This window comes from Streptomyces sp. GbtcB7, from assembly GCF_019091445.1.
Classification (GTDB): Bacteria; Actinomycetota; Actinomycetes; order Streptomycetales; family Streptomycetaceae; genus Streptomyces; species Streptomyces mirabilis.
The window spans coordinates 229,687-566,970 of the sequence record NZ_JAGXJM010000004.1 but is presented as its reverse complement, the minus strand read 5'-3'; the positions used below and the strand labels follow the sequence as shown (position 1 = coordinate 566,970).

General features: G+C 70.3%; 277 protein-coding genes, 6 tRNA genes, 1 rRNA gene, 1 other RNA gene and 4 pseudogenes. 152 read left to right on the top strand and 137 right to left on the bottom strand.

Annotation, left to right across the window (positions count from 1 at the left end; genetic code table 11):
* Positions 1-76 (top strand): 5S ribosomal RNA (gene rrf / locus KVT44_RS10330); the annotation flags it as partial.
* Positions 77-182: 106 nt separating this feature from the next.
* Here the strand turns inward: rrf and KVT44_RS10325 are convergent.
* From KVT44_RS10325 to KVT44_RS10305, 5 genes are read right to left on the bottom strand one after another with little or no spacing between them, the layout of a single operon-like run.
* On the bottom strand, positions 183-1,493 hold the full coding sequence (locus tag KVT44_RS10325) for a DUF58 domain-containing protein (protein WP_217566763.1): 1,311 nt from the start codon (positions 1,491-1,493) through the stop codon (positions 183-185).
* Positions 1,493-2,482 (bottom strand): MoxR family ATPase, encoded by a 990-nt coding sequence (locus tag KVT44_RS10320; RefSeq protein ID WP_217566762.1) that lies wholly within the window; start codon positions 2,480-2,482, stop codon positions 1,493-1,495. Before KVT44_RS10320 ends, KVT44_RS10325 begins: the two co-directional genes overlap by 1 nt.
* Entirely contained in the window at positions 2,482-3,672 is a 1,191-nt protein-coding gene (locus KVT44_RS10315; protein WP_217566761.1) for a DUF4350 domain-containing protein, read from the bottom strand. The genes KVT44_RS10320 and KVT44_RS10315 overlap by 1 nt, the downstream gene beginning before the upstream one ends.
* Entirely contained in the window at positions 3,669-4,415 is a 747-nt protein-coding gene (locus KVT44_RS10310; protein WP_217566760.1) for a DUF4129 domain-containing protein, read from the bottom strand. The genes KVT44_RS10315 and KVT44_RS10310 overlap by 4 nt, the downstream gene beginning before the upstream one ends.
* Before the next feature lie 4 nt (positions 4,416-4,419).
* Complete coding sequence (locus KVT44_RS10305) at positions 4,420-5,781, bottom strand: hypothetical protein (protein WP_099922341.1); 1,362 nt, start codon at positions 5,779-5,781, stop codon at positions 4,420-4,422.
* Positions 5,782-5,921: 140 nt separating this feature from the next.
* Between KVT44_RS10305 and mtnA the strand changes: the two genes are divergently transcribed.
* From mtnA to KVT44_RS10270, 7 genes are all read left to right on the top strand, one after another.
* Positions 5,922-7,067: an S-methyl-5-thioribose-1-phosphate isomerase gene (mtnA, locus tag KVT44_RS10300; protein ID WP_217566759.1), complete on the top strand. Its 1,146-nt coding sequence runs from the start codon at positions 5,922-5,924 to the stop codon at positions 7,065-7,067.
* An 8-nt stretch (positions 7,068-7,075) separates the two neighbouring features.
* On the top strand, positions 7,076-7,765 hold the full coding sequence (mtrA, locus tag KVT44_RS10295; RefSeq protein WP_015659998.1) for a two-component system response regulator MtrA: 690 nt from the start codon (positions 7,076-7,078) through the stop codon (positions 7,763-7,765).
* A gap of 1 nt (position 7,766) precedes the next feature.
* Complete coding sequence (gene mtrB, locus KVT44_RS10290; RefSeq protein ID WP_099922343.1) at positions 7,767-9,875, top strand: MtrAB system histidine kinase MtrB; 2,109 nt, start codon at positions 7,767-7,769, stop codon at positions 9,873-9,875.
* Positions 9,865-11,700 (top strand): LpqB family beta-propeller domain-containing protein, encoded by a 1,836-nt coding sequence (locus KVT44_RS10285; RefSeq protein ID WP_217566758.1) that lies wholly within the window; start codon positions 9,865-9,867, stop codon positions 11,698-11,700. The genes mtrB and KVT44_RS10285 overlap by 11 nt, the downstream gene beginning before the upstream one ends.
* A 208-nt stretch (positions 11,701-11,908) precedes the next feature.
* Positions 11,909-12,859 carry a ComF family protein gene (locus KVT44_RS10280; protein ID WP_217566757.1) on the top strand — a complete coding sequence of 317 codons (951 nt, stop codon included), beginning with the start codon at positions 11,909-11,911 and terminating at the stop codon, positions 12,857-12,859.
* Positions 12,860-13,139: 280 nt separating this feature from the next.
* Positions 13,140-13,865 (top strand): ribosome-associated translation inhibitor RaiA, encoded by a 726-nt coding sequence (gene raiA, locus KVT44_RS10275; RefSeq protein ID WP_067380006.1) that lies wholly within the window; start codon positions 13,140-13,142, stop codon positions 13,863-13,865.
* 206 nt (positions 13,866-14,071) lie between these two features.
* Complete coding sequence (locus KVT44_RS10270; protein WP_217566756.1) at positions 14,072-14,818, top strand: response regulator transcription factor; 747 nt, start codon at positions 14,072-14,074, stop codon at positions 14,816-14,818.
* A gap of 57 nt (positions 14,819-14,875) precedes the next feature.
* On the opposite strand, the gene KVT44_RS10265 is transcribed toward KVT44_RS10270, so the two are convergent.
* Positions 14,876-16,051 (bottom strand): winged helix-turn-helix domain-containing protein, encoded by a 1,176-nt coding sequence (locus tag KVT44_RS10265; RefSeq protein ID WP_217566755.1) that lies wholly within the window; start codon positions 16,049-16,051, stop codon positions 14,876-14,878.
* 650 nt (positions 16,052-16,701) lie between these two features.
* On the bottom strand, positions 16,702-17,280 hold the full coding sequence (locus KVT44_RS10260) for a GNAT family N-acetyltransferase (protein ID WP_217566754.1): 579 nt from the start codon (positions 17,278-17,280) through the stop codon (positions 16,702-16,704).
* A 244-nt stretch (positions 17,281-17,524) separates the two neighbouring features.
* On the opposite strand from KVT44_RS10260, the gene secA reads away from it, so the two are divergent.
* Positions 17,525-20,341, top strand: coding sequence for a preprotein translocase subunit SecA (secA, locus tag KVT44_RS10255; protein WP_075029013.1), 2,817 nt, complete (start codon positions 17,525-17,527; stop codon positions 20,339-20,341).
* 156 nt (positions 20,342-20,497) lie between these two features.
* Here secA and KVT44_RS10250 read toward each other — a convergent pair whose 3' ends face one another.
* A complete protein-coding gene (locus tag KVT44_RS10250; protein WP_099922347.1) occupies positions 20,498-21,088 on the bottom strand; it encodes an Rv3235 family protein in 591 nt (196 codons plus the stop codon).
* Between the two features lie 370 nt (positions 21,089-21,458).
* Between KVT44_RS10250 and KVT44_RS10245 the strand changes: the two genes are divergently transcribed.
* Positions 21,459-21,974, top strand: coding sequence for a hypothetical protein (locus KVT44_RS10245; protein WP_054229599.1), 516 nt, complete (start codon positions 21,459-21,461; stop codon positions 21,972-21,974).
* Positions 21,975-22,020: 46 nt separating this feature from the next.
* Positions 22,021-22,692: an HAD family hydrolase gene (locus tag KVT44_RS10240; RefSeq protein ID WP_190173473.1), complete on the top strand. Its 672-nt coding sequence runs from the start codon at positions 22,021-22,023 to the stop codon at positions 22,690-22,692.
* Between the two features lie 194 nt (positions 22,693-22,886).
* On the opposite strand, the gene KVT44_RS10235 is transcribed toward KVT44_RS10240, so the two are convergent.
* Entirely contained in the window at positions 22,887-23,453 is a 567-nt protein-coding gene (locus KVT44_RS10235) for a DJ-1/PfpI family protein (RefSeq protein ID WP_054229601.1), read from the bottom strand.
* A 694-nt stretch (positions 23,454-24,147) separates the two neighbouring features.
* Between KVT44_RS10235 and KVT44_RS10230 the strand changes: the two genes are divergently transcribed.
* The 4 genes from KVT44_RS10230 (at position 24,148) to KVT44_RS10215 (ending at position 34,023) form a co-directional block, all read left to right on the top strand.
* A complete protein-coding gene (locus KVT44_RS10230) occupies positions 24,148-29,088 on the top strand; it encodes an NAD-glutamate dehydrogenase (protein ID WP_217566753.1) in 4,941 nt (1,646 codons plus the stop codon).
* 376 nt (positions 29,089-29,464) lie between these two features.
* The gene (locus KVT44_RS59985) at positions 29,465-29,854 is read left to right on the top strand and encodes a GtrA family protein (protein ID WP_308313946.1); all 390 of its coding nucleotides are present in this window, start codon (positions 29,465-29,467) and stop codon (positions 29,852-29,854) included.
* Between the two features lie 105 nt (positions 29,855-29,959).
* Positions 29,960-32,875 carry a CDP-glycerol glycerophosphotransferase family protein gene (locus tag KVT44_RS10220; protein WP_190173475.1) on the top strand — a complete coding sequence of 972 codons (2,916 nt, stop codon included), beginning with the start codon at positions 29,960-29,962 and terminating at the stop codon, positions 32,873-32,875.
* A complete protein-coding gene (locus tag KVT44_RS10215) occupies positions 32,872-34,023 on the top strand; it encodes a glycosyltransferase (RefSeq protein WP_308313945.1) in 1,152 nt (383 codons plus the stop codon). The genes KVT44_RS10220 and KVT44_RS10215 overlap by 4 nt, the downstream gene beginning before the upstream one ends.
* Before the next feature lie 96 nt (positions 34,024-34,119).
* Here the strand turns inward: KVT44_RS10215 and KVT44_RS10210 are convergent, their stop codons facing one another.
* Positions 34,120-34,944, bottom strand: a complete 825-nt coding sequence (locus tag KVT44_RS10210; protein WP_229889456.1) for an ABC transporter ATP-binding protein — start codon at positions 34,942-34,944, stop codon at positions 34,120-34,122.
* Position 34,945: 1 nt separating this feature from the next.
* Complete coding sequence (locus tag KVT44_RS10205) at positions 34,946-35,857, bottom strand: ABC transporter permease (protein WP_099922352.1); 912 nt, start codon at positions 35,855-35,857, stop codon at positions 34,946-34,948.
* 159 nt (positions 35,858-36,016) lie between these two features.
* Here KVT44_RS10205 and KVT44_RS10200 point away from each other — a divergent pair, with 159 nt between their 5' ends.
* On the top strand, positions 36,017-36,685 hold the full coding sequence (locus tag KVT44_RS10200) for a TetR/AcrR family transcriptional regulator (RefSeq protein ID WP_099922353.1): 669 nt from the start codon (positions 36,017-36,019) through the stop codon (positions 36,683-36,685).
* A 48-nt stretch (positions 36,686-36,733) separates the two neighbouring features.
* On the opposite strand, the gene KVT44_RS10195 is transcribed toward KVT44_RS10200, so the two are convergent.
* Complete coding sequence (locus tag KVT44_RS10195; protein ID WP_099922354.1) at positions 36,734-36,925, bottom strand: hypothetical protein; 192 nt, start codon at positions 36,923-36,925, stop codon at positions 36,734-36,736.
* Positions 36,926-37,121: 196 nt separating this feature from the next.
* On the opposite strand from KVT44_RS10195, the gene KVT44_RS10190 reads away from it, so the two are divergent.
* Together KVT44_RS10190 and KVT44_RS10185 are read left to right on the top strand one after the other, a co-directional pair.
* Positions 37,122-38,315, top strand: coding sequence for a histidine kinase (locus KVT44_RS10190; protein WP_217566751.1), 1,194 nt, complete (start codon positions 37,122-37,124; stop codon positions 38,313-38,315).
* 25 nt (positions 38,316-38,340) lie between these two features.
* Entirely contained in the window at positions 38,341-38,988 is a 648-nt protein-coding gene (locus tag KVT44_RS10185) for a response regulator transcription factor (RefSeq protein WP_217566750.1), read from the top strand.
* 49 nt (positions 38,989-39,037) lie between these two features.
* On the opposite strand, the gene KVT44_RS10180 is transcribed toward KVT44_RS10185, so the two are convergent.
* Positions 39,038-39,970 (bottom strand): ADP-ribosylglycohydrolase family protein, encoded by a 933-nt coding sequence (locus KVT44_RS10180; RefSeq protein WP_217566749.1) that lies wholly within the window; start codon positions 39,968-39,970, stop codon positions 39,038-39,040.
* A gap of 4 nt (positions 39,971-39,974) precedes the next feature.
* Entirely contained in the window at positions 39,975-40,589 is a 615-nt protein-coding gene (locus tag KVT44_RS10175; RefSeq protein ID WP_099922358.1) for a TetR/AcrR family transcriptional regulator, read from the bottom strand.
* 117 nt (positions 40,590-40,706) lie between these two features.
* On the opposite strand from KVT44_RS10175, the gene KVT44_RS10170 reads away from it, so the two are divergent.
* A complete protein-coding gene (locus KVT44_RS10170) occupies positions 40,707-41,675 on the top strand; it encodes an oxidoreductase (protein WP_217566748.1) in 969 nt (322 codons plus the stop codon).
* Positions 41,676-41,725: 50 nt separating this feature from the next.
* Here the strand turns inward: KVT44_RS10170 and galE are convergent, their stop codons facing one another.
* From galE to KVT44_RS10155, 3 genes are all read right to left on the bottom strand, one after another.
* Positions 41,726-42,706: a UDP-glucose 4-epimerase GalE gene (gene galE / locus KVT44_RS10165; protein WP_217566747.1), complete on the bottom strand. Its 981-nt coding sequence runs from the start codon at positions 42,704-42,706 to the stop codon at positions 41,726-41,728.
* Positions 42,707-42,773: 67 nt separating this feature from the next.
* Entirely contained in the window at positions 42,774-44,369 is a 1,596-nt protein-coding gene (locus KVT44_RS10160) for a glycosyltransferase family 2 protein (protein WP_190173528.1), read from the bottom strand.
* Between the two features lie 55 nt (positions 44,370-44,424).
* Positions 44,425-45,705 (bottom strand): glycosyltransferase 87 family protein, encoded by a 1,281-nt coding sequence (locus KVT44_RS10155; RefSeq protein WP_217566746.1) that lies wholly within the window; start codon positions 45,703-45,705, stop codon positions 44,425-44,427.
* A gap of 108 nt (positions 45,706-45,813) precedes the next feature.
* Here KVT44_RS10155 and KVT44_RS10150 point away from each other — a divergent pair, with 108 nt between their 5' ends.
* Positions 45,814-47,343, top strand: a complete 1,530-nt coding sequence (locus KVT44_RS10150; protein ID WP_254649211.1) for a glycosyltransferase family 39 protein — start codon at positions 45,814-45,816, stop codon at positions 47,341-47,343.
* Positions 47,344-47,365: 22 nt separating this feature from the next.
* Here KVT44_RS10150 and KVT44_RS10145 read toward each other — a convergent pair whose 3' ends face one another.
* Positions 47,366-47,881: a MarR family winged helix-turn-helix transcriptional regulator gene (locus KVT44_RS10145; protein WP_302832036.1), complete on the bottom strand. Its 516-nt coding sequence runs from the start codon at positions 47,879-47,881 to the stop codon at positions 47,366-47,368.
* 124 nt (positions 47,882-48,005) lie between these two features.
* On the opposite strand from KVT44_RS10145, the gene KVT44_RS10140 reads away from it, so the two are divergent.
* The gene (locus tag KVT44_RS10140; RefSeq protein ID WP_054229732.1) at positions 48,006-48,419 is read left to right on the top strand and encodes an organic hydroperoxide resistance protein; all 414 of its coding nucleotides are present in this window, start codon (positions 48,006-48,008) and stop codon (positions 48,417-48,419) included.
* A gap of 129 nt (positions 48,420-48,548) precedes the next feature.
* On the opposite strand, the gene KVT44_RS10135 is transcribed toward KVT44_RS10140, so the two are convergent.
* The 10 genes from KVT44_RS10135 to KVT44_RS10090 all read right to left on the bottom strand — a co-directional run bounded on the left by KVT44_RS10135 (position 48,549) and on the right by KVT44_RS10090 (position 66,818).
* Positions 48,549-50,153, bottom strand: a complete 1,605-nt coding sequence (locus tag KVT44_RS10135; RefSeq protein WP_190173481.1) for a hypothetical protein — start codon at positions 50,151-50,153, stop codon at positions 48,549-48,551.
* 46 nt (positions 50,154-50,199) lie between these two features.
* Positions 50,200-51,570 carry a hypothetical protein gene (locus KVT44_RS10130; protein ID WP_254649209.1) on the bottom strand — a complete coding sequence of 457 codons (1,371 nt, stop codon included), beginning with the start codon at positions 51,568-51,570 and terminating at the stop codon, positions 50,200-50,202.
* Between the two features lie 8 nt (positions 51,571-51,578).
* Positions 51,579-53,789, bottom strand: a complete 2,211-nt coding sequence (locus KVT44_RS10125; RefSeq protein WP_217566745.1) for a bifunctional glycosyltransferase/CDP-glycerol:glycerophosphate glycerophosphotransferase — start codon at positions 53,787-53,789, stop codon at positions 51,579-51,581.
* Between the two features lies 1 nt (position 53,790).
* Positions 53,791-56,028, bottom strand: coding sequence for a bifunctional glycosyltransferase family 2 protein/CDP-glycerol:glycerophosphate glycerophosphotransferase (locus KVT44_RS10120; protein ID WP_217566744.1), 2,238 nt, complete (start codon positions 56,026-56,028; stop codon positions 53,791-53,793).
* Between the two features lie 165 nt (positions 56,029-56,193).
* Positions 56,194-58,461: a bifunctional glycosyltransferase family 2 protein/CDP-glycerol:glycerophosphate glycerophosphotransferase gene (locus KVT44_RS10115; protein ID WP_217566743.1), complete on the bottom strand. Its 2,268-nt coding sequence runs from the start codon at positions 58,459-58,461 to the stop codon at positions 56,194-56,196.
* Positions 58,462-58,610: 149 nt separating this feature from the next.
* On the bottom strand, positions 58,611-59,519 hold the full coding sequence (locus KVT44_RS10110; protein ID WP_190173485.1) for a carbohydrate ABC transporter permease: 909 nt from the start codon (positions 59,517-59,519) through the stop codon (positions 58,611-58,613).
* Complete coding sequence (locus KVT44_RS10105; RefSeq protein ID WP_217566742.1) at positions 59,516-60,856, bottom strand: carbohydrate ABC transporter permease; 1,341 nt, start codon at positions 60,854-60,856, stop codon at positions 59,516-59,518. The genes KVT44_RS10110 and KVT44_RS10105 overlap by 4 nt, the downstream gene beginning before the upstream one ends.
* 7 nt (positions 60,857-60,863) lie before the next feature.
* Positions 60,864-62,297, bottom strand: a complete 1,434-nt coding sequence (locus KVT44_RS10100) for an ABC transporter substrate-binding protein (RefSeq protein WP_099922368.1) — start codon at positions 62,295-62,297, stop codon at positions 60,864-60,866.
* Between the two features lie 225 nt (positions 62,298-62,522).
* Positions 62,523-63,374: a 2-phosphosulfolactate phosphatase gene (locus KVT44_RS10095; protein WP_254649144.1), complete on the bottom strand. Its 852-nt coding sequence runs from the start codon at positions 63,372-63,374 to the stop codon at positions 62,523-62,525.
* 33 nt (positions 63,375-63,407) lie between these two features.
* Positions 63,408-66,818 carry an FHA domain-containing protein gene (locus KVT44_RS10090; RefSeq protein ID WP_217566741.1) on the bottom strand — a complete coding sequence of 1,137 codons (3,411 nt, stop codon included), beginning with the start codon at positions 66,816-66,818 and terminating at the stop codon, positions 63,408-63,410.
* A 477-nt stretch (positions 66,819-67,295) separates the two neighbouring features.
* Here KVT44_RS10090 and KVT44_RS10085 point away from each other — a divergent pair, with 477 nt between their 5' ends.
* The 4 genes from KVT44_RS10085 (at position 67,296) to KVT44_RS10070 (ending at position 72,848) form a co-directional block, all read left to right on the top strand.
* A complete protein-coding gene (locus KVT44_RS10085) occupies positions 67,296-69,059 on the top strand; it encodes a serine/threonine-protein kinase (RefSeq protein WP_217566740.1) in 1,764 nt (587 codons plus the stop codon).
* Between the two features lie 158 nt (positions 69,060-69,217).
* The gene (locus KVT44_RS10080) at positions 69,218-70,459 is read left to right on the top strand and encodes a serine/threonine-protein kinase (RefSeq protein WP_075029041.1); all 1,242 of its coding nucleotides are present in this window, start codon (positions 69,218-69,220) and stop codon (positions 70,457-70,459) included.
* A gap of 346 nt (positions 70,460-70,805) precedes the next feature.
* Entirely contained in the window at positions 70,806-71,912 is a 1,107-nt protein-coding gene (gene prfB, locus KVT44_RS10075; RefSeq protein WP_054229629.1) for a peptide chain release factor 2, read from the top strand.
* 312 nt (positions 71,913-72,224) lie between these two features.
* On the top strand, positions 72,225-72,848 hold the full coding sequence (locus tag KVT44_RS10070) for an LPXTG cell wall anchor domain-containing protein (RefSeq protein WP_217566739.1): 624 nt from the start codon (positions 72,225-72,227) through the stop codon (positions 72,846-72,848).
* 198 nt (positions 72,849-73,046) lie between these two features.
* On the opposite strand, the gene KVT44_RS10065 is transcribed toward KVT44_RS10070, so the two are convergent.
* Positions 73,047-73,238 carry a hypothetical protein gene (locus tag KVT44_RS10065; RefSeq protein WP_054229631.1) on the bottom strand — a complete coding sequence of 64 codons (192 nt, stop codon included), beginning with the start codon at positions 73,236-73,238 and terminating at the stop codon, positions 73,047-73,049.
* 367 nt (positions 73,239-73,605) lie between these two features.
* Between KVT44_RS10065 and ftsE the strand changes: the two genes are divergently transcribed.
* From ftsE to KVT44_RS10020, 9 genes are all read left to right on the top strand, one after another.
* The gene (ftsE, locus tag KVT44_RS10060) at positions 73,606-74,295 is read left to right on the top strand and encodes a cell division ATP-binding protein FtsE (protein WP_054229632.1); all 690 of its coding nucleotides are present in this window, start codon (positions 73,606-73,608) and stop codon (positions 74,293-74,295) included.
* A 31-nt stretch (positions 74,296-74,326) separates the two neighbouring features.
* Complete coding sequence (ftsX, locus tag KVT44_RS10055; protein WP_075029044.1) at positions 74,327-75,244, top strand: permease-like cell division protein FtsX; 918 nt, start codon at positions 74,327-74,329, stop codon at positions 75,242-75,244.
* Positions 75,245-75,311: 67 nt separating this feature from the next.
* Positions 75,312-76,478: a S41 family peptidase gene (locus KVT44_RS10050; RefSeq protein WP_217566738.1), complete on the top strand. Its 1,167-nt coding sequence runs from the start codon at positions 75,312-75,314 to the stop codon at positions 76,476-76,478.
* 69 nt (positions 76,479-76,547) lie between these two features.
* Entirely contained in the window at positions 76,548-77,090 is a 543-nt protein-coding gene (smpB, locus tag KVT44_RS10045) for an SsrA-binding protein SmpB (protein ID WP_054229635.1), read from the top strand.
* Positions 77,091-77,195: 105 nt separating this feature from the next.
* Positions 77,196-77,583: a transfer-messenger RNA gene (gene ssrA / locus KVT44_RS10040) on the top strand.
* Positions 77,584-77,803: 220 nt separating this feature from the next.
* Positions 77,804-77,980, top strand: a complete 177-nt coding sequence (locus KVT44_RS10035; protein WP_217566737.1) for a hypothetical protein — start codon at positions 77,804-77,806, stop codon at positions 77,978-77,980.
* 71 nt (positions 77,981-78,051) lie between these two features.
* Entirely contained in the window at positions 78,052-78,435 is a 384-nt protein-coding gene (locus KVT44_RS10030; protein WP_217566736.1) for a hypothetical protein, read from the top strand.
* Between the two features lie 112 nt (positions 78,436-78,547).
* On the top strand, positions 78,548-79,141 hold the full coding sequence (locus tag KVT44_RS10025; protein WP_254649143.1) for a hypothetical protein: 594 nt from the start codon (positions 78,548-78,550) through the stop codon (positions 79,139-79,141).
* 26 nt (positions 79,142-79,167) lie between these two features.
* Positions 79,168-79,641 carry a hypothetical protein gene (locus KVT44_RS10020; RefSeq protein ID WP_217566735.1) on the top strand — a complete coding sequence of 158 codons (474 nt, stop codon included), beginning with the start codon at positions 79,168-79,170 and terminating at the stop codon, positions 79,639-79,641.
* Here KVT44_RS10020 and KVT44_RS10015 read toward each other — a convergent pair.
* Entirely contained in the window at positions 79,634-79,999 is a 366-nt protein-coding gene (locus KVT44_RS10015; protein ID WP_308313944.1) for an ATP-binding protein, read from the bottom strand. The genes KVT44_RS10020 and KVT44_RS10015 overlap by 8 nt on opposite strands.
* Before the next feature lie 231 nt (positions 80,000-80,230).
* On the opposite strand from KVT44_RS10015, the gene KVT44_RS10010 reads away from it, so the two are divergent.
* The 4 genes from KVT44_RS10010 (at position 80,231) to KVT44_RS09995 (ending at position 83,532) form a co-directional block, all read left to right on the top strand.
* On the top strand, positions 80,231-81,049 hold the full coding sequence (locus KVT44_RS10010) for a helix-turn-helix transcriptional regulator (RefSeq protein WP_217566733.1): 819 nt from the start codon (positions 80,231-80,233) through the stop codon (positions 81,047-81,049).
* On the top strand, positions 81,046-81,294 hold the full coding sequence (locus tag KVT44_RS10005; RefSeq protein WP_217566732.1) for a DUF397 domain-containing protein: 249 nt from the start codon (positions 81,046-81,048) through the stop codon (positions 81,292-81,294). The genes KVT44_RS10010 and KVT44_RS10005 overlap by 4 nt, the downstream gene beginning before the upstream one ends.
* Before the next feature lie 24 nt (positions 81,295-81,318).
* A complete protein-coding gene (locus tag KVT44_RS10000; RefSeq protein WP_217566731.1) occupies positions 81,319-82,056 on the top strand; it encodes a hypothetical protein in 738 nt (245 codons plus the stop codon).
* A gap of 75 nt (positions 82,057-82,131) precedes the next feature.
* On the top strand, positions 82,132-83,532 hold the full coding sequence (locus KVT44_RS09995) for a hypothetical protein (RefSeq protein ID WP_217566730.1): 1,401 nt from the start codon (positions 82,132-82,134) through the stop codon (positions 83,530-83,532).
* Between the two features lie 6 nt (positions 83,533-83,538).
* Here KVT44_RS09995 and KVT44_RS09990 read toward each other — a convergent pair whose 3' ends face one another.
* From KVT44_RS09990 to KVT44_RS09960, 7 genes are all read right to left on the bottom strand, one after another.
* On the bottom strand, positions 83,539-86,481 hold the full coding sequence (locus KVT44_RS09990; RefSeq protein WP_217566729.1) for a glycoside hydrolase family 3 protein: 2,943 nt from the start codon (positions 86,479-86,481) through the stop codon (positions 83,539-83,541).
* 11 nt (positions 86,482-86,492) lie between these two features.
* The gene (locus tag KVT44_RS09985) at positions 86,493-87,506 is read right to left on the bottom strand and encodes a LacI family DNA-binding transcriptional regulator (RefSeq protein ID WP_217566728.1); all 1,014 of its coding nucleotides are present in this window, start codon (positions 87,504-87,506) and stop codon (positions 86,493-86,495) included.
* Positions 87,506-89,788 (bottom strand): alpha-xylosidase, encoded by a 2,283-nt coding sequence (yicI, locus tag KVT44_RS09980; RefSeq protein WP_217566727.1) that lies wholly within the window; start codon positions 89,786-89,788, stop codon positions 87,506-87,508. The genes KVT44_RS09985 and yicI overlap by 1 nt, the downstream gene beginning before the upstream one ends.
* A gap of 11 nt (positions 89,789-89,799) precedes the next feature.
* Positions 89,800-90,621 carry a carbohydrate ABC transporter permease gene (locus KVT44_RS09975; RefSeq protein WP_190173501.1) on the bottom strand — a complete coding sequence of 274 codons (822 nt, stop codon included), beginning with the start codon at positions 90,619-90,621 and terminating at the stop codon, positions 89,800-89,802.
* Positions 90,618-91,595: a carbohydrate ABC transporter permease gene (locus tag KVT44_RS09970; RefSeq protein ID WP_217566726.1), complete on the bottom strand. Its 978-nt coding sequence runs from the start codon at positions 91,593-91,595 to the stop codon at positions 90,618-90,620. Before KVT44_RS09970 ends, KVT44_RS09975 begins: the two co-directional genes overlap by 4 nt.
* On the bottom strand, positions 91,592-92,884 hold the full coding sequence (locus KVT44_RS09965) for an ABC transporter substrate-binding protein (protein WP_217566725.1): 1,293 nt from the start codon (positions 92,882-92,884) through the stop codon (positions 91,592-91,594). Before KVT44_RS09965 ends, KVT44_RS09970 begins: the two co-directional genes overlap by 4 nt.
* A gap of 120 nt (positions 92,885-93,004) precedes the next feature.
* Complete coding sequence (locus KVT44_RS09960; RefSeq protein ID WP_217566724.1) at positions 93,005-94,378, bottom strand: MFS transporter; 1,374 nt, start codon at positions 94,376-94,378, stop codon at positions 93,005-93,007.
* An 83-nt stretch (positions 94,379-94,461) separates the two neighbouring features.
* Between KVT44_RS09960 and KVT44_RS09955 the strand changes: the two genes are divergently transcribed.
* The 6 genes from KVT44_RS09955 to KVT44_RS09930 all read left to right on the top strand — a co-directional run bounded on the left by KVT44_RS09955 (position 94,462) and on the right by KVT44_RS09930 (position 104,310).
* Complete coding sequence (locus tag KVT44_RS09955) at positions 94,462-95,490, top strand: LysR family transcriptional regulator (RefSeq protein ID WP_217566723.1); 1,029 nt, start codon at positions 94,462-94,464, stop codon at positions 95,488-95,490.
* A gap of 1,635 nt (positions 95,491-97,125) precedes the next feature.
* Positions 97,126-97,914: a hypothetical protein gene (locus KVT44_RS09950; protein WP_308313943.1), complete on the top strand. Its 789-nt coding sequence runs from the start codon at positions 97,126-97,128 to the stop codon at positions 97,912-97,914.
* Positions 97,914-100,124, top strand: a complete 2,211-nt coding sequence (locus tag KVT44_RS09945; RefSeq protein ID WP_217566722.1) for a glycosyltransferase — start codon at positions 97,914-97,916, stop codon at positions 100,122-100,124. Before KVT44_RS09950 ends, KVT44_RS09945 begins: the two co-directional genes overlap by 1 nt.
* Positions 100,121-101,425, top strand: a complete 1,305-nt coding sequence (locus KVT44_RS09940; RefSeq protein ID WP_217566721.1) for an acyltransferase — start codon at positions 100,121-100,123, stop codon at positions 101,423-101,425. The genes KVT44_RS09945 and KVT44_RS09940 overlap by 4 nt, the downstream gene beginning before the upstream one ends.
* 243 nt (positions 101,426-101,668) lie before the next feature.
* A complete protein-coding gene (locus KVT44_RS09935; protein ID WP_190173506.1) occupies positions 101,669-103,048 on the top strand; it encodes a NarK/NasA family nitrate transporter in 1,380 nt (459 codons plus the stop codon).
* A 101-nt stretch (positions 103,049-103,149) separates the two neighbouring features.
* A complete protein-coding gene (locus KVT44_RS09930) occupies positions 103,150-104,310 on the top strand; it encodes a uroporphyrinogen-III synthase (RefSeq protein ID WP_217566720.1) in 1,161 nt (386 codons plus the stop codon).
* Here the strand turns inward: KVT44_RS09930 and KVT44_RS09925 are convergent.
* Positions 104,259-104,816 carry a DUF1772 domain-containing protein gene (locus KVT44_RS09925; protein WP_217566719.1) on the bottom strand — a complete coding sequence of 186 codons (558 nt, stop codon included), beginning with the start codon at positions 104,814-104,816 and terminating at the stop codon, positions 104,259-104,261. The two genes, KVT44_RS09930 and KVT44_RS09925, sit on opposite strands and share 52 nt — an antisense overlap.
* 179 nt (positions 104,817-104,995) lie before the next feature.
* On the opposite strand from KVT44_RS09925, the gene KVT44_RS09920 reads away from it, so the two are divergent.
* The 6 genes from KVT44_RS09920 to KVT44_RS09895 all read left to right on the top strand — a co-directional run bounded on the left by KVT44_RS09920 (position 104,996) and on the right by KVT44_RS09895 (position 112,399).
* Positions 104,996-105,583: an ABATE domain-containing protein gene (locus tag KVT44_RS09920; RefSeq protein ID WP_099922394.1), complete on the top strand. Its 588-nt coding sequence runs from the start codon at positions 104,996-104,998 to the stop codon at positions 105,581-105,583.
* 293 nt (positions 105,584-105,876) lie between these two features.
* Complete coding sequence (locus KVT44_RS09915) at positions 105,877-106,413, top strand: sigma-70 family RNA polymerase sigma factor (RefSeq protein WP_054229655.1); 537 nt, start codon at positions 105,877-105,879, stop codon at positions 106,411-106,413.
* 38 nt (positions 106,414-106,451) lie between these two features.
* Entirely contained in the window at positions 106,452-107,240 is a 789-nt protein-coding gene (locus tag KVT44_RS09910) for an anti-sigma factor (protein ID WP_180292980.1), read from the top strand.
* Between the two features lie 83 nt (positions 107,241-107,323).
* Positions 107,324-109,750 carry a UvrD-helicase domain-containing protein gene (locus tag KVT44_RS09905; RefSeq protein ID WP_217566718.1) on the top strand — a complete coding sequence of 809 codons (2,427 nt, stop codon included), beginning with the start codon at positions 107,324-107,326 and terminating at the stop codon, positions 109,748-109,750.
* Between the two features lie 424 nt (positions 109,751-110,174).
* The gene (locus tag KVT44_RS09900) at positions 110,175-111,596 is read left to right on the top strand and encodes an NAD-dependent malic enzyme (RefSeq protein ID WP_099922397.1); all 1,422 of its coding nucleotides are present in this window, start codon (positions 110,175-110,177) and stop codon (positions 111,594-111,596) included.
* Between the two features lie 521 nt (positions 111,597-112,117).
* On the top strand, positions 112,118-112,399 hold the full coding sequence (locus KVT44_RS09895) for an HU family DNA-binding protein (RefSeq protein ID WP_007382399.1): 282 nt from the start codon (positions 112,118-112,120) through the stop codon (positions 112,397-112,399).
* 171 nt (positions 112,400-112,570) lie between these two features.
* Here the strand turns inward: KVT44_RS09895 and murA are convergent, their stop codons facing one another.
* On the bottom strand, positions 112,571-113,917 hold the full coding sequence (murA, locus tag KVT44_RS09890) for a UDP-N-acetylglucosamine 1-carboxyvinyltransferase (RefSeq protein WP_054229659.1): 1,347 nt from the start codon (positions 113,915-113,917) through the stop codon (positions 112,571-112,573).
* 280 nt (positions 113,918-114,197) lie between these two features.
* On the opposite strand from murA, the gene KVT44_RS09885 reads away from it, so the two are divergent.
* From KVT44_RS09885 to KVT44_RS09835, 11 genes are all read left to right on the top strand, one after another.
* Complete coding sequence (locus KVT44_RS09885) at positions 114,198-114,773, top strand: YqgE/AlgH family protein (RefSeq protein WP_054229660.1); 576 nt, start codon at positions 114,198-114,200, stop codon at positions 114,771-114,773.
* 30 nt (positions 114,774-114,803) lie between these two features.
* Positions 114,804-115,100 (top strand): DUF3039 domain-containing protein, encoded by a 297-nt coding sequence (locus KVT44_RS09880; RefSeq protein ID WP_075029065.1) that lies wholly within the window; start codon positions 114,804-114,806, stop codon positions 115,098-115,100.
* A 277-nt stretch (positions 115,101-115,377) separates the two neighbouring features.
* Positions 115,378-116,673, top strand: coding sequence for an extracellular solute-binding protein (locus KVT44_RS09875; RefSeq protein ID WP_217566784.1), 1,296 nt, complete (start codon positions 115,378-115,380; stop codon positions 116,671-116,673).
* A gap of 4 nt (positions 116,674-116,677) precedes the next feature.
* Positions 116,678-117,622: a carbohydrate ABC transporter permease gene (locus KVT44_RS09870; RefSeq protein ID WP_254649141.1), complete on the top strand. Its 945-nt coding sequence runs from the start codon at positions 116,678-116,680 to the stop codon at positions 117,620-117,622.
* The gene (locus tag KVT44_RS09865) at positions 117,619-118,473 is read left to right on the top strand and encodes a carbohydrate ABC transporter permease (protein ID WP_308313942.1); all 855 of its coding nucleotides are present in this window, start codon (positions 117,619-117,621) and stop codon (positions 118,471-118,473) included. Before KVT44_RS09870 ends, KVT44_RS09865 begins: the two co-directional genes overlap by 4 nt.
* Position 118,474: 1 nt before the next feature.
* Entirely contained in the window at positions 118,475-120,133 is a 1,659-nt protein-coding gene (locus tag KVT44_RS09860) for a beta-N-acetylhexosaminidase (RefSeq protein ID WP_308313941.1), read from the top strand.
* 280 nt (positions 120,134-120,413) lie between these two features.
* Positions 120,414-121,307, top strand: coding sequence for a xanthine dehydrogenase family protein subunit M (locus tag KVT44_RS09855; protein WP_054229664.1), 894 nt, complete (start codon positions 120,414-120,416; stop codon positions 121,305-121,307).
* The gene (locus KVT44_RS09850) at positions 121,304-122,923 is read left to right on the top strand and encodes a 2Fe-2S iron-sulfur cluster-binding protein (protein ID WP_217566717.1); all 1,620 of its coding nucleotides are present in this window, start codon (positions 121,304-121,306) and stop codon (positions 122,921-122,923) included. Before KVT44_RS09855 ends, KVT44_RS09850 begins: the two co-directional genes overlap by 4 nt.
* Positions 122,920-125,226 (top strand): molybdopterin cofactor-binding domain-containing protein, encoded by a 2,307-nt coding sequence (locus KVT44_RS09845; protein WP_217566716.1) that lies wholly within the window; start codon positions 122,920-122,922, stop codon positions 125,224-125,226. The genes KVT44_RS09850 and KVT44_RS09845 overlap by 4 nt, the downstream gene beginning before the upstream one ends.
* Positions 125,223-125,387 (top strand): hypothetical protein, encoded by a 165-nt coding sequence (locus KVT44_RS09840; protein WP_164331724.1) that lies wholly within the window; start codon positions 125,223-125,225, stop codon positions 125,385-125,387. Before KVT44_RS09845 ends, KVT44_RS09840 begins: the two co-directional genes overlap by 4 nt.
* Positions 125,388-125,606: 219 nt before the next feature.
* Positions 125,607-126,785 (top strand): SUKH-4 family immunity protein, encoded by a 1,179-nt coding sequence (locus tag KVT44_RS09835; protein ID WP_217566715.1) that lies wholly within the window; start codon positions 125,607-125,609, stop codon positions 126,783-126,785.
* Positions 126,786-126,879: 94 nt separating this feature from the next.
* Here KVT44_RS09835 and KVT44_RS09830 read toward each other — a convergent pair.
* A tRNA-Cys gene (locus KVT44_RS09830) sits at positions 126,880-126,951 on the bottom strand.
* Between the two features lie 219 nt (positions 126,952-127,170).
* On the opposite strand from KVT44_RS09830, the gene KVT44_RS09825 reads away from it, so the two are divergent.
* The 5 genes from KVT44_RS09825 to dapE all read left to right on the top strand — a co-directional run bounded on the left by KVT44_RS09825 (position 127,171) and on the right by dapE (position 134,532).
* Positions 127,171-128,613: an MFS transporter gene (locus KVT44_RS09825; protein ID WP_217566714.1), complete on the top strand. Its 1,443-nt coding sequence runs from the start codon at positions 127,171-127,173 to the stop codon at positions 128,611-128,613.
* 255 nt (positions 128,614-128,868) lie between these two features.
* Positions 128,869-130,668: a DEAD/DEAH box helicase gene (locus KVT44_RS09820; RefSeq protein ID WP_054229739.1), complete on the top strand. Its 1,800-nt coding sequence runs from the start codon at positions 128,869-128,871 to the stop codon at positions 130,666-130,668.
* Between the two features lie 429 nt (positions 130,669-131,097).
* A complete protein-coding gene (locus tag KVT44_RS09815) occupies positions 131,098-131,742 on the top strand; it encodes an IclR family transcriptional regulator (RefSeq protein ID WP_217566713.1) in 645 nt (214 codons plus the stop codon).
* Positions 131,743-131,944: 202 nt separating this feature from the next.
* A complete protein-coding gene (locus tag KVT44_RS09810; RefSeq protein WP_217566712.1) occupies positions 131,945-133,447 on the top strand; it encodes an amino acid permease in 1,503 nt (500 codons plus the stop codon).
* Entirely contained in the window at positions 133,444-134,532 is a 1,089-nt protein-coding gene (gene dapE / locus KVT44_RS09805) for a succinyl-diaminopimelate desuccinylase (RefSeq protein ID WP_217566711.1), read from the top strand. The genes KVT44_RS09810 and dapE overlap by 4 nt, the downstream gene beginning before the upstream one ends.
* Here the strand turns inward: dapE and KVT44_RS09800 are convergent.
* Complete coding sequence (locus KVT44_RS09800) at positions 134,513-135,334, bottom strand: alpha/beta fold hydrolase (protein WP_217566710.1); 822 nt, start codon at positions 135,332-135,334, stop codon at positions 134,513-134,515. The two genes, dapE and KVT44_RS09800, sit on opposite strands and share 20 nt — an antisense overlap.
* 94 nt (positions 135,335-135,428) lie before the next feature.
* Here KVT44_RS09800 and KVT44_RS09795 point away from each other — a divergent pair, with 94 nt between their 5' ends.
* Positions 135,429-135,944: a MarR family winged helix-turn-helix transcriptional regulator gene (locus tag KVT44_RS09795; RefSeq protein WP_308313940.1), complete on the top strand. Its 516-nt coding sequence runs from the start codon at positions 135,429-135,431 to the stop codon at positions 135,942-135,944.
* 21 nt (positions 135,945-135,965) lie between these two features.
* Here the strand turns inward: KVT44_RS09795 and KVT44_RS59980 are convergent, their stop codons facing one another.
* A complete protein-coding gene (locus tag KVT44_RS59980) occupies positions 135,966-137,543 on the bottom strand; it encodes a CdaR family transcriptional regulator (protein ID WP_217566708.1) in 1,578 nt (525 codons plus the stop codon).
* A 175-nt stretch (positions 137,544-137,718) separates the two neighbouring features.
* On the opposite strand from KVT44_RS59980, the gene KVT44_RS09785 reads away from it, so the two are divergent.
* Genes KVT44_RS09785 through KVT44_RS09775 form a run of 3 tightly spaced genes read left to right on the top strand, consistent with a single transcriptional unit; the run spans position 137,719 to position 140,414 of the window.
* A complete protein-coding gene (locus KVT44_RS09785; RefSeq protein WP_099922407.1) occupies positions 137,719-138,492 on the top strand; it encodes a chorismate synthase in 774 nt (257 codons plus the stop codon).
* Positions 138,489-139,610 carry an o-succinylbenzoate synthase gene (menC, locus tag KVT44_RS09780; protein WP_099922408.1) on the top strand — a complete coding sequence of 374 codons (1,122 nt, stop codon included), beginning with the start codon at positions 138,489-138,491 and terminating at the stop codon, positions 139,608-139,610. Before KVT44_RS09785 ends, menC begins: the two co-directional genes overlap by 4 nt.
* A gap of 15 nt (positions 139,611-139,625) precedes the next feature.
* The gene (locus KVT44_RS09775; protein WP_217566707.1) at positions 139,626-140,414 is read left to right on the top strand and encodes a S16 family serine protease; all 789 of its coding nucleotides are present in this window, start codon (positions 139,626-139,628) and stop codon (positions 140,412-140,414) included.
* A gap of 13 nt (positions 140,415-140,427) precedes the next feature.
* Here KVT44_RS09775 and KVT44_RS09770 read toward each other — a convergent pair whose 3' ends face one another.
* From KVT44_RS09770 to KVT44_RS09740, 7 genes are all read right to left on the bottom strand, one after another.
* Positions 140,428-140,616 carry a hypothetical protein gene (locus KVT44_RS09770; RefSeq protein ID WP_190173082.1) on the bottom strand — a complete coding sequence of 63 codons (189 nt, stop codon included), beginning with the start codon at positions 140,614-140,616 and terminating at the stop codon, positions 140,428-140,430.
* The gene (locus KVT44_RS09765; RefSeq protein ID WP_217566706.1) at positions 140,613-141,215 is read right to left on the bottom strand and encodes a transcriptional regulator; all 603 of its coding nucleotides are present in this window, start codon (positions 141,213-141,215) and stop codon (positions 140,613-140,615) included. The genes KVT44_RS09770 and KVT44_RS09765 overlap by 4 nt, the downstream gene beginning before the upstream one ends.
* 75 nt (positions 141,216-141,290) lie before the next feature.
* A complete protein-coding gene (locus tag KVT44_RS09760) occupies positions 141,291-142,280 on the bottom strand; it encodes a glycine betaine ABC transporter substrate-binding protein (RefSeq protein WP_190173084.1) in 990 nt (329 codons plus the stop codon).
* Entirely contained in the window at positions 142,277-143,155 is an 879-nt protein-coding gene (locus KVT44_RS09755; protein ID WP_217566782.1) for an ABC transporter permease, read from the bottom strand. The genes KVT44_RS09760 and KVT44_RS09755 overlap by 4 nt, the downstream gene beginning before the upstream one ends.
* Positions 143,156-143,256: 101 nt before the next feature.
* A complete protein-coding gene (locus tag KVT44_RS09750) occupies positions 143,257-144,534 on the bottom strand; it encodes a betaine/proline/choline family ABC transporter ATP-binding protein (RefSeq protein WP_217566705.1) in 1,278 nt (425 codons plus the stop codon).
* A complete protein-coding gene (locus tag KVT44_RS09745; RefSeq protein ID WP_099922414.1) occupies positions 144,527-145,174 on the bottom strand; it encodes an ABC transporter permease in 648 nt (215 codons plus the stop codon). Before KVT44_RS09745 ends, KVT44_RS09750 begins: the two co-directional genes overlap by 8 nt.
* A 20-nt stretch (positions 145,175-145,194) precedes the next feature.
* Positions 145,195-145,665, bottom strand: coding sequence for an Lrp/AsnC family transcriptional regulator (locus tag KVT44_RS09740; protein WP_054229681.1), 471 nt, complete (start codon positions 145,663-145,665; stop codon positions 145,195-145,197).
* 122 nt (positions 145,666-145,787) lie between these two features.
* On the opposite strand from KVT44_RS09740, the gene hppD reads away from it, so the two are divergent.
* A complete protein-coding gene (gene hppD / locus KVT44_RS09735) occupies positions 145,788-146,933 on the top strand; it encodes a 4-hydroxyphenylpyruvate dioxygenase (protein ID WP_190173087.1) in 1,146 nt (381 codons plus the stop codon).
* Between the two features lie 97 nt (positions 146,934-147,030).
* Here the strand turns inward: hppD and KVT44_RS09730 are convergent, their stop codons facing one another.
* A complete protein-coding gene (locus KVT44_RS09730; protein ID WP_217566704.1) occupies positions 147,031-148,641 on the bottom strand; it encodes a tetratricopeptide repeat protein in 1,611 nt (536 codons plus the stop codon).
* A gap of 92 nt (positions 148,642-148,733) precedes the next feature.
* Here KVT44_RS09730 and KVT44_RS09725 point away from each other — a divergent pair, with 92 nt between their 5' ends.
* On the top strand, positions 148,734-150,140 hold the full coding sequence (locus KVT44_RS09725) for an FAD-binding oxidoreductase (protein ID WP_217566703.1): 1,407 nt from the start codon (positions 148,734-148,736) through the stop codon (positions 150,138-150,140).
* A 68-nt stretch (positions 150,141-150,208) separates the two neighbouring features.
* On the opposite strand, the gene KVT44_RS09720 is transcribed toward KVT44_RS09725, so the two are convergent.
* A complete protein-coding gene (locus tag KVT44_RS09720; RefSeq protein ID WP_099922418.1) occupies positions 150,209-150,682 on the bottom strand; it encodes an SsgA family sporulation/cell division regulator in 474 nt (157 codons plus the stop codon).
* Positions 150,683-150,937: 255 nt separating this feature from the next.
* Between KVT44_RS09720 and KVT44_RS09715 the strand changes: the two genes are divergently transcribed.
* Together KVT44_RS09715 and KVT44_RS09710 are read left to right on the top strand one after the other, a co-directional pair.
* Positions 150,938-152,515 carry an RDD family protein gene (locus KVT44_RS09715; RefSeq protein ID WP_217566702.1) on the top strand — a complete coding sequence of 526 codons (1,578 nt, stop codon included), beginning with the start codon at positions 150,938-150,940 and terminating at the stop codon, positions 152,513-152,515.
* Between the two features lie 121 nt (positions 152,516-152,636).
* Entirely contained in the window at positions 152,637-153,263 is a 627-nt protein-coding gene (locus KVT44_RS09710; RefSeq protein ID WP_217566701.1) for an RDD family protein, read from the top strand.
* A gap of 63 nt (positions 153,264-153,326) precedes the next feature.
* Here the strand turns inward: KVT44_RS09710 and KVT44_RS09705 are convergent, their stop codons facing one another.
* The gene (locus KVT44_RS09705; RefSeq protein WP_190173092.1) at positions 153,327-153,665 is read right to left on the bottom strand and encodes a hypothetical protein; all 339 of its coding nucleotides are present in this window, start codon (positions 153,663-153,665) and stop codon (positions 153,327-153,329) included.
* Positions 153,666-154,174: 509 nt separating this feature from the next.
* Here KVT44_RS09705 and KVT44_RS09700 point away from each other — a divergent pair.
* Complete coding sequence (locus KVT44_RS09700) at positions 154,175-156,520, top strand: immune inhibitor A domain-containing protein (RefSeq protein WP_217566700.1); 2,346 nt, start codon at positions 154,175-154,177, stop codon at positions 156,518-156,520.
* Positions 156,521-156,641: 121 nt separating this feature from the next.
* The gene (locus KVT44_RS09695; protein ID WP_075029092.1) at positions 156,642-156,983 is read left to right on the top strand and encodes a hypothetical protein; all 342 of its coding nucleotides are present in this window, start codon (positions 156,642-156,644) and stop codon (positions 156,981-156,983) included.
* A gap of 165 nt (positions 156,984-157,148) precedes the next feature.
* On the opposite strand, the gene KVT44_RS09690 is transcribed toward KVT44_RS09695, so the two are convergent.
* Together KVT44_RS09690 and KVT44_RS09685 are read right to left on the bottom strand one after the other, a co-directional pair.
* The gene (locus KVT44_RS09690) at positions 157,149-157,733 is read right to left on the bottom strand and encodes an isochorismatase family protein (protein ID WP_054229690.1); all 585 of its coding nucleotides are present in this window, start codon (positions 157,731-157,733) and stop codon (positions 157,149-157,151) included.
* Between the two features lie 274 nt (positions 157,734-158,007).
* Positions 158,008-159,336 carry a nicotinate phosphoribosyltransferase gene (locus KVT44_RS09685; RefSeq protein WP_217566699.1) on the bottom strand — a complete coding sequence of 443 codons (1,329 nt, stop codon included), beginning with the start codon at positions 159,334-159,336 and terminating at the stop codon, positions 158,008-158,010.
* A 119-nt stretch (positions 159,337-159,455) separates the two neighbouring features.
* Here KVT44_RS09685 and clpS point away from each other — a divergent pair, with 119 nt between their 5' ends.
* The 7 genes from clpS to KVT44_RS09655 all read left to right on the top strand — a co-directional run bounded on the left by clpS (position 159,456) and on the right by KVT44_RS09655 (position 164,419).
* A complete protein-coding gene (gene clpS, locus KVT44_RS09680; protein ID WP_054229692.1) occupies positions 159,456-159,773 on the top strand; it encodes an ATP-dependent Clp protease adapter ClpS in 318 nt (105 codons plus the stop codon).
* Between the two features lie 98 nt (positions 159,774-159,871).
* Positions 159,872-160,477, top strand: coding sequence for a DUF2017 domain-containing protein (locus KVT44_RS09675; protein WP_054229693.1), 606 nt, complete (start codon positions 159,872-159,874; stop codon positions 160,475-160,477).
* A gap of 353 nt (positions 160,478-160,830) precedes the next feature.
* Positions 160,831-162,291 carry an amino acid permease gene (locus KVT44_RS09670; RefSeq protein ID WP_099922425.1) on the top strand — a complete coding sequence of 487 codons (1,461 nt, stop codon included), beginning with the start codon at positions 160,831-160,833 and terminating at the stop codon, positions 162,289-162,291.
* Between the two features lie 76 nt (positions 162,292-162,367).
* Positions 162,368-162,790 (top strand): Mov34/MPN/PAD-1 family protein, encoded by a 423-nt coding sequence (locus KVT44_RS09665; protein ID WP_095854396.1) that lies wholly within the window; start codon positions 162,368-162,370, stop codon positions 162,788-162,790.
* A 158-nt stretch (positions 162,791-162,948) separates the two neighbouring features.
* Positions 162,949-163,050 (top strand): putative leader peptide, encoded by a 102-nt coding sequence (locus KVT44_RS61010; RefSeq protein ID WP_312638615.1) that lies wholly within the window; start codon positions 162,949-162,951, stop codon positions 163,048-163,050.
* Positions 163,051-163,172: 122 nt separating this feature from the next.
* Positions 163,173-163,451, top strand: a complete 279-nt coding sequence (locus tag KVT44_RS09660) for a MoaD/ThiS family protein (protein WP_054229696.1) — start codon at positions 163,173-163,175, stop codon at positions 163,449-163,451.
* A gap of 17 nt (positions 163,452-163,468) precedes the next feature.
* A complete protein-coding gene (locus KVT44_RS09655; protein WP_099922426.1) occupies positions 163,469-164,419 on the top strand; it encodes a PLP-dependent cysteine synthase family protein in 951 nt (316 codons plus the stop codon).
* Between the two features lie 190 nt (positions 164,420-164,609).
* Here KVT44_RS09655 and KVT44_RS09650 read toward each other — a convergent pair whose 3' ends face one another.
* Positions 164,610-165,095, bottom strand: a complete 486-nt coding sequence (locus KVT44_RS09650) for a type II toxin-antitoxin system PemK/MazF family toxin (protein ID WP_190173096.1) — start codon at positions 165,093-165,095, stop codon at positions 164,610-164,612.
* Between the two features lie 260 nt (positions 165,096-165,355).
* Between KVT44_RS09650 and KVT44_RS09645 the strand changes: the two genes are divergently transcribed.
* Positions 165,356-166,108: an MBL fold metallo-hydrolase gene (locus KVT44_RS09645; protein ID WP_217566698.1), complete on the top strand. Its 753-nt coding sequence runs from the start codon at positions 165,356-165,358 to the stop codon at positions 166,106-166,108.
* A 60-nt stretch (positions 166,109-166,168) separates the two neighbouring features.
* Here the strand turns inward: KVT44_RS09645 and KVT44_RS09640 are convergent, their stop codons facing one another.
* The 3 genes from KVT44_RS09640 to KVT44_RS09630 form a co-directional block, all read right to left on the bottom strand.
* Positions 166,169-167,233 carry an MBL fold metallo-hydrolase gene (locus KVT44_RS09640; protein ID WP_217566697.1) on the bottom strand — a complete coding sequence of 355 codons (1,065 nt, stop codon included), beginning with the start codon at positions 167,231-167,233 and terminating at the stop codon, positions 166,169-166,171.
* Between the two features lie 177 nt (positions 167,234-167,410).
* Complete coding sequence (locus KVT44_RS09635) at positions 167,411-167,827, bottom strand: nuclear transport factor 2 family protein (protein ID WP_190173098.1); 417 nt, start codon at positions 167,825-167,827, stop codon at positions 167,411-167,413.
* A gap of 230 nt (positions 167,828-168,057) precedes the next feature.
* Positions 168,058-168,504, bottom strand: a complete 447-nt coding sequence (locus KVT44_RS09630; RefSeq protein ID WP_060900559.1) for an Rrf2 family transcriptional regulator — start codon at positions 168,502-168,504, stop codon at positions 168,058-168,060.
* A 293-nt stretch (positions 168,505-168,797) separates the two neighbouring features.
* Here KVT44_RS09630 and KVT44_RS09625 point away from each other — a divergent pair, with 293 nt between their 5' ends.
* A complete protein-coding gene (locus KVT44_RS09625) occupies positions 168,798-169,673 on the top strand; it encodes an SDR family oxidoreductase (RefSeq protein ID WP_254649139.1) in 876 nt (291 codons plus the stop codon).
* Here KVT44_RS09625 and KVT44_RS09620 read toward each other — a convergent pair.
* Positions 169,571-170,836: a PTS transporter subunit EIIC gene (locus KVT44_RS09620; protein WP_190173100.1), complete on the bottom strand. Its 1,266-nt coding sequence runs from the start codon at positions 170,834-170,836 to the stop codon at positions 169,571-169,573. The genes KVT44_RS09625 and KVT44_RS09620 overlap by 103 nt on opposite strands.
* Before the next feature lie 323 nt (positions 170,837-171,159).
* On the bottom strand, positions 171,160-172,449 hold the full coding sequence (locus tag KVT44_RS09615) for a PTS transporter subunit EIIC (protein WP_217566696.1): 1,290 nt from the start codon (positions 172,447-172,449) through the stop codon (positions 171,160-171,162).
* 174 nt (positions 172,450-172,623) lie between these two features.
* Between KVT44_RS09615 and KVT44_RS09610 the strand changes: the two genes are divergently transcribed.
* The 4 genes from KVT44_RS09610 to rdgB all read left to right on the top strand — a co-directional run bounded on the left by KVT44_RS09610 (position 172,624) and on the right by rdgB (position 174,866).
* Positions 172,624-172,857: a glucose PTS transporter subunit EIIB gene (locus KVT44_RS09610; RefSeq protein WP_030569190.1), complete on the top strand. Its 234-nt coding sequence runs from the start codon at positions 172,624-172,626 to the stop codon at positions 172,855-172,857.
* 107 nt (positions 172,858-172,964) lie between these two features.
* A complete protein-coding gene (rph, locus tag KVT44_RS09605; RefSeq protein WP_060900562.1) occupies positions 172,965-173,699 on the top strand; it encodes a ribonuclease PH in 735 nt (244 codons plus the stop codon).
* Positions 173,700-173,823: 124 nt separating this feature from the next.
* Positions 173,824-174,216 carry a hypothetical protein gene (locus tag KVT44_RS09600; RefSeq protein ID WP_099922434.1) on the top strand — a complete coding sequence of 131 codons (393 nt, stop codon included), beginning with the start codon at positions 173,824-173,826 and terminating at the stop codon, positions 174,214-174,216.
* A 47-nt stretch (positions 174,217-174,263) separates the two neighbouring features.
* Positions 174,264-174,866 carry an RdgB/HAM1 family non-canonical purine NTP pyrophosphatase gene (rdgB, locus tag KVT44_RS09595; protein ID WP_217566695.1) on the top strand — a complete coding sequence of 201 codons (603 nt, stop codon included), beginning with the start codon at positions 174,264-174,266 and terminating at the stop codon, positions 174,864-174,866.
* 42 nt (positions 174,867-174,908) lie between these two features.
* On the opposite strand, the gene KVT44_RS09590 is transcribed toward rdgB, so the two are convergent.
* The 3 genes from KVT44_RS09590 to KVT44_RS09580 all read right to left on the bottom strand — a co-directional run bounded on the left by KVT44_RS09590 (position 174,909) and on the right by KVT44_RS09580 (position 176,340).
* Positions 174,909-174,992: transfer RNA gene (locus tag KVT44_RS09590), tRNA-Leu, on the bottom strand.
* 35 nt (positions 174,993-175,027) lie between these two features.
* On the bottom strand, positions 175,028-175,690 hold the full coding sequence (locus KVT44_RS09585) for an HNH endonuclease (RefSeq protein WP_217566694.1): 663 nt from the start codon (positions 175,688-175,690) through the stop codon (positions 175,028-175,030).
* Entirely contained in the window at positions 175,687-176,340 is a 654-nt protein-coding gene (locus KVT44_RS09580) for an HNH endonuclease signature motif containing protein (protein ID WP_217566693.1), read from the bottom strand. Before KVT44_RS09580 ends, KVT44_RS09585 begins: the two co-directional genes overlap by 4 nt.
* A 182-nt stretch (positions 176,341-176,522) precedes the next feature.
* On the opposite strand from KVT44_RS09580, the gene KVT44_RS09575 reads away from it, so the two are divergent.
* The gene (locus KVT44_RS09575; protein ID WP_099922438.1) at positions 176,523-177,008 is read left to right on the top strand and encodes a GNAT family N-acetyltransferase; all 486 of its coding nucleotides are present in this window, start codon (positions 176,523-176,525) and stop codon (positions 177,006-177,008) included.
* Positions 177,009-177,027: 19 nt separating this feature from the next.
* Here KVT44_RS09575 and sugE read toward each other — a convergent pair whose 3' ends face one another.
* From sugE to KVT44_RS09560, 3 genes are all read right to left on the bottom strand, one after another.
* On the bottom strand, positions 177,028-177,348 hold the full coding sequence (sugE, locus tag KVT44_RS09570) for a quaternary ammonium compound efflux SMR transporter SugE (protein WP_095854410.1): 321 nt from the start codon (positions 177,346-177,348) through the stop codon (positions 177,028-177,030).
* 177 nt (positions 177,349-177,525) lie between these two features.
* Positions 177,526-177,882, bottom strand: a complete 357-nt coding sequence (locus KVT44_RS09565) for a co-chaperone GroES (RefSeq protein WP_054229709.1) — start codon at positions 177,880-177,882, stop codon at positions 177,526-177,528.
* Positions 177,883-178,016: 134 nt separating this feature from the next.
* Positions 178,017-178,355: a DUF3618 domain-containing protein gene (locus KVT44_RS09560; protein WP_054229710.1), complete on the bottom strand. Its 339-nt coding sequence runs from the start codon at positions 178,353-178,355 to the stop codon at positions 178,017-178,019.
* Between the two features lie 145 nt (positions 178,356-178,500).
* On the opposite strand from KVT44_RS09560, the gene bcp reads away from it, so the two are divergent.
* On the top strand, positions 178,501-178,968 hold the full coding sequence (gene bcp / locus KVT44_RS09555) for a thioredoxin-dependent thiol peroxidase (protein ID WP_099922440.1): 468 nt from the start codon (positions 178,501-178,503) through the stop codon (positions 178,966-178,968).
* Between the two features lie 11 nt (positions 178,969-178,979).
* On the opposite strand, the gene KVT44_RS09550 is transcribed toward bcp, so the two are convergent.
* On the bottom strand, positions 178,980-181,463 hold the full coding sequence (locus KVT44_RS09550; RefSeq protein ID WP_217566692.1) for a transglycosylase domain-containing protein: 2,484 nt from the start codon (positions 181,461-181,463) through the stop codon (positions 178,980-178,982).
* A gap of 209 nt (positions 181,464-181,672) precedes the next feature.
* On the opposite strand from KVT44_RS09550, the gene KVT44_RS09545 reads away from it, so the two are divergent.
* The 4 genes from KVT44_RS09545 (at position 181,673) to KVT44_RS09530 (ending at position 185,334) form a co-directional block, all read left to right on the top strand.
* A complete protein-coding gene (locus tag KVT44_RS09545; protein WP_217566691.1) occupies positions 181,673-182,473 on the top strand; it encodes an ABC-2 family transporter protein in 801 nt (266 codons plus the stop codon).
* A 160-nt stretch (positions 182,474-182,633) separates the two neighbouring features.
* The gene (locus KVT44_RS09540; RefSeq protein ID WP_075029271.1) at positions 182,634-183,410 is read left to right on the top strand and encodes an ABC transporter permease; all 777 of its coding nucleotides are present in this window, start codon (positions 182,634-182,636) and stop codon (positions 183,408-183,410) included.
* Between the two features lie 21 nt (positions 183,411-183,431).
* Complete coding sequence (locus tag KVT44_RS09535) at positions 183,432-184,418, top strand: ATP-binding cassette domain-containing protein (protein WP_190173195.1); 987 nt, start codon at positions 183,432-183,434, stop codon at positions 184,416-184,418.
* Positions 184,419-184,428: 10 nt separating this feature from the next.
* On the top strand, positions 184,429-185,334 hold the full coding sequence (locus KVT44_RS09530) for a DUF1707 domain-containing protein (protein ID WP_217566690.1): 906 nt from the start codon (positions 184,429-184,431) through the stop codon (positions 185,332-185,334).
* Positions 185,335-185,347: 13 nt separating this feature from the next.
* Here KVT44_RS09530 and KVT44_RS09525 read toward each other — a convergent pair whose 3' ends face one another.
* On the bottom strand, positions 185,348-186,682 hold the full coding sequence (locus KVT44_RS09525) for an SGNH/GDSL hydrolase family protein (protein WP_217566689.1): 1,335 nt from the start codon (positions 186,680-186,682) through the stop codon (positions 185,348-185,350).
* A 296-nt stretch (positions 186,683-186,978) separates the two neighbouring features.
* Between KVT44_RS09525 and KVT44_RS09520 the strand changes: the two genes are divergently transcribed.
* From KVT44_RS09520 to KVT44_RS09510, 3 genes are all read left to right on the top strand, one after another.
* Entirely contained in the window at positions 186,979-188,406 is a 1,428-nt protein-coding gene (locus KVT44_RS09520) for a DUF445 domain-containing protein (protein ID WP_190173113.1), read from the top strand.
* Between the two features lie 94 nt (positions 188,407-188,500).
* Positions 188,501-189,994: an MFS transporter gene (locus KVT44_RS09515; protein ID WP_190173114.1), complete on the top strand. Its 1,494-nt coding sequence runs from the start codon at positions 188,501-188,503 to the stop codon at positions 189,992-189,994.
* 99 nt (positions 189,995-190,093) lie between these two features.
* Positions 190,094-190,591 (top strand): hypothetical protein, encoded by a 498-nt coding sequence (locus KVT44_RS09510; RefSeq protein ID WP_254649138.1) that lies wholly within the window; start codon positions 190,094-190,096, stop codon positions 190,589-190,591.
* 66 nt (positions 190,592-190,657) lie between these two features.
* Here the strand turns inward: KVT44_RS09510 and KVT44_RS09505 are convergent, their stop codons facing one another.
* Together KVT44_RS09505 and KVT44_RS09500 are read right to left on the bottom strand one after the other, a co-directional pair.
* The gene (locus tag KVT44_RS09505) at positions 190,658-191,188 is read right to left on the bottom strand and encodes a levansucrase (RefSeq protein ID WP_190173115.1); all 531 of its coding nucleotides are present in this window, start codon (positions 191,186-191,188) and stop codon (positions 190,658-190,660) included.
* A 16-nt stretch (positions 191,189-191,204) separates the two neighbouring features.
* Entirely contained in the window at positions 191,205-191,738 is a 534-nt protein-coding gene (locus tag KVT44_RS09500; protein ID WP_217566688.1) for a DUF2269 family protein, read from the bottom strand.
* A 194-nt stretch (positions 191,739-191,932) separates the two neighbouring features.
* On the opposite strand from KVT44_RS09500, the gene KVT44_RS09495 reads away from it, so the two are divergent.
* Positions 191,933-192,949, top strand: a complete 1,017-nt coding sequence (locus KVT44_RS09495; protein WP_217566687.1) for a GlxA family transcriptional regulator — start codon at positions 191,933-191,935, stop codon at positions 192,947-192,949.
* On the opposite strand, the gene KVT44_RS09490 is transcribed toward KVT44_RS09495, so the two are convergent.
* On the bottom strand, positions 192,871-193,365 hold the full coding sequence (locus tag KVT44_RS09490) for a MarR family winged helix-turn-helix transcriptional regulator (protein ID WP_099922451.1): 495 nt from the start codon (positions 193,363-193,365) through the stop codon (positions 192,871-192,873). The genes KVT44_RS09495 and KVT44_RS09490 overlap by 79 nt on opposite strands.
* 95 nt (positions 193,366-193,460) lie before the next feature.
* Between KVT44_RS09490 and KVT44_RS09485 the strand changes: the two genes are divergently transcribed.
* A complete protein-coding gene (locus KVT44_RS09485) occupies positions 193,461-193,844 on the top strand; it encodes a tautomerase family protein (RefSeq protein ID WP_099922452.1) in 384 nt (127 codons plus the stop codon).
* 111 nt (positions 193,845-193,955) lie between these two features.
* Here KVT44_RS09485 and KVT44_RS09480 read toward each other — a convergent pair whose 3' ends face one another.
* The 9 genes from KVT44_RS09480 to KVT44_RS09440 all read right to left on the bottom strand — a co-directional run bounded on the left by KVT44_RS09480 (position 193,956) and on the right by KVT44_RS09440 (position 205,394).
* Positions 193,956-194,258: a hypothetical protein gene (locus tag KVT44_RS09480; RefSeq protein WP_075029125.1), complete on the bottom strand. Its 303-nt coding sequence runs from the start codon at positions 194,256-194,258 to the stop codon at positions 193,956-193,958.
* 98 nt (positions 194,259-194,356) lie between these two features.
* Positions 194,357-198,472: a discoidin domain-containing protein gene (locus KVT44_RS09475; RefSeq protein WP_217566686.1), complete on the bottom strand. Its 4,116-nt coding sequence runs from the start codon at positions 198,470-198,472 to the stop codon at positions 194,357-194,359.
* Between the two features lie 324 nt (positions 198,473-198,796).
* Positions 198,797-200,143 (bottom strand): DUF222 domain-containing protein, encoded by a 1,347-nt coding sequence (locus tag KVT44_RS09470; protein ID WP_308313939.1) that lies wholly within the window; start codon positions 200,141-200,143, stop codon positions 198,797-198,799.
* 573 nt (positions 200,144-200,716) lie between these two features.
* Positions 200,717-201,322, bottom strand: coding sequence for a DUF5753 domain-containing protein (locus KVT44_RS09465; RefSeq protein ID WP_217566685.1), 606 nt, complete (start codon positions 201,320-201,322; stop codon positions 200,717-200,719).
* 39 nt (positions 201,323-201,361) lie between these two features.
* The gene (locus KVT44_RS09460; protein ID WP_217566684.1) at positions 201,362-201,790 is read right to left on the bottom strand and encodes a hypothetical protein; all 429 of its coding nucleotides are present in this window, start codon (positions 201,788-201,790) and stop codon (positions 201,362-201,364) included.
* A 90-nt stretch (positions 201,791-201,880) separates the two neighbouring features.
* The gene (locus KVT44_RS09455; protein WP_217566683.1) at positions 201,881-202,318 is read right to left on the bottom strand and encodes a hypothetical protein; all 438 of its coding nucleotides are present in this window, start codon (positions 202,316-202,318) and stop codon (positions 201,881-201,883) included.
* 590 nt (positions 202,319-202,908) lie between these two features.
* Positions 202,909-203,364 carry a hypothetical protein gene (locus KVT44_RS09450; RefSeq protein WP_217566682.1) on the bottom strand — a complete coding sequence of 152 codons (456 nt, stop codon included), beginning with the start codon at positions 203,362-203,364 and terminating at the stop codon, positions 202,909-202,911.
* Positions 203,365-203,458: 94 nt separating this feature from the next.
* The gene (locus KVT44_RS09445; protein WP_229889408.1) at positions 203,459-204,646 is read right to left on the bottom strand and encodes a helix-turn-helix domain-containing protein; all 1,188 of its coding nucleotides are present in this window, start codon (positions 204,644-204,646) and stop codon (positions 203,459-203,461) included.
* A 106-nt stretch (positions 204,647-204,752) separates the two neighbouring features.
* Positions 204,753-205,394, bottom strand: a complete 642-nt coding sequence (locus tag KVT44_RS09440) for an HAD family hydrolase (protein ID WP_190173124.1) — start codon at positions 205,392-205,394, stop codon at positions 204,753-204,755.
* A gap of 95 nt (positions 205,395-205,489) precedes the next feature.
* On the opposite strand from KVT44_RS09440, the pseudogene KVT44_RS57885 reads away from it, so the two are divergent.
* Positions 205,490-205,619, top strand: a pseudogene (locus KVT44_RS57885) (transcriptional regulator); the annotation flags it as partial.
* Positions 205,620-205,658: 39 nt separating this feature from the next.
* On the opposite strand, the gene KVT44_RS09435 reads toward KVT44_RS57885, so the two are convergent.
* Together KVT44_RS09435 and KVT44_RS09430 are read right to left on the bottom strand one after the other, a co-directional pair.
* Entirely contained in the window at positions 205,659-205,859 is a 201-nt protein-coding gene (locus KVT44_RS09435) for a DUF397 domain-containing protein (RefSeq protein WP_190173125.1), read from the bottom strand.
* Positions 205,859-206,704: a helix-turn-helix transcriptional regulator gene (locus tag KVT44_RS09430; RefSeq protein WP_190173126.1), complete on the bottom strand. Its 846-nt coding sequence runs from the start codon at positions 206,702-206,704 to the stop codon at positions 205,859-205,861. Before KVT44_RS09430 ends, KVT44_RS09435 begins: the two co-directional genes overlap by 1 nt.
* A 213-nt stretch (positions 206,705-206,917) precedes the next feature.
* On the opposite strand from KVT44_RS09430, the gene KVT44_RS09425 reads away from it, so the two are divergent.
* Positions 206,918-207,583 carry an ATP-binding protein gene (locus KVT44_RS09425; RefSeq protein WP_217566681.1) on the top strand — a complete coding sequence of 222 codons (666 nt, stop codon included), beginning with the start codon at positions 206,918-206,920 and terminating at the stop codon, positions 207,581-207,583.
* A gap of 39 nt (positions 207,584-207,622) precedes the next feature.
* On the opposite strand, the gene KVT44_RS09420 is transcribed toward KVT44_RS09425, so the two are convergent.
* The 5 genes from KVT44_RS09420 to KVT44_RS09400 form a co-directional block, all read right to left on the bottom strand.
* Entirely contained in the window at positions 207,623-208,567 is a 945-nt protein-coding gene (locus KVT44_RS09420) for a hypothetical protein (protein ID WP_217566680.1), read from the bottom strand.
* A gap of 30 nt (positions 208,568-208,597) precedes the next feature.
* Positions 208,598-209,581, bottom strand: coding sequence for a hypothetical protein (locus KVT44_RS09415; RefSeq protein WP_217566679.1), 984 nt, complete (start codon positions 209,579-209,581; stop codon positions 208,598-208,600).
* A 44-nt stretch (positions 209,582-209,625) separates the two neighbouring features.
* Complete coding sequence (locus KVT44_RS09410) at positions 209,626-212,772, bottom strand: DUF3427 domain-containing protein (protein WP_217566678.1); 3,147 nt, start codon at positions 212,770-212,772, stop codon at positions 209,626-209,628.
* A 248-nt stretch (positions 212,773-213,020) separates the two neighbouring features.
* The gene (locus tag KVT44_RS09405; RefSeq protein ID WP_217566677.1) at positions 213,021-213,209 is read right to left on the bottom strand and encodes a hypothetical protein; all 189 of its coding nucleotides are present in this window, start codon (positions 213,207-213,209) and stop codon (positions 213,021-213,023) included.
* Positions 213,210-213,257: 48 nt separating this feature from the next.
* A complete protein-coding gene (locus tag KVT44_RS09400; protein ID WP_099922461.1) occupies positions 213,258-214,274 on the bottom strand; it encodes an SEC-C metal-binding domain-containing protein in 1,017 nt (338 codons plus the stop codon).
* Between the two features lie 188 nt (positions 214,275-214,462).
* On the opposite strand from KVT44_RS09400, the gene KVT44_RS09395 reads away from it, so the two are divergent.
* Positions 214,463-215,302 carry a class E sortase gene (locus tag KVT44_RS09395; RefSeq protein ID WP_217566676.1) on the top strand — a complete coding sequence of 280 codons (840 nt, stop codon included), beginning with the start codon at positions 214,463-214,465 and terminating at the stop codon, positions 215,300-215,302.
* Positions 215,303-215,402: 100 nt separating this feature from the next.
* Here the strand turns inward: KVT44_RS09395 and KVT44_RS09390 are convergent, their stop codons facing one another.
* On the bottom strand, positions 215,403-216,809 hold the full coding sequence (locus tag KVT44_RS09390) for an MFS transporter (protein ID WP_217566675.1): 1,407 nt from the start codon (positions 216,807-216,809) through the stop codon (positions 215,403-215,405).
* Between the two features lie 133 nt (positions 216,810-216,942).
* Here KVT44_RS09390 and KVT44_RS09385 point away from each other — a divergent pair, with 133 nt between their 5' ends.
* The 4 genes from KVT44_RS09385 to KVT44_RS09370 all read left to right on the top strand — a co-directional run bounded on the left by KVT44_RS09385 (position 216,943) and on the right by KVT44_RS09370 (position 219,760).
* Positions 216,943-217,470, top strand: a complete 528-nt coding sequence (locus KVT44_RS09385; protein ID WP_217566674.1) for a helix-turn-helix domain-containing protein — start codon at positions 216,943-216,945, stop codon at positions 217,468-217,470.
* 76 nt (positions 217,471-217,546) lie between these two features.
* Positions 217,547-217,873 (top strand): DUF6412 domain-containing protein, encoded by a 327-nt coding sequence (locus KVT44_RS09380; RefSeq protein WP_217566673.1) that lies wholly within the window; start codon positions 217,547-217,549, stop codon positions 217,871-217,873.
* 176 nt (positions 217,874-218,049) lie between these two features.
* A complete protein-coding gene (locus KVT44_RS09375; protein WP_190173136.1) occupies positions 218,050-218,757 on the top strand; it encodes a membrane protein insertase YidC in 708 nt (235 codons plus the stop codon).
* Between the two features lie 145 nt (positions 218,758-218,902).
* On the top strand, positions 218,903-219,760 hold the full coding sequence (locus tag KVT44_RS09370) for a fumarylacetoacetate hydrolase family protein (RefSeq protein ID WP_217566672.1): 858 nt from the start codon (positions 218,903-218,905) through the stop codon (positions 219,758-219,760).
* A 104-nt stretch (positions 219,761-219,864) separates the two neighbouring features.
* Here KVT44_RS09370 and KVT44_RS09365 read toward each other — a convergent pair whose 3' ends face one another.
* Both KVT44_RS09365 and KVT44_RS09360 read right to left on the bottom strand, forming a co-directional pair.
* Positions 219,865-220,353, bottom strand: coding sequence for a heme-degrading domain-containing protein (locus KVT44_RS09365; protein WP_308313938.1), 489 nt, complete (start codon positions 220,351-220,353; stop codon positions 219,865-219,867).
* Complete coding sequence (locus tag KVT44_RS09360) at positions 220,350-221,444, bottom strand: Gfo/Idh/MocA family oxidoreductase (protein ID WP_217566671.1); 1,095 nt, start codon at positions 221,442-221,444, stop codon at positions 220,350-220,352. The genes KVT44_RS09365 and KVT44_RS09360 overlap by 4 nt, the downstream gene beginning before the upstream one ends.
* 48 nt (positions 221,445-221,492) lie before the next feature.
* On the opposite strand from KVT44_RS09360, the gene KVT44_RS09355 reads away from it, so the two are divergent.
* From KVT44_RS09355 to KVT44_RS09310, 10 genes are all read left to right on the top strand, one after another.
* Positions 221,493-222,680, top strand: a complete 1,188-nt coding sequence (locus tag KVT44_RS09355; RefSeq protein ID WP_217566670.1) for an ROK family transcriptional regulator — start codon at positions 221,493-221,495, stop codon at positions 222,678-222,680.
* Between the two features lie 258 nt (positions 222,681-222,938).
* Positions 222,939-223,985 (top strand): hypothetical protein, encoded by a 1,047-nt coding sequence (locus KVT44_RS60545; RefSeq protein ID WP_217566669.1) that lies wholly within the window; start codon positions 222,939-222,941, stop codon positions 223,983-223,985.
* A gap of 48 nt (positions 223,986-224,033) precedes the next feature.
* Complete coding sequence (locus tag KVT44_RS09345) at positions 224,034-224,792, top strand: GntR family transcriptional regulator (RefSeq protein WP_217566668.1); 759 nt, start codon at positions 224,034-224,036, stop codon at positions 224,790-224,792.
* Positions 224,793-224,970: 178 nt separating this feature from the next.
* Positions 224,971-226,095 (top strand): TIGR03364 family FAD-dependent oxidoreductase, encoded by a 1,125-nt coding sequence (locus KVT44_RS09340; protein WP_217566667.1) that lies wholly within the window; start codon positions 224,971-224,973, stop codon positions 226,093-226,095.
* 5 nt (positions 226,096-226,100) lie between these two features.
* The gene (locus KVT44_RS09335) at positions 226,101-226,856 is read left to right on the top strand and encodes an HAD family hydrolase (RefSeq protein WP_217566666.1); all 756 of its coding nucleotides are present in this window, start codon (positions 226,101-226,103) and stop codon (positions 226,854-226,856) included.
* A complete protein-coding gene (locus KVT44_RS09330; protein ID WP_190173205.1) occupies positions 226,828-226,980 on the top strand; it encodes a hypothetical protein in 153 nt (50 codons plus the stop codon). Before KVT44_RS09335 ends, KVT44_RS09330 begins: the two co-directional genes overlap by 29 nt.
* Positions 226,981-227,078: 98 nt before the next feature.
* Positions 227,079-227,858 (top strand): HAD-IIA family hydrolase, encoded by a 780-nt coding sequence (locus KVT44_RS09325; protein WP_217566665.1) that lies wholly within the window; start codon positions 227,079-227,081, stop codon positions 227,856-227,858.
* A 126-nt stretch (positions 227,859-227,984) separates the two neighbouring features.
* A complete protein-coding gene (locus tag KVT44_RS09320; protein WP_217566664.1) occupies positions 227,985-228,593 on the top strand; it encodes a hypothetical protein in 609 nt (202 codons plus the stop codon).
* 1 nt (position 228,594) lies between these two features.
* Positions 228,595-229,272 (top strand): class F sortase, encoded by a 678-nt coding sequence (locus tag KVT44_RS09315; protein WP_099922471.1) that lies wholly within the window; start codon positions 228,595-228,597, stop codon positions 229,270-229,272.
* Positions 229,273-229,550: 278 nt separating this feature from the next.
* Complete coding sequence (locus KVT44_RS09310) at positions 229,551-230,567, top strand: glycoside hydrolase family 6 protein (RefSeq protein WP_217566663.1); 1,017 nt, start codon at positions 229,551-229,553, stop codon at positions 230,565-230,567.
* Positions 230,568-230,679: 112 nt separating this feature from the next.
* Here the strand turns inward: KVT44_RS09310 and KVT44_RS09305 are convergent, their stop codons facing one another.
* From KVT44_RS09305 to KVT44_RS09295, 3 genes are all read right to left on the bottom strand, one after another.
* Entirely contained in the window at positions 230,680-232,617 is a 1,938-nt protein-coding gene (locus tag KVT44_RS09305; protein WP_217566662.1) for a kelch motif-containing protein, read from the bottom strand.
* Positions 232,614-234,617, bottom strand: a complete 2,004-nt coding sequence (locus tag KVT44_RS09300) for a glycosyltransferase family 2 protein (protein ID WP_217566661.1) — start codon at positions 234,615-234,617, stop codon at positions 232,614-232,616. The genes KVT44_RS09305 and KVT44_RS09300 overlap by 4 nt, the downstream gene beginning before the upstream one ends.
* Before the next feature lie 491 nt (positions 234,618-235,108).
* Positions 235,109-235,182: transfer RNA gene (locus KVT44_RS09295), tRNA-Lys, on the bottom strand.
* Between the two features lie 206 nt (positions 235,183-235,388).
* On the opposite strand from KVT44_RS09295, the gene KVT44_RS09290 reads away from it, so the two are divergent.
* From KVT44_RS09290 to KVT44_RS60540, 13 genes and pseudogenes are all read left to right on the top strand, one after another.
* Positions 235,389-236,399, top strand: coding sequence for a peptidoglycan-binding protein (locus KVT44_RS09290; protein ID WP_217566660.1), 1,011 nt, complete (start codon positions 235,389-235,391; stop codon positions 236,397-236,399).
* Positions 236,400-236,624: 225 nt separating this feature from the next.
* On the top strand, positions 236,625-237,782 hold the full coding sequence (locus KVT44_RS09285) for an SPFH domain-containing protein (protein WP_217566659.1): 1,158 nt from the start codon (positions 236,625-236,627) through the stop codon (positions 237,780-237,782).
* 154 nt (positions 237,783-237,936) lie between these two features.
* The gene (locus KVT44_RS09280; RefSeq protein ID WP_054235554.1) at positions 237,937-238,590 is read left to right on the top strand and encodes a lytic polysaccharide monooxygenase; all 654 of its coding nucleotides are present in this window, start codon (positions 237,937-237,939) and stop codon (positions 238,588-238,590) included.
* A 147-nt stretch (positions 238,591-238,737) separates the two neighbouring features.
* Entirely contained in the window at positions 238,738-239,232 is a 495-nt protein-coding gene (locus KVT44_RS09275; RefSeq protein WP_217566658.1) for a DUF3592 domain-containing protein, read from the top strand.
* Positions 239,233-239,258: 26 nt separating this feature from the next.
* A complete protein-coding gene (locus KVT44_RS09270) occupies positions 239,259-240,959 on the top strand; it encodes a long-chain-fatty-acid--CoA ligase (protein ID WP_217566657.1) in 1,701 nt (566 codons plus the stop codon).
* Between the two features lie 263 nt (positions 240,960-241,222).
* Positions 241,223-242,491 (top strand): MFS transporter, encoded by a 1,269-nt coding sequence (locus KVT44_RS09265; RefSeq protein WP_217566656.1) that lies wholly within the window; start codon positions 241,223-241,225, stop codon positions 242,489-242,491.
* The gene (locus KVT44_RS09260) at positions 242,445-245,654 is read left to right on the top strand and encodes a beta-ketoacyl synthase N-terminal-like domain-containing protein (RefSeq protein ID WP_308313937.1); all 3,210 of its coding nucleotides are present in this window, start codon (positions 242,445-242,447) and stop codon (positions 245,652-245,654) included. The genes KVT44_RS09265 and KVT44_RS09260 overlap by 47 nt, the downstream gene beginning before the upstream one ends.
* Positions 245,651-251,284: a MupA/Atu3671 family FMN-dependent luciferase-like monooxygenase gene (locus KVT44_RS09255; protein ID WP_217566655.1), complete on the top strand. Its 5,634-nt coding sequence runs from the start codon at positions 245,651-245,653 to the stop codon at positions 251,282-251,284. Before KVT44_RS09260 ends, KVT44_RS09255 begins: the two co-directional genes overlap by 4 nt.
* 6 nt (positions 251,285-251,290) lie before the next feature.
* Positions 251,291-252,583 (top strand): M18 family aminopeptidase, encoded by a 1,293-nt coding sequence (locus tag KVT44_RS09250; RefSeq protein WP_217566654.1) that lies wholly within the window; start codon positions 251,291-251,293, stop codon positions 252,581-252,583.
* A gap of 40 nt (positions 252,584-252,623) precedes the next feature.
* Positions 252,624-253,346, top strand: a complete 723-nt coding sequence (locus tag KVT44_RS09245; RefSeq protein ID WP_075029162.1) for a thioesterase II family protein — start codon at positions 252,624-252,626, stop codon at positions 253,344-253,346.
* Between the two features lie 58 nt (positions 253,347-253,404).
* Entirely contained in the window at positions 253,405-254,244 is an 840-nt protein-coding gene (locus KVT44_RS09240) for a mycofactocin-coupled SDR family oxidoreductase (protein WP_308313936.1), read from the top strand.
* Between the two features lie 28 nt (positions 254,245-254,272).
* A pseudogene (locus KVT44_RS09235) lies at positions 254,273-256,276 on the top strand (amino acid adenylation domain-containing protein); the annotation flags it as partial.
* Positions 256,277-256,448: 172 nt separating this feature from the next.
* Entirely contained in the window at positions 256,449-256,778 is a 330-nt protein-coding gene (locus tag KVT44_RS60540; protein ID WP_368857584.1) for a phosphopantetheine-binding protein, read from the top strand.
* Positions 256,779-256,811: 33 nt separating this feature from the next.
* Here the strand turns inward: KVT44_RS60540 and KVT44_RS09230 are convergent.
* From KVT44_RS09230 to ehuB, 6 genes are all read right to left on the bottom strand, one after another.
* Positions 256,812-256,885, bottom strand: a tRNA-Lys gene (locus tag KVT44_RS09230).
* Positions 256,886-256,987: 102 nt separating this feature from the next.
* Positions 256,988-257,746: an IclR family transcriptional regulator gene (locus KVT44_RS09225; protein WP_054235545.1), complete on the bottom strand. Its 759-nt coding sequence runs from the start codon at positions 257,744-257,746 to the stop codon at positions 256,988-256,990.
* A 216-nt stretch (positions 257,747-257,962) separates the two neighbouring features.
* On the bottom strand, positions 257,963-258,706 hold the full coding sequence (gene ehuA, locus KVT44_RS09220) for an ectoine/hydroxyectoine ABC transporter ATP-binding protein EhuA (protein WP_054235582.1): 744 nt from the start codon (positions 258,704-258,706) through the stop codon (positions 257,963-257,965).
* 76 nt (positions 258,707-258,782) lie between these two features.
* The gene (ehuD, locus tag KVT44_RS09215; protein ID WP_060898408.1) at positions 258,783-259,433 is read right to left on the bottom strand and encodes an ectoine/hydroxyectoine ABC transporter permease subunit EhuD; all 651 of its coding nucleotides are present in this window, start codon (positions 259,431-259,433) and stop codon (positions 258,783-258,785) included.
* The gene (gene ehuC, locus KVT44_RS09210) at positions 259,430-260,149 is read right to left on the bottom strand and encodes an ectoine/hydroxyectoine ABC transporter permease subunit EhuC (RefSeq protein WP_217566652.1); all 720 of its coding nucleotides are present in this window, start codon (positions 260,147-260,149) and stop codon (positions 259,430-259,432) included. Before ehuC ends, ehuD begins: the two co-directional genes overlap by 4 nt.
* Complete coding sequence (gene ehuB / locus KVT44_RS09205) at positions 260,146-261,075, bottom strand: ectoine/hydroxyectoine ABC transporter substrate-binding protein EhuB (protein WP_254649136.1); 930 nt, start codon at positions 261,073-261,075, stop codon at positions 260,146-260,148. The genes ehuC and ehuB overlap by 4 nt, the downstream gene beginning before the upstream one ends.
* 107 nt (positions 261,076-261,182) lie before the next feature.
* Between ehuB and KVT44_RS09200 the strand changes: the two genes are divergently transcribed.
* The gene (locus KVT44_RS09200) at positions 261,183-261,677 is read left to right on the top strand and encodes a DUF3830 family protein (RefSeq protein ID WP_054235541.1); all 495 of its coding nucleotides are present in this window, start codon (positions 261,183-261,185) and stop codon (positions 261,675-261,677) included.
* A gap of 49 nt (positions 261,678-261,726) precedes the next feature.
* Here KVT44_RS09200 and KVT44_RS09195 read toward each other — a convergent pair whose 3' ends face one another.
* Positions 261,727-263,130 (bottom strand): amidase, encoded by a 1,404-nt coding sequence (locus KVT44_RS09195; protein WP_217566650.1) that lies wholly within the window; start codon positions 263,128-263,130, stop codon positions 261,727-261,729.
* 20 nt (positions 263,131-263,150) lie between these two features.
* A complete protein-coding gene (locus tag KVT44_RS09190) occupies positions 263,151-264,074 on the bottom strand; it encodes a D-2-hydroxyacid dehydrogenase (RefSeq protein ID WP_217566777.1) in 924 nt (307 codons plus the stop codon).
* 327 nt (positions 264,075-264,401) lie between these two features.
* On the opposite strand from KVT44_RS09190, the gene KVT44_RS09185 reads away from it, so the two are divergent.
* From KVT44_RS09185 to KVT44_RS09175, 3 genes are all read left to right on the top strand, one after another.
* Positions 264,402-265,184, top strand: a complete 783-nt coding sequence (locus KVT44_RS09185) for an aspartate/glutamate racemase family protein (protein ID WP_217566649.1) — start codon at positions 264,402-264,404, stop codon at positions 265,182-265,184.
* Complete coding sequence (locus KVT44_RS09180) at positions 265,181-265,912, top strand: aspartate/glutamate racemase family protein (protein ID WP_099922487.1); 732 nt, start codon at positions 265,181-265,183, stop codon at positions 265,910-265,912. The genes KVT44_RS09185 and KVT44_RS09180 overlap by 4 nt, the downstream gene beginning before the upstream one ends.
* Positions 265,913-266,680: 768 nt before the next feature.
* Positions 266,681-267,775, top strand: a complete 1,095-nt coding sequence (locus KVT44_RS09175; protein WP_217566648.1) for an LLM class flavin-dependent oxidoreductase — start codon at positions 266,681-266,683, stop codon at positions 267,773-267,775.
* A 55-nt stretch (positions 267,776-267,830) separates the two neighbouring features.
* Here the strand turns inward: KVT44_RS09175 and KVT44_RS09170 are convergent, their stop codons facing one another.
* Entirely contained in the window at positions 267,831-269,900 is a 2,070-nt protein-coding gene (locus KVT44_RS09170; protein WP_229889412.1) for a bifunctional diguanylate cyclase/phosphodiesterase, read from the bottom strand.
* Positions 269,901-270,457: 557 nt separating this feature from the next.
* On the opposite strand from KVT44_RS09170, the gene KVT44_RS09165 reads away from it, so the two are divergent.
* Positions 270,458-271,918 carry a M6 family metalloprotease domain-containing protein gene (locus KVT44_RS09165; RefSeq protein WP_190173201.1) on the top strand — a complete coding sequence of 487 codons (1,461 nt, stop codon included), beginning with the start codon at positions 270,458-270,460 and terminating at the stop codon, positions 271,916-271,918.
* 70 nt (positions 271,919-271,988) lie between these two features.
* On the opposite strand, the gene KVT44_RS09160 is transcribed toward KVT44_RS09165, so the two are convergent.
* The 7 genes from KVT44_RS09160 to KVT44_RS09130 all read right to left on the bottom strand — a co-directional run bounded on the left by KVT44_RS09160 (position 271,989) and on the right by KVT44_RS09130 (position 278,696).
* Positions 271,989-272,062 (bottom strand) — tRNA-Lys (locus KVT44_RS09160).
* Positions 272,053-272,688, bottom strand: coding sequence for a bifunctional DNA primase/polymerase (locus KVT44_RS09155; RefSeq protein WP_107490803.1), 636 nt, complete (start codon positions 272,686-272,688; stop codon positions 272,053-272,055). Before KVT44_RS09155 ends, KVT44_RS09160 begins: the two co-directional genes overlap by 10 nt.
* Positions 272,689-272,890: 202 nt before the next feature.
* The gene (locus KVT44_RS09150; protein ID WP_054232844.1) at positions 272,891-273,274 is read right to left on the bottom strand and encodes a hypothetical protein; all 384 of its coding nucleotides are present in this window, start codon (positions 273,272-273,274) and stop codon (positions 272,891-272,893) included.
* A gap of 332 nt (positions 273,275-273,606) precedes the next feature.
* Entirely contained in the window at positions 273,607-274,941 is a 1,335-nt protein-coding gene (locus tag KVT44_RS09145) for an AAA domain-containing protein (RefSeq protein ID WP_217566647.1), read from the bottom strand.
* Positions 274,938-276,542, bottom strand: a complete 1,605-nt coding sequence (locus KVT44_RS09140; protein WP_217566646.1) for a hypothetical protein — start codon at positions 276,540-276,542, stop codon at positions 274,938-274,940. Before KVT44_RS09140 ends, KVT44_RS09145 begins: the two co-directional genes overlap by 4 nt.
* The gene (locus tag KVT44_RS09135; protein ID WP_308313948.1) at positions 276,533-277,747 is read right to left on the bottom strand and encodes a hypothetical protein; all 1,215 of its coding nucleotides are present in this window, start codon (positions 277,745-277,747) and stop codon (positions 276,533-276,535) included. Before KVT44_RS09135 ends, KVT44_RS09140 begins: the two co-directional genes overlap by 10 nt.
* Complete coding sequence (locus tag KVT44_RS09130) at positions 277,698-278,696, bottom strand: phosphatase PAP2 family protein (protein ID WP_217566645.1); 999 nt, start codon at positions 278,694-278,696, stop codon at positions 277,698-277,700. Before KVT44_RS09130 ends, KVT44_RS09135 begins: the two co-directional genes overlap by 50 nt.
* Before the next feature lie 261 nt (positions 278,697-278,957).
* Between KVT44_RS09130 and KVT44_RS09125 the strand changes: the two genes are divergently transcribed.
* A complete protein-coding gene (locus KVT44_RS09125; protein WP_060901880.1) occupies positions 278,958-279,554 on the top strand; it encodes a histidine phosphatase family protein in 597 nt (198 codons plus the stop codon).
* 20 nt (positions 279,555-279,574) lie between these two features.
* On the opposite strand, the gene KVT44_RS09120 is transcribed toward KVT44_RS09125, so the two are convergent.
* Positions 279,575-281,023: a hypothetical protein gene (locus tag KVT44_RS09120; RefSeq protein WP_217566644.1), complete on the bottom strand. Its 1,449-nt coding sequence runs from the start codon at positions 281,021-281,023 to the stop codon at positions 279,575-279,577.
* Between the two features lie 300 nt (positions 281,024-281,323).
* Here KVT44_RS09120 and KVT44_RS09115 point away from each other — a divergent pair, with 300 nt between their 5' ends.
* Together KVT44_RS09115 and KVT44_RS09110 are read left to right on the top strand one after the other, a co-directional pair.
* Positions 281,324-281,755: a hypothetical protein gene (locus tag KVT44_RS09115; protein ID WP_254649135.1), complete on the top strand. Its 432-nt coding sequence runs from the start codon at positions 281,324-281,326 to the stop codon at positions 281,753-281,755.
* Positions 281,756-281,829: 74 nt separating this feature from the next.
* Positions 281,830-282,747 (top strand): spermidine synthase, encoded by a 918-nt coding sequence (locus KVT44_RS09110; RefSeq protein WP_217566643.1) that lies wholly within the window; start codon positions 281,830-281,832, stop codon positions 282,745-282,747.
* A 111-nt stretch (positions 282,748-282,858) separates the two neighbouring features.
* Here the strand turns inward: KVT44_RS09110 and KVT44_RS57875 are convergent, their stop codons facing one another.
* Complete coding sequence (locus tag KVT44_RS57875; RefSeq protein ID WP_099922495.1) at positions 282,859-283,386, bottom strand: hypothetical protein; 528 nt, start codon at positions 283,384-283,386, stop codon at positions 282,859-282,861.
* A 119-nt stretch (positions 283,387-283,505) separates the two neighbouring features.
* Between KVT44_RS57875 and KVT44_RS09100 the strand changes: the two genes are divergently transcribed.
* The 3 genes from KVT44_RS09100 (at position 283,506) to KVT44_RS09090 (ending at position 287,219) form a co-directional block, all read left to right on the top strand.
* Positions 283,506-284,207, top strand: a complete 702-nt coding sequence (locus KVT44_RS09100; RefSeq protein WP_099922496.1) for a response regulator transcription factor — start codon at positions 283,506-283,508, stop codon at positions 284,205-284,207.
* Complete coding sequence (locus tag KVT44_RS09095; protein ID WP_217566642.1) at positions 284,204-285,586, top strand: HAMP domain-containing sensor histidine kinase; 1,383 nt, start codon at positions 284,204-284,206, stop codon at positions 285,584-285,586. Before KVT44_RS09100 ends, KVT44_RS09095 begins: the two co-directional genes overlap by 4 nt.
* 157 nt (positions 285,587-285,743) lie before the next feature.
* Positions 285,744-287,219 carry a cellulose binding domain-containing protein gene (locus KVT44_RS09090; RefSeq protein WP_217566641.1) on the top strand — a complete coding sequence of 492 codons (1,476 nt, stop codon included), beginning with the start codon at positions 285,744-285,746 and terminating at the stop codon, positions 287,217-287,219.
* Between the two features lie 17 nt (positions 287,220-287,236).
* On the opposite strand, the gene KVT44_RS09085 is transcribed toward KVT44_RS09090, so the two are convergent.
* From KVT44_RS09085 to KVT44_RS09065, 5 genes are all read right to left on the bottom strand, one after another.
* Positions 287,237-287,968, bottom strand: a complete 732-nt coding sequence (locus KVT44_RS09085; protein ID WP_099922499.1) for a class I SAM-dependent methyltransferase — start codon at positions 287,966-287,968, stop codon at positions 287,237-287,239.
* 324 nt (positions 287,969-288,292) lie between these two features.
* Positions 288,293-289,720, bottom strand: coding sequence for a GH1 family beta-glucosidase (locus KVT44_RS09080; RefSeq protein WP_217566640.1), 1,428 nt, complete (start codon positions 289,718-289,720; stop codon positions 288,293-288,295).
* A 144-nt stretch (positions 289,721-289,864) separates the two neighbouring features.
* On the bottom strand, positions 289,865-290,773 hold the full coding sequence (locus KVT44_RS09075) for a carbohydrate ABC transporter permease (RefSeq protein ID WP_067380947.1): 909 nt from the start codon (positions 290,771-290,773) through the stop codon (positions 289,865-289,867).
* A gap of 12 nt (positions 290,774-290,785) precedes the next feature.
* On the bottom strand, positions 290,786-291,799 hold the full coding sequence (locus tag KVT44_RS09070) for a carbohydrate ABC transporter permease (RefSeq protein ID WP_217566775.1): 1,014 nt from the start codon (positions 291,797-291,799) through the stop codon (positions 290,786-290,788).
* Positions 291,800-291,804: 5 nt separating this feature from the next.
* Positions 291,805-293,136, bottom strand: a complete 1,332-nt coding sequence (locus tag KVT44_RS09065) for an ABC transporter substrate-binding protein (protein WP_217566639.1) — start codon at positions 293,134-293,136, stop codon at positions 291,805-291,807.
* A 430-nt stretch (positions 293,137-293,566) separates the two neighbouring features.
* On the opposite strand from KVT44_RS09065, the gene KVT44_RS09060 reads away from it, so the two are divergent.
* Both KVT44_RS09060 and KVT44_RS09055 read left to right on the top strand, forming a co-directional pair.
* Positions 293,567-294,622 carry a LacI family DNA-binding transcriptional regulator gene (locus KVT44_RS09060; RefSeq protein WP_099922503.1) on the top strand — a complete coding sequence of 352 codons (1,056 nt, stop codon included), beginning with the start codon at positions 293,567-293,569 and terminating at the stop codon, positions 294,620-294,622.
* Positions 294,623-294,658: 36 nt separating this feature from the next.
* The gene (locus KVT44_RS09055) at positions 294,659-295,489 is read left to right on the top strand and encodes a serine/threonine protein kinase (RefSeq protein WP_190173173.1); all 831 of its coding nucleotides are present in this window, start codon (positions 294,659-294,661) and stop codon (positions 295,487-295,489) included.
* Positions 295,490-295,491: 2 nt separating this feature from the next.
* Here the strand turns inward: KVT44_RS09055 and KVT44_RS09050 are convergent, their stop codons facing one another.
* The 5 genes and pseudogenes from KVT44_RS09050 to KVT44_RS09030 form a co-directional block, all read right to left on the bottom strand.
* Positions 295,492-296,007, bottom strand: coding sequence for a GNAT family N-acetyltransferase (locus KVT44_RS09050; protein ID WP_121416045.1), 516 nt, complete (start codon positions 296,005-296,007; stop codon positions 295,492-295,494).
* Between the two features lie 113 nt (positions 296,008-296,120).
* Positions 296,121-296,193, bottom strand: a tRNA-His gene (locus tag KVT44_RS09045).
* Positions 296,194-296,299: 106 nt separating this feature from the next.
* Complete coding sequence (orn, locus tag KVT44_RS09040) at positions 296,300-296,902, bottom strand: oligoribonuclease (protein WP_099922506.1); 603 nt, start codon at positions 296,900-296,902, stop codon at positions 296,300-296,302.
* Between the two features lie 131 nt (positions 296,903-297,033).
* Positions 297,034-298,263, bottom strand: a complete 1,230-nt coding sequence (locus KVT44_RS09035) for a helix-turn-helix domain-containing protein (RefSeq protein WP_099922507.1) — start codon at positions 298,261-298,263, stop codon at positions 297,034-297,036.
* Between the two features lie 1,191 nt (positions 298,264-299,454).
* Positions 299,455-299,664: pseudogene (locus KVT44_RS09030) on the bottom strand (hypothetical protein); the annotation flags it as partial.
* A gap of 402 nt (positions 299,665-300,066) precedes the next feature.
* On the opposite strand from KVT44_RS09030, the gene KVT44_RS09025 reads away from it, so the two are divergent.
* Positions 300,067-300,594: a universal stress protein gene (locus tag KVT44_RS09025; protein ID WP_054232865.1), complete on the top strand. Its 528-nt coding sequence runs from the start codon at positions 300,067-300,069 to the stop codon at positions 300,592-300,594.
* 182 nt (positions 300,595-300,776) lie between these two features.
* Positions 300,777-301,346, top strand: coding sequence for a GPR1/FUN34/YaaH family transporter (locus KVT44_RS09020; protein ID WP_054232866.1), 570 nt, complete (start codon positions 300,777-300,779; stop codon positions 301,344-301,346).
* Between the two features lie 179 nt (positions 301,347-301,525).
* Here the strand turns inward: KVT44_RS09020 and glmS are convergent, their stop codons facing one another.
* Positions 301,526-303,343: a glutamine--fructose-6-phosphate transaminase (isomerizing) gene (gene glmS, locus KVT44_RS09015; protein WP_099922510.1), complete on the bottom strand. Its 1,818-nt coding sequence runs from the start codon at positions 303,341-303,343 to the stop codon at positions 301,526-301,528.
* Positions 303,344-303,356: 13 nt separating this feature from the next.
* The gene (locus KVT44_RS09010; RefSeq protein WP_075029205.1) at positions 303,357-303,614 is read right to left on the bottom strand and encodes a hypothetical protein; all 258 of its coding nucleotides are present in this window, start codon (positions 303,612-303,614) and stop codon (positions 303,357-303,359) included.
* Positions 303,615-303,778: 164 nt separating this feature from the next.
* Here KVT44_RS09010 and KVT44_RS09005 point away from each other — a divergent pair, with 164 nt between their 5' ends.
* A complete protein-coding gene (locus KVT44_RS09005; protein ID WP_217566774.1) occupies positions 303,779-305,344 on the top strand; it encodes a metallophosphoesterase family protein in 1,566 nt (521 codons plus the stop codon).
* A 109-nt stretch (positions 305,345-305,453) separates the two neighbouring features.
* Here the strand turns inward: KVT44_RS09005 and KVT44_RS09000 are convergent, their stop codons facing one another.
* Positions 305,454-306,323 (bottom strand): DUF4429 domain-containing protein, encoded by an 870-nt coding sequence (locus KVT44_RS09000; RefSeq protein ID WP_217566638.1) that lies wholly within the window; start codon positions 306,321-306,323, stop codon positions 305,454-305,456.
* A gap of 85 nt (positions 306,324-306,408) precedes the next feature.
* On the opposite strand from KVT44_RS09000, the gene KVT44_RS08995 reads away from it, so the two are divergent.
* Positions 306,409-307,995 (top strand): beta-N-acetylhexosaminidase, encoded by a 1,587-nt coding sequence (locus tag KVT44_RS08995; protein WP_308313935.1) that lies wholly within the window; start codon positions 306,409-306,411, stop codon positions 307,993-307,995.
* Positions 307,996-308,053: 58 nt separating this feature from the next.
* On the opposite strand, the gene KVT44_RS08990 is transcribed toward KVT44_RS08995, so the two are convergent.
* The 7 genes from KVT44_RS08990 to KVT44_RS08960 form a co-directional block, all read right to left on the bottom strand.
* Complete coding sequence (locus KVT44_RS08990; protein ID WP_217566636.1) at positions 308,054-309,826, bottom strand: IucA/IucC family siderophore biosynthesis protein; 1,773 nt, start codon at positions 309,824-309,826, stop codon at positions 308,054-308,056.
* Complete coding sequence (locus KVT44_RS08985; protein WP_217566635.1) at positions 309,823-310,392, bottom strand: GNAT family N-acetyltransferase; 570 nt, start codon at positions 310,390-310,392, stop codon at positions 309,823-309,825. Before KVT44_RS08985 ends, KVT44_RS08990 begins: the two co-directional genes overlap by 4 nt.
* The gene (locus KVT44_RS08980) at positions 310,389-311,675 is read right to left on the bottom strand and encodes a lysine N(6)-hydroxylase/L-ornithine N(5)-oxygenase family protein (protein WP_217566634.1); all 1,287 of its coding nucleotides are present in this window, start codon (positions 311,673-311,675) and stop codon (positions 310,389-310,391) included. Before KVT44_RS08980 ends, KVT44_RS08985 begins: the two co-directional genes overlap by 4 nt.
* On the bottom strand, positions 311,659-313,116 hold the full coding sequence (desA, locus tag KVT44_RS08975; RefSeq protein ID WP_099922516.1) for a lysine decarboxylase DesA: 1,458 nt from the start codon (positions 313,114-313,116) through the stop codon (positions 311,659-311,661). The genes KVT44_RS08980 and desA overlap by 17 nt, the downstream gene beginning before the upstream one ends.
* A 151-nt stretch (positions 313,117-313,267) precedes the next feature.
* Positions 313,268-314,122 (bottom strand): siderophore-interacting protein, encoded by an 855-nt coding sequence (locus KVT44_RS08970; protein ID WP_217566633.1) that lies wholly within the window; start codon positions 314,120-314,122, stop codon positions 313,268-313,270.
* Between the two features lie 92 nt (positions 314,123-314,214).
* Entirely contained in the window at positions 314,215-315,261 is a 1,047-nt protein-coding gene (locus KVT44_RS08965; protein ID WP_217566632.1) for an ABC transporter substrate-binding protein, read from the bottom strand.
* Between the two features lie 138 nt (positions 315,262-315,399).
* Complete coding sequence (locus KVT44_RS08960) at positions 315,400-317,196, bottom strand: tannase/feruloyl esterase family alpha/beta hydrolase (protein WP_217566631.1); 1,797 nt, start codon at positions 317,194-317,196, stop codon at positions 315,400-315,402.
* A 730-nt stretch (positions 317,197-317,926) separates the two neighbouring features.
* Here KVT44_RS08960 and KVT44_RS08955 point away from each other — a divergent pair.
* The 3 genes from KVT44_RS08955 (at position 317,927) to KVT44_RS08945 (ending at position 328,652) form a co-directional block, all read left to right on the top strand.
* A complete protein-coding gene (locus KVT44_RS08955; protein ID WP_217566630.1) occupies positions 317,927-321,520 on the top strand; it encodes a LamG-like jellyroll fold domain-containing protein in 3,594 nt (1,197 codons plus the stop codon).
* A gap of 78 nt (positions 321,521-321,598) precedes the next feature.
* The gene (locus KVT44_RS08950) at positions 321,599-328,150 is read left to right on the top strand and encodes a DddA-like double-stranded DNA deaminase toxin (protein ID WP_217566629.1); all 6,552 of its coding nucleotides are present in this window, start codon (positions 321,599-321,601) and stop codon (positions 328,148-328,150) included.
* Complete coding sequence (locus KVT44_RS08945; protein WP_308313934.1) at positions 328,107-328,652, top strand: Imm1 family immunity protein; 546 nt, start codon at positions 328,107-328,109, stop codon at positions 328,650-328,652. The genes KVT44_RS08950 and KVT44_RS08945 overlap by 44 nt, the downstream gene beginning before the upstream one ends.
* Positions 328,653-328,954: 302 nt before the next feature.
* Here the strand turns inward: KVT44_RS08945 and KVT44_RS08940 are convergent, their stop codons facing one another.
* On the bottom strand, positions 328,955-329,143 hold the full coding sequence (locus KVT44_RS08940; RefSeq protein WP_217566628.1) for a DUF397 domain-containing protein: 189 nt from the start codon (positions 329,141-329,143) through the stop codon (positions 328,955-328,957).
* 12 nt (positions 329,144-329,155) lie between these two features.
* On the bottom strand, positions 329,156-330,010 hold the full coding sequence (locus tag KVT44_RS08935; RefSeq protein WP_217566627.1) for a helix-turn-helix transcriptional regulator: 855 nt from the start codon (positions 330,008-330,010) through the stop codon (positions 329,156-329,158).
* Positions 330,011-330,234: 224 nt separating this feature from the next.
* Between KVT44_RS08935 and KVT44_RS57870 the strand changes: the two are divergent.
* Positions 330,235-330,719: pseudogene (locus tag KVT44_RS57870) on the top strand (ATP-binding protein).
* A gap of 17 nt (positions 330,720-330,736) precedes the next feature.
* Here the strand turns inward: KVT44_RS57870 and KVT44_RS08930 are convergent.
* Genes KVT44_RS08930 through KVT44_RS08915 form a run of 4 tightly spaced genes read right to left on the bottom strand, consistent with a single transcriptional unit; the run spans position 330,737 to position 336,559 of the window.
* Positions 330,737-331,897, bottom strand: coding sequence for an acyl-CoA dehydrogenase family protein (locus tag KVT44_RS08930; RefSeq protein WP_217566772.1), 1,161 nt, complete (start codon positions 331,895-331,897; stop codon positions 330,737-330,739).
* 11 nt (positions 331,898-331,908) lie between these two features.
* Positions 331,909-332,865, bottom strand: a complete 957-nt coding sequence (locus tag KVT44_RS08925; protein ID WP_217566626.1) for a hydroxymethylglutaryl-CoA lyase — start codon at positions 332,863-332,865, stop codon at positions 331,909-331,911.
* Positions 332,862-334,928, bottom strand: coding sequence for an acetyl/propionyl/methylcrotonyl-CoA carboxylase subunit alpha (locus KVT44_RS08920; protein WP_217566625.1), 2,067 nt, complete (start codon positions 334,926-334,928; stop codon positions 332,862-332,864). The genes KVT44_RS08925 and KVT44_RS08920 overlap by 4 nt, the downstream gene beginning before the upstream one ends.
* A gap of 14 nt (positions 334,929-334,942) precedes the next feature.
* Positions 334,943-336,559: a carboxyl transferase domain-containing protein gene (locus KVT44_RS08915; protein ID WP_075029220.1), complete on the bottom strand. Its 1,617-nt coding sequence runs from the start codon at positions 336,557-336,559 to the stop codon at positions 334,943-334,945.
* A gap of 98 nt (positions 336,560-336,657) precedes the next feature.
* Here KVT44_RS08915 and KVT44_RS08910 point away from each other — a divergent pair, with 98 nt between their 5' ends.
* Positions 336,658-337,260, top strand: coding sequence for a TetR/AcrR family transcriptional regulator (locus tag KVT44_RS08910; RefSeq protein WP_054232883.1), 603 nt, complete (start codon positions 336,658-336,660; stop codon positions 337,258-337,260).
* Positions 337,261-337,284 lie beyond the last annotated feature (24 nt).

Sequence of the window (337,284 nt, the reverse complement as noted above, 5' to 3'; positions counted from 1 at the left end):
GAACCCGGAAGCTAAGCCTCACAGCGCCGATGGTACTGCAGGGGGGACCCTGTGGGAGAGTAGGACGCCGCCGAACTAATTGTAGGGAGAACCCCCGTACCGGGAAATCGGTACGGGGGTTTTCTGCGTTCGGGATCATTTTTTGGGGCCTCTCGAATCGAGAGGCCCCTTTTTGTGCCGGTTTACAGCCGTCCCGCCGCCTTGAGTGCCAGATACGCATCCGCGAGGGCAGGCGCCAGGTTGTCCGGAATCGCGTCGACGACGGTTACTCCGTGGCGCTGGAGTTGTTCGGCCGTGCGATGGCGTTCCGTCTGGGCCTGGGCCGCGGCTGCCGCCTCGTACACCGCCTCGGCGCTTCCCCGAGCCGTGGCCATGCGTGCGATGTGCGGGTCGGCCACTGAGGCCACGAGGACTGTGTGGCGGTGGGTGAGACCGGAGAGTACGGGGAGCAGGCCCTCTTCGATGGGGGCCGCGTCGAGGCTGGTCAGCAACACGATCAGGGAGCGGCGAGGGGCCGTACGGAGGGCCGTGGCGGTGAGGCCGCGGGCGTCCGTTTCGACGAGCTCCGGCTCCAGGGTCGCCATTGCGTTGACCAGGGAAGGGAGGACGTCGCCGGCTGAGCGGCCCTGGACCAGGGCGCGTACTCGGCGGTCGTACGCGAGAAGGTCCACGCGGTCGCCGGCCCGGGAGGCCAGGGCGGCCAGGAGGAGTGCCGCGTCCATGGAGGCGTCGAGACGCGGAGCGTCGCCCACGCGACCGGCCGAGGTTCGGCCCGTGTCGAGGACCAGAAGGATGTGGCGGTCGCGCTCGGGACGCCAGGTGCGTACGGCGACCGTGGTCTGGCGGGCCGTGGCGCGCCAGTCGATGGAGCGGGTGTCGTCGCCGGGAACGTACTCGCGCAGGCTGTCGAATTCCGTGCCCTCGCCGCGGGTCAGGACGCTGGTGCGGCCGTCGAGTTCTCGTAGGCGGGCCAGTTTGGAGGGGAGGTGCTTGCGGCTGGTGAAGGGGGGCAGGACTCGTACGGTCCAGGGCACCTGGTGGCTGCCTTGGCGGGAGAAGAGACCGAGGGGGCCGTACGAGCGGATGGTGACGCGGTCCGCCTGGCGGTCGCCTCGGCGGGTGGGGCGCAGGCGGGTGGTGAGGCGTCGGCGCTCGCCGGCGGGGACCGTCAATCGGTGGCGGGAGGCGGCCACCTCGGTGCCCGGCTCCCAGCTACTGGGAGGCCAGGCGTCACGGAGGCGGGCGCGCAGGAGGCGGCCGGAGGGATTGGTGACGGTCAGAGTGACATCGGCGGTCTCGCCGAGGCGTACGGAAGTGTCGCCGGAGCGCGCCAGGCCGAGGCGGCGTACGGGTGCGGCCAGGGCGGCGTCGCAGGCGCAGGCCAGGGCCAGGGGAGCGTTCACGGCGAGGATGCCCGTCCAACTCGGCTCCCAGATGCCGACGGGGAGTGTCCCGAGGGCCGCCAGCAGGGCGGCGCGTCCGGTGAGTGCCATCAGCGGGGGACGGGGACGTGGGCGAGGATCGCGTTGATGACCGAGTCGGCCGTCACGCCCTCCATCTCGGCCTCGGGGCGGAGCTGGATGCGGTGGCGGAGGGTGGGCAGGGCCAGGGCCTTCACGTCGTCGGGGATGACGTAGTCGCGGCCGGTCAGCCAGGCCCAGGCGCGGGCGGTGGCGAGGAGGGCGGTCGCGCCGCGCGGGGAGACGCCGAGGGTGAGGGACGGCGATTCGCGGGTGGCGCGGCAGATGTCGACGACGTAGCCGGTGATTTCGGGGGAGACCGATGTCTTGGCCACGGCGGCGCGGGCGGCTTCCAGGTCGGCCGGGCCTGCCACGGGGCGTAGGCCGGCGGCGCGCAGGTCGCGCGGGTTGAAGCCCTCGGCGTGGCGGGTGAGGACGTCGATCTCGTCCTGACGGGACGGCAGAGGGATCGTCAGCTTCAGGAGGAAGCGGTCCAGTTGGGCTTCGGGCAGAGGATACGTTCCCTCGTACTCGACCGGGTTCTGGGTCGCGGCGACCAGGAAGGGTTCCGGGAGCGCGCGGGGGGTGCCGTCGACCGTGACTTGACGCTCCTCCATCGCTTCGAGGAGGGACGACTGGGTCTTGGGCGGAGTGCGGTTGATCTCGTCGGCCAGCAGGAGGTTCGTGAAGACCGGGCCGGGCTGGAACGAGAACTCGGCGGTGCGGGCGTCGTAGACGAGAGAGCCGGTGATGTCGCTCGGCATCAGGTCGGGAGTGAACTGGACGCGCTTGGTGTCGAGTTCGAGCGCGGATGCGAGCGCGCGGACGAGCAACGTTTTGGCGACTCCGGGGACTCCTTCTAGTAGAACGTGTCCGCGGCAGAGGAGGGCGACGACGAGGCCGGTCACGGCGGGGTCCTGGCCGACCACGGCTTTGGCGATCTCGGCGCGCAGGGCTTCCAGGGAGGAGCGGGCGGTGCCCGGATCCCCGGCGTACCCGGCGTTGTCAGTGGTCGGGGCCATCATGAACGGCGTACCTCTCTTTCGAGGGCGTCGAGTTGGTCGGCGAGGGAGATGAGGGCCGCGTCGTCGCCGGGCGGCGGGCCGAAGAGGAGGGTGTGCAGGGCCTGTCCGTCGCTGTCGAGGCGGGCGGACAGGGCGGGGAGCAGTGCCTCGGGCGCGTGCGCCTGAGCGGGGGATACGCCGATGAGGGGGGCAAGTCGGGTGCGGGTGGTGGAGCGAAGAGCGGCGGCCGCGCGGTCGCGGGCGTTGGCCTTGCGGTAGAGGCGGGCGCGGCCTTCGACGGTTTCGGAGGCGCGGATCGCGACGGGGAGGCGTTCGGGTACGAGGGGGCCGAGTCGGCGTGCCCGCCACAGGGCGGCCAGGCCTGCCGCGATGAAGAGCTGAAGGGTGCCCCAGAGCCAGCCCGAGGGGAGCAGGTCGAGGAAGGTCTTTTTGCCCGCGTCGGTGGCCGAGGTGTCGGAGAGGGAGGGGAGGTACCAGACCAAGTGGGGGCGGGAACCGAGCAGTTGGAGGGCGAGCGAGGCGTTGCCCTGCTTGTCGAGACGGTTGTTGTAGAGGATGTCGGGGGCGCCGATGACGACGGTGTCGCCGTTCCCGGTGGGCGCCGGGATGCGCAGCAGGGTGGGCAGGCCGTCGCTGGGGTAGCAGACATCGGCGCCGGGGTCGCTGGTGCTGTAGCGGATGCCGCCGGTGTCGGCGCTGCCCGCGCGGCGGGCGGCGGGCAGGTCGCAGCCGGGGGACAGCGTCGAGTGGAAGCTGATCGCCGGATCGGCGGTGACTCCGGGGGCGAGGGTGCCGAGGGAGGGAGAGTCGGGGGCGATCAGGATCGTGCGACCGCCGGAGTTCTTGGTCGCCGCGCGGAGGCCGGCCTGCTGATGGTCGGTCAGCAGGTCCGGGGCGGCGACGAGGAGAGTGGTGTCGGCGCCGGCCGCGGCGCGGGCCTCGTCCAGGGTGGTGACCACGCGCGTGGAGACCCCGCGGTCGCCGAGGAGTTCGGCGGTGGCGCGGCTGCCGTAGGGGTCGGCGGAGCGTGGGTCGAGGCGGCCGTGCTCGGCGCCGGAGCGGATCGCGGCGATCGCGACGGCGGCCGCCAGCAGGATCACGACGGCGAGGACGATGCCTCGGGTGCGGGTCCACACCTGGCGCCCGGTGGGCGAGGCCGAGGTGGACGTGAGGGTGGCCTCGGTCATGAGGCGGACCCCTGGCGGCTGTTGTGGTCCGTGCTCTGGGCGCTGCTGGTGAGTACGGGTTTGGTGCGCTCGAGGTCGCGGTCGAGTTCGGTGAGGCGGTGGTATGTGTCGGAGCCCGCGGACCGGCCGCCGTATGTGACCTCGTCGAAGTCCCGGGCGGCGGCGCGCAGTCGGTCCGTGTGGGAGGGCAGTGTGCGGCCCGCTTCGGCGGCGGCCTCGTCCGCGGTGCGGCCGGGGCGTGGGCCAAGCAGGGCGCGTTCCTCGAGGGAGCGCACGACGGCCCGCATGCGTTCCTGGACGGCTTGGTTCCAGTGGCCCTGGGCGGCGTGTGCTTCGGCGGCCGCGCGGTGTTCGGCGGCGCTGCGGGGGCGGTCGTCGAAGAGTGCGGCGGAGGAGGTGGGGGTGCGGTGCGGGGTGCCGAGGCGCCACCAGAGGGCGGCCACGACCGCCAGCACCGCCACCACGATGACGACAAGGCCGAGCGTGCCGCCGGGAGTCGCCGTGGAGGCGGCGCTGAACAGTTTGTCGACCCAGTCCCAGAAGGCGTTCAGAGCGCGTTGCACCGGGCTGGGGTCGTTCTCGTGGTACATCCGTTTGGACAGTTCGCGCTTGGCCGCCTCCCGCGCGGGGTCGCGCGGGATCGTCACCGGTGGTTCGTCGTCGCGCGGCAGCGCGAGTACGGCTGTGGCGCCGGTGCGTGGCAGTGCCAGTACCGCTGTGAGAACTCCCCCCGCCGGACTCACCGCATCAGCTCCCCGGAGTGGTGCCGGGGGTGCTGGAGCCGTAGTCCTGGACACCGGCGGCGCGTGCCAGGTCGAGGTCGAGGGCCTCGCGGCGGATGCGCTGGTCGATGTAAAGGAGCACGGTGACGCCCGCGGCGATCGGGAAGGTGATCATGGAGCCGATCACCGAACCGATTCCGCTGACGATGAGGAACGTCCAGCCGGGGCTGCCGCCGCTGCCGAGGAAACCGGCGACGCCGTCGCCGCTCAGGGCGGAGGCGATGATCGCGAAGGGGATCACGACGATCGACGCCACGATGTTGGCGATGATCGTGGCGAGCAGCTGGATGCCGAAGACTCGCCACCAGGAGCCGCGGACGAGCTTCGCGGAGCGGCTCATCGACTTCAGGACGCCTTGCTTCTCCAGCATCAGGGCGGGCGAGGCGAGCGAGAAGCGGATCATCAGCCAGAGGGCGACGACGCCCGCCCCGAGCCCGCCGAGGACCGCGAGTGCGGCGCCCGCGCTGCTCGAGCCGGCGATGGCGACGAGCAGGCCGGGAAGAGTGCCGACGGTGATGATCGCGACGGCGATGAGCGGCAGCAGGAAGGTCAGGGCGAACAGCTTCGGCAGCCGGGGTCTGGCGTCGCGCCAGGCCTCGGCGGTGGTCACGGACTTGCCGAGCACCGCGCGGCTGGTCACGGAGGTGAGCAGGGCCGTGGCGACGATGGTGCCGAGCAGGCCGATGAGCACGACGACGCCGGAGCTCAGCAGGGTGTCGCCCAGGGCGCGGCTCAGCTCGCCGGCGGTGGCGCTCGGGTCGTTGAGGACGTCCGTGCTCGCGCTGTCGTCCAGGACCAGGCCCTGGAGCAGGATGACCGCGATCTGTGTGACGACGGCGACGGTGAGCGAGATGCCCAGGACGGTGCGCCAGTAGGTCCGCATCGTGGAGACCGCGCCGTCGAGGATCTCGCCGACGCCGAGCGGGCGCAGGGGGATCACGCCGGGCTTGGCGGCGGGCGGCGGGCCGCCCCAGTTGCCGCCCCAGCCGCCGGGACCTCCTGGGCCTCCGTAGCCACGGCCGGGGCCTCCCCAGCCGCCGTAGCCGCCGCCCTGGCCTCCGTAGCCGCCCGCGCCAGGGGGCTGCTGGCCGCCCCAGCCGGGGCCGGGGGGCGGTGGTGGCGGGGCCTGGCCGGGGCCCTGTGGGCTGGGAGCGGACCACTGGCCGGGCGGGGGCTGCTCCTTGGACCACTTCGAGGGCGGCTCCGGCTGGTTCGTGCCACCTTGGTCCGCGGGCTGCTCCGGGGGCTCGGCGGTGCCGGAGTTGTCCGGCTCCTGCCCGTCGGAGGGGGCAGATCCGGGCGAGGCCCAGCCCGGAGTGTCTTTCATCGTCGCTCCTTCACGGTGCCCGTCCGCGGTCGCGGCGGCAGGTTGGCAGCCATCGTGCCACGGTGTGCCCGGCATGGGACCGGCCCCCGTATGGGGTGGACACCTTCAATTGTCCGCCTGCTACGGGGCAGACTGGGCGGATGGCTGATCAGTACGCGCAATTCCGCGAGGGCGACGGGCCACTTGAGATACCGGCGATCCGCTGGGACGAGCCGCCCGAAGGGCCGGTGCTGGTCCTTCTCGACCAGACACGGTTGCCGGCCGAGGAAGTCGAGCTGGTGTGCACGGACGCTCCCGCGCTGGTGGAGGCGATCCGCACGCTGGCCGTGCGAGGGGCGCCGTTGCTGGGTATCGCCGGGGCATACGGAGTCGCGCTCGCCGCCGTGCGCGGCTTCGATGTGGACGATGCCGCCCGGGCGCTGGCGGGCGCCCGGCCCACCGCGGTGAACCTCGTTGTCGGTGTGCGCCGGGCGCAGACGGCGTATCGTGCCGCGCTCTCCGGCGGCGGTGATCAACGGCAGGCGGCCGGGGCGGCGCTCGAAGCGGCGCGGGCACTGCACCGGGAGGATGCCGCGGCCAGCGCACGGATGGCCGGGCACGGGTTGGCGCTGCTCGACGAGCTGTTGCCGGGTGGCGGGCACCGGATTCTGACGCATTGCAACACCGGGGCGCTGGTGTCCGGCGGGGAGGGCACGGCCTTCGCGGTGGCCCTCGCGGCACATCGGGCGGGGCAGCTGCGAAGGCTGTGGGTGGACGAAACGCGTCCGTTGCTGCAAGGTGCTCGCCTGACGGCTTACGAGGCGGCGCGCAACGGAATGGCGTACACCTTGCTCACGGACAACGCGGCGGGATCACTGTTCGCGGCGGGGGAGGTGGACGCGGTGCTCATCGGGGCCGATCGGATTGCTGCCGACGGTTCGGTGGCGAACAAGGTGGGGAGCTATCCGCTCGCGGTGCTGGCCCGGTATCACCATGTGCCTTTCATCGTGGTGGCGCCGGTGACGACGGTGGACCCGGACACCCCGGACGGAGCATCCATCGAGGTCGAGCAGCGTCCCGGTCATGAAGTGACCGAGGTCACAGCACCCCAGGTGCCTGTGGCGGGAGTGGAAGCGGGAGGCGGGATACCGGTGGCACCCCTGGGGACCCAGGCGTACAACCCGGCGTTCGATGTGACGCCCCCCGAGTTGGTGACGGCGATCGTGACCGAAGAGGGCGCTGTGTCGCCCGTGACGGCAGAGGCACTCGCTGAGCTGTGTGACAGGTCACGCCAGGTAACGATTTAGTTAATGGGATGATGTCGTTTATGAAGGGACGAGTCCTTGTCGTCGATGACGACACCGCACTGGCCGAGATGCTCGGCATTGTGTTGCGTGGTGAAGGTTTTGAGCCGTCTTTCGTAGCAGACGGCGACAAGGCGCTGGCCGCTTTCCGTGAGACCAAGCCCGATCTGGTGCTCCTGGACCTGATGCTTCCCGGCCGGGACGGTATCGAGGTGTGCCGCCTGATCAGGGCGGAGTCCGGGGTGCCGATCGTGATGCTCACCGCGAAGAGCGACACCGTCGATGTCGTGGTCGGCCTCGAGTCCGGCGCCGACGACTACATCGTGAAGCCGTTCAAGCCAAAGGAGTTGGTGGCGCGGATCAGGGCGCGGCTGCGTCGTTCCGAGGAACCGGCACCCGAGCAGCTGGCCATCGGCGATCTTGTGATCGATGTGGCCGGTCACTCTGTGAAGCGGGACGGGCAGTCGATCGCCCTGACGCCGCTGGAGTTCGATCTGCTCGTGGCACTGGCCCGCAAGCCGTGGCAGGTGTTCACGCGGGAGGTGCTCCTCGAACAGGTGTGGGGCTACCGGCACGCGGCGGACACCCGACTGGTCAACGTCCACGTCCAGCGGCTGCGCTCCAAGGTCGAGAAGGACCCGGAGCGGCCGGAGATCGTGGTGACCGTCCGCGGTGTCGGTTACAAGGCCGGACCGAGCTGACATGTCCCGGGACAGTGCCGCTTCGGCGCCCGGTGAGTCGGGGGTCCGTTCGGGGCGGCCTGTCGGCCGGAAGGTGACGGGCTCCCGCTGGGGACGTTTCTTGGAGGGTGGGCTGCTGCAAGGCGGAGTCCAGGGCAGCCCGGTCCTTCGGTTGTTCATGCGCTGGGTGCGCCGTCCGTTGCTGCCCGTGATGCGGCTGTGGCGGCGCAACATCCAGCTCAAGATCGTCGTCACGACGCTGCTGATGTCGCTGGGTGTCGTGCTGCTGCTCGGCTTCGTGGTCATCGGGCAGGTGCGCAACGGTCTGCTGGACGCCAAGGTCAAGGCCTCGCAGAGTCAGGCCACGGGTGGCTTCTCGGTCGCCAAGCAGAAGGCGGACGCGGCTGCCACGGCCAACGGCGACGACGGTTCGAGTGCGGACGGCCGTCCGTCCAAGAACGTCAGCCAGTGGATGAACGACCTCGTCGTCTCTCTTTCCAGTGGCGGCCAGGGCGCCTTCGATGTGGTGACGCTCAGCTCCACCGTGGCCGGCAACGGCGGTGCCGGGCGGGGTCCGCGTTCCTCGGGTGACGTCGATCCGACAGTGAGCATCCCGGAGGACCTGCGCGCCCGCGTCGACAGCAACACGATGGCGGCCCAGAGCTACACCAGGGTCGTCTACAAGGACGGCACGGAGTCGCAGGCCGCGCTGGTCATCGGCAAGCAGGTCCTCGACCCCAACGGAGACGCGTACCAGCTCTACTACCTCTTCCCGCTGACGCAGGAGGAGAAGTCGCTGAGCCTGGTCAAGGGGACGCTCGCGACGGCCGGACTGTTCGTCGTGGTGCTTCTGGGGGCCATCGCCTGGCTCGTGGTGCGCCAGGTCGTCACTCCGGTGCGGATGGCGGCCGGGATCGCCGAGCGGCTCTCCGCCGGACGCCTGCAGGAACGGATGAAGGTCACCGGCGAGGACGACATCGCGCGGCTCGGCGAGGCCTTCAACAAGATGGCACAGAACCTTCAGCTGAAGATCCAGCAGCTGGAGGACCTGTCGCGGATGCAGCGACGGTTCGTGTCCGACGTGTCGCACGAGCTGCGTACGCCGCTCACGACCGTCCGGATGGCGGCCGACGTCATCCACGACGCGCGCGTGGACTTCGATCCGGTGACCGCTCGGTCGGCCGAGCTGCTCGCCGATCAGCTGGACCGGTTCGAGACGCTGCTCGCGGACCTGCTGGAGATCAGCCGGTTCGACGCGGGTGCGGCGGCGCTGGAGGCCGAGGCGATAGACCTCCGGGAAGTCGTACGGCGTGTCGTCAGCGGCGCCGAGCCGCTCGCCGAGCGCAAGGGCTCGCAGATACGTGTCGTAGGCGACCAGCAGCCAGTGGTCGCCGAGGCGGATGCCCGGCGGGTGGAGCGGGTGCTGCGCAATCTCGTCGTCAACGCCGTGGAGCACGGCGACGGCAAGGAAGTGGTGGTCAAGCTCGCCACAGCGGGCGGGGCGGTCGCCATCGCGGTGCGTGACTACGGCGTCGGCCTCAAGCCCGGAGAGGCGACCCGGGTCTTCAGCCGCTTCTGGCGTGCCGACCCGGCACGCGCGCGTACCACCGGTGGCACGGGGCTCGGGCTGTCCATCGCCCTGGAGGACGCCCGGCTGCACGGCGGCTGGCTGCAGGCGTGGGGTGAGCCGGGCGGCGGTTCGCAGTTCCGGCTGACGCTGCCGCGTACCGCGGACGAGCCGCTGCGGGGGTCTCCGATACCTCTGGAGCCCATGGACTCGCGGCGTAATCGTGGACTTAATGACGCGGGACTGCCCTCCGGCGGCGGCGACAAGCTCGCCACGGTGCCGATGCAGGCCGCTGGCGGGAAGGCGGCACCGCCGATGCAGCGGACGTCCGTGGTGCCGCGACTGGCCGGGGCGTCGCCCACGGCCGATCCGACGGCGCTGCCGGGCAACGGCGCGCGTGTGGTGCCGAGGCCCTCCGGGGCCGTGCGGCGGCCGGACGACATGCCCACTGCGGGTGGGGAGCGGAGCGTGCAGGAGCGTGGCCGGGACGGCGGCGGGCCTGAAGAACTCGGACAAGCAGAGCCCGAGGAACTCGGGCAAGGGGAGGCATTTCGTGGTCGCTGACCGCGAGGGGAGCGGCCGTCGGCGTCCCGCGCGCGTGGGGGTGTACATCGGCTGCGGCGCACTGCTGCTGACCGGGTGCGCCTCGATGCCGGACAGCGGGGATCTGCGCGGGGTCGAGTCCACGCCGAGGCAGGACTCGCAGGTCCGCGTCTTCGCGCTGCCGCCCCGCGAGGACGCCCCGCCGGCGGAGATCGTGCAGGGCTTCCTGGAGGCACTGACCAGTGACGACGCGCAGTACGAGACGGCGCGCAAATATCTGACGGCGAGCGCCCGCAAAACGTGGGATCCGTACCGCTCCACGACCGTCCTCGCGGACGGGCCCAACCCCGAGTCGGAGCACTCGGGCACCAGGGAGGGCGACGACTCGTACACGCTCTCCGGCAGCAAGGTCGCCACGGTGGACGAGCAGCACGCGTACGCGCCGGACGCCGGTTCGTACCGGACGGCGGTGCACCTCACGCTGCAGAAGGACACCAAGCAGTGGCGCATCGACGCGCTGCCGCAGGGCGTGGTGATGGGCAACTCCGACTTCCAGCGCAACTACGTGTCCGTCAACAAGTACTACTTCGCCTCGAATGTGCCCTCCGGGGCGGGCGGACCGCTGGGGACCGTCGCCGATCCCGTCTATGTGCGGGACAAGGTGGACCCGATGACGGAGATGGTCCGGTCGCTCCTGAAGGGGCCCACACGCTGGCTGGATCCGGTGGTGACGTCGAGCTTCCCCTCCGACACGGAGCTGAAGAAGGGCGTCACGTCGCTGTCGCCCGACGACCGCAACAGGGTGACAGTCCCGCTGAACAAGAAGGCCGACCGGGTCGGAGAGACCCAGTGCAACAAGATGGCCACCCAACTCCTCTTCACGCTTCAGGACCTGACGCCCACGGGCGTCGACGAGGTGGAGCTGCAGCGGTCGAACGGTTCGCAGTTGTGCGTGGTCACCGAGAGTCGGGCGGAGACCGTCGCTTCGCACGGCACCGCCAAGCACCCTGAGTACGAGTACTTCATCGACGCCAAGCAGCGGCTCGTACGGCTGCCCAGCGGCAACAGTGACAAGCAGCCCGAGCCGGTACCCGGTGCGCTGGGAGTGGGCGACAAGAAGCTGCGGTCGGCCGCGGTGTCGCGGACCGAGGACAGCGCGGCCGGCGTGTCGGCCGACGGGAGTTCGCTGTACGTAGGATCGCTGGTGTCGGGCGCCTCGCTGGGGGACGCGGTGCTGCACAGCCAGGGGGCGAAGGCGGACGACCGGCTGACGACGCCCAGTTGGGACGGACAGGGCGACCTGTGGGTGGCCGACCGTGATCCGAAGAACCCGCGGCTGCTCCTGCTGGAGAAGGGCGCGGGTACTCCGCTGGCGGTCACCGCGCCGGGCATCGACGGCCGTGTCCAGGCGGTGCGGGTGGCCGCCGACGGGGTGCGGATCGCGCTGATCGTCCAGAAGGACGGCAAGAGCTCGCTGCAGATCGGGCGCATCCAGCGTGACACCAAGACCGGCGGACGGCCCCTCATCTCGATCCTCGAGCTGCACTCCGTGGCGCCGCAGCTGGAGGAGGTCACGGCCATGTCGTGGGCCGGGGACAGCCGGCTCGTCGTCGTCGGTCGCGAGTCCGGCGGCGTGCAGCAGATGCGCTACGTCCAGGTCGACGGCTCCACTCCGGTGGGCGCCGCGCCCTCCGCGCTGACGGGGGTGAAGGAGGTCGCCGCGTCCGAGGACGAACGGCTGCCGCTGGTGGCGCACTCGGAGGAGGACGGGATCGTGCGGCTGTCCTCCGGGGAACAGTGGCAGAAGATCGTCAAGGACGGCACGGCACCGGTTTATCCCGGGTAGCGGCCTCTTTCTTCCGGGTACGGACTTGCCGGGCCTCCCTTTTCGGGCAGGCCCGGCTGCCGTACGGGGTGGATCTGGCCGTCGTACGGGGTGGACCTGGCCGCCATTGCGCGCTGGATCCCCCGGACGGGTGATGGCCGTGGAGTTGTCCACAGGCGGTTGTCCACAGGGGTGGCCGGTCGGCCCGCGCGTTGGCACAGTGGTGGGCATGCGGGGGTGGTGGCAGGACCTCACCGATCTGGTGCTGCCGGCCGAGTGCGGAGGCTGCGGAAGGCCTCGCACGGTGCTCTGCCCGGAGTGCCGTGCCGCCCTGAGCGGGGCCGCACCGCGCCGGGTGCGACCGGATCCGGAGCCGCCCGGGCTGCCGATCGTGCACGCGGCGGCCCCATACGAGGACGAGGTGCGCGCGACGCTCCTCGCCCACAAGGAACGGGGGGCACTGACACTTGCGAGACCTTTGGGGACGGCCCTGGCGGGGGCTGTACGGGCAGGGCTGGGGCACTTGTGCCTCCCGGTCCCGGAGGGGCTGTCCACGGCTTGGGACGGGCGCCTGAGGGGCGGCAACGGGCAACTGCGGCCCGGGGGTGGTCAGGGGCGTGCGCCGCTTTCCGGCACAGGTTCTCTGCTGCTTGTTCCCCTGCCGTCCTCGCGGCAGGCGGTGCGGGCGCGCGGCCATGATCCGGCGCGGCGGATCGCGCTCGCGGCGGCGGGGGAGCTGCGGCGCACGGGGACACCGGCCCGGGTGCTGGCCGTGCTGCGGCAGCGGCGCGCCGTGGCCGACCAGGCGGGGCTCAACTCGCGGCAGCGACTGGACAATCTCGCGGGCGCCCTGGAGGTGGCGGCCGGAGGTGCCCGGCTGTTGGCGAGCGGGGGCCGGGTCGTGCTCGTGGACGACCTGATGACGACGGGCGCCTCGATGACGGAGGCGGCCCGTGCCGTACGGGCGGCGGTGGCGGAGATCGATCCATACCTGGACGTCGATGCATGCGTCGCGGAAGCGGGGGAAGCAACGGGGGAACGGATGACCGAGGCAACGACAGTGGATACCGACCGGACACAAGGAGCCCGGGGAATGGCGGGTACGAGCGGAGTCGGCGACATGATCTGCGCGGCTGTGGTCGCGGCCCCGCCGGACTCTTTCGAAATAAACCGGAACTGACCGGGAACTTCCATCGTTGCAGGTAATGACCAGGTCAATTCACCTGAACGGAGGTACGCCGCAGTAGAGGGTGACGACATCCGTCCAGGCGAGATATGTTCGGTTGTGAGGCAATGGCGCAGGCCGTACCTCGCCCATCCGAATGCTGTGCTGCGGGTTTCTGAATCACCCGTAGCGATGGGGTGTAGATCTTGCCCATGGGGGAGGAGGAGGTGAAAGTCACCAAGTCCGAGGTTCCGGCACTCACCGGGGCCTGGTGCAAAAGGGAGATGCTCCGCCAGTGCAGCGGAGCAATCCGGGAACGGAGTTCTGCGTGGACATCGTCGTCAAGGGCCGCAAGACCGAGGTGCCCGAGCGGTTCCGCAAGCACGTGGCCGAGAAGCTGAAGCTGGAGAAGATCCAGAAGCTCGATGGCAAGGTGATCAGCCTCGACGTGGAGGTGTCCAAGGAGCCCAACCCCCGGCAGGCCGACCGTTGCGACCGAGTGGAGATCACGCTTCACTCCCGCGGTCCGGTGATCCGGGCGGAGGCGGCGGCAAGTGACCCGTATGCGGCACTCGACCTGGCGGCGGACAAACTCGAAGCCCGTCTGCGCAAGCAGCACGACAAGCGCTACACCCGCCGCGGCAACGGCCGGCTCTCGGCCGCGGAGGTCGCCGACCACGTCCCCGGCGCCGCGACGCTCAACGGGAACGGGACCGTCGTCCACGAGGACGACACCGACAGCGTGCCGACGAAGAAGATCGGCTCCCTCGAGGTCATGGGCGAAGGCCCCCTCATCGTTCGCGAGAAGACCCACGTGGCCGCCCCGATGACGCTCGACCAGGCGCTCTACGAGATGGAGCTGGTCGGGCACGACTTCTATCTCTTCGTCGACTCCGAGACGAAGGAACCCAGTGTCGTCTACCGGCGGCACGCATACGACTACGGCGTCATCCACCTCAGCACGGACCCCATGGTCACCCAGGCCGGACCGGACGCGCCGGGCGGTGCGCTCGGCGGCTGACCCGCCCCGATGACGGCTGAGCCGGTGCCCCTGGAGCGCGCGTGCGCCCCCAGGGGCACCGGTGTGCGACCACTTCGCGACCCGCTCTGTCACCGCACTGTCGTCCGGGCATGGAATCATGGCCGAACCGGCCCCAACCGGTGGGTCGTTGCCTCGGATTGGCGATGGCGCAGGAACGCAGGCCACGGCCTTCAGGGGGAGGAACGATGGCGGACAGCTTCGGACCGATGCGTGACGGGGATGCCGACGGCGGCGTCGTCGGCATGAGCCCGGACGCGGGCCCTCCACGCAAGGAGCCCATTCGGGTCCTCGTCGTGGACGACCATGCCCTCTTCCGCCGCGGCCTGGAGATCGTGCTCGCGGCCGAGGAGGACATCCAGGTCGTCGGCGAGGCGGGTGACGGGGCGGAGGCGGTCGACAAGGCGGCCGACCTGCTCCCCGACATCGTGCTGATGGACGTACGTATGCCGAAGCGGGGCGGCATCGAGGCGTGCACCTCCATCAAGGAGGTGGCTCCGAGCGCGAAGATCATCATGCTGACGATCAGCGACGAGGAAGCCGATCTCTACGACGCGATCAAGGCGGGCGCTACCGGTTATCTCCTCAAGGAGATCTCCACGGACGAGGTGGCCACGGCCATTCGCGCGGTGGCGGACGGGCAGTCGCAGATCAGCCCGTCGATGGCGTCGAAACTTCTCACCGAGTTCAAGTCGATGATTCAGCGGACGGACGAGCGCCGGCTCGTGCCCGCGCCGCGGCTCACGGATCGCGAGCTGGAGGTTCTCAAGCTCGTCGCGACCGGGATGAACAACCGGGATATCGCCAAGGAGTTGTTCATCTCCGAGAACACCGTGAAGAACCATGTGCGCAACATCCTGGAGAAGCTGCAGCTGCACTCCAGGATGGAGGCGGTGGTCTACGCGATGCGGGAGAAGATCCTCGAGATCCGGTGAGTCTGCGTGAGGCTGGTCAGGTCGGCCAGTCAGGTTGGCCGGTCAGGCCAGGTCAGGTCAGGCCAGTGCGCGGGTGAGTTCCTTCGCGAGGGGCTCGCGGAGGTCCGGAGCGTCCACCCGTTCCACGCGTACGTTTGTGCAGTCCACCCAGCTCGCTGCCTCCAGGAGGGCCTGGGCCACGGCAGGGACCGCCTTGGCGCCGTCCAGCGTGACCTGTTTGGCGACCAGGGTGCGGCCCTCGCGGGCGGGGTCCACGCGGCCGACGAGCCGGCCCCCGGCGAGGACCGGCATCGCGAAGTAGCCGTACACCCGCTTCGGCTTGGGCGTGTACGCCTCCAGACGGTGGGTGAAGCCGAAGATCCGCTCCGTGCGGGCCCGCTCCCAGATGAGTGAGTCGAACGGGGACAGCAGCGTCGTACGGTGGCGGCCGCGCGGCGGTGTCTCCAGGGCCGCCGGGTCCGCCCACGCGGGCTTGCCCCAGCCCTCCACCGTCACCGGGACCAGGCCCGAGTCCGCGATCACCGCGTCGACCTGCTCGCCCTTGAGACGGTGATAGTCGGCGATGTCCGCGCGCGTGCCGACGCCCAGGGACTTGCCGGCCAGGCCGACCAGGCGGCGCAGGCACTCCGTGTCGTCCAGCTCGTCATGGAGCAGGGCCTCGGGGACGGCGCGCTCGGCGAGGTCGTACACACGCTTCCAGCCGCGGCGCTCCGCGCACACCACCTCGCCGTACATCAGCGCGCGCTCCACGGCCACCTTGGTGCCCGACCAGTCCCACCACTCGCTGGTCTTCTTCGCGCCGCCCAACTCCGTGGCCGTGAGGGGGCCTTCCGCGCGGAGCTGCTTGATGACCTGGTCGTAGGTGCCGTCCGGCAGGTCGTGGTTCCAGTGCGGGCGGGAGCGGTAGGCGCGGCGGCGGAAGGCGAAGTGGGGCCATTCCTCCACGGGGAGGATGCAGGCGGCGTGGGACCAGTACTCGAAGGCGTGGGTGTCGGTCCAGTAGGCCTGGTCGACGGTTTTGCGGCCTACCGCGCCCAGGCGGGCGTACGGGATGAGCTCGTGGGAGCGGGCCAGGACGGAGATCGTGTCGAGCTGGACCGCGCCGAGGTGTCGCAGGATTCCGCGGACGCCGGCCCTGCGGTCGGGGGCGCCCAGGAAGCCCTGGGCCCGTAGGGCGATGCGGCGGGCTTCTTCGGCGGAGAGGTCGGTGGTGGGACGCGGGAGGCTCGTCATGTTCCACACGGTAGGCGGTGCCACTGACAGTGGACTCGCCCCCGCCGCCCCTACCCGACCCATCCCAGGGGCTGCGCCCCTGCACCCCGGCGGGGCTGCGCCCCTGCACCCCAGCGGGGGCTCTGGCCCCGGACCCCGGCAGAGCCCGTGCCCGGACCCCGGTGGGGCTGCGCCCCTACACTCCAGCCGGGCCCCCTGCACCCCCGGGGCTTCGCGCCGAACCCCGACAGGGGCTGTGCTTCCCGGATCTGCGGCGGGGTTGTCGACCCAGATCACCGCTGGGCTTCGCGGCGCGCCCTGCCAGGGGCTGCGCCCCCGGATCCCACCGGGGCTGTGCCTCCGGGCTCCCTGCCTAGTACCTCACCAGGTTGTGCCCCGACCTCTGCGGGGCTGCCGCCCTCGCACCGAACCGGGGCTGCCGCCCCAGGTCACCGCGGGTTTTCGCCTTATCCCGGCCGAGCTGCGTCCCAGCTCCCGCCAGGGCTGCGCCCCAGCTCCCGCCAGGGCAGTGCACCCGCCCCCGCGGGGCTGCGGCCCCCGCACCCTCCTGGGGCGACACCCCCGGGCCCCTGGGGAGCCGCTTCGGCTGAGGGGGATTGGGCTCGAGTGTCGGGGGGCTGGATGAGGTGGGTGTGTGGTGGAGGGGGGCTTTACGGAGTGGAGGGTGGGGCGGGCAAGTACGGGGCCGTTGAGGGCAGGCCCAGGTCTGAGGGGAGTAGGGAGCCGATCCAGCAGTCTCGGCGTACGCCCTTGTTGTTGAGGGCGGAGCGGAGGGTGCCTTCCAGGGTGAAGCCGGCGCGTTCGGCGACCGCGCGGGAGCCTTTGTTGCCGACCTCGGCGCGCCATTCCAGGCGGTCGACGGCGAGGCTCGTGAAGGCCCAGCGGGCGGCGGTGAGGGTGGCCTCGGTGATGTAGCCGTTGCCGCGGTGCTCCTTGGCCGCCCAGAAGCCGACCTCGCCGACGCCCAGGGAACGCATGCTGATGGAGAGCATGCCCGCCAGGTCCCCCGACAGGAGGAAGGCACCGAAGGTGAACACGGAGCCGTCCGCCCAGCCGTCCGGCACCATCTGATCCGTGAAGCCCGTCGCGTGCTCGCGGAGATAGGGCGAGGGGATCGTGGTCCAGCGCTGGATGTCGGGGTCCTGGACTGCTTCGTACACCGCGTCGGTGTCGTGCGAGTCCACGGCGCGCAGGAGCAGCCGGTCGGTGGTCAGCGTGACGGGGTCCATCGGCCGATTCTGCTAGGACCACCGAAAGGGCGCCATTCCTTTGCGGCGAGTGACGGTTCGGTTACTTTTCGCAGCGCGGACACGGCACCTTCCGCAACCCCTGTCCGTTGTCCTAGTGGCTGTCACTGGCAGACCTCCCGGCGCGGTGGGGTCCTCGCTTACGATGGCCGTTGCTCAAGCTGTGATTTGAATCTGACATTGAACCCGACCGTCCCAGGCCCGACCGGCAAGGAGACAAACCCCCGTGTCCGTCCTCTCGAAGATCATGCGTGCAGGCGAAGGCAAGATCCTGCGCAAGCTGCACCGCATCGCGGACCAGGTCAACTCCATCGAAGAGGACTTCGTCGACCTCTCCGACGCCGAGCTGCGCGCCCTCACTGATGAGTACAAGCAGCGGTATGCGGATGGGGAGAGCCTGGACGACCTGCTCCCCGAGGCCTTCGCCACCGTGCGTGAGGCCGCCAAGCGCGTCCTCGGACAGCGTCACTACGACGTGCAGATGATGGGTGGCGCCGCGCTCCACCTCGGCTACGTCGCGGAGATGAAGACCGGTGAGGGCAAGACCCTCGTCGGCACGCTGCCCGCGTATCTGAACGCCCTCTCCGGAGACGGCGTTCACTTGATCACGGTCAACGACTACCTGGCCGAGCGCGACTCCGAGATGATGGGTCGCGTCCACAAGTTCCTGGGTCTGACCGTCGGCTGCATCCTCGCCAACATGACGCCGGCCCAGCGCCGTGAGCAGTACGCGTGCGACATCACGTACGGCACGAACAACGAGTTCGGCTTCGACTACCTGCGCGACAACATGGCCTGGTCGCAGGACGAACTCGTCCAGCGGGGCCACAACTTCGCGATCGTCGACGAGGTCGACTCCATCCTCGTCGACGAGGCCCGTACGCCGCTCATCATCTCCGGCCCGGCCGACCAGGCCACCAAGTGGTACGGCGACTTCGCCAAGCTGGTCACCCGGCTGAAGAAGGGCGAGGCCGGCAACCCCCTCAAGGGCCTCGAGGAGACCGGGGACTACGAGGTCGACGAGAAGAAGCGCACCGTCGCCATCCACGAGCCCGGCGTCTCCAAGGTCGAGGACTGGCTGGGCATCGACAACCTGTACGAGTCGGTGAACACGCCGCTGGTGGGCTACCTGAACAACGCCATCAAGGCCAAGGAGCTCTTCAAGAAGGACAAGGACTACGTCGTCATCGACGGCGAAGTCATGATCGTCGACGAGCACACCGGCCGTATCCTCGCCGGCCGCCGCTACAACGAGGGCATGCACCAGGCGATCGAGGCGAAGGAAGGGGTGGACATCAAGGACGAGAACCAGACGCTCGCCACGATCACCCTGCAGAACTTCTTCCGCCTCTACGGCAAGCTCTCCGGCATGACCGGTACGGCGATGACCGAGGCCGCCGAGTTCCACCAGATCTACAAGCTCGGCGTCGTCCCGATCCCGACCAACAAGCCGATGGTCCGCAAGGACCAGTCGGACCTGATCTACCGCACCGAGGTCGCCAAGTTCGACGCGGTGGTCGACGACATCGCCGAGAAGCACGAGAAGGGCCAGCCGATCCTCGTCGGTACGACGTCGGTCGAGAAGTCCGAGTACCTTTCGCAGCAGCTCTCGAAGCGGGGCATCCAGCACGAGGTGCTGAACGCGAAGCAGCACGACCGTGAGGCCCCGATCATCGCCCAGGCCGGCCGCCGGGGCGCTGTGACCGTCGCCACGAACATGGCCGGTCGAGGCACGGACATCAAGCTCGGCGGCAACCCCGATGACCTCGCCGAGGCGGAGCTGCGTCAGCGTGGCCTCGACCCCGAGGAGCACATCGAGGAGTGGGCCGCAGCCCTCCCCGCCGCCCTGGAGAAGGCCGAGCAGGCCGTCAAGGCGGAGTTCGAAGAGGTCAAGGAACTCGGCGGGCTCTACGTGCTGGGCACCGAGCGCCACGAGTCGCGTCGTATCGACAACCAGCTGCGCGGTCGTTCCGGCCGTCAGGGCGACCCGGGCGAGTCCCGCTTCTACCTGTCGCTCGGTGACGACCTGATGCGCCTGTTCAAGGCCCAGATGGTCGAGCGCGTGATGTCGATGGCCAACGTGCCGGACGACGTGCCGATCGAGAACAAGATGGTCACGCGCGCGATCGCCTCCGCCCAGTCGCAGGTCGAGCAGCAGAACTTCGAGACGCGCAAGAACGTTCTGAAGTACGACGAGGTGCTCAACCGGCAGCGCGAGGTCATCTACGGCGAGCGCCGCCGCGTCCTGGAGGGCGAGGACCTCCAGGAGCAGATCCAGCACTTCATGGACGACACGATCGATGCCTACATCGCGGCCGAGACCGCCGAGGGCTTCGCCGAGGAGTGGGACCTGGACCGGCTGTGGGGCGCCTTCAAGCAGCTCTACCCGGTGAAGGTCACCGTCGACGAGCTGGAGGAGGCGGCCGGCGACCGTGCCGGTCTGACCGCCGAGTTCATCTCCGAGTCCATCAAGGACGACATCCACGAGCAGTACGCGGCCCGTGAGGAGCAGCTCGGCTCCGAGATCATGCGGGAGCTGGAGCGGCGGGTCGTCCTGTCGGTCCTCGACCGCAAGTGGCGCGAGCACCTCTACGAGATGGACTATCTCCAGGAGGGCATCGGCCTGCGCGCCATGGCGCAGAAGGACCCGCTGGTCGAGTACCAGCGCGAGGGCTTCGACATGTTCTCCGCCATGATGGACGGCATCAAGGAGGAGTCCGTCGGCTACCTGTTCAACCTGGAGGTTCAGGTCGAGCAGCAGGTCGAGGAGGTCCCGGTCGAGGACGCCGCGCCGTCGCTGGAGAAGAGGGAGGACGTCGTGCCCGCGGGTGCGCGTCCCGAGATCCGCGCCAAGGGGCTCGACGCCCCGCAGCGTCCCGACCGGCTGCACTTCTCCGCGCCGACCGTGGACGGTGAGGGCGGCATCGTCGAGGGCGACTTCGCCAACGACGACGACGAGCCCGTACGTTCCGAGGCGGACGGCCTCACGCGCGCGGAGCGCCGCAAGCAGCAGAAGAGCAACGGGCGGCGCCGCAAGAAGTGATCGATCGGCTCGCGAGAGCCGATGAGAGCTGAGAAGCGGTGAAGGGCCGGACACCTGCGGGTGTCCGGCCCTTTGCGTTGGTCAGTGGGGGTCCCCAGGGGAGGGTCAGGGGGCCGCGGAAGTTGCCAGTGGGGTGTTCAGGGACCCAGGGGCTGCTCAGTCGTCGTCCGGGCGGGGCATGCGGGGGCCGCCCAGTTCCACCGCCGTGCAGCGCCAGCGGAGGTCGGGGCCCTGTTCCAGGCGGAAGGCCATCGCGCGGAGCCGGTCGCCCGCGCCGATGCGGGCGAAGGCCTCGATCGCGCCGGGTCGAGGCACGTAGTAGCCGATGTCGCGGACGACCGGGCGGGTGCCGCGGGTGCGCAAGGGGCCGCGTTCGGCGAGCCAGGCCAGCTCGTCGTAGGCCCGGCCCGCGGTGTGGCGCAGCATGCAGTGGACGGGGCGTTGGCCGCTGAGCACGGCGAGGAGGCGGTCGGCGAAGAGGTCGGTGGGACGGGGCTGCGGCGGCGGTGAGGACGGCGGCGACGGCCGTGGGTGGTCGGCCGGTGGGGGCAGGAGGAGGGTGCGGGATGCGGCCTCCGCCGGGGGCGCTTGCGGTGCGGGTGCCTGCGGTGGGCTGTCTCCCGGGGCCGGGCGGGGTGCGCCCGCGCCCGGGGTGCGCGGTGGGGTGGTGCCGGGGCGGCGGGTGTCGTGGCGGCCGGGTGGGCGGGTGCCCGGGCGGCGCTTCGTCCTGGTCATCACCTTGTTCATGCGTTGTCCCCGTTCATGCGTCGTCCCCGTTCAGCGTCGGCCCCGCTCACCGCGACCGGTCGGTACCGGGCGGTAACTTCGTGTTGGGGATCTTCTACGAGGCGGGAGCGGGTCCCCGCAAGGACGCCAGATGCGCGCCGCGGCGGCAGGAAGGTTCACCTATCAGAGTGAGCGGGAGGGGCGGGAGGCCCGGTGGGGAAGGGATGTTCCGGGTGAATCGCGGGCCGGGGGTGGACGCCGTACGGGGGAGGGACCGGGACCCGAAAGGGGACGCCCGCACGTATCCTGAAGGCCTTCCCGGGAGGCGCGGGACCGCCCTTCCGGGAGCCCTCCGACCCGGGAACTCACCCGACTACGAAAGCGGCCAGCCATGCGCGTCTACGTCCCCCTGACCCTCTCCGGTCTCGCCGAGGCGTACAAGACGGGGGAGCTGGCGGCGGGACCGGTCGTCGCGTACGCCGTCACGCCCGCGTTGCGCGAGTGGTACCTCTCCGACGACATCGAGGAGCTCGAGTACGCGGCGCTGAACCGGGCCGCGCTGGCCTCGCTGCGGCTGCTCGCGGGGGAGCCGGGGGCCGTGCGGCGGCGGGTGGTCGTCGCGGTCGACGTTCCCGACCGGGCCGCGGTCGCCGATCCCGACCGGGGGCTCGATCCGGTGGCGCTCGGTGAGGTGCGGGTGTCGGGGCCCGTGGCCCTGTCCAAGGCGGCCGCGGTGCACGTGGACGCCGATGACGCCGGGGAGGACGTCTCGGCCGCCGTGGACGCGCTCGGGGCGGCCGATCACGGGGACGACGACGCGCAGTTCATCGTGGACGGGGCCGAGGACCACGAGTTGTTGTGGTTCGCGACGCAGGAGATTCCCAACCTGGTGGGGCTGGAGGACTGAGCCTGCGCCGAGGGGCGTTGTCAGTGCGGGCGGGTAGTTTCTTGGTATGGGGAAGCAGGGCGCAGCAGCGCACATCGTGTGGGACTGGAACGGGACGCTGTTCCACGACAACGCCGCGATCATCGGGGCGACGAACGCGGCGTTCGCCGAGTTGGGGTTGGAGCCGCTCACACTCGAGCGGTACCGGGAGTTGTACTGCGTGCCGGTGCCGAAGTTCTACGAGCGGCTGATGGGGCGGCTGCCGACCGATGCCGAGTGGGAGGTCATGGACGACACCTTCCATCGGTACTACGCGGAGCACCGCGTGACGTGCGAGCTCACCGAGGGGGCGTCGACGTTGCTCGCGGACTGGCGTTCGGCGGGGCGCAGCCAGTCGCTGTTGAGCATGTATGTGCACGAGGAACTGGTGCCGCTGGTCAGGGGGTTCGGGATCGAGCCGCACTTCGTGCGGGTGGAGGGGCGGGTCGGGCCGTCCGGCGGCAGCAAGGCCCAGCACATGGTGCGGCACATAGGCTCGCTCGCGGGAGTGGACCCGGAGCGCACGGTGGTGATCGGGGACGCCGCCGACGACGCGGTGGCCGCCCTGCACGTGGGGGCGCGCGCTGTGCTCTACACCGGCGGTTCGCACAGTCGTGCCAGCCTCGAAGGGGTCGGCGTGCCCGTGGTGGACAGCCTGGAGGAGGCGGTCGAGGAGGCCGAGCGACTGATGGCGGCGTAGGCCTGTCGTCCGGGCTCGCTGCGCGGGATGTGCGGCGGCGCCCGGGGAGTGCGGCGCCCCTCGTCGGCGGGGCAGCCGCACGTGCAGTGAGGTATCGGCGGGGTGGGCGGATCGCGTGCGACGACGGGGGAGTGCGGTGAGGTGTGAGCCGAGTGGCAGTCGTCTCCCCGCCCACGTCACCGCCCCCGAGTCGTTCAGCCCACCGGTGCCTTCGCCCTCAGTACCTTGAGGAACTCGCGCATCCAGGCCGGGTGGTCCGGCCAGGCGCGGGCGGACACGAGGGTGCCGTCGACCACCGCCTCCGCGTCCTGGAAGGTCGCTCCGGCGGCCTGCATGTCCAGTTCCAGTGCCGGGTACGCGGTGACGCGGCGGCCGCTCAGGGCGTCGGCGGCGGCCGTGAGGAGCGGGCCGTGGCAGATCTGGGCCACGGGCTTGTCGGCGTCGAAGAAGGACTTGAGGATCTTGCGGAGTTCGGGGTCGTTGCGGAGGTACTCGGGTGCGCGGCCGCCCGGGATCACCACGGCGGCGTACTGACCGGGGTCGACCTCCGAGAACGCGAGGTCGGCGGGCCAGGTGTAGCCGGGCTTCTCCGTGTACGTGTCGAAGCCGGGTTCGAAGTCGTGGACCACGAAGCGGAGCTGCTTGCGGGTGGGGGCCGCGATATGGACCTCGTAGCCCTCCTCGCGCAGGCGCTGGTAGGGGTACAGGACCTCCAGTGATTCCGCCGCGTCGCCGGTGACCATCAGGATCTTCGGTGTCATGTCGGTGCCGCTCCCTTCGGTGGAGCTTCGGTGGAGCTTCAGCGGGCCCAGCGGGACCCCAGTGGGCCCCAGCAAGACCCCAGTGGCCCCAGCGGGGTCCAACGGGACTTCAGAGGGACTTCAGCGGGGCCCCAGCTCTATTCCGCCTCTGCCCCACCGTCCTCGTCAACGTGGTGCCGCAGGAGAGGGTTACCGGAGGACTGCACGTTCCCGTCCCTTTCGTCCCTGTGCATACTGTCAAAGTTCCACCCCCGGTTTTGTACACATACGGCTCATGACGGGCCCCGGGTAGGGAGCGATAGCCTGGTGGCGTGATCAGCGCGATATCTCGCGGGGGCCCAGTTGCCCCTGCCTCGCGCCCGGAGCGCACGGACGACATCCGTGACCGGGCGGCGATCGCTGATCTTCATGGGCGGGACGGAGCGGCGACCGCGGCAAGCACCAGCGGAAACGCGGGCGCAAGCGGAATCGCGAGCGTTCTCCGTAGGCCGCGGACACCCCGGGGACGGACGACGCAGAGATCAGCGTCACAGTCGCCGAGGGTGCCGAGAATGGCCGATACCCCCCCGCTCATCTCTCCATGCGGCATAGCGTCGGACCAGACCGGACACCCCGCGTCACGGCGTTACGTCGGAGAAGAGACCCGTACTTCCTTCTACGTCACGCAACGGCGCGCGACAGGAGCCAGAGGACAATGCAGACCAAGCTGGACGAAGCCAAGGCCGAGCTGCTCGAGAGGGCTGCCCGGGTAGCTGAGAACAGCCCGGTCGGGGGGCACCTACCGACTGGGACGACGAGCGAGGGCACTCCGGACAAGGACACCGTGCTCGCGTTCCTCCAGCGCTACTACCTGCACACCGCCCCGGAGGACCTGACCGACCGCGACCCGGTCGATGTCTTCGGAGCCGCCTTCTCCCACTACCGACTGGCCGAGAACCGCCCCCAGGGCACGGCCAACGTCCGAGTGCACACGCCCACCGTCGAGGAGAACGGCTGGACCTGCAGCCACTCCGTCGTCGAGGTCGTGACCGACGACATGCCCTTCCTCGTCGACTCGGTCACCAACGAGCTGTCCCGCCAGGGCCGCGGCATCCACGTCGTCATCCACCCGCAGTTCGTCGTACGGCGCGATCTGACCGGCGAGCTCATCGAGGTGCTGCCCGACCGCCCCACCATCGAGGGGCTGCCGCACGACGCGCACGTCGAGTCCTGGATCCACGTCGAGATCGACCGCGAGACCGACCGCGCCGACCTGAAGCAGATCACCGCCGATCTGCTGCGCGTCCTGTCCGACGTCCGCGAGGCCGTCGAGGACTGGGAGAAGATGCGCGACGCCGCGCTGCGCATCGCCGAGGAACTGCCCACCGAGCCGACCGCCGACGACCTGCGCGACCAGGAGGTCGAGGAGGCCCGTGAGCTGCTGCGCTGGCTCTCGGACGACCACTTCACCTTCCTGGGGTTCCGCGAGTACGAGCTGCGCGACGACGACTCGCTGGCCGCCGTCCCCGGCACCGGACTCGGCATCCTGCGCTCCGACCCGCAGCACGGCGGTGACGACAGCCACCCGGTCAGCCCGTCCTTCGAGCGGCTGCCCGCCGACGCCCGCGCCAAGGCCCGTGAGCACAAGCTGCTCGTCCTCACCAAGGCCAACAGCCGCGCCACCGTGCACCGGCCGTCCTACCTCGACTACATCGGTGTGAAGAAGTTCGACGCCGAGGGCAACGTCGTCGGCGAGCGGCGCTTCCTGGGCCTGTTCTCCTCGGCCGCGTACACCGAGTCCGTGCGCCGCGTCCCCGTGGTCCGCCGCAAGGTCGAGGAGGTCCTCAAGGGCGCGGGCTTCTCGCCCAACAGCCACGACGGCCGCGACCTGCTCCAGATCCTGGAGACCTACCCCCGCGACGAGCTCTTCCAGACGCCCGCCGACGAGCTGCGTTCCATCGTCACCAGCGTCCTCTACCTCCAGGAACGGCGCCGGCTGCGCCTCTACCTGCGCCAGGACGAGTACGGCCGCTACTACTCGGCCCTCGTCTACCTCCCGCGCGACCGCTACACCACCGGGGTGCGCCTCAGGATCATCGACATCCTGAAGGAGGAGCTGAACGGCACCAGCGTCGACTTCACCGCCTGGAACACCGAGTCGATCCTCTCCCGGCTGCACTTCGTGGTCCGGGTCCCGCAGGGCACCGAGCTGACGCAGCTCAGCGACGCCGACAAGGACAGGCTCGAGGTGCGGCTCGTCGAGGCCGCCCGCTCCTGGGCCGACGGTTTCGCCGAGGCGCTGAACGCCGAGTGCGGCGAGGAGCGCGCGGCCGAGCTGCTGCGCCGCTACGGCAGCGCCTTCCCCGAGGGCTACAAGGCCGACCACACCCCGCGTGCCGCGGTCGCCGACCTGGTCCATCTGGAGAAGCTCACCCGCGACCGGAGCAAGGACTTCGCGCTCAGCCTGTACGAGCCGGTCGGTGCCGGTCCCGGCGAGCGCCGCTTCAAGATCTACCGCACCGGCGAGCAGGTCTCCCTCTCGGCGGTCCTGCCGGCCCTCAACCGCATGGGCGTCGAGGTCACCGACGAGCGCCCGTACGAGCTGCGCTGCTCGGACCGTACGACGGCCTGGATCTACGACTTCGGGCTGCGCCTGCCCAAGTCCCTGAACGGCAACGGCGACTACCTCGGCGACGACGGCCGTGAGCGCTTCCAGGAGGCCTTCGCCGCCACCTGGACCGGCGAGGCCGAGAACGACGGCTTCAACGCCCTCGTGCTGAGCGCCGGGCTGTCCTGGCGGCAGGCGATGGTGCTGCGCGCGTACGCCAAGTACCTGCGCCAGGCGGGCTCCACCTTCAGCCAGGACTACATGGAGGACACCCTCCGAAACAATGTCCACACCACCCGGCTGCTGGTCTCGCTCTTCGAGGCGCGGATGTCGCCGGAGCGCCAGCACGCGGGTGTCGAGCTGACCGACGCGCTGATGGAGGAGCTGGACGCCGCTCTCGACCAGGTGGCCAGCCTGGACGAGGACCGGATCCTGCGCTCCTTCCTCACCCTCATCAAGGCGACCCTGCGCACCAACTTCTTCCAGGAGGCGCTGGGCGGCAAGCCGCACGAGTACGTCTCCATGAAGTTCGACCCGCAGGCCATCCCGGACCTGCCGGCGCCGCGACCGGCGTACGAGATCTGGGTGTACTCGCCGAAGGTGGAGGGTGTGCACCTGCGCTTCGGCAAGGTCGCGCGCGGTGGTCTGCGCTGGTCCGACCGGCGCGAGGACTTCCGGACGGAGATCCTGGGCCTGGTCAAGGCGCAGATGGTGAAGAACACCGTCATCGTGCCCGTCGGCGCCAAGGGCGGCTTCGTCGCCAAGCAGCTGCCCGACCCGTCCGTGGACCGCGACGCCTGGCTCGCGGAGGGCATCCGCAGCTACCGGACCTTCATCTCGGCGCTGCTCGACATCACCGACAACCTGGTCGCCGGTGCGGTCGTGCCCCCGGTGGACGTGGTCCGGCACGACGGGGAGGACACCTACCTCGTCGTCGCCGCCGACAAGGGCACCGCGACCTTCTCCGACATCGCCAACGAGGTCGCCGAGAGCTACAACTTCTGGCTCGGGGACGCCTTCGCCTCCGGCGGCTCCGCCGGATACGACCACAAGAAGATGGGCATCACCGCGCGCGGTGCCTGGGAGTCCGTGAAGCGGCACTTCCGGGAGCTGGGCGTCGACACCCAGACCGAGGACTTCACCGTCGTCGGCGTCGGTGACATGTCCGGTGACGTGTTCGGCAACGGCATGCTGCTCTCCGAGCACATCCGCGTGGTCGCCGCCTTCGACCACCGGCACATCTTCCTCGACCCGACCCCGGACGCGGAGACCTCGTACGCCGAGCGCCGCCGTCTCTTCGAGCTGCCGCGCTCGTCCTGGGCCGACTACAACACCGAGCTGATCTCGGCCGGCGGCGGTGTCTTCCCGCGGACCGCCAAGGCGATCCCGGTCAACGCGCACGTCCGCGAGGCCCTCGGCATCGAGCGCGGTGTCACCAAGATGACCCCGGCCGACCTGATGAAGGCGATCCTGCAGGCGCCGGTCGACCTGCTGTGGAACGGCGGCATCGGTACGTACGTCAAGGCGTCCACCGAGTCGCACGCGGACGTCGGCGACAAGGCCAACGACGCGATCCGCGTCGACGGCGCCGACCTGCGCGTCAAGGTCGTCGGCGAGGGCGGCAACCTCGGTCTGACGCAGCTGGGCCGCATCGAGTTCGCGCAGCATGGCGGCAAGATCAACACCGACGCCATCGACAACAGCGCGGGCGTGGACACCTCCGACCACGAGGTGAACATCAAGATCCTGCTCAACGCGGTGGTGGCCAACGGCGATCTGACCGTCAAGCAGCGCAACAAGCTGCTCGCCGAGATGACCGACGAGGTCGGCGCCCTGGTCCTGCGCAACAACTACGCGCAGAACGTGGCGATCGCCAACGCGCTGGCCCAGTCGCCGAGCATGCTCCACGCCCAGCAGCGCTTCCTGCGCTTCCTGGTCAGGGAGGGCCACCTCGACCGGGCGCTGGAGTTCCTGCCCAACGAACGGCAGATCCGTGAGCGGCTCAACTCCGGGCAGGGCCTGACCGGTCCGGAGACGGCCGTGCTCCTCGCGTACACGAAGATCACGGTCTCCGACGAGCTGCTCGCCACCTCGCTGCCCGACGACCCGTACCTGCAGAGCCTGCTGTTCGCGTACTTCCCCACCGCGCTGCGTGAGAAGTTCCGCGAGCAGATCGAGGCGCACGCGCTGCGCCGCGAGATCGTGACGACCGTCCTGGTCAACGACACGGTCAACACGGGTGGTACGAGCTTCCTGCACCGCCTCCGTGAGGAGACGGGCGCGTCCCTGGAGGAGATCGTCCGGGCGCAGACCGCGGCCCGCGCGATCTTCGAGTCGAGCAAGGTGTGGGACTCGGTGGAGGCGCTCGACAATGTCGTCGCCGCCGACGTCCAGACCAGGATCCGGCTGCACTCGCGCCGTCTCGTCGAGCGGGGCACGCGCTGGCTGCTCAACAACCGGCCGCAGCCGCTCCAGCTCGCCGAGAACATCTCCTTCTTCCGCGAGGGGGTCGCCCAGGTCTGGGGCGAGCTGCCCAAGCTGCTGCGCGGTGCGGACCTGGAGTGGTACCAGCAGATCTTCGAGGAGCTGACGGGCGCCGGCGTCCCCGAGGAGCTGGCCACGCACGTGGCCGGGTTCTCCTCGGCCTTCCCGACGCTGGACATCGTCGCGGTGGCCGACCGCACCGGCAAGAACCCGATGTCCGTCGCCGAGGTCTACTACGACCTCGCCGACCGCCTGAACATCACCCAGCTCATGGACCGCATCATCGAGCTCCCGCGTGCCGACCGCTGGCAGTCCATGGCCCGCGCCTCGATCCGCGAGGACCTGTATGCGGCCCACGCGGCGCTCACCGCGGACGTGCTCGCCGTCGGCAACGGCACCTCGACCCCGGAGCAGCGCTTCAAGGCCTGGGAGGAGAAGAACGCGGCGATCCTGGGCCGCGCCCGCACCACCCTGGAGGAGATCCAGACCTCGGACTCGTTCGACCTGGCGAACCTGTCGGTGGCGATGCGCACGATGCGGACGCTGCTGAGGACGCACTCGTAGATCGCGGTGACGCACGCGTGGGTCGCTGTGACCCACGCGTAGGTCACCTCTGGGTGCGCTTGACTCACTCGTGAGTGCACTTGTTTCACTCGATCGGATGTAAGTCGATGGGGCAGCCCCGGCCGGATGGCCGGGGCTGCCCCTGTTTGTGCAGGTAGGCGCAAGCGCCTTGGCCGCCCTCTTGCCTCGCTCTTGCGGATCTCTCGGGAAAACCGGAACTGGAATTTACCTATTGATGATAAAAGGGACAATTGTGACTGTGAACCTCTCCGAGGGGCCGGCCCGTGTAGGTCGACAGGCCCCCGCACCGCCCCAGCCCGCACCAGCCGCCACTCCTCCCGGGGCGATCGAAAGGACCCGGCGGATCGTCCTCGAAGTGGTGAAGTTCGGAGCCGTCGGCGGTAGTGGTATCGCAGTCAACTTCCTGGTCTTCAACCTTCTCCTGCACGGTCTGAAGTGGGCCCCGATGGCGGCCACGGTCATCGCCAGCTGTGTCGCCATGGGCGGCAACTACCTCGGCTTCCGCTTCTTCGCCTACCGTGACCGGGCCTCGCGCACCCGACGCCAGATCGCCCTGTTCTTCGCCTTCAGCGGCATCGGCGTCATCATGGAGAGTGCGCTGTTCTACATCGGCTACCACGGTCTGGGCATGAGCACCCCGCTCGGCTCCAACCTGGCCAAGGCGCTGTCGATCGTGCTGGCCTCGGCGTTCCGTTTCCTCGTGTACCGCACCTGGGTGTTCGAACAGGTGAAACACAGCCGCTAGACAGCCGCCCGCAACCCTTTGCGGGCGATCGGCATCTACCTAGGTGATACGCAAATGGACTAGATCGCCTAGGTTGAACCATCAGGAATGTCTAGCATTAATAGGATGAGTGTGGATCACCCCTGCCCGCCAGCAGAAACAGCAGCCGTACCCGCCGTGTCCGTGGTCGTGATCGTCTACAACGACGCGTCCCGGCTGACGACGGCCGTGCGCTCCGTTCTCGACCAGACCCTGCGCGGTGTCGAGGTCGTCATCGTCGACGACCGCAGCACGGACGGCTCGTACGACGTGGCACAGCGACTGGCCGCCGCGCACCCGGACCGGGTCCGGGCCTTCAGGCTGCCCGAGAACAGCGGCGGCTGCGGCGCCCCCCGCAACCACGGCATCCAGCAGGCCCGCGGCGACTACGTCCTCTTCCTCGACAGTGACGACGTCCTGGAGCGCAACGCCTGCCGCAACATGCTGGAGGCCGCCGAGTCCACCGGCGCGGACCTCGTCTCGGGCCTGTGCGTGCGTGTGCACGTCGACTCGCGCACCGGCAAGGAGGTCAAGTGGTACCCCTGGCTGTACGACCGCACCCGCACCCTGGAGTCCATCTCCGAGCTGCCCGACCTGCTGGTCTTCGACACACTGTCGACGAACAAGTGCTACCGCAGGCAGTTCCTGCTCGATGAGGGCCTCGAGTTCCCGGTCGGGATCCACTACGAGGACCTGCTGTTCTCCGCGCAGGCCTACGTGGCCGCCCGCCGCATCACGCTCATCCCGAACCGGGTGTACGACTGGCGGATCGTGGACAAGCCGAAGACGGCCGTGAAGTCCATCAGCAACCGGCGTGACGAGATCGCCAACTTCACGCACCGCATGGAGATCCACCGCCGGGTCGACCAGCTCCTGGCCGACCACGGCCTGCTGGAGCTGAAGTTCGCCAAGGACGTCAAGTGGCTCAAGCACGACCTGGTGCTGCACCTGCGCGAGCTGCCCTTCCGTGACGAGACCTACCGCCAGGAGTTCGCGCAGATCGCGCGCACCTACCTGGAGTCGATCGACCGCGTCGCCTTCGACGAGATCGAGCCGATCCACGCCATCTGCGCGTACCTCCTCCACGAGGCCGACTGGGACAACCTGCTGCCCGCCGTGGACACGCTCAGCAACCGCGACAAGATCTCCTCGCCGCTCGTCGAGCACGAGGGACGCGTGTACTGGTGCGCCGAGCACATCGAGCACGACGCCTTCGCCCGGCACGTCCTGGACGTCACCGAGCTCGGCTACCACACCAAGCCGGTCGAGAAGATGTTCCTGCGCAACGCGCTGACCGGGTACGCGGAGACCGACGGCACCGTCCGGCTGGCCGGGCGCATCACCAACCCGCTCGGCGTGATCCCGCCCGACGCCCGGCTCTCCGCGCAGCTGGAGTTCTACGCCCGCCGTCCGGGCGTGCGCTTCCAGACCTTCCGCTTCCCCGTGGCCACCGTGCGCCACGAGGGCGAGGCCATCGCCTGGGAGGCCTCGGCCGACCTCGCCAAGGGCCTGCGCCCGCTCGGCATCGTGGACGCGGTCTGGGACGTACGCCTCCACCTCGCCGTCGCCGGCGAGGGCGAAGGGGCCAAGACGGTCCGCACCACGACCCGGCTCACGGCCTCCGAGCCCGAGCTGGCCCAGGGGCACCTGCCCGTCCGGCCCCGCCTGACCCGGCTGGTCGCCGACCGCATCGAGCCCGAGGTCTCCTCCCGCGGCCACCTCTCCTTCCAGCTCGTCCCGGACAAGAAGGCCAACGAACTCGTCCAGCGCGGTGTGCAGGGCCCGACCGGGCGGCTCGCCAAGACCGGCTACCGCAAGGTCAAGGCGCTGCGCAAGGAACTCGCCTCCGGTGACACCAAGCTCCGCGTCTACCACGACGTGTTCAGCCGCCTGCCCGTCAAGAAGGGCCTCGTCGTCTTCGAGAGCCACCTGGGCCGGCAGTACAGCGACAGCCCCAAGGCCATCTACGAGGAGATGCGCCGCCAGGGCCTCGAGTTCGAGGCCGTGTGGGCCTACGCGGACAGTCCCCAGGGCTTCCCGGACGACGCCACCCTCGTACGCCGCTGGTCGCTGCCGTACCTCAAGGCGCTCGCCCAGGCCGAGTACTGGGTCGACAACCAGAGCTACCCGCTGAAGGTCACCAAGCGGCCCGAGACGACGTACATCCAGACCTGGCACGGCTCGGCGCTCAAGCGGATGGGCTTCGACGAGCCGGAGTGGAAGCTCAAGTCCCGAGAGGAGCAGGCCGAGCAGCAGCGCACCCTCGACCGCTTCGACCGCTTCCTGATCCGCTCCGAGCACGACGTGCGCACCCTCGCGCGGGCGTTCCGGCTCCAGGAGCGGACGCTGCTGCGGGTGGGCTACCCGCGCAACGACGCGCTCGTCCAGGCCAAGGAGCGCGAGGAGGCCACCGGGCAGCGGGAGCGCGGTGCTCTGGCGGCCGAGTTCGGCATCCCGGAGGACAAGCAGATCCTGCTGTACGCGCCGACCTTCCGTCAGCGCGGCGGCAAGCGCCGGTTCGAGCTGCCCTTCGACGTGGAGCGCTTCGCCGACACCTTCGGCGACCGCTATGTCCTCCTGGTCCGCTCGCACTACCTCAACCACGTCGTGCTGCCGCCGTCCGTGCGCGGCCGGGTCATCGACGTGACGAACTACCACGACATGACGCCCCTGCTGGGGCTCGCCGACGGTCTGATCACCGACTACTCGTCCGTGATGTTCGACTACTCCCTCCTCGACCGCCCGATGTTCTTCTTCACGTACGACTACGACGAGTACGTGCACGAGGGCCGCGGAACCTACTTCGACCTGCTGGAGAGGGCCCCCGGCCCGGTCGTCCGCACCGAGGACGAGCTGCACGCGGTCCTGGACTCGCTGGAGGAACAGAAGGTGAAGTACGCGGCCCCGCGCGAGCGGTTCGTCGCCGACTTCGGCGAGTTCGACCAGGGCAACGCCGCGCAGAGCATCGTCGACCAGTTCTTCTCCCAGTGGAGGCGCGCGTGACCGCGTACAGCGAGCGGGACGTCTTCTTCGTCTCCAACAGCGTCGACGAGCTCGGCGGCGTGACCAGCTGGTCGCACCAGATGGCCCGGCTGTTCACCGAGCGCGGCCACCGCGTCCACGTCATCGGCATCACCGAGCCCGCGGTCGTCCAGGAGCTCGGCGAACTCCCGTACCCCACCACGACGTTGTACGACGTCCACCCGCCGCGCGTGGGCTCCGCGCGCGGCGTCAGGGGGCGGCTCAACGTGGCCGAGCGCAGGCTGCGTGCCGAACGGGCCACCGGAATGCGCGAGCAGGCCGCCAAGCTGACCCGGCTGTTCCAGGCCGCGCGGCCCGGCGCCGTCGTGATCGTCACGCAGGTGTGGGCGATGGAGTGGGTGGAGCTCGCCGACACCACGGGCCTGACCGTCATCGGCATGAGCCACGAGTCCTTCGCGTACTCGAAGGCGACCTCGCGCTTCGGGCGGGTGCAGAAGCACTACAAGGACGTCGACCGGATGCTCGCGCTCACCCGCGAGGACGCCGACCTGTGGATCCGTCAGGGCCTCGACAACGCGTCCTTCATGCCGAACCCGATCCCCTTCATGCCCGAGGTGCCCTCCTCGCGTACCGAGAACGTCGTCGTCAGCGTCGGCCGGCTCTCGGACCAGAAGGGCATCGACATGCTCCTCGACACCTGGGCCGAGGTGGCGCCCCGCCATCCCGACTGGACCTTGCGGATCTTCGGCTCCGGTGAGGACGAGGAGATCCTCAAGAAGCAGTGCACCGCCCTCGGCCTCGACGACTCCGTCGAGTGGATGGGCCGCACCAGCGACGTACCCGGCGCCCTGCGCGGCGGTTCCGTCTTCGTCCTGTCCTCCCGCGGCGAGGGCTTCCCCCTCGCCCTCATGGAGGCCATGGCGACCGCCCTCCCGTGTGCCGCCTTCGACTGCGCTCCCGGCGTCCACGAGATCATCCAGGACGGTGAGGACGGTCTCCTCGCGGCCCTGGGCAACACCGGCGAACTGGCCCGCCGCCTCGACACCCTGATGTCCGACAAGGACCTGCGCGACCGCATGGGCGAGGCGGCCCGCGTCAACATCCAGCGCTACACGACGGACGAGATCGTCCGCAGGTGGGAAGACCTCTTCACCTTCCTGGAGAGGTGAGCAGGGGCGCCCCAAAGGGGCGCGGGGAACTGCGCGACCAGCCACGAAGAACTCGCGGCCGACATCGAGCAGTTCCCCGCACCCCCTGAGTCGCCCCTACTTCCCCGTGAACTTCTCGTACTCCGCGAGCACGTCCTCCGTGGGCCCGTCCAAGCGAAGCTCCCCCCGCTCCAGCCAGAGCACGCGGTCGCAGGTGTCCCGGATCGACTTGTTGTTGTGGCTCACCAGGAACACGGTGCCCGCGTGCTTGCGCAGCTCCCGGATCCGCTCCTCAGAGCGCTTCTGGAAGGAGCGATCCCCCGTGGCGAGGGCCTCGTCGATCATCAGCACGTCGTGGTCCTTGGCCGCCGCGATGGAGAACCGCAGCCGCGCCGCCATCCCGGAGGAGTACGTCCGCATCGGGAGGGTGATGAAGTCGCCCTTCTCGTTGATGCCGGAGAAGTCGACGATCTCCTGGTAGCGCTCCTTGACCTGCTCGCGGGACATGCCCATGGCGAGCCCGCCCAGGTAGACGTTCCGCTCACCCGTGAGGTCGCTCATCAGGGCCGCGTTGACGCCGAGCAGCGAGGGCTGACCGTCGGTGTAGATCTTGCCGTTCTCCACGGGAAGGAGGCCGGCGACCGCCTTGAGCAGGGTGGACTTGCCCGAGCCGTTGGTGCCGATCAGACCGATGGCCTCGCCGCGGTAGGCGGTGAAGGACACGTCCTTGACGGCGTGCACCTTGCGTACGCCCGCGGCCTTCTCGGCCTGCTTGCGCCGCAGCATGCGGTTGAGCGCGGCGGTGGCGCTGCCCCGTCCCGCACCGGTGCCGTTGACCCGGTAGACGATGTCCACGTGGTCGGCGACGACGGTGGGGATGAGCGCGTCGGCGCTGCCGGCCGCATCCCGGGGCCGGGCGTCCTGCGTGAGGGTGTCAGCCATGTCAGCCACGTCCGTACGTCTCCTCGGCCTTCCAGAAGTAGATGAAGCCGCCGACTCCGGCGAGCAGTGCCCAGCCGATCGCCAGCGCCCACACGTGGTGCGGCAGCTGGTGGGCGTGGAAGCTGTCGATCAGCGCGTAGCGCGTCAGGTCGATGTAGACGGCGGCCGGGTTGCTCTCCAGCGCGACCATCGCCCAGTGCGGCATGTGGCTGTGCTTGAGCGTCGAGGCGATGCTCCACATGACACCAGAGACGTACATCCAGGTGCGCAGCACGAACGGCATGAGCTGAGCGATGTCCGGCGTCTTGGCGCCCATCCGCGCCATGATCATCGCCACGCCCGCGTTGAAGACGAACTGCAGCGTGAGGATCGGCACGACGAGCAGCCACGACGCGCTCACGGGAATGCCGAAGCAGAGCAGGATGACGACCAGCGCGGCCATCGAGAACAGCAGCTGCTGAAGCTGCTGGATGGCGTACGACACCGGCAGCGCGGCCCGCGGGAAGTGCAGGGCTCGGACCAGGCCGAGGCTGCCGGAGATCGCCCGGGTGCCCGCCATGATCGAGCTCTGTGTGAAGGTCCAGATGAAGACGCCGGTGACCAGGAACGGCACGAAGTCGGGCACGCCGTGCTTGGTGCCGAGCAGCACACCGAAGATGAAGTAGTAGACCGCCGCGTTCAGCAGCGGGTTCGCCACCTGCCAGACCTGGCCGAGCTTCGCCTGGCTGTACTGAGCGGTGAGCTTGGCGGTGGCGAAGGCGGTGATGAAGTGACGCCGTGCCCAGAGCTGGCGGACGTACTCCGGCAGGGTCGGGCGGGCGCCACTGACGGTGAGGCCGTACCGGGCGGCGAGCGCCGCGGGATCGTCGGTGGGGGGAACCGACGTCGGCGGTGTGTGGAGGACCTGGCTCACATCCGCTGCTTTCGCTCGGGGGGTGGGATGCGCGGGCCGTCCTTGACGTTTCTTAACTGCCGCTTTGCCAGTTTCTTACGTCGGGACGGGACCGTATCGTCGCAACGCGAGACTATGGCTTCTCGACGTCGGAACGCAACCGTTTCGTCGTCACGCCCTATGCTGGAGGGCATGACGACGAACGCCGACACCACGAGTGCCGCCGCGAAGGCGGGGAGTGCTGCCGGGAAGGCCCCGCGTCGTAGGGCTCCGGCGGGGGCGGCCGTGCTGCGCGAGGACGTGACCGAGGCGATCCGGGCCGCCGTCTTCGAGGAGCTCGCGGCCGTCGGCTACGCCCGGATGTCCATCGAGGGCATCGCGCGCCGCGCGGGCGTCGGCAAGACGGCGGTGTACCGGCGATGGCGTTCGAAACTGCACCTGGTGCTCGACCTGGTCTCCGCCATAGCGGTCCAGGGACTGCCCGTCCCCGACACGGGCTCCCTGGAGGGCGACCTGCGCCTGCTGTACGAGGTCACCTCCCGTGCGCTGCGCCACCCCGTGGCCGGCCAGATCATCCCGGACCTCCAGGCGGAGGCGGCCCGCAACCCCGACATCGCGGACGCCATGCAGAAGGCGCTGCGAGAAGGCCAGCAGGGAGTGGCGAGCGGGATCGTCGCGGCGGCGGCCGCGCGGGGCGAGGTGCGCGAGGGGATCGACCAGGAACTCGCGCTCGACCTCATGTCGGGCCCGCTGTACTGGCGGGCGGTGGTGGTCCGCGGGCCCAAGCTGCCGAAGGGGTACCTGGCGAGCCTGGCCCGGGCCACGGCGGCGGCGCTGCGGGCGTTGTGAGGGCGCCTGTCCGACGGGCGGCGGGTTCAGGCACCTGCCGAAGGCCCCTCAGGCGGCGTGCTGTCCCTCCTTGCGGCCCTTGAGGAGGGCGCTGCCCGCGCCGAGGGAGACGACCCCCATGCCGACCGCGGTCGCGACGCCCTGCGCGCCGTCGACGACGAACGGCGCGGCCGCGGCGACGACGAGGTTGAAGAGGAACAGGAACCAGAGGACCGGCTTCGACGACAGGAGCGCCTTCATGAGGATGTTTCCTTCCAGCGGGGCCTGGGGCGGCCTGTTTTCCGAGGTCAACGGGGTGTTTCCCGTTGAGATCAACTCTGCCGTCGCCTGGTCGCCACCACGAGGGAGCGCCCTCCCGAACCCCTGGTGCAGTGGGCTACACCTCACCAGGTCACCTGTTCGCCCACCGGGGCTGCCGTTCGCCTAACCTGTGGCCATGCGAGAGACGGTGCGGCAGGCGGCGCGGGCCACGGCCGGCCTTGTCATGTCCGCCGCGCTGGCCTTCGGCACGATCATCTTCATCACCGTGCTGCTGATCACGGCCACGCTGACGCTCGCGGTCGTCGGCGCCGGGCTGCTGCCCGAGACGGTGCTGCTGATCCGGCGGATCGCCGGGGCCAAGCGGAACCTGGTGGCCCAGTGGACGGGCAAGGTGATCCCCGAGGCCTACCAACCCATCGAGGGCCCGCTGCGGCAACGACTGCGCACGGCGGTCCGCGGCCCCGGCACGCTCGGCGACTTCCGCTGGATGATCTGCCACTACGTCTACGGCTTCCTCGGACTGCTCACCGCCCCGCTGTGGCTGCTGGGCCTGCCCGTCGACGGCGTACGACAGGGGCTGCTCGGCCGGTCCCCGCTCGTCCTGCCGCTGATCGGCCGGCTCGCGGACCTCGACGCCGCCTGGTCCACCGCCCTGCTCAAGCCCTCCCCGGAGGCGCTGCTCGCCGTCCGGATCGAGGAGCTGACCCAGACCCGGGCCGGTGCGATCGCCGCGCACGGCGCCGAACTGCGCCGCATCGAGCGCGACCTGCACGACGGCACACAGGCCCGGCTGGTCTCCCTGTCGATGCGCATCGGTATCGCCAAACGGGCCTACGAACGCGACCCGGAGACCGCGCTCAAACTTCTCGAGGACGCGCAGAGCCAGGCCGAGGAGGCGCTGACCGAGCTGCGCCACGTCGTCCGCGGCATCCACCCGCCGATCCTCACCGACCGGGGACTCGCCGGCGCCGTACGGGCGCTCGCCGCGAGCAGCGGGCTGGACGTCACCGTCGTCGTGGACGGTCTGGAGGACGGGGCGCAGAGCGGGTCCCGGGCCCCGGCGGCGGTCGAGGCGGCGGCGTACTTCGTGGTCGCCGAGTCGCTGACGAACGCGGCCAAGCACAGCGGATCCGAGCGCGCCGAGGTGCGGCTGGTGCGCAACCGGGGCGGGCTGAGCGTCCGGGTCGCCGACGAGGGACAGGGCGGAGCCGGGGGCACCTCCCAGGCTTTCGGCTCTGGGGGAGAAGGGGGTGGCTCCGGGCTGCTCGGTATGCAGCGACGCGTGGCCGCGCTCGACGGGACCCTGCTGATGACCAGCCCCGTCGGGGGGCCGACCGTGATCGAGGTGGAGCTGCCGTGCGTGTGGTGACCGGGACAGTGGAGACGAGGCCGCCGTGCGTGTGGTGATCGCCGAGGACAACGCCCTCCTGCGGGAGGGGATGGTGCTGCTGCTGACCTCCGCCGGGCACGAGGTCGTGGCCGTCGCGGGCAGCGGCCCCGAGGTGCTGCCCGCCCTCCTCGAGCACCGGCCGGACGTCGCCGTACTCGACGTCCGGATGCCGCCGGGCTTCCGCGACGAGGGCCTGCGCGCGGCCTTGGAGGCACGCAAGGAGATCCCCGGCCTGCCGGTGCTCGTGCTCTCCCAGTACGTCGAGGAGTCGTACGCCGCCGAGCTGCTCGGCGGTGGTGCGAGCGGGGTCGGCTATCTGCTCAAGGACCGGGTGGGCCGGGTGGACGAGTTCCTCGACGCGCTCGACCGGGTCGCGGCGGGCGGTACGGCTCTTGACCCCGAGGTCGTCACCGAGCTCCTCACCCGGCGCCGTGACGACCCGCTCGACACGCTCACGCCCCGCGAGCGCGAGGTCCTGAAGCTGATGGCCGAAGGCCGCGACAACACGACCATCGCCAAGACGCTGGTCGTCACGGAACGCGCCGTCAGCAAGCACATCGGCAACGTCTTCCTGAAGCTGGGCCTGCCGCCGAGCGACAGCGGCCACCGCCGGGTGCTCGCGGTGCTGGCGTACCTCAACAGGGACTCGTAAGCCGCACCCGGTACACACCGGGTACGCGTCGGCTCCCGGCGGCCGGCACTCACCCCGCCAGCCGCCGGGCCAGTCCGACGAGTTCGGCCGCCCTCAGCACCCGCCCGCCGAACCCCGGCAACGGCACGTGCAGCGCAGCCACCCACGGCCCCGGAATCCCGCCCACCCCGTAGACGGCACCGGCCAGCCCACCCGTGACGGCGGCGACGGTGTCCGTGTCGCCGCCGAGATCGACGGCGGCCCGCACGGCGTCCTCGTACGAGCCCGTGCTCCGCACCGCCCACACGGCGGACCCGAGGCAGGGCCACACCGCCCCGTTGACCTCCGTGGCCTGATCGGGGTGCCAGGCGTCGGCGAGAACGACGGCGTACCGAGCCCGATGGTCGGGATGCACGGCCTCCAGGACGTCCGGTACGGCGGTGACCGGATCGCCGCCGTCGAGCGCGACCCGGATCAACTCGTGGAAGATCGCGGTGCCTTCCCACGCCGCGCGGTCGCCGTGGGTGAGCGCGGCGATGCGGCGGCCGGCCTCCATGGTGGCGTCCCGCCCCTGCCGCGCGAAGTACACGGCGGACGTGGCCGCCCGCATCAACGCCCCGTTCCCGGCCGCCCGTTGGCTGACCTGGAAGTGCAGGGCCGCGGCGAGGTCCCAGGGGTCTTTGCCGGTGAGCACGGCCTCGGTCTGCAGGCCGATGTCCTTGGGGTCGGCGGCGGCCCAGCGCCGGAATCTGCCGAAGATGTCGGGGAGTTCGAGGGCGTCGTGGTCCGTCAGGGACTCGCCGACGAGCACCGCCATCTGGGTGTCGTCGGTCGCCTCGCCCGGGTCCCAGCCGCCCCCTCCGCACATTTCCCCGCCCTGCCCGGCGGTGGGGAAGCGGGCCGAGAACGCTCCCTCGGGCCCGAACTCGAAGGGCGCGCCGAGGGCGTCTCCCACGGCGGAGCCGAGAACGGTGCCGACGGCGCGCTCTTGAGGGCGGGGCATCGGGTCAGCGCGGTGCGGGGGAGTCCGGGGCGCAGCCGCGGAGGGTGTGGGCGATGACGTGTTCCAGGTCCCTGTCCAGGGTCGCGCTGGGCAAGGTGACGCTGACCGCGAGCCGCGCGAAGCCGTTGAGGGTGCTGAAGATCGGGATGGCGATGGCTTCCAGGGATCCTTCGCGGACCTCGCCCCGGCGCTGGGCCTCCGTGATGAGTTCCGCGGCCAGGCCCCCCATGCTCTGGGAGGCCTTGACCAGGGCCTCGGACGCCTCCGGGTCGTGCTTGACGGCGAACATGAGGTCGAGGAGTTCCGCGTTGGCGGTGGCGAAGCCCACGTAGGTGCGGGCCAGGGCGCCGAGCCGGTCGGCGAAGGACTCGCCCGCGGTGTCCTGCGACGCGGTCAGGGTGGCCAGGAGCCGTTCGAAGCCGGCCAGGGCCAGCGCGTCCAGCAGGGCCTGCTTGTCCTTGAAGTGCCGGCTCGGGGCCGCGTGGCTGACGCCCAGGTCGCGGGCCAGTTCGCGCAGGGACAGGGCGCCGGGGCCCTTCTCCGCGAGGGTCTCCTCGGCGCGGGTCAGCAATGCCGCGCGCAGGTCTCCATGGTGGTAGCGGCGAGGGCGGGTCTGCATGCCCGACAGTCTATCCGGTATGTAACCGGCGACTACATTGTTGGCGCTGTCAGCTTTGTTGGCATCGTCATCATTGTTGTCGTTGACATCATTGTTGTCGGCGTCTACATTCAGGGCATGGCTACCAAGCACTCGGCTGACCAGAACAGCAAGTGGAACGCGAGCGACATCGGTGACCAGCGCGGCCGTACGGCCGTGGTCACCGGCGCCAACAGCGGGCTCGGCATCGCCACCGTCGACGCCCTCGCCCGGGCCGGCGCCCATGTCGTCCTCGCCGTACGGGACCCTGAGCGCGGCGAGGCCGCCGCCCGCACCGTCAACGGAAGCGTCGAGGTGCGCCGACTGGACCTCGCGGACCTCGCGTCCGTGCGCGAGTTCGCCGCGTCCTGGCGGGGCGAACTCGATCTGCTGATCAACAACGCGGGCGTCATGAACATCCCCGAGGCCGGCACGAAGGACGGCTTCGAGATGCAGTTCGGGACCAACCACCTGGGGCACTTCGCCCTGACGAACCTGCTGCTGCCGCATCTCACCGACCGGGTGGTCACCGTGTCCTCGGGGGCGCACAAGATGCCCGGCAGCCGCATCCACTTCGAGAACCTGAACCTGACCGGCGAGTACTCGCCCGTCGCCGCCTACAGCCAGTCCAAGCTCGCCAATCTGCTGTTCACCCTGGAGCTCCAGAGCCGGCTGGCCGCCGCGGGTTCGTCCGTACGGGCCCTCGCCGCGCACCCCGGCTGGGCCGCCACCGGCCTCCAGAGCCGGGACGCCAGCGTGCTGCGGCGCACGCTGATGGCGGTGGGCAACCGGTTCATCGCCCAGGACAACAAGGCCGGCGCCCTGCCCACGCTGTACGCCGCGACGCAGGACCTGCCCGGCGCCGGCTATGTGGGACCCGACGGGTTCGGCGAGATGCGCGGCGCGCCGGCACTGGTTGGGCGCTCGGCCGCGGCCAGCGACCCGGTGTCCGCGGTCCGTCTGTGGGCGGCCTCCGAGGAACTGACCGGCGTCACCTTTCCCCGGCTGGAATCCGAGCAGAGCCAGAGCCAGAGCCAGAGCCGGACCCCGCAGGCCGTCTCCGTCTAGGTCCGGCCCGCCGGACAGGACCTAGACCGACAAGGCCTGGGCGACAGGCGCTACGAGCGCGCCGCGCCGGGGTGCAGCCGTACCCACCCCGCCCATGCCGACGTGATCATGTCCTGGACGTCGCACTTCGCCTTCCAGCCCAGTTCCACCGCGATGCGGTCGGCGGAGGCGACGACGCGCGCCGGGTCGCCGGGGCGGCGCGGTGTGGTCACCGCGGGACGGTCGTAGCCGGTGATCGCGTTGATCTTGTCGATCATCTCGCGGACGGAAACGCCTTCCCCGCGGCCGATGTTGAGGGTCAGGTCCCGCCCGGGCGAGGCCTCGAGGGCGCGGGCCGCGGCCACGTGGGCCTCCGCCAGATCCACCACATGGATGTAGTCCCGAACACACGTCCCGTCGGGCGTCGGGTAGTCGTCACCGAAGATGCGCGGCGGCGCGTCCTCCGTGAGCTTCTCGAAGACCATGGGGACGAGGTTGAAGACACCGACGTCGGCGAGTTCGGGGGTCGCCGCCCCCGCGACGTTGAAGTAGCGCAGCGACGCCGTGGACAGGCCCGTGGCACGGCCCGTGGCACGGACCAGCCACTCGCCCGCCAGCTTCGTCTCGCCGTACGGACTCATGGGTGCGCAGGGGGTCTCCTCCGTCACCAGGTTGACGTCCGGCATGCCGTAGACCGCGGCGGAGGAGGAGAACACGAAGGAGCCGACGGACGTCGCCGTCACCGCCTCCAGGAGAACCCGCAGGCCCTCGACGTTCTCGCGGTAGTAGTGCAGCGGGAGGTCGACGGACTCACCGACCTGCTTCTTCGCCGCGAGGTGGACCACGCCGGTGATCGCGTGCTCCTCGATCGTGCGGGTCAGCAGTTCGGCGTCCAGCGTCGAGCCGACCACCAGCGGTACGTCGGCGGGGACCCGCTCGGCGATGCCCGTGGACAGGTCGTCGTAGACCACGGCCTGCTCGCCCGCGTCCCGCATCGCGCGCACCACGTGCGCCCCGATGTAGCCGGCGCCGCCGGTGATCAGCCAGGTCATGAACGGTCGTCCCCTCGGGAGTGTGATCGGTGTGAGGTCGGTGTGAGATCGATGTGTCGGTGTGACGTCAGTGAAGCAGGCGCTTGAGCCGACGGCGTACCACGTCGGTCATCCCGCGCAGTCCGGGCGCCAGACGCAGTGCCAGCGCCCCCGCGTGGGTGCGGTACGGCTGCACCAGCAGGACGCCGTACCGCAGGTTCGGGACCGCGCGGCGGCGCAGCAGGCCCCCGCCGCCGACCGCGTGCGCGGTGACGTCCCGGCTCGAACCGTCACGGTAGTGGACCCGCAGCCGCAGGTCCCAGGTGCCCGAGCCCAGCGCCGACAGGTCCACCGGCAGCTCGCCCGACCAGGTGTCCCGGTCCGCGTCCGGTGTCAGCTCGACCGGCAGGCTCAGCCCGATCCGGCCCTCGTCCCGGTGCGTGAACTCCACGTCCGCCGAGGCCGGACCGGCCTCCGCGAGCCGTCCGTACAGGTCGTGCAGGCGCAGCCGCAGCCGTGCCGCACGCGCATGGGGACGCAGTTCCGCGTCGACCGCGGCGGGCAGCACATGCGCGGGGCGTTGCAGGTAGTGGTCCAGCGTGACCTGGGGGAGGTCGTCCGACCAGACGGGCGTGCCGTCGGCGGCGCGGGCGTACGGCGGGCGCAACCGGGCCGGGCGGGCGGCGAGTTCCTTGAGGCGCGGCAGGTCGCGGGGCTCTTCGGAGGCGAGCACGACACGGGCGATCAGTCGGCCGGGGGCGGTCGGGTTGACGGTGAAGTCGCTTGCGTCGAACGTCGACAGGTACGTGCGCGTGAGCTCCCACCAGGCCCGCCGGTAGTCGGCGTCGCGCAGCTCCAACTCGCGGGCGTACATGCGCAGTTCATGGTCTAGGAACTTGGCGTTGGCGGCCCGGGCGAGCTGCTTCTCACCGGCGCCGAGCAGGATCTCGTAGGCCGTGTGGTGCGCCTCGGTGCGGGAGCGCCAGTTCTCGATGTCCGCGCGGTCCAGCGAGATCGACAACTGCTGGGCGTCGCGCCGCACATGCCACACGTACACCGTGTCGGGGATCAGCGCGATGCGCGGCCCGGCGGCCAGCACGCGCGCGGTGAACACGAAGTCCTCGTAGGGGTGACGGCCCTCGGGGAAGCGGATCGCGTGTTCACGAAGGAAGTCGGTTCGGTAGAGCTTGTTGACGCACAGCGTGTCGTGGACCAGACGGGGCCGCTGCGTCGGGTGGGGGATCAGCGCGGGCTTCGCGTACAGGTCGCGCTCCCAGGGGACCTCGCGGCCCGAGGGCAGTTCGCGGCGTACGCACAGACCCGCCGCGACCTCCGTGCGCTGTTCCCGCGCCGCTTCGAGCAGCGCGTCCACGGCGCCCGGCGGCAGCACGTCGTCGCTGTCCAGGAACATCACGTACGGGGCGCTCGCCGCGTCGATCCCGTCGTTGCGGGGGCTCCCGCAGCCGCCGCTGTTCTCCGAGCGACGTATGACCTTCACGCGCGGCTCATCGGCGGCGAGGCGGTCGAGGAGGTCGGCGCTGCCGTCGGTCGAGCGGTCGTCGACGGCGAGCACCTCCCGGACGGCTGGGCCCTGAGCGAGTGCCGAACGCACCGCGTCCGTCACGTGGTCGGCGTCGTTGTAACCGATGACGACGACACAGACCTGCGAGTGCTGAGGTTTCATAGGATCCACGGGCCGAAATCGTAGGGCTTGACAGTAATTTTCCGTTAAGAGGTACTTAATGGCCGGTCCGGAAGACGACAGGAATCCGGTGGGGGTTCCGATTCTGCGCGTCGTTTTTCGGCCGATCCACCACGAGCACGGGAAGTCCGGAGTGCCAGAGCCGGGTGAAGGACAGCACCGCCGCGGCCGCCAGCAGACCGTTGCGGATGAGCATGAGCAAACAGCCCGTCCAGGTGCTGTCGATGACCTCCCCGTACAGGGCAGGGTAGGCGATGGAGCTGACCGCCGTCGCCGCGACGACGAGCGCCGCCACCGGGCGCTGTGTGGTGTGCCGCGAGGTCAGGCACACGGCGGCCAGACCGAGCAGCCACACCATGTACTGGGGGCTGATCACCCGGCTGGTCACCGTGAACATCAGCACGGCGGCGAGCGCGGCGTCGTACGGGGTCGCCGCCGTCCAGTGCCGTGCGCGCACCCGCCACAGCACCAGGAGCGCGAAGGAGACGGCCGTCAGGGCGAGCGAGAGGGTCGCGACGGTCTGGACGTAGGGGCCCACGAACTCCATCGCGCCGTACTGGTAGCGCACGCTGCCCCGCCAGCCCGCGTGGCGCGCGAAGCCGAGCACCGTGCCGCCGAGCGACTCGATCTGCACGCCCCGGCCGCCCTGCTGGCGCAGGAAGTCGAAGGGGTCGCTGAAGGCCGTCGCGAGGACGGCGAGCAGGGTGACCGCCGTGAGCGCCGCCGACGTCCAGGCCTCCCGGGTCGTACGGCCCCGGGGCGTGCCGATGAGGACGAGCGCGGGCCAGACCTTCACCAGGGCGCCGAGCGCGGCGAACGCGCCGCCCGCGCGCGGGGAGCGCTTCAGTGCCAGCAGGGAGACGACGGCGAACGCCGTGACCTGTACGTCGTAGCGGGCGAGCGGGATGTGCAGCAGCAACGGCAGGCACAGCGTCCACAGTGCCGCGCCGCGCAGGCTGTGGCCGGGTCTGCTGCCCGCGCGTGCCAGGGCCAGCACGATCACGGCGTCCGCGACCAGCGTCAGGGCCACGAAGGCGTGCGGGTACGTCAGGCCCGGCAGCAGCCCGGGCGAGAGCAGTACGGGGCCCGCGCCCGGCGGGTACTGCCACAGCCGGTCGCCCGCCGGATAGGCGCCGTGCGACAGGGTCTCGTACCAGCGGAAATAGAGGTGACTCACCTCGCGGGAGACCCCGCCGCCGCCCAGCACGGAGAGGTCGTCGTGCGCGAGCAGCCACAGCATCAGGGCGCGGGTCGCCATCCAGGCGGCGGCGAGGGGGAGCAGGCGGGATCGGCCTCGGGGGCTCAGGTAAGCGCTCATCAAGCTCGGATCGTAAGCGCTCGGATGCCTCACGAGAACTGATACGTCATCAAAGGTTAACGAAGGTTAGTTAATAGTAAGAAATGGGACATGGGGGTAAGCGTGTTAATGAAACGGTCCGGAGCCGGCCGCCAGGAGGCTCCGGAGGACTCGGAGGTCTCGGCCGGGCGCGTGGCGCGGGTCGTCGCCGTGGTGCTGCCCGTGCTCGTCATGCTCACGCTCGGGCTCTGGAGGCTCGACCGCGGGGGCATGTGGCGCGACGAGGCGGCCACCTACCAGGTCGCGCGGCGCTCGGTTCCGCAGATCTGGCATCTGTTGCACCACGTCGACGCGGTGCACGGCCTGTACTACCTCTTCATGCATCTCGTCCTCGCCCCCGCCCCCGGCGAGGTCGCCCTGCGCCTGCCCTCGGTCGTCGGCGCCGCCGCGACCGCGGGTCTCGTCGCCGCCCTCGGGATCCGTCTGTGCAACCCCCGCGTCGGCCTCTGGGCGGGACTGCTGTACGCGGTCACCCCCCTGACCGGGCACTTCGCCCAGGAGGGCCGCTCCTACGCCCTGGTCGCGGCCGGGGCGACGGCGGCGACGCTGCTCCTCTTGCGGGCCCTGCGCGGGGGCAGGGGCTGGTGGGCGTACGGCGTGACCGTCGCCGTCACCTGCCTGCTGCACGAGTTCGCCGTACTCCTCCTGCTTGCGCACGGGACGACCCTGGCGCTGACGCGGATGCCGTGGCGGGTGTGGTGGCGATGGGGCGTCGCGGCGGGGGCCACGTTGCTCGTCCTGGCGCCGCTCGCGCTCGTCTCCCACCGGCAGTCGGCGCAGGTGGCATGGCTGGCGGTGCCGAACCGCAAGAGCGTGGACCACCTGATGCACGCGTTCCTCAGCCAGGCCCAACTGGTGTTCGTGCCCTACGTGTTCCTGATCGCACTCGCCCTGTGGCGCCCGTTCCCGCGGCGCGGCGAGATGAACCTAGTGTCGGTCGCCCTGCCGCTGCTGCTGGTCCCGCCGGCGGTCCTGATCGCGGTCTCCCGCTTCCGGCCGCTGTACGACGAGCGGTATGTGCTCTACGCGCTGGCGGGGGCACCGCTGCTGGCCGCGGCGGGGGCGGAGCGGCTGACCGGGTGGGTGTCCCGGCTGCCGAGCGCCGCGGCTCCCCGCCTCGTCGCCCTCGCCGGTGTCCTCGCCATCTCCCTCGTCCTCGCCGTCCAGTTCCCCCTGCTCCGCAAGGACCGCGACCCCGCACACCGTCCCGACAACCTCGCCGCCGTCTCCGCCGCCGCCGGTCGCGAACTACGGCCCGGCGATCCGGTGTTGTACCTGCCGTCGCTCACACGTCGCTCGGCGCTGGCCTATCCGGCGGGCTTCCGCGGGGTGCGCGACGTCGCCCTGAAGACGTCCGCCATAGCGTCCGGGACGCTGTACGGGACGGAAGTGGGCCCGCGCGAACTGCGCAGCCGGCTCGAGCGGCTCGACCGGGTGTGGCTGGTCTGTGAACCGTTCGTGTTCCGGCCGAACTGGCATCCGGACACCTCGGTCGCGACCGAGGAGACCAAACGTGCCGTACTCGCCAGGGAATTCACCCTGCGCGAGCAGATCGTCCGCAGGGGTGTCACCCTTCGCCTGTACGTGCGCCACCGCTAGGGCCTGTCCGGCGGATCGGACCCTAGGGAACGTCCGCGCCGGCCGCGTCCAGGGCCGCGGGGTCGAGCGCCGCCGCGTCCAGCGCCGCCGTGAGCCGGTCGAGCCGCGCCTGCAGCTCCCGGATCTCCTCGAGGTTCGCGCCCGTCGCCGCGGCGATCCGGCGCGGCACGCGCAGCGCACGCTCGCGCAGGGCCGTGCCCTCGTCCGTGAGATGGACGTGCACGGAGCGCTCGTCCACCGCACTGCGCTCCCGCCGCACCAGACCGGCCGTCTCCAGCCGCTTGAGCAGCGGGGACAGCGTCCCGGAGTCGAGCCGCAGATGCTCGCCGACCTTCTTCACGGGCAGCTCGCCGTGCTCCCACAGCACCAGCATCACCAGGTACTGGGGGTAGGTGAGCCCGAGGTCCTTGAGGATCACCCGGTACACGCCCCCGAAGGCGCGCGAGGCGGCGTTCAGGGAGAAGCAGATCTGCTGGTCGAGACGGAGGTAGTCCCCGTCGGACGGGGCCTGGGTGCTCGGGGTCGGCATGGCGGTCATGGCTCCAGGATAGCTCTTGCCCGCCATTATGTTGTGCGCAATTGAATTGCGTGCTCTAATTGAGGCCGTGAGGCGGTCGGACCGGCCGCCCCGGCAAGACCTTGACTTGAGAGGGATGGTCTCCATGGACGCGCTCTACACCGCTGTCGCCACCGCCACCCACGGCCGCGAGGGCCGCGCCGTCAGCTCCGACGGCAAGCTCGACCTCCAGCTGGCCATCCCGGTGGAGATGGGCGGCAGTGGCCAGGGCACCAACCCCGAGCAGCTGTTCGCCGCCGGCTACGCCGCCTGTTTCGCCAGCGCCCTCGGCCTCGTCGGCCGCGCCGCGAAGGTCGACGTCAGCGAGGCCGCGGTGACCGGCGAGGTCGGCATCGGCAAGCAGGGCGAGGGCTTCGGCCTGGCCGTCACGCTTCGCGTCGAGCTTCCCGACTCCGTGGACGAGGCCACCGGCCGCAAGCTGGTCGAGCAGGCCCACCAGGTCTGCCCCTACTCCAACGCCACCCGCGGCAACATCCCGGTCGAGCTCGTCATCGAGTAGTTCGGGAGCGAGTGGTCCAGAGGTGGTGACGCCGCTCAGTACCAGCGCCCCGTCAGGGGCGCGGGGCTGTGACATGTGCGGCTTTGCCGCGTGGGCTCGACCGGCCACGGACGACCCGCACCCTGCGCATCACCCGCGGCTTTCCTGCCCACTCCGCGGAGCGACCCTCGCGAGGACCTCGCCCGTACGCCGGCTCCAATCCACCACCGTCGCCTCCTCCGGCACCCGACTCCACCGCGTCAGCAACAGCCATCGCACGTGATACCGCCGCACCACCGCGGAGCGCCGCGCCCGCGTCGACGCGGGGTCGAGGTACCCCCGGACCGCCGCGAGCCGCCGCACCCGCTCCCGTTCGTCCAGTCCCGCGTCCGGCCACACGGGCGCCGCCAGGTTCGGGCCGTAGCCCGGGATCAGGCGGGCGGCGTAGTACCCGTCGGCGATCACCACCTCGCCGGGCTTGATGTGCCGCGCCGCCCAGTCGTACGAGGGCCAGCGCGGCGGCTGGTCGAAACTCACCGGATCGAGTGAACGCGGTACGACGGCACCGGCCTGCACCGTGAGGAAGCCGACGCAGGCGCCGACGGCCGCCACCGCCCCCAGCGCCCGCCGCCACACCGGCCACGGCCGCGCCGCCGCCAGCTCGATCGCGAGCGCGAACTGCGGCGCCACGAGCGCGAGTCCCAGGATCCTGCCGTAGGTGTAGTGCCCGCTGACCCAGCCGTACGCCACCGCCAGGCAGTCCAGCGCGAACATCAACACCAGTGGGTCCCGCCAGGAGCGCCGCGCGCGCAGCCACAGTGCCGGTACCCCGATCAGCGCCAGCCAGAAGTGCCCGGGCACCCCCTCGTACAGCCGCCGGTGCATCGCGTCCGTGCTGTGGTCCCCGGGCAGCGTGAGGACGTCGAAGTACGGCCAGAGGTGGGCGACCATCAGCGCCGCCGCCCCTGTGATCGCCCACCGGGCCGCCACGGCCGCCCGCCATCCCCGCTGCCACCCGGCCACGAACGCCACCGCCCCGAGCGCCGCCGCCGACGCGGTGATCGGATGGACGAGCAGGATCAGGCCGTAGAGGACGCCGAGCCCCTTGTACCCGGACAGGCCCCGCAGCCCGCTCGGGCCGACGTACCGGACCGGGCCGCCGATCCCTCCCGCGAGCGTGCCCGTGAGCGCCCAGGCCCAGAAGGTGAGCCCGATGGCGAACGTCGACGGATAGCCGAGGTTGCCCGTCATCGACATCAGCCCGAGGTAGCCGCTCGACCAGGCCCGCTCGGTGCCCCACAGCAGCACCATCGCGAGCAGCGCGCACACCGGTGCCCAGGGGCGGCGGGGCGCCAGGACGCGCACGAAGCGGCCGACCCCCGTCAGCAGCACCAGCAGGTTCAGCGGCGCCGAGAGCCGGACCACCTCCCAGCCCGCGAGGCCCGTCAGCCGGGCGAAGGCGCCCTGGGCCACGGTGTACGGCGAGTAGAAGGGGCTGCCCTCGCCCGGCAGGTCCGCCGTCGGATGGGCCGGATGCAGGAGGTTCGCCTTGAGGCGCTCGACGACCGCCGCGTGCTGGCCGAAGTCGCAGCACATCGGCACCCGCCAGGAGGCGAGGCACAGCACCAGCCAGAACAGTCCGCCGAAGACCTGATAGGGCGTAGGACGCCAGGGGGTGCCGCCGCGCAGCGCGGTCGCGCCACGGGCGGTCCGCCGGACGGGGAGGTCGACCTCGGTCTGAGCTGTTCGGGTCATTTGTCGTATATGCCCACGGAAGCCAAGGGCTTTGCCGAACTTCACCTCATCGAGCGACTCCGGCGTCCAGCCCGGCGCCCGTCCCGGCGTCCATTGCGGTGTTCGGCCCCGCGTCCGTCCGCAGCGGGCCCGGCACCGTGTCGAGACCCCGCACCCGCGGCCGTACGACCTGTTCCAGCAGCAGCGGAAGTCCCACCACCGGCAGCACCCACGCCAGCACGATCAGCCGGTCGCCGTAGATGTTGATGTCGGGGTGTCCGGCCTGGTTGAGGACGCCGGTGAGCGCTCCCGCGACCAGGAACACCCCGAAGTCCGGACGCTGCCGCAGCGCGCCCCAGGCCCCGGCCAGCAGGGCCGTCGGGAAGAACGGCTGCCAGAGCTCGCGACGCAGCCACTCCACCCAGAAGTTGACCTCGAGGTTGAGGAAATCCGACCACGGACGGCTGCGGTCGGGCCGGGAGAAGTGGGCTGTGAGCAGGTCCTGGAGGGACTCCGACTCGGACGGGTAGCCCAGCACCTTCGCCGCGAGCAGGGTGACGGCGACCCCGCAGGCCGCCACCACCCCCACCTCCCGCAACGGCCGTGCGAGCCTGCGCAGCGGTTGCCGTAGCCCGCCGCGCCGGACGCCCAGCACCGCGCAGGCGCCCGCCAGGCACAGCCCGAGGAACAGCGCCTGCGAGTGCTTGACGGCGAAGAGCGCGGCCAGGGCCCCGCCGACCAGCGCGGTCGCGGCCCGCGTCCGGCCCTGAAGGGCGAGTGCGCAGCCCCACAGCGCGGCCAGTGTCAGGGTCAGCAGCAGGCCCTCGGTCATGGGCCGTATTGCGGTCGTGCCGCACGGCAGGACGTAGAAGAGGGCCTGTCCGGTCAGGGCCGCGACGGTGGGGGCGCGCAGGGTGCGCAGCACCAGGAAGGCGAGTACGCCCCCGGCGACCGTGATGAGGACACTCGACGTCCACAGGCCCCACTTCACGCCGAGGGCGGTGATGAAGGGGACCAGGAAGACCGGGTAGCCGGGGCGCGCCTCGAAGATCCGCATGAAGCGCGGCGGTATGAACGGCACGGTGTGGCCCGCCGTCTGCCCGGCGCTCAGCCGCTTCGACACCCACCCCCACTGGTCGCGCCGGCACTCCTCGACGACCCGCCGGGCGGGGCTCGGCTCGCGGAAGTGGACGACGTTGACGCTCTGGTTGCGGCGCGCGATGGACGCCCGGCCGGCGCAGGCGTAGTCGATGGTGGCCGCGGCCGCCTCGTGCTTGTTCGCGCCGCGCAGACTCAGGGCGTACGAGAGGTAGTTCTTGGTGTCGGGGGTGTCGCGGCCGGTGACGTTCGCGAGCTGGAGCAGGGCGAAGACGGCGGCCAGGACGACCACCCAGAACCGGGGCGGGCGCGGCTTCACGAGCGGGCCGACGACGGTCATGAGGGCGCTCACGACGACGTGAGGACGTCGTGTCCCGCCTGCGCGGGCACCACCGCCGCCGGCACCGGGTGCTCGACGCGCTCGCCGAGCATCAGCGTTCGTACCACCCGCTCGGCCGCCCGCCCGTCGTCGAACGCGCAGAACCGCGTCCGGAACCCGGCCCGCAGCCGCGCCGACTCCTCGTCCCGCCAGGATCCGGACGCGAACAGCCACGCCAGGTCCCGGTAGGAGTGGGCCACATGGCCCGGCGCGTCGGCCGTGATGTCGAAATACGCGCCCCGGCTCGCGGCGTACGCGCCCCAGTCGTCCGCGTGGATCACGATCGGCCGGTCCAGGTTGGCGTAGTCGAACATCAGGGCCGAGTAGTCCGTGACCAGCACGTCGGAGGCGAGCATCAGGTCCTCGACGTGCGGCTCGTCGGTCGCGTCGAGCACGACCCCGCGCCGGTGCAGCTCGGACAGGCCCATCCCGCGCGAGGGGCCGTCCGTGAGCGAGGGGTGCAGCCGTACGAGGAGGGTGTGGCCCTCGCCGAGGTCGTCGGCGAACCGGGCGAGGTCGATCCGGTCGACGAGGCCGCCGCGGACGTAGTCGCGCCGCGTCGGCGCGTACAGCACCACCCGGTGGCCGGCCGGGATGCCGAGGCGGGCGCGGACCGCCGCACCGTCCTCGGGCCGGGCCCGTACGAGGACGTCGTTGCGGGGGCTGCCGGTGCGCAGCGAGGTGAAGTGGCAGGGGTAGGCGCGGTCCCAGACCAGTTCGGAGTGGCGATTGGCGACCAGGCTGTAGTCCCAGCGGTCGGCGCGGCGCAGCATCTGCGGCACGTCGAAGCCGTGCCGGGCGCCGGGCTTGTCGCGCAGGTCGGCTCCCATGTACTTCAGCGGGGTGCCCTGGTGGGTGTGCACATGGACGCTGCCCGCGCGCTTGACCAGGGTGCCGGGCCAGTTGACGTTGTTGATCAGGTACGTGGCGCGGGCGGTGACCCGGCGGTAGCCGAGCGAGTCCGGCAGGACGTACTCGACGCCGGGCGGCAGCAGCGGCACCTGGTCCTCGCGCACCACCCACACCCCCCGGACGTGCGGGGCGAGTTCGCGCGCCGCGTGGTAGATCGCGCCCGGGTCGCCGAGCACCCCGCGGTGCGAGAACGCCGAGTACACCGCGAGGTCCGGGTCCAGCGGCCGGTGTTCGTGCGCCGCGGACCAGCCGCTCTTGACCCGGGTGGCCGCCACCTTGCGCACCTGGAGCCCGCGCCGCCCGAGTTCCGCGCCGAGCCGGCCGGACTGGCGCCGGGCGAGGTAGGTCGCGTAACCGCCCTGGAGGACGCGCAGTTCGCGCGGCACCGGGCCGCCGCCCTTGTGCTTGCGGAAGAGGGCGGCCGTGCGCCGGAAGAACTCGCCCTTGTCGGACGCGGGCAGCCGGTCCGGCTTGGCGAGGATGTCCAGACAGTGTTCGCCCATCTTGCGGTGCAGGAACGGGCGCCAGCTCGACAGCCGCGGGCGGGAGTCGACGAAGGCGAAGACGCGCTCGTACTGGTCGTGGATGTCGAAGTGCTTGCGGCTGGTGGTGGACAGGATGTTGCCCTGGCGGCGCTGCCGGTAGTTCAGGCAGATCCGGTCCAGCGTGGCGATCCGCTCCGCGCTGAGCAGGACCGGGAAGGTCCAGGGGGTGTCCTCGTAGTAGCCGGGCGGGAAGGTGAAGCCCTCCCGCTCGACGAACGCGCGGCGGTAGACCTTGTTCCACACGACCATCAACAGGTCGAGGATCTCCGGGTGTTCGGCGGCCGTGAAGCAGCCGTCGCCGCCCTCGGCCAGCACCTGCGCGAGGACGTTGCGGCGCGTACCGCCCCACCAGTAGGTGCGCGCGTAGTCGAAGACCAGCACATCGGGGTCGGCCGTCTCGTCGAGGCGGTCGGCCATGGCGCGCAGGGCGCCCGGCGTGAGGGTGTCGTCGCTGTCGAGGAAGAAGAGGTAGTCCCCCGTCGCGTACGGCATTCCGGCGTTGCGGGCGCGGCCGAGGCCCACGTTCCGCGGCAGGTGCAGCACCCGCAGGCGCGGTTCGCGGGCCGCGTACTCGTCGAGGATCGCGCCGCAGCCGTCCGGTGAGCAGTCGTCGACCGCGATCACCTCGATGTCGGTGTACGACTGATCCAGGACCGAGTCGAGGCACTCGCGCAGAAAGCCCTGCACCTTGAAGACGGGGACGATGACGCTGAAGCGGGGCACGTCAGCTCCTTACGAGGGTGGACGCGGCGGGGGCCGGAAGGCGCTCGGCGAGCGGGATCACCGGCGGGATCGCCTCGGGCGGCCGGCCCAGCAGCACTCTGCGGACGACCCGCTCGGCGGCCTGCCCGTCGTCGAACTGGCAGAAGCGCTCACGGAACGCGGCCCGCAGGGCCCGCGAGGAGTCGTCCGCGTAGGAGCGGTCGCGGAAGGCCCCCGCGAGCTCCCCCGGGGTGCGCACCACCGGGCCCGGCGGTGCCTCCATCAGGTCGAAGTAGACGCCCCGCGTCTCCCGGTAGACCTCCCAGTCGTCCGCGTACACGACGATCGGGCGGTCGAGGTTGGCGTAGTCGAACATGATCGACGAGTAGTCCGTGATCAGCGCGTCGGCGGCCAGACAGACGTCCTCGGAGGACCGGTGCCGGGTCACGTCGATGATCCGGCCGCTGCCCCTGCGCCTGCCCTCGTCGTAGAAGTAGTGGGCGCGCAGCAGCACGACGAACTCGTCGCCGATCTCCTCGCAGAAGGCCTCCAGGTCGAGCCGGGACTCGAAGCCGGTGCTGTAGTCGCGGTGCGTGGGCGCGTACAGGAGGGCGGTCCTGCCCTCGGGGACGCCCAGCCGGGCGCGGACGCGGGCCACGTCCTCGGCGGTCGCCGTGTAGTAGACGTCGTTGCGCGGATAGCCGTATTCCAGGGCCTCGTACGTGCCCGGGAAGGCCCGCTCCCACATCTGGGTGGAGTGCCGGTTGGAGGAGAGGTTGTAGTCCCAGCGGTCCATCCGGGCCAGCAGCTTGGCGAAGCTGCCGGTCGCGGCGGCCACGATCGGATACGTCGACTGGTCGACGCCCATCGTCTTCAGCGGCGTGCCGTGCTGGGTCTGCAGATGCACGCTGCCGGGCCGCTTGACGACATCGTCCGCGAAATTGGCGTTGTTGACCAGGTACTTGGCACGGGCCAGCACCTCCCAGGCGCGCGGGCTGCCGATCACCGCGTGGTCGACACCGTCCGGGACCTGGTCCACCGCGTCGGCCTCGACCAGGAACACCGAGCGCAGATGCGGGGCGAGTTCGAGGGCCTTGGCGTGGATCGCGGCCGGGCTGCAGGCGTAACCGCGGCCCCAGTAGGCGCAGTACACGACGAGGTTCTCGTCGAGGGGGAGGCGCAGTTGCGCGGCGTACCGCGCGCGGGCGCTCAGCCGACGGGGGCGCGGCAGTTTCCCCCAAGCTCTCGACTTCGCTCGACCAGGGGGGACCCCCATTCCGGCCCTCGTCATCCGCCGGCTGACGCCGCGCAGCGCGCGGAAGGCGCTGTACGCCCCGGCCGCCAGGAGCCGGTACTGCACCCCGATCCGGCCCGGCGGCGGCCGGAACCCGGCGGGCCGGTGGCGCCGGTAGAGCCGGCCCGCGCGCCGGAAGAAGGCCCGGCGCCGGTGCAGCGGAAGCCGGTTCGGATGGGCGGCCGACTTCAGCACCGCCGCGAAGAGGTCACCGAACAGCGCCCGCGACCGCTCCACGGACAGCTTCTCCTCGGCCGCCCGGCTCAGCACCAGGTCGACCTGGTCGAGGAGCTGGAACTGGTGCTCGCCCGGCGTGTTCAGGAGGCTGCCCTGCCGCCGCAGCCGATGCCGTACGACGACCTGGCGCAGCACCGCCACCCGCCCGGCGGCGACCGTCACCAGGCCGCCCCAGCCGAGATCCGTGAAGTGCCCCGGGGGGAAGGCGAGGCGCCGCTCCCGCAGGAACGCCCGGCGGTAGGCCGCGCTCCACGCCGGAAGGCCCGCCCCGGTCAGCCGCGGCGCCCGGTCCGGGGTGAACACCCCCTCCGGGGCCTTCGGGAGGGGCGGTGTGCTGGTCTCGACGTCCCACCAGTGGACGCGTTCGTGTCCGAAGTAGAGGACGTCCGCCTCCTCGGGCTCCTTCTGGAGTTTGTGGTCCAGGGCGGCCAGTGCGCCCGGCACCAGGACGTCGTCGCCGTCGAGGAAGAGCAGATACGTGCCGCTCGCCGCCCCGGTCCCGGTGTTGCGCGCCCCGCTCAGTCCGTCCGCGGGCGGTGAGTGGACCGGGGCGACCCGGGAGTCCCGCGCGGCGTACCCGGCGGCGACCTCGCCCGCCGGGGAGTCCGGCCCGTCGCAGACCGGGATCAGCTCGAAGTCGCCGAAGGACTGGTCGAGGACCGAGTCCAGTGCGAGGGCCAGCCGCCCGGCGACTCCATGAGTAGGGACGATGATGCTGAAGCGGGGCATTCTGCTCTTTCTCTGCTTACTTCACTGGGCTTACTTCTCTGGTTGCTTCTCGGGCTACTGCTGGGGCGCCGGTGGGTGTCAGCGCCCGGGCCGCCCGGCGGGGCGCCAGGTGACGGGTCTCGTCGGTGTGGGCCGGGAGGGGCTGGAGGGCATGCCTGCTCCGGTTCAGAGGGTCTCGGCGACGGGGACGGGGGTGCCGGGCGCGGGCACGGTGGCCAGGAGGGTCCGGGGACGGGCGGCGGCGGCCGACGGGACCGGGTGGCGCTGCGCGGGCGGCAGTACCCGTGGCAGCCCGGCACTCTCGCCCAGCACGACATGGCGTACGACCCGCTCGGCGGCGCGCCCGTCCTCGTACGGGCAGAACCGCTCGCGGAACGCGGTCCGCAGCTGGGCCGAACGGGAGCCGCGCCAGTGGCCGGTCGCGAAGATGTCGATCAGCTCGTCCTCGCTGCGCGCGACCGCGCCCGGCGGAAAGTCCCGCAGGTCGAAGTAGGTGCCCCGGGAGGCCTGGTACGCCTCCCAGTCGTCCGCGTGGATCACGATCGGCCGGTCCAGGACCGCGTAGTCGAACATCAGGGAGGAGTAGTCGGTGACCAGCGCGTCCGAGGCCAGGCAGAGGTTCTCGATGCTCGGGTGGTCGGAGACGTCGATGAGCCGGGCCCCGGAGCGGTTGCTCAGCGCGGCGGCGTACGAGTGGTGGGCGCGGGTCAGGACGACGAACCGGGGGCCCAGCCGGCGCAGGACGCGCTCCAGGTCGAGGGCGAGACGCTGGGTGCGACGGTAGTCGCGGTAGGTCGGCGCGTACAGGACGGCGACCGTGCCCTCGGGGATGCCGAGGGACTGCCGCAGCCGGGTGACGTCCGTCGAGGACGCCCGCTGGAAGACGTCGTTGCGGGGGAGGCCGTACTCCAGCGTCGTGTACGCGGCGGGGAAGACGCGCTCCCAGATCAGGGTGGAGTGGCGGTTGCCCGACAGGCAGTAGTCCCACTTGTCGGCGCTGCGCAGCAGCTCGGCGAAGTCGGTGTCACGGGCGGCCGCCGGGCGGTCCTGGAGGTCGAGGCCCATGTACTTGAGCGGGGTGCCGTGCTGGGTCTGGATCATGATCTGGCCGGGGCGCTTGACCAGCCGACGGTCGAAGTTGACGTTGTTGACGAGGTACTTGGAGCGGGCGAGCGCCGTCCAGTACGCCGTCGTACCGGGCCGCAGGCGGCGCGTCGAGGCCGGGATCGTGTGGTGGTGCTCGGGGTGCGCGATCCATGCCGTACGGATGTGCGGGGCGAGTTCGCGGAACGCGGACTCCAGGGCGCCCGGGTTGCAGCCGTGGCCGCGCCCCCAGTAGCTGGAGAAGACGGCGCGGTCGGCGCGCAGCGGCAGGCGGAGCTGGACGCGGTAGTGGAACTGGAGGGCGCCGCCGCGGACCTTGCGCAGCAGTCCCTTGACGCCACGCAGCGCCTTCTTGTGGGTACTCGTGGCCAGGCCGAGCAGCCGGTACGTGCGGTGGTTGCCGAGCCGGACCAGGGCGTGCCGGAGGCGGGTGCGGGGGCGGACGGGGGCGCCCGGGGCACGGTAACGGCGGTAGTGGGTGCGGGCCTTGCGCAGGAACTCGGCGCGGGTGCCGCGCGGCAGCCGGCCCCGCTTGGTGAACACCGTGGAGAGGTGGTCGACCATGCGGCGGAACAGGACCGGACGCCAGCGTGCCAGCTCCGGGTGCGCGTCGAGATGCGCGAAGACGCGGTCGTACTGCTCGAAGATGTCGAAGTGCTTGCGGCTGCTGGTGCCGAGGATGTTGCCCTGACGGCGCTGGCGGTAGTGCACACAGACCCGGTCGAGGGTGGCGATCGTCTCGGCGGAGATCAGCGCCGGGTAGGTCCAGGGGGTGTCCTCGTAGTAGCCGGGCGGGAAGGAGAGGCCCGCACGCTGCACGAACTCCCTTCGGTACGCCTTGTTCCACACCACCATCAGGACCCTGAGCAGCCCCGGCCGGTCGTCGAGCCGGAAGGGCGCGGGTCCCCGCTCGCTGAGCTGCTCCGCGAAGTGGTTGCGGACGATGTCCCCGTTCCAGTAGGTGCGCGCGTAGTCGTAGACCAGGACGTCCGGTTCGGCGGTCTCCTTCAGCCGGTCGGCGATCGCGTGCAGGGTGTCTGGGGTGAGGGTGTCGTCGCCGTCCAGGAAGAGCAGGTAGTCGCCGGTGGCGTGTTCGAGACCCGCGTTGCGGGCGAGGCCGAGGCCCACGTTCCCCGGCAGGCGGACGGGGCGGACCCGGGAGTCACGGGCGGCGAACTCGTCGATGATCGCGCCGCAGGCGTCGGGCGAGCAGTCGTCGACGGCGATCAGTTCGAGGTCCGGATAGGACTGCTCCAGCACGGATTCGAGGCATTCGTGCAGGTACGCCTGAACCTTGTACGCGGGGACGATGACACTGAACCTGGGCAAGGGACATCCATGGGTCGGCGCGGGCATACTGCCCGGCAACGGCCGAAGGGGTGACTTGGTTACGCCAGATGTGGCATACGGGGGATTCTGGGTGAACGCCGAGGGGCGAACCGGTGTCCGGCTCGCCCCTGATGTGGTTATTTGTCCGGCTACTTCACCGCGCCCGCCATCACCCCGGACACGAACTGGCGTTGGAACGCGAAGAACACGGCCAGCGGGATGACCATCGAGATGAAGGCGCCGGGCGCCAGCACGTCGATGTTGTTGCCGAACTGGCGTACCTGGGTCTGGAGTGCGACCGTGATCGGCTGGCTGCCCGCGTCGGAGAACACCAGCGCGACCAGCATGTCGTTCCACACCCACAGGAACTGGAAGATGCCGAGCGAGGCGATCGCGGGACCGCCGAGTGGCATCACGACCCGTAGGAACAGGCGCAGTTCACCCGCGCCGTCGAGCCGGGCCGCCTCCAGCAGCTCCCGGGGGATCTCCGCGAAGAAGTTCCGCAGCAGGAACACCGCGAAGGGCAGACCGAAGCCCACGTGGAAGAGGATCACCCCGAAGATCGTGCCGAAGATGCCGATCTTGCCGAAGAGTTCGGCGATCGGGATCAGCGCCACCTGCACGGGGACGACCAGCAGGCCGACCACCGCCAGGAACCACCAGTCGCGGCCCGGGAACTCCATCCAGGCGAAGGCGTAGCCCGCGAGCGCGCCGATGACGACGACGAGGACGGTCGCCGGGACGGTGATCAGCACCGTGTTCCCCAGCGAACCGGTGATGTCACCGTTCTCCAGGAGCTTCTGGTAGCTGTCCACGGTGAGCTGGGAGGGCTCGCTGAAGACCTTCCACCAGCCGGACGCGCTCATGTCCTCCGGTGTGCGCAGCGAGGACAGCAGCAGCCCGATCGTCGGCACCAGCCAGAACAGGCCGACGAGGAGAAGGAAGACCCGGACGATCCCGCCGCTGACACCGCTCGCGAGCCGTGAGCCGAGCGACTGCCGGGTCTTGACGCCGGTGCCGGGCGCGGTCTTCGTGAGACCGCCGACTTGGGTGGTCATCGCCGTACCTCCCGCCGCAGACGACGCACGTTGAACCACACCACCGGGATCACGAGCAGCAGCAGGAACACCGCGATCGCGCTCGCGATGCCCGGCTGGTCCTCGGAGAAGCCCTTCCGGTACAGCTCCAGGGCCAGCACGTTCGCGTCGTCCTGGGAGGAGCCCGGCGGGATGATGAAGACCAGGTCGAAGACCTTCAGCACGTTGATCATCAGCGTGACCAGGACGACGGCGAGGACGGGCGCGAGCAGCGGCACGGTGACCCTTCGGAACACCTGCCACTCGTTCGCCCCGTCCACCCGCGCCGCTTCGAGGAGTTCACGCGGCACGCCCGCGAGCCCCGCCGCGATGAGCACCATGGCGAAGCCGGCCCACATCCAGACGTACGCTCCGATCACGGCCGGGGTGACGAGCGACGGGCCGAGCCAGTCGACGCCGTTGTACGGCTCACGGAAGTTGCTCGCCGGAAGCCGCAGTTGAGCCCCGTCCGCCTTCTCGGAGAGCGTGAAGGTGCCGTCGTCCCGTACCTTCGCCGAATCGACGACCTTGCCGTCCTTCACCGCCTCGATCTTCATGCCCGGGTAGCCGAGTTCGCCCGGGTCGACCTGGCCGAGCCTGCCGACGCCCTTGCCCCGGGTGAAGTCCTGCCAGGCGGTGCCGGTGACCTTGCCGGGCTCGGACGGTGCCTGTACGGCCTTCTTCGCGCCGCCCGGCATCTTGTCGGGGGCGACGCCGACGAGGGGAAGGGAGACGGACTGCCCGGCGTGCACGGCCTGTTGGGTGAGGAACCCGCCCTTCTCCGGCCGGAGCGGCGACTGCCGTCCCGGGTGGGCGTTCGGGAACGCCGACGACTCGGCGAAGGTGTCGTGCACCCCCACCCAGACCGCGTTCGCGACCCCCTTGTGCGGGTCCTGGTCGTACACCAGCCGGAAGATGATCCCCGCGGCGAGCATCGAGATCGCCATCGGCATGAAGACGACCAGCTTGAACGCCGTGCCCCAGCGGACCCGTTCGGTGAGGACCGCGAAGACGAGACCGAGCGCGGTCGCGACGGTGGGCGCGAACACGACCCAGATGACGTTGTTCTTGAGGGCGGTACGGATGCCGTCGTCGGTGAACAGCGCCTTGTAGTTGTCGACCCCGGCGAAACCGTCGCCGGACTGGTTGAGGAAGCTGCGGATCAGCGAGTACCCGATCGGGTAGACCACGAGCGCGCCGAGCAGCACGAGACAGGGCAGCAGGAACAGCACCGCCACGGTCCTGCGGGTGCCGGTCACGCTCTTGCGTGTGCGGGCCGGAGGAACCGGTGCGGTTCCTCCGGCCGTTGCCGACGTCATCGCCGGATCAGCTTCCGCTGCCGTACGCCGCCGCCGCGTCCTTCTCCAGCGTCGCCTGGGTGCCCGCGACGTCGGTCGGGTTCTTCAGGAAGTCCTGGAGGTCCTTCCACTCACCCTTGCCGGGCGTTCCGCCGAAGGCCTGCGGGGCCTGGTCGGACATGTCGAAGCGGAAGTCGTCGCCCGACGCGATAAGGGACTTGGCGATCTTCTGCTGCACCGCGTTCGGGTACGCCGAGTTCGGCACGTTCTTGTTGGGGGAGAGGTAGCCGCCCAGCTTGGCCTGGATCGTCGCCGCGTCCGGGGAGGCAAGGAAGGTGGCCAGCGCCTGCGCCGCCTTGGAGTCCTTCAGGATGACGGCCGCGTCGCCGCCGGAGACCACGGGCGCCGCGCTGCCCACGGCCGGGAACGGGAACACCTTCGCGTCCGTGCCCACCTTGGCCTTGGTCTCGCCGATGTTGACCTGTGCGAAGTCGCCCTCGAAGACCATGCCCGCCTTGGGCTGGTCGCCGCCGGTGAAGGTCTGGGTGACGGAGCCCGGGAACTCCGTCTGCAGGGCGCCGTTCGCGCCGCCCGCGATGTAGTTCTTCTTGCCCCAGATCCCGGCGAGGGTGGTGAGGGCCTGCTTGACGGACGGATCCGTCCACTTGATCTTGTGCTGGCTCAGTTGGTCGTACTTCTCCGGGCCCGCCTGGGAGAGATACACGTTCTCGAACCAGTCGGTGAGGGTCCAGCCGTCGGCGCCGCCGACGGAGAACGGGGTGACACCGGAGTCGTAGACCGTCTGCGCGGTCGTCAGCAGGTCCTGCCAGGTCTGGGGCTCCTTCGCGCCCGCGTTCTCGAAGACCTTGGCGTTGTACCAGATCAGCGACTTGTTGGCGGCCTTGTAGTACACGCCGTACTGCTTGCCGCCCACCTTGCCGATGTCCTGCCAGCCCTGCGAGTAGTTCTTGGCGAGCTCGGCCAGGGCCTCGGGGCCGAGGGGTTTGGCCCACTTCTTGTCGACGGCCTGCTTGATGGCGCCGGGCTGCGGGAGCAGCGCGACGTCCGGCGGCTGGCCGCCCGCGATCTTCGAACCGAGGAAGTTGATGATCGGGTCCTGGGCCGCCACGAAGGTCACCTTCGCGCCGGTGCGCTTCTCGAACTCCGCGAGGACCGTCTTGAAGTTCTTCTGCTCTTCGCCGGTCCAGACGGCGGCGACTTCGAGGCTCTCGCCGTCGAGCTTGGGGAGGGTGACGGTGTCGCCGCTCGCACTGGCGCTGCTCGTACCGCCGTTTTCCTTCTTGTCCTTGCTGCCACCGCCGCACGCGGTGAGGGCGAGCGCGACGGCGACGGCGGCTGCGGCGGCCTGTGCGGCCCTGGGTGACCTGCGGTGGTGTGCGGCTCTGCGTGACCTGTGCGTCGAGTGGTTGGGCGACTTGTGTGTACGAAGAGCTCTGTGCATCACTGCCCCGTTCTCGTTCTTCGTCGAACGTCCGGCGCTGTCCCGTGCGCTCTGGTCTACGCCCGGGGCATCGAGGGCGGCAAGAGCGCCTGCGCTGTCAAGTGGGTGATCGTGATTGGGTCGTGACGTGGGCGGCTGTGCGAAGGCGGTGCGGACTCTGTGCGGCGCGGGCGCTCCGGCGGTGGAAGTGGCGCGAGGAGGACTCGAACGCCGGGTGATGGCGGGTCAGTCGGGCGGCGTGAGGTGGACGGGTCCGGTGTGGACAGCGCCGTCGAGGGGGCTGCCGTCGGTGCGGGTGCCCGCGGTGAAGGCGCCGTCGGTGAGGACGGGCACGGTCGTACTCGCGTCCACCTCGACCGCGATCGCCACGTCGTCGGCGAAGCCGCTCCGGGCCAGTTCCAGGGCGGAGGAACAGGCGGCCACGGCACCGGCCGCGTCGGGGGTCCCGGTGAAGGCGGTCCGTGCGGCCGCCGCCTCGGGCGACAGAGGTCCGGCGCCGCCCGTCGCCTGGAGTGCGGCGATGACCGCTCCGGCCCTCATCAGGTCCTCCAGCCCCGGCCGCAGGCTGCCGTCCGGCCAGCGCTCGCCCGCGGCGATCACGGCGAGGGGTCGTTCCAGGGTTCCGTGACCATGGAGCGCCAGCCATCGGCCGACGGCCGACGCGTTGCGCAGACAGCCCGCGACCACGGTCGAGCCGCCCGCCGCCGCGGCGATGGCGGATCCATTGGGCGAGGGGAGGACGAGCCGGGGGGTGAACGGGGCCCGCCGGAGCGCGGCGGGGGACAGCGACCAGGGAGAGGCCGCGGTGACCGCCCGCCGTCCGACCGCCAGTTCCGCGGCGTTGTCCCGGGCGAAGACGGACGCCGTCTCGTCCCGCCAGGCATAGGGGTGGACCCGGGTCCCCGCCTCGACGGCGACGTTCACGGAGGTGCTGAACGACAACACGTCCACCACCACGAGGCATCCGACCCCGTCCGCGACCCGCTCCGCCCCACCGGCCCCCCACTCGAACCGGACCCCGTACTCCTGCTGCAGATACCAGTCGCTCATGTCATTCATGTCATTCATGTCCGTCATGAGGGCCGAGTGTCGCGTACGGCCGTCGAAGACCTACAGCAACGACGGCATCTCCACCGCCGCCACCGACCTCGCCGCCCGCTCCAGCGCGCTGGCCAGCAGGGCCAGGTCCGTGGGGCCGTTGCCGAGTTCGCGGACCGGGCGGCGGGCCGGGGGGTCGCCCATGCGGTGCCATTCGAGGGGGACGACCGTGGGGCGGAGGGTGGCCGTGCGGGGGATGCGGCCCGTGACCCGGCCGGCCTGGAAGGGCGTGAGGCGACCGTCGGGAGTGGACAGACGGCCCCGGCCGGGGGCGGGTTCGTCCGCGCCGGGGGACACCGGGTCGAGGGAGATACGGAGCGAGGCGGCGCGGCCCAGTTCGGTGGTCGCCGTGCGGCCGTCGTCCGCGGCGGCCGCCACAAGGTGCACACCGAGGCGGTCACCCTCGCGGGCGACGGCCTCCAGAGCCCGTACGACCGAACCGGCCGCCGGTCGTCCCGGGGAGCCCAGCGCGGGGGAGAGCAGCGCGTCCAGGTCGTCGATGATGACGAAGAGACGGGCCAACGGGGGGCCCGGCTCCGTCCGTTCGCGGGCAGCCGCCGGGCGCAGCCGCAGGGTCGAACTGGGGGGCGCGTCGAGATCCGCGGCGCCGGAGGCGGAGGGAGAGACGGAGGGGGAGGCGGAGCCGGGCTTCGCTCCCGGGGAGGGTTTGGGGGTGCGCTGGGCGACCATCCGGCCCGACACCTCGCCGCGCGTGTGCCACTCCGCGAAGCCGAGCCGGCCCAGGAGCTCGGCCCGCCGCTTCAGCTCGGCGCTGAGTGCCTGGGCGAACTCCCGCATCCGCACGGGGTCGTTGGCGGTGAGGTGGGTGGTGACGTGGGGCAGGTCCGTACAGACCCGCAGCCCCTCCGCTCCTTGGCCCGCGCCGTGGCCCCCGGTGCTGTCCCGTCCGTCCATCAGCACGATCCCGAGCCGGTCGGGGCGCTCCGCGGCGGCCAGGGACGCGGCGATCGCGCGGAGCAGCTCCGTACGACCGCTGCCGGGCGGGCCCTCTATCAGCAGGTGCGGGCCCTCGGCGGGGAGGTCCACGGCGACGGGGCCGCGCGGGCCGGCGCCGAGGACGGCCCGGCCGCGGCCGCCGAGCGCCTCCGCGTCGTCCGCCGCGTCCGCCCAACGCGCCATGAGTGATGCCGGGGTGGCCCGGGCCAGTCCCAACTCGTCCAGCAGACGGGCCGCTTGAGGGAGCGGCGCGGACACGCGCGCGTGGCGGTCGGCGTGCGCCCCGTCCGTACGGAGGGGGGCCAGTGCGCGCGCGAAACGCTCCGCCCAGGCCAGTGACACCGCGTCCACCGCGGCGACCGTGCCGTGCCCCACGGGCCCGTCGGATCCCACCCGCATCAGCCGCAGCGCCGTCGCCACATCCCCGCTGAGCAGCGCGACCGCCCCGCACTCCCGGAACGCCGGTGATGCCTCGCAGGCCGCCTCGTACGTCTCCGTCACCGGGGACGCGGGCGACGCGGACACGGTCTCGGCCAGACACACCACGTGTATGCCCGCCCGCGCGCCCTCGTGCGTCAGCCGCAGCACCGCCTCCCGTACGTCGGCGCCTCCGGGGTCCCCGTCCACGACGAGCACGGTGAACGGCCCCTCGAAGTCCAGGTCGGCGCCCGTCGGGTCCTCGTCGCGGGCCCAGGACGGGCGCCGTGCGCCGCCCCGCGCGTCCACGGGGACGCGATCGGCCTTGTCGTACGCGCCCCGGGTGCCGCCCGTTTCGGTCAGCTGGTCCTCCAGGCGGCGCAGGAGCTCGTCCGTGCGGGCCGTCGCCTGCTCGCGGTCGTAGGCGAGGAGGAGACGGCAGTCCTGGCCGTGGGTAGGGCGCAGATGCGGGAGCCAGCCGAGCCAGGACCACTCGGCGGTGCGCTCTTCCACAGGGCGGGAGCGGTCCGCGCTGATCAGGACGATGTCGAGAGCGTCGGGGGAGTGCAGCGCGGCGAGCTGGGCGACCACCGAGCGGGTCAGCCCGGCCAGCCGCGCCCGCGGCCCCGCCAGGCCCAGCGAGCCGACCTCCCGCAGGCCCGCGGTCACCGGCACCGCGGGCACCAGCCCCGAACCGTCGGGGGCCGCCCGGTCCGCCGTGCCCAGCCGCACCGTCAGCGTCTCCGGGTGGCCCGGGCCGCGCTCCCACAGCCGGGGTCCCGGACCCAGCGCGGTGAGCAGCAGCGTCGCGGGGTCGGGCCAGCTCTCCGGGGCCTGCGTGGGCTGGGAGGCCGCCAGGAACTCCGCCGCCCCGTCGTCCCCGTCCGTGTCGTACGGATCTCCCGGTCCGGTGCCCGGCAGTTCGCCCCGGGCGCCGGTCAGCCGACGCGCCCACGCGCCGAACCCGCTCCGCTTGCGCACCCCCGGCGGTACGTCGGTACCCCGTGTGGGCGTGCCTTTGCTGGTGCCCGGCTCCGGACCGGCCGCGGCCCCGGGCGTGGCTCCGTCCCCCGACGTGTCGGGGCCGGACGGCCGCGCGGGCCTGCTCTCGATCCGGGGTGCCCGGCCCTGCTCGGGCACGACCGGGCCGTGCTCCTGTCCTCCGGGGACGCCGCCCGCGGCTCCCCACTCCGCCGATCCGAAGCCGTGATGTGTGTCACCGACGGGTGGCACGGGCAGCGCGCCGGCACCGGAGCCGCCCCCCGCGCGCGCGTGGGGCACGACAGGAGCGGAAGGACCGGCGGGGGCGGCGGAGGTCGACGAGGGGCCGGGTCCGGTGGGCGGCTTCGGGCGGGTGGCCGTACCGGTGAGGGTGGTGACCCTGACGTGGCCCTCCCCGTCCGGCGTCGTGCCCATCGGATCCGCGCCACCGGGCGGAGCCAGTCGCAGGGCGGACTCGCCGACGCGCAGCAGCGCGCCCTGCCCGAAGCGGACCGGGCGGGTGCCGACCTGGGTGCCGTCCAGCGTCGTGCCGTTCGTCGAGCCCAGGTCGGCGACCGAGACGCGGCCCTCGGGGGTGACCGTGACCGCGCAGTGCAGGCGGGAGACGTCGGGATCGTCCAGCGGGACGTCCGCGTCGGCGGAGCGGCCGATGTCGATCCGGCCGCCGTGCAGCAGGTGGACGCCGCCCGCGTCGGGGCCCGCGACGACATGGAGCCGGGCCGCGACCCCGTCCACGTCGGGACCGGGTTCGGCGGGGCATCCCAGGGACAGCACGGCGCCGTCCGTCAGGGGCGGCTCGCCCAGTGTGCAGCGCTGGCCGTCGAGGCGCTCGGCGCCCGCGTACAGCACGACGGGTCCTCCGCCGAGCTCTCGGCCGCGGTCGTGCTGGCCTGCGCCCTCACCGCCGACCGCCGAGGCCAGACCCGCCGCCACCGCCGCCAGCGCCGTCCCGGCGGGAGCGGTGACCAGCACATCGCAGGCCGCGGCTCGCCCCCGCGGCTCCGAGGGCGAGCCCAGCGGGTCTACGACGGTCAGCCGGATCTGCATCGCCGCCAGCGGTCCCTTCCGCGCAGGCGCCCGCGAGGAGAGCGAGGCTGTGCCGCGGTCCCCCACCGCAGATTCCCCCACCGCACACGGGCACGTCGGCCAGTACTGAAGGCATCCTCGCACCTGTCACTGACAACACGCCCGCCACCCACCGGCAAGTGATCTTGATTGGTCGGCTCTGCCCGTAAAAGTGCCTGACCAGTGCCCGACCGGTGCCCGCTTGAGATCGGTCACGTCGCCCCCGCGGGCGCCGATCGGCAACCAACCGCCGAATGCGAGCGTCTTTCCATCGAACATGTACGGGAACGCGTACGTAAGCGCTTATGCGAAGCACAGGTGCTTATGGGAAGCAGTGGGAAGCACAGGAAGACGACAGTCCGGTGCCAAGTGTCTCGGCACTACAGTGGAGCGGAAACCGCCACGGCACGCTGACGACGGCGGACGGACCAGGCAAGCAAGCAACAGGGAGCGCATGACGTGCGGCCGGTAGGGAGCAAGTACCTCCTTGAGGAGCCGCTTGGGCGCGGCGCCACAGGCACTGTCTGGCGAGCCCGCCAGCGGGAGACCGCGGGCGCCGAGGCGGCCGTCGCCGGCCAGCCCGGCGAGACCGTGGCGATCAAGGTCCTCAAGGAAGAGCTCGCCAACGACGCGGACATCGTGATGCGGTTCCTCCGGGAGCGCTCCGTCCTGCTGCGCCTGACCCACCCGAACATCGTGCGGGTACGGGACCTCGTCGTCGAGGGCGACCTGCTCGCCCTGGTCATGGACCTGGTCGACGGCCCCGACCTGCACCGCTATCTGCGCGAGAACGGCCCGTTCTCGCCCGTCGCCGCCGCCCTCCTCACCGCCCAGGTCGCCGACGCGCTCGCCGCCAGCCACGCCGACGGCGTCGTGCACCGCGACCTGAAGCCCGCGAACGTCCTGCTCAAGCAGGACGGCGGTCAGATGCACCCGATGCTCACCGACTTCGGCATCGCCCGGCTCGCCGACTCCCCGGGCCTCACCCGGACCCACGAGTTCGTCGGCACGCCCGCGTATGTCGCGCCGGAGTCCGCCGAGGGACGCCCGCAGACGTCCGCCGTCGACATCTACGGCGCGGGCATCCTGCTGTACGAGCTGGTCACCGGGCGTCCGCCGTTCGCCGGCGAGTCGGCCCTCGAAGTGCTGCACCAGCACCTGAGCGCCGAGCCGCGCCGCCCCTCCACGGTCCCGGACCCCCTGTGGACCGTCATAGAGCGCTGCCTGCGCAAGAACCCGGACGAGCGGCCCAGCGCCGAGAACCTCGCCCGCGGGCTGCGCACCGTCGCCCAGGGCATCGGTGTGCACGCCAACTCCGCGCAGATCGCCGCCGCGGAGGGCGTGGGCGCACTGCTCGCCCCCGACCCGGCGCCGGCCGCGGTGCCGGGCGTGCCCGGCGCGGCCGACCCCACGCAGGTGCTGCCGCACAGCGCCCCGGGGGCCTACGACCCGAACGGCGCGACCAGCGTCCTGCCGCACACCGGCGCCCCCGGCATGCCCGGCGCCGCCGACCCCACCGCCGTACTGCCGCACCGCGGCGCCGCCGACCCGACCGCCGTCATGCCGCCGGTGCCCCCGCACCAGCCGGGCGGACAGCCGGGACAGCCCGGACAGCCGGGGCAGGGCGAGGACCCGCACCCCTGGCAGAGCCAGCTGCGCGCGGCCCGGGACCGCAACGAGCAGACCCAGGTCCAGTACCTCGACCCCGACCAGGACCCGCTGCGCCGCCGTCCGCAGCGGCAGGTCGCGCGTCCGCAGCAGCGGCCCCAGCAGCAGCGCCCGCCGCAGGGACAGCAGCCGCCGCCCGGATACGGGTATCCGCAGCAGCAACAGCCGCAGCAGTACGCGCCTCAGCAGCAGCCGCAGCAGCAGCCGCAGCGCCGTCAGCGGCAGCAGCAGCCGCAGGGGTACGCCCCCGCGCCCCAGCAGCAGCAACAGCCTCAGCGGTACGCGCCCCCGCCGCAGCAGCCCGAGGCACCGGCGCCCCGCCAGTCGCGCGAGCCGCGGCAGCGCAGCGCCAACCCGATGAAGATCCCGGGACTCGGCTGCCTCAAGGGCTGCTTGTTCACGATCGTCATCCTGTTCGTCGCCGGCTGGCTGGTCTGGGAGTTCAGCCCGCTCCAGCATTGGATCGGGACGACCAAGGGGTACTGGGGTGTGCTGAAGGACGGGTTCACCACCGCCACCAAGTGGATCGGGGATCTCGGCGGTTCCGGTAATTAGCTCCCGCCGATTCCCTTTTGATTCCCGGTGAATCCCTCGCGGTTCCCTCGCGACTCTGGGGATTTGTCGACATCTGACGGGTGATTTCCGTCTCCGGAGTGAAGGTTGGCTCTTCGGACGCGTACTTTTAGCGGCAACACGCGTCAGTAGGAGCAGTCTTGGCACGGAAGATCGGGAGCCGGTACACCGCCCACCAGATTCTGGGGCGGGGCAGCGCCGGCACGGTGTGGCTCGGTGAGGGACCTGAGGGGCCCGTCGCCATCAAGCTGCTGCGCGAGGACCTCGCGTCCGACCAGGAGCTGGTGGGCCGCTTCGTACAGGAGCGCACGGCTCTGCTCGGGCTCGATCACCCGCATGTCGTGGCGGTACGGGACCTCGTCGTCGACGGCAATGACCTCGCGCTCGTCATGGACCTCGTACGGGGCACGGATCTGCGCACCCGGCTCGACCGGGAACGGCGGCTGGCGCCCGAGGCCGCGGTCGCGATCGTGGCCGACGTCGCGGACGGGCTGGCGGCGGCGCACGCGGCCGGGGTCGTGCACCGGGACGTGAAGCCGGAGAACGTCCTGCTGGACATGCAGGGTCCGCTGGGCCCGGGGGGCTCGCACCCCGCGCTGCTCACGGACTTCGGTGTGGCCAAACTCATCGACTCGCCGCGGCGGACCCGGGCCACGAAGATCATCGGGACGCCGGACTATCTCGCGCCCGAGATCATCGAAGGGCTGCCGCCGCGGGCCGCCGTCGACATCTACGCCCTGGCGACCGTCCTGTACGAGCTCCTCGCCGGGTTCACGCCCTTCGGGGGCGGGCATCCCGGGGCGGTGCTGCGGCGGCACGTGACCGAGACGGTCGTACCGCTTCCCGGTATCCCCGAGGAGCTGTGGCAGCTGATCGTGCAGTGCCTGGCCAAGGCGCCGGCGTCGCGGTTGCGGGCCTCCGAGCTGGGGGCGCGGTTGCGGGAGCAGCTGCCGCTGCTGGCGGGGATGCCGCCGCTGGACGTCGACGAACCGGACGGGGAGTCGGCGGAGGACGTCCCCGAGGGCGGCGAGACGGCGGAGCCGACGGTGCCGGCTTCGCGGGTGCGGCGGGGGGCGGTGCCGTTGGTGCCGGGGGCTGCGCCGGACTCCAACCGGGACACGCACACGTCGATGCGGGTGCCGGGGCCGGACGAGCTGGCGGGTGGGGCGCGCGGGACGGCTCGGGCGCCGCGGGCGGCGGGGGCGCCTCGGCCGGGGTCGGCTCGGCACCGGGCGTCGGCGCGGCGACGTCGGATCACGTTGGGGGTGGCGGGGGCCGTTCTTGTGGCCGCGGTGGGGGTCGGTACGTGGCTGGCCACGTCGGGTGACGACGCGGGGGCGACGCCGCACGACACGAAGAACTCGGCCCCGGCGTCCCCCTAGCCCCCATCCCGACCTGGGGCTCCGCCCCAGACCCCGGGTGTGTTCTTCGGCTGCGGGTGGGTGGGGGCTGGTCGCGCAGTTTCCCGCGCCCCTGGAGGCTGGGGCTTCGCCCCTGGCCCCGGGCTGGTGGGTCTTTGTCTGCGGGCCGGTGGGGGGTGGTCGCGCAGTTCCCCGCGCCCCTGGAGGCTGGGGCTTCGCCCCTGGCCCCGGGCTGGTGGGTCTTTGTCTGCGGGCCGGTGGGGGGTAGTCGCGCAGTTTCCCGCGCCCCTGGCCCCCGGGGCGACCCTGCGTCGCCCCCGTCGGACGAGGGGCGAGCCTCGCTTGCGGCAGCCGTTACGCTGGAGGCGTGGCAGTCGTCGATGTATCCGAAGAGCTCAAGTCCCTCTCCTCGACCATGGAGTCGATCGAGGCCGTCCTGGACCTCGACAAGCTGAGGGCAGATGTCGCCGTGCTCGAGGAGCAGGCGGCCGCGCCGTCCCTGTGGGACGACCCGGACGAGGCGCAGAAGATCACCAGCAAGCTGAGCCACCTCCAGGCGGAGGTCAGGAAGGCCGAGGCGCTGCGCGGGCGTATCGACGATCTGAGCGTGCTCTTCGAGATGGCCGAGGAGGAGGACGACCCGGACACCCGTGCCGAGGCCGAGTCCGAGCTCGTCGCCGTCAAGAAGGCGCTGGACGAGATGGAAGTGCGGACGCTGCTCTCCGGGGAGTACGACTCCCGTGAGGCCGTCGTCACCATCCGTGCCGAGGCCGGCGGCGTCGACGCCTCCGACTTCGCCGAGAAGCTCCAGCGCATGTACCTGCGCTGGGCCGAGCGCCACGGGTACAAGACCGAGCTCTACGAGACCTCGTACGCGGAAGAGGCGGGCATCAAGTCCACCACCTTCGCCGTCCACGTCCCGTACGCGTACGGAACGCTCTCCGTGGAGCAGGGCACCCACCGCCTCGTGCGCATCTCGCCGTTCGACAACCAGGGGCGCCGCCAGACGTCCTTCGCGGGTGTCGAGATCCTGCCCGTCGTCGAGCAGACCGATCACATCGAGATCGACGAGTCCGAGCTGCGCGTCGACGTGTACCGGTCGTCCGGCCCCGGCGGCCAGGGCGTGAACACCACAGACTCCGCGGTGCGCCTCACCCACCTCCCCACCGGAATCGTCGTCTCCTGCCAGAACGAGCGGTCGCAGATCCAGAACAAGGCGAGCGCGATGAACGTGCTCCAGGCCAAGCTGCTCGAGCGGCGCCGCCAGGAGGAGCAGGCCAAGATGAACGCCCTCAAGGGCGACGGCGGCAACTCCTGGGGAAACCAGATGCGTTCGTACGTCCTGCACCCCTACCAGATGGTCAAGGACCTGCGGACCGAGTTCGAAGTCGGTAACCCCGAGGCCGTTTTCGGCGGGGAGATCGACGGATTCATCGAGGCCGGAATTCGCTGGCGCAAGCAGCAGGAAAAGTAGTTCGAGGTATCAACATCTCCTTGATGCCTCTTTGTCGACAAGGCAACTGCCGTCCATCGGGCGGCAGTTGCCTTTTGTGTGGGGGAATTCTGGGTTTTACGTCACAGTCACATGTCCGCACGGCAGGCAAATGTCACTGATCCGGACATCGCGTACGCAACGACCTTGACGTTGCTGTGAAAACTGGGAATGGTGACGCGTGGCATGCGTATCTCCGGGGCGCATGTGAACCGGGGGCTGAGCGAGCCACCTGTGACGCCGTGGCCCCGGGCGCTGCTCCATTGACGATCAGCTACTGGGGGTAGCAAGCAAATGACCACGAAGACGCGGATCCGCGTGGCACGTATAGCAGCCGGTGTGGTGATCGCCGCCGGTGCTTCGCTGACTGCCGCGGGTGTTGCCTCGGCTTCCGGCATCGGTGTCGGTGTCGGTGTCACGCTCCCCGACGGAGACCCGAGCGCCACCCCGACCGAGACCGGCATTCCCAGCGGTCCGGCCACCCCGACCGACCCGACGACGGAGCCGGGCACCACGCCCCCGGCGACGCCCACCATCCCGAGCACGCCGACCGGCCCGGCCACGCCGACCACCACGCCGCCGACGGACGAGCCCACCGACCCCACCGAGAACCCCACCGAGCCCACCGACCCGACGGACAGCCCGACGGACGGTTCCGGCACCGGCACCGGTGGCAATGACAGCAACCCCGACGGCGGCTCCAAGCCCGTCGAGCAGGGCAAGGGTTCCTCCGGTCTGACCGACACCGGCGCGAACACCTCGTCCGACACCTCCGCCCAGGGCAAGAAGGGGCAGCTGGCCGAGACGGGTGCCGCCGAGACCACGTTCCTACTGGTCGGCGCCGCCACGATGATCGCGGGCGGTATCGGCTTCCGTCTGCTGCCGCGCCTCGTGAACGGCCGCGGCGCCGCTGCCTGACGCAGCTGAGCACAGCACGAGAGGGGCCCGGAGCAGCTGCTCCGGGCCCCTCTCGCGTCAGGCGTATCAGTGATGCTCGGGATGGTTCACAGGGCGACCGGCCATCTCGGATGGTGACCACCATGAAGAACACCGTGATGGCCACCGCGATGACCAACTGGGATGGTGACCGAGGTCACACCACCGCTCTCAAGAGACTCATACCGTCTGGTGCGCCAGCAGCGCCACCGCCGCGATCAGCACGGCGAGCAGCGCGATCAGCGCCATGGGGTTCATTCCCGCGAAGGGGCTCTCCTGCTGCAGCCGCTCCCGGTTCGCGCGGCAGACCGGGCAGCGGCCCTCGCTGACGGGCGCCGCGCAGTTCGCGCACACCAATCGGTCGTACGTCATGCGCTGGCCCTCCTTGCGCCATCCTCCGCCGTTTACATAACGCTGCGGGGAACGCAACCGTTCCCCTTCCACTGTGCCAGGTTCCGCGGGAAACGGCGCGGCTCGCCTTATCCTGCCCTGTGCTCCGCGGGTTAGGCGGGGAAACGGGCGCTTCCGGAGGGGTGGGCGGGGTCGGGTTCGCGGCTGCCGGCCGGTGGGGGCCGTACGGGCCCGTACAAAGGCCCGTACAAAAGGGTCCCGCCAAAGACCTGTACAAAAACGCACAAGCCTCGCGCAACCCCCGCGCAACCCTGACCGGCGACTGCGCTCGTGCACCCGGTTCGCGTATGGTCACGCTCACCTACCCCCGGCGACCCGTGGTGCATCCGTGATCCGATTCGACAGTGTCTCCAAGGTCTACCCCAAGCAGACCCGCCCCGCTCTCAGGGATGTCACCCTGGAGGTCGAGCGTGGTGAGTTCGTGTTCCTCGTGGGGTCCTCCGGCTCCGGAAAGTCCACCTTCCTGCGGCTGATCCTCCGCGAGGAGCGGACCAGCCACGGCCAGGTGCACGTCCTGGGCAAGGACCTCGCGCGCCTCTCCAACTGGAAGGTGCCGCAGATGCGCCGCCAGCTGGGGACCGTGTTCCAGGACTTCCGCCTGCTGCCGAACAAGACGGTCTCCGAGAACGTCGCCTTCGCGCAGGAGGTCATCGGCAAGTCCCGCGGCGAGATCCGCAAGTCCGTGCCCCAGGTGCTCGACCTCGTCGGGCTCGGCGGCAAGGAGGACCGGATGCCCGGCGAGCTGTCCGGTGGTGAGCAGCAGCGCGTGGCCATCGCGAGAGCCTTCGTGAACCGGCCCAAGCTCCTCATCGCGGACGAGCCGACCGGTAACCTCGACCCGCAGACCTCCGTCGGCATCATGAAGCTGCTCGACCGCATCAACCGGACGGGCACCACCGTGCTGATGGCGACGCACGACCAGAACATCGTGGACCAGATGCGCAAGCGCGTCATCGAGCTGGAGCAGGGCCGCCTCGTCCGCGACCAGGCGCGCGGCGTCTACGGCTACCAGCACTGACGACGGTCCACGGAAAGGCTTAGCAGACGCCATGCGCGCCCAGTTCGTTCTGTCGGAGATCGGTGTCGGTCTCCGTCGCAATCTGACGATGACCTTCGCGGTCGTCGTCTCGGTCGCCCTCTCCCTCGCCCTGTTCGGCGGTTCGCTGCTGATGAGCGACCAGGTGAGCACCATGAAGGGCTACTGGTACGACAAGGTCAACGTCTCGATCTTCCTCTGCAACAAGAGTGACGCGGAGTCCGACCCCCACTGCGCCAAGGGGGCCGTGACCGCCGAGCAGAAGGACCAGATCCTCGGCGACCTCAAGAAGATGACCGTCGTCGAGAAGGTCTCGTACGAGTCGTCGGACCAGGCGTACAAGCACTACAAGGAGCAGTTCGGCGACTCCCCGCTGGCCAGCTCCCTCACGCCGGACCAGATGCAGGAGTCGTACCGCATCAAGCTGAAGGACCCGCAGAAGTACCAGGTCATCGCGACCGCCTTCGACGGCCGTGACGGCGTGCAGTCCGTGCAGGACCAGAAGGGCATCCTGGACAACCTCTTCGGGCTGCTCAACGGCATGAACTGGGCCGCGCGCGCGGTGATGGCGATGATGCTCGTCGTCGCCCTGATGCTGATCGTCAACACGGTGCGCGTCTCGGCGTTCAGCCGGCGCAGGGAAACCGGCATCATGCGGCTCGTGGGCGCCTCCGGGTTCTACATCCAGGCGCCGTTCATCATGGAGGCCGCGGTCGCCGGACTGATCGGCGGAGGCGTCGCCTGCGGGTTCCTGTTGGTCGCGCGGTACTTCATCATCGATCACGGCCTCGCGCTGTCCCAGAAGCTGAATCTGATCAACTTCATCGGCTGGGACGCCGTGCTCACCAAGCTGCCGCTCATCCTCGCGACGAGTCTGCTGATGCCCGCGCTTGCGGCGTTTTTCGCGTTGCGCAAGTACCTGAAGGTGTGACGCATGCCAAGGGGGCCGTACTGCCAACCGGCGGTACGGCCCCTTGCGTTGTCCTAGACTCACCGCCATGTCAGGCCGAGACCTGTTCTGCCAGCCCCGCCGCGCAGGCCGCGGGGCCGCCCTGACATTGCTTTTCGCGAGTGTCCTCGTCGCGGGGGCCGCGACCGGGTCCTTCGGTGATCCCGACCGGAAATCCCCGTCTCCCTCGGCGCGTTCGACCCCGGCTGCCCACCGTGAGACGGTCACCGACGCCGCCGCCGAGGCGATGGCCGACGGCAAGTCCCCCATGGAGGCCGCCGAGCGGGCCGTCAGCCGCAGCGGGGACCGCTGGGGCGCCGTCTACTCCCAGGGCGAGTACGAGGAGTTCGAGGAGGCCCTCGACGGCCAGTACACGGGCGTGGGGCTGTGGGCCCGGCGCGAGCGTGACGGCCGTATCGAGGTGACCCGGGTGCAGAGCGGCTCGCCCGCGGCCGCCGCCGGTATCCGCACGGGCGACCGGCTGCGCAGCGTCGACGGCGAGAAGGTGGACGGCCGGCCGGTCACCGAGGTCGTCTCGTTACTGCGCGGTGACGCGGACGACGCCGCCGCCGGTACGAAGGTCTCCCTCGGCCTCGAGCGCGGCACACGCGCGTGGAGCGAGACGCTGCGCCGGGCGAGGCTGTCCACGGACTCCGTGACCGTCCGCAAGCTCCCCGGCGGCGTCACCGTGATCAAGGTCGCCGCCTTCACCAAGGGCGTCGGTGACGCCGTACGGACCGCCGTCGAGCAGACCCCCGAGCACGCCGGGATCGTCCTCGACCTGCGCGGCAACTCCGGCGGACTGGTCACCGAGGCCGTCACCGCCGCCTCCGCCTTCCTCGACGGCGGCCTCGTCGCCACCTACGACGTCAACGGCGCGCAGCGCTCCCTGCACGCCGATCCGGGCGGCGACACCACCAGACCCCTGGTCGCGCTCGTCGACGGCGGCACGATGAGCGCGGCCGAACTGCTGACCGGGGCCCTCCAGGACCGCGGCCGTGCGGTCGTCGTGGGCTCCAGGACCTTCGGCAAGGGCTCGATCCAGATGCCGAGCCGGCTGCCCGACGGCTCCGTCGCCGAGCTGACCGTCGGCCACTACCGCACCCCCGCCGGGCACACCGTCGACGGGCGGGGCATCACCCCCGACCTGGAGGTGGACGCGGAGGCCGTGGAGCGGGCGGAGACCGTACTCAGCGGTCTCGGCGACCCTTCGTAGTCACCGGCTCGGCGCTCTTGTAATCGGCTTTCCCCCGGACCCCCCTGTAGTGCGAAAATGGGCAGCACTATGAGTAAGGGAATGTACGTACCGAAGGAGTCCCAGCCCAAGCAGGGCGGAGGGGCCGCGAAGGCCAAGGACGGCAAGCGCAAGATCGTCGCGCAGAACAAGAAGGCACGGCACGACTACGCGATCATCGACACCTACGAGGCCGGGCTCGTCCTGACCGGCACCGAGGTGAAGTCGCTGCGCCAGGGACGCGCCTCGCTGACCGACGGCTTCGTCCAGATCGACGGGAACGAGGCGTGGCTGCACAACGCCCACATTCCCGAGTACAGCCAGGGCACCTGGACCAACCACACGGTGCGCCGCAAGCGCAAGCTGCTCCTGCACCGCGAGGAGATCGACAAGCTGGCGTCGAAGTCGGAGGAGACGGGTCACACGATCGTGCCCCTCGCCCTGTACTTCAAGGACGGCCGCGCCAAGGCCGAGATCGCGCTCGCCCGCGGTAAGAAGGAGTACGACAAGCGGCAGACCCTGCGTGAGAAGCAGGACCGCCGGGAGTCGGACCGCGCGATCGCGGCGGCGAAGCGGAAGCAGCGGGGCGAGTAGCCACGGGGAATACGGTGGCATCGACGTGCGTTGGTCACGTACGATGGGATCTGCACCTCACAGCGGGTGCGCAACCCTCTTCGGAGGGGCTTGAAAAAACAACATGGGGATGATCGGTTTCGACAGCGGCTGTCGAAGCAGGGGAAGCGTGTCGAGGAAGCGACAATGATCTCGTTAACCATATGTCGCAACCAATAATCGCCAATTCCAAGAGCGATTCCCAGTCCTTCGCCCTCGCTGCCTAATAACAGCGACTGAAGGACCCTAAATGGGTGTCAGCCCGGGGGTGTTCCCGACCCGGACCCTGGCATAATCTAGGGAACTAAACCATCGAGCCCGGTCACGGGGTTCGATGGGAAATCAAACAGTGGCTGGGCCCGTCGGCGACTTGTTCGCGTGATCACCGGGGCCGAGAAAATCACAGCGAACTGCACACGGAGAAGCCCTGATTCTGCACCGGTGGACGCGGGTTCGATTCCCGCCATCTCCACGATCAGGAGGTCCTCCCGGACCTCCACATCCCATGTGGGCAAAGGCCTCGTCGCTTTCGAGCGGCGGGGCCTTTGTCATGCCAGCCATGCGCGTGGAATTCGAGCGTGGAGTCCAGCTCGCCCGGGATAAGACCGGTGACCTGGAATGGTACGATCGGGCGGGACGCGGGTATGACGCCGTCGGAAATTCACCCTCGGAGTACTTGCAGATTCCGCAGTTTTGTGAAATCCATCAAGGCGCATCTGCTGAAAACGGAGAAGTCCGGGCGGTTCGTTTCCTTCATTCCGGTGGACGTGACCACGTACACGGCCGACCAGATCAGAGCGATCAAGGCTGCCGTGAAGGAACTTCCGGAGGCGGATCAGGCGCGGATCTTCTACGTCGGCGATCACACCTGAGTAATCTGTTCACCCTGCGGTGGGCGGCCCGCTCAGAGTCGCCCACCGCTCGCTGCAAAGGAAACGAAGCGATGACAAAGCTCGTGTCGTTCCCCTCCGGAGGGGCAGGAGAGGACCTCGACTGGTTCGCCACCGCCGCCCTCTTCGACGATGTGGCCGCTTTCATTCTCCGGCATGTGACGGACGAGCACGCAAAGCGTGATGTCACCGCAGGTGCCGCATCGGGTTATGTTTTCATCGGTGACCTTCCCGAACCTGATCAGACGAACGTTCTGACCGCACTGCGTGACGAATTCCCCGACCATGTGGATTCCGTGATCTATCCACCGGATGTGACCTCCAGGATGGACGACACGGAGATCTTCGTCGCGCGTGCCAAGTCGCTCGCGCAGATGGCGAGTAAAAGCATCGCCCTGCGCGACGCTTCCGGAGCCATATCGGAAGGGAAGGGGTGAAGGGTTGCGCCGACTGACTGGACGCTTCTGGACTCTGGTGTCCGAACGGGGGCTTTCGGGCCGAAGGATTCCTCGGCGCTTCACCGCATTCGATTTCGGTGTCTCATGGGTGATGAGTTTCTTCCACCAGGACGGGACTCATGACGGGGACACGGCCGCCGACATCGTCGCGAAACACCTCTCGGAATCGGCCGACGAACTGGCACTGGCGGTCCGCCGCGACGCCCGGACACTCCTCGACAACGTCCCTTCGGAGACGCTCGAGGTGCTGTGGACGGCCGGAGCGCAGTACATGGCGAGCTTCGAGGGGACCTCGGGGGCGGAGTGGACGCGGACGGTCATCGGCCTGTGTGACGCCCGGCTGGCCGCGAAGGCGGACGTACGTCCGCTCGCCGGGGCCGACGTGGAGGACGGCTGGGCGTGCCGGGACGCCGTCATCGCCGAGATCGAGCGGGCGGAGTTCCTGGCCGCCGAGGTGCGCGAGGCGCTCGTCGACTGCGCTCGCCACTGCACTCCGGACCTGGCGTTCCGGGTGCTGCTAAGGGCTGTGGTGAACGCCCCAGGTGGGTCGCTGTCTCCGGAGCAGTACACGAGGATGCAGACCATCGGATCGGCCCTTCTCTACGGCGAGTTCGTGGTGGAATTCGTCGATTTCCTGGTCGAACAGGAGCCGCCGCCATCGGCGCGACCGTCGGCCGACGACTGAACGCTCGGTAAAGGACCCACCTGCCCGTGTTCCTGCTCCGTTTCCTCCCTCCGCTGCCCCGCGAGATATCGCTCGCCGTTGTCGGGCTCGTCTTCGGGCTGTTCCTGGCCGTGCACGGTGTCCTGCAGGCCTATGCCGAGGCGACCGGCGTCCCCGGCACGGTCACCCTCACCGACTGCACGCCGGCGACCGGTGGCTTGAGTGACCTGTGGCAGGACGGCTGGGCCTGCGAGGGCTCGTTCGCCGCCACCGACCACACCGTCAACATCAGCAGCGTCGCCGTCGACGGGGTCATCGACACCCGCCCGGCCGACGGCACCCTGCCCGCCCTCGTCGACAGCTCCGGCGACCACACCGCGACCCGCAACGGCTCCGGCAGTTGGAAGATTCCGACGCTCACCGGCGTCGTCATCCTCGGCTTCACCGCTTGGCGGATCCGCTCAGTCAGGGCCCTGTTGCGCCTGCGCCGAGCCGTACGGACCGCCGAGTCGGCTACCTGACGGCTGGACGGGCAGCCTGCAGTTCGAACCAGACCGTCTTGCCGATGCCGCAGGGGCGGGGTTCGGTGCCCCACTTGTCCGCCAGCGTGGCCACCAGGGTCAGGCCCCGGCCGGACTCGTCGTCCGGTGACGCGTCGCGGGGTGTGGGCAGCGTGTCGTTCGCATCCGTCACCGAGATGCGGAGGCGATCTTCCTCCAGGATGCAGCGGGCCCAGATCTCGCGGCCGGCGGGGACCTTCGCGTGGCGGTACGCGTTCGTCATCAGTTCGCTGAGCAGGAGTACGGCCGTGTCCGTCACCTCGTCGGGGAGCTTCCAGGACGTGGCCTGTTCGCGAAGGAGGGTTCGGACCCAGCCCACGCTGCGGGCATGTCGGGGGAGGCGCCACTCGATGTCCCGGGGGAGTGCGGAAGGGGAGGGGCGGGAAACGGGGCCTGGGGGCGGCGTCGGCATGTGCGCTGCGTTCCTTGCGTGTGATTCTCCGTCGTTCGTCGTGATCAGGCTGGTGGCTGGTGCGTAGCCTCGGTAGTAGCGGGACGGGTACACAGCGTGCTTGTACACGGTGTGTCGGCGGGAGGCGGGTGGGCGCGCGTGGCTTCGGCGGAGTCCCAGCAGGCGCAGCAGAACTGGCGGTACTGCGGTGGGCAGGTCAGGTTGTGGCGTGAGGAGGCGGGGGTCGGCCGTCAGGCGTTGGCCGACGAGGCCGGTTACGACATCGAGTACGTCAAGTCGATGGAGTGCGGGAGGCGGCGGCCGACGCTCAGGTTGTTGCAGGTTGCGGATCAGATGTGCGGGGCGCGGGGGAAGTTGGCGGCTGGGCATGAGTTTTTGAAGCCCGAGCCGTTTCCGGCACGGTCACAGGAGTACATGGCGCTTGAGGCCGAGGCGTTCGTTGTGCATCACTACGCGCTCGGGCTGATTCCTGGTCTCTTGCAGACGGAGGAGTACGCGCGAGCACTGATCAGTGAGAGCTGCCCGCCATTGGATGACGAGACCGTTGAGGAGCGGGTCCGGGCACGGTTGGTGAGGCAGGAGGCGCTGACACGTCGGACGAGAACGGTGTACGGCTTTGTGATCCACGAGGCCGCGCTGCGCACGGAGGTAGGAGGACGGGACGTCATGCAGCACCAACTATTGCAACTGCCGAAGGTCGGTGCGTTGCGTAACGTGTCCATCCAGGTGTTGCCCTTCGGCAAGTGCAGCGGTCTGGCGCTCAACGGCCCGTTCGTCTTGCTGGAGACGGCCGAACACGAGCACTTCGCCTACGTTGAGGGGCCGGAGACGAGCGTGCTGCATGCCGACCCCGACAAGGTCAGCGACCTGGCGCAGGTGCATGGCATGATCCGCATGCAGGCCTTCGGAGTTGAGGAGTCGGCAGCGTTCATCAGGAAGGTGGCAGAGGAGCTATGAGCGAACCGTTGGCATGGTTCAAGTCCAGCTACAGCGACTCCCAGGGCGGCGAATGCCTCGAAGTCGCCTACACCTGGCGAAAGTCCAGCTACAGCGACTCCCAGGGCGGCGCCTGCCTCGAAGTCGCCGTCTGTCCCCACACCACCCACGTCCGCGACTCGAAGCTCGGCGCTGGAAGCCCCCGCCTCGCGGTACCGGCGGACGCCTGGGCCGCGTTCCTCGCGTACGCCGCCCGCGAGGCTTGAGGCGGAGCGGCCGGTGACGGCGGCATGAGCACCGGTCACGAACCGCGTCACCTCCTCGTCCGTGCCCTCGGCGCGCCGTCCCCGCTGTACGGGACGGACGCGGGCCCCCTCGCGGAGGTCGCCGACTTCACACAGAGCGTGCCGGTCGATTCACTCGGACTCCCCGATGAGTCGGCTCGCGAGCTGCTGTCCTGGTCACAGACGCGCCCACCCGGCGGGTTCACCGCACGCCCGGCCTTGCGGAAGCACGTCGAACGGGGTCTGGAGGTCGCCCAGGCGGTGGCGAGGCATCTGGGACCCGCATGGGTGGTGCGGTACTGGGACGAGAGGCAGGACAGGGCGAAGTTCGTGTGCTGGGGATGCGGACGTCTGGACTGGGCCCTTGAGGAGCACGGCGAGCCCCCGCACCCGCTCCACATCGTGGTCGAAGGCGAGTTCAAGTGGTACCCACTCCGCGCGGAGGGATTCGGAGACTTCGCACCGGACGGTCCCGTCGGCAGTCTTCATCTGTCCGAGGAGCTGGTGGCCGATCTGTACGCGTGGGCGAAGAGCATCGACACCACGGTGAACCTGGACCTGCGGGACCGGGAGGACGGTAAGTACGACGGCGAGTGGGAGCGGCTGTTCCACGAAGGGACGGAGCTGGCCAGACTCGTCGCGCGCGAGCTCGGCCCTGCCCGGAAGGTGACCTACAAAGGCCTGGCGAACGGTGGTCTGGCGGCCATGACGTCGGTCACCTGGCAGGGGGACCGGGAAGTGTGAAGGTCCGCTGGACGCGACCGGTGAAGTGCGGTTCGCGTTCGCCGTGAGAGGCCTGAAAGGGTGGAGGGGACGACTGTGCGGGGACGGCAGGAGCCGTACTACGTGGACTACGACGCGGACTTCGGGCTCAGTGGGCTGACCGAGGCGTTCACGCTCTCACCCGCTCCGGAGAACACCGGCGCGGCGCTCGGGCTCGTCACGGCGAAGCTCGACGCGTATGACCGTGAGTGTCCCGTGGGCAGCGTCGACCATCTCAGCGCGGATGAGCGGAGCATCCTCGGCTATGACACCAGCCACGACGACTGGGGGTACGCCGAGGAGCTGCGCGAGGACGTGCGCGGGCTCGTCGAGTCCCCGCTGCCGGACGAGGCGATCCAGGCCGTGTGGCGAGCGGCCGCCGGAGGCGGGTGGGATCCCGCGGCGCACGGCATGAGCGCCCGTGACTGGCTGCGGCGCATCGACGAGACCTGCGCCGCACGGCCACCCCGGAAAATCCCCGGGCGGCGCCCGGCACCTTCCTCGTGGTGGGGCGCCTGGCGGCCGGCGGCCGACGAGCTGCGTGACGACGTCGTCGCGGAGATCGCGGAGATCGCGGAGACACGGTCCTGTCGCGAGCGGTCGGCCGGTTCCCTCCCTTCCCCCGACACCCTGTCGGCCCTCGAAGAAGTGGCCGCCCGCGTGCATCCCGATCTCGGCTTCCGGCTCCTCCTCCGCGCACTGAAGGTGCACTCCGTGCGGATCGAAAAGGCGCGGTACGACCGGTTCCAAGCGCTCGGTGAGAGGTTCGGCCACCCCGCTGCGCTCATCGACCTCGGTCTCGACATCGCCTGGCCGCCCATCGACACCGCCCGCCGCGACGCCACCTGGGACTTCGGGTTCTCCCACCTCGCCGGGCAGGCACATCAGGACTGGCGTGAAAGCCGGGAGGAGATCCGGAAGGCGGCCGAGGGCGACATCGGGCAGACCCCGGGCTCCGCGGCGGCCGTCCTCCTGGAGGACACGCTCCGGCTGCTGCGGTCCGCCCTGCCCGACGCCGCGGTCACCGCCCTGTGGGCCGGGGCCTCGGACAGGCCGGGGAGTACCGACGGCCGGGACTGGCTTCGGCTGATCGCGGACGTGTGCCGGGAGCGGCTGAGGGAGGCCGCCCCCGCGTACACGCCCGTTGTGGCGCCCGCCCGCACCGAACTCGCCGGCACGGTGCTGCGGGAAGTCCGGGAGACGGCGCCCGCGGTGATGGACAAGGTCGTCAGCCCCCACTGGCATCCCGTGCCCGCCACGGACGTCATGGACGCGCTGGAACACGTGGTCACCCGGATCGATCCCGATCTCGGGTTCCGCTTGTTCCTCCGCGTCCTGAACACGCTGTCCGCGCCACTCACACAGGAGCAGTACGACCGGTACCAGGCGATCGGCGAGCGCTTCGGGTACGGCGAGTATCACGTCTCCGACGTGGAACACCTGATCGAGGCCGGCTGACCCGCCTCAGCGCAGGGTGAACGTGGACAGCCGCACACCCCCGCTCAGCACCAGATACACGCCCGTACGCCCCTTCGCCGCGCCGGTGAGGGCGGCGGTCACCGTCGTGTAGTCGTACGGGGATGCCGTGCCGCCCGTACGAGCGGTGCCGACGAGCGGGCCGGTCGGCGAGCCCAGCCGGACCTCGACCGTTCCGGACGACCCTGTGACGCGTGCGCTGAACTCGGAGACTCCAGAACCCAGTTGGGCGTCCGCGAACTTCAGCCAGGCCCCGTCGGCCGTCGCGCCCACCGCCGTCCCGCGCGCCTTCGACTCGTCGACCAGACGGACGGAACCGGGGGAGTAGTCGTCGAAGTTCTCGGCCCGGGTCACCTTCGTGAGGTCCCGGGGCGGGATCGTCTCGCCCCGTACCGTCCATGACGTCCGGGAGCGGATGTCGGAGGACGAGGCGCCGACCAGGACGTCGTACGTGCCGCTCTCCACCACCCACTTCGAGCGGGTGACGTCCCAGTGCGCGAGGTCCTTCGCATGGACCTTCAGTCGGACCGTCTTCGTCTCGCCCGGCTTCAGGGACACTCTCGCGTACGCCTTCAGCTGCTTCAGGGGCCGCTTGTCCCTCGATGCCCGCTGGTGGGTGTAGAGCTGGACGACCTCGTCGCCCGCCCGCTTGCCCGTGTTCGTGACCGCCACCTCGTAGCCACCGTCCACCCTCTTCGGCGCGCCGTAGCGGAACGTCGTGTACGACAGGCCGTAGCCGAAGGGATAGAGCGGCCGCCCCTTGAAGTACTGGTAGGTGCGGTCGGACTTGATGATGTCGTAGTCGAGGATCGAGGGGAGGTCCGATGCCGACCGGTACCAGGTCTGGGTGAGGCGGCCCGCCGGGTTCGTGTCGCCGTAGAGGACGTCGGCGAGCGCGTTGCCCGTCTCCTGGCCCGCGTGGGTGGTCCACAGGAGGGCCGGGACCTCCTTCTGGAGGGTGCCGAGGGTGGTCGGGTAGCTGTTCTCCACGATCACGACCGTCTTCGGGTTCGCCGCACGCACCGCCCTGACCAGGGCCTCCTGCGACGGGGCCAGACCCATGTCCGTACGGTCGTGGGCCTCGCGGCCGTTGATAGCGGGCATCGAGCCGACCACGACCACCGCCGTGTCCTTGCCCCGCACCGCGGCCACGGCCTCGTCCACGCCGCTGCGGACGACGTCCTTGGAGTAGTGGGCGGCCCCCGACTTCTCGACCAGACCCAGGGTGCCGTCGGGGCCCGTCGGGCCGAGGTAGACCGGGTTCGACCACCAGGACTCGGTGGTCTCGTATCCGGCGTACCGGAGCAGGTACGTCCCGTCGTCCTGCCGCTCCAGCTCGAACTGCTGCTGGACGTACCAACCGTTGGGCTGGACCTGGTCGTTGACGAAGTTCGACCAGTTGTAGCCGACGTACTTGCCGTTGGCGGCCGAGCGCAGCGTCACGATGCCGGAGCCCCAGTCGAACGTGTCGAACTGGGCTGCCGCCCCTGTCTCGGTGCTCTCCTTCAGGGCTCCACCGGCCTCGGACGCGCCCGCCGTCACGTACTTCCCCGTCGCCGTGTCCCTCAGCGCGATGCGGTCGACGCCCTCGCTGCTCCTCACCGAGGCGCCCAGCTTCGTGGCGATGCCGTCGGCGGGCGTGACCGCGTACGGCAGCGTGCCCGAGTACCAGTCCGTGTAGAGGGTGTCGGCGAGCGGGCCGACCACGGCCACGTTCTTCGCCGAGGTCTTCAGGGGCAGTACGCCGTCGTTCTTGAGCAGGACCGCGCTCTCCGCCGCCGCCTCGCGGGCCAGCTTGCGGTGGGCCGGGCTGTTGATGACCGACTGGTCGATCGAGCCGTACCTGCCGCCGTTCGGGTCGAACTCGCCGAGCCGGACGCGGACGGCGAGGATGTGGGAGACGGCTGTGTCGACGTCCGACTCCTTCAACAGGCCCGTACTCAAAGCCGACTTGACGGCCGTGGTCGTCGGGGCCGAGTCGCCGTTGTTGTCCGTGAAGCTGTCGATGCCCGCCTTGAGCGCCGCCGCGTCGCCCTCGGCGAGGGTGTCGTAGTAGTTCTGGGTGCCGGGGAGCAGGTTGCCCGGGGCGAAGGCGTCGGTGACGTTCAGGAGGTCTCGGGAGGTCCACGTCCGTACGACGTCGTCCAGGTCCGGGTTCACCGTGTCGGGGCGGCCGTTGACCAGGTTGTACGACGCCATCACGCCCGTTGTCGCGTCCGCCTCGACGGCCGGTCTGAAGGCCGCCTCGTCGTACTCGTGCTGGACGCGCGGGCGCAGGTCCGAGGACGTGGTCGCGCGGTTCACCTCGTTGTTGTTGGCGAGGTAGTGCTTGAGGGTGGGGGCCGTCTTGAGGTGGTCGGGGTCGCCGCCGGTCAGGCCCTCGCCGTACGCCGTGGAGATCGAACCGGTGAGATACGGGTCCTCGGAGTAGCCCTCCTCGTTGCGTCCCCAGCGCGGGTCGCGCAGCAGGTTGACCACGGGCGCCCACAGGTTGAGGCCCCAGCCGTCGGGGCGTTCCTGCTGGAAGCCGCGCGCTTCGTCGCCGACCGCCGAGCCGACCTGCTGGATGAGCGCCGGGTCCCAGGTGGAGGCGAGACCGATCGCCTGCGGGAAGACGGTCGCCCTGCCGAGCCAGGCGACGCCGTGCAGGGCCTCGGTGCCGGTGCGGAAGGACTGGATGCCGAGGCGGGGGATCGCGGGCTCGTACTGGTGGAGGAGGGAGACCTTCTCGTCGAGGGTCAGCCTTCCCAGCAGGTCGTTCACGCGTTCGGTGACGGGGAGGCGGGGGTCGCGGAAGGCATACGCGGGGTCGTCCGCCCCTGCCGGAACGGTGGCGGTCAGACCGGCGGTCAGCGCCAGCGCCAGGACGAGGGAGGCCCGCTGCCTTCTCCTGCTTCCTCTGTTTCTCCTGCTTCTCTTGCCTTTCCTCATGTCACGGCTCCTCAAGGGGTCAGCGTGCGCGGTGCGGTACTCGCGCGTTCCGTCAGCCGGGGTGCGAGGAGCGTGGCCTCGGGTACGTCGGTGCCGCCCAGCTTCTTCATCAGCAGTTCCACCGCCCGCGCGCCCACCTCGGTGGACGGGATGGCGACGGAGGTGACGGGGACGCGGACGTTCTCGGCGAGCTCGTCCGGGCAGATCGCGGTGACGGAGAGGTCGACGGGGACGCGCAGACCGAGCTGCTCGAAGGCGTCGATCAGCGGTTCCAGGACCGGTTCGTTGTGCACGACGACGCCGGTGAGCGCCGGCTGTTCGCGCAGGAGCTGTTCGGCGACCCGGCGGGCGGCGGCGGGCGAGGCCTCGCAGGGGTGGACGGAGGACGCCAGCCCGCCCCGGTCGGCGGCGGCGGTGAAGCCCTCCACCACGCGCTGGGCGAACGCCGTCCCCCGTACGTACACCTCGGGCGGCGACCCGACCAGCGCCACGACCCGGTGCCCGAGCCCCGCCAGCCGCTCTACGCACAGCTCGCCCGCGGCCTTGAAGTCCAGGTCGATGCAGGTCAGCCCGGCGGGCCGGGCAGGGAAGCCGATGAGGACCGAGGGGCGGTCCAGGGCGCGCAGCAGCGGCAGCCTGGGGTCGTGCAGCTGGACGTCCATCACGATCAGCGCGTCCACCAGCGCGGTGTCCGCGACCCGCCGCAGCCCCTCCTCGCCCTCCTCCTGCGTCAGCAGCAGGACGTCGTGATCGTGTTGCCGCGCCGCCGTCACCACCGACACCGCGAACTGCATTACCACCGGCACATGGATGCCCGCCCGCAGCGGCACCACCAGGGCCAGGACGTTGGACCGGCTGCTCGCGAGGGCGCGCGCCCCGGCGTGCGGGCGGTAGCCCAGTTCGCGGATGCTGGCCTCGACGCGCTGCCGGGTCTCCTCGGAGATGGGGCGCTTGCCGCTGAGGGCGTAGGAGACGGTGCTGGGGGAGACCCCGGCGTGCCGCGCCACATCGGTGATCTTCACCATCAGGCCGGCTCCACCGTGAGGAACCCGGTCCCCGCCTCTGCCCGCGCGGTCCGCTCCCCGGAGGCCAGCCCCCAGGGTGCCGAGGGATCACTGCAGGACGCCCGGAGCGTGTCTCCTTCCCGTGCGACGGTGAAGGTCACGTCGCCGACCGGCACCGTCACCCGAGCGCCTCGCTCCAGGCCGTACGCCCTGAGCGTGACCCCGTCGGCGTGGACGTAGTCGGGCCGGTCGTCCACCGCGCCCACCGGGATCACCGCGCCCGGCCGCACCAGCAGCGGCACGCTCAGGAAGCCGTGCCGCTCGCGCACCCAGCGCGGACCGGTCACCGTCCGCCCCGTGAGGTAGTGGGTCCAGGTGCCGTCCGGAACGTAGTAGGAGACGTCTCCCTCGTCGCTGAAGACGGGCGCGACCAGCAGGTCCGGGCCGAGCATGTACTGCCGTTCCAGGTGCGCGCACCCCGGATCGTCGGGGAATTCGAGGACCATCGCCCGCATCATCGGTACGCCCTCCGCGTGGGCGGCGCGGGCGACCTCGTACAGATAGGGCATGAGGCTGAGCTTCAGCCGGGTGAACAGCCGCAGCACGTCCACGGCCTCCTCGTCGAACAGCCACGGCACCCGGTAGGAGGACGAGCCGTGCAGCCGGCTGTGGGAGGAGAGGAGACCGAAGGCGATCCACCGTTTGAAGAGGGCCGGTGTCGGCGTTCCCTCGAAGCCGCCGATGTCGTGGCTCCAGAACCCGAACCCCGACATGCCGAGGCTCAGCCCGCCGCGCAGCGACTCCGCCATCGACGCGTACGTCGCCTCGCAGTCGCCGCCCCAGTGCACCGGGAACTGCTGGCTGCCGGTGGTCGCCGAGCGCGCGAAGACGACGGCCTCCGCCTCGCCCCGGTGCTTGCGCAGCACCTCGAAGACGGTGCGGTTGTAGAGGTAGGTGTAGTAGTTGTGCATGCGTTCCGGGTCGGCGCCGTCGGCGTACGCCACGTCGACGGGGACCCGCTCGCCGAAGTCGGTCTTGAAGCAGTCGACGCCCTGGTCGAGCAGCGCCTCCAGTTTCGAGGCGTACCAGTCGCGGGCGGCCGGGCTGGTGAAGTCGACCAGCGCCATGCCCGGCTGCCACAGGTCCCACTGCCACACACTGCCGTCGGGCTTCCTGAGCAGATGGCCCAGGGCCTTGCCCTCCGCGAAGAGCGGGGAGCGCTGTGCGATGTACGGGTTGATCCACACGCAGATGTGCAGGCCCTTGTCCTTCAGCCGGGTCAGCATGCCTTCCGGGTCGGGGAAGACGCGCGGGTCCCACTGGAAGTCGCACCAGTTGAACTCGCGCATCCAGAAGCAGTCGAAGTGGAAGACGGAGAGGGGGAGTTCACGCTCCCGCATGCCGTCGATGAAGGAGGTGACGGTGGCCTCGTCGTAGGAGGTGGTGAAGGACGTCGACAGCCACAGGCCGAAGGACCAGGCGGGCGGGAGGGCCGGGCGGCCGGTGAGCTGGGTGTACTTGCGCAGGATGTCCTTCGGGGTCGGCCCGTAGATCACGTAGTACGTCAACTGCTGTGTCTCGGCGCTGAACTGGACCCGGGAGACCGCTTCCGAGGCGACCTCGAAGGAGACACGGCCCGGGTGGTCGACGAAGACGCCGTAGCCCGCGTCCGTCAGATAGAACGGGACGTTCTTGTAGGCCTGCTCGGTGGCGGTGCCGCCGTCGGCGTTCCACATGTCCACCACCTGGCCGTTCTTGACGAGCGGGCCGAAGCGCTCGCCGAGGCCGTAGACCTGGGTGCCGACCCCGAGGTTCAGCTGCTCGCGCAGATAGTGGGCACCGGCCGCGTCCCGCATGATGCCCATGCCCTTGGGGCCGCTGGTGGTGAGGATGCGGCCGTGGGCGAGGAAGTCGACGTGCCAGGGGGTGGTGCGGGCGACCCGGACGGACAGGGCGCCCGCGGTGAGGGTCGCGTGCTCGTCGTCGTACTCCACGGTGGGGGTGCTGTGCTTTTCCGGGGGACATCCCCCAGACCCCCGGACGCCCCTGTGCAGCTCGAAGCGGGGGCCGCGCGGTTCCTCGCCCTGGAAGTGCGTGAACGTGACGCCGATGACGTCCGGCATCGGCGCGTGCGCGCTGATCGTCACGACCGGTCCCTTCAGCAGGTCGCCGCGGTGGCGGATGGGCTGGGTCGGCGCGTGGATGTCGAGGGTTCCGTCGGACGCGCTGACGTCGAGGACCTCGACCGGGTGGGCCGCGGTGACGCCCTCGCGCAGCAGCCAGTAGCCGTCGGTGAACTTCACGCCCACACCCCTTACTTGACCGCGCCCACGGCGATGCCGCGGGTCAGTGTCCGCTGGAAGACGAGGAAGAAGACGATCGCGGGGAGCACGCCCAGGAGGGCCGCCGCGTTGGTCATGGTCGCGTCCATCAGGCGTTGGCCCTGGAGGACGCCGAGCGCCACCGACACCGTCTGGTTGTCGTTGGAGATCAGCATGACCAGCGGCAGCAGGAACTCGTTCCAGGTCCAGATGAAGAAGAAGACCAGGAGGACGCCGATGGTGGGGCGGCTGACGGGGACCACGATCCGCCACAGCACCTGCCACTTGTTCGCCCCGTCGATCCGGGCGGCCTCGATGATCTCGCGCGGGAACTGCCCGAGGACGGAGGACAGGAGGTACGTGCCGAAGGCCGCCTGGACGACGGTGAACACGATGATCACGCTGAGCCGGGTGTCGTAGAGGCCCGCCTGCTTGCTCAGGTAGTAGATCGGGTAGACCAGCGCCTCCTGCGGCAGCATGTTCGCCAGCACGAAGAAGGCGAGGACCCAGGTGCGGCCCTTGATGCGGCCGATGCCGATCGCGTACGCGTTCAGGACGGACAGCACGGCGGCGCCGATCGCCACCGAGCCGGAGATCAGGATCGAGTTGACGAGCTTCTGGCCGTAGTCGACGCGCTGCCAGAAGTCCTTGAGGCCGTCGAGGTAGAGGCCGTGGGGCAGGCTGAGGGGTCCGTTCGACGCGTACTCGGTGGGGGACTTGACCGCGTTGATCGCGACGATGCCGAAGGGCAGCACCATGAACAGGGCCGCGATGATCAGGGCCACGAGGACGGGACAGCGGCGTACGGCGGTCATGCGCGGAGTCCTTCCTCGGCGTCCTCGGCGCGGGTCTGGAGCTTCAGGCCGATCAGGGCGAGTACGAGGATGATCACGGTCAGCACGGTGGAGATCGCGGCGCCGTAGCCGACCTGGGTCTTCTCGAAGAAGGTGGCGAAGGAGAAGTAGGACGGCACGTCGGTCGCGCCGCCGGGACCGCCCTTGGTGAGGACGTACACCGCGCCGAACACCTTGAGCGCGGCGATCGTGCACCAGAGGAGGACGACGTAGATCTCCGGGCGGATCTGCGGCAGCGTGATGTGCCAGAAGCGGCGCCACCAGCCCGCGCCGTCCAGCTCCGCCGCCTCGTACAGCTGCGGGTCGACGCGTTGCAGCCCCGCCATGAAGACGACCAGCGGGAAGCCGATCTGGACCCACACCATCACGCCCATGACGCTGTAGAGGGCGAAGTCGGGGTCGCCGAGCCAGTCCCGCTGGAGCGAGCCGAGGCCCACCGCCTTCAGGAGTGCGTTCAGGGAGCCGTTGTCGGGGGCGAGGATCCAGCTCCAGACGATGCCGGCGACGGCGATGGGCAGGACCTGGGGGAGGTAGAAACAGGCGCGCAGGACGGCGGCGATCTTCGTGCCGAAGTGCTTGCCGACGAAGTCGAAGAGGGCGGCGGCCAGCACGAGCCCGAGGACCGTCGGTACGGCGGCCATGGCGACGACCATGAACAGGCTGTGCCGGAAGGACGCCCAGAACTCGGAGTCGTCCATCAGCTCGCGGTAGTTGGCGAGCCCCGACCACTTCGGCGAGCCGACGCCCTGCCAGTCGGTGAAGCTCACGCCGGTGTTCATCAGGAACGGCACGACGATCACCGCGAGGAAGGCGAGGACGCCGGGGAGCAGGAAGAGGGCGTAGGAGGTGTGGGGGCGGCGCGGGCGCGTCGTACGGCCGTGGTGCCGTTGGTGCCCCCGGAGGACCCGGCCGCCCCGTTCGACGGTGACCGTCATGTCTTCGGCGCGCCCTTGTCGTACGCGCTCTGCAGCGCGCTCAGATAGGCGTCCGGTTTCTCGCTCCCCGTGATCAGCTTCTGGGTCTCGGAGACGAGGACGTCGTAGAAGCCGGCGACCGGCCAGTCCGGATAGAAGGCCAGACCGTCCTTGCCGGAGAGCGTGTTGAAGTCGGCGATCAGGGTCTTGGCCTTCGGGTCGGTGATGGCGGCGGTGTCGGCGCCCACCGGGACCCCGCCCTTGTTGCCGAGCAGGTTCTGGATCTTCTGCGACATGGTGATGTCGATGAAGTCGTAGGCGAGCTCCTTGTTCTTGGCGCCCTTGGGGACGACCCAGAGGTTGCCGCCGGAGCCGAGGGTGAGGTTGCTGCCGGGCCAGAGGAAGGTGCCCCAGTCGAACTTGTTCTCCGTCTGGAAGCGCCCGTACCACCAGCTGCCGCTGAACAGGATCGGGCTCTTGCCCTGGATGAAGGAGACGCCCGCGTCCTCGGCCTTGAGCGAGGTGGACTTCTTGCTGATGTAGCCCTTCTTCACCCAGTCGGCGAAGGTCGTGGCGGCGTACGTCCAGGCGGCGTCGTGGAAGTCCGTCTTGCCCTTGTAGAGCTCGTACTTGTCGACCCACGAGCGGTCGGCCTTGGAGAGGGCGAGCTGGTACAGGTACTGCTGGGCCACGTACTCGGCGCCCGCGTTCGCCAGCGGGGTGATGCCCTTCGACACGAACGTGTCCATGGCGGCGGTGAGCTGGTCGAGGGTGGTGGGCTCCGCGATGCCGTACTTCTTGAAGAGGTCCTTGTTGTAGAAGACCATCGTGTACTCGGCGTAGTTGGGCACGCCGTACCACTTGCCGGAGCCCATGACCCCGCCTGTGTCGTACTGGCTGGTGGTGCGCACACCCGCGCTGAGCTTCTTGTCCCAGCCGCGCTTGGTCGCCTCGGCGGTCAGATCGGTGAGAAGCCCCTGCTTGGAGAGCAGTCCGGCCGTCGCGTTGCCCTTGTTGTACTCCATGATGTCGGGCGCGTCGTTCGAGTTGAGGACCATCGGGGCCGTCTTCTGGATCTGCTCGAAGCCCTTCTCCTCGAACTTCACCTTGACGCCGGGATGCTTCGCCTCGAACTCCTTGATGGCCTCGTTCCAAGCCGCGCCCATCGCGCTGTCCGGCCCTTCGTAGTGCCACAGCTTCAACGTCTTGCCGTCCGAGGAACCGCTGTCCGAGCTGCCGCAGGACGCCAGCAGCAGGGAGCCCGCCAGGGCCGCCGCCGTCGCCACCGCACGCCTTCGTGTCGTCAACATCCATTGCCTCCAGGGGAGTTGGATGGGTTTCGGGACCGTCACGCAGCGTTCGTCGAATCGTTTCGATGCGTGACGTCGAAGCGCTTCGACGGGGGAAGGTATGTGGGGGGCCTGGGTGCGTCAATGGGGTGCGTCGGAATTGGGGCCGAGGGATTGGCGGCGGTTCGGCGGGTCGGACGCCGGTGGGATCGTGAGGGAGATCGCGAGCGCGCTTCCCGCCGCCGCGATCGGCACCCCGTACCCCGCCGTCGCCGAGATGTGTTCGACCAGCCAGCCGCCGGTCGCCGAGCCGCAGGCGATCCCGCCGAGCAGGCCCGTCACCGCGAGGGTCATGCCCTCGTTCAACCGGCCTTCGGGAGTGCGCCGCTGGACGAGGGCCATGCCGGTGACCATGGTCGGCGCGGTCGCGGCCCCGGCGAGCAGCAGTGCGCCCGCGAGGGCCGGGAGCGAGGCGGTCAGGGAGGCCGCGAGCAGGGGGAGGGTCATGAGGGCCGTCATGGCGGCGAGACACCACGGATGGCGCCGCTCGGCCGGACCGGTCGGCTTCCGCGCCCCGTACAGCAGCCCCGCCACGCACGACCCGGCCGCCTGGAGGGCGAGCACCGCGCCCGCCGCCGACCGATGCCCCTGCGCGTCCGCGAAGGCGATCGTGACGACTTCCATCGAACCGAAGACGGCACCGGTGGCGAGGAAACAGAGGAGCAGAGGCGGCATTCCGGCGGCCAGGAGAGGAGACTTGGAGGGCGTACGGGGCTGGGGCGGCGGCTCCGTCGAACGCTGGGCGGCGAAGATCAGCACGCCGGTCATCATCAGCACGCCGGCCACCAGCGTGCCCGCCTCCGGGAAGAACGTGCCGCACAGGAAGGCCGCGCACACCGGTCCCAGCATGAAACACAGCTCGTCCGCGGCCTGTTCGAAGGAGTTCGCGGTGTGCGCGGCGGCCGGGTCGTCCCGCAGGAGGTGGGCCCAGCGGGCGCGTGACATGCCGCCCGTGTTGGGGGTGGTGGCCGTGGCGGCGTACGCGGCGAACAGGGTCCAGTCCGGCGCCCCGAAGCGCACGCACAGCAGCAGCGCGACGCTTCCCAGCAGAGCGAAGGCGGTGGCCGGCACCGCGATCCGGGCCTGACCGTGGCGGTCGACGAGCCGTGCGGTCCAAGGGGCGACCAGCGCGGTCGCCGCGAGGCCGGTCGCCGTCACGGCACCGGCGAGGGCGTACGAGCCGCGCGAGCCCGCGATCATGATCACCGCGCTGACGCTGAACATCCCCATGGGGAGCCGGGCGAGCAGGTTCCCGACGGTGAAGGCGCGGGCGCCGGGGATGGTGAAGAGGCGGTGGTAGGGGGTTGTCCGGCGGCGCGGGGCCTTCTGACGGCGTGAGACTTTCTGGCGGCGTGGGGCCTTCTGAGGACGGGGGCGGAAGTCGGCGATCACCAGGCTGTCGCCGGTGGCGGTGAGCAGGGGCGGGAACGCGCGCTCGGAGGGCTGTTGCGGCATGGGCCAACCGTCGCCGGGCGTGGGGTGGACGGTCCAACACCTACTCCGTGGCCATTGACGCACCTGCGTTGTAAGTTCGCGTGATGCCTGCCCCTGCCGACCGCGCTCCCGACCGCTCTCCCGGCCTCTCCTCCGACCTCCCTCACCGCCATCTCGACCCCCGGCTCCTGCGCGGGTTCCTCGTCGTCGCCGAGGAGTTGCACTTCACGCGGGCCGCCACCCGGCTGTACATCGCCCAACAGGCTCTCAGCCGTGACATCCGGCGACTGGAGCGCGAACTCGGGGCGGAGCTGTTCGTGCGCACGACCCGGCAGGTGGCGCTGACCGCCGACGGTGAGCTGCTGGTGCCGTACGCGCGGCGGGTGCTGGAGGCGCAGGACGCGCTGCTGTCCGCGTTCGCGGGGGACGGACCGGAGCGGCCGCTGCTCGTCGACGTCAACTCCCCGGGCCTCGTCTCCGGCCGCGTCCTGGACCGGGCCCGTGCGCTCGCGCCCGACTGCGAGCTGATGGCCCGCTTCGAGAGCGGGCTCACCGGCGCGGCGGGGGAGATCCTCGCGGGGCGCCTGGACGCGTCGTTCGGACGGTTCGCGGGCCTCGATCCGGCGGTCCGGACGCGGCTCGAACAGCAGCCCGTACGGTACGAGCCGATGGCCGTCGTGCTGCCCGAGGACCATCACCTCGCCGGCCTGGACGCGGTGCCGCTCGACGCGCTCGCGGGCGAGACCGTGTACGCCGGGGCGGGGAACCCGCGGACGCGGGAGTGGACCGACTTGGCGCTTCACCTTTTCGAGGGACGCGGTATCGCGCTGGCGCCACCCGCGCCGGTGGCCGTCGGAGCCGATGAGTTCCGGCGGGTCATGGCCAAGAAGCGGAACCCTGTCCTCGCTGTGGTGGATTTTCCGGCCATGTCTGAAACCGTGCGGAAACCTCTTGTTGGACCTGTTCCGTTGTCACCCGTGTCGCTGGTGTGGCGAAAGGGGCTGGTGCACCCCGGGATCGATGCCCTTCGACGAGCCGCCGGCGAGCTGGCTGCCGAGGAGGGGTGGCTACGGCGCCCTGCGGACGGTTGGATTCCGGCCAGCGATGAGCTGGTGATGACGGGGCAGGATTGACACATAAGCACACGGGTCTTCCGCATGCGCTACATTCATGGTCCGGGTGCAGTGTGGTAAAGGGGGGCGCTCGGGACGGGTGGGGGCTCGTTCCGAACGACATATACGTAATGCCCGGAGTCGTGCGCGCACCCGAAACCTGTCCCTGGGGGGATGTGCGTGCACGTGGAGAAGTGGCGAAAAGACGCCCAACCCGATCACCGAGATGTCGATCAGGTGGACGGGCGTGGAGCCGGGGGGCCGGACGCGCCGACCGCGCCGGCGGGATCCGGAGAGCCGGTGGTGTGGCCCGAGGCTGCCCGTGCGACGTCGACGTGGCCCCAGATCGTGGGCGCCGCCGCCGTGGGGTTCGCCGCGGAAGCGGAATCCGACACCGATGTCGAACGCGGTGTCGAAAGAGAGCCTGGAGCTGGCGGCGAAGGCCGACCGGGCGCCCATACGAGAACTGGCGCGGAACGTGGAGCGGGCGCGGAACGTGGCGCGGGCGCAGAGGGTGCGTTCGGCGCGGGTCGGGTGCCGGGTGCGGGTCGATCGTCCGGTTCCGAGGGGTTGTCCGGTGCGGGTCGATCGTCCGGTTCTGAAGGGCCGTCCGATGCGGGCCGTGCGTCCGGTGTCGGTGGTCGGGCCGGCGTTGAGCGACGGTTCGATGTGGACCGTCGGGTGAGCGCGGACGACGACGCGGGCGCGGAGCGCCTCGACGAGGCGAACCATGGAGACGAGGCGGACCTGCGGGCCGGGGCGGTCGGCCGTGCTGGGTCGGACCGTCGTGCCGGGGTTGTCGACCGGGCGGGCCGGCCGGACGGCGCTACCGGGGTGCCCGACCGGACCGCTGGACCGGACGCCGTTGCCGGGGTGTCCGATCAGCCTGCCGGGCCGCGTGACCGTACTGGAGTGGACCGGGGAGAAGAGGCCCCCTTGGGGGCCGGGTTGGCCGGCCGTGCCGGGACGGTTCGCCGTGCTGGGTTGAACCGTCGTGCCGGGGTTGCCGACGTGGCGGTCGGATTGGACGGCGCTACCGGGGTGCCCGACCGGACCGCTGGACCGGACGAGCTTGCCGGGGTGCCCAACCAGCCCGCCGGGCCGCGTGACCGTGCCGGGGCGGATCGGCGCGCCGAGGCGCCCGACCAGCCTGCCGGACCGCGTGACCGCGTCGCACCGGATCAACTCGCCGGAGTACCCGACCAGCCCGCCGCGCCGCGCGACCGCGCCGGAACGGATCGGCGCGCCGGGGTGCCCGATCAGTCTGCCGGACCGCGTGACCGCATCGCACCGGATCAATTCGCCGGAGTACCCGACCAGCCCGCCGGGCCGCGCGACCGCGCCGGAACGGATCGGCGCGTCGGCAACGACGATCGGCCGGCCACGGGTGGCTGGCCGGACGCACGCAGGCGCCCCGACACCCTCGGCCGATCCGACGCCTTCGGTCGACCTGACACCTTCGGTCGACCTGACACCCTTGGTCGACCTGACACCCTCGGTCGTCCCGACACGCCCAGCCGATCCGACACGCCCAGTCAACCCGAGAGGGGAGGCTGGCCGGTTGTGGAGCGCAGGGCGGACACGTTCGGGCGGGTTCATGGGGACGGTCGGACGACCGTGGGCCGTGGGGCCGACACGCCCGGCGGGTCCGCTGCCGTGTCCTGGGAGCAGTCCGGTGAGCCGGGACACACCCACGATCCGCACGAGGTGACGGTTCAACTCGACGGAGTCGGACGGCGGAAGACGGAGGACTGGCTGGTTCGGCAGGCCAGGGACGCCCCGGGCGTCCAGGACGGCTCGGACGGCCCGGTGTTCGTCGACGAGTCCGGCCGCCGCAGCCGCAGGTTCCGCCGGCTCGGCATCCTCGTCGGCATCGCCTGCGCGGTGTACGCCGTCGTCATCGTCGCCACCCTCCTGTCCGGCAACTCCAACGCGCCCTGGCTGCCGGTGCCCGGCCAGCAGGACGACACGCCGGCCGGGAAGGTCGACTCCTCGCCGCTGCCCACCGACTCGGTGTCGCCGTCCGGTTCGAGCAGCGCCGCGCCCGGCGCGAGCGCCTCGGCGAGCGACGGTACGGCCCCCGCACCGGGCGTCAGCCCGACACCGGGCGCCTCCGCGAGCGCCACCGACCCGGGCACGTCCGCGGACCCGAAGCCCTCGACGTCCGCCACCACCAGGCCGAAACCGAGCACCAGCACCACCAAGGACCCCGTCACCCCGCCGTCCCTCCCGGTGTCCGGCTCGCCCGACCCCAGCCCCTCCGAGGACGGCGCCGCCTCGCCGAGCCCTTCGGAGAGCGAGGTCGGCGCCGGCGGCACCGGCACGGTCGCCGACAGCCCCGTAGAGCCGGGCCCCATCGCCTCCGAGCCCGGCATCACCAGGTCCTCGTCCTCGGAGAACCCGGTGAGCCCGGCGACCCCGCAGAACCTGGAGAACATCCTCTGATGGCATCCCGCACCAACGCGCACGGGCCCGCTCCCCGTGCGCGGCGTCCGGCACCCGATGTCCGGCGCCGACGGCTGCCCATGCGCTGGCTGCTGCCCTCGCTGCTCCTCGTCGCCATGCTGGCGATGCTGATGCTGCGCGGCTATGTGCACAGCGAGATCCTCGCCGACCACCGCATCCAGCCCGAGGCCGCCACCGACAAGGTGCCGGACAAGATCCTCGACGGCGGCCCGGTCATCGACACCCGCGGTGGCCGCACGAACAGCCTGACCGTCCCCGACCACCGGCTCGTCCTCACCTTCGACGACGGCCCGGACCCCACGTGGACACCCAAGGTCCTCGACGTGCTGAAGAAGCACCACGCCCACGCCGTCTTCTTCGTCACCGGCACCATGACCTCGCGCTATCCGGAGCTGGTGAAGCGCATGGTCGAGGAGGGCCACGAGGTCGGCCTGCACACCTTCAACCACCCCGACCTCTCCTTCCAGTCCACCAAGCGCATCGACTGGGAGCTCTCCCAGAACCAGCTGGCGCTGGCCGGCGCGGCGGGCATCCGCACCTCGCTCTTCCGGCCCCCGTACTCGTCCTTCGCGGACGCCATGGACAACAAGTCCTGGCCGGTGACGGAGTACATAGGCACGCGCGGTTACATCACCGTCGTCAACAACACCGACAGCGAGGACTGGCAGAAGCCGGGCGTCGACCGGATCATCCGCAACGCCACGCCCAAGGGCGGCAAGGGCGCGATCGTCCTGATGCACGACTCCGGCGGCGACCGCCACCAGACCGTGCAGGCGCTGGACAAGTTCGTGCCGGAGCTTCAGGAGCGCGGGTACCGGTTCCAGAACCTCACCGAGGCCCTCGACGCGCCCAGCGCGCACACCCAGGTCACCGGCCTCGAACTGTGGAAGGGCAAGGCCTGGGTCTACCTGGTGCGCGCCTCCGACAACGTCACCGACGTCCTGGTCGTCGGCATCGCGATCATCGGCGTGCTCGTCTTCACCCGCTTCGGCATGATGCTCCTGCTGTCCGCCCTGCACGCCCGCCGGGTGCGGCGCAAGGACTTCCGCTGGGGTCCGGCGCCGGTCACCGAACCGGTGTCGGTGCTCGTGCCCGCGTACAACGAGGCCAAGTGCATAGAGAACACGGTCCGTTCCCTGATGGCGAGCGAACACCCCGTCGAGGTGCTCGTCGTCGACGACGGTTCGAGCGACGGCACGGCGCGGATCGTCGAGGACCTGCTGCTGCCGAACGTCCGCGTCGTGCGCCAGCACAACGCGGGCAAGCCCGCGGCCCTCAACCGGGGCCTGGCCAACGCCCGTCACGACATCGTCGTGATGATGGACGGCGACACGGTCTTCGAACCGGCCACCGTCCGTGAACTCGTCCAGCCGTTCGCCGACCCGAGCGTCGGCGCGGTCGCGGGCAACGCCAAGGTCGGCAACCGCGACTCCCTCATCGGGGCCTGGCAGCACATCGAGTACGTGATGGGCTTCAACCTCGACCGCCGGATGTACGACATCCTCGGCTGCATGCCGACCATCCCCGGCGCGGTCGGCGCCTTCCGCCGCTCCGCGCTGGAGCGGGTCGGCGGCATGAGCGACGACACGCTCGCCGAGGACACCGACATCACGATGGCCCTGCACCGCGACGGCTGGCGGGTCGTCTACGCGGAGAAGGCACGCGCGTGGACGGAGGCGCCGGAGTCCGTCCAGCAGCTCTGGTCCCAGCGCTACCGCTGGTCGTACGGCACGATGCAGGCGATCTGGAAGCACCGCAGAGCGCTCGTCGAACGGGGCCCGTCGGGCCGCTTCGGCCGGGTGGGCCTGCCGCTGGTCTCGCTGTTCATGGTCCTGGCCCCCCTGCTGGCCCCGCTGATCGACGTCTTCCTGCTGTACGGGCTCGTCTTCGGCCCGACGCAGAAGACGGTTCTCGCGTGGCTGGGCGTCCTCGCCGTCCAGGCGGCCTGCGCGGCGTACGCCTTCCGGCTGGACCGTGAGCGCATGAGGTATCTCATCTCGCTCCCGCTCCAGCAGATCCTCTACCGGCAGTTGATGTACATGGTTCTCCTCCAGTCCTGGATCACCGCGCTCACCGGCGGCCGGCTGCGCTGGCAGAAGCTGCGGCGCACGGGCGTCGTGGAGGCACCGGGATCGATCCCGCGGCAGCGGACGGCACAGAGCGGGAACGATCGGAGGCCGGTCGCATGACCACGCACGAGTACACGGCGGGTGCGACACCGCCGCTGGGATCGGCCCGGATCCACCCCGAACCGGCACCATCGCCGACATCCGCGCCTACACCCACCCCGGGATCAGCCCCGGGATCGGCCGCGCAGTCCGCTCCCGCGCCCAAGAAGCCCGGCCGTGACCGCTACCTGGACCTGCTGCGCTCGATCGCCCTGGTCCGTGTGGTCGTCTACCACCTCTTCGGCTGGGCATGGCTGACGGTCCTGTTCCCCTCCATGGGTGTGATGTTCGCGCTGGCCGGCTCGCTCATGGCCCGCTCGCTCAGCCGCCCGGCCCTCGGTGTGATCCGTGGCCGCATCCGCCGCCTCCTGCCGCCCCTGTGGGCGTTCAGCGCGGTGGCACTCGCGCTGATGTTCGCGGGTGGCTGGAACGTGCTGAAGGACCCGGACAACGGCGGCACCTGGGGTCTCGTCAAGCTGATCGACTACGTCATTCCGATCGGCGCCCCGCCCTTCCCCTGGCACGTCGGCTCCAAGTCCGGCCTGCTGGAGGACACCTGGGCGGTCCAGGCGGCGGGCCCGCTCTGGTACCTGCGGGCCTATCTGTGGTTCGTGATCGCCTCGCCCCTGCTGCTGTGGGCCTTCCGCAGGGTGCCCTGGGCGACGCTGCTGGCCCCCCTCGCCCTGACGGCGGTCCTCGGCACCGGCCTGGTCACCATCCCCGGCGAGACGGGCAACGCGATCTCCGACTTCACGGTCTACGGCGGCTGCTGGGTCCTGGGCTTCGCCCACCACGAGGGCGTCCTGCAACAGGTCCCCCGCTATCTGGCGATCTCCTGCTCGGCCCTGCTCATGGCCTTCGGCCTGTGGTGGGCCTCGGGACACCTGGGCCCCGACGGCTGGGACCTGAACGACATCCCCCTCGCCCAGGCGGCCTGGTCCTTCGGCTTCGTCGTCATCCTGCTCCAGTACTCCCCGTCCTGGCAGGAACTCCCCGGCCGGCTGGCCCGCTGGGACAAGCTGATCACCCTGTCCAACAACCGGGCCGTCACGATCTACCTCTGGCACAACATGCTGATCATGGCCACGGTCCCGATCATCGACCAGGCCTACAACCTCCCGTTCATGCAGAGCGACAGCGCGGTGGCCGCGCTCGACTCCTCGTACATGGTGTGGATGTTCCTCCTGGTCTGGCCCCTCATCGGCCTGACGATCCTGGCCTTCGGCTGGATCGAGGACATCGCCGCCAAGCGCAGCCCGAGGCTGTGGCCCGACGGCGCGAAGAGGAAGAAGGGCGCCTCGCGGGGGAGCCACCGGGTCTAGCGGGGTAGCCACCGGGTCTAGACGCAGGCAGGGGGGGCGACGGCACCCCGGAGGTCCTCACCCGGTCCTCACCGGGGCGTCCTCACCCGGAAGTCCTCACCGTCGCCCCCTCGCTCTCGTGAGAGCAACGTTCCTTTCCGGTCACTCACAGCCACAGCGTCGAAACGCGTCCTCCCTACCTTCGGGACTCAGTCAGTCGTTGTACGACACCTGGGCACCGCACCGGAGAACCGTGGAGGCGTCATGACAGCCCCTAGTACAGCCCCCGCACCGAGCAGGGGAGGCCGCTGGATCCAGAAGTGGGACCCCGAGGACGAGACCTTCTGGAAAGAGACGGGTGAGAAGGTCGCCCGGCGGAATCTGCTCTTCTCCGTACTCTCCGAGCACATCGGGTTCTCGATCTGGACCATGTGGTCGGTGATGGTGCTCTTCATGGGCCCCGAGTACGGGCTCACCCCGGCCGACAAGTTCATGCTCACCTCGATGGTGACGCTGGTCGGAGCCGTGGTGCGGGTGCCGTACACCTTCGCGGTGGCGATCTTCGGCGGCCGGAACTGGACCATCGTCTCGGCGGGCCTGCTGCTCGTCCCGAGCGTCGCCGCGTTCGTGGTGATGAAGCCGGGGACCTCGTTCGACACCTTCCTGCTGGTCGGTCTGCTCGCCGGCATCGGCGGCGGCAACTTCGCCTCCAGCATGACCAACATCAACGCCTTCTTCCCGCTGAGGAAGAAGGGCTGGGCGCTCGGTCTCAACGCGGGCGGCGGAAACATCGGCGTGCCCGTCATCCAGCTCGTGGCGCTCGCGATCATCGGCGCGAACGGGGGACCGAGGGTCCTGCTGGGGATCTACATTCCGCTGATCGTCGTCGCCGCCGTGCTCGCCGCCGTCTACATGGACAACATCGCGTCCGTGAAGAACGACACCGGTGCCGCCAGGGACGCCGCGAAGGACGCCCACACCTGGATCATGTCCTTCCTCTACATCGGCACCTTCGGGTCGTTCATCGGCTACAGCTTCGCCTTCGGGCAGGTGCTCCAGAACCAGTTCGGCCGCACTCCGCTGCAGGCGGCCTACGTCACCTTCATCGGCCCGCTGCTCGGCTCGCTGATCCGGCCCGTGGGCGGCTGGCTCGCCGACCGCTACGGCGGCGCGCGCATCACGCTGTGGAACTTCGTCGCCATGGCCGGTGCGACCGGTGTCATCGTCGTCGCCTCCACCCAGAAGTCGCTTCCCCTGTTCACGATCGCGTTCATCGCGCTGTTCGTGCTCACCGGGCTCGGCAACGGCTCGACGTACAAGATGATCCCGGGCATCTTCCAGGCCAAGGCCGTCGCCAAGGGACTGGAAGGGGAGGCGGCGGCCTCCTACGGGCGGCGGCTGTCCGGCGCCTCCATGGGCCTCATCGGCGCGGTGGGCGCGCTCGGCGGCGTCGGCATCAACCTCGCCTTCCGGCAGTCCTTCCTGTCCTACGGCTCCGGCACCGGCGCCTTCGTGGCCTTCCTCGCCTTCTACGCGCTGTGCTTCCTGGTGACCTGGGCCGTATACCTTCGCGGCCCCGCCACCCAGACTCGTACGGCCACTGCCGCAGAGGCGAAGCCGCAGCTCAGCTACGTCGAGGTCTGACGTAACACGGGTGACATCAAGGGGAACCGAGCCTGTCACGGGGCGTTGACAGGCTCGGTCGGCCGTGACCGCACGTAGACCCCCAGCGCGAGACGAGAGCCATGGACGACGAACAGCAGCGACCGGCCGGGCAGGACTGCGGCCCCCTCGCGGGGTTCACCGTGGGTGTGACGGCCGCGCGTCGGGCCGACGAACTCGGGGCTTTGCTCCAGCGACGCGGCGCCGTCGTCCAGCACGCGCCCGCCCTGCGCATCGTGCCGCTCGCCGACGACAGCGAACTCCTCGCCGCCACCAAGCAGCTGATCGACCAGGCGCCCGACATCGTGGTCGCCACCACCGCGATCGGCTTCCGCGGCTGGATCGAGGCCGCCGACGGGTGGGGGCTCGGCGAGGCCTTGCTCGGTCGGCTGCGCGGGGTCGAACTGCTCGCGCGCGGCCCCAAGGTGAAGGGCGCCGTACGGGCCCAGGGACTGACCGAGGAGTGGTCGCCCTCCTCCGAGTCCATGGCCGAGGTGCTCGACCGGCTCCTGGAGGAGGGCGTCGAGGGCCGCCGTATCGCCGTACAGCTGCACGGCGAGCCGCTGCCCGGGTTCGTGGAGTCGCTGCGGGCCGCCGGAGCCGAGGTCGTGGGGGTCCCCGTCTACCGGTGGATGCCGCCGGAGGACATCGGGCCCGTCGACCGGCTCCTCGACGCCGCCGTCACCCGCGGCCTGGACGCGCTCACCTTCACCAGCGCGCCCGCCGCCGCCTCCCTGCTGTCCAGGGCCGAGGACCGCGGTCTGCTGTCCGAACTCCTCGCCGCCCTCCACCACGACGTCCTGCCCGCCTGCGTCGGCCCCGTCACCGCGCTCCCTCTGCAGGCGCACGGCATCGACACCGTCCAGCCCGAGCGCTTCCGGCTCGGCCCCCTCGTCCAGCTGCTCTGCCAGGAACTCCCCGGCCGGGCCCGTACGTTGCCCGTCGCCGGCCACCGGGTCGAGATCCGCGGCCACGCCGTGGTGGTCGACGGGGCGCTGCGGCCCGTACCGCCCGCCGGGATGTCGCTGCTGCGGGCCCTGTCCCGCCGCCCCGGCTGGGTGGTCGCCCGATCCGAGCTGCTGCGGGCGCTGCCGGGCGCCGGGCGGGACGAGCACGCCGTCGAGACGGCCATGGCCCGGCTGCGTACGGCACTCGGCGCGCCCAAGCTCATCCAGACCGTCGTCAAGCGCGGCTACCGACTCGCGCTCGACCCGGCCGCCGACTCCAAGTACGCCGACGTGTAGGTGCGGTGGCGGTACAGGAGCAGGGCGCGGGCGAGGCAGGCCAGGGCGAGCGTCGACAGCAGGGCCCGTACGACGTTCCAGGCGACCCAGGTGTCCTCGAACCTCTGGCGTACGGCGGCCGGGTCGGCGATCGTCGCGGGGTTTCCGGCGTCCGCCAGGCGGTTGTTGAGCGGGATGTTCACGGCGACCGTGAACAGGAAGGCCAGCGTGTACGCGGCGAGGGCGGCGAACACCCACCACCGGTGGGGGGACTTGCGCGACTGCCAGGCGGAGACCGCCGTGAGGACCAGCGCGCCCATGAAGCTCAGGAAGAACACCGGGTTCTGGATCACGTCGTTGATGTTCCGCATGACCTCGATGAAGACGCGGTCGTCACTGCGGGCCAGTGACGGCATGACGTCGCAGGCGAAAATGTAGAAGACCCCGGCGATCAGGCCCATCGCGACCGTGGCCGCACCCAGGACACCTCCGGCGGTGGTACGCCGCCCCGTGCTGTTCTCTGTCATGTCATCGAGTCAACCGGCGTGGTCCGGCCCCGGACATGGCCGAGGCGCGCGGTCTCATAAGCGGACGTCCACCCCCCTGACCGGCACGGGTCTTCCGGTCGCGGGTGCAGCCATGCACTGTAGGGGGTACGACCCCTACCGACCCCTCACGGCGGTAACCCCAAGGCGGTGACAGGCACATGGCATCGGGCATGGCCACGGCCTCGTACGAGCTGAGGTTCGACTCCGGGCGGATCTGCCTGGACCTCCTCGCGACCACTCACCCCGAGGAACGGCTCGACTCGGTGGACCGGCTGCGCGCCTGGATCACCCGCTCCGGGCTCGTCCCCGCGGGCACCCCGCTCGCGGCGGCCGACATCTCCTGGCTCGTGGGCTTTCGCGAACTACGCGGTCATGTCGCCCAGTTGGTCCGCGGTGAGCTGGACGCGCGGCCCGCCGACGCAGCGCTCGCCCGCGTCAACGCCGTCGCGCTCGCCGCCCCGCCCGCCCCCTGGGCCGTACGCGCGGACGACGGCTCGCTGCGGCGCCGGCTGCACACCCCGCCCGGGCGCCCCGGGTTGCTCGCCGTCATCGCCCGCGACGCCCTCGAACTGCTCACCGACCCGGTGGCGCGCGCGAGCCTCAGACAGTGCGAGGGGGACAACTGTCCGATCGTCTACCTCGACACCTCTCGGGGGCGGCGCCGACGATGGTGTTCCAGCGAGGTGTGCGGAAACCGGGAGCGGGTGGCCCGGCATCGGCGCCGGGCGGCCCTCGCCCGCGCGTGAACCGTGCATGACGCGCGTGAACCGAGTATGAAACGCGTCACAGCGTCCCGGTCTCGGCGACTCGATCCGGAGCCTTCGCTTCACCCGTATGTGATGTGTCGATCGCTTGCAGTGATCAACAAACTTCCTTCACAACTCTTCCAAGAAATATGTCCCACCTCTTTGAACATGCGCACGCCCAGACACGTACTCCGGGACGAGCGACCGACTGGGGGATCCCCCGGACACCGGAGGTAGGCGTGCGCAAGGATTCCGCCGTGGCTGATGAACGAAGGTCAAGGGCCCGACATCGCATGAATCCGTCTGCGTCGGCTTCGTCGAACGAACCCGACGAGGAACTGATGCGTGCGCTGTACCGGGAACACGCGGGTCCGTTGCTCGCGTATGTGCTGCGGCTGGTCGCGGGGGATCGGCAGCGTGCCGAGGACGTTGTGCAGGAAACACTCATCCGTGCCTGGAAGAACGCCGGTCAGCTCAATCGGGCGACCGGTTCGGTACGACCCTGGCTGGTGACGGTCGCCCGGCGCATCGTCATCGACGGCCACCGCAGCCGGCAGGCCCGGCCGCAGGAGGTGGACCCGTCACCGCTGGAGGTCATCCCCGCGGAGGACGAGATCGACAAGGCGTTGTGGCTGATGACACTGTCGGACGCGCTGGACGACCTGACCCCTGCTCACAGGGAAGTTCTGGTCGAAACGTACTTCAAAGGGCGTACGGTCAATGAGGCGGCCGAGACGCTCGGCATACCCAGCGGCACCGTGCGCTCCCGGGTGTTCTACGCCCTGCGGTCGATGAAGCTGGCGCTGGAGGAGCGGGGGGTGACGGCATGAACGCATACGGGGGTTACGGAACAGGCGGTCCAGGAGCCATGCAGGGACCACGGGGACAACAGAACCCCGGTGACAACATCCACGAAACCGTCGGCGCCTACGCCCTCGGTATCCTCGACGACGCCGAAGCGACAGCCTTCGAGGCCCATCTCGCCACCTGTGAGTGGTGCGGCCAGCAGCTCGACGAGCTCGCCGGGATGGAACCGATGCTCGCCGCGCTCGCGGATCTGCCCGCCTCGCAGGGCACCCCGGCCATCGGGGAGTCGCTGGCCGCCCGCCCGAGCCCACAGCTCGCGGAACGGCTGGTCGACGAGGTGTCGGAGCGACGCGCGGTCAAGCGCCGGCGCGGCCTCTACCTCGTGGCCGCCGCGGCCGCGCTGATCATCGGCGGCCCGCTGACGGTGATGGCCGTCAACGGCGGCGGCACCACCACCACCGCGTCGCCCGACTCGGCGATGGCCACCAGCCCGGCCAAGGCAGCCTTCGACGTCATGACGGACAAGAAGTCGGCCACGGACCCGAGCACCAAGGTCAACGCCGTCGTCGCGATCGAGAAGAAGGACTGGGGCACCCACGCCGTCCTTCAGCTCAAGAACGTCAAGGGCCCGCTGAAGTGCTCCCTGATCGCCGTCGGCAAGAACGGCGAGCGTGAGACGGTGACCTCCTGGGCCGTCCCGAACTGGGGCTACGGCATCACGAACGCCAAGACGGAAGAGGCGAAGAAGCCCCTCTACGTCCACGGCGGCGCGGCCTTCAGCCCGAACGAGATCGACCACTTCGAGGTCATGACCTTCGACGGGAAGCGGCTCGTCGAGGTGAACGTGTGAGCGATCTCAGGGCGCGCACGTAGCCTCACGGGGCCCCCTTCGCGTACGGTTGACGGCTGCCCAGCACGTCAGAAGGGGGCCCGGTGGCCGCTCAGGCTCAGCAGGAAACCGCGCTCGACCAGATCCACGATTCCGCACAGGACGATTCCGTACGGGATCGTGAGATCAGCGTCGAGCAGCAACATCTGGACCGGGTGTACCGGCGCCTCGAGGAGAAGATCCACGAGGCGGAGTTCCTGATGAACGACGCCGCCCAGCGCGGCCAGGTCGGTACACCGGGGGCGCTCGCGGAGCGCGACGCCCAGGTGTTCCGCGCGGGGATTCATCTGAATCGCCTGAACAACGAGTTCGAGGACTTCCTCTTCGGCCGGATCGACCTGCTGCTCGGGAAGGACGGCCAGAAGGGCCCGGACGGCGCCTACACGGCCGTCGAACCGGCCGAGGGTGTCGTACAGGTGGACAAGACCGGCCAGTACGCCTCCATCGCCGAGACGCTCCACATCGGCCGCATCGGGGTGCTGGACGCGGACTACGCGCCGCTGGTCATCGACTGGCGGGCGCCCGCCGCGGCCCCCTTCTACCGCTCGACACCGGTCGACCCGGGCCGCGTCGTACGCCGCCGGGTCATCCGCTCCAAGGGCCGCAAGGTCCTCGGCGTCGAGGACGACCTGATGCGCCCCGAGCTCAAGGCCACCCTCGACGGCCGGGAACTCCCGGTGATCGGCGACGGCGCCCTGATGGCCGCGCTCGGCCAGGCCCGCAGCCACACCATGCGGGACATCGTGGCGTCCATCCAGGCCGAACAGGACCTGGTGATCCGCGCCCCCGCCGCGTCGGTGACCTACGTGGAGGGCGGCCCCGGCACCGGCAAGACGGCCGTGGCCCTGCACAGGGCGGCCTATCTCCTGTACCAGGACCGCCGCCGGTACGCGGGCGGCATCCTGATCGTCTCCCCGACCCCGCTCCTGGTCGCATACACCGAGGGCGTGCTGCCCTCCCTCGGCGAGGAGGGCCAGGTCGCCATCCGCGCCATCGGCTCCCTGGTCGACGGCGCGGAGGCCACCCTGTACGACTCCCCGGCCGTCGCCCGCGCCAAGGGCTCGTACAGGATGCTCAAGGTGCTGCGGAAGGCCGCCAGGGGCGCGCTGGAGACGCCCGGCGGCAGCCCGGGCCGGTCCACCGCCGCCGGGAACCGGTCGGAGCAGCTCGCCTTCGGCGACGAGGCCGCCCAGGCCCCCGCGGGTGCCCCCACCCGCCTGCGTGTCGTCGCCTTCGGGCGGCGCCTGGAGCTGGAGGCCGCCGAGCTCGACCGCATCAAGCACAACGCGCTGAGCGGGACCGCGCCGGTGAACCTGCTGCGCCCGCGCGCCCGCAAGCTGCTGCTGGACGCGCTGTGGGCGAAGTCCGGGGCCGGTACGCGGCACACGGACCCGGAGCTGGCCGCCGAGCTGCGGTCGTCCTTCGACGAGGACGTCGCCTCCGAGGACAGCTTCATCGACTTCCTGAACGCGTGGTGGCCCGAGCTGACCCCGCGGGGCGTCCTCGCCGCCATGGCCGACGAGCGGCGCCTGGGCCGCTGGGCGCGGCGGATCCTCAACCCCGGCGAGGTGCGCCGGGTCGCGCGCTCGCTCAAGCGGGACGGGCTGTCCGTCCACGACGTGGCGATGCTGGACGAGCTCCAGGCGATCCTGGGGATGCCCGTCCGGCCCCGCAAACGCCGCGAGCTGGACCCGCTGGACCACCTCACCGGTCTCGAGGAGCTCATGCCCGTACGCGAGGAGTCGCAGCGCGAGCGGGCCGAGCGGCTGGCGCAGGAGCGCGTCGAGTACGCGCACGTCATCGTCGACGAGGCGCAGGACCTCACGCCCATGCAGTGGCGGATGGTGGGCAGACGTGGCCGGCAGGCCACCTGGACCGTCGTGGGCGACCCGGCGCAGTCCTCGTGGTCGGACCCCGACGAGGCCGCGGAGGCCCGTGACGAGGCCCTGGGAAGCCGTCCCCGGCGCCGCTTCACCCTTACCGTCAACTATCGCAACCCCGCCGAGATCGCCGAGCTGGCCGCCAAGGTCCTCGCCCTGGCCATGCCCGGCTCCGAGTCCCCCTCGGCCGTACGGTCCACCGGGGTCGAGCCGCGTTTCGTGGCGACGAACAACGCGGGCACCGGCGTACGGGACTCGCTCGCGCAGACCGTGCGCGCCGAGGCCGCGCGTCTGCTGGACCGGGTGGACGGCACGGTGGGCGTCGTGGTGGCCATGAACCGGCGCGAGGAGGCCGCCCGCTGGCTCGCCGGGCTCGGCGAACGGGTGGTGGCGCTCGGGAGCCTGGAGGCGAAGGGACTGGAGTACGACGCGACGGTGGTCGTCTCGCCGGCGGAGATCGCCGACGAGTCGCCCGCGGGGCTGCGGGTGCTGTACGTCGCCCTCACCCGGGCCACGCAGCAGCTGACGATCGTCTCCGGCGACCGCGACGAACCCGACGGGAACGGGGTGCCGGATCTGCTCAGGGACTGACCCCCGCCGGGGCCGACGCCCCGAATGAACTCTCGGGGTGGGAATTGCCTTACGGGGATCGTTTGTTACCGTGGATGTGACACCGGCCCGATCCAAGCCCCCGGGCCCAACCTTCGTCGCTACGAGCGACCACTTGCCGCGAGGCGAGCATGGCGGGTCGGTGTCACTGAACGAGAAGAGGCTCACGTCACCTGACGTGAGCCTCTTTCGTTGTCCGGCTCTCGTTGGCCGATCGTTTCCCCTGAGGTTCACGTACTCTCGTATGGTGGAAGTTGTCTTCCGAAATCGCCCGCCCTACCTGCGAACAAAACGTTCGCAATCCGGGGCGGCTACCACGTACTGAGGGGTAGGTGCGACGATCGGACGGCATACCCGCGAGACAGCGCGACCCAGCAGTACACGGTGAAAGCAGAGGAAGTCGGCCATGGCAACGGCGCCCAGCGTCTCCTACTCGATTACGGTCCGACTGGAGGTGCCCGCGAGCGGAACCGCGGTCTCCCAGATCACCACGGCCGTAGAGTCCCACGGAGGCTCGGTGACCGGCCTCGACGTGACCGCCTCAGGCCACGAGAAGCTCCGGATCGACGTCACCATCGCGGCGAGCTCCACGGCCCACGCCGACGAGATCGTCCAGCAGCTGCGCGGCATCGAGGGCGTCACGCTGGGCAAGGTCTCCGACCGTACGTTCCTCATGCACCTCGGCGGCAAGATCGAGATGCAGTCGAAGCACCCGATCCGCAACCGTGACGACCTCTCCATGATCTACACCCCGGGCGTGGCCCGCGTGTGCATGGCGATCGCCGAGAACCCCGAGGACGCCCGCCGCCTCACCATCAAGCGCAACTCCGTTGCGGTCGTGACGGACGGCTCCGCCGTGCTGGGCCTCGGGAACATCGGCCCGATGGCCGCCCTCCCGGTCATGGAGGGCAAGGCGGCCCTCTTCAAGCGCTTCGCCGGCATCGACGCCTGGCCGATCTGCCTGGACACCCAGGACACCGACGCGATCGTCGAGATCGTCAAGGCCATCGCCCCCGGCTTCGCGGGCATCAACCTGGAGGACATCTCCGCGCCGCGCTGCTTCGAGATCGAGGCCCGGCTGCGCGAGGCCCTCGACATCCCCGTCTTCCACGACGACCAGCACGGCACCGCGATCGTTGTCCTCGCCGCCCTCACGAACGCCCTGCGTGTGGCGGGCAAGGCCATCGGTGACATCCGGGTCGTCATGTCCGGCGCGGGCGCGGCCGGTACGGCCATCCTGAAGCTGCTCATCGCCGCAGGCGTCAAGAACGCCGTCGTCGCCGACATCCACGGTGTCGTGCACGCGGACCGCGCGGACCTCGTCGACGCGGCCTCCGATTCGCCGCTGCGTTGGATCGCCGACAACACCAATCCCGAGGGCCTCACGGGCACGTTGAAGGAGGCCGTGCGCGGCGCCGACGTGTTCATCGGCGTCTCGGCCCCGAACGTGCTCGACGGCGACGACGTGGCCGCCATGGCCGACGGTGCCATCGTGTTCGCGCTCGCGAACCCCGACCCCGAGGTCGACCCGGCAATCGCCCGCCAGACCGCGGCAGTTGTCGCCACCGGCCGCTCCGACTTCCCCAACCAGATCAACAACGTGCTGGTCTTCCCGGGCGTCTTCCGCGGCCTCCTGGACGCCCAGTCCCGCACGGTCAACACCGAGATGATGCTGGCCGCCGCGGCCGCGCTCGCGGACGTGGTGACCGAGGACGAGCTCAACGCGAACTACATCATCCCCAGCGTCTTCAACGACAAGGTCGCGGGCGCGGTCGCCGGAGCGGTGCGCTCCGCGGCGAAGGCGGCGGGTGTGACAGCGGCGGAGTAGGGCACTCGGCGCCGGTGCGGGGCTCGCCGGGGGTTAGTCGCCCCCGGACCCCGCATCGGCCTGGACGGGCTTGTCCTCGAACGCCGGACGGGCCGGCGGGCCCCCGCCGGATGATGGTGGTCGGTGGTTCCGGCGGTGTGACTTGCTGTGACGATCGCCACGACGGCGGCGCGTCGGCGCGTCGCGGGATGCGGGGTCCCTGGCGGCCCTCTAGGGTGGCGGCCAGGCTCAGGCCTCCCAGGCCCTGCGGTCCGCTGCCGGGAGCGGACGGAGCGTCACCACACTGAGGCAGTGGCGCTTTTCGTGTGACTCCCAAGGGTGTTCGTGTGACTCCCAGGGGTGCCGGATTGGCTTTCCCGCCGCAGGTGGGGGCAGGATGCGTCTTCGGGCGCGAGGGTCTGGCTACGGACCCGGGTCCGGGGACCGACCGAGGGCCCTGGCAGCATCGGCTTCGCCGCATCCAACATGCGGCTCCGCCGCGTGGCACGCCTCAACGGCAAGAAGAACACGGGAGTAACAACATGAACCGCAGTGAGCTGGTGGCCGCGCTGGCCGACCGTGCCGAGGTGACCCGCAAGGACGCCGACGCCGTTCTGGCCGCGTTCGCCGAGACCGTCGGCGAGATCGTCGCCAAGGGCGACGAGAAGGTCACCATCCCCGGCTTCCTGACCTTCGAGCGCACCCACCGTGCCGCTCGCACCGCGCGCAACCCGCAGACCGGCGACCCGATCCAGATCCCGGCCGGCTACAGCGTGAAGGTCTCCGCGGGCAGCAAGCTCAAGGAAGCGGCCAAGGGCAAGTAAGCCGCGTCCGTGTGCCACGGGACGGCACACGAACCGCAGTAACGCCAATGGGGCGGCCCCCTTGACCGGGGGGCCGCCCCATCGTCGTACGCACGCCGAGCGCCGACCGTGTTGCCCGCACGCGGGCCGTGCTGTCCGCGCGCCGTCCGTGTTGCCCGAGCGCCGGCCGTGCTAGCCGAGCGCCTTGCCCGGCAGCTCCACCTTGGCGCCCAGTTCCACCAGCTTCTCCATGAAGTTCTCGTAGCCGCGGTTGATCAGGTCGATGCCGTGGACGCGGGAGGTGCCCTGGGCCGCGAGGGCGGCGATCAGGTATGAGAAGCCGCCGCGGAGGTCGGGGATGACCAGGTCGGCGCCCTGGAGCTTGGTCGGGCCCGAAACGACGGCCGAGTGCAGGAAGTTGCGCTGGCCGAACCGGCAGACCGAGCCGCCGAGGCACTCGCGGTAGAGCTGGATGTGCGCGCCCATCTGGTTCAGCGCGGAGGTGAAGCCGAGGCGGGACTCGTACACCGTCTCGTGGATGATCGACAGCCCCGTGGCCTGCGTCAGGGCGACCACCAGCGGCTGCTGCCAGTCGGTCTGGAAACCGGGGTGGACGTCCGTCTCCAGGGCGATGGACTTGAGCTGCGAGCCCGGGTGCCAGAAGCGGATGCCCTCGTCGTCTATCTCGAACGCGCCGCCCACCTTGCGGTAGGTGTTCAGGAACGTCATCATCGAGCGCTGCTGGGCGCCGCGGACGTAGATGTTGCCTTCGGTCGCCAGCGCCGCGGAAGCCCAGGAGGCGGCCTCCAGACGGTCCGGGAGGGCCGCGTGGGTGTAGCCGCCGAGCGAGTCCACACCGGTGATGCGGATCGTCCGGTCGGTGTCCATGGCGATGATCGCGCCCATCTTCTGCAGTACGCAGATGAGGTCCTCGATCTCGGGCTCCACGGCCGCGTTGGACAGCTCGGTGACGCCCTCCGCGAGCACCGCCGTCAGCAGCACCTGCTCGGTCGCGCCGACGGACGGGTACGGCAGCTGGATCTTCGTGCCGCGCAGCCGCTGCGGAGCCTCCAGGTACTGGCCGTCCGCCCGCTTCTCGATCCGCGCGCCGAACTGCCGCAGCACCTCGAAGTGGAAGTCGATCGGCCGGCCGCCGATGTCACAGCCGCCGAGACCCGGGATGAACGCGTGCCCCAGACGGTGCAGCAGCGGGCCGCAGAAGAGGATCGGGATGCGCGACGAGCCCGCGTGGGCATCGATGTCGGCGACGTTCGCGCTCTCCACGTGCGACGGGTCGAGGATCAGCTCGCCCGGCTCCTCACCCGGACGGACCGTCACGCCGTGCAGCTGCAGCAGCCCGCGCACGACGCGCACGTCGCGAATGTCGGGGACATTGCGCAGTCGGCTCGGAGCGCTGCCCAGCAGGGCGGCGACCATGGCCTTCGGTACGAGGTTCTTCGCACCGCGGACACGGATCTCGCCCTCGAGCGGGGTTCCGCCGTGGACAAGCAGTACATCGTCAGAGCCGTTGACGGTCATGTATCTCGCGTTCCGATGAGTTGGGCAGGAGTATGCGTCGGCAGGCCGGTTGGGCGGGAGCCGAAGAGCAAGGGTAATCGCCGCCTACCCCCCTTAAGTAAGCCCAAGGACCACCCAGCAACGTCATAGCTTTGCCACAACACGAACCGTTCCGAATCGGGCACACGGGGTCACCGACAACGGTGTGCGCGGGGGACGCTCCTCTGCGCCCTGAGCTGCATTCACTCGGGTACGGGTATTGGGTCCCCCTACCCGGGGAAGATGCGGGATCATGTCTGGCATGACCGAGGTGTCCTCGCTCACAGGGCGGCTGCTCGTGGCCACGCCCGCCCTGGCGGACCCGAACTTCGACCGCGCGGTGGTGCTGCTCCTCGACCACGACGAGGAGGGCTCGCTCGGTGTCGTCCTCAACCGGCCGACCCCGGTGGACGTCAGCGACATCCTGGAGGCCTGGGCCGACCTGGCCGGGGAGCCCGGCGTCGTCTTCCAGGGCGGCCCGGTGTCGCTGGACTCGGCGCTGGGCGTCGCGGTGATCCCGGGCGGCGTCGCCTCCGGGGAGCGCGCGCCGCTCGGCTGGCGGCGGGTGCACGGCGCGATCGGCCTCGTCGACCTGGAGGCCCCACCGGAACTGCTCGCCTCGGCCCTCGGCTCCCTGAGAATCTTCGCCGGGTACGCGGGCTGGGGTCCCGGCCAACTGGAGGACGAACTGACCGAGGGCGCGTGGTACGTGGTGGAATCCGAGCCGGGAGACGTCTCCTCCCCGTCCCCGGAGCGCCTCTGGCGCGAGGTCCTGCGCCGCCAGCGCAACGAACTCGCGATGGTGGCGACGTATCCGGACGACCCTTCACTCAACTGATGTCCGTGGCCTTCAGTACCCTTGGCCTTTATGAGCACTCTTGAGCCTGAGACCCAGCCCCAGCGAGGCACTGGGACGGGGACCCTCGTAGAGCCGACGCCGCAGGTGTCGCACGGCGACGGGGACCACGAGCGCTTCGCCCACTATGTCCAGAAGGACAAGATCATGGCGAGCGCCCTCGACGGCACGCCCGTCGTGGCCCTCTGCGGCAAGGTGTGGGTCCCGGGCCGCGACCCGAAGAAGTACCCCGTGTGTCCCATGTGCAAGGAGATCTACGAGTCCATGGGCGCCGGCGGCGACAAGGGCAAGGGCGGCCAGGACAAGTAACGGGCCCCGCCGAGGACCGGCGGGCCGACGATCACGAGGCCCTCGGGGCGCGTTCCGGCGCGCCTCGAGGGCCTTTGTGTCGTGTGCGCCGGCGGTCCTCGCGCCGGGTGCCGTTGCACATGGTGCGCCCCGTGGTCACAGAGTGGTTGAGACCTCTTGTGGACATGTTCATGTAGTCCATAGCCTCCGGTGTGTTGTGCAGAGCGAAACCGCCATTGCGTATGTTGCAACGCCCCCCATCGGAGGATGCTCGATGAAGCTCTCTGCGAAGCTGCCCGTGAAGCTCCCCGCCCGAACGGCCGTCGCCCTCGCCGCCCTTGTCGTCGCCACCGCCTGCGCCCCCCAGACCTCCGACAACTCCTCATCCGGAAAGGACGAGAAGACCGGCACACTGCGGGTCTGGCTCTTCCAGGAGGTCAACAACGGGCCGAAGGAGAAGGTCGTCGACGCGGCCGTCAGCGCCTTCAAGAAGGCCCACAAGGACACCAAGGTCACCATCGAGTACATCCCCGTGGAGACCCGCGCCCAGCGCATGAAGGCCGCCTTCAACGACCCGAAGAGCGCCCCCGACGTCATCGAGTACGGCAACACGGACACGGCCGGCTACGTCAAGGACGGCGGACTCGCCGACGTCACCGAGGAGTTCGCCGACTGGAGCGAGGCCAAGGACACCGACCCGACCGCCAAGCAGTCCGTGACGGTGGACGGGAAGATCTACGGCGCCCCGTTCTTCGTCGGCGTCCGCGCCCTTTACTACCGCACCGACATCCTCAAGGACCTCGGCCTCCAAGCCCCCAGGACCCAGGCCGAGTTGATCTCCACCGCCAAGAAGATCCGCGCGGCCGATCCCGACCTCTACGGACTCGTGGTCGGCGGCGCCTACACGTACGGCGCGATGCCCTTCATCTGGTCCCAGGGCGGCGAGATCGCCCAGGGCAAGGGCGGCTCCTATGCCGCGACCATCGACAGCGCGGCCGCCCAGAAGGGCATCAAGGCCTACACCTCGCTGTTCGGCGCCGACAACTGTCCCGCCGCCAAGTGCGCGGGCATGACCGGCAACGACACCGTCACCGCGTTCTCCTCCGGCAAGGCGGGCATGGCCATCGGCGGCGACTTCAGCCACGCCGCGATCGAGGCCGGGAAGATCAAGGGCAAGTACGCGGTCGTGCCGTTGCCCGGTGTGAAGCCGGGCTCGGTGGCCCCGGCGTTCGCGGGCGGCAACAACATCGGCGTCCTGAAGAGCACCTCGCACCGCACCCTCGCCGTCGACCTGATGGAGCAGCTGGCGAGCAAGAAGACCCAGAGCGAGCTCTTCGGCGCCATGGGGTTCCTGCCCACGTACACCGATGTGCGGGACGCGGTCGCGAAGGAGCAGCCGTTCGTCGCGCCCTTCGTGAAGACCCTCGCCTCGGGCGCCAAGTTCGTGCCCGCCTCGGCCGCCTGGTCCCAGATCGACGCCTCGCTCGTCCTGCCGACGATGTTCCAGGAGGTCATCAGCGGCAAGAAGGACGTCGCGGCGGCCTCGAAGGACGCGGCGAAGAAGATGAACGACGCGTTCAGCTCCGTGGGGTGAGCGGATGACCACGCAAGAGGCCGTCGCCCAACCGGTCACGGTCGCGAAGGCCGTGACCGACCTCCCCGGCCGCCGACGCGCCCGCTGGACCCCCTGGCTCTACCTCGCCCCCGCCCTCGTCGTCCTCGGCGCCCTGCTCGTCTACCCCATCTACCAGCTCGGCCTGATCTCGCTCCTGAAGTACACCCAGGCACAGGTCAGCGGCGGCGAACCGACCGCCTTCGAAGGGTTCGGCAACTACACCACCCTCTTCGCCGACGACCAGTTCTGGCAGGTCCTGATCGCCACGCTGGTGTTCGCGGCGGCCTGCGTGCTCTCCACCCTGGCCGTCGGCTGCGCCCTCGCCGTGCTCCTCACCCGCGTACGGGCCCTGCCGAGGCTCGCGCTGATGCTGGCCGCGCTCGGCGCGTGGGCGACCCCGGCGGTCACCGGGTCCACGGTCTGGCTGTTCCTGTTCGACCCCGACTTCGGGCCCGTCAACCGGGTCCTCGGAATCGGCGACCACTCCTGGACGTACGGGCGCTACAGCGCCTTCGCGCTCGTCCTGCTCGAAGTGGTCTGGTGCTCCTTCCCGTTCGTGATGGTGACGGTCTACGCGGGGATCCGCGCCGTACCGTCCGAGGTGCTGGAGGCGGCCGCCCTCGACGGCGCCTCGCAGTGGCGGATCTGGCGCTCGGTGCTCGCACCGCTGCTCCGCCCGATCCTGGTGGTCGTCACCATCCAGTCGGTCATCTGGGACTTCAAGGTCTTCACGCAGATCTACGTGATGACGAACGGCGGCGGCATCGCCGGCCAGAACCTCGTGCTGAACGTGTACGCCTACCAGAAGGCCTTCGCCTCCTCGCAGTACGGCCTCGGCTCGGCGATCGGCGTGGTCATGCTGGTGATCCTGCTGGCGGTCACGCTGGTGTACCTGCGGCTGCTGCGCAGGCAGGGGGAGGAACTGTGAGCCCGATACCCGGCTTCGTACGGCGTCCCCGGCGCCCCTGGCGGCTCGCCGCCGAGGCGTCCGCGCTGCTGATCGCGGTGGTCGTCGCCTTCCCCCTCTACTGGATGGTGCTCGGCGCCTTCAAACCGGCCGGGGAGATCGAGTCCACCGAGCCCCGGCCGTGGACGCTTTCGCCCTCCCTGGATTCCTTCCGGCGCGTCTTCGGGCAGCAGGAATTCGGCCGCTACTTCGTCAACAGCCTTGTGGTGGCGGGGTCCGTGGTCGTCGTCTCGGCGCTGATCGCGTTTCTCGCGGCGACGGCGGTCACCCGATTCCGCTTCCGTTTCCGGACCACCCTGTTGATCATGTTCCTGGTCGCGCAGATGGTGCCCGTCGAGGCGCTGACGATCCCCCTCTTCTTCCTGATGCGGGACTTCGGCCAGCTGAACACGCTGGGCTCGCTGATCCTGCCGCACATCGCCTTCTCGCTGCCGTTCGCGATCTGGATGCTGAGAGGTTTTGTGAAGGCGGTTCCCGAGGCGCTGGAGGAGGCCGCGTACATCGACGGGGCGAGTCGTACGCGATTCCTCTGGCAGATCCTTTTCCCGCTCGTCTTCCCGGGGCTGGTGGCCACGAGCGTCTTTTCCTTCATCTCGGCCTGGAACGACTTCCTGTTCGCCAAGTCCTTCATCATCAGCGACACCTCGCAGTCCACCTTGCCGATGGCCCTCCTCGTCTTCTACAAGCCCGACGAGCCGGACTGGGGCGGCGTGATGGCGGCGTCCACGGTGATGACGATTCCGGTGCTCATCTTCTTCGTACTCGTACAGCGACGCCTGGTCTCCGGCCTCGGCGGAGCGGTGAAGGACTGACGTGAACGATGTGATTCCGGCGCCCCGTGCCGTAGAGGGCCCCATGCGCTGCGGGGTCGAACTCGACGCGGAGACCACCCTGTGGGCCGCTCCCGGCACGGACGCCACGGAGCGCTGGCTGCGCGCCACGCTCGGCGCCGCGCTCGGCCTGCCGCTGCGACCAGGGCCGCAGGACGCCCGCAACGCCGTACGGCTGCTCCTCGACGACACCCTGGAGCCGGAGGCGTACAAACTCGGCGTCGTCGTCAACCGGGGCATCGAGATCCGGGGCGGCGGCGCGGCCGGGGTCTTCTGGGGTGCGCAGACGCTGCGTCAACTCCTCGGCCCCGACGCCTTCCGCCGCGCCCCCGTCCGGGCGGGGAGGACGTACGGAATCGCGCACCAGGTCATCGAGGACGCACCCCGATTCCCCTGGCGCGGTCTCATGCTCGACGTCTCCCGGCACTTCATGCCCAAGGACGGCGTCCTGCGTCACCTCGACCTCATGGCCGCCCACAAACTCAATGTCTTCCACTTCCACCTCACCGACGACCAAGGATGGCGTGTCCAGATCAAGCGGTATCCGAAGCTGACGGAGGTCGGATCCTGGCGGGCGCGCACGAAATTCGGCCATCGTGCCTCGCCCCTGTGGGAGGAGAAGCCGCACGGGGGCTTCTACACGCAGGACGACATCCGCGAGATCGTCGCGTACGCGGCCGAGCGGCATATCAGTGTCGTCCCCGAGATAGACATCCCGGGGCACTCGCAGGCCGCCATCGCCGCGTATCCGGAACTGGGCAACACCGACGTCATCGACACGACCTCCCTCACCGTCTGGGACACCTGGGGCATCTCCAAAAACGTACTCGCCCCCACTGACAACACCCTGCGCTTCTACGAGGGGGTGTTCGAGGAACTCCTGGAGCTCTTCCCGGCGGACGCCGGCCCGTTCACGCGGTTCTCGCCGTTCTCGGGGTTTGTGCACATCGGTGGCGACGAGTGCGCCAAGGACCAGTGGAAGCGGTCGCCGACCGCGCAGGCGCGCATCAGGGAACTGGGGCTCGCGGACGAGGACGAGTTGCAGTCCTGGTTCGTCCGGCACTTCGACAACTGGCTCTCCGCGCGCGGGCGTCGGCTGATCGGCTGGGACGAGATCCTGGAGGGCGGGCTGGCCGAGGGGGCGGCGGTGTCCTCGTGGCGCGGCTACCAGGGCGGCGTCACGGCCGCCCGCGCCGGCCACGACGTGGTCATGTGCCCCGAGCAGCAGGTGTACTTGGACCACCGTCAGGCCGCGGGCCCGGACGAGCCGGTACCGATCGGATATGTCCGCACCCTGGAGGACGTCTACCGCTTCGAACCCGTTCCACCCGAGCTCACCGAGGCGGAGGCACGGCATGTGCTGGGCACTCAGGCGAACGTGTGGACCGAGGTGATGGAGGACCCCGCGCGTGTGGACTACCAGACCTTCCCCCGGCTCGCGGCCTTCGCCGAGGTCGCCTGGAGCGCCCTGCCCGCCCCCGCCGAGCGGGACTTCGCCGACTTCGAGCGGCGGATGGCCGCCCACTACGGGCGGCTTGACGCCCTGGGCGTGGCCTACCGCCCGCCCACGGGCCCCCTTCCGTGGCAGCGGCGCCCAGGTGTGCTCGGACGCCCGATCGAGGGGGCGCCCCCAAACGTGTGAGGTGACCGCCAACCGGCGTGTCCCGGCCCGTTCGCCCCGGCGCAGTGGCCCCACAAGGCAAAAGGCACCCAAGGGCCACCGAAGAGTGGCAATTCGTACTGACCGGCGATGCCGTAGGAAAACGGACCATCTCCCTGGTGAGGGGGCGAATGCCTCCTAGCGGACCCCCGCGTCGAGGGCCGGGGAAGATGTGCCAGAGTTGCCACGTCCGCCCTGTCAGCACGTACCGTACGCGCAACACAGGTGGGACCAGGTGGGGCAGCGGGAAGGGGCAGCCGGTTTGACCACGCACGCACCGCAGGCGGCGCAGGCCGTGACGCTGCCCGCCTCGCTGGACGAGGCAGTGGCGGCGCTGGCCGCCATGCCCGCCGCCGTCCCCGTGGCCGGCGGCACCGACCTCATGGCCGCCGTCAACTCCGGACAGCTGCGGCCCGCCGCGCTCGTCGGCCTCGGCCGGATCAGCGAGATCCGCGGCTGGCAGTACCAGGACGGCCACGCGCTGCTCGGCGCCGGCCTCACCCACGCCCGCATGGGGCGCCCCGACTTCGCGGCCCTCATCCCGGCGCTCGCCGCCGCCGCGCGCGCCGCGGGACCGCCGCAGATCCGCAACGCGGGCACCCTGGGCGGCAACATCGCCTCGGCGGCCCCCACCGGGGATGCGCTGCCCGTGCTGGCCGCTCTGGAAGCCACGCTGATCATCGCGGGCCAGGGCGGAGCCCGCCGTGAGATCCCGGTGTCGCACCTGCTCGCGGGCATGGAGATGCTCCGCGGCGGCGAACTCATCGGCTATGTGCGGGTGCCGCTGCTGCACGCGCCGCAGGTCTTCCTGAAGGCGACCGGACGCACCGGACCCGGGCGCGCCATCGCGTCCGTGGCGCTCGTCCTGGACCCGGCGCGGCGCGGTGTGCGGTGCGCCGTGGGTGCCATAGCGCCGATGCCGCTGCGGCCCCTGGACGCGGAGGCGTGGGTCGCCCAGCTGATCGACTGGGACAACAACCGGGCGATCGTGCCGGAGGCGCTCAACGCCTTCGGGGAGTACGTCGCCGCGGCCTGCATCCCCGATCCCGTCCCGGCCGAGGACGGCTCCGTACAACAGCTTCCGCCCGCCGTACTGCACCTGCGGCGTACCGTCGCCGCGCTGGCCCGACGAGCACTGGGGAGGGCACTGTCGTGACCGACGACCAGCACGGAGAGGGCACTCCGCGGACCAGCGGCAGGTGGGACCCCCTCCCGCAGGGGGACTACGACGACGGCGCCACCGCCTTCGTCAAGCTCCCCGAGGGCGGAATCGACGCCCTTTTGGCGGAACGTGAGACGCCTCTCGCGGCGCCCGGCCACGGCTATGTGCCCCCCCGGATCACCACGGCGCCCCCGGCGGCCGACCCCGGGGCGACGGGCACCTGGGCCACGCCGGCCGAGGCCGTCCAGTGGCCGGACCCCAACGCCGCGCACCAGGAAGCCGTACGGCACGAGACCGGGCATCAGCAGGCCGCGCACGACGGGTTCTCGTACCACCCCGGCGCCACCGGGCAGTGGGACTTCGGGGAGGCCGCCCGGGAGGGCGCCTCCTCCGGTCACCACCCGGCCGACGCGCCCGGACACGACGTCACCGGACAGTGGTCGATTCCCGTCGCCGGAGGTGATCTTCCGGACGAATCCGGCGAGTTCACCACGTCGGCCCTGGTCGAGCAGTGGGGCGGCACGCCGCCCGCCACGCTCCCGGGCGGCGCGGCGGCGCCGTGGGCGACCTCGGAGATCGGCGAGCCGTGGTCCGCCGCACCGCGCGCGGCGACCCCCGAGGCCCCGGGGGCCTCTGAGGGCCCCGTGGAGCCCGCGCGGCACACGCATGCGGAATCGGCCGCCGAGGCCGCCCAGACGGCCGCGCAGGCCGCTCACGAGGCTCCTGAGCCGGTCGCCGGGCCCACGTCCGCGACGGCCGAGGCGTACGGGACCCAGGACGGGGCCCGACCGGACCACGACCCGGCCACGCGGACTGCTCCGGCAGCGGCCCCGGAGGACTCCTCGGAGTACCTTTCGGAGCATCTTTCCGAGCACCCTTCGGAGCACCCCGAGACCCCGGCGCCGGACGCCCCCGGCGCGGAGGCGAGCGACCCGGACACCCCTGCGCCGCCCCCGCACGACGAACACCCCCTGGCCTCCTACGTCCTGCGCGTCAACGGCGCCGACCGCCCCGTGACCGACGCCTGGATCGGCGAGTCGCTGCTCTACGTCCTGCGCGAGCGCCTCGGCCTCGCGGGCGCCAAGGACGGCTGCTCGCAGGGCGAGTGCGGAGCCTGCAACGTGCAGGTGGACGGGCGGCTCGTGGCGTCCTGCCTGGTGCCCGCCGTCACCGCCGCGAGCAGTGAGGTGCGTACGGTCGAAGGCCTCGCCGCCGACGGACAGCCCTCGGACGTGCAGCGCGCCCTCGCCAAGTGCGGCGCGGTGCAGTGCGGTTTCTGCGTCCCGGGCATGGCCATGACCGTGCACGACCTCCTCGAGGGCAACCCGGCCCCCACCGAACTCGAGACCCGCCAGGCGCTGTGCGGCAACCTGTGCCGCTGCTCCGGCTACCGCGGGGTCCTGGACGCCGTACGCGAGGTCGTCTCCGAACGCCAGGCGCACAGCGCGGCCGCCGCCGAGGCCACACCGGACGCGGGCGAGCCGCGCATCCCGCACCAGGCGGGGCCCGGCGCGGGCGGCGTCAACCCCTCGGCGTTCGAGGACCCTTCTCCGTACGACTCCCAGGCGCCGCATGAGCAGCCGTACGGCCAGGACGGAGGCCAGGCGTGAGCAACGAGACCGCGACCGCGACTCCCGCGGCACCCGACACCGGCCCCGAGCCGCTGCCGCACGGGCTCGGCGTGTCGCTGCCCGCCGCGGAGGCCCGCGCCAAGACGGAGGGCACCTTCCCGTACGCGGCCGACCTGTGGGCCGAGGGCCTGCTGTGGGCGGCCGTGCTGCGCTCGCCGCACCCGCACGCGCGCATCGTGTCCATCGACACCAGCCACGCGCGCGAGATGCCCGGCGTACGGGCGGTCATCACCCACGAGGACGTGCCCGGCTCCGCCCTGCACGGCCGCGGCCGCGCGGACCGCCCGGTGTTCGCTTCCGAGGTCGTACGCCACCACGGCGAACCCATCGCGGCCGTCGCCGCCGATCACCCGGACACCGCGCGGATGGCCGCCGCGGCCGTCATCGTCGAGTACGAAGTACTCGACCCGGTGACCGACCCTGAGCAGGCGTTCGAGGCCGAACCCCTGCACCCCGACGGCAACCTGATCCGGCACATCCCGCTGCGCCACGGCGACCCGGACGCGGTCGGCGAGGTCGTCGTCGAGGGCCTGTACCGCATCGGACGCCAGGACCCGGCCCCGATCGGCGCCGAGGCCGGACTCGCCGTGCCCCGCCCGGACGGCGGCGTCGAGCTCTACGTCGCCTCCACCGACCCGCACACCGACCGCGACACCGCCGCCGCCTGCTACGGCCTGGAGCCCGAGCGGGTGAAGGTCGTCGTCACCGGAGTGCCCGGCGCCACCGCCGACCGCGAGGACCAGGGCTTCCAGCTCCCGCTCGGCCTGCTGGCCCTGCGGACCGGCTGCCCGGTGAAGATCACCGCGACCCGCGAGGAGTCCTTCCTCGGACACGCCCACCGGCACCCCACCCTCCTGCGCTACCGCCACCACGCCGACACCGAGGGCAGGTTGGTGAAGGTCGAGGCGCAGATCCTGCTCGACGCGGGCGCCTACGCCGACACGTCCGCCGAGTCGCTGGCCGCCGCGGTCTCCTTCGCCTGCGGTCCCTACGTCGTCCCGAACGCCTTCATCGAGGGCTGGGCCGTGCGCACCAACAACCCGCCCTCCGGCCATGTGCGCGGCGAGGGCGCCATGCAGGTCTGCGCCGCCTACGAGGCGCAGATGGACAAGCTCGCCAAGAAGCTCGGCCTCGACCCCGCCGAACTGCGCCTGCAGAACGCGATGGCCACCGGGGACGTGCTTCCGACGGGCCAGACGGTGACCTGCCCGGCACCGGTCGCCGAACTGCTCCAGGCCGTACGCGACTACCCCCTGCCTGCACTCCCCAAGGACACCCCCGAGGACGAGTGGCTGCTCCCGGGCGGCCCCGAGGGCGCGGGCGAACCCGGCGCCGTACGCCGCGGGGTCGGCTACGGCCTCGGCATGGTCCACATGCTCGGCGCCGAGGGCGCGGACGAGGTCTCCACGGCCACGGTCAAGGTCCACGACGGCGTCGCCACGGTGCTGTGCGCGGCCGTCGAGACCGGCCAGGGCTTCACCACCCTGGCCCGCCAGATCGTCCAGGAGACCCTCGGTATCGACGAGGTGCACGTGGCACCGGTCGACACCGACCAGCCGCCCGCGGGCCCCAGCTGCCGGGGCCGCCACACGTGGGTGTCGGGCGGAGCGGTCGAACGCGCCGCGAAGATGGTCCGTACGCAGCTCCTGCAGCCCCTGGCGCACAAGTTCGGCATGTCCACGGAGCTCCTCCAGATCACCGACGGCAAGATCACCTCGTACGACGGTGTGCTCTCGACCACCGTCACGGAGGCGATGGACGGCAAGGAGCTGTGGGCCACCGCGCAGTGCCGTCCGCACCCGACCGAGCCGCTGGACGAGGCGGGCCAGGGCGACGCCTTCGTGGGCCTGGCCTTCTGCGCGATCCGCGCGGTGGTGGACGTGGACATCGAACTGGGCTCGGTACGGGTGGTGGAGCTGGCGCTCGCCCAGGACGTCGGCCGGATCCTCAACCCCGCCCAGCTCACGGCCCGCATCGAGGCGGGCGTCACCCAGGGCGTCGGTGCCGCGCTCACGGAGAACCTCCGCACCGCCCGCGGTCTGGTCCGCCACCCCGACCTCACCGGTTACGCCCTCCCGACCTCCCTGGACGCCCCCGACATCCGCATCGTCAAGCTCGTCGAGGAGCGCGACGTCGTCGCCCCCTTCGGCGCGAAGGCGGCCAGCGCGGTGCCGGTCGTGACGTCCCCGGCGGCCATCGCGTCCGCCGTACGGGCGGCGACGGGCCGCCCCGTCAACCGCCTCCCGATCCGTCCGCAAGCCGCCGTGGTGACCACGTCATGAGTACCCCCGAGCCGACGACCCACGACCCCGAGCCGACGACCCACCTCCCCGAGCAGCCGCGCTACGAGCCCCCGCCGAGCGTCGGGAAGCTGGCGCTGTGGGTGCTGCTGTTCGTCGTGGCGGCCGTGGTGGTCGTCCTGGGCGGCCTGTACCTCACCTGAGCGGGGCGGCGGCCGCGGCTGATCGTTGGTGTCGGCCACGACCGGGCGCCCCCCGATGGCTTGAACCCGTGCGTTTCCGGGCCGTACGTCCTGCGTGCCTGCGGGTTTCCGGCGTTGTCAGTGGGGCGGCGTATGGTTCTCGGTCAGTGGGGAACTGCCGCTGGGCGGCGGCGAGTTCCCCGCGAGAAGCACATATGCGTTCACATGCGCGGGGGAGCCATGAGCACGACTGACACCGATGTCGTCGGCGCGATCACGCTGACCGAGGACGAGCTGGATCCATACATCACGCACACGGACACACGGCAGTGGCTGACGGGGCCCGGGCTGCCGGCCGAGGGCACGCTGCTGGGCTTCGGCGCCCTGCGGGAGCACGGGCTGCGCAGGGTCGCCGACCTGGCCGGTGACGCCGACAAACTCGCCACGGAACTCCAGGACCAGCTGGTCGTGGGAGCCCTGCGGACCTTCGACCGGGACCTGGAGTCGATCGTCCTGGACGGGGCGACGGGGAACGTCGCCACGACGTACTTCTTCTCAGACCCGGCTCTGATGGACCTCGCGCCCCTGGCACCCTCCCTGGAAGCCCTGGTGCGTTTCTCGGCGGCGACGGAGGAACTGACGGCGTCCCGCGGACGGTTCGCCTCCTACGAGGGCCGGTTCGGCGCGAAGGCGGTCACGGAGGCCTCCGAGTCCCTCGCCGCGGTCTTCGAGGCGGGCGCGGGCGGCGAGGTGGCGCCGTACTGGCGGATGGCCGCCCTGATCCGCCCCCTCGCCCGGATCGCGGGCCCCGGCGAGGGCCTCGTCCTCGACCTGCCCAAGCGGCTGCTGGACGAGGAGTTCGGCGCGGGCGCGATCATGCGCTTCGAGGACGTCGACTTCCCGCCCGCGCTCGTGCACGAGCCGACCCGTCGCTTCCTGCGCGAGACCGGCCTGCCCGAGGACGGCCTCCTCTTCCAGCTGGACACGGAAGTGCCCCTGCCGGCCCTCGCCGACTACTACGCGGACCAGCGCCCCGACGACTTCTCCGCCGACGAACTCCCCCCGACGGCCGACCGCCTGATACGCCTCGGCTACCTCATCGAGGACACCAGCCTCGTGGTGGACGGCACCACGGGCGCGGTCCTCGCCTGGAGCGAGCCGGACATCACCCTGCGCCCCCTCAACGCCGACATCTCCACCCTCGCCTTCACCCTCTGGCTGCTCCACCGCGAGAAGGCCCTCGACGCGACCCACGACCTCACCGACTCCTACGAACAACTGGCCGCCACCATGGCCCAGACCCTCGCCACGGTCGACCCGATCGCCTGCGACCCCACCCCCACGCTGGAGGGCGACGACGGCTGGCGCTACTGGCCGGAGATATTCGAGGACGAGGCGGGCGGCACCCTCCACGGCTAGCCGCAGGACGGCGACACCGCCCGAACCGCCCACACCGCCCGCACAAACAGATCGGCCGCCCCCGGTCACGGGGACGGCCGACAGATCTCACAAGAGGCCGTGGCGGGAATTGAACCCGCGTAACTCGCTTTGCAGGCGAGCCCCTGAACCACTCGGGCACACGGCCGTTCTCAGGTGCGGCACGGCTCACTCGTTCCGAACCTGATGGGTTGAACGTAGGCGGGGCGGAGGGTGGGGCTCAAGAGGCGCGGGAGCGCTGCAACGGGACTGCCATACGCCGTTCATGAATGCCGGTTCCCGGACCTGTGGCGTACGACCAAAGACCCAGGCGATCACGGTCTTTGGACAGGAGTCACTGTCAGTCGTGGCCCTTACGCTGACGGCCATGACAGCGCTGGAAGCACGTGATGCCGCGGCCGCCCCGCCCGAGGGCAAGGGGGAGGGGGGTGTGCTGAGCCGTCCCTATCGGGCGCTCAGCATCGGGATCGTGTTCGTGGAGCTGCTGATCGCCTTCGAGGCGACGGCCGTCGGGACGGCGATGCCCGTCGCGGCGCGGGAGCTCGACGGGGTGTCGTTGTACGCGTTCGCGTTCTCGGCGTATTTCACGACGAGCCTGTTCGGGATGGTGTTCGCCGGACAGTGGGCGGACCGCGACGGGCCTCTGGCGCCGCTGACCACGGGGATCACGGCCTTCGCGGCGGGACTGCTGCTGTCCGGGACGGCCGGGACCATGTGGCTGTTCCTTCTCGGGCGGGCGGTGCAGGGGCTCGGCGGCGGGCTGGTCGTCGTGGCGTTGTACGTCGTCGTGGTGCGGGCCTACCCGGAGCGGCTGCGGCCGGCGATCATGGCGGCGTTCGCGGCGAGCTGGGTGATTCCGTCCGTGGTCGGACCGTTGATCGCGGGCACGGTCACCGAGCACCTGGGCTGGCGCTGGGTGTTCACCGGGATACCGGTGCTGGTCGTGTTTCCGCTGGCGCTCGCGCTGCCGCGGATACGACGACTGTCGTCCGGGCGGTCGGCGGACGAGGGGACCGCCGGCCGCGAGCCCTTCGAGCGGCGGCGCATCCGGCTGGCGCTCGGGATCTCGCTCGGCTCCGGACTCCTCCAGTACGCCGCCCAGGACCTGGACCCGCTCTCCCTCGTCCCTGGCCTCGCGGGCGCCGCGCTGCTCGTCCCGGCCGTCCTCGGGCTGTTGCCGCGCGGCACCTACCGGGCGGCGCGCGGGCTGCCGTCCGTGGTGCTGCTGCGCGGGTTGGCGGCCGGTTCCTTCATCGCCGCCGAGTCCTTCGTGCCCCTCATGCTGGTCACCCAGCGCGGGCTGTCGCCGACACTCGCCGGGTTCTCCCTCGCGGCGGCCGGCGGCACCTGGGCGCTGGGGTCGTATGTGCAGTCGCGGCCACGCGCGGAGCCGTACCGGGACCGGCTGATGTTCCTCGGGATGGTGCTGCTCGCGGCTGCCGTCGCCGTCGTGCCCAGTGTGCTGATCCCCGCTGTGCCCGTGTGGATCGTCGCCGTCGCCTGGGGGTTCGGCTGCTTCGGGATGGGGCTGGTGATCGCCTCGACCAGCGTGCTGCTGCTGCGCCTCTCGACGCCGGAGGAGGTCGGCTCCAACTCCGCCGCGCTCCAGATCTCCGACGGCCTCGCCAACATCGTGCTCCTCGCGGCGGGCGGCGCGGCGTTCGCGGCGCTGGGCGGCGGCAAGGTCGCGGAGACGGCCACCTCGACGGCCGACGGCTCCCATCCCACCGCGTTCGCCGCCGTGTTCCTGCCGATGGCCGGGGTGGCGTTGGTGGGGGCCTGGGTGACGACGCGATTGCGAGAGCGGTGATCTGCGAGGAGAGCGGCGCTCCGGTTCGGCGGGTGCGGTCCCCGTGTACGGGCCGGCCTCGTACTGCCTGGTCATCGACGTGGCGGCCGGTGTCGAGCACGGCATCGGGGTGATCGGTGGGCGGTTGCGGGGTTTGTGAGGTGGGTCCCATCCGTGGGTGACCCGGCGTCGTCCGCGCGTTGACAGCTCCGGGGCGCCGGTAGGGTGGCCCGGTTGTCATACGTAGCCGAGCCGCTCGACCCAACCACGGAGACCGTGACTACCACCGCCGCCAGCGCATCCACCTCGCACCACCTCTCACCCGCCTTCCCCGGCCGCGCCCCCTGGGGTACCGCCAGCAAGCTGCGTGCCTGGCAGCAGGGGGCGCTGGAGAAGTACATCCAGGACCAGCCCCGCGACTTCCTGGCCGTCGCCACACCCGGCGCCGGCAAGACGACGTTCGCGCTGACGCTCGCGTCCTGGCTGCTGCACCACCACGTCGTGCAGCAGGTGACCGTGGTCGCGCCGACCGAGCACCTGAAGAAGCAGTGGGCGGAGGCCGCCGCGCGGATAGGGATCAAGCTGGATCCCGAGTACAGCGCCGGTCCGCTCAGCAAGGAGTACCAGGGCGTCGCCGTGACGTACGCGGGTGTGGGCGTGCGGCCCATGCTCCACCGCAATCGCGTCGAGCAGCGCAAGACCCTCGTCATCCTCGATGAGATCCACCACGCCGGTGACTCGAAGTCCTGGGGCGAGGCCTGCCTCGAAGCGTTCGAGCCCGCCACGCGGCGGCTCGCGCTCACCGGTACGCCCTTCCGGTCCGATACCAACCCCATTCCCTTTGTGACGTATGAAGAGGGAAACGACGGGATTCGGCGGTCTTCCGCCGACTACACCTACGGGTACGGGTCCGCGCTGGGGGACGGGGTCGTGCGGCCCGTCATCTTCCTCTCCTACAGCGGCAACATGCGGTGGCGCACGAAGGCGGGGGACGAGATCGCGGCCCGGCTCGGCGAGCCGATGACCAAGGACGCCATCTCGCAGGCCTGGCGCACCGCGCTCGACCCGCGCGGCGAGTGGATGCCCAGTGTGCTGCGCGCCGCCGACCAGCGGCTGACCGAGGTCAGGAAGGGCATCCCGGACGCGGGTGCGCTGGTCATCGCCTCCGACCAGGACTCCGCGCGCGCGTACGCCAAGCTCATCCGCGAGATCACCGGGACGAAGGCGACCCTCGTCCTGTCCGACGACACCGGCGCGTCCAACAGGATCGACGAGTTCAGCCACAGCGAGGACCGGTGGATGGTCGCCGTCCGCATGGTGTCCGAGGGCGTCGACGTGCCGCGGCTCGCCGTCGGCGTGTACGCCACCACCATCTCCACGCCCCTCTTCTTCGCGCAGGCCGTCGGCCGTTTCGTACGGTCCCGGCGGCGCGGCGAGACCGCCTCCGTCTTCCTCCCGACCGTCCCCGACCTCCTCGGCTTCGCCAACGAGATGGAGGTCGAGCGCGACCACGTCCTCGACAAGCCCAAGAAGGAGGGCGAGGAGGACCCGTACGCCGAGTCCGAGCAGGAGATGGACGAGGCGAACCGGGAGCAGGACGAGGACACCGGCGAGCAGGAGCAGTTCTCCTTCGAGGCGCTGGAGTCCGAGGCCGTCTTCGACCGAGTGCTGTACGACGGCGCCGAGTTCGGGATGCAGGCCCACCCGGGGAGCGAGGAGGAGCAGGACTACCTCGGGATTCCGGGGCTGCTCGAACCCGACCAGGTGCAGCTGTTGCTCCAGAAGCGGCAGGCGCGGCAGATCGCGCACAGCCGCAAGAAGCCCGACGAGGAGGCCGACCTCCTCGAACTGCCCGCCGAGCGACGGCCCGTGGTCTCGCACAAGGAGATGCTGGAGCTGCGCAAGCAGCTCAACACCATGGTCGGCGCGTACGTCCACCAGAGCGGCAAGCCGCACGGCGTGATCCACACCGAACTGCGCCGCGTGTGCGGGGGGCCGCCGAGCGCGGAGGCGACGGCGGGTCAGCTGCGGCAGCGGATCGCCAAGGTGCAGGAGTGGGCCACCCGTATGCGGTGACGCTGGCGCTGTGCCGGGGCGGTCGTGGTTCGTGGGGCGCTTGTTGTGTTTCGGCTGCGGATCGGCTGTGGCTGGTCGCGCCCACGCGGCGGAGCTGCATGATGTCAGCGCCCCGCGCCCCTTCGGGGGCGCGTTCGTTTGCGTGTGCGCCGTGCGTATCGGGACAAAGGTCTGGCAAAGGGGAGGAGTTCGTACCAGGATGTGACCGGATTCTGGACGGAGACTTCCGCTGAGCGAACTGGCTCGCTACTGTCCCGCTACGCACACGCCCCGTGGCAGCGCCGCCGCGGAGCGCAGCCGTGTAGCGACTCCGCCCGGGAAGAGCCCGGGTCGTCAGCCGACGGCGGCCTCTGAAGCGCGTCGCCGACGGGACTCGGAGACGCAACCGCCGCGAGGGGCCGCCGACCTCACCACTAAGGAGTGGGCGTCGTGACCGCGGAGACCTCTCAGACGCTCGACCGGGGACTGCGTGTCCTCAAGTTGCTCGCCGACACGGACCACGGGCTGACCGTCACCGAGCTCTCGAACAAACTGGGCGTCAACCGGACCGTTGTGTACCGCCTGCTCGCCACGCTGGAACAGCACGCGCTCGTACGCCGGGATCTGGGCGGCCGCGCCCGGGTCGGGCTGGGGGTACTGCGGCTGGGGCGCCAGGTGCATCCGCTGGTACGGGAGGCCGCGCTGCCGGCGCTGCGCGCGCTGGCCGAGGACATAGGGGCCACGGCCCATCTCACGCTCGTCGACGGCACCGAGGCGCTCGCTGTCGCCGTCGTGGAGCCGACGTGGACGGACTATCACGTCGCCTACCGCGCCGGGTTCCGCCATCCGCTGGACCGGGGCGCCGCGGGCCGCGCGATCCTCGCCGCCCGGCAGCCCGGGCGGGCGGACGCCCCGGGATACACGCTCACGCACGGGGAGTTGGAGGCAGGCGCGAGCGGGGCCGCCGCTCCCCTGATAGGGGTGACCGGGGTCGAGGGCAGCGTCGGCGTCGTCATGCTCGCGGACTCCGTGCCGGAACGGGTGGGGCCGAGGGTCGTGGACGCGGCGCGGGAGGTCGCGGACGCACTGCGCTGAGACCCCGGGCCCGCACGGTGCTGACTTGACGCCCCGTACTCCGTTGCGCTGACGGCCCTTGTTTCCAGTCACCCCCTGGCTTTGGCCGACCCGCCAAACCGTCCCCGCCATCTCTGGCCGATGCTCCCACCGTCCGTCGCCCCGCCCTCCGCATGATCAGGGCACTGAAGGCGGATCGGTGAACGGCGCAGGGAGACAAGGCGTGGAGACGGAGACGGTACGTACACGGCCGGACGTCGGCCGAGGAGGCGGACGGGCTGCTCGGCTGACCCGGCGTCAGGGGGTCGGATCGCTGGTCGCCGAGGCCGCCGGGAGCCCGCTCAGGCGGACCATGGGCGTCGGGCAGCTCACCCTGCTCAGCGTGGGCGCCACGCTCGGCACCGGCATCTTCGTGGTCCTCGGCCAGGCGGTGCCCGAGGCCGGTCCCGCCATCGTCGTGTCGTTCGTCCTCGCCGGAGTGACCGCGCTGTTCTCCGCGCTGTCGTACGCCGAACTGGCCGGCATGATCCCGGGCTCCGGCTCCTCCTACAGCTACGCGTACGCCACCCTCGGCGAGCTCGTCGCCTGGGTGTGCGGCTGGTGTCTGATCCTGGAGTACGGGGTGTCCGTGGCCGCCGTCGCGGTCGGCTGGGGGCAGTACGTCAACGAACTGCTCGACCTGACCGTCGGGGTCACCCTCCCCGACACGCTCAGCGCGCCGCCCGGCGTCGGCGGTGTGCTCAACATCCCCGCCGCCGCCATCGTCGTCCTCGCCATGGTCGTGCTGCTCCGCGGAGCGAAGGAGAGCGCCGTCGCCAACACCGTCATGGTCGGCGTGAAGATCGCCGCCCTGGTGATGTTCTGCGCGGTCGCCTTCACCGCCTTCCGCGCCGGGAACTTCACGCCCCTCTTCCCGCTCGGCACCGCCGGCATGAGCGCGGGCGCCGCCTCGCTCTTCTTCTCCTACATCGGCTTCGACGCCGCCTCGACGGCGGGGGAGGAGGCGAAGAACCCGCAGCGCGACCTGCCCCGCGCGATCCTCCTCTCCCTCGTCCTCGTCACCGCCCTGTACGTCCTCGTCGCGGTCGCCGCGCTCGGCGCGATGCCGTGGAAGAGGTTCGAGGGCACGGAGGCCACGCTGAGCGAGGTGCTCGTGCAGTCCGTCGGCGGCGGCAGCCTGTGGCCGATCCTGCTCTCCATCGGGGCGGTCGTCGCCACCACGAGCGTCGTGCTCACCGTCCAGTACGGGCAGATCCGCATCCTCTTCGCGATGTCGAGGGACGGGCTCGTGCCGCCGCTGTTCTCCAAGGTGCACCCCACCACCGGGGTGCCGCGCGCCAACACGGTCATCGTCTCCACCTTCATCGCCGTGCTCGCCGCGCTCGTCCCGCTGGGCGCGCTCGCCGACGCCACCAGCATCGGTACGCTCTTCGCCTTCATGCTGGTCAACCTGGCGGTCGTCCTGCTGCGCCGCCGCAGCCCGGAGGCACCCCGCTCCTTCCGGGTGCCCCTCTCGCCGGTGACGCCGATCCTGGGTGTGGGCTTCTGCGTCTACATGCTGTTCAGCCTGGGGCCGGACACCTGGGCCGCGTTCGGCGCGTGGATGGTCGTCGGCCTGGTGATCTACTGGCTGTACGGGATCAAGCACTCCAAGCTCGGCGACAGACTCGGCTCCGGTGACGAACTCGGCTCCGGCGACAAGCTCGGCGACAAGGAAGTGGCGTGAGCACCCTCGGCCACACCCTCGATCTCACCGCCGACGTCGTCGCCCTCACCCGCGCCCTCGTCGACCTCCCCTCCGAGAGCGGCGAGGAGGCCCGGCTCGCGGACGCCGTCGAGGCGGCCCTCGCCACCCTCCCGCACCTCACCGTGGAGCGGATCGGCAACTCGGTGGTCGCCCGCACCGACCTCGGTCACCCCGAACGGATCCTGATCGCGGGCCACCTGGACACCGTGCCCGCCGCCGGGAACCTGCCGTCCCTCCTGCGGGGCGACCTGCTGTACGGGCTCGGCGCCTGCGACATGAAGGGCGGAGTCGCCGTCGCACTCCGGCTGGCGGCGACGGTCCCCGAGCCCACCCGGGACCTCACGTACGTCTTCTACGAGTGCGAGGAGGTCGAGGGTGACCGCAACGGGCTGGGCCGGATCGCCGCCGTACGGCCGGAGTTGCTGAACGCCGACCTCGCGATCCTCATGGAGCCGTCCGACGCCGGGGTCGAGGCGGGCTGCCAGGGTGTGCTGATGGCCGACATCACGGTCCGCGGCGAGCGCGCGCACACCGCGCGCGCCTGGCGGGGGGTGAACGCCGCGCACCGCGCCGGGGCCGTCCTCCAGCGCCTCGTCGATCACACCCCGGAGCGGGTCGTGATCGACGGCCTGGAGTACCGGGAGGGACTGAACGCCGTCGCCGTACGCGCCGGGGTCGCGGGCAACGTCGTCCCCGACGAGTGCGTGATCACCGTCAACTCCCGCTTCGCTCCGAGCCGTTCGGCACAGGAGGCGGAGAAGTACGTACGGGATCTCTTCCCCGAGGACGAGTACGAGGTCGACGTCACGGAGGTCGTGCCGGGCGCGCTGCCCGGGCTCGACCGGCACGCGGTCGCCTCGCTCGTCCGTGTACTGGGGGCCACGCCCCGTCCGAAGCTGGGCTGGACGGACGTGGCCCGTTTCGCCGCCCTCGGCACGCCCGCCCTGAACTACGGCCCCGGCGATCCGGTCCTCGCCCACACGGCGGGGGAGTACGTCCCCGTGGCGCAGCTGCGGGCGTGCGAGGAGCGGCTGTCGGAGTGGCTCACGCGGGGAGGCGGCTGAGCCACTCCAACAGGAACTTGGTGAAGACGTAAGGCTGTTCCATGTTGGCGTAGTGGGCGGTGCCCTCGACGGTGGCCGTGCGGCCGTCGGCGACGGCGTCGACGAGGCGGTCGGCCATCGCGATCAGACCGGCCGCGTCCAGGGCGCCGTTGATGGCCAGGACGGGGACCGTGATGCTCTTGGCGCGCGCCGGGATGTCGGTCACGGGGACGGACCGGTCGGGTTCGTCGGGCGTGTGCTTGGAAATGGTCCCCCGCGCCATTTCCCGTACCCGCCGTACGACCTCCGGGTCCACCTCGTCGAGCGTGCGATGCGGGCCGGCCACGGCCGAGGCGAAGATGTCGACCCAGCCGTCGATGTCGCCGGCGGCCAGGGTGCCGTCCCAGCTGTTCTGGATGTCCAGGGTCCAGGCGTCGGTGTCCTGCGGGTCGGTGATCCCGGCGCCGCTGACGACGAGCGCGCGGACGAGGTCCGGGTGTTCCAGCGTGGTGTCGACCGCGGTGGCCCCGCCCATCGACATTCCGACGAGGACCGCGGGGCCCGTGCCGAGGTGGCGCAGGAGGGCGGCGAGGTCGTCGGTGGGGCGGAAGGGCTTCGTCGCGTTGGCGGACCGGCCGTGGCCGCGGGCGTCGGGCGCGATCACCCGGTGGCCGACCGCGAGGAGCGGCACCAGGTCGTCCCACATGCGGTGGTCGGTGAAGCCGCCGTGCAGCAGCACCAGCGGGGGACCGGTGCCGACGTCGCGGTAGGCGAGCGGACCGTCGGCGGACTCGAACATGAACACCTGTGCGGCATCGGTCATGACAACTCCTGAGGGACATCCGAGAGGCATCAGTTATGACAACTAAGGTGTCATGTTGAGGTCGACTTGGCAACCAAGGTGTCATCCTGTTTCCGTGACCCACACCAGCAAGCCCGACACCGGCAAGCCCGACGACAAGCCCGACGACTCCAAGCCGCTCCCGCCCGACGACCTCGCCCCCCGCCTCTACGAGGTGTTCGCCGTACTGGGGCCCCTGTACCGGCGCGTGAGCCGCAAGGTGGAGCTGAACGAGCCGATCGAAGGCCTGTCCATCGGCGTGCGCGCCGTCCTGGATCTCCTGCGCGCGCAGGGGCCCCTGACGGTCCCCCAGATGGGGCGCGCGCAGGCGCTCAGCCGTCAGTTCGTGCAGCGGATGGTCAACGAGGCGGCGGCCCACGGCCTGGTCGAGGCCGTCGCCAACCCCGCGCACCAGCGGTCCTCGCTGATCCGGCTGACCGACGACGGTCGTACGGCCATCGACGCGGTGATCACCCGCGAGAGCGCGCTGCTGAAGCGAGTGGGCGGCGACCTCACCGACGCGGACGTGGAGAGGTGCGTACGGGTGCTGACGCGCATGCTGGAGGTCTTCGAGGACGTGGACGTCAACTGACGGCCGGGCCCGAAGGGCGGCTCAGTGACGGCTGCCGAGCCCGCCCAGCGTCCTCAACTGGAGCCACAGCACCAGCCGTTCGTCGGGATCGTCGAGGTCGATGCCGAGCTGCTGCTGGGCCTGCCGGAGGCGGTAACGGCAGGTGTTGGCGTGCACGGCGAGCAGCCGCGCCGCGCCCGCCATGTCGCAGCCCGCGTCCAGCCAGGCGACGAGGGTCCGCGCGTACTCGGTGCCATGCTCGGCGTCGTGCGCGAGGACCCGCCGCCACCCGCCCGCGCTCAACTCCCGCCGCTCGCCCAGGACTTCGGCCAGCCGCAGCAGGGTGACGCGCGGCCTCACCTCCTCCACGGTCGCCACCGGCAACTCGGGGCCCAGGACCCGCAGGACGAGGTCGGCGTCGTCCCGGGAGGCCCGCACCTCCGCGAGCCCGCCGACCACATCCCCCAGCCCGGCCCGCACGGGCACCCGCAACGCCTGCCCGGCCCGCCCCACGATGTCCTCCGCCAGCCCCCGATGGCGCGCCCCGCCCCGCTCCCCGACCGCCGGCAGCAGCGCGTACACGACCCCGTCGACGAGGACGCCCGCGTGCCGCCCGTAGCGCGCCTCGCACTGCAGGCGTACGAGATCCAGGAGCCGTAGCGCGGTCTGTTCGACGTCCGCCGCCGAGACGCTGGAGTCCAGGACGAAGGCGGCCACGCGCACGGGCGCCGGGTTTCCGTCCGGGCCGAGGCCCATGCCCAGGCGGTGGGCGGCGCCCGCCGGGTCGGCTGTGCCGTCGAGCAGGCGGCGCAGCAGGTCGCCGTTCTGGTGGCGGGCCAGTTCCTGCGCGGCGCGGGCCCGCAGCAGGAGCAGCGCCGCCGTGGACGCGCCCTGGGCGAGGGCCTCCTCGGCGTCCGGCGCGAGGCCACCGTCGTCGACGACCCAGAGCGAGCCGAGGGTCTCGCCGCCGGCCCGCACGGCGACGGCGAGCCGCGGCAGGTTGTCGCTGCCCGTCAGCGCGGGCAGCCGGACCACGCCCTCGGCCGCGAACAGCACCCGGTACTGCTCCGAGTTGGCGGGGCTCCCGGGCACCTGGAGGCCGAGGATGCCCGTGCGGCGGTCCTCGTCGACCGGCTGCCCCGGAACCGTCGAGTAGGCGAGTATCCGCTGCCGCGGGTCCTCGATCGCGGTGGCGCCACCGACGGCCGCGGCCACCGCGTCGGCCAGCGCGAACAGGTCCCCCAGACCGCTCCCGGCGGCCGACGGCCGGGCGCCGATCGCGGAGGCCAGCAGCAGATGCACGTGGTGCCACGCGGCGTCCTCGTCCACGGACAGCAGGGCCACACCCGCCGACTCCGCCTCCGCGAGCGGGCCGTCCGGGCCGCGTACGACCAGCCCGCTCATGCCCGCCTCCGCCGCCGCCCGCGCCAGCGGCCCCGCCGCGGACGCCCGCACCCCGACCGCGAGCAGCAGCGCCCCGGGCGTGCGGGTCAGCGGCGCGTGGGCGTCGTACAGCAGCGCCTCGGTGACGGGCACGGCGAGCCCGGCGGGCGCGGTCTGCAGCCGTACGGAGGGGCCGCCGACGACGTCCAGCAGGTCACCGAGGGTGCAGGCGTCCACGCGGCTCCTTCCCGAGGGGATGGGGATGGGGGTGGGGATGGGGATGGGGATGGGGATGACAAGGATGGTCGGCCGGTCTCGGCCGGGCGTGGTTGGCCGATCTCATCAGGAACGTACGCGCGTGTTGTCCTGATGTACAACGCGGGCGCCACCGCGAGCTTCGACACTCGGTTCCATGACCGAAGAAGTGAGCATCCGTACCGTTCACGACGTCGCCGGGATCGCCGCGGTGGCCGACCTCTTCAGCGACGTCTGGCAGATGCCCCGCAGCAGCCCGCCCTATCCGGCGGAGGTGCTGCACAGCCTGGTGCACGCCGGGGGCGCGGTGCATGCCGCGTACGACGGGACACGGCTGGCCGGAGCCGCCGTCGCCGTGTTCGGGCAGCCGGGGCGGCAGGACACGTACTCCCTCGTCGCCGCGGCCGATCGCGGGCTCGGGTACGCCGTGAAGCAGGCCCAGCGAGCCTGGGCCCTGGAACGCGGCGCCCGCACCATGCGCTGGACCTTCGATCCGCTGGTCGGCCGCAACGCCCGCTTCAACCTGGTCAAGCTGGGGGCCACCGGCACGGAGTACCTGGTCGACTTCTACGGGCCCATGGCGGACGGGGTGAACGACGGGGACGAGAGCGACCGGCTGACGGTGACCTGGGATCTGACCGCGCCCCGCACGCCCCGGGAGACGGGCGACCGTGACGCCGCGCCCGCCACCCACCTCGCCCCCGACGACGCCTTCCTCGCCCGCCGCGACACCTCCGACCGGCACATCTGGTGCCGGGTCCCGGACGACATCGTCAAGCTGCGCGCCGCCGACCCGACGCTCGCGCTGCGCTGGCGCCACGCCGTCCGCGCGGTCTTCACGGAGGCCTTCGCCGAGGGGTACGTCGCCACCGGGATGTCCCGCGACGGCTGGTACACCCTCACCCGCCCCGCCACGGAAGGCGCCGCATGAAACTCGAACGCGTCGAAGTCGTCCACATCGCGCTGCCCCTCGTCACCCCCTTCCGTACCTCCTTCGGGACCATGACGACGAAGGACACCTTCCTCCTTCATGTCGTCACGGACGCGGCCGAGGGCTGGTCGGAGTTCGCCGCCGACCCCGAGCCGCTGTACTGCTCGGAGTTCGTGGCCGGCGCCGAGATCGTGCTCCGCGACTTCCTGCTGCCGCGCGTGGCCGCCCTCCCGCACCTCACGGCCGCCGCGCTCGCCCCCGCGATGGCGAAGATCAAGGGGCACGAGCTGGCCAAGGCGGCTCTGGAGACGGCCGTCCTCGACGCCGAGCTGCGCGCCTACGGCATGTCGCTCGCGACCTGGCTCGGAGCCGTCCGCGACCGCGTGCCCGCCGGGGTGTCGGTCGGCATCAAGGACTCCGTCCCGGCACTCCTCGACGACGTCGAGCGCTACCTCGCCGAGGGGTACGTCCGGATCAAGCTGAAGATCGAACCCGGCTGGGACCTGGAGCCCGTACGGGCCGTGCGCGAGCGCTTCGGGGACGCGCTGCCGCTCCAGGTGGACGCCAACACGGCGTACTCGCTCGCGGACGCCGAGCACCTGCGCCGGCTCGACGCGTTCGGACTGCTGCTCATCGAGGAACCGCTGGAGGAGAACAACCTCCACGCGCACGCACGGCTCCAGCAGCGCATCGCCACCCCCGTCTGCCTCGACGAGTCCCTGCACAGCGCCCGCGACACCGCCTCCGCGATCGCCATGGACGCCTGCCGGGTCGTCAACGTGAAGCCCGCCCGGGTCGGCGGCTACCTGGAGGCGCGCCGCATCCACGACGTCGCCCACGCGCACGGGGTACCGGTCTGGTGCGGCGGCATGCTGGAGACGGGCATCGGCCGGGCCCCGAACCTGGCCCTGGCGGCCCTGCCGGGCTTCACCCTCCCCGGTGACACCTCCGCCTCCAGTCGCTACTTCGCCGAGGACATCACCGAGCCCTTCGTCCTTCAGGACGGTCATCTGCCGGTGCCGCGCACCCCGGGCATCGGGACCGAGCCGCTGCCGGAGGCGCTGCGCCGCTTCACCACCGCCCGGCGGGACCTGTACGGAGGCCGCGCCGAGCGGTGACGTTAGATTGATCCCGTGCTCTCTCGCCTCACACGCCTCCAGGCCATCACCGTCTGCGCCGTTCCCGTCGTGGCCCTGCTCGCCACGGCGGCGTTCGCGCCGCTGCCGTTCTCCGTGGCGCAGCCCGGCATGACGGCGAACGTCCTGGGCGAGAACAAGGGCGACCCCGTGATCACGATCAGCGGAGCGCCCACCCGGAAGACGAACGGGCAGCTGCGGATGACGACGATCGAGGCGACCGGTCCGGACGCGACCGTCAGCCTGGGCGACGTGATCGACGGCTGGTTCCGTACGGACCGGGCCGTGATGCCGCGCGACTCGGTCTACCCGAGCGGGAACTCCGTCAAGGAGATCGAGCAGCACAACGCCGCCGAGATGAAGCAGTCCCAGGACACGGCCACCAAGGCGGCCCTGTCCTATCTGCACGAGAAGAACGACGTCAAGGTCACGCTCAAGCTGGCCGACGTCGGCGGACCCAGCGCCGGACTGCTCTTCACGCTCGGGATCATCGACAAGCTGGACGGCGACGGCGGCGGCGGCGACCTCACGGGCGGTCGTACCGTCGCGGGTACGGGGACGATCGACGCCGACGGCAAGGTCGGCGCGGTCGGCGGGGTCGCCCTGAAGACGCAGGCCGCCCGGCGCGACGGCGCGACGGTCTTCCTGGTCCCGAAGGCGGAGTGCTCGGACGCCAAGTCGGAACTGCCCAAGGGGCTGCGACTGGTTCCGGTGACCACGCTCAAGGGCGCGGTCGACGCGCTGGTGTCCCTGGAGAAGGGGAAGGGCTCGGTCCCCAGCTGCTAGCTAGCGGGCCGCGTCAGTGCGCGACGGCGACGCGGGGGGTGGCGGCGAGCCGCAGGCCGACTTCTACGAGGGTCCAGCCGAGGCGCGTCCGCAGTTCACCGGGGCGGCGGGCGGAGGCGGCCAGGCGGTGGGTCTCGGCCTGGGCCCGGAGCTCGGCGGCGCGGGTGTGGTGCAGGGCGAGGTGGGTCTCGGCGTGCGTCATGGGTGCGTCTCCGTTCGGTCCTGCGTGAGGGGGAAGGCGTGGGTGTGGAAGCGGACCTGTGCGGCCTCGGCGTCGTCCTCGGTGGCGGCCAGGTCGCGGTAGCTGTCGACGAGCGCGTGCATCTTCTCGATGAGTTCGCGGGTGAGTTCAGGGGTCAGCCGTAGCGTCGCGCTGCTCATGTCCCAGACGCGGGACCATTCCTCGGGCCACTGGGTCCGGTTGCCCAGCCAGGTCGACAGGTCCCGGGTCTGCGCGGTCGCGACCTCGTGGAGGTACATGTCGGCGGCCCCGCGCACGCCCGGGTCGGTGTCCATGAGCAGAGAGTCGTCGAACCTCAGGCCCCGGTGGGCCGCCTTCCACCACCGCTCCCGCCCCTTGCCCCGCTCCGGGGCGTCCTCGACGAAGCCGTGGGCGGCGAGTTGTCGCAGGTGGTAGCTGGTGGCACCGCTCGACTCGCCCAGCTTCTCGGCGAGCTGGGACGCGGTGGCCGGACCGCCGAAGCGCAGAGCGTCCAGGAGCTGCATGCGCAAGGGATGTGCGAGCCCGCGCAGCGAGCGGGCGTCGAGATTGCGGACCTGGGGATCCTGGGGCTCTTCCATGCATCCAAAGGTAGCGTTGCAAAGAAGTGGTTGCAAGGGTTTCTTTGCAACCACTTCTTTGGAAGCGTCGCCCGCTCACCCGCCCTTGACGAACCCCTCCTGCTTCATCCAGTCCAGCGCCACCTGATGCGGATCCTGCCCGTCCACATCCACCTTGGAGTTCAGGGTCTGGGCCATGTCGTTGTCGAGCTTCTTGGTGATCGGGTCCAGGACCTGGGCGATCGCCGGGTACTTCTTCAGGGCCTTGGAGTTGATCACGGGCGCCGCGTTGTAGTTGGGGAAGAACTTCTTGTCGTCCTCCATCACCGCCAGGTTCATCGACTTGATGCGCCCGTCGGTCGTGAACACCTCCCCGTACGTGCAACTCCCCTTCGCCACCTGGGTGTAGATGATCCCGGTGTCCATCTGCGTGATGTTCTTCGCGGGCAGACTCATCCCGTACGCCTTCTCCATGCCCGGCAGCCCGTCGGCCCGGTTGGCGAACTCGCTCTCCACGCACAGCGTGACCGCGCCCGGGTTCGACTTGGACAGCGCGGCCACGTCGGAGAGCGTCTTGGTGCCGTACTTCTTGAAGTTGGCCTGGTTCATGGCGAGCGCGTACGTGTTGTTGAGCGCGGACGGCGGCAGCCAGGTCAGCCCGTTCTTCAGGTCGGCGTCGTGCACCGCCTGCCACTGCTGCTGCGGATTGGGGATGGGCTTGCTGTTGCCGAGGTACGTGATCCAGGCGGTGCCCGTGTACTCGTACATCCCGTCCGCGTCCTTGCTTTTGACGGCCTCCCGCGCGCCGATCGAACCCTGGATGCCCGTCCGGTCGAGGACCTCCGCGCCGGCCGCCTGGAAGGCGATGCCCATGATCGCGCCGAGGATCAGCTGCTCGGTGAACTCCTTCGACGTCACCGTCAGATGGGCGCCCTTGAGCGGCCGCCCCTGCCCGATCGAGCCGGGTGCGACGTCGTCGACCATGGGGGAGCCGCTGGTGAGCCCGCAGCCGGCGGCCAGGACCAGCGCCCCGGCCAGCACCGGACCCGTACGTCTCGCGGCGGGCGCGGGACCCGTACGTCTCATGATTCTGCCTCCAGTCCGCGCGGCCTGAGCAGCAGTTCGACCAGGGAGGCGAGCCAGTCCACGAGCAGGGCCAGTGAGACCGTGAGGACCGAGCCGAGGACCAGGACGGGCATGCGCTGGGTGGTGATGCCGGTGGTGATCAGGACACCGAGGCCGCCGCCCCCGCCGAAGGTGGCGAGGGTCGCCGTGCCCACGTTCAGGACCAGGGCCGTCCGCACGCCCGCGAGGATCAGCGGCACGGCCAGCGGGAGTTCGATGCGGGTCAGCACCCCCAGGGGGGACATCCCGATGCCTCGGGCCGCCTCCAGCAGGGTCGGGTCGTTGGCCTTCAGGCCCGCGATCGTGTTGGAGAGGACCGGCAGGATGGCGTAGACGGTGATGCCGATCAGGGCCGCCCGCTGGCCGGTGCCCAGCCAGATGACCAGCAGGGCCAGCAGGCCGATCGCGGGCGTGGCCTGCCCCATGTTGGCGAGCGTCATCGCGACCGGGGTCGCCTTCCGGAACGCCGCCCGGGTGAGCAGGATGCCCAGGGGGATCGCGATGATCAGCACGAAGAAGGTGGAGATCGCGGTCAGCCGGATCTGCTGCCACAGGGCTTTCGACACCTGGCCGTTCGACAGCGCGTTCTCGGAGATCGGGTCCAGCCGGGCCTGCTGGAACCAGAGCCAGGTGGCCAGCAGTACGGCCGCGAGGACCAGGGGCAGGAAGGTCAGCTTCTGCCAGCTGATCCGGCGCTTGAGGACGACCTTCGGAGGTGGGGCCTCCCCTTCGACTCCGCTTTCACCGTCCCCGGGAAGGCCTTCGGGAAGGTCCTCGGGGAAGTCCCCGGAGTCCGGGGAGAACTCGCCGTCGTCCCGGAACGCGAGCCCCTTCACCTCGTGCTCGCCCTCGGGCCGCTCCCTGCGCTGATCCTTGCGCCGTTCCTTGCGCTGTTCCTTGGGCCGCTCCTTGGGCCGTTCCTCGGGTGGGGGAGTGCTCACGCCTTCGCCTCCCCGCCGCCCGCACCCTCCTGCTCGAAGTGGGTCTGCTGGGCGCGCGCCTCCTCCAGCTCGTGCTGGTGCTCCATCGCCTCCAGCCGGTCCTCCTCCAGCAACTCGTGCACGGAGTTCATCAGCGTCTCCATGTCGACGACACCGATGTACTCGCCGCGCCGCCCGGTGACCGCGACCCGGCCCGTGTTGTCGATGAGCACCGCCTCCAGCGCGTCCCGCAGCGTGGCGTCCCGGGTCACCGTGTCGTGCACCAGCGTGCCCGCCCGCGCCAGCGAACCCCTGGCCCGCATCAGGTCGCCGCGCCGCAGCCACTTGTAGGGGCGGCCCCGCCGGTCGAGCAACAGGATCTCGTTCGTGCCGCTGCTTCTGAGCTTGTTGAAGATCTCCTGGAGCGGGTCGTCCACGGTCACCGTCGGACAGTCGGTGATCTCCACATCCCGTACCCGGGTGAGGTTGAGCCGCTTCAGCGCCGCGCCCGCGCCCACGAACCCCGACACGAAGTCGTCGGCCGGGTTGGTGAGGATCGCCTCCGGGGTGTCGAACTGCGCGATGTGCGAGTGCTCGCGCAGCACCGCGATCCGGTCACCGAGCTTGATCGCCTCGTCGAAGTCGTGGGTGACGAAGACGATCGTCTTGTGCAGCTCGCGCTGGAGCCGGATCAGCTCGTCCTGGAGGTGGTCGCGGGTGATCGGGTCCACGGCGCCGAAGGGCTCGTCCATCAGCAGCACGGGCGGGTCGGCCGCGAGCGCCCGGGCCACGCCCACGCGCTGCTGCTGGCCGCCGGAGAGCTGGCGCGGATAACGGCCCTGGAACTCGGCCGGGTCGAGGCCGACCAGGTCCAGCATCTCCTCGACGCGCGCTCTGACCCGCGACTTCGACCAGCCGACCATCTTCGGTACGAGGGCGATGTTCTGGGCGACCGTCATGTGCGGGAAGAGCCCGGACGCCTGGATGGCGTAGCCGATCTTGCGGCGCAGCTTCACCGGGTCCATGTCGGTGACGTCCTCGGCGTTGATGCGGATGCGGCCGCTGGTCGGTTCGATCAGCCGGTTGATCATCTTGAGCGTGGTGGACTTGCCGCATCCCGACGGGCCCACGAAGACGACCAGTTCGCCCGCCTTGATCTCCATGTTGACGCTGTCCACGGCGGGTTCCCGGCTGCTGGGGTAGCGCTTGGTGAGGTTCTCCAGCTCGATGGTGGCGCCGGTCGTGGAGGTGTGCGCGCCCTCGGGTGGCCCTGCGACCTCGGTCGTCTCAGGCACGGATCCCCCTCGGAATGGTCAGCCGGCCGATGAGGACGTAGGCGGCGTCGAACAGCAGCGCGAGGATGATGATCCCGATCGTGCCCGCGAGTACCTGGTTGAGCGCGTTCCTGCTGCCCAGGGACGCGAGGCCGCGGAAGATCTCGTTGCCGAGGCCGGGGCCGGAGGCGTACGCCGCGATCGCCGCGATGCCCATCAGCATCTGTGTGGAGACCCGGATGCCGGTGAGGATCGGCGGCCAGGCCAGCGGCAGCTCGACCTTCAGCAGCCGGGCCGGACCGGACATGCCGATGCCCTTCGCCGCGTCCACCAGCGCGGGGTCGACCCCGCGCAGGCCCACGATCGCGTTGCGCACGATCGGCAGCAGCCCGTACAGCGTCAGCGCGATCACCGTGGGCGGCACGCCCAGGCCCACGATCGGGATGAGCAGACCGATCATGGCGAGCGAGGGGATGGTCAGGATGGTGGAGGTGGTGGTCGTGGCGACGCCGCCCGCCCAGTCGCTGTGATAGGTGACGACGCCGATCACCACACCGATGAGCGTCGCGACGACCATGCACTGGAAGACCACGCTGGCGTGCTGGTACGCGTCCGTGAGCAGCTGCTGATGGCGGCTGCTCAGGTACTGCCAGAAGTTCACGCCACCTCCCCGGTCGTCGGTCAGTGCTCGGTCGCCGCCTGCTCCACCAGCGGGATGATCCGCAACGGAACGGGGTTCTCCATGACGATCGCCGTGGAGGCCCGGACGATGCCATCAAAACCGACGACCCGGTCGATCACACGTTGGAGATCGGCGTTCGAGCGGGCCACCAGGCGACACAGCATGTCGCCGCTGCCGGTGGTCGTGTGCAGCTCCAGCACCTCGGGGACGGTCGCCAAGTGTGCCCGTACGTCGGTGCCTTGTCCCTGCCTGATCTGCAGCGTCGCGAAGGCCGTGACGGGGTAGCCGAGTGCGGCCGGATCCACCTGCGGACCGAATCCCCGGATGACTCCATTCGATTGAAGGCGGTCAAGCCGGGCCTGCACGGTGCCGCGTGCGACCCCGAGCCGCCGGGACATCTCCAGCACGCCGATGCGCGGCTCCTCGGCCAACAGCACGATGAGCCGCCCGTCCAGGTGATCGATCGCCATGCCGCCCTCCCGGGTGGTCATCATGTACAGAACGCCCGCTCGCATGGACGTTTTGCTGAGCACATTGTCCAGCTATCCCGCAAACTATTGCGCACCTTGTGGAACGGAGAGAGTCTGCGGCCATGACGCAGACCACACACCTCACTCCCGACACCGCCCGGCAGGCAGACCCCTTCCCGGTCAAGGGAATGGACGCGGTCGTCTTCGCCGTCGGCAACGCCAAGCAGGCCGCGCACTACTACTCCACGGCCTTCGGCATGCGGCTGGTCGCCTACTCCGGACCGGAGAACGGCAGTCGCGAGACGGCGTCGTACGTCCTCGAGAACGGCTCGGCACGCTTCGTCCTCACCTCCGTCATCAAGCCCACCACCACCTGGGGCCACTTCCTGGCCGAGCACGTGGCCGCGCACGGCGACGGGGTCGTCGACCTCGCCATCGAGGTCCCGGACGCGCGCGCCGCGTTCGCGTACGCCGTCGAGCACGGCGCCCGCCCGCTCGCCGAGCCCTACGAACTCAAGGACGAGCACGGCACGGTCGTCCTCGCCGCGATCGCCACGTACGGCGAGACCCGCCACACCCTCGTCGACCGCTCCGGCTACGACGGCCCGTACCTCCCCGGGTTCACGGCCGCCGCCCCGATCGTCGAACCGCCCGCCCACCGCACCTTCCAGGCCATCGACCACTGCGTCGGCAACGTCGAACTCGGCCGCATGAACGAATGGGTCGGCTTCTACAACAAGGTCATGGGCTTCACGAACATGAAGGAGTTCGTGGGCGACGACATCGCGACCGAGTACAGCGCGCTGATGTCGAAGGTCGTCGCCGACGGCACGCTCAAGGTCAAGTTCCCGATCAACGAGCCCGCCATCGCCAAGAAGAAGTCCCAGATCGACGAGTACCTGGAGTTCTACGGCGGCGCGGGCGTCCAGCACATCGCGCTGAACACCAACGACATCGTGCAGACCGTACGCACCATGCGCGCGGCCGGGGTCCAGTTCCTGGACACGCCCGACTCGTACTACGACACCCTCGGCGAGTGGGTCGGCGACACCCGGGTCCCCGTCGACACCCTGCGCGAGCTCAAGATCCTCGCCGACCGCGACGAGGACGGCTATCTGCTCCAGATCTTCACCAAGCCGGTCCAGGACCGGCCGACCGTCTTCTTCGAGATCATCGAGCGGCACGGCTCGATGGGCTTCGGCAAGGGCAACTTCAAGGCGCTCTTCGAGGCGATCGAGCGGGAGCAGGAGAAGCGCGGCAACCTGTAGGAATCATTTGCGGATATCTGTCAGCCGTCATCTGTCAGCCGATGTCTGTCAGCGGCTATCTGCCGGCGGTTATCTGTCAGCGGTCAGCGGTCAGCGGTCAGCGTGACGCCGTGCGCCGCGGTGCCGGTGCCGGTGCCGCGGCCGGTGCCGATGCGTGTGGCCTGGGTCGACGGGTCGCCCGCGGGGCCGCCGGGTTCGCCGGGTTCGCCGGGTTCACGGCAGTGCCCGGCGGCCCCGCCGCGCCCTCCGGTTCCGCCGGGGTCTCGTCCTTGGGCTCGGGCGGCGGCTCCGCGGGCGGCTCGCCGAGGGCGGCCAGGTCGTGCCGGGCCTGGGGGGCGAGGACGGGGGAGAAGTACGGGTTGATCTGGAGGGACTCCGCGATGTGGCGGCGCGCAGGCGCGAGCAGGCCCAGCTCGCGTTCGATCTGCCCCCGGTGGTAGACGTACAGCGCGCTGCGGACGCCGCCGCCCTTCGTCTTGTCCGTCGCCTGCGTCGCGAACTTCAGCGCCTCCTCGTCCTCCTCCGCCCGGTGCAGCGCCCACCCCAGCGCGTCCGCGACGGCGACCCCGGGCTGGCGCGCCCACTCCTCGCGCAGCCGGCGCACCGCGTCCTCCGGATCGCCGTGGTCCGCCTCGAACAGCCCGAGGACCAGTTCGTCGTCGACACCGGCCGCGGCGTCGGTGCGCACCCGCTCCCGCAGCAGGGCGTACTGCGTCTGTGCCGCGTCGCGCACCCCCAGCGTCTCGTACAGCTCGCCCAGCTCCAGCGCGTACCGCGGATCGGGCTCCTGGGCGAGCGCTGTCTGGTACGCACGCAGCGCCTCCGCGCTGCGCCCGAGTGCCGCCAGCGCACGTCCCTGTCCGGCGAGCGCGCCGTGCTGGTCGGGGGCGATGCTCAGCGCGGCCTCGTAGTAGCGCAGCGACTCCTCGCGGTCCCCGCGCTCCCAGGCGAGCCGGCCCGTCTGCGCCAGCCACGTCGCCCGCTCGGCCGGAGCGGTGGCGCCCGCCGCCGCGTCCGCGAGGGAGGCCACCGCGTCCTCGCGCCAGCCGCGGTCCCAGTACACCTGGGCGGCCTCGGCCAGCACCGGCGGCCCGTGGTGCAGCCCCTGGAGCTTCTCCAGCGCGCCGCGGCTCGCCTTGTAGTCACCGAGGCCGCTGCAGGAGTCGATCAGCAGCGGATACGCCGTCCACCGCTTCGGCGCCAGCTTCAGCGCCTCCTCGGCCCACTTCCGCCCGGTCCGGAAGTCGTTGCGGGCGTTGGCGAGCGCGGCCAGCCCCTCCAGCGCCGTCAGGTTCCCCTTCGGCTTCGTCTCCAGCGACGTGCGCAGCGCCTGCTCGGCCTTCGGGAAGTACGCGGGTGTGGCCGTCCGCCGCCCCTGCTCCACATACGCCGCGCCGAGCACCGCCCACGACAGCTCGTCGCGCGGATGGGTGCGCAGATGGGCCTCGTGGTCGCCGATGAGCGCCACCAGATCGGGCAGCGCGGCGGGCACCCCGGCGCCCACCGCCGTCGCCGCCCGCGCCGCCGGACCCGACGACGGCGGTGCCGCGGTCCGCCGCTGCGAGGGCAGCAGCACCAGCATCCCGCCGAGGACGACAGACCCCGCCACCAGGCCGATCAGCACGTGCTTGGCGACGGAGGGACGCCGCCCGGAGGGCCCCTGGGGCGCGAGCCCCGTGAGCACCGGCTGTCGCTCTTCGATCTCCATGCCGCTCACTGTGCGTCAATACGAAGACCACACCCCGGCACGCCAAGCCCCGCGCGGATGGGGTTCACACCGATGGCCCCGAGTGCGACGCTGTGATCATGAGCCGTATCGAAGCCCCGCGCGACGAAGTCACCGGCAACCTCGTGGACCGCCTGCTGAGCGGCCTGCCGGCCGAGGCCGTCCTCATCGACCCGGACGTCACGGCCTCGTACGCGAACGACATGGCGAGCTTCTGCGAGGCGGGCACCCCCGCCGTCGTCGTCCTGCCCCGTACCGTCGAACAGGTCCAGCACGTCATGCGGATCGCGACCGAGCTGCGTGTCCCGGTCGTCCCGCAGGGCGCCCGCACCGGCCTGTCCGGCGCCGCCAACGCCTCCGACGGCTGCATCGTGCTGTCGCTGGTGAAGATGGACCGCATCCTGGAGATCAACCCGGTCGACCGGATCGCCGTCGTGGAACCCGGCGTCATCAACGCCACCCTCTCCCGCGCCGTGAACGAACACGGTCTGTACTACCCGCCGGACCCCTCCAGCTGGGAGATGTGCACGATCGGCGGGAACATCGGCACGGCCTCCGGCGGCCTGTGCTGTGTGAAGTACGGGGTGACGGCCGAGTACGTCCTCGGCCTCGACGTGGTGCTGGCCGACGGACGGCTCATGTCCACCGGCCGCCGTACGGCGAAGGGGGTCGCCGGGTACGACCTCACCCGCCTCTTCGTCGGATCCGAGGGCTCGCTCGGCATCGTCGTACGGGCGATCCTGGCGCTCAAGCCGCGGCCGCCCCAGCAGTTGGTGCTGGCGGCGGAGTTCGGGTCGGCGCGGGCCGCCTGCGACGCCGTGGTCCGGATCATGGAGGGCGGGCACGTTCCCTCCCTCCTCGAACTCATGGACCGTACGACGGTCAAGGCCGTCAACGACCTGGCCCACATGGGCCTCCCGGAGACCACCGAGGCGCTTCTCCTCGCCGCCTTCGACACCCACGACCCGGCCGCCGACCTGGCCGCAATCGGCGCCCTGTGCGAGGCCGCGGGCGCGACGCAGGTGGTCCCCGCGGAGGACGCGGCGGAATCCGAACTGCTCCTCCAGGCACGGCGGTTGTCGCTCACCGCGCTCGAAGCGGTCAAGGGCACCACGATGATCGACGACGTGTGCGTGCCGCGCTCCCGGCTCGGCGACATGCTCGAAGGCATCGAGCGCGTCGCCGAGAAGTACTCCCTGACCATCGGTGTCTGCGCGCACGCGGGCGACGGCAACACCCACCCCACCGTCTGCTTCGACGCCGACGATCCCGACGAGTCGCGGCGCGCCCGCGAGTCCTTCGACGAGATCATGGCCCTCGGTCTGGAACTCGGCGGCACCATCACGGGCGAACACGGCGTCGGAGTCCTGAAGAAGGAGTGGCTGGCCCGCGAGCTCGGACCGGTGGGCGTGGAGATGCAGCGCGGCATCAAGGCCGCCTTCGACCCCCTGGGCATCCTGAACCCGGGCAAGGTGCTCTAGGCCACCGCGCGACGCGGGCCCGGTCAGCGCGCACCGGGCCGGTATCGGAAACAGGGACGCGAACGGGTTCACTCGCCGTCCTTCGACTCGTCCGACGGCCACGGGTCGCGCAGCCACAGGTCGTCGGCCGGGGTCGGGGCCAGCAACTCGGCGAGGCCCTCGTCGATGCCGAGCTCATCGGCCTCGAAGCCGGGCGGGACCGCTTGCAGGGTGCGCTCCAGCCAGGCGGACACCTGCGCGGTGGGCGCCTCGAGGAGGGCGTCCCCGTCCGGGGAGCTGAGCGCCATCAGGACGACGCTGCGGCCCGCGACCTTCGTCGGCCACACTCGTACGTCGCCGTGCCCGCACGGCCTGAACACCCCCTCGACGAGCAGTTCACGGGCGAAGGTCCAGCCGACGGGATGGTCGGAGCCGATGTGGAAGGTGATGTGGACGGCGTACGGGTCGGCGGAGCGGTAGGTGAGCCGGGCCGGTACGGGGATGCTGCGTTCGGGCGACAGGACGAGGTTGAGCTCGAGTTCGCGTTCCACCACGGTGTGCATGTCGATGCGCTTCCTTTCGGGTACGGGGCCCTCAGGGCGGGCCCGTACGAGTGGAGAGCGCGATCACGCGGAACCATTACGCGGGTTCGAAGAAGTTTTTTGGCGGGCGTTCCGAGGCCGTGTTCCGGGCGGCGACCGCTTGTGGCGGAACCTTGCCCGAAAGAGGTGGGTACGGCGGGAGCGCCGCTGACAGGCGCGCCCGTCTGATAGATGTGGAACCCCCAAAAACCCCCGAGCAGATACGGGACGACGGACATGAGCGCCCCAACCCCGGCCCCCGGTGACGACCGGCCCCGTGAAGGGTATTACCCGGACCCCTCCATTCCTGGATATGTCCGGTACTGGAACGGTGCCTCCTGGGTACCGGGTACGAGCCGTCCCGCGCCCTCCGACGGCGTACCGCTCACGCCGCCGTCCGGTACCCGGCCGACGGCCTCCGTTCCCGCGCCCGCTCCGGCCCCCGCCGAGGAGACCGGCCCGCACTTCTTCGACGAGGACCCGCGACCCGCCGCCGAGCCGCGCCGGGTGAGCCCGGCCGAGGCGCAGCACGGCAACAGGCCCCAGCCCGCGGCCGCGTGGGGCGCCGACCGCTCCCAGCAGTCCGGCTTCGGCGGCGAGCCGGACCGCCGGGTGTCCTGGGGCGCGCCCCCGACGGCCGACCCGGGTGACGCGGTCGTCCAGCCGGACGGTGAGTCCGCCCGCGCCGACGGCACGGCGACGATCCCGCCCGCGGACCGGGGCGGCGCCGCGCAACCTCCCGCGTCCGGCGGCACCGTGGTGTTCCGTCGCCCGACGGGACCGACGCGGGCCACCGGCGCCGAGGGCGCGTCCGCGGCCCCGGCGAGCGGCGCGCAGTTCGCCGGCACCGATCACCCCGACGGCGCCGCGGAACCCGCCCCGTCCGAGGGCACCATGATCTTCCGCCCGTCCGCCCCGCGCACGGGGCCGCAGCGCGGGGCGCAGGCCGGGGGCACGGCTCCGGCCACCGGCGCACCGGGGGCGGACACGCCCGCGGCGGGCGGCCCGGCCGGGGCCGGGGGAGGCTTCGGCGCCGGGCAGGCCGCCCAGGCCGCGGCGGAGGCGGCGGCCCAGTCGGCCCAGTCCGCCGCCCCGCGGCAGCCGGTCACCCCCGCACCCTCCACCCACTCCGCCCCCTCCACTTCCTCCGTGCCCCAGCAGTCCACCGGCCCCGCCGCCACGCCCCTCACCAGTGGCCCCGGTGGGGGACAGCCGTCCTGGGCCCAGCAGGTGCACCAGCTCGCGGGTGACCAGGGGGCCGACGGGCAGCCCGTCGTGCCGTGGAAGCCGCCGGTGGACGACGTGTTCCAGGCCGCCGCCCGCAGACAGTCCGAGGCACGCCCGGCGAGCCTCGGCAGGCGGCTGCTGGCCCGGATCGTGGACACCGCGGTCCTGGCGACCGTCACCGCCGTGGCCGCCGTACCGCTGGGCACCAAGGCGATCGACCACATCAACGAGAAGGTCGACGCGGCCAAGCGGTCCGGCCAGACCGTCACGGTGTGGCTGCTCGACGGCACGACCACCGGCTACCTCGGGATCGTCCTGGCCGTCCTGCTCCTCTTCGGCGTCCTCTACGACGCGCTGCCCACCGCCAAATGGGGCCGCACCCTCGGCAAGAAGGTGTGCGGCATCGAGGTCCGGGACATCGAGGGCCACGAACCCCCGTCCTTCGGGCGGGCCCTGCGCCGCTGGCTCGTGTACGCGGTCCCCGGCGTCCTCGTCATCGGTGTCGTCGGCGTCTTGTGGTGCCTGTTCGACAAGCCCTGGCGCCAGTGCTGGCACGACAAGGCGGCCCACACCTTCGTGGCCGCGTAGCCGCCCGTACGCCGTCGTGGTGACCTGATCCTCGGGCGGCGGCGCGGCCGTCCGGGAGCCCGGTCCCCCGGACGGCCGCTCGCCGGATGCGCGGTGGCGGGGTTCGCGGTCGACTCGGGCCATGAGCAGCGAACCGCCGCCCCCGGGTTCGGGTCAGCCACCGGACGAGGATCCGTTCAAGAAGCACCCCCCGCCCGCCGAGGGCGGCGGCTCCCCCTACGACGGCCCTGCGCCGCCCACACCGCCCCAGGGCTCCCCGTACGGCCCCGGCGGCCCCTACGGCGGCGACCCGCTGGCTGGCATGCCCCCGCTCGCCGACAGCGGCAAACGCACGGTGGCGAGGATCATCGACATGATCCTGGTGGGCATCGTGGTGTGGCTGCTGTCCTGGGCGTTCGGGGTCATGGAGTACAACATGAACGCCGACAAGATCGAGTACAGCAAGGGCTTCGGGCAGTCCGTGATCGCCGCGGTGCTCTACGTCGGCTACGACACCATCATGATCAGCAGGTCGGGGCAGACCCTCGGCAAGAAGCTGTTCAACCTGAGGGTGGCCAATCTCGACAACGGCGCCACGCCCTCCGTGCAGACCACGCTGGTCCGCTCGCTGGTGCTGTGGATCCCGTTCGCGTTCTGCTGCGCGTGCATCTGGACCGCGATCGCGGGCGGTTGGAGCTACTTCGACAAGCCCTACAAGCAGGGCCTGCACGACAAGGCGGCCAAGACGGTGGTGGTCAGCACGGGCTGACATACGCGATCAGCCGCACTCCACGAGGAGACGGCTGATCGGGAGAGCGGCGGGTTCGTGGAATCACGGGCCCGCCGGTTCGCGTACGGCGGAGACGGACGCCGACGACACGGACGACACGGACGACAAGGACGCGGCGACGGACGCGGTCTCGCGCTGTGCGGGCACCCGCTCCTGAACGGGGGCCGGTGCGGGAGCCGGTACGGCGGCCAGGGAGCCGGAACGCACGCGCTTCGGCAGCGGAACCGTTACGGCGACGAGCAGTCCGAGAGCGAGTGCCGAGAGGGTGATCACCGCGATCCCCAGGCCCGAACTCGTCTGAGACAGCAGCAGCATGGCGAGGGTCGAGAAGATCACGGTGCAGGAACCGTAGGCGAGCTGTGCGGCGGTCGGACGAGGCATGGCGATTCCTCGGGGTGGGGGTTCTCCCCCCGTGCCTCTCGCGATGGGGGAGGATGCGGACAACAACGGGACCGGACGGCGACCGGGACGATCGACAACGGGAGTGGGGCCGCCGGTCAGGGTGGGGCTGCGAATCGTGGGACGACAACGGTGTCGACTTGTCAATCCGTTGACATTCCAACGTTCCGCCAATCGACTCTATTCGCCTGCATGCCCGAGCGGAACGTCCGGTAAGCGTGACCTTACCCACGGTGCCGGAGCACAGGGGGCGCACGGAGTCATCGCGTCCACCAAGTGGACGGACGGACGCGCCCGTTGAAGGGGCCGACCACGGTTCGGATACCGAACTGCCGCTCCGCATAGTGCAGTTGCCAGGTTCAAGTCAAGATCTGTCTTTTCTTTGGTAACTCCGGTCGAATGTCGTCACTTGACACGCGTATACGCGCGCGGACCTCCATCACCCCGGGATCCCCCCATCCGCGCGAACGGAACGCAGGGGAGGACTTCAAGTGACCAGCAGACCATGGACGTTCAGAGCGGCCGCGGTGGGTGTCGCCCTCGCGGCGGCCACCGCCACGTTCTCGACGTTCGCCGTTGCGCAGGCAGATGATGCGGCATCGGCGGCGGCCTCGGCGAGCGCGAACCGCCACGAGCCCCAGCCGGCCGGCAACGAGGCCGAACACGACCTCGACGGCCCGCTCAGCAAGACCCAGGAAGCACAGCGCGAAGAGGCCCTGAACCAGGTCATATCCGGGGACGCGAAGGTCCAGGACCGGAACGGTTCGCAGGTCGTCAAGCTCAAGGGCAAGAACAAGTACGTCGAGCTCGGCCGCGAGAAGACCGACAAGATCTTCACGATCCTGGTCGAGTTCGGCGACCAGGTCGACAGCCGCTACGGCGGCACCGTGGGCCCGCTGCACAACCAGATAGCCGCGCCCGACCGCACCCAGGACAACAGCACGGCCTGGCAGGCGGACTACAACCAGGCGCACTTCCAGGACCTCTACTTCGGCACCGGCAAGAACACCGAGTCGCTGAAGAAGTACTACGAGAAGCAGTCCTCGGGCCGCTACTCGGTCGACGGCGAGGTCACCGACTGGGTCAAGGTCCCCTACAACGAGGCCCGTTACGGCTCCAACAAGGCGTCCACGGGCGCCTGGTACGCGGTCCAGGACGGTGTCACCGCCTGGGTCGCCGACCAGAAGGCGGCCGGCAGGTCCGACGCGGACATCAAGGCGGACCTGGCCAAGTACGACCAGTGGGACCGCTACGACTACGACGGCGACGGCAACTTCAACGAGCCCGACGGCTACATCGACCACTTCCAGATCGTGCACGCCGGTGAGGACGAGTCCGCGGGCGGAGGCGCGCAGGGCGAGGACGCGATCTGGGCGCACCGCTGGTACGCGTTCGGCACCGACGCGGGCGCCACGGGTCCGGCCGGCAACAAGCTGGGCGGCGCCGCGATCGGCGACACCGGCATCTGGGTCGGCGACTACACCATCCAGCCGGAGAACGGCGGACTCGGCGTCTACGCGCACGAGTACGGCCACGACCTCGGTCTGCCGGACGAGTACGACACCACCAACTCGGCCGAGAACTCCACGGGCTTCTGGACCCTGATGTCCTCCGGTTCCTGGCTCGGCACCGGCAAGAACGCCATCGGTGACCTGCCCGGCGACATGAACGCCTGGGACAAGCTGCAGCTCGGCTGGCTGAACTACGACACGGCCAAGGCCGCGACGAAGTCGAAGCACAAGCTGGGTGTCGCCGAGTACAACACCAAGAACAAGCAGGCCCTCGTGGTCTCGCTGCCGGACAAGGCGGTCACCACCGAGATCGTCGCCCCGGCGCAGGGCTCGACCCAGTGGTGGAGCGGCAGCGGCAACGACCTCAAGAACACGCTGACGCGTTCTGTCGACCTCACCGGCAAGTCGTCGGCCGCCCTCACGCTCGACGGCTGGTACGACATCGAGGCCGACTACGACTACCTGTACACCGAGGTCTCCACCGACGGCGGCGCCAACTGGACCGCGATCGACGGCACGGTGGACGGGCAGCCGATCCCGCGCGACGGCAGTGGCAAGCCCGCGCTGACCGGCACGGTGGACGCGTACAAGAAGCTGTCGTTCCCGCTCGACGCCTACGCGGGCCAGAAGATCGGCCTGCGGTTCCGCTACCAGAGCGACGGCGGCGTGGCGCTGAAGGGCTTCGCGGCCGACGAGATCTCCGTGACCGCGGACGGTTTGGCGCTCTTCTCGGACAACGCCGAGACCGCGGACGCCGCGTGGACCGCCGCCGGCTTCTCCCGCGTCGGCGCGTCCTTCACCGACGACTACCCGCAGTACTACATCGCGGAGAACCGTCAGTACGTCTCGTACGACAAGACCCTCAAGACCGGTCCGTACAACTTCGGCTTCTCGACGACGCGTCCGTCCTGGGTGGAGCACTACCCGTACCAGAACGGCCTGTTGATCTGGAAGTGGGACACCTCGCAGAAGGACAACAACGTCAGCGCGCACGCGGGCTCCGGGCTGATCCTGCCGGTCGACTCGCACTCCACCGCGCTGAAGTGGTCCGACGGCACGCTGATGCGCAGCCGGATCCAGTCGTACGACTCGCCGTTCAGCCTGTACCGCACGGACGGTCTGACGCTGCACAACGCGGACGTGGCGACGAAGATCCCGTCGAAGCCGGGGGTGCCGGTCTTCAACGACCACACCAGCACCTACTACGACACGACGGCCCCGACCGCGGGTGTCAAGATCACTGACACCAACACCAAGATCAAGATCGTCAAGGAGGCCCGTGACGGGTCGACGATCTCGCTCGAAGTGGGCCCCGCGGTGAAGTAACCGGCATTTTCGCAGGTCAGAAGCATATCGGCGGCGACCCCCTGGCGGGTTGCCGCCGATCGTGTTTAGGTGCGTCCTGTGGATTTCTTATTGACACCGGCGCGCACGGGGGTGTGACTGCATGGCCGCAGGAGGTTTTTGCAAGCTGCCGAACGGCAGCGTGGTAGTGGCGCTGAACCTGCCCAGCCCGGCGGGCCCGGGCCCCGGCTCCGTGCGCTTTCTGGTCCTGGCCCAGAACCGTGCCCGCGCCCTGACGCGCCTGCGCAACCTCGGCCTGCGCGCCGTCTACCTCCGCGGGAACGCGGCCCCGCCCACCCCCGACGAGATCACCGCCGTCCTGCATCACCCCGACGGCCTCATATGGCGCACCACCCCGGACGGCGGCGTCCAGGGCCCCGACCTGACCCAGGAACTGTGGCGCCCGTTCAAATCCCTCCTGAGACGCCCGGCACCCCAGGCGTGACCGGCGACGGCTCGGCGGCACGGACGTAGGCACCCGGCGGTCCCCTGCCGCGCGGGGACCGGGAGCGGCGCTGCGGGGTGCCCCCGGCGTCCGCGCCGGGACTGTCCACCACGCCGACGGGCGGTCCGACAGCGGGCGGTCCGACAGCGGGGTCGGCCAGGACGGCTAGACGACCGGCTTTCCTGTCAGGTCCACGCCTGCTTCTCGGAGTTCTTCGAGGGCGCGGTCGGTGGTTTCCTCGGAGACTCCGGCCGTGAGGTCCAGGAGGACCTGGGTGCGGAAGCCGTTGCGGACGGAGTCCAGGGCGGTGGCGCGGACGCAGTGGTCGGTGGCGATGCCGACCACGTCCACCTCGTCGATCTCGCGGGCGCGCAGCCAGTCACCCAGCGCGACCCCGTTCTCGTCGGCGCCCTCGAAACCGCTGTACGCCGCCGCGTACGCGCCCTTGTCGAAGACGGCGTCGACCGCGCCGGAGGCGACCGCCGGAGCGAAGTTCGGGTGGAACCCGACCCCCTCCGTGCCGGCCACACAGTGCGCGGGCCAGGAGTGGACGAAGTCGGGGTTGTCGGCGAAGTGGCCACCGGGAGCGATGTGGAGGTCACGCGTGGCGACGACATGCCGGTAGCCGGCGGGCGCCTGCCCGATCAGCTCCGTGATGGCGGCGGCCACATCGGCGCCTCCGGCCACCGCGAGGCTGCCCCCCTCGCAGAAGTCGTTCTGCACGTCTACGACGATCAAGGCGCGGCGCATGGTCGGTGTCCTTCGACTGTGTCGACTATGGGGTTGGTGAATGTGGCAGGGGGTGTGCGGGACCGGCCTGTGGAGCCGAGCCTAGAGACTTCACGTGCGGCGCGGGAGGGGGCATTCGGTTACGGCCCGTTGTGGCGGCCGGTGCGATGTGCGTGTTGCCGTTGCATTCCCGCTGACCGCCCGTTCATTCGTGTTTGCCCAAGGGTGGCCGGAGCCGGCCGGAGCGCCGCCCGCGCGCGCTCCGGCGCACCCCGCGCACATCGCGGGGGCCGTATCAGATGTATTCCGTCGGAATGACCGGTTCCCCGCGCGAGAGCTGTGTCGCCGACAACGGCAGGTTGGCGCGGGAGGCCGCGTGCCGGTCGCGTACGACGTCGAGGGGCTCGCGGGACAGGACCTGCCCGCCCTTGACGAGCTCCACCAGCAGTTGTCGGTCGGCGAGCGTCCCGGGGACCGCCCCGGTGCCGATCACCTCGGCCTCGGCGACCCCCCGCTCGTCGAGCCGGCGCGCGGCCCACTTGCGCCCGCCGATCGAGGTCTTGCCGCCGGTGGACCTCTTGGCCACGGGCTCCAGCGGAGCCTTCAGGTCCGCCGACTCGGCGCGGGCGACCAGCTTGTAGACCATCGAGCAGGTGGGATGGCCGGAACCCGTCACCAGCTGCGTACCGACGCCGTACGCGTCGACGGGCGCCGCCGCCAGCGAGGCGATCGCGTACTCGTCCAGGTCCGAGGTCACGATGATGCGCGTGTCCCTCGCGCCCAGCTCGTCCAGTTGCTGCCGCACCCGGTACGCGACCAGCAGCAGGTCCCCGGAGTCGATCCGTACGGCCCCGAGCTCAGGCCCGGCGACCTCGACCGCCATCCGTACCGCCTCCGCGACGTCGTACGTGTCCACGAGCAGCGTCGTCCCCCGGCCCAGCGAGTTCACCTGGGCCTGGAAGGCGTCCCGCTCCCGGTCGTGGAGCAGGGTGAAGGCGTGTGCGGAGGTGCCGACGGTCGGGATGCCGTAGCGGAAGCCCGCGGCCAGGTCGGAGGTGGTCGTGAAGCCCCCGATGTACGCGGCCCGCGCCGCCGCCACCGCGGCCAGCTCGTGCGTCCGCCGGGCGCCCATCTCGATCAGCGGCCGGCCCCCGGCGGCGGAGGTCATCCGGGAGGCGGCGGCCGCGATGGCCGAGTCGTGGTTGAGGATGGAGAGGATCACCGTCTCCAGGAGCACGCACTCCGCGAAGGACCCCTCGACCCGCAGGATCGGCGAGCCCGGGAAGTACACCTCGCCCTCGGGATAGCCCCAGATGTCCCCGCCGAATCGGTACGAGGCGAGCCACTCCAGGGTCGGCTCGTCCACGATGGCGTTCTCGCGCAGGAAGCCGAGGACGTCGGCGTCGAAGCGGAAGTTCTCGACGGCGTCGAGAACCCGCCCGGTGCCCGCGACGACGCCGTAGCGCCGCCCCTCCGGCAGCCGCCGCGTGAAGACCTCGAAGACCGAGCGTCGCTCGGCGGTCCCCGCGGCCAGTGCGGCCTGCAGCATCGTCAGCTCGTACTGGTCCGTGAAGAGCGCCGTCGAGGGAACGTCCACCGGCAGCCCAAGGTCCGCTGTGTTCATAAGCCTGGATGGTACCCCCATCTCGTCACTCTGACGATTTACGGAGGTCGCTGTATTCCGGTTGTATCCCGTTGTATTCCGGGGGTCCATTTGTGCGGGCCCCCCTCTCTGGTGGCAGCATGGGCCGTGTGACCGCTCCCGCACCCCTAGAGATCGAAAAGACCGAGTCGGCGGAGGAGGTCTTCGCCGTACCCGAGCCCGACGTCCCCTGGGTCACCATCGTGCACAACGACCCGGTCAACCTCATGAGCTATGTGACGTATGTCTTCCAGACGTACTTCGGCTACACGAAGGACAAGGCCACCAAGCTCATGCTCGACGTCCATCACAAGGGCCGGGCGGTCGTCTCCAGCGGCACGCGCGAGGAGATGGAGCGCGACGTACAGGCCATGCACGGCTACGGTCTGTGGGCCACCCTTCAGCAGGACCGGAAGTAGCGGGACCGGAAGTCGTCGGACCGGCGGCCGTCGGACCGGCAGCAGCCCGAGCCCTCCCTGTAAACCGCGAGCAGGACCGGAAGTAGCGAACTCACTCCATGCCAGGACACTTCGAACCGCTCCCCGGCGGCGGCGCGGCCGTCGCGCTCGACGAGGTCGAGATCTCCATCATCCGCTCCCTCGCCGTACAGCTCCTGGAGCTCATCGGTCCCGGCCCCGCGGAGAACGCCCCCGACGACCCGCTCGCCGAACTGTTCGCTGAGGGCCCCAGCGAGCCGCCCTCCGACCCCGTGCTCCAGCGCCTCTTCCCGGACGCCTACAGCGGCCCCGACGTCGAGGCGTCCTCGCCGGAACAGGCGGAGGAGCAGCGGGCGTACTCCTCCGAGTTCCGCCGCTTCACCGAGAACGACCTGCGCGCCGGCAAGCGCGAGAACGCCCTCGCGGTGATCCGCTCGCTGGACGCCCTCACCACGGCGGGCGACGGCGGCGCGGTCCTCAAGCTCTCCCCCGGGGAGTCCGAGCAGTGGCTGCGCGCCCTCAACGACCTGCGCCTGGCGATCGGGGCCCGGCTCGACGTCGTCGACGAGGAGGACACCGACCTCCTCTACCGCCTCCCGGACGAGGACCCGCGCAAGCCGATGGTGATGGCGTACCTGTGGCTGGGCGGTCTCCAGGAGACGCTCGTCGAGACGCTGATGCACTGATCGGGCGCCGAGATGCCCTGATCAGGGGTTGGTTCAGGGTTCAATCGGTGTTCGCTCAGAGGACGCTCAGATCCGGATAACGATCCCGTCACCGTCCTGGCCTGGTATGCACACCCGAGTGCTGTTTGTCCGCTTCTCCCTGTGGCATGCCTTACATCACCCGAAAGCTGCCCATGTTGCGGCCGTGATAAATCTTCACGACCGCCCGACAGGACACCACCCATGTCCGGTCGGGTGCGCCACCGAGCCGGCGACCGCCGGCCAGGCACAGCTCCATCACATCCGGGGGGATCGGAACCCGATCCGAAGCCAAGGGACTGGCTCGGACCGGCATGGAGAAAGGCGCACCACACATGACCTCATCGCAGGTCGACAAGACCGACGAGCCGCGTACCGGCAGTGAGGCCGTGGGCGGCGACGCCCCCGAAGAGGGGTACGAGCGCGGGCTCGGCAGTCGCCAGGTCCAGATGATCGCGATCGGCGGCGCGATCGGCGTCGGCCTCTTCCTGGGCGCCGGGGCGAACATCGCCAAGGCGGGGCCCAGCCTCATCTTCATGTACGCCCTCGCGGGCGTGATCATCTTCTTCATCATGCGGGCGCTCGGCGAGCTGCTCCTGTACCGCCCGGTCTCGGGCTCCTTCGCGGAGTACTCCCGCGAGTTCCTCGGCCCGTTCTTCGGCTACTTCACCGGCTGGACGTACTGGCTGATGTGGGTGGTCACCGGCATGGCGGAACTCACCGCCGCCGCGATCTACGTCCACTACTGGTTCCCGTCCATCCCCCAATGGGTGACGGCGCTGGTCTTCCTGATCGTCCTCTTCGTGGCGAACCTGATCTCGGTGAAGCTCTTCGGAGAGATCGAGTTCTGGTTCTCGATGGTCAAGGTCACCGCCCTGATCGGCATGATCGTGATCGGCCTCGGCGTCCTCACCTTCGGCTTCAGCTCGGCCGGTGACACGGCCTCCGTCGCCAACCTCTGGCAGTTCGACGGCTTCTTCCCCAAGGGCATCGGCTCGTCCCTGATGACCCTCCAGGGCGTCATGTTCGCCTACCTCGCCGTCGAGCTCGTCGGCGTCACGGCGGGCGAGTCCGAGGACCCGGAGAAGACCCTCCCCAAGGCGATCAACACCCTCCCGTGGCGCATCGCGCTCTTCTACGTCGGCGCGCTCACGGTCATCCTCTGCGTCGTGAAGTGGACGGAGTTCGCCCCGGGCGTCAGCCCCTTCGTCGAGGCCTTCGCGAAGATCGGCATCCCGGCCGGCGCCGGCATCGTCAACTTCGTGGTCCTGACCGCCGCCCTGTCCTCCTGCAACTCCGGCATGTACTCCACGGGCCGCATGCTGCGCACCCTGGCGGACAACGGCGAGGCCCCCAAGGTCTTCAGCAGGCTCTCCTCGACCAAGACCCCGGCGATCGGCATCACCGTCTCCATGCTCTTCATGGGCATCGGCGTGATCCTGAACTACGTCGTCCCGGAGAAGGCCTTCGGCTACGTCACCTCCGTGGCCACCGCCGCCGGCATCTGGACCTGGCTGATGATCCTGGTCAGCCACATCCTCTACCGCCGCGCGGTCGACGCCGGACGCCTGCCCGCCTCCTCCTTCCCGGCCCCGGGCGGAGCGAAGTGCAGCTGGATCGCGGTCGTCTTCCTGCTCTTCGTCACGGGCCTCATCGCCTACGACGCCGACTCCCGCGTCTGCCTGTACGTGATGGCCGGCTGGGCCGCGGCCCTGGCCATCGGCTGGTGGGTGCTCAAGGCACGCAACCCCCAGGTCACCGAGCGCCGCGAGCCGGCGTTCGAGAAGGTCGGCTGACCTTCCCGGTTCAGCATGTGGGCCGCTCCGTACCACCCCTCGGTACAGGGCGGCCCTTCTGCTTATCCTGACCGACATGCTGACCATCACCCAGGCCCTCGTCGACCAGATCGTCGCGCACGCGCGCCAGGACCACCCCGACGAGGCGTGCGGCGTCGTCGCGGGCCCGGCGGGCTCGGGCCGCCCCGAGCGCTTCATCCCGATGCTCAACGCCGCTCGCTCGCCCACGTTCTACGAGTTCGACTCCGGCGACCTGCTGAAGCTGTACCGCGAGATGGACGACCGCGACGAGGAGCCGGTGATCATCTACCACTCCCACACGGCGACCGAGGCATACCCCTCCCGCACCGACATCTCGTACGCCAACGAGCCCGGCGCGCACTACGTCCTCGTCTCGACGGCGGACGCGGACGACGCGGGTCCCTTCCAGTTCCGCTCGTACCGGATCGTCGAGGGAGAGGTGACGGAGGAGGAGGTCACGGTCGTGGACGCGTACTGACGCCGCCCCGACCGCGCCCCGACGCCGCTCCGATCCTTTGCTCCGGCTCCGCTCCGATCCTGCTCCTGCTCCGCCCCGATCCCGGACTTCGGGCAGAATTCATCCACCATCTGAGATCACACTCCGGGACCCGGACGGGGAATCGATACGATGAGCCCATGGTTTCCCAGGACGTGAGCGACAAGACGCCGGGCATGCTGCTCGTGGCGCGGCTGCACGTCGACCTGTGCAGGCTGCAGAGCGCCATCTGTACGCGCTGAACCCTGCCGCCGTATGGCCGTGAGCCACGGCTCCGCGGGGCCGCCTCCGGTGTCCCCCTGCCATATCCGCGCCGCCGCGCGCCCACCGACCTGACTTTTCCTTCCGACAGGAGCCCGCAACCATGGCCATCGAGGTCCGCATCCCCACCATCCTCCGCACCTACACCGGCGGCGAGAAGGCCGTCGAGGGCGGCGGCGCGACCCTCGCCGAGCTCTTCGCCGACCTCGAGACCCGGCACGCGGGCATCCAGGCCCGGATCGTCGACGACGGCCAGCTGCGCCGCTTCGTCAACGTGTACCTGAACGACGAGGACGTCCGCTTCCTCGACGGCATCAACACCAAGCTCACCGACGGCGACAACGTGACGATCCTGCCGGCCGTGGCCGGCGGCATGGTCTGATCGGCTGCTGATCGCTGATGCGCTACGACTCCCCGCTCGCCGCGGTGGGCAACACCCCTCTGGTGCGCCTGCCACGCCTTTCGCCGTCCGCCGACGTCCGGATCTGGGCGAAGCTGGAGGACCGCAACCCGACGGGCTCGGTCAAGGACCGCCCGGCCCTCCACATGGTCGAACAGGCGGAGAAGGACGGCCGGTTGACGCCGGGCTGCACGATCCTGGAGCCGACGAGCGGGAACACCGGCATCTCGCTGGCCATGGCGGCGAAGCTCAAGGGCTACCGCATGGTGTGCGTGATGCCGGAGAACACCTCTCAGGAGCGGCGGGACCTGCTGGCCATGTGGGGCGCGGAGATCATCTCCAGCCCCGCGGCCGGCGGTTCCAACACCGCCGTGCGCGTCGCGAAGGAACTGTCCGCCGAGCACCCCGAATGGGTGATGCTCTACCAGTACGGGAACCCCGACAACGCGGGCGCCCACTACGCGACGACGGGGCCCGAAATCCTGGCGGACCTCCCCTCCATCACGCACTTCGTCGCCGGCCTCGGCACGACGGGCACCCTGATGGGCGTCGGCCGCTACCTCCGGGAGAACAAGCCGGACGTGAAGATCGTCGCCGCGGAGCCGCGCTACGACGACCTCGTGTACGGCCTGCGCAACCTGGACGAGGGGTTCGTTCCCGAGCTGTACGACGCGTCGGTCCTCACCTCCCGCTTCTCGGTCGGCTCCGCCGACGCGGTCACCCGCACCCGTGAGCTCCTCCAGCAGGAGGGCATCTTCGCGGGCGTCTCCACCGGGGCCGCGCTGCACGCCGCGATCGGCGTCGGCAAGAAGGCGCTCGCCGCCGGGGAGTCCGCCGACATCGTCTTCGTCGTCGCCGACGGCGGTTGGAAGTACCTGTCGACGGGCGTCTACACCGCCGCGACCACAGAAGAAGCCATCGAAACCCTCCAGGGCCAGCTCTGGGCGTAGGGGCGAGCGGTCGTTCGGCTGCGGGTGGGCGGGGGCTGGTCGCGCAGTTCCCCGCGCCCCTCAAGAGCGCCGGCGCGCATCTCTCAGCCCGTCCGGCGTTTGAGGACGAGGCCGTTCAGGCCGATCGGGGGTCTGGGGCGGAGCCCCAGGAGGATGGGATGGGTAGGGGCGGCGGGGGCGAGGGACGGTCTCAGCCGGCCAAGTAGCGGACCTGGTCCCAAAGGACCGGATCCACCACCCCCACCCGCCGCCGAAACTCCCACAAAGGCACCTCGCGCAGCTCATCCGTCTCCAGGAAGCTCGCCCGCCCATGGGTATCGCCGACGGCACCCGGCGGCAACGGAATCACCCCGGCCCGCTCGTCGTGGTACTTGCTCGTGATCTTCGCGACGGTCACCCGTTCGCCCCGCACGGCCAGCACCAGACACGGCCGGTCCTTGTCCCCGGGCCCGTCCTCGTACGGAACCTTCGCCCACCAGATCTCCGCCGGCCGCGGCCGAGGCACCCGGGGCCGCTTCCGCCCCCCGGCCGACGGCCGCCCGGGCGGCCGAGTCCGACCGACGGCCCGGTCTCCGCGGAGCTCTCGGCGCCCACGGCGCCCCCAGCCGTCCACCAGCGTCGCGACCAGCGCGAGCAGCACCACGGCCGCCAACGCGAGCCACCAGGACGTGTCCATACCAAAGAAGGTACCGGCGCGCACTCCGCCCCGCCCCCCGCCCGCGAGACCCGGGCATCCGACCTCCGGTCGACCGTCCATCCGAACCGGTGACACCACAGGTGAGTTCGCCCACAACAGCCCCTGGTGGAGGAGCGACCCGCCCTTTTGCGCCTTACGCTCGACGGACCGCACGACCCCCGTTCCCGTATCTGCACCCGAGTACCTGCACCCCGCATCTACTCTCTGCACTTCCTGTCAGCGCGGAGGTTCCAGCTCTTATGAAGCTCACCGTCGTCGGCTGCTCGGGGTCGTTCCCGTCCGCGGAATCGGCCTGCTCGAGCTACCTCGTCGAGGCCGACGGCTTCAGGCTGCTTCTCGACATGGGCAATGGTGCCCTTGGCGAGCTGCAGCGCCACTGCGGTCTCTACGACCTCGACGCGATCTTCCTCAGCCATCTGCACGCCGACCACTGCATCGACATGTGCGCGTACTTCGTCGCGCGCTACTACCGCCACGACGGCGGCCGCTGCGACCCGCTCCCCGTCTACGGACCCGAGGGCACGGAACAGCGACTGACCACCGCGTACGCGGACACTCCCACCGCCTCCTCGATGAGCGAGGTCTTCGACTTCCACACCGTGAAACCGGGCACGTTCGAGATCGGCCCGTTCGCCGTGCACACGGAGCGGATGCGCCACCCCGTGGAGGCGTACGCCATCCGCATCGAGCACGACGGGAAGTCGCTGACGTACTCCGGGGACACCGGTGTCACCGACGCGCTGGACGAACTCGCCCGGGACACCGACCTGTTCCTCTGCGAGGCCGCGTTCACGCACGGCAAGGAGAAGATCCCCGACCTGCACCTCAACGGACGCGAAGCGGGCGAGAGCGCCGACCGCGCCGGCGCCCGTCGCCTGCTGCTCACCCACATCCCGCCGTGGACGGACCCCGCGGTCAACCTCGCCGACGCACGCGAGGTCTTCGACGGTCCGGTGGGGCTGGCGGTGCCGAGGGTGACGTACGAGATCTAGATCCTGGGGGACCCGGTCCGTACAGGCGGCCCCAGGACCTGTCCGGGCATCGGGCAGCGGTCAGTCGTGGACCGTCATTCCGAAGCCGCCGTCGAGGCGTATCGACTCCATCAGCATGAAGGCGTTGCTCTCGGTGAAGACGTCGGCGGCGGCGAGGGTCCCGGTGTACTTGGTCACGACCGGGCGTGAGGCGACCGCGATCACCTCGTCGAGGTAGGTCTTCACCGCGGCCCAGGTGTTGTTGCCGTACTTGACGAAGTACGGCGTCGCGTCGACCGTGGTGAGCGCGCGGCGGATCTCCGTGTCGAGGTCGTCCATGTAGTCCTGGTGGATCTTGAGGTCGTGCCGCGTGCCCAGCCGGCCGAGGTGGCCTCCGATGAAGGTGGTCCACGGGTACTTCAGGGCCTTGGCCGGCGCCAGCAGCGAGCCCGGGATGTCCTCGTTGATGTTGAGGTTCGCGAACGGCACCCAGCCGGGCAGGGCGATGTCCACGAGCATCAGCGTGTCGTGGTCGGGCAGGTGGATGTAGATGTTGTCCGGGGTGTGGTTGGCGCCGTGCCACGCGAGTTCGATGCGCTCCCCGCCGATGTGGAGCACCCGGCGGTCGTCGAAGGTCTCCTCGGGCGCCGGCTTGTTGGGGTCGTTGTCCCGTATGAGCAGTCTGCGGGTCTCGGAGTGCCCGATCCGGGTCACCCGTCGGCCGAAGATGCCCGACCCGCCCGCGTGGTCGGAGTGGTGGTGCGAATAGATCAGGTGCGTGACCTTGTTGGTCAGCCCGCTGGGCTTGGTCACGTCGTCGATCGCGCGCTGGATGTTGTGGCCGAGCGACGGCGGCGCGTCGAGGAGCACCACGCCGTCGCGGGTGGTCAGGAAGGCCGAGACGTAGGTTCCGTCGGTGACCCAGTACAGGTTCCGTTTGATCCGTCCGACGTAGTAGCCCTGGCTGTTGATCGCCGGGCCGAGCGACGACCGCGGGACCGGGGCGTAGTCGGGCAGGTCGGTGGCGTCGGCGGCGACGGCCGGTGAGCCCAGTGCCGTGTCCGCGATGACGGAGCCGATCGCGGGCACCGCGGCGAGGGCGGCGGCCCGTGCCAGGAGGCTTCGGCGGGTGGCGTGGGTGTCCATGTTCCGGACCTCTTCTCTGCAAGGCCTATGACTTGCTTGACGGAGCAACCATAGAGGCATGTGATTGCTTGGGCAAGGAATCTGGCTGTCTCTTGGACGCCGCGGGCCGACTTCCGCCGGCTGCTGTCGACCTGTGCCGGCCGGCGGCGTCCGGGGCCTGCAACTACGGCTGTGGGATCAGAAGTTCGCGCCGGCGAGCGCGTTCAGGAAGACCTGCGGGTTCCAGTACTCCCGGTAGTTCACGATGAGACCGTCGCGGAAGGTCACGAAGGTCGCGTAACTCATGTTGTAGGGATTGCCGTTGGACACCACGCTGCCCTTCACGCTCCACTCCGCGATCGCCACGTTCTCGTCGTCGGTCGGATAGACGCGCACCGCCGGGATCTCCCGCACGTCGATGACGTCGGGGTAGCCGCGGAGGTAGTCGAAGAGGGCCTCGCGCCCCTCGATGCGCGCAGGCGCTCCCTCCGGGGCGAACGGGAATTCGGCGACGACATCGTCGGCGCACAGGTCCGTCCAGGCCTTCATGTCCTTTGCGAGGAAGGTGTCGAGGCTGCGCCGCAGCAGGTCCACAGCCGAGGGGGTGTCGCTCATCTTGCGCTCCGATCGTGGATGGCGTCCGCCTGGAGAGGCGGCTGCCTGGGGGATTGACCGTGATTGACCGCAGGGTTCTCCGAGTCGGGGACCGTCGCACGCGTACTCATGACCCGGGCGAGCGGGTTTCGTCACCCCGTCGACCCGGCGGATGCCCAGAGATTATCACTGTGTAAGTGACACAGCGACACTTTTCCTCGAGCGGGACCACGGGCCACCCCGTCGGGCGCTCACCATTCGAGCGGCATCGTGAACTTTCCGAGACGGGCGACCGCGTCGGCGAGTTCGGCGATCGTCGTGTGGTCCAGCTCCGCCTCGAATGCCTCGCGAGCACGGGTCAGAGCAGGCTGGAGGGCGTCCACGATGTTGCTGCCGACCGCGCAGTCGGCCGGCGGCGGCGTGCGGTGCATGGTGAACAGTCGGGTGTCCTCCACCGCCTCGTACACCTCCAGCAGCCGCATCTCCTCGGCCGGCTTGGCCAGGAGCGCGCCACCGCCCGCACCGAGCTGGGACTTGGTCAGACCCGCGCTGCTCAGCCGGGAGAGCAGGCCCCGGATCACGACGGGGCTCGTGTGGGCCGAGTAGGCGAGGTCTTCGGAGCGCAGGGGCTTGTCGCCGCTGACCGCGAGGGCGACCAGGGCATGGACGGCGACGACGAAGCGACTGCTGGTAGGCATTGCGGTCCCGAAGTGTGTAAGGGCGGGTGCACACGCGTCCGCACCGACCCGTACCCGGGAGGTGCTGCGGCGTGTGGCGGTATCACGTCCCACTATGCCGCAGCGGCGACGGGTCTGAGCAGGTCGCCGATGCGCTCGGCGGTCGGGGGGCTTCCGACGCCTGTGGCGTACGTGACTTGCCGTGTGGCCGACAGCGGCGCACAATTGCTTGCCGGAGCAAGCTATCGCGTGGAGCGCCGCGCTCGCGGCCACCACGGTCCACCGACCGGCGTCGCGAAACGAGGAGATGAACCATGACTGATGTCTCGACCTCACGGGTCGCGGTGGTGACCGGCGGAGACGGCGCGATCGGCGGGGCGATCGTCCGTGAACTCGCCCGGCTGGGCCACCGCGTCGTAGTACTGGACCGCGCCGGCGACATCGCGTGCGATCTCGCTGTGGAACAGGACGTACGGAGGGCTGCCGCCGAAGTGCTCGAGACGTACGGCCGGGTCGATGTTCTCGTCCACTCGGCCGCCGCGAGCGACCTGGTGGAACTCGACACCGTCGACCTCGCTACCTGGCGACGGATCCAGGCCGTCAACGTCGAGTCGGCTCTGCTGTTGTCCCAGGCCTTCACCCCCGGTATGCGGGAGCGCAAGTTCGGCCGGATCGTGCTCATCACCTCCGACACCGTCTGGAAGCCACCCAGCGCCGACCTGCTCGGCTACATCACCAGCAAAGGGGCCCTCACCGCGTTCGGGCGCACCCTGGCCGTCGCGCTGGGCAAGGACGGTATCGCCGTGACGTCCGTGGCTCCGGGGCTCACCCGCACCCCGGCGACCGCGTATCAGCCCGACGAGGCGTTCGCCATGGCCGAGGCGACACAGGCGCTGCCCCGTCCACTCGTCCCCGAGGACGTCGCGGCAACCGTGGGTTTCCGGCCCCCGGGGGCCGGGGAGGCGCGGACGGGCCGGGTCCTGCCCGGGGCCGGCGGCGGCCGGCGGCGAGGGGGGGGCCGCCGTGCGGAAGCCCCCCGCGGCCGAGCGACCGCCCGGCCGCGGGGGCCTTCGGTCGTGTGCGGGGGCTACTTGGCCTCCGCCTTCAGCAGCTCCGTCAGCTCCTCGTCGGACTCGCGGCCCGGCGTGGGGAGGTTCCACTTGATGATGGCGAAGCGGAAGACCGCGTAGTAGACCACCCCGAAGCACAGACCCACCAGGACCAGGCCCCACGGGTTGGTCGCGATGCCGAGGTTCAGGCCGAAGTCGACCGCGCCGGCCGAGAAGCCGAAGCCGTCCTTCATGCCGAGCGCCCAGGTCAGCGCCAGCGAGACACCGGTGAGGACCGCGTGGATGGCGTACAGGACCGGCGCGATGAACATGAACGTGAACTCGATCGGCTCGGTCACACCCGTCACGAACGAGGTCAGCGCGATCGAGAGCATCATGCCGCCGACGACCTTGCGGCGCTCGGGGCGGGCGCAGTGCACGATCGCCAGGCACGCGGCCGGGAGGCCGAACATCATGATCGGGAAGAAGCCGGTCATGAACTGGCCCGCGGTCGGGTCGCCGGCCAGGAAGCGCGCGATGTCACCGCTCTTGCCGTGGTAGTCGCCCGCCTGGAACCAGGGGTAGGAGTTCAGCAGGTGGTGCATGCCGATCGGGATCAGCGCACGGTTGGCGACACCGAAGATGCCGGCGCCGACGGCACCCGAACCGACCAGCTTCTCACCGAAGCTGTGCAGACCCGTGCCGAGGACCGGCCAGATGTAACCGAAGACGATGCCGATCAGCAGACCCGCGAACGCGGACAGGATCGGGACGAGCCGGCGGCCGCCGAAGAAGCCCGCCCAGTCGGGCAGCTTGGTCCGGTAGAACTTCTGGTACAGCAGGGCGACGACTATGCCCATCACCACACCGCCCAGGACCTTGGCGTCCACGGGGGCGTTCACCATGACCACCTTGCCGTCGACGGCCGTGGCCACCTTCGGCAGGTTCTTGTCGGTGAACGTCGCCAGCACGTTCTTGAACACCAGGTAGCCGACCACCGCGGCGAGCGCCGTCGAGCCGTCCGACTTCTTCGCGAAGCCGATCGCGATGCCCACGGCGAACAGCAGTGCCATGTTGTCAAGGATCGCGTTGCCGCCGGCCGTCATAAAGCCGGCGATCTTGGTGAAGAACGTGGGGAAGGACGGGCGTCCCAGCATGTCCGTGTTGCCGAGACGCACGAGGAGCGCGGCGGCGGGCAGTACGGCGACCGGCAGCATCAGGCTGCGGCCGATGCGCTGCAGGACAGCCATCGCGCCGGAGCCCTTCTTCTTGTCGGCCGCGGGAGCGGCGCTGGCCGTGGTCACAACTTCCTCCAGTGGACAAGGCGCCGCCCGGGCGACAGGGATGGGGGGGTGGGGACGGCGTGGTCTACACCACTCAGTGGTGTAGACCTGTTGTAGCACGGTGAAGGTGAGATAAGGAACCCACGAATTTTGTGGCCCGGGCCATAAGGGGAGGAATCGGTTCCGGACGCGACGAAGCCGCGCCCCGAAAGAGGCGCGAGGCTGTGACTTCCGATGAGGAGTGCGGGGCTGTGACTTCATGCGGCTTCGCCGCGTGGGCGCGACCAGCCCCCACCGGCCCGCGGTCGAGGAGCGACCCGTGACCGTCCGCCCCCGCGGAGCGCCTACGGCTTGGTCGTGTCCTCGTGCTCCTCCTCCGGCTCCCTGCCCGGAGTCTTCAGATCGAACTTCGTGATCGCGAACCGGAAGATCACGTAGTACACGACCGCGAAGCACAGCCCGATCGGCACGATCGCCCACGGCCTGGTCGCCAGATGCCAGTTGATGAGGTAGTCGATGACCCCGGCGGAGAAGCCGAAACCGTCATGCACGCCCAACCCCCAGGTCACCGCCATCGACACTCCCGTCAGCAGCGCGTGGATCACGTACAGCACCGGCGCGACGAACAGGAAGGAGTACTCGAGCGGTTCCGTGATGCCCGTGACGAACGAGGTCAGCGCGACCGACAGCATGAGCCCGCCGATCTCCTTGCGGCGCTCGGGCCGGGCGCAGTGCGTGATGGCCAGGGCCGCCGCCGGCAGCGCGAACATCATGATGGGGAAGAAGCCCGACGTGAACTGCCCGGCGTTCGGGTCGCCCGCCAGGAACATGGTGATGTCACCGTGCACGACCGTCCCGTCCGGCGCGGTGTAACTGCCGAACTGGAACCAGACGGGCACGTTCAGGAACTGGTGCAGACCGACCACCAACAGCGCCCGGTTGGCCACGCCGAAGACACCGGCGCCCCAGGAGCCCAGTCCCACCAGCCAGTCGCTGAAGTGCTCGAGGCCCCGCCCCACCGGCGGCCAGACCCACAGGCACAGCACGGCGAACGCGATGGCCACGAACGCCATGACGATCGGCACCAGCCGCCGCCCGTTGAAGAACCCGAGCCAGTCGACCAGCCTGGTGCGGTGGTAGCGCTGCCAGATGTACGCGGTCATCAGCCCCATGACGATGCCGCCGAAGACCCCCGGATTCTGGTACGTGAACGGGGCCACGGAGGAGTCGGCCGCCTGGCAGCCGATGTTCGTGAGAGCCTTCGCCCCGCCCGGGCAGCTCACCGGGAACTGGCGCAGCACGTTGTAGTAGACGAGGAAGCCGGCGACCGCCGCGAGCGCCGTCGACCCGTCCGACTTCTTCGCCATGCCGATGGCCACGCCCACGCAGAACAGCATCGGCAGCCCGAGCGAGCCGTCGAGCAGCGCGCCGCCGGCCCCTCTCATGATCTTGGAGACGTTGTCCCAGCCGAGCCCCTCGGCGCCGAACACGCCGGGCTGGCCGAGCCCGATGAGCAGGCCCGCGGCCGGCAGCACGGCGATCGGCAGCTGGAGGCTGCGGCCCATCTTCTGCAGCCCCTGGAACAGCTTGTTCCAGTGGGCCCGTGCGGGCGCGGGGGCGCTGTCGGCACTCATGGGCGTCCTCCGGGCGGGGCCGGGTTGGCGACTGCACGCCCACTGGTGTAGACCAGTCGGCGAACGGTAGCGCTGTCGTGAACGCCATCATTCGGTACGCGCGACATGGCCGCTCGCAAAGATGGGCCAACTGTGGGTTACTGCGACAAAGCGGTTCTGATCAGGGAGTAGGACATGGCCACGAAGGCTGAGAAGATCGTCGCCGGGCTCGGCGGCATCGACAACATCGAAGAGGTCGAGGGCTGCATCACCCGCCTGCGTACCGAGGTCGTGGACCCGAGCAAGGTCGACGAGGCCGCCCTGAAGGCCGCCGGCGCCCACGGCGTCGTCAAGATGGGCACCGCCATCCAGGTCGTCATCGGCACGGACGCCGACCCCATCGCCGCGGACATCGAAGACATGATGTGAACCGATGTGAGCGGAAGGGGCATTCTTGAGCCCCCCACCTCACCCTTGAGGGGCCGCTTCCGCAACCGGAGGCGGCCCCTCAGCCGTATGCGGCTAGGCTCAACGCCATGTCTCGAATCGACGGCCGCACCCCCGAACAACTGCGCCCCATCACCATCCAGCGCGGCTGGAGCAAGCACGCCGAGGGCTCCGTCCTCGTCTCCTTCGGCGACACCAAGGTGTTCTGCACCGCCTCCGTCACCGAGGGCGTCCCGCGCTGGCGCAAGGGCAGCGGAGAGGGCTGGGTCACCGCCGAGTACTCCATGCTTCCCCGCGCCACGAACACCCGCGGAGACCGCGAGTCGGTCCGCGGCAAGATCGGCGGCCGTACACACGAGATCTCCCGCCTCATCGGCCGCTCCCTGCGCGCCGTCATCGACTACAAGGCGCTCGGCGAGAACACCATCGTCCTCGACTGCGACGTCCTCCAGGCCGACGGCGGCACGCGTACGGCGGCCATCACCGGCGCGTACGTGGCGCTGGCCGACGCGATCACCTGGGCGCAGGGCAAGAAGCTGGTCAAGCCCGGCCGCAAGCCCCTGACCGGCACCGTCTCCGCCGTCTCGGTCGGCATCGTCGGCGGGATCCCCCTCCTGGACCTCTGCTACGAGGAGGACGTGAAGGCCGACACCGACATGAACGTCGTCTGCACCGGCGACGGACGCTTCGTCGAGGTCCAGGGCACCGCGGAGGCCGAGCCCTTCGACCGCAAGGAGCTGAACGCCCTGCTCGACCTCGCCGTCGCCGGCTGCGACGAGCTCGCGGCGATCCAGCGGGCGACCCTCGAGGCAACCGCGGAATAACCCTTCGCGTTCTTAGGGGTACGGGCGTACGGTCCAGCCGTGCGCCCCCGTCGGCCCTCGCACGGGCCGAGCCGACCGCGCCACGGGGTCGACCACATGTTTGTCCACGGGGAGGGACCGTTCCATGGCCGCGCGCCACCGACGCCGCACTGCCGCATTCGCCGTCGCCGCCGTACTCGTCGCCCTGCCGGCGGCCGTGGGCTGCGACGCCGTCAACAAGGCCCTGGACTGTGTCCAGACCGCCGACTCCATCGCCGACAGCGTCACCAACCTCCAGCAGGCCGTGGAGAACGCGGCGAACGATCCGACGCAGACCGACGAGTCCCTCAACGCGATCGAGAACAACCTCGACAAGATCGGCGACAAGACGGACAACGCCGACGTCAACAAGGCGGTCGACGACCTGAACAAGGCCGTCGGCAACGTCCGTACGGCCATCAAGAACGGCGACAACACCCCCGACGTCAGCCCGGTCACCGACGCGGCCGGAGAACTGACCAAGGTCTGCACGCCGTAACGACCACCGGGCGGACCCGGGAAAGGGGCTCGGCGATACTGATGGCCATGACCCGCCTGATCCTCGCCACCCGCAACGCCGGAAAGATCACCGAGCTGAAGGTGATCCTCGCCGACGCAGGTATCACCCACGACCTCGTCGGCGCGGACGCCTATCCGGACATCCCCGACGTCAAGGAAACCGGCGTCACCTTCGCCGAGAACGCCCTCCTCAAGGCGCACGCCCTGGCCCAGGCCACCGGCCTGCCCGCCGTCGCCGACGACTCCGGCCTCTGCGTGGACGTCCTCAACGGCGCCCCCGGCATCTTCTCCGCCCGCTGGGCGGGACGGCACGGGGACGACCGCGCGAACCTGGACCTTCTCCTTGCCCAGCTCTCGGACATCTCCGAGGAACACCGGGGCGCCCACTTCGCCTGCGCGGCGGCGCTCGCCCTGCCGGACGGCACGGAGCGCGTCGTCGAGGGCCAACTGAGGGGCACCCTGCGCCACACCCCCACCGGCACCAACGGCTTCGGCTACGACCCGATCCTCCAGCCGGAGGGGGAGAAGCGGACGTGCGCGGAGCTCTCCGCCGAGGAGAAGAACGCGATCAGCCACCGCGGGAAGGCGTTCCGGGGGCTGGTGCCGGTGGTTCGGGAGTTGTTGGGCTGAGACACGGAGAGGGGCCGCCTCGCCGGACGGCCCCTCTGTGTGTGCGGCCGATGGGATTCGAACCCACATGGGCGCAAGGCCCAGAGGCACCTAAAACCTCCGCTTATACCATTCAGCAACGGCCGCGTGCGAACCCATGCTACCGGTGACGCGGTGCCCGTCTACGTACGACGTCGTTTTCCGCCCCTGCACCACGTACTGGTGATCGCGTGACAGTTGGGGCACAGCAGCCGCAGGTTCTCGCGCCGGTCGTCGCTCCAGTCGCCGTTGATGTGGTCGATCTCCAGCGTCATCGGCTCGCCGAGCCACTCAGGGCCGGTCCCGCACTCGGCGCATTCTTCGGGTACGCCAATTTCGCGAAGCGCTCGGCGAAGCAGCGCCGTCCGCGTGCGACGGTTGCCGCTGTGTTTGACGAGCAAGTCCTCCGGTCGCTTCAGAGGTGTCGGGCCGGGTTTCCCGCGCTGATGAGCCTGCCCCAGGAAGTGAGAGGTGTCGATGCCGTATGCGGTGGTCAACTGCGGAAGCAGCGCGCGCAGCCGTGAGTTGTCCGGGCGTTGCAGTAACCGGAGAACGCCTGCGATGGAAATGGACTCGGTGACTGCTTGGCGCAACTCACTCTCACTCGGCAGGTCCTGCGGCCCACGTCGGCCATTGCGGGGGAAGTGAGAGGTGTCGATCCCGAAGTGCTCGAAGCGTTTGTAAAGGTGTCGACGGAGCTTGTCGTACGGCCGGGTGCCGAAGAAGGCGATGACCTCGTCGATGTCGGAGCACTGCCCGGCTGCCTGAATCAATCGCTCGCGGGTGTACTGCACGGCGCTGCTCATGAGGTGCCACTCTGCACACGTCCTTTGCCACGACCTCGGTAACTGTCCGTCGTCGAGTGGCAGTTGGGGCAGAGGAATCGAAGGTTCCCGATGCGGTTGTCACGCCAGTTGCCGTCGATGTGGTCGACCTCCAGGGGCAGTGGGTGCCCACGCCAGACCGGTTCCGTACCGCAGCGCGCGCAACGCTCAGGTACTCCCAGGGCTGTCAATGCCCATTTGAGGCGGTCGCTGGGGATGCGCCGGGCGGGAGTGGCCGTCTGTACTGCGAGCAAGGCCTCCGGGGTCCGCGTACGTCTGGTCTGGCCTCGCCGGGACGGTGCCTGGAAGTGCGAGGTGTCGATGTCATACGCCTTGATCCGGCGGCTGATATGCGTGTGGTAGCCGCCGACCACCTCAAGTCCGAGTCGGCGGAGCACCTCGCACATGTTCGTCGAGGCTGTAACCGCCGCCTGAAGGACCTCTTTCGTCCACCGCACGCCTTCGCGCTCGAAGTGTGAGATGTCGACCCCCAGCTTCTTCATGCGCTCGTACACGTATCGCCGCGTCGAACTCTTCGGGTCCACCTCCAGTTTCATCAGCGCCTCCGACAACGTCCGCGACGAACTGGCCGCCGCCTCCAGGCGCTCCCTTGTGTACGGGCTGACCGGCATGGTTCCCCTCCGTTCCGGCCGCATGTTCGTGGCCTCGTACGGAGTAACGAACCGTTTATCGGATGGTCACGTCCGGCATTTGGTATTCTGCTGATCAGTAGTCAGGCCTTTCGGATTCGGACATGACGTCCGCCCGGGAGGCTTTTTTCATGCCCGGGATCCGAAATCTTTGGAGGGGGACCATGTCCGACACGACCGTGCGCCTCGCCCACGCCGCCGACCGCCCCGTACTCGACCGTCTCTGGGCGCTGTTCCAGCACGACCTGTCCGAGTTCCGGGGCGTGTTGCCCCATCCGGACGGGTCGTTCCGCAGTGAGCGGCTGGAGGCGGCATTCGCGGACGGCGACCGGGCGCCGTATCTGGTGACGAGCGGTGAACACCCTGTTGGGTTCGCCTTCGTACGGGGGCTGGACGGTCCGACCCGCGTGCTCAACAGCTTCTTCGTGGTGCGGGGGGCGCGTCGGACGGGGATCGGGCTGCGGACCGTCCGTGAGGTCGTCGCCCGGCATCCGGGACCGTGGGAGGTCGCCTTTCAGGACAACAACCCGGTCGCTGTGCGCTTCTGGCGCCGCGTCGCAGCCGACATCGCGGGCGACGCCTGGACGGAGGAGCGCAGGGCGGTGCCGGGGCGACCGGACGTGGCTCCCGACGTGTGGATCTCGTTCTGACGCGGGTGGAGCCGGTGCTTCAGTGCCCCGACGTCACCTTCAGGCCCACCACGGCCACCAGGAGCAGGCAGACGAAGAAGATGCGGGCGGCCGTCGCCGGTTCGCCGAGGACGAGCATGCCCAGTACCGCCGCGCCGGCCGCGCCGATGCCGACCCAGACGCCGTAGGCGGTGCCGATGGGGAGGGACTTGGCGGCGTAGGAGAGCAGGACCATGCTCGCGATGATGCCCGCGCCGGTGAGGACGCTGGGGACGAGGCGGGTGAAGCCGTCGGTGTACTTCATGCCGATCGACCAGCCGACTTCGAGCAGACCGGCGACGAGCAGCAGGATCCAGGCCATGAGAGGCACCTCCGTGAGTGATCAACAGGGGTGCGTCGTCTTTGCCTGGGAGCTCTTTCGCTCTCCGCCCGGTACGGCGCGTCTCGTCGGGGTCCTTCCAACGCCTTCCACGGTAGCAAAGCACAGGCAAAAGGGGCTGGTGACCATGGTCACCAGCCCCGTCAGGTCGGCTACGCCCTACAAATACAAGCCGGTCGAGTCCTCGGAGCCCTCGAAGCGGTCCGCCGCCACGGCGTGCAGATCGCGCTCGCGCATCAGCACGTACGCGATTCCCCGCACCTCGACCTCGGCGCGGTCCTCGGGGTCGTAGAGGACACGGTCGCCGGGTTCCACCGTCCGTACGTTCTGCCCGACCGCGACGACCTCGGCCCAGGCGAGGCGCCGCCCGACGGCCGCCGTCGCGGGGATCAGGATGCCGCCGCCGGAACGCCGCTCGCCCTCGGCGGCGTCCTGCCGCACCAGCACGCGGTCGTGCAGCATCCGGATGGGCAACTTGTCGTGGTGGGGGGTCTGCTTGTCCCGATTGGCGCTCACGTCCAGAACCTACCTGCCTTTGAGCCGTCCGTACGCAGCCGGGTCGCGCCCGGCCGGGTCGAGTCGAGCCGATCGAGTCGGGGTCGAGCCGAGTCGAGCCGGGTTCGAGCCGAGTCGAGCCGATCGAGCCGTTCTCAGCGCTTGCGGCGCCGTGAGCCCACGACGAGCAGGCCCACGACCCCGACCGCGACGAGCGCGAGGGGCACGATGCGCTCCAGGCGCGGCGCGCCGTCCTCGGTGACGAGCTGGCCCTTCGCATCGCCGACGACCCGGTTGACGCCGACGTAGGCGCGGCCGAGCGTGTGGTCGATCTGGGAGGCGACCTTGGCCTTGGCGTCCCCGACGATCGTCTTCGGGTGGACCCGCACGCCGATCTCGTCGAGCGTCTCGGCGAGTGTTTCGCGGCGGCGCTTGATGTCCGCCTCGATCTGCGCCGGAGTCCTGGTATCCGACGTTCTCGACGTATCCGACACCGCGCTGCCTCCGTGGTCGTGTTCCGATCTTTGTCTCTGTGCCGCCGACAGTCTGTCAGCTCGGGCCGCCGCTCACCCCTCGGCACCCCCATTACGCTCGTTCCCGTAGTTCCGTAAGCATTCACCCCGGCCACGTGAGGTACCGATGAGCGAGCGACTCCAGCCCGGCGACACCGCCCCCGCCTTCACCCTGCCCGACGCCGACGGCAACGAGGTCTCCCTCGCCGACCACAAGGGCCGCAAGGTCATCGTCTACTTCTACCCGGCCGCCCTGACCCCCGGCTGCACGAAGCAGGCCTGCGACTTCACGGACAACCTCGACCTGCTGGCCGGTGCCGGGTACGACGTCATCGGCGTCTCCCCGGACAAGCCCGAGAAGCTCGCCAAGTTCCGCGAGAAGGAGTCCCTGAAGGTCACCCTGGTCGGCGACCCCGACAAGACCGTCCTGGAGGCGTACGGCGCCTTCGGCGAGAAGAAGCTGTACGGCAAGACGGTCGTCGGCGTCATCCGCTCCACGGTGATCGTGGACGAGGAGGGCAAGGTCGAGCGGGCGCTGTACAACGTCAAGGCGACCGGCCACGTGGCGAAGATCATCAAGGATCTGGGGATCTGAGTCCCCGCGGGTCACTGTTTTCGTGACGTCAGTCCGCTCAGTGGCCCCGCTCCCGCGGTCGTCCCCGCCGTACCGCCGCCGTCCGTGGTCCCGCCCGACGGGGCCGCGGTGTCGCCACCGGTGGTGGTGCCCGCGTCCGTCGTGCCGCCGTCGGTCGTCCCGTCGGTCGTGCCGCCCCCGGTGGTCGTGCCGCCGTCGGTCTGGCCCTGCGTCTGCCCTTGGGTCTGGCCCTCCGTCTGGCCCTGGGTCTGGCCGTCGGTCTGCCCCTGGGTCTGGCCCTGCGTCTGATCCGAGGGCGGGCTCTGGGAGGCCGTCCCGCCGGTGGTCTGGCCCCCGTTGTCCTGGTCACCGGTGCCGGGGGTCTGGTCGGTGGGGCCGGTGCTCGGGAGCTGCTGCTCCTCGGCGCCCGGCTGGAGCCGCAGGTCGAAGTCCTTCGCGCTGCTGCCCTTGAGCGCGGCCTTCGTGTACTGCGCCCAGATCTGCGCCGGGTAGCCGCCGCCGTTGATACGGGCCTGGCCGAGGGCGCCGTAGAGGGACTCGTGGGTGCCGGTGTCGGGGTCCTGGCCCATGACGGAGACGACGGTGGCGAGGTCGGGGGTGTAGCCCGCGAACCAGGCCGCCTGGTCCTCCTCCGCGGTGCCGGTCTTGCCCGCGGCGGGCCGGCCGGCGGCCAGCGCGGCGGTACCGGTACCGCCCTCGACGACGCTCTGCAGGATGGACGTGGTGGTGTCGGCGGCCTCCCGGCTCACCGCCTGCTTGGTGTCCTGCTTGGGCAGGCTCACGGCCGACGTGCCGTCCTTGGTGACCTTCTCGACGAGCGTGTACGTGCCGTGCTTGCCGTGGTTGGCGAGTGTCGCGTACGCCTCCGCCATGTCGAGGACGCTGGCCGTGGACGGGCCGAGCGCGATGGACGGGGTGGCGGTCAGGTCGGGGGTGGTGGAGGGGACGCCGAGGGCGACAGCGGTCTGCTTGACCTTGCTCGGGCCGACGTCCACGGCCATCTGCGCGTACACGGCGTTCACCGACTTGTCGGTGGCGGTGCGAACCGTGATGGGCCCGTACGAGCGGTTGTCCTCGTTCTCGGGCGCGTACGAGCCGCCGCTCCAGCCCTGCACGGGGCGCTTGTTGGTGCCGTCGTAGACCGTGTTCGGGGTGATCGTGCGGCCGTCCTGCGTCTGCGAGCCGTTCTCCACGGCCGAGGTGAACACGAGCGGCTTGAAGGTGGAGCCGACCTGGTAGTCACGGCGTGTCGCGTTGTTGACGTACTGCTTGGTGTAGTCGATGCCGCCGTACATCGCGACGACCTTGCCGGTGGCCGGGTCGATGGAGACGCCGCCGGCGCGGACGTACCGGTCGACCTTGCGGTTCTTCTTGTCGAGGTTCGACATCACCTGGTCGTCGACGGCCTTCACGAAGGCGTTCTGCCGGGACTTCTGGAGCGTGGTCGTGATGCGGTAGCCGCCGGTGGTCAGGGTGTCCTCGTCGATGATCTTGTTCGAGACGAGGTAGTCCTTGACCGCCTGTACCAGGTAGCCGCGCTGGCCCGACATGGCGGCGGCGACCACTTCCTGCTTGGGCTGCGGGAACGTGACCTTGGCCCGGTCCGCCTGGGTCAGCCAGTTCTTCTTGACCATGCCGTCGAGGACGTAGTTCCAGCGGGCGACGGCCGCGGACTTGTTCTCGGGGTGCGCGACCACGTCGTACTCGCTCGGCGCGTTCAGGAGCGCGGCGAGGTAGGCACCCTGACCGACCGTCAGGTTCTTGGCGTCGACGCCGTAGTACGCCTGGGCGGCGGCCTGGATGCCGTACGCGTTGCGGCCGTAGTAGCTGGTGTTGAGGTAGCCCTCGAGGATGTCGTCCTTGCTCTTCTGGCGGTCGAGCTTGATGGAGATGAAGAACTCCTTCACCTTCCGCGTGGCGGTCTGCTCCTGGCCCAGGTAGTAGTTCTTCACGTACTGCTGGGTGATCGTCGAACCGGACTGCTTGCCCTTGCCGGTGGCGGTGTTCCAGCCGGCGCGGATCATCGCCTTGGGGTCGACGGCCGACTCGGTGTAGAAGTCGCGGTCCTCGGCGGCGAGTGCCGCGTGCTGGGCGTCCTTCGAGATCTCCGCGAGCGCCACGTTCTCGCGGTTGACCTCGCCGTCGCGGGCGAGCTGGCTGCCGTCCGCGTACAGGTAGACGTTGCTCTGCTTGGTCGCGGCGGCGTTCGCGGGCGGGATCTTGACCAGGTAGTAGCCGAGTGCGAACAGGCCGATCACGAGCAGTATCGCGCCGAGGAACGTGCCGAGCACCATCCGCCAGGTCGGGATGAGCCGCCCCCAGCCCGTCCGCTTCCGCCTGGGCTTCTTCCCCGGCTTGCCCGGCGCGTCCGTCCCACCCGGATCGCCCGGTGTGCCGTCGCTGCCCGGCCCGCCCGGTGCCGTTTGGGGCACCGGTTCCGGTTCCCTCGGGGCCCAGCCCTGGCTGCTCTGCTGCGGCTGCGGCTTGTCACTCATCTGTTCGCCGGACTCCTGTTTCGCATCGTACGTTCCCGTACGCCCTCATACGCCTGGTGCGCCCCCTGATGAAGACTGTCGCACCAAGCGTTCCGTTCCCGGATCCCGGCACGTGTCGCGCCTGAAAATGCCTGGCAGGCGAAGCCGGGCGGGGCTAGGCTCCTGCGCTTCGGCCACAACGGCCCTTTTGGCGCAAGGAGGACATCCTCGTGGGGACAGGGCGGTTGTACACGGCCGTCGCGGTGGGCGGGTTCCGGCGCTACGCCACTTATCGGACGGCGACGGCGGCGGGGGTGTTCACCAACACCGTCTTCGGGCTGATCCTGGCGTACGTCTTCATGGCCCTGTGGGACGAGAAACCGCACCTCGGCGGCTATGACCAGGCCCAGGCGCTCACCTATGTGTGGCTCTCCCAGGCGCTGCTCATGGCGATGGCGACGATGGGCGGCGGCTTCGAGGACGAGTTGATCGAGCGCATCCGTACGGGTGACATCGCGATCGACCTGTACCGGCCCGTCGACCTCCAGCTGTGGTGGCTGTCCCAGGACGCGGGGCGGGCCATGTTCCATCTGCTGGGGCGCGGAGCGGTGCCCCTCGCGTTCGGCGCGCTCTTCTTCGAACTGGCGCTCCCCGCCGACCCGTTGACCTGGATCGCGTTCCTGATCGCGGTCGCGCTCGGAACAGTTGTCAGCTTCTCGCTCCGCTACCTGGTGGCCCTGTCCGCGTTCTGGCTGCTCGACGGGGCGGGCGTGGCGCAGATGTCCATGATCGCGGGTGTCTTCTGCTCGGGGATGCTGCTGCCGCTGAACGTCTTCCCGGGCGCGCTGGGCGAGGTCGTACGCGCCCTGCCCTGGTCGTCCCTGGTCCAGGGCCCCGCGGACGTCCTGCTCGGCACCGCGGACCCCCTCGGCATGTACGCCTTCCAGGCGTCCTGGGCGCTGGGGCTCCTGACCCTGGGCCGACTGATCCAGTCAGTGGCGACACGGAGGGTGGTGGTGCAGGGTGGCTGACTCGGCGGAGGTATCGGAAGCCGCACGGGGCTCCGGGGACTCGGTCACCTCACGGGGCTCCGGGGACTCGGTCACCTCCGGGGAGCGGGCGGCCTCGGCGGTGCTGGGTGCGCCGCAGGGGACGTATGCCCGAGTGCGGGACGGATTCCGCGCCTACCGGATGATCGCCGGGATGTGGATCCGCTCCACCATGGCCTACCGCGCCTCCTTCGTGATGACCACCTTCGGGAACTTCGCGGCGACCGCCCTCGACTTCGTGGCCGTCCTGCTGATGTTCTCGCGGGTCGACCGGATCGGCGGCTACAGCCTGCCCGAGGTCGCCTTCCTGTACGGCGTCTCGGCCACCTCCTTCGGGATCACGGACCTGGTGGTCGGCTCGATGGACCGGCTCGGGCGCCGGGTGCGCGACGGCACCCTCGACACCCTCCTCGTACGCCCCGTCCCCGTACTCGCCCAGGTCGCCGCCGACCGCTTCGCGCTGCGCCGCCTCGGCCGGGTCACCCAGGGGCTGCTGGTCCTCGCGTACGCGATCGCCGTGCTCGACATCGACTGGACGCCGCTCAGACTGCTCATGGTCCCGCTGATGCTGCTCTGCGGCGCCGCCATCTTCGCGGCCGTGTTCGTAGCGGGCGGAGCCTTCCAGTTCATCGCGCAGGACGCCTCCGAGGTGCAGAACTCCTTCACGTACGGCGGCACCACGCTCCTGCAGTACCCGCCGACCGTCTTCGCCAAGGACCTGGTGCGCGGGGTCACCTTCGTGCTCCCGCTGGCCTTCGTTAACTGGCTGCCCGGGCTGTACGTGCTGGGCCGGCCCTATCCGCTCGACCTGCCGACCTGGATCGCCTTCACCCCGCCCCTGATCGCGGCGGGCTGCTGCGCGCTGGCGGGGGTCGCCTGGCGGGCGGGACTTCGTTCGTATCGCAGCACGGGGAGTTGAACCGACGTGGAAACAGGCCTGATGACGGACCCGGTCAGGGATCCGGTGGGCGACTTCATCGAACTCGACGGCGTCGAGAAGGTCTTCGACGTCCGCAAGAAGACCGGCTTCCTGCGCAGCGAACGGCGCCAGGTACGTGCCGTGGACTCCCTCTCCTTCACCGTGGCGCGCGGTGAGATGGTCGGCTACATCGGCCCGAACGGCGCGGGCAAGTCGACCACCATCAAGATGCTCACCGGCATCCTCACGCCGAGCGCCGGCCGGCTCCGGGTGGCGGGCATCGACCCCTCCCGCGAGCGGACCCGGCTCGCACAGCGCATCGGGGTCGTCTTCGGGCAGCGTACGACCCTGTGGTGGGACCTTCCGCTGATCGACTCCTACCGGCTGATGCACCGCATGTACCGGATCCCGGACGCCCGTTACCGCGAGAACCTCGACCGCTGCGTCGAACTCCTCGACCTGGAAGCCCTGTTGGACGTGCCGGTGCGCCAGCTCTCGCTGGGGCAGCGGATGCGCGGCGACATCGGGGCGGCGCTGCTGCACGACCCCGAGGTCCTCTACCTCGACGAACCCACCATCGGCCTCGATGTGATCAGCAAGGCCAAGGTCCGTTCCTTCCTGCGGGACCTGAACGCCGAGCGTGGTACGACGGTGCTGCTGACCACGCACGACCTCACCGACATCGAGCAGTTGTGCCGGCGGGTGATGGTCATCGACCACGGGCGGCTGATGTACGACGGTCCGCTGACCGGGCTGCACGAGGTGGGGGAGAGCGAGCGGACCCTCGTGGTCGACCTGGAGCGGGAGCTCCCGCCGATCGAGGTGGACTCGGCGCGGGTGGTGAAGGTGGAGGGGCCCCGGCAGTGGCTCGCCTTCCCCGCGGCGGCGTCGGCGGCGGAGCTGGTGGCGCGGATCGCGGCCGAGTTCCCCCTGGTGGACCTCTCGGTGCGGGAGCCGGACATCGAGGCGGTCATCAGCCGCATGTACGCGGAGAAGGCTCTCTCGTAGGCTGAGTCCCATGACCGAGGATGCGCCTTCCAGGGGAAGCGACGACCAGCGACCGACGCCGCCGGACCCCGGATCCCCGAGCGCGGAGCTGCGGGCCTCCGACGCCGATCGTGAACGAGTCGCCGAACAGCTGCGGGACGCTCTCGCGGAGGGCCGCCTCGACATGGAGGAGTTCGAGGAGCGGCTGGAAGCGGCGTTCAAGGCACGGACGTACAGGGAACTGGCGCCGCTCACCCGCGATCTGCCGGGCGCGCACGCCGCGGCCCCGATCTCCATGGTCAAGCAGCCCGAGGAGAGCGGGAGTTGGGCGGGGCGGATCGTCGGCGGCGAGGGCTCGTCCTCGTGGGGTGTCGCGATCCTGTCGGGCTTCGAGCGCAAGGGCCGCTGGACGGTCCCCAAGCGCTTCAACTCCTTCGCCTTCATGGGCGGCGGTGAGATCGACCTGCGCGAGGCGAACTTCGCGGACCGCGAGGTCGTCGTCAACGTCGTCGCCGTCATGGGCGGCGTGAACGTCATCGTGCCGCCCGGCGTCGAGGTCGTCGTCCGCGGCATCGGCATCATGGGCGGCTTCGACCACCGCGAGGAGGGGCGGGCCGGAGACCCGGGCGCCCCGCGCGTGATCGTCACGGGCTTCGCCTTCTGGGGCGGCGTCGGCGTGGAGCGCAAGCTGACCCGTGCCGAGCGGCTGCGCCTGAAGGAGGAGCGCCGCCAGGAGAAGCTGGAGCGCAAGAGCGCCCGCAAGGAACTGGAGGGTTCACGGCGGGACGGCCTCGGCGACATGTTCGACGCCCTGGACGACGCCCACGACCTCATCCGCGAACGCCACGAGGAACGCAGGGAGCGCCAGGAGGAGCGCAGAGAACGGCACCGGGGGCGCAGGGACGAGCGGCATCGGCGGAGGCACGGCGGCTATTAGTCTCCGGCCGAGGTCACAGCTCCGCAGGCGCCGCCCCCTTCAGGTCCCCGATCTCGAACACCTCCGCCATCCGCTTGTACCCCTTGTCACTGGGGTGCAGATGGTCCCCGGAGTCGTAATCGGACCGCAGTCGCCGCGGATCGTAGGGATCCCGCAACGCCTCGTCGAAGTCGACGACGGCGTCGTACACCTTCCCCGCCCGGATCTCCGCGTTGACGGCCCGGCGCACGGCGTCACGCGAGCGCGAGTACCCGCGGTGCCCCCCGAAGGGCATCAGCGTCGCCCCGACGACCCGCAGCCCGCGCGCGTGCGCCCGCCGCACCATCTCCCGCAGCCCGTCGGTGACTGCCACCGGATCGACCTGGCCCTGGTTGCGCAGGATGTCGTTGACGCCGAGGTCGATGACGACGGCCTTGACGTTCGTACGGCCGAGCACGTCGCGTTCGAGACGGTTCAGACCGCTCGGGTTGTCGGCGGGCCGGCCGAGCCCTTCGGCCAGGACCTGGTTGCCGCTGATGCCCTGGTTGACGACGCTGTAGCGAGGTACGTCCCCGGTGCCGGCCGCGGCGCGCAGCCGGTCGGCGAGGACGTCCGTCCAGCGGTGGTTGGCGCCCTCCGTGGAGGTGATGCCGTCGGTGATCGAGTCGCCCAGGGCGACGACGGTGCCGACGGATTCGTCGCTCAGTACGTCGAGCGCGGTGAGGTAGCGCCAGTGCGGGGTCTGCTCGGTGTACGCGGTGGCGGTCACGTCCTCGGTGCGGTCGCCCTGGGCGGCGTAGGAGATCTGCCGTGCGTGCGGGTGGTAGGTGACCGGGCCGGACGGAGTCGGGGAGTAGGTGGTCACGAGGACGTCGGAGTCGCGCGGGACGCGCACGCGCACGGCGTCGCTGATGATCTGCTGTCCGGCCGGGACGACCACGGTGGTGCTGCCGGAGAAGGTGAGGCGGCGCATGGTGTCGGCCACCGCCGCCGCGTCGTTCTCGGCCGCGGCGACGGCGATCGAGGCGTGCGTGATGTTCAGCGGCTGCTGTCCGTAGAGGTTGGACAGGGTGATGCGGGCTTCGGTGCCGCCGACGTCCGTGTGCACGACGTTGCGCAGGGAGCGGCCCGTCATGCCGTTCGTCTCGGTGCCGGGCTCGGCTGCGGCGGGGGAGGCCGACCAGGTGCCGACCCAGGTGCCGGCGGAGGCGGGGGCGGCCGAGTCGCGCGGGGCGCGGTTGTCGGCGGTGGCGTTGCGGGTGCCGCCGGTGCCGTCGTCGGCGGCGACACCCACGTATATGGCTCCGGATATGGCCACGATCGTGGCGATGACGGCGGCCAGCAGGGCATAACCGTGACGCTTGGTCATGCGGTGCGTGTCTCCTCGGGCGAGGGGAGCCCGAGGCTCCGAAGTGATGATCACATGATGGGGTACACGGTGGGGAGGAAAACGACGGGACCCCCCTCCCGCGGCCTCGAACGACCCGGAGACGCCCCGGAGGTGCCCCTGAGACGCCCCCGAGATTTCCCGGAGACGGCCCCAGGATTCCCCTGAGTTCCCCCCGTCCGAACAGACGCAGGGAACTCCTGTTCCGTTCCGGGAGTCGGTCAGGAAGGGACAATGTGTACGGAGCCCTCGGACGGCTCGGCGAACGGGTGGAGTGAATGGAACGAACAGAACCGGAAGACGCGGGCGCCGAAGGGCTGTCCGCCCGGCCCGGCGCCCCCGGCAACCGCGCGACGACCGCCGTCGACCAGGCCGAACGCACGACGACCGGCCCCGGCCGGGAGCGGCGCGCGACGACAGCCCCCGGTCCGACGAACCGCGCGATGACCTCGTTCAGCCCCGCCGACGAGGAGAAGCGTCGCGGTGTCCGCCAGATGAAACTGACGGCCACCGGCCTGCTGCTCTTCGTCGCCTTCGTGTACGTCCTCGCGAAGTGGGCGTCCCACGAGGGCGCCGGAGCCTGGGCCGGTTATGTCGCGGCGGCCGCCGAGGCCGGCATGGTCGGCGCGCTCGCCGACTGGTTCGCGGTCACGGCCCTCTTCCGCCACCCGCTCGGCCTGCCCATCCCGCACACCGCGATCATCCCCACCAAGAAGGACCAGCTGGGCGTCTCGCTCGGCGAGTTCGTCGGCGAGAACTTCCTCTCCTCCGACGTCGTACGACAGCGCCTGCGCGCCGTCGGCATCGGCAGCCGTCTCGGTGCCTGGCTCGCCGAACCGGACCACGCCGACCGGGTCACCGCCGAGCTCGCCGCCGCGCTCAGAGGCGCCCTGACCGTGCTGCGCGACTCCGACGTGCAGGCGGTGGTCGGAGAGGCGATCACCCGCCGTGCCGACGCCCAGGAGATCGCGCCCGGCATAGGGAAGATGCTGGAGAAGATCGTCGCGGACGGCGGCCACAAGCGGGTCGTGGACCTGGTCTGCCTCCGCGCCCACGACTGGCTGGTGCTCCACGACGAGCAGGTCATGGACGCGATCCAGGGCGGCGCGCCCGGCTGGACCCCGCGCTTCGTCGACAAGAAGGTCGGCGAGCGGGTCTACAAGGAGCTGCTCCGCTTCGTCACCGAGATGCGCGACGCCCCCTCCCACCCGGCCCGCGGCGCCCTCGACCGCTTCCTCACCGACTTCGCCTCCGACCTCCAGTCCGACACCGACACCCGCGCGCGCGTGGAGCGCCTGAAGGGCGAGGTGCTCGGCCGCGGCGAGGTCCAGGACCTGATCGCCTCCGCCTGGACGGCCGTACGGTCCATGATCGTGTCCGCCGCCGAGGACGAGCGCAGTGAGCTGCGGCTGCGCGTGCGGGCCTCCCTGCTCTCGCTGGGCGCCCGCATGGCCACCGATCCCAAGCTCCAGGCCAAGGTCGACCGGTGGGTCGAGGGCGCGGCGGTGTACGTGGTGACGACGTACCGGACCGAGATCACCTCCCTCATCACCGACACGGTGGCCGGTTGGGACGCCGAGCACACCACCAGGAAGATCGAGGCCCACATCGGCCGTGACCTGCAGTTCATCCGGATCAACGGCACGGTGGTGGGCTCGTTGGCCGGGTTGCTGATCTATACGGTGTCGCGGATCGTGGGGGCGTAGATCCCTCTCGGGAGGGTGTGACCGCACTCGGGCGGGCGTAGGCCGTGCTCCGGAGGGAACCCGGGCAGGCGTCGCTCGACGAGGAGGGAGCCTCATGTCCACCGTTGAGGAGAAGGGCCGGGGGGAAGGCCGGGATCAAGCCGGGGGCCTGGTCACCACCGCCGTTCCCGCCCGTCTCGACCGCCTCCCGTGGTCACGCTGGCACTGGACCGTGGTGATCGGCCTCGGCACCGTGTGGATCCTCGACGGCCTGGAAGTCACGATCGTCGGCAACATCGCCGGACGCCTCTCCGAGCCCGGCAGCGGCCTGCCGATCACCTCCGCGCAGGTCACCGGCACCGCGGCCGCCCTCTATGTCGCCGGCGCGTGCGTGGGGGCGCTGTTCTTCGGCCGCCTCACCGACCGCTTCGGCCGCAGGAAACTGTTCATGGTCACCCTGGCGGTGTATCTGGGGGCCACGGCCCTGACCGCCGTCTCCTTCGAGCCCTGGTGGTTCTTCACCTTCCGTTTCCTCACGGGCTTCGGCATCGGCGGCGAGTACGCGGCCATCAACTCCGCGATCGACGAGCTGATCCCCTCCCAGTACCGCGGCCGGGTCGACCTGATCATCAACGGCAGCTTCTGGCTGGGCGCGATCGGCGGCTCCCTGTTGTCGATCGTCGCGCTGGACACCGCCCTCTTCCCGGCGAACATCGGCTGGCGGCTGACCTTCGCCCTCGGCGTGGTCCTCGGCCTGGTCATCCTCCTCGTACGCCGCAATGTCCCGGAGAGCCCACGGTGGCTGCTGATCCACGGCAGGCAGGAGGAGGCCGAGCAACTGGTGGCGTCGGTGGAGGAACGGGTCCGCGCCGACCTCGGCGGCCGCGAACTGCCGCCCCCCGCCGGGGAGATCACCATCCACCAGCGCAAGACCATCGGCTTCCTCACCATCGCCCGCACGGTCCTCGCGACCTACCGCAAACGCGCCGCGCTCGGCCTCTCCCTCTTCATCGGCCAGGCGTTCCTCTACAACGCGATCACCTTCGGCTTCGGCGCGATCCTGACCAAGTTCTACGACATTCCGGTGGGCTCCACCGGCTACTACTTCGCCGTGATCGCGCTCGGCAACTTCCTCGGCCCGCTGCTGCTCGGCACGCTCTTCGACACGGTCGGCCGCCGCCGGATGATCTCGTCGACGTACCTGCTCTCCGGGCTGCTGCTGTTCGGCACCGCCTGGCTGTTCGGCCGGGGCTCGCTGAGCGCGGTGACCCTGACGGCCTGCTGGTGCGTGGCCCTCTTCTTCGCCTCGGCGGGCGCGTCGAGCGCCTACCTCACGGTCTCCGAGATCTTCCCCATGGAGACCCGCGCGATGGCCATCGCCTTCTTCTACGCCATCGGCACGGCGGCCGGCGGCATCAGCGGACCGCTGGTCTTCGCGGACCTCACCCAGTCCGGCGTGGTCGGCGACACCGTGCTGGCCTTCCAGATCGGCGCGGGCCTGATGTGCGCGGCGGGCCTGGTCGCCGCGTTTCTGGCGGTGAACGCCGAACGGCGCTCGCTGGAGGACATCGCGCCCCCGCTGTCGACGGTGGCACCCGCCGACTCTTGAGTACGGGAACCGAGTTCGGGCTGAGTCCGGGAAATGAGTACGGGAACCTGAGTACGCGTACTCTGTCGGGCCGCCGCCCGGGCGGCAACCCTCGTACGTATGACCGAGAAGCTGTTAGGCCCTCTGCGAACGCGCCCCTGGCCGGAACGCTGGCTGACGCGCGTGCTCGGCGCCGCCCTGTCCGGCGCGGCGTACCTCCTCTGCCTCCCCTGGGACCTGCGCAACCGTCCCGGGGCGACCGGGTCGGTCACCGAGGCGACCTCGGTGACCGTCCTCGGCGCCGTCCTCCTCGGCGTGGCCCTGCTGCTCCTGGCCGCCTACCTCGGCCGCCGGGACGCGCTGGCCTGGCCGTTGCTGCTGGTGGCGGGACCACCGGCAGCGCTCATGTACATCTCCTTCCACTCCCACCCGGAGCCCCCGGACGCGGCGGTCTGGCCGCTCACCTGGGCGTTCTTCACGCTGGTGGTCGCGGCGGGGGTGCTGATCGCGACGGCGGTGGCGAGGCGGTACCGGGCGGCGGACTGGGCGAGTTCCTCGGGCTCCGGCGACTCCTGGGACTCGTCGGACGAGGCGCTCAGCCTCGCCCAGTGGTGGTGAACGCCCGGCGGGGGGAGGACTCGCGGACCGTTGAAGTGACGATTCACGGGCCGAGGAAGCGACGATTCACGGACCGTAGAAGTACCGCGAGCCCTTCTCGATGAAGTACGTGGCGTAGATGCGCCCGAGGGCCGGCTTGCCGCGGTACATGCCCACGTACGGGCGGGAGGTGTCGACCACGACGGGCCGTGTCATACAGGCGAACCGGACGCGTTGGCGCTCCTCCGCCCACCGCACGGCGGCCGGGTCGACGCGGTCGCTGACCAGGACGGGGAAGGCGCCGACCCCGTTCTGCAGACCGACGGGCAGGCCGCCCTTGGTGTCCTTGGCGTACTTCGTCACCTGTTCGGTGAAGCCCTCGACGACGGGCACGGTGATCTCCGGAACCGCCGCGGCCACGGTGAACAGATACAGCTTCGTCGCCATCCAGCGCAGCCGGAAGTCCGACCGTCGCCCCACCAGCACGGGCACCCCGGCCCAGTCCTCCCAGCGGGTGGCGCACCCGTCGGCTGTCAGTCGGCCCTCCAGGGTGGCGAGGTAGGCGGCCGGGGCCGAGGGCGTCGACGGATCGTGTGGTCCGTACACCTGTCCATGCATGAGCCGGATCCTAGGGCTAGGCGCCCGTGGTGGACCCCGGTCGGACAATCATCAGGATCGTGACGGTGGCCCAGAGGAGGTTGAAGAGCCCGGTGAACATGGCGAGCCGGGCGGTGTCCCGCGCGCCGACACGGCTCGCTCCGGCGTACGCCGCACCCTGCCCGCCTTCCCCCACGCCTTCCTCTATGGACTCCTCCATGCCCTCCATGCCCTCTATGCCCTCCATGAGCGCGGTCTGCCGGGGCAGGACCAGCGCGGCGAGGACGACGGCGGCCAGGGCCGTCAGCGCGATCGAGACGATCAGCCAGGTGTCGCCGAGCACGCCCATGTTCTTGGCCGTGGCGAACCCGAACACGGGCACGGCGACGCCGACCGTCGCGTACAGACGGCAGATGCGGTGCAGCACCCGCACGGTGGAGAGGGCCTGGGCGTCTCCGGGCTCGGCGAGTGCCTTGCGCGCACTGGGCGGGAACATGCTGGCGGCGACGGTGACGGGTCCGACCGCGACGATCGCGGCGAGGACGTGCACGGCGAGAAGGAACTTGTTCACGGGCTGACGCTAGGGGTGCGCACGATCTTGCAGAAGCGGCACTTCTGCCAGGGTCCAACGGATTCTCGCCACCCACCGCGCCACAAGGAATCGGCGGCCCGAAAGCAGTACTACGAGCACTACGGCACAGTAGGCGCCCTGCGAGGCTACGAGCCCCCCTTGGCCACAATCCGCCGTATGCCTACGCTCTGGCCATGCACACCGTGGCCGTACTGGCGCTCGACCAGGTCATCCCGTTCGACCTCTCCGCCCCGATCGACACCTTCGGCTGGGCCCGGCTGCCGGACGGCCGGGAGCCCTACCGGATCCGGGTCTGCTCGCCGACGGCGGACGAGGAGGTGAGCGCGGGCCCGTTCACGATCCGCGCCCCCTACGGCCTGGAGGCGCTGGCCGAGGCCGACACGATCATCCTGCCCGGCGTCGCCGACCCGGTCGCCCCGCTCCCGCCGGGCGTGACGGAGGCGCTGCGCGCGGCGGCCGCGAACGGCACCCGGATCGCCTCGATCTGCGTGGGCGCCTTCGTCTTCGCCGCCACCGGCCTGCTGGACGGGCTGCGCGCCACCACCCACTGGGTCGCGGCGCAGAACCTGGCGGCCAGATACCCCGCCGTGACCGTCGACCCGAACGTCCTCTACGTCGACAACGGCCAGTTCCTCACCTCGGCGGGCGCGGCCGCCGCCCTCGACATGTGCCTGCACATGATCCGCAACGACCACGGTTCGGCGGTCGCCGCGCACGCGGCCCGGATGTCGGTCATGCCGCTCGAACGGGAGGGCGGCCAGGCCCAGTTCATCATCCACGACCAGCCCCCGGTACCGGCCGGCACCACGATGGAGCCCCTCCTCGCCTGGCTGGAGGAGAACGCGGAGCGCGAGCTGACCCTGGAGGACATCGCCGCCCACGCCGGCATGAGCACCCGTACGCTCAACCGCCGCTTCCGTGACCAGACCGGCACCACACCGCTCCAGTGGCTGCACCGCGCCCGGGTCCGCCGCGCCCAGTACCTCCTGGAGACGACCACGTACCCGGTCGAACGCATCGCGACCCAGGCGGGGTTCGGCTCACCGACGGCGTTCCGGGAGCGGTTCAAGCGGGTGGTGGGAACGAGCCCGTACGCGTACCGCCGGGCATTTCAGGGAACGGGCCCCTCGGTCACGCTCTCGGTCCCGGCCTCGGGCGCGGAGTCCGTCTCCGCCGCCGCGGCCTCATAGGCGCGCAAGGTGTCGATGACCAGCTGCCGCTGATCGGGGGTCAGCGGTTCCAGCGCCTGACGCCAGGCGGTGGCTCCGCGCGCCAACCATGCGGAGATGGAGGGCCGTTGGGCATCGGTGATGCTGACAATGCGTCGCCGGCGATCGGCGGGGTCTTCCCGCCGCTCCAGAATTCCCTTACCGCTCAGCTCGCCGACCATGAGGCTGACGGTGGTCGGCGCGACTTCGAGGCGGGCGGCCAGGTCGTTCACCGTCAGAGGTCCGTCGAAGAGCAGGTACGACAGCAGCGACAGGTGCCGTGGAGCGAGCGCCAGCGACTGGAGCTCCTCGGGCACCGGGATGCGCTTGGCCCGCCCGACCATGCGGGGCATGAGCAGCAGCAGCGCCCTGACCGCGTCGTCGACGCTCGTTGACATCGTCCATCCCTCTAATTAGCTTTGAGGGCAAAGATGCTTTGCTCTCAAAGGGAACCTGGCGTCATGGTACCGATCCACGTGAACGGAGATCACTCATGCCACACCTCACCGTGCAGATCCGCGAGGAGACGCTCGACGGGGACGTCGAAGCGAAGCTCGTCCGGGCGCTGACCGACGCGGTGGCGGCCGTGGTCGGGGAGTGGGCGCGTACGGTCGCGGTCGTGGAACTGTTCGGCGTCCCTGAGCACCGCTGGGGAACCGCGGGTATACCCGGCAAGGCACCCGCACCGCTCGTCACGCTCACCCTGCGCGAAGCGGGCCTGACCCACCCCCAGATCCCCGACGCGCCCGCCCGCTTGATCAGATCCCTGACGGAAGCGGTGACCACGGTCCTCGGCGAGTCCGTACGGGAGCACGTGTCCGTGTTGATCGTGGGTGTTCCAGCCGGACGGTCGGGGGTGGGCGGGGAAGTCGCCTGACCTGGTGCCGACACCGTCGGCTCAGGAAAGGACCGTCGCCGGGCTCGGCGCGAGGGGCGGCCCCGGCGACGACCGTCGTACGTACTCAGGCCCGTACCGTCGCGTACTCGCTCAAGCCCGCCGGTCGGCCACGGCCCACGAGGCGAGGGCCACGGCACCGGCGACGCCGAACACGGAGGGCCAGGCGCCCACCTTCTTGGCCAGCGGGTGGGACCCGGCGAAGGCGGCGACGTACGCGACGGTCAGCGCCCCGGCGGCCTTCCCGCCGGCCTGTCGCCGCCACTGCTGCGCGGCCGTGGCCCCGGCGGCTGCCAGCACCACCCCGCCGAGCTGCCGCTTCTTGGTCCACCGGGCCACGCCGTAGCCGCCGATGAGCCCACCCGCGGCCACCGCCGCGGCCGGTACCTTCGCCATTGCTGCCTCCCGCTCCTGCCTGCGTCTGTCGAACAAACCGAGGCTAACGCGCACGAACGGACGCCCGACGACCGCCCTACCTCCGCCCTGCCTGAGCCCTACCCCCGGGCGACCGTGCGGGGACTGTTGTAGGCGGACACGCTGAGCGCCGGACGGTTCGACGACAGCGCGTGAGCCGGCCAGGACAGGGTGACCGTCCGCGACTCGCCGGGCAGCAGCCAGAGGTAGTTGTCGCTGTACAGCGTCGGCAGGACGCGCTCACCGCTGTGATCGTCCAGCAGCGACAACCGGACCATCGGGGCGAGGGCCGACCCACGGTTCTTGACGACAGCGGTCAGCTCACGTCGAGTACCGGTACCGGTACCGGTACCGGAGTGCGACACGCGGGTGATCGAGGCCGAGAGCCTGACCCGCGGGAGGTCGTTGAGTGCCTTCATCGCGGCAGGGGTCCGATGGCGCCAGTAGGTGTTGGCCGAGAGCGTACGGCCCGTGTGGTCCTCGAGGGTCAGGCGCAGCAGGTGCAGATCGGGCAGGTCGTCGGTCCAGTCCATGGCGAAGGCGGGTGTGGTGGAGGCCGACGCGACATCGACCACGGCTTTCCTGGTCCCGCCGATCCGGCGACCGGCGAGGTCGTGGAGCCGGGCGGTGACGGTCGCGCCCTCGACCTTCCCGCGCGTGTGGTTCACCACGAGGAGCTGCCATTTCAGCGGGTCGGCCTGGACGTGCAGGGGCTCGCAGGCGGTGCGGGCACCGTAGTAGGTGCCGTTGACGTCGAAGTCGTAGTCGTAGGTCTGCCAGACGGTGCTGTGCCAGGCGGGGTGGGACATCCACAGCATGAGGCCGCTGGCGTCGTCCCACAGGTGGGCGTTCCACGCCTCGAACATGCTGCGCGCGTTCTCGTAGTTGACGAACTGCGCCTTGCCGGCGAAGTCGTCGAGGTCCGTCGCGGTGCCCAGACGTGCTTCGATCGCCGCCCGGTACTGCTGCGGAGCCTGATTCCCGTGTTCACTCCAGTCGTGGTAATACCACGCTCCGCCTATCGGCCACTCCTTCTCGTCGCCCACCAGGTTGCGCATGCTCTCGGCGGTGGAGACGACCGGCATGCCGATCTCGGTGTGGAATCCGAAGCTGTTGCTGCCGTAGGTCGACGGGTCGTAGTACTTCTCGGGCTCCACCCAGTTGTAGGGGCCGCCGCCGGTGATGATGCCTCCGGCGGAGTTGTTCTGGTAGAGGATGCCGGGGGCCTGCTGCTCGACGGCGTCGCGCATGCCCTTGTCGATGGCGGCCGGCGGGTCGCCCTCGTTGGCGCCGCACCACACCACCACGCAGGGGTGGACGCGGTAGCGCAGTACGGTGTCGCGCGCGATCGCGTTGAACGCGTCATGGTCCGGCGGATCCATGGCCCAGGCATTGGGGAAGTCGTTCCACACCAGGATGCCGTGTTCGTCGCAACTGGCGTAGAACTCCTCCCGGTTGATGCTGCCGACCCAGTTGCGGATCATCGTGAAGTTCATGTCGCGGTGCATGCGCACCGCCGCGTCCATCCGCTCGGCAGGCATCCGCCGCAGCAGTTCGTCCCAGCCCCAGTTGCCGCCCCGGGCCAGCACCCGAACGCCGTTCACACTGATCTTCAGCGGCACCGGGCTGTTGTCCACGGACTTCACATCCGTCCAGCTGTCACCGTCGGCCGACACCTGGATGACGTACGTCTTCGGATAGGCCTGCTCCCACAGGATGGCCACGCGGTCGAAACTCTGGGCGGAGCCGAGGTCGACCTGGATCCACTGGTGGTCCTCGTACTGCGACGACCACCGGCTGTCGGGGCTGCCGTCGGTCGCGGCGGCGGCCGGATGATCGGACTCCTCCGTGGAGGCCGTGGCCGCCTTGTGCAGTGCCAGGTCGGTGCCCGGACGGGAACTGTCGATCACCGACAGGGACCAGAGGGAGTTGCCCCAACTGGTGTGGCGCACACCACAGTTGATCCGCACGAAGCGGGCGGTATGGGCGGTGAAGTCCTCCACCTGCAGGCTCGCCCGGTCGGTGTTGAACGGCAGCGGTACGGCGGTGTTGTCGACGGACTTCACGTCCGTCCAGGTCGAGTCGTCCGTGGACACCTGGACCACGTACGTCCGGGCGTAGGCCTGTTCCCACACGAGGTCGACGCCGTCGAAGGACTGCTGGGAGCCCAGGTCCACGCGGATCCACTGATCGTCCTGGTAGGCCGAGGACCAGCGGGTGCCGGGATCACCGTCGGTGACGTTGCCGGGGCCGTGGTCGTCGCCGTCCGTCGTGGAGGAGGTGGCGCTCGCGTGCAGGGCGAGGTCGGTGCCCGGTCTGCCGCTGTCGGTCACGGACAGGGTCCACAGGGAGCTGCCCCAGTCGGTGGCCCTGGTCAGGCACCTGACCCGTACATAGCGGGCCTGCTGCCTTCCGACCTCCAGCGACTGGGTGCGGGCGTCGCCGGACGAGGTGAAGGGGAGCGGCACGTCGTACTCGTAGCCGAACTGGCGGATACCGAAGCGGGTGGTGCGCCGGTCGCTCTCCGTCCCGTCGACCGAGGCGGCCAGGGTGAGGTCGTGAAGCGCGGGGCTGCCGAGCCCGTTGGGCCACCACAGTGCGGGGTTGCGCAGCCGCAGCCGGCTGAAGGCGTCCGGGGCGAAGGTGACGTCGACGCTCCGGCCGGCCGGGACGGTGACGGCCTTGGAGACACGTACGTCGCCGAAGGACGCGGAGACGGTCGTGGTGTGCTCGGCCGTATCGGCGTTACGGACCGGGACGGTGAGGGTCAGTTCGGCGACGGAGGTGTCGGGCAGATCCGGCAGAACCGTATCCACCCGGGGGTCGCCGATGACCACGGGCCCCGTGGACCTCAGCCGGACATGGTTCCAGATCCCCGAGACCCGGTCCCGAACGGCGGGCATCCAGTCCCATCCCGAAGCGGCCAGATACGTGGGCGAGTTGAGGTTCATCTGACCCGCGCCCGCGTCCACCCAGGACTCCCCGGCGGGACCCTTGTCCCCCGGGCTGCCGGGGACGGGCATCGGCGTGATCTTCACCGCCAGCGCGTTCTCGCCCTTCTCGGCGATCCACTCCGTCACGTCATGGGCTGAGCGGGCGAACGGGTAGGTGAGCCCTCCCACCTGGTGGCCGTTGAGCCAGATGTCGGCCTGATGGTTGATGCCGTCGAACTCCAGCCAGACCCTGCGGCCATGACCGGTGCGCAGACCGGACGGCAGGTCGAAGTCGCGCTTGTACCACCAGGAATGGCGGGAGAGCGCCTCAGGGATGTGCAGATTGTTCAGACCGGCGACCGGGTCCGGGAGCTTTCCCTGATCGACGAGTGAGGCGAGGACCGTGCCGGGCACGGTCGCGGGCAGCCAGCCGCTGGTGTCCACGGTCGGCTTCGACAGGTCGGGGCCCTCGCCGTCGGCCCAGTCGTCCAGGGTCAGCCGCCAGCCGGACTCCAACGGCACCGTGCCGTCCGCCGCGACGGCCAGCCCGGGAGCCTCGCCGTGGTGGGTCCCCCAGTCGGTCCAACCGGTGACCGCGGGACGCCGCCCGCCAGCCGTGCCGTACACCTCGAAACCGTTCAGCCCGAGCGGGTTGGGACTGGACCGCCGCTGAGCCGTCATCCGCACCCACCGCGCCGTCACGGACCGGGTCAGCGGAATGTCCACCACCCCACCCGTACCGGCGGTCGTGCGGTACACACTCGTCCAGGAGCTGCCGTCCCTGGACGTCTCGACCACGAAGGCGAGCGCGTAACTGGACAGGATCTCCTTGCCAGTGGTGCCGTCCGCCTTGTTGCCGGTGGCGGGGGGCGTGAAGACCGGATCGCTCGCGTCGGCCTCGAAGGTGAGCCGGACCCGCGTCACCTGGCAGTCGGCCTGAAGATCCACCGAGATCCACTGCGGATCGTCCCCCGCCGCCGCGCGCCATCCGCTTCCCCGGACCCCGGGCGAGGCGAGACGGTCGACCACGAACTCGCCCGGAGTCGGCGCGTAGTCCGTCGAGGAGACCTCGACGGGGCGGTAGGCGGCGAGTTCACCGGACGACGCCGCCGCGGTGAGCGCGTCACCGCGCCCGGCGGCCGTGCTCGTCACCGGGAACAGAGCGCTTAGACCGAACCCGCCGAGAAGAGTCGAACCCGTGGTGACCACCGACCGCCGGGAAGGACCGGAAGGATCCCGCGGCGCATGTGACTGACCTGCCATGAACGTGAGTCCCATCAGAAAACAGCGCGGCCGACGAACACGCGGAGGCGCCGGAGCCGTTGGCATGACAACGTTGCCAGAGTGTCTGACAACGTTGCCAAAGGTGGCTCCGCGCCCAAGCTCCTGTCAAGACCTCGCACACGATCACCGTGCTCCGACGGCACGATCACCCTGCCCCAATGCGTTCACCACACGCAGAGCAGCAAGTCGCCCTGCGGCCAAGGGAGTCATGAAGCGGATCGCGGAACCTCCGGTGCGCAGCCCCAAGGCGTGGCCTTCGCTGAAAGCCGTCCGCCGAACCAGCGAACCAGAACGGTTGATCGCTCACTCCCGATAAACGGGTGGCGCATTCCTGTACGTATGCCCGGTGGGACTCGTCCAACTGGCAATCCCCGTATGCGGATCCCGCGTCACCCTCCACCCGGGATGGTGGGTCTTCAGCCGATGATGCCGCCGACACAACGGCTGCAGATTCTCGGGAACCGTCAGCCCACCCGCCTCAGGACGCTCGTGATCGAACGGCTCGACGTGATCGACATCGCAGCGATGCGCAGGCATCCGACAACTGGGAAAGGCGCAGTGCTGGTCGCGGGCAATGACCTGCCGCTCGGCATCAGCCGTGGGCCGATAGGTGGTCGGATCGACCTTCACGAGCAGCCCACTGCCAGGATCAGTAATGAGCCTCCGCCAGATCGTCCCCGGAGCAAAAGCGACCTCACGCGCCTGCCCTGCGGTGATGGGCCCGTACCCCTTCAGCTCGGCAGGCCCGTCCTCGGCCCCCACCAGAACATCAAGCGGCACCGTGACCTGCACGACGGCGGCAGCCCGCCCCCGCACCGGACTCGCACAATCTCCCACCACACCATTCCGGTTGACCACGAGGTCGTACAACGCGTCGGCACGCTTCTGCGCCAGAGTCCGCCCGTCATTGCCGAACGTGGCCGCATGCGCATCGACGGCCTGTCCCATCTCGGCAGCCTGCTCAGCAGGAAGGACGGCGCCGAAGAGAGCCATTCCATCCTCTCGCGGATAAAGGACAGTCTCCCGATCCGTCTTGCGCCGCCGATGCCGCTCCTCGGCCCCGTCCGGATCGGCCTTATGAATCTGCCGACGCAACAAGGCCCGCGCCTGCCCGACGGCCAACTCCGGCATCTTCGCGACTACGACGGCCTCAACCTGCCCAGCCGTCTCCGGCTCGAGAACCGCACACAATTCCGTGACGGCCTCAGCCTGCAGATAGGAGATCTCCCCGCGCTTCAGCAATTCCAGAGTCGCCGGATACCGAGCGCACAGCTGCTGCGCCACGTCGAGCCGCCGCGAAGCGGTGCCGCCGGCCAGCCGCAAGACACAAGCCACTTCATCGCTCGCGGCATCCCACTCCCGCAGCAGCCGAGCATCGAACGCCTCACCGGCCGCGGCAGCATCGGCCCCAGAATCCGCGTTCTCCCCAATCGCCGCCAGCACCTCGACCTGCATCCCCTGAAGCCACGCAAGATGCCGCTCGAACACAGCCAGGGCATCAATCCGCCCCCGCGCCGAAAGCCGCTCACCGGCCAACTCGACCAGCAACCCCAGGGTCTCCACCGAAGGCGCGCACGACCGCAATTCAGCGATCCACTCATCTGCCACCGCAGACGACACATCAACTTCGGACTCCACCACAACAGCCACCGCGCTCACCCCCGTCCCCCATGAGAGCGCCGAACCTCACCCACCCACCAACGGCCCGACCCCTCCATTATCGCTCACGGAGAGTGATATCCCCAGCTCATTGCCGCATTTCATCCGTCAGAATGATCCACCCCGGAACCGGGAACTCCGCCTGTCGCCGGCCAGCCTCCAGCCCAGGCAGCACCCCACGCCTGCCGGTGCCACGCCGAGATCACGAGCACCCTGGTCCACCCCAGACGCGCTCGCGCCCCGCCCACCATCCAGAAGCCGCCAAACCAACCCGGCGTGCGCGGAAGGCCATAGGCGTTCCCCGAGCCACAGATTTCCGGCACCCGGCAACGCGAAGAAACCCCACCCGCGCCTCCCCCTTTCGGGCCGCCCGGCCAAGAGCACTCCGCGGTGGAGGGGTGAGGGTCAAGAGTGGAGCGAAGCGCAATCGGCGCAGCCGACGCCCGAAGGGCGCTCTTGACGCTCATCCCGGAACCGCCACACTCAGCAAAACCGGGCGGCCTTGGGTGCCTTGATGCCAACGTGACGCGAGCGGGCGTGATCGTCGCCGCGGCGACGGATCAGTTAGTCGTTGCTCCAGAACACCAGGGCCTTGGTGATCAGGTCCTTGGCGGCGTCGTCGTAACAGGCGACGCTGCTCAGAGCGTTGAATGCCTTGTCGTGGAGCGCGAGTTCATCCGGCTCGGTGACGTCCACGCCGGTGGAGACGAGTTCGTAGTGAACTCTGGCATCGTCGTACACACTGAAGCCGGGCATAGGGATCACGTTCACCTCGGCAGTGGCGGCCAGGACGCCGAGGGAGAGCGAGGGCAGGTCGATGTCCCTGAGAAGCCGTTCCATCTGCTCGCGCATCACCTCCGGCCCACCGATGTTCGTGTACAGAGCCTGTTCGCCGAGGATCACGTCGTAGTGGTGCTCACCGTGGTACAGCACCTGCTGCCGCTCCATCCGCTTGGCCACCCCTGCCGGCACATCGTCCGGAACCTCGAGGAATTCGACGACCCGGCGGAGGATCACGGTCGCGTAGGCCTCGGTCTGGAGGGTGCCCCAGATCATCGTGGGGACGTACCCCTTGCCATGCCGAGTCTGTTGGTACCAGCGGATCACCTCGTCCTGGATGTCTTCAGTGCCACTGGACAAACGCTGTTGCCACGGGACGGAATGGGTCACCGCCCCTCCCTTCAGCCGATGACAGTGAATCCGGGGCGTTCATACGTGGTGTGGCGCGGTGGTTCGTGAAGCCACCACATCGTCCCCCGACCGCGCAGCGAGGCTCAACAGCGCGATCCGGCCGGTCATCAGGACGTCGTGATTGGCGAAGAGCGCGTCGAGTTCGAAGCGTCGGCGGATGTACGCCGTCCAAGTCGCGGCGAGCAGGTTTCTGTACGACGCGACCGTCCGGGCGCGGCTCGCCTGCGTGAGGATCCAGCGGGCCTGCTCCCCGCCAGAGTTACGCCCACCGAGGTCGCGAGCCAGGCGCCACAGTTCGTCGCCGTCGCCCTGTTCGTCGACGACGGTGACGAGCCCGATGTCACCTAGGCAGCGCTCATCGCTGGACTGGGTGGTGTAGGCGATGGTGAGGCTCTCAAGAGGGAAGACGGTCACGCGGCTGGTCGCGGTCAGCTCGGTCAGGGGCATGGGGGCGAGTCCGTTCTGGCGCGGGGAGAGGCGGACGGGCCGGCCCCAGGGGAAGGCCGACCCGCCCTGTGTGAGGGGTGGGATCGCTGCTCAGCAGCAGGGACCGTCGCCGCAGCAGGCGGGCGGGTTGCAGTCGGCCGCCGTACCCCACAAGCGCTCGTCGACGTCGAATCCCGCCGCTCGGATCTTTCTGACGACGTCCGTCATCAGGCCATGTGTACGGGTCTTGCCGTTCGGCTGGTGATGCAGGAAGTAGCCGAAGTTCCGGTCACACCAGTCGGCGTACCAGTCGGTGTGCAGGATGAGCGTGTGCCAGCCTGGGTCGACCTGCTGGGATGGGGCCATGGCGGCGCCCTCGCCAGTCGTGCCCATCACGTAGACGAGGGTGAGCGCCTGGTCGACGACACGGTCGGCAACGCAACGTTCGAGGCCGTACTCGGCGGCGCAGAACGCGGCGAGCATGTCGTATTCGGTGTCGGTGACTAGTGAGCGTCCGGTGCGGGGCTGGGCGGCTACGGGGGTGGTCATCGCGGCGCCTCCTTCGGGCTCGTGCCGCTCCTGGGCGGGGTCGGGACCAGCGTGTTCACGGAGCCTGTTGGGGTTGTGCAGAGCACGGGTTCACCTCACAGTGGAAGGACCTTCGGGTAGCCCTCTGCCTGAGTCCTGGATGCCTGTCGAGTACTCGGGAGAGGGATCTTGCGACCCGCCGTGCAGCGCGTGCTGGCCACGCTTGGGGGTGCTTCAGCTCGAACGTGGAGCGCGGCGGGAGTCAGCCGGGCCCGTCAGATCGGCGTGCACTCGGCAAGGTGCTGATGACACCTTCGACGGGCACGCCGCAAAGGTTGCGACGGGCACTGCTTGTGCAGGTAGATCGTGATTCCATCGGCGGATGACAAGACCTTGTCGTGTCCGTCGTAGTCCTCGCCGACCCGAATCGTCTGGTCACACTTCCCGCAGATCACAGCGAAGACTCTTCTTCCACACCGCTTTCCAGCCGTGGTAGAGCTGCTGCGCTACAGGGCACATCTGGCCAGGCGAGGCCCTGCATTCACGGCAGGTGAGGCAGTGATCAGCGAGGGCGTTGAAAGCATCGACGACATCGTTGGCTGCTTCCGCACTCATCGGGAGTGCTCCGTTCGCGGGCCGTACTGCGCGTCAACTGCGGTCTGGAGTACCTGACGCAGCTGATATGTCGGCGTGAACGGACGATCGGGAGGAGGCCTCACAACCCAGTGCAGGTCCATTTCCCTGGAGTTGAGGGGCGGGACAACGACGTAGGTGGCGGCCCCGCAGGCGGTCGTCTCACGCACATCCCAGCCGGTCGTCGAGGACGGCTCGGTCAGAAAGTAGTAGATGCGGCTCCACGGATCGCAGATCACTGCTCCCGATGCGTCTCCGAGCAGAGCGAGTGCAGCAGCACCGAGAGCTCGGCCGGTCCGAACGGCGTCGAAGTGGGTGCCGGCCTGGACGTGCCAGAGCGTTCCTTCGGGCGGTAGCCATGGCGGCTGCGCCTTCACGGGGGACTTCACGCTGCCCTCGATGAGGCTGGGCGCGAGCGGGGTTGCTTCAGGCATCCCTGTTCCCATCTGCTGGTTCCAACACGTGGGACAGATGGTGGGGGCCTGCAAGGGTCACAAGTACCCCAGCGAGGGGTAGCCGACAGGCAGCTCAGGTGGCAGCGCACCACTCGGCGAAGTTCGTGAGCGTCTCCGAGTCGGCACGCTTCAGCCGCCGTAGCGTGGCGGCGTCTTCACGGACCCACGGGTGCTCCCGCGTGTGCTGCGGGGCGATCCGGCGGGCGACCTTCAAGGACTCGAAAGCATGGTCTGTGAGACCGGACCACAGTTGGGCTCGGGCCAGTTCGATGTAGAAGCCGGAGCGCCGCTCGGCCGGTAGATCGGCGGGTGGCTTCCAATCACGCGCGACGGTGAGAGCACGGCTGACGTGGTCGTCTCCGAGGCTGACGGCAACGGACACCTCGTGGACGCGGACGGAGTCGGGCCCGAACGCCGTGCCGTGGTAGATGGACTCGGATACTTGGTCTGCGAGGGCTCGAGCTTCGTCGAGGTGGGTTTCCGAGGCCGTGGCGTTACGTGCCCGCCCGGCGATGACCGCAGCCCGCATGTGGAGGGCGCCTCTTGCCGCGATGGCAGGCGCCGTGTTCGGGACGGGCGCCGAGTCGATGGCCTGCTCGAGGGCGCGCAGCCCGGAGGCATGGGCGCGCGCGGCGAAGAAGGTCTCTGTTCGTACGTAGGCGACGGATGCGGTGAGCAGCGGATCGTCTGCGTCGGGGCTAGCCCATCGCATCAGTTCGACCAAGCGCGCGGACAGGTCGTGGGCACCGAACTTGAAAGCGACGGCGTCCGCTGCGCGGTAGGCGGTGACCAATAGCGTGGCCAGCCTGTGCCTCTTGTGGGCAGGGACTTCGTGGTAGGCGCGAGCCAGTTCGGCGAGCAGGTCGGGGAGTTCGCGGACGATGCGCGTGTACTGGGCCGCAAGGCGCCAGCGAGCGGCCTCGGCGACGACAGTTTGAAGTTCATCGAGAGGGCGGGTCGGACCGTCGTCCGGGACGTCGTACGTGGCGATCGCTGCGGAGAGCGCGGGCATCGCTTCGTGAACGCGGGTGTGCACAGGGCCGCGGTCGACGCGCAGACGACTTGGATCGATGCCGAGAGCGGCCGCGAGGGCTTCGAGGGTGGCATCACTGGCGCCGCGCTCGTCTCGCTCGATTTTGCGGATGGTGCCGAGTGCGACGCAGGCGGCGTCGGCGAGTTGCTGCTGGGTCATCTTCGGGCGCATGACGCTGCGGTAGTAGGCGATTCGCTTGCCTACCCCACCGTTGGCGTGTACGGGCATACCGGCTCCAGTTCGAGGCGTCTGCTCCGAACCGTACTCGTGCCGAGACGCAGCGTGTTCACGAATGGTCCCGCCCGTCCTGGCTGGTGGGACCGTTTCGTTGCCTTCAACCCGCGATGATCGTGGTGAGCTGAGTGAGGCTGTCGATTTGCCAGTCGGCCGCCGCTCTCAACTTCGGTTCGTCCGCCCACAGATGGCCCCACGGTCCGCGACGGATGTGCGCCGTCCGGAGCCCGGCCGCCTTCGCCGGGAAGACGTCATTGGCCGGGTGATCACCGACATACACCGTCTCCCCCGGCGCGGCTTGAGCCACTTCCAGCACGCGTTCGAAGAACTCTGCGTGCGGCTTTGCCACGCCCCAGTCCCCAGACGTGACGATGAGATCAACGGGCAGGTCGAGATCGCGCAGCAGTTCGCCCGCGCGGGAGGTCTGGTTTCCGGCGATGATGACGCGGATGCCGAGCTTGCGCAGTCCGGACAGGGCGGGACGGACATCGTCGTACAGATCCGTCTCGTCGAGGAACTCACCCCGGCCGGCTGCCTCACGGGCGTGGTACTCGGCCGCCACGTCGATGCCGGGGCGAGCGAGGCGTACGGCGTCTGCGTTGTCGCGGCCTTGAGCGACCACGGCTCCCACGAGGGCGGAGAGGGTGTGGCGGGGGATGTCGAGCCAGTCCGCCCACGAGTGCCAGTAGCGGTCGTCGCGGGTGATGGTCTCGCCGACATCGAGGACGATGGTCTCAATCACCCCGGGAAGCCTACGGCGTCATGCTCTGGCATAAGGAGACCTGAATGCCCTGTCGGTCATAGGGGCAGATCTTGGGGCCACGAACCCGGGCGCCGATGCTTTCGGCAGAGGTGATCACCACCCAGCCCAGCGAGATCGCCCTCTATCTCAGGGCGCTCGAGCGACTGCACACGATGGCCATCTATGGGGGCCGGCGCACAGGCCTTGATCCTGAAAGCTCTTGAAGTATCGGTGTGGTCCAACAACCGTCGAACGTCTCTGTCCTCAGCGCTCCAACAGCCCCGCACCCACGGCTCGTACGAACGCCTGCCAGGCGTGGCTACCTATGACAACGACCGGAGCATGGGGCTTCTTGGAGTCGCGCACGAGGGTGCTGCCATCGCCAGGGGCGCACTCGACGCATTCGGTGCCGCTACCGCCGCTGTAGGAGGACTTGAACCAGTGGGGCGCCAGCGGTACGGGCATCAGGACTCCTTGATTATACGGTGGACGAGTGCTGCGGAGGATTCGAGATCGAGCGCCTGAGCACTGAGGTACTCGAACGCCAACCTATAGCGCCCCAGCTCCTGCGGCTTCTCCATGAAGAGCCCGCCGCCGAGGATGTCTACGTACACCACGTCCAACTCAGGAGAAGGCCCGCGCAAGACCGCGAAGCTGCCAACTGCTGCGGCGTGGGCTCCTGTTGAGAACGGGAGTACCTGCGCAGTGACGTGGGGCAGCTCCGACACGGCCAGGAGATGCTGAAGCTGCTCCTGCATGACCTTGCGTCCGCCGACACTGCGACGAATCGCAGCCTCGTCGATCACGCACCAGATGTGTGGCGGTTCATCGCGCTGAAGGAGTTCTTGTCGCTTCATGCGGATGTCGACCATGTGCTGCACCTCCCTATCTGGACACTGCATCTCCGAGGCGCGGTGTACAGCCTCGGCGTAGGCGCGGGTCTGGAGGAGACCAGGGATGTACATGCAGGCATAGTGGTCTTCGCGTACCACCTCGTCCTCAAGCGTCAGCATGAGATTCATGGACTCGGGGATGGGGTCGGCGAGCGACCTCCACCAGCCTTGGATCTTGGCGCCCTTCGCGAGTTCGACGAGCGCGAGACGTTCTTTATCTGACGTGCCGTACTCACGACACAGGGCGTCAACAGCGGGCCACTTGACTGATCCTTCCTTCGTTTCATAGCGACTGAGCGTCGCCTTTGAGATGCCTACGCGTGCGCCCGCTTCCTCCAGGGTCAGGCCCTTGCGTTCACGGAGGCGGCGCAAATCGGCGCCGAGTTGGCGTCTGCGAGTGGTGGGCCCAACTGCCATATCCCGCACCTTTCGTGTTGATCTATCAGATCGTGCTGCCTGCCCGAGCGTGACAGCAAGACAGCGTGCGCCGGGGCGCGTGAAGCGTGGCCGCGCTCCTGGTCGCTCCCCTCATTTGCGGGATGAGAGTTCCATTTTGAGAGTTCCAATGCAACTCTCAGTGTGTAGTCGACTGCACAACGCAACTCGACGCGTAAGGAGAGGACTTGAGGCATGGACTGTGCGGGTTGTGTGCCGAGGAAGCCGTGGGACATCCCCTTCGTAGCGGAACCGAGGGAGGTGTCAGCTCTGCGTCGCATCATGCGGCTTCACCTGGGGCTTTGGGGCTTGCGCGAGATCAGTGAGGCGGCGCAACTGTGTGTCTCCGAGCTGGTTTCCAACGTCATCACGCACGTGGGTGCCGGCACCCCGACCACGCTCGCCGTCTCCATGAACGGCACCTACCTGCGCATCGAGGTCCAGGACCCCGACACTCGTGCCCTGCCAACCCTCATCCAGGCGGGAGCCGACTCCGAAGGCGGACGGGGCATGGCTCTCGTCGACGCCACTGCCGACCGCTGGGGCGTGCAACTCCACCCCGACCGAAAGGTCACCTGGTGCGAGCTGTCCACCGGCCTGAACTCGCCCAATGGCCACAGTGGGGGAACGCCTGTGGCAAGAGCGGGGGCGATGCTAGGGCTCTACGGGGCAGAGAATTTGCCCGGCAACTTGGGCCCAAGCACGCTGAGTGTGGCTGTAGCGCAGGAGGCGGCGATCAACGTCATCGCTGATCTCCTCCACTGGCTTCAGGCGCACGGCCGCGACGTGGATGAGGCGCTGGATCGCGCCCAGATGCACTTCGAGGCGGACGTTGTAGGGGCTGAGGACTCGTTGGCATGAGTGATCCGGGCGGGGAGCCCATGAGGCGTGATGGCGTTCTTACCTGCTCGGTAGGGCGAAGTACGGTTGGGGCCACTCCACTGACCCGTCTCTGTCGGACTGGGTCACGTGTTGCATGAGAAGTGCTGTGGGGCTTTGAAGGTCTACCTTTATGGCGGGCTCGGCAGCTCCAGGCGGCGTGGAGGTGTAGTCGATGCTGAGTAGTCGGCATATGTGCTCAAACTCTTTGTTCTCGTTATGTTCGCCGAGCCTTCCGTGGAGGTAATCGCGAAGTCGAGAGCAGACGTCGATTATGGCGTTTCCGCTATCGCTGATCCGATAGATGCCGCCCTGGAGGCTGTCGCTTTCTAGGAATCCTATGACGAAAAGTCGTTGAACCTCTTCCTTGAGGATTGGCGTGCTGAATCCAAGCCTCTTGGAAGTTTCAGATAGGCTCCGGAATCCGTGCCTTTTGATGTGTGAAAGGATCGAGAGCGGATAGCCTGGGCGGCCAGAAGCTGCGAAGCGAGAAACGTCCTGAGGGGTAAGCCCGCCTAGAGCCACCTGCATCAGCAGGTCCTTCGTCATCTCTTCCTTCAGATTTCGGTAGGCTGACTGTCTCGCCTTCTCGTCATCTGCGTCAAAGTCATCTGGAACCCAAAATATGCGCAAGCGGGAAAGTCTATCGCGCATTGGAGTGTCGCGGTACGAGCCGGCTACCTCGGCCACTCGCACCTTGTTCTGCATCGAATGGCGTGCTATGTATACCGCGGCGGAAATATCTCGCTCGGTGAGCAGTGTTCTTATGTCTTTGTCTATCCCATCCCTGTCGTGCTTCCAGAGGGTTTGCCCAGAAACTATCTTCGACCAGTCTTTCTTGAGGTCGCATGAGAAATCAAAAAGCTTTCGGCTTCCCTCTTGGTAAGTGAAGAGTCCAGACCTGGAAGTGCTCTCCATTATTCGGAGAGCAGCATCTGACAAGAACTCGTGCTCTGGTGACGGCATCTTGGCTCCCAGGGGCTGGTGAGTTGATGGCTACACGAAAGGGAAAAGGATGTAATTCTTTTCGTCTTGGTAGATCACGCTGATGCCTTCTCTGTGTAGGAGGTCATGAAGGTCTCTGTGGGGCTTCTCGGGAAGCAGTACTGTCAGCTTCGGGTTCGCCGGCTCGATGTGCCTTACATAGTCCTTGAGTTGGCCAATGGCCATGCGAATCTCGTCGCGGCTGCTAGCACCCTTCACGGAGTACAGCACGTGATCGGTGGCGTCGTAGAGGTCGGTCTTCAGAGTGATTGTCGTTCCGGCAATCTTGATTTGAAAGGCGCCGACCTCGTGCTGCTGTTCCTCAAGGTGCCTGATGTATTCGTCCAGCAACCTCGATTTGCGGAGGTCGGCAATGGTGCTTGGTTGAGCGGAGCGCCTACTCTCCCGTGCTCGCTTTTTCGGCGGTTCGGCAATCGAGCTTGCGGTAATGGCTACTGATACGCGTTGAGCTCGAGTCTTCTCTGCGGGTTCGATTGCGTCCGCCGGGATATGCTGAACATTTCCCTTTGGTCGCATTCTGAAGACTATTATGCGCCGACGCTTTCCGGCCGGATCATCAGCTTCGCGGATGGTGTACGGCTGTTTCGTATCTAGCTCGAATTCGCCGAGGTAGCGCTGCAACTTTGCGTCGGATTTCGATCCGGGGATCTTTCCCGCTGCGATGAAGAGACGCAGTTTTCTGCCATCATCGACGTGCTGCAAGATGGCGTTGTTGCGGGATCCGGCCTGTCCTAAGAAGGTTTGGTCTCCGTAGCGCCCCCTGCCCGTGTACTCGAACACGGGCCCTTGATCGTCTTCTTCCTCGAGCCAGCCGTCCTGGTAGCCGTACTCTTCGCCGCTCTCGTGGTCTATGTAGATCAGTATGTTTGGTGTGGTTGTGGACGGAACTATCCCTTCGCGATCCCCTCCACCGAAGAGCTTCTGCATCTTGGCGCGCGTCGTGAGTTGCCCAGGCCTGATCGAAGAATCGTTCATGCCTTGACGTTAGCGGATGGCACTGACATCGGGCCTCTGGGTAATCAGCCCGCTGCGATGGCTGAATACGTCCACACGTCGGCCGGAAGCTCATGCTTCAGCCGCCACGTGATCGCCATCGGCTTACTGCCGGTGTGTTCCACATACGTCGCTGGGCCCAGGAGCATCCAGGGCTGAGACTTGCCGATGTCGGTGCTCTTGTAGCGGCGCATGAACAGCAAGATGTGGCTGCCGCGTTCTGCGTGCTGCTGGTATCGCAGGCCTGTGGGGGAGTTCTCTGCCGTTGCGTTCTGCGATTCCCAGTGGAAGAGCGTGGGGCTCAGGGCGTAGTCCTTATAGCGGATGGTGGGGGAGAAGTCCTTCTCGTTCTTCTCCAGCGTGATCAGCAAGGCGTCGCTCTGGATCTCGTCGACCCATTGCACACCCTGGGCGAAGGACCTGGGCATCTGGCCGCCGAAGCGGGCAACGCCGAGCGCGGCCAGGATCTCGGAGCGGTTATAGGCACTGTGTACCTTGAGCGGGATGTGCCGATGGTGGCCCGCCAGGGGGATCGGGAAGTGGTCCGACTGCTCAATGACGTACGACAGCACCTGTCGCAGCTCGTCGCGGAACACCTCCTGGGAGCGCAGCGATTCGAGGCCCTGCTGGAAGCTGGTGAACCCTCCGGCGTTGTCCCACAGGTTGAAGAAGAGCATGCGGGCGTACACCTGGTCGGTGGGAGCCAGATGCTCGTACGCGGGGGTGTCATCAGCGAGCAGCCGAAGGTAGGTGTTGGCGCGCTCGGGGTCGTCGACGTGCAAGAACGCGTGGATGCGTTTGAGAAGTGTCGCTTCCCCCGATGGAGCTGGGGTTTCGACCAGGTCCGCTTTACGGAGGACCGTTGTCCAGGAGTTGTCGCTCTTGTAGAGCTCCTTGATTTCCCGGCGGCTCTCGCGGAGGTAGTCCGCGAGCAACGGTGCGCTGTACGCCTTGACCTCGGTCACCAAGGTCTTGATGGTGGCGCCCAGTTGGGTGCGGATGTTGTCGAGGACGAGTTCCTTGGACTTGCCCTCCAGGATGATCTGGCAGCCGGAGGGCAGTTGCGGGAAGTCATGCTCGATGCTGTCGACCAGTCGGTTCCGGGTGAGATTCGTCAGGGCGCGGAACTGTTCTTCGAAGCGGAACTCCGCCCGGTGCTGGCCAATGAAGTCGAGGACGGTGAGGACAGGCTTGCTCGCGGTCCGGCGCAGACCCCGGCCCAGCTGCTGGAGAAAGATCGTGGCGCTGCTTGTGGGGCGAAGGAGCAGGAGGGTGTCGACGTCGGGGATATCGAGGCCCTCGTTGAACAGGTCCACGGAGAAGATCACTTGAAGCTTGCCGTCGCGTAGGTCGGCAAGGGCGTGCGCGCGGACGCCGGCGGGCGAGTCGCTGTCGAGTGCAACGGCCTGGAAGCCGGCCTCGCGGAAGAAGTCGGCCATGAAGTGCGCGTGCGCCTTGGTCACGCAGAAACCCAGGGCGCGCATGGCGGCCGGGTGGGAGATCTTGTCCCGGATCTGTTTGACCACAATCCGGGCCCGGGCGTGGTTGCCGGTGTAGAGGTTGCCGAGTTCGTCCTGGTCGTATGCGCCGGTCGTCCAACCCAGGTTGGTCAGATCCGTACCGTCCGGGAGACCGAAGTAGTGGAAGGGGCACAGCAGATCGTTTTCGAGAGCCTCCCAGAGCCGCATCTCGGCAGCGATGCGTCCGTCGAAGAACTCGTCCTGCACATTGCGCCCGTCCATCCGCTCAGGAGTGGCGGTGAGACCCAGCAGCTCGGTCGGTTGGAAATGGTCGATGACCCGCCGGTACGTGTTCGCGGTGGCGTGGTGGAACTCGTCGATGACGATGACGTCGAACTGAGCGGGATCGAGCTGCTCCAGTCGCTGGATGTTGAGGGACTGGACGCTGGCGAAGACATGCTTCCACTCGCGCGGATTCTGACCACCGTGGAGCAACTCGCCGAAGGATGCGTCGTCGAGCACCTCGCGATAGGTGCGCAGGGACTGCTTCAGAATCTCCTTGCGGTGGGCGACGAAGAGCAACCGTGGGAGTTCACCGCCGCGCTGGTCGCGCAGACTGCGGTAGTCCAGAGCGGCCATGACGGTCTTGCCTGTTCCGGTCGCCGCGACGAGGAGGTTGTGGTGTCGGTCGCGGATCTCGCGCTCGACCCGGAGCCGCTCCAACATGTCTCGCTGGTGCGGGAACGGGTGAACTTCGAGCCCAGAGAGGTTGATCTTCAGATCGTCCGGGGAGCCGGTGCCACCGGCCTGAGCCAGCGCCTCGGCGAGCCGTTCGCCGTCGCGGTTGGGGTCGTACGTCTCGAAGGCGGCGTCGCTCCAGTAGGCGTCGAAGGTCGCCTCGAACTTGTCGAGCACTTGGGGAGTGGCGACCGACGACAGCCGTACGTTCCACTCCAGACCGTCGAGCAGCGCGGCCTTGGACAGGTTGGAGCTGCCAACGTACGCGGTGTCGAAACCGCTGTTGCGCCTGAATAGCCACGCCTTTGCATGCAGGCGCGTCGACCGGATCTCGTAGTTGACCTTCACCTCGGCGCCGAAGTCACGGACCAGGCGATCCAGGGCGTGCCGATCGGTGGCACCGATGTACGTGGTGGTGATGACACGGATCGGGACTCCGCGCTCTTTGGCCGCGCGGAGAGAGTCTTCAAGGACCCGTATGCCGTACCACTTCACGAACGCGCACAGCAGGTCGATGCGGTCCGCGGTGGCCAGCTCGGCCCTCAACTCCGCACCCAGGCTGGGATCGTCTGAGGAGTTGGTGATCAGAGCGGTTTCGGAGAGGGGCGTGAGAGGCCGCACCGCGTACACACCGGGTGCCTCCTGCTCGGCGAGCGCCAGCAGCTGTCGAGGGCCATCGGCGATGACACCGACGGCCTCGTCCACATCAGGGTCAGGTGCGTGGGCGGCCAGCGACTGCATGATCTGGTTGGCGGCGGCGACCCGCTGGGCGGGCGGCAGTTGGCCCAGTCTGCGTCCTACTGCCTCGCTGATGTGGCGGGCCAGTACGTGCGGCGAGGACTCGGCGCTGACCTCCGCGTCGATGGTCTTCCAGCCCGCGGCTTCGAGCTGCTCCATCTGATCGTGCAGGCCGCGCGTGACGAGTTTCTCGTAGACGCCCGCGACCGGCTGCGTCAGGTCCCCCGATTCCGCCACCAAAGCCCCCTCGATCGCTCACGCTGAGTCGACTCTGTTCTAACAGCAGCCACCGACAATCGAAGGCAATACGCCGAAAAGTGATCGTCTTCGAGCCGGCCACGGAACCGAGAGGCCACTTCAGAAGGAACGGGGTTACTCGTCGGGATCCGCCTCCAGACACACCAGCTCGATGTCGTCCAGGAGGGCGTCATACGTTCGCCCGGTCGGTTGGACATGCAGCTCGATCTCGACCGCCACCCATCCCGTCAAGCGATGAGGAGGACCCGTCGGCCACCGGTCCCGTATCCCTCCAGTAGTCGGTCGGCGACTCTCAGAGCCTCCGCCGGGACCCGTTCCGCCGGTTCGAGACCGACGACTTTGCGCAGCCTGTCGATCGTGACCTGTGAGATGTCCGGGGTGATCGCCCTCAGCCGCCGGTCCGCGTCCCTATCCACGGGGCCTCCGTTGCTACGTGCGTGGTTTCTCGGCACAAACCTGCCGGGTCACTGGACTTCGCCGTGACACTCCCCATACCCCCGCCCCGACCCACACCAGCACTCGACCCCCCGCTGCGGCGGCCAAGCCACCGCCAGCCCTCGTGCCGCCAGCGTCGTCGCGTACTGCGGGAGCAGGGTCGCGTCCGACGGGGAGGAGGCCTCCGAGGCGGCGAAGGCCTCGTAGGACGGGACGGTTCCCGTGACGATGCCGAGGTTCGGGGTGCCGGAAGTCGCCAGTTCCCGGAGCGAGGCCTCTATGGTCGCGAGGTGTTCCTCGTGGGACGGGTACTCCGAGGTGAGGGTGGGGTACGCCGTCAGGAGTTCCGTCAGTTCGGTGGTCGGCCAGTGCAGGATCGCCACCGGGAACGGGCGGGAAAGTGCCTCCCTGAACGTGCCCAGCTCCGCCCGCAGGCGGGAGATCTCCGCCTGGAGTTCGGCGGGGTTGTCCGAGCCGAGGGACCAGACGCGCTTCGGGTCGTGGAGTTCGTCGAGGGAGACCGGGGACGAGTGGAGGGTGTCGGCCAGGGCGTCCCAGTCGTCGTGGGCCGCGCCCAGCATGCGGCGGACGCGGTGGCGGCCGAAGAGGAGCGGGTGGGTGGCGTACGGGGGCTCCGACGTCTCCGTGAGGAGGAGCTGCGCGGCCTGGGTGAACGTCTCCTGCGCCGCTTCCAGCTCGTCGTGGGACTCCAGGGCCTCGGCCACGATCACCCAGGGGGCCGGGTCCCGGGGAGACGCGGCGCGGATGCCGTCGATGATCGCCCGGGCCTCGGCCTCGTGGCCGTACTCCCACAGGTTCGACGCCTTGAGGGCGCGGACCAGGTGGGGGTGCTCCAGGGGGGTCGAGGACGACAGCAGGCGGTCGTAGAGCGCGGTGGCTCCGGGGCGGTCGCCGGCCAGTTCGAGGTGGGCCGCGGCCTGCACGAGCAGGTGTTCGGCGTCCTCGGGGTAGAGGCCTGCGGTCCGCTCCAGGCGCGCTGCTTCGGCGTTGTGGTCGACGTGCTCGGCAGACGTGTCGGGGCGCATGGGGGACACCGTACTGCCGATGCCGTTCGAGGGAGAGATACCTGCAGGCCAGAGGGCGGGATCTCTTCGTTGCCCTTGGGTGCCGAAGAACGGTTCGGGCGGTCATGGGGCTGGTGAGTTCGGGTCGCAGCCCTTATCTTGCGGGCCCGGTCAAGGAGGCGAGGCAGTCGAGGAGACGAGGCATCGGTATGCGGGCTCCCGGCATCGTGCGGCGCGGCCTCGGGGCTCCCGGCGTCGTGGATCACGGCACTCGGCGGCGGCGGGCCGCGTACCGGCGGGTGGTGTGGGGCGGGGGCGAGGTTCTCGTCACCGTCGGCCTCCTTCTCCTGCTTCTCGTCGTGCATCAGCTCTGGTGGACCAATCGGCAGGCCCGGGAGGGCGCCGAGAGGAAGGTCCAGGCGTTGGAGAAGGAGTGGGGGAGCGGGGAGGAGGAGGGGAAGGGCGAGGGGCAGGAGCAGGGGGCGGGGGTGCCGGGTGCGGGGAGTGGTTCGGGCGGCCCGGCGGGGGGTGGCGCGTCCTCCGGTGGTGGTTCCGGGGCGTCCACCGGGAGTGGGCGGGCTCAGGGAACGCCCCGGTCGTCCCAGGCGTACGCCGTGCTCTCCATTCCCCGGCTCGGTCTTCGTGTGCCGGTCGCGGAGGGGGTCGGCAAGCGGGATGTCCTCAACAAGGGGTACGTCGGGCACTACCCGCACACCCAACAGGCCGGGCAGGCAGGGAACTTCGCGCTCGCGGGGCATCGGAACACTCATGGGGAGCCGTTCCGGTACATCAACCGGCTGCGGCGGGGGGACGAGATCGATGTCGAGACGGCGGCGGGGCGCTACGTCTACGTCGTCGACAAGACGCTTCCGCAGACCTCCGCGAATGACGGAGGGGTCATTCGGGAGGTGCCGCGCAGTACCGTTCGGCCCGCCTACGGGTACAGCGCGCCGGGGTACTACATCACCCTCACCACCTGCACGCCCGAGTACACCTCCCGGTATCGGCTCGTGGTGTGGGGGAAGTTGACCTCCATGCGCCCGCGTTGACGACGATCAGCGTCCCGTGCGGGGAACGCCCCCCCGTCAGGGAACGCCCCCGCCCGGGGATCCGTCCCCTCCGAGGGAACGCCCCCCCACCCGGCCGGCGTCAGACCCGGTCCCGAAGGGCCAGCACGCTCGCGCCCGCCACCAACGCCAGCCCCGCCGAGACCGCGATCGCGATGTCCGCGCCGTGCGCGAGCCCGCCCGTGGAGGTGACGATCGCGATGGTCAGGGCCACGCCGGCGCACGAGCCGATGTAGCGGAACGTCTGCTGCGCGCCCGAGCCCATCGCGGCGCGGCTCGCGGGGACGGACTCGACCGCGACGAGCGGCAGCGCGGCGTTGAGGAGCCCGCTGCCGACGCCGGAGACGAGGAAGCCGGGCAGCAGGCGGGTCCATGAACCGGCGTCGAGCGCGCCGAGCATCGTAAGGACGCCGACCGCGTGCAGCGCGAAGCCGAGGGCGAGTTGGTGGCGCGGGGAGACCCGGCCCGCGAGGCGCCGCGCCTGCAGGGCGACGCCGAAGGACAGCCCGGACCAGAGCAGGAACAGCCACGCCGTGTCCAGCGCGGACAGGCCCAGGGTCTGCTGGAGCAGCGCCGGCAGGAAACTGAACAGGCCGATCACCGCGAGGCCGGTGAACAGACCGCTCGCGGAGGAGGCGAGGAAGCGGCGGTGGCGGAGCAGGGAGAGGTCGATCATGGGCGTACGGGTTCGGTGTTCGACGAACGCGAACGCCGTCGTCAGGACGACGAACGCCGTCAGCAGGAGGCCCACCGACGGGCGCAGCCAGCCGTCCCGGCCCAGGGTGAGCGCGGCCACCAGGGCGACCAGCGCCAGGCCGAAGGTGAAGGCGCCGGCCAGGTCGGGGCGGCCGCCTCGGGAGGCCCGGGACTCGGTGAGGGCGCGGGTGCCCAGCAGGGCGACCAGGAGCGCGGCGGCGCCCAGGACGGCGTACGCGATCCGCCAGTTCAGGGTCTGGGCGATCGCGCCGGCGAGCAGCGGGCCCAGGGCTATGCCACCGCTGACGAACGCGCCCCACACGCCGGTGGCGTGCAGCCTGCCGCGGGCGGTCGGGAAGGCGTGGACGAGCAGGCCCAGGCTGCTGGCGAGGATCGCGGCGCTCGCCGCGCCCTGCGCGACGCGGGCCAGCGTGAACAGCCAGGTGGAGGTCGCGAGCGCGCCGAGCGCGGTGGTGATGCCGAGGGCGACGGTGCCGGAGAGGAAGATCCGGCGGCGGCCGTAGTCGTCGGCGAGGCTGCCCGCGACCAGGAGCAGCGCGGCGAGGCCCAGCGGGGTGCCGTTGAGCAGCCAGGCCTGGGCGGAGACGGGGGTGTGCAGCGCGGCGGCGGTGTCGGGGAGCGTGACCATCGGCGCGGTGTACGTCATCAGGGCCACGGCGGTGGCGGCGCTGGTGACGGCGAGGGTTGCGGTCGCCCGCGGGGGTGTCTCGAGGGGTGTGCCGGGGTGTGCCGAGGACGCCTTCGCGGTGGTGGCGTGATCGAGCTGGGACATGGTCTGCCCTTCGGGCTCCGGAGCGGATCAGTGGAAGGGTAGGTTCAGTCAATGAACCAGCCCCGTGGGTCGACCGTAGCACCTTAGGTTCGTTCACTGAACCGACATGTCGAAAAGTGGCTACAGTGGGGTCATGGCTCTCGGCAAGGACTACGCGACGCAGGAGTGCTCGATCGCCCGCGCGCTCGAGATCGTCGGCGAGCGGTGGACGCTCCTCGTCGTGCGCGACGCGCTCTACGGCGTACGGCGCTACAACGACTTCCTCGTCCACCTCGGCATCCCGCGCGCCGTCCTCGCGTCCCGCCTCCAGGCGCTGACTGCCGAGGGCATCCTCGAGAAGCGCCGCTACCAGGAGTCGCCGCCGCGCGACGAGTACGTCGTCACCGACCGCGGCATCGCCCTGTGGCCGACCCTGCGCTCGCTCGGGCGGTGGGGCCGCGAGCACCTCGGCGAGGCGCAGCTGCGCTGGTTCCGGCACGCGACCTGCGGTACGGAGCTCGGCCTGTACGGCGAATGTGCCACGTGTGGAACCGTCGTACCCGTTTCGGACGTCGAAATGGTGCCGGGACCCGGACTCGATCCGGACCCGGCGGATCCGGTCAGCCGGGCGCTGCTCAAGCCGAAGCGGCTGCTGGAGCCGATCGACACCGGTCACGCATAAGACCGACACCGGTCACGCGTAAGCGGGTACGGGGGACGTGAGCCCGCGTACGAGAGGGCGAGAGGAGGGGTGGTCCGTGGTCCGGAGCTCGGCGAACGCGCGAAATCTGCGCCCTGTCGCCCTTCTGTTCGTGCTGCTCCTCGAACTCGCCGTGCTGGACGCCGGCAGCCTCCCGGCAGCCGTCGCCGTCGCGTTCACCGCGACCGCCGCGGCCGGGGCCGCGCTCGCCGTCTGCGCCCTCATCGGCTCGCGCCGCGCGTCCGCCGTCCCGCGTACGCGGGTTCGTACGGCGATCCGCGACCGTGAGCACCGTACGGCGTTCCTGCCTCAACGTGATCCCGACGCCTCGGGGCGCCCGCGCCCCCGAGCGCCCGGGCGGGCCCTCCTGACGGCCGCCGCATAGGGATCCCCACAGGAACTCGCCAGTCGTACACCCCCTGTCTGCGTACCCCGCGCGGGTCGTCATGCCGACGCGTCATTTCTCATTCCGGCACGACGAGACCTCCGGAGGGCTCATCCATGTCCACCTCCATGTCCACCTCCATGTCCGCCTCCATGTTCGCTTTCACGCCCACACCCATGTCCGCTTTCGCCGGGCTGGTCGAGCGGCTCGCCGATCTGCTCGAACCGCTGTTCCACGCTTCCGCTGCCGCCGCCGCGATCGTCCTGTTCACCGCGCTCGTACGACTGCTCGTGCATCCCCTGTCCCGGGCGGCGGCGCGTGGACAGCGGGCGCGTGCCGCGTTGCAGCCGCGGATCGCCGAGCTGCGCAAGAAGTATCGGAAGGATCCCGAGAGGATGCGGAAGGCGGTGCTGGAACTGCACGAGAAGGAGAAGGTGTCGCCGCTGTCCGGGATTCTGCCCGGGCTCCTTCAGCTGCCGGCCTTCTTTCTTCTCTATCACCTGTTTTCCAGTTCCACCGTCGGTGGTGAGGCCAACGAGCTGCTGAGCCACCAGTTGTTCGCCGCGCCGCTCGGCGGGCGGTGGCTGGACGTGCTCGGGGGCGGTGGGGTGTTCGGTGCCGCCGGGCTCGTCTACCTCGCTCTGTTCGTGGTTGTCGGCGCGGTGGCTGTCTTCAACTACCGGCGTACGAAGCGGACGATGGTCGCCTCGGCGCCTGCGGCCGACGGGGCGGAGGTGCCCGGCCTCGGTGCGGTGAGTGCGTTTGTGCCGTTCCTGTCCTTCTTCACACTCGTCACCGTGGCGGTGGTGCCGCTGGCCGCCGCGTTGTACGTGGTGACCAGTACGGCCTGGAGTGCCGTGGAGCGGGCGGTCCTGTATCCCTGAGGGTGTGGCGGCATCCCTGAGGGTGTGGCGGCGGTCCAGTCCGTGAACGGGGTATTGCGGAGTGGACGTGCAGCTTGGAGGATCGACCAGTCCTCCGATGGCTGCACCCGTCGGTGGCTGCCCGCGATCGAGGGAGACTGTGATCATGAAGCTGCTGCGAGTCGGTACGGCGGGATCGGAGCGGCCCGCGCTGCTCGATGCCGAAGGGATTCTCCGGGATCTGTCGGGAGTCGTGCCGGACATCGACGGGGCGCTGCTCGCCGACGACGTGGCGCTCGGGCGGGTCCGTGCGGCCGCCGAGTCGGGGGAACTGCCCGTGCTGGACGCGGACGGGCTGCGCGTCGGGCCGCCGCTCGCCCGGATCGGCAAGATCGTCTGCATCGGGCTCAACTACCACGACCATGCCCGCGAGACCGGGGCCGAGCCGCCTGCCGAGCCGGTGATCTTCTTCAAGGCGGCGGACACGGTGGTCGGGCCGGACGACACCGTGCTCGTGCCGCGCGGGTCGGTCAAGACCGACTGGGAAGTCGAACTCGCGGTCGTCATCGGCCGTACCGCCCGCTATCTGGAGTCGCACGAGGAGGCGCTCGCGCGTGTCGCCGGGTACGCGGTGGCGCACGACGTCTCCGAGCGGGAGTTCCAGATCGAGCGCGGGGGGACGTGGGACAAGGGCAAGAACTGCGAGACGTTCAATCCGCTGGGGCCGTGGCTGGTGACGGCGGACGAGGTTTCCGACCCGCAGGATCTTTCGCTGAAGCTGTGGGTGAACGGTGAGCCGAAGCAGGACGGGACCACGGCCGAGCAGATCTTTCCGGTGGCGGAAGTGGTCCGGTACGTCAGTCAGTTCATGACGCTCTATCCGGGGGACGTCATCAATACGGGGACGCCGGCGGGGGTTGCCTTGGGGCAGCCGGAGCCGAAGCCGTATTTGCGGGCCGGGGATGTGGTGGAGTTGGAGATCGGGGGGTTGGGCAGGCAGCGGCAGGAGTTCAAACCTGCGTAGGTGCTCCGCTGGGGTGGGCGGGGGGTGCGTTGTTGAGTGCCGGTTCGTTGTGGCTGGTCGCGCAGTTCCCCGCGCCCCTGAAAACAGGGGCGCGGGTGTGGGCCCTAGATTGCCAGGAACTGGCTCAGCGCCTTGACGACCATGGCGTGGTCTTCCAGTTGGGGGAGGCCCGAGACCACCACCGTGCCGATGACGCCCGCGCCCTCGACCGTGAGGGGGAACGCGCCGCCGTGGGCCGCGTAGGTGTCGGGGTCGAGGCGGGAGGAGGCCTCGAAGGTGGTGCCCTTGGCGCGGAAGCGGGTGCCGACGAGGAGCGAGGAGCAGCCGTAGCGCTCGACGACGCGGCGCTTGCGGTCGATCCAGGCGTCGTTGTCCGGGGTCGAACCGGGCAGGGCCGCGTGGAAGAGCTGCTGGCCGCCGCGGCGGATGTCGATGGCGACCGGAGCGGCGGCCTCGCGGGCCATGCTCACGAGCAGGGTGCCCAGGGTCCACGCGTCGTCGTACGTGAAGTGGGGGAGGACCAGTTGCCGCTCCTGGGACTCCAGTTCCGTGATCTGTTCCGCGAGCAGCCGTGCGGTGTCCTCGGTGCTCACAGGGACACCGCCGTGCCCTCGGTGGCGGAGCGGCGGGCCGCCTCCAGGACGTCGAGGGCGGCCGCGGCCTCCTGCGCGGTGACCGGGTTCGGGGCGCCGTCGCGGAGGGCGGCGGCGATGGCCGCGTAGTACGCGGGGTACGCGCCCGGGAGCGTGGGCTCGGGGCGGCCGCCACCCGTGAGCGGGGACTCGCCGGAGCCGACGCGGCCCCACAGGGACTCGGGCTCGACACCCCACTCGGCGGTCGTGTCGGGACGCTTGCCCTCGCGCAGGTCCGCCTCCTGCGGGTCGAGGCCGTACTTCACGTAACCCGCCTGCGAGCCCAGCACGCGCAGACGCGGGCCGAGTTGGGCGGTCGTCGCGGAGACGTAGAGGTGGGAGCGGACGCCGTTCGTGTGCGTGATCGCGATGAAGGTGTCGTCGTCGGTCTGCGCGCCGGGGCGGCGGACGTCCGTCTCGGCGTACACCGAGGCCGCGGGGCCGAAGAGGACGAGGGCCTGGTCGACGACGTGGCTGCCGAGGTCGTAGAGGAGACCTCCGATCTCTGCCGGGTCGCCGGACTCGCGCCAGCCGCCCTTGGGCTGCGGACGCCACCGCTCGAAACGGGACTCGAAGCGCCATACGTCGCCCAGCTCGCCCTCGTCGAGCAGCTTGCGGAGGGTCAGGAAGTCGTTGTCCCAGCGGCGGTTCTGGAAGACGGAGAGGAGCAGGCCGCGCTCTTCGGCCAGCGCGGCCAGCTCGCGGGCCTCCGCCGCCGTACCGGCGAGGGGCTTGTCGACGACGACCGGCAGGCCCGCCTTGAGGGCGGCGGTCGCGAGCGGGACGTGGGTCTTGTTCGGGGAGGCGATGACGATCAGGTCCAGCTCGTCGGCGCGCGCCCAGAGCTCTTCGGGCGTGGCGGCGAACGAGACTCCGTCGCCGAACTCGGCGCGGGCCTGCTCCTGCCGCTCCGGGTTCGAGGTGACGATCGTGTCCAGGGCCAGGCCCTCGGTCGCGGCGATCAGCGGGGCGTGGAAGACGGAGCCCGCGAGGCCGTAACCGACGAGGGCCACACGGAGGGGGGTGCCAGTCGTGCCAGTCGTACCAGTCATGACGTCCACTTTCGCAACGCTGTTGCCAAAGTGCAAGCGCGGGGGACAATGGCGTACGTGAACAGGACCAACGCCGAGTCGGGAGTCAATCTGCTCGCCCTGCGCAGCCACAACGCCGCGCTCGTGCTCGATCTGCTGCGCACGGCCGGGGAGGGCGGTATCAGCCGGCTCGAACTCGCCGAGCGCACCGGGCTGACCCCGCAGGCCGTCAGCAAGATCACCGCTCGGCTGCGGGCGGACGGGCTGGCGACGGAGGCGGGGCGCCGCGCGTCGACCGGCGGCAAGCCGCGGACCGTGCTGCGGCTCGTGCCCGAGGCCGGGCACGCGGTCGGGCTCCACCTCGACCGCGACGAGCTGACGGTCGTGCTGTGCGACCTCACCGGCGCGGTGGTCGCCGAGCGGCGGGTTCCGCTCGATCTGGGGGCCGGGGCGGAGGCGGTCGTCGAGTCGGCGGCGGGGGAGGTCGAGGCGCTGCTCGCGGGGGCGGGGGTGTCCGTACTGGGCGTGGGCGTCGCCCTGCCGGGGCCGCTCGACCATGCCCGGGGTGTGTTGCATCGGGTCACCGGGTTTCCCGAGTGGGACGGGTTCCCGCTGCGGGACGCGCTGGCTGGACGGCTCGGGGTGCCCGTGGTGGTGGACAAGGACACGAACGCGGCCGCGTTGGGGATCGCGGTGGTGGGGAGTGGGGCCGGGGCGCTGGGGGGTGCCTCCGCCGGCTCTTCCGAGGCCGCTGACTCTCTCGGCACCCCCAGCTCCGCCAGCCCTCTCGAATCCTTCGCCTATCTGCATCTCGGTACGGGGCTCGGGGCGGGGCTCGTGATCGGTGGGGGCGTGCACCGGGGGGCGCGTACCGGGGCGGGGGAGTTCGGGCATCAGGTCATCCAGTTGGACGGGCCCCCGTGCGGCTGCGGCAACCGTGGCTGCATCGAGGCGTTGTGCCTCGCCGCGGTGGACCGTGGTGCCGTGGGTGAGGCGGCGCGGGTGCTCGGGGTGGGCGCCGCGAATCTGGTGGGGCTGCTGGACATCGACCTCGTGCTGCTCGGCGGGCGTACCGTCGCCGCGCATGAGGAGGCCTTCGTAAGGGGTGTCGGTGCCGTTCTTGAGGAACGGGCTCGGCTGGAGGGCGTGGACGACGGGGCGATTCCGGTGCGGGTGGCGCCCGGTGGGGCGCGTGGGGTCGCGGAGGGCGCGGCGCAGTTGCTGCTGGCGCCGTTGTTCGGGCGCGGGGAGGACTGAGCGGCTCGGCTGTTCGGGGCGGTTCCCCGGCCGGGTGACTCGGCTGTTCGGAGGGGCTTCGGGGGCAGGGCGACTCGGCTGTTCGGGGGGACTTCGGGGGCCGGGCGGGGTGTGTCGCGGGCGTGGCGGGGCGGTGGGCGCAGGCCGGTGTGGGACGGTCACGGGGCCGTTGCCCTGTACGCCGTTGCCTTCACCGCCCGACGCTCCCGACCCCTTTCCCGACCCCCTCCCGCCGCCCTTGATCGGCAAAGGCCCCTCATGCGACTGCGCAAGACCAGCCCCTTCGCCCTGACCGCCGTTGCCCCCGCCCTGGGCCTCGGGCTCGCACCGCCGCCCGCCGCCCACGCGCTCACGCCTCTCGGGCCCACCGCGAGCCCCCGCCCCACCTGTGCCGCGCCCGACACCCGGGCCTTCCCGATCAAGACCCGGATCCACGGCGGGCCGGACGCCTACGACGTCGGCGGCGACTTCCGGACCTGGTACATCGACCTGACCAACACCACCGCGCACACCTGCGGCAACATCCACCCGATCGTCGTACTCGTGGACAGCAAGCGGGTGCTGCGGCCGGGACAGGCGCGGCTGGAGTTCTACGAGGGGGAGCGCACGCATCCCGTCGAGTTCGAGAAGAGCGACCAGGACGAGAACGTCGGGGCGTTCGACGACGGGTTCCCGGGGTTCACGGTCGGACCCGGCCGCACGCTCACCGTGAAGGTCCGGCTCTCCGTGACCTCCGACGCCGCCGTGCCGAACGACGTCGTCGCCAACGCGGCCGTGGTGCAGCGCCACAACAACGACGGGGACTGGGTGGGGGAGTCGAACGCTTACCGCTTCCGGATCGACGACGAGAGCAAGACAAGCGACGGCGACGTTGTGGAGGCCGGGGGCAACGGGGGTACTGGGGACGGCGGCGACGGTGGGGGCGGCGATGGCGGAGGTGACGGCGGAGGCGGTGGCGGTACGAGCGCGGCTCCCGACGCCAGCGGCACCGGTACCGGCACCGGCAACAGCACCGGCAGTAGTACGGACGGCGTCACCGGCACGGGCACCAGCACCAGCAGCCCCACCGGTACCGGCGACGGTAGTGGCGGCGGTGGCGGCGGTCGTGACGGCGGTGACAGTGACGGTGACGCCGCGGGAAAGGAACGGGACGGGTCCTCGTCGACGGACGAAGAGTCCTCGTCCGCGGACGAACTGGCCATGACCGGACCGCGCGAAGCCGCCCTGGCGGTGGGCGTCGCCCTGTTCGCCGCCGGAGGCGTGCTGCTGGCGGCCTCCCGCTGGTCCCGGTTCCGGCGTCGCTGAGTCCTCCCACCGGCGCACCGCCCGTACCGCATCTGCGACCATCCCCCCGTGGACTACCCGAACGACCAATCGCCCGGCGCCCCCGTCCGCTCCGGCATCCCGGAGCACGGCCGTATCCCGAAGTACTACGCGGTCAAGGCGCACATCGCCGTGCTGATCGAGGAGTTGGGCGAAGGGGGGCTCCTGCCCACCGAGCGCGATCTCGCCGAGAAGTACGAGGTGGCCCGCGAGACCGTACGGCAGGCCCTGCGGGAGTTGCTGCTCGAAGGCAAGCTGCGGCGGCAGGGGCGTGGCACGGTCGTCGCGGGGCCGAAACTGGAGCAGCCGCTCTCCCTCGCGAGCTACACCGAAGGCGTACGGCGGCAGGGGCGCACCCCCGGTCGTACGCTCATCTCGCTCGACCGCTTCCCCTGCCCGCAGGCGCTGGCCGCCGAGGCGGGGCTGACGCGTGGCGAGCCCGTCTGGCACATGGAGCGCGTGCTGCTCGCCGACGACGAGCGGGTCGGGCTGGAGAGTACGTACGTCGCCGTGGCCCGGGTGCCCGACCTCGACCGTGACTTCGACCCCGACTCCTCCTTCTACGCCTACCTCCATGACCGGCTCGGCATCGCGTTCGGGGACGCGGACGAGCGGATCGAGACGGTGCTGGCGACGCCGCGCGAGGCGCTGCTCATCGGTACGCCGCCCGCGCTGCCGATGCTGCTGATCCACCGGGTCTCGCGGGACACGAAGGGGCGGCCGCTGGAGCGGGTGCGGACGCTGTACCGGGGGGACCGGTTCTCGTTCACGGCCCACCTGGGCAGGTGACGTTCACGGCGCACCTCGGCGGCCGACGCGCGGCGTGCCGGGGCGGGCTCGGGCCCGTCATTTCGGCCACGTACTATCACGAGAAGATAACGGGTCTAGCCCAAATGTGATGGGCGGTTCACCATCTGATTGCTGTCCGGACCCCTTTGATTCCCCCTTCCCGAGGAGCGTGGCCGTCGTGAGAGTGATAGTCGTCGGAGCCGGCGTGGTGGGTACCCTGCACGCCTGGCACGCAGTGGAACGCGGCCACGAGGTCGTACAGATCGAGCGTGAGGCGGAGGCCCGCGGGGCCTCGCTGCGCAACTTCGGACAGATCTGGGTGAGTGGTCGCGCCGGAGGAGAGGAGCTGGAGACCGCCCTGCGGGCGCGGGAGCTGTGGGAGGAGATCGGGGCGCGCGTCCCGGACCTCGGCTTCCGGGCGTGCGGATCGCTGACCCCCGTGCGCAACCCGCGCGAACTCGCCGTCGCCGAGGCCGCCCTGGCCCGCGAGGACGCCGCCGCCCGCGGCTACAAGCTGCTCGCCGCGGACGAGGCGCGCGCCGTGAACCCCGCCCTGCGGGGTGCCTTCGAAGCGGCCCTGTTCTGCGAGCGCGACGCGGCCGTCGAGCCGCGCACGGCCCAACTCGCCCTCCGCGCCGAGCTGTCGAAGTCCCCGAACTACACGTTCCTGCCGGGGCGCGAGGTCCGTGACGTCGTCGGAGAACACGCCGTGCGCGACGACCACGGGAACGTCCACACCGGTGACGTCGTCGTGCTGTGCACGGGCGCCTGGCTCGGCGGTCTCGTACGGGAGCTGGCCGGGCCCGAGCTGCCCGTACGGCGGGTGCGGCTGCAGATGATGCAGACCGCACCGCTGGGCGAGCCGCTCACCACCTCCGTCGCCGACGCCGACAGCTTCCGGTACTACCCCGCGTACCGCAGCCCCGCCCTCGACGAGCTGGACGCACACCAGCCGCAGGCCTCGATCGCCGCCGCGCACCGGATGCAGCTGCTCATGGTGCAGCGCGCGGACGGCGGGCTGACCATCGGCGACACCCACGAGTACGAGCACCCCTTCGCCTTCGACACCCTCGAAGACCCCTACGACCACCTCACCGAGGTCGTCGAGTCCTTCCTCGGCCGCCCGTTGCCGAAGATCCGGCGCCGCTGGGCCGGGGTGTACGCGCAGTGCACCGACCCCAGCCGAGTCGTGCACCGGCAGCGGGTGCGGGACGGGGTGTGGCTGGTCACCGGGCCCGGCGGACGCGGCATGACCTGTTCGCCCGCCATCGCCGAATCGACCGCCGACGAGCTGGGATGGTGAAAGAAATGACCGAGGACATACGACTCGTCGTGCTCGACATGGCGGGCACCACCGTCGCCGACGGCGGCCTGGTGGAGCAGGCCTTCGCCGTGGCCGCCGGGGAGCTGGGCGTCGAGCCCGGGTCCGCCGACCACGCCGCGAAGCTCGACCACGTCCGGGCCACCATGGGCGAGTCCAAGATCTCCGTCTTCCGGCACCTGTTCGGCGAGGAGTCCCTCGCCCGGCGGGCCAACGCCGCCTTCGAGAAGGCGTACGGGGAACTCGTCGACGGTGGGCGCCTCGCGCCGATCGCCGGCGCGCGCGAGGCGATCGAGGAGCTCCAGGCGGGCGGCCGTACCGTCGTCCTGACCACCGGGTTCGCCCGGGTCACCCAGGACGCCATCCTCGGCGTCCTCGGCTGGCAGGGGCTGGTGCCGCTCAGGCTGTGCCCGGCCGACGCCGGAGGCCGCGGGCGGCCGTACCCCGACATGGTCCTGGAGGCCTTCCTGCGCACCAAGGCGGCGGAGGGCGTCCAGCAGGTCGCGGTCGTGGGCGACACCTCGTACGACATGCTCAGCGGCGTACGCGCCGGGGCGGGCGTGGTGGCCGGTGTGCTCACCGGGGCGCACGGCGACGAGGCGCTGCGCGCGGCCGGGGCCGGCCATGTGCTCGGCTCGGTGGCCGAACTTCCCGCCCTGCTCGACGGACCCACCGGAGCCGACCCGTTCCCCGGAGACGATCGGCTCCCTGGAGATGCCCCGCTCCCCGGAGCCGGGCGGTGAGCGGCGACAGCGGCATCCGCTTCGACCGGGTGTCCGTCGCGCCCTCTTCGAGCCGGACTGGGTCGACATCGACAAGGACCTGACCTCGTACGTCGAGGACTGGAAGACGGCCACGGGAAGCTGACACTCCGCCCTGACTAGGCTGGGGGCGTCGGCACATCGTCGTTCCGGCGCCCCGGATCGTGTGCGTACGTACGCCAGGACGGCAGGAGAACCAGCACCATGGCAGAGCGCAAGCCCATCGAGTCGTGGCTCACCGACATGGACGGCGTCCTCATCCACGAGGGTGTGCCGATCCCCGGCGCGGACGCCTTCGTCAAGAGGCTGCGGGAGTCCGGGAAGCCGTTCCTGGTGCTCACCAACAACTCGATCTACACCGCTCGTGACCTGCACGCCAGGCTGCGTCGCATGGGCCTGGACGTGCCGGTCGAGAACATCTGGACCTCCGCGCTCGCCACCGCCAAGTTCCTGGACGACCAGCGGCCCGGCGGCACCGCGTACGTCATCGGCGAGGCGGGCCTGACCACGGCACTGCACGACATCGGGTACGTCCTGACCGACCACGAGCCGGACTACGTGGTCCTCGGCGAGACCCGTACGTACTCCTTCGAGGCCATGACCAAGGCGGTCCGGCTGATCAAGGGCGGCGCCCGGTTCATCGCCACCAACCCCGACGAGACCGGCCCGTCCGCCGAGGGCCCGCTGCCCGCCACCGGCGCGGTGGCCGCGCTGATCACCAAGGCGACCGGCAAGCAGCCCTACTTCGCCGGCAAGCCGAACCCGCTGATGATGCGGACGGGGCTCAACGCCATCGGGGCGCACTCCGAGACCAGCGCGATGATCGGCGACCGGATGGACACGGACGTCCTGGCCGGCCTCGAGGCGGGCATGGTGACCTATCTCGTCCTCACCGGGCTGACCACCCGCGAGGAGATCGAGCAGTACCCCTTCCGGCCCTCCAGGATCGTGGACTCGATCGCGGACCTCGTCCAGCGGATCTGACGCCGCCCGGACCGAGGGCCACCGGGCGGCGCCAAACCTTTCGAGACCCGTTTGGAGCAGTCGGGGGCGTCTGAGGATGCGTCCGGCGGCCCGGAGGGGGAGTCTCCAGGTATCTGGAGGTTCACGATGGGTTCATGTCGACTCGCTCTCTGTGCGCGACTCACTCTCTGTGCCGGTGCGGTGCTCGCGGCGGCGTTCACTCCCGCCGCGTACGCGGCCGACGGCGGCGTCTCCGTCTCTCCCGTGTCCCCGGGCCCCGGCAGCGACGTCCAGCTGCGGGCGCTGGGCTGTACGGGGACGACCGGTACCGCGGTCTCGACGGCGTTCGTCGCGGACGCGCGGCTCACCGGCCAGGGCGGGGTGCTCGTCGGCGACACCCGCGTCCGCTCGTCGGCCACGCCCGGTGCCTACGAGGTCAAGGTCAGCTGTGACGGCCGCCAGGACCGGGTGACCGGCACGGTCACGGTCACCGCGCCGGGCGGCCCGACCTCCCTGAGGTCCGCCCTCGCCGTCCCGACCGCCTTGACGTCCGCCCTCGCCATCCCGAACGGCCTGGCCTCGCCCGTCGCCCCCGTGCACGCGGGCGGCGGCGGCACCGCGCACTTCGCCTCCGTGGACGCCCGCTCGTCGAGCCCCGGCACCAAGCACGCGGTGATCGGCCTCGTCCTCGCGAGCGCCGCCGCGGTGGCGGTCGCGGTCCGCAGCGCGCGCCGGGGCCACGACACCCGGGACTGACATGTCCGACGACATGCCCGCTCACGGGCGTTCCTCCGGCGCCGGCCGGCTGCTGACCGGTGTCGCCTGGGCGGTGCTGCTGCTCGGGCTGTGGCTGTGGGGCCGTGACCTGACCGACGTACGGCAGGGGATAGCGGCGCCGACGACGGGGGACATCGCGGCGGTCGGACGACCGCCCGAGGTACGGCTGCCACCCGCGCTGAAGCCGCTGACGAGCGCGGCGCCGCAGCGCATCGACATTCCCTCGATGGGGGTGCAGGCGCCGGTCGTGGGCCGCGGGCTCGACGGGCAGGGGGCGATCGATCCGCCGCCCTTCGACCAGCCGGGCGTGGTCGGCTGGTACGCCGCCGGGGTGCGGCCGGGGGCGGCCGGGACCGCGCTGTTCGTGGGGCACGTCGACACCGAGACCCGGCCCGCGGTCTTCTACAAACTCAGCACGGTACGGCCGGGGCAGACGGTCCGGGTGGTCCGCGACGACGGGACGGTCGCCGAGTTCACCGTGGACGACGTGCAGGTCTTCCCGCGCGACCACTTCGACGCCCGACAGGCCTACGGGCCACGGGAGTCGGGGCGGGCCGAGCTGCGGCTCGTCACCTGCGGCGGCACCTTCGACCGGGTGAGCCGCACCTACACCGCGAACGTGGTCGTGTCGGCGTACCTCACGGGCCACGGACGATGATTCGGGTTCCACCTGGCCCGGTCGGCGGCCCGCTCCCCCCGGAGCCGCCGACCGGGCTGGTCCTCGACCGCGCGCGCACGGGCTGCGGGAGTAACCCGGCGGTCGGCGCGGGAGGTTCTGGGTCCGTTTGAGGCAACTCTAGAACGTATGAGCGTTCTGGCCTAGGACCTGTCCCCGGGGCTGTAACAGCTCACCGATAAGGGGCGGGCGATCTCGTGGGCGAGGCGCCACCTATGTCACGATTGACCCCAAGGACAGTGCACCCGAGGGGGAGTTGCATGTACGGCAGCAAGGGGGCCGGGGCTCGGGCGTCCGTCGCGGTGGTGGGGGCGTTGCTGGTGCTCGCGGGGTGTTCCTCCGGGGGCGGCGGCGACAAGAGCGACGGTTCCGGTTCCAAGGTCACACAACAGCCCAAGAACTCGGACCCGTTCTGGGTCAACCCGGCGGGCAACGCGGCCGAGCAGGTCGCCGCGTTCGTCAAGGCGGGCAAGAAGGACGACGCCGAGCAGATCCGCAAGATAGCCGAACAGCCGACCGGCGAGTGGATCGGGCCGGAGAATCCCGAGCAGGAGGCGCGCGGTTTCACCGAGGCGGCGCAGCAGGCCGACCGGGCGGCCATCCTGGTCCTCTACAACATCCCGCACCGCGACTGCGGCCAGTTCTCGCAGGGCGGCGCGGCGGACGGCGACGCCTACAAGGCCTGGATCGACGGGGTCGCCCGCGGCATCCAGGACCGGCCCGCCACGGTGATCCTGGAGCCGGACGCCATTCTGCACCTGGTCAACCAGTGCACTCCGGCGCAGTTCCAGGAGGAGCGGTACTTCCTCCTCGAGAGCGCGGTCACCAAGCTCAAGGCCCTGAAGAACACGAAGGTGTACCTCGACGCGGGCAACGCGGGCTGGGGTCACCCCGACCAGATCTTCCAGCCGCTGAAGCGGGCGGGCATCGACCAGGCCGACGGGTTCTCCGTCAACGTCTCCAACTTCTACTCGACCAAGGACTCCATCGCGTACGGCAAGCAACTGTCCGCGAAGGTCGGCGGCAAGCACTTCGTCATCGACACCAGCCGCAACGGAAACGGCCCGTACACGGCCGGCGAGGCGGACGAGAACTGGTGCAATCCGCCGGGGCGCGCGCTGGGCGAGACCCCGACGACCAAGACCGCCGATCCGCTCGTCGACGCGTATCTCTGGGTCAAGCGGCCGGGTGAGTCGGACGGGGAGTGCAAGGGGGGGCCGAAGGCGGGCGAATGGTGGCCCGAGTACGCGTTGAAGCTGGCCAAAGCTTCTGACTGACGGCAAGTTCCCCGCGCCTTTAGGGGCGCGGGGCTCTGACATCATGCGGCTCCGCCGCGTGGGCGCGACCAGCCACAACGAACCAGCAGTCGAAAACGGCCCCGCGGAAGCGCTACGGCACCTTGACCCACTGGGCCTTGCTCGGGGTCCCCTGGTCGTCCGTCACGAACAGCATGTACCAACCGGACTCCACGAGATTCCGGTTCTTCGGCACGGTCACCGTGACCCCGTTCTTCGTCTTCTTGAAGTCCAGCGCGATGGAACGCTGATCGACGTCGGTGACGTGCGTGGACGCGCTCGGCCGGATCAGCCGGGCCGTCCTGATGGTCGACGCGTGCTGCGAGGTGAACGTCGCCGATCCGCCGCGCGCGATCGTCTTCGGGCCGCCGGTCAGATCGGGCCGCGAGTCCCGGTAGAGGTACGGCGGCGTGTAGATCTCGATGCGCTGCTCGAACGTGGCCGGTTTGGTGTTGGCCTTGTCCGCGTAGAGCGAGTTGGAGCCGAAGAACATCACCCGGCCGTCGGGCAGCAGGATCGAGCCCGAGTGGTAGTTGCGGCCCACCAGCGGATCGGCGACCCGGTCGAAGGTGTTCGACTTGGTGTCGTAGATCCGCGCCTGGAGGATGTTGGAGTCGCTGCGCCCCCGGTAGTCCTCGGAGCCGCCGGAGACGAGGACCGTGTCGTCCGGCAGGATCGAGGACTGCGGGTAGCGGGTGCCCTTCTCCAGTTCGGGCCCGTCCACGAACCTCGGGTTCTTGTCCTTGAGGTCGATCAGCCGGGTCTTCTTGCTGGACAGCTTGGACTCGCCGACCCCGCCACCGCCGATCACCATGTACTTCTCGTCCTGCGCGGGCGGCAGCAGCACCGTGCCGGACGTCTCCATCATGTTGGGGTCGCTCAGGCCCGGCAGCTTGGTGAACTTGTTGGTGGCCACGTCCCAGATGCCGGGGTCGCGGCCCACGTTGTCCGGTCCGTAGCCCGCGTTCGAGCCCGAGTAGAACATCTCGCCGTTCTGCATCAGGGAGATCGCCGGGTAGGTCGGGAACTGGCGGATTCCCTTGGTGTACGTCCATTTCTTGGTCTTCGGGTCGAACACCTCGTTCTTGCCCGGGACCAGCTGGCCGATCTCGTCCAGACCGGAGAGGCTGAGGATCTTGCCGTCGCTCATGGTGGTGAGCGTCGGGTACCAGCGGGCCTCGTTCATCGGGTCGACCTTGATGTACTTCTCGGCGACCGGATCGAACTCGTACGCGTCCCGGATGCCCTGGAAGTCCTTCTTGTCCAGGGCGAGCTTCTGTGCGATGCCGTAGGTGTTGCGGGCGTCGGCGCCGGTCAGGCCCTGGATGCGGTAGTTGTCCTGGGTGCCCGTCTCGTACTTCTGGCCGCTCCGCTGGGCCTCGACGTAGATACGGCCGAGGCCCGGGTCGTTGCGCAGGAACTTGCCGGTCGCCTTGTCGAAGACCTTCGTCGCGCGCGGGACGAGTACCGGGTCCTTGGAGACGAACGTCTTGCCGTTCTCCTTGCCGGTGAATTTGGTACCCGCGGGCAGCGTGATCGGCTTGTCCGGGTTCTCGTTGTGGACGACCATCAGACCGCCCGCCTTGGTGACGTCACCCTTCAGCGTCTCGTACCGCTTGGTGCCGCCCGCGATCAGCAGATTGCCGTTGGCGAGCTGGGTGTGGCCCGTGCAGAACAGGTCGGCGGGCGTCGGGATCTTCTTGATGGTGCCCTTGACCGGGTCCCAGATCCGCGTGTCGAACTTCTTCGCGTCGAAGTTGTCCTGGTTGTTGCCCGAGCCCGCGATCAGCAGGATCTTGCCGGTGTGCAGCAGGGCCGCGTGGATGGTGTTCTGTCTGTACTCCTCGGGGAACTGGATGATGTCCCAGTGCCCGTTCTTGGCCTTGTACTCGGGCTTGTTGATCGTGTAGTCGTGGTATTTCTCCGTGCTGAAGCGGTACACCCACGGTCCGTTCATCCCGGCCAGCGCGAGCACCACCGCCCCGCCTATCGCAAGACGACGAGCACGGCGGCGACGGGCACCGTCTTTCATTTTTTACGTCCCCCAAGGGAAATCTGCATGGTCTGGTCATTGCCCGCGCCGCTGCCGCCGTCCTGTCCCTGCGCCGCCGCCCAGCTGGGCTTGTGCTGCGGGGCATGCGGGGCGTGTGGGGCATGCGGAGCGTGCTGCTCCTGCTGGGGCGCCGAGGCCTGAGCGGGCAGCGGCACCGTCTCCTCGGGTGAGGCGGGCGGCACCGACGGCTTCTTCTTCGCCTGGCGCAGGGCCCACTGCCAGGCGAGGATCGGCGAGGCGGTGATCAGCAGGGCGAAGGACGCCCAGGTGATCATCGCGGGGTGGGAGTGCCCGAGCAGGAGTCCGGCGACGATCGAGCCGGCGAAGACCAGGATGAAGAACAGGTGGATCCGGAAGGTCCCGAACAGTGTGTCGGGGCTGGCCGAATCCCCCTTGGGGGTCACCACGAACTTGCTCTTGCGGCGCAGCACCGCGTCCATCAGCGAGCGGGCGTAGATCGGCGCGGAGAGCGCCGACATGATCATGCCCGCCACGCCGCCCGAGCCCTCGGGCTCGTGCGGGGAGACGTTGTGCCGGCGGTTCCACACGTACAGGCCGATCTGCAGCGCGGAGGCGTTGCCGTACAGCATCAGCCAGACCGTCGGGTCGATGTTCACACCGGATGCGCCCAGGCCCAGGAAGAGTGCGCAGCTGAGGGCCGCGAGGATCCAGTTGAGGGCGGACATCGGATAGAAGATGATCATCATGGTGTAGTTGAAGAGCTTGCTCGGCGGCAGCGAGAAGAAGCCCTTCCAGTACTGCTTGAGGATCGTCTCGTACGTGCCCCGGGACCAGCGCAGCTGCTGGGTGAAGAAGTCCGTCCAGGCGTTCGGGCCCTCGCCGACCGCGAGGACGTCCGGGGTGTAGACCGAGCGCCACTTCCTGCCCGTCGCCGGGTTCTTCGCACGGTGCATCTCGAAGCCGGTCGCCATGTCCTCGGTGATCGAGTCGTACAGACCGCCGATCTGCTTGAGCGCCTTGATGCGTACGGCGTTGGAGGTGCCCACGAACATCGGCGCGCCGTAGCGGTTGCCGGCCCGCTGGATCAGCGCGTGGAAGAGGAACTGCTGGGACTCGGCGGCCTTGGTGATGGGGTTGTCGTAGTTGCCGTAGACCTGCGGGCCGATGACGAAGCCGATGTCCGGGTCGCGGAAGAAGCCGAGCATCCGCTCCAGGTAGTTGGGCAGCGGCACGTGGTCGGTGTCGACCGAGGCGAAGAAGTCGTACTCGTCGCCGTGCGCCTCCAGCCAGGCGTTGTAGTTGCCGTGCTTGGTCTTGGCGCGGTGCGGGCCCTTGGCCTGGTTCCACTTCGCGACGCCCTTGCGGGAGAAGTGGTGCACGCCCAGGCGCTCGCAGACCTCCTTCACCTCCGGGTCGTCACCCTCGTCGAGGAGCCAGATGTGCAGAAGACCCCGGTGACGCAGCTTGACGGCCGCCTCCAGGGTCTTGGTCACCATGGCGAGGGGTTCCTTGCCGGGTACGAAGGAGGTGAGGAAGGCGACTCTGGTGCCGGTCTCTGGTACCACCGGGATCGGGTCGCGGGCGACCAGGGTGGCGTGCGCGTTCGACAGCACGTTCATGCAGCGGAAGAACTCGATCAGACCGATCGAGACCAGCATCACGATGTCGAGCACCGGCAGGAAGTCGTAGGCCGGGTAGTCGCGTTCGGTCCAGTGCTCCGGCTGGAGCAGCCAGCCCAGCAGGATCAGCGACAGCAGCGGCGCGGCGCCCAGCATCAGGGCGGCTCGAATGCGGTGCGGCTCCTGGGACAGCAGCGAGCGGTACTGCACCTTGTACGGCTTGTTCGGATCGGGCTGTGTGAGGGGACCCGCGAGCCGGCTGTAGTGCTCGTAGTCGTATCTCGGCAGGGTCTTCTTGATCCTGCGGAAGTTGTTGCCGGTCCGGTGCGATGGCATCCGGAGCTGGGTCGTCTCAGACGGGTCGAAGTTCTGCCGGGCGCCCGTCGGCGTCGACGTCATGAGTCATTCCCCCCGCACGCACGTCCAGGTGCGTGTTCGTCGGTCCTTGTCGCCCGTTCGAGTCCCCCTTGACCGTCACGGACGCATGCTGGCAGGTCGGCATCACCACATCCTCCACACAACGGAGACATAGAAATGCGACCTTCCGGTTGCATGATGCCCCCCTCGGCATCGGTTCATGAACGGGGCCCCCAGCCCCCCATGGTCGCAACCGGCCATACCCCCAACTGTCAGGTATCGACAGTCCCTTGAAACCCAGGGTTCTACGGCGTTCATCATGATCGCAAGATGCGAAACGCGGTGTTAACCGGTCATACGCGCTAATTGGGATGCGTGTACGAAGATGGGGTCACCGCCCCATACGCCGGGCGCATATGCCCGGCCCGTATGCGCCCCTATGTGACTCTTTGCGCCGGTTGTGCCCGTGGGGAGTCCGCCCCGCCCGCAAGCCGAAGGGCCCCTCACGCTGGTGAGGAGCCCTTCGGTGTCGGTGCGCCGCCAGGGACTCGAACCCCGGACCCGCTGATTAAGAGTCAGCTGCTCTAACCAACTGAGCTAGCGGCGCCTGCTGACCCGAGAACTCTACCTGACCGGGGAGGGTGCTCCGGACCACGAGGGTGTCGTGAAGTGAGCGGTGAGGTGTCCCGAACCGGTCGGAAGTGGTCTCTGTACATCATTCGGACCGTCAACATGCGACAAGAGGTGACAGTTGCGAAACTGACGACTGTGCAGAAGTGCGGAGACATGGACCTGTGGTGTGAGGGGAATCTCATGGAGGCTCCGGTATTCGAGGAATTCGATCCCGCGAGCGACTGCGATTGCCCCGGATGCGTGCACTGGCGGCGCGTCATTCCCCCTTCCTCGCTCCCCGGGCCCGTGGGACACCCGGCGGCGCGGGGCGCGCTGCTGCTGGCCGCGGCGGCGGGCGCCGTCCTCGCCGCGGGCCAGCCGGTGCCGGCCGTGGCCGCCGCGCACGGACCCGCCCGGCCGGGCGACCCCCGAGGTGACGAGCCCGACACCCCGCAGGGCGACCAGGCCCCGCTGCACGGCCCGGGCCGAGGCCCGGCGGAGCCCGGGGCGGGGGGCGAGCTCCCCGCGACCACCCGGGCGGCGATCATCAACCGGGCCAAGAAGTGGGTCGCCTCGCGGGTGCCGTACAGCAATACCGAGTACTGGCCGGACGGATACCGGCAGGACTGCTCGGGCTTCGTCTCGATGTCCTGGAACCTGCCGGGAAACGAATGGACGGGCAGCCTCAGCACGTTCGGCGTACGCATTTCACGCGACCAGGTGCAGCCCGGCGACATGCTCCTCTTCCATAATGCGGCGGATCCGCAGAACGGCTCGCACGTCGTCCTTTTCGGCGGCTGGGCGGACTACACCCACACCTATTACCTCGCCTATGAACAGACCCGCCCGCACACCCGCGGGCAGTCCACTCCGTACGCCTACTGGAGCAACTCGGACCGCTATGTCCCCTACCGCTACAAGGGGCTGGCCGAGGAGAGGAGCGGCGCGGGCGTCTCGGCGCCGGGGGCGACGAGCAGCCGCTACCCGGGCCGGTCCTTCTTCGGTCCGGGCGCGGACAACCCCCATATCACCCGGCTCGGCGAGCAACTCGTGAAGAAGGGGTTCGGCACGTACTACACGTCGGGTCCGGGGCCGCGCTGGGGCGAGGCGGACCGGCGGGGCGTCGAGGCGTTCCAGCGGGCGCAGGGCTGGCGCGGCGGCGCGGCGGACGGCTGCCCGGGGCCCGAGACCTGGCGCCGGCTCTTCTCGTGAAAGGCCGGGTGGCAGGGCTCGCACCTCGGCTCGCACCACGGCTCGCACCTCGGCTCGCATCAGGGCTCGTACCGGGCAACGCGTCAGGCAGCACACCAAGGCTCGCACCAGGGCTCGCACCAAGGCTCGTACCAGGCATCGCACTACGGCTCGCACCAGGAATCGCACCAGGGCTCGTCACCCGGCCGGGATCACCCTTCCACGCGCGGAGGCATGGAGGCAGCTATGAGTACGACGACTTCACCCACCCCGGAGTCCGGGGGGACGCCGGAGGGCGGCGCCTCCCGGCCCGCCCGGCTCATCCACAACGAGACGACCACCGAGATCCCCGTCCATCTGCTCTTCCGTGACGACCCCGAGCCGGTGCCCGTGCCGCTCTCGCCCGCCGTGGTGGGGCGGCGGCGCGGCACGGGCGAACAGCCCCGGATCCGGCGCCCCGTGCTGGGCCGTGCCCCGCGCCCGGTGCCGGAGGTCGACCCCGAACTGGTGGAGCGCCCCGCACGGGTGCTGCCCGGACTGGCGGGTGTGCTGGCCGGGGCCTGCGGGGTGGCCGGATGTGTACTCACCACTTGGTGGTCGGGTGTGCTGCCGCACAGCGCGGGGAGGGTGATCGGGCTGCCCTGGTACGCGGGGGCCGGGGTCGGCCCCGCGCAGTGGGCCGCGTACGCCGGGGCCGGCGCGCTCGGGCTGTTCGGGTTCGGCGGGCTCTCCCGCGGCCGGACCGGGCGTGCCTCGGTGCTCGGCCTCTTCGGCCGCTACCGGGGCACGGTCCGGCGCACCGGGCTGTTGTGGATCAACCCGATGGTGCTGCGGCGCCAGGTCGACGTACGGCTGCGGCACTGGCGCAGTGAGCCGATGTCGGTGGTCGACGCGAACGGGGTCGCGCTGCGGGTGGTGGTGCTCGTGGTGTGGCGGGTCAAGGACACCGCGCGGGCCGTGCTCGGCGTCGAGGACCACGAGACGTATCTGCGCGAGTGTGTGGAGGCGGCGATGTCGCGGATGCTCTCGCAGCTGCCGGCCGAGGCGCCGCCCGCCGTCATCAAGGACGTGGCGACCCTGCGCAACACGGACGCGGTCGGCGAGGCGCTCACCGGGATGATCGCCGCGGACACCGCGCCGGTCGGCCTGGAGGTGTTCTCGGTGCAGCCGACCCGGATCGAGTACGCCCCCGAGGTCGCGGCCGTGATGCAGCGCCGCCGGATCGCGACCCTGGACGCTCAGCACCGCGACACCGTGCTCACCTCCGTCGTCGACTCCGTCGAGGACACGGTGACCCGGCTGACCATGCGCGGGCTGGTCGAACTCGACGACTACGAGCGCAAGGCGCTGGTGAAGGACCTGACGGTGGCATTCTACACGGGGCGCAGGGACGCCTCGCCGTGACGGGGACCGACAGCGGGGTCGTGACGGGGACCGAGAGCTTGGTTATTGGTCTGGACATGTTCAAGTCGCGGCAATAATCTGGGACTTGGTCTAGACCTGAAATTCGCGCGCACGGCTCACGAGAACCTCCCCCACGTCCTCCAGGAGCGGCAGCATGCGCATACGGACGACCAGGATCCCTGCGGCAAGGGTCCGTACCAGCAGGAAAGTCAAGCTGTACGCCGCTGTCGTGGGCCTCGCCACGGCGGGCACGTTCGTGCTCTCCACCGGCGGAGCCGACGCCCACGGCTACACCGACCAGCCCCTCAGCCGGCAGAAGTTGTGCGCCGCCAACGGCGGCAGTGTCGCGGGCTGCGGTGACATCCAGTGGGAGCCGCAGAGCGTCGAGGGCCCGAAGGGCTTCCCGGCGGCGGGTCCCGCGGACGGACAGATCTGTTCTGCGAACCACACCAACTTCAGCCAGCTCGACCAGCCCAAGACCCCCTCGGGTGCGGCCTGGCCGACGACCAAGGTCACCGGCGGGCAGAGCTACACCTTCCGCTGGCAGTTCACGGCCGTGCACGCCACGACCGACTTCAAGTACTTCGTCACCAAGTCCGGCTGGAACCAGAACCACGCACTGACCAGGGCGGACCTGAACACCACCCCGTTCCTGACCGTCCCGTACAACGGGCAGCGCCCGCCGTCCACGTTCAGTCACACCGGCACGCTGCCCTCCGGGCTGAGCGGTCACCACGTCATCCTCGGCGTGTGGACGATCGCCGACACCGCGAACGCGTTCTACTCGTGCGCGGACGTCACGTTCTGAACGTTCAGAACGTTCTGAGCGCGTGTGGACCGGAAATGTTCTGAGCCTCTCTTGAGGAGCTCGCGCACCCCCCACGGGTAGGTTCCACGCACGTCGACATGACCATGGCGGCGTGCGTGGAGCTGTACCGGACAACGGGGGAATGTCATGGACGTCTTCTTCTATGCCGTGCCAGGGCTGATCATGGCTGTGGCCATCTTCATGGCGGTCGCGGTGATCCGCCGCTCGCTGGAGATGAACCGGGCTTGGAGCAGCGGGCTGACTGCCGAGGCACGCTGTTTGCGGTCCTTCACGACGGCCAGCGGTGGCGGGGGCGACACGTCCGTGAGTACGACCCTGCACCACGTGTACGAGTTCAGGGCGCGGGACGGTCGCACGGTCCGCTTCGAGGAGGAGAACGGCCCGGCGACGATCATCGAGGGCGACATCGTCACCGTCCACTACATTGCCGAGCGCCCGGAGAAGGCCACGGCCCACACGCCGAGCCGGGGCAAGCTGGCGGCGGGAACCGTGGGCATCCTGGTGTTCTGCGGGGTGATCGTCCTCTTCTGCATCGGTTTCATGGTGGGCGTCCACGGGTTCTTCTCGATGGACGACTCGTCCGGCGGAGATGAGTTCGAGGGCACGGGCCTCCCCTTCTGACGATACGTCAATTATCGTGCGCCCCCATGGGGTCCATGAGGGGTACCGTCGCGGAACTCGTACAGGAACGGTGGGGCGACCACCGGCCGGGACTGTGGTTCGAGGGGCGGGTGCTGAGCCACCACCGGGTGGCGGCGGGCGCGGCGGCGCGGGCGGCGCTCCTCGCCGACCTGCTGCCGCCCGGCGCCGCACCGCACGTCGGGGCGCTGCTCGACAACACCCCCGAGTATCCGCTGTGGTTGAGCGCGGCGGCCCTCTCCGGTGCCGCCGTGGCCGGGATCAACCCGACCCGGCGCGGCTCCGAACTGGCCCGCGACATCCTGCACACCGAGTGCCGTGTCCTGGTCACCGAGCGGACCCACCTGCCCCTCCTCGACGGCCTCGAACTGCCCGGCGTACGCGTCCTGGTCACCGACACCGAGGCGTACGAGGAACTCCTCGCGCCGTACGAGGGCGCGAAGCCGGACGCGGCGCCCTCCGTGTCGGCGGACGCCCGCCTCCTCCTCTATTTCACCTCCGGCTCGACCGGCGCCCCCAAGGCCGCGATCTGCACCCAGGGCCGGCTGGCCGCCGCCGGGCGCTCGCTCGTCGACCAGTTCGGGGTGCGCCCGGACGACACGCACTACATCTGCATGCCGATGTTCCACGGCAACGCGGTGATCGCCGACTGGGCGCCCGCCGTGGCGGCGGGCGCGGGGATCGCGCTGAGGCGGCGGTTCTCGGCGTCGGGGTTCCTCGCGGACGTACGGGCCTGCGGGGCGACGTACTTCACCTATGTGGGCCGCGCGGTGCAGTACCTGCTGGCCACGCCCGCCCGCGGCGACGACCGCGACAACCCGCTGCGGATGGGCTTCGGGACGGAGGCCGGGGCCGTGGACGCGGCCGCCTTCGAGGAGCGCTTCGGGGTGCGGCTGGTGGAGGGGTACGGCTCGTCCGAGGGCGGCGCCGCCATTCAGCGGACGCCCGGCGCCCCGGCGGGCGCGATCGGACGGGCGGCACCCCGCGACGACCTCGCGGTGGTCGACCCGGGGACCCGGGCCGAATGCCCGCCCGCCGTCTTCGCCGAGGACGGGAGGCTTCTCAACGGGGACGAGGCGATAGGGGAGTTGGTGAACCGTGGGCCCAACCCCTTCGAGGGGTACTGGCGCAACCCCGCCGCGGACGCCGACCGCCGCCGATGGGGGTCCCCCCGCTCGAGCGAAGCCGAGAGTGGGGGAGGCTGGTACTGGACCGGCGACCTCTTCTACCGCGACACCGACGGCTTCCTCTACTTCGCCGGACGGGCGGACGACCGGCTGCGCGTCGACAGCGAGAACCTCGCCGCCGCGATGATCGAGAACATCCTCGCCCGTCACGAGGACGCCGCCGCCGTGGCGGTGTACGCGGTCCCCGACCCGGTGGCCGGGGACCAGGTGATGGCGGCGATCGCGCCGCGCGAGGGAGCCGGCTTCGATCCGTCGGCCTTCGCGGAGTTCCTCCTCGCCCAGCCCGACCTGGGGACCAAGATGGCACCCCGCTTCGTCCGGATCGTGACGCGGATGCCGGTCACCGCCACCAACAAGATCCACCGGGTGGGGCTGCGCCGCGAGGGCTTCCGCTGCGCCGACCCGGTGTGGTGGCGGCCACCGGGGGAGTCGGCGTACCGCAGACTGCGCGCGCCGGACATCGAGGGGCTGCTGGCCGAGTACCGGGCGCGCGGACGCGAGAAGTTGCTGCCGACCGGGTAGGTTCCGGGCGCGCTTCCCGCGCGGGCGCTCGTCGGCCGGAACTTTCGGCGGCCCGGCGGACGTCCCGTCTCAGGGAGTCCCGGGGCAGAGGAATCCCCTCCGCCCCACAGGGGGAGGATGCCCCCGGACACCTGTGTCGCCCGCGCCGAGGAAAGAGGGAACATGCGTCACCTGATCCGGGTCGTGAACATCGCCGATGCCGCACCGCCACGCGGCGGACGGGGGCGGGCAACGGTCCGGGGACGGCTCGTGGCGCGGCACCGGTGACGGCCGAGGGGCGCTACCGCGTCCTGGTCGCCGGCTACTCCGTCTCCTCGTACGGCACCTTCCTCAACATGGTGGCGCTCAACCTGTTCGTCTACGCCACCACCCACAGCGCGCTCGCCATCGGACTGTTCATGGCGGTGCGGCTGGGCGCGGGGTTCCTGGCGGGGACGGTCGCGGGGCGCGTGCAGGCCCGGTTCGGGGTCAAGCCGGTCATGCTGTGGGCCAATATCGCCCAAGCGATTGTCATGTTCCTGCTGGTAGTGACGCCGGACGGGGGACTGCGGACCGGCGTGCTGTTCACGGTGTCCGCGGCCGTCGGGGCGTGCAGCACGGTGTTCATGGTCGCGCTGCGCAGCTCCATCCCCGACCTGGTCGGCGCGGACCGGCGCGCCTGGGCCAACTCGCTGATGGTGGGCGGCCGTTCGCTGGCGATGGTCGCCGGGTTCGCCTCGTCCGGTGTGGTGGTGCCCTGGCTCGGCTTCACCGCCGCGTTCCTGGTGGACGCGGCGAGCTTCCTGGTGTGCGCGGCGGCGGTCGTGTGGCTTCCGGGCATCGAACGCGCCCCCGAGCCGCCGCGGGAGCCCGACGAACCCCGTGAGAAGCGCGGCGTGTGGGCCGCGATGACGGCGCTGGCCACCGTGCCCGCCCTCGGCCTCATGATGTGCCTGCGCACCGTCGACGCCCTCGGCTCCTCCTCGCACAACGCGGCCCTGCCCGTCTACTCCAGCACGCTCCACCCCGATGACCCGGCCGCGTTCGTCAGCCGCTTCTGGCTGTTCTGGGCGCTGGGCAACGTCCTGGCGCAACAGGTCATCCAACGCTGGGCCAAACGCTCCGGACGGGCCGTCGGCGCGCTCGGCTTCGGCCTCGGCACCATCGTCATGTCCTCCGCGTTCATCCTCGGCTTCGCCGGGTTCCCGATGGTGGCGACCGTGCTGATCGCCCTCGTCGCGGGCGCCGCGGACGGGCTCACCGAGGTGTCGTACACCTCGCATCTGCAGACCCTGCCGGAGAACCTGCGCGGCCACGCCTTCGGGCTCACGGCGACGGTCGAGAACCTCGGCTTCGGGATCGGCATGATCGGGGTGTCGGCGGCCCTCGAATCGTTCTCCGCGTTCACCGTCGTGGCCTGGTCGCACGGCCTCGCCATCATGGTCGCGGGGATCTACCTGCTCCGGTTGTACGCGGTCCACGGCGCCGGCAAGGAGGGGACGAGCGGTGCGTACGGCAGTCGTCGGGATGGCGCTGAGGTTTCCGGGAGCTGACACCCCCGACGGGTACTGGCGGGACATCCGGGCGGGCGTGACGCACGTACGGCGGTTCACCGACGCCGAGCTCGCGGCGGCCGGGTTCGCCCCCGAGGAGTACGGCGCGCCCGACTTCGTTGCCTCGAGCGCCCCGCTGCCCGGCATCGACGGCTTCGACGCGGCCTTCTTCGGGATGAGCGCCCGCGAGGCCACGGTCACCGATCCGCAGCAGCGGCTCTTCCTGGAGTGCGCCCACCACGCCCTGGAGGACGCGGGGTACGCACAGCCGCGCGCCGGGGTGCGGATCGGGGTGTGCGGGAGCACCGGCTACCGGCTCTACTCGCTGCACAGCTACCTCGCCAACAACCTGCGGGAGGAGGCGGGTTCGGGCGACTGGCAGCGGCAGAAACAGGCGCAGGTCGGCAACTACCCCGACTTCGCGGCCCCCCGGGCGGCCCACCGGCTCGCACTGACGGGCCCGGCCCTGAACGTGGCCACGGCCTGCTCGTCGTCCCTGGTGTCCGTCCATCTCGCCCGCCAGGCCCTGCACTTCGGCGACGCGGACCTCATGGTCGTCGCCTCGGCCGCCCTGCACGTGCCCCAGGTCACCGGGCACCGGCACGTACGCGGCTCGACGATCTCGCGCTCCGGGACCGTGCGCGCCTTCGACGCCGACGCGGACGGCACCGTCGGCGGCAACGGCGTCGCCGCCGTCGTCCTCAAACCGCTGGAGAGGGCGCTCGCCGACGGCGACACCGTGTACGCGGTGATCGCCGGGTCCGCCGTCACCAACGACGGCGCCGACCGGGCCGGGTTCGCCGCGCCGGGCTCCACCGGCCAGCGCGACGCCGTGCTCGGCGCGCTGCGCGCGGCCGGGGTGCCCGCCGACTCCATCGGCTACCTGGAGGCGCACGGCACCGGCACGCTCAAGGGTGACCCGATCGAGTTCGCCGCCCTCACCGAGGCGTTCCGGCTGCACACCGACCGCACCGGCTTCTGCGCGCTGGGCTCCACGAAGTCGGCGATCGGCCACCTGGACAGCGCGGCCGGTCTTGCGGGGCTGATCAAGGCGGTGCTGGTGCTGCGCCACGGGGAGATACCGCCGCTGGTGAACCACACCCGCCCCAACCCGGCCCTGGACGTGACCGGGAGCCCCTTCGTCCTGCCCACCCGCGCGCTGCCCTGGCTCGCCGAGGAGGGCCGCCCGCGCCGGGCCGGGGTGCACTCCATCGGGATGGGCGGGACGAACGCCCACGTGATCCTGGAGGAGGCGCCGCCCCCGCCCCCCCGCCCGCCGGACCGTGGGCAGGCCCCCGCGCTGCTGCCGCTGTCCGGCCACACCCACGAGGCGCTCCTCGCCTCCGCACGGGCCTTCCGCGACCACCTCACCGAACACCCAGGGACCGACCCGGCCGACCTGCTCCTCACCACCTCGCTCGGGCGACGGCACCTTGAACACCGACTGGTGGTCACCACGGAGGCAGGCGACACGGCGGCGGCGCTGGACGCCTTCGTACGGGGCGAGGCGGGGGCGTACGCGCACGGCGTCGCCGGGGCGGACGCGGCCACGGGACCGGTGTTCCTCTTCACCGGCCAGGGCAGCGGGTACGACGGGATGGGCGCGGCGCTCGCGGAGCGGTTCCCGGTGGTGGCCCGCACGTTGGAGGAGTGCGCGGGGATCCACCGGGACGAGACGGGGGAGGAGGGGTTCCTCGACCGGTTGCTGGGCGGCGCCGACGGTGGTCCTGCGGAGGCGGCGCGGGCCCGGGGCCCGGAGGGAGCGCGGGTCTGGGACACCGCCTTCGCGCAGCCCGCGCTCTTCGCCCTGCAGGTCGCGCAGGCGCGGCTGTGGCGGCGGTTCGGCGTCGAACCGGTCGCGGTGGCCGGACACAGCGCCGGGGAGTACGCGGCCCTGTGCGTGGCCGGGGCGCTGACGCTGGAGGACGGACTGCGGCTGGTCTGCAGGCGGGGGCGGCTGATGCGCGACGGCACCCCGGCCGGGGGCATGCTCGCGGTGTTCGCCGCCGAGGACGTCGTACGGGGGCTGGTCACCGAGGTCGACGGCCTCGAACTCGCCGTCGTCAACGGGCCCGGGCAGTACGTCGTGGGCGGACCGCCCGAGGCGGTGGCCGCCGCCCGCGCCCGGCTCGCGGAACGCGGCACGCCCGCGGAGCCCCTGCCGGTGGACCGCGCGTTCCACACCGCCCTGCTCGACCCCGTCCTGGCGGACTTCCGGGACGCCTGCGGAAAGGTACGACTGCGGCCCACCAGGACCGAGTTCGTGAGCGGTCCGGACGGGGTCCGGCACCCGGTGGGCTGGCTGCCGGACGCCGAGCACCTCGTACGGGGGACCCGGCGGCCGGTGGACTTCGCCGCCGTACTGCGCACGCTGGAGCGGACACCCGGGCGGCCGGTGCATCTGGAGATCGGCCCCGACGCGCCCCTCACCGGGCTCGTCCGGCGCGCCCGGCCGGACACCGCCGCCGTCCCCACCCAGCGCCGCGGCGACCGTGGCCTCGGCACCCTCTGGGCGGCCGTGGCCCGGCTGCACTGCGCGGGCCACCGGCTCGACTGGGCGGCCCTGCTCGACGGCAGCGACGCCCGCCGGATCCCGCTGCCGCCGTATCCCTTCCAGCATCGGTCGTACTGGACAGGACCGCCGCCCACCCCCTTCGCCGACGACCGCAAAACGGAGGACGGCATGAGCGAACAGGCCGTACTGGCACGGGTGCTGGCGCTCAGCGCCCGTCATCTCGGATACGCGCCGGAGGAGATCACGGCGGAGCGGACGTTCGTCGGGCTCGGCGCGGACTCACTCCAACTCATCGGAATGGTGCGACAGTTGGAGGCCGAGTTCGGGGTGGAGATCGGAATGCGGGAGATCCTGGAGGAGGCGGGGACCCCACGGCTCGCGGCCCGGTTGATCGCGGAGCGGACGGGGCGGAGGGCGGTCTCGGCCTCCGCGGGCGTCACCCCGGACGACGAGCCCGTGCATGTCACCCCGGACGACGAGCCCGTGCACGTCACCCCCGACGAGGAACCCGTCCACGCCACCCGTGCCGAGGTCGAGGAACTCGCCCGCCAGATACGCCAACTCGCCGAGACCCAGACCAGGATGCTCGGTCAGCTCTCCGAGGCCGTGGCCCTGCTCGCCGAGGGCCGCAAGGAGGTCGGAGGATGACCACGGTGCGGACCAGCCCCGAGTCGCAGGCGAGCGCCGAGGCCGTCGCCCGAACCGTCGCCGTCTCCGGACGGCTCGACGAACTCCTGACGGCGGCCCGTCACCGCACCGAGCCACCCGTCGGGCAACCCGCCGAGGGTCCCGCCGGGCAACCCGCCGAGCCGCCCCTCCACCACGGCCCCCATGTCACCCTCCCCCCTGACTCCGGCATGTCCGGCACCGGTGCGAGTGAGGCCCAGCGAGCCCACGCCGACGACCTGGTCCGCCGCTTCACCGAGCGGACCCGCACGTCGAAGGGGCTGGCGCAGCGGCACCGAACGGTGCTGGCGGACAGCCGGGCCGTGGTCGGCTTCCGGCGGGCGACGAAGGAGATGCAGTACCCGATCGCGGCCCGCTCGGCGCACGGCGCCCGGCTGACGGACGTCGACGGCAACGACTACACCGACATCACCATGGGCTTCGGCGCGCTGCTGCTCGGCCACGAGCCCGCCCCGGTGACGGAGGCCGTCCGCCGGCACCTCGCCGACGGACTGCGTCTCGGCCCGCGCTCCGAGGACACGGGCGTGGCCGCCGAACTGCTCGCGGAGCTCACCGGCATGGAGCGGGTGGCGTTCGCGAACTCCGGCACCGAGGCCAACTCCGCCGCCCTGCGGCTCGCCCGCGCGGCCACCGGACGCGACCGCGTGGTCATGTTCCGCGGCTCCTACCACGGCCACATCGACTCGGTCCTCGGCCGCCCGGGCCCCGACGGCCGCCACGCCGTCCCCGTCTCGCGCGGCATCCCCGCGAGCGCGGTGTCCGAACTCCTCGTCCTCGAATACGGCAGCCAGGAGAGCCTGGAGGTCATCGACGAGCTCGGCGACACGATCGCCGCGGTCCTCGTCGAACCGGTCCAGTGCCGCAACCCCGCCCTGCGCCCCGTCGCCTTCCTGCGCGCGCTGCGGGAGCTGACCGCCCGGCGCGCCATCGTCCTCCTCTTCGACGAGATGCTCACCGGCCTGCGCCCCCACCCCCGCGGTGCCCAGCACCACTACGGCGTCGTCCCCGACCTCGCCACCTACGGCAAGGCCCTCGGCAGCGGTCACCCCATCGGCGCGATCGCGGGCCGCGCCGACCTCATGGACGGTATCGACGGCGGTTTCTGGCGGTACGGGGACGACAGCCGCCCGACGCGCGACACGACCTTCTTCGGCGGTACGTACATCCAGCACCCCCTGTCGATGGCCGCCGCCCGCGCGGTCCTCACCCACCTCAAGGAGCGGGGCCCGGAACTCCAGCAGACGCTGAACGCCCGCACCGACGCACTCGCCGCCGACCTCGACGACTTCTTCCGCGCCGAGGAATTCCCCCTGGAAACGGCCCACTTCGGGTCCATGTTCCGCTTCACCCACCGCGCCGACATGGAGCTGCTCTACCACCACCTCCTCCTGCGCGGGATCTACGTCTGGGAGTGGCGCTCCTTCTACCTCTCCACCGCGCACACCGACACCGACGTCGAACGGATCACGGACGCGGTGAAGGACTCACTGCGGGAGCTGCGCGCGGGCGGCTACTTCCCGACGACGGCCCGCCGCAGCCGACGTCACGGCCACGGTGACGCCGCCGAGCGGCCCGCCCCCGACTTCGGCGTCTACTTCTTCGGCGACCACCCCGACGGCGAGGACAGCGCGCAGGCCTACGAACGGCTGATCGAGACCGCACGCTTCGCCGACACCCACGACTTCAGCACGCTCTGGCTCCCCGAACGCCACTTCCACTCCTTCGGCGGCCTCTTCCCCAACCCGTCCGTCCTGGCCGCCGCGCTCGCCCGCGAGACCCGCCGCATCCGTCTGCACGCGGGCTCGGTGGTCCTCCCGCTGCACGACCCCGTGCGGATCGCCGAGGAGTGGGCGGTGGCCGACAACCTCTCCGGCGGCCGGGTCGGCATCGGCTGTGCGAGCGGCTGGCACGCGAGCGACTTCGCCCTGCACCCCGACCGCTTCACCGACCGCACCGAGATCGCCTTCCAGCACCTGGAGGACGTACGGCGGTTGTGGCGGGGCGAGAGCGTCGCGCGCCGTACCGGCGAAGGGCACCCCATCGACGTACGCCTGCATCCGCGGCCCGTGCAGGAACTGCCGCCGATGTATCTGGCGACGTCCGGGCGGCGTGCCTCGTACGAGGAGGCGGCCCGCCGCGACCTCGGGATCGTCACCAACCTCATGAACCAGACGGTCGAGCAACTCGCGGCGAACATCCGCCACTACCGCCGGCTGCGCGCCGAGAGCGGCCTCGACCCCGCCGCGGGCCGCGTCACCGTCCTGCTCCACACCCACCTCGCCGAGGACCACGCCGCCGCCCGGGCCGCCGCGCGCGAGCCGATGAGCCGCTATCTGCGCTCCTCCCTCCAGATGCGTTCCGCCGCGAGCGCCCTCGGCGGCCGCCCCGAGGACGTGGCCGACGCGAGCGAGGCAGACCTCGCCTACCTCTTCGACCGCGCCTACGACCGCTACTGCGACCAACGGGCCCTCATCGGCTCGCCGGACACCTGCGCGGCCACCGTCGACGCGCTGCGGGCCGCAGGGGTCGACGAGATCGCCGCCCTGGTCGACTTCGGGCTACCGCCGGAGGAGATGCGGGCGGGCCTGGAGCAGCTGGACGTCCTGCGCCGCCGCTACCACGAGCCCCCGACGGAGCCGAAGAACCCGAAGAGGCCCAAAGAACGGCGGGCTCCCGCGACCCCGGCTCAGCGCCGCCTGTGGCTCGCCGCCACGCTGATCGCCAACCCGGCCGCGTACAACGAGATCCAGGGCGTACGGCTGCGGGGTCCGCTGGACGTCGAGGCGCTGCGGACCGCCGTGGACGGCCTCGTCCGCCGCCACGACGGGCTGCGGACCGCGTTCGTGGCCGGGGGAGACGGGGTCTTCCAGGTCGTACGGGAGGACCGGGACCGGGCATGTCCGGCCTTGATCGTCGACGACGTCCGGGGCCGGGACGCCGACGAGGTGATCCGGGCCGCCCTGCGGGAGGAGAGCACCCGCGCGTACGACCTCGCGTCGAGGCCGCTGTTCACGCCCCGGCTGCTGCGGCTCGCCGACGACGACCACGCGCTGATCCTCGGCATGCACCACCTCGTCACCGACGGCCACTCCGCGGGGCTGGTCGCCGCCGACCTCGGGGAGTTCTACCGGGCGGCGGTCGAGGGACGCGCGCCCCGGTTCGAGCGGGCCGCCGGGAGCACGCTCGACACGATCGCGGTGACCGGGGCAGCGGACGACCTGGACTGGTGGCGCGCCCACCTCGGGGACGGCCCTGGCGCGCCCGCACTGCCCACGGACCGGCCGCGCACCCGCACCGTCGCCGGACGCGGCGGGGCCGTGGGACTGCGGCTCGGCCCGGAGCGGGCGGGACGGCTGCGGGAATGGAGCGGGCGGCAAGGGGTCACCCTGTTCGCGACGCTGCTCACCGCCTGGCGGATCGTGCTGCGCCAGTACGCCGGACAGGACGACTTCGTCATCGGGTCCACCTTCGGCCGCCGCACCCCCGAGACGCGGGACACCGTCGGCTTCCACGTGTCCCTGCTTCCGCTGCGCGGGACCCTGACCGACCGCACGACACTCACCGACGCCGTACGCGCCACCCGGGACACGCTCTTCGCCGCCGACGCCCGCCAACACGTCGACCTGGACGCCCTGTCGGCGGCCCGCCACCCCGACCCGGGCAACCCGCGCCCCCTCGTCACGGTCTCCGCCGACCTCGACACCGCGCCCCTGACCGCCCTCGCCCTGCCGGGCCTGCGCGCCGACCCCCTCGACGGCGGCACCGAGTCCGCGCCCCTCGAACTCGCCCTCATGGCGACCCGGCTCCCCGACGGGGACCTCGACCTGCGCCTCCGCCACGACGCCGACCTGTTCGACGAGGCGACGGCACGGGGGTACCTGGACCGTCTGGAGAGCGTGCTGGCCGGCATGACGGCGGGCGCCGCGCAGACGGTCGGCGACCTGACGCCGGGTTCCGTCACCCCGGGCACCCCCGACGGCGCCCACCGTCTCCGTACCCTCTGGCAGCACACACTCGGCCCGGTCGGTGATCTCGCCCCGGACGCCAACTTCTTCGCACTCGGGGGGAATTCGATCGGCGCGATCAGACTGGTGAACCGGGTCCGGGACAGCTTCGGCGTGGAATACCCCTTGGCGGACTTCTTCGCCGACGCCACGCTGGGGGCGATGACCGCCCGGCTCGCGCCACCCCGGGGCGTGACCGTGGTGGACACGGCGCCCGTCAGCGACCAGCAGGCCCGCATGATCGCGGGCGTCCTGAGCATGCCCCGCCCCGAGGTGTGGAACATCCCGACCCGGATCCGTTTCACCGGCCCCCTGGACGTGGCCGCCCTGCGCACCGCGGTGGCCGGGCTGCTCGACCGACACCACGGACTGCGGTGCCGCTTCGTACCCGCGGACGGGCAGCCGGTCCCGTCGTACGGAACGGACGACGGGACCGGCTGGCGGCAGGAGGTTCTCGACGTGCCGCCCCCGCCGCTTCCCGTCGAGGACCTCACCGGCATCGCGGCGGAGTCCGAACGGCTCGCGCGCGCCGAGGAGTTGTGCCGGGAGGCCGCCGCGACGCCCATCACGGTGACCGACCCCGCGCTGCCCGTCCTGCGGCTGCTGCGCCTCGCCCCCGACCGGTGGACGCTGATGTTCGTCGTGCACCACATCTGTGTCGACGGCTGGTCCCTCTCCCTCCTCCTGAGCGAGCTCGCCGCGCTCTACACGGCCGCCGCCGCGGGCCGCCCGCACGGTCTGCCCGAACCGGCGGCGCAGTGCACGGACTACGCCCGCTGGCAGCGCGAGCACGCCGACCCCGCCGAGGAGGCCCGCAGGACGGCGTACTGGACCCGGTACCTGGAGGGGATCCCGGCCGCGGTCGAGATCCCCGGCGACCGGGCCCGGCCCGCCGTACCGAGCGGACACGGCGACACCCTGCGCGGCACCGCTTCCGGTGAACTGCGCGGGGCCGTCGAGGAGTTGGCCGCGGCCCGGCACACCACGCCCTTCGGGGTCGCGGCCACCGCGCTCGGCGTGCTGGTCGCCCGCCGGTCCGGGGCGCGGGACATCGCGATGGGCACGCCGTACGCCCACCGCGAGCGCAGCGCGTTCGAGTCGATGGTCGCGCTGACGTCGACCGGCGTGGTCGTGCGGGTGACGCCCGACCCGGACGAGACGCGCGGCGCCCTCGTGCAGCGCACCGGCGCCGGCGCCCTGGAGGCGACGGCCCATGTCCTGCCGACCGCGCGGATCGTGCGCGCCCTGCGCGAGAGCGGCGCCCGCGCGGTGCCCGAGCGCTTCCCGCTGACCATCGCCTTCCAGAACTCCCTGGACACGGACATCGAGATCCCCGGACTCGACGTCGAGGTCGACGACCTCGCCCCGCCCGTGTCCCGCGGTGACCTCTCCTTCGGTCTCGCCCCGCGCCGCGACCCGGCCAAGGGCTACCGCACCTTCCTGGAGTACTCCGCCGATCTGTGGGACCCCGCCACGGCTCAGGAGCTGCTCGACGACTGGCAGGCCGTCCTCGCCGAACTGTGCACTCGGCCGGACGCGTCCGTCGCCCCACTCCTCAACCCTCTACAGCCCCTCCGAAAGGCGTGAGCGCCCATGTCCCCCACACATGACCGCAGTCACAGCGATGATCTGCTCTCCTTCGTCCGCTCCAGCCCCTCGCCCTACCACGTGGTCGCGAACGCGGCCCAGCGCCTGGAGAAGGCGGGCTTCCAGGAGCTGCGCGAGACGGACGACTGGACGGCCGGTGCCGAGGGCGGCCGGTACGTCGTCCGCGCCGGAGCGCTGCTCGCCTGGTACGTCCCCGCGGGCGCCCCGGCCCGCACCCCGTTCCGGATCGTCGGAGCCCACACCGACTCCCCGAACCTGCGGATCAAGCCCGAGCCCGACATCGGCTCCGCGGGCTGGCGGCAGATCGCCGTGGAGATCTACGGCGGCGTCCCCCACAACACCTGGCTCGACCGCGACCTCGGCATCTCGGGCCGGCTGACGCTGCGCGACGGATCCAGCCGCCTCGTCTGCGTCGACCAGCCGCTGCTGCGCGTACCCCAGCTCGCCATCCACCTCGACCGCAGCGTCAACGAAGGGGTGGCGCTCGACGCGCAGCTGCACATGACCCCGCTGTGGGGCCTCGGCCCCGCCCGGCCCGGCGCCCTGCTCGCCCGGGTCGCCGCCGAGGCGGACACCGACGTCGCCGAGGTCCTCGGCTGGGACCTGATGCTGCACGACATCCAGCCGCCCGGCTATCTCGGCGCCGACGAGGAGTTCCTCGTCTCACCGCGTCTGGACAACCAGATCTCCGTGCACGCGGGCGTCACCGCGCTGGTCGCCGCCGCCACCGCCGTCCGGCCGCCCGCCCACATCCCGGTGCTCGCCGCCTTCGACCACGAGGAGGTCGGCAGCGGCTCCCAGTCGGGCGCCCAGGGCCCCCTGCTGGAGCGGGTGCTCGGCCGGGCCGTCGCCGCGCGCGGCGGCAGCGCCGAGGACTTCAACCGGGCCCTCGCCGGCGCCTTCTGCGTCTCCGCCGACATGTCGCACGCCGTGCACCCCAACTACGCCGAACGCCACGACCCGGACCACCACCCCCTCCCCAACGGCGGCCCCGTCGTCAAGGTCAACGTCAACCAGCGGTACGCCACCGACGGCACCGGGGTCGCCGCCTTCGCCGCGGCCTGCGAGCGCGCCGACGTGCCCTGGCAGCCGTTCGTCTCCCACAACGCCATGCCGTGCGGCACCTCGATCGGCCCGATCACCGCGGCCCGGCTGGGAGTCGCCACCGTCGACGTGGGCGTACCGGGGCTGTCGATGCACTCCGCGCGGGAGCTGTGCGGGGCGCAGGACCCCGGTCTGCTGGCCCGGGTCCTCACCGAGTTCGTCACCACGGGCTGAGCCCCGGCCCCTTTGTATCCGGAACCGAGACTCGGGAGCGATGTCAGCAGTGGAAGAGACCCACCTCGTCTGTCTGCCCTTCGCCGGGGCGGGCGCGTCCTTCTTCAAGCCGTGGCAGGACCGGGCGCCCGCGGGCCTGCGCGTCCTGCCGGTGCAACTCCCCGGCCGCGAGGAGCGGTTCGTGGAGGAACCCCACACGGACGCGGTACGGGCGGCCGCCGAGGCGCACACCCAGGTGACCCGGCAGCTCCCGGAGGGCGCGCGGGTGGCGGTGTTCGGGCACAGCCTCGGCGCGGTGCTCGGCTTCGAGCTGGCGCACCGGCTGGAGGCCGAGCCCGGCGTCCGCCTCGACGCCCTCGTCGTCAGCGGCGCGCCGGGCCCGTGGACCGGCCGCGCGGACCGTGCGAGCGGTCTGCCCGACGCGGAGTTCCTGGCCCGGGTGCGCACCTTCGCGGGGTACGCGCACCCGGCCCTTGAGCACCCGGAGATGCGCGAGCTGCTGCTCCCGCTGCTGCGGGCCGACGTACGGATGCACGAGACGTACCGGCCCGCCTCCGACCGCCCGCTCGCCGCCCCGGTCCTCGCCCTGCGCGGCCGCGACGACGAGCTGGTGAGCGCGGCCGAGGCCGCCGAGTGGTCCCGCGCCACCACCGGGAAGCTCACCACGGCGGAGCTGGACGGCGGCCACATGTACCTGACGGAGAACCCGGGCGCCCTCCTGCGCCTGATCGGAGCCGAACTCCGCGCCGGACGCACGCGGTGAGCCCGGTGGATCGGGGGGACCGGTGAGCCCGGTGGGGCCAGTGGGTCCAGTGGGACCGGTGGGGCCGGGCGGTCCGAGGCTCTCGGGCAAGGTCGCCCTCGTCACCGGGGCGGCCCGCGGCATCGGCCGGGCGACCGCCGTCGCGTTCGCCCGCGAGGGCGCCGATCTGATGCTCGTGGACATCGCGGCGGACCTCCCGGGAGTGCCGTATCCGCTGGGCTCCGAGAGCCAGTTGGCGCACACGGCGGAGCTCTGCCGGGAGACGGGCGCCGCCGTCCGTACGGCCCGGGTCGACGTACGGGACCTGGCCGCGGTGGAGACGGCGGTGAAGGAGACGACGGCCCGCTTCGGACGCCTCGACGTCCTCGTCAACAACGCCGGGATCGCCGCCCCCTCCGGCCGGGCCGCCCACGAGATCGAGGAGCACGAGTGGCAGCTGATGCTGGACGTGGACCTCTCCGGGGCCTGGCGCACGATCCGCGCGGCGGGCGCCCTGATGACCGCGCGGGGCACCGGCTCGATCATCAACATCGCCTCCACGGCCGGTCTGGTCGGCTACCGCCACTTCGCCGGGTACGTCGCCGCCAAGCACGGCCTGATCGGCCTGACCAAGGCGGTCGCCCTCGACTACGCACCCCGCCGGGTCCGCGTCAACGCCATCTGCCCCGGCTCGGTCCGCGACGACCCCCGGGTGGAGGGCAGGATGCTCGCCGAGATCGCCCGCGCCCTGGACGTGCCGGTCGCCGAGCACGAGCAGGCCTTCGTCCAGGCCCAGCCCATGAACGCCCTCGTCGAACCGGACGACGTCGCCACCGCCGCCCTCTGGCTCGCCTCCGACGACTCCCGCCAGGTGACCGGCACCGTCCTGACGGTCGACGGAGGCTTCTCGGCCCGCTAGGTCCTGTCCCCACGGTTGGAGACCGAACGTGACGTGTCACGCCCTCGCCGCGCGCCTTCCCGCCGCCGTCGATCCCGGGCCCCTGCTCGACGCGGCCGTACGCGTCTGGTGGCCCGAACTCCCGGACCACTGGCCGGTGTTGTGGCACGACCAGGTGCCCGCGCGGTTCGCCGAACACCGTCTGCGGGCCGAACTGCACCGGCCCGTCACCGAGTGGGGCCCCGCGTTCCGCGCGGTCTTGTTGCGGTACGAGGACGGGGGCGCCCATCTGGTGCTGGTGGCGCACCACGCGCTGCTGACCCCGGGCGTGCTCCAGGACATCGCCCACGTCCTGCTCGGCCACCGCCCGGCCACCGAAGTGACCGCTCCCCTCGGCTGCGACGAGCCCCCGAAAGGCCCACACAGGCCGCGTATCGACTGGGCGACGGGCGAGGAGGGGGCCGGTGACCGGACGGGCGTGGTCACCGTCCCGGTACCGGCCGTGGCCGCTGCTGCGGCCCTGGTCCTCGCCCGCTACGAGCACCGCGACCCGGGGGACGGACTACCCGCGTACGCCACGGTCCTCGACGAGGTGGGCCCGGTGGACCCCACCTTCAGTCACCGACTCCCGTTCCAGTCGGCCCCCTTCCCCCTCACCCTCGTCCCGCGCGGGACCACCGTCGAGCTGCACCACCAGCTCCGGCACATCGACGAAGCCTCCGCCCGGGCCTTCGTCCGCCACCTCACCCACGTGCACGGTCAGCTGGGCCGCCGCCCCCTCGCGGAGATCGAACTGATCCCCCGCGAAGAGGCGGAGCGCCTGCTCCCGCCGCCCGTCGGCATACTCCGGTCCGCTGTTCCCTCCCGTATCGACACCGCCTTCGACGCCCGCGCCGACCGCCACCCCGACGCCCCCGCCCTCACCCACGACGGCATCACGACGACGTACGGGGCACTGCGCGAGCGCGCCGAGCGGCTGGCCGCGGGACTGCGCGCCGCCGGGGTCCGCCCCGGTGACCGGGTCGGTGTCCGGCTGGAGCGGGGCGCCGACCTGGTGGCGACGATGCTCGCGGTGCTGAAGGCGGGCGCGGCGTACGTACCGATGGATCCGGCGCACCCCGAGGGGCGCCTCGACCGCACGGCGCGCGACGCGGGCGTACGGCTGGTCGTCCGGGACACCGCGCCCTACCTCGGTGCCGCGCGGACCGACCGGCCGCGGAACCTCACACCGCGGAACCTCACACCGCGGGATCCCGCCTACGTCATCCACACCTCCGGTTCGACCGGCCGCCCCAAGGGGGTCGTCGTCCCCCACGCCCATGTCCTCGCCCTCCTCGACGCCACCCGCGAGGACTTCGCCCTCACCGCCGCCGACACCTGGACGTTCTTCCACTCCGCCGCCTTCGACTTCTCGGTGTGGGAGATCTGGGGCGCCCTGCTGACCGGCGCCCGGCTGGTGGTCGTGGACCACTGGGTGGCGCGCTCGCCGGAGGACTTCCACGCGCTGCTGGTACGGGAGTCGGTGACCGTCCTCAGCCAGACCCCGTCGGCCTTCGGGCAGTTGCGGGCGGTGGACCGCGGCGCGAAGGAGGGGCTGTCGGTGCGGCTGGTGGTGCTGGGCGGGGAGGCGCTGGACACCCGGCCGCTGCTCGGCTGGTTCGACCGCCACCCGGAGGACCGCTGCCGCCTGGTCAACATGTACGGGATCACGGAGACCACCGTCCATGTCACCGCGGCGACCGTCACCCGGCGCGAGGCCCTGGCCGCCTCCCGCTCGGTGGGCCGCCCGCTGCCCGGCTGGTCGGTGTCGGTGCGCGACGAGCGGGGGCGCCCGCTGCCGACGGGCGCGGCGGGGGAGATCTGGGTGGGCGGGGCCGGACTCGCCCTCGGTTACCTGGGGCGGCCCGAGCTGACGGCGGAGCGGTTCGTGAACGATCCGTACGGCCCCGGCCGGTGGTACCGCAGCGGTGACCTGGGGCGGCTGCGCGCCGACGGTTCACTGGAGCACCTGGGGCGGATCGACAGCCAGGTGAAGGTGCGCGGGTACCGGATCGAGCCGGACGAGATCCGGGCGGTGCTGCTGGAGGACCCGGTGGTCACGGCGGCGGCGGTGGTGCTGAGCGGCCTTCGAGGACGCGGCGGGGGTGCGGATCGACGCGTATGTCGTGGCCGACGGGGACACCGGCGACGTACGCCGTCGGGCCGCGCGGCTGCTGCCCGACCACATGCTGCCGACGACCGTCACCGCCGTCCCCGCGCTGCCGCTGACCCCGAACGGCAAGCTGGACCGCGACCGTCTGCCGGCGCCGGGGAAGCCCGTATCGGTGCCCGCGCCCACCGGAGACCTGGTGACGGCCCTCACCGGGGTGTGGGAGGAGATCCTCGGTGTCCCCGTCGGCCCGGACGACAACTTCTTCGAGCTCGGCGGGAACTCGCTCTACGCGATCCGTGTCGGCACCGCCCTGCGCGAGCGCGGGCTGCCCGCGCCTTCCATGCGGCTGCTCTACACGCATCCGACGGTCCACGCCCTGTCGCTGGCCATGGCAGACGAATGAAGGCCCCTCACCATGGTGAAGGGCCTTCTCATGTGCGCCGCCAGGGACTCGAACCCCGGACCCGCTGATTAAGAGTCAGCTGCTCTAACCAACTGAGCTAGCGGCGCATGACTCCCGCCTCCCGCTTCCGCGGTCGGCGACAAAAGAAATACTACCTGGTCCGGACGGGTGCTTCCGACCACCCAGGGCCTGATCCAAAAGAGCAGGCCCTAGATGGCCAGGGAGAGCAGGACGGGGGTGGCGCCCCGGTTGAGTGTGTCCGCGGCGCGGCGCAGGCGGTGGGCGTGTTCGACCGGGAGGGAGAGGGCGAGGCAGCCGACCGAGGAGCCCGCGGTGATGGGGACGGCCGCGCAGACCGTACCGATCGCGTACTCCTGGAGGTCGAGCACCGGCACCGTGGCCGGCTGGGCGTCGAGCCGGGACAGAAGCAGCCGCTCGTTGGTGATGGTCCGCGAGGTGAGGCGGGCCATCTTGTGGCGGGAGAGGTGGTCGCGCCGGGCGTTCAGGTCGAGCTGGCCCAGAAGGCTCTTGCCGACCGCGCTGGCGTGGGCCGAGGAACGGAAGTCCACCCATTCGTTGACCGCGGGGGTCGCGGGACCCTCGGCGCACTGGGTGACGTGCACCTCACCGTCGATGTAGCGGCTGATGTAGATCGCGGCGCCGACCGAGTCGCGCAGCCGGTCGATGGTCTGCTGGAGTTTCTCGCGCAGTGCCTGGTCGCGGCCGTGGGCGGAGCCCAGCCGGCCGAGGGCGGCACCGGCGACGTACGCGCCGTCGACGACCTGCTCGACGTACCCCTCCCGGCGCAGCATCCGCAGCAGCGCGGTCAGGCGCTCCGTGCCGAGGCCCGTCTGGCGGGCCAGTTCGACGTCGGTGACACCGCCGGAGTGCCGGGCCACCGTCTCCAGGACGCGCAGGGCGTCCTGGGCCGAGTGGTACGGCGCGGTCGGCTCGTTCATCAGCGCCACGGTTTCCCCCTGCGCTTTTTGGGCCATCGATCCGGACAGCTGAACTCCTCCACGATAACTGTCAAACGCTCGGTGGGGAGGGGCTGTTGGCGAGAAAGTCGGTGCGCTCCGGTTCGCTCAACAGGAGTGCGACACCCTGGCATATGCCGAGGTCATGGCTCAGTGGGCATGCCGCGTGGTCGGGACCTCGCGCCTTGTCGCGTTCACTTTTTGTAGTCACAGGATCGCGCTGAGGAATTCCCGGGTCCTTTCGTGCTCCGGATCGGTGAAGATCCGGTCGGGCGAACCGGACTCGATGACATGGCCGGAATCGAACATCAGCACCTGGTCCGAGATGTCGCGGGCGAAATTCATCTCATGGGTCACGCAGAGCATGGTGATGTCGGTGGTGTGGGCGATGTCACGGAGGACGTCGAGGACGCCCGTGACCAGCTCGGGGTCGAGCGCGGACGTCACCTCGTCCAGAAGCAGCACCTGGGGCCGCATCGCCAGCGCCCGCGCGATCGCCACCCGCTGCTGCTGTCCGCCGGACAACTGACTCGGGTAGGCGTCGCACTTGTCCGCGAGGCCCACCATCTCCAGCAGCTCCCGGGCCCGCGCCTCGGCCTCGTCCCCGGACAGCCCGAGGACGGTGACCGGTGCCTCGGTGATGTTGCGGAGCACCTTCATGTTCGGAAAGAGGTTGAACTGCTGGAAGACCATCCCGATCTTCTTGCGGACCTCCCGGATCTGCTTCTCGGGGGCCGGGTGGAGCCGCTCACCGGCGACCGTGATCGTGCCCTCGTCGGGCTTGGCCAGGGTCATCAGCAGCCGCAGGATCGTCGTCTTGCCGGAGCCGGACGGGCCGATCAGCGTGACGTGCTTGCCGGAGTCGACACGGAAGTCGAGGCCGTCGAGGACGGTGTTGTCCCCGAAGCGCTTGGTGACCTTGTCGAAACGGATCAGCTCGCCGCCGTCCACCGGCGGATTGGCCGTGTGGTCGGCCTTTTCCGCAGGGGTCGTATCGGCAGGGGTCGTAGACGTGTCGAGGGGGGTGTCAGCGGACAAGACGTCGCTCCAGGGCTCGCAGAAGGAGGGAAGCCGGATAGGAAATGAGGATGAAGGCCACGCCGATGACCGTGAGCGGCTCGGTGAACTGGAAGTGCTCCTGCGAGTACAGCCGCGCCTCACCGAGCATCTCCAGCACGGTGATCGCCATCAGCATCGGGGTGTCCTTGAGCATCGAGATGACGTAGTTGCCGAGCGCGGGCACCACCCGGCGGATCGCCTGCGGCAGGATCACCGCGGTCCAGGTGCGCCGCAGCGGCAGGTTGAGCGCCGTGGCCGCTTCCCACTGGCCGGCCGGCACGCCCTCGATACCGGCCCGGTAGACCTGCATCGTGTACGTCGAGTAGTGCAGCCCGATCGCGACGACACCGGTGGTCAGCGCGGAGAACGTGATGTTCCACTCGGGCAGCACGTAGAAGAGGAAGAACAGCTGCACCAGCAGCGGGGTGTTGCGGATGAACTCCGTGACGACCCCGACCGGCCAGCGCACCCAGCGGGTCGGCGTGCGCATCAGCAGCGCCCACACCAGACCCAGGGCGAAGGAGATCACCGAGCCGAGGGCCAGCGCCTGCAGGGTGACCAGCAGTCCGTCCCAGAAGTGCGGCATGAAGTCGCGCACCGCGCCCCAGTCCCAGTTCACGCGGCACCTCCCGTCGCACCGACGCCGGCGGCTTCCGCGCGCCGCGGTGTGGTCCTGGCGGGCCGGGGCGCCTTGCCGATCCCGGCCTTCAGCCGCCGCTCCAGTGCCCGCATCAGCCGGGTGATCACGAAGGCGATCGCGAAGTAGATCAGCAGGACGTACGCGTAGATCTCCGCGCTCTCCTGGAGCGCGAGCCGCACGAGGTTGCCGCTGAACGTCAGATCGCCCATGCCCATGATCGACACCAGGGCCGTGCCCTTGAGCAGTTCGACCAGCAGGTTGCAGAAGGAGGGGATCATCTCGGGCACCGCCTGCGGCAGCAGGATCAGCCGCATCCGCTGCCAGGGCGTGAAGCTGAGCGCGATGCCGCCCTCGCGCTGGGCGGGGTCGACGGCGTTCAGGGCGCCGCGCACGATCTCACTGCCGTACGCCCCGTAGGTCAGCCCCAGCGCCAGCGTGCCCGCCCACATCGGGACGAGCTGCCAGCCGAAGGCGAGCGGCAGCACGAAGTACACCCAGAAGATCATGATCAGGGCGGAGGTGCCGCGGAACACCTCGGTGTAGAGGCCCGCGAGGAAGCGGACGATCCACCGCCGCGAGGTACGCGCGACACCGACGGCGAACGAGACGGCCCCGGCCACCAGCGAGCTGAGGAACAGCAACTGGACGGTGACCCAGACACCTTTGAGTACGAGTTCCCAGAGTCCCGAGGTCATCCGCGGCAGAGCTCCTTCGCGGTCATGTCGGTCATCTCGGCCCGGGTGAACCCGAAGGGCCGCAGAATGCGGAGCAACTCCCCGCCGGCCTTCAGCTTCTTCAGTTCCACGTTGAAGGCGTCGCGCAGCCGCGTCTCGGCGGAACGGAACGCGAAGCCGCCGCCGTCGACGTGCGGCTTGCCCTTCACCAGGGGCGTGAAGGGCTGCGTGCTCTCGGCCTTGCGGGACTTCCTGACCACCTCGCGCGTGGTCAGCGCGGTCCCGGCGAAGACGTCGACACGGCCTGCCTCGACCGCGTTCAGCCCGGCGACCTGATCGGGCACGATCAGGATGTCGCTCTCCTTGTACCCGGCCTCGACGGCGTGCTGGATCTCGGCGTACCCGGTGCCGGTCGCGAACTTGGCCCTCTTCGCCACGACGTCCTTGTAGTCGTGCAGGCCCTTCGGATTGCCCTTCCGCACGATGAAGGCGTCCAGCATCTGGTAGTCCGGGTCGGCGAAGACGACCTGCTGACAGCGTTCCGGGTTGATGTACATCCCCGCGGACACGACGTCGAACTGCTGCGAGTTGAGCCCGGGAATGAGCGAGCCGAACTCGGTCGGCACGGGTTGCACCAGGTCGACGCCCAGCCGCTTGAAGATCACCTTGGCGAGTTCGGGTGCCTCGCCGGTCAGTTCACCGTTCTTGTCGATGTAGCCGAACGGGATCTCACCGGCTATGCCCAGCCGTACGACGCCCTGCGCCTTGAGCCGGTCGAGGAGATCGCCGCCGTTGTCGGACGCGGTGGCGACCCGGGTGCAGCCGGCGGCGCCCAGCGCGCCGACGGCACCGAGTGCGGAGACACCCGCGAGCAGCGACCGCCGACTCGGACTTCGTTTCTGCGCGTCGGTCTCGTCATTCCCGTCATTCCTGAGTGGTGGAGCCATGGCCGCGCGGCTACCCGAGCGCATGCGAAGTATTCGGATCGATTTCGGCCCCGTACGACGTCGAGTGACGTCGAGGCGCCCTTGACTCCGGGGAGACCATGGAATGCATGGCTGATCGATTCATCGAGGTCTCGCTGGTCAAGCGCGGAATCCACTGCACCGCGAAACTGCTCGACGACCGGGCGCCGGTCACCTGCGCGGCGGTGTGGGACGCGCTTCCCCTGGGCGGCGACGTCTACCACGCGAAGTACGCACGCAATGAGATCTACGCCCTTTTCCCGCCTTTCGCGAAATCGGAGCCACCGCTGGAAAATCCGACAGTTACCCCCATTCCCGGAGACCTCTGTTATTTCGCCTTCGCGGGCACGGAACTGGGCACGAAGGCCTACGGCTACGACACCGACGTACGCCCCGGCACCACGGTCGTCGACCTCGCCCTCTTCTACGAACGCAACAACCTGCTGCTCAACGGGGACGTGGGCTGGGTCCCGGGCATTGTCTGGGGCCAGGTGACCGAGGGCCTGGAGGCGATGGCCGAGGCCTGCAACGACCTCTGGCGCTCGGGCGCCCAGGGCGAGACGCTCAGCTTCCGTAGGGCGTAGGGCGCGTGGGGCACATGTGGCATGTGGGGCGTGGGGCGCCGGGCCGTCCCTAGAACCCCGGCGGCGGAGCCACCCCCGCGGCGCCCGTCTCGTAGAGGGCGTGTGCCGTGCGCAGGACGAGGTCGTCGCGGTGGCGGGCGGCGACGATCTGCAGGCCGACCGGGAGGCCGTCGCCGTCCGTGCCGACCGGGACGCTCGCGGCGGGCTGCTGGGTCATGTTGAAGGGGTACGTGAACGGGGTCCACCCCGTCCAGCGGCGGTGGCCGGAGCCCGGCGGCACCTCCACCCCCGCCGCGAACGCCGTCAGCGGCAGGGTCGGCGTCACCAGCACGTCGTACGACTCGTGGAAGCGCCCCATCCGCCGCCCGAGTTCCATCCGTACGTCCACCGCGGCCAGGTAGTCCAGCGCGCTGAACCGGGCGCCCCGCGCGCAGATCTCCCGCAGCCCCGGGTCCAGCGACTCCCGCTGCCGCGGCCCGAGCCGCTGGGTCACCCGGGCCGCACCGGAGAACCACAGGACGTGGAAGGCCTCCACCGGGTCGGTGAGATCGGGGTCGGCCTCGGTGACGTACGCGCCGAGCCCCGCGAGCCGCTCCACCGCCCGCCGCACCGCCGCCGCGACGGCCGGCTGGACCGCGACCTGCCCGCCGAGGGACGGCGAGTACGCGACCCGCAGCCCGCGCACCCCACCCCCAAGGGCCTCGACGAAGGACCCGTCCACCGGCCCGAGCGCCGACCAGTCACGGGCGTCCGGCCCGCTGATCACGTCCATCATCAGCGCCGCGTCGGCCGCGTCCCGTGTCATCGGCCCCACGTGCGAGAGCGTCCCGAACGCGCTCGCGGGGTACAGCGGCACCCTCCCGTACGTCGGCTTCAGACCGAAGATCCCGCAGAACGCGGCCGGGATGCGCACACTGCCGCCCCCGTCCGTGCCCAGCGCCAGCGGCCCCGCCCCGAGCGCGACGGCCGCCGCGCTGCCGCCGCTCGAGCCGCCCGCCGTGCGCGTGACGTCGTACGGATTGCGGGTGACCCCCGACAGCGGCGAATCCGTGACGCCCTTCCAGCCGAACTCGGGTGTCGTCGTCCTCCCGAGGAAGACCGCCCCGTGCTCGCGCAGCCGGGCGACGGACGGCGCGTCCTCGTCCCAACTTCCCTGGGGATCAACGGTCTTGGAGCCGCGCAGGGTCGGTCCGCCGCGCAGCAGCAGGATGTCCTTGACGGAGACCGGTACCCCGTCCAGCAGCCCGGCGGGCTCACCCCGCCGCCAGCGGTCCGCGGACTGAGCCGCCCGCGCGAGGGCCGCGTCGGCGTCGAGACGTACGAACGCGTTCACGGCCCGCTGGATCTCCACGGCCCTGCGCAACGCCGCCCGCGTGGCGTCCACGGGGCTGAACTCGCCCTTGCGGTAGCCGTCGAGGAGTTGTGCCGCGGTCAGCTCGACGAGTTCAGACATCGGCCCCTCCAGAGGAAGTCTCAGTGCCCCGGTACGTATCCGCGCTTCTTGTCGACCACGTTCGGCAGCGGTCTGCCCGCCTCCCAGCGCTCGTACATCTCCACGAACTGCGCCCCGAGTTCGTCCCGCCAGCCGACCGTGTCCCCGCTCATGTGCGGCGACACGATCAGCCCGGGGACACCCCACAGCGGGCTGTCCGGGCCGAGCGGCTCGTCCTGGAAGACATCGAGGGCCGCGCCCGCGATCCACCGCTTCGACAGCGCCTCGGCGAGCGCGTCCTCGACGACCAACTGCCCCCGGCCGACGTTGATGAAGCGCGCCGAGGGCTGCATCATCCCGAAGCGCCGCGCGTCGAACATGCCGTACGTGGCCTCGGTGAGCGGCGCAGCCGACACCACCCAGTCGGCGCGCGCCATCAGCCGGTCGAGCTCCTCGGGCCCGTGGATCCCGGTGCGCGCGGTACGCCCCACCAGGGCCGTCGTCACCTCGAGCGCCTTGAGCGTCTTGACGATCGTCCGCCCGATCGGCCCGGAACCGACCACACACGCGCGTGTGCCCGCCACCCGCTGCGACTCCCGGTGCCGCCACTCCCGCTGCCGCTGAAGGTCCCACGTCCTCGGCAGGTCCTTGGCCATCGCGAGGACCAGCGCGGCGACGTACTCGGCGATCGGCCGGTCGAAGATCCCGCGCGCGTTGGTCACCACCGTGTCGGACGCGGCGAGTTCGGGGCACATGAGGTGGTCGACGCCCGCACTCGCCGTGTGCACCCAGCGCGGCCGGGGACCCTCGCCGGGCCAGGCGCGGCGCACCGCGTGCGAGGTGAAGTCCCAGACCAGCAGTACGTCCGCGCGCGGCAGTCGCTCGGCCAGCGTCGACTCGTCGGCGTGCTCGATCCGCACCCGGCCGGTGAGTCTGCCGAGGCGGGGGAGCGGCTCGGCGTCCAGGACGAGGAGGGTGGTGCGGGATCCGGCGCCGGACCCGGAGGCCGGGGCCGACGCGGATACGGGGCGGGGCGGGCGAGGGAAACCGTTTCGCAATGCGAGTCCGCTTTCCTGAGAGTTCCGAAGAGTCCGAAGAGTTCCGAAGAGTCCCGGAGGGTTTCGGAGGCTTCCTGAGTTCCTGAGAGGACGAACCTGCGGGGTGGGCGGGGGTGGCCGGAGCAGTCTGAGATGCGCGGATTGACCACGCTCGCACCCGAACCTACCTTCGTCAACACGGACGCACACACGGTCCGTTGCCCCTTCGTCTCCCTTCGTGAGGCCGGTGCTGCCATGGACGTCTCCTTTCTCGGCGGCCCCCGCCCCCAGCGCGGGATCGGTGTCGTCGCCCCCTTCGACTTCGCCCTCGACCGCGAGCTGTGGCGCTGGGTCCCCGACGACGTCTCCCTGCATCTGACCCGCACCCCGTTCGTGCCGGTCGAGGTGAGCCTGGACCTGGCCCGCCTGGTCTCCGAGCACGAGACGCTCGGCGACGCGGTCCGCACGCTCAACGCGGTCGCGCCCGAGGTCGTGGCATACGCGTGCACCTCCGGCAGTTTCGTGGGCGGGGTCGCGGGCGAGCGGGCGATGTGCGAGGCGATGACACGGGCGGGGGAGGTGCGCTCGCTGACCACCTCCGGCGCACTGCTGGAGGCGCTCACCGAGCTGGCCGCCCACCGCATCGCTCTCGTCACCCCCTACACGGTCTCGGTGACCCAGTCCCTGGAGGAGTACCTCGCCGAGGCGGGCGTCCATGTCACCGGGCGCGCCTTCATGGGTCTGACCAGGCACATCTGGAAAGTTCCGTACCGTGATGTGGTCGACATGGCCCGCCGCGCGGTGCGGGGCGAAGGGGCCGACGCCCTCTTCGTCAGCTGCACCAACCTGCCGACGTACGACGTCATCCCCCAGCTGGAGGCGGAACTGCGCATACCGGTGATCTCGGCCAACCAGGTGACGATGTGGGCGGCACTGCGTCACCTGGGTACCCGGGCGGTGGGCCCCTATCAGCGGCTGATCGATCAGTCCGCCCGTGGGGGACCCGTACTGCCGGAAGAACAGGAAGGTTGGGCATGACCGCACTCGGATTCCTCTACCCGGGCCACTCGGCCGAGGACGACTACCCGCGCATCGAACAGCTCCTGGGCAGCGACGTCCGCCTCCAGCTGGTCCACACGGACATCGGGGAGGACGCCCACCGGGTCGACGCGCTGCGCGAGATGGGCTCGGCGGCCCGGCTCTCGGCGGGCGTCGAGGAGCTGCGGCTGTCCGGCGCGGAGGCCGTGGTCTGGGCGTGCACCAGCGGCAGCTTCGTGTACGGCTGGGAGGGCGCCCACGAGCAGGTACGCGCCCTGGCCCGGGCCGCCGGGCTGCCCGCCTCCTCCACGTCCTTCGCGTTCGCGCACGCCGTCCGGGAGGTCGGGGCCCGGAGGGTCGCGATCGCGGCGACCTATCCGCAGGACGTGGCGGACCTCTTCGCCGCGTTCCTTCGGGAGGCGGGGGTGGAGGTCGTGTCGAGCAGGGCCTCCGGGATCATCACGGCGGCGGAGGTCGGGGGCTGGGGTGAGGGGGAGGTCCTCGAGCTCGCCCGGGCCGGCGACCACCCCGACGCGGACGTCGTCCTGCTGCCCGACACGGCCCTCCATACGGCGGCGCACCTTCCGGCGCTGGAGAAGGTCCTCTCCAAGCCGGTCCTCACCGCCAACCAGGTCACGGTCTGGGAGGCCCTACGCCTCGCCGACCGCAAGGTGAACGCCCCCACCCTCGGCACCCTCTTCACAAAGGAGCCCATCATCCAGGCGTAACGCCTCGTCCGCGGCCGGGTGGGGGTTGCTCGCGCAGTTCCCCGCGCCCCTGGGCCGGGGCTGCGCCCCGGGTCCCCGTCTGTCCGGTGGTTCTTTGACTGCGGGCGGGTGGGGGCTGGTCGCGCAGTTCCCCGCGCCCCTGGGCCGGGGCTGCGCCCCGGATCCCCGTCTGCCCAGTGGGTCTTTGGCTGCGGGCGGGTGGGGGTTGCTCGCGCAGTTCCCCGCGCCCCTGGGCCGGGGCTGCGCCCCGGGTCCCCGTCTGTCCGGTGGTTCTTTGACTGCGGGCGGGTGGGGGCTGGTCGCGCAGTTCCCCGCGCCCCTAAAAGCCCCGGTCGCCCGGCGTTCGAGGCCTGCCCCCACCTGCCCCGCCCGTATCACTCAGCCCGTCCGGCGTTTGAGGACGAGGGAGGAGCCCGCCCACCCCCGTCCACTCCACCCACCCCGGCCCGCACGATTCAGCCCGTCCGGCGTTCGAGGACGGGGGCGGAGGTCGGCGCCCCGCCCACCCCCGTCCCCCCCACCCACCCTGGCCCGCTTCTTTCAGCCCGTCCGGCGTTTGAGGACGAGCCCTTCGGGCGATGCGGGGGTCCAGGGGGCGCAGCGCCCCTGGCGGGGGTGAGGGGGCGGAGCCCCTGGGGATGGGACGGGTAGGGGCGGCGGGGGCGAGAGACCCTTCCCACGTGCCGGGAGGCGGTGGCGGGAATAAGCGGGGACTGTCTCCTGTTGGCGCCTTGAGGACAGCAACACGTACGCAACAGGAGGCACCCGGTGGACGACACGGACGAGATCCGAGGCACCGCGCAAGGCACCGCGCCCGTACCCCTCTCCGTACTGGACCTGGTCACCGTAGGCGCCGGCCGCACCGCGACCGACGCCCTGCGCACCAGCGTCGCCATCTCCCGCCTCGCAGAGTCCCGCGGCTTCCACCGCTACTGGGTCGCCGAACACCACTCCATGCCGGGCGTGGCCTCCTCCTCACCCGCGGTGATCCTCGCCCACCTCGCCGCCCGCACGACCCGCATCCGCCTGGGCTCGGGCGGCGTCATGCTCCCGAACCACGCCCCCCTGGTGATCGCGGAGCAGTTCGGCACGCTGGAAGCCATGGCCCCGGGCCGAGTGGACCTGGGCCTGGGCCGAGCCCCCGGCACGGACGGCGCAACGGCCGCGGCCCTCCGCCGCACCGAGCGCCTCCACGAGGGCGCCGACGACTTCCCCGAGCAGCTCGCGGAGCTGACCCGCTTCCTGGACGACGACTTCCCGGCCGGTCACCCCTACGCCCGCATCCACGCGGTCCCGGGCCCCGTCCAGTCGACCTCCCCGGGCGGCGTACAGTCCCCGCACCGCCCCCCGATCTGGCTCCTCGGCTCCTCCGGTTTCAGCGCCCGCCTGGCCGGCGTCCTCGGCCTCCCCTTCGCCTTCGCGCACCACTTCTCGGCCCAGAACACGATCCCGGCGCTGGACCTCTACCGCGAGTCCTTCCGACCGAGCGCCGTGCTGGACGCCCCCTACGCCCTGATCGGCGTCTCCGCCCTCGCGACGGACGACGAGAAGGAGGCCCGCCGCCAGGTCAGGGCCGCGGCCCTGAACATGGTCCGTCTGCGCACCGGCCGCCCGGGTCTCGTCCCGACCCCCGAGGAGGCGGAGGCGTACGACTTCAGCCCGATGGAACGTGAGTTCGTCGACTCCTGGAACGCCAACGTCATCCACGGCACCGCGGACGAGGTCCGCGCCGGCCTCGACGACCTCCAGAAGCGCACCGGCGCCGACGAGCTGATGCTCACGGGCAACGCCCACGGCGGCGACGTACGCCTGCGCTCGTACGAACTGATCGCGGACGCGTACGGGCTGCCGAACGCGGACTAGGCCCCGTTCGGCGTCAGGAACTCGCCGTCAGGAACTCGCCGTCACGAGCTCGCGGTCAGGAACTCGCGGTCAAGAGGGCGGAGATACGATCCGGCGCCACCGGGCGGGAGTACAGCCAGCCCTGCCCGGTGTCGCAGCCGATCCCACGCAGCCGGGTGGCCTGTGAGGCGGTCTCCACGCACTCGGCGGTGACCGTCAGGCCGAGCCGGTGGGCGAGTTGGATGAGCGCCTCGACGATGACCTCGTCGGCGGGGTTGGGGTGGGCGCCGCCGGCACCGCCGTCGGGCCCCTCGTACTGGAAGCCGCGCACGAAGGAGCCGTCCAGCTTCAGGACGGAGACCGGCAGGCGGCTGAGGTAGGCGAGGTTGGAGTACCCGGTGCCGAAGTCGTCGATGGCGATGCGGACGCCCATGTCGCTGAGGGCCTGAAGGGCCTGGAGGGGCCGCCCGGCCGAGCCCATCACCGCCGACTCCGTCAGCTCCAACTGGAGCAGATGCGGGGCGAGACCCGTCTCCGCGAGGATCTCCGCCACGTCCGCGACCAGGTCGGAGTCCCACACCTGCCGTACGGCGACGTTGACGCTGACGAAGATCGGCACCGCGTCGGGACGGTCCAGCTGCCAGCGGCGGGCCTGGCGGCAGGCCGTGGCCAGTACCCAACGGCCGAGCTGGACGATCGAACCGTCTTCCTCCGCCAACCCGATGAACCGATTCGGCGTCAGCGTGCCGAACTGCGGATGGTTCCAGCGGACCAACGCCTCGACCCCGCGCACCCCGCCGTCCTCCATGCCCACCAAGGGCTGGTACTCCAGGGCGAATTCGTTCCGGTCGATCGCCGCCCGGAGGGTGGAGGAGAGCGCCTGACGGGTCATCCGGTGGGCGTTGCGCTCCGGGTCGAACAGCGTCCAGCGGCCCTTGCCGTCCGCCTTCGCCCAGTACAACGTGGTGTCCGCGGCCTGCATCAGATGGGTCGCGCTCGTCCCGGCGGCGCGTCGCTCGACGACCCCGATCGACGCGGAGACCGACAGCCGCTGCCCGGAGAGGTCGAACGGCGCCTGCAGTGACTTCAGGACGGACTCGGCGAGGTCGGCCAACTGGTCCGTCCCGGTCGAGTCCTCGACCAGCAGCGCGAACTCGTCGCCGCCCAGACGGGCGACCAGGGGAGTGGCTCCCCGGGCGTAACCCGCCTCGTCGGCGCAGCGCGTCAGCCGTTCGGCGACGGCCGCGAGCAACCGGTCGCCGACCCGGTGGCCGAGCGTGTCGTTGACCGCCTTGAACCCGTCCAGGTCCAGATAGCAGAGCCCGATCCGGCCGGTGCCGCCCTCCTCGTACGCCTCCGCCTCCAGGGCGGACGAGAGCCGCTCGAAGAACAGCGTGCGGTTGGGCAGCCGGGTCACCGGGTCGTGCATCTGCAAGTGCCGCAGCCGCGCCTGGAGTTCACGGCGGGCGCTGATGTCCGCGATGGACAGCAGTACCGCCTCCTCCTGCGCGGGCAGCGGAGCGATCGTCACCTGCACCCAGAGCGAGTGCCCGTCGGGGTGCTTGAGGCGACGGGTGCAGCGCAGCCGGGCCTGCCGGCCACGCAGCACCTCGCGGTACGCGTGCCAGGTGCGGGCGTCGGAGGCCAGATCCACCAGATCCGCGGCGATCCGCCCGACGAGCGCGCCCGATCCGGTGCCGAGCAGCGCGCCGAGCGACTCGTTGGCGGTGACGACCAGACCCTCGCGGTCGACCACGGCCATCGGAAGGGGCGCGGCGCCGAAGGCGGCACGGAACGCACCGGGAGATGTCGAGGTCCCGGCGGGCGGGATGAGCGCCGCATCGGGGACGGACTCGGAAACGCCAGGGACGGACTCGGGCGTGTCGGAGAGGGACCCGGGCGTGTCGAGGGGGGACTCAGGCGTGTCGAGGGTGTCGAGGGGTGTTTCCGCCGGGGCGTACGTGCCGGGAGAGGCCCCGGCGCAAGGGGATGCGCCGGGGGGCGAAACGGCAGAGACGGATGCGCTGGGAGGCACCTCGGCGTACGTACGAGGAGACGTACGCGGAGATGTGTCGATGTGACGCTCTGTGACGGCCGACCGGATGAGATCTGCCGTGGGCGTCGGCCCTTCGGACGTTCCGCTCACCGCTCGCTCCCGCAGTGCACTCGTTCTTCGTATGGGTCTCTCGGGTGGTCGGCCGGTGCTGGACGGCCGAACAAGCCGTGTCCGTGCAGGAAAGTGTGCCGATCATAGAGGCTGGTTCCGGAGCCTTCCAGCCACAGTCCAGTGTCCAGGAACAACCACCGGTTCTGACAGATCGTTTCTGCCTGCATCTGGACCGGTTCCTGTGCCTGACGATCGCATGTGACGTTCCGTGAGTGTTCGGGGTGTCGTTCGGGGTTTCGGCCGCGCACGGCCTCTCACCCGTCTGGTGCAGACAAACAGGGCGAAGTGTCATGAAGTGACCCAGGCTGGGTGCGGTGTCCCGAAAACCGCATCCGGAGGTCGACGTGCCGCGTCAGCGCCCCCCGAGGGGTCTCGCCCGAGAGGCTCGGCGGCGTCGAACCCCTGACGTTTCGCGGGTTCCTGACGTCCTGACGGTTCTCGGCGTGCCGCGGGCCGTCGCTCGTCCGGGTGTGCCGCGGGCCTCCGTTCGTCAGGGTGCGCCGCGCTGGCGCAGCACCGCGGCCGTGTTCACCTCCATGTCGGCGCTGGCCGCGACCTCCCTGATCACGGGCCCCGCACTCGCCGAACCCCTCTTCTCCCCCTGCGCCCTGAGGCGGACCGAGGCCCACCACTCGGAGGGCCTGGACACCTGGAACGCCGACTATCCGCGCCCCACCCGCCCCCTCGACGCGGTGCTCGTCTATCTGTCCTTCCCGGACTCCCGGCCCCGCACCACGCCCGCCGAACTGGCCGCCGACTACTTCCCGGCCACCAGCCAGTTCTTCGAGCGCGCCTCGTACGGCAGGTTCACGCTGCGCCCGCATCCGCAGCGCGACTGGATCCGGATGCCGCACACCTCCACCTCGTACGCCATAAAGCGCGACTGGAACGCCGCGCGGCGCGGCGCCTATCTGCGTGACGCGGTCGCCGCGGCCGACCGGCAGGTCGACTTCTCCCGCTACGACATCGTCTATTTCGTGGCCGACCCGGACGCGCCGGGCGTCGACTCCGACGCGACGAAGGTCGTCAACCTCGACACCCCCATCGAAGCCGACGGCAAGGACATCCGCCGCGTCGTCACGGTCTTCGAGAAGCACCCGCCGGACCGCCTCGTCCTCGCCCACGAGACGGGGCACGTCTTCGACCTGCCCGACCTCTACCATCGCCCCACCGACGGCAAGGGCGACTGGGACACCTACGTCGGCGACTGGGACCTCATGGGCAGCCAGTTCGGCCTTGCCCCCGACCTGTTCGGCTGGCACAAGTGGAAACTGGGCTGGCTGGAAACTCGCCAGGTGGCCTGTCTGCGGGAGCACGGGACCACGAGGCTGACGTTGGAGCCGCTGGGGTCGGGGCCGGTGACGGGCGGGGCGGGGACGGCGGCATCGGGAGCGCCGGTTTCCGTCGCGAGCGACGCTGCCCAGGCCGGTCCGGCACCGGCTCTGGGCTCCGGGGGATCGACCTCGGACTCGGAGGGCTCCGCCGCGCGGTCCGAGGGGTCGGTTCCCGGCCCCGGGATGCCCGGCTCCGGCTCCGGGGGGCCCGCCTCGGGCTCCCGGGCGCGGACCTCGGCCCCCGCCCGTTCGGCCTCGGCCCCCGCCCTGTCGGCCTCGAGGGCGGTCCTGCCCACCTCGGCCCCAGGGGCGCGCATCTTCGGTTCCGGTCGCGGTACGAAGTTGGCGGTCGTCCGTACGGGTCCCGACAGCGCGCTGGCCTTCGAGGCGCGCACCTCGACGGGCAACGACGGCGCCACCTGCACCCAGGGCGTCCTGATCTACCGCATCCGCAGCGAGGCCGACTCCGGCGGCGGCCCGGTCGAGGTCGTCGACGCCCACCCGCACTCCGAGTCCTGCTGGGGCGAATCGGTCTACCCGCCCCTGGCGGACGCGCCGGTCGGACTGGGGGAGAGTTTCACGGTCCCCGGCGAGAAGGCGCGTGTCGAGGTCGAGGACCGTACGGCGTCCGGGGCGTGGACGGTGAAGATCACGACAGGCTGAGCCCCTCGCCTCGCGCGGAGCCGGACACGCAAGAAGCCCCTCGCTTTCGCGAGGGGCTTCCCACCGTCTGTGCGCCGCCAGGGACTCGAACCCCGGACCCGCTGATTAAGAGTCAGCTGCTCTAACCAACTGAGCTAGCGGCGCCTGCTGACGTCGTAGACCTTAGCATCCTGATCGGCGGGAGGAAAAATCGATATCCGCACCGCGGCGGAGGCGGCCGTGCGGGCCGCCCGGACGGCCGCCCACACCAGGATCTCGGGCCCCGGAAGCCACGGATGCCGGGTGTCGGGGGCCACCAGCCAGCGGGACGTGAGGTGGGCGACGGGGCTCAGGGCGGGCACGGTCACGGCGTCGCCCACCCCGTGGCAGAGCAGCGGAGGAATGGCGTCGACGCGCCCGGATCCCCCCGACTCGCCCGCTCCCCACTCCTCCCACTCCAGGAGCGACGGCAGGCGCTGTGCGGTGCCCGGTGCGCTGAACAGCAGCGTCCGCCCGCGGCGCACGGCCACCGGGCCCGAGCCCGGCCCCTCGTCCCACAGCCGGTCGAGCATCCGCCGGCCGAAGATCGCGGGCACGTTGACGATGTCGAAGGCGGTGCCGCAGGGCAGGACGACCGGGGCGGTCGGGCGTTCCTCCCAGAGGGTGAGGGTGCTGCGCGGATACGTTCCTGCCGAGGCGAGCCAGGCGGCTCCGTCCGGGGTGACGCCGCAGACGTCGAACCGGTCGGGCAACGGGGCGGCGGAGCTGGCCGGATTCCGTGTGCTGCTCATGACTATGAGATGTACCGTCCGTAAGCATCCGCCCCCCGAGAGTTGCGAGAACCCGGGACAGAACGCCGGGGGAGGAGTACCTTGCCCCCGCGGCATATGCCGGGCCGTTCAGGCCGTTTAGGCCGTTAGAGGCGCGGGGAACTGCGCGACAGACCCAGGCGGCGGGGGCGAGAGACCCCGCGGTTACACCGAACAGACCGGCTCACGCATGGTCGCCCACCCCATGCCCGAGCCCCCGCCCATCCCCCTCGGCTCCCCGCAGCAGATCCCGCCCGAACTCGATCATCTTCTTCGCATAGTCCTCGGTCCACTCGGCCCGCTCGGCGATCGAGGCCGGCGTAAGCCGATCGAACCGCCGAGGATCGGCCAGCTGCGCGGCGGCGATCGCCTGGAACTCGAGCGCCCGGTCGGCCGCGGCGCGAAACGCGAGCGTCAGCTCCGTGGCCCGCGCCAGCAGCGCCCGAGGATCGTCGATCGACTCGAGATCGAAGAAGTGCTCCGGATCACCGGCTGCCTCCGCGGGCTCGAAGAGCAGGGGCGCGGGGCGTAGCCGCGGTTCGTTCCGACGCGGCGTGGGCTCCGCCATGTCTTCTCCTCCTCGTACGGTTCAGGGGCCCGCTTCGTGGGTGGGCCACCGTCCATTCTCCCCCGTCCGCGCAAGTAGGCCCGTGTGGGCGGACCCGTACAACCGTGCCATCCGGACCCACGGCCGCCACCTATGGATCCGCTGTGGATCCATGGGTGGATCTACGGTCGCCACAGCACCCGATGCTCCGCCAGATGCGACAGCACCGCGTGATTGGCCTCCCAACCGTCCGGGCTGTTTTCATTGGCCGCCTCCGGCGGCGTGCCGGACTCCGTCCGGCGGATCGGGCGGCGCCGTGCTGATCGCCTGACGGGCAGGTGCCGTAAGGACGGTCAGGGACGCCAGGCCACCCGGTGCTCGGACCAGTGGTCCCATGTGGACATCATTGCCTCCCAGCCGTCCGGAAACTTCACCGTGACCCCCAGCTGCACCGGCTCCGTCGACGGATGGTCGTCCAGCAGTTCCGTCACCCCCGCCCGGCACACCACGATGCACGCGTGCCGATGCCGCGAGGCGAGGACGCACAGCCGCCCCGTCTCCAGGTGGAACGCGGTCGCGTCGGGCCGCCCGGACAGCGGATGCAGCACCACGGTGACGTCGAACTCCCGCCCCTGAAGCCGATTCGCCGTGTCGACGGTGACGTCCGCGACCCCGAGGTCGGCGAGCGCCGCCCGTACGGCCGCCGCCTGGTCCCGGTGCGCCGTGCCGACGGCGATCCGGTCGGCGGTCAGCGGCAGCGGTTCGTCCGCCCGCTCCGAGGTGGCCGCACCGCCCCGGTCCAGCAGCCGTCGTACGACCTGGGCCACCGCCCGTACCGCCTCCGGGTCCGTCCGCGGCGTGTGCCGGGCCGGCAGCTCCAGCAGCCCCCAACCCGCCTCCGCCGCCTCGTCGATGACCCGGTCGGGACCCGAACCGTCCGACGCCACAGCGAACTTCAGCCGCCGGTCGCCATGGCCGGTGCCGCTGCGGAACGGCGTGTACGGGTAGAACGCGTCCGAGACGAGCGGCGCCGCGGAGGCCGGCAGCCGCCAGGACACCGGGAGGCGGTGCTGCGGCAGTTCGGGGTTGTGGGCCAGCAGTGTCGTCACCGCGGACGCCGACGGGTCGTACGACAGCCCCGCCCACTGCTCCGAGCCGACGATCGCGAACGGGTCCAACTGCCCGGGGTCGCCCACGAACAGCGCCCGCTCGAAGAGCCCCGCCACGGCCAGCAGCGCGTCCGACCGCATCTGGTAGGCCTCGTCGACGATCGCGTGCCGCCACGGCTCGACCCCCTTGACGTGGGCCCACTTGGCGGCGGTCGACACGACCACGTCCAGCCCGGCCAGATCGCCGGCCTTCGTGGACTTGCGTACGTTCGGCAGGTCGTCCAGCGCCTTGTCGTAGGGGTCGGGATCGCTGCTGTGCAAGCGCCCCACCGGCAGCTCCCCGTTCTTCTCGGCGAGTCGCAGCACCAGGTCGTCGACCTGGGCGTTGGTCTGCGCGATGACCATCAACGGGCGTCCCGCGGAGGCGAGTTCGAGCGCTGCGCGGACGACGAGGGTGGATTTCCCGGCACCCGGGGGCGAGTCGACCACGACGCCGCGGTGCGTGCCGTGCAGCGTGTCGTCCAGGATCGCGTCGGTGGCGCGGCCGGCCGCGGCTGCGGGATCGAAGACCGTGGTCACAGGACGTCCTCCTCGGTCACCGGGTCCGGCCGCGGTACCGCGTCGGGCTCGCCCGGCGGTCCGCCGTGCGTCCACGGGGTCTCCTCCGGGTCGGGCAGCTTCGCGCCGCCCCGCTGCTCGTGCTCGAAGAGCGTGAAGCAGAGGAGGTCCCCCTTCTCCGGCACGGACCCGGTCTCGGGTTCCTTGCCGCGCCCCATCTTGTCGACGATCCGCAGGACCACCAGCCCGTCGCCCTCCGACGACTCCTCGTACCCGACGAACTCCGCCGCCTGCGGCTTCCCGCCCAGCGACCGGTACACCTTCGTCCGCTCCCCGAGGTGCGGCCGGTCGTCCGTGCGCACGGTCACCAGGGGGCGGGGGCTCGGCCGCTTGCTCTCGCTGTACGCCATGACGACGTCCGTGACCTCACCCGCGAAGGCCTCCCCGACCAGCCGCCGCCCGGCCATGACGAGCGGATCGTCCAGGGCTTCCTGCGCGTCCAGGCGAGCCTGTTCGCGCTCGCGCGTGGCCAGCTTGTTCGCCGCGGTGACCGCGTCGTCACGACGTGGCTGCGGGGGCTCGCCCGCGGTGATCCGGTCGCGGTGGCCGGTGAACGACCAGCGGTCGCGGGTCCACCGGTCGGCCGCGTGGGTGCCCTCGGGGAGCGTCCGCAGCAGGTCGAGGCCGCGCCACACCGCGTCCCAGGTGGGCCGGGTGACCTGTTCGACGAGAGCGCGGATCTCCCGCTCGGCGGTGGTGAGTTCACCGAGCCGGTCGTCCGCCTCCAAGCCGTCCTCGGCGGCGGCGAGGGCGGTCCGCGCGCGGTCGTAGCGCTCGATGGCGGGAGCGAGCAGTTTGTTGTCGAAGGCGGGGTCGGTGGCCGGGCCCGCGGGCGGGCACACGAGCTGTCCCCGGGCATCCCGCCGCAACTCGGCCCGCAGCGCGGCCGCCGCGCCCGCCGCACCCTCCGGGGGGTCGATCCAGGCGAGCAGCGCCCCCAGGTGCTGGTCCTCCAGGCTGCTCTGGCCGGTCGCCCAGTGCCGGGACAGTACGTCGGTGAGGGCGAGCAGCAGGGCGGAGCCGGGCACCCGGGCCCGCTCTCCGAAGTGCGTCAGCCACCGGCCGAGCAACGGCACCCGGGGCGGCGCCGGATGGGGTGCCTCCGGCTCCTGCTCCGCGGTGCGCCGAAACCGCGTGGAGCGGCCGAGGAGCCGTACGAACTCCACGCCCGCGCGGCTCGGCACGATCAGCTGCGGGGCGTCCGCGCACAGTTCGACCTCGACCTTGACGCGCTTGCCGGTCTCGGGATCGGTCTCGCTGCGCTCGGCCGCCTCCACGACGTCCGCGTACGTGTCCACGTACGGCAGTACGACATCGGCCAGCTCCGCGAGGAACGCGAACCGCAGGTCGCGGTCCCGGGGCTGGGGCACGACCAGCAGGTGGGGCGCGTCCCGGTCGGTGCCCACCAGCGCCCCGAGCGGGGCCCCGGCCTCACCTGCGGTGGTCAGCGGTACGAACACCAGGGGCCGCTCGGTCAGATGCCGGTGCCGCACGGTGGCGAGGGGCTGGGCCCGCCCGCTCTCGACGGCCTCCAGCCGGGCGAGGGTGGCGATCAGCGACAAGGGGCCACCTCCGGGAGGACTTCGCCGGCCGGCTCCGGCCGGCCGGTGGGAGGCGTCGCGCGCCCCCGCAGGGCCTCCGACCGCAGCGCCGCGGCCCTGCGCAGAGCCACGACCGCCGGGTCGTCGGGGTCCCCGGCCGCGCCGTGGGCCGCCGCCAGGACCTCACCGATCGTCGTCAGCCCGCCCAGTTCGGAGCGGAGCGACCGCCCCAGGGCCGTCACCACGCCTTCGGCGCGGGAGCGGTCGCGGCAGTGGAAGGCGAGCTCGCAGGCGGCCAGGCACTCGGGGGCGTACGTCGCGGGGACGGACTCGACGGCGGTCGTCAGGTCGGCGGCCGGGAGGTCGGGGGCGAAGCAGGTGCCCTCGGGGAGGGTGTCCGCGATGTCCTCGACGCGTGTGAGGCGGTCCAGCTGGCGGCGGGTGACCGCGCGCTGCTTGCGGATGTCGACGGCGGACGCGGTGGGCAGGTTGGAGAAGTCCTTGGGGCAGACCAGCAGGACCCGGTGGCGAACGTCGGGGACGGTGCCGCCGTCCTCGGCGCCACGCCCCTTCGGCCCCGCGCCGAGGCGCGCGGCCACCTCCTCCAGGGCGAGCACGTAGACCGCGGACTGGCGGGCGGCGGCGCCCACCTTCGCCGGGTCCGCGGAGCCGTCCAGCATCGGGAAGGACTTGATCTCGACGACCGTCCAGCTTCCGTCGGGGTGGACGACGACGGCGTCCGGCTCCAGGAAGGCGGGGGAGCCCGCGACGTCGAGGGCGAGCATGGGGTGGTCGAGCAGGGTCCAGGCGGCGGCCGTGGTGGCCTCACGCAGGGCGAGCGCCGTACGGGCCGCGCGCCCCTCGGGGCCGACCGCGCTCAGGTCGGGGACGACACCGGCCGCGGGCGGCTCGGCGCCCGGGTCCAGCTTCTCGTGCACCAGCCGCAGCAGCTCCGCGCCGCCGTCGGCCTTGACCCGCGCCTCGAACGCGTTCCCCCGCATGAAGGCGAACTGGGACTGGCCGAAGGCGGACGGCGAGCCCAGCGCGTCCGCCAGCTGCGCCTTGTCGACGCCCGCGCCGTCCAGCAGGGCGCGCCGGTCGCACCCCGGGTTCGCGGCGAGTGCCGCGAGGGCCCGCGCGTCCAGCGCCTTGGGCGGTACGGCGGAACCGCGCAGCTCAGCGAGCCGCTGTCGCAGCGCCTTCTCCCGCGTCCGCGGGGGAGGCACCCGGCTCGGCTTCGGGCCCGGTTCGGGACTCGCGCTGTCGGGGAATTCGCTCACCCGTGGAAGTCTGGCATCCGCCACTGACAATTGAGGAACGTGCGCCGCGCGAGGCGCCCGCGACCCACGGGATGCGGGCACCGAGGAGCCCCCGCACGCGGTCCGCGAGCCGCGTCACGTACGGGGTCAGCAGCAGCCCGATCCCCATCACCGTCGCGCCCGCCGCCGCGTCGAGGAAGTAGTGGTTGGCGGTGCCCATCACGACGATCGTGGTCAGCAGCGGATAGGCGATGCCCGCGAGCCGGACGACGGGTGTGCGGCCGTAGCGCCACAGCATCACTCCGCACCACAGCGACCAGCCCACGTGCAGGCTGGGCATCGCCGCGTACTGGTTGGTCATGCCGCCGAGGCCGCGCGGCGCGCTCGCCTCGCCGCCCCACCAGCCGTACGAGCTGTACTGGGCCATCGTGTCGACGAAGCCGTGGCCCGCGGAGAGCAGCCGGGGCGGGCAGGTCGGCATCAGCGTGAAGCCGATCAGCCCGATCAGCGTGGATGTCATCAGCCAGGTGCGGGCGGCGCGGTAGCGCACGGCACGGGAGCGGAAGAGCCAGACCAGGATCGCGGGCGTCACCAGGTAGTGCAGCGACGCGTACCAGAAGTCGGCGGGGACGCCGAGCCAGGCCTCGCGGGTGAACAAGCGGTTCAGCGGGTGCTCGGCGTTGAGGTGGAGGGCCTTCTCGACGCGCAGGATCTCGAGGCCGTGGTCGACGGCGTCGTCGGTGTCGCCCCGGGCGAGCAGCCGGCCCGCCGAGTACGACGCGTACACCATCACGAGCAGCGGCAGCTCGGTCCACCAGCGCAGCCGGGTGTGCGATGCGGCGGTGCGCAGTTCGGTCCACCGGCGGAGCCGGGCGCGCGGTGCCGCCTCGGTTCGCCGTGCATCGGTCTGCGGCATCCGATCGCCCTCCCCCATCTGCTTGCGTGACCTGTGGTTGTTGCTCACGTGACCAGCCGATTGCGCTCCGGTGACACGGCCATCCGATTTTACGGTGTATGTGAACGGCTTAAGGAGGCGCCCCCTGGTCGTCAAAGACGCAGAGATCGCCCGCCGGGTTGCCCGACGCGGGGGTGAGACATGATGGAATCTCCATCTCTCAGGTCCGCGTCTCCTCCTCGTCCCGCACGTCCTCCACGCGCACCGGAAAGGCTTCTCTTCATGGCACCGCGCATCCTGCTGGCCCGGCACGGTCAGACGGAGTGGTCACTGTCCGGCAAGCACACCGGCAGGACCGACATCCCGCTCCTGGAAGAGGGCCGACGCGGCGCCAAGGTGCTGGGGGAGCGACTGCACCGGGCGCCCTTCGACGGGCTCTCGGGGGTCGAGGTGCGCACCAGTCCGCTGGCACGCGCGCGTGAGACGTGCGAACTGGCCGGCTTCGGCGAGCGTGCCACCACCTGGGACACGCTCATGGAGTGGGACTACGGCGCGTACGAGGGCATGACCCCGGCCGAGATCCAGGCGGTGCGCCCGGGCTGGTTCATCTGGCGCGACGGCGTCCCCGAGGGGGAGACCCTGGAGCAGGTCACCGCGCGCGCCGACGAGGTCGTCGCCTGGGCCCGCGCGGAGGACCGGGATGTGCTGGTCTTCGCGCACGGGCACATCCTGCGCTCGATCGGCGCCCGCTGGCTGGGCCTCCCGCTCGACTTCGCGGCCCGTATCCGCCTCAACCCGACCTCGCTGTCGGTGCTCGGCTGGGCCTACGGAGAGCCCGCGATCGAGGCGTGGAACGACTGCGGGCACCTGACCGCGTAAGCACCGGCCGGCGGCCGGGATCACACGATGCGCGGCAGACTCGCGTGGCGCTCGAGGAACGCCGACACACCCGACGCCCGGCGGTGCGGCAGCAGTACGCGCGCGGTGCCCGCCAACATGGTCTGGATGCGCGACGACTGGACCTCGCCCAGCAGGTCGAGGACGCGCAGCCCCGCGAGGGCGGCCTCGTCGGGTCGGCCGCCGCGCGCGAGGTCGTCGGCGAGCTCGGCCGTGTAGAGGGCGATGTTGCGGGTGAAGTGCGGGTCTTGGAGGTGCGCGGCGCGCCGGGCGTGCCGGGCCGCGCGGGTCCAGTCGCCCAGCGTCGACCAGCACTGCGCCTCCAGACCCTCCAGTTCGGCCTCTCCGTAGAAGGTCATCCACTCGGGATCGGTCTCCGAGGGGCCGCGTTCGAAGAGCGTCTGCGCGCGGGCCAGTGCCTGCTCGCACCCCGGTCGGTCGGCGAGTCCGGCCCAGCCGCCCGCCTCCCGCAGCGAGAGCAGCGAGAGCAGCCGCGGGGAGCCGAGCGGGCGCGCCGCGCGCTGCGCCGCCTGCGCCGCGCGCACCGCCTCGCGCGGGCGCCCCGCGTCGCGTGCCAGGAACGCCGTGTTGCAGAAGGCGTGCGCCTCTAGGGCCGGGTCGCCGGACATCCGGGCGGTCGCCAGCGCCTCGGCGTAGTGCGAGCGCGCGTCCTCGAAGCGCCCGGAGTCGTGTGCCAACCAGCCCACCGAGATCGCCAGTTCGCCCGCCCCCGCGTACAGCCGGTCGGCGGTGGTCTGCCGGGTGGTGCCCGCGTCGAGCAGTTCGTAGGCCGTGCGCAGCGGCGCCGCGGCCCGCCGGTAGAGGCCGTCGGCCCCGTGCCGGTCGTCGAGCAGCCGGATCCGGCGGACGGCCTCTTCGAGGGCGCCCGCCTCGGACGTCCCCACCCGGTGGACACGACGGTCCGAGGCCGCGGCCGGAGCGCCGAAGGTGACCCCGAAGGGGCCCAGTGAGGCCGCCGCCACGGTGGCGGTGCCTCCAGTCATGAATGCGCGACGTTGCACGTCGCTCTCCTCGTGGTTCTCGTGCGTCTCGTACGGGTCCTGCGTGTCATACGTCTCGTGCGTCTCCTCCGTCTCACCGGTGGCGTACGTCGGGCTCGTGGTGTGGGGAGGGGGCGCCTCGTCCGTGCCGCGCGCCCCTCGGCCGCGTACGGACGAGCGGGGCGAGAAGCCCAGGTCGGTCAGCGTGCGGCCGGGGAACATGTGCAGGAACACCCGTTCGTACGCGTAGTTGGGGCAGCGGATCTCTCCTGCCTCGACCCGCCCGATGTAGCGCGCGTCACAGCTGACCAGCTCCCCGATCTCGCGCGCGGCCCTCCGTACCGCCGCGGCGAACTCGCCCGGCGAGCGCTGTCCGCGCAGCCGCCGGAAGGCGAGATTCGGCCGTGGTGGCCGGGGGGACTGGGACGAGGTCAACGCTGACGACGTCATGGCCGGGCCCTCTCTTGCGAACCGTCGAACCATGCCGGACTCAAGACGAGTTGTCCGTGTTGCGACGTGTGCCGCCTTGTCCCGGCGGAGCAAGAACGTACCTGCTGTGACGGTGTCGCCACGCTGGGTTTAGCTACAAAACGGATATCTCATCCACGATCTGCCATGAACTGCCATCCTTTGCGGCTGTGTTGTGCCGTAGCCGTTGACGTTCTGACGCGTTGAACCCGGTGGACCGGGAGCGCACCCGAACTCCCGACCCACTCGTGCAGGAGGAGGGGTTCCGTGTTGGAGGCCGGGATGGAGAGCACCGAGTTTCGTACGCCGCTGTCGACCGCCGAGCACCGGCCGTCCCCCGAGTGCGACGCCCCACCGGAGTCGGTCGCCGACTGCGACCTCGTGACCGTTCCGGCGCGCCAGGGGCTGGAGGCGGTCGACATCCTGCGCCGCGGCGCCTGCGACTCCGTCGGGCCCGTCCTGCTCGACGACGGCTGCGACACCCTCGGTTTCCTGGTGCCGCCAGGCACCGCGGACGCCTGGGACATGCCGGGCAGCACCTGCACCCAGACCAACGGCCGCGGCCTCAGCCTGGTGGCACCCGAGCCCCCGGTCGAGGGCTCGGACTGGCTGTTGCCGCCCGGCACCGCGGACCTCGCGACCGACCCGGCCGTGCTGCGGGCGGCGCTGGGCGAGGCGGCCCGGCTGATCGAGGCCGCGGACAACTGCAGCTGACACCGGAGACACCGGGCGGCGCCCCCACGGGTTGCCGCTGCGCCGACCTCCCTGTACGCCCTGATAATGGCAGGATGGGAAGGTCGAGGAGCAAGCGGTCCGACGACGCGCGGGGCACGGCGCGTGACGCGTCGCGCGGCTCGCGCCGCGGGCAGGCGTCCGCCGACGCCGTCGTCGAGACGGTCGAGGGCGGCCTCGCCGAGCTGATACCCGACCGGGACCGCCCGCGCGCCTGGACCCTCCTCATCGACGGCGCCCCCCAGTCCCACGTCGACCTCGACGACCCCACCCATCTGAGCTTCGAGTACCAGCGCCGCCTCGGCCATGTCATCGACCTCGTGGCCCCGCCCGGCAAGCCCGTGCACGCCGTCCACCTCGGCGGCGGCGCCCTCACCCTCGCCCGCTACACCGCCGCGACCCGCCCCCGCTCCACCCAGCAGGTCGTCGAACGCGACGGGGCGCTCGTCCAACTGGTCCGCCGCGAACTCCCCCTGGACCCGAACGCCCGCATCCGCGTGCGCTCCCTGGACGCCCGCGAAGGCCTCGCCAAGGTCCCCGACGGCTGGGCGGACCTGGTGATAGCGGACGTGTTCAGCGGCGCCCGCACCCCCGCACACCTCACCTCGGTCGAGTTCCTCACCGACGTCCGCAGAACCGTCAAACCCGGTGGCCTGTACGCCGCCAACCTCGCCGACGGCCCCCCGCTGGCCCACCTGCGCGGCCAGATCGCCACCGCCGCGACCGTCTTCCCCGAGCTCGCCCTCATCGCCGACCCCACGGTCCTGCGCGGCAAACGCTTCGGCAACGCCGTCCTCGTGGCCTCCGGCCACCCCCTGCCCCTGGCCGAACTCACCCGCCGCGCCGCCTCGGACCCCCACCCGGCGAGACTCGAACACGGCAAACAGCTCACCGACTTCACCGGGGGAGCGCTGCCGGTGCTGGACGCGGCGGCGGTGGCATCCCCGGCCCCGCCGGCTTCCGTGTTCCGGTGAGTGTGACGCGCCCCAAAGGGGCGCGGGGAACTGCGCGCCCAGCCACGAACCACCCGCACCCGACCCGCAAAGCCCGCGCAGCTTAAGCCCGCGCAGCTAAAGCCCGCGCAGCTAATACGTGCCGATCTCCACCCGCGGCGGCCCGTCGTGCCACGTACAGAACACCGACACCCGATCCGCCCCCGAAGTGAACTCCACCCGAATCCACGACTCCGTCTTCCACACCTGCATCGACCACCCCGAACCCGGCGTCGCCGAGACGAGCGTCGCGGAGGTCGTGCCGAGATCGAAGACGGCCCGCCCCCCGTCGGTGTCGTAACTCTTGACCTGCCCCGCCGGTCCGGAGGCGCTCGGACTCGGGTCGGCGGAGGGCGATGTCGAGGCAACCGGCGTCGCGCTCGGCCGCGGACTCGCCGTCGGCTTCGAGGCGGAGGGGCTCGGACTCGCCGAGGGCCGACTCGTCGACGAGGCAAGCGCTTTGGCCTCCTGCGTCGTCGCCCCGCCCACCATGATGGGCAGCGCGCGCGGCGGATCGTAGGCCGTCCCCGTCATGACCGTGTGGACGCCCCACCACGACAGCGTGACCGCCGCGCCCGTGGCGAGCGACCAAGCCAGTACGTGTACGAATCCTCTGAGCATCGCCAGTCATACTGCCTCACGCGCCCCTTGGGTGTCTCCCGTGTCTCGGGACAGGACGGCGACCCGAGTTGTCCACAGGCACCGGACCGGCATCGCACAGATGGCGTACGGTGCGGCGCATGGCAAGTGTGCTCGTGGTCGAGGACGACCAGTTCGTACGCAGCGCTCTCATCCGGCATCTGACCGAAGCCGCGCACACGGTGCGCAGTGTCGGCACCGCCCTTGAGGCGCTGCGCGAGGTTGCCCATTTCTCCTTCGACGTCGTCATCCTGGACCTCGGACTGCCCGATCTGGACGGGGCCGAGGCGCTGAAGATGCTGCGCGGTATCACCGACGTCCCGGTGATCATCGCCACCGCGCGGGACGACGAGACGGAGATCGTCCGCCTGCTGAACGACGGGGCGGACGACTATCTGACCAAGCCGTTCTCGGTCGAGCACCTGTCCGCGCGGATGGCCGCCGTCCTGCGCCGCTCCCGGGCGACGGGGGATACGCCCGCGTCGCCGGTCATCCGGGTCGGCGGCCTGTCCATCGACCCGCTGCGCCGCCAGGCCGAGCTGGACGGCGCCCGACTGGACCTCACCCGGCGCGAGTTCGACCTGCTCGCGTTTCTCGCCGGGCGGCCCGGCGTCGTCGTCGCGCGCAAGGAGCTGCTCGCCGAGGTGTGGCAGCAGTCGTACGGGGACGACCAGACCATCGACGTCCATCTGTCGTGGCTGCGCCGGAAACTGGGCGAGACGGCGGCGAGGCCGCGCTATCTGCACACGCTCCGCGGGGTCGGCGTGAAGCTGGAACCACCGAGCTTGGAGCCGCCGCGATGAGGTGGGCACTGGTCAAGGTGTGCGTGGCGGTGACCACGATGGTCGTGGTGGCCTTCGCGGTCCCCCTGGGGCTCGTCATCAAGGAGATGGCCAGGGACCGCGCCTTCTCGAACGCCGAGCGGCAGGCCGCGGCCATCGCGCCCGCGCTGTCCATCACCACCGACCGGGACCAGTTGGAGCGGGTCGTCGCCTCCGCCGGCTCGGACGACGGGATGGCCGTGCACATACCGGCGAGCGACGGCGCCAAGGCGGTCGACATCGGACGGCAGCGCGCCGCCGCCAAGGACATCGCGACCACACGCAGCATCGGCCGGGCCTCCACCACCGAGGTCCCCGGCGGCTCCACCCTGCTCCAGCCCACCGCGCTGAGCTCCGGCGAGATCGCGGTCGTCGAGGTGTACGTCCCCGAGTCCGAGGTCAGCAACGGGGTCGGCACCGCCTGGGCGGTGCTCGCCGCGGTCGGGGTCGCGCTCATCGTCGGCTCGGTCGCGGTCGCCGACCGGCTGGGGGTACGCATGGTGCAGCCGGCCCAGCGGCTGGTCGAGGGTGCGCACGAGCTGGGGGAGGGGAAGCTCGGCGCGAGGGTGCCCGAGGAGGGGCCGAACGAACTGCGGCTGGCGGCGGTGGCGTTCAACTCGATGGCGGACCAGGTCGTACAACTCCTGGCGAACGAGCGGGAGCTGGCCGCTGATCTCTCGCACCGCCTGCGTACCCCGCTGACCGTGCTGCGCCTCAACACGGCCTCGCTCGGTGACGGGCCGGCCGCCGAGCAGACGCGGGCGGCGGTGGCGCAGTTGGAGCGGGAGGTCGACACGATCATCCGGACGGCCCGGGAGGCCAAGCCGCAGACGGCGGCGACAGTCATCGGCGCCGGGTGCGACGCGTCCGAGGTCGTCCGCGAGCGGATGGGCTTCTGGTCGGCGCTCGCCGAGGACGAGGGGCGCAAGGTGCGGGTCGCGGGAGTGGACCGTCCCGTACGGATACCCGTCGCCCGGGCCGACCTCGTCGCCGCGCTCGACGCACTCCTCGGGAACGTGTTCCGGCACACCCCCGAGGGCACGGCCTTCGCGGTCGACGTGCACAACAGCGAGGACGCGGTGATCGTGCTGGTGTCGGACGCGGGCCCGGGCATCGTGGACCCGGAGGCGGCGATGGCGCGCGGGAAGGGTTCCGGGAGCGACGGTTCGACCGGCCTCGGCCTGGACATCGTGCGCCGGCTCGCGGAGTCGACGGGCGGGGACGTGCGGATCGGTTCCTCGGTGCTGGGCGGCACCGAGGTGCGCATATGGATCCAGCTGGACGGGCGGGCTCCGGTGCGGCGCGGGCACCGGGGGTCCGTGCGGCGTCGTAGGCGGGGCGTGGGCGCGAGCCGGGTGTGAAGCGAATTGGTCTCTACCTTTAACCGTCCCCGATGCCTTCCTTAAGTGCACCATAAGATCGCCGACGGGCGTCCCGATCAGGCGTTTTGCCTGGTTTCGGACCGCTAGCGTGCTGCCGCACCCCACCCCCCGTGAACGGCGAAGGCAGGCACACGCGATGAGCACTACGCACCGGCGCAAGGTCAGTGGCAGGAACAAGGCGATAGGCGGGATCGTCGCCGCGGCCGTGGTCGGTGGTGGCGCCTTCCTGTTCTCCGGGACCGCGCTGGCGGCCGGCGTCGGTGCCGCGTACACCAAGACCAGTGACTGGTCGACGGGTTACACCGCGCAGTACGTCATCACCAACGACACCGGCCAGGCGAAGGGGGACTGGACGCTGGAGTTCGACCTGCCGTCGGGTGCCAGTCTCAGCTCGCTGTGGAACGGAACGTCGACGGTGAGCGGGCAGCACGTCACCGTCAAGCCGCCGTCCTGGGACAAGGACGGGCTGGCGGCCGGCGAGTCGGTCACCGTCGGCTTCGTCGTGAACGGCACCGCGGACCCGAAGGGCTGTGTCATCGACGGCGCCAAGTGCTCCGTGGACGACGGCGCGACGCCGGAGCCGAGCGGCCGCCCGACCCAGTCGCCGACCCCGACTCCGACACCCACCGCCACTCGGCCCCCCACGTCGACCCCGACCCCCACGTCCACCCCCACTCCTACTCCCTCCGCCTCGCAGACCACCGGCAGTGGCACGACGACCGGCGCGGGCTTCGCGCCGTACGTCGACACCTCCCTCTACCCGGCCTTCGACCTGGTCGGCAGCGCCACGGCCACCGGTGTGAAGGACTACAACCTGGCCTTCATCACCGACGGCGGCGGCTGTACGCCGAAGTGGGGCGGGGTGACCGACCTCGCCAGTGACGGCGTGGCGTCGCAGATCGGCGCGCTGCGGGCGAAGGGCGGCGACGTCCGGGTGTCCTTCGGCGGCGCCTCGGGCTCGGAGCTGGCGACGACCTGCTCGTCGGCGGACGCGCTGGCGGCGGCGTACGGGAAGGCCGTGGACGCGTACAACCTGACCAAGGTCGACTTCGACGTCGAGGGCGGCGCGCTGCCGAACACGACCGCGAACACGAACCGGGCGAAGGCGATCGCGAAGCTCCAGCAGGAACACCCGAACCTGGACGTGTCCTTCACCCTCCCGGTCATGCCCGAGGGCCTGACCCAGGACGGCGTGAACCTGCTCTCCAACGCCAAGTCGAACGGCGTGAAGATGTCCGCGGTCAACATCATGGCGATGGACTACGGCCCCTCGTACAACGGTGACATGGGCACCTACGCCGAGCAGGCCGCCACCGCCACCCAGGCCCAGGTGAAGAGTGTCCTCGGGCTGTCGGACAGCGCGGCGTGGAAGTCCGTCGCCATCACCCCGATGATCGGGGTCAACGACGTCGCCGCCGAGACCTTCAAGGTCGACGACGCGACCCAACTGGTCGACTTCGCCAAGTCGAAGGGCCTCGGCTGGCTCTCCATGTGGTCCGCCACCCGCGACAAGCAGTGCCCGGGCGGTGCGAAGAACTCCGCCGACGCGACCTGCAGCTCGGTCGTGCAGGACGCGGGCGCGTTCTCGAAGGCGTTCGGCGCGTACAAGTAGCCGACCCCGCCAGGGGGTCACCCGTCGCGGCGGAACAGGGCCGTCCAGAGGAAGGGCTCACCGAAGAGCCCGGACTCGGGCGGCTCGTCGCGCATGCGGCGCAGTTCGACCTCGGTCAGGTCGGAGAAGATCCAGCGCAGGGACTCCGGTGTGTAGGCGAGTCCGCCGTGCAGTGCGGACTGCCGGTAGAAGGCCTCGTCGGGGAGTTCGCAGCCCATCGCGCCGGCGGCGAAGCAGGTGAGGGCGAGGTGGCCGCCCGGGGCGAGGACGCGGTCGAGCAGGGCGAGGTAGCTGATGCGGCGGTGCGGCGGCAGATGGTGGAAGCAGCCCGAGTCGTGGACGAGGTCGTACGGGCCGCCCCAGTCGCGGTCGGTGAGCGCGAACGCGTCACCGCAGTGGAAGCGGATCTCGGCCCCGGCCTCGCGGGCACGGTCCTGCGCCCAGGCGATGGCCGTCGGGGAGAGGTCGACCGCGTCCACCTGGAAGCCCGCGGCGGCCAGATGAAGGGCGTTGCGCCCCGGCCCGCAGCCCAGATCGAGGGCGCGGCCCGGAGCGATCAGGTTCTTGTCGAGGTATCCGACCAGGTTCTCGTCCGGCTTCGCGACGAAGAACGGTACGGGCTTGGAGCGGTCGGCGTAGAAGCCGTCCCACCAGGCGGCGCCACCCGCCGTCCACCGATCGGCCCCCGGCGCGAACAGGCCGTCCAGCAGCTTCAGCACATCGTCGACGGTGCGTATGTTCCGGTCCATACGGTCCCCTTCCAGGATGGGGGAACGGTAGGCCCGAAGGCCATGAAAGGCCAGGTCAGGGCGGTTTCCCGGAGAGGCGTGGAGGGGCTTTGCAGGACCCGGGACGACAGCCCGCACCCACCTCGCCGGAGGTGCGCCGCACGGTCGCCCAGGCCCCCTTCGGCAGGCGCGCCGGGGGCATTCCCGAAGGCGCCGGGGCCGCTTTCTGGGAAGAAGCGGACTCGACCGCGTCGGGGGCGCGGCACCCCTCAGGTGCCGCGCCCCCTCCCCCGCTTCCCCCGGACAGAAGGACTCTGTGGCCCGCTCGCCCCAGGGCCGAGTGGCCTACTCGGCGCCGGCCGGCGGCAGGGAACCCGTTCGTGCCACCTGCCCGTACCAGTGCGCGCTGGACTTGGGTGTACGGGCCAGGGTCGCGTAGTCGACGTACACCGCCCCGAACCGCTTGTCGTAGCCGTACGCCCACTCGAAGTTGTCCATCAGGGACCAGAGGTAGTAGCCCCGCACGTCCGCGCCGTCGGCGATCGCGCCGCGCACCGCCGCCAGATGGCCGTGCAGGTACGCGATGCGCTCGGGGTCGTGGACGCGGCCCTCCGGGTCCGGCTTGTCGTCGTAGGCCGCGCCGTTCTCCGTGATGTACAGCGGCAGACCCGGGGCCTCCCGCGAGTAGCGCATGATCAGGTCGTGCAGGCCGGTCGGGTCGATCGTCCAGCCCATCTCCGTGCGCTCGCCGGGGGTCTGGTGGAACGCGACATCGTCCGCACCCGGCCACGGCGAGTACGCACTCGCCCCGTGCCCGTCCGCGCGGGGCCCGTCCGCCGACTTCTCCGCCGCCGACACCAGCGCCGGGGTGTAGTAGTTCAGACCGAGCGCGTCGAGCGGCTGCTTGATCACCGCGAGGTCGCCGTCCAGGACGTACGACCAGTCCGTGATCGAGGAGGTCTCCGCGAACAGGCCCTCCGGGTAGGCGCCGTGCAGCATCGGGCCGTGGAAGACGCCGTTGGCCAGGTTGTCGATGCGCCGGACCGCCGCCAGGTCCGCCGGGGACGGGGAAAGGGGCCTGACCACCGACGAGTTCAGGCTGACCGCGACCGTGTTGCGGGCCGGCATCGCGGACCTCAGCGCGGTGGTGCCCAGGCCGTGCGCCAGGTTCAGGTGGTGGGCGGCCTTGAGCGAGGCCGCCGCGTCCGTACGGCCCGGCGCGTGCACACCCGAGCCGTAGCCCAGGAACGCGCTGCACCACGGCTCGTTCAGGGTGATCCACTGCTCCACACGGTCGCCCAGCGCCTCGCCCACGATCTGCGCGTACTCGGCGAAACGAAACGCCGTGTCGCGCGCAGGCCAGCCGCCCGCGTCCTCCAGCTCCTGCGGGAGGTCCCAGTGGTAGAGGGTGATGGCCGGCTTGATGCCGTGCGAGAGCAGCTCGTCGACGAGGTTGCGGTAGAAGTCCAGGCCGCGTTGGACCGCGGGACCGCGGCCCGTCGGCTGCACCCGGGACCAGGAGACCGAGAAGCGGTACGCGGACAGGCCCAGCTCCGCCATCAGCGCCACGTCGTCTCGGAAGCGGTGGTAGTGGTCGACAGCGATGTCACCGGTCTCACCACCGGCCGTCTTGCCGGGCGTGTGGCTGAAGGTGTCCCAGATGGAGGGCGTACGGCCGTCCTCCCGTACCGCACCCTCGATCTGGTACGCGGAGGTCGCCGCGCCCCAGAGGAAGGCGGGGGGAAAGGTCACGGGCGATGCGGACTCAGGCATGGAAGCGCTCCCATAGGAGGTCGTGGAGACCGACAGTAAGAAGAAGAGGGGGAGGGGCGAGGGGGAGAGAAGAGGGAGGGAAGAGGGGGAGGAGGGGCCGGGGCGGCGATGGCCCGGCTCCCCTTCTCCCACCGGCGAACGAGGTCAGCCCTTGACGGCGCCCTGCATGATGCCGCCGACGATCTGCTTGCCGAACAGGGCGAAGACGAAGAGCAGCGGCAGCGTGCCGAGCAGCGCGCCCGCCATGATCAGGGACTGGTCGGGAGTGAAACCGCGGCCGAGGCCCGCGACCGCGACCTGCACGGTCGGGTTACCGGTCTGGGTGAGCACCAGGAACGGCCACAGGAAGTCGTTCCACGTCTGCACGAACACCAGCATGCCGAGCACCGCCATGGCGGGCCGGGCGGCCGGGAACACCACGTGCCAGATCACCCGCCAGCTGCTCGCGCCGTCGACACGGGCCGCCTCGATCAGCTCGTCCGGCAGCGCCTGGATCAGGTACTGCCGCATGAAGAACACCCCGAACGCGCTCACCAGCGACGGGAAGATCACCGCCTGGAGCTGGTCCGTCCAGTCGAGCTTGGCGACCATCATGTAGAGCGGGATCACGCTGAGCTGCGGCGGCACCATCATCGTGCCGACGACGATCAGCATGAGGGCGCCCCGGCCCTTGAAGCGCAGCTTGGCGAAGGCGAACCCGGCGAGCGTCGACAGGAAGACCACCGTCACCGCCGAAACACCCGCCACGAACGTGGTGTTGACGAAGGCCTCGCCCAGGTTGGCCTCCGTCCAGGCGACGTCGAGATTGTGGAAGAGGTTCGAGCCGAACCAGAAGGGCGGCGGGGACTGCGCCAGCCGGTTGGTGTCGCGGGAGGCGGCGATCGCGGTCCACACCAGCGGGCCCAGCGAGCCGATCGTGAACAGCGCGAGGATGACGTACGCGAGGGGTCCCGCGTGCATCTGCCCGCCCGCGCGCGCCGACTTGGGGCGCCGCAGACGCTTCGGCGGTTCGGGTACCGCGTCCGCCGGGGGTTTCGTCAGGGTCGTCGTCACGGCCGGTTCTCCTTAACTACTGGCGCGCAGCCGGCGCGAGATGACGTAATTGACGATCCCGATCGCGATGAGGATCAGGAACATCGTCCAGGCGATCGCGGAGGCGCGGCCCAGGTGCTGGTTCACCCAGCCCTGCTCGTAGAGGTACAGGCCGAGTGTCTGGAACTGGTGCTCGGCGCCGCCGGAGGCGCCCTTGTTGGCGTCGAACAGCAGCGGCTCGCCGAAGACCTGGCTCGCGCCGATGGTCGAGACGACGACCGTGAACAGGATCGTCGGTCGCAGCGACGGCAGGGTCACGTGGAAGAACTGCTGCCAGCGGTTGGCCCCGTCGAGGGCCGCCGACTCGTACAGGTCCTGCGGGATCGCCTGCATCGCCGCCAGGTAGATCAGCGCGTTGTAGCCGGTCCAGCGCCAGATGACGATCGTCGAGACGGCGATCTGCGAGGGCCACTTGTCGTTCTGCCAGTCGATCTTGTCGAAGCCGATGGCGTGCAGCGCCCAGTTGATCATGCCGTAGTCACGGCCGAACAACAGCACGAACACGAGCGAGGCGGAGGCGATCGACGTCGCGTACGGCGCGAGCATCATGACCCGGTAGAAGATCGAGCCGCGCAGCTTGTAGTTGAGGATGTGGGCGAGGCCCATCGCCATCAACAGCTGCGGGACGGTCGAGATGATCCCGATGGTCAGGGTGTTCTTCGCCGCGTTCCAGAAGAAGTCGTCGTCGAAGATACGGGTGTAGTTGCGCAGCCCCGCCCACTGCATGTCGGTGGGTGCCGTCAGCTCCACCGTGTGCAGCGAGGCCCAGCCCGTGTAGATCAGCGGGAACAGGCCGAACGCGAGGAACAGCAGGAAGAACGGGGAGACGAACGCGTACGGGCTCCACCGTATGTCCCGCTGCCAGCGGCGGGACAGCCGGTTGCGGCGCCGCTGTTCCTTCTCGTCGGGTACGGCGGCGGGCGGACGGCCCGGGGCCGCGCCCCCCTCCTCGGTGGGGGGCGCGGCGGTGTCGTGCCGGGTGGCCATACCGGTCACTTCTCCAGGTTGTTGTCGATGGTCTTGGTGGCCGTCTTCCAGGCCTCCGCGGCCGACTTGCCCTTCGTGACGAGGATGACGCCGTTGTCGGTCAGACCCTGCTGGATGATCTGGTCCTTCGGGCCGATCACCTGGGTCGGGATGGCCTTGGCGGCCTCGGCGAAGACGGTGCCGATCGGGGTGTCACCGGTCATCGTGTTCTTCGCGCCGGTCACCAGGGGCAGGTTGTAGGCACCGGGTGCGCTGGGGAAGCTGCCCTGCACGCTGAACAGCTTGGCCTGCTGGGCGGGCGCGGTCAGCCAGGTGACCAGCTTCTCCGCCTCCGTGACGTGCTTGCCGTTCTTGGGCACGGCCAGGAAGGTGCCGCCCCAGTTGCCGGACTTGGGCGCGGCGGCCACGTCCCACTTGCCGGCGGCCTCCGGCTTCGACTTGCCCTTGAGGTAGCCGAGCATCCACGGCGGGCAGGCCACCGCGGCGAACTTGCTGTTGGCGATCGTCGTGTCCCAGGCAGGCTGGAACTGCGTCTGGGCGCCGACCAGTCCCTCCGAGGCGGCCTTCGCGGTCAGGTCGAAGGCGGACTTGATGGCCGGGTTCGTCTTGTAGATGACCTTGCCGGAGGAGTCGTAGAACTTCTCCTGGTTGCTGCTGATGATCGCGTTGAGCAGACCACCGGGGGAGTCCATGAAGGTGGTGCCGCTGGGCGCCTTCTTCTTGTACGTCTCGCCCGCGGCGACCAGCTTGTTCCAGTCGCCCGCCCACAGCTGCCCGACCTTGTCGCGGTCGGTGGGCAGGCCGGCCTGCTGGAAGAGGTCCTTGCGGTAGCAGATCGCCATCGGGCCGATGTCGGTGCCGAGTCCGATCGTCTGGCCGTCCTGGGTCGTGGCCTGCTGCCACTTCCAGTCCAGCCAGTTGGTCTTGCTCACGCCCGAGACCTTGGACAGGTCGACGAGCTTGCTCGCCTGGGTCTGCACGACCTCGGCGATGTTGCCGACTTCGACGGCCTGGACGTCCTGCAGGCCGCTGTTGGTGGTGAGGTGGTTGACGAGCGCCGGATAGTAGTTCTCGTTGCGCTCGACGACGTTCTCGGCGATCTTGATGTTCGGGTTGAGCTTCTCGTACTCGGCGTAGAGACCGGCCTCCTTGAACCCCTGAGTGCCGAAGAGACCCAAGGTGATCGTGGTCTTGCCCTTGCCTCCGCCCGTGTCGCTGCTGCTCCCATCGCTGCTTCCACCACTGTCGTCGGCACAGCCGGCCAGCAGCCCTGTGGTCAGCGCGGCGACGGCCGCGAGGGCCCCCAGACTGCGGGACCGACGGGTGATCGTGCGCATTGCGTCCTCCTGTTGCCTGACGTGCCGACCCCCCGGCCAACTGCACTGTTGGGCCCGTTTTTTCTCGCTGCGGCTCGGGCGGGGAACGTGCGGGATGTGTATGTGTCAGGTACCGTGGGAGCGCTCCCACAGGTGATGTGTTGAAGAGTCGTCGGTTCGCGCGGGGGTGTCAAGGGAGCCGACGCGGAGAGATGCGTTCAGTTATCGGCCTGTTAGCTAACTCCGGGGGGACGGGCGGGAGAGGCATCGCGGACGGTTGAAGTGGCTCGTGTCAGTGGGGTATTGGCCCCGGCGGGACGGTCGGTCGACGGTCCCTGGCCGGGATGGGCGGAACCTCGTCCACGTACGGGTTGCCGAGGTCCGGGTGATGAACGGGACTGTTAGATTCCAGGCCAGTCGCGGAGCGCGCGACGTCGACGGGAGGCGGACCATGGCAAGCCACGGAGCGCGGGGCCGGGGAGGCGGCCGGCCGACCTTGGAAGAGGTCGCGGCACGCGCGGGCGTGGGCCGAGGCACGGTGTCCCGGGTCATCAACGGCTCCCCGAGGGTCAGCGACGCGACCCGCGCGGCCGTCGAGGCGGCGGTCGCCGAACTCGGCTATGTCCCGAACACGGCGGCACGCGCCCTCGCCGCCAACCGCACGGACGCGATCGCCCTCGTCGTCCCCGAGCCGGAGACCCGCTTCTTCGCGGAACCGTACTTCTCGGACATGCTGCGGGGCGTCGGCGCGGAGCTCTCCGACACCGAGATGCAGCTGCTGCTGATCTTCGCGGGCAGCGACCGGGAGCGGCAGCGCCTCGCCCAGTACCTGGCCGCGCACCGCGTCGACGGCGTACTCCTCGTCTCCGTCCACGCCGACGACCCGCTGCCCGACCTCCTCTCCCAGCTGGAGATCCCGGCCGTGATCAGCGGTCGCCGCTCGGTGGACGAGACACTGCCGTCCGTGGACTCCGACAACTACGGCGGCGGCCGCATGGCCGTCGAGCACCTGATCGCCCGGGGACGTCGGAGGATCGTCCACCTGGCGGGGCGCCTCGACGTCTTCGGCGCCCAGCGCCGTGTCGACGGCTACCGCGAGGGGTTGCGCGCGGCCGGACGCGAGGCGGACGACCGGCTGATCGTCCCGGGCGACTTCACCGAGGAGGGCGGCCGGCGCGCGATGACCGAGCTGCTGGCCCGCTGCCCGGACCTGGACGCGGTGTTCGCGGGCTCGGACGTGATGGCGGCGGGCGCCCGCCAGGTCCTGCGCGAGCTGGGCCGCCGCATACCTGACGACGTCGCCCTCGTCGGCTACGACGACTCCGCCATCGCCCGCCACATGGACCCGCCCCTGACGAGCGTGCGCCAGCCGATCGAGGAGATGGGCCGCGCCATGATCGACCTGTTGCTCGGGGAGATCGCCGACCGGCGCCCCGCGGTCTCGCGCGGTCTGGAGAAGCGGCAGGTCGTGCTGCCGTCCGAACTGGTGGTACGGGCCTCGTCCTGACGCGCGGAAAGGCTTCGATAGGGCAATCTGATCGGTATGGTCCTCCACCCCTTGCTCGGAGTCGATGAAGTGCCCGCCATGGAGCCCTACCTGGGCAGGGTGGGGCAGGTGTTCCAAGCGTTCCGGGAACAGGACTCGGGGTGCGTGTCGTACGGCGTCCGGCTGCTCGACGGGGCACGCTGGTTCGTCAAGGAGGCGGTGACCGACCGCGGCCGGCACTCGCTCGAACGGGCCTGGGCCTTCCACCGGGCCGTACGGCACCGGGCGATCGTCCCGCAGGTCCACCGCATCGCCGTGGGGAGCGACGGCGCGGCGGTGGTGATGCCCTGGCGGGAGGGCGAGGTGCTGTACCCGGCCATGGTGGGCGGACCGCGCGACCGTACGGGCCCCGGCAGCCCCATGGCCCGCTTCCGCGCCCTGCCGATCTCCCGCGTCCTCGCCGCCTTCGAACGCGTCCTCGACGCCCATCTCGCGGTGGAGGTCGCCGGGCATGTCGCGGTCGACTTCTACGACGGCGCGCTGCTGTACGACTTCGGGGGCGACGTCGTCCACCTGGTCGACCTCGACGAGTACCGGCCGGGCCCGTTCGTGGTCGATGAGGAACGCCTGCCGGGTTCGCGCCGGTTCATGGCCCCCGAGGAGTTCGAGTGCGGGGCCGTGATCGACACCCGTACGACGGTCTTCACCCTGGGCCGCACCGCCCGGCTCCTGCTGGACGCGGGCGACGAGGAACGCGCCTGGCGGGGCACCCCGGCCCAGCAGGCGGTGATCGTCCGGGCGACCCGGTCCGACCCCGAGGAACGCTTCGAGGACGTCCACCGGTTCGCCGACGCGTGGCGGGCCGCCAATCGCCCGCACGGTGGCTGAGGTCACCGCCGCAGCGGCAGCTCCCACCGGACTTCGCCGTCCTGGTACCGGTCGGTCGGGCCCAGCCCGGCGGCCGCGGCGACGGCCGCGGAGGCCCGGTGGTCGGGGTGCACGTGCGCGACGACCGTACGGACGCCGGGCTCCTCGCCCAACCGGCCGACCAGCCCCCGGGCCGCCTCCCCGGCGAACCCCCGCCCCTGCCAGGGCGTGCCCACCACCCAGGCGATCTCCGCGACCTCCCCGGTGACCGTCGCCTGGACCGTACCGACGAGACACCCCTCCTCGCGCAGCCGCAGCACCCAGTTGCACCAGACGACGGCCGGGTCGGGGGAGCCCGCGACGAGGCGTTCATAGCGTGAACGCAAGGCCTCGGGAGTGGCGGGTGCGCCGCCGATGAACGTGTGCAGCGCCGGGTCGGACAGCACCTCGGCCATTTCCCCGGCATGTTCGACACGGAGGGGAAGGAGATCGAGACGGGCGGTGCGCAGGGTGTGGGCGGGGAGGTGGGGTGGGGGCATTGGGTGAGCCTAGAGGGCGCGCCCGACGCGCACGGACTCGGCCGTACGGCCGCACGGCTCGCCGTACGACTGAGGCCCGGTCCGCTTGCGCGGACCGAGCCTCAGTCGATCAGGGTGAGTGACGGGACTTGAACCCGCGACATCCTGGACCACAACCAGGTGCTCTACCAGCTGAGCTACACCCACCACGACCGGTCTTGGTTTCCCTGACCGGCCGAGAAAAAGTGTACAGGGTCCGAAGGGGTGCTCGCGCCAGGCTTTCTCCGGGGTCCCTCGGGGCCCCGGACATGCGTCATTCGGCGGACACCACGTGCTTCGCCGCGATGGCGCGGGCGGTGTCCGAGTCGGGGCCGGGCTGCGGGACGAAGATCGCCTCGCGGTAGTAGCGGAGCTCCGCGATGGATTCGCGGATGTCGGCGAGGGCGCGGTGGTTGCCGTTCTTCTCCGGGCTGTTGAAGTAGGCCCGGGGGTACCAGCGGCGGGCCAGCTCCTTCACCGAGGAGACGTCCACGATGCGGTAGTGGAGGTAGTCCTCGAGGGCCGGCATGTCGCGCGACAGGAAACCCCGGTCCGTGCCGACCGAGTTTCCGCACAGCGGGGCCTTGCCAGGGTCCTTGACGTGCTCACGTACGTAGGCGAGGACCTGTGCCTCGGCGTCGGCCAGGGTCGTGCCCTCGGCCAGTTCGTCGAGGAGGCCGGAGGCCGTGTGCATCTGGCGCACCACGTCCGGCATCGTCTCCAGCGCCCGCTCCGGCGGGCGGATCACGATGTCCACCCCTTCGCCGAGCACGTTCAGTTCCGAGTCGGTGACCAGCGCGGCCACCTCGATGAGTGCGTCCTCCGACAGCGAGAGCCCGGTCATCTCGCAGTCGATCCACACCATGCGATCGTTCATGGCCCTAACCCTACGGCGCGCTCCGGCGCACGGGCAGATCCGGGACGGCGGTGACCTGCGTGGTGGCCTGGGACGGGGGCGGCCCAGAACCCTCGTCGGGTCCCGGGCCGCCCCCGTCTCGCGTCATCGCCTCAGGGCGCGCTGCGCTGCCCCGGCAGGCGCCCGGCCGCGTACAGCTCGGTGCCCGTCTTGCCCGGCTCCGTCGACAGGGACGTCGACGGGCCCAGAGAGCTGGCGGCCGCCGTGCGGCGGGTCTGCGGCGGCACCGGGCTCTCCTGGTTCAGGACGGGCGACGGCCCGGCCTGGCCCGCGGAGCCGTCCACGTCCGACGGCCGTTCCGACTGCGGCCTGCGCGCGCGGTACGCCGCCCGGTACGCGGCCGGGGACGAGCCGAGCTGGCGCCGGAAATGACCCCGCAGCGCGACCGGCGAACGGAAGCCGCAGCGTCCGGCGACCTCGTCGACCGAGTAGTCGGAGGTCTCCAGCAGCCGCTGCGCCTGCAGTACGCGCTGAGTGATCAGCCACTGCAGGGGAGCGCTCCCCGTGAGCGAGCGGAACCGGCGGTCGAAGGTGCGGCGGCTCATGTACGCGCGTGCCGCCAGCGTCTCGACGTCGAACTGCTCGTGGAGGTGCTCCAGCGCCCAGGCGACGACCTCCGCGAGGGGGTCGGCGCCGATCTCCTCTGGTAAAGATCGATCGAGATAGCGCTCCTGACCGCCGCTCCGGCGCGGGGGCACGACAAGACGGCGGGCCAGCGCGCCGGCCGCCTCGTTGCCGTGGTCCGTCCGCACGATGTGGAGACAGAGATCGATTCCGGCCGCCGTACCCGCGGAGGTCAGTACGTCCCCGTCGTCCACGAAGAGTTCTCGCGGGTCGACGTGGACCGACGGGTAGCGCTTGGCCAGCGTCGGTGCGTACATCCAGTGGGTCGTCGCCGGTCGGCCGTCCAGCAGTCCGGCTGCGGCCAGCACGAAGGCGCCGGTGCACAGTCCGACTATGCGGGCTCCCTCCTCGTGCGCCCGGCGCAGCGCGTCGAGCGCCTCCTCCGGTGGCGGAGAGGTGATCGAACGCCAGGCCGGCACCACGACGGTGCCCGCCCGCGAGATCGCCTCCAGGCCATGCGGCGCGGTGAGTTCCAGGCCTCCTGTGGTCCGCAGCGGGCCTTCTTCGCCGCCGCACACCAGAAGTCGGTAGCGCGGCACGCCGGCGTCCTGGCGGTCAATCCCGAACACCGACAGCGGTATGGAACTCTCGAAGATGGGGCCGCCGCTGAACAGCAGCACCGCGACGATCTCCTTGCGGCGTCGCCCGGAAAGTTTCCGGGCCGCGGCTTCCGGCGCGGCAGTGGAGTCGTGGCTCATACTGCTAAGCCCCCCTCGGTGGTCGCGGCTCCTCGGTTGTGTCGCTCCTGCACGTTTCCCCTCGGTCCTGCACGAGTCCCCCGCCGTAAGACAGTCAAGATCGAATCTACTGTGTCCCGTGGCGCCAAGGTGACCAGTTCGGCAGTCGGCAGAATGTCGACATGGCAACTTGGCGTGAAGCATTCGATCACGAAGCGTTGCACTCGTGGGCCTTGCAGGGAAGTGCGCCTCGTGTCAGTGGCCAATCCCCATAGGGTGCGTGCGCCCTCCAGGGGGCTTTCGGTGCAGGTGGAACGCGGGTTGGGGGGTCGTTCGAGCAAGGGATGCGCGGGTGACCGAAGTTGGCTGAAAAGAAGCGGGGGCGTGCGCGCAAACCGGTCAGTCAACCGGCTTCTTTCCTCCGCCGTGACGCCCGCCCCTGTGCGCCCCCGGGCCACTACTGCCCTGCAAGCCGTTCATGATGTGCGAGTCGGCCAAATCCTGCGTGCCACGGTGCCGTGCGGGGCGCTCGGGCGGGACGTCGCCGCGAGGGGCGTCCCGCGGTGTCTCCTGGTGGCGCGTGTCCCGGCCCCCGGCGTCCCGGACGCGGGTGTCCGGATCCTGTGCGTCCCGGTTCCAGTCGCTCGGGTCCCACGTGATCAGGCTCTGCGGGGCACGGTCCCAGGTGATCAGGTTCTCCGGGTGCCCGTCCCGGTCGGCCGGGTTTCCCGGGGCCCGGTCCGGTGCGGTCGGGTTCGCCGTGTCGTGGGCCTGAGCGCCGGGATCGCGTCCGTCCGGATCCCGTGTGTCCCGGTCCCGGCCGTCCGGATTCCGTGTGTCCGGATTCCGCGTGTCCCGGTCTCGTCCGTCCGGATTCCGTGTGTCCTGGTTCCGTGTGTCCGGGTCCTGTCCGTTCCGGCCCCCCGCGTTTCGGTCCCGCACGGCGCGGCTCTGGTCGCTCCGGGCCCCGGCGCCGGGGCTCCGTGTGCCGGGGATGGTCCCCTCGGCGTGGGTGGTCTCGCCGTGGGCCCCGCCACCGCCGTCCCGCGGGCCGCTTCCCCTCTGTGCACCGCCCGCTCCTCGGTGGCCCCCGTCGCCCCCGTCGCCGCGATCCCGGGTGCCGGGGTCTCCCTCCCCGCGGGGCGCTTCGGTGCGACTCCGGCGGCCACGCCCGGGGCGAGCGTGGTGGTGGTGCGGGGCGCCGCCGTGGAGGCCGGTCCTGCTGTGCCGGGCCCGGGGCGGGGCCGGCTCCTCCGCCCGGAGGCGGGCCGCGACGCGCTCGGACTGGCGCAGGAGGACCAGGCAGGCACCGGTCACGGCCGCCAGGCCCAGCGCCGTACCGGCCGCGCCGGCGAGGGAGGTGCCGAACCCGACGAGGACGACGGGGACCAGGACGCAGCTGAAGGCCGCCCACCGCACCACCTCGCTCGCCGTGTCCGGCCCGGGCGACGTGGCGGGTGCAGGGGAGGAGGGGCGGGGCGCGGTCTCTGGTCCTGGCACGGTCTGCTCCCTGGTTCCCTGGTACTCCAGTGCTCTCCATGGCGGTGGCTCATCGATTCAACGCGTGTTCGACCCGCCGGTCACCTACGAACGGCCTCGAGCCTGGGTGAACCCTGTGCAAACCGCCTGTACGGGGCAGCAACCATTGCGTTAAGGGCGCCTCTCATGCATGCTCCGGGGAACGCCGCGCAGCGCGCGCGAGATCTGGGCAGAGGAGGCGTGCCGCCGTACCCTTGGGGGTATGGGGTTGGGAAGATGATTCCCGGACACAGCTCTGCCGCACGTTGTCGTCCCCACCACGAGGATCTAAACGCCGAGATACCCATGGCCGGTCACGAATTCTTTGATCCCGCGGACCGCAAGCGCCCGCTCGCCGATCCCACGGCGGCCGAGCCCCTGGCGGCGGAAGAACCCCGCCAGTCCTGCGATCCTGCCTTCAAGCACGGCGTCGTCGTCGGTTTCGACGGCTCGACGTCCAGCGAGCGCGCCCTCGCCTACGCGATCGGCATGGCCCACCGCTCCGGCTCGGGCCTGATCATCGTGCATGTCGCGAACCGGCTGCCCACCACGGTGTGGGCGGGCTGTGAACCACCGGTCTTCGTCGACGTGCCCGACCACCGCACCGAGGTGCTCGGCCTCGAACTCGCGTGCGCCGAATATCTGGCCGAGGTGCCCTGGATCCTCGTCGAGCGCGGCGGTGACATCTGTCACGAACTCGAAGAGGTCGGACGGGAGTACGAGGCGGACGCGATCGTCGTCGGCTCCACGCACGGCATCGTCGGGCGCATCTTCGGCTCGGTGGCCGGACGGCTCGCGAAGCGTGCGCAGCGCCCGGTGATCGTCATCCCCTGACACATCGTCCGACACGCTCCCTGACCTACCGTCAACTCCCTTTGGCGGGTGTCTGGAACGGCATGAATCTACTCGCGCGTAGAGGTGGTTTGTGCCCTTGTGAAGGGTACATACCGGTCACCGGACCAACCGCACGGCCGGTACCACGCAGCACAACTGCACATGCATGAAGGGAGCCCGCCGTGGACAAAGACGTCTCCGCGGGAAGCATCACCTCGACCCTCGGCCACCTCGCGCTCGGCCTCACCCTGTTGCTCTTCGGCCTCGGCAACACCCAAGTGATCGACGGCGTGACAGCGGCCGACTCCGTCTCCCTCGCCACCTATGTCGGTGGCATCGCGCTCTTCGTAGCCGGGCTGTTCGCCTTCCGCGACCACGACGCCTTCACCGGTACGGCCTTCACGGCGCTCGGCGCGTTCTGGTTCACCTGGGGCGTCACGGCCGGCACGCAGATGTCCGCCAACGCGACCGGTCTCTTCCTGCTCCTGTTCGCGCTCGTCGCGCTCAGTCTGACCGCCGGCGCGAGCGGCGCCCCCCTTCTCACCCGAGGAACGTACGCGCTGCTCTTCGTCGCTCTTCTCCTGCTGGCCGTCGGGCAGTTCGGCGACAGCGGAGGTCTGGGGAAGGTCGGCGGCTGGTTCGCCGTCGCGGGCGGCGCGCTCGCCTGGTACGGGGCCACGGCGGCCATGGCTCACTGGCCCACCGCACTGCCCGGACGCGCCGCCGGCCGGGGGGTGACGGCCACCGGCTGACGTCGGCGCGGGCCGGGGCATGGGCGGCCCCGGCCCCCTGAAGGAACGGGTCCCTGTGCGGTGGTGGCGTGCACAGGGACCCGTTCTCGTCCTTTGCGCCTAAACCGGCGCCGCTCTCGCGGAGGTGGTTGCGCGCCGCGGGGGTTCCTCAATTGTCGCTTCGGGGGGCTGGTGGATTTTTACTCCACCGTCACCGACTTGGCGAGGTTGCGCGGCTTGTCGATGTCGCGGCCCAGGGCCAACGCCGTGTGGTAGGCGAGGAGTTGGAGCGGGATGCCCATGAGGATCGGGTCCAGCTCGTCCTCGTTCTTCGGGACGACGATCGTCTGGTCGGCCTTCTCCTGCTCCTGGTGCGCCACCGCGAGGATCCGGCCGCTGCGGGCCTTGATCTCCTCCAGGGCGGCGCGGTTCTTCTCCAGGAGGTCGTCGTCGGGGACGATCGCGACCGTGGGCAGCGCGGGCTCGATGAGCGCCAGCGGGCCGTGCTTGAGCTCGGAAGCCGGGTAGGCCTCGGCGTGGATGTACGAGACCTCCTTGAGCTTCAGGGAGGCCTCACGGGCCACCGGGTAGCCCCGGACGCGGCCGATGAAGAGCATCGAGCGGGCCTCGGCGTACTCCTCGGCCAGCTTCTTGATCTCGTCCTCCTGCTCCAGGATCTCGGAGATCTGCGCGGGCAGCCTGCGCAGGCCCTCGATGATCCGCTTGCCGTCGCGGACCGACAGGTCGCGGGTGCGGCCGAGGTGCAGGGCGAGCAGCGCGAAGGCGACGGTCGTGTTGGTGAAGCACTTCGTCGAGACGACGCAGACCTCGGGGCCCGCGTGGACGTACATGCCGCCGTCCGCCTCGCGGGCGATCGCCGAGCCGACGACGTTGACCACGCCGAGCACCCGCGCGCCCTTGCGCTTCAACTCCTGCACGGCGGCCAGTACGTCGTACGTCTCACCGGACTGGGACACGGCCACGTACAGGGTGTCGGGGTCGACGACCGCGTTGCGGTAGCGGAACTCGGAGGCCGGCTCGGCGTCCGCGGGGATGCGGGCGAGCTCCTCGATCATCTGGGCGCCGATCATGCCCGCGTGGTACGAGGTGCCGCAGCCGAGGATCTTCACACGGCGGATCTGGCGCGCCTCACGGGCGTCCAGGTTCAGGCCACCGAGGTGCACGGTGGAGAACCGGTCGTCGATACGGCCGCGCAGCACCCGGTCCACGGCCTCGGCCTGCTCGTGGATCTCCTTGTGCATGTACGTGTCGTGGCCGCCCATGTCGTACGACGCCGCCTCCCACTCCACGGTGGTCGGCTCGGCCGTCGTACGGGTGCCCTCGGTGGTGTACGTGCGGAAGTCGTCGGCCTTGAGCGTGGCCATCTCGCCGTCGTCCAGGGTCACTATCTGGCGGGTGTGGGTGACCAGGGCGGCGATGTCCGAGGCGACGAACATCTCCTTCTCGCCGATGCCGAGGACGACCGGGGAGCCGTTGCGGGCCACCACGATGCGGTCGGGGAAGTCGGCGTGCAGGACCGCGATGCCGTACGTGCCCTCGATCACCCGGAGCGCGTCGCGGACCTTGTCCTCGAGCTTCTCGGCCTGGGAGCGGGCGATCAGGTGGGTGAGGACCTCGGTGTCGGTCTCCGAGAGGAACTCGACACCGTCCGCCTCGAGCTTCTTGCGCAGGTCGGAGGCGTTGTCGATGATGCCGTTGTGGACGACCGCGACCTTGCTGTCGCCGGACATGTGGGGGTGCGCGTTCACGTCGGAGGGGGCGCCGTGAGTGGCCCAGCGGGTGTGGGCGATGCCGGTGGTGCCCTTGAAGCGTGCGGGGACCTTGGCCTCAAGATCACGGACCCGGCCCTTGGCCTTGACCATCTTCAGACCGGCCGACTTCGGCGTCGTGACGACGATGCCCGCCGAGTCGTAGCCGCGGTACTCCAGGCGCTGGAGGCCTTCGAGCAGCAGCGGCGCCACGTCACGCCTGCCGATGTATCCGACGATTCCGCACATATATATGTATTCCTCAGCCGTAGACAATGCGGCGCAGCTGCCTGAGCGTGAGCTCCGGCGGCGCGACCGCGCGGTACTTCAGGTCCGCCTCGATCCGTTCGAAGATCGTCGCGTTGACCAGGCCCTGGGCCTGGAGCTCGCGGTGGCGGCGACGGACGTAGTCCTCGGTCGTCTCGTCGAAGTAGGCGAGCACGTCCTGGACCACCCGCAGTGCCTCGCCCCGGTTCAGGGGGGTGGAGCGCGTCAGGTGATCAACAAGTTCGTCGTGCACCCGTTGATCCTGAGGTACCAGGAGCCGATTCGCAAGAATCCTGCCCGATATCGGGCAAGTGGCTGTTGAAGGTCTTATGGGGGGCTGTTAGCAAGCTGTCCATCCTGCGTCTTGTGCCGCGTCGATTGCCGGGAGCAACTTCTGTGGCCATGGACACTCCACGCATGGGCGTACCGGAGAAGCTCGCCGAGCGCATGACCATGGCAGAGCAGCACGAATATCTCCGCGCCAAGTTCTCCCGGCGCAACATGATCAGAGGCGGGGCCGTGACCCTCGGCGCCGTCGCGGGCGGCGCCTTCGTGCCCGGCGCCGTCGCACAGGCCGCTGCCCCGACGCAGGCCACCACCTCCTCGACCGAGAAGGTCGACGGCGCCCTCGTCGCCCCCTTCGGCCGTCACCTCGCCTTCGGCAATGACCCGCGTACGGAGATCACGGTCTCCTGGCAGGTTCCGGCCGCGGTGCAGAAGCCGTTCATCCGCATCGGCGCCCACCCCTGGGACCTCTCCCGCAAGATCGAGGCCGAGGTCCGCGCCCTCTACACCCCGGCCGGTGTCGGCGCGAGCGGCGACCACACGCAGTACTACCTGCACGCCAAGCTCACCCACCTGCGCCCCGGCAAGACGTACTACTACGGCGTCGGCCACGCGGGCTTCGACCCCTGCGCGCCCCACCTGCTGGGCACGCTCGGCACCTTCACCACCGCGCCCTCGCACGCCGAGCCGTTCACCTTCACGGCCTTCGGTGACGAGGGTGTCGGCTACCACGGCCTCGCCAACGACGCCCTGCTGCTCGGCCAGAACCCGTCCTTCCACCTGCACGCCGGCGACATCGCGTACGCGGACCCGGCCGGTGCGGGCAAGAAGGAGGACACCGGCTTCGACTCGCGCATCTGGGACCAGTTCCTCGCCCAGACCGAGACGGTCGCCAAGCAGGTCCCGTGGATGCCCGCGTACGGCAACCACGACATGGAGGCCTGGTACTCGCCCAACGGCTACGGCGGCGAAGAGGCCCGCTGGACGCTTCCGGACAACGGGCCCGACAAGAAGAACCTGCCCGGCGTCTACTCCTTCGTCTACGGCAACACGGCGATCATCTCGCTGGACGCCAACGACATCTCCTTCGAGATCCCGGCGAACCTGGGCATATCCGGAGGAACGCAGACGAAGTGGCTCGAGGGCCAGCTCAAGAAGTTCCGGGCGTCCAAGGACGTCGACTTCGTCGTGATTTTCTTCCACCACTGCGCGTACTGCACCTCCACGGCGCACGCCTCGGAGGGGGGCGTGCGACAGGAGTGGGTGCCGCTGTTCGAGAAGTACACGGTGGACCTGGTCATCAACGGCCACAACCACCAGTACGAGCGCACGGACGTCATCAAGGGCAACGCGGTCACCAAGAAGCTGCCGATCGGCGGCACGGCGTACCCGGAGACCGACGGTGTCGTGTACGTGACGGCGGGCGCGGCGGGGCGCAGCCTGTACGCGTTCACCGCCCCGGAGTCGTACGAGGGTCACGAGAACGAGGTCGACTCCGTCGCCTCCTTCATCAACCTCAAGGAAGGCAAGCAGAACGAGACGGTCGCCTGGTCCCGGGTGCGCTACCTCAACTACTCCTTCCTTCGGGTGGATGTCACGCCTGCGCACAAGGGTCGGCTGGCCACGCTGACGGTGCGGGGGATTGCCGAGACTGGTGCCGAAGTTGACCACTTCACGGTGGCCCGTCGAGTTCGTTAGGTGCGGGTGAGTGGGGGCTGGTCGCGCAGTTCCCCGCGCCCCTAAAGGCACGTGGTCGTATGCCTGGAAGGCGAGGCGTGACGACCTGGGCGGTCCTCAAGCAGCGTTTCTACATGCGCTTGAGGACCGCTTGTTTGGCCAGGGCGAACTCCTCGTCCGTCAGAATGCCGGACCTGTGGAGGTCGCCCAGTTCGCGCAGGCGGCGGAGCAGGGCGTCGTGGTCGTCCTCCGGGGCGAGCGCGGCCGGCTGCTCCGTCGCCCGCGCGGCTTCCGGGGAGGCCGTGGGATGCGGGAGCCGGGCCTGTACCGCCGCCGCGACCAGGGCCATCAGCGGGTCCTTCTTGAAACCCCACAGTTCGACGGAGTTGGGGTCGTACTTCGGTGGGGCCTTGGTCTCCCCGCCACGGACGGTGAAGCGCAGGTAGCCGTTCTCCAGGCCGACCGCGGGGTGCCACTCGACGGTGGTGAGGTCGGTGAGGGCGAGCGAGCGGGCTCCGGCGGCGGACTTGGAGTCCTCGGTCTTCCAGTTCCACTCCAGGCGCACGTGCTCGCCGTCGAAGCTCGCGGTGCCGTCGCCGGCGGAGACGGACAGCGGCACGGAGGGGCCCGGGAGCAGATAGCTGTCGACCGGGTCGGCCGGCACCCGATCCAGGAGCAGCGCGTCCCGGACCTCGTCCACGACGTACTCGGCGACGCCGTAGCGGTCGGACTCCACGGTGAGCTGGTAGGGGTCGTTCGGTTCGGCGAGCTTGCCGCCGGTCGCCTGGAGCAGCGGGTCGGCGCCGTCGCGCAGCCGGAGCCGCAACCGGCCGCTCTTCTTGCCCTGTTCGAAGGAAATCCCCGCCAACGCTCCCAGCGGGACCGTCAGTTCACCCAAGGTTCTGCGGAGCAGGCTCACGTTCTTGTCGCGCCCCGGAGTCAGCCGCAGCGCGTCGCCGTCGAAGGTCCACGTCCCGTCCTTCTGGATGATTTCCGCCATGAGGGGGATTGTTTCACCGGGTCTGCGGAAGAGTGGTCTATACCCATTCGCAATTGATTTGCAGGGTCCTTCGAAGGGAGCGCATGTGAGACAGCACAGAACGCCCCGTCTTCTCGGTACGCTGCTGCTCGTGGCGGCCGCCGGTATCTCAGTCGCCGGTGCCGCACACTCCGAGTCGGGCCGCACCGCGACCCCGCTCGGGCAGGTGGTGCCGGCCCCCGCCTCGGTCCACGCGGGCGGATCCCCGTATCGCATCACCGACGGCACCCGTATCCGGGTCGAGGACTCGCCTCAGGCCCGCCGGGTCGGCGCGTATCTGGCCGACGTCCTGCGTCCCTCCACCGGGTACCGACTGCCCGTCACCACGCACGGCACGGGCGGTATCCGGCTGCGGATCGCGGCGGGGTCCACGGGCGCCGAGGGCTATCGCCTGGACAGCGGGCGAAGTGGCGTCACCATCACGGCCGCCGCGCCCGCCGGGCTCTTCCACGGCGTCCAGACGCTGCGCCAACTGCTGCCCGCCGCCGTCGAGAAGAACTCAGTGCAGGCCGGCCCCTGGCTCGTCGCGGGCGGCAGCATCAAGGACAGCCCGCGCTACGGCTACCGCGGCGCGATGCTCGACGTCTCCCGGCACTTCTTCGGTGTCGCGCAAGTCAAGCGGTACATCGACGAGTTGGCCCTCTACAAGGTCAACAAGCTGCATCTGCACCTGAGCGACGACCAGGGCTGGCGCATCGCGATCGACTCCTGGCCGCGGCTCGCCACGTACGGAGGGTCCACGCAGGTCGGTGGCGGTCGCGGGGGTTACTACACCAAGGCCGACTACAAGGAGATCGTGCGGTACGCGGCCTCCCGCTATCTGGAGGTCGTCCCGGAGATCGACATGCCGGGCCACACCAACGCCGCGCTCGCCTCGTACGCCCAGCTGAACTGCAACGGGACAGCGCCCCCGCTCTACACCGGCACCGACGTCGGGTTCAGCTCGCTGTGCGTGGCGAAGCCGGTGACGTACGACTTCGTGGACGACGTCGTACGGGAGCTGGCGGCGCTCACGCCGGGCAAGTACCTCCACATCGGCGGGGACGAGGCCCACTCCACCAGCCACGCCGACTACGTCACCTTCATGGACAAGGTGCAGCCGGTCGTCGCCAAGTACGGGAAGACGGTGGTCGGCTGGCACCAGCTGACCGGGGCGCACCCGGTGAAGGGCGCGATCGCGCAGTACTGGGGGCTCGACGACACCAGTGCCACGGAGAAGGCGCAGGTCGCCGAGGCCGCGCGGAACGGGACGGGGCTCGTGCTGTCGCCCGCCGACCGGGTCTACCTCGACATGAAGTACACCGCCGACACCCCGCTCGGGCAGGACTGGGCGGGCCTGGTGGAGGTGAAGCGGTCGTACGACTGGGATCCGGGCGCCTACCTTCCGGGAGCGCCGGCTTCGGCGATCCGGGGCGTCGAGGCGCCGCTGTGGACGGAGACCATCGTCACGGGGGCCGACATCGACTACATGACCTTCCCGCGGCTGCCCGGCGCGGCCGAGCTCGGCTGGTCGCCCGCCTCGACGCACGACTGGGACACCTACAAGGTGCGGCTCGCGGCGCAGGGGCCGCGTTGGGAGGCGCTGGGCATCGGCTACTACCGCTCACCCCAGGTGCCCTGGCCCACGGCGTAAACGGCGTTGACGGGAAAGACGGGGCTCAGGAGGACCGTACTCCTGAGCCCCACCGCTTTCAGAGACCCGCGATCGGGTTCTTCAGGCTGCCGACCAGCTGGAGTGCGCCGGACGGATCGGCCAGGTCCACCATCTGCTTGTTGTTGCGCAGCTGGAGCCGGTTGAGGCAGGACAGCGCGAACTCGGGCGCGAACATGTCGTACTGCCGGAACTTGTCGGCGAGTTCGGGCGCCGACTCCTGGTACTCGCGTACGGACCCGGCGACCGTCCGCCAGAAGTCGTCCTCGTCGAGGATGCCCTCGCCCGCCAGGTCGGCCGCCAGGAAGCGGAAGAAGCAGTCGAAGACGTCCGTGAAGATCGACAGGAGTTTTTTGTCCTCGGGGACCTCGACGCGGATCCGCTCGACCACGGGCGGCAGCACCGCCTGCGGGTCCATGACGGCGATCTCCTCGGCGATGTCCTTGTAGATCGCGCGCTGCACGGCGCCGTCCTTGAGGACGAGGATGACGTTCTCGCCGTGCGGCATGTAGACCAGGTCGTAGGCGTAGAAGCTGTGCAGGAGGGGCGTGAAGTAGGCGCGCAGATAGCGGCGCAGCCACTCCACGGGGGTCAGCCCGGACCGCTCGATCAGCGCGCCCGCGAAGGAGGCGCCCGTGTGGTCGACATGGACGAGGGAGGCCATGGTGGCCAGGCTCTCGCCCTCCTGGAGCGAGGGGACCGGGCTCTCGCGCCACAGGGCCGCGAGCATTTTGCGGTACGGGGAGTAGCGGTCGGTGGCGGCCTCGCACTCCAGGTTGCGGTAGCCGACGGCGGCGCGCTCGCGGATGACCGACAGGCCGGTGGACTTGAGCACCGGGTCGTTCTCGACGAGCTGGGCCAGCCAGTCGTTGATCGCCGGGGTCGCCTCCATGTAGGCGGCGGACAGACCGCGCATGAAGCCCATGTTGAGGACGCTCAGCGCCGTCTTCACATAGTGCTTCTTGGGGCTGGTGGTGTTGAAGAACGTCCGGATGGACTGCTGGGCCAGGTACTCGTCGTCGCCCTCGCCGAGGCAGACCAGGTGGCGCCGAGCGACCTCGGCCGCGAAGGTCACCGAGAGCTTGTTCCACCACTGCCAGGGGTGGACGGGGATGAGCAGGTAGTCCTCGGGGTCGAGGCCCTGTTCGGTGAGGGTGGCGGCGAACCGCGCGACCGTCCCGGCGCCCAGCTCCTCGCGGACGAAGGACTCGTACTCGATGCCCACACCCGCGGTGAAGGCGGCCCGGGAGCGGTGCGCGGCCAGCCACACCAGCCGGATCGGGCTCGCGGTCTCGGGCGCGTACGAGAGGTACTCGTGCACGCCGAAGCCGAGCCGCCCGTTGTTGGCGACGAAGCAGGGGTGGCCCTCGGTCATGCCGGTCTCGATCTCCTGGAAGGAGGCCTTCGCGAGCTCGGCGGACGGGATCTGCGGCTTGGTGAGTTTGAAACAGGTGCCCGAGAGGGTGGAGGAGATCTCCTCCAGGTAGACCGGCAGCACCTCGTCGCTCAGGCCCAGCGACGTCTTCAGCTCGATGAAGAAGTCGAGTGCGGCGAGCGGGAGTTCGGCCCCGTCGCGGTGGCGGGTGATCGACTCGGGGTCGACCTGCCAGTGGTCGAGGGAGCGGAGGGTGGCGGTGAAGCGGTAGCGGGTCAGGCCGTCGTCGCTGCGGACGACGTACCCGCCGTCGCCGTCGGACTCCGGAGTGATGAGGCGCTCGTGCGCGAACTCGGCGAGGGCCTTGCGGACGAGGAGGCGGCCCGCGCGCTCCCAGCGCTCGGGGGAGAGGTGGGCCACGGCGTCGGCGAGGCTCATACGGTCACCCCCGTCGCCCGCTCGAACCGCTCCCGGGTGCAGAAGCTCAGCAACGCCCTTTTCTCCGGCTTCTGTATCTCGCGCTCGGGCACGAACCCGACGGCTTCGTTCAGCGCGTGCACGGCCGTGTTGCGCACGTCGGGCTCGACGACGACCCGCGCGGTCGTCGGGTCGGCGAACAGGTGCTCCATCACCGCGGTGATCACCGCCCGGGTGAACCCGTGCACCGGCGTGTCCGCCGGCGCGACCAGGAAGTGCATGCCGACATCTCCGGGTGCGGGCTCGTACAGACCGACCAGCTCCACGTGCGCCGGTTCGTACCGCTCCATCAGGAACACGGGTTCGCCGTCCAGCGACCCCAGGAACGCGTCGTGGTACTCGCTGGCCGCGATGGCCATGTACTCGCGCTCCACGTCGTGCAGTTTCGCCTCCTGCATCATCCAGAAGGCGGCCCTGGGATGCGTCACCCAGCCGTGCAGCAGCTCGGCGTCCTGGAGGGGGTCGAGCGGGCGGATGGTGAAGGTGCCCACGGCGGTGGTCGTGCCGGTACGGTTCGTGATGCTCATACGCTGAACTCCTGGAACGCGATCGTCTTCTCGACCGGGTAGTACTCGGTGCCGAGCAGCTCACGGATGATGGACGCGTTGCGGTACGGGCCCATGCCCAGGTCGGGGCTGGTGATGCTGTGGGTGTGGACGCCCGCGTTCTGCAGGAAGACGCCGCTGCCCGTGGTGTCGATGGCGTAGTTGCGGGCCACGTCGAAGTTGCCGCGGGAGTCGTAGCGCAGCCGGTCGCGGACCGGCTGCAGGAAGGCGGGCTCGGCGTACTTGTAGCCGGTGGCCAGGATCAGGCCCTCGGAGCTCAGCTCGTAGTTCTTGCCCTGCTCCTCCTGGCGCAGGCCCAGGGTGTACGTGCCGTTCTCGTGAGCGGCCGTGTTCAGGGAGGAGTTGGTGAGCAGGCGCGTCGGGACGGGGCCGCCGAGGTTCTTCTGGTAGAGCAGGTCGAAGATCGCGTCGATCAGCTCGCCGTCGATGCCCTTGAACAGGCCCTTCTGCTCGGTCTGGAGGCGGTAGCGGGTCGGCTCGGGCAGCGCGTGGAAGTAGTCGATGTACTCCGGGGAGGTCATCTCCAGCGTGAGTTTGGTGTACTCGAGCGGGAAGAAGCGCGGAGAGCGCGTGACCCAGTTCAGCCGGTAGCCGTGGACGTCGATCTCGCTGAGCAGGTCGTAGTAGATCTCGGCGGCGGACTGGCCGCTGCCGACGAGCGTGATCGACTTCTTCGCCTGGAGCTCCCGCTTGTGCTGGAGATAGCGGGAGTTGTGGATGAAGTCGCCGCCGAGGTCCGCGCAGGCCTCGGGGATGTACGGGGGTGTTCCGGTGCCGAGGACCAGGTGGCGGGCGCGGAACACCTCGCCGGTTGCCGTCCGTACGTGGTACAGATCGCCCTCGTACGTCACTTCCTCGACCGTCGTGCTGAAGCGGACGGCGCCCAGTTTCGAGGCGGCCCAGCGGCAGTAGGCGTCGTACTCGACCCGCAGCGGGTAGAAGTTCTCGCGGATGTAGAAGGAGTACAGCCGCCCGGACTCCTTGAGGTAGTTGAGGAAGGAGTACGGGGAGGTCGGATCGGCGAGGGTCACCAGGTCCGACATGAACGGGGTCTGGAGGTGCGCGCCCTCCAGGAACATCCCGGAGTGCCACTCGAAGTCCGGCTTGGACTCGAGGAAGACGCCGTCCAGTTCGGCGATCGGCTCGGTGAGACAGGCGAGGCCGAGGTTGAAGGGCCCGAGCCCGATGCCCACGAAGTCGTAGGTCTTTCCGGTGGCTTCGACGGATTCAGGAAGCGCGGTCAAGGGACTCTCCCAGGTACTGCTCGGCGTGGCCGGCGATCAGACCGAGCACGGCGGCGATGTCGTCGGCCGTGGTCTCGGGGTTGAGCAGGGTGAACTTCAGGTAGTGGCGGCCGCCGACCTTGGTGCCCGCGACGACGGCGTCACCGGAGGCGAACAGGGCCTTGCGGGCGTAGAGGTTGGCGCGGTCGATCTCGGCCGGGTCGGTGACGGCGGCCGGGATGAAGCGGAAGACGAGGGTGGACAGGGACGGCTCGACCACCACGTCGAAGCGGGGGTCGGCCACGAGCAGCTTCCAGCCCTCCTGGGCCAGGTCGCAGACCTCGTCGAAGAGTTCGCCGATGCCGTCGGCGCCCATCACGCGCAGCGTCATCCACAGCTTGAGGGCGTCGAAGCGGCGGGTGGTCTGCAGGGACTTGTCGACCTGGTTGGGGATGCGCTCCTGGACCATGCGGCGTGGGTTCAGGTACTCCGCGTGGTAGGTGGCGTGGCGCAGGGTGGCGGCGTCGCGGACCAGCACGGCGGAGGAACTCACGGGCTGGAAGAAGGACTTGTGGTAGTCGACGGTGACGGAGTCGGCGCGCTCGATGCCGTCGAGGCGGTCCCGGTTCTTGAGGGAGGTGAGCAGTCCGCAGCCGTAGGCCGCGTCCACGTGCATCCAGGCGCCGAACCGGGCGCACAGCTCCGCGATCTCGGGCAGCGGGTCGATGGAGCCGAAGTCGGTGGTGCCGGCGGTGGCGACGACGGCCATCGGGACCAGGCCGTCGCGCTCGCAGCGCTCCAGCTCGTGGGCGAGGGCGAGCGTCTGCATGCGCTTGTCCTGGTCGACGGGGATCGAGACGACGGAGTCCGCGCCGAGGCCCAGGAGTTTGGCCGACTTCCTGACGCTGAAGTGGCTGACCTCGGAGGCGAAGATACGGAGTTTGGCCGCGTTGTCGCCTGGTTCGCTCCCTGGCTTCGCCTCCTCGCGGGCCAGCAGCAGGGCCTGGAGGTTGGACTGGCTGCCGCCGCTGGTGAACACGCCGTCGGCGGCCGGGCCGAGGCCGATGCGCTCGTTGGTCCAGTCGATGAGCCGGCGCTCGATGAGGGTGCCGCCGGCCGACTGGTCCCAGGTGTCCAGGGAGGAGTTGACGGCGGACAGGACGGCCTCGCCGAGCACGGCGGGTATGACCACCGGGCAGTTGAGGTGCGCGAGGTAGCGCGGGTGGTGGAAGTAGATCGCGTCCCGGAGGTAGACCTCTTCGAGCTCGTCGAGGACGGCGCTGGTGTCGTGCAGCGGGCGGTCCAGGTCGATCTGCTCGATACGGGGAGCGAGGGCGTCGACCGTGACACCCGTGAACGGTCGGTCGGTGGTGGCGAGTTTGGCCGCCACCCGCTCGATTCCTTCGGTCACGGAGCGGCGGTACCGCTCCGCGGTCGTGTCATTGAGCAGGTGCGAGCGCATGTGGGGGTCCTCCGTGCGGGAAAGTCCGAGCGGGACGGGTGGGGCGAGGGCTGGGCCGGGACGAAAGGAGGGGCGGGGTCCGGCTCGACTTAGGTTAGCCTAACCTAAGTCGATCTGCGACCCCGCCCCACCTGTGTCTTTTCGTGAACGGTCACTCCTGCTCGCGCAGTTGCTCCTCGGTCAGCCCGCGCCGCCAGTAGCCGACGAAGGTGACCCGCCTGCGGTCGATGCCGCGCTCGCGCACGAGATGACGGCGCATCTCCTTCACGCACCCGGACTCGCCCGCGATCCAGGCGTACGGGCTCTCGGTGGGCGGAAGTCGGGCGGCGCGTACGGCGTCGACGGCCATGGGGGCCCCGTCGTCGCGCACGAACCAGGTGATCTCCGCCTCGGCGGTGACCAGCAGGTCCTGGACGTCCTCGGCGTGCTGGACCTCCAGCCACGCCCGGACGCGGGTGCCGGCGGGCAGGGACTCGAGGATCGCGGAGGCGGCGGGCAGCGCGGTCTCGTCCGCCCACAGGACGACCAGGTCGGTGTCGGCGGGCGGGCGGAAGCGGATCGCCCGGTTGTCCTCGATCGCCGGGCCGAGCAGTACGACTCGGTCACCGGCCACCGCACGTGAGGCCCACTGGGACGCAGGACCCGCGGGGACCTCGGCGTCCGGCTCCACACCGTGCAGGACGAAGTCGATGTCGATCTCGCTGGTGCGGCCCCGGGCGTCCCGGCGCAGCGCCCGCAGCGTGTACGAGCGCATCACCGCCCGTTCGTCGTCGGGGAGTTCGCGCCAGCCCTGCCACCAGCCGTCGCCCAGCTCGTAGGGGACGGCCGGCTCGGTCTGGCCGGGGTGCGGCAGGAAGAGGGAGAGGCTCTGGTCTTGGCCGTGGGAGGCGAAGGCCACCAGGTCGTCGCCGGCGAAGGTGATCCGGACCAGCGACGGGCCGAGCCGCCTCGTCCGTACGACCTGGAGGGAGAAGAAACGGAACGGGGCGGCTATGGCCGTCGTCATGGGTGCTCCTGAGTCATCGTCAGGGGTTCACGTCTGGGTTCACTTCGCGGGTTCACTTCAGGGGTTCGCGGCAGGGGTTCACCGCGTGGGTGTCAGGCGACCTTCTTGGCCTTCTCGATCGCCTCGGCGAGGTTGTCGAGGAGCGGGGTGCACTTGTCGTACGACACGATCGGCTCGGGGGAGCGGGCGATGACCTGGCCGGCCTTGACCGCGGGCAGCTTCTTCCAGGTGGCCTCGGTGATGTCGGCCGGCTGGATGGTCGCGCTGCGGTCGTCCATGATGATGATGTCCGCCGGGTACTTGTCGACGTTCTCCCAGCTCAGGTTCTCGAACCAGCCGCCGCTGGCCTTCAGGGCCTTGGCGGAGGGCTCGACGATGTTCACGCCGAGCGCCTTGAAGTACTCCAGGTCGATGGAGAGGTTCGAGCCGGAGACGTAGAAGATGTCCTGGCTCGCGGAACCGGCGAGCACCTTGATCTCGGGGCGGGCCTTGGCCGCGGTGCGCAGCCGCTCGGCGGCCGTCTCGAACTTCTTCTTGGCCTCGGCGATCTTGGCGGACTTCTCGTCGGCGCCCAGCGACACGGCGAGCGCGAGCATGCGCTGCAACGACACGGGCATCTGGCGGTCGTAGACGGAGATGCCGACGCTCGGGGCGAGCTTGAGGATCTTCGCCTTGGACTCCTCGGGGACGTACCAGAGGGTGCCCGCGGAGTCGAACATGGTGGAGATCAGTACGTCGGGCGCGAGGGCCGCGTACTTCTCGATGTTGAACTGGCCCCACTCGTTGCCGAGGACGGTCAGCTTGCTGACGTCCATGTCGCCGGCCTGGACGTCGGCCTTGCCGTCCTTGGTCGTGGTCGGGCCGAAGACGCCCTTGACCTCGATGCCGTAGTCGTAGAGGGCGGCGGCGACACCGGTGAAGGCGACGATGTTCGCCGGGATCTTGTCCAGCTTCACCGTTGTGCCGCGGTCGTCCTTGAAGGTCCAGGGACCGGACTTGGCGGCGGCCTTCGTCGACTCCGAGCCACCGCTTTTGCCGTCGTCGTCGCCACAGGCGGCGAGGACGGCACCGAGACCGAGGGCGCCGCCGGCGGCGAGGATGCCGCGTCGGGTGAGGTGGGTGGCACGGGCGTTGGGCATGTGTGTGGCTGCTTTCGGCACGGGGCGGTAGCGCCCGCCGGACAAGTTCGAAGGTAGGTTAGCCTAACCTCACCACTTGTCCAGAGGGCGGGCGCCGTCCGCCCGGACCTGTGGGCCGCCCGTGTGCCGATCGGGCGGTCAGGCCTTGCCCTTGGACACCACCCACTTGCCGTGCACCCAGTTGCCGACGGTCTCGTAGCCGGAGCGGAAGGAACCGAGCCGGTTCAGCGTCAGGTTGGCCTCGGCGGTGGACCTGACGGGCGTGTAACTGCCCGCGTCGTCCGCCGGGCCGCCCGTGGTGTTCTCGGCGACGTAGGGGAAGGGATAGACGGGACGGGTGGCGGTGGTGCTCCCGCCGCTGTTCACGGACCTGGTCGTCAGGCTGCTCGGGGCCTCGCCCTTGGTGACCCAGTCGGTCATCGCGGTCAGTGCGTCGAAGGTGTCCGGGCCCTGGCCGCCGCCGCAGTGCGCGACGCCGGGCAGCAGGAACAGCCGGGCGAAGCTCTCCGTGGCCGCGCTGCCGCCCATGACCTTCTCAACCGCCTTGTAGTACGCCATGGTTCCGACCGCCGGGATGTGCTGGTCGCCCAGGCCGTGCCAGAGGATCAGCTTGCCGCCGGCCGCCTTGAACGCCTTCAGGTCCGGGTCGGTCGCGTCGTACATGCCCTCGTTGGGGGCCATGACCTTCTTGTAGTAGGCCGCGGTGAACTTGACGTCCTTGTACGTCAGCGTCGGCTGCGGACTGTCGAAGATCTGGTACCGGAGCGTCTCGCGGACGAAGTTGATGTCGCCGGAGGCTCCGGTGGCCGTGGCCGGCGTGATGATCCCGGCCCAGTTCAGCTCGGAGCCGCGCAGCTGGTAACCCGGGTACAGCAGCTTGCCGTTCTCGTCGGTCGGTCCCGCGTAGATCCGGCGCAGGGTGGTGACCTGGTCCGCGGTCAGGCAGTAGTCGGCGCTCGTGGAGGTCTGCCCGGCCGCGCACCGGATGGCCGCCGGGTCCCAGGTGCAGCTGAGCGGGTCGGCGATGATGCCGTCCGCGGGGGCGCCGCAGCCCTTGAGCACGGCCGCGTGGAGGTTCGCGAGGTCGGCGTTGGTGATCGTGGCCGGGCCGCCGCCGAGGTAGACGGACTGGGCGGTCCAGGCGTGCGAGAAGGTGTTCAGCGCGGTGAAGTTGTTGGCCGGGGCCCCGGCGATGATGCCGTCGAAGTCGGTCGGGTAGCGCTGGGCCTCCGTCAGGGCCTGGTGGCCGCCCTGCGAGCAGCCGTCGAAGTACGCGTGGTCGGCGGCCTGTCCGTAGTACCGCTCGATGACGGCCTTGGCCGCCTGGGCGAGCTGGTGGTCGGACTTGTAGCCGAAGTCGGCGCGCAGCGTCGGGTCGGTGGAGAACAGGCCGCCGCCCTGGTAGTGGCCCTCGTCGCTGGCGGCGACGGCGAAGGCGCCGCTGGTCAGCGGTACGCAGCCGGCCGAGGCGGGGGCGTTGCTCACGTTCACGTTGCCGCAGAGGCCGCCGCAGCCGACCTGGAGGTAGTTGGCCTGCCAGCCGGTCTCGGGCAGCTTCATCTCGAAGTGGATCTGCGGGGCGATCACGCCCTTCACGTCACAGGCCGCCCAGTTGCCCAGGGTGTTGCTGCCCGCGGCCAGCTCCGTGGCCGAGCTGATCTCGAAGGGCACGCCGGGGACGGCGGCGGCCAGGTCCAGTGAGGTGAGGCCGGCGCAGGACATGGCGGGCGCGATGCCGGAGGAGGTGGTGCTGGTCGTGGTGGCGACCTTGGCGGCGGAGGCACTGGTCGCGGCGGAGGCTTGCGCGCCGCCGGTCGCGCCGGTTGCGCCGGCTGCGAGTGCCACGCTCACGCCGGTCACGAGCGTCAGGGCGGTCGCGAGGGTGGCCATGAAGGTGGCCGACTTCCACCGACACCATCTGGACAGCGTGGCCATGCTCGGTCTCCATTCGTTGGGCGATCGACGGCTTGCGCGGAACGTGCGGGGTGATGCGGCGAGTACGCGGACGCAACGGTCGGCAGGCCGAGCGGACACCGCGGTGGGCCGCGCGGATCGGCTCGCGGCCGTGGCCAGTGGGGCGAGTGGGGGCACGGCGAAGCGCCCCTGACGGCTGGTCACCTCGACCCGCCGTCGACGGACCCCTCCCTCGCCTCCTTCCGCGACTCCGGCTTTGCGGGGGCGGTACGGCGAAGGAACGTAGCCCGGCGACAATCTCGGCGCAAGACATGTCGACGAGATTGTCGACGATTCTGTCCGAGATCTCGGCGAGATGCCGTTTCGTGAGACGGCGGCCTGAATGCCGTGATATAGAGCCCAACTTGACTTTTGTTGATTTCAGTCACGCAGTGAATTGAACAAGCCAATTGTGAAGTGAATATAGGGGGAAGTCAGGTCATATTAGACGACTGGAAATGTGTCCAAAGTCACTAAAGATTGACCAAGTCAAGTAATGACAATTTAACTCTGCGTATCCTGTAAGAATCTTGTGAGCGGAGTGGACACCGTGAATTCGGGGTGGGGAATCGGAGCGCCCATATGGAGGGTGCGAAGATCTCGTGGTGTGCTTCTGGGGGGCGTGGCCGCATCGTTGGTGCTGTCGGCGTTGCCCGTGCTGCCAGTCGAGACGGCTGCGGCGGTAGCTGCCGCAGGTGTGTTACCGGGTGTAGTGGACGAGCCGACCGCGCTGGCCCAAGCGAAAGCTTCTGGCGAGCCGGTGGAGGTGACGGCGGACCGTACCGAGTACTCGACGACGCGCGCCAATCCGGACGGTTCGTTCAAGCTGACGCAGGCGACCACGCCTCAGCGTGTGAAGAACAGTGACGGGACCTGGGGCACCGTCGACCCCACGCTGGAGCGTCGACCTGATGGCCGTATCGCCCCTACCGGCACGGTGGTTGACCTGTCCTTCTCTGGCGGTGGTCCGGGCTCGGACATGCTCCACCTCGCCAAGGACGGCCGTTCGATCACTCTGGGGTGGGCGGGTTCGCTGCCTCAGCCGACACTGGACGGCGCAACGGCCACCTATCCCAATGTCATCAACGGGGTGGACCTCCAACTGACGGCCACCGCGGAGGGCTACCGCGAAGTACTCGTCGTCAAGACGCCTGAGGCTGCCCAAGACCCAGCGCTCGAGCAGGTCCAGCTCGCGGCTTCGGGGGACGGGTTGACCGTGATACCCGGCGCCGGTGGCGGCCTTCGGGCCGTCGACGAGGACGGTAACGCGGTCTTCCGTGGACCCGCTGGGCAGATGTGGGACTCCGCCGGTGGCGTCGAGGCGGGCCCACAAACTCAACTCTTGTCGTCCCATGCAGACGTACCCGCGAACGGGGCACCGCAGGACGACCCCTCGCAGCCCGGGGACGGCGATGCCAGCGCGGTACTGCCGGTCAAGGTGAACGACGGCACTGTCGCCGTGCACCCTGACCTGGCTTTGCTGCGTGGCCAACAGACGGTCTACCCGGTCTATATCGACCCCTCCGTCGGCCTGGGTGTCTCGGAGCGCACAAAGCTCTCCTCCGACGGCGACAAGTTCTGGATGTTCGACGGGGACAAAGGCGTCGGCAAGTGCGGAACCGCCGACGGCTACTACTGCGGTGGTGGCTATGTCGACCGTATGTACTTCGAGTTCGCGCCCACCAAGCTGGCCGGCAAGTACGTACTCGACGCGACCTTCCGCGCCCGGGAGACATGGTCGTTCAACTGCGATCCGCACTGGACCGACCTGGTGCGCACGGACAACATTTCCGAGGGCACCCGGTGGCCCGGACCCAAGCAACTCGACCTGATGGGTGACCGCTACGTCTCGGCGGGACGAGGCTCTCTGTGCAGCCCGGACCAGCCCGATGCGTGGATTGAGTTCAACGACAACCCTGATGAGCCGGACGAGAACCTGAAGAACACCGTCCGCTCCTTCGCCGACGGCAAGATCAGCCGGCTGACGCTGATGCTGCGGGCCAAGGATGAGAGCGATCCGCGCGCCTGGAAGCGGTTCGACGACAACGCCGAACTGCAGGTCACGTTCGCCTACAAGCCCGGCGTGCCCACGGACGTCGGTCTCATCCCGGGCAACGGCACCACCGCCTACTGCAAGAAGTCCACCGATCCGCTCATCGTGACGCGCAAGGATCCGATGGTGCAGGCCCGGGTGCAGACCTTGGCGGAGGCCCACAAGGGCAGCGAAGAGGGCTCCCTTCAGGCCGAGTACATCATCGAGCGCGGTGACGACTCACCCTGGCACGAAGCGTGGACCGGCTACATGCCAAACCCCGGCTGGCACCCCGACGAGACCCTGGAGAAGCTGCGCACCAACGACCGTGCTGACGGGGGCCTCTATCGCTACAAGGCGCGGACGCAGTCGCACTGGTCCTACGACGGCAAGAGCGGTGACCTCTGGTCCTCCTATAGCTCCTGGTGCTACTTCAAGATCGACTCGCTGGCCCCGAAGATGCCCCGTATCACTGCCGGATCCCCCTACATCGAGTGCGGCACGCTCTGCGACGGCAAGGGAGGCCCGGGTGTGCCCGGTTCCTTCACCTTCCAGCCCAACGCAGCCGACATCGACGCCGCCGGGCACACCGACGTCAAGGCCTATGAGTGGAAGCTGCTCTCCACGCCGGCCCGGCAGGTAACTGGTGGCCTCAAAGCCGACGTCGAGGATGTGACACCTCCGCTTTCAGGCACCCAGGTTCTCTCGGTACGGGCCAAGGACGTCTACGACCGGTGGGGTACGCCCGCGGAGTTCATTTTCAAGGTGGCTCCGGCCGAAGGCACGGTGGGCCGCTGGCACTTCGATGGCGGGGCACCCGGCTCCGGGGTGACGGTGGCGAAGGACACCGCCACCGAGGGAACCCGGCATGACGCCACGCTGCAGACCGCAGGTGCGGGCTGGTCCACTCTGGCGCGCCGCGGCGACGCCGACTACTCACTATGGCTCAATGACGGCTCGGACGACACACTGCGCTCGGGTTACGCCGCTACCGCAGTCCCTGCCGTGAACACCAAGGACTCCTTCACCGTTTCGGCGTGGGTCTACCTGACGGACGCCTCGCAGAACCGTGTGGTGCTGTCGGCGCCTGGCACGTACGGGTCGGCGTTCACGCTCTACTACTCCACGAGCTATAAGAAGTGGGTTTTCAACCGCACCGCCGCGGACGTCAAGGACAGCCCGGTCTACCTGCGGTCGATCGCTGACGCCGGGCCGCCGCCGCTGAATGCGTGGACACACCTGGCAGCCGTATTCGACACAGGAAAGGACACGGACAAGACGAACGACACCATCCAGCTCTTCGTCAACGGCCGCCCACAGGGCAAGCCGGTGGTGTTGAACTCGTTGTCCACCGCATATCAGCCGTGGACGTCCTCGGTCGGTCTGCAGTTCGGCCGCTCCCTGGTCGGCGGCGCCTATGGGGAGAACTTCCGCGGGCGCGTCGACGAGGTTTCCGTGTGGCAGTACGCCCTGAAGCCCGAGCAGATCGCCGCGGAGGCGCAACTCCTGCAGGACGGCGTTGCAGCCAACGAACTCGTGGCGTACTGGGACGCCACCTCCTCGACCGGCAACCAAGTCAAGGAGCTGTCGCCCTACCCCGCACCAGCGCTGTCGCTGTCACCGACGGGGGCCGTGCTCGACGAGGAGAACAACTCCCTTGTCCTGGACGGAACGTCGGGTTACGCCTCGGCGATCGGCCCGGTGACTGACGAGACCGGCTCGTTCACCGTGTCGGCGCACGTGAGGCTGAACTCGTTGCAGCTGGCGTCCAAGCCAGTGGGCTATCAGGCCCAGGTGGCGGGACAGGCGATCGGGGGTGAGTCCTCTTGGGCGCTGTGGGTGGTCAAGCCCGCCACCGGCATCTACCAGTGGAAGTTCACCCGCACCGCCGTCGGGACGGATGGCAAGGTCACCCAGAGCGCGGAGGTGGCTGCCGGCGATGTCGCCGAAACGGACACCGGGGTTGACGTCACCGGCATCTTCGATGCGCAGGAGGGGTGGCAGTGGACCGACCCGGGCGATCCGTCCAGGACCGAGGAGCGGTTGGGGCAACTGCACCTGTACGTGGGCGGGTTCGAGCAGCCGGGTGAGGACAGGTCCGGGTTCTCCGCGCTCCAGCAGGGCACCGGAGCGCTGTCCGTAGGCCGCGGCGCCGCGGCCGGATCCACGGGCTACTACCTGCCTGGAGCCCTGGATTCCCTGAGGGTCTGGACCGGAGCCCTGACTGCCGACCAGGTCCGCTCGCAGGTCCTGGCCACCCCAGACAACATCTGAGTCCAAGTTCTTCTTTCTCTCACCCAATCCAATGGCACGCGCCGGGCTCAAGGCTGCCCGCGTGCAGGAAGAAGTCACATGAACCCCTTCGGCATACCACGGCCTGGACCGGGCCGCGGTGGCGGAACAAGAAGACGCTGGTCCCGCCGCATAGCCGCGGCCACCGGACTGGCCTTGGTTCCCGGCCTTCTCACTCCCGTCGCCTTCGCGACGGATGCTGATCCGCTGGGCGACCCCGGACTGAAGGCGCCACGCGCCGCCAAGGTCAGCCCGTTCACCGCCGAGGTGAACAAGAAGGCCGCCGACACGGTGAAGAAGTCCGCCGCGGCGGATCAGGCCGCGGCAGCGCGGGCCCGCCGTGATCAGCAGCAGCGGACCACTTGGCCCACTTCGGGCAGGACGTCCCTGAAGGTTCCGGCGAAGGGCACGGCCAAGGCGGCCCCGGGTGCCCTGCCCGTCACTGTGGCCAAGCCCGCCAAGGGCAAGGCGGCCGCGTCTCTGACGGTGCAGGTGCTGGACCAGAAGGCGGCGCAGTCGCTCGGTGTCAAGGGCGTCGTCCTGAAGGTCACCGGCCCCAAGGGCGGTGGAAAGGCGCACCTCGGCCTGGACTACTCGGCCTTCGCCTCGGCCTACGGCGGGGACTGGGCCGGGCGCTTGCAACTCTCCCGGCTGCCGGACTGCGCGCTGGATGATCCGGCGAAGGCCAAGTGCCGCAAGCGCACCGATCTCGACTCCAGCAACGACCGTGCGAACGACCGAATCTCGGCACCGCTGAGTCTTGCGTCCAACGGAGCGCCGATGATGTTGGCGCTCGCGGCCGGTACCGGCGCCAAGTCGGGCAGCGGTGACTACAAGGCGACCCCGCTGTCCGCTTCGTCGACCTGGGAGGCAGGGGGTTCGTCGGGCACGTTCACGTGGTCGTATCCGCTGCGAGTGCCGCCCGCCGCAGCGGGTTCCGAGCCCGCCCTGTCGATCTCGTACGACTCTGGCAGTGTCGACGGGCGTACCGCGAACACGAACAACCAGGGCAGCCAGATCGGTGAGGGCTTCGACCTGACCTCGTCGTTCATCGAGCGCAAGTACGGCTCGTGCGACGACGACGGGCAGAGCGAGAAGTACGACCTGTGCTGGAAGTACGACAACGCGTCGTTGGTGCTGAACGGCAAGGCGACCGAGCTGGTCAAGGACGACACCACGGGCAAGTGGCGGCTGAAGAACGACGACGCCTCCACGGTCACCCACTCCACCGGCGCGGACAACAACGACGACAACGGTGAGTACTGGACGGTCGTCACGGGCGACGGCACGAAGTACGTCTTCGGCCTGAACAAGCTCGATGGCGCGGGCGCCGACGACCGCACCGAGTCGGTGTGGACCGTGCCAGTGTTCGGGGACGATGCGGGGGAGCCCGGTTACTCCGACGGGACCAGCTTCTCCGGCCGGGACAAGAAGCAGGCCTGGCGCTGGAACCTCGACTATGTCGAGGACACTCACGGCAACGCGATGTCGTACTGGTACACGGCCGAGCACAACAACTACGACAAGCTCGGCGATGACAACACCGGTACCGACTACGTCCGCGGTGGCTACCTGAAGGAGATCCGTTACGGCCAGCGCGCCGGCGCGCTGTTCTCCGGCTCGCCCGCCGCGTCCGACAAGGTGGTGTTCTCCTACTCCGAGCGCTGCCTGGCCTCCGGGACCGGCTGCGACTCGCTGACGAAGGACACTCGGGACAACTGGCCCGACGTACCGTTCGACACCATCTGCAAGGACGGCGACAAGTGCACGGGCAACGTCGGTCCGTCGTTCTTCACGCGTAAGCGCTTGACCACCATCACCACCTCCGCGTGGAACGCGGCGGCCTCGACGCCAGGCTTCGAGGCCGTGGACGTCTGGGCGCTCAAGCAGCTGTACCTGGATCCCGGCGACACGGGTGACTCGACCGATCAGTCGCTGTGGCTGGACGAGATCAAGCACACGGGCAAGCGCGGGACAGATCTATCCCTGGACCCCGTCAGGTTCACGCACGAGATGCGCTCCAACCGCGTCGACGGTGCGGCCGACGACATCCTGCCGCTCAACAGACCCCGTCTGAAGAGCGTCATCTCCGAGACCGGCGCCAAGACCATCGTCACCTACGCGGACGCCGACTGCGTCGCGGGCCAGACCATGCCCAAGGTCGACGAGAACACCAAGCGCTGCTACCCCGTCTACTGGTCCCCCAACGGGGAGAAGGACCCGATTCTCGACTGGTTCCAGAAGTATCCGGTCACCTCGGTTTCCTCCACCGATACATACGGCGGCTCGGAGGACGTGCAGCACACCTACCAGTACTCCGGTGGCGGTGCCTGGCACTACAACGAGGACCCGATGACTCCCGCCAAGGAGCGCACCTGGTCCATCTGGCGCGGCTACGGGAAGGTCACCCACCTCACGGGCAATTCCGGGCGCACGCAGAGCAAGACCGTCACCGTGTACATGCGGGGCATGAACGGTGACCGTGTCCTGGGCTCGGACGGGAAGACCCCGGACGCGGACGCCCGTAAGCCGGTGAAGGTCTCGGGCATCAAAGCCGCCGACATCACCGACTCGGACGAGTACGCGGGATTCACCCGCGAATCGGCCACCTACGACGGTGACACCGAGGTCTCGGGCACAATCAGCGACCCCTGGTCGAAGCGGACGGCGACCCAGCACAAGTCGTACGCGGACACCGAGGCGTACTACGTGCGCACGGTGGCCACTCACGCCCGTACGCACATCACCAGCAAGCTCACCCCGTACGACCGGGTGCGCACGGTGAAGACCACCTACGACGACTACGGCATGGCCGACACCGTCGAAGACCAGGGTGACGACGCGGTCAGTGACGACGAGAAGTGCACCCGCACCTGGTACGCCCGAAACGACGACAAGGGTCTCAACTCCCTTGTCTCCCGCACCCGTACCGTCGCCAAGACCTGTGCCACCGCCGACTCGGCGCTCGACCTGCCCGCGGACTCGTCGCGTCCGGGCAACGTCATCTCCGACACGGCGACGATCTACGACGACACCGCGGCCACCGTCTGGTCCCCGAGCCAGAAGCCGACCAAGGGCGATGCGGTCTGGACGGGCCGGGCCAAGGGCTACGGCAGCGATGACACTCCGGCCTGGCAGAAGATCGCGACGAGCTCCTACGACACTCTGGGCCGTCTGCGTGTGGTCAAGGACGCCAACGGCCGGCTTGTCGCCGACACCACATACGTTCCGGTCGACGCAGGACCGCTGACCTCCAACAGCGCCAGCAACTTCAAGGGGTACACGACCACCAGTGCGGTGGACTTCGCCACTGGTGCGACGGTGAAGAGCACCGACCCCAACAACAAGGTCACAGAATCCGAGTACGACAGCCTCGGGCGTGTCACCAAGGTGTGGCTGCCCAACCGCCTCACGGTCCTGAAGAAGACCCCGAACTACGTCTACGACTACAAGATCACAAGCTCGGCCATGTCCTGGGTGTCCACCGGCGCCCTCAAGGGCGACGGTTCCGGCTACAACACGAGCTACACCTTCTACGACTCGCTGCTGCGTACCCGGCAGACCCAGTCCCCGACCCCGCAGGGTGGTCGGCTCATCTCCCTGGGCCTGTACGACTCGCGAGGGCTGGCCATCACCCAGCAGTCCGACATCTGGGACAGCACCTCGACGCCGGCGTCCACGCCGGTCGAAACCTCCGAGGGTCAGGCCCCGATCCAGACGGACACGACCTACGACGGCGCCGAGCGTGCGATCAAGGCGGTGACCAAGGTCCACAGCGCGACCCGGTGGACCACCGAGACCACGTACACCGGTGACACGGTGTCCACGAGCGCTCCGGCAGGCGGTCAGGCTACGGCGGTGGTCGCCAACGCCCTGGGCCAGACAACGGAACGCCGTGAGTACGCGGGCCCCAAGCCGACCGGTACTGCTTACACCACGACCAGCTACACCTACCGGCCGAGCGGCCAGCAGGAAGCGATCACCGGTCCCGATCAGTCCAAGTGGTCCTACGAGTACGACCTGTTCGGACGCCAGACCGCGGCCGTCGATCCGGACAAGGGCAGGGCGGCGACCGAGTACAACGTCCTCGACCAGGTCACGAAGACCGTCGACGCCAACAAGGCGAACAACACACTCCTGTACGAGTACGACGATCTCGGCCGCAGGACCGGCATGTGGCAAACCGACAAGACGGATGCCAACAAGCTCGCGGCCTGGGGCTTCGACGCCCTGGCCAAGGGACAGCAAGACACCGCCACGCGCTATGACGGTGGGGTCGCCGGCAAGGCGTACACCCAGAAGGTCACGTCGTACGACAACCTCTACCAGGTCACGGGAAGCCAGCTACTCCTGCCTGAGACCGATCCGCTGGTGACCGCAGGCGTGCCGAAGACGCTGTCGTTCACCACCAGTTACAACCTGGACGGCACCGTGGATCAGTCCGCCGCACCGGCGGTGGCCGGCCTCGCGGCGGAGACGGTCAAGTACGGCTACAACTCCACCGGCCAGCAGCTCACCTCGAAGGGGACCACGGGCTATCTCCAGGGAGCCGAGTTCTCTCCGCAGGGCGACCTGGCCAAGCTCGCCCTGGGCATGGACGGGGGTGATTCGGCGAAGAAGGCCTATCTCATCTGGCTCTACGAAGAAGGCACCCGCCGTCTTACCCGGGCCCAGGTGACGGACGACGTTCACAGCTACCCGGTCCAGGACCTGAACTTCAAGCAGGACGACGCGGGCAACGTCACGTCCATCTTCGACACCACCACTCAGGGCGGCACCGCCAAGGCCGACTACCAGTGCTTCGCCTACGACGGCTACAGCCGCATGACCGAGGCCTGGACGCCGAAGAGCGCGGACTGTGCCGCGACGGGCCGCGCGATGTCCAACATCGACGGCGCGGCTCCGTACTGGACGTCCTACACGTACAACGCAGGTGGTCAGCGTCAGACGGAAACGCAGCACGCGACATCGGGTGACAAGACCACCACGTACAAGTACGACGACACCACGGACAACAAGCCCCACACGCTGGACAAGACGACGGGGGCCACGACCGGCAGTTACGTCTACGACAACACGGGCAACACCATCACCCGTCCGGGCCCCGCGGCTCAGCAGACGCTGGCCTGGAACACCGAGGGCAAGCTGGCGGGGCTCACCGAGGGCACGAAGGAGACCAGCTACCTCTACGACGCCAACGGCGAACTGCTGATCCGGCGGGCGAAAGGCGACGGGGACACGGTCCTCTACCTCGGCGGCGGCACCGAGGCGCGACTGACGGTCAAGGGGACGACGAGGACGCTGTCGGGCACCCGGTACTACGCGGCCAACGGCCAGACCATCGCCTGCCGTACCGCGGTCTCGGGCACCACGGGCACGAAGCTCAGCTTCCTGGCCGGGGACCATCACGGCACGTCGAGCGTGGCCCTGGACGCGAGCACGTACGCGATCACGAAGCGCTACAGCTCGCCGTTCGGCGGATCGCGCGGTACGAAGGCGACCACCTGGCCCGACGACAAGGCCTTCCTCGGCAAGCCGGCCGACGCATCGACGGCCCTGACGCATGTCGGCGCCCGCGAGTACGACCCGTCGATCGGCCAGTTCATCAGCGTCGACCCGGTCCTCTCGATCGACCAGCACCAGTCCCTCAACGGCTACAGCTACGCGGGAAACAGCCCCGTCACCCAGTCCGATCCCACAGGTCTGCAATACCCCGCTGACCAGGGCAGCAGCGGCGGTGCGAATGGCACCGGGTGCTACTTCGTCCTCCAGGACCCGTGCGGCGGTGTCACCACCAAGCCTGGCGGTAGCGGCGGTGCGGGCGGTAGCGGTTGCTACTACGTGCTCACTGATGCTTGTGGGAGCTCTGGAGGTGGCGGTGGTGGCGGAACATCGCACACCAACAGTACTGGGGATACCAGCAGCGGCAACGCTGATTGTTGGCCAATTTACACCTGCGGCGCGCAGAAGGGACCGGCCGACAGCGTCAACAATATGGGTAACGGTGGCCCCAATATCCCTTCGTTTTGGGATAACATCGTCGATTCTGTTTCTCAGAGTCCACTCGCAGCTCTCTTGTCGGGAGACTTCTCCGAGACGTTGAGCAGGTTGACGGGAGAGGGCTGTGTTCCCGATGCGAGCGGTATGTGCCCGCCCCTTGTCGGGACATTCGATGGGGTTCCCTTGCGCGGGGGGCTCGAAACCGGATTGTCTCAAGCGGCGTCTGATCTAGCAGGTGCCCGACTGACGACGGGGAGGATGTTTGACGCGGATGGTAAGGTGCTTCGCGCAGACATCACGAGCGGCTCCGGAGATTTGCAGCAGAGAGTCCATGAAATTCTCGAAGCTTCTCCGAATATTCGCCCCTTGAGAAATAAGGGTGACAAGTTCTGGTCTGAGGAGCATGTAGAGACGCAGTTTGCCGCATGGATGCGTGACAAGAAAGTCACCAACGCGCATGTCTACATCAATCAAAATTACATATGCGGTGGTCCGCACGGTTGTCAGCTGGCAGCCCGGGCCATCCTTCCACGAGGGTCGACCATGACGGTGCACTATCCTGGGATGAGTGAACCGCGCGTTTTTAAGGGAGTGGCACGGGTTGATCCTTAACATCCTCTTTCGCGGAGACTATCTCTACGCGGACAGCGAGTCTGAGATGCCGGCGCTAATCGCTTACGTTATGGAAAATCTCCGCGGTGAGAGAAATGACGTAGACTGGATTAGCGCTGGCGATGATGCCGTCTTCAGCCTGGCTCATGCGCGTTATACCAACGATACGTTCGACTGGTGGCCGGACAACTACCTCCATGTCGCGGCTAATCCGTCGAACGGGTATGGCGGGCTGATCTGGTATGTCAGCGCTGAGCGCGCCGAGAGAGTTCAAGATGGAATCTCAGAGCACACCTGGGTATCGGATAATCCGAACCCGCCCAAGTTCGACCCTCGTGTCGTCCGCGATCCCAGCTTTCCGAGGTTCCATGATCCCCGGAGTGCCATCCCGGTCCCGCTGATCCGAGAGGCTGTCGAGGAGTTTTGTGGAGTCGGAACAGGGGATCGTCCAACGTGCGTTAAATGGGTTCACAGTGACACCCACGGAGCGAGGATCGATTAGCCGGAGTTTTTGACGTCTTCGGACGCAGGGCGCCGTACAGGGCGAAGTAGGACTCTGGGCGGGGAAGTCGCACGTTGCGTTGCGGCGTCCCCGCCCCTCTCTGTCGGCGTGGGGGCGACCTCTTCTCAACCGGTCGGCGCCCAGGCGCCAGCAGGCTGCGATGCGACGGTCGCTCGAGCGGCTGGCGAGAGGAGCTGCCTCACGCTGCGCGCTTGGTCCTCCCGCAGTCCCCGAACTTCCCCGGCACTCGGTGTCTGGTCGGGGTCATGTTTCTCGGGGTCCTAGGCCGGCGCGGATTGCGCCTACTGATGCTTGGTCGCCGTCTTGAGGGCCTGTATCAGGGACTTGAGGGCGGCAGGGGCGGTCGTGAGGATGGTTTCGGGCTCGTCGCTTTCACGGAGGTGGATCGTGCCGGTGAAAGTGGCGGCGACGTAGACGCAGTTTGAACTGTCCCCGCTGTACGTGGACTTCTGCCAGTGGATGCTGTGCACGGCTGGTCTCCTTCAGGCGTCCCGGATGAGGCGGTGGATGAAGTCGCGTGACCTGACGGGATCGAGCGCGCAGGACTCCATGTGATCCAGTACAGAACGGTACTTACCCAGCTGTGCCTCCGCGTCCAGGAATCCACAGCCGCCGTGGTGCGTGTCCAACTGGACGGTGTCGAGTTGCGGAACGGGCCCCTCGACATAGTCGAAGGACTGGCCGGTGCTCGGGAAGTAGTCCGCACCGAAGGGGATCACCCTGACGCCGACATGGGCGAGTTCGCCCATGTCGAGCAGGTGCATGAGCTGCCCACGGGCGACGGCGGGGCCACCGAAGCCCATGCGGAGGGCCGACTCGTGGATGATCGCCGAGTACGGGGGTGGGCTCTCGCGGTGCAGGATTCCCTGCCGCTTGATGCGGTGGGTCAGTCGGTGCTCGATCTCGTACTGCCGCATGGGCGGGACCACAGACCGGAACAGGGCGCGTGCGTGATCAGTGGTCTGCAGGAGCGCCGGGATGTGGATCGCGAGCGCCACGCGCAACCCTGTTGCGTGGTGCTCCAGTTCGGCAAGGTCGACCAATGCGGCGGGCAGGTGTTCCCGGTACGTCTCCCACCAGCCGCGCGTCCGCCGCCCCGTCATCGCGGCCAAGGCATCGACGAGCCGATCGTCCGAGCAGTCGTACGCGCGTGCCATGGAGCGGACGCGGTCGGCGCTGACGGGTGTGCGGCCGGTCTCGATCATGCTGACGCGAGCCTGGTTGACGCCGAGCAGCTCGGCCGCCCCGGTTGCGGTGAGCCCGGCCCGTTCGCGGAGCTTGCGCAGTTCCGCGCCGAATCTTCGCTGCCGCAGGGTGGGGCTGCTGGTGGGCGGCAAAGCCTCTCCTTCCCGGCCGCGACGCGGCGTTCCTCTCCCTCACACGAGTGAAGGTTGGATTCTTTGAGTAGGAACGGTTAGAGGTATCTAACCCCCTGCTCTACGGTGGTCACGTACCGCTCAACTGCCCGCGCCCCTAAGCCGGAAGCGCACCAACCCAGGCATTGCCGCCGCACGGCGCCGACGCTGAGCGTGCCCAAGCCCTTTCCTCCCCGGAGGTGTTCATGGTCACCGTATCCCCGCCCGATACCTGGGTGTACGCCCTTCGACTGCCCCCTGACCCTCGCGCCGCACGCGTCGCACGTATGACCGTGCGGGCCGCGCTCGACGGGCATGGCATGCGCGAAGTCCTCGACGTGGTCGAGCTGTTGACGTCCGAATTGGTCACCAATGCGTACCGGCACACGAAGGGGCCCGCCTCCCTGCGGTTGACCGCGTTGGGGGGCGGGCGGTTACGGGTGGGGGTGTGGGACAGCAGCCCACATATCCCCGCGCCCTTCGATCAGTCGCCCGGCAGTCGGGTCGCTCCCGCCCCGGCGGACGCCAGGGGGGGCGAGGGCTGCTCCGCGTGCAGGAATGCGCGGACTCGTGGGGTGGCTGGGCGCTCGGTGACGACCTCCTGGGGCGGGGTGCTGGGAAGCTGCTGTGGTTCGAGGTGGGCGGTGACGGGGCGGCGGTTCGGCGATCCATCGCCGACGTCGGCGTATGAATGCCCGACTCAGCCCATCAGCCCGTCAGCCCCAGCTCCCTCGCGATCAGCATCCGCTGTACCTCGCTCGTGCCCTCGCCGATCTCCAGGATCTTGGAGTCGCGCCACATGCGGGCCACCGGGTACTCGTTCATGAAGCCGTAGCCGCCGTGGATCTGGGTGGCGTCGCGGGCGTTGTCGACGGCGATGGTGGAGGAGTAGAGCTTGGCGATCGCCGCCTCCTTCTTGAAGGGCTCGCCCGCGACGAGGCGGGACGCGGCGTCGCGCCAGCCGACGCGGGCCATGTGGGCCTTCATCTCCATGTCGGCGATCTTGAACTGGATGGCCTGGTTCGCGCCGATCGGGCGTCCGAACGCGTGCCGCTCCTTGGCGTACTTCACCGACTCGTCGACGCAGCCCTGCGCGAGCCCGGTCGCCAGGGCCGCGATGGCGATACGGCCCTCGTCCAGGATGCGCAGGAACTGGGCGTAGCCGCGGCCCTCCTCGCCGAGCAGGTTCGCGGCCGGGACGCGGACGTCGGCGAAGGACAGCTCACGGGTGTCGGAGGCGTTCCAGCCGACCTTCGAGTACGGGGCGGCGACCGTGAAGCCGGGGGTGCCGGACGGGACGATGATCGCGGAGATCAGCGGCTTGCCGTCGGACGTGCGACCGGTGACCGCGGTGACCGTGACCAGGCCCGTGATGTCCGTGCCGGAGTTGGTGATGAAGCACTTGCTGCCGTTGATGACCCATTCGTTCGTGTCCGGGTCGAGACGGGCGGTCGTGCGGGTCGCGCCGGCGTCCGAGCCGCCGTCCGGCTCCGTCAGGCCGAAGGCGCCGAGGATCTCGCCGGAGCAGAGACGGGGGAGCCACTCCCGCTTCTGGGCCTCCGTGCCGAAGAGGTGGATCGGCATCGCGCCGAGCGAGACGCCCGCCTCCAGGGTGATGGCGACGGAGGAGTCCACCCGGGCGAGCTCCTCCAGGGCGATCCCGAGGGCGAGATAGTCGCCGCCCATGCCGCCGTACTCCTCGGGGAAGGGCAGTCCGAACAGGCCCATGCGGCCCATCTCCCGCACGATCTCGTACGGGAACTCGTGCCGCTCGTAGAAGTCGCCGATCTTCGGGGCCACGACGTCGTGGGCGAACTCCTCGACCGTACGGCGGAGTTCTTCGAGTTCGGGGGAGAGACGGTGGTCCAGGGACATGGGGATCATTCCTTGTGGGAGAGGGCTTTGACCGTGCGGGACGGGCTGGGTCGGCCCAGTCGCTCGGCCATCCACACGCTGGTGGCGGTGAGGCGGGCGAGGTCGACACCGGTGTCGATGCCGAGGCCCTGGAGCATCCATACGAGGTCTTCGGTGGCGAGGTTGCCGGTGGCGGACTTGGCGTAGGGGCAGCCGCCGAGGCCGCCCGCGGAGGCGTCGACGGTGGTGACGCCGTGCTGGAGGGCGGCCAGGGTGTTGGCGAGCGCCTGGCCGTAGGTGTCGTGGAAGTGCACACCGAGCGCGCTGGTCGGCACGCCCTCCTCGTTCAGCTCGGCGAGGAGGCTCTGCACATGGCCCGGCGTCGCCACGCCGATCGTGTCGCCGAGGCTCAGTTCGTCGCAGCCCATGTCCATCAGGGCCTTGCAGACGCGTACGACCTGGTGGATGGGGACGGGCCCCTCCCAGGGGTCGCCAAAACACATCGAGATATAGCTGCGGACGTGCACCTTGTCCGCCTTGGCCCGGGACACCACCGGCTCGAACATGGCCAGGGACTCGTCGACGGTCCGATTGAGGTTCGCCTTCGCGAAGGACTCCGTCGCGCTGGCGAAGAGTGCGACATGGCGGGCGCCGAGAGCCAGCGCCCGGTCCAGACCCCGTTCGTTGGGCACGAGGACCGGGAGGCGCACCCCCGAGGACCTGCCCAGGTCGCTCACGAGCGGGAACAGCTGCTCCGCGTCCGCCAGTTGGGGCACCCACTTGGGGTGGACGAAGCTGGTGGCCTCGATGGTGGTCAGGCCCGAGTCCGCGAGGCGCCGGACGAACTCGGCCTTGACCTCCGTCGGCACGGTCGCCTTCTCGTTCTGCAGCCCGTCACGCGCGCCGACCTCGTAGATCCGCACCCGCGCGGGCAGGTCCGGGGCCGGTACGACCATGGGGAGGCCGAGTTCGGGGGTGCTCATGTCGTCTCCTCGGACGGTGTCGTCTCCTCGTACGGCGTGATCACGGCCAGCACCTGGTCCATGGCGACCGTGGTGCCCGGAGTGACGTCCAACTCGCTGACGGTCCCGGCGTGCGGGGCGGAGATGACGTGCTCCATCTTCATCGCCTCGACCACCAACAGGCTCTGTCCCGCGGCCACTTCGTCGCCCACGGCCACCTTCACGACGGTCACCGTGCCGGGCATGGGCGCGGTGAGCGAGTCCACCCCAGCGTGCGCCGCGCCGGTGAGGGAGGCGGCCACGGGGTCGTGGTCGCGCACGTGCCAGGCGTCACCCTCGCGGCCGAGCCAGGTGCCGTCCGGCAGGGCGGCGAAGGTGTGGGTGACGCCGTCGAGCCGGAAGGTGAACCGGGACGCGGTGGGCCCGCCGACGGGCACGGGGAGGGTTCCCCGGAGGGGCCGCTCCTCGCCGTCGAGCAGCAGCTCGACGCCGCCGTCCGCCGCGCGGCGCACGCGGACGGTCACCGGATCGTGTCCCGGCAGCCGCAGGTGGTGAGCCGTCCAGGCAGGCTCGCCGCCCAGGCGCCAGCCGTCCGGCACGGAGAACGGATCGACCCAGCCGGTGGCTTCGGAGGCCCCGAAGGCCACCGGGGCCCCGGAAGCCCGGGGGCCGAGGGCCGCCTGGCGCAGCAGCGCCGCCGACGCGTACACCTCCGCCGGGACCGGCCGCGCGGCGAGTTCGTCCGCCTCCCGCTCCACCAGCCCCGTGTCCAAGTCTCCCGCCACCACGGCCGGATGGGCCAGCAGGCGTCGCAGGAACCCGGCGTTGGTCTGCACGCCGAGCGTGACCGTCTCCGCGAGGGCGGCGCGCAGCTTCCGCAGCGCGGTCGCGCGGTCCGGCCCGTACGCGATGACCTTGGACAGCATCGGGTCGTAGAGCGAACCGACCTCCGTGCCCTCGCTCAGCCCCGAGTCGGTGCGCACTCCGTCGCCCTGGGGTTCGTGCAGGGCGAGCACCGTGCCGCCGGACGGCAGGAAGCCGCGTGCGGGGTCCTCGGCGCAGATGCGTGCCTCCACCGCGTGCCCGGTGAGGGTGATGTCCTCCTGCCCGTACGGCAGTCGCTCGCCCGCGGCGACCCGCAGCTGCCACTCCACCAGGTCGAGCCCCGTGATCAGTTCGGTGACCGGGTGCTCCACCTGGAGGCGGGTGTTCATCTCCATGAAGTAGTACGACGACGGGTCGGAGCCGGGGACGATGAACTCGACCGTGCCCGCGCCCTCGTACCCGCAGGAGCGGGCCGCCTGGACGGCCGCCTCGCCCATCGCGGCGCGGGTGCCGGCGTCGAGGAGCACGCTCGGCGCCTCTTCGATGATCTTCTGGTGGCGGCGCTGGAGGGAGCACTCGCGCTCGCCCAGGTGGACGACGTTGCCGTGGCCGTCGGCCAGGACCTGGATCTCGATGTGCCGGGGGCGGTCGACCCAGCGTTCGACGAGGAGGGTGTCGTCGCCGAAGGAGGCGCGGGCCTCGCGGCGGGCGGCGGCGATCTCCTCGCCCAGCGCCGACGCGTCCCGCACCAGCCGCATGCCCTTGCCGCCACCGCCCGCCGACGGCTTGAGCAGCACGGGCATGCCGATCTCCCGTGCGGCCCCGGCCAGCTGAGCGTCCGTGAGGCCGCTGCCGGACGAGCCTGGGACGACCGGAACCCCGGCCGCCTTCACCGTCTCCTTGGCGCGGATCTTGTCGCCCATCAGCGCGATCGCGTCCGCGGGCGGGCCGATGAAGACGAGCCCGGCCTCGGCGCACGCGCGCGCGAACGAGGCGTTCTCGGCGAGGAAGCCGTACCCGGGGTGCACCGCCTGGGCGCCGGTGCGAGCGGCGGCTTCGAGGAGTCGCTCCACCGACAGATAGCTCTCGGCGGCCGGCGCCGGACCGATCCGTACCGCCGTGTCCGCCTCGCGCACGTGCCGGGCGTCGGCGTCCGCGTCGGAGAAGACGGCGACCGAGCGCACGCCGAGCGCGCGCAGGGTGCGGATGACGCGTACGGCGATCTCGCCCCGGTTGGCCACAAGGACTGTGTCGAACATCTCGGGCACCCTCATCACATCCGGAAGACGCCGAACTGGGGGTCACCCAGTGGCGCGTTGGCGCAGGCGGTCAGTGCGAGCCCCAGCACCTGCCGGGTCTCCAGCGGGTCGATCACGCCGTCGTCCCAGAGGCGGGCCGTCGCGTAGTAGGCGCTGCCCTGCCGCTCGTACTGGGCGCGGATCGGGGCCTTGAAGGCGTCCTCGTCCTCGGCGGGCCAGGAGTCCCCGCGCGCCTCCAGTTGGTCGCGCTTGACGGTCGCGAGGACGGACGCGGCCTGCTCGCCGCCCATCACGGAGATCTTGGCGCCGGGCCACATCCACAGGAAGCGCGGCGAGTACGCCCGGCCGCACATCGAGTAGTTGCCCGCGCCGTACGAACCGCCGATCACCACGGTCAGCTTGGGCACGCGGGTGCAGGCGACGGCCGTGACCATCTTGGCGCCGTGCTTGGCGATGCCACCGGCCTCGTACTGACGCCCCACCATGAAGCCCGAGATGTTCTGCAGGAACACCAGGGGGATGCCGCGCTGGTCGCACAGCTCGATGAAGTGGGCGCCCTTCTGGGCGGACTCGGAGAACAGGATGCCGTTGTTGGCGACGATCCCGACCGGGTGTCCGTGGATGCGCGCGAAGCCCGTGACCAGGGTCTGCCCGAACTCCGCCTTGAACTCGGCGAAGCGCGAACCGTCCACCACGCGCGCGATGACCTCGCGTACGTCGTAGGGGGTGCGGGAGTCGACGGGCACCGCGCCGTAGAGCCCGTACGGATCCACCTTGGGCTCGACGGACTGCTCGACCGCCCAGGGGAGGGGCCCGCGCGCGGGGAGCGTGGCCGCGATGTTCCGTACGATCCGCAGCGCGTGCGCGTCGTCCTCCGCGAGGTGGTCGGTGACGCCCGACACACGCGCGTGGACCTCGCCGCCGCCCAGCTCCTCGGCGGTGACGACCTCGCCGGTGGCGGCCTTCACCAACGGGGGCCCGCCGAGGAAGATCGTGCCCTGATTGCGCACGATCACGGCCTCGTCGCTCATCGCCGGGACATACGCGCCGCCGGCCGTGCACGACCCGAGGACCGCGGCGATCTGCGGGATCCCCGCCCCCGACATCCGCGCCTGGTTGTAGAAGATCCGCCCGAAGTGCTCGCGGTCCGGGAAGACCTCGTCCTGCATGGGCAGGAAGGCGCCTCCGGAGTCGACGAGATAGACACAGGGGAGGCGGTTCTCGAGCGCCACCTCCTGTGCCCGCAGGTGCTTCTTCACGGTCATCGGGTAGTACGTGCCGCCCTTGACGGTGGCGTCGTTGGCGACGATCACGCACTCGCGGCCGCTGACCCTGCCGATCCCGGCGATCACCCCCGCGGCCGGGGCCTGCCCGTCGTACATCCCGTGGGCGGCCAGCGGGGCCAGCTCCAGGAAGGGCGAGCCCGGGTCGAGGAGCGTGTCCACGCGCTCGCGCGGGAGCAGCTTCCCGCGCGCGGTGTGGCGCTCCCGGGCCCGCTCACCGCCCCCGAGGCGTGCTTCGGCGAGCTTGGCGCGCAGCTCCTCGCCGAGGGCGCGATGGGCCGCCTCGTTGGCCCGCCAGGCCTCCGACGCGGGATCTGCCGCGCTCGTCAGCTCCGGTGCTTCGTGCATGTCCCGCGGTCCCCTCACCAGTGGTCCACCAGTTAATGAGCGTTAACGCATGTCGTCCAGGTTAACGACCGCTAACCTCCCTGTCTAGAATTGCTTCCATGGCCACCAGAACCGACGCCCCCACCCGACGCGAGCAGATCCTCCGGGAGGCTGCCCGGCTCTTCGCCGAGCGCGGCTTCCACGGCGTCGGGGTGGACGAGATAGGAGCGGCGGTCGGCATCAGCGGCCCCGGTCTGTACCGGCACTTCGCGGGCAAGGACGCGATGCTCGCCGAGCTGCTGGTGGGGATCAGCGGGCAGCTGCTCACCGGCGGCAAGCGCCGGGTGGCGGAGGCCGACGGGGGTGCGGAGGCGGTCCTCGACTCGCTCGTCGAGGGGCACATCGACTTCGCGCTCGACGACCGTCCCCTGATCACCCTGCACGACCGCGAGCTGGACCGCCTGCGGGACAGCGACCGCAAGCTCGTACGACAGTTGCAGCGGCAGTACGTCGAGCTGTGGGTGGAGGTCGTCCGCGAGGTGTATCCGGCCCTCACCGAACCCACCGCCCGCTCGGCGGTGCACTCGGTCTTCGGCCTCCTGAACTCGACACCCCACCTCGGGCGGCCGGGGGCGCTGCCGGGGCGCGGCGTGACGGCGGCCCTGCTGCACCGGATGGCGCGGGGCGCCTTCGCGGCGGCGGCCGGGGACGCCGCTCTTTGATACGGGTCTTTGATACGGGCAATT

Bases quoted from the DNA above. Each gene is read 5' to 3' on its own strand.
- KVT44_RS10200 (WP_099922353.1), top strand. From the start codon at position 36,017: ATGCTGGAGGGCATGACGACGAACGCCGACACCACGAGTGCCGCCGCG.
- KVT44_RS09535 (WP_190173195.1), top strand. From the start codon at position 183,432: ATGACGGACCCGGTCAGGGATCCGGTGGGCGACTTCATCGAACTCGAC.
- KVT44_RS57875 (WP_099922495.1), bottom strand. From the start codon at position 283,386: ATGCTCAGAGGATTCGTACACGTACTGGCTTGGTCGCTCGCCACGGGC.
- KVT44_RS10050 (WP_217566738.1), top strand. From the start codon at position 75,312: ATGTCAGGCCGAGACCTGTTCTGCCAGCCCCGCCGCGCAGGCCGCGGG.
- KVT44_RS10065 (WP_054229631.1), bottom strand. From the start codon at position 73,238: ATGACGTACGACCGATTGGTGTGCGCGAACTGCGCGGCGCCCGTCAGC.
- KVT44_RS09945 (WP_217566722.1), top strand. From the start codon at position 97,914: ATGGCATCCCGCACCAACGCGCACGGGCCCGCTCCCCGTGCGCGGCGT.
- KVT44_RS09460 (WP_217566684.1), bottom strand. From the start codon at position 201,790: ATGCCCCTGACCGAGCTGACCGCGACCAGCCGCGTGACCGTCTTCCCT.
- KVT44_RS10120 (WP_217566744.1), bottom strand. From the start codon at position 56,028: ATGCCCCGCTTCAGCATCATCGTCCCTACTCATGGAGTCGCCGGGCGG.
- KVT44_RS09445 (WP_229889408.1), bottom strand. From the start codon at position 204,646: ATGCCCGTACACGCCAACGGTGGGGTAGGCAAGCGAATCGCCTACTAC.
- KVT44_RS09085 (WP_099922499.1), bottom strand. From the start codon at position 287,968: ATGGACCGGAACATACGCACCGTCGACGATGTGCTGAAGCTGCTGGAC.
- KVT44_RS09550 (WP_217566692.1), bottom strand. From the start codon at position 181,463: ATGAGTGACAAGCCGCAGCCGCAGCAGAGCAGCCAGGGCTGGGCCCCG.
- KVT44_RS09195 (WP_217566650.1), bottom strand. From the start codon at position 263,130: ATGTCTGAACTCGTCGAGCTGACCGCGGCACAACTCCTCGACGGCTAC.
- KVT44_RS09005 (WP_217566774.1), top strand. From the start codon at position 303,779: ATGGGCGTACCGGAGAAGCTCGCCGAGCGCATGACCATGGCAGAGCAG.
- KVT44_RS08925 (WP_217566626.1), bottom strand. From the start codon at position 332,865: ATGAGCACCCCCGAACTCGGCCTCCCCATGGTCGTACCGGCCCCGGAC.
- KVT44_RS09635 (WP_190173098.1), bottom strand. From the start codon at position 167,827: ATGAGCGACACCCCCTCGGCTGTGGACCTGCTGCGGCGCAGCCTCGAC.
- murA (WP_054229659.1), bottom strand. From the start codon at position 113,917: ATGACCGTCAACGGCTCTGACGATGTACTGCTTGTCCACGGCGGAACC.
- KVT44_RS10235 (WP_054229601.1), bottom strand. From the start codon at position 23,453: ATGACACCGAAGATCCTGATGGTCACCGGCGACGCGGCGGAATCACTG.
- KVT44_RS08985 (WP_217566635.1), bottom strand. From the start codon at position 310,392: ATGAGCATCACGAACCGTACCGGCACGACCACCGCCGTGGGCACCTTC.
- KVT44_RS09990 (WP_217566729.1), bottom strand. From the start codon at position 86,481: ATGAGGAAAGGCAAGAGAAGCAGGAGAAACAGAGGAAGCAGGAGAAGG.
- menC (WP_099922408.1), top strand. From the start codon at position 138,489: ATGAAACTCGAACGCGTCGAAGTCGTCCACATCGCGCTGCCCCTCGTC.
- KVT44_RS09585 (WP_217566694.1), bottom strand. From the start codon at position 175,690: ATGAGCAGCGCCGTGCAGTACACCCGCGAGCGATTGATTCAGGCAGCC.
- KVT44_RS08960 (WP_217566631.1), bottom strand. From the start codon at position 317,196: ATGGCCACGCTGTCCAGATGGTGTCGGTGGAAGTCGGCCACCTTCATG.
- KVT44_RS61010 (WP_312638615.1), top strand. From the start codon at position 162,949: ATGGTTTCCCAGGACGTGAGCGACAAGACGCCGGGCATGCTGCTCGTG.
- KVT44_RS10150 (WP_254649211.1), top strand. From the start codon at position 45,814: ATGAAACGGTCCGGAGCCGGCCGCCAGGAGGCTCCGGAGGACTCGGAG.
- KVT44_RS09060 (WP_099922503.1), top strand. From the start codon at position 293,567: ATGGCAAGCCACGGAGCGCGGGGCCGGGGAGGCGGCCGGCCGACCTTG.
- KVT44_RS09130 (WP_217566645.1), bottom strand. From the start codon at position 278,696: ATGCCGCAGACCGATGCACGGCGAACCGAGGCGGCACCGCGCGCCCGG.
- KVT44_RS09115 (WP_254649135.1), top strand. From the start codon at position 281,324: ATGGAGAGCACCGAGTTTCGTACGCCGCTGTCGACCGCCGAGCACCGG.
- KVT44_RS09625 (WP_254649139.1), top strand. From the start codon at position 168,798: ATGACTGATGTCTCGACCTCACGGGTCGCGGTGGTGACCGGCGGAGAC.
- KVT44_RS10195 (WP_099922354.1), bottom strand. From the start codon at position 36,925: ATGAAGGCGCTCCTGTCGTCGAAGCCGGTCCTCTGGTTCCTGTTCCTC.
- KVT44_RS09920 (WP_099922394.1), top strand. From the start codon at position 104,996: ATGGCATCGGGCATGGCCACGGCCTCGTACGAGCTGAGGTTCGACTCC.
- KVT44_RS08910 (WP_054232883.1), top strand. From the start codon at position 336,658: ATGGCCACCAGAACCGACGCCCCCACCCGACGCGAGCAGATCCTCCGG.
- KVT44_RS09480 (WP_075029125.1), bottom strand. From the start codon at position 194,258: ATGGCGAAGGTACCGGCCGCGGCGGTGGCCGCGGGTGGGCTCATCGGC.
- orn (WP_099922506.1), bottom strand. From the start codon at position 296,902: ATGAACGATCGCATGGTGTGGATCGACTGCGAGATGACCGGGCTCTCG.
- KVT44_RS09985 (WP_217566728.1), bottom strand. From the start codon at position 87,506: ATGGTGAAGATCACCGATGTGGCGCGGCACGCCGGGGTCTCCCCCAGC.
- KVT44_RS10105 (WP_217566742.1), bottom strand. From the start codon at position 60,856: ATGACGTCGGCAACGGCCGGAGGAACCGCACCGGTTCCTCCGGCCCGC.
- KVT44_RS09910 (WP_180292980.1), top strand. From the start codon at position 106,452: ATGCAGGGACCACGGGGACAACAGAACCCCGGTGACAACATCCACGAA.
- KVT44_RS09310 (WP_217566663.1), top strand. From the start codon at position 229,551: ATGTACGGCAGCAAGGGGGCCGGGGCTCGGGCGTCCGTCGCGGTGGTG.
- KVT44_RS09870 (WP_254649141.1), top strand. From the start codon at position 116,678: ATGACCACGCAAGAGGCCGTCGCCCAACCGGTCACGGTCGCGAAGGCC.
- KVT44_RS09330 (WP_190173205.1), top strand. From the start codon at position 226,828: ATGCCCCGCTCCCCGGAGCCGGGCGGTGAGCGGCGACAGCGGCATCCG.
- KVT44_RS09420 (WP_217566680.1), bottom strand. From the start codon at position 208,567: ATGCCGTCACCAGAGCACGAGTTCTTGTCAGATGCTGCTCTCCGAATA.
- KVT44_RS10265 (WP_217566755.1), bottom strand. From the start codon at position 16,051: ATGACGAGCCTCCCGCGTCCCACCACCGACCTCTCCGCCGAAGAAGCC.
- KVT44_RS09285 (WP_217566659.1), top strand. From the start codon at position 236,625: ATGAGTACGACGACTTCACCCACCCCGGAGTCCGGGGGGACGCCGGAG.
- KVT44_RS09580 (WP_217566693.1), bottom strand. From the start codon at position 176,340: ATGCCGGTCAGCCCGTACACAAGGGAGCGCCTGGAGGCGGCGGCCAGT.
- KVT44_RS09900 (WP_099922397.1), top strand. From the start codon at position 110,175: ATGGCAACGGCGCCCAGCGTCTCCTACTCGATTACGGTCCGACTGGAG.
- KVT44_RS09270 (WP_217566657.1), top strand. From the start codon at position 239,259: ATGGGGTCCATGAGGGGTACCGTCGCGGAACTCGTACAGGAACGGTGG.
- KVT44_RS09840 (WP_164331724.1), top strand. From the start codon at position 125,223: ATGAGTACCCCCGAGCCGACGACCCACGACCCCGAGCCGACGACCCAC.
- KVT44_RS10175 (WP_099922358.1), bottom strand. From the start codon at position 40,589: ATGCAGACCCGCCCTCGCCGCTACCACCATGGAGACCTGCGCGCGGCA.
- KVT44_RS08915 (WP_075029220.1), bottom strand. From the start codon at position 336,559: ATGCACGAAGCACCGGAGCTGACGAGCGCGGCAGATCCCGCGTCGGAG.
- KVT44_RS09435 (WP_190173125.1), bottom strand. From the start codon at position 205,859: ATGCCCGTACCGCTGGCGCCCCACTGGTTCAAGTCCTCCTACAGCGGC.
- KVT44_RS09490 (WP_099922451.1), bottom strand. From the start codon at position 193,365: ATGTCAACGAGCGTCGACGACGCGGTCAGGGCGCTGCTGCTGCTCATG.
- KVT44_RS09690 (WP_054229690.1), bottom strand. From the start codon at position 157,733: ATGCGCCGCGCCTTGATCGTCGTAGACGTGCAGAACGACTTCTGCGAG.
- KVT44_RS10260 (WP_217566754.1), bottom strand. From the start codon at position 17,280: ATGGACCCCGTCACGCTGACCACCGACCGGCTGCTCCTGCGCGCCGTG.
- mtrB (WP_099922343.1), top strand. From the start codon at position 7,767: ATGTCCCGGGACAGTGCCGCTTCGGCGCCCGGTGAGTCGGGGGTCCGT.
- KVT44_RS08920 (WP_217566625.1), bottom strand. From the start codon at position 334,928: ATGTTCGACACAGTCCTTGTGGCCAACCGGGGCGAGATCGCCGTACGC.
- KVT44_RS09935 (WP_190173506.1), top strand. From the start codon at position 101,669: ATGACAGCCCCTAGTACAGCCCCCGCACCGAGCAGGGGAGGCCGCTGG.
- clpS (WP_054229692.1), top strand. From the start codon at position 159,456: ATGGGCCGTGTGACCGCTCCCGCACCCCTAGAGATCGAAAAGACCGAG.
- KVT44_RS09630 (WP_060900559.1), bottom strand. From the start codon at position 168,504: ATGCCTACCAGCAGTCGCTTCGTCGTCGCCGTCCATGCCCTGGTCGCC.
- KVT44_RS09515 (WP_190173114.1), top strand. From the start codon at position 188,501: ATGTCCACCGTTGAGGAGAAGGGCCGGGGGGAAGGCCGGGATCAAGCC.
- KVT44_RS09665 (WP_095854396.1), top strand. From the start codon at position 162,368: ATGCTGACCATCACCCAGGCCCTCGTCGACCAGATCGTCGCGCACGCG.
- KVT44_RS10170 (WP_217566748.1), top strand. From the start codon at position 40,707: ATGGCTACCAAGCACTCGGCTGACCAGAACAGCAAGTGGAACGCGAGC.
- KVT44_RS09955 (WP_217566723.1), top strand. From the start codon at position 94,462: ATGCCTGCCCCTGCCGACCGCGCTCCCGACCGCTCTCCCGGCCTCTCC.
- KVT44_RS09300 (WP_217566661.1), bottom strand. From the start codon at position 234,617: ATGACGTCGACGCCGACGGGCGCCCGGCAGAACTTCGACCCGTCTGAG.
- KVT44_RS09895 (WP_007382399.1), top strand. From the start codon at position 112,118: ATGAACCGCAGTGAGCTGGTGGCCGCGCTGGCCGACCGTGCCGAGGTG.
- KVT44_RS10230 (WP_217566753.1), top strand. From the start codon at position 24,148: ATGCAGACCAAGCTGGACGAAGCCAAGGCCGAGCTGCTCGAGAGGGCT.
- KVT44_RS09640 (WP_217566697.1), bottom strand. From the start codon at position 167,233: ATGGACACCCACGCCACCCGCCGAAGCCTCCTGGCACGGGCCGCCGCC.
- KVT44_RS09520 (WP_190173113.1), top strand. From the start codon at position 186,979: ATGGAACGAACAGAACCGGAAGACGCGGGCGCCGAAGGGCTGTCCGCC.
- KVT44_RS10135 (WP_190173481.1), bottom strand. From the start codon at position 50,153: ATGACCCGAACAGCTCAGACCGAGGTCGACCTCCCCGTCCGGCGGACC.
- KVT44_RS09370 (WP_217566672.1), top strand. From the start codon at position 218,903: ATGAAGCTGCTGCGAGTCGGTACGGCGGGATCGGAGCGGCCCGCGCTG.
- KVT44_RS09100 (WP_099922496.1), top strand. From the start codon at position 283,506: ATGGCAAGTGTGCTCGTGGTCGAGGACGACCAGTTCGTACGCAGCGCT.
- KVT44_RS09320 (WP_217566664.1), top strand. From the start codon at position 227,985: ATGGGTTCATGTCGACTCGCTCTCTGTGCGCGACTCACTCTCTGTGCC.
- galE (WP_217566747.1), bottom strand. From the start codon at position 42,706: ATGACCTGGCTGATCACCGGCGGCGCCGGCTACATCGGGGCGCACGTG.
- KVT44_RS09375 (WP_190173136.1), top strand. From the start codon at position 218,050: ATGTCCGCTTTCGCCGGGCTGGTCGAGCGGCTCGCCGATCTGCTCGAA.
- KVT44_RS09385 (WP_217566674.1), top strand. From the start codon at position 216,943: ATGGCTCTCGGCAAGGACTACGCGACGCAGGAGTGCTCGATCGCCCGC.
- KVT44_RS09655 (WP_099922426.1), top strand. From the start codon at position 163,469: ATGCGCTACGACTCCCCGCTCGCCGCGGTGGGCAACACCCCTCTGGTG.
- KVT44_RS09255 (WP_217566655.1), top strand. From the start codon at position 245,651: ATGACCACGGTGCGGACCAGCCCCGAGTCGCAGGCGAGCGCCGAGGCC.
- KVT44_RS09825 (WP_217566714.1), top strand. From the start codon at position 127,171: ATGACAGCGCTGGAAGCACGTGATGCCGCGGCCGCCCCGCCCGAGGGC.
- KVT44_RS10245 (WP_054229599.1), top strand. From the start codon at position 21,459: ATGCGCGTCTACGTCCCCCTGACCCTCTCCGGTCTCGCCGAGGCGTAC.
- KVT44_RS10270 (WP_217566756.1), top strand. From the start codon at position 14,072: ATGGCGGACAGCTTCGGACCGATGCGTGACGGGGATGCCGACGGCGGC.
- KVT44_RS09475 (WP_217566686.1), bottom strand. From the start codon at position 198,472: ATGGCAGGTCAGTCACATGCGCCGCGGGATCCTTCCGGTCCTTCCCGG.
- KVT44_RS09530 (WP_217566690.1), top strand. From the start codon at position 184,429: ATGACCGAGGATGCGCCTTCCAGGGGAAGCGACGACCAGCGACCGACG.
- KVT44_RS09355 (WP_217566670.1), top strand. From the start codon at position 221,493: ATGGCGTACGTGAACAGGACCAACGCCGAGTCGGGAGTCAATCTGCTC.
- KVT44_RS09915 (WP_054229655.1), top strand. From the start codon at position 105,877: ATGAATCCGTCTGCGTCGGCTTCGTCGAACGAACCCGACGAGGAACTG.
- mtnA (WP_217566759.1), top strand. From the start codon at position 5,922: ATGGCTGATCAGTACGCGCAATTCCGCGAGGGCGACGGGCCACTTGAG.
- KVT44_RS09400 (WP_099922461.1), bottom strand. From the start codon at position 214,274: ATGCGCCCCGACACGTCTGCCGAGCACGTCGACCACAACGCCGAAGCA.
- KVT44_RS10160 (WP_190173528.1), bottom strand. From the start codon at position 44,369: ATGAAACCTCAGCACTCGCAGGTCTGTGTCGTCGTCATCGGTTACAAC.
- KVT44_RS09185 (WP_217566649.1), top strand. From the start codon at position 264,402: ATGGACGTCTCCTTTCTCGGCGGCCCCCGCCCCCAGCGCGGGATCGGT.
- KVT44_RS09125 (WP_060901880.1), top strand. From the start codon at position 278,958: ATGGCACCGCGCATCCTGCTGGCCCGGCACGGTCAGACGGAGTGGTCA.
- KVT44_RS09275 (WP_217566658.1), top strand. From the start codon at position 238,738: ATGGACGTCTTCTTCTATGCCGTGCCAGGGCTGATCATGGCTGTGGCC.
- KVT44_RS09360 (WP_217566671.1), bottom strand. From the start codon at position 221,444: ATGACTGGTACGACTGGCACGACTGGCACCCCCCTCCGTGTGGCCCTC.
- KVT44_RS09450 (WP_217566682.1), bottom strand. From the start codon at position 203,364: ATGCCTGAAGCAACCCCGCTCGCGCCCAGCCTCATCGAGGGCAGCGTG.
- KVT44_RS09415 (WP_217566679.1), bottom strand. From the start codon at position 209,581: ATGAACGATTCTTCGATCAGGCCTGGGCAACTCACGACGCGCGCCAAG.
- KVT44_RS09055 (WP_190173173.1), top strand. From the start codon at position 294,659: ATGGTCCTCCACCCCTTGCTCGGAGTCGATGAAGTGCCCGCCATGGAG.
- KVT44_RS08970 (WP_217566633.1), bottom strand. From the start codon at position 314,122: ATGACGACGGCCATAGCCGCCCCGTTCCGTTTCTTCTCCCTCCAGGTC.
- hppD (WP_190173087.1), top strand. From the start codon at position 145,788: ATGACGCAGACCACACACCTCACTCCCGACACCGCCCGGCAGGCAGAC.
- KVT44_RS10145 (WP_302832036.1), bottom strand. From the start codon at position 47,881: ATGACCGCCATGCCGACCCCGAGCACCCAGGCCCCGTCCGACGGGGAC.
- KVT44_RS09650 (WP_190173096.1), bottom strand. From the start codon at position 165,095: ATGGACACGTCCTGGTGGCTCGCGTTGGCGGCCGTGGTGCTGCTCGCG.
- KVT44_RS09305 (WP_217566662.1), bottom strand. From the start codon at position 232,617: ATGAAAGACGGTGCCCGTCGCCGCCGTGCTCGTCGTCTTGCGATAGGC.
- rph (WP_060900562.1), top strand. From the start codon at position 172,965: ATGTCTCGAATCGACGGCCGCACCCCCGAACAACTGCGCCCCATCACC.
- sugE (WP_095854410.1), bottom strand. From the start codon at position 177,348: ATGGCCTGGATCCTGCTGCTCGTCGCCGGTCTGCTCGAAGTCGGCTGG.
- KVT44_RS09065 (WP_217566639.1), bottom strand. From the start codon at position 293,136: ATGCGCACGATCACCCGTCGGTCCCGCAGTCTGGGGGCCCTCGCGGCC.
- KVT44_RS10190 (WP_217566751.1), top strand. From the start codon at position 37,122: ATGCGAGAGACGGTGCGGCAGGCGGCGCGGGCCACGGCCGGCCTTGTC.
- glmS (WP_099922510.1), bottom strand. From the start codon at position 303,343: ATGTGCGGAATCGTCGGATACATCGGCAGGCGTGACGTGGCGCCGCTG.
- KVT44_RS09495 (WP_217566687.1), top strand. From the start codon at position 191,933: ATGCACACCGTGGCCGTACTGGCGCTCGACCAGGTCATCCCGTTCGAC.
- KVT44_RS09250 (WP_217566654.1), top strand. From the start codon at position 251,291: ATGTCCCCCACACATGACCGCAGTCACAGCGATGATCTGCTCTCCTTC.
- KVT44_RS09675 (WP_054229693.1), top strand. From the start codon at position 159,872: ATGCCAGGACACTTCGAACCGCTCCCCGGCGGCGGCGCGGCCGTCGCG.
- KVT44_RS10090 (WP_217566741.1), bottom strand. From the start codon at position 66,818: ATGCAGATCCGGCTGACCGTCGTAGACCCGCTGGGCTCGCCCTCGGAG.
- ehuC (WP_217566652.1), bottom strand. From the start codon at position 260,149: ATGACCTCGGGACTCTGGGAACTCGTACTCAAAGGTGTCTGGGTCACC.
- KVT44_RS09610 (WP_030569190.1), top strand. From the start codon at position 172,624: ATGGCCACGAAGGCTGAGAAGATCGTCGCCGGGCTCGGCGGCATCGAC.
- KVT44_RS09710 (WP_217566701.1), top strand. From the start codon at position 152,637: ATGAGCAGCGAACCGCCGCCCCCGGGTTCGGGTCAGCCACCGGACGAG.
- KVT44_RS09925 (WP_217566719.1), bottom strand. From the start codon at position 104,816: ATGACAGAGAACAGCACGGGGCGGCGTACCACCGCCGGAGGTGTCCTG.
- KVT44_RS09080 (WP_217566640.1), bottom strand. From the start codon at position 289,720: ATGCCTGAGTCCGCATCGCCCGTGACCTTTCCCCCCGCCTTCCTCTGG.
- ftsX (WP_075029044.1), top strand. From the start codon at position 74,327: ATGCGCGCCCAGTTCGTTCTGTCGGAGATCGGTGTCGGTCTCCGTCGC.
- KVT44_RS09695 (WP_075029092.1), top strand. From the start codon at position 156,642: ATGGCCGCAGGAGGTTTTTGCAAGCTGCCGAACGGCAGCGTGGTAGTG.
- KVT44_RS10155 (WP_217566746.1), bottom strand. From the start codon at position 45,705: ATGAGCGCTTACCTGAGCCCCCGAGGCCGATCCCGCCTGCTCCCCCTC.
- KVT44_RS09600 (WP_099922434.1), top strand. From the start codon at position 173,824: ATGGCCGCGCGCCACCGACGCCGCACTGCCGCATTCGCCGTCGCCGCC.
- KVT44_RS09645 (WP_217566698.1), top strand. From the start codon at position 165,356: ATGAAGCTCACCGTCGTCGGCTGCTCGGGGTCGTTCCCGTCCGCGGAA.
- KVT44_RS09315 (WP_099922471.1), top strand. From the start codon at position 228,595: ATGTCCGACGACATGCCCGCTCACGGGCGTTCCTCCGGCGCCGGCCGG.
- ehuB (WP_254649136.1), bottom strand. From the start codon at position 261,075: ATGGCTCCACCACTCAGGAATGACGGGAATGACGAGACCGACGCGCAG.
- KVT44_RS09770 (WP_190173082.1), bottom strand. From the start codon at position 140,616: ATGACGCACGCCGAGACCCACCTCGCCCTGCACCACACCCGCGCCGCC.
- KVT44_RS10280 (WP_217566757.1), top strand. From the start codon at position 11,909: ATGCGGGGGTGGTGGCAGGACCTCACCGATCTGGTGCTGCCGGCCGAG.
- KVT44_RS09720 (WP_099922418.1), bottom strand. From the start codon at position 150,682: ATGCACACCGTGGTGGAACGCGAACTCGAGCTCAACCTCGTCCTGTCG.
- KVT44_RS09670 (WP_099922425.1), top strand. From the start codon at position 160,831: ATGACCTCATCGCAGGTCGACAAGACCGACGAGCCGCGTACCGGCAGT.
- KVT44_RS09660 (WP_054229696.1), top strand. From the start codon at position 163,173: ATGGCCATCGAGGTCCGCATCCCCACCATCCTCCGCACCTACACCGGC.
- mtrA (WP_015659998.1), top strand. From the start codon at position 7,076: ATGATGTCGTTTATGAAGGGACGAGTCCTTGTCGTCGATGACGACACC.
- KVT44_RS09110 (WP_217566643.1), top strand. From the start codon at position 281,830: ATGGGAAGGTCGAGGAGCAAGCGGTCCGACGACGCGCGGGGCACGGCG.
- KVT44_RS09025 (WP_054232865.1), top strand. From the start codon at position 300,067: ATGGCCGGTCACGAATTCTTTGATCCCGCGGACCGCAAGCGCCCGCTC.
- KVT44_RS09090 (WP_217566641.1), top strand. From the start codon at position 285,744: ATGAGCACTACGCACCGGCGCAAGGTCAGTGGCAGGAACAAGGCGATA.
- KVT44_RS09150 (WP_054232844.1), bottom strand. From the start codon at position 273,274: ATGGCGGAGCCCACGCCGCGTCGGAACGAACCGCGGCTACGCCCCGCG.
- KVT44_RS09050 (WP_121416045.1), bottom strand. From the start codon at position 296,007: ATGCCCCCACCCCACCTCCCCGCCCACACCCTGCGCACCGCCCGTCTC.
- KVT44_RS10095 (WP_254649144.1), bottom strand. From the start codon at position 63,374: ATGACGGACATGAATGACATGAATGACATGAGCGACTGGTATCTGCAG.
- KVT44_RS60545 (WP_217566669.1), top strand. From the start codon at position 222,939: ATGCGACTGCGCAAGACCAGCCCCTTCGCCCTGACCGCCGTTGCCCCC.
- KVT44_RS09000 (WP_217566638.1), bottom strand. From the start codon at position 306,323: ATGGCGGAAATCATCCAGAAGGACGGGACGTGGACCTTCGACGGCGAC.
- KVT44_RS09070 (WP_217566775.1), bottom strand. From the start codon at position 291,799: ATGGCCACCCGGCACGACACCGCCGCGCCCCCCACCGAGGAGGGGGGC.
- KVT44_RS09575 (WP_099922438.1), top strand. From the start codon at position 176,523: ATGTCCGACACGACCGTGCGCCTCGCCCACGCCGCCGACCGCCCCGTA.
- KVT44_RS08990 (WP_217566636.1), bottom strand. From the start codon at position 309,826: ATGAGCCTCGCCGACGCCGTGGCCCACCTCTCCCCCGAGCGCTGGGAG.
- KVT44_RS09705 (WP_190173092.1), bottom strand. From the start codon at position 153,665: ATGCCTCGTCCGACCGCCGCACAGCTCGCCTACGGTTCCTGCACCGTG.
- KVT44_RS60540 (WP_368857584.1), top strand. From the start codon at position 256,449: ATGCTGCCGACGACCGTCACCGCCGTCCCCGCGCTGCCGCTGACCCCG.
- KVT44_RS09035 (WP_099922507.1), bottom strand. From the start codon at position 298,263: ATGAGCCACGACTCCACTGCCGCGCCGGAAGCCGCGGCCCGGAAACTT.
- KVT44_RS09930 (WP_217566720.1), top strand. From the start codon at position 103,150: ATGGACGACGAACAGCAGCGACCGGCCGGGCAGGACTGCGGCCCCCTC.
- KVT44_RS09785 (WP_099922407.1), top strand. From the start codon at position 137,719: ATGACCGAAGAAGTGAGCATCCGTACCGTTCACGACGTCGCCGGGATC.
- KVT44_RS10140 (WP_054229732.1), top strand. From the start codon at position 48,006: ATGGACGCGCTCTACACCGCTGTCGCCACCGCCACCCACGGCCGCGAG.
- KVT44_RS09960 (WP_217566724.1), bottom strand. From the start codon at position 94,378: ATGCCGCAACAGCCCTCCGAGCGCGCGTTCCCGCCCCTGCTCACCGCC.
- KVT44_RS09335 (WP_217566666.1), top strand. From the start codon at position 226,101: ATGACCGAGGACATACGACTCGTCGTGCTCGACATGGCGGGCACCACC.
- KVT44_RS10250 (WP_099922347.1), bottom strand. From the start codon at position 21,088: ATGAACAAGGTGATGACCAGGACGAAGCGCCGCCCGGGCACCCGCCCA.
- KVT44_RS09965 (WP_217566725.1), bottom strand. From the start codon at position 92,884: ATGTTGACGACACGAAGGCGTGCGGTGGCGACGGCGGCGGCCCTGGCG.
- KVT44_RS09155 (WP_107490803.1), bottom strand. From the start codon at position 272,688: ATGAGCAGCACACGGAATCCGGCCAGCTCCGCCGCCCCGTTGCCCGAC.
- rdgB (WP_217566695.1), top strand. From the start codon at position 174,264: ATGACCCGCCTGATCCTCGCCACCCGCAACGCCGGAAAGATCACCGAG.
- bcp (WP_099922440.1), top strand. From the start codon at position 178,501: ATGAGCGAGCGACTCCAGCCCGGCGACACCGCCCCCGCCTTCACCCTG.
- KVT44_RS09730 (WP_217566704.1), bottom strand. From the start codon at position 148,641: ATGGAGATCGAAGAGCGACAGCCGGTGCTCACGGGGCTCGCGCCCCAG.
- KVT44_RS09455 (WP_217566683.1), bottom strand. From the start codon at position 202,318: ATGACCACCCCCGTAGCCGCCCAGCCCCGCACCGGACGCTCACTAGTC.
- KVT44_RS10000 (WP_217566731.1), top strand. From the start codon at position 81,319: ATGAGCACCGGTCACGAACCGCGTCACCTCCTCGTCCGTGCCCTCGGC.
- KVT44_RS10025 (WP_254649143.1), top strand. From the start codon at position 78,548: ATGAGTTTCTTCCACCAGGACGGGACTCATGACGGGGACACGGCCGCC.
- KVT44_RS09120 (WP_217566644.1), bottom strand. From the start codon at position 281,023: ATGACGTCGTCAGCGTTGACCTCGTCCCAGTCCCCCCGGCCACCACGG.
- KVT44_RS09165 (WP_190173201.1), top strand. From the start codon at position 270,458: ATGTCGGCGCTGGCCGCGACCTCCCTGATCACGGGCCCCGCACTCGCC.
- KVT44_RS09200 (WP_054235541.1), top strand. From the start codon at position 261,183: ATGGCTGATCGATTCATCGAGGTCTCGCTGGTCAAGCGCGGAATCCAC.
- KVT44_RS10315 (WP_217566761.1), bottom strand. From the start codon at position 3,672: ATGACCGAGGCCACCCTCACGTCCACCTCGGCCTCGCCCACCGGGCGC.
- KVT44_RS09765 (WP_217566706.1), bottom strand. From the start codon at position 141,215: ATGGAAGAGCCCCAGGATCCCCAGGTCCGCAATCTCGACGCCCGCTCG.
- KVT44_RS09510 (WP_254649138.1), top strand. From the start codon at position 190,094: ATGACCGAGAAGCTGTTAGGCCCTCTGCGAACGCGCCCCTGGCCGGAA.
- KVT44_RS09740 (WP_054229681.1), bottom strand. From the start codon at position 145,665: ATGGCGATCGATCACCTGGACGGGCGGCTCATCGTGCTGTTGGCCGAG.
- KVT44_RS09390 (WP_217566675.1), bottom strand. From the start codon at position 216,809: ATGTCCCAGCTCGATCACGCCACCACCGCGAAGGCGTCCTCGGCACAC.
- KVT44_RS09835 (WP_217566715.1), top strand. From the start codon at position 125,607: ATGAGCACGACTGACACCGATGTCGTCGGCGCGATCACGCTGACCGAG.
- KVT44_RS10070 (WP_217566739.1), top strand. From the start codon at position 72,225: ATGACCACGAAGACGCGGATCCGCGTGGCACGTATAGCAGCCGGTGTG.
- desA (WP_099922516.1), bottom strand. From the start codon at position 313,116: ATGCGCTCGCACCTGCTCAATGACACGACCGCGGAGCGGTACCGCCGC.
- KVT44_RS10305 (WP_099922341.1), bottom strand. From the start codon at position 5,781: ATGAAAGACACTCCGGGCTGGGCCTCGCCCGGATCTGCCCCCTCCGAC.
- KVT44_RS09505 (WP_190173115.1), bottom strand. From the start codon at position 191,188: ATGCATGGACAGGTGTACGGACCACACGATCCGTCGACGCCCTCGGCC.
- KVT44_RS08950 (WP_217566629.1), top strand. From the start codon at position 321,599: ATGAACCCCTTCGGCATACCACGGCCTGGACCGGGCCGCGGTGGCGGA.
- KVT44_RS09290 (WP_217566660.1), top strand. From the start codon at position 235,389: ATGGAGGCTCCGGTATTCGAGGAATTCGATCCCGCGAGCGACTGCGAT.
- KVT44_RS09715 (WP_217566702.1), top strand. From the start codon at position 150,938: ATGAGCGCCCCAACCCCGGCCCCCGGTGACGACCGGCCCCGTGAAGGG.
- KVT44_RS10180 (WP_217566749.1), bottom strand. From the start codon at position 39,970: ATGCCCCGCCCTCAAGAGCGCGCCGTCGGCACCGTTCTCGGCTCCGCC.
- smpB (WP_054229635.1), top strand. From the start codon at position 76,548: ATGAGTAAGGGAATGTACGTACCGAAGGAGTCCCAGCCCAAGCAGGGC.
- KVT44_RS09425 (WP_217566681.1), top strand. From the start codon at position 206,918: ATGGACTGTGCGGGTTGTGTGCCGAGGAAGCCGTGGGACATCCCCTTC.
- KVT44_RS10240 (WP_190173473.1), top strand. From the start codon at position 22,021: ATGGGGAAGCAGGGCGCAGCAGCGCACATCGTGTGGGACTGGAACGGG.
- KVT44_RS09685 (WP_217566699.1), bottom strand. From the start codon at position 159,336: ATGAACACAGCGGACCTTGGGCTGCCGGTGGACGTTCCCTCGACGGCG.
- KVT44_RS09325 (WP_217566665.1), top strand. From the start codon at position 227,079: ATGGCAGAGCGCAAGCCCATCGAGTCGTGGCTCACCGACATGGACGGC.
- KVT44_RS10325 (WP_217566763.1), bottom strand. From the start codon at position 1,493: ATGGCACTCACCGGACGCGCCGCCCTGCTGGCGGCCCTCGGGACACTC.
- KVT44_RS09525 (WP_217566689.1), bottom strand. From the start codon at position 186,682: ATGACCAAGCGTCACGGTTATGCCCTGCTGGCCGCCGTCATCGCCACG.
- KVT44_RS10210 (WP_229889456.1), bottom strand. From the start codon at position 34,944: ATGGCTGACACCCTCACGCAGGACGCCCGGCCCCGGGATGCGGCCGGC.
- KVT44_RS10220 (WP_190173475.1), top strand. From the start codon at position 29,960: ATGAGTGTGGATCACCCCTGCCCGCCAGCAGAAACAGCAGCCGTACCC.
- KVT44_RS09485 (WP_099922452.1), top strand. From the start codon at position 193,461: ATGCCACACCTCACCGTGCAGATCCGCGAGGAGACGCTCGACGGGGAC.
- KVT44_RS09180 (WP_099922487.1), top strand. From the start codon at position 265,181: ATGACCGCACTCGGATTCCTCTACCCGGGCCACTCGGCCGAGGACGAC.
- KVT44_RS09430 (WP_190173126.1), bottom strand. From the start codon at position 206,704: ATGGCAGTTGGGCCCACCACTCGCAGACGCCAACTCGGCGCCGATTTG.
- KVT44_RS09095 (WP_217566642.1), top strand. From the start codon at position 284,204: ATGAGGTGGGCACTGGTCAAGGTGTGCGTGGCGGTGACCACGATGGTC.
- KVT44_RS10110 (WP_190173485.1), bottom strand. From the start codon at position 59,519: ATGACCACCCAAGTCGGCGGTCTCACGAAGACCGCGCCCGGCACCGGC.
- KVT44_RS10320 (WP_217566762.1), bottom strand. From the start codon at position 2,482: ATGGCCCCGACCACTGACAACGCCGGGTACGCCGGGGATCCGGGCACC.
- KVT44_RS09395 (WP_217566676.1), top strand. From the start codon at position 214,463: ATGCGGGCTCCCGGCATCGTGCGGCGCGGCCTCGGGGCTCCCGGCGTC.
- KVT44_RS10005 (WP_217566732.1), top strand. From the start codon at position 81,046: ATGAGCGAACCGTTGGCATGGTTCAAGTCCAGCTACAGCGACTCCCAG.
- KVT44_RS09540 (WP_075029271.1), top strand. From the start codon at position 182,634: ATGATCGCCGGGATGTGGATCCGCTCCACCATGGCCTACCGCGCCTCC.
- KVT44_RS10100 (WP_099922368.1), bottom strand. From the start codon at position 62,297: ATGCACAGAGCTCTTCGTACACACAAGTCGCCCAACCACTCGACGCAC.
- KVT44_RS09760 (WP_190173084.1), bottom strand. From the start codon at position 142,280: ATGAGACGTACGGGTCCCGCGCCCGCCGCGAGACGTACGGGTCCGGTG.
- KVT44_RS09280 (WP_054235554.1), top strand. From the start codon at position 237,937: ATGCGCATACGGACGACCAGGATCCCTGCGGCAAGGGTCCGTACCAGC.
- KVT44_RS09245 (WP_075029162.1), top strand. From the start codon at position 252,624: ATGTCAGCAGTGGAAGAGACCCACCTCGTCTGTCTGCCCTTCGCCGGG.
- KVT44_RS09975 (WP_190173501.1), bottom strand. From the start codon at position 90,621: ATGACCGCCGTACGCCGCTGTCCCGTCCTCGTGGCCCTGATCATCGCG.
- KVT44_RS09940 (WP_217566721.1), top strand. From the start codon at position 100,121: ATGACCACGCACGAGTACACGGCGGGTGCGACACCGCCGCTGGGATCG.
- KVT44_RS09800 (WP_217566710.1), bottom strand. From the start codon at position 135,334: ATGACCGATGCCGCACAGGTGTTCATGTTCGAGTCCGCCGACGGTCCG.
- KVT44_RS09880 (WP_075029065.1), top strand. From the start codon at position 114,804: ATGAGCACTCTTGAGCCTGAGACCCAGCCCCAGCGAGGCACTGGGACG.
- KVT44_RS09615 (WP_217566696.1), bottom strand. From the start codon at position 172,449: ATGAGTGCCGACAGCGCCCCCGCGCCCGCACGGGCCCACTGGAACAAG.
- KVT44_RS08965 (WP_217566632.1), bottom strand. From the start codon at position 315,261: ATGCCCAACGCCCGTGCCACCCACCTCACCCGACGCGGCATCCTCGCC.
- KVT44_RS10130 (WP_254649209.1), bottom strand. From the start codon at position 51,570: ATGACCGTCGTCGGCCCGCTCGTGAAGCCGCGCCCGCCCCGGTTCTGG.
- KVT44_RS09970 (WP_217566726.1), bottom strand. From the start codon at position 91,595: ATGACGGTCACCGTCGAACGGGGCGGCCGGGTCCTCCGGGGGCACCAA.
- KVT44_RS10030 (WP_217566736.1), top strand. From the start codon at position 78,052: ATGACAAAGCTCGTGTCGTTCCCCTCCGGAGGGGCAGGAGAGGACCTC.
- KVT44_RS09885 (WP_054229660.1), top strand. From the start codon at position 114,198: ATGACCGAGGTGTCCTCGCTCACAGGGCGGCTGCTCGTGGCCACGCCC.